Source organism: Methanocaldococcus jannaschii DSM 2661, assembly GCF_000091665.1.
Taxonomy (GTDB): Archaea; AGJL01; Methanococci; order Methanococcales; family Methanocaldococcaceae; genus Methanocaldococcus; species Methanocaldococcus jannaschii.
This window is the reverse complement of sequence record NC_000909.1, coordinates 227,542-673,138: the sequence shown is the minus strand read 5'-3', so window position 1 is coordinate 673,138 and position 445,597 is coordinate 227,542. Positions and strand designations below refer to the sequence as shown.

The following is a 445,597-nucleotide window of genomic DNA, read 5'->3' as shown; positions in this document are numbered from 1 at the left end:
AAACAGTTATAGAAAAGTTACTTCCAAAGATCGAAGAAGGATCAGAAAATGATTTTAGGAGTGCTCTATCTTTCTTAGTGGGATGGCTCACAATGCACATAGCAAAACCAGATAAAAAATACGGAGAGTGGTTTAAAGAGAAAGGTATTGTTATCGAGGATGAAGCAGTTAAAATTGATTAAATTTTGAATTAATTCATCACAAATGTATCGAATTTCGAACCATTAATATTATATAATCGTGATTGTTTATTTTATAATGTAATAATTAAAAAGTTAAAAAGGTGAAAGCATGGAGTTGGACTTAATAAATGAACACAAGATAGGAGTAACAAAAGGAACAGAGTTAGAAAAAGAAGTTCAAGCAAATTTTGAAGGAGAGTGCAAAGAGGTTGGATTATACTTAGCTATGGCAAGACAAGCTCAGAGGGAGGGGTTACCAGAGGTTGCTGAAGTTTTAATAAGAATTGCTATGGAAGAGGCTCAACACGCTGCACACTTTGCTGAAATGAACGGTTTAATTTCAGAAAACTTAAAAGAAAACATTGAAATGATGTTAAAAGGAGAATGTATGGCAAACAAAGAGAAAAAAGCTGCTGCAACAAAGGCAAAAGAATTGGGTATAGACCCAGCTCATGACTTCTTTGATGAATCAAGTAGGGATGAAGCAAGACACGCAAAGATGTTAAAAGGAATCTTAGACAGATACTTCAAATAAATTTAATTAAAAATTTTTATTTAATTTTTATTTTTTAATTCTGTATTGAATATTGCAAACAAATTGATATTCTGGGTATTATAATATTATTATATGTTTTATCACTTTATATTTACTAATTTTTTAATTTGTTTTATTTATTGTTCAACATACTTAATATTTATGATGTTTGATTAATGTTTAAACTGTTATTTGCCATAAAAAGGTGAAAAATATGCGAGTTGAGCTTAAAACAAAAGATATGAAGGAATTTTATAAAATATTCAGTGAAAGTGAATTTATAATAACCGATGACAGTAAATTAATAAATGAAACAGTAAATTATTTAAAGAAAAAATATAAAAACAGTACTACAAAGAAAAAATTAATTCCATTAGATTTATTTAAAGCTATTGTTCTGATAATGATGAAAAAGATCAAAGAATTAGACAGCGAGATAACCTTATATGATATTGGTTATGAATTTGGGAAACACCTAAATCCAAAAAGATACAGCGATTTAAAAAAATTTTTCAAAGAAAATAACTTAGGAACTCTAAAAGTGGATAGCAGAAAACCACTGGTTTTAAAAGTTGAGAACTGTTCTTTTTGCGAAGATCTAAGTTTTGAAGAGCCAATCTGTTATTTTGATGCTGGATTAATAGCAGGAGCTTACGAATGCATATTAAAAAAGCCAGTTGTTGTTGATGAAATAAAATGCATGGCAAGGGGAGATGATGCTTGCTATTTTAAAGTTGAAGTGGTAAAATAAACAAAATTTTCTTTCTATTTTCGGAGGAAATATCTTTTTCTCATTATTTCTTTTTCAATTCCCATTTTATTATTTTACTTAAATACTACAATGCGATTATCGAACTTTACATTTAAAATATTGTAATAAAGTATAATGGAAAACGATATATAGTTTCAAATAAAAACATAAAAATGACAAAAATAGTCCCAACTGACTAATTGATCAGGTGAATTAAAATGGTGATCTACGCTCAAAAAGATATTAGCAACGATTTTATTAAAGAAATTATAAAGACAGGGGAAATTCTTGGAGAAGGACATGTTTCCTCTTTTAAAGCATGCTATCAATGTGGAACCTGCACTGGGAGCTGTCCAAGCGGAAGAATAACTGCTTTTAGAACAAGAAAATTAATAAGATACGCTCAATTTGGAATGAAATCCGCAATAATAGACAGTGAAGACCTGTGGATGTGCACAACCTGCTATGAATGTTATGAAAGATGTCCAAGAACAGTTAAGATAACTGATATAATAAAAGTTTTAAGAAATATCGCTGCAAGAGAAGGAAAAATGGCTGAGGCGCATAAAAAAACTGCCTTATATGTTTTTAAAACAGGACATGCTGTTCCAATCAATGACCAAATAAAAAAAGCAAGAAAAGAAATCGGTTTAACTGAAATTCCTCCAACAACTCACAAGTATCCTGATGCCTTAGAAGTGGTTAGAGGGATTATGAAAGACCTAAGATTTTGTGATATGGTTGGAATCTGCACAGAAACAATGCAATTAAAACCAGTGGAATGGAAAGACATGTCAGAATAAGAAATAAAAACCAAAAATAAAAATAAAAGTAAAGAAAGGTGTTTTAATATGGAATTTGTGTTCTTTTTGGGATGTATTGCTCCAAACAGATACCCAGGCATTGAAAAAGCCACATATATAACAATGGAGAAACTTGGAATAAAATTACACCCCTTTGAAAAGGCATCTTGCTGTCCAGCTCCAGGGGTTTTCGGTTCTTTTGACTTAAAAACTTGGTTAACCTTAGCAGCGAGAAATTTATGTATGGCAGAGGAAGTTGAAATGGACATCTTAACCATCTGTAATGGATGTTATGGCTCTCTATATGAAGCCAATCATCTACTAAAAGAAAACGAAAAAGCAAGAAAAATGGTAAATGAAATACTCTCCAAGTATGGATTAGAGTATAAAGGAAAAGTTAGAGTTAGACACTTACCTGAGGTTTTATACTACGATTTAGGAGTTGATAGGATTAAAGAAGAGATAACAAACCCATTAAATGTAAATGTAGCAGTTCATTATGGCTGTCATTATTTAAAACCAACGGATATTAAAAAATTGGAAAGTTCAGAAAGACCGAGATCTTTTGATGAACTTGTAGAGGCACTTGGAGCAGTGTCAGTCAATTATAAAGATAAAAATATGTGTTGTGGAGCTGGAGGAGGAGTCAGAGCAAGAAATTTAGATGTTGCCTTAAAAATGACTAAAACAAAATTGGAAAATATAAAAGAAGCAAAAGCCGATTGCATAACCGAAGTTTGTCCATTCTGCCACTTGCAATTTGACAGAGGGCAAGTAGAGATAAAGGAAAAGTTTGGAGAGGAATATAATATTCCTGTGATACACTACTCCCAATTACTTGGGCTTGCAATGGGAATGTCCCCGAAAGACGTTGCTTTGGACTTACACTTTATTCCAACAGATGAGTTTATCAAAAAAATAGATAGGCATTAAAATTTCTATTTAAAAAATTTAGAAAGTTATATATACTATCTAAAATCAAAAATATAATATATGAATTAGGTAGTAAAACCACTCAAAAAATAACTTATAAAGAACTTAAACGATAAAAAGGTGAAAAAATGAAGAATGAAGTATTTTTTGGGGAGGGAATGAAAGTAGTTAAGGAGAAATACCCAGATCTCTATGACATTATAGTGAAATTAAATGACACTGTCTTTACTGGAAAAACACTGGATTATAAAACTCAGAAATTGATTGCAATAGGAATTGTTGCATCAAGATGTGATGAGGTAGCGATAGAAAAACAGATGAAAAGTGCAATGAAAGAACTCGGAATTACAAAAGAAGAGATTGCAGATGTTTTGAGAGTTGTTTTATTAACAAGTGGAATGCCTGCTTTCACAAAAGCAATGAAGATATTAGAAAAACTCTAAACTTATAGATAATCTTTTATTTATTAATTTAATTTATTTCATACCCTTATACTCTACTTAACTTAGTTTGATTACTATGTATAACGAAAAATCGTGGGGACAATATGACACACTACTGCGGAATAAACCGAATGAAAGAAGGAACTGATTTTGAAAAGAAACATACTCCATTTATTGAGTGTAAAGACAGAGTTAAAGCAAACGATTATTTTGAAGTAAAAATTTCAACTGGAATTCCACATCCTATGGAAGATAATCACTTTATACATTGGATCGAGTTATATATGGGAGATCTTTATTTAGCAAGAGTTGATTTTACCCAATTTATGAAACCAGAGGTTAAGTTAATGGTAAAAGCCCCGTCAAAAGAACATGAGAAATTTATATTAAGGGCATTAATGAGATGCAATCTTCACGGGGTCTGGGAATACGAAAAAGAGATTCTGCTTGAATAAAATCCCATTTTTATAAAGTAAAAAATAATAAACTAAAAACTAATAACTTGCATATAAAAAATCACAAATACGATAATCGTCTTTAATTTCATTATATTATGCGAAATTTAAGTGATTAATGATATATACCTCTAACTGACTAAGATAAATAATGACAAAAATAGCACAAAGGTGATAGAAATGGCAAGGTATCAATGCATGTGTGGATGGGTGTATGATGAAGACAAAGGTGAGCCGTCACAAAACATCCCACCAGGAACAAAATTTGAAGATCTTCCAGATACTTTTAGATGTCCTCAGTGCGGATTAGGAAAAAACGCTTTCAGAAAAATCGATTAATTAAATAAAACGCGATGTGAAGTATATGTCTATATGTAAGTATGTAAATAGTTCATGTAAAGGTGTGATTAATGATCTCGGTTAAAGATGTTGTAAATTACAATCCAGAAGAATACAAATTTAAAAGTAGAGAAATTCCCTCAGATTTACTTGCAATTATAATATACGCATATATGCAGAAGGTTAAAGACCTTGGATCAGACACAACCCTGTATGAAATTGGTTATGAAGTTGGAAGATTAGTGTCTCCAAAAAGTTATGAAGATATTAAGAAGTTTTTTGAGGCCAATAATATTGGTTATATTGAGATTAAAGAAAAAGATAACGGAGAAGTGGAGATAAAAGTAAAGGACTGTATATTTTGTAGAACTCAAAAGTCAGAAGAACCAATGTGTGATTTTGAAGCAGGACTGATTGCTGGGTTCTTAGAATCAATAAAAAATAAAAAATATTTCGTTAAAGAGATGTATTGCCAAGCACAAGGTTATGATGCTTGTGTATTTATTGCTAAACCTCTCCATAACTAAAAAGTCAGTTTATTAAAGGTGATTATTGATGATAACAACAAACCATCCATTATATGAAGCATTAAGAGACATCCAGGAGTTTAAACTAAGATTAGTAGAATATTTTAAAGATAAGGACGTTTTTCCAATAAAAAATAAGGTTGAGTTGGCAGAGGCATTGCCTTGTGGGATTTCACTTCCATGTGGGGAAATTGAAGCAGCAGAATTGGTTAAATTGCTAACTGACAATGATTTTCCAATAAAAGATCCAGAGGATTTGGCAATGAAATTAGCAAATAAATGTCCAATAAAGCAATAAAATAATAAAATTATTTTAATTAAACTTTTTGGTGAGACAATGCCTTGGTGGAAATGCTCAAATTGCGGCTATGTGTTTGAGGCAGAGAAACCTCCAGAAAGATGTCCAAATTGTGGGGAAAAATGTACGTTCTATGATGTTTCTTGCTACACTCCCGAATGTGGGTTTAAAGGATATGACCCAAAATTAGTGGCAAGGACTCCAAATCAAGAAAGCAAAATGTAAAAGAAAAGCAAATATAAAATAAAAACCAATAAAACTTAAATAAACAAAAGATAAAATAAAAAGGAGGGGAGAAAAATGTGTGAAGGAAAAATGCCAGTTATTGGTGAGAAATTCCCAGAAGTAGAGGTTAAAACAACCCATGGAGCTATTAAATTACCAGATTATTATGTAGAGAAAGGAAAGTGGTTTGTTTTATTCAGCCATCCTGCTGACTTTACTCCGGTTTGCACAACAGAGTTCGTAGGATTTCAAAAGAGATACGATGAATTTAGGAAACTAAATACTGAGTTGATTGGATTAAGTATAGATCAAGTTTTTAGCCACTTAAAATGGGTCGAGTGGATAAAAGAAAAATTGAATGTAGAAATTGAGTTTCCAATTATAGCGGATGATAGAGGAGAGTTAGCAGAGAAATTGGGAATGATAAGCCCATACAAAGGAAACAATACAGTTAGGGCTGTGTTTGTTGTAGATAATAAAGGGATAATTAGGGCTATCATCTACTATCCGCAAGAAGTTGGTAGAAACTTGGATGAGATCGTTAGATTAGTTAAAGCTCTCCAAGTTTCAGATGAAAAAGGAGTGGCTATGCCAGCGAATTGGCCTGAAAATGATTTAATTGGAGATAAAGTTATTATACCTCCTGCATCATCAGTGGAGGAGATAAAGCAAAGAAAAGAGGCATGTGAGAAAGGGGAGATTGAGTGCTTAGATTGGTGGTTCTGTTATAAAAAGTTAGATTAAAACTTTCAATGAAATTACTATATATTTAACACATATTATAAATTTCTAAATCTTTTTAATTAATTGTAATTGTTTTTTGAGGTGGAAATATGGTAGAATTAAAGATTGCCTGTAAATTGGACGGAAGTTGTGAAAAACCAAGATATAGAAAATACAAGTGCAAAGTATGTGGATGGGTTTATGACCCTCTAAAAGGAGATCCAAGTCAAAATATACCTCCAAAAACACCTTTTGAGGAACTCCCAGATACATGGATATGCCCAGTTTGTAGAGGTAAAGTAGGAAAAGAATCATTCGAGCCGTTAGATGAGTGGGTAGAGTTTGATGAATAATTAAAAATTTTATTCAACATATTTAACATTTCATTATTATTGATTAACAACTTTTTTGTGATAAATATGAAAGAGACACTAAAAAACTTAACAAAAGCATATATAGGAGAGAGTTTAGCAAGGAATAGATATACCTGTTATGCAAAGATTGCAAAACAAGAGGGATATGAGCAGATAGCTGAGATATTTTTATTAACTGCTGAAAATGAGAGAGAGCATGCCAAGTGGCTTTATTACTTAATAACCGAACTAAAAAAGAAATATAACATTGATGATAAAGCTATAAAAGTTGATGGTGTAGAAGTTCCAATTGTTTTAGGAAATACTGCTGAAAACTTAAAAGCATCGATTGAAGGAGAGCATTTTGAGCACACAGAGATGTATCCAAAGTTTGCTGACATTGCTGAAAAAGAAGGACTTAAAGAGATTGCAGATAGGTTGAGAGCTATAGGGATAGCTGAAAAGCATCATGAAGAGAGGTTTAAAAAACTGCTAAAGGAAGTTGAAGAAGGAACGGTATTTAAAAAAGATAAACCAGTTGAATGGGTTTGTAGAAAATGCGGTTTTGTTCATCTTGGAAAAGAACCACCAGAGAAGTGTCCTTCTTGCAGTCATCCAAGGAAATACTTTGAAGTTAAATGTGAAAAATATTAAATTTAATTAATTTAATCAATTAAAACAAATTATAAATGAGGTGGGGGTTTATGAAAGTTGCCTTCTTAATATTTTCTTACTTTCACAAAAATCAGCCAAATATGCCCGTTATGATGCATACATTACTATTTGCAAATGAATTAAAAGAAAAGGGAGATGAAGTAAAGATTATATTGGAAGGAGAAGCAGTTTTATGGGCAAAAGATCTGTTAAGTGAAAATCATCCATTAAAAAGCCACTTTGAAAAAGTAAAAGATGATTTTGTTGTATGTGAAGCATGTGCAAGTATGTTTAATGTTAAAGAAGAAATTAAAGGCAAATTAAAATTAGAAAATGATTTATTTGGACATGTAAGCTTAAAGAAATATTTAGATGGTGGATATAGAATAATTGAGCTCTAATTACTAATCTGTTTTTATATTTATCCTATCTATATTTATTCTATATTTATTTTTATATTATTTACCACTACTCAAAAGGTGATCTTAATGGTATTAGAAATAAAAAATGGAATATACTGGGTTGGAGTGATTGATTGGGAAATTAGAGATTTTCATGGCTATGGAACTCCCTACGGATCAACCTATAACTCTTATTTGATAAAAGATAAGAAAAATGTTTTAATAGACACTGCAAAGGATTACATGTTCAATGAACTTATTTATGGCATATCAAAATTTATAGATCCCAAAGATCTCGATTATATTATAGTTAATCACGTAGAAAAAGACCACAGTGGTTGTGTTGATAAATTGGTTGAGATCAGCAATGCCACAATAATAACTAATGAAAAGGGAAAGGAGCATTTATCTCTCTACTACGATACAAAAGATTGGGATTTTATCATTGTAGATACTGGAGATGAGATAAACATAGGAGACAGAACTCTAAAGTTCATAAGAACTCCAATGCTCCACTGGCCAGATAATATGCTAACTTACTGTAAAGAAGAGAAAATTTTATTCTCAAACGATGCATTTGGACAGCATATAGCAAGTTCTGAGAGATTTGATTACGAGATAGGAGAAGGAATTTTTGAACATGCAAAGGATTATTTCGCTAATATATTGATGCCCTATAAAATGCTTATTCCTGATGCAATAAAAGCCGTTAAAAACTTAGATATTGAGCTTATTTGCCCTTCTCATGGAGTAATTTGGAAGGAATACATAAACGAAATAATTGAAAAATATAACGAATGGGCAATGAACAAAACAAAGAATAAGGCAGTTATTGTCTATGATACAATGTATAACTCGACCAAAAAAATGGCTCATGCGATTGCTGAAGGTTTAATGGAGAAAGGAGTAGAAGTAAAAATTTATAGAGTTTGTGAAACCTCTCTAAGTAGAATAATGACAGAAATCTTAGATGCAAAGTATGTTTTAGTTGGCTCACCAACTGTAAATAGAAATCTCTACCCAGAAGTTGGTAAGTTCCTTGCATACATGGATTGCATTAGACCACTCGACAAGATCGGTGTTGCCTTTGGTTCTTATGGTTGGATGGAATGCGCAACTGAAAAAATTAAAGAGATATTCAAAAACCTGGGCTTTAAGATAGTTGATGATGAATGTTTAACAGTAAGATTTGCTCCAAAAGAGGAACATCTAAAAAAATGTTATGAATTTGGTAAAAGATTAGCAGATATTGGCTTCTGATATATATTTTTATTATTTAAATTTTATTTTTTTAAGGTGGAATAATGAAAGTCTTTGGGATAAGTGGAAGTCCAAGATTGCAAGGGACTCATTTTGCAGTAAATTATGCTTTAAATTATTTGAAAGAGAAAGGGGCAGAGGTGAGATATTTTTCAGTTAGTAGAAAGAAGATAAACTTCTGTCTTCACTGTGATTACTGTATAAAGAAAAAAGAGGGATGCATACATAAGGATGATATGGAAGAGGTTTATGAAAACCTTATTTGGGCTGATGGAGTGATAATAGGAACTCCAGTTTATCAGGGGAATGTAACAGGGCAGCTAAAGACATTGATGGATAGATGCAGAGCTATACTGGCAAAAAATCCAAAGGTTTTGAGGGGTAGAGTTGGAATGGCTATTGCTGTTGGTGGAGATAGAAATGGGGGGCAGGAGATTGCTTTAAGAACTATTCATGACTTTTTTATAATAAATGAAATGATTCCTGTGGGAGGGGGTTCTTTTGGAGCTAATTTAGGGGCTACATTTTGGTCTAAGGATAGAGGGAAGAAAGGAGTTGAGGAGGATGAGGAGGGATTGAGAGTTTTAAGAAAGACACTTAATAGATTTTATGAGGTTTTAAAAGAAAAGAGGGGGTTATAAAGAGGGGTAGTATGCTAAAAATTGCATGGGGAATAACCGGATGTGGAGATAAACTGCCAGAAGTTGTTGAAATAATGAAAAAGCTAAAAAATAAATATAATTTGGATGTAGATATCTATCTCTCAAAAAATGCAAAGATTGTTGTAAAGTGGTATAAACTCTGGCAGGTTTTGGAGGATGAGTTTTATGATTTAAGGGTTGAGGTTAATGCAAACGCTCCATTCTTAGTTGGGAAGTTGCAAACTGGAAAATATGATTTGTTTTTAGTAGCTCCAGCAACGGCAAACACAACTGCAAAAATAGCTTATGGTATTGCCGATACTTTAATAACTAATTCAGTTGCTCAAGCAATGAAGGCAAAAGTACCAGTTTATATCTTTCCACCAGATAACAAAAAAGGAACTGTAGAGACAATTCTGCCAGGGAATAAGAAATTAACCCTATATATGAGAGATGTTGATGTTGAAAATGTTGAGAGACTTAGAAGAATGGAGGGAATTGAGGTTTTAGATAAACCAGAAGATATAGAGAAGGTTATTTTAAAGCACATAGAGGTGAAAAAACAGCAATAAGCTATCTATTTTTATAATATTTTAGCAAATCAAACACACTTAAAGTTCCAACAACCTCATCTCTATCATTAATAACAGGGTAGGCAATGTCTTCGTTTTTTATTATCTCATCTATTAATTCATCAGTTACTTCATCATTCTCTTTTAAAATCTTTATCTCATCAATAAGTAACATTAAATCCTCTATTTTTGAATGCTTACAGCCTATAAGCAAATCTAAGGCAGTAATCCATCCAACTAATTTTCCATCTTCTATAACTGGAGCATAATTTTTCTTTTCTTTGTAGAGAGTTTGAACAACTTCTCCTCCAATATCATTTGGGGAGATTTTTATAAAATCTTTGTTCATAACTTCTTTAACTTTCATTATCATCATCTCCGTTTGATATTACTGCTCAATAATTCTATAATTATTTTTTCATGCAAAAATTTTGCTATTGTATTTTATAATTTATTAATTCAAATCTTCTATTTTAATGTGAATATCGTTTTCATTGCAAAACTTAAAGACGATTTCCAAACCGTTAATGTTATTTATTCGTTAATATATTAATGATTATCGTAAAACAAGTTAAAAATATGTTTGGTGATAGGTATGAAAAACTGCATCGCTGCTATTCCAGAAGTTAAGGAAATGGTTGAAAAGGCAAAGTTAAAGGGTATAGAAACTCCTCACACAAGATTCCCAAATCAATTCCCAAAGTGTCCTTACGGGTTAAAAGGGGTTTATTGCATATTATGTGCTAATGGACCTTGTAGAATAACAGAAAAAACTCCTTACGGTGTTTGTGGAGCAACAGCAGATGTTATTGTAGCAAGAAACCTCTGCAGAGCGGTTGCTGCTGGAACATCATGTTATGTCCATTGTGCTGAAAACGCTGCAAGAGCTTTATTATCAGCAGGTAAAGGAGAAGGAAGCTATGAAATAAGAAACGAGAAAAAATTAAAGTTTTTAGCGAAAAAACTTGGCTTTGATGCAAATAAAGATGCTAAGCAGTTGGCTGTTGAAGTTGCTGAGTTCATATTAGATGATATGTACAAACCAAGATGGGAGAAGAGTGAATTAGTTCCAAAACTCTGTCCAGAGAAGAGATTAGAAGTATTTGAGAAGTTAGATATCCTTCCAGGAGGGGCTAAGGGAGAGATTGTTGATGCATTAACAAAGACTTCAACAAACTTAAACAGCAATCCAATGGACTTATTGGTTCACTGCCTTAGATTAGGATTGCACGCAGGATTTACAGGGCTTTTAATGACTTGCTGGTTAAACGACATCTTATTTGGTTCACCAAAGATTACAGTAGTTGAGAATGGATTCAGTTCAGTTAAGCCAAACAACGTTAATATCATGATTACTGGACACCAGCACGCTTTAATCCAGCCATTATGTGAGGCTGCAATGGAGGAAGACTTAATAAAAATGGCAAAAGAAGCTGGAGCTGATGAGATTAAGATTATTGGAGCTACATGTAACGGACAAGATATGGAAACAAGAATTGCCCACTTACCAGAAAGCTTCGTTGGTTACATAGCAAACAACTTCACAACAGAGCCATTGGTTGCAACTGGTTTAATTGATGCTGTTGTCTCTGAATTCAACTGTACATTCCACGGATTGAAATTTGTCGCTGAAAAAACTAAGACAAAATTAATCTGTATTGATGACATGGCTTACGTTGAGGGAGCTGAATACATCCCATGGGAGCCAGAGAATGCTAAAGAAAAGGCAAGAGAGATAATTAAGAAAGCAATTGAGGCATTCAAAGAGAGAAAAGGAATGCAGAAGGATTACTACGATGAGAAAGTTAAATCAGTTGTTGGAGTTGGAGAGGAATCATTGGTTGAGTTCTTAGGAGGAAGTGTCAAGCCATTAATTGAATTGATTGCAAGTGGTAAAATCAAAGGGGTTGTTGGAGTCGTTGGATGTTCAAACTTGGCAAGTGGAGGACACGACAACATAATTGTCACATTAACAAAAGAGCTCATTAAAAGAGATATCTTAGTCTTAGCAGGAGGTTGTGTAAACAGCCCATTGAAACACGCAGGTCTCTTTGACCCTGCAAGTGCTGAGTTAGCTGGAGAGAACTTAAAAGAAGTCTGTAAGAGCTTAGGAATCCCACCAGTCTTAAACTTCGGAGCATGTTTGAGTATTGCAAGAATTGAGCAGGTTGCAGTTGCAATTGCTGAAGAGTTGGGAGTTGATATTCCAGATTTACCAGTTGCTGCCTCAGCACCACAGTGGTTGGAAGAGCAGGCATTGGCAGATGCAACCTACGCAGTTGATATGGGCTTTACTGTCCATGTTTCACCAGTTCCATTCGTTACTGGCAGTGAGTTAGTAACAAAGGTTTTAACTGAAGCAGTTGAGGGCTTAACAGGGGGTAAATTAATCCCAGAACCAAACCCATACAAGGCAGCTGATTTATTGGAGCAAACAATCATGGAGAAGAGGAAAAAACTTGGAATCTAATTAAATTCTTTTTAAACTTTTAAAACATTTTAAAAAGGTGGAATTATGAAAATTAGAGGGTTTGAAAGCTCAATGATGGGGAAAGATATAGATTTTATTCCCCCAGCTATGACAAGGTTATGCTGTTTAAATGAAATCTCCCATGCTTTAGCAGGAGTTATGGCTGTTGAGAAAGCTTATAACATAACAGTTCCAAATGAAGGGCAGTATTTGAGGGAGATTGCAAGATTGGGGGAGATTGTTGAAGTAGATGCAATTAAGTTGAGAGAATTTAAAAATACAGATGATTTAGCAGATATTGGAAACAAAATAAAATCTGTGTTAGGAAAAAAGGCTAAATATTTGGCTGTTGGTGGAGTTTTAGAAAATATAAGTGATAAAAGAAAAGAAAAATTAATTAATTTGGCAAAAGAGGGATTAAACTTAGTTGATAAAGATTTTGTTAAGTTAGTTGATGAGAGAAAGGCAAAGATTCCATTGCCAGATGTTGAGTTGATTGATGCTTATAACTTTGATGCTAATAAAGTGGAAACAAACGGCTTACCAAAAACAGCCCTTTATGATGGAAAGGTAGTTTATAGTGGGTCTTTGGCAAGAATGTATAAGGAGGGCTTAATAAATTCAAAAAACTTATGGGATGTGTTATCTTCAAGAATGATTGAGATAGAATTCTGCTTAAATAAAATTATAGAACTCTTAAACAAATTAAAATTAACACACCCATACATGGAGCCAATTATAAAAGATGGAAAGGCAATTGGGGAGGCTGTTATAGAAGGAGGAGAGGGAATCGTTTATCACAAAGTTGAGTTACTTGGAAGAGAGATTTTGGATTACACAATATTAACAAGTGAGAACTTCAACAAAGCAGTTTTGGATAGTGTAGATAATGATGAAGCAAAAAGAATCATTCAGCTCTGTGAAAGATGCTACTATTTATAAGCTAATTAGATAACTACGAAAATAGGGGATAATTTGAACTAATGGACATTAATTAGGGTTGAAAGCCCTAACTTAATGGACACGTTTTGGTCAAGCTTTTACTAAAAGGTTGAGGGTGATTTTATGACCGGATGCGGTTCTTGTGGTAAGATTATCAAAAACATTGAAAAGAAGTATTATAACCAATTAAAAGAAAAGGACATTGTTTTGGTTGGAGGAGCTGTTAATTTGGATGATGAGGAAGAAGTTAAAAAAATAATGGAAATTAGAAAAAACTCAAAAGTATTGATAGCAGTTGGTAGCTGTGCTGTAAGTGGGGGTTTCCAAAGAATGCTTATTGGTTTAGAGAATGGCTTCCCACAAAGATTTGTTAGAATAGGAGATGTTGTTAAGGTAGATTATGCAATAATTGGCTGCCCACCAGATGAAGAAGAGGTTGAAAGAATAGTTAAGGCAGTTATTGAAAAAGACAAGGAAATCGTTGATTCATACTTAATACTAAAACCTTATGAAGTTATTGCTGGAAAACCAATTATTGATGCCTATATGAAAGTTAATGACGTTTTATTAACTTCAAATAAAGAGTTATGTTTAGGATGTGATGATAAGCCAATAAATGATGAGTTCTGTACTGGTTGTGGAACATGCGTTGCTAAGTGTCCAGCAAACGCTTTAACAATTGATGAAAAGCCAAAGGTCAATATAAGCAAGTGTATTAAATGCGGAACTTGCTTCTTCAACTGTATAAGGGTAAAGGAAGCATTATTGCCGTAAATTTAAAATTCTAAGAGGCATTGCCGAGCGTAGCGAGGCAATGCATCCGTGGTATCCCAATAGGAGGTATCCTCCTATGGTGTAGGAACTTGCTTCTTCAACTGTATAAGGGTAAAAGAAGCTTTATAATTAATTTTTGCATAATTTAAAAGTTTGAGGTGATGTATAATGAAATATCTTTCAGCAAAATCAAAACTAAATATTGATGCCCAAGATGGTGGATTTACAACAACATTGTTAAGTTACTGCTTAGAAAATGGTATATTGGATGCAGTAGTGGTTGTTGGAGATAAGAATTGGAAGCCAGTAGCTTACTTAGCTACTACACCAACTGAATTACTAAAATCAACAAAAAGCAAATACTCAATATCACCAAACAACAAGTTGTTGGAGTATGCAACAGAAAACTATGATAAAGTTGGATTGGTTGGTTTGCCTTGCCATATATTGGGAGGATTGCAGTTTGATTTAACTTTAAAGGTTGGTTTATTCTGCACTAAAAACTTCTACTATGATACAATAAAAAGCATTATAAAGGAGAGATTTGGAGTTAATATTGATGAAGTAGCTAAAATGAACATTACAAAAGGAAAATTTGTCGTTGAAACACTGAAGAAAAAAGGCTTTGCTGGAACTGAAAAAGTTGTTTATGAAATTCCAATAAAAGAGATTGAAAAACTCTGCAACTTAGGATGTAGGGTTTGCACTGACTTCTCAGCTAAATACGCAGATGTATCAGTTGGAAGTGTTGGAAGTGAAGATGGCTGGAACACAGTAATTGTTAGAAACAAGATGGTTGAGGACATAATAAATGAGATGGCTGAGAAGGGATTAATTGAAGTTAAAGAAACAGTTGATATTAAAGCAATTGAAAAATTGGAAAACATTAAGAAGAAAAACGAAGAGATTAACAAATGCTCTGCATACTTTGCTGTGTGTCCAGCTCTGTTTTAAAATATAATGCTTTTTTATTTTTGAAATCTAACCGTAAGAGATATGAATTTAGTTTTTAATAAAATTTTTCTGTTTTTTATAACTTTAGTGGTGATATGATGCTAATTAAAAAGATTGAAGAATTAAAAAACTCAGAAATTAAAGATATTATTGACAAAAGAATCCAGGAATTTAAATCTTTTAAAAATAAATCTAATGAGGAGTGGTTTAAAGAGCTGTGTTTTTGCATCTTAACAGCTAATTTTACAGCTGAAGGAGGAATAAGAATTCAGAAAGAAATAGGAGATGGGTTTTTAACACTCCCAAGAGAAGAGTTAGAAGAGAAATTAAAAAATTTAGGTCACAGATTCTATAGAAAGAGAGCAGAGTATATTGTTTTAGCAAGGAGATTTAAAAACATTAAAGATATTGTTGAGAGTTTTGAAAACGAGAAAGTAGCAAGAGAGTTTTTAGTAAGAAACATAAAGGGGATTGGATATAAAGAGGCGAGCCACTTTTTGAGGAATGTTGGTTATGATGATGTTGCTATAATAGATAGGCATATATTGAGGGAACTCTATGAAAACAACTACATTGATGAGATTCCAAAGACATTGAGTAGGAGAAAATACTTAGAGATTGAAAATATATTGAGAGACATTGGAGAAGAGGTTAATTTAAAACTCTCTGAATTGGATTTGTATATCTGGTATTTAAGGACAGGAAAAGTTTTAAAATAAAAACAATAAGTTTATTTCATTTGCTCTAAAATAATTGCTGGGCAAATCTTTTTTATTCCTTCAATCTTTCCAATTTTGTTAAATATTAAGTCAGAGAACTCTTTTCCATCTTTAGCCCAGATTTCTGTCATAATCATGTGGTCTCCTGTTGATGTAAATACCTTCTTAACTTCTGGAAACTTACAGAGTTCCTTTGCAACATTTAAAAATTTATCAGGCTCTGTATCAAATCCTGTTAAGGCAACGACATTATAACCAATCTTTGATGGATCTATTATTGCAGTATAGCCCTTAATAACTCCTTCCTCTTCCAATTTTTTGACCCTCTTTCTTATGGAGCTTTCACTTGTTCCTAACTCCCTTGCTATATCTGTGTATGATTTTCTTCCATCTCTCATAAGAATTTCGATAATTTTTAGGTCTTTTTCGTCCATAATATCACCGAATTTCGGATGATTAATAATATTAATATAACCTAACAATTATAGTTCATTGCAAAATATAAGGTATAAAAAGGAATTATAATGAACGCCTTCTATAAGAAGGCGTTCAATTTTCATATTTAATTTTAATCATTTTGCAATGAACTATATGTATTTAGTTGAAATATATAAAAATTTTGGAGGAAGAAAATGGCGGTTGAGATAATTGTAGATAGGGAGAAATGCATTGGATGTGGAAGATGTTATGATGTATGTCCAAAAGGGCCGTTAATATGGACAAAAGATGAAAACGGAAAATACTATGCCTATGATGTAGAATACTGCCACAACTGTAAGTTTTGTGCTGGTAGATGCCCTACAAATGCAATATTAATTAAAGTGGTTAAACCAAAAAAGAAAGATGAAAATAAAAATAAAAAGTAATTATTTTTTTATCTCAGTAAATACTTCATCCAATGCATTAATTAAAGCATCTATATGCTCTTTCTCTACAATTAATGGAGGTAAAAATCTTAAAACTGTGTCAGAAGTACAGTTGATTAAAAATCCTTTCTCAAGCATTTTCTTAACAATATCAGCTCCATTAAATTCAAGCTCTGCTCCAATCATTAATCCTAATCCCCTAACCTCTTTTATGAAGTTGTATTTCTCTATAAGGTTTTCGAGTTTTCGAATGAAATATTTACCTTTCTCTATAACTTTATCATCTTTAATCAATTCCTCTATAACTTCAACTGACGCCAAAGCGGCAGAGCAAGCCAATGGATTTCCTCCAAACGTTGTTCCATGGTCTCCATAACTCAATGCCTTTGCAATCTCTTCCTTTAAAACAACAGCTCCTATTGGGACCCCCCCTCCAAGGGCTTTTGCCAATGTTAAAATATCTGGCTCAACACCATAATGCTCAAAGGCAAACATCCTTCCAGTTCTCCCCATTCCACACTGCACTTCATCAAAGATTAAGACGATATTTTTATCATCACATAAATCCCTAACGGCCTTTAAATAATCTTTATCAGCTACATGAATTCCTCCTTCTCCCTGAACAGGCTCAATCATTATAGCAGCGGTTTTGTCTGTTATAGCCTCCTTTAACGCCTCTATATCGTTGAATGGAACATACTTAAATCCAGGAGGTAGAGGATAAAACCCATCCTGATACTTTGGTTTTGGTGTTGCTGCCAGTGTTGTTAAAGTTCTACCATGAAATGCGTTATACATGCTGATTATTTCTCCTCCTTCTCTTCCTAATACTTTTGATACATACTTCCTTGCAAACTTTATAGCTCCTTCGTTAGCTTCAGCTCCACTGTTGCAGAAAAATGCTCTATCCAAACCACTTAGCTCAACTAACTTTTTAGCTAATTTTATTTGAGGGATTGTGTAATATATGTTGGAGGTATGGATTAAAGTTTCAGCCTGTTTTTTTATTGCTTCAACAACCTTTGGATGACAATGCCCTACATTATTAACTCCAATTCCAGCTAAGAAATCAAGATATTTCTTTCCATCAATATCATAAACTTCCATTCCTTTACCTTCAACTAAAACAACTGGTAATCTTCCGTAGATTTGGAGATGGTATTTTTTCTCTAAATCTATCCAATTCTCTTGGCTCATTTAATCACCAAAATGATTTTAAAATTAAAAATAAAACTTTTAAGGGAAGTAATGCATTATAAGTATTTATATTTTGTGTTGTTTTTTGTTGAGTATTTTAATCATTTTTGATATGGTTTAAGTCACCAACAAAACATTTTTATGTGAAAGTATTTTTATTAATATTGCTATAATTAATCTTTTTGGTGATAAGTATGCATAAAATATGTGTTATAGAAGGAGATGGAATTGGTAAAGAGGTTGTTCCAGCAACAATTCAAGTTTTAGAAGCTACTGGTTTGCCATTTGAGTTTGTCTATGCTGAGGCAGGGGATGAGGTTTATAAAAGAACTGGTAAGGCATTACCAGAAGAAACAATTGAAACTGCCTTAGACTGTGATGCTGTTTTATTTGGAGCGGCTGGAGAAACAGCGGCAGATGTTATTGTTAAATTGAGGCATATATTGGATACTTATGCAAACATTAGACCAGTTAAAGCATACAAAGGAGTTAAGTGCCTAAGGCCAGATATTGATTACGTTATAGTTAGGGAAAACACTGAAGGGCTTTATAAAGGAATAGAGGCAGAGATTGATGAAGGAATTACAATAGCTACAAGAGTTATAACAGAAAAAGCATGTGAGAGAATATTTAGATTTGCTTTTAACTTAGCAAGGGAAAGAAAGAAGATGGGCAAAGAAGGAAAGGTTACATGTGCTCACAAAGCAAATGTCTTAAAATTAACTGATGGGTTATTTAAAAAGATATTTTATAAAGTTGCAGAGGAATATGACGATATAAAAGCAGAAGATTATTACATAGATGCAATGAATATGTATATCATAACAAAACCGCAAGTATTTGATGTTGTAGTTACTTCCAACTTATTTGGAGATATTTTATCAGATGGAGCTGCTGGAACTGTTGGGGGATTAGGTTTAGCTCCTTCAGCGAATATAGGAGATGAACATGGATTATTTGAGCCGGTTCATGGTTCAGCTCCAGATATTGCTGGAAAAAAGATAGCTAATCCAACAGCTACAATATTAAGTGCTGTTTTAATGCTTAGATACTTAGGAGAGTATGAAGCTGCAGATAAAGTTGAAAAAGCATTGGAGGAAGTTTTAGCTTTAGGTTTAACAACACCTGACTTAGGAGGTAATTTAAATACATTTGAAATGGCTGAAGAAGTAGCTAAAAGAGTAAGAGAAGAATAAATTAATCTATTTTTCTTTAGAAAGCTTTTCTATTCTTTTATTTTAAAAATTTAAAATGAAATTAGGTTTTTATTTATTAGGAGGTGATTTTATGAGATTGGCCATCATTGATTATGATAGATGTCAGCCAAAGAAATGTTCTATGGAATGTATGAAATACTGTCCAGGAGTTAGAATGGGAGAAAAGACAATAGAGATTGATGAAAACACAGGAAAGCCAGTAATATCAGAAGTTTTATGTTCTGGCTGTGGAATATGTGTTAAGAGATGTCCATTTAAGGCAATATCAATTATTGGATTGCCTGAAGAGCTGAGTGAGGATAAGATAGTTCATTCCTATGGGCAGAATAGATTTAAGTTATTTGGTTTGGTTATCCCAAGAGATGGGGTTGTAGGGATTATTGGGCAGAATGGGATTGGTAAATCCACTGTCTTAAGAATTTTAGCTGGAGAGTTAATTCCTAATTTAGGAAAACATGATAAAGAGCCAAACTATGACGATGTTATAAAATACTTTAGAGGGACTGAACTGCAAGAATACTTTGAAAAATTAAAAAATAAAGGAGTAAAGGCTATCCATAAAGTTCAGTATGTTGATATACTACCAAAGGTTGTTAAAGGAAAGGTTGGAGATTTATTAAAGAAAGTTGATGAAAAGGGCAAATTTGATGAGGTTGTTGAGAAGTTAGAGCTAAAGAATATCTTAGATAGAGAGTTAAGCCAGTTATCTGGAGGAGAGCTGCAGAGAGTAGCTATTGCTGCAGCATATTTAAGAAATGGAGATATATACTTCTTTGACGAACCATCTTCATGGTTAGATATTAGGCAGAGGTTTAATGCCGCAAGATTAATTAGAGAATTAAATAAAGTTGTTGTAGTTGAACACGATTTAATTGTTTTGGATTACTTATCTGATTATATCCATATTATGTATGGGGTTCCATCAGCTTATGGTATTGTCTCAATGCCAAAGAGTGTTAGAGTGGGAATTAATGAATATCTCTATGGGGAGTTGAGGGAAGAGAATATAAGATTTAGAAAAGAGCCAATTATATTTGAGAAGAGGGCAGTTATTGACTTTAAAAATAGGCCAATTTTGTTGAGCTATTCCTCAATGAAAAAGACTTTGGGAGATTTTAAATTAGAGGTTAGTGGAGGAACTATTTACAAAGGAGAGGTTATTGGTATTTTAGGGCCTAATGGTATTGGAAAAACAACATTTGTTAAGTTATTGGCTGGAGTAATTAAGCCAGATGAAGGAGAGGTTATCAAAGAAGGAGATATAAAAGTTTCATACAAACCTCAATATATTACTCCAGATTATGATGGAACAGTTGAAGATTTATTGAGTTCAATAACCAATATACACACTTCCTACTACAAATCAGAGATAATTAATCCTTTACAGTTAGAGAAGCTATTGGATAGGGAAGTTAGAGAGTTGTCAGGTGGAGAGTTGCAGAGGGTTGCTATTGCTGCCTGCTTAAGTAGAGACGCTGATATCTATTTATTGGATGAGCCATCTGCATTTTTAGATGTTGAGCAGAGATTGAGAGTTTCAAAAGTAATAAGAAGAATTGCAGATGAAAAAGAGGCTGGAATGTTTGTTGTTGACCACGACATACTATTCCAAGACTACATTTCAGATAGATTTATTGTATTCAGTGGAGAGCCAGGGAAGTTTGGAGTTGGTAGTAGTCCAATGAATAAGAGAGATGGAGCTAACAAATTCTTAAAAGAAATGCAAATTACATTTAGAAGAGACCCAGAGACAGGAAGGCCAAGAGCTAATAAAGAAGGAAGTCAAAGAGATATTATGCAGAAGGAAAAAGGAGAGTATTATTATGTTGATGAATAACTAAGAGGCATCATCGAGCGAAGCGATGATGATGCATCCAATGAATAAAACTAATAAAAGGGATAAAATGGAAAAAAGGAATAATCCTTCTGCTTTAAATATTTTTATGTCTTTTTTAAAACTTGGGATGGTAGCATTTGGGGGACCAACAGCAATTGCCTATGTCAGAGAAATGGTAGTAGATGAGAAAAAATGGATGGATGAAAAAAGTTTTAATAATGGAGTTGCTTTAGCTCAAATAATTCCTGGAGCTTCTGTGATGCAAGTAGCGGCTTATGTTGGGTTTTATCTTAGAGGGATTGTAGGAGCTTTTGCTGCTTTTATGGCTTATGCATTGCCTGCGTTTTTAATCATGTTATTTTTAACAATTATATATATGCATGTTAAATCTTTGCCAAAAACTGTTTCAATTTTTGAGGCTTTAAGAATTATTGTGGTATCATTAGCTGCTAATGGAACACTAAACTTTAGTAAAAAAAATATTAGAACTATCGGGGATGTTTTTTTACTTTTAATATCGGCATTATTATTTATTTTAAAATTTAGTCCGTTTATTGTTATCTTTGTATCGATATTTATTGGATTTTTAATGTATAGGCGTGATATTACAAAACTTTCATTAAAGATAGATATACCAAGAGAAAAGTTAAGAATATATAAATATGTGGCTTATCTGTTATTTGGAGTGTTTTTATTTAATTTAATTCTTTATATGATTGATTCAAAATTATTCCTACTTTCAACACTTATGATGAAAGTTGATGTTTTTGCTTTTGGTGGGGGATATGGGTCAGTTCCCTTTATGTTGCATGAGGTTGTAGATAAATACAATCTAATGGATGCTAAAACCTTTATGGATGGAATTGCATTAGGGCAAATAACGCCAGGACCCATAGTAATAACTGCCACATTTGTAGGATATATTGTTGGAGGTTTTATTGGAAGTATTATTTCTACTATAAGCGTTTTTACACCTTCGTTCATAATATTGTTATCTTCAATTCCAATATTTGACAGTTTAAAACATAATACCATTTTCAAGAATATTTTACATATGATATTAGTATCATTCGTTGGCTTGCTGGTAGCAGTAACTATAAGATTTGCACTCTTAGTTGATTGGTCAATACAGGCATTAATAATATTTATTGTATCATTTCTATTGTTGTATAAAAAATATAATATGTTATTAGTTGTATTACTAAGCTTAGTTTTGGGATATTTAATATTATAAAACATTTTTAGGTGAGAAAATGATTTTTAACGAGTATGAAGAGTTTTGCAAAAAGATGGATGAATGTATTGAAAAATACAAAGGGAAATTTGGATGTATTGTAACTTTCAATGGATTTGTTAGGGAGTATGATTTAAAAGATGGAGAAAAAGTTCCATCAAAAGGAATGAAGATAGATGAAGACATCTTAGAAAAGTTGAAGTTAGTTATTGAGGAGGCAAAAAATAAGTTTGATGTTATTGATATCTTATTTTACCACAACACTGGATTTTTAAGTATTGGGGAGAGGATTGCTTCAATAGCCGTTTTTGCAAGACATAGAAAAGAGGGTTTTGAAGCTTTAGAATATATAATAAATGAGATGAAAAAATATCATTAAAGGACTTTTACCTCAAACTGACAGAAATCATGCCCCAAACCTGCACAGTGAGTTTCTTTCACTCTAACTCTCTTGTTTAATATTTTTTCTAAGCATCCAGCAATAAAGCCTCCTTCAAACCAACATAATGTCTCTCCAACCTCAGGAAGTCCAGAACAAGAGATACATTCATAAACCCTAATTTACAATGGCTCTTTATTAACTATCTCCACCTTTCCAATTTTATATTCCTCACAAAACTTAACTACATCTTCAACAGTTTTTGGATTTAATGCCAGTCCAAGCTCTCTTCCACATTCGTAAATAACTCCATGAGCCCCTCTTCCTAAATATCTTTCCAAATCCATAAATCTTATTAATCTAAAAACAGTTACGTCAATATTTCTTCCTAATGTATCTCTTTTTTGATTTGATAACTCTTCAATGGTGAATTTTAATGCCATAATATCACCTATATTGTAAAATTCCAAAATAATAATTTCGAATATTCAGTATAAGTATTACTTTATTATGATTATTTGAATAATTTATTTGAACTTCTTCTAATCATCCCCTCAACAGCACTCTTTCCAATTAATGATACTGCCTCTTTTATTAGCGCCTGTGGAGCTACTAAATAGGTCTGGCTGATATCTTTCTCTCCAATAGTTGATTTATCAAACTCTTCAATAATCTTTAAAGCTAAATTTAAATCCTCCTGTCTTTCATCAATTAACATGTTCTTTGCAGATGAAAGTAAAGCGTCTTTGTTAAATACTTTCATTAATCCCTCCATTCCAGAAGTTTCAATAATTGAAGCAATTGTTTGTAAAGATATCAATATTTGCTTTTCTATCATATCCTTTGGAGCGTTGATAATCTGCGTTCCAACCCTATAATAATCCAAAACTCCAACTAAGGCAACTGCAGTGACTAAAGCCCCCATATCCGCAACTGCAGGAACAACATCTGCAGGAGTTACATAAGGAATCTTTCCAACGCTTTTTACCAATTCAACTAATTTATTTATCTGATCTTCTGTTGCATACTCTTTTCCTTCCAAAGCTTTTCCTGCAATTGTGTAATATTTTTGAGAAGGAGTTCCAGGAACTCCTGTTGGGTGCATTGAGCTAATACCAACATCTCTCCTCTTTAATCTTAAAATTCCCTCCAACGACCTATACAAAACAGGAGTTGGGATAGTACAAGTGTTACAAATAATTGCATTCTCTGGAACATGTTCAATAATTGTATTTGCAATGTTTAATGTTATTCTTCCGAATGGTGTAAATAAAACATGAATTTCCCCATGCTTTGCAGCTTCGATATCATCACTAACAACCTTAACTCCAGCATCCTCAACCTTCTTCCATAAATCATCACTCATAACATCCCTATTTGGTTCAGATAAAACAACATCATGTCCTGCCTTAGCAAATTCAATAGCCATTCCAGCTCCTCCATAAGGTGGCTCCCCACCAAACTTTTCTGGAACTTTCAACTGTTCTAAATAAAGCCTCTGATTCCCAGCTCCATATATTGATATTTTCATTCCAAATCCCTCATTGTAAATTTTGAAGGATTAGAATTTATTTAAAACATTGCTTTTATCTTATCTGCCGCTCTTTTCATTGTTATTCTAATTAAACCCAAATTAACTTTTGCGTCAGTTAAGACTACTAAAATTCCCTCTCCTGCATCGACCATTAATGTTTTCCCATGCTCTCCTTCAATCATTGTTTGTTCTAAACCACTTAACCCAATCTCGGAAGAGGTTCTCTCAGCAGCCCCAAATGCTGCTGAAGCCATAGCCCCAACTAATTCAGCATCTACATTTCCTGGCAATTGAGAGGCTATAACTAACCCATCCTTCCCAACAACCATTGAACCTTTAACTCCATCGGTTCTATTTAGCTCTAATAAAACTCTGTCAATCATACTCTCCACCAAAATTTTTTACGTTTAATTATGTTTGAATTTGTTTTATATAAACTTTATCATAAAATTTAATATGTATATTAAAAATTTTAATAATATCAATTAGATTTTCAAAACTACATATTAAAAAATTAAATAATAATCAAATTTAAAATTAAATGGAGATATTATTTTTTGGTGTTAAAATGAAGGTAAGAATTAAAGTTAAAGGTATAGTTCAAGGTGTAGGGTTTAGACCTTTTGTTTATAGAATAGCTAAAAAAAATAATTTAAAGGGCTATGTAAAAAACATGGGGAATTATGTGGAAATTCTTATTGAAGGAAAAAAAGAGGATATAAGAAATTTTATCAATGATTTAAAAAATAAGAAACCGCCATTGTCAAGAATTGATAAATTGGATATTGAGGAAATTAAAGGAATTGAAGAATTTGATGACTTCTATATTATAAAGAGTGAAAACGCTAAAGATGAGGAAGAAGGCACTATACCAGCTGATGTAGCAATATGTGACGACTGCTTAAAAGAAATGCTTGATAAAAATGATAGGAGATACAGATACCCATTTATTGCATGCACAAATTGTGGGCCGAGATTTACAATAGTTGAAAAACTTCCCTATGATAGAGAAAATACATCAATGAGAGATTTTCCTTTATGTGAAAAGTGCTTGGAGGAATATAAAAATCCTTTAGATAGGAGATTTCATGCTCAAGCCACTTGTTGCCCAATTTGCGGTCCTAAGGTATTTTTGAGTGATGGAAAAGAGATTATAGCTGAAAAAGATGAAGCAATTAGAGAAACAGTTAAATTATTGGAAGAGGGTCATATATTAGCTATAAAAGGAATTGGAGGGACTCACTTAGCTTGTAAAGTAGGAGAGGATGATGTAGTTTTAGAATTAAGGAAGAGATTGGGAAGACCAACTCAACCATTTGCAGTAATGAGTAAAATAGAATATACAGAGCTGTTTGCTGAATTTGACGAAGATGAAAAAAATGCTTTGTTATCTTTAAGAAGACCAATAGTTGTTTTAAAAAAGAGCCAAGATTATGATAAATATTTTTCAAAGTATGTTTCTAATTTAGACACTATTGGAGTTATGTTTCCATACAGTGGGTTGCATTATCTCTTATTTGATAAAGAGATTGCTTATGTTATGACCTCTGCTAATCTGCCAGGATTACCAATGGTTAAGGATAATGATGAGATATTAAAAAAACTTAACGGTATTGCTGACTACTTCTTATTGCATAATAGAAGGATAGTGAATAGATGTGATGACAGTGTTGTTAAAAAGGTAGCTGATAGATTAGTTTTTTTAAGGAGGTCAAGGGGATTTGCTCCAGAGCCTGTAAAGGTTAATATAAACAATAATAAAAATATCCTATGTGTTGGGGCTGAGCTAAACTCAACCGCTTGTATTGTAAAGAGAGATAAGTTTTATCTAACCCAGTATATAGGAAATACCTCAAAGTATGAGACATTCTGCTATCTAAGAGATGCGATAAACAACATTTTAAGATTAACAAACACAAATAAAATTGATGCTATTGTTTGTGACTTGCATCCTCAGTTTAATTCAACAAAATTAGCTGAGGAATTATCAGAAAAATTTGGGGCTGAGATTTTTAGAGTTCAGCATCATTTTGCACATGCTTATAGCTTATTAGGGGACAACAACTATTTCGATGATGCAATAATTTTGTCGTTGGATGGGGTAGGTTATGGATTGGATGGGAATATTTGGGGAGGGGAGGTTTTGTTATTTAAAGATGGCAAGATGGAGAGAGTAGGGCATTTGGAGGAACAGTATCAGTTAGGAGGGGACTTAGCAACTAAGTATCCTTTGAGGATGCTACTTTCTATATTATATAAAGCCATTGGTGAGGAGGCATTTGATTTTATAAAAAGATATAATTTCTTCTCAGAAAAAGAACTTAGATTATTAAAATTCCAACTTGAGAAAAAACTTAACTGTCCAATAACTACATCCACTGGTAGAGTTTTAGATGCTGTTTCAGCTTTATTAGGAATTTGCTTTGAAAAAACTTACGATGGAGAGCCGAGTATAAGATTAGAGCCAGTGGCAAATAGGTTTAAAGGAGATATTAATATAGAGCCAAAAATAAAAAATAACATCTTAAATACTACAGAACTTATTTACAAATCTTATGAGATGCTATTAAATAACGAAAATAAAGAAAAAATAGCACATTTTGCCCATATTTATATAGCAGATGGATTATTTGAGATTGCTAAGAAAATATCGAATAAATTTGGAATAAATACTATAGGCATTACTGGAGGAGTCTCATATAACAAAATAATAACTGAAAGAATTATGAATAATGCAAAAAGGGAGGGTTTTAATTTTATTTATCATCAAAGAGTTCCTAATGGAGATGGGGGAATTAGTTTTGGGCAAGGTGTTGCCTATATCTTAAAAAATGGATATTAATTGGGGCTGAAAGCCCCAACTTAATGGATAACGGGTATCCCAATAGGCAGAGCCCTATGGGGCGGGATTAGTTTTGGACAAGGAATAGCTTATATTTTAAAAGAGGGGTAGGATGATTATAGTCACACCAAGATATACAATTATAGAAGATGGAGCAATTAATAAAATAGAGGAAATTTTGAAAAAACTCAACTTAAAAAATCCATTAGTGATTACCGGAAAAAATACAAAAAAATACTGTAGATTTTTCTATGATATTGTATATTATGATGAAATTTTAAACAATCTTGAAATTGAACTTAAAAAATATACTGCCTATGATTGTGTAATTGGTATTGGAGGAGGAAGATCAATAGATACTGGTAAATATTTAGCTTATAAATTAGGTATTCCATTTATTAGTGTGCCCACAACTGCGTCAAATGATGGCATTGCCTCACCAATTGTTTCTATAAGACAACCCTCATTTATGGTTGATGCCCCAATAGCCATAATTGCTGATACAGAGATAATAAAAAAATCTCCAAGGAGATTGTTAAGTGCAGGAATGGGGGATATTGTTTCAAATATAACAGCTGTTTTAGATTGGAAATTGGCTTATAAAGAGAAAGGGGAAAAATACAGTGAGAGCTCTGCTATATTTTCAAAAACAATAGCTAAAGAATTAATAAGTTATGTTTTAAATTCAGATTTGTCAGAGTATCATAATAAACTTGTAAAAGCATTAGTTGGGAGTGGTATAGCGATAGCTATAGCAAATTCTTCAAGACCCGCCTCCGGAAGTGAGCATCTCTTCTCTCATGCTTTGGATAAGTTAAAAGAGGAGTATAACTTAAATATAAATTCCTTACATGGAGAACAGTGTGGAATAGGAACAATAATGATGAGCTATCTACATGAGAAAGAGAATAAAAAGTTATCTGGATTACATGAAAAGATTAAAATGAGTTTAAAAAAGGTTGATGCTCCAACAACTGCCAAAGAACTTGGATTTGATGAAGATATCATTATTGAGGCATTAACTATGGCTCATAAAATAAGAAATAGATGGACTATATTAAGAGATGGGTTAAGTAGAGAAGAGGCAAGGAAACTGGCTGAAGAAACAGGAGTTATTTAAACAATCTTTGCTAAAGCTAAAATTATCTCCAATAGTATTAAAGCAACAATTGTTCCTTCCAACAATAATCCATAAAACTCAGTTAAATGTTGCCTTGTCATTGTGTATATATCACTAATCATTTCCATTTTTTTCTCTACTCTTTTAATCCATTCTGAGACGTAGAATATTTTACATAATCTTTCATACAACTCAGCATAATATCTGTCTCCATACAACATAAGGACATTTTCAATGCTATCAAAATATGATATATAGCTGATTCTTTGTAGATATAAATCCTTAGATAGTTTTTTTAGCTTAAAATATCCAAGTTTTTCCCACTGTAATCTTGTGAAATATTGTATTGCTTCACTTAGCATACTGTCAAATACTCTTAAATTCAAAACTCTAATACAGGCAAGTTCGATAATATCAACTTCTTCCCAGAAATCTTCATTTTTATCTAAGATTATTCCATTATCCCAATCCAAAATTATTAAATCTTTTGTTGAATACTTTATTTTGCTTTTTAATAATTCATTTATATATTCCTCTGGAACTTCTTCATACTGATTTCTAAGAAGTTTTGTTAATATACTCTTATTTTCCTTGATAAATGAGTCAGGGTCTGAATACTCACTAAAGCAGTATAAAGTGTAGCTCTCTAAGAATTTATCTGCATTATATTTTTTTAAATAGCTTAAAGCTTCATCAAATAGCTCTTCTTTAAGTTCAAATAGTTCTATTAAATCCTTATTTTTAAAATCTTTAACAATCTCTACGATAATGTTCTTTTCATATACTTTTATTGCTATCTCTTTACTTTCTTCAGTAATCCTTTCTATTAAAGAGTATGTTGGTAAAAACTCCTCATAGCTACAAATTCTCTTCATCCTAAGTTTTATCATTTGTTCAGAATAGATATTTTCTTTTAAATACCCCACAAGTATTTGAACAATCTTACCACTTAGAACACTATCCATTTTCTCCCAATTTTTAATCTCTTTTTTAAATTTAATTTTACTTTTTGATATATAAAAACCTTTAATTTAGATAAAATAATTTATATTTATTAATTTAAGTTCATTGATTAATAATTAAAAAAATATAGAACTTTTGCAGGAATAAAATTTTAGAGAAAATTGATGCCCTTTGAGCATCTAAATTCCACGAAGTTAATATAAAACTGCGAAAATTCTATAAAAAATAGTGCGGGTATGGGGGCTATAGCCCGCCTTCTGTAATTTCGGTGACATTCGGCTAAGCGCCGAAACCGGCTTGCACCCCGGGCAGGGGAGATGCCCGTTTCACCGGTTCTCCGGAAGTCCTCAACTTTCACTATCATCGTCATCTCTTCCGGAGCCGTGTCGTTTCTGCTGCATCTCCCGCCCCTTCTCAGGGGACGCTGCCCATAAATGGGGTGGGCGGAACTTCCTCCCCTCTTAAAGAGGGGAAAGTCACCAGCCCCCTTACCCGCTTAACTTTAAGATTTGAATATATAAATGTTATTTTCTAAAATAATAAAAAGTGGCCGGCGGTGTCGCCCCTTTCCCGCCAGATGGCAGTACTCGGGGCATCGCTGGGGGGCTTAACTTCCGAGTTCGGGATGGGTTCGGGTGTGGCCCCCCCGCTATGACCGCCGTACCAAGAAATAAATGGTGCCTTTTTTTGGGCCATGCATAGGCTTCCACATCCGCTTAGTGTCTGGATACCCTGCCGGGCCCTTGGGCGATTAGTACCGGCGGGCTGAACGCCTCGGGCAAAGCCCTCGGCGCTTACACCCCCGGCCTATCAACCTCCTCTTATAGGAGAGCCCTCGTCCCCGAAGGGACTGGCCGCCTATTTTCGGGGAGGGTTTCGGGCTTAGATGCCTTCAGCCCTTATCCCTTAGCGCGTAGCTGCCCGGCAATGCCCTGTCGGACAACCGGTAGACCAGAGGCGCCGGCGGCTCGTTCCTCTCGTACTAGAGCCACCTTCCCCTCAGGCGGCCAACACCCCCAGCAGATAGCAACCAACCTGTCTCACGACGGTTTAAACCCAGCTCACGATCCCCTTTAATGGGCGAACAGCCCCACCCTTGGGCCCTGCTGCAGGCCCAGGATGGGAAGAACCGACATCGATGTAGCAAGCCGCGGGGTCGATATGGGCTCTTGCCCGCGACAACTCTGTTATCCCCGGGGTAGCTTTTCTGTTATCCCTGGCCCCCATCGGTGAGGCACAGGGGTTCGCTAGGCCCGGCTTTCGCCTCTTGGTCGGCCTCTTTTACCGACCAAGTCAGGCCGGCTTTTGCCCTTGCACTCCACGGCGGAGTTCTGACCCGCCTGAGCCGACCTTTGGGCCCCCCTGATGCCTTTTCAGGGGGGTGCCGCCCCAGCCAAACTGCCCACCTGCCGGTGTCCCCCTTTACGGGGTTAGGGACATGGCCATGGGTGGGTGGTGTCCCATGGGCGCCTCCACCACCCCCGGAGGGGTGGCTTCGACGGCTCCCACCTACGCTGTGCACCCACGGCCATGCCCCAACGACAGGCTGCAGTAAAGCTCCACGGGGTCTTCGCTTCCCACTGGGGGTCTCCGGCCTTTGCACCGGAATGGTAGGTTCACCGGGTTCCGGCCCGGGACAGTGGGGGTCTCGTTACGCCATTCATGCAGGTCGGAACTTACCCGACAAGGAATTTCGCTACCTTAAGAGGGTTATAGTTACCCCCGCCGTTTACCGGCGCTTCGCCCGGTTGTACCCGGGTTTCACGTACCGGCACTGGGCAGGCGTCGGCCTTGGTACACACCCTTACGGGCTAGCCAAGACCTGTGTTTTTATTAAACAGTCGGACCCCCCTGGCCACTGCGACCTGCGGTCCCCTCACTTAGAGAAGACCGCAGGCACCCCTTCTCCCGAAGTTACGGGGCCAATTTGCCGACTTCCCTGGGCCGGATTCTCCCGACACGCCTTAGGATACTCGCCTAGGGGCACCTGTGTCGGTTCTGGGTACGGTCACCGGGGATCCTTGCCAGCTCCCTTTTCACGGGCTCCAGGGCTCAGCCGAACCCTCCTAACGGAGGGCCCATCACGCTTTTGCCCGGTTCTCGCCATTACGGCACTCCCCGGGCTTATGCGCTTGGCCACCCCGACGGGGGTGGTCGGCCTACCCCGAAGCGTCAGGAGCTGGCCTTGCGTTGCCGCACGTACCCCGGTGGCGCGGGAATATTAACCCGCTTCCCTTTCCCCCCCAGGGAATTACCCCGGGGGTTAGGACCGGCTAACCCACAGCTGACGACCGTTGCTGTGGAAACCTGGCCCCTTCGGCGGTGGGGATTCTCACCCCACTTTGCTGTTACTACTGCCGGGATTCTCGTTCCCACGGGGTCCACCCGACCTCACGGCCGAGCTTCTACCCCCGCGGGACGCCCCCCTACCGGATGGCTTTTCAGCCCCCCCGGGTCTCGGCGGCCGGCTTAGCCCCCGTTATCTTCGGGGCCCCTGACCTCGACGGGTGAGCTGTTACGCACTCTTTAAAGGATGGCTGCTTCTAAGCCAACCTCCCCGCTGTCTTAGGCCAGGGACTCCCTTCTCATTTACACTTAGCCGGCACTTAGGGGCCTTAACCCGGGTCCGGGTTGTTCCCCTCTCGGACATACGGCTTACCCGTATGCCCTCACTCGGGGGCTACGGCGATGACGGGTTCGGAGTTTGACAGGGTGCCGAGGGCTCTCGCCCCCTAAACACCCTATCCGTGGCTCTACCCCGCCATCTACCTAACCCCCGGCTAACCTGCGAGTTATTTCGGGGGGAACCAGCTATCTCCGGGCTCGATTGGCTTTTCACCCCTAGACCGGGGTCAGAGGAGCACTTTGCGCGGTAACACCCCTGCGGGCCTCCACCCCTCTGGCGAGGGGCTTCACCCTACCCCGGCCTAGATCGCCCGGTTTCGGGTCGTACGGGTGTGACTCCGGGCCCATTAAGACCCCGCCCCTCACCCATAAGGGTTGCGGGCATGTCGGTTTCCCTACGCCTCCGGGGTTGAACCCCTTAGGCTCGCCACACCCGTACACTCCCCGGCCCGTTTTTCGAAACGGACGGCACGACCCCGGCATGCCACCCCTCGTACTCCTCCCTCGCGGGAGTTTCCTTCGGGGTGGTTACCTTTCGGGCCGTGCCATTCCGTACCCACCTGGTTTCAGGCTCTTTTCACCCCCCGCAAGGGGTGCTTTTCAGCTTTCCCTCACGGTACTAGTTCGCTATCGGTCTCGGGACGTATTTAGGGTTGGAAGCCTAATGTCTCCCAGCTTCCCGCGCGATATCCAACGCGCGGTACTCAGGGACACCCCAGACCCCCAACTGGTTACGCCTACGGGGCTTTCACCCTCTATGGCGCCCCATTCCAGGGGACTTCGGCTTCCCAGTGGGGGTCTATATTGGGGGCCCTGCAACTCCACATCTCCCTACCCTTACGGATAGGGATTCGGTTTGCCCTGTGCCGGTTTCGGTCGCCCCTACTCCCGGCATCCCTGTTGGTTTCTTTTCCTGCGGGTACTCGGATGCTTCTTTTCCCCGCGTTCCCGCTCCCTAACGGGAGCGCCCCAAATGGGGCAGGAAGTCCCATTCGGGGATCCCGGGTTCCACGGCTGCCTGCGCCTCCCCCGGGCTTATCGCAGCTTGCCACGCCCTTCCTCGGCGCCCCGAGCCGAGCCATCCACCAGGTGGGCTGGTGGCCCGGCAGAGTATCCAGATTTCACCGGGATGTGGAAGCCTATGCATGGCCCTCATGTTTTTACGGGACTTTCGCAGTTTGTAATATTTATAAGGTAGTGAGATGCTGAAAGCATCAATTACCAAATAAAAATTATTTCCTGCGAAAGTCCCGTATCAGGCCCTTCACCTGCAACTCTTTGGAGTTGCAGGCTGCATATATAGTGGACCCGGTGGGATTTGAACCCACGGCCTCCGGCTTGCAAGGCCGGCGCTCTCCCAGCTGAGCTACGGGCCCACTTTCCCTATGAGGCAAGCCCACGACTGGTTTGGTGCCCCGCAGCAACCAGCGCTTTTTTCTCAGGAGGTGATCCAGCCGCAGGTTCCCCTACGGCTACCTTGTTACGACTTCGCCCCCCTCGCTGAACCCAAGTTCGACCCTGCCCTTGCGGACAGGGCCTCACTTGGGCTCAACTCGGGTGGCGTGACGGGCGGTGTGTGCAAGGAGCAGGGACGCATTCACCGCGCCATGGTGAGGCGCGATTACTACGGATTCCGGCTTCACGAGGGCGAGTTACAGCCCTCGATCCGGACTACGACCGGGTTTAGGGGATTCGCTCCCCCTTTCGGGGTCGCGTCCCATTGTCCCGGCCATTGTAGCCCGCGTGTAGCCCAGGGGATTCGGGGCATGCGGACCTGTCGTTGCCCGCACCTTCCTCCGGCTTAGCGCCGGCGGTCCCCCATGAGTGCCCTCCTCCCGGAGGAGGAGGTAGCAACATGGGGCACGGGTCTCGCTCGTTACCTGACTTAACAGGACGCCTCACGGTACGAGCTGACGACGGCCATGCACCACCTCTCGGCGCGTCTGGCAAGGTCGTCAACCTGGCCTTCATCCTGCCGTCGCCCCTGGTAAGATGCCCGGCGTTGAATCCAATTAAACCGCAGGCTCCACCCGTTGTAGTGCTCCCCCGCCAATTCCTTTAAGTTTCAGTCTTGCGACCGTACTCCCCAGGCGGCGGACTTAACGGCTTCCCTTCGGCACCGCGTCGGCCCGAAGCCGACGCGACACCTAGTCCGCAGAGTTTACAGCCAGGACTACCCGGGTATCTAATCCGGTTTGCTCCCCTGGCCTTCGTCCCTCACCGTCGGACCCGTTCCAGCCGGGCGCCTTCGCCACAGGTGGTCCCCCAGGGATCAACGCATTTCACCGCTACCCCTGGGGTACCCCCGGCCTCTCCCGGTCCCAAGCCCGGCAGTATCTCTGCCAGCCCTGCGGTTGAGCCGCAGGATTTAAGCAGAGACTTACCGGGCCGGCTACGGACGCTTTAGGCCCAATAACAGTGGCCACCACTTGGGCCGCCGGTATTACCGCGGCTGCTGGCACCGGACTTGCCCAGCCCTTATTCCCGGAGCTGTTTACACTCCGGAAAAGCCCACGCAGGGCGTGGGCACTCGGGGTCCCCCCGTCGCGCTTTCGCGCATTGCGGAGGTTTCGCGCCTGCTGCGCCCCGTAGGGCCTGGACCCGTGTCTCAGTGTCCATCTCCGGGCTCCCCCTCTCAGGGCCCGTACGGATCGTAGGCTTGGTGGGCCGTTACCCCACCAACTACCTAATCCGCCGCAGCCCCATCCTCGGGCGGCTTACGCCTTTCGGGGAGGGATCATTCCAGACCTCCTCCCCTATGGGGGATTAGCCTCAGTTTCCCGAGGTTATCCCCCACCCGAGGGTAGGTTAGCCACGTGTTACTGAGCCGTGCGCCGGTGCTCCCCGAAGGGAGCCCCTTGACTCGCATGGCTTAGTCGGACCCCGATAGCAGTGGCCTCCGGCAGGATCAACCGGAATTAAGTGGGAGGTACGGTCGCAAGAAAGGATAAACCTTTCTTGCGGCTGGTTGCTGCGGGGTTTCACCACCAGTCGTGGGCTTGCCTCAGCCCCAACCCTTCGGATTGGGGACGCATCCTTAAATAGGGCTTACGCATTATTTTATTGAATTTGGAATTTTGAAGCCCTAAAGGGCATCATTTATTCCAATAGGAAACTTACCCGCGTAAGCCCTATTTCAAGTGCATCCAATAACAGGAGGTTGTTACATGCAACGTTTTTAGGAATAGAACAATTAAGGTTGAAAAAAAATAAAAAAGGGCCGGGACCGGGAATTGAACCCGGGTCAGGGGATCCACAGTCCCCCAGGATGGCCACTACCCCACCCCGGCCACTTTACCTATGGTGCAGGGGCAGGGATTTGAACCCTGGAACCCCTACGGGACTGGGTCCTAGGCCCAGCGCCTTTGGCCAGGCTTGGCGACCCCTGCACATATATATTCTTAATTATCTTAAAATAGGACGAATGATGCTCCGGCCGGGATTTGAACCCGGGTCGCGGGCTCGAAAGGCCCGCATGATTGGCCGGACTACACCACCGGAGCTAATTAGTGATTTTAATATGGTGGGCCCGAAGGGATTTGAACCCTTGACCACTCGGTTATGAGCCGAGCGCTCTGACCAGGCTGAGCTACGGGCCCATATTGGGTATAAAAAAATAAAAAATTAATGGCGCCCCCAGCAGGACTCGAACCTGCGACCTACGGATTAACAGTCCGTCGCTCTACCATCTGAGCTATGGGGGCACATCAATGGTGCCGCGGGGGTGATTTGAACACCCGACAACTGGATCTTCAGTCCAGCGTTCTCCCAGGCTGAACTACCGCGGCACCCAAATGTTTGCATAATTATGCATTACATTTCAGGTATATAAACTTTTCGGTTAGGTATTTAAATATTTGACTTACAATTTAATTAATTTTTCATAAATTTTCATAAATATTTTTAGTAAATGTAATAATATTAGATTTTCTTATAAACATGGATGTGTCTAATCAGCCCTTTATGGATATATACCTTGTAGAGTCCCTCTAATTCCATATCAAGCTCTATCTTTTTTGGGTATGCAAAAACAAAGTAGCCGTTATCTTTAATGACCTCTGGAAGAGTTTCTAATATCTTTTCAATCTCTCCCTTTTTTGCTGTAGATATTCCATAAGGCGGGTCTGTTACAATGGCATCGACTTTTTCTATATTTAGTTCATTTAAAAACTCTTTTACGTATTTGGCATCTAATCTTTTAACTTTTATCACTTTATCTAATAGGTTGTATTCTTCAAGGTTGATTAAAGTTCCAGAAGCCATTCTCCAATCTATATCACAACCAATAAGCTTAGCTCCGATTAAACCAGCCTCAATTAAAAACCCTCCAGTCCCACAGAATGGGTCTAAGACAATATCTCCTTCTTTAACTCTTGCTAGATTTACCATAGCTCTTGCAAGTTTTGGAAGCATACAACCCGGATGGAAGTATTTTCTTAAATGTGGCCTATTCTTTTGGAAGTATTCCCTATCTCTCATCTCTAATACATTGGAAATAAAAAATGTGTTTTCTAAAATAACAACTCTAACTAATATATCTGGTTTTGTTAAATTTACTTTTGCATTGGTTTTTAATTTTATAATCCCTCCAATTTCCTTCTCAATTCTTAATGAGTCTATAGATTTTGTAAATTCATCTTTATGAAGTTTTAAAACTCTAACGGCATAAGATTTACTCTCATCAATATCTGGATAATCAATATTTGCTACAAAATCTTTAAATGAGTTTATAAAATCATTGACAATTTTATCTACTAAATCTACACTTTTTTCTTCTAAATTGTATCTAAATATTATCCTATGCCCCTCATCTATATACCCACTTCTTTTAACGATATCTTTGGCAGGACTATCTTCAGTTATAACGTATCTTTTTAATCTCTCAACACTTCCATTGTAATTAAAAATTTCTAATAATGCCATAAGTTCTCCATAAGGGATTTCTTCATGCTCTCCATTTAAAACATATCCAATCATAATTACCCCTCAAAATATTTTTAATTTTATTTAGATTTTATTAATGCTTTTATAGCTAAAACTCCAAATAGAAATGCAAAAATTCCAGCTGTAAATTCTCCAACCACTAAGCCGCTATATATTCCAAACATTCCTAATCCCAATATTACTGCAAATAGATAAGCATAGGATATATGACATATTAGCGACCTAAATATGGAAATTATTAATGATTTTTCTCCTTTACCAATTCCTTGGAACATTGCGGATGTTGTTAAAATAAATGGTGTAAATAGTAAATATAATGGAACTATTCTTAAAGCTTTAACAAGTTCTTCATGAATTCCCATTGAGGTTTTTGTGTAAGTAAATAGATAAGCTAAGATTGGGGATAAGAGCATTATTAAAGCAACTATAATAATTTCCATTAAAACCCCAATTTTTATTGTGTAAAAATAAGCTGTTTTTAATTTTTCAAAACTCCTTGCTCCGTAAGTGGCTCCTATAACTGAAGTAGCTCCACTTGCCAAACCTAACATTGGAATAAAGCCAAACTCTGTTATTCTTAAAGCTCCAGTATAGACAGCTAAACCTCTACTATCTCCAACCATCATAATTATTGAAGTCATTATAAAAAATGATACTGCAACAGTAATCTCTATCAATGCTGAAGGAATTCCAACTCTAATTAAATCGGCTATAATCTTTAAATCAGGTTTAAATTTTGATAATTTAACTGTAACATAACATGATTTTTTTATAAACAGCTCATAAGCTAAAATTAAGAGAGATATAATTATAGCTATCAAAGTAGCATAACTTGCCCCACTTATCCCTAAATTTAGCATATAGATGAATATCGGGTCTAAGATGATGTTTGTTAAAGTGCCTATAACGCTTGCTATCATAACTATCTTTGTATTTCCCTCCCCCCTAAATATCCCATATAACGCATCGCAGATTGTAAATATAACAGTTCCTAAAACCAGTATGCTGGAGTATTTTATAGCTAATGACTTACAATCTCCATAGGTTCCCATTAAGCTAAATAGCGTATCAAGATTTGGATATACAGCTATAATATACAAAATTCCAGCAATTAAAGCTAAAATAATTGCATGATTTGCTACTTTATCAGCTTCTTCTTTATTTTTTGCTCCAACTCTTCTTGCTATTCCAGAGCTAATCCCAATACTCAAACCCCAACTAACTGCATATATGCTAATTAATATTGGAAAACTCGCTCCCACAGCAGCTAATGCATCTGCCCCCAATCCAGAAACCCAGATACTATCAACTAAGCTATAGATTGATTCAATGAATGTAGCAACAATTATTGGCTTTGATACTTCAATTACTGCTTTTTTTGGGTCATCCAACAATATTTCAACATTTTTCATCGTCTATCACCACAATAACAGTAAAAAATAAATACTACTTATACAACTTAATTTTCTTTACCATTTCACAAAATTGTGATAACAATGCCGAAGCTTTTCATATATCATGCAAATCAGTGCAATCCAAAAAAATGCACATCCTTAAAAATGGCTAAGATGAATAAAGCCATTTTGTTAAAAAATCCTTATAAAGTTCCAAAAAACTCTTTAATACTGAATCCTTACGCTGAAAAAGCTCTATCTCCAGAAGATAAAGAGATAGTGGAAAAGTTTGGAATAACTGCTTTAGATTGTTCATGGAAAGAAGCGGAGTTAATGTTTAAGAAATTTAAATTTAAAAATCAAAGGTCTCTACCGTTTTTAGTTGCATGCAACCCTATAAATTATGGAAAGCCATGCATGCTTTCAACATTGGAAGCTTTTATTGCCGCTTTATATATAACTAACTTTAAGGATGAAGCTTGGGATTTAACCTCCTGTTTTAAATGGGCAGAAACATTTATAAAGGTTAATTATGAATTATTAGAAAGATACTCAAATGCTAAAAATTCAATGGAAGTTGTGGAAATTCAGCAGGACTTTCTCAGGAAATAAATATTCTATTGATTATTGCTGCCTAAAGGGCATCTAAAGTTCCAAAAGTAAAATATATAACTAAAATTTAAATCTGTCAAAAAACATAAAAACATATAAAAAGTTTTAAAAAGTTTTAATATGTTTATTAAAAATCTGTAGGTGAGAGAATGCCATTTGAAGAAGCAATGAAAAGGTTATTTATGAAAAAGATTTGTATGAGATGTAATGCAAGAAACCCTTGGAGAGCTACAAAGTGTAGAAAGTGTGGATACAAAGGTTTAAGACCAAAAGCAAAAGAACCAAGAGGATAAGCGAGCTACTTTTTGTTTATTCTTTTTTATATCTTAAAACTCAATTAAGAAAACATGATTTTGGCTATTTTAAAGGTTATAGTCCCTTCAACAATTCCAGCAACTATGAATAGTATTATAGAGAGTATGAGCAACTTTAAAGACTCTTTTATGTAATATAAAACCTCTCTTTTAGTTCCAAATTTGATATTTATTAAGAAATTAACTAATCCCATGTTAAATAAAACCCCACCTGATGCTGAAAGTATTAAAGCTGGAATTTCAATGATTCCATGTGGTAAAACTAAATAGATAAAGCTTTCAGCACCAAATTTGTAAAGCACGTATGATAAGATATAGGAATTAACTGCAATAACAAATAGTGAAAAAATCCCAAGGATATAGTTTAAAATACATACGGTTAGGTTATTTTTCCAAATTGCTAATATTATATGTAAGTTATCCTCATTTAACGTAATTTTTAGATTTTCAACATGTTTTTGAAAATTTTGGAAGATGATATCTCCTAAATATGAGAAATACTTTATATTAACTACCAAAATATATAATAATACTAAAGATAAGATAAAAACCAAACTAACAAATAAAATAACTTTCTTATTTCTTATAGGGCTTTTTAGAATTTCTTTTAAATCAAATATCTCTTTCAATGCGTCCATTAGCACCATCATTAAATAAGCATCTCTCATAATTATCTACCGAGTTCTTGATGAGCTTTTCCTAAATGTCCAGCTGCTAAAGCTCCTAATAAAGATAACTCCCCAGCTAAAACTGCAGCTCCAACAATTTCAGCAAATTTTAAAGCTTTATTATCTCCGTAGCAACCAAGCATCTCTAAGCACTCTTTTTGTGTTTCAACCCTTGTTCCTCCTCCAACAGTCCCAATAGGAACATCTGGGAGAGTTACTGAAAAATATAATCCATCATCTTCAACTTCAGCCATTGTAATTCCTAAACTACCCTCAACTATATGTGCCTCATCTTGCCCAGTAGCTAAGAATATTGCCCCAATGATATTTGCATAATGGGCATTGAATCCCATTGAATTGCTTATTGCTGAACCTATATAATTCTTTAACCTATTTACTTCAGCTATAGCTTGGGAAGTGGTTTTTAGGTATTTATTAACTTCCTTCTCAGTTAAAAATACCTCTGCTACAATAGATTTCCCTCTACCATTAATTAAGTTCATTCCACTAGGCTTTTTATCTACACATGCATTTCCACTGACAGCAACTGTTTTAACAAATATGCCTTCTTTTTTTAATTCCCCCTCTATAAAATTACATGCCTTCTCTGTTGCAATTGTAACCATATTCATGCCCATGGCATCTCCAGTTTTAAATACAAATCTTGGATATAGATTTCTTCCAACGATTAAAATTGGCTCTATCTTTATTAGCTTTCCATGCCTTGTTGTTGATTCAGCAACTTCCTTTATCCTCTCAAAGTTTTCTCTAATCCAATCTCTGACTTTTATTGCATCTACAACACTCTTTGTTTTTAAGCAAGGGGCTCTTGTCATCTTATCATCTATAACCCTAACAGTTGCCCCCCCACATTTTGTTATTATTGAGCAACCCCTATTAACCGATGCCACCAAAGCTCCTTCAGTTGTTGCCAATGGGATGTAAAACTCTCCCTTTGCATATTCCCCATTTATCTTTAAAGGCCCAGCAAAACCCAATGGAATCTGTATAGCTCCAATCATATTTTCTATATTCTTCTTCATAGCCATTTCTTCATCTATTGAGTAATTGCATATATGCTTAAATTCAATCCCAACCTTTTTTTCAATAAATTTTCTTCTAATTTCAGTTGCTATTTTTGAACCAAACATTTTATCTAATTGATATGGCTTTATTTCTCCATTTAACATTTTTTCAAGGATGTCATTATAATTTTCCATTTTATCACCAGATTAGTTTAGTTGTTATTTTGTGATTCAAGTTCTCTTAGTTTATTATTGCATTTATTAATTAGTTTTTCGAGTTCATCTTTTAGTTCGTTGAATATCTCTTCATCTAACTTATTCTCATTCTTTTCTTTTTCATATTTCTCTAATAATTCTTTTAAATGATGCACAAATATTTCAAGGTATGTTTTATCGTTGAACATCTCATAATTGCTAATGTTGTTGTATGTTTCACTTAAAAATTTATTAATACTATTAATGTCTCTTGTTTTAATTTTTTCTTCGATAGTTTTGTAAAATGAAACTATAAATTCTGTTTTCTTAAAAGCTTCCAAACCTTTTTTAGAGTATGGCTTATTTTTCCTATTTAAACAATTTTTTCTATATTCAACTCTTAATTTACTAAGAATTCTTAAAAAATCCCTAAGATATTTTTCACGTTTTTCATCTTTAATAAACATCCAGTATTTATTAAAGTTTTTGTTAATCATATTTAAGCATTTTATTACTGCATAAACATCTCCCACTTTAATTCTCTTCTCAATAATTTCATAGACTGCGAATAATCTCGATTCAGCATCAGTTAAATCACCATAGCCTCCTGATTTATCTCCTATATCTTTATCTCTCAAAATTAAATCGACTGCATATTTTGGATTTATAACATTTGCAAATGCTTTTATATATAAAGCATACATTAAGAAATTTAACATTATAACGTAATAAATAATTCCATAGTCAATTACATGCAATTGAACATGTGTTAATGAAATAAGAATAAATAAAAACACAGTTGTGAAAGAAATTACTACAAAAGTTAAAAATCTTACATCTCTAACCCATATCCACATTAAGATATTACTTAATCTATCTGATGATGTCTGAATAATAACCCAAGATATTGATACAAGTAGTGCTGAGATAGTTGCTAAAATACTCCCTACTGTAAGGAAATTACTGCTGTCACTGCTATTGGTTATTAAAGACCATAATGAATCATAATTTTTTATTGCAACAACCACTGCTATAGACACAATCATAGAGAGAATGAGAAGATAGTTTTGAAAAGTTGTTTGCAATTTTTTAAGCCCTTTCCAATCAAATATTTCAACAATTTCCCATTTAAAACCTTCAAATGCAAACATGTAAAGAAAAGCATAAGCAATTAAGAGAATAGATATCCATTTATTAAAATCTCCTACAAATAATGTGAATATTGTAGTTATAATAATTTTTTTAATTATATTAATAGCTTAAACTCTATATAACAGTGTGAATATACGATAATTGATATAATAATTATGGACCCAATTATTGATAATATAAGACCTTGATATGAACGTTCTTTTTTACTTAATATTTTTCTAATGGTTTTAGAAAAAGTAATTAATATTAAAAACAGAATTAAAAATAACATACCCCATAAAATTGAAATTGTAAATGCAACGGCACTGATAACAATACCAACGATTGTAATTATTGGTTTAATAAAGTTAATCCAATTTTTAATGCTTTTAATTTTATCTCTAATATTCATATTACCCACCAAAAAAATAATAAAATAGTTCTATACCTCAACTTCATCCAACTATAACACCATCTTTTAAATATGTTTCTGTAAAAAGTAGTGTTTATTTTTTCATTAGATTGAATTCATCAACTGATAGAACTTTATTAATCACCAAACTTATTAATAATCTCCTCTAAATCTAAAACCCCTTTATGTATTGCCGTTGCTATTAAAACAGCATCAACTCCTAAGTTATAGCATAGCTCTAAATCTTCCATTCCTTTAATTCCACCACCAACATACACCGGATTGTTAGTTTTATCTAAAACATATTTTATAAGCTCTGCATTAACCCCTCTTTGAGTTCCAACTGAAGAGATATCTAAGATTATTAGTGGTGTATCATCTCTAACACAAGATAAAATCTCATCCAAGCTGTAGTTTAAAAGATTCCCATTCTTAAAATCTAAGCTAACAACTATATCTTTTTCTTTAAGCAATTCAATATCTTTTAATGTCTCTGTTGCTACAATTGCCCTATCATCTTTATTTAAAACTTTTTTGATAGTTTCTAAATCCTCTCTACTCTTTACTCCAATATCAACAATCTTGTTTATAAAATCTATCTCTTTTATAATATCAAAATTATCTCCATTGCCCATTATAAAGTTTAAGTCAGCAATATAGATAGTTTTAGCTCCTCTTTCTTTGTAGGCTTTTGCTACTTCAATAGGATTTGATGATTTGCAGATAACTGACTCTAATGGCTTATATTCATCTCTATTTCCACTCTTTCCATGCACAGCTATTTTGTCTTTTAAATCAATGACTGGGATTATTTTCATAGTTTCCCTCTAAATTATTATTTATTAATATCTAACCTCTAAAACTCCCCTATCCCATTCTAAATAATGCCCCTTCTCCCCAACCTTAGCCATGTTTATTATTGGAACTATTGCAGGTGTTGGGCTAATACCCATCCTCTTCTGGAAATCTGTTTGCTCTTGGAATGTCCCGCTATTAACCATAACAACTCCTCTATAAATTCCATAACCGTTGATGTGTATATGCCCAGTGTGTAAAATATCAATATCCCTATCTATAACCAAGTAATCTTTATGTTCTGGAGCTATAGGACATCTTCCTCCATAAGTTGGACATAATAGCCTTCTTTTTATCAACTCCTTCATAATAGTTACTGGATTTTCATAACTTGCAGCCCTTATTTGTCCAACTAAGTCGTCAAAGCTTCTGCCGTGATATAATAGAGTATCAAAGCCATGGATGTTGAGAGTGCATGGGTTTCCAACGAAGTAGATGTTATCTCTATTAAATAGCTTAGTTATTTTCTCTGGCAGTTTTGGTTGAGGTTCTGCTGGTCTAACAGCATCGTGGTTTCCTGGGGAGATGATTATGCTTATATGCTCTGGAATCTGATCTAAATACATTGCTATTTCTCTATACTGCTCAATAATATCTACCTCATACAAATCCTCTTCCTGCCCTGGATAGACACCAACCCCATCAACTAAATCCCCAGCTATGCAGATGTATTTTAATCTGCTAACGACCTTTTCCTCTAATTCATTATCAACATCTCCATTTAAAAATCTGATGAATTTTTCAAACTCTTTATGCAAAAACTCCTTACTTCCAACGTGAATATCAGATAAAAATGCCATATATATCTCTTCATCAATTCTCTTTGGTTCTTTTGGTGGTAATGCTGGACGTATAATTTCATCAACGTATATTGAACTTCCAGATTTGCTAACAGTCCCAATAGCTCCAATAACTTCATCTAACAAAATATCGTCAGGTATTTTTCCAGCTTCGATTTTTTCTTTTGGCAGAATTAACGTTGCTTCATCTTCGGTGTCTTCAATCCTAACTATCAAGTTCCCATTTCTTGTACTATCAACATCACTAACGATTCCTACGACAAAAATATCCTTCTGTCCTTTCATTTTCTTTATATCTTTTAGAGGATATCCCTTTCTTTGAGCTTTTCTCTCAATAAAAACCTTTAATCTTTCAAATCTGTCTCTAAAGTATTTAACGAAGTCCTCAATAGTTCCAGTGCATGTGGATTTTCCAGACACGTCTGAATCTTCATATATCTCAATCACGGCATCGATGTCTTTAGCTATCCATTTTATTCTACTATTTACACTCTCTTTTATTTTTGTTATGTGTTCATATCTTTTAGCCCTCTCAGCATCGAAATCTTCTTTTTTCTCTTCTTTGGAAATTAGTTGTTTTAATTTCTCTTCAACATCTTCATCAGATTTTTTTATAAATTGTTCTTTTTCTTCTTTCTTAACAAATTCTATTTTTTCTTTTTCTATTTTCTCTTCAGTTTCTTTTTTAATCTCTTTTTTTACTTCTTTAGGTTTTTCTTTTTCTTCTTCTCCAGTGTAGTAAAATATAAAGTCAAAATCCTTATATTCATTTATTATTTCATCCAAATCTTTTTGTAAAAAGATGTCTAAAAACTTCTCATCTAACAAAATAAAAGCGTTGTTATATTTTTTAAATTCTCTAATTTTTTGAATTAGTCTTTTTAATTTTTCTTCATCAAAATTTTTTAACTTTTCATAAACAGTTGGTGATAATAAAGCCTCTAAATCTAAGAATTTATTTATTATCTCCATTTTTATCCTCCTTCTTTATCTTCTTAAATCTCTCTTTCTTCAAATGTTTATTTATATTGTAGCAGAGATAATCCAATGGATGAATGATAAATTTCTTCTTGCACAATTCGTCTGGCTTACAATAATAACTTAATCCCTTTCCACCATCATCTTGCCAGTTTTTGCAGTATTCACAGTGAGTTAATCTTCCATGCCCTACCTTATAGCCAATATTGTGCATAATATAGTATCTTGTCTTTTTCTCATCAAAGTCCTCAACATTTTTAAACAACATCTCAATAAGTTCATCTATAAACCTCTCAATCTCTTCCTCAGAGGCGATGTCTGTAGCTGAAACATTAACCAAATTCCCATTTTTATCTAAAGGTCTTAAGTTAGGGTTGAATTTAGCGCAAAACCAATATACAACAAAGCTCCTCCTTGCGTAATGTGAGGGTGAGCCACCACTTAAAATGTCATTTAAAATTCCTCTGATGCATGGAGGGTGCCATTCTAACGGGATATTTCCTTTATAGTTTAATGCTTTAATACCACTTATTTGTTCATATTTAACCTTGTCTTTTAGATAATCACTAATTTCATTTAATAATTCTTTTACTACACTATCATCTGGTAATTTTCTTTTTTTTATATTTTCCCCAAGTTTCATTAGCTCTACTCTAATAATTTCTTTTGCAAAAATTTCTTTAATTTTAGTTATATCTACAAAACCATTTTCTAAATCTAATCTCTCCAAGTGTAAATCGTTGATTCTTGACCTTGAAGCAATTTTTATAAATTCCCAGACAGAGATTTTATTTGGAAGTTTTTTAATAACTTTAATTTTTTTTATTTCTGCATATTTTCTTACAAAGGCATTAAAATATGGAGTATGGGATAATAATATAATTAAAAGGAAATCTAAAAGATTTGTAATTATTTCTTTTTTTATTTCAATCTCCTTTTCCCTTCTAACTCCAATCATAAATCTACTTTCATCTTTGGGTAATCTCTTCTCAACTTCTCCATCAATATCATAATCAATCATTTGAAAAATCTTATCAAATATGGTTATTTCTGAACTAATATTTGTAAAAATCGTTGAACTATCTCCAAAAATCTGCTTCAATCTCCAAATAATAAATTTTTTTGACATTTTTAATACATCTGAGAAATTGATGTCTATATTTTTAAATCTTTCTAAATACTCTTTAAACTCCTCCAAGTATTCTGAAAGCATAATAATCACGTGTTTTTAAATTTGTTTTCTGTTTCAATAACCGCTTTAATGTGTGGATAAGCCAATTTTACATCATTTTCTTTATTTACTTTTTCTAAAATTCTCTTGTTAATTTCACTTCTAATTTTTGCTTTCTCATAAACATTCACAAGATAAAGTGCTTTTATATAAAAAGAACTCCTTGTAATTCCAACTCTTACAACTGGTTTATCAGATAACTTCCTTGAAATGAGATATTTTCTCTTAGACCATTTTTCATAAAGTTCTCTCATTAAATTTCCAATAACTTCATCTGCTGATTCAAAAACAATTTTTTCTGCCTTGTTTATATTGCTATTTAGTGTAAAATGCACAACTATGTTATCCCAAATATATGGAGACCCTTTTGTAAGGTTTTCTATTGAGGCGGTGAATATATAAGAATTTGGAATAATTAAGACCCTTCCTGTTGGTTCAAAGGTGTCTGTTGTTAATTCACTTAAGTAAATGTGTTGAGTATCTATATCAAATACATCCCCAGCTCCCATATTTTTAATAAAAATTCTATCTCCTATCTTTATTGTTCTTGTATATAGGATGATAATCCATCCAGCAAAGTTTAAAATTGGCTTTTGTAAAGCGTATGTTACAGCAGCACCAATTAAACCAACTGAAACTACTAATGATGAGACATTTTGGTAGATAACGCCAAAAATCATTAAAGTAACACAAACATAAACAAGATATTTGAAGATATAGTTTAAGGTTAAATATTCCCCAGCTTTCTCCTCTCTCGTTCTTGCATACTTTTTAAATACCTCCGATGCAATATCTACGATAATAAGTCCAGATAAGATGATGATAGCTATAATCATTATTTGATTTTGATATTTGGCAAGTATCTTAATATACGTCTCTAAATTAAAAATTGACATAAGAGAGTGTAAGAGAAATATTAACAATACAACTTTTATTACTAATTTTAGTTTATTATCAATCATAAATTAAACCCCAATGGTGGTCTTTTTGCTATTAAAAAGCCAATTTCTATATGGGGAGGACTTTAAGCTAAGAAAAGGAACTTTAATTATTGAAGAAGGCATAATAAAAGGTTTCACGGATGAACATAATGAGAGAGAAGTTATTGAATTTAAAGGGCTTGTTATTCCTTCCCTTATAAATGCCCACACCCACATAGCTGATAATAGTATAAAGGACATAGGGATTAATAAAACTTTGGATGAGTTGGTGAAACCCCCAAATGGTTTAAAGCATAGATATTTGACTGAGTGTAGCGATGATTTATTAGCTGAAGGCATGAAACTTGGTTTAGGAGATATGAGAGAGCATGGAATAAAATATTTTTGTGATTTTAGAGAAAATGGAGTAAGAGGGATTAGTCTATTAAATAAAGCTTTAAAATGCTATGATTATCCAAAGGCAATAATCTTAGGAAGGCCTATAAAGGTTGATAAAGATGAGATTGAAGAAGTTTTAAAAGTCTCTAATGGTTTAGGGCTAAGTGGGGCTAATGAGTTTAAAGATGATGAGCTAAAATTGATTTTTAAAATCTTTAAGAAGTTTAAAGAAAAAGATGATAAGAAATTATTTGCCATACACGCAGCTGAGCATAGGGGGGCTGTGGAATACAGCTTAAACAAATATGGTATGACAGAGGTTGAGAGATTAATAGATTTAAAAATAAAACCAGATTTTATTGTTCATGGGACACATTTAACAGATAATGACTTAGAGCTATTAAAAGAAAATAATATTCCAGTTGTTGCTTGTGTAAGAGCTAATCTATCCTTTAATGTAGGAATGCCAAAGTTGAATGAGCTTAACGACAACTTATTGGTTGGGATTGGAACAGATAACTTTATGGCAAACTCTCCTTCAATATTTAAAGAAATGGACTTCATTTATAAGCTCTACCACATAGAACCAAAGGATATCTTGAGAATGGCAACAATAAACAACGCAAAGATATTAAAGCTTGAGAATGTTGGTTTAGTAGATGAGGGCTTTAAAGCTGTCTTTACCTTTATAAAACCAACAAATGCCATTTTGTTTTCAAAGAATATTATTGCTTCTGTAGTTACAAGATGTGAAAAGGGAGATGTTGTAGATTTTAGCTTAATGGAAAATGAAGAATAAGACATTTATAGAATATTTGTTTATAATTTATTATTAGGGTTTTAGGATTTTTAATTTTGTTATTTGGTTTATGGATTGTCTTGTTGTATAAGTTTGGAATTTAGAAATGAGAGTATTTAGGAATTATTTATTTATTTAGAGGTTTTAAATTTAATTTCTAAGGGTTTGCTGGTTTGATTGTTTAGAATATTTAACTTAATTAAATTATTTGGATTTTTAAAAATTAAGATTAATTAGGCAAGTAAATAAAATTTCTCTAACAAATAAGTTAAATTTTTGAATTTAGAAAGATAAAAATACTCTGTTTTATTAAAGGGAGAAAAGATTTAAATACTAAAAGGTTTATATTATAAGATGGTTATTTAACCTTAGAAAAATAAGGTATGGAAAAGCTTAAATATTAGGAGAGTCGTATAAATTATATTGTGGATAAGTCTCCTATTAAAATCAGACCTCTTGGAGGATGGAAAGTTAGTGTCTGCTCTCCATAGGTCGAATATGTCTCCGAGATTAAAATCAGACCTCTTGGAGGATGGAAACGAAGTTTTTGTATATCTAATCTATTTTCATCAGTAAAATTAGACTGTTATGGATAGAATATTCAAATAGATAAGGTTAAAATTTGTTGAATAATTAAAATTACATTCTTTTAGAGATTTAAAAATATTTTTTTAGAGATGATAAAAAAGAATTTTTATAGCTTAACCTCTCCCTTAGTGCTTATAACTCCCTTCCTTTCATCAATTTTTGTAGCTAAATCTAAAGCTACTCCAAAAGCCTTAAACAAAGCCTCTGCCTTGTGATGCTCATTCTTTCCAATAACTTCATAATGGATATTTAGCATTCCATAACTTGCAACTGACTCAAAAAAGTGATTTATATTCTCAGTTGCTAAGTCTCCAACAAACTCTCTTTTTGGCTCATAATTTCCTACACAATAACTCCTTCCACTTAAATCTATCGCTACAGTAGCCCTTGCATCGTCCATTGGAATTATAGCCCAGCCGAATCTAAAAATATTCCTCTTTTCAATCTGATTTAAGGCTAAACCTAAGCAAATTCCAACATCTTCAACAGTGTGGTGGTCATCTATCTCCAAATCCCCTCTTGCCTTAACAATCAAATCAAAACATCCATGTTTAGCAAAAGATGCCAACAAATGGTCAAAAAATGGAATACCCGTGTCTATTTTATATTTTCCAGTTCCATCAATGTTTATTTTTAGGTAAATATTAGTCTCTTTTGTTTCCCTCATTACTTCAAAAATCCTCATATTCCCACCAAACATTTTTACTAAAAAATAATTTTAAATTTATCTAAAAAAGCTTTATCCTTCCCAAACTCCAACAAACATAATATGTGGTCTTTCTCCAACCATAGGAGGAGACCTCCTATTGGGATACCTCCCGTCCATTAAGTTGGGGCTTTTAGCCCCAATTAATGTCCAATTTTATGTTATTTTCCCTCCCAAATACCTACAAACATGACGTGGTCTTTTTCAAACGGCTCAATATCTACCTCATCAACTATTTTAAAACCTCCTGCCTCTAAAATTTCTTTTTGTTCTTTAAAAATCTCTTTTGGGTCTTTTGTAACATCTATACTCCTTGCCTTTATTGCTATCATTCCATAACCGCCTTTCTTTAAAAACCACTTAGCATTTTTAATTAAAATCTCCGCTTGATTTGGCTGAGCAACATCCTCATAGATAACATCTACCTTTTCAACAATATTTGCATATTCTTGAGGTTTATTTGCATCTCCTAAAATTGGGATTATGTTTTCCCTCTCAGCACATGCATCTAAAAGCTCTCTCATAATCCTTGGTGCATACTCTATGGCATATACAATGCCTTTATCAGCAATATCTGCAACGTGAGATGGTGTAGTTCCAGCTGAAGCTCCTAAGTATAAGATTTTTGAATCTCTTTTTATTGGCATAACCTTTAAACCTTTAATTATTGCAGCTGCCAACTTACTTTTATTTGGATTCCAAATTCTATACTCTTCATCTCCAATTTTTATTATTTTTTCATCATATACTTTTTTTCCCTTAACAATAGATTTTGTTGCTATTCTTTTTAAGCCATCTCCTAAATCAACTTCATAGATGTTTTCAAAAATCTCTTTGATTTTAATGTCTTCCATTTTATCACCAAAAAATAATAAATCTAATGCAATATAAATAATAACTTATATGCATATATGGTGGTATTGTGGAGTCTATACTATTTATTGCAATTGCATTTTTAATTAATAGCTTTATCTCCTATAAAATAACAAATATGCAACCAAAAATTAAAAGTAGGATTTTTAAAAGAGTTAAAATGCACTATCTTAATTTGATTGAAGGTAAAAAGGCAGAGTTTGATAAGAAAGCAATGCCTATATTGTTTGGATTTATGATTATTGCTTTAATTTCCTTTAATATTTTATTGTATGTGGTTTATAATTGTCCAGTTTCAATAACTTCAATAATTGCAGAAATTCTTATTATTATATCAATGATTATTATATGGAAAGCATTTAACAAAGAAATTTCTGTCTATTTGTGTGATGATGGAATTTATTATAGTAATAAATTTATAAGTTGGAAAAATATTGAGAATGTTAAAAAAGATGATGGGTTTATCGTATTGTTCGGAAAGAAAAAGAAAATATTAGGACGAAAACTTTACTTACTTCAAAGAATTTATTTAAAATATGATGAAGAAATTGAAAACATCATTAAAAACCAGATAGAAAAATTTAGGGATAAAGCATGAATTTTTTGTTATGTATTTTAGCAATAACTTTAATTTATCTCATGGGATTGATTGTCTTTGGATTTTGGGATTTTATAAAATTTTTATCAATTAATAGAGGAAAATTACTAAAAAGCTTAAATGAACTTATGGGAATTTAGATTTGGAAAAAGCTTTTTATTTATTCCAAATTTTATTATGAAAGTTTTAGCATTTGAAGAACTCGCACTTTTTGATATTTTTGACTCTTTAATTAATGTTAAAATTAATATTTATGAGAATGGAATTGAATGTGGATTTTCTTTTTATAAATGGGATGAATTTAAAGGCTATAAAATAGAAGACAAATATATAAGATTAATTAGCAAATTTCCATTAATAATTAGATTGATATTTGTAAGAGACATTTACCTAAGATATGATGAAGAGCTTGAAGGTATAATAGAAAAGCATCTAAGACAAAAATAATGGGAGAATATGGATAAAATGTGGATTATATCAACTGCTATTGTAGTTATAGATGCATTATTGTATGTTCTGTATGTCCATTATCGTGAAAAAAATAAAAATCGTAAAAAGTAATTATTTCCTACTCTTTGTTTTTCCTATAACTTTCCTTTCTTTTTTACCTTTTTTATCTTTTTTCTTATCCTTTTTTTTCTTTGATTTTTCTTTCTTACCTTTCTTTTCTTTTTTCTTTGCTTTAGGTTTCTCTTTCTTCTTTTTCTTTGGTGGTTTTGGATACTTTCTTCTAATCTCTTCAACTCTCTTATTTAACTTTTCTAAAAGTTCATCTGCAATATAATCCCCAACATAATCAGCTCTTGCAGCTATAGCCAATTTACATGCTAAAGCTCTTGCTATTTTCCCTCTTTGCCAGTGTGGAGAACCTTGAATTAAAGGGTGATTATATATTATACCATGTTTTGGAGGCTCCACACCCATCCTTAAATGGGCAAATAAAGCCTTCTCAGCACCTAAAACTTGTATTGTTGAAGCAGGCATCTTAGCCAATTTCTCCAATCCTCCAGCTAAACCTATTAATCTCGCTCCTAAGGAAACACCAGCAAGTTTTGTAATATTTGGAGCTTCTTCGTTCATCAATTTTTCTAAATAGTTATATAGCTCCTTCCTTTTTTCATATAGGTGATTTATTTCCTCAGCAAATTTAACAATAACATCTAAATCATAATCTTCCAATTCTCCTCCCATTGAATTTTTTGCGGCTTCAGCAATTTTCCCAGCTAATTTTGAAGGAAGGATTTTTTTTAGCTGACTCTTGGTAAAGTTTTTCCTTTTTCCTAATTTTGTTATTAGGTTAGCATAAACTTCATGTTTATTAACTAAGTGGTCTAACTCTGGGAAGTAGAGGGAATACCACTCTCTCAATCTCTCAGATAACAAGTTTAGAGTTTTATCCAAATCAGATATTGCCTCTGCAACTTGAATAATGATTTTATCCTTTTGTTGAGCATAGCTCTTTATAACTTTCTTTGTTAGCTCAGTGCTCCAATAATGCATCTTCTTTCTAAATTCATCATAGTTGTTGAAGTATCCCAATTCTTTTCCAACTTTAAATAAGTTGTTTCTTAAAAACTCCCCTATATTGAATGGTTCAGTGCTAAGTGTTTCTAATTTAATCTCATCTCCCCATTCCTCTTTTAACTCATCTGCTATTTTATTTGGCTGAGTTTTTAATTTAAACATTATATCTGGAATTTCTTCCTCATTAAACAATTTTTTATACTCTATATCTTCCAATCCGCTAACTTCTTTATTATCTTTAACTCCAAAAGCTCCATAAGGTGTAAAAGTAACATAAATCAAAATAATCCCCCCTGATAAGTTTTTATATATAGAACAACATTAAAATTTTCTTAAATAAATAGTTTTTTGCAAAATGTCTTATATTAGTAAAGCATAATAATGAACGCCTTCTTTGAAGGCGTTCAATGTTCCTTAATAAATTTTAATAACTTTGCAAAAAACTATTATACTTTCTTACTAAAAAAGTTCTGTTTGGATGGGATATTTATGAACGTTGAAGAGATGGAGAGAAAATTAAAGCCAAAAGGAGAAGTTTCAATAATTGGATGCGGAAGATTGGGTGTTAGAGTAGCTTTTGATTTATTAGAAGTTCATAGAGGTGGGGTAGAAAAAGTTTATGTTTTTGATAATGCCAAAATAGAAGAAAATGATATTGTCCATAGAAGATTAGGGGGAAAGGTTGGGGAATACAAAGTAGATTTTATAAAGAGATTTTTTGGAAATAGAGTTGAGGCATTTAGAGAAAATATAACTAAAGATAATCTTCATTTAATTAAGGGAGATGTAGCAGTGATATGTATAGCTGGTGGAGATACAATCCCAACAACAAAGGCAATCATAAACTACTGTAAAGAGAGAGGAATTAAAACAATAGGAACTAATGGGGTATTTGGTATAGAAGAAAAAATAAAGGTTTGTGATGCCAAATATGCAAAAGGCCCAGCCAAATTTTTAAATTTAGATGAAGAGGGGCATATAGTTGTAGGAACTGAGAAATTTATCAGAGATTTTGAGCCAATAACACCATATACATTAGATGAGATTGCTAAAAGGATGGTTATTGAATGTTTAAGAATATTGTGGAGCAAATACTATAAAAGTTAAAACCATAAAATTTATATACTACCTCTATATAGTTTATGTATGCAACTCATAGGTTTTGAAAGAGCCGGGGTAGTCTAGGGGCTAGGCAGCGGACTGCAGATCCGCCTTACGTGGGTTCAAATCCCACCCCCGGCTCCATTTGAAACTTTAAGAAAGTTTCATCAAAATCTGACACCTCCTCGCTTACGCTCGGAGGTGTAAATTAAGAGGCATTGCTTCCGTTAGGAAGCAATGCATCCGTTTTGATGAAACTTTTACTAAAAGTTTCGTTTAAATTTCACCCCCGGCTCCATTTTTTATATTTAACTCTCTTCTCTTTTTTATAGAGTTAAATTTTAAACCTAAAGATGTATCTATCGATAATAATAAGATATAAATATAACCTAATCAAATTAATACTAAGCTTGTTTTATTGGTTTAAACTACATATCCTTAAATAGATTTTATGCTACAAAAACTCATAATCTTAAACACAAAATAAATAGATTAGAAAGAAAATCAAAATAAATTAATTAAAAAATAATTAAGAGAGGTGCAAAAATGGTAACTGTCTATGATGTTCCAGCTGATAAGTTAATTCAGAAGACAGCTGAGAAATTAAAAGAGATGAATATAGGAGTTCCAGAATGGGTAGATTTTGTTAAGACAGGAGTTAGCAGAGAGAGAAGACCAGACCAAGATGACTGGTGGTATATAAGGTGTGCATCAATCTTAAGAAAAATCTATATTTACGGCCCAGTAGGTGTTTCAAGATTAAGAACTGCTTACGGAGGAAGAAAAAACAGAGGTCATGAACCAGAACACTTCTACAAAGGTAGTGGAAACATCATTAGAAAAGCTTTACAAGAATTAGAAAAATTAGGTTTAGTTGAAAAGACACCTGAGGGAAGAGTTGTTACTCCAAAAGGAAGAAGTTTCTTAGACAACATTGCTAAAGAGGTTAGGGATGAAATAATTAATGAAATCCCTGCTCTTGCTAAATACTAAGGGGATGCTAAATGGATGTTGAAGAAATTAAAAGAAAAAAGCTTCTTGAATTGCAAAAAAAGCTTGCTGAACAACAACAGCAAGAAGAGGCATTATTAGAGGCGGAGATGCAAAAAAGAGCTTTATTAAGGAAAATATTAACACCTGAAGCAAGAGAGAGATTGGAGAGAATAAGATTGGCAAGACCAGAATTTGCTGAAGCTGTTGAAGTCCAACTAATCCAATTAGCTCAACTTGGAAGATTACCAATCCCATTGAGTGATGAGGACTTTAAAGCTTTACTCGAGAGAATAAGTGCATTGACAAAGAGAAAGAGAGAAATTAAAATTGTTAGAAAGTGAAACTTATGGATGTTCATGTTCTCTTTAGTGGAGGGAAAGATAGCTCCCTCTCTGCAGTGATATTAAAAAAACTTGGTTACAATCCTCATCTAATAACTATAAATTTTGGTGTTATTCCCTCTTATAAATTAGCTGAAGAAACTGCTAAAATTTTAGGATTTAAGCATAAAGTTATAACTCTCGATAGAAAAATTGTTGAAAAAGCTGCTGATATGATTATTGAACATAAATATCCTGGCCCTGCAATACAATATGTTCATAAAACTGTCTTAGAAATTTTGGCTGATGAATATAGCATTTTAGCGGATGGGACAAGAAGAGATGATAGAGTCCCAAAGCTTAGCTATTCAGAGATTCAGAGCTTAGAGATGAGGAAAAATATCCAATATATAACCCCATTAATGGGTTTTGGTTATAAAACTTTGAGGCATTTAGCAAGTGAATTTTTTATATTAGAAGAGATAAAAAGTGGAACTAAGTTGAGCTCTGACTACGAGGCAGAGATTAGACATATATTGAAGGAGAGAGGAGAAAGTCCAGAGAAATATTTCCCTGAACATAAACAAACAAGGGTTGTTGGATTAAAAAAGGAGATTTAGGTGAGATGATGGGAAGCAACAAGCCATTAGGAAAGAAGGTAAGATTGGCTAAAGCATTAAAGCAGAATAGAAGAGTTCCATTGTTTGTCATTGTTAAAACAAGAGGGAGAGTTAGATTCCACCCAAAAATGAGATACTGGAGAAGGAAGAAATTGAAGGCTTAAGTGAATGGACATTAATTAGGGCTGAAAGCCCTAACTTAATGGACGAGTTTTGATGAAACTTTTACTAAAAGTTTCGAAGGAAGAAATTAAAAGCTTAAATTTGTTTTTCTTTTATATAAAACACTTCTCCTTTGTAGTTTTTTAGTTTTAGCTCTTTTATTGGCATCTCATTCAAAAGAGGTCTTATAATTAAATTTGCATTAACTTTTTTTGATAAATCTAAAATATACGGCTGTAAATCTCTTGGAGGTCTTATGGAATATATTAAATCAATATTTTTATATAAACTTATATTTGGATTAAATAAATCATCTTTATAAGCATTTAATCCCAACAATTTAGCTTTTTCAATAGCTTTTTCATTAATATCTATGGCTATCAAATCGAAATATTTACTTAATTCTCTTGCAACATCAAATTTAAATCCAATTCCAATCTCAGCTATTTTTTTACAGTTATTTTCTTCTGCGAACTTTTTTATAAACTCAACTATTATCTTAACATTCATTTTTTCACATCTTTGAAATTTTAGAAACATTTAAATATAAATGTGAAAATAAAAAATTCTGTCCAATTTGGACTTTTATAGTTTCTTGCAAAAGTTACTGAAGTTCGTAAGGAAGGTTTGAACACCTTCCTTTTGGAAGGTGTTCATAAATGTATTATTTATTCTAAAATGTTTTGCAAGAAACTATACTTTACTTTATTAAACTGGGAGGGGAAATATGAACTACAAATATCTAATACTTTCTTTATTTTTAATAGTTGGCGTTTTCTTTGCTGGATGCACACAGCAGATGAATGCAGATGAGATAGCAAAGAAGATGCAGGAGAAGTATGAGGCAATGAAGTCAATGGAGGCAGATGTTTTAATTACAACGAACATAATGGGGCAGACAGAGACGATGCAATACAAATATGCATTTGAAAAGCCAAATAAGTTTTATATGGAAAATGATGATGTTTTAATTGTCTGTGATGGGAAAACTTACTATATGTATGATAAAAAGAAAAATCAATACACAAAGATGGAGATTAAAGGAGAATTAAATAATATGTTTAACCCTGACTACGGAAAGTTTATAAAATCAATGCTTGAGAAATTTAATGTTTCATACCTTGGAGAAAAAACTTATGATGGAAGAAAATGTTATGTTTTAGAGCTAATTTCTAAAGAAAACCCTGAAGAAAAGATGAAGATGTATGTTGATGAAGAGTATTGGCAACCTCTGAAGATAGAGATGGATGGCGTAACAATAGAATATAAGAACGTTAAATTTAATGTGGATGTTCCAGATGATAGATTTAAGTTTGTTCCTCCAGAAGGAGCTAAATTGATGAGTTCTGGAGCAATGACAACATCAAAAAATATAGATGAAGTTCAAAAGGATGTTAGCTTTAAAATCTTAGTTCCAAAATACACTGCTGGGCTTGAATTGCAGAATGCAATGGCTACAAAACAAAATGCCAATAATGAAGAATCAGAGACAGTAATTTTAACTTATGGAGAAAATGGGGAGTTGGCAATTATTGAAAGTAAGGACAACAAACCCTTAACGATTCCTGAAAATGGTAGCAATTTAATAACATTAAAAAATGGAGTTAAAGCATTAATTTCAGACAGTGGAGATGTAAAAATGTTAATGTTTGAATACAATGGAATAAAAGTAATAATAGCTGGAAAATTGGATAAAAATGAGCTTATAAAAATAGCAAACTCAATGATTGAATAAAAAATTTTATTTTTTATTTTTTTAATCGTTTGAAATACATGAGATTGGCGATTATGAGGGTGAAAGTATGGAGTTGAGTCATGATACAAAGAACCTTTTAGATTTAGTAAAAAAAGCATACGAAGGGGAAGTAGCACTCCCTGATTTTCAGAGAAATTTTGTCTGGACAAGACAAGATATAGAAGAACTAATTAAATCTCTTTTGGAAAATATGTTTATAGGAACTTTTTTAATCCAAGAAATAAATCCTGAAAATCCACCATTTGGGACAATCTACATTAGGGGGGCAGAGGAATTAAATCCTAATATAACATTAAGAAAACCAAGAATTTTGGTTCTTGATGGTCAGCAAAGACTAACGTCATTATTTTATGCAATATATAGCCCAAATTTTCCATTAAAAAATACTACAAAACCTTATGCGTTTTTTATAGATTTAAACAAATTAGTTGAAGATGATATTGATAATTCTGTTTTTAGCCTGTCTAAAGATTGTAGACAATATAAAGCTTTATTAAATGAAGATAATTCTTTCGATATAGAAAAATTAAAAGAAAAAAGATTTTTCCCATTAACATTTTTATCAAATTCAAATAAATTTTATAAGATATGGTATAAGCATTTTAGTGAAATTTTTCCTGAAGAAGTATTTAATTATATGCATAACATATTGGAATATAAAGTTCCTACACTAATTTTAGGATTATCTTACAATGATAAACCCGAACAAGTTGTAGTGTTATTCGAAAGAATAAACAAAACTGGTATAAAATTATCGCCTTACGATTTATTGGTTGCAAGATTTTATAAATTTATAAAATTAAGGGAAAAGTGGGCAGAAGCGTTTGAAAATAACATTCGCATTAAAAATTTTGCAGGTGATGTTGAGGATACAAAAGTGCCTTATATGTTTATTCAGGCATTAGCTTTAAGTAAAGGAATGAGCATCAAGTCAAGAGATTTAATTAAAATTGATAACTCCATTTTAAATGATGAATCATGGAATAGAGTTGTAGATATTGCTGAAAATAAAGTATTTCAAAGAATTTTTGATATTAGCGAATATGGAATTGCAGATATTAAAAAATGGAATCCATATACACCAACAATAACGATGATGTTGGCATTCTTTTTAAAACATGATATTCCAGATATGGACAAAGTTAATAAATGGTATTGGAGTTCAGTATTTTCTGAGAGATACTCGGGTTCTACAGAATCCAAGATGATGAAAGATTTTAAAGAAGTTTCACAATGGATTGAGAACAATAACAAAATTCCAGAAGTCGTTGAAAACTTAAAGATTGAAATACAATATGGAGCATACAGTTTAAAGAAAGTTAAAAGTTCTGGAAGTTCAAAATATAAGGGAGTATTTAATTTGATATTTAAAAATAAACCAATGGATTTCTATAAGCCTGATAATATTGCCTACTATAAGCTTGAAGACCATCATATATTTCCTAAAGGATTTTTAAGAAATAAAGGCATATCCAATGAATATATAGATTCAGTTTTAAATAAAACACCCATTCTTGATGAAACCAATAAGAAAATCTCAAAAAAATCACCATCCAAATATGTCAAAGAAATGATAGAAATTCAGAAAAATAAAGGATTATCCGAAGATGAAGCAGTAAATAAAGTTAAAGAAATTCTAAAAGGGCATTTTATAAATGAAGAAATGTTTGAAATTCTAAGAAATACCGATGATTCATTATCAAAAGATGAAATTGAAGAGAACTTTAATAGATTTATAGAGCTTAGAGAAAAATTAATCTTAGAGAAAATATTGGAATTAATATCTTAAAATTTTTTATTAATTATCTTCTCAGCAATTTCCTCAACTTTTTTATAAACTTCATTATTTTCTGGAAGATTCCATAAAGGAATGCCTTTTAAATCATACTCAGCTATTTCCTTATTATAAGGAAGCTTCCCAATTAAATTCAAACCAAGCTCTTTTGCATAGTTATCAATTAGCTCTTCATACTCTGGTTTAACCTTATTTGCAACAACATAGATGTCTTTAAACTTAACCTCCAACTCATTAGCTAATTTTTTAATTCTCTTTGCAGTCCCTAAACCTCTCTTTGATGCATCAGTTATAACAATCATCACATCAACATTTTGGGTTGTTCTTCTGCTGAGATGCTCTAAGCCAGCCTCAGTGTCTATAACAACAAACTCATAATCCTTAGCTAAGTTATCTATAATCTGCCTAAGCCAGTTATTTACACTGCAGTAACATCCACTACCTTCAGGCCTTCCCATAACCAATAAATCATAATATTTTGTCTCAACCAAAATTTCAAAAATCTTACTCCTTAAATAATCTAATTTCGTCATTCCTGCTGGAATTTCATCCCTCTCAACTAACTTTTTTAGCTCTTCCCTAATATCTCCAACAGTTTTTTCTACTTCAACTCCCAAAGTTTCTGGTAGATTTGAGTCTGGGTCTGCATCAACAACCAAAATACTGTTTGTTTTCTTAGATAATGCCTTAATTAATAATGTTGTAAATGCTGTCTTTCCAACTCCACCTTTTCCACTCACAGCAATAATCATTTTATGCCACCACGAAAAGTATTATTAATTAATAATAATTCCTTTTAGTGTTTATAAATGGTGATGTCATGCTATCAAAAAGGCTCTTAAATTTTGAATCATTTGAAGTTATGGATATTTTAGCATTAGCACAAAAATTAGAGAGTGAAGGGAAGAAAGTTATACACTTAGAGATAGGAGAGCCAGATTTTAACACACCAAAACCTATTGTTGATGAAGGAATTAAATCTTTAAAAGAAGGAAAAACACACTATACCGACAGTAGAGGTATTTTAGAGTTAAGAGAGAAAATTAGTGAGCTATATAAAGATAAATACAAGGCAGATATAATCCCAGATAACATAATCATTACTGGAGGGAGTTCTTTAGGGCTGTTTTTTGCTCTATCTTCAATAATAGATGATGGAGATGAGGTTTTAATTCAAAATCCATGCTATCCATGCTATAAGAATTTTATCAGATTCTTAGGAGCTAAGCCAGTGTTTTGTGATTTTACAGTTGAGAGCTTAGAGGAAGCTTTATCTGATAAAACAAAGGCTATAATTATAAACTCTCCTTCAAACCCATTGGGAGAAGTTATAGATAGAGAGATTTATGAATTTGCCTATGAAAACATCCCTTATATAATCTCTGATGAAATCTACAATGGCTTAGTTTATGAAGGGAAATGCTATTCAGCAATTGAATTTGATGAAAATTTGGAAAAAACCATTTTAATTAATGGATTCTCTAAGTTGTATGCAATGACTGGGTGGAGAATAGGTTATGTTATATCTAACGATGAGATTATTGAAGCAATTTTAAAATTACAGCAGAATTTATTTATCTCTGCTCCAACCATATCTCAATATGCGGCATTAAAGGCGTTTGAGAAAGAAACTGAAAGAGAAATAAACAGCATGATAAAAGAATTTGATAGAAGGAGGAGATTAGTTTTAAAATACGTTAAAGATTTTGGATGGGAGGTTAATAATCCAATTGGAGCTTACTATGTATTTCCAAACATTGGAGAAGATGGAAGAGAGTTTGCCTATAAATTATTGAAGGAGAAATTTGTTGCTCTAACTCCAGGAATAGGCTTTGGTAGTAAAGGGAAAAACTATATAAGGATTAGCTATGCCAACTCCTATGAAAACATTAAAGAGGGTTTAGAGAGAATTAAGGAATTTTTAAACAAATAGATAAGCAAAAACTTTATAAGGGGCTAATAATGAATAGTAAAATAGAAATAATAAAAATTAAAGCTAAAAAACCTATTAACCCAACAAAGATACCCGGAGCAAAGTATGTTATAAATCAATATATTGGATGCCAATATGCATGTAAATACTGCTATGCAAGATTTATGTGTAAATGGTATAATTATGGAAAATGGGGCAGTTGGGTTGTTGTTAAAGAAAATCTACCAGATTTAATTAAAAACAAACACATCAAAGGAAAAATATATATGAGTAGTGTTTCAGATGCCTATCGACCGATAGAAAAAGATTTTAAACTAACAAGGAATATCTTAAAAAATATTGATAAGAGGGCTGAGCTATCTATACTAACAAAATCAGATTTGGTTTTGAGAGATATGGATTTATTTAAAAAGTTCAGCAGTATAGAGGTTGGCTTAACCATTAACAACTTTGAAGGAAATCTTAAAAAAGATATTGAGCCGTTCTCTCCAAGCAATGAGAAGAGAATAGATGCCTTAAAAACACTCTATGAAAACGGCATTAAAAACTATGCCTTTATATCTCCAATAATCCCAGATTTGATTGATGTTGAATATATAATAGGTGAGACAAAGCCCTTTACCAACTTTTATTACTTTGAATTTTTGAATTTAAAGGCAAGCAGAGAGTTTAAACACTACTTAGAGCAAAACTATCCAGAGAGTTATGAAATAATTAGCAATAAAACAGCATTTAAAAGATACATAGATGAGGTAATAAATACCATAAAGAAGAAAGATATAGCTATTAAAGGCATTTGTGTGCATTAATAAAAACACATTAATGGTGATGCATAATGAAAGATGTATTAAAAAGGGTCTCCGATGTAGTATGGGAATTACCTAAGGATTACAAAGATTGCATGAGAGTTCCTGGAAGAATCTACTTAAACGAAATCCTATTAGATGAGTTAGAACCAGAGGTTTTAGAACAAATAGCGAACGTTGCATGCTTGCCTGGGATTTATAAGTATTCTATAGCTATGCCTGATGTGCATTACGGTTATGGGTTCGCGATTGGCGGGGTAGCGGCTTTTGACCAAAGAGAAGGAGTTATAAGCCCTGGAGGGGTTGGTTTTGATATCAACTGCCTTACATCAAACTCAAAAATATTAACGGATGATGGATATTACATAAAATTGGAAAAACTAAAAGAAAAATTGGATTTACATATTAAGATTTATAATACAGAGGAGGGAGAAAAGAGTTCAAACATATTGTTTGTCTCTGAAAGATATGCAGATGAGAAGATAATAAGGATAAAAACAGAATCTGGAAGAGTTTTAGAGGGAAGTAAAGACCATCCAGTTTTAACATTAAACGGTTATGTACCAATGGGCATGTTAAAAGAAGGGGATGATGTAATAGTTTATCCTTATGAAGGGGTTGAATATGAAGAACCGTCTGATGAGATAATATTAGATGAGGATGATTTTGCAGAGTATGATAAACAGATTATCAAATATCTAAAAGATAGAGGGTTATTACCACTTAGAATGGACAACAAAAATATTGGTATTATTGCAAGATTGTTAGGTTTTGCATTTGGAGATGGAAGTATAGTTAAAGAGAATGGGGATAGAGAGAGGTTGTATGTGGCATTTTATGGAAAGAGAGAGACGCTTATTAAAATTAGAGAAGATTTAGAGAAATTAGGAATAAAAGCTTCAAGAATATATTCAAGGAAGAGGGAAGTTGAGATAAGAAATGCCTACGGAGATGAATATACAAGCTTGTGTGAAGACAACTCTATAAAAATAACTTCAAAGGCATTTGCATTGTTCATGCATAAATTGGGAATGCCAATTGGTAAAAAGACAGAGCAGATATACAAAATCCCAGAGTGGATAAAGAAAGCTCCAAAATGGGTAAAGAGAAACTTCTTAGCTGGATTGTTTGGAGCTGATGGAAGTAGGGCAGTGTTTAAAAACTACACACCATTACCAATAAACTTAACGATGTCAAAGAGTGAAGAGCTAAAAGAAAATATCTTAGAGTTTTTAAATGAAATTAAGCTATTATTGGCTGAGTTTGACATTGAAAGTATGATTTATGAGATAAAATCTTTAGATGGTAGAGTTTCATACAGACTGGCAATTGTTGGGGAAGAGAGCATAAAGAACTTCTTAGGAAGAATAAACTATGAATATTCAGGGGAGAAAAAAGTTATTGGATTGTTGGCTTATGAATACTTAAGAAGGAAGGATATTGCAAAAGAAATTAGAAAAAAATGTATTAAAAGAGCAAAAGAACTTTATAAAAAAGGAGTAACAGTCTCAGAAATGTTAAAGATGGATGAATTTAGAAATGAGTTTATAAGCAAAAGATTAATTGAGAGGGCAGTATATGAAAACTTGGATGAAGATGATGTAAGAATTTCAACAAAATTCCCAAAGTTTGAGGAATTTATTGAAAAATATGGGGTTATTGGAGGATTTGTAATAGACAAGATAAAGGAGATTGAAGAAATTTCTTATGATTCAAAATTGTATGATGTTGGAATAGTAAGCAAAGAACACAACTTCATAGCAAATAGCATAGTTGTCCATAACTGTGGAGTTAGGCTTATAAGAACAAATTTAACAAAAGAAGAAGTTCAATCAAAGATAAAAGAGCTTATAAAAACCTTATTCAAAAATGTCCCTTCTGGTTTGGGAAGTAAGGGAATTTTAAAATTCAGCAAAAGTGTTATGGATGATGTATTAGAGGAAGGAGTTAGATGGGCTGTTAAAGAGGGTTATGGATGGAAGGAAGATTTAGAGTTTATTGAAGAACATGGCTGTTTAAAAGATGCAGATGCTTCCTATGTCTCAGATAAAGCAAAAGAGAGAGGAAGAGTTCAATTAGGAAGTTTAGGAAGTGGAAACCACTTCTTAGAAGTGCAGTATGTTGAAAAGGTATTTGATGAGGAAGCTGCTGAAATATATGGAATAGAGGAAAATCAAGTTGTTGTTTTAGTGCACACCGGTTCAAGAGGTTTAGGGCATCAAATCTGTACTGATTATTTAAGAATTATGGAAAAAGCAGCCAAAAACTATGGAATAAAACTTCCAGATAGACAGTTGGCATGTGCTCCATTTGAATCAGAAGAAGGGCAGAGTTACTTTAAAGCAATGTGCTGTGGAGCAAACTATGCATGGGCAAATAGACAGATGATTACTCACTGGGTTAGAGAGAGCTTTGAAGAAGTATTTAAAATACATGCTGAGGATTTAGAGATGAATATTGTCTATGATGTAGCCCACAACATAGCTAAGAAAGAAGAACACATAATAGATGGAAGGAAGGTAAAAGTTATAGTGCATAGAAAAGGAGCTACAAGGGCATTCCCACCAAAGCATGAGGCAATTCCAAAAGAATATTGGAGTGTTGGACAGCCGGTTATTATTCCTGGAGATATGGGAACCGCCTCTTACTTAATGAGAGGGACAGAGATTGCTATGAAAGAGACGTTTGGTTCAACGGCACATGGAGCCGGTAGAAAGCTAAGTAGGGCTAAGGCATTAAAGTTGTGGAAGGGTAAAGAGATACAAAGAAGATTGGCAGAGATGGGAATCGTTGCCATGAGTGATTCAAAGGCAGTTATGGCAGAGGAAGCACCAGAGGCATATAAGAGTGTTGATTTAGTCGCAGATACATGTCATAAAGCTGGAATATCATTAAAAGTAGCAAGAATGAGACCATTAGGAGTTATTAAAGGATAAACTTCCTCTATTTACTATCTATTATTTTTAGGTGTAAGTTTTAAATATGACTAACAATTATTTTAGCATAACATCATTATGGATTTTTTGTTTTTGCTTTTTTTATTAATTCATTGAGTAATGATATTATTTTTTAAATCTTAAAAAGGTGAAACTATGGATAATAACTTAGAAATAAAAGATTTGGAAAAAATAGCAAAAAAGGTTAGATATAATATTGTAAAAATGGTTGGTTTAGCAAAGTCTGGACATCCAGGTGGAAGTTTATCAGCAACTGATATTATAGTAGCTCTATACTTTAAACTAATGAACTACTCTCCAGATAATCCATATAAAAAAGATAGAGATAGGTTTGTTTTAAGTAAAGGACATGCTGCTCCAGCATTATATGCAGTTTTGTCTGAGTTGGGTATAATAGAAGAGGAGGAGTTATGGAAATTGAGAAGATTGGAAGGGAAGTTGCAAGGACACCCATCAATGGATACACCAGGAGTTGAGATTTGCACCGGTTCATTGGGACAAGGTTTTTCAGCAGCAGTAGGAATGGCTTTGGGATGTAGATTAGATAAGTTAAACAACTACGTTTATGTCTTATTAGGGGATGGAGAATGTCAAGAGGGTATAGTTTGGGAAGCTGCAATGGCAGCAGCCCACTACAAGTTGGATAACTTAATTGCCTTTATTGATAGAAATAAACTGCAGATAGATGGATGTACTGAGGATGTTATGAGTTTAGGAGATATAAAAGCTAAATTTGAGGCATTTGGATGGGATGTCTTTGAAATAGATGGACATAACTTTGAAGAGATTATAAATACTGTAGAAAAAGCCAAAAGCATGAAAAATGGCAAACCAAAGATGATTATTGCATATACCGTTAAAGGTAAGGGAGTTTCATTCATGGAGAATAATGTTGCATTCCATGGAAAGGCTCCAAATGAAGAACAATTAAAACAAGCATTAGAAGAATTAAGTGAATAAAATTTTATTTTTTGGTGATTTAAATGATTAAAATTGGAGCTTCAATACTATCTGCTGATTTTGGGCATTTAAGGGAGGAGATTAAAAAGGCAGAGGAAGCAGGGGTTGATTTCTTTCATGTTGATATGATGGACGGTCACTTTGTCCCAAATATAAGCATGGGAATTGGAATTGCAAAGCATGTTAAAAAGCTAACAGAACTCCCAGTAGAAGTGCATTTAATGGTGGAAAATGTTGATTTATTTGTTAATGAATTTGAGGAGATGGATTATATAACATTCCACATAGAGGCGGTTAAGTTTCCTTTTAGAATTATAAATAGGATTAAAAGTATTGGAGCTAAGCCGATAGTTGCTTTAAACCCGGCAACACCTTTGGATGCAATAGAGTATATTTTGGGAGATGTTTATGCTGTTTTAGTTATGACTGTTGAACCTGGCTTTTCTGGACAAAAGTTTATTCCAGTGATGACAAAGAAGATTAGAAAGTTAAAGAGCATGATTGTTGAAAATGGATATGATACAAAAATATTCGTTGATGGAGGAATAAATGTTGAAACAGCTCCATTGGCAGTAAAAGCTGGAGCTGATGTTTTAGTTGCTGCATCTGCAATATTTGGAAAGGATGATGTTAAAACAGCCGTTAAAAACTTAAGAGAGGCAGCTTTAGAAGCTTTAAACAAAGATTTTTTAACTAAAAGCTTTAATTCAAATGAAGAAAAACAGTAAAAACAAAAATAATAAATTAATTATTTTGGGTGAAAAATCATGGTTAAGTTGAGTGGAGTTTATAAGGGGATGAGGAAAGGGTATGGAGAAACATTGATAGAGTTAGGGAAAAAGTATGAAAATTTGGTAGTTTTAGATGCTGATTTATCTGGTTCTACACAAACAGCCATGTTTGCTAAGGAATTTCCAGAGAGGTTTTTCAATGCAGGAGTTGCAGAGCAGAACATGATTGGAATGGCAGCGGGATTAGCAACAACTGGTAAGATAGTTTTTGCTTCGTCATTCTCCATGTTTGCATCTGGAAGAGCATGGGAGATAATAAGGAATTTAGTGGCATATCCAAAGTTGAATGTGAAGATTGTTGCTACTCATGCTGGAATTACAGTTGGAGAGGATGGAGCTTCCCATCAGATGTGTGAGGACATAGCTATAATGAGAGCAATCCCAAACATGGTTGTTATTGCCCCAACTGATTACTATCACACAAAAAATGTTATTAGAACTATAGCAGAGTATAAAGGCCCTGTTTATGTAAGAATGCCAAGAAGAGACACTGAGATAATTTATGAAAATGAGGAGGAAGCAACATTTGAAATAGGAAAAGGAAAGATTTTAGTTGATGGAGAGGATTTAACCATTATAGCAACTGGAGAGGAAGTGCCAGAAGCTTTAAGGGCAGGAGAAATATTAAAGGAGAATGGAATATCAGCTGAGATTGTGGAGATGGCTACAATAAAACCAATAGATGAGGAAATTATTAAAAAATCAAAGGATTTTGTTGTTACTGTTGAAGACCATAGCATTATAGGAGGTTTAGGAGGAGCAGTTGCTGAGGTTATTGCCTCAAACGGCTTAAATAAAAAACTATTAAGAATTGGAATTAATGATGTATTTGGAAGAAGTGGAAAGGCAGATGAACTTTTAAAATACTATGGCTTAGATGGGGAGAGCATAGCTAAGAGAATCATGGAAGAAATGAAAAAAGAATAAAAATAAAATAAATAAAATAAAATTATTATTCTATTTTCAAATAAACTTTTATTGTTGGGATTATGAAACTTAGATTTATTGAGTGCCATATACCTAAGCATTTATTTATGGGAATTGATGAAATAAGAGAATGGGATGGGGTTATTTGGGCTAATGTTAAAACAAATGGGACGATTTCAACTATACAAATTTTAACAACATTAAAAGATAGTGAGAAGATTGTTGATAAACTTAAAGAGATGTATGGAGGGGCAAATTATAGAGTTGTTGTATTTGAACCAACTATGACTTATCCACCAATTGAAGAGGAAGAAGAGAAAGAAGAACCAGAGAGACTAATTAGGGAAGAGCTATATAACATAGCCTCAGATATTGCAAATCTAAGTAAAGAAAATATGTTAATGCTTATATTATCAACAATTGTTGCTATAGCTGGAATTTATAAAGATGATGTAGCCTTATTAATAGCTTCAATGATTATAGCTCCTTTATTAGGGCCGAATATAGCTTTATCACTATCAATTACAGTAGCAGACTATAAATTGGCATTAAAAAGTATAAAGACCCTAATAGCTGAGCTGATTTTTGTTATAATTTTATCAATGATTGCTGGGCATTATCTGCCTATATCTTTAGATAATCCACAGATACATTCAAGAATTACCTTAGATTTTTGGAGTATCATTATTGCATTATCGGCAGGGATTGCTGGAAGTTTATCAACGGTATCTAATATTTCATCGATTGCTGTTGGAGTTATGATTGCTATAGCTTTACTGCCACCATTGGCTGTGTTTGGTTTGCTAATAGGGGCTGGTTATGTTGAGCAGAGTTTTTCAGCATTAATTTTATTTTTAATAAATATGATAGCAATAAATTTATCTGCCATTGTTATATTCTCAGCTTATGGAATTTCTCCATATAGATGGTGGAAAAAAGAGGAAGCAAGGAAATATACTCTATATGCAATCTTATTATGGGTTACATTATTTATAGCAATATTTGTGCTAATAATTTATCACTAAATTAAACATATATAGTTGGAGACTATAATTTCATAACAAACTTTTATCAATGATTATGGAGGGAGAGTTATGAAAAAAGGAACTGACTTATTAAAGAAAGGATTTGCCAAGATGGTTAAGCATGGGGTTGTAATGGATGTTACCAACGTAGAACAAGCACAAATAGCCGAAGAGGCTGGAGCTGTTGCAGTTATGGCTTTGGAGAGAGTTCCTGCGGATATTAGGGCAGCTGGTGGAGTTGCAAGAATGTCAGACCCAGCTTTAATTGAAGAGATAATGGATGCTGTCTCAATTCCAGTTATGGCTAAGTGTAGAATTGGACATACAACAGAGGCTTTAGTTTTAGAGGCTATTGGAGTAGATATGATTGATGAAAGTGAAGTTTTAACCCAAGCAGACCCATTCTTCCACATATACAAGAAGAAGTTTAACGTCCCATTTGTCTGTGGAGCAAGAAACTTAGGAGAGGCAGTTAGAAGAATCTGGGAAGGAGCGGCAATGATAAGAACTAAGGGAGAGGCAGGGACTGGAAATATAGTTGAGGCAGTTAGACACATGAGATTGATGAATGAAGCTATAGCTCAATTGCAGAGAATGACAGATGAAGAAGTTTATGGAGTTGCTAAATTCTATGCTAACAGATATGCAGAATTAGCTAAGACAGTTAGAGAGGGAATGGGGTTGCCAGCAACTGTTTTAGAAAATGAGCCAATCTATGAGGGCTTTACACTGGCTGAGATTATTGATGGGTTGTATGAGGTTTTATTAGAAGTTAAAAAATTAGGAAGATTGCCAGTAGTTAATTTTGCAGCTGGTGGGGTTGCAACACCGGCAGATGCTGCTTTAATGATGCAGCTTGGTTCTGATGGAGTATTTGTTGGTTCAGGAATATTTAAATCAGAAAATCCATTGGAGAGAGCAAGGGCAATTGTTGAAGCTACTTATAACTATGATAAGCCTGATATTGTTGCTGAAGTTAGTAAGAATTTAGGAGAAGCTATGAAAGGAATAGATATAACTCAAATAAGCGAAGCTGAGAAAATGCAATATAGAGGAGATTAAATTTGAATTTTACTTCATTTTTTTAATTTTGTTTTAAAATTTTATTGAAAGATTGTAAAAAATATATCAAAATATTTAAGTATTCAATAAAAGTTAAAGAGTGAGATTATGAAAATCACACGAATGCATGGAGCTGGAGGAAAGGTAATGCAGGAGCTTATAAAAGATGTAATATTGAAAAATTTGGAGATAACATCAGTTAATGGAGGAATTGGCTTAGAAAGCTTGGATGATTCAGCAACTATCCCAATAGGTGATAAGGAGATTGTTTTTACTGTTGATGGACACACAGTTAAACCAATATTCTTCCCAGGTGGAGATATTGGAAGATTGGCTGTTAGTGGAACTGTAAATGATTTAGCAGTTATGGGAGCTAAGCCATTAGCTCTATCTCTATCTTTAATAATTCCAGAAGGTTTTAACTTAGAAGATTTGGAGAAAATAGTTAAATCAATAAACGAAACTTCTAAAGAGGCTGAAGTAGCAATAATAACAGGAGATACAAAGGTATCTGATGGAGTTGATGATATCATAATCTCAACTGCTGGAATAGGGATTGTTGATAGGGGAAAGGCAATAAGGGATTGTAATGTTCAAGAGGGAGATGCAATAATTGTTTCTGGAAATATAGGAGAGCATGGATTAGCTATTTTATTATCAAGGGAGGGATTTGATTTTGAAACAAACATAAAATCAGATGTAGCTCCAATAAATAAATTAATTGAGAGGGTTTTAGAAGAGGGCATTCAAATAAATGCCATGAAAGACCCTACAAGAGGAGGTTTGGCAGATGCGTTAAATGAGATGGCTGAAAAGAGTAATATTGGCATAACTATATTTGAGGATAAAATCCCAATAAGTGATGAAGTTCAATCAATTTGTGATATTCTTGGCTTAGACCCTTTAACTATAGCAAATGAAGGAAAGGTAGTTATGGCAGTTAAAAAGGAAGATGCTGAAAGATGCTTAGAGATTTTAAGGGAGCATCCATTAGGAAAGAATGCTGAAATCATTGGCTATGCTACAAAAGAACATAAGGGAGTTATAATAGAGACGATTGTTGGTAGAAGGATAGTGGATATGCCTATTGGCGATCCGATACCAAGAGTTTGTTAATATTCATAATGCAATTTTTAAAAGTTTTGATGAAACTTTTCTAAAAGTTTCATGCGAGACATATTGTTGGTAGGAGAATTGTCGATATGCCGATTGGAGACCCAATACCAAGGGTCTGTTAATCTTCTGTAATATTTTCCTTATTTTGGTGAAATAATGAAAATCATTGGAAAAATTGGAAAAGGTAAAGTAGAAGTTAATGAAAAGACGAAGTTCTCAATACTTTTAAACAATGTTGCTAAAAAAGCTGATATTGCTGAGGGAAAAAGAGCTGTTGAAGATATAATTAGAGTTATCTATAGGCATCAGCCAATATCAACAAAAAAGATTGCTCAAAAAACGAGATTGCCCTTACCAATAGTTGCCAAGGTTAGAACTATCTTAGAGAGAGAAAAAATATTAAAGAGAACTGAAAGAGGAGCAGAGCTAACAGATTTGGGTAAAGAATTTGCTGAAAACTTTTTAAAATTGAAGTATAAAAAATCTCTTACCTGCAAAACTTGTAATGGTAGAGGTATTGTGTTAGATGAATTTTTTGAAGATATTTTAAATAAGGTTAGAGTTTGGGCTAAGAGAAGGCCTTTAGTTGATACAACTATAGACCAATCCTTTGCAACACCAGAAACATCAACTTATAGGGCTGCTTTGATGTATGAAAGAGGAGATTTAGAAGGAAAGAGAATTTTATTTGTTGGAGATGATGACTTAACTTCTTTACCAACCGCTCTAACAAATATGGCTGAGGAAATAGCTGTTGTGGATATAGATGAGAGGATTTTAAAGCTTATAGAAAAATTTTCACAAAAAGAAGGAGTTAAAATTAAAACAATTAAGCATGATTTAAGAAACCCACTACCACAAGATTTAAAGGAGAGATTTGATGTTATCTCAACAGACCCGCCATATACTGTTGATGGCTTAAAGTTATTTTTATCAAGAGGGATAGAAGCGTTAGGAAAAGAAGGGATTGCTTATCTTTCCTATTCTCACAAACCAATAGATGAGTGGCTCTCTATTCAAAAAGCAATTACAAATATGGGTTTTGTTATCTCAGAGTTAATTCCAAACTTTAATTATTATGAAGGTAGTGAGATAATTGCAAACACAACATTTATAGCGAGATTGGTTGGGAAAAATTTGAAGATAAATATTGGAGACACTGAGAAGATATATACTGGTTTAGTTAAGCCAGTTATAAGATATTATAAATGCCTAAAATGTGGAAAAATCCATAAAGTTGGAGAAGAGGTTAAGAAAGTTGAGGATTTAGTTTGTGAGTGTGGAGGGAAGAAATTTAAAATGATTAAGAGGGAAAAGTTGAAAAATGAATAATTAAAAATTTAATCATAGATTAAATCTAAATTATATTTCTCTGCCAACTCCAATGCCTTCTCTATCTCTTCATAAGTTAATCTTCTATTTATATCAGGATATTCCTTAGCTTTATATTCTGGGCGATACTGAAACATAACATTAACTACAGCGTTATCTAAATTTTTTGAGATGAAGTCAAATATTTTCTCTGTGCAACAATCTAAGTGGTTTGGCATTACTAAATGCCTTATTATAACTTCCTCATCTTTTATAAGCAAGTGATTCCTCTTAATTATATCAAAATAGTTTTTAACTTTTGATAATCTTTCTCCACATTCATTATTTCCAAACTTAAAGTCAGTTAAATAGACATCAACAACTCCTTTTAATAAATGCATTCCTTCAACAGTTAGATACATATTTGAATTCCAAACTACCGGGATGTTTTTATCTAAATAGCTTAGAGTTTTTAAAATACTCAATAAATGTGGTGTAGGGTCTCCACCAACAAAATTAACGTTTTTTGAATAATCTCTTTTATGTTTAATAATTTTAGCCATTTCTTTTGGATTATATGGAATACAGTGGTTAGGAATTGTTTTATCAAAATAAACCTGAGATATATCCCAGTTCTGGCAGAAGACACATTTAAAATTACAGCCACAGAAGAAGATTGTATGTGATGGAACTAAAACTCTTTCTTCACCGAGATGTAGAAATTCTGTTGAGTAATAGCTCTCTTTTATCCTACAGAAACCTCTTTCAGTTTCTCTATTTACATAACATCTATGCTCACAAAAATGGCAATTTTTAAAGATATTTTTGGCAATCTCTACTTTTAAGTCCAATAGGTTTGGTTTTACATACTCTAAATCATTAAAATCAAAATTATCAAAATCTACTTTTTTCAAGACCTTGTTATGGATTTCCCATAATTCATTTAGTTCTAATCCCTTAAATTCTTCAACTTCTATACACTTAGCTATTATAAACTTTGCTGGGGCTAAATCTTTTGAAACCGCTAAATATCTACCAAGTTTCATAATCTCACATCAGTTGAGTAATTAATTTAAATAGATAAATTATATGAAGTATAAAAAATTAAAAATTAAGCTTGAAAAATTTATTCCTTAATTAATATTGCATTAACAGTTCCATCCTGCCCAGGTCTTGATGTAACTTTTGCCAATCCAATCTCTGTTTCAATAATTGCTCCTTTTGTTATAACGTTTCTTCTGACATAGTGGATGTTTGCCTTGTTTTCTCTAACTGTTATTATCTTAACTTTCTTACAAGTTCCTGTTTCTGGGTCTAATACGTTAGCAAATCCTGTTCTAACAACCTTAACCTTTAAGTTTCCTCCTCTTGTTCTAACCTTTTTTATTTTAAATGCCTCTTCTGCTACGTGTGTTTCTATTGGTTCTCTACCCATTTCATATTTTCTCTTTTTTCTCGCTGGTCTATACAACCCACCTGTTGGTTTTCTTCTACTTCTTCCTTGCCATACACTCATATTAACACCTGTAATAATTGTTTTTAATATTTTTTAACTGGATTTCTTTCTTATTATTTTATTATTTCCATGCCTTTTGGTTAGTTTATTCCAAATACTTCATAAATTCTATAATTTTTACTTTAAGTTTTGTTTTGTAAAAGAGACACGGGTCAGGCCATGCGAGTCTATGAATAATGAATAAACATACAAGAGATATAAAAACTTAACTATTAACATACCTAAGTTATAAAGTAAAGAAATAAATCTGGTGGGGGAGGGATATGAGATTATCCAAAGAATTTATAGGCTTAGGGATAATTACAGCTTCTCTTATTTTTGGCTCATCTTTACCAGATATATACAAAGGTATTGTTATATTAATAGTTGCTGGATGTTTATGGTTTTTTGAATTATTGCCTCTTCCAGTTACATCCTTAGCAATACCAATAATGGCAGTGTTTTTAGGAATTTTTAATTTAAAAGAGGCTTTAACATACTTTGCCCATCCAATAATATTTTTGTTTTTGGGAGGATTTATGCTTGCACAGGCATTAAAAAATCATAACTTAGATAAATTTATTGCCTATAAGCTACTAAATTATGGAAAGGATTTTAAAACTACATGTTTTTTAATGTTTCTATCGGCTTATTTTCTATCAATGTGGATTAGTAACACCTCTGCCACATTAATTTTGTTGCCCATAGCTCTTGGTCTATTACATAAAAAAACTGGTAAATTGAGAGATTTTTTATTGTTAGGAGTTGCTTATTCTGCCTCTATAGGAGGAATAGCAACAATTATCGGCTCTCCACCAAATGCCATAGCAAGTAGCTATCTAGATTATGGATTTTTTAGCTGGTTTAAAGTGGGATTTCCAATAAGTTTATTGTTATTTTTGATTTGTACTTTAACATTATATATTTACTTTAAAAAGTGGATTCCAAAAGAAGATATTGCTATTCAAGCAAGAATGGAGTTGAGTAGAAACGCTTATAAATTATTGGTCATATTTGTGTTAATAGCTTCACTTTGGATAATTAGCGACTATTTGAGTGAAATTTTTAATGTCCAATATTTTGATTCAGTTATTGCCATATTCGCCATAATTTTATTGTTTGTATTTAATTTAGTTGAAGTTAATGATTTTAAGAAAATAGATTGGGGAACTTTAATTTTATTTGGTGGAGCTTTATGTTTGGGAGGAGTTATTGTTAAGAGTGGAGCAAATACATTCTTATCTGAAAAACTTATAGCTATCTTAGGAAATTTAACTCCAATTGTTCTTTTATTTTTAGTAGTTACAATAACAATAATTCTAACTAATTTTATAAGCAACACTGGATTGACTGGAATAATAGTCCCAATACTATTTGGAGTATCTTTAGGAATTCCAAAAGAGATTTTAATACTGGCTGTTGGTATGTCAGCATCGTGCTCTTTTATTCTGCCAGTAGGGACTCCTCCCAACGCTATTGTATATAGTGAAGGTGTCAAAAAAGAAGAAATGATGAAAATTGGGATGATTTTATCAATACTATCTGCAGCTGTAATAACTCTATATTCCATTCTTTATCTATAAAATTTAGCTATCATTTAGAATATAAAACTTAAATTTTATTAACTAAACATTTAAAATTGGTGATGGTAATGGAAAAAAAGCCATACATTATCTCAAATGTAGGCATGACCTTAGATGGAAAGTTAGCTACTATAAACAACGATTCGAGAATTTCATGCGAAGAGGATTTAATAAGAGTTCATAAGATTAGGGCTAATGTAGATGGGATTATGGTTGGTATTGGGACTGTTTTAAAGGACGACCCAAGATTAACAGTTCATAAGATTAAAAGTGATAGAAATCCTGTTAGAATAGTTGTTGATAGTAAGCTAAGAGTTCCATTAAATGCAAGGGTTTTAAATAAAGATGCTAAAACTATTATAGCAACAACAGAAGATACTAATGAAGAGAAAGAAAAGAAAATAAAAATCTTAGAAGATATGGGAGTTGAAGTAGTTAAATGTGGTAGAGGAAAGGTAGATTTAAAAAAATTGATGGATATTTTATATGATAAAGGGATAAAAAGCATCTTATTGGAAGGAGGAGGAACTTTAAACTGGGGTATGTTTAAAGAGGGCTTAGTTGATGAGGTCTCCGTCTATATAGCTCCAAAAATATTTGGTGGGAAAGAAGCCCCAACATATGTAGATGGGGAAGGGTTTAAAACAGTAGATGAGTGTGTTAAATTAGAATTAAAAAACTTCTATAGGTTAGGAGAAGGAATTGTATTGGAATTTAAAGTAAAGAAATAAATATAATGTGAGAGTTATGCTTCCAAACAAAAAAGCCTTAGAAATTATTAGAAAGTATATGAAAATTTACAATGGAAAGAATGAAAAAGATATTAAAGAGAGATTAATTAAAGAGTTAAAGGAAGAACATGTCTTAGTAGAAACTGAGGATGGAACTTACACTTTAAAGGCAGAGGATGAAGAGGAGATGATGCATTCAAAGGTTGGAGCTTTAAAAGAAGCAATTTATAAGTTTGCTAAGCCATCAAAGATAACTGATTTAAGCAATCCAAGAGTTTTGGATTTGTGCAGTGGTATGGGATACAATGCTATAGCTGCTTTACATTATAACAAAAATGCAGAGATTGATATGGTTGAGATTTGTGAGGAAGTTTTATTTTTAACTTTATTTTTAGATATTCCATATAAAGAGCATGAGATTATAAAAGATAAAGTTAGAGAGTATTTTTTAAATAAAATTGGCATTGAATATAAGTCAGATTATGATAATATCAATCTATACGTTGGAGATGCGAGAAAATTTATAATAAAGAGTGATAAAAAATACAATGTGGTTTTTCACGATGCATTTTCACCAAAAAGAGACCCTACCCTCTACACTTACGATTTTTTGAAAGAAATTTATAAAAGAATGGAAGATAATGGAGTTTTGATATCTTACTCTTCAGCCATTCCATTTAGAAGTGCTTTGGTTGATTGTGGTTTTGTAATTTCAGAAAAGGAGAGTGTTGGGAGAAAAAGAGGAATAACCTTAGCTTATAAAAACCCAAATTTTAAACCAAATAGAATTAATGAGGTTGATGAGAGAGTTATAGCTTTATCAGTTATAGCTTTACCTTATAGGGATGAAACATTAAGCTTAACTAAAGATAAAATAATAGAGGATAGAGAGGAAAGAAGAGAAAAGTTAAAAGAAAAATTAATTAAAATAGGAAAATATCTATCAACAAAACAGATAAAAAAAGGTAACATCCCAGAAGAAATTTTAAAAATTCAAAAAGAGGATTTAAACTCATCAGAAATAATTAAAAAGATGAGATTGAAGTTTTTCAAAGATGCAAACATTTTTATACTATAAGCCCATAGTTGTTGAGGATGCTAAAATCTCTTTTTAGCATCTTTAAAAATTAAATTTTATTGGAAGTGGAATATATGAATTTTAACGAATTAAATTTGTCAGATAATATCTTAAATGCCATTAGAAATAAAGGTTTTGAAAAGCCAACAGATATTCAGATGAAAGTCATCCCACTATTTTTAAATGATGAATATAACATTGTAGCTCAAGCAAGAACTGGAAGTGGGAAAACTGCTTCGTTTGCAATTCCATTAATTGAGCTCGTTAATGAAAACAATGGAATAGAGGCAATTATTTTAACTCCTACAAGAGAATTAGCTATACAAGTGGCTGATGAGATAGAGTCATTAAAAGGTAACAAAAATTTAAAGATTGCCAAAATTTATGGTGGAAAAGCTATATATCCACAAATTAAGGCTTTAAAAAATGCCAATATAGTTGTTGGAACTCCAGGAAGAATTTTAGACCACATAAATAGAGGAACTTTAAATTTAAAAAATGTTAAATATTTTATATTGGATGAGGCAGATGAAATGCTCAATATGGGTTTTATTAAGGACGTTGAAAAGATTTTAAATGCCTGTAATAAAGACAAGAGGATTTTGTTGTTCTCTGCTACTATGCCAAGGGAGATATTAAATTTGGCTAAAAAGTATATGGGAGATTATAGCTTTATAAAAGCTAAGATAAACGCAAATATTGAACAGAGTTATGTTGAAGTTAATGAAAATGAGAGATTTGAAGCTTTATGCAGACTTTTAAAAAATAAAGAATTTTATGGATTAGTTTTTTGTAAAACTAAGAGAGATACTAAAGAATTGGCAAGTATGTTGAGAGATATTGGATTTAAAGCTGGAGCAATTCATGGAGATTTAAGTCAATCTCAAAGGGAGAAGGTTATAAGATTGTTTAAACAAAAAAAGATTAGGATTTTAATTGCCACTGATGTTATGAGTAGAGGGATAGATGTCAATGATTTAAACTGTGTAATTAACTACCATCTTCCACAAAATCCTGAATCTTATATGCATAGAATTGGAAGAACTGGGAGAGCTGGAAAGAAAGGGAAGGCAATATCAATTATAAATAGAAGGGAATATAAAAAACTGAGATATATAGAGAGAGCAATGAAATTGAAAATCAAGAAATTAAAATTTGGATAAATCTTTTTTATTTTTGCTATTGATAAATTTTATTTTATTTATTTTAAATTAATATATCACCCATAGGCACTTGCATAACCACATATACAGAACAAAAAATTCATAAATACTTTTTAACTAAATATTACAAATTAGATATAATTGTTATTTTATTGTTGTTTTATATGTTGTTTTTTTTGGTGGTTATTATGGAAAACGATGAAAAAATTATTGAAGATTTAAAAATTATTAATAGCAAAGCAAAATTTGTTGGAATTAAAATTCTTATGATAAGGCATATTATTGAATCCCATATGAAAGATAAGAAATCAATATATAAAATCTTAGAATCTACAAAAAACACAGAATTATATAAGTTAATTTTAATTGCATGTCCTAAATTAGAAGAAATTAATGAAGAATCAAATTAAATTAATAGAACTTTTAATAAATGTTTTATTGAAATATGATGTCTTTTGGTATTTAAGTTCAAACAGAATTGTATATAAACTGCGGGAAGGTCCTATTTAGAATCTTGAAATTTTTTGGAGTAACATGCCCTCAACTTTGATTGGATACAATATTCTTGCTAATTTAATAGCTGATTTTAGCCTTTCTTCAGAGTCAGAGTATATGGTGTATAAAACATCTCCTTTTTCAACTTTATTTCCTACTTTTACGTTTAGATAGATACCAGCTTTTTTATCATTTGGAGCTCCAGCTTCTTTGGCAATTTTTGTAATTCCAGCATTTGATATTCTTGTAACATACCCATCAATTGGTGAGTGAATATCAGCTTTATATTTTCCAACCTCAATTTCATCTGAACTAACTTCTTTTCCTCCCTGAGCTACAATAATCTCCATAAATTTGTCATGTGCCTTCCCTCTTGCTAATAAATCTTCAGCTAACTCTTTACCTTCTCCAGTAGGAGCTACTCCTCCCATCTCTAACAAAATTCCAGCTAATGAAATAGATTTCTCAACAAGGCTTGTAGGGGCTTGAGTATAATCTTCCAAAGCCAATAATGCCTCTTTTGCTTCTAAAGCTGGACCAATAGCTCTTCCAATTGGCTGTCCTCCGTAAGTTATAGCACATTCAGTAACTATCCTCAATCTATCACTCAATTCAATAAACTTCCTTGCTAAGCTTGATGCCTCTTTTATAGATTTAACTTTTGCTCCATATCCTGTTGGAATATCAATCAATAGCTTATTAACACCCATAGCTAATTTTTTTGCCATGACACTTGATAATAATAAGGGCTCTGGGTCTATGCCAAGAGGTCTTTCAACATTTATTGTTATATCATCTGCAGGAGCTAAATCTAAAGCCCCTCCCCATACCATACAACCGTTTGTTTCTTTAACAACTCTTTTTATTTCTTCAATGGTTAAATCCACTCTTGTTAAAACTTCAACAACATCTGCTGTTCCTGCCGCTGAAGTTATTGCCCTTGAAGATGTTTTTGGAATCTTTAAGCCAGCAGAGGCAACTATTGGCACGACTAATAAAGCATATTTGTTTCCAGGAACTCCTCCAATTGAATGCACGTCAAATATATGCCCCTCCCAATTAACCATCTCTCCAGTTTCAGCCATTCTAATTGTCATTGCTTCAATCTCATCCATATCCATTCCATTTATATATAATGAGGTGACAAAGGCAGATATTTCAATATTTGTTAGCTTTCCATCCACCATCTCATCTATAATTTCAAAAATTTCCTCTTTTTTTAATTTATTTCCATCCATCTTTTTTCTTATATATGGGAGAGATTTAGGTTTTTCAGCATGTTTTATTGTAACAATATCCCCTTCTTTAACACCTAACTCTTTAACTACTTTTTGTGGAAGCCCTATTTCTCCTCTGTTTATCAATGTGGTTGAAGAATGTAGGATTCCAATAACTTCTTTTCCTTTAAACTCCACAACTACTCTATCTTGAGGGAAATACTGAGAGCTTTTTAAGTCTTCAGAATTAATTAAAACCAAATTCTCCAAGTCAATATCTAAAACTCTAACTTTTAGAAATAGCATTTAAATCACCACTAATTTCTTTATCTATTAAATTTTTATATTTTCTAAACTTTATATATTTTCTTTAATATTACTTCTCATTGGTGAAAACATGAAGCTTATAAAAAATTTAATGCCCTTAAAAAGTGCTGAAAAGATTGTTTTTGAAAAATTATCAGAGTATTTGGATGAGAATAAAAAAGTTAAAGAAGTTGATATTGTTGAAGCTTTAAACAGGATATCTGCTGAAGATATTAAAGCTCCAATTGATTTACCTTATTTTAATAAGGCTGCGATGGATGGTTATGCTGTTATAGCGGAAGATACTTTTGGAGCTTCTGAAACAAACCCAATAATACTAAATCTTGCTGATGGAGATGAAATAACTTATGGAGAAGCTAAAAAAATATTCACTGGAGATAAACTACCAAAAAATGCCAATGCTGTTGTTATGAAAGAGTTTTGCAATGAAGTTGATGATTTTGTTGAAGTTTATAAAACTGTTCATCCAAACGAAAATGTCTCAAGGATTGGGGAGGATGTTAAAAAGGGAGATGTAGTTTTGAAAAAGGGGGAGATTATTAATCCTTATCATCTAAATATGCTCGCATCTTTAGGAATTAAAAAAATTAAGGTTTATGATTTAAGTTTTGGTATAATATCTACGGGAGATGAGCTCATCAATTTGGATGAAATTAGGGATATTGAGGAAGATATTAGTAAATTAGATGGGAAAATTATAAATTCCAATTCATATATGTTATATGGTTTAGTAAAAAATCTTGGGTTTAATGCAAAAATTTATGATATTGTTAAAGATGATAAAGAAAAACTAAAGAAAGCTATTAAAACAGCTTTGAGTGAAAATGACGCTTTATTAATAACTGGAGGAACTTCTGTGAGTGAGAGAGATATAACTGTTGAGACTGTCAGAGAATTGGGAGATGTTATAGTTCATGGTGTAAATATAAGACCTGGAAAACCATTTGGATTTGGAATAATTAATGATAAACCAGTCTTCATGCTGTCTGGCTATCCTGTAGCTTCAGCTGTTCAATTTGAGTTATTTATTCAAAGATTTTTTATAGAAAGGAAGAAAGTTACCTTACCTTTAAAAAGAAATATGGCCTCTGAGCTTGGTAGAGTTGATTTTGTTAGAGTTAAGGTGGATATAGAAGTAGAACCTATAAGAATTACTGGAAGTGGAGTTATTTCCTCGTTAATAAAAAGTGACGGCTATATCTTAATTCCAGAAAATGTTGAAGGTTATGAAAAAGGAGAGCTTGTAGATGTGTATTTGCTAAAATGATTATTTATAATTATTGATGGGTGATTAACTTGGATGTGTGGATTGATTTAACAACCATAGGGCTTCGCCCTATTGGGATATCCAGAGCGGGATTGCCTTTGGCAACCCCACTTTCTATTTGGAGGTGTGTCCCAATAGAGGGGCTATATCCCCTCTATAGTGCGATACCCAGAGGGAACTCTACGTTCAACCCACTTAAATATATTTAATGGGTGATTAACTTGGATGTATGGATTGATTTAACAAACGCCCCCCATGTGCATTATTTCTGCCAATTGATAAAAAAATTTGAGAAAGAAGGGATTGAGTATTTATTAACTTTTAGAGATTCAGGGAATTTAGCTAAATTAGTTGAAATTTACAATTTTGTAGGGAAGTGTATAGGAAAGCATGGAAACACGTTGAAGGATAAGTTAATTTTCTACGCTGAGAGGGTTATTGGATTAACTGAACTAATATCAAATGTAAAGCCAAAAGTAGCTATAGCAAAACACTCCGTTGAGTTGCCAAGGGTAGCTTTTGGTTTGAACATTCCAGTAATCTTTGTTGTAGATAATGAACACGCTGAAGCTCAAAATAAATTAACTCTACCATTGGCAGATGAGATTATTAAACCTATAGCAACAGATGAAAATAAGCTGAAAGAATTTGGAGGAAGAAATTTTATAAGCTTTGAAGGAACTTGTGAAGTGGCAAATGTAAATTCACGGCTAAAGGGTTATTATCCAATAGATAATGAAATTTTAAAAAAATTGGGAATTTGTGATGATAATCCAACAATAGTTATGAGACCTTGCCCAAACTCTTCTTATTGTAATGGACATAAAGATATACTACCAAAAATTATTGAAAAGCTTCAAAAAAGAATTGACTGTAATATAGTTGTGTTCCCAAGGGATGAACATCAAAAAGAGATATATAGAGAGGTTAATGCTATAGTTCCAAAAGAGACAATAGATGCTCTTTCTTTATTGTATAATTCCGATTTCATGATTGGTGCTGGAGGAACGATGAACAGGGAAAGTGCTATCTTAGGCATTCCAACGGTATCTTGCTATCCTCAAGAGTTACTTGGAGTTGATAAATATTTAATTGAAAAAGATAGGATGATTCATACAAATGATATCAAGGAAATAATAAACTATGTTGAAGATAATTTAGGAAAAAGAATGGGTGTTATTGAGTTAGAAGACCCAACTGATTTAATGTTTGAAAGGGTTTGTAATTATTTAAAATAAATATTAAATATTAATTTTTCTTTGGAAATCTTCTATATAGACAGTTTGGATAATTTGTGCATCCCAAGAACTCTCCTTTTTTTGTTCTAACTACTCTCAACTTAGCTCCACACCATGGGCAAGTGTTATCATCTATCTTTGACATTATATCCAATATAGCTGGATTTTTATTACACAATCTCTCTTTATTGTAAATTATTTTATTGTTTATGGTATCAACATATACAATGAAGTTTTTAAACAAGTGAGAGTTTTCTAAATCAATTATAACTCTACCATTATTGATTTTTATTCCGGGTGTTATTTGCATATTTGTTTTTATTGGTATTAAATAATAACCTTGCCCAGAATACTCTAAAATTCCCATATTATATTTTATCCTTCCAATTAACCAATTGTAATCTCTATTAGCAACGAATCTTATTGTTTCATCAATATTGTCAAACATATTTTTCTCTTTTATATTGTTAAGAACTTCTTTAATGAAATTGTCTTCTTCATAGCCCTTAGTGAGCATTTCTATAGCTTTTTCAATAAACTCAGTTTTATCAAATTTTATTAATAATAAGAGTCCGTTAAATGCATTAGCAACAACATACTTTTCTTTTTCAATAATATCTCTCCTGTCAAATATGTAGTAGATTCTTGCAAAAATCTGTTTCTGACCTTTTGGTGAAATCACTTTTTTAATTTCAAATTCTTTTTTATATGAATTTGTTATTCCATAGTAAAATACTGGCATTTTAGCATTTTCAATTCCTATTATTGATATAAACCCCTCTGGAACTTTCCAATTTTGTTCATAAGTTTCAGAATTCAGTTTAGTGGCATTGAAGTGTAAATCTTTTGATAAAATTTCAAATAATTCATTTAAAACTTCTCCCATATTATCCCTCCGTAAAACTAAATTTTTCAAATTTTATAAAATTAAATTGTTAAATTTAAATATTTGGTTTAGGCAATGGCTCGTTTTCTGTTTCAACAACCACCAATAACGGCTTATTCTTTTTTAAATAGCCTTTAATTTCTGAACCAATTTCATCAACATTTTCAATGTAGCAATTATCTATTTCAAATGCATCAGCTATTTTGTTGAAGTTTGGATTTTTTATCTTGCAGAACTCTGCCAAACTGTTATTTTTCATCACAACCATTAAGATTTTTAAGTTATTTTCAGCTACAACTTGCAACTCCTCAACATTCATCAAAAATCCGCCATCCCCACTAATTAATACAACTTCTCTATCGATGTTGAAATCTATAGTTCCAAATTTTACTCCAATGGATGCAGGCAAACCAAAACCCATAGTTCCAAATGAGTGTGAGGAAATGATATTTCTTGGAATAACGCAGGTTTTTAATAAGCAGGTAAATACAGTATGCTTACCAGCATCTGTAACTATTATGGCATCTTCTGGAATATTTTTAATAATCTCATAGATTTTGTTTGAGTAATCTCCAGAAGGCTGAAATTTGTTGCTATTTTTATATATCCAGCTACTATTTTTTACATCTAAATTTTCAAAAAATTCTTTTAACTCTTTGATGCTTTTTGGTTTTAGTTGTATATTTTCAGTTTTACTTAAAAGCTTTTCCCTAACACTCTCTACATAGGTGTTGTAAGATAGAGATGAGCCGATATTTATTATCTTATCTGCCTCTAACAAAGATTTTAAATCCCCTCTCCTCCCAACTAAGCCTATGCAGTTCTCTAATTTTTCATTAATAACTCCTCTCGCTGGAAATGTTGTAGCTATGGGACAGTTTATCTTTTCTAATATTTTTGATATTTTTACTATCTCTTTATAACTTAAAGTCCCAAATATACCCTGCCCAATTAAAAATAGTGGTTTTTTGACATCTATTTCTTTTATGTTGTTGGAAGGAGTTTCATCATCTTTATATATATCTGTATATGTGGTTATATTTATATCTTTTGCTTCTTCCTTGTATAAATCAACTGGAATATTTAGCTGAACAGGTTTTTTATTAAATAGGCAGTCAGCAAATGCTTTTGCTATATAACTTACTTCAGCTTTATCAACAAAATATCCTTTATAAAAATTTAAAAAATCCATATTTACCTCTTGAAAATAATTTTTGCCAATATATTTTCTCTGACATCTTCCAGTAATTGCCAATACAGATGAATTATCCTTATAGGCTGTTGCTATTGGCGTTGTTAAATTCGTAGCTCCAGGACCTGCAGTAGCTAAGCAAACTCCTATATAGTTAGTTATTCTTGCATAGCCATCAGCCATGAACCCTGCTCCTCTCTCATCCCTAACCATAATATTTTTTATACTGCTACCCTCTATTTCATTATACAACGGCAATATCTGCTCTCCCGGATAGGAAAATATAGTTTTTACATTTCTTTCTAAGAAATCTACCATAGCTTCTAAGAATTTAATATTACCACCCACAAAAATATTGATTTAAACGGTGAGATTGTGGATAAAAGGATTTTAGTTAGATTGGCAATCTATCCTATCGCCTATGTCTTATGGGGCGGGTTGATGTGGTATTCTCAAATTATAACTCCACTTGATGTAACAAATTTGTTATTAAAGCTTCCCTTATGCAATAAAGAATTTTATATATTTTTACAGTCATTACCAAATATTGTTATTGAATTTTTTAAAATTATTTATTTATATGGATTTTCTTCTATGATTATTGGAGGTATCGCCTATTATCTATTTATAAAGAGAGATTTTTTGAAGAGTGATATTATTTTAATTGACTTAGCTTTAGGTTGGCTGTTTGCTGGTTTAATATACACCTTTGTCGTTGTAAAATCTCCATTTCAGGTAGGTGTTGCTAAGGATTTAATAAATATGCATTATTTTTGGATATTTACAAAACCAACATACGAAATTCCATCATTGCATACAGCATATTCTTTTTTGTTAGCATTACATTTTAAAGATGAAAAGCCATTAAATTATATTTATTTTGCACTGGCGATATTAATTCCAATTTCAACTCTAATTATGGGAATGCACTGGATTGTTGATGTCATTACAGGGGTTTTATATGGTTATATTATATATAAATTCCCTAAAACCATTCATATAAAAATTAGTAAAGCACTTGATTTTTTAGCTGGACATATAAAACCATGTATTTTATGTGGAAAGTGTAAGGAGAGGGAAACTCATGAAAAATAAGAAAATAAAATTTGATGTCTATTTGAATGGAATAGCTTATCATTGTATAAAATGCGGATTCTGCTGTGATGCTCCAACTGTTACAAAAAAGGACTTGGCTAAAATAGCTGGTTATCTAAAAATACCATTTGATGAGGTTTTAAAGCGATATGTTAGATTTTTTAATGGATATATTGGTGAGCTTAAAGAAGTTGGAGGAAAATGCATATTTTTAGATAAAAAAACCAAAAAATGTAAAATTTATAAAGTTAGGCCTTTAATTTGTAGGTTAAGACCTTACTCAGTCCAAGTTAGAAATGGAAAATTAACTTTAACCTATGATATATGGTTTTTAAGGTATTGTAGAGGGCTTTATTTGGGAGATGGTAAAGTTGAGGATGAATACTTTAAATATGCTGAACTTGTTTTAAAATACTTAGGATTTGAGGAGGGTGTTGATGAAGAAGAGTTTAAAAGGGCTAAAGAGAGGTTATTGGAAGAATCTTTAAAGTATAGAAAAAAGAAAGATTAAACCTTTTTATTTATAGTTGTGTAAAAATATAAAAATATTTGCACATCCATAAGTATTTATACCCCTTTTGACAAGGTTGTTATTGAGCGAAATGCGATGAATCCTTAAATAAATTTGGTGAATTGAATGTTTAATAATAAAGGAAGAAGAAATGTAAGAAATAATGAAGTTAGAAGAAATGTTCCAGTTAAAGAAGGCGAAACCTACACTGTTACAATTGAAGATATGGGTAGAGGCGGAGACGGAATAGCAAGAGTTGAAGGATTCGTTGTCTTCGTCCCTGAAACACAAAAAGGAGAAACAGTCAATGTAAAAATAACTGCTGTAAAAAGTAAGTTTGCATTTGCAGAAAAAATTTAAAATCTCTTTAAGGTTTAGCTAAACCTTTCAATACTTTTTTCATTTTGAGAAACAATTTAAAGATTAACAAAATTAATTATTAATTAGAGTTTATTTTCCTAATTCATCCAATAAAGCGTTGATAATTGCCATTAATATTCCTTCTTTAATTGCCCTTGACTTAATTTTTTCAGCAACTTTTAATGCTTCTCTGTATTTCTTTATTTCTATTAATTTCATAGCTATTTTTTCCAAATCAGTTTCTGTCTTAATTTTCTCCACTAAAGCCATTGCTTTGTCTATTTCTCCATTTTCAATGTATGCAATAGCAACCTTTCTCAAAACCTCATCTTTCAATCCAAAACTTGATATCTTCTCTGCAACTTTAACAGCTTCATCGCAGTAACCTTTTTCTATTAAAGTTAAAGCAATTATCTCTAACTGAGCGTCTCCTTTTATTTCTTCAACTTTTTTAAGGACTTCTTCTATTTTTCCTTCCTCAATTAATTTTATTATTTCACTAACCATTTTTATTCACCATTTTAGAATTTTTATTCATGTTTTTTACATTATCTACTATGTATCCACTTGATATATATAATTTACTATTTTGTGTAAATTTATGTCATAATATTGGACATCTATAAATATAAAAATTAAAAAAGTTAAATCGGATTATATAAATTTATAAAACTTCCCAGTATAGCCAAGAGATTTTAAAAAAGCAATATCATCATTATTTAACTCATATTTTTTTGTTGGAGGAACTTCTTTCCCATCCCTTGCATATATAACTCCTTCTTTTTTCTTAGCGCCCAAGTATTTCCCTGCATTACCATCAACAACTATTATCCCATCTCTCATTTCAAAACCTGTGAAGTCATTAGTATTTCCGTTAATTATAACAGTTCCACCATTTAAAACAGCCCCAGTATTTTTTCCAGCATTTCCATTAACAATAACCTTTCCCTTTCTCATTAAAATTCCAGTGGATAAATCAACATCTCCATTAACTACAATTGTTTTATCTTCATTTAACCTTGCTCCAACAGTATCTCTTTTTATTTTATCATTAATCTCTAAAATTCCTTTATTTTTATCAAATTTATTTGGTTTTAGAAGCTTCTCTTCTTTATATCTCTCTTCAACAAACTCTGTTATGGATATAAATTTCCTATATCCTTTTATATCGCTTTCAACTTCAATAACATTCCCCATCGGCTCTTTTATCTTATTTTTTTCATTAATATAGACGGTTCCAGACAACATGCTTATTCCAAATCTTGTATCGACATCTCCATCCACTATAACAGTTCCTACTTTTATCCTTTCTCCACTTCCACTAAAATATTTTAAATCAACGCCCATAGAGGAGCAGAATCTTTTCCCTACATTTCCTTTAATATAAACTACCCCTCCATTCTTTAAATGCTCTACAAGGGTTTTAAAGGTAATATTTTCTTTTATCTCAGTTTCTGGATTGAATTTACTCTGCCATATAAAGTTGTAGGTAAAGTCGCATAAGCAATCTACTGGTTTATCTAACTTCAATGTTAAAACTTTATCTTTATTTTCATTTAAAAACTCATCCAATTTCTTTTTATTGGATTTTTTGAAGATGTTGAATAGCATAAACCCCACCAAAATTTTATTTGTTCAATCTTATTTTTGTTTTAAATTGTTATTTAAAGTTTCTATATTTGTAAATTTAAATTTACAAATATAGTTTCAAAATAAAAATAAAAAAGAAGAAAATAAGAATTGATTTATTCTTCCTTCAATAATCCTGCAGCATCTAAAGCTAATTTAACTTCTTCTGTTGAAGCTCCTTTTGGGATATCAACTTTCTTTTCTGTTGGTTCTAAGTGTTTTATGTTGCATCTTCTTCTCTTAACTAACCCATCAACTATAACGAAGTTTTTATCTAAGATATCTACGATAACACAAACTTTTCCTGCTTCTCTTCCTGCTGTTTTTATACAAACTCTTCCTACTTCAATAGCTGGCATTTACCTCACCTCATTTTTGTTGTTGTGACTCTCGCGAATCACAACTCATCCTCCAATGAGGGAGGTTTAATATCGCCCCCTCGTTTTTATTTTTTTAAGTTATCAATAGCAGAGGAGACAATATTAAACACTCCCTCCACGTCCCATTTTGAAGTATCAATAACTAAATCGTAAATAGATAAGTCATCTAAATCTATATTATAAATTTCTTTATATCTTTTTTTCTCACTTGCTTCTCTTTCAATCATCTTTTTTAAAGCAACGTCTTTATCTATATTTTCTCTCTTGCTAATTCTTTCAGCTCTGACTTCAAGGGGGGCTTTAAACCAGATTGTTAAATCTGGCTTAATTCCATTTTTTAAAAGCATCCATGCGGCTAATCTTCCCTCTAATACAACATTTCCCTGCTTTGCTATCTCTACCTGTCTTCTGTCTATTTCTTCATCAATCTCTTTATGCTGTTCTGCATACTTGCTGAATTCCTGTAAATCCATTCCCATCTCTTTTGCCATCTCTCTAAATATGAATCCTGCACATACGTGTCTTAAGTTATATTTCTCTGCTATCATCTTTGCAATTGTTGTAGTTCCTGTCCCTGGCAGCCCCCCAATGGTGATTATCATCTATTCACCCATCCAAAATGGATTTAATTAGTATAAATATTTTTTCATTGTAATTTTGATGGCATTAATTAAAATAATTTTAATTAATTTAGAGGTTTCTTGCCTTCTGAATCATCAATCTCTTTAAGCATCTTGGGCATAAGTAGCCTCCGTAAGGTCTCTCTGGTCTTCTCTGTGATTTTGGTAATTTTCTTATCTCAACAGGCCTTCCTCTTGGAACTCCGTGTAATTCAGCTCCACATATAGCACATTTTGGTTTGCCTGGCTTTCTTCTCTTATAATGGATAACTATTCTTCCTCCTGGTGTTCTTCTGTATATTCTTCTGTATGACCTTGACCTGTATCTTGGTGCTGGCATGTTTAACTCACCTTTTAGTATGAATTTTGATAGTATTAGAATTAGCTTCTTATTATTATCAAAAAATCGTAATCATAGTGTGTATTTCTATAATGTTTTCTTAATTTTTAATTTACCATTAAAAATTTAATATCATAATACCATAAGAATTAGTATTTAAAACTTTTGGTTGGGTGAATGTATGTTGAAAACAAACATCTGTGGAATAGAATTTAAAAATCCTGTTTTTTTAGCAAGTGGAATAATGGGAGAAACTGGAAGTGCATTAAAAAGAATTGCTAAAGGAGGAGCTGGAGCTGTAACAACAAAATCTATTGGATTAAATCCAAATCCTGGACATAAAAATCCAACTATTGTAGAGGTTTATGGAGGATTTTTAAATGCCATGGGTTTGCCTAATCCTGGAGTTGATGAGTATTTGGAGGAGATAGAAAAGGTTAGAGATGAGTTAAATAGGATGGATGTTAGAATTATTGGCTCAATCTATGGGAAAGATGAGGAAGAATTTGCTGAAGTAGCTAAGAAAATGGAGAGGTATGTAGATATTATTGAGCTAAACATTTCCTGCCCTCATGCTAAAGGTTATGGAGCTACCATAGGGCAAAATCCAGATTTGTCCTATGATGTTTGCAAGGCAGTTAAAAAAGCTGTTAAAATTCCAGTTTTTGCTAAATTAACACCAAATGTTACAGATATTATTGAGATTGCTCAGGCAGTTGTAGATGCTGGTGTTGATGGATTAGTAGCTATAAACACAGTTAGAGGAATGGCTATAGATATTAGAGCAAAAAAACCAATTTTAGCTAATAAATTTGGAGGCTTAAGTGGGAAAGCAATAAAGTCAATTGGAATAAAAGTAGTTTGGGATTTGTATGAGAATTTTGATGTGCCAATTATCGGTGTTGGAGGAATTATGAGTGGAGAGGATGCCATTGAGTATATGATGGCTGGAGCTTCAGCTGTTCAAATAGGAAGTGGAGTTTATTATAGAGGTTATGATATATTTAAAAAAGTTTGTGATGAAATAATAAGCTTTTTAAAAGAGGAAAATTTAACATTGGAAGAGATTGTTGGGATGGCTCATGAATAATTTTTTAATATTTAGTTCTTTTCAAAAAGTTGTTAAATTTTATTCCAAAATGTTTTGTAAAGAACTATTTATTCTTCTTTTTCTTCAAATTCTTCTATGCATTCATCGCATAGGTATCTTCCTTGATATAACCTAACTCTTCCTTGATAACCACAGTTTTCACAAATTCCATTTATATACTCTTCACTAAACTCATCGGTATCTAATGAAATAACTTCTTTTTCTTCTGGTGTTATTGATGCATACTCTATAACTATTTCCAACAACTCTGGAGATACTCTAACTATATCGCTCTGTGTAACTATTCCAACCAACTCTCCATCTTTCACAACTGGTAATCTTTTAATCCCATGAGTTGCCATAATTTTAGCTGCTTCAGTAATTGAAGCATTTTGAGGGATTGTAATAATCTTTTTACTCATCACTTCCTCAGCCAATACATCCTTTGGCTTTAAATTTTTTGAAACAACTCTCTTTACAATATCTCTTTCTGTTACAATACCAATTGGTTTATTGTTTTCTACAATAACAACAGCTCCTATATTATTTTCTGTCATTATATTGGCTATATCGTAGATTGACATATTTTTTGTGGCTTTAATTACTGGAAAACTCATGACTTCTGAAACAGGGATGTCACATGCGATTTTCATAACCCCACCCTAAAAGTTTTCTAATAAAGAAAATATAAAACATTATAATGGTTTATATATATTTTATTATTTATACAATGAGGTTGTTAAGTTAACGACTTCATCCAATTGTAGAACATTATGAAGCTTTTTATCCAACTAACAACCGTATCGAATTTACTATTACTTGGAAATCTATTTAAAACCTCTTTAATCTTGTGATAATAAATTCTAATCGATTCGTGACTTATATCTTCGAATTTGGAGGGGGATAAACCACTTTTCTCAATGATAATCCGAGGTAGTATAAAAGCCCTGCTAAGATTTTAACCTCTATCGATTCCTATTCCTTTTAAAAAGCTTCCTCTCTACGATTTTCTTCTTTATAACTTCTATCATGAGCCTCATAGTTTATTATTTTTTATCAATATTTAATAAAAAACTTAACTTGACAGTTTCGTCTCAGGATAACATTAGATATATATACCTTTAAAATCATACCTTACATTAACTATTTTTAATCTTAATAATATATAATAAATTTACAGTAATAAAATTAAAAACTATTTTTGGTGATATTTATGACAGAAGAACAAAAAAGAAAACTTACTGGAAAAATGAAGAGAATGCTTAGAGCTAAAGCTCATCATTTAGAACCTGTTGTATGGGTTGGAAAAGAGGGAAGTGAAAAGGTTATTAAAGAAGTAGATAGACAGTTAAAAGAGAGAGGTTTAATAAAGGTTAAAGTAAGAAAAGCTGCTTTATTGTATGAAGATAAATATGAAATTGCTGAAAAGCTTGCTAAGGCATGTGATGCAGAGGTTGTTAGTGTAGTAGGACATGTTATAACCTTATTTAGACCAAGAGAAGGTTGGAAGAAATATTTAGCTAAAAAACCAAAGAAAAAGGTTAAAAAGGATGAAAAGATTATTGAATTATTTGAGAAGTTTAAGAAGAAGGCAGTTAAAGAATAAATAATTGAGGGAGATAATGAAAAAAATTTATATCATTCTTCTAATTCTTTTTGTGATTTTAATTAGTTTAATAGGGGCAAGTATATTATTAGTTATGAGCTTATCAGGAGAAAATGTCGATTTGTTTGGTGGGGAAAAAATAGCCAAGGTTTATTTATGCAATGAAATCTATTTTGATTATAATCAAGGAGATGGAATCTTTCCACAACAAAAAAAAGATGCAAGATATTATATAAATTTATTAGATGATTTAGAGAAGGACGATTCAGTTAAAGGGGTTTTATTGGTTGTTAATTCTCCCGGAGGAGAGGTTATAGCAAGTGAGAAATTAGCAAGAAAGGTTGAAGAACTTGCAAAGAAAAAGCCAGTAGTTGTTTATGTTGAGGGCTTAGATGCTTCTGGTGCTTATATGGTTTCAGCCCCTGCAGATTATATAGTGGCTGAAAAGCACTCAATAGTAGGAAGTATTGGGGTTAGGATGGATTTAATGCACTATTATGGATTGATGAAAAAGCTTGGTATAAATGTAACTACAATAAAAGCTGGAAAGTATAAGGATATTGGTTCTCCATTTAGACCAATGACTAAAGAAGAAAAGGAATACCTACAAAAAATGATAAATGAAACATACATGGATTTTGTTAAATGGGTAGCAGAGCATAGGCATTTGTCAATAAACTACACTTTAAAAATAGCAGATGGAAAGATATATAGTGGGGAGGATGCTAAAAAAGTTGGATTAGTTGATGAAGTGGGAACTGAAGAAGATGCTTTGAAAAAATTAGAACAGTTAGCTAATGTCTCAAATCCTGAGATTGTTGAATATGGCTTAGAAGAGAATAAAGGATTGTTTGGATTAACATACTATTTAGGTTATGGAATTGGAAAAGGAATTGGAGAAGTTTTATATGGAATGGAAAAGATTAATGGAAGAGTTGAGTTATTAAGTTAATTTCTTATTAATTTTTACCACTATATAAATGGCTATAATTGTTAGTATAATAAATATGAGAATATATAAGTAATTATTATACGAGGATTTCTCTTTATAGTGGTATTCTTCAACACAAACGGTCTCTTTTGGAATATCAATTAATTCAACAGTTGATAACAGTTTGTTGTTGTCATAAATTTCTATTGTATTATAGTAGTTAAATATGTATAATGTATAGTTATCAATTTCTATTGAACCAGGATTTTTTTGAGTTACAAATTCCGTTAGTGTATTATTTTTATAGATAAGCCAGTGATCATTGAGTCCAACCCATACTTTAATTAAAAAGCTGTTATTTTTAGGAATATATTTAATTAAAGAAACTAATGCAAAACCAAAATCTCCATAAATCTTATGAAGGTTGTCGTTTATTGGCAGAGATTCATAACTTCCATTATCATAAACCTTATATAAGATAGCATCTGATGAATACGGGTGATTATATAAACACACTCCACCAACTAACCAATATCTCTCTTTTGGATTGTAATCCATTGCTTCAAAAATATAGCATAGCCCATATTTTTCATAATTCGTATAATTAATTATAGTAATGAAAGAACCATTATATTTGATTAAGACATTTTTAGTGCCAATTAGGATATACTCTTTATTGGATTTTAAAATTTTACATATTGTGATGTTTGAAATGTTTGTCAAATCATAGAACTTCTTTCCATCAAATTTTATTAACGATTTTGACGGATAGTGAAGATTTACTTCATCTAATCCAATTAACCAACAATCTTTCCCATAGGCAATAGAGGAAATCAAATCTGAATTTGAAATATTAGCTCTCTTCGTCAAATCAGTTATATTCTTTCCATTATAAAGTAATAAAACACCTTTCCCACCAATTAAACAATATTTTCCATTATATCCTATAGATGTCAAGCCCTTGCCTTTGTATATTATCTTTTTATCTATCTTTGAGTTGTTTATTGTTAGTTTTATTAAAGCACCAATATTTGGATATTTTGGAAAGTCTTCTATAGATTTTAAGGTAATTAAGTATTGATTATCATTAATTTTTGCAATATCGGTTATATAAGTGCCTAAATACCAAACAATTGGTGTAAAATTTGCTGACTCTCCAACTTTAATCCTTTTTAATTTTCCATTTTTGAGGGCATAGTATTCATAGCTATAGCTATTATCTCTTGAGAAATTCACAATCTCAACTATCCAACTGTTATTTATCCAACTCACTCTTTTAAAATGCCCATCAAAGTTATATTTATAAATCTTTGAACGATTATTTTCATATGACAAAATATAATTACACCTATCTTTGTATTTTGAGAATTTTCCAACTATTAGGTATGATGTTCCATTAAAATCAACATCTTCTATTATATTATAACAACCCATTTTATTTGGAGGTTTTGGAATATTGAGTTTTGGGGATATGTCTTCTCCATAAGTCCCATTAAATTTTATTAAACAGTTTTGTCCTTCTAGAGTAGTAGTTACAATCAACCAAAAATTTCCGTTTGGAATATATTTTATTTTAGGAAAAGAAAAATCATCAATTTTTATATTTAAATATTTGTTTATATCTTCAATTGATTTGTTATTATAGATTATAAAAATCTTGGATTTTTTATCTGGACAGAAAGCAGAAACTAAAAAATAATCTCCATTATCATCTATATCTTCAATTAAAAAATTAAATCTCCCAAAATGAATAAGTTTTTTGCCCTCTAAAAGATATATATCACTGCTAACGTTCGATATACTCTCATTATTTGTTATAATTAGCCATGACTCCCTATATTTGTCCCATTTGATTATTTCAATATTATTTAATGGCTTAGACGGCACAATTAAAATGGGAATTTCGTTATACTTAATTAGCTTACACTTATCAGATATTAGCCAGTATTTGCCATTGTAATCTCCAATAAATCCCAATGACTTCAATTGAGAAACATCCTTATCATAAAATATCAAATGTGCTTTTAAACTACCACAAAATAATAAAAATAATATAAAGAAAATTAAGATTCTTTTCATAAAATTCACCAATTATTTATTACTCAACTTTTTCAAAGCATCTTCAGCAGCTAATGATAATGGCTCATGCACCATAGAAACTGGTGGAGCATAGCAGAACTCCATATTTGCAAGTTCCTCTGCACTAACTTTTTTAAATATTGCTATAGACATTGCATCTATTCTTTCAGCAACTCTCTCTCCACCAACGATTTGACATCCAACTACTTTGCCATCTTCATTAAATATCATCTTTATCTCAATCTCTTTTCCTCCTGGATAGTATCTTGCTCTTGTTAACGCCTTAGCTCTACCAATAACTATTGGAATTCTCTTTAAATTGGCAGAGAATGCTGTTAAACCTGTTCCTCCAATCTCTAAATCTCCTATTTTGCTAACAGCAGAGTTTAAAACTGGATAGAACTTTGCTTCAACTCCAGCTATATTTTTACCAGCAACTTTTCCTTGCCTTACAGCAGCAGTTCCAAATGGAGATAGTGTTTTCTCTCCAGTTATAAAGTCAATAACTTCAACACAATCTCCAACTGCATAGATGTTTGGTATAGAGGTTTGCATCTTCTCATTTACTTCTATTGCAAATTTTCCAATTTTACAGCCAGCTTTTTTAGCCAACTCAATATTTGGCCTTACACCAGTAGCCATAATAACCATATCAACATCATACAACTTACCATCAACATAAACTGCTTCAACCTTCTCTTTTCCAACAATCTTTTCCAATGGTTTTGATAGCATAACCTTAATTCCTTCTTTTTCTAAATATTTTTGAACTATCTCAGCCATATCTGGGTCTAAGAATCTTGGTAACACTTGAGGAGCCATCTCAACAACTAAGACATCTAAACCTCTACATTTTAAACCATAAGCCATCTCCAAGCCAATAGCTCCAGCTCCAACAACAGCAACTTTTTTACAGCCATTTTCTTCAATGTATTTTAATATAGCCCTACCATCCTCAATAGTTCTAACTTTAAATACTCCATCTAAGTCTTTTCCTTCAATTGGAGGGATAAATGGCTCTGCTCCAGTTGCTAAAACTAAGTAATCATAATTCATCTCAAACTCATTTCCATCTTTATCTACACACTTTATTTTGTTATTTTTTGAATCAACATCTATAACGGTAGTTTCAGTTAATATATCGATGTTTCTCTCTCTTTTGTAATCTTCTGGAGTGTGCATAATAATGTCATCAAAGCTCTTTATTGCTCCCTCAATAACATAGGGAATTGCACATGGAGAATAAGCTATTTCCTTTTCTTTTGTTATTACTACTATTTCCATATCTTTGTTGTATTTTCTGATTGTTGATGCTGTTGTTAAACCAGCAGCTCCACTTCCTATTATTATTGCTCTCATTTCCTCACCATTTTTATTGGGGTTATTTGGTTTTCTATTAACCAAATTATTTTTTATCCTTTTTGATGATCATGATTTTGACACAAAAATGAACTTAACCAAAAAGTTTTTATAGAACTTCTAACTAATACAATAATTGTGAAATAAATTTCTAATATATTACTAAAAATAACTTAAAAATAGAATAAGATTATTAAATAATAAAAGAGGGGATAGTATGGTAAATGAAGTCATAGACATAAATGAAGCAGTTAGAGCATACATAGCTCAAATTGAAGGTTTGAGAGCTGAAATTGGAAGATTAGACGCAACAATAGCAACATTGAGACAGTCATTAGCAACATTAAAGAGCTTAAAAACATTGGGAGAGGGGAAAACTGTCTTAGTTCCTGTTGGAAGTATTGCTCAAGTAGAGATGAAAGTTGAAAAGATGGATAAGGTTGTTGTTTCAGTTGGACAGAATATTTCAGCTGAGTTAGAGTATGAGGAGGCATTGAAATACATTGAAGATGAAATTAAAAAGCTATTGACATTCAGATTAGTCTTAGAGCAAGCAATTGCCGAATTGTATGCAAAAATAGAGGATTTAATTGCAGAAGCTCAACAAACATCTGAAGAAGAAAAAGCAGAAGAGGAAGAAAATGAAGAAAAAGCTGAATAATGAGTTTCAAGAAGTAATTGACTTCTTGAAATCTCTTCCAGAGGGGAGGAGAGTATATATTGAGATGTCTGGCATCTGGATAGAGGTTACTAAGGAAGAGGCAATAAATTACTTAAAAAGTAAAATTAACGAAAAAGAAGCTTAATTAACTTAATTATATTATATTATTTTTTTATTTTTTATTATTTATTTTAATTCATCTATACTCTTACAAACACAAAACTCGCACAAGGAATATTCATTAAGCTGTTTATTTTTTACTGGGCAATAATAGTTATTGCCTTTTTTAATGATTTTTACATTTCCAGGAAATGTTAAATATTCTGGATGCAATGGCTTTTTAGCAATAAATGCCAAGTATGGGCAGAGAATTTTTGAAAGGTTTATAAATCTCTCTTCATCTGGTGTATAATATTTCCTAAACCTTTCAATTCTATTGAGCATCTCATTTAATTTTTCTTCATCAATTTCTTCATCTTGAATCTCATCAACGCTTTTTTTTCTAATCTCGTTAAATGTTTCAATTAAATACTTCATCATCGCCTCAACATAATGGTTTTTGTATTGTGGAGGGAGATATTTAGCATCTTTTTCAATAAAACTTCTAATCATCATTATATCGTATATGCTAAAATTATTAAGCTCTTTTTTTAATTTTTCAAATAATTCCCTTGCTTTCATAATCTCACAATTAGAATGCTTTCTCTATCATAAAGCATAAAATTGCCACAGCTAAAGCTCCAGCAACCATCTTTATTCCTGAAATTATTACATTTTCCTTAGAAATCTTTCCTATAAACACTCCCAATATGAATAATATCGCTATAGTTATACCTATGGCAACATATAAAGCTGTTTTTATATCAAATAAAAAGAAAGGCACTACTGGAAGAGCTGAACCAATAGTTGTTGATATTCCATCAATAAGCCCACAAATCATCGTCTCTCTAATAGCCTTTTTGTAAATTATTGACTTCTTTAAATAACCGTTCTTCTTTAACAAGCTCTTTTCTTTTTGTATCCTCTCCCTCTCCAATGATGCTTTCTCTGCAGTGAAAGCTCCAAGAATATTAGATAAACCGTTAGCTATCCCTCCTCCAAGCCCAGCAGCTATAATTACTGATGCATCTGCTGAGCCACTCGCTCCAATAACAACTCCAAGAGCTGATAAAGAACCATCGATGAGACCTCTAACTATGTATCTCGTCCCAGATTCTCCATTTATTGTGTTTATAATAGATTTCAGACTACGTGGAATTCTCAACACTTATCACCCTAATTTTTATTTATTCTAATTTATTCTAAATTTAAAACATCTCTTAAATCCTGCCCTCTTAGAATTCTTTCCCTAATTTTTCTTTCTTTCTCTTTTATATTTTTAGCATTTTCAATAATCTCTGGAAGAGATTCTTTTTTTATAACTACCACTCCATTGCAGTCTCCCACAATAATATCTCCTGGTTCAACTATCACACCACAACAATTCACTGCTACATTTATCTCTCCAAGATTTAAAGGTTTCCCTGCATTAGGGCAGAAATTTTTTGCAAAAACTGGGAACTTTAAAGCTTTTATATCTTCAACATCCCTAACACATCCATCTATAACAACTCCTCTAACTCCCTTAATTTTGGCATTTAGAGAGGCTAAGCCTCCCCATACTGCTGTCTCATATTTTCCTTCGCCAACAACCTCAGCAACGATAAATTTATTTTTGGCAAAGCTTATTGTCTTAATTAAAGTTCCCCAATCGTTATAGCTTATCTTTACAGTTATAGCCTCACCAAAAACAAGCTTTTGATTCTCTAAAATTGGTTTAATGCCATTTAAAGGCTTAGCTCCAGCATCACATAAATTGGGAACTGAAAAATTTTTTAAGATATTCATAGCCCTCCCTACAATAATTTTTAATAGGACTTTCACAGTTTGTAGGTTTTAATAAGGTACTTAGATGCCTAAAGGCATCAATTTCCTTTATAAATTTTATTCCTGTGAAAGTCCTATTTCAGCAACCTCCTTAGCCCAATATGTTATAATAAAATCAGCTCCAGCCCTTTTTATACTTAACAGTATTTCATAAATTACTTTTTCTCTATCTAACCATCCATTTCTTGCTGCTGCTTCAACCATTGCATACTCTCCGCTAACGCAGTATCCACCAATAGGCACATCAAACCTGTCCTTAGCCATCCTTATTATATCCAAATAAGGCAAAGCTGGCTTAACCAAAATTAAATCAGCACCCTCCTCTATATCCAATGCAATTTCTTTTAAAGCCTCTCTTGCGTTTCCTATGTCCATCTGATAACTCTTCCTATCTCCAAATTTAGGGGCACTTTCAGCCGCTTCTCTAAACGGGCCGTAAAATGATGAGGCATATTTAGCTGAGTAACTCATTATAGCAACATCATCATATCCATTTTCTTCTAAAATCTCCCTTATAGCCCTAACTCTTCCATCCATCATGTCTGAAGGAGCGACAATATCAACACCAGCATCTGCATAGGATAAAGCTATCTTTGCCAATATTGGGAGTGTGGCATCGTTCAAAATCTTTCCATCTTTAACTATTCCACAGTGTCCATGGCTTGTGTATTCGCATAAACAACAATCGGCAATAACTAAAAGCTCATCCCCTAACTCTTCTTTAATTCCCCTTATAGTTCTTTGAACAACTCCATTTTTATCGTAGGCAGAGCTTGCTATCTCATCCTTATGCTTTGGAATACCAAATAATATTACAGCTGGAATGCCTAAATCAGCTATTTCTTTTGCTTCTTCTATAGCCCCTTCCACACTAAACCTATACTGATTAGGCATTGAGCTAATCTCCTTCTTCTCATTCCCTTTTAAATTTTCATCTACAAAAATTGGCATAATTAAGTCATTTTTTGTTAATATAGTTTCTCTAACTAAATCTCTAATTTTTTGGTTTTTTCTTAATCTTCTTGGCCTTATCAGCATAAAATCACCCAAATTTATTTTAAACAACTTTTATAAAGTATTTTAAATCATTATCTCCATTTTGATAAATTTTTGGGTGGATAATTTTCACATATTCCTCCATAACTTCAGAGCACTTTAGTGTTTCAAATTTTAGGTAATCTTTGGTTGTTATATAAAATCTCTTATTTTTATACGCTCTAAACTTTAAAAAATGAGGATTGTTTTTTAACAATTCTTTTATGTCAATATCCTCTCCCATTGTGTCTAATATACACACATCAGCATATTTTGCTCTGCTGTTAAATATTTTTCTATCAATATAGTGATAGTTAGTCCCTTCAACATTTTCAAATAGGTAATTGCCTTTTATTTCCCTAATCCAATTGGGAATATAGTGGGATTTTCCATAGATGTATGGTTGGTTTTTATGATAGCCAAAAAATGCCACAACTGGTTTATATTTTATGCTTCTACTATTTAAAGATTTTAAAATCCTTCTTTTTTCTTCAATTATCTTGTTAAATACCTTCTCAGCTTTTTTATATTTATTGTAAAATGAGGCGTAAAACTTTATCCACTCCATTTTTCCCAAAAACTTTGGTTCTTTGTAGTTTCCAGTTTTTGTGTAGGGAATGTTATTTTTATCCAACCACTTAGATAATGGATTGAATATATTCCAATCAATTAAAAATATCATGTCCGGATTTATATTTAAGATTTCTCCATAGTTTATTTTTCCATCTGTTCCAACATTTGATATTTTCCCCTTTAAATAATCACTGTATAGAGGATAATATTTTTTTAACACAAAATCAGCCCAAAAAACTCCTTTAATGCTTTTAATCATCTTTTTAATCTTTAAGAGATATGCAGTGTCTATAAACATAGAATCTGAAACAATAACATTTTTTAATGGTTTTTGAAAGTTTATGTATTTATTTTCAGCATCAATTATTGAATTATTTAGAATATTGAAGTGTAAGGCATACTTTATTTGCCGACTATAGTATTTGTAAAAATTTAATGCCATAGTTATCACATCAGTTATTAAAATTAACTTAATAATTATTTAAGATTTCTTTATATTTATTCTTTCTGCAAAAACCTTAAAAACTTTAAAATGATAATTAGGAAATATCTAAGAAAAGTTTCTACAAATGACGATAATCTATTAAAACTTCTAAAAACATAAAAATCTTAGAGGGATGATTATGTTTTTGACGTTGGATGACTTTAATTTTGAAGATAAGAGGGTAGTTTTGAGAGTAGATATAAACTGTCCAATAGACCCAAACACTGGAGAGATTTTAGATGATAAGAGGATTAGAGAAATAAAAAGCACAATTACAGAGCTTATAAACAAAGGTGCTAAGGTTGTTATCTTAGCTCACCAAAGTAGGCCAGGGAAGAAAGATTTTACTACATTAAAAAACCATGCAAAGGTTTTATCAGATGTTATTGGTAAAGAAGTAGAGTATATTGATGAAGTTATAGGCTCTACAGCAAGAGAGGCAATAATCAATATGAAATGTGGAGATGTCATTTTATTGGAGAATGTTAGGTTTTATTCTGAGGAGGTTTTAAGTGATTGGAAAAAATGGGAAAATATAACTCCAAAAAAACAGGCAGAGACAAATTTAATTAAAAGATTAGCCCCATTATTTGACTATTTTGTTAATGATGCCTTTGCAGCTGCACACAGGGCTCAGCCATCATTAGTTGGTTTCTCTTACTATATGCCAATGATTGCTGGAAGATTGATGGAGAGAGAGGTTGGGGTTTTATCAAAGGTTTTAGAAAATCCAGAAAAGCCCTGTGTTTATGTTTTGGGAGGAGCTAAGGCAGATGATTCAATAAGAGTTATGAAAAACGTCTTAGAAAATGGAACTGCTGATAAGGTTTTAACTTCAGGAATTGTTGCTAACATCTTCCTTGTAGCTATGGGATATGATTTAGGCGTAAATATGGATATTATTGAAAATCTTGGATTAAAAAGCCAAATAGAGATTGCTAAAGAGTTGTTAAATAAATTTGAAGATAAAATCGTTGTCCCTGTTGATGTAGCCCTAAATATTAATGAAGAGAGGGTTGAAGCTGATTTAAATAAGGATGAAAAAGTAGAACATTTAATTAATGATATTGGGGAGAAAACTATCGAACTTTACAGTGAAATAATTAATGAAGCAAAAACCATTGTTGCCAATGGTCCAGCGGGAGTGTTTGAAAAAGAGGCATTTGCAAAAGGAACTGAAGAGCTGTTGAAAGCGATAGCTAACTCAAAAGGGTTTTCAGTTATTGGAGGAGGGCATTTATCTGCAGCTGCTGAATTATTTGGAATTGCTGATAAGATTGACCATGTTAGTACGGGAGGTGGAGCAACCTTAGATTTCTTAGCTGGAGAAAAATTGCCAGTAATAGAGATGCTTAAGGAATCATATAAGAAATATAAGGGACAATAAATAGTAAATTAATTTAATTTTTAATTTTAATATTCTACTAGTTTTTTCTATTGTTGAGTTTAAATTGGAAATATGTGAAATAAGAACAAATCGAAAGTTTTAAAAGAAATGGTATTAAAAATTAAAAAGACGATATTACCAAAAAGAAAGGGGATTCTATGAATTTAAAAAAAGTGGTTAATGAAATAAGAAACTTTGAGGGCATTTTAAGGAAGATAGCTATTAAAGATGTTGTTGAAACGTTTGATTTTAATGATGAGGATTATGAATTTGATATTATAGTAGATTTTGGTGATGATGCTGCTGTTATAGGGATAGATGGAGATAATGCTATTTTATTAGCCGCTGATGGAATTTGGGGAAAGCTTTTAGAGGCAGACCCATGGTGGGCAGGTTATTGCTCTGTCTTAGTTAATTGTAAAGACATAGCGGCAATGGGAGGAAAATGTGTAGGGATGACTAATATAATAAGTATAAAAGATAAAGATATTTGCAGAGAGGTTTTAAAAGGAGTTAAAGATGGTGTGAAAAAATTTGGAGTGCCAATGGTTGGAGGGCATACACATCCAGATGCTATGTGCAATGTTTTAGATGTTTCTATAACTGGCATTGCTAAAAAGGATTGTATATTGAGAAGTGATAATGCAAAAATTGGAGATAAGATTATCTTTGCCTATGATTTAGTTGGGCAGATTTATAAATCATTTCCATTAAATTGGGATACAACAACAATGAAATCAAAGAAATTAGTTAGAGCCCAGATGGATGCTTTAGTTCAAATTGCAGAGAATAAATTGGCTAACTCATGCAAAGATATCAGTAATCCAGGGGCTATTGGAACTTTGGGGATGTTATTAGAGGTTTCAAGGAAAGGAGGAGTTGTTGATATAACAAAAATTCCAAAACCAGAAGAGATTGATTTAATCCACTGGCTTAAAGTTTATCCGGGTAGTGGATATGTTTTAACTGCAAAAGAAGAGAACTTTAAAGAGATTAAAGATATTTTTGAAGATGTTGAGATGACTGCAGAGATATGTGGTGAGGTTATAGCTGAAAAGAAATTGTATATTACGGATGGTGAAAATAAAGAAGTTGTTTTTGATTTTGAGAAAGAGTTTATTTGTGGTTGTTAATTTTTAATATAATTTTTAATGGTGAAACTATGAAATTAGCTGTAGATGCTGTTTTTTATGTAAGAGAAGGATTTAACTTTGAAAAAGCATTTAAAGAAGTTTTAAAAATTTTAGGAGAGGATGTTAAAATCTTATCTGTTGAATATCCAGAGCTGGCTTTAATTTCAGAGAACGGCTATTATTACAGATGCGGATTTATGCTTGATAAAGAGTTAAGAGAAGAATTAAGTGGAGAGGAGATTAATAAAATCAAAGAAAAAATTAAAAAGCTGTTTGAGGATGAGATAATATATACACTGACATGTGAGATACTATGAAGGAGGTTAAAGATTTTTATGATAAGTGGGAGCCAGAAGATTTCCCAAACTATATAAAACTTCTTATGAATTTTGCTGATGAGCTGATTTTTGAAGAAATCTCTTTATTGTTAAAAAAATTTGAAAATAAAAAGGATTTTTTGGTTTTAGATTGTGGGTGTGGCTTTGGAGCTTTTTATAATTTAACAAAAGACTTCAACACTATATATTTGGATATATCATTAAATTTGCTCAAAAGATTTAAACTCAAAGAGAGAAAGATTTGTGCTAATATCTTACATTTGCCTTTTAAAGATAACACGTTTGATTTAGTTTTATGTATAAATGTTTTAGAGCATGTAAATTATTTAAAAGCTTTAAATGAAATAAGGAGGATTTTAAAAAATAAAGGAAAATTAATAGTTGTTGTTGTAAATAAAGATAGTTTAATTAAAGAAGAAATTTTTAATGATTTCAAAATCTTCCATAAACCATTATCTATTAAAGATTTTGAAATAGATGGTTTTAAAATTGTTTATTCAAACTCAGTATATTTCCTACCTTCAATTTTTAAGATATCTCCACCAATAATTTTATCAAAAATCATAGAATATTGGAAGCCAGTGGATAAAAAACTCTCAAAAATTTTTAAAAATAAAGGGCAGTTTTTAATTATTGAGATGGTGAAAGAATGAATAAAGCAGTTATTTATACATTACCAAAAGGAACGTATAGTGAAAAAGCTACAAAGAAATTTTTAGACTACATTGATGGAGATTATAAAATAGATTATTGCAATTCCATATATGATGTGTTTGAAAGAGTAGATAACAATGGCTTAGGAGTTGTTCCAATAGAAAACTCTATTGAAGGTTCTGTATCTTTAACTCAAGATTTATTATTGCAATTTAAAGATATTAAAATATTAGGAGAGTTAGCTTTGGATATACACCACAATTTAATTGGTTATGATAAAAATAAGATAAAGACAGTTATTTCTCATCCGCAGGCATTAGCTCAATGTAGAAATTATATAAAAAAGCACGGTTGGGATGTTAAAGCAGTGGAAAGCACAGCTAAGGCTGTGAAAATTGTTGCTGAAAGTAAAGATGAAACTTTAGGAGCTATTGGCTCAAAGGAATCTGCAGAACATTATAATTTAAAAATATTGGATGAAAATATTGAAGATTATAAAAATAATAAGACAAGGTTTATTTTAATTGGTAAAAAAGTTAAATTTAAATATCATCCAAAAAATTATAAAGTTTCAATTGTTTTTGAGTTAAAAGAAGATAAACCTGGAGCTTTATATCATATTTTAAAGGAGTTTGCTGAAAGAAATATAAATTTAACAAGGATTGAGTCAAGACCTTCAAAAAAGAGGTTGGGAACTTACATATTTTACATTGACTTTGAAAATAATAAGGAAAAGTTAGAAGAAATTTTAAAATCTTTGGAGAGGCATACAACATTTATCAATCTTTTAGGAAAATACCCAGTTTTTGATTAATTATTTTTTTGTTCTTTGTTTTTATGACCTGAACTCTTTATAAAATATGTCAGTTGATGGATGAACTTCCATGAAGTTGTTATAAACATCTATCCCCCTAATTAACTGAGTGAAGTATGGAAGAATTTCAGCACAAGGCATCATGGTTATAGCTCCAACAATTTTTCCATCTTCATAATAGATTTTATTTATCCCAACACCACTCAAAACTTTAAAGAAATTCCCCTTCCCTACACAGCTTCTTATTGTTTTATAATTATTTGTCTGCTTCCCTACATAAGATATAGTTAAAGACAGCCTTATAGTCTTTGGAATTAATTCATAATTTGGTTTTATTAGAGGCTTATTGTTTATTTCATTGTAGATATTTTGGGCTACCACTCTCCCCTCCATCCTTGATATTGGAGTATTTCCTCCACCGTTGATTAAACAATCTCCACATGCATAAACTTTCTCTTCATTTAAAACCCTCAAGTAATCATCTGTCTTAAATCTGCCATTTCCACCAATGGCTAAGATTTTTGTATAACTTTCATCCTTTAACAGATTTTCAAGCTCTTCTTTGTCATTGATTATTTTAAAGTTTATAACTTTCTTCATTAAGTAATCTCTAATTTCCTCATCCTTAATCTCTTTCAAAATCTTAGACCTTGTGTATAGAACAACATTACAGCCAAAGTCAGAAAATATTGAAGCATATTCGGTAGCTACAACTCCTCCACCAATAATTAAGATATTTTCTGGCAGTTCTCTTAAATTTGGTATATCTTTGTGAGTTAAAACCTCATATCCATTATAATTGGAAGGATAATTTCTTCCAGTTGCATAGATGATGTAATCATAATCGTTCTTATGCTTATTCTTAAACTCTTTGTATTTTATATTTACTCCAAGTTCTTTTGTTTCTTTTTCTAATTTATTCCTAATTCTATCCTGAATTTTATTTATTTTTTCCTGCAACTCTTTAAATGAAATTATTTCCTCTAAATGAACCTTCTCTCCTTTTAAAATACTTAAATTATTAATAATATCTGCCATTTCTCTTAATCCAGTTATATATGTGCATCCATAGTTTAAACAAGTTCCTCCAACTCTATCTTTTTCAAATAAATCAACATCAAAGCCATTTTTTGCCAAAAACATAGCCGATGTTCTTCCTGCAGGACCTGCTCCAACAACAGCTATCTTTAATGTCATACTTTCACCAAATAACAAAATTAAAAATTGGTTTAATGTTATTGAATATAAAGTTAATGGTTAATAACAATTACAATTAAATTTTTTAATCAAATAAAAAATAAGAACAACAACAATAACAATTGAAATAAAACCATGCAAAAACTTATCTAAAACTTTCGATACCATTGCAATAAGCTATTTTTCTGCAAAAATGAGAATAACTTTCTCTTAAAAAGAAAATAAAAAGAAAATAGATATTATTTAAAAAATTTTAATTAGATTTTAAGTTCATCTTCAGGACCTTCTACTGTTACAATTAAATACTGTCCATCCAATTTTATATCTGCAGTAATTCCTTTTTTCTCCATTTCTTCTTTATCTCTATCTTTTTTCTTTAATAACTCTTCATATTTTTCTTTTGCAGTCTCTTCATCCTTGTATTTTTCAACTCTAACAACTTTAACTCTGTCGTTATTTTCAAATGATATTGACATTCCTTCTGCCACTGTTTTATACCATGGGCTGTAAGTGCCACTAACTTCATAAACACAAGCATCTGATGGAAGTCTATCATATATTTCCATAACTTCTCTATTTTTCAATAAAGAATCCATCTCTCCATTAATTACATTTATGCAGTCATAAACTCCCTGCTTAGTCCCTGCAATTATCATATCCTTATAAAATGTTAATGCAATTTTATCATCGTTAGGTTTTGTATATATCTTAAATCCTCCATACTCTTCTACTGGATTTACCCCAATTTCTTTGAGATGATTTTTAAACTTATCAAAGTCATAATCTCCTTCAATAATAATAACGAACCTATCATAACCACTGCCTGAAAAAATCATCCTTTTAGTTTTGTTGATATATATCCCTGTCTTTTCACCGTTTGCATTTCCCAATCTTAAAGCATTCAAAATTTTTGAACGGTACTCTGATGAATATTTGCTATCTTCAATATTTTTAAAATTCACATATACAAAGCCATTATAATCAACTGGTAACATTTTGATTAATTCATCCGCCTCACTTTTACTGTCATTTAAACATCCACACAATGAAGTTCCTATAATTAGGGCTAATAAAATAGCCAATATTCTTACTATTCTCATAAATTTCACCTCCCCCTAACAGGTTATCATTAGTTATAACCCACTGCTTTTTTCTATCTCTTCATATTATCACCTCCATTTGTGAAGCCCCACAAATTTGCGATTCTAATATATAAACTTTTCGTCTATAAATTTATTTAACTATATAAATACAATAATATAAATAAAAAAGAGTGCGCAATTGATAAAAATTAGATAAAATAAATTAGAATAAAAAAAGTAGAAAGTTTAATAATAATACCATATTGTTTTATACTCCTCAATGTTTTCTCCAATCTCTTTTAAACTGTCTAAGTATTCCTTAATTGGAACATCTTCATATGTGTAGAGTTTAGTTGGATATATCCCCTTCTCCCATGGATGCATTAAATAAACCCTACTTCCATTTGGCTTTATAGCTATTAACTCTCTATCCTGCCATGCTCTCAAGTGATTTTTCCCCATTCTTGGGACGTTGAATATTGGCTCATCTGTTCTAAATGAACCTGGAAGCAATCTTGCTTCCTCTTTAACTTCCTGAGCTAATCTTGCTATTGGAACCAAGTAATCTTTATGTTCCATCTTCCCTTTTGGATAAAAAGTATAGTAAGGAATAATTCCAACCTTCTTTAAAGCAATTCTTAAAGCTACGTTTTCAAATCTCCTACTTACATATCTGTGGAATACATGTTGATTATAGATGTAGATATTATTTGTTCTCAACTTTTTAACAGCCTCAGCAACTTCTGGAGTTATCTCATAACAACTCTCTACATGTGTTGAAATCATCAAACTCTTTTCAAAACTTCCTAATAACTCAGCTAATTCATCCGTTATTCTCATTGGGGCAGTTACTATTGTTCTTGTTCCAAATCTAACTCCTACAACGTGGTTCATCTCAGCTATTCTATTTAGCATTTTTTCGATAGCTTTATCGCTTAAGCTGAATGGGTCTCCTCCTGTAATTAAGATTTCAATCATTGAATCGTGTTCAGCAAACCAATCTAAAGCTTTCTCAACCTTCTCCCATCCTGGGAACGCCTTAGCATCAAAATCTTGCACCATCCAGTTTCTTTGACAATAGACACAAATCTGTGGGCAGGATTCATAAGGCTTAATGATTGCTATAGTTACATATCTCCTTGTTACTAAATCTATTGGAGAAGTGTCATGCTCTCCCATGAAGTCAAATGCTATGTTCCTATCTTCTTTATGCTCAATCATCTTTTCAACATACCACTCTGGTGGAATAACCTGCCTTCTAACTGCCAAATCCTCAACGTAAGGGTTTTCAAAGTCAAATAAGTGGAGATAATAAGGGGTTAATCCAAATGGTATGCCATTCTTTACAGCTTTTTCAATAATCTCTAAATCTTCATCTGATATTTTAAAGTTTGTCACCTCTCTTAACTCTCTCAATATCTTAACGCCTTTTAAACCTCTCAATACATTCTTAAATTGCCATTTGTAATTAAACCACTCTTCGTCAGTTATTCCAAAAAATTCCTCTAAAATCTCTCTATTCTTTTTTCTCTTTAAGATAATTCTCTTATCTAACCCACTTGGATATCTGCTTATATACTCCCTCATAATTTCATAAACCTTGTCTAAGAAATTAGACCTCGCTATCCCTGCCTCTCTACCTTTTATTTTGCTGAAATCAATAAATTTAACTCCTTCTTCTAATAATCTCTTCCCTAAAAACCCTAATGAATAATCTGCCTTTCCAGACATTGCTAAGAATAAATGTCTAAATTCTTCAATAAACCCCTCCCTAATTTCTTTTAAAGCCTCTTCATCTCCCTTATATGCTTTCCATAAATATTCTAATGTGCTGAAACCTGCCAATCTCTCATTATCTTTGGATATTATGTTTAAAAATACTTCAATTGCCTTTAAAGCCAACCATCTATCAACTTCATTATCAAACTTTATTCTTCCCATTCTAATTTCCCACTCTAATTCTTTACAAAATTCAAATAATTTCTCTCTCGCTTCTTCTACACTCTCACTCTCTTCCAAAATTTCTCCAATCTCTGGAAGTGGAGAAAATATGTCCAAAAATGTTTTATAACTAATGGTTTCATACTCAGTCATGGATTTTATTGTCATAATATCACCTCTACACCATTTAATTTAAATAATTTGATATTCTATTAACGACCTCCAAACATCTTCATAAACTTTTTTTGTTAGAATTTCATCGAAAATTACATCAAATCTTTAAATAAAAATAGGAAAAATTCCTTTAGCTAAAAACTTAGAGCTTTTAAAAATTAGCATTTTCTCATATCAATAATGTTGATAATCATATAAAAATTTTTTTATTATTTGAGATTGTTAATAAGACCATTTCTTATTTTTATGTTGTATTAGATAAAGATTTTATGAGAAATATACGATTAAGAAAAGAAAACAAAATATTTCAAAAGTAAAAGCTAAATATTTATTATAAAGAATAAATATTTTTATTCAAGATAAATAGCTGGTTTAAATGGAATGGCTACTCTCTTTTTATTAGCCTTATCTTCTCCATTAATTATAATATCCTCAACACCAACCTCTTTCTTTAAGAACTCTTTGGCATTTTCTAAAACCTCAACCTCATTAATAATCTCTGCATTAAGTTTTATTAATTGATTAACTAACTTTGGAATTTCCTTACCATACTTTCTAAATTCTGGATTTTTCATAATGATTGGCATTAATTCTTTAATAGTCTTCCCTTCATTTTCTTTAATAATCTTCAATATCTCGTATTTCCAATCATCTGCAGTATATAAGTAGATTCTCTTTGGCTGAACCTTAGCAACGTTTATAATCTCTTTGATATCCTCCATAACTGCTTTTAAATACTCCTCTCCCTTCTCAATCTCATCATTTATAAACTCCTCTTTAACCTCTGGGAATTTTGCTAATGAAACAAAGCCCTCTTTTCCTAAAATCTCCCACATCTCTTCACATAAATGTGGTGTAAATGGCATCATCAGCTTTATTATAACCTCTAAAAACTCCTCTAAAACTCTTATATTATTTCCTCCTCTTCTTCTATACCATTTTAAGTCATCCAACAACTGATAGAGCAAAATTCCAGCTTTTCTTAGCTCAAAGTTTTCCATATATTCATCATACTGTTTAACGGCTTTATACAATCTACTCAATAACCATTTATCAATATAGCTGAATTCTTCTCCTGTTTCTCCTCTTCTCTCAGCAATCTCTTTTGCAAATAAATACAACCTCTCTAAAACTTTTTTGGTATTTTCCATTTCTTTAAACTTGATATCGGCATCTTGTGGTAGTTCAGCACAGGTTGTTATATAGAATCTACCAACGTCAGCTCCAAATTTCTCAGCAACTTCTAAAACTGGCAATACAGGACCTTTTGACTTAGATAACTTTTTCCCTTCAATTGTAACATAACCATTAACTACTATCCCTCTTGGCCAAAACTCTTCTGGGAATATTGCAACGTGGTTAAAGATATAGAATGTTAAATGGTTTGGAATCAAATCCTTAGCTGAACATCTCCAATCAACTGGATAGTAGTAGATAAATTCTTTTCTCATACCTTCAATAATATCCTTTGGAATTCCTGTCTCTTTAGCAATTTTATCAACATCCCCTTTTCCTAAGAACACATAATCAAATAACTCTAAAGTCAATTGCTCTGGCTTTATATTATGCTGATTGATATATTTTGCTACTGTGTAGTATGCTGGATAAATTGTTGAATCAGATAGAGATTCAATAACCCATCCCTCTTCAAATGGGAACTTTGTTCCTAAACCTCTTCTTCTAACACATGCCTTGTCCTTCATCCAATCAATCTTCTCATGGAATACCTGCCTTAAATTCTCTGGGATGAATCTCATCTTATCTATACATTTGTGAGCTAATTCTTTCCACTTCTCATCTGAATATTTGATGAACCATTGTCCTTTAACCATCTTAACTATACATGGGGTTCCACATCTACAGATAACCTTTTCTTCACTAAATTCATACATAATTTCTGCCAAACCTTTATCAATTAAATCCTTTGTTAATTTGTCTTTAATCTCTCTAACTGGAATTCCTTCATAATCTAAGCAGTTTTCATTTAAAACTCCCTTGTGGAATTCATCTTTATAGATTTTTTTAGTTGCTTCCTCTAACTTATCCTCTTCTTCCTGACTTTTAATACCCATCTTTTCAACAATTTCCTTTGCAGGATATTTTCCATAACCAGGGACGTTAATTAATGGAATTAAACCAATTTCATCAACTAATCCTAAATCCCTTAACGCTATGTAGTCGTAAGGTGCATGTGCTGGAACTGACATGACACATCCAGTTCCAATATTTGTTTTTACAAACTTAGCTGGCAATATTGGAACTTCTTTTCCTGTCACCGGGTTTTTTACTTTTTTATTTATAAGCTGTTCTCCTTTAAATTCTTCAATAATCTCTATCTTTCTATCTTGGTGTTTTAATTTTTCAGCACACTCCTTTGCCATTATCCATATGCCATTCTCAATTAATTCAATCCCATTTTCAGTTTCTTTCTCTAAATAGACCTTTGCCTTTACATAAGTTGCTTCAGGATTAACCCAAACGTTTGTAACTCCAAAGACAGTTTCTGGCCTTAAAGTAGCCATTGGCATTATACAGCCATCTTCTGTTGTGAATTTTATTAAGATGTATTCAACTAAAGTTGCGTTTTCTCCAACTAATATGTCGTGGTCTTCTACAGGGTTGTCGCATCTTGGACAGTATCTAACTGGGTGAGAACCTTTAACAATTAACCCTTTCTCTTTTAATTTGTGGAACTGCCATTCTATAAATTTGTTAAAAACTTTATCATCCGTTTTAAAGTTCCTTCTCCAATCTAAGCTAAATCCCATTCTTTTAAATGCTTCTTCAGCTTTCTTTGAGAAATATTCAACAATTTTCTCTGGTGTTGTTAGTTCTAATAACTCTTCTTTTGGTATTCCATGTAATTCAGTATATGCCCAAATTGTCTTTTCATCTCTATTTTTTATTAATTCAGCTAAACCTAAGATTGGTGTTCCTGTAACATGATAACCAAAAGTCCATAAAACGTTTTTATTTTTCATTCTTTGGAATCTTGCAACAACCTCTGGGATAGTGAAAGTTCTTAAATGTCCAGCATGCAAAACTCCATTTAAATATGGAAATGCCGCAGTTATAAAAAATTTCTCTCTATCATCTGGATTTGCTTCAAATATCTTTGCCTCTTCCCATCTTTTTTGCCACTTCTTTTCAATCTCTTTAAAGTCAATCATAACCATCACATCCTTTCATTTTTAATGTTCAATACTTAGTTTTTACAAAACATTACATTATTAAAATAATTAAGGTATATTAATAAGGCGTTTAAAACTCCATTTATTAATTTAACCCTTTTGCAAAGGACTATAACTACAAAGTTCTACAATATTCTTTTTATAGCGTTCCACACTAAAAAACTCTGCGGTTTTAAAGTTCCTTCGATTGGATTTAAGAATAAGATGTTTTTCTTAACTAAAAATTCTCTAAGTTTTTTAGGTATTTTTATATCTTCAATTTCGTAACTATCTTTAAATATTTTTAATGCATCAACAACTTTTTTATAAAGTTCTTCATCTTCTTCTTTAACATTCTCTAAGAAGTATTTTAGTTTTTGGGTTTCTTCTTTAAGCATTGAGGTTAAGATATCTTCTAATTTCTTATATTTCATCTCATTAATAACGTAGATTATATCTATTGGTTTTCCCCCTACATAATTATAGATTAACTCTTTATCTTCATTAGTTAGGTTAATATTATTCTCCTTTGCTAAAAAATCCATAAACTTTAAAGCAGTTTCCCTATCAAAATCATCAACTAAAATATATTTGCATCTTCCTTCTAACATTGCCTCATTATAAACCCTCTCAATAAATAAGCTATCGGAGCTTAAACAAAAAACATGACATAGATGCTTATGCTTAGTTAGAGAGACAAAGTAATTAAAAAGCTCATAAATTAAAAATCCATTTAGTTTTAAGTCCCCTATTTTTTGTAGTTCATCTATAATAATTATTGGTTGTTTTCCTTCTCTTTTAATCTTGATTAATACAGAAGTTATATATCTAAAGACATTTTTAACATTCCTCTTTTTTAACAATTCATTTAGGGTATTTTTTGGTATTGGAATGCTATCAACAACTCCTGTAATGTTTAACAAAGCATAACTCTTAATAACATCTGGATAATCTTTAATTAGGGATAAAAATAACCTCTTAACTTTATCAATAAATGGTTCTTCATACTCCTCAAACAAAACTTCAATGAAGTCATCATACTTAGATATAAATATTTCCCTCAAATCAAAATAAAACACAACATACTTATCCTTATTTAATCTATTATTAATAATCTCATTTATTAAAGCAGTTTTTCCAGAATTTATAGAGCCAAAGATAAAATTTATTCTTTGAGGTTCTGACTCAATAATATGCAGGATTTCCTCTATTTCTTTCTCTCTGTTGAAGAATTTCATTTTAAACCCCCTAATCTTATTTAGCTAATTTTAGCTCTTCTATAATCTCAATAAGTGTATTTACTAATTTATCCCCAGATAATTTAACCTCTTCAGATATAGGGCAAAAATCTATAATTTTTGGCTGAATTCCTAAAATAATTATTTCTGCATTTATAAATTTTTTTAAATATTTAACTATTATAGACAATGGCAATGTATGAGTTGAGAAACTGTAATTTATTATTTCATCCTCTTTTATAATCTTAACCTCTCCAACATCTTTATCCATTAGGGCACAGTCGATTATTAAAATATGAGTTGGTTTTATCTCTTTTAAAATATCTGTAAAAAAATCAGGAACAGTTCCAGCATTTATTAAATAGAGATTTTTGATGTTTATAAATTCTTTTTCTTCTCCAAAATACCTCATCAATTTTTTAACTACATAAATGCCAACAGCATCATCTCCTTTCAACTCATTCCCAATGCCCATAATAACCAATTTTTTGCAGTTCTTTAGTTTATCCAATAACATTTCCTTCATTATATCATCCTATTTATTATAAAACCAATTATTAAAGCTATTATTGGAGCTACAACCCACCAAAAAATAATATTTTTTAAAACTTTCCATCTTACTGTTTTTATTCCCTTAGTTAAACCAACCCCTAAGATTCCACCAACAATTGCTTGAGTCGTTGAAACTGGCATACCTAAAGCAGTAAAAATTGTTACTGCCAAACCTCCAGAGAGTTGGGCAATAAATGCAGAGCTAACACTCAAATTTGTTATCATAGATAATGTTTCTGAAACCCTATTTCCGTATAAATAAGCTCCCAAGCATAAAAAAATAGCTCCGATAATATAAATTATTTGGGATGTTGTAAATGTTCCTAATACAGTTGGTAAATCGTTACTTCCTAAGTTGAACGCTACAACAGCAGCACTTATTAATAGAAAATATCTAATCATTGTTATCTTTTTGAGAATTGAGATATCTATCTTTTCATAAGCTGAATACAATATATAGGCAATAACAACAGCTATAATTGGAGATAATATCCAGCTTAATAATATCTCACCAAATACATATAGATTTGATGAGTTAAAATTTAATCCAATTAGAGAGCATATAATAACTGTATGCAATGATATTGGCACTTTTTTGTATGTTGAGAGTGTCATAACTAAGGCAGAGATTATTAAAGCAGTTAAAGCATCAGAAGATAAGCTATTAACTGTACTTCCAACATTTTTTGCAAATAAAGAACCAATTATAACTGAAATGCTAAATAAAATTAGCAGATTTCTATATGTTGTTGCTCTTGATGCATAGGCAGTGCCTATAGCGTTGGCAACATTATTAGCCCCTAATATAAACAATAAATAAAAACTTATGATTAGCTCTAAATTTATAGAAATCTCTATAGTAATCACCCATTTATCTAAAACTCATTTTATTTTGTGTGTAAATAAATTATATGTAACTCATCAGCCACATCTTCTATGTAGTCGCTAATATTAACAATATTATCTATAAAATCACACAAAATTTTTCCCTCCCAAAATGATTCAACTTCCAAATTTATTAAATACTTATAAATCCTATTTTGATAAACATCATCAATAAATTTTTCTTTGTCTTTAATCTCTTTGATAATTGGGTCTAAATCCCCACCTTTTTCAATAACATCTAAAACTCTATCTAAGTGTTGAAACATATCCACGGTAATCATTAAAACAAGGTCTATTTCATTTTTTAAATACTCATCAAACTCTTCCTTTAATAACTCATATAACATAGCGGCATGTTTTAAGCTGTCTAATGTCTCATCTAAAAGCTCTGCAGACCTTGATAACTCTCTTCTCATATTTGGTAAAAATGCCTTTTCTAAGTTTATCCTTATATTTTTTGTAGTTTCATCTCCTTCCTCTTCTATTTTTATAATCTCTTTTAATATTTTTTCATCTTTGGAATTCATATAATCTTTTAATAGCTCAATGCTTTTAAGAGACATCTGAATTAATAATCTAAGATTATCTATTACACTTTTCTCATTATCCCTCTCAAATAAAAAAATAGACATAGTAATCACATCCATTTTAGATTTTTCTTAGTATTTTATCTATTTTACTTCTATCTTTTAAAATATTTTCAACATCTGATTTTGAATTTACAATAATTTTGTATTTATTTTTAGATAATTCAACGTAATAATCATCATTAAAATCAACCATTTCTTTAATGGATTTAACTCTTGCTGGACTTTCTAATTCATAATCTGATGCATTTCTTAAATCTCTCAAAATAGATAAGGCATTATAAACTCTTCTAAATTTTCCATCTTCTTTTTTAAGCACATTAAGAAAATCTAAAATAATTTTATGAGAATTAGACAGTTCAATTAAATATAAAAATTCTTTTGCCTCTTTTGAGTTGTAATTTTTTAAATTTTCTTTTAAAATCCCTCTTAAAAATAGAAATGACGCATAATAGTATCTCCCAATAATTGTTCGATTTTTTGCCTCTTTTTTATCTACTTTTGATTCTTCTAAGAATTCAGCAATATATACAAAATCTAAGGGATTAAACATCTGTCCCACCTGTAATGGGATAAACTAAAACATTTTTAGATTTTGGATTTTCGTATATTTTGTTTTCAATCTGTTCTGAAATTTTAAAGATATTTTCTTTGTTTTTAAATTTTATAACAACTATTAAATGCGGTTCTGGATGATTTTCAGAATCTATGAGCAGTTTTATTTCTTTTATATGATTATCATAGATTTTCAAAAATCTTTCAAGAATTTTCATAAGATATTGAATAATTTCAAACTTATTGTCCAAGCTCTCTTCAAATATTGATTTATCAAAATATATTTTCTCATTACCTCTTATAGTATTGATAATTAAATCTGGGCTTTTAACATCAATTTCCATAATTTCACCAAAAAGTATTATAAAAAATTATTATTTGCCCTTAGTAGCTATTTTTATCCCATCTTTATCAATAACAGCAACAGCACATGCAACAGGATGCTCAAATTCCTCATAATTTAATATATAATCTGCTATCTCTTCAGCTGTCTCTCCTTTAATATCTATAATCTGGTTTTCATCTATTTTACAGGCGTTATAAACTCCCAAATAATAGCCTTTCCCATCTTTTAGTTCAACTTTCTTAACTCTAATGTCATCATGAGCAACATAACCCATATAGCATTCGTTTTCATCTAAAATAGCCGCAATCCTTGGGGTCTTATAATCATCTTTTTCATAGTCCATAACTGCCAATACGTAAGCTAACGCATCTCTCTTTCCAAAGTGCAATTTTTCAGCTATAAAGTCAGTATGTGTTCCGTTAGAAACAACAATCGTTTTATCAATAACCTTTATGCAATTGTATGTGATATATGGGTTTTTAAACATCTCATTCAAATCCTTTGGAATTATTGCAACTGTATTGTCATCCATTTTCTTTGCCTCTCTGTTTGGAAAGCTTCTACTTGAGACTCTATAGGCAGCGAATGGTTTTCCTTCTTTAGTTTTTCCAACAACTAAGAATCTTCCAATATACATAAATTCACCTCTCCCTACCATAATAGCATTTATATTGTTTTGAGTATTTTAAAACCTTAATGGTTTCATTACATAATAAAAAATCTTTTAGGTTTAGCCTTAAAATCTTAACTTTATTTCAAAATCTCTCTTATAGCATACCATTTCTTTACAGAGGTTGGCTTAATAATTCCATTAATAACATCATAAAATAAAATCTCATTTTTAATTAAAAACTTAAAATACTTCATCTCCTCTTTTTTAACTTCTTTTTCATAAGAGATTTTTATTTTGTCCTTAAATTTAGATAAAACTTTATAAAGCTCCTCTTCATCCAAATCAGTTGTATCTATTAAATACTTTATTTTATCCTTCTCAATATTAATCCATTGCCTTATTGTCTCTTCAACAGACAAACCTAATTTTTTATTCTCAATCAAATCAACTATTTCATAAGGTAGAGATAAATAATCTAAACAATAATTAATCTCTTCTTCACTAAACCCCTCCTCTTTCAAAATATTTCTTATAGTTCCTTTTCTTAACCAATCAATTAAATAATACTTTGAAGTATTCTCTAAAGTTGAACTTTGATAAATCTCCTCTATAAACAATGTATCAGAGGTTAAACAAATAACATGGCATAAATGCTCCATTTTAGTTAGAGAGACGAAGAGATTAAACAATTCATTTAACAATGACTTACCACCGTTAAAATAAATATTTTTCAACTTCTGCAACTCATCAATTATCAAAACTGGTTTCTTTCCATCTTCTACAACAGCATTTATACTCTCATTTATCTTTGCAAAGACATCATTTAGTTTTAAGTTATTAAAATCAAAGTTCTCCTCAACACCAAACTTAAAAACTCCCAAGTTAAGTTCTAACTTATTTAGCAGATATTTTTTTTCTGACTTCTCAAAAAATACTCTTAAAAATTCTTCTTTGCTATAGGTTGCATACTTCCTTAGATTATAATAGAAAAACACTATATTACTATCTTCTAACTCTTTAATAACTCTTCTCATTACAGTTGATTTACCAGATGATTTAGGGCCATAAACAAATAAAATAGAGTTTGGATCTAATTGACAATAGGTTTTTAAATAATTCAGCTCTTTCTCTCTATTATAGAATTTCATAATATCACCAAAAAAGATATATAATGTTTGTTTAAAATCTGTTTAGCTCTTATAATGAGGTATCTACTTTTATGGCATTTATAGGACAATACCTTGCACAAATCCCACAATTTGAGCATTTATTTTCATCAACTATAGCAACTCCATAGGTTTTTATTGCTCTTCTTGGGCAAAATACAACACAGTTCCCACAACCAACACATTTCTCTAATATCTTTATCCCCATTGTAGCACCAAATATTATTCTTCTATTGGGATTAATTTAGCCTCCAACTTATCCTCAACACTTAACTTCATAATAGATTTTAGAGGACATCTTGGGACTGTTGGAGAACCAGGATTTAATAATAAAATATCTCTACAATCATCTATAAATGGTGTGTGGGTGTGTCCAGATATTAAAACATCAACTCCCATCTCTTTACCTAACAACCTCAATTTTAATCTATCCCCCCTTGGATAAACTACATCTCCATGAATAACTCCTATCTTAATATCATTTATCTCTAAAATCTCTTTTCTTGGTAAATTTAAATAATCCATATTTCCTTTAACAGCAACAACCTTAGCTAAATCTTTTAATGAGTCTAAAATTTCTTTATCAGTTACATCTCCACAGTGAATAATTAAATCCACATTTGAAAACTCATCAAAAACAGCTTTTGGTAATTCAAAAGCTCTATCATAGAGATGGGTGTCAGAGATAACCCCAATAAGCATAGTCCCACCTAAAATAAAAAAAGTGGTGTGCATGGCTTCCTTGGGGTGGGCATGTCCTCCAGTCCTCCCTCGCCCCCAGATTCCTTCTCCGTCCCGCACCCCCGTGAGCGCCGACGTCCTGCCTACCGTTGCTCCCTTCCGGGCCTGGCGGGGTTCGGCAGGTAAAGGGGGTTACATCTCCCCTACAGGAGATGCTCCCCCACCGCCGAGCCCCACGGGACGAGACCTCATCGAGGAGTCTGGGAAGGAAGGACTGGAGGACATGCCGCCCCCAAGTTTTCGGCCCCCGCATAAGGGCGATTTCGGGTTACAGGGGACGCCCAACCCCCCGGCCTAGCCATGCACACCAATTAATAATATAATAGGACTTTTTATATATAGTTTGTGGTGGTGCGTAGAAGTTTATCACATTAATTTTTAAGTTAAAGTATATATAATTGAAAAATATAAAGTAAATTTTGTATAGTTTTTTACAACTAACTAAATGGGTATTGATTTAACCTTAACTTATTGGTTTGCAAGGTTATTATGTGTAATTTATGAGAAATGGGAAATGATTTATAAATTCAACATTAGGAATTTAAGGATGATAATTATGAAACTCGTAAAAGATGCCTTATCAAGAAGTGATACAACCAGATATTTAAAAGATGAGTTTGGAGAAGCAAGAATCGTAGTAGTTGGTTGTGGTGGAGCTGGAAATAACACAATTAATAGGTTAATGGAGATAGGTATTCAAGGAGCAGAAACGATTGCAATTAACACTGATAAACAGCACTTAGAAGTTATACAGGCAGATAAGAAAATTTTAATTGGAGCTACATTAACAAGAGGTTTAGGAGCTGGTGGTTATCCAGAAATTGGTAGGAAAGCCGCTGAAATGGCTAAAAATATATTGGAAGAGCAGTTAAAAGGAGCTGATTTAGTTTTTGTTACAGCAGGAATGGGTGGTGGAACTGGGACAGGTTCAGCTCCTGTTGTGGCTGAGGTGGCTAAAGAAAATGGTGCTATAGTAGTTGGAGTTGTAACATATCCATTTAAAATTGAGAGGGCAAGAATGAAAAAAGCAGATGAAGGAATTGCAAGAATGTCAGAGGTTTGTGACACTGTAATTATTATAGATAACAATAAACTCTTAGACTTAGTTCCAAATTTACCTATAAATGATGCATTTAAAGTAGCTGATGAAATTATAGCTCAAGCCGTTAAGGGAATAACTGAAACTATTGCTGTTCCAAGTTTAATAAACATTGATTTTGCAGATGTTAAGGCAGTGATGAGTGGTGGAGGCGTAGCGATGATTGGTGTTGGGGAAGTTGATAGCAGTGACAGAGGAGATAGAGTGCAAAATGTTGTTAGAGAAACTTTAAGCTGTCCATTATTGGATGTTGATTATAGAGGAGCTAAAGGAGCTTTAATTCATATAACTGGTGGGCCAGATTTGACATTAAAAGAGGCAAATGATATTGGAGAAGGAATTACAAAAGAACTTGACCCAGAGGCAAATGTTATATGGGGAGCAAGAATAGACCCTGAAATGGAGGGCTGTATTAGAGTTATGGCGATAATTACCGGAGTTAAATCTCCAAACATTGTAGGGAAAGACACAAAGCCGAAAAGAATAATTCCAAAAGTTTCAAAAGAACAAAGTCAAAGAAAAGAACGTAAAATAGGAGGTATTGACTTTATAGTATAAATTTAATTAAATTGATTTGGATTTATTTTAAAATTTTAATTTTTAACTTTTAAATTTTTTAATAAATTTTTTAAATTTTTTATTCTTTAAAGGGGTTATTTATGAAGGCATGCGAAAGATTGTTATTAAAGATAGAGTCCCAAGAGAAATTTGTTGAAGAATTTAAAAGAATTTTGCTTGAGTTGGGCTTAACTTTAAAGGAATTTTCTGAAATTTCAGGGATTCCATACAGCACATTATACAAAGTTATTCAGGGGAAGGATTTTAGGGTCTCAACTCTAATAAAGATTTTAAAGACGATAAGGTCTTTTGAAAAGGATGAGAATATTGATACAATAGCAATTATTGCCGCAAGACCTGCCCTAAATAAAATTACGACAAGGAAGATAGGGATTAATGGAAAAAGTTATTTAATAAAAGAGTATCCAGCCAATTCTTTGGAGGAGTGTATTGTTGCAGCTGTTAGAGCTGAAAGAGAAGGGGTTAAGGGCATAGTTTGTGCTCCTATTGTTAGTGCAACTATTGAAAAAATCGTTAATGTCCCTGTAGCTGTTATTATTCCAGAAAAGGATGCGTTTATGAAAGCATTAGAAATAATTGCAAAGAAAATAAATGAATAATATATTAAGATTTAACATATTGAATTATTTTTTCTAAGAGTTTATCGGCTATATTAACCTCAGAGACCTTAGATAATCCAATCCAAGATGGTGTTGAATTTACTTCTAAAACTTTTAAACCATCTTCTGACTCAATTAAATCAACTCCAGCATAAAATAAACCAAGAGCATTTTTTGCTTTTAAAGCCAATTTTTCAATTTCTTCAGTTATTTCACATTTCTCAACTCTTCCTCCCTGAGAAACATTGTTTTTCCAATTTTCTCCTCCAATCCTATACATTGCCGCAACGACCTCATCATCAACTACAAAAGCCCTTATATCTCTATGTTCATTTCTTACTGGTTTTATAAATTCCTGGATATAGAAGGTATTATATTTTTCTTTAAATTCATTTAAAATCTTTAACTTAGTAGATATTGGCAGTTCTTTTTTAACCCTAACAATTCCCTCCCCACCACATCCAAATATTGGTTTTAAAACTGCTTCTTCAAATTTATCTATCCAGACAATTGCTTCATTTATACTTTCAGTAACAACAGTCTTTGGTTGTGGGAGATTATTTAATTCAAGAAATACAGAGGTTAAAAACTTATTTGATGCCCTATCTATTCCATCTGGAGGATTTATAACGGGAATATAATGATTTAAATACTTTAAGACATCAAATCTAAAAAAACTATCCCAGCCAAGATTTCTAACAAAACAGCAATCTAATTCATCTAAAAATGACTTGTAATATTTTAATTTAAAATCCAAATTAAATCCAGCTACAATATTTGAAGGGGTTATAACTTTATAATCTACTTCATACTTTTCACAGGATTTTATTAAATCATTGACTACAGCATCTCTTTCTATGGTAATTATACCAAGTTTCATTACTATCCCCTTATATAACTAAACAGTTAAATATTAATGAAGTATATAACAATTAATTATAAGTATGTTATGTAGTTTTATCTTTATTGCATAGAGTAAAATTAATGTCTTTCGAAAAATAATAAAACAAAAATAATAAAATTTACCAATGAAGTTTGAACGCCTTCCTTTGGAAGGCGTTCATGAGTGCCTTAGTTATTCTAAAAAGTTTTAAAAGACACTATATAATTTTTGACATGAGAGATGTTTTTATTAAATAATATTATATTCATGCATATATTTTAAATATATCAAATTATTATGGTGATGGAATGGAGAAAAAAACGTTATCACTCTGTCCTATATGTTTAAAAAGAATCCCTGCGACAATTTTAGAGGAAGACGGGAAAATTATTATTAAAAAAACCTGCCCAGAACACGGAGAATTTAAAGATATCTATTGGGGGGATGCTGAGTTATACAAAAAATTTGATAAATATGAGTTTATTGGAAAAATTGAAGTAACAAATACAAAGGTAAAGAATGGCTGCCCTTATGATTGTGGTCTTTGCCCCAATCACAAATCTACAACTATACTGGCCAATATAGATGTAACAAATAGATGTAATTTAAACTGCCCTATATGTTTTGCCAATGCCAACAAATCTGGAAAGGTTTATGAGCCATCTTTTGAAGATATAAAGAGGATGATGGAAAACTTAAGAAAAGAGATTCCACCAACACCAGCTATTCAATTTGCAGGGGGAGAGCCAACTGTTAGAAGTGATTTACCCGAATTAATAAAATTAGCCAGAGATATGGGATTTCTGCATGTTCAACTTGCAACTAATGGTATAAAATTAAAGAACATAAATTATCTTAAAAAGCTAAAAGAAGCAGGATTATCAACAATCTATTTACAGTTTGATGGAATCTCTGAAAAACCATATTTAGTTGCAAGAGGTAAAAACCTCCTTCCTATAAAACAGAAAGTTATTGAAAATTGTAAAAAAGTAGGATTTGATAGTGTTGTTTTGGTTCCTACCTTGGTTAGGGGTGTTAATGATAATGAAGTTGGGGGTATTATAAGGTATGCTGCTGAGAATGTGGATGTTGTTAGGGGAATTAACTTCCAACCAGTTTCATTCACTGGAAGGGTTGATGAAAAAACACTTTTAGAGGGAAGGATAACAATTCCTGACTTTATAAAGTTAGTTGAGGAACAAACAGATGGAGAAATAACAGAGGAAGATTTCTATCCAGTTCCTTCAGTAGCTCCAATCTCTGTGTTAGTTGAAAAATTGACAAATGATAGAAAACCAACTTTAAGTTCCCATCAACACTGTGGAACTTCAACATACGTATTTGTTGATGAAGATGGAAAACTAATTCCAATTACAAGATTTATAGATGTTGAAGGATTTTTAGAAATTGTTAAAGAGAAAATAGAGGAAATTGGAAAATCAAAAATGCACGATGTTAAAGTTTTAGGAGAAATTGCTTTAAAATTGCCATCTTTAATTGATTTAGATAAAGCACCGAAATCAGTTAATATAAAAAAGATAATTGATTTAATCTTAAGTGTTTTAAAGAGTGATTACAGTGCTTTAGCTGAACTTCACTACCACATGTTGATGATTAGTTGCATGCACTTTATGGATGCATATAACTTTGATGTTAAAAGGGTTATGAGATGCTGTATTCACTACGCAACCCCTGATGATAGAATCATCCCATTCTGTACATATAATACATTACATAGACAAGAGGTTGAGGAGAAGTTCTCAATACCATTAGAAGAATGGAAAAGAATGCATAAAATAGGAGGAGAAGATGATAGAGAAGATTATTAAAGAGAGTAGGGAAGGGGTTTTAATTGATATTGATGTTCAGGCAAATGCTAAAAAGAATGAAATTGTTGGTATAAACGAATGGAGAAAGAGATTATCAATAAAAATAAAAGCTCCTGCAACAGAAGGGAAGGCAAACAAGGAGATAATTAAATTTTTTAAGGAAATTTTTAAAAAAGATGTTGAAATAGTATCTGGAAAGCTAAATCCACAAAAAACTGTATTGATAGGAGATATTAAAAAAGATGAAGTTATTGAAATATTAAAAAGATATTTATAATCCTATCAATTCATTAAGCTTTTCATAAACTTTTTTATTTACCTCCTCATAGATGCTGTTTCCATGACTATCCATTGCCACAATTAAAGGGCCAAAATTATTAACTTCCAACTCCCAAACAGCCTCTGGCATCCCTAATTCATCTAAAAAATATACGTTATCAACTCTTTTTACTGAATTAGCTAACAAAGCTGCACAACCTCCTGGAGCTGCTAAATAAACCACACCATAATCTTCAAAAGTTTTTAATAACTCTTTTTTCATTCCTCCCTTTCCAACAATTGCAGAGATGTTAGTTAATTTTATGAACTCCTCTTCAACATCATTCATCCTTGCAGATGTTGTTGGGCCTATAGAAACACAAACCCAGCTATCATTTACTTTTTTCATTATTGGGCCAGCATGGTAGATAATAGATTCATTCAAATCAAAAGGTAGTTTTTCATTGCTTTTTAGCATCTCAATAATTTTTAAATGTGCTTCATCCCTCGCAGTGTATATTTTGCCATTTAAATAGACAATATCTCCAACTTTAAGCTTTTTAACATCTTTTTTTGTTAATTTGTTAAATGTATATTCCAAAATATCCCTCCTGATATTTTATAGCTTACTCTATAATCAAAACCATAATTTATTTATAATTAGTTTTAAAATCTCTTACATAAAAATTTAGACCTTTTTGGTGAAAAGATGATATGTATAATCATGGGTAGTGAAAGCGATTTAAAAATAGCTGAAAAAGCAGTTAATATTTTAAAAGAATTTGGTGTAGAGTTTGAGGTTAGAGTTGCCTCTGCCCATAGAACACCAGAGTTAGTTGAGGAGATTGTTAAAAATTCAAAGGCTGATGTATTTATAGCTATAGCTGGATTAGCCGCTCATCTACCGGGAGTTGTAGCAAGCTTAACAACAAAACCAGTTATTGCTGTTCCTGTTGATGCAAAGTTAGATGGTTTAGACGCTTTACTTAGCTCAGTCCAGATGCCTCCTGGAATTCCTGTTGCTACTGTTGGAATTGATAGAGGAGAAAACGCTGCTATATTAGCCTTAGAAATCTTAGCTTTAAAAGATGAAAATATTGCAAAAAAATTGATTGAATATAGAGAGAAGATGAAGAAGAAAGTTTATGCATCAGATGAAAAAGTTAAGGAAATGTTTAAATAACTATAACCATTAAATTTTTATGTTATAACGTTGCTAATAATTTTTACTTATAAAAGTGGAGAGGGATTTACATGCAGAGAGTGAATCCAACAAGAATGGAGTTATTAAAATTAAAAAATAAAATTAAATTGGCAGAAAAAGGGCATAAATTGCTTAAGCAGAAAAGAGATGCTTTAATCATGGAATTCTTCCAAATTATAGAGCAAGCTTCAGATTTGAGGGATAAGGTTGAGGCAAAGTTAGCTGAGGCATATAAAGATTTGATAATGGCTCAGACAGTTATGGGAACTTTAGCAGTTAAAGAGGCAGCATTAGCAGCTAAGAATGATAAATTAGAAGTTGATATGGATACAAAGAATATTATGGGTGTTACTGTTCCTACTTTTGAAATATACAACGTTAGAAGAAAGGTTGGTGAAAGAGGCTACTCACCTTACGGAGTTAGCTCAAAATTAGATGAAGCAGCTAAGAAATTTGAAGAAGCTTTAGAATTAATAACTGAATTGGCTGAAATAGAGACATCAATTAAACTCTTAGCTGAGGAGATTATAACAACAAAAAGAAGAGTTAATGCTTTAGAGTATGTTATTATCCCAAGATTAAAATCTCTCAAAAAGTATATATCAATGAGATTGGATGAGATGGAAAGAGAGAACTTCTTCAGGTTGAAGTTAATTAAATCGAGAATTGAGAAGAGAGAAGCCGAAGGGGAGACAGTATAATTACAAAAATAATTTTTGATGCAACTGAAGCGTTAGCTTCGGGTTACAAATTCGAAGGATTTGTTTAACAGAAAGCTTTGCTTTCTGGCTACAAAAACTCGAAGAGTTTTTGTTTAACTTTTTCTAAAAGTTGCAGGGAAAACTTCTTCAGATTGAAGTTGATTAAGTCAAGAATTGAGAAAAGGGAGGCAGAGGGCGAGACAGTATAGAAATTAAATAATTATAATAAATAATTCTTAGTTTTTTGGTGATGTTTATGGTATTCAGAATACTTGGAAGAATGACTAAAATAGAAAAAGAAATTAAGGAAGAAGAGGCAAAGTACGATTTAATAATTAAAAATGAAGCAAAAATTGAACCAATTGTTGCTGAAGAGGATATGGAGTTTAAGCAGGGTGATATAAAACCTATAAGAATTAAGAAAATTAAAATTCCTCCAATGTCAGTTTTGTTAATTTGTCCTTACGGTAGGCACAGAGTTGGGCATGTTGTAGCTGTGGGAGAAGAGGTTCCAATGCCTATAGATGTTGAAAGAGAAGTTGATATGGCAATGTTTGCATGTGGATTTGAGGGAGAAGTGAAGAAAGGAGATTTAATCGGAATGTTACTTATACTTGCAGCTGAAAAAAGAGAGTAAGTAATTTACTAAAAACTTTTTTATTATTTCTTTATAGAAAATTTAACAAAATTTTATTATTTTTGAAAGATGCTAATTTTGGGATTCCTATGGAGTTAATTGAAATATTGCTAAAAAAACTAAACAAAAATGCAGTAGTTACAGAGATAGCCAAAGATAAAGACCCTTTTAAGGTTTTAATATCAACTATAATAAGTGCAAGAACAAAGGATGAAGTAACTGAAGAGGTTTCTAAAAAACTATTTAAAGAGATTAAGGATGTTGATGATTTATTAAACATAGATGAAGAAAAATTAGCAGATTTGATATACCCAGCAGGATTTTATAAAAATAAGGCAAAAAATTTAAAAAAATTAGCCAAAATTTTAAAAGAAAATTATAATGGGAAAGTTCCAGATTCTTTGGAAGAGTTGTTAAAGCTCCCAGGGGTTGGAAGGAAAACAGCTAATTTGGTTATAACCTTAGCTTTCAACAAAGATGGGATTTGTGTAGATACCCATGTCCATAGGATATGTAATAGATGGGAAATAGTTGATACTGAGACTCCTGAAGAGACAGAGTTTGAATTAAGAAAAAAGCTTCCTAAAAAATATTGGAAAGTAATAAATAATTTGTTGGTGGTTTTTGGAAGGGAGATTTGTTCTTCAAAATCTAAGTGTGATAAATGTTTTAAAGAAATTAAAGAGAAATGCCCTTACTATGAAAAAATTAAGCACTTTGAAAATATATTAAAAAAATTCAATTTTAGAAAAGTCTCAAAAAACAAAATCCCTAATGAAAAAGGAACTTACATCTTAAAAATTAGGTTAAAAGAAGGTAAAAAAATAAAATTTGGAAAAACAGAGAGATTTTTTAAAAAAGGATATTATTTCTACATTGGCTCTGCCTTTGGAAATTCAATGAACTTAAAAAATAGGATAGAGAGGCATTTAAAGGATGATAAAAAGATGCACTGGCATATTGATTATTTATTAAAATATGGTAAGATTGAAGAGATTTATATTACAAATGAGAGAGTTGAGTGTGAGGTTGCAAATGAATTTATAAAAAAATTTGATTTTGTTGAGAACTTTGGATGTTCTGATTGTAAATGTAAGAGTCATTTATTTTATTTGAAACCATAGAGGGGGCGTAGCCCCCTCTATGGTGTGGATACCCAGAGCGGGGCTTCACTACGTTCAGCCCCACTTAATTAAGAGGCATTGCCGAGTGAAGCGAGGTAATGCATCCTGTTTTAATGAAATGGAAAGCTACGCTTTCCAGCTATGAAAACTCTTTTAGTTTTCATTTAACCGAAGCGTTAGCTTCGGGCTATGAAAATCTTTGATTTTCATTTAACTTTTTCTAAAAGTTTCATAGCAATAGGAGGTCTCCTCCTATGCTGTAAGAGTCATCTCTTCTATTTAAAACCATAATTTACTTAAATCTCTCCTTTCCACCAATATTTTTAATTATCTTCAAAAATTCCTTTTCTATATTTTTTAACTCATCCTTATTGTATCCATAAATTCTAAATGTTATACTTTTATACCCTTCTTCTATTTTTTCTCCCTCATAAACATCAATTATCTCAATATCGAACATTTTCTTTAATAAATTTAAAATAACTTCCTCATCAACATCCTTTTTAAATAAAACAGACACATCTATATATTTTTTTTCTAAGTGCTTCTTTTTTAGTTTACTCAACTCATCTCCAGCAAATACCTCAACCCTTAAAATATTAAACTTCTGCTCTTTGCCATTTTTATTTAATATTAAGTAATCATCTTCAATGTCTTTTAAAACTCCAAAATGAACAACATTTGAATTTATATTTTTTACAGCCACATCTTTACCAATGAGTTTATTTAGCTTTTCAATTTCAGATGTTAATGCAAACACGGCCTTATCTGAATAATAAGCCCCTCTCTTTGCCTCACTACCAAAATGCTTTGCAGCTTCTTTCATTATCTTAACAAAACCTTCTCTATCTTTATTTTTAACAATTTCACTGATTTCCTTACACTGATTTATAAAGGTTTCATGAATCTCCTTTATCCTTGGATTAAACATTTGGATGTCAGCATATAAATAGGGATTCTGTCCTATAATCCTCCCAATGATAGAAATCATCAACTCGTATATTGGGGAGGCAAACTTTCTTGACTCTTTTATATCAACGTTGAGTTCTTTTAACGTTGCTCCTAAAGATATAAAGGCGAAGTGAGTCAAACCCTGAACAATCCCCATAATTCTATCATGTTTTTCTGGAGGGATGACTATAACCTTAGCCCCTTCTTTCTTTAAAAAATTATAAACCTTGTTAAACCACTCAGTATTTTTATGCTTTTCAGAAGGGGTTAAGATAACCACTTGTCTTAACAAAGAAGGTGTTGATGGGCCGAACATTGGGTGGGTTGGAATAACTGTAACTCCCTCTTTAACATGCTCTTCCATAGCTTTTGAAGGAATCTCTTTAATTGAGGTTATGTCCATTAATAAACATCCTTCCCTAACATGAGGAGCTACCTCTTTTATAACCCTTTCTGTAACATTTATTGGAACTGCTACAATAACAATATCTCCTTTTTTAGCAGCTTCAATGTTGTTGTTAGTAAATTCAACCCCTAACTCTTTCTCAACATTTTTTCCTTTCTCAATATCTCTCCCAGTAACTATAACGTTAAACCCTTTATTTTTTAAATATCTTGCAAACCACTTCCCTAAACCATCAGTTCCTCCAATAATTGAGATTGTTAAGTTCGTATTTTTCATAATATTCCCCCTTTATAGGATTGTAGTATATATATTTTGATGAAACTTTTTCTAAAAGTTTCATTGTTAGGTTTTTATTTTCCATGAATTTCACCTAAATAAGATTTAATAAAATATAATTAACTGAAATTCCTAAAATTGTTCCAGCAATAACTTGAGAAACTGTATGTTTCTTTAAATAGATTCTTGCATATCCAGTAATGATTACTAATATTAGATATATGGTGGATAACCAAATACTGTTTGTGAAAGCATATATGAGATAAGCCATGGCAGATAATCCATAATTATGCATGCTTATCTTCCAAAATTTTGTGATTATTAAAATTACTAAAACATTAACCAGAAAAATTATTATAAAGATATTTTTCCAAAATATTGCTAATATTGATAAATAAATTAAAGTAAAAATTAATGGGACTAATCTATTTTTTCTGTTAGGAATATCCCATGTTTCATTTTTTATCTTTGCCCAACATATCCAAAAAACACATGGAAAGAAAAATGCTAATGATAAAGAGATATCAAATTTTGAAATGAGTAAGAATCCAATGTATAAAAATAACAAATACATCAAAGAGAGTATTTGAAAAATCTCTCTTATACTCAAGATTTTCACCAGAACATCATATATAGCATATATCCAATTAAAGGGAGTCCAACAATTGCCCAAATAAATGGATTCCATTTTAAAACTTTTTCTCCATCAAATGGAGGTATTGGAAGCATATTAAAGCCAGCTAAGAATAGGTTTATATGGAATCCAAAAATTCCTATCCAATATAATAAAGAACCCGGTTTAAAGATTAACATTAATATAAAAAACACAAATGCCAAAGCAACGTTTGTTAGAGGTCCAGCTAAAGCTATTTTTCCATTCTCTTCTGGGGTTAAATAATCTTTGTAAATATAAACTGCCCCGGGAGCTATGAATGTAGCTCCAAAGACAAGCTTTAATATAAAACCTAATATTAAGCCTTCATACCATGCTCTAAATTCACTCCACGCTCCATACTTCCTTGCTACAGTTCTATGCATTAATTCATGGAATATAAAGCCACTACCAACGGCTATTAAGCTAATAATAAAAACAAGAATTGAAAAATTTGGATAAGAGAAAATAAACGCTATTGCCAATACCGATATTGTTAAGTCAATTATCTCTCTTTGTGAAAATCTAAAGATACTCATTTTTTCACCATTGGATTTTTAATAGTATCTTACATCCATTTTCCTATATAGTAGTTTTCCAAATATTAATCCAGTTATAAGCCCAGCTAAGTGTGTTATGTGTGCAATTCCAGTTTTTAAAGAGTAAGGGAGTAGAATTAAATCTATAAGTGCAAATATGATTACTGCCACTCTTATATTTACTGGGATTGGTAAGGGAAATACAACAACTCTTAAATGTGGAGCTAAAATAGCTAAAGCTCCCATTATTCCAAATATTGCCCCAGAAGCTCCGACTGATGGGTTGTAATCCCCAGTGAAATAGGCATAGGCAATATATGCTAAATTCCCAATAATTCCTGAGAATAAAAAGATTATGAGATATTTTTTTGAGCCAACTATATTTTCCAAGTATGTTCCGAATATAAATAATACTAACATATTCACCAATAAATGAGTTATGCCTGCATGCATAAATATGCTTGTAATTACTTGCCAAGGCATATTGGTAAAGAGATTTGGCCATAATGCAAAATAGTAATATAGCTGTGGCATAAAAACACTAATAATAAACATAGCTATGCAAATCCCCACTATTAAAATGTTAATCATTTTCTACCCTCCCCCACACATTTATTTATAATTCGTTTATATTATTGTTTTATAACAAATATCACATTTATGTGACATTTTTAGATTATTTTAATAAGTTATTGACCTATAAAAAGGTGATTGAATGGGACTTAATATAACTGGACTCATCCCTAAACACATGGAGAATAGGGGAAAACTAACTTTAAAAGAAAACTTAAAAATTATTGAAAATATTTTAGAGCAGAGAAAAGCTCCAGAGAATGGAATCGATGAAGAGCATATAAAGCTATTGTTGAGGCTCTTATCTTTTATGGACACTGACAAAGACCCAAATGTTGTGCAGATTGGTGAGAGAGAGGCAAGGGTTTATACAAAACTTCAAAGGGATGGTGTTTTTGATTTCTGCCATGGTGTTGGAAGGAGTGGGAATTTAATAGACCCTCAACCAAAAGCTCCAGGAGCAAGTGTGATGTATAAGCTAACTAATAAATTATTAGAGAGTTTTTTAAAAGCTTTAGGGTTAAAGGTAAATGCGATAGCAACACCAGTAGCCACTGGGATGAGTTTAGCCCTCTGTTTATCAGCAGCAAGGAAAAAATATAACTCAAATGTTGTTATCTATCCCTATGCAGCCCATAAAAGTCCTATAAAGGCAACTTCATTTATTGGTATGAGGATGAGGTTGGTTGAGACTGTTTTAGATGGAGATATTGTTAAAGTTGAGGTTTCAGATATTGAAGATGCTATAAGAAAAGAAATTAATGAGAACAACAACCCAGTAGTTTTAAGCACTTTAACTTTTTTCCCACCAAGAAAGAGTGATGATATTAAAGAGATAGCAAAGATATGCCAAGATTATGACATCCCTCATATAATAAATGGTGCTTATGCTATCCAAAATTTTTACTATATCGAGAAGCTAAAAAAAGCTTTAAAGTATAGAATTGATGCTGTAGTTAGCTCATCAGATAAAAATCTATTTACGCCAATTGGTGGAGGAATAATTTATACAAAGGATGAGAGTTTTTTAAAAGAAATATCTCTTACTTATCCAGGAAGGGCATCAGCAAATCCAATTGTTAATATTTTAATATCTCTCTTGGCAATTGGAACTAAAGACTATCTAAATTTAATGAAAGAACAAAAAGAGTGTAAAAAGCTATTGAATGAGTTATTGGAAGATTTAGCTAAGAAAAAAGGAGAGAAGGTTTTGAATGTAGAGAATCCAATTTCTTCATGTATAACAACAAAAAAAGACCCATTGGATGTTGCTGGTAAGCTTTACAATTTGAGAGTTACTGGGCCGAGAGGAGTTAGAAGGAATGACAAATTTGGAACTTGCTATTTAAAAGAGTATCCTTATGACTATATAGTTGTAAATTCAGCTATTGGAGTTAAAAAAGAGGATATCTACAAAGTTATTGAGAAGTTGGATGAGGTTTTATAAAAAGGGATAACATGGAGTTAAAAAATAAAAAGCTTAGTTTGTGGGAAGCTGTTTCTATGGCTGTTGGTGTAATGATTGGGGCAAGTATATTTTCTATATTTGGAGTTGGAGCTAAAATAGCTGGAAGAAACCTTCCAGAAACATTTATATTGTCTGGAATTTATGCACTTTTAGTTGCTTATTCCTATACAAAACTTGGAGCAAAGATAGTTTCAAATGCGGGACCTATTGCATTCATCCATAAAGCCATTGGAGATAATATAATAACTGGAGCTTTGAGCATTTTATTATGGATGAGTTACGTTATATCCATTGCTCTATTTGCAAAAGGGTTTGCTGGCTATTTCTTACCTTTAATAAATGCTCCAATAAATACATTCAATATTGCCATAACTGAAATAGGCATAGTTGCGTTTTTCACTGCTCTGAATTTCTTTGGTTCTAAGGCTGTAGGGAGGGCTGAATTTTTTATTGTTTTGGTTAAGCTCTTAATATTAGGGTTGTTTATATTTGCTGGGTTGATAACAATTCATCCATCTTATGTAATTCCAGATTTAGCCCCATCTGCAGTAAGTGGGATGATTTTTGCATCAGCTATATTCTTCCTATCATATATGGGTTTTGGAGTTATAACTAATGCCTCAGAACATATTGAAAACCCTAAAAAGAACGTTCCAAGGGCTATATTTATAAGCATATTGATTGTGATGTTTGTGTATGTTGGAGTAGCCATTTCAGCAATAGGAAATTTACCAATAGATGAACTAATTAAAGCCAGTGAAAATGCCTTAGCAGTGGCGGCAAAACCATTCTTAGGAAACTTAGGGTTTTTATTAATATCTATAGGAGCTTTATTTTCAATTTCATCAGCAATGAACGCCACAATATACGGAGGGGCTAATGTTGCCTATTCATTAGCAAAAGACGGAGAACTTCCAGAATTCTTTGAGAGAAAGGTATGGTTTAAATCCACAGAGGGACTTTATATAACCTCAGCCCTTGGAGTGTTGTTTGCATTACTGTTTAATATGGAGGGGGTGGCATCAATAACAAGTGCCGTATTTATGGTTATATATCTCTTTGTTATTCTCTCCCACTATATCCTTATCGATGAAGTTGGAGGGAGAAAAGAGATTGTAATCTTTAGCTTTATTGTTGTATTAGGAGTTTTTCTACTTTTATTGTATTATCAGTGGATAACCAATAGATTTGTGTTTTATGGGATAATAGCAACATTTATTGGAGTGCTGATATTTGAGATTATCTATAGAAAAGTAACAAAAAGAACATTCTCCAACAATATGTATGTTAAAAGCTAAATTTTAACATTATTAACATTAAAGCTGTAGGAGGTCGTGCTGTATCGTGGTCATCTTCATTGAGCAAAAGCCCTCTTCCCACGACGCGCCCAGACCTCCTTTTTTGTTCCCCCAACTTCGAACCCGCTATCATCGCAACTCTCTGGATATGCTCCATTTGGGTCGGTTCGTTGGGGATAAATATATATCTCTATGCGGTTATATAAAATTTAGCACAAACAAATAATGAAGGTGAGAGAGTGAGATATGTAGTAGGGCACAAAAATCCAGATACTGATAGTATAGCATCAGCTATTGTTTTAGCTTACTTCTTAGATTGCTATCCAGCAAGATTGGGAGATATAAACCCAGAAACAGAGTTTGTTTTGAGGAAGTTTGGAGTCATGGAACCAGAGTTGATAGAATCAGCTAAAGGTAAAGAGATTATCTTAGTTGACCATTCAGAAAAGAGCCAAAGCTTTGATGATTTAGAAGAAGGGAAGTTAATAGCTATTATAGACCACCACAAGGTTGGTTTAACAACAACTGAGCCAATTTTATACTATGCTAAGCCAGTTGGTTCAACAGCTACAGTTATAGCTGAACTCTACTTTAAAGATGCTATAGATTTAATTGGAGGTAAGAAGAAAGAGCTAAAACCAGATTTAGCTGGGCTTTTATTGAGTGCAATTATATCAGATACAGTTTTGTTTAAATCACCAACAACAACTGACTTAGATAAAGAGATGGCTAAAAAATTAGCTGAGATTGCTGGAATAAGCAATATAGAAGAGTTTGGAATGGAGATTTTAAAAGCTAAGTCAGTTGTTGGTAAGTTAAAGCCAGAAGAAATCATAAATATGGACTTTAAGAACTTTGATTTCAATGGAAAGAAGGTTGGAATTGGGCAGGTTGAGGTTATAGATGTTAGTGAAGTTGAGAGTAAAAAAGAAGATATTTATAAATTGTTAGAGGAGAAGTTGAAAAATGAGGGCTATGATTTAATCGTCTTTTTGATAACTGATATTATGAAAGAGGGTAGTGAGGCATTGGTTGTTGGAAATAAGGAGATGTTTGAGAAAGCATTTAATGTCAAAGTTGAAGGAAACAGTGTATTCTTAGAAGGAGTTATGTCAAGAAAGAAACAGGTTGTTCCACCATTGGAGAGAGCTTATAATGGATAAATCTTTTTAATTTTTTGTGATACTATGGGAGCTGATATATTAACTTCTAAAGAACTTCTTAAAGAACTTGGAAAAGATTTTAAAAGAGATATTGAAGATATAGATTTAGAATTTTATGAGATTAGTTATAAAAAGATGAAAAATAAAGAATGAGGAAAATTAGGGATGATTTATGCACTACTCCATAATAAAACCAAAATGTAAAAAAGAGATTATTGAGATAGATAAAGGTTCATTAAAAACAAAGAGGAAGTTTGCATTTTTGTTAGAAATAGGAGATAAAATCCTAAACAATAAAGAATTTTATGCAAATGATGATGTTGAAGTTGTGGTTGATTACTCTTTTACTGATTCAAAGAGACCTAAGGAGAAGATAGAGCTTTATATAATAGAAGATATAAAGAGGGATTAATATGGATTTAGAAGGAAAATGCTGCTTAATTCACGCAATTGGTGGAATTATTTTTGGATATTTGGCAAATTATGTATATACTGCTGGTTTGGGGATATTTAGTGGAATAGCTACTTTGATATTTTTATTTATTGGAGCTGTAATTTTTGGGCATATTTCTGCTAAAACATTTGGAGAGGAGAGTTTAACTCAAAAACAGTGGCTTGGTTGTGGAGTTCTACCTTTCTTTTTGGTAGCTATAGTTGTTTGGGTATTGAAGTTTAATGGGCTGATTTAAATCGGTTATTAGAATATGATGAAGAAAGTTTGGAAATGGTTTAAAGGCTATGGAGCTATATATTTATTGTTAAGGTGAAAGCTTTGCTTAATAAAGATATAAGGGAGGAGATTCAAGCACTTATAGAGATTGCAGAGGAGAATTTATCTGCAGCAAAAATTTTATTTGAAAATAAATTGTATAGGGATGCCGTTGCGAGGGCATATTATGCTATATTCCATTCTGCAAAGGCGCTATTATTGACTAAAAATCTCAATCCAAAAAAGCATGCTGGAGTAATAAAGATGTTTGGGCTTTATTTTGTTAATGAAGGATATATTGAAGAAATATATGGGAGAATAATAACAAAAAGTTATAATTTAAGATGGAAGGCAGATTATACAACTGACAAGCCAACTGAAGAAGAAGCAGAATCAATAATATATGAGGCGGAGATGTTTGTTGATAGGATAAAAAAGGCATTAAAGGAGATATTATGAATGAAGAAAAAGCAATAAAAGAGTTTGTGAATGCATTAAAATCAAAATATAGAGGTAGAATTAAGAAAATTATACTATTTGGTAGCTATGCAAGGGGAGATTACACTGAAGAGAGTGATATTGACATTTTAATAGTTGGGGATGTGGATTTTGATTATGTTATTGATTTATGCACTAAATTGCTATTGAAGTATGGAGTTGTTATAAATGCAATTGTTGAGAGTGAGGAATTATTTAATAAAAAAATAAATTGGTCATTCCATAGGAATGTTTTAGAGGAAGGAAGAGTGTTGTATTAAGAATAAAATCGATGGTTAATTCCTCTCCATTATGGAAGAAGTTAATGAGAAAATGTAAAGGTGAAAATATGGCCTTAAAAATGGACAAGTCAAAGGAATTATTTGAAGAGGCTAAAAAATATTTGGTTGGAGGAGTTAATAGTCCAGTTAGATATTTTAAACCATATCCATTTTTTGTTGAGAAAGCTAAAGATTGCTATTTATTTGATGTTGATGGAAACTGCTATATTGATTACTGCTTAGCTTACGGGCCGATGGTTTTAGGGCATGCAAATGATGCTGTGATTAAAGCAGTTAAAGAGCAACTTGAATTAGGAAGTGCTTATGGATGCCCAACAGAGAAAGAGATTATTTTAGCTAAAGAGGTTGTTAAAAGAGTTCCATGTGCTGAGATGGTTAGATTTGTTAATTCTGGGACTGAGGCGACGATGTCAGCTATAAGATTGGCAAGAGGAGTTACTGGAAGGAAGAAGATTATTAAGTTTGATGGAGCTTATCATGGAGCTCATGACTATGTTTTGGTTAAGAGTGGAAGTGGTGCTCTAACCCACGGACATCCAAACTCTCCAGGAATCCCAGAAGAGACAACAAAAAATACTATCTTAATTCCGTTTAATGATGAAGATGCTGTAAAAAAAGCAATAAATGAAAATAAAGATGAAATTGCCTGTATTATAGTTGAGCCAATTATGGGAAATGTTGGTTGTATATTACCAAAAGAAGGTTATTTAGAGTTTTTAAGAGAGATAACTGAGGAAAATGATATTTTGTTGATATTTGATGAGGTTATAACTGGGTTTAGATTAGCTAAGGGAGGAGCTCAGGAGTATTTTGGAGTAGTTCCAGATATAGCTACCTTAGGAAAGATATTGGGAGGAGGATTTCCAATCGGTGCTATTGTGGGGAGAAGAGAGCTTATGGAGCAGTTTTCTCCATTGGGAGCTATATATCAAGCAGGAACATTCAACGGAAATCCAATATCAATAACTGCTGGAATCGCCACTCTTAAGCAGTTGGATGATAGGTTTTATAAAGAAACAGCAAGAACTGCTAAGATATTGGCAGATACTTTAAGAGAGTTGGCTGATAAACATAATATTAAAGCTAAGGTTTATAACATTGCTTCAATGTTCCAAATCTACTTCAATGATAAGGAAGTTGTGAATTATGAGATTGCCAAGCAGAGTGATACTGAGAAATTTATGAAATACTTCTGGAGATTGTTGGAGAAAGGGGTTTTTGTTCCTCCTTCACAGTTTGAATGTTGCTTTACCTCAATAAAACATGATGATGAGGTTGTTGATAAGACAATAAAGGCTATGGAGGATGTGTTTGAGGGTTTAGAATAATTTTAACTTATTTTTATAATTTTCTCTTAAGGGATTCAAATGCTGTTAGAAAAAAGCAAAATAGAGATTATTGAGCAATTTATACATATTTTAGAAATTTTAGAGATGTATGCAAAGGAAGGCAGTGATGAGAAGGCAATTATAAGATTGATGTTAGATTACCTTGAAAAAGGATATGTTTTAGATGATGATATATTACCAATAGCAAGCAAAATTTCAGAAATAGCTAAAAAAGTTGGTAGTTTTGATATGAAGAGGGAAATAAGCCTTTTACTATTTGGAGAAAGGAAAAGATTAACAAAATCCCAAAAAAATAAAATAAAAAAGATTATTGAGATTTTAGAGTATCTAAAGAGTTATATAGAGAAGAAGCCATACAAATCTTATGAAGATAAACTCATCCTAAATCTAATTGGTTTAAAAATTTTGAGGTTGGATAATGGGATTGTTTTAGATTATAATTCCGAAGTTAGGAGCTTAACTAACATGGCTTTAAGAGTTGGAAGTTATGAATTAAAAAATGAGATTGAGCTATTATTAACTGGAAGAAGAAGGAGAAAATTAACTGAAGAATTTATACAGAAGAGATTGTCAATTATAAAAATTTTAGAGATGGTTAAAGACTTTATAGACAAAAAAGAATTTAAATCATCTTTTGATTATGAAGCCCTCTTCTTAATAAATTTAAAGATTTATAGAATTGAGGAAGGCATTTTAAAAAATTTTGATGAAGAGATTGAATCAATTTTAAATATTGCCAGAAAAGTGGGAAATCACAAATTGAGAGAGCAGATTGTTTTATTAAAAGAGAGTATAAAAAATTAAAATTATTCTTTATTTTTCAACTTTTCAGTAATTAATTCTGCACATAATTTCCCTGATAAATACATTCCACCAAATATTGCCCCCATTCTGTATCCGCCATGAGAGGCATTGGCAGCCATTCCACAAACAAATAGATTTGGATAAACTTCTCTTGTGTTTCTTAATAATGCATTTTCTCCCTTTTCAGCCCACATTGATTTTTCTCCAGGAACATCTGCCTCTAACTTGTTCTTTTTTACAAGGATATTAACTATTGAAGCCTCATGCCCAGTAGCATCAACTACAACTTTACTTCTTATAGTCAATGGGTCAATATGCAATCCAGCCCTTTCAATTGCATAGCTGTTTATAACAACCCCCGCAACTCCATCCTCTCTTAAAATTAAATCTTCAACAACAATTCCAGTCAATATTTTAGCTCCAGCATCCATTGCTGCAACTGCCAATTTGGCAGGAACTTCAACAGAGTCAGCAACGTAATAACCATCTCCCATATCAATTAACTTAATTCCAACCTCTCTCAACAACTCATCAGCTGGCTCTTCAACAACAATGTATGGGAAGCCCATTCCTCCTCCCCAGGTTCCTCCACCAAATGCTAAATGCCTCTCTAAAACAACGACTTTAAAGCCCTCTTTTGCCAAATATCTCGCACATGTTAAACCACTTGGTCCAGCTCCAACTATAACAACATCAGCTTCAACAATATCTAACCACATATCAAAGCTTGCCTTCAATATAGCTTTAGTTGTTTTTGTTTCATCTGCATTCAACTTTATATCCTTTATATTCATTAGATTCACCATCTGTAATTTTTAATATTATTTAAAGTTTAGTTTCAATATTATTTTCAAGATCAAGTTTTTATACATTTTGGAAATTGAATAATGGTATCATTCACAATTTTAAATCTAATATTACTGAGTTAATATTTCTTTTAATAATCCTTCTTTAACCATTTTTAAGTTTAATATAACAACTCCACTATTAAAACTTTCTTTTAATGGATTCTTTGCTGTATTCCATCCCTTTCCATCAGTTATCCATATAAATTGAACATTATTGTTATTGTTTTTTATAAATTCATTTAATGATCTATACTCTCCAGCAGTAGCTTTTAACTTTGAACCTCCTCCACTATAAAAATTAACTTCAATGAGATATAACTTTTTAGTGTTTTTATTAAAAACTGCAAAATCAAATTTTCTATTTGTTTTATCCAATGTTAAATTTATTCCCCATTTTTGTTTTATTTTATCTTTTGTTGCTTGGAAGATATAATCAAGGTTTTTATTTTGTTTGCATAGATTTTCAATATATTTTTTAACAATATTTTCCATTAAATCTCCAATTCTATTTTTCCTTGCATTGGTGTCCATTCCTACCTCAACACCAAAAACATAATCCACTAAATTCTTTATTTTTCTATTTTTTAACAAATCCTCCAATCCAGTCTCTTTAAAAAATTTATAATATCTTTCAATTTCTTCATCAGTTAAATATTTCTTTTCTTTAAATTCTAAGGTTTCTAATTCCATATTTTCGTTTAAAATTGTTATTTTGTTATCTCTAACAGCTATTAAAATTGGAAAAACAGTAATAACCTCTGGATACTCTTTTAGTAATTCAAAAAACTCCTCTTTAAAATTCTCTTTTCCAATTAGATAATTTAGGATATGTAATCTTTTCTCTATCTTTTTTATATTATTTTCAATTTTTTCCCAATCTACAAAGAAATTGTAGGTTTTTATGGTTTCTAAGAGGCTGTTAATGATGTATTCAAAATTCATAAATATCCCTTAATTATTTTGATGGTTTCTTCGTTAATTCGTTATACAATTCTTTACAATTTCTTTTTTGCCATTTTATAAATCTCATCACATTTTTCATATAAATAAACTCTATTTTGATTATTACGTAATTCTTTTAATACTTCATAAGTTGCACCAATTACTTGCTTTCTTCCGTTATATCCCTTCTTTTGTGAGTATATTCTATCTTCAATGATTGCACGATGCCAGAAATAATATAATAATGCCCTCAAGTCATTGTTATTTACACTAAAATTAACATTATTGATTAGGTAATCATAAACATCTTTATCTATATTCATATCAAGTATTTTACATAGATGGCATAAGAATTTATTAATTTCCGTTGGATCTAAACAATCAACTAACCATTTCCAAGCATCATTGTCATAAACTACTTTTTTATTCCAATTTTTTTGTGAATACGTAATTTTTATTCTGTAATCTCCACATTCAACATCATATTTATTTTTCTTTTTTCTATGATAATAACATGTTCGAGTACCTTTATCAAATTCTATTATGATATTTCCAAAATTTCTATTCCAATTAGGAATTCCTGGGACTTTATCTGGCTCATCTGGATCCCATTCTGGATAGGGCTTATTCTCTTCAAATGGCTTTATTTGCATTAAATCACCTTAAAATTATTCAATAATTCATAATCAATAACTCATATATACCATCTTTTCTTTTATCTCCTTTGCAGTTAATCATCCTCTTAGCAACAACCTTTTTTATATTAAAGCCCTCATAAAGCTTTCCAAAGAAATCAACATTATAAGAGTTGCTTAACATCAACTTAGCCCCTCTTTTATCCAATTTTCTATAAAATTTTGCCAATCTAATTTGATCATCATCGTTAAAATCATACTTTGTATAGGATGTGAAGGAAGATGTTTTATTTAACGGCTTATATGGTGGATCGAAATAAACAAAGCTTTCAGCATCAACATACTCATCAACAATCTCAAAATCTCCACAGAGGATTTTAACGTTCTTTAATAATTTTGAAACATTTTTCAAATTTTGTTCATCAAAAATCTTTGGGTTTTTATACCTTCCATAAGGAACATTAAATTCTCCTTTTTTATTAACCCTATATAGCCCATTATAACATGTTTTATTTAAAAATATAAACTGTGCCACTCTTTTAACTTCATCACAATCATTCTTGTTTTTGTTAAAGTCATCTCTAACTTTATAATAAAATTCTTTCCTTTTTTCTTCATCCAATGATAAAAATTCATCCCTTAAGGATGATAACTCCTCAATTAATCTATCGACATCATTTTTAACAACTTTATAGCATAGCATCAAATCCTCGTTAATATCACTGATAATAACTTTTTTAAATTCGTATTTTTGTAAAAGGTAAAATAAAACTGCCCCTCCACCAACAAAGGGTTCTATATATTTTTTAATGTTTCCTTCCTTCAATTCTTTTGGTAAATTTTCTTCTATTTGACTTAAAATTTGTGTTTTTCCTCCAGCCCATTTTAAAAAAGGTTTAACTTCCATTTTATCCCAAAAAATTAGATTAACTGGCTTTAATCTTCCTTAAAACTTTAGATACATAACTTTCTATTCTCTCATTTATATTTTCTCTAAGCTCCTCAACCCTCTTAATATTTTCGCTACTTATATTTATCTCTTCCTCTATGTATGGGGTTTTCTCTAACACTTTTTTTCCAGCCAAGATATCAATATCTGTAAATGTCCCTAACAACTCTCTACCAGTTGCTAAAATCTCTTTCTCTATCCAATGAGCTTCCTTTGTTCCAAATACTGAAAATAATGGGAATTTGGTTATTACATTGGAGCCACTCATAATTAATGGGCTTATCATTGGAATTTTGTCAACCCAAACTCCAGTAATAATCTTAATCTTTGGGAAATTCAACCTAACAGAAGAAACCCAGTTCATATACTCTATTGTAGTTACTGATGGTTTGTTTTCATAAATAGTTCCTTTTTGTGGATTTAGAGAGTAGAAGGTAATTCTATTTAAATCCAACTCCTCAATTAAATTTAATAACTTCTCAATATCTTCCTCTTTTTCTCCTAATCCTAATATTATTGTTATCCCTGTCTTTAAACCCAATTCTTTAGCTTTTAATAAATTATCTTTAATCTTATCTAATGGCTTTCCTGGGCAAATCCAATCCCTATCTTTGCTTACAGTTTCAACAGCCCCTACAACTCCTTCAATTACATCCAAATTAATGTTGTCTAAATCAATAACTCCAACATTCAAATACTGCCTACATTTTTGAACATAAGCCACCATTTCAGCAATATCATTTATTTCTTTGGGTGTATAGCCATAACCACCAGAGATAAACTCTAATTTCCAACCAATTCTTTTCATTAAAATTGCCTCAGCTAAAACACTCTCCAATCTTCTTCTTGCCTTTCTTGGGTCTTTTATTTTGTTTTTCTGTGTAGCCATGTAGCAAAACTTACATGGCTGTTTTAGATTACAATACCAACCTAAAAAAAGAGCCCTCTCAAATGTAACTGTATTTCCGAAATGTTTTGTTGTTAATTTAAATGCCTTTCTTGCATTCTCCAATATTTCTTCAACCTTCATTTTCTCTCTCCCGATAGTCAATCTTCAAACTTCATTATTTAATAATGAACTTATAAGCTTTTGGCTTAAATAATAGAAAATTAATTATCTATTTGAAGATTGACTATTCTCAATATATTTCTCAATAACTTTTGGAGAAACTCTTGTTTGAATTCCTAATCTCTCTAATATTATGTTATTTAAAATAGCTTTTAATATCTCCTTACCTTCCTTTGATTCAGTAATCTCATTTAATTTTCTTGTAGTTGCTGGAGATTTTAATTTCTTTAAAACTTCTGCAATCTCTTCTTCTGTAATCCTTCCTTTTTTCTTTTGATATATTCCATCTGCAATCTCATACAACTTATTCATATCAAATGGCAAATATTCAGGGATTTTATTTAAAACTGTCTCATCTATTGATGCCAATAACCTCGCTATCTCAATATCTTCAGTATTTTCATCTATTTTTAATTTTTTCACTACGAACCATTTTTTATGCTTAGCCATAAACTCAATTTTATCTTCCACAATCTCACCAAAATAAAATTTTAGACTTAATTGAATGTTAAAAATGGATTATAAAATAAAAAAATAAACAAAAAAGATGGATGTTGAGATTTTACAGTTTATATAATAATCAATTTAAGACTTAGATGCGAAGGTTATCATTCTCTTTAATTAAGTCTCTATTAGGCAGTAACTAATTTCTTTAAGACAGGGTCTGTTACATCCTCTGGCTTTATTTCCTCAATATTTAAGATTTTTATTCTACTTCTTTTAACTTTGTATCTTCCTCCAAATTCAGAGTATAATATCTCTAAAGCATCTTCTGGTTTTAATGCTTTGTATTCCTTTCTAAAGTATAATGGGTCTTTACCTTTTTTGCTCATAATTCCAGTTATTCTAAATATCTTAGCCAAATTACCACCTCCTCATTCTTTACAAATCTTATAAATGTTTTGTGCAACACCTATCCATCTTAAGTAGGAATAGATAGATGCCTTTAATATAGAAATATCTTTAGCTTTAACATTTATCGTTATTATATTTTTATTTATTTCCATTGTGGCGGAGGATTTTATTTGAGAAGTTAAATGTTCCAAAAATATGGATTTATAGATAATTTCAGCCTCTTCCTCACTATCAAACTCCAATATTAACTCAAAAGAATTCATGAAAATCCCTTTATAAAAGGCTGTCAAACAACTTAATAGATTTTATTCTAATCAAAGGCCCTATTTTAACTCTCCCTTTATAAAATTGTATAGCAAATAGATATTTTGGGTCTTTTTCCAACCTCAATGTTATATCACTATCCTCATTAATATTTAAATGTTGGAATAAAAATTCATCATAAATTTCATAGTATTTTTGAAATTCCTCGTTATCTTTAAGTTCTCTACTTATTTTTATTCTTATTCCATCATCATTATATATTTTCTCTCCACAAATCTCTCTCTGTAATTTAACAGAGATAAAGCTTGATAGTCTTTTTTCATTTTCAACATCATAAACAACTAAAGTTCCAGGGTTAGCTTTAAACTCACCAATTAAAAGAACATGCTTATCAATTTCAAAAATCTCCTTTAATGAAAGCTTCCCTCTCTGAACATAGGGAATATTTAAAGTTCTCTCTAAATCTCTCGCAAAACTTCTTGTTCTTTGGGAGGGTTTTCTTGAAGTTGTTAGTATCATTTTATCTCGCCTTTACATGTTTAACTACTTTTGGTCTAAGTTTAACCAATATCTTATAACTGCAGTGAGGACATCTTGCTCTTTTTCCCAGCTCTTCAAGTTTTATTATCTTTTTACAGTTTAAACACTTGTATTCTACCATATACATCCCCAAAAATAAAAGTTATAAAAATTTATAAAATAATAATGCTAAATAATGAAAAGTTATTCTTCTTTTCTCTCAACAATTCTTCTAATTGCCTTCATAACAGCCTTTCCTGCACCTGTTTCTGGTGTGTATGCTCCTCCAGCTATCTTAGCTCCACACTTTCCACAAACCCATATTGATGTTGAAGCTCTCTTTAATTTTGGAAATCCACAGACAGGACATTTATATTTCTTTTTAGCTTTAATTTCAACATCTCTAACTCTAACTCTTATTTTTAAACCATATCTTGGTCCAAATCTTCCTGTTGGACCTACTTTCTTTGTGTGGCTGAACATACTCTCTCACCTCGTCTTTAATATCTATTTAATATCTATAAATTATTCACTGTATTTCTTAACAACCTTTGTTTGGACATTTCCTTTGGTTATTTTATTTAGATGAGCATAAAACTCCGCTTCAATACCACTTGGTATTTCAATTAATACAATTAGAGAACCATCTGGCTGCCATTCTTCCTGCTTAACAGCTCCAAATTGGTATAAAGCATTATATGCCTTAGAAGCGAATTCTGCTGGGATTTTAACAGCGATATCTCTCTTTTCAAATCTAATAGGTAGAACTTTTTTAAGCTTTTTAACAATTTCAGGGACTTGTTCTTCAGCACTTTTATAAATGTCTATGTTAATTCTTAACTCTTCCATTGCCTTTTCAATTCTATGCGGTGGATGTGGAGTATCTGTTTGAGGGTTTATTGTGTTTCTACTAATTATGGTTATAATTTGCCTCTTTTTTTGTTCTCTAATTTCTTCTCTCTGCTTAGCAGTTAATTGAACTTGACCTTTTAATATAATTTTTTTAGCAATTTCTTTAACATCTGTTGTTCCAAATATTTTTGATAGTAACTCTTCAGGGGCTTTCTCCCCTTTACTTGCATCTCTAAATACAACTTCAATAGCTAAAAGCTCATCAAAATCTACATTTTGCCCTTCTTTAAGCTTAGCCGCTAAATATGGGTCAACTAAAATTTCAAATTTTTCGCCATGGGATGTATATCTTGCTATTACTGCCTCTTCTAAGGACACCATAATATCCCTCCCCACATTATATAAATGTTTCGGCTAAGGGTTTTGAATTTATAAAAATTACTTTAGTGAGAGTGAGTAGGATACTCCCAAATAATATTAATACTCTAAAAATAATTTAAAATAGTTGGATTTAAAAATTTTACTATAATTTATTCTTCTTGTTTTTCTTTAGTTTCTTCTCTATTCTCTTCCTCTTTCTTATTTTCTTCATTTAATTTCTTTTTAACTTTTTCTATAAGTTTTTTTATCTCTTCCACAGGAATTTTTTTAAATTGTGCGTCTTTAACCGTTATGATACAAACATCAACATTTTCAGGTTTTATGTCTTCGTTTGCTTTTGTTAAAGCAGTTATAGCTAATTCCAAACCTTCATCTAATGTTATATCATCTCTATACTCTTTCTCCAATAATTCCATAACTACGGGTCTTCCACTACCTATTGCTGTTGCTTTATATTCAATTAAAGCCCCACTTGGGTCTGTTTCAAATAATCTTGCTTCATTTTTGTCTATTCCAGCAATTAATAATGAAACTCCAAACGGTCTAACTCCACCATGTTGAGTATAAGCTTGTTTAATATCACAAATCTTTTTAGCCAGCATTTCAATTGATATTTCCTCTCCATAAGTTAATCTGTAAATTTGGGCTTCTAATCTCGCTCTATCTATTAAAACTCTCGCATCAGCTACCAATCCAGAGGTAGCAGCAGCAACGTGGTCGTCAATTTGGAATATCTTTTCTATTGACCTGATTTTTACGAGTTTGCTTGTTATTCTTCTATCTACCGCTAAAACTACACCATCTTTACAGGCAATACCTATCGCTGTTGTCCCTCTTCTCACTGCCTCTCTTGCATACTCTACTTGATATAATCTACCTTCTGGGCTAAACACTGTAATAGCCCTATCATAAGCACTTGGAGGTACCATTTGCATAAAATATCACCATTATAAGTATTTTAAAGTAGTTAAATAATTAGCTTAATGTTTTTAACTAATTCATCTCATTATAATATCTTATTATTTTTATTCTTTTCTTTTTTATTTTTATTTTTATAGTCTTATTTTATATGGTTGTGTTAAGTATTGACATAACCATAAATTATATATATGAGATATAGGATTATAATAAAAGTGGTGATATGGAATGAAGAAGGTTGTTATATCTGATGAAGCTAAGAAATTCATCTTAGATAAGTTAAAGAAAGCTAATCAGGATAAAGTAGTTATATACTTTGAAGGATTTGCTTGAGGAGGTCCTAAGTTTGGAATAGCTATCGCCCACCCCAACGAAAATGATAAATTAATTTACGATAATGAATTTAAAGTTTATATTGACCCCATAGCAGATCAATGGCTTGATGAAGTTAATATCTCATTGAGAAGGTCAATATTTGGAAAGTATCTTAAGATAGAAGGTAGTAGTGAGTGCTAACCGGGAACCCAATTTTGGGACCGGTTAGCTTCTATTATTGTGTGGATTTATCTGTTTTTTCAGAAATAAATTAAATTTATTTAATTATTCTTGCATCACCTATACATCCTCCCTCTTTTTCATTAAAGACAAATACTGGGTTTAAATCAAGCTCTTTAATCTCTTTGTGAATATCCATAAATACTCCAATCTTTATTAGGGTATCAACAATAAAGTTAATATCTCTCTTAGGTCTTCCTCTAACGCCTTCTAAGACTTTATAGGATTTCAATTCCCTCAACATCTCATGAGCAAAGTCCCTTGTTATTGGCGAAATGCCAAAAGATACATCTTTTAAAACCTCAACAAATACTCCTCCTAACCCAACCATAACTACAGAGCCAAAAATATCATCCCTCTTAGCCCCTATTATAATTTCCATCATATCTTTCTCAATGAACTCTTCAACTAACACTCCCTCTATAATTAAATTATCAATGCCCATTCTTTTTGCATATTCCTTAGCATTTTCAATTAATTTTTTAAATGCCTCTTTAGGATTTTTTGGATTTATTATAACTCCTCCTGCCTCCGTTTTATGTATTATTTGTGGTGAGACAATTTTCATTACGCATTTACCTAATTTTTTGCAATATTCTAAAGCTTCATCTTCATTTTTAGCTAAATAGCCCTTAGGAACTGGAAGACCATAAATGCTTAATAATTTTTTAGCAGTGTATTCATTTGGATTTGATAATAATTCTTTAATAATTTCTTTATTTTCTTCAGTAATTTTTATGAACTCTTCTTTAATATTTTCTAAGTATTCATCATAATCTTCCTTAACTTTCATTAAGCTATATTTATAGAGATGAGATAGGGCTTTGACACCATTTTCTGGAGTTATGTATGCAGGGATTCCATTCTTCCTTAAATAACTTTTAGCTCCTTTAACTGAAACTCCTCCAACAAATGAAGTAATTAACGGTTTATTTTTAAATTCTTTATGGGAATTTTTAACTTCTATAATAGATTTAGCAACTTCTAATGGTTTTGTCATCTCTTGTGGAGTTAAGATAACTAAAAGCCCCTTAACATTGCTATCTTCAGCTAAAACTTCTATAACCTTTTTATATCTCTCTGGTGTGGCATCTCCTATAATATCCAATGGATTTGATATATTGGCAGTTGGTGGCAGAATATTTTTAAGCTTTTCTATTGTTGATTTTTCAAAGTTAGATAGCTTCATGTTATAATCAACACAGCTATCAGCTGCTAAAACTCCAAATCCTCCTGCATTTGTTATTATTCCAATTTCATTTGAGCTTATTGTTGGCTGTGTTGAGAATAAATGGATTAAATCAACTAACTCCTCAAACGTATATGCCCTAATTATCCCAGCTTCTTTAAACGCTGCCTCATAGATAACATCTTCTCCAGCTAAAGAGCCAGTGTGGGATTTTGCCGCTTTCTTTCCTACTTCAGTTCTTCCAGATTTTAGGGCAATTATTGGCTTTTTCTTAGATAATTTTTTAGCTACTTTTAAAAATCTCTTATCCTTTAATCCTTCTATGTATAAAACAACTATCTTAGTATCTTCATCATCTAAAAAATACTCTAATAAATCACTTTCCTGAATATCAGCTTTATTTCCAATGCTAACAACTTTAGAAAAGCCAATATTCAATAAAGGGGCTATGTCTAATATGGCATTTAAAACAGCCCCACTTTGTGAGATTATTGAAACTCCTCCTTTTGGAGGAAATACCTTCGCAAATGTGGCATTTAAGTTTATATGGGTGTTCATTATACCTAAACAATTAGGCCCTATAATTCTTATGTTGTATCTTTTTGCTATTTCTTTAATTTTATTTTCCAACTCATAATTTCCTACTTCTGAAAAGCCAGCTGTAATAATTACAGCCCCTTTAACCCCTTTTTTTCCACATTCTTCCAATACCTTAGGAACAACAATATTTGGAACTACTATAACTGCCAAATCTATGTCATCCTCAACGTCCAAAACTGATTTATAGCATTTTATTCCGAATATTTCATCATATTTTGGATTTATGGGATAGATTTTTCCATTAAAGTCTTTTAAATTTTTCATTATTGCATATCCAACCTTTCCTTCAGTTTTTGAAGCTCCAATAATAGCAACTGATTTTGGATAGGAAATATATTTAAGCTCATAATCCCTCCCCCACATTTTTCAGAGAAAAATTTTTATAGTGATTTTTAATATTCTAATTATTATCTCTTTTAACATTTATATACTCTCACCTCCTAAACAAATAACGATTATGGAGGTGAGATTTTATGAGATTAAAAGCTATAAAAATAACAAGTAGAGATGGGGAAACATTCTTTAAATGTCCAAGATGTGGAAAAATTTTCAGATATTCAAAAGATTACACAAGACATGTAAATAAAGCTCACGGCCATCTCTTTAAAAAAGAATAAAGTTATTCTTTATAAATAAGATTTCCATCTTCATTTTCCACTATTTTTGGATGTAACTTTAGAAAAGATTTTATTGCTGGTGGTATATTCCATTCAACACCATGAACAAGTTTATCCCAATTTTCAACAAACCTCTTTTTCCCTAAAACCTCATCCAACTTTCCTCTCAATTTTTCAATAACTATTTTATCCTTGGTAAAGCTTTTTATCCTATAAGCCCCTCTTTTTGTTTTGGAGTAAAAAATCTTATCCTCATCATAGTAATTTTTTGCTATCTCTAACAACTCTCTCCAGACCTCTTTAGGTCTCACACTATCACCAAATTAAGATTTAACTAATTACTATTAAAGTATTGTAGGTGATTATATGTATTTTTTGATTCAGCAGAGAAAGGAAGAAAGTGAAAAAAATTTGAAAGAAAAATTAAAAAGATATAGAAAAAAATTAAGAGACAGCAGAATTAAAGAAAAGCTAAAAGAAATGCCATTAAACATGAATAAATACTTAACTGATGCTTATACAGGAGGAATTATTAAAAAATATCCAGAGGATTTTATTGTTGAAGAGATAACTCCAGAAGGAATTATTTTAGAAGTTGGAAAGAGTATAGAATTTAAAGATGAAGAAAATTGGAAGGGAAATTATATACACTTCACATTAGAGAAGAGGAATTGGACAACTTTAGATGCCATTAGAGAAATAGCAAACAGAGTAGGAAAGCAGAGAAAGCATTTTGGATTTGCTGGCAATAAGGATAAATATGCCGTAACTACTCAAAGAGTGGGCTGTTTTAATGTAAAGTTAGAAGATTTAATGAAAGTTAAGATTAAAGGCATAATATTGAGAGATTTCCAAAAAACAAATAGAAAAATAAGGTTGGGGGATTTGTGGGGGAATAGATTTACTATAAGAGTTAGAGAGCCTGAGCTTAAAGGAAAAGAATTGGAAGAAGCTTTAAATAAGTTATGTAAGCTAAAATACTTCTTAAATTACTATGGTGTTCAAAGGTTTGGAACTACAAGGCCAATAACTCACATAGTTGGGAGGTTTATTATAGAGAGAGACTGGGAGGGAGCTTTCCATGCATATTGTGGAACTCCCCTTCCTTACGATGACAAAAAATCAAAGTTGGCAAGGGAGTTGGTGGATGAAGAGAATTTTAAAGAGGCGTATAAAAAATTCCCAAAGGCTTTCTTTTATGAAAGAAGGATGATTAAAGCTTATATAGAAACTGGGAGCTATCAAAAGGCATTTATGATTCTTCCACCATACTTAAGGTGCATGTTTATAAATGCTTATCAATCCTATTTATTCAATGAGATAATCAATAGAAGGTTTGAGTATGGCTTTGAACCTATGGAAGGGGATATTTTAATTGATAATGTGCCGAGTGGGGCATTGTTTGGATATAAAACAAGGTTTGCATCTGGAATACAAGGAGAGATTGAGAGAGAGATTTATGAGAGAGAAAATCTAAGTCCAGAGGATTTCAAGATTGGTGAGTTTGGTTCATTTATTGGAGATAGAAGGGCGATGATTGGAAAAATATACAATATGAAATATTGGATTGAAGATGACAGCTATGTTTTGCAGTTTTGTTTAAAAAAAGGAAATTATGCAACCTCTGTTTTGAGGGAGTTTATAGAAAAGAAGGATTAAAAGATTCAGTAAGAAGTTTTAGGAAAATAATAAAAATAATAAAAGGAAAAATTATTGTGGGATTTAAATATCTCTTAAAAAATTAGGAAAATAAAAAAATAAGCCCCCAATGGTGTTGCCATGGTTAATGAATATAAAGCACACTCTTCATTCATACTTAAGGTTGTCATTACACTTATTGGTTATTGGATTGCTTCGATATTAGCAATTATTATTTATTCAATGTTTTTTAAAATAGAGACTAACACCTTTTTATTGTGTTTATTACTTCCAACGCCCATAATCTGGTTCAATATTTTAATTGGAATGGGTTTAACCTATAGATGTATGGAAAACTTAACCATTTATGATAAGCATAAACTCTGGTGTGTATTTGTCAGAGATTTAACACTAACAATATTGGCTACAATATTAGCAACATTAACCACAATGGAATTATATCAAATAGAACACCCATTAAAACCAATCGAATTCGTATTCATTGTAGGATTAGTTTTAATCGTAGGATTTACAATAATAACAACCTTAATTATCAAATACCTAAAAATCATAAAAAATCTAAAGAAAATAAGTAAAAATTAATTTGCATCCTTCATATCTTTCTCAAACTTGCTAAAATAATAGTAAAATATTGCCATAACTCCACATATAAAAACAAGTATTGCTATAACTCCAATAATCAATGGATTAAGTTCCATACTCATCAACCTCTATTTTTTACTCATACTTATTTGATGTATTTAAAATAATTTTTGGTTATGAAATTGTATTTTTAGGGGCTACAACTTACAAACTGCTTCTGGAGTTGTATCCTTTAGTGTAGGAACGACTTTGATAATAGTAGATACAGTAGCAATATTTTTTACTGTTTGGGTATTTTCAGCCATATTATACGATATTTACAAAAAATTAAAATAAGTTAATCCTCTATCATCTTTCTACCACCTAATTTAAAATACCAGATATATAATCCTACTACAAAACTTATGATAACTGCAAAAGAAAGTATTGAAACTAATAAAAATAAGCTTTCTCCTTCCATATTATTACCTCATTATTTCTTAATTTTAATGAAATCACCTAATGTAAATCCATCTTCATCTCTACCACCATAATATGAAGTTTCTTCCCCAATACTTTCAGTTAAGCTTATTTTTAACTCTTTCTCTAATATTTTAATTTCTTTTTCATTTGGTTCTAACTCATACCTTTCAAATTTTTGTAAAGTACTTGCTTTCATTTTAAGTTTTTTAGCAAGTTCTTCTATTGATAAACCTCTCTTTTCTCTTGCTTCTCTAATAACATCCCCATAATCCTCTCTTAACATTGGTAAAGTATCAAATATATCTCTTCTTCTTTTAATAGGCTTTTTAACTTGTTTATTAGTAGTTATTGTTCCTTTTCCTATTATAGTTTTTTTACCTAATCTTGAATATGTTTTTGGACTTTTGCCAAATTTAGCACACTCTTTACAGACATTCATTTCAGAGCCTTCAATAATTACCTTGTAAAGCTTATCTGTAAGCTTTCCGCATAACTCACACATTTGCATAATACTATCCCTCAAAAATTTAATAACATTTATATACTTTGGATAACATTAGTTTATATTGTTGGGTATAAATAACTAACTGGTGAAAATATGGAAAGGGAAAAATTAATAAAAAAGCTTCTTCATACTTTACATCATACAGAGGAGCATTTTGAAGCTATACTAAACCAATTAAAAGAACTTGGCTTAGAAACTAAGGATTACGAAGAGCTATACAACAAATTAAAAGAATTAAATGAGAAGGTTAAAAAAGAGTTATAAATTTTTAATACTTTTTTATTATAAATTTAACTGCCAAACCAATTAATATCCATCCATACATTGAGATTGGTATAGTTATTAAAGGGCTGTAGTAAAAGCTTCCTTCTGCGCATTCGGGAACGATAAATTTAATATAGACAAATAAAGGCAGTGCTAAGATATTAAATAACCAATTCGGAATTTTAAATTGTAAGAATGGGACTATCAACCCAAATATTGCCAAGAATAACAAAAACTTATCTTTTCTAAGAATCCATAATGTAGCTAAAATTATCCCTAAAATTAAGATTGAGATAGCAATAAACCATTTCATAACCTTATTGTTATATTCCCAAATCTCTTCCTGCATTTTCCAATACTCTTCACTTTGGATATATGCCAAAGTTTCATTATATTTTAGATTTTGAGATTTTAATTCATGCTGTTTCTCTATCAATTGTTTTAGTTTCTCTTTATATTCTTCAATCCTCTCATCGTTTGGATTTTTACTCTCTAATTCTTTTAATTTTACAGTAAGTTCATTAATTTCTTTGCTGTAATTTGAGATATTGTCATCTATAGCATTTACTAATGATAAATTAGAAAATACAATTAAAAGTATTAAAAAAGCTAATTTTTTCATTTCTTCACCAAATATTATCTTATCTGAGGATTATTCCAGCTATATAGCCACATATTGTTGAGAATATAACAACTAAACCCAAATATGTTAAAGCCTTCGTCTTTCCTAAGACTTTTGAGATGGTTAAGACTGTTGGAATACTCAAACTTGGTCCAGCTAACAGCAGAGCCATTGCCGGCCCTACACCCATACCAAGCTCCATCAATGCCTTTATAATTGGCACTTCTGTTAATGTGGCGAAATACATCAAAGCTCCAATAAATGAGGCAATAAAGTTGGCAGTTATGGAGTTTCCTCCTACATAGGTTGCTATATAACTTGGTGGGATAATTGCCTTAATAGCTCCAGCTATGGCAACTCCAATAATTAGCAGTGGAAAGACAATCTTTAGCAGTGTAAAGCTCTCTCTGAGCCAGTTCTTAATCTCCTCATCTTTAAACCAGATTTTTGTTGTTACAGCCAAGATAATCCCAAGTATTATAAATAGCAGATGCTTTAATAAAAATCCATCGTATAGAGGCATTGATAACGTTGGAAACAGCTTGGGTGAGGCGGTAATTACCAACAACATGATAAACTGCAGAGCAAAGAATGTTATTGTTTGATATAGAGGCCTATCTGATATTTTATCTGCCTTTGGGACTCTTAAAGCTCTCTTTTTCTCATGGCTTTTAAATATTATCTCCATTGATAAACCAATAAGTATTGAGACTACTACTGCAAACACAGCCCTTAAAAATCCAATGTCCCATCCAAGCAATGCCGCTGAGTAAAATATAGCCAAAACATTTATTGCTGGCCCAGAGAACAAGAATGTTGTTGCTGGCCCTATTCCAGCTCCTCTTTTGTAAATACTGGCAAATAATGGAAGGATAGTGCAAGAACAGACAGCTAATAAGCTACCACTAACAGCAGCTACAGTATAGGATATGTATTTTGGTGTGTTTGAACCGAAATATTTTATAATAAAGTTCTTGTTAATCATTGAAGCAATGCCTCCAGCCATTAAGAAAGCCATCAATAAGGCTAAGACTCTATTTACATTTAAATAATCGATGATTGTGTTTATCATAACATTAATAATGTTCATTATAAAGCTCATAACATCCATTTTCATCCCCTCCTAATTCTCCTTCTTCCTTTTAATGAAGTATAATCATGAACCATCTTTTCTCCACAATCTGGGCAGTTTGGAAGCTCTACCTCAGAAGCCATGCACGGGCAAACATCTACCTTATATCTCAACCTCTTTCCACACTTTGGACAGATTAAGTTCCAAACAATCATATTTTCACCACATAATCTATAAATTTGAGTTAATTAATCAAAATATTTATAAAAATAAATATAGGGTTATTCCTTATTGTCTCCACAGGTGCAAACAACTTCTCCTTTCTTAACCAATGTATGAGTTCCAAATACAATTGGAATCTCCAACTCTTCCATCAACTTCTTACAGATTTCATCAAAGTTTATGTATGGGCATTCTGGCTGTAAGAAGGTGCAGTTTGCTATATGAATAGCTTCAGCTCCAGCAGCAGTTTTTAATAGCTTTACTCTCATTGGAAATCTCCTTCCAGGACAACCCCCACAGGTTGTAAATGCAACTAACTCAACATCTTTGTATCTTTCAAAAGCTCCACTCTTCTCATTTATTGCTTTAAAGCAAGATACGCATGCCTCTTTCCCAGGACATCCCATTTCAACCATTTTTTGACATGCGATAATTGCCACTTTCATTATTTCCCCTCTAAGTAACTTTTTAACTCTTCCTTAATTTCCTCAACAGAGGGAATTTTTCCTTCAAAGACAATTACATCGTCAAATGCTACTCCAGGTGTAACAAAAACCCATTCAGCTATCTCATTGACATCTGTAACTTTAACAATCTCTGCATCTATGCCAAGTTCTTCTACTGCTTTTTTAACGTTCTCGTATGTTTGGTTACATTTTGGACAGCCCGTTCCGAATATCCTTATCACTACCATAACCCTCACCAATTAGTGTCTTTCAAAATTAATAAATTTATTAAGGAAAATTTGAACACCTTCCTAAAGGAAGGCGTTCATTAATACCTTAAGGTATTACAAAATGTTTTGAAAGACACTAAATATTATTGGGTTTTAAAAGTAATATTTATAGTTTTCGATTAATTGATATATTTTAATATTTTTAAAAAGAATTCAAATATTTGGATAATATTTCAGTAAATTTTATATATTTTCTCGCATAAGCGTTGTAATATTGAAGAATGACGAAAATTTTAAAGGTGAAATTAATGAAAATAGCTCTACCTATAGATAACAATCGGCTATCTCCACACTTTGGAAGGTGTGAAAAATTCATGATTGTAGAGATTGAAAATGGAGAGATAAAAAATAAAGAGATCATTGAAAACACTGCAAGAAATGGCATGCATGGAGTTGGAACTACATCAGCCTCATTAATTGCAAATATGGGTGTAAATGCCATAATAGTCCAAAATATAGGACCTAAGGCATACAGTGTTTTTAAACAGCTTGGCATTGATGTTTATAAAGCTAATACAACATCTATTGATGAATGCATAAAGCTATTTTTAGAAGGAAAATTAGAAAAATTTGAGTGAGATGATGATTGTTGCAGTAACTGGTGGTAAAGGAGGGACTGGAAAATCTACCTTGTCAGCAAACCTCTTTTTTTATTTTATTGAGAATTATAAAACTGCTTTAATAGATTGTGATGTTGAGACGCCAAATCTTCCCTACTTAACAGGTTGTGAGGATTTATTCTTAGCAAGAGAAGTTTTTATTGAAGTTCCAAATATAGAGGAGGGTAAAACTTACAACTATAATAATGTATGTAAAGAAGGAGCTTTATTAAAAGTTGGAGATAAATTAATATTTATTGAGGATTTATGCAGTGGCTGTAAAGCTTGTGGAATAAATAGCAATATAACATTTAAAAAGAAGAGCATTGGAAAGATTTACGAGAAAAAATTTGATAATGGATATCTAATTGTAGGAAAATCAAACTTGGGAGAGAGAAAGACAGCAAAAATCGTAACTGAAACAAAGAAATATGGTTTATCAAAAAACTGCGAAATTAACATTGTAGATACTGCCGCAGGAACTCACTGTAACGTTGTGAGAGCATTAATTAACGCAGATAAAGTCCTTATAGTTACAGAGCCAACACCTTTTGGTGTTTCAGATGCAAAGAGGATAATCAAGGTTGTGGAAAAGCTAAATATTCCATACAAGATTGTTTTGAATAGATATGGAATCAGTGATTTAAAAATTGGTTATAACTTCAAAATTCCTTATGATAAGAGAATAGTTGAATGCTACTGCAAAGGAGAGAGTTTTTTAAAATATAATGATTTGAGAAATTATATAGAAGAGATTGCAAATTGGATTATTTGGGGATAATAATGAAGATAGCAATTATCTCAGGGAAAGGAGGAGTAGGAAAATCTTCTATTTCAACATCCTTAGCTAAGCTGTTTTCAAAAGAGTTTAATATTGTAGCATTAGATTGTGATGTTGATGCACCAAACTTTAACTTAATGTTTGATGTTAAAGATAAAAAATTGTTGGAAGTTATCTATCGTGAGATATATGAGATAAATGATGACTGCATAAGATGTGGAAAATGCTTAGATGTCTGTCAATTTGACGCTATAGGGGATTTTAAGATAAATCCAATACTGTGTGAAGGTTGTGGAGCTTGTGAGCTAATCTGTGAATTTGATGCAATAGAGCCAATTAAACGTGAAAGTGGTTATATCTACGAAGGTTTTGTTGGCTTTCCGTTAATTTGGGGAGAGTTAGAGGTTGGTGAGAGTGGAAGTGGAAAGATTATTGAGCATATAAAAAACCATGCCAAAAAATATAAAGCAGAGTTGGGGATTATAGATGGCCCTCCAGGAGTTGGATGTCCATTAATCTCAACGGTTAAAGATGTTGATTTAGCTTTATGTATAGTTGAGCCAACAAAATCAAGTGTTAATGATTGTTTAAGATTAATAGAAACACTAAATTTCTTTAATGTTGAATATTTAATTGTTGAGAATAAAAAGGGCATGAATAACATTAACTACCCATTCAAAATATTCCATTCAATTCCTTTTGATTTTGATGTTCCAAAATTGATTGCAAATAAGATTTTGCTTTGTGATAGTAATAGCAAAGTATCAGAATCAATAAAAGAGCTTTATGAAAAATTAAAAGAATTTATTTAGCTATTTTTTCTTTTAACAACTAAAACTGGTTTGTTTGATTTTTTAATGACATTTTCAGTAACTGAACCAAGTAATATCTCTTTTAAGTTTGTTTTTCCATGAGAACCCATTATAATTATATCTACTCCCTCATCTTCAGCTATTTTAACAATTTCTTCATGAGGAATTCCTACAACAATAATATCCTTAACTTTAAATCCAACATCTTCAAGTTCTTTTTTGATATTTTCCATTTTATTTTTAGCTTCTTCAGTAAGTTTATTCTTTAGCTCATTTTCAAACTCCTCAACTGATTTATTCAAACCTGCAACACCTAAGAGTAGAGAGAATATATCTCTCTTTTTGATTTCTCTTTCATCTATAACATGCAGTAAAATAACTTCTTCCGCCTTAAGAGTTTTAAACGCCTTAACATGCTTTAATGCAATCTCAGCAGTTTCAGAGAAGTCAGTTGGATAAAGAATCTTTTTATACATAACACTCACCCTTTTATTAATGACCTTTAAACACTTCTCCAGTATAAACTTTGTTTGTTGTTTTTATTAAAGTTATCGCCCAGAAGAAGAATAACAACCAGTATAATCCAAAGCCTATGTAATCGATTATACTAAATTTGAATATTTTATAAACTAAATGTGATGATGCAACATAAGCTCCCAATGGGAAGATGAATGCCCACCATGACATTGCATAAGGAAGTTTTAGCTTTTTAACATAGTAGAGAGTCATTATTATAGCCATCAAACTCCACCATAATCCAAACCCCCAGAATATGAAGGAGAAGATATAAAACGGCTCTTTTATTGTTATGAATGGGGAGTTATTAACCATGTTTATTAAGGCAACAATTCCAGCCCCTATTGGCCCCAAGTTAATCCATACTGTTGGAGCCATTGCTGAGGGTAGAGGATGATGCAGTATAAACCTATAAATTACCACTGCTAATAAAGCTAAATATAAGAAAAATCCAGCCCCCCAACCGAAGTAGTTAATAAGAACTGTTAATTCATGCCAAACTCCAGTTAAATGAGGCATTATCAAACTCCCGGCAATTGGAATAACTATCAAACCAACAGGTGGAATATACCAACCCGGATTAACATGGTCTAACTTTATACTTTCAGACTTAAACATATAAAACGGAACTATCAAACTGAATAAAAACATGCCAATAGCACCAAGAGTCCAAAATACTCCACCCCAAAACATATTATGCCCTATATTTATAAAGTCAGCTCCTAAAACTAAACAACTAACTGCAATGGTTGGATAAAAGGCACTCAAAACTGGATGCTTTAAATCAGCTAAAGCATTATCTTTGAACATAATCCATCTTAAAACCCAGGGAACTAAGAATATAAAGAACAACAAAACATTGAAATAAAACAATCCAACTGCAACATCTTTTAAAATTGGCAAATAAGATGAATATAGTAAGCTATCAACTGCTAAGATTCCAGTTCCCATCACTGCAGCAAACCATGAAGGGACGAAGTTTTTAATTATGTCTAATTTTGATTCACACGCCTCTAACATGCTCTCCCTCTTTTAAAATATCCACTTATGGGTAAAATAAAATACACAACAAATATTTATAGTTTTCGATTAATTGATGTATTTTAATGTTTTTAAAAAAGATTTAAATATTTAAATGAAAATTATCCCTTCTAAAACAGCCTCTTTGTGTATGTTTAATGCTTTTTGCTTTCTACAATCTCCTCTAAAAATTTTTATCTTCCCAGCAACGCATGGATATCTTTGAATTAGCATGGCAGATTTTTTGGCAAATTCTTCAATATCATTAACCTCCATTCCCTTCATCAGCTTAGCCATAAATAAGGTTGAACCGCAGATAGATGTTCTTAAAACCTCCACATCTATAACTTTGTTGTCTTTAACATAAACCTTAACCTTTGGAGTTCCAAATTCTTCTAAAAATTCTTTTAATTTTGGATATTTATCTATCAAGCTTCCAACCTCATTTTCATCCAACAAACACATCTCTTCTGGACATATAGCATCAAACTTCTTTAGCTCCTTCTTCTCTCCCTCTCCACTCCACGTAGCAACGATTATGGCAATATCTTTATTCAATCTCCTTGCCTCATAGCAGAGATAATAGGTGTTGTCTGGATGTTGAGTATAAAGCAATAAAATATCAGCCTCTTTAATTTTTTCCAACAACTCATCTGGAAACTCTATATCATCAACTATCAAATCATCTGGTTTGTTGATTTTATAGATTCCAATGAATTTATTTTTCTTTCCAAAGGAGTTTATTGTTCCTTTAATCCTGTATCCATAAGCTCCATCAGTTACTACCAATATTTTTGCCATTGTTATCTCCTTTACTCTTAGAGTTTCTTTTAGATAACAGATAGTAAATTATTGCTCCAATTATCCCTAAAAACCAGACAACCAATATCCATAAGATTTTTTCAAGAGTATCTAAAGCATCCCTCTTTAAAATATCCACAATGGTAATAATAATTATTATAAAAACTGCTATTCCAATAACAAAAAACAATCCCATAAAGAAAAATCCAAAAATTGGAAATCCAACCATTCCAAAACCTATTGGACAAGGCCACATAAATATCCCTTAGTTATTCAAATGAGACAAATCCTATTCAAGGATGACATTCTTCTCAATCTCACAGCTTATAGAGTTGCTTATTAAACATTTTTTTGAGCCTTCTAAAACTAATTTCTTTAATTTCTCTTTGTCTATGTCTCCATCAACTTTTACATAGATGTTTATAATTACCTTCTTTATCTTTCCTTCTTCAAAGGATTTCTCAACCTTTCCATCTACTTTTATCTCAGCATCTATGTTGTTAGCTTTTAATGTATTACCAACAGCTATGCAAACACATCCACAAAGCCCAGCTAAAAACAAATCCATTGGGGATATTTTTTCCTTTATTGCCCCTTTTCCTCCTCTTGAATGGATTTTTAAACCTTTAACATTTAGTAGGGCTTCAAACATATCCAAATATTCAGCAGAAACTTCTTTATTCTCATCCTTGCTTACAATTATATCAACAATTCTTGCTATAAACTCCTTTCTTTCATTTTCAGGAATATATTGCAAAAACTTCTCTAAAGCTAAAGGCATCATCTTTGGCATCATTTTAGGAGCCATTTCTTTAGCAATGTCTGAATTCATCATCTCCATAATCATCTCTGGATTCATATCCCCACCTCATTATTTTCCGCTTATGAGTAAAAATATATTAGGTAATATTTATACCTTTCGATTAATTAATACATTTTAATATTTTTAAAAAAGATTTAAATATATCGATAAATTTTAAAATAAAATAAAGAAGTTTATTCATTTTTCATCATCAGAATTATATTTTTTATGCGTCAGATGTTTTTCAACAGCTAAACCTCTAAAAAAACACTCCCTTGCTTCCTCATACCTCCCCAAAATTCTCAGAGCTAAAGCTTTATTAAACCATGCATCTCTATAAAATGGGTTTAATTCTATTGCTTTGTTAAAATACTCTAAGGCTTTTTCTACATCTCCTTTATTTCCAACTTCTACACCTTTTTTATAATAATACTCTGCCTTTTTAATATTTTCATCCATATTAACACCCTAAAAATTAAAAATAAAAAATAAAAGATTTTAGCTGTTAGTTTTTTCAATAAACTTCTCGTGCAATTTTCTAACACAATTCAACAAATCCTTTTCATCAATAACAAATGATATATTCACTTCTGATGAACCTTGAGCTATCATCTTTATATTTGCCCCGCTTTCAGAAACAGCAGTGAATATCTTTCCAGCTATGCCTTTAGCTCCTCTCATTCCAGCCCCTACAACTGAAATAACACAAACATCTTTATCAACACTCACATCCCTAATTAAGTTATTGTTTAAAAAGCTCTTCTTTCCAAAATCCCCAAACTCTCTCTTTAATGCTTTTAATGCTTTATCAACATCCTCCTCACTTACAACGAGGGATATATTTGTTTCAGAGGAACCTTGGCTTATTAAAATTACATTAACTTCCTCTTCTCCTAAAGCTTTGAATATCCTTGCCGCTGTTCCACTAACTCCAACCATCCCAGCTCCAAATATGTTTATTAAAGCGACATTTTTTATTGTTGATATAGCTTTAACTATGCTATCACTCATCTCCATATCGTTGGTTATTAAAGTTCCTTCACTCTCTGGCTCAAATGTATTCTTTACCAATATTGGAATGCCCTTCTCCATAGCTGGCTCTATAGTTCTTGGATGCAAAACCTTAGCTCCAAAGTATGCTAATTCCATAGCCTCTATGTAACTAAGTTTTGGAATTCTTCTTGCAGTAGGAACTAATCTTGGGTCTGTTGTATAAACTCCAGAAACATCTGTCCAAATTTCAATAATATCTGCATCTAAGCCATAACCAATTAAAGCGGCTGAGTAATCACTTCCGCCTCTTCCTAAGGTTGTTATATAACCCTCTTCAGTGGTTCCTATAAATCCTGTAACCACTGGAATAATGCCCTCTTTTAATAATGGTAACAATCTCTCTTTAACCTCTAATCTTTTAACTCTTGCACTTCCAAAGTTGTTATCCGTTATTATTCCTGCTTCTCCTCCTTCTAAAGCAATAGACTTTTCTCCTAAATCTCTAATAGCTCCACTTAATATTGGTGAGGACAACCTCTCTCCAAATGATAATATATAGTCTCTTGACTTTGGTGTAAGCTCCCCTAAGTATGCTACACCAATTAAAACCTTCTCTAATTCTTCAATCCTGCTGTCAATTATTTTTTTTACTTCTTCTTTAATTTCTTCTGATTTTATAGCTTCTTCTATAGCTTTGTAGTGTTTCTCTCTAATAAATTTTATAAAATCTCCTACTTTTGCGATATCTCTAACATCTAAAGCTTGCTGAGATATCTCCACCAATGCGTTAGTTACTTCACTCATTGCTGAAACTACAACAACCACATCATCATCCTCTTTTTTTCTCTTTGTTACTATTTTCGCCACATGCCTAATTCTTTCTCCAGAACCTACAGAAGTTCCTCCAAACTTCATTACTGTTGTCATAACTTACACCAAAAATTATTTTATAATTGATAAGATTAACCACACAAAATTTTAGACCATGTATATTTAAAATTTTTCTTTATTGGGGAGTTAGGAGTTATTGGAGCATCTTTTTATTAACCTTTTATATTTTTAGTTCATAAGCTAAAAAGAGAATATAATGTTCTATTTTTAAATTTGATTAAAACTATTTAGGAAAAGCTTTCTCTTAAAGAAGTTTAATTATTTTTATTCTTTATACTAAAAATATTTGAAAAAATAGTGAAATATAATTTTTCTTAGTTTTCATCCTCTTAGAGGTCTGATTTTAATTATAAACAATTTTGGGAGGTAGAAGGAAAAAGAACTATGTTTCCATTCCGAATCAGTCTGATTTTAATAGACATGAACCAAAAAAATCTCAATTAGATTTAGTTGTTTCCATTCCGAAACGGTCTGATTTTAACTCAAAATTAAGATGATAGAAACATTATTAAAATAAAAAGTTTCCATTCCGAAACGGTCTGATTTTAACTCAAAATTAAGATGATAGAAACATTATTAAAATAAAAAGTTTCCATTCCGAAACGGTCTGATTTTAACCGGTGTTGATGCTATAGTTTATAGATTTGAAGAGGCAATAAGGTTTCCATTCCGAAACGGTCTGATTTTAACACTTTAATAACATCCACTCCAGAGATTCTCATTCTTGTTCCATATTTCCATTCCGAAACGGTCTGATTTTAACGATTAGTTTTGCTGAGTTTCCAACCTTTTCGGGGGGTTTCCATTCCGAAACGGTCTGATTTTAACTTGTAGAATGTTATTTGCCTCTTCTGCACTCATGTTTTGGTTTCCATTCCGAAACGGTCTGATTTTAACAAGTCATTTGTATTTAGTTTCTGTAGAGAATTGTTTCCATTCCGAAACGGTCTGATTTTAACGCTTGTTGCAATATAGTTAAGAAATCTTCATTTACACTGTTTCCATTCCGAAACGGTCTGATTTTAACTTTTATTTATTCTTTTATTTTTTGGAGGGATAAAAGTTTCCATTCCGAAACGGTCTGATTTTAACAATTTATATATAAATCCATATATAAAAATTTCGGTAGTTAAAATCAGAGTTTCCATTCCGAAACGGTCTGATTTTAACAGGGCAATCATTCACAACATAATATACTTCATCACTCTTAATATTTAAGCTTTTCTATACCATATTTTTCTAAGGGTAAATAACCATCTTACAATATAAACCTTTTAGTATTTAAAATTTTATCTCTTTACTAAAACTAAGCATTTTTATCTTTTTAAATTCAAAAATTTAACTTGTCTGTTAGAGAAATCTTATTTAGATAATTATTTAATTTTTATTTTCAAAAATCTGAATAATTCAATAAACTTAAATATTCTAAATAATCAAACCAGCAAACCCTTAGAAATTAAATAAAAATCCTTTGAACTAATTAATAACTTCTAAATGCTCTTATTTTCAAATTCTAAACTTATCCAACAAGACAATCAATAAACCAAACAACAAAATCAGAAATTCCAAACCTATATCTATAATAAAATTATGGTAACAAAAAATATATACTTTACTCTATATTTTTATAACCAACCAATTTTATGGTGATTGTATGAAAGTCGCTGTTTTGTATTCTGGAGGAAAAGATTCAAACTATGCACTATACTGGGCATTAAAAGAAGGTTTTGATGTAAAATACCTTGTAAATGTTGAAAGTGAGAATAAAGAAAGTTACATGTTCCATATTCCAAATGTGCATTTAACTGAGTTAAGTGCTGAAGCTGTAGGAATTCCTCTAATAAAACTATACACAAAAGGAGAAAAAGAAAAAGAAGTTGAAGATTTAAAAAAAGGGCTTGAAAAATTAGATGTTGAGGGGATTGTTACAGGAGCTGTGGCAAGTATTTATCAAAAGTCAAGGATTGACAGAGTTTGTGAGGAACTTGGATTAAAATCCTTTGCTCCATTATGGCACAAAGACCCAGAGTGGATTTTAAGAACTGTTAGCGAGCTTTTTAATGTGAGAATTGTTGGTGTCTATGCTTATGGCTTAGGAAAAGAATGGTTAGGAAAGAGAATAACCAAGGAAAATATTGATAAATTATTAAATATCTGTGAAAAATATGGAATACATAAGGCGTTTGAGGGAGGAGAAGCTGAGACATTCGTTTTTGATGCTCCAATGTTTAAAAAGAGGATAGAGGTTGTTGAGGCAGAGATAGAATGGCATGAAACTTGGGGAATTTACCATATAAAAAAGGCAAAATTGGTTGATAAAGAATAAAGGGAGATTATGATTAGAATAGGGACAAGAGGTAGTAAATTGGCATTATATCAAGCTAACAAAGTGGCTGAACTATTAAAAAATCTTGGTTATAAGGTAGAAATAAAGATAATTAAAACTACTGGAGATAGGGTTTTAGATAAAAAGCTATCGGATATAGGTATTGGCGTTTTTACAAAGGAGTTAGATTTAGCCATGTTAAATAACGAAATTGATATAGCAGTTCATAGCTTAAAAGACATTCCAACTATTTGGAATGAAAATTTAATGGTTGGGGCTGTTTTGGAGAGAGATAGCTATCACGACTTGCTAATATGGAATAAGGATATAGATTTTAATGAAGATAGTAAAATAGTTATAGGAACTTCAAGTATGAGGAGGAGGGCTTTTTTAAAGTTTATTTATCCAAATGCAAAATTTGAGTTATTGAGGGGAAATGTAGATACAAGATTAAGAAAGCTAAAAGAAGGGCTTTATGATGCTATTGTTTTATCTGAAGCTGGAATAATAAGATTGGGAGTTAGTTTAGAGGATTTTAACTATAAAAGATTGGATATCCTTCCAGCTCCTGCTCAAGGAATTATAGCCGTTGCTTGCAAAAGAGATGATGAGGAAATGAAAAGCATCTTAAAAGAGATTAACCATGAAAGAACTTACTTAGAGAGTTTATGTGAAAGAACTGCATTAAATGAATTTGGAGGAGGTTGTAGTGTTCCATTTGGAGCTTTAGCAGTTTATGATGAAAAAAATGAGTTATTAAAATTAAAAGCTGCAGTTGTTACCAACGATGAGTTAAAAAATGCCTCTGGAGAGGTTAAATGTAAAATTGATGAGATTGATAAGGCAGTTGAATTAGGGAAAAAAATTGGACTAAAATTAAAAAATTAAACTTTATCTTTAAATTTCTCCATAAAAATTTTTAATCTCTCTAATATTTCATCTGATAATGCATGTTCTAATTTGCAAGCTTCTTCAGATGCTGTTTTTTCATCCAATCCTAAAAACTCCACTAAAAATATTTTAATTGTTTTATGTTTGTCCAATATTTTTTTAGCCTCTTCAATGCCTTTTTCAGTTAAAGTTATCCCAATATATGGCTCATAATTAACATAACCCAATCTATGCAGTTTTTTTGCCATATTTGTAACTGCTGATGGCTTTATATTTAACAATTTAGCCAGTTCAGTTGTTTTTATTGGTCTGTTATTTTCTTTTATGAATAAATAAATCCTCTCTAAATAATCCTCAATACTTTGAGACATGATGCCACCGAAAGGTTTTTATACCCTGCATGTTATTATTTAACTACGGTTAAAAATTTTAACTATAATTAAATCATTTAACCATATATAAATGTTGTGGTATTATGTATCCATTAGCATTTGCAAAAGAGGGAGAGGAAGTTATAGTAAAGAAAATTGACGCTGGTTGTGGAGCTATGCAGAGATTGGTAAGCATGGGGATTAATATAGGAAGTAAATTAAAAGTTATAAGAAATCAGAATGGACCTGTAATAATATCAACTAAAGGAAGCAATATAGCAATAGGGAGAGGTTTAGCGATGAAAATAATGGTAGAGGATGCTGAGTATGGGGGAGAGAATGAAAAGCTATGAAATAGCTTTAATCGGTAACCCAAACGTTGGTAAATCTACCATATTTAACGCTTTAACTGGGGAAAATGTATATATTGGAAATTGGCCTGGAGTAACTGTAGAGAAAAAAGAAGGAGAGTTTGAATATAATGGAGAAAAATTTAAAGTTGTTGATTTACCTGGAGTTTATAGTTTAACAGCCAATTCTATTGATGAGATTATTGCAAGAGACTACATAATAAACGAAAAACCAGATTTAGTCGTTAATATTGTTGATGCTACTGCCTTAGAAAGAAATCTATATTTAACTTTACAGTTAATGGAAATGGGGGCTAATTTATTGTTGGCTTTAAATAAAATGGATTTAGCTAAAAGTTTAGGAATAGAGATTGATGTAGATAAATTAGAGAAGATTTTAGGAGTTAAAGTTGTTCCTTTATCTGCAGCTAAAAAGATGGGTATTGAAGATTTAAAAAAAGCTATATCTATAGCTGTAAAAGATAAAAAAACAGCTGAAATCAAGTATCCAAACTTTGAGCCTTACATTAAAAAAATAACCTCTATTTTACAGAAGGATGAAGATTTAAAGAAGTATAATCTGAGATATTTGGCTATAAAGCTCCTTGAAAATGATAAGTATGTTGAAGAGATTGTAAAAAATAGCAAAGTTTGGAATGAATTAAAACCAGTATTGGATAGTATTATAAATGAATTATCTAAAAAATATGGAGAGGCAGAATTGGGGATAGTTGAGGAGAGGTATAAGGTTATTGATAAAATAGTTAAAGAAGTAATGAAAAAAACTTCTGGAAAGCTAACAACTACTGAAATGCTTGATGATGTTTTAACAGATGAAAAAATAGGAACTTTATTGATTATCCCATTTTTATGGATGTTGTTTAAATTTACATTCGATGTTTCAAAGCCATTTTCAGCCATGATAGAATATTTCTTTGGATTTTTATCAGAAGTTGTAAAATCCTCCATATCCAATAAATTTATTGCCTCATTATTAGCTGATGGGATTATTTCAGGTGTTGGAGCTGTTTTAGTGTTCTTTCCAATCTTGGCATTTTTATTCTTTGCCATATCCTTCTTAGAGGATAGTGGATACATGGCGAGGATTCCATTTATCACAGATAGAATAATGAACAAATTCGGCTTGCCTGGAAAGGCAGTTATCTCAATGGTTATGGGCTTTGGATGTAATGTTCCGGCGATAATGGCAACAAGAACCATAGAGGATGAGAAGGATAGGATTTTAACTATATTAATAAATCCTCTATTGTCTTGTTCTGCACGACTGCCCATATATGCACTATTCGCTGGAGCTTTATTCTCAAAATATCAGGGAGTTGTAATTTTAAGCATGTATGCCCTTGGAGTTGTTTTAGCTTTAATTACAGCATTTTTATTTAGAAAGTTGATTTTTAAAACTTCCCCCTCATACTTGATTGTTGAACTTCCTCCCTATCATATCCCACATTTAAATGTAGTTCTAAAAAATACTTGGGAGAGAGTTTATGACTTTTTAAGAAAGGCGGGAACAATTATTGTATTTGGAGTTATCTTAGTTTGGGTTTTATCAGTTTATGGACCTTCAGGATATTTAGGAGAGGAAGTATTTGAAAATCCTCAATTAATAGCTAATTCATGGGTTGCAGTTATTGGAAAAACTTTAGCTCCTTTATTTTCTCCAATGGGATGGGATTGGAGGGCTTGCTCTGCTTTGGTGTTTGGGATAATAGCTAAGGAGGTAGTTGTTGGAAGTTTGGCAATGTTATATGGGACTGGAGAGGAAAATCTCTCATCTGTTATTGCTCATGCATTCTCTCCAGTATCTGCCTATGCATTTATGGCATTTTCTTTAATTTACCTCCCATGTATTGCAACATTAGCAGTTATAAAGCAAGAAATTGGGTGGAAATGGGCGTTATTTGCAGTAACTTATGAGATGATATTAGCTTATGTTGTAGCTTTGGTAATCTCCGTTATTGGAAATCTATTATTTTAATAAGGTGATTAATTATGGACATAAAGAATATGAGAAATGTAATTGTTAGCTTGTCTTTGGTATTTGGATTACTATTCACAGTTTCTGGGATTATTGAAATAATAATTGGGCTTTACTCAATATTGGGCTTTAAAATTGAATTGCCATTATTTGTAGGAGATGTATTTGGTGGTTTAGCTTTATTAGCTGTTGGAATAGCATATTTTTTAGGTGTAAAAAAAGCTGTGGATAGGGATATAAAAGCAGTTTCTTATTTATTTACTGCTTCTATTATTGGTTTGGGAATTGGGGTTATTGCATTTTTGATTTTAATATCTGATGCTATTGGATTTTTATTGGGGTTTGAGGATTGGGCAGATTGGGGATTTTTTAACGATTTAACTGTATATTTAGTTTTAGGAATGCTTGCGATAATTCCATACAGAATAGCTAAAATTATCTCATCATCTACAACATAGAGAAGAAAAATAATTATTTTTTAGTTGCTATTTTTAGTTTTTAAAATAGTTTTTGTTAGCCTCCAAGAGGTCTTATTTTAATTTATGATAGTTACAATTTGAAAGTAGAAGTATTTGAAAAGTTTCCATCCTCCAAGAGGTCTGATTTTAACATTGGGTTAGCAATCTAAGATTTTTTACGGCATCAAGTTTTCCATCCTCCAAGAGGTCTGATTTTAACTTGAAGCAGAGGATGCCAAGGAAGCTATCGAAATAACTTTCCATCCTCCAAGAGGTCTGATTTTAACCTGCCTCCCCCAACACACGCACACACACCTTTCCATCCTCCAAGAGGTCTGATTTTAACTCTGCCCTCCCTCATCGTTAGATTACCTCCTTTAACTTTCCATCCTCCAAGAGGTCTGATTTTAACCCCGTCCATATTCCACAATCCCAATACCAGCCCCCACTATCCTTTCCATCCTCCAAGAGGTCTGATTTTAACTAAAAAGTATGTAAGAAATCATCAAAATATTTTCAACTTTCCATCCTCCAAGAGGTCTGATTTTAACAGGGCAATCATTCACAACATAATATACTTCATCACTCTTAATATTTAAGCTTTTCTATACCATATTTTTCTAAGGATAAATAACCATCTTACAATATAAACCTTTTAGTATTTAAAATTTTCTCCCTTTAATAAAACTGAGCATTTTTATCTTTTTAAATCCAAAAATTTAACTTATTTGTTAGAGAAATTTTATTTACTTACCTAATTAATCTTAATTTTTAAAAATCTAAATAATTTAATTAAGTTAAATATTTTAAACAATCAAATCAGCTAACCCTTAGAAATTAAATAAATATTATTTAAATAAAGAAATAATTCCTAAATGCTCTTATTTTCAAATTCTAAACTTATCCAACAAGACAATCCATAAACCAAACAACAAAATCAGAAATTCCAAACCTACAATAGATTATAGGCAAATTCATATACAAACATTTTTGTCTTCTTTCTTATGAAAATTAATATTTAAATATAACTTATAAAATTATAGCTACTTACCTACCATGTATCTCACAAATTAATAAAATTTATTTATGAACCACTTAAAATGTTTTAAGAGGTCTTGAAAGATACTAAAAACTGCAATCATTAAAGGTGATGGGATGAAACATAATTATAAAGTAAAATTATTTGATGAACTTGGATTTGTAAGAAAGAAGTGTAAGAAATGTGGGCAATGGTTTTGGACTTTGGATGAAGAGAGAGAAACATGTGGAGATGCACCTTGTGATATCTATTCATTTATTGGAAAGCCGATAACTAAAAAGCCATATACATACAAGGAAATGGTTAAAGAGTTTATAAACTTCTTTAAAGAGCATGGGCATGAACCAATAAAAAGAGCTCCAGTAACTGCAAGAAGATGGAGAGATGATATTTTATTAACAATCGCTTCAATAGCTGTGTTTCAGCCATGGATCACCAAAGGAATTGTAAAACCAAAGGCAAATCCTTTAGTTATAGCCCAGCCATGTATAAGGTTGAATGATATTGACAACGTTGGAAGAACTGGAAGGCATTTAACATGCTTTACAATGGGAGGACATCATGCTTTTAACAGAGAAGATGACTTCAAATACTGGCAGGATGAGACAGTTGAACTCTGCTTTAACTTCTTTAAAAAATTGGGCATAGATGAGAAATCAATAACCTTTATTGAGAGTTGGTGGGAAGGTGGGGGAAATGCTGGGCCTTGCTATGAGGTAATAACTCATGGTGTTGAGTTAGCAACCCTTGTTTTTATGCAGTATGAGAAAGTTGGAGATAACTACAAAGAAATTCCGTTAAAAATCGTTGATACTGGTTATGGTATTGAAAGATTTGTCTGGGCTTCAACTGGAGAACCAACAATATACGATGCCATATTTAAAAATATCGTCAATAAATTAAAAGAAGATGCAGGAGTTAAAGATATAGATAAGGAGATATTGGCTAAAATTACAGAAGTTGCTGGATTAATGGATGTTAAGGATGTTGGGGATTTGAGAAAGTTGAGAGAGGAAGTAGCTAACAAAGTAAATATCCCAGTTGAGGAGTTAGATAAGTTAATCTCCCCTTATGAAGACATCTATGCAATAGTAGATCATACGAGGGCTTTGGCATTTATGTTGGGAGATGGAATAGTTCCTTCAAACGTTAAGGATGGTTATTTGGTTAGAATGCTTATAAGAAAGACATTAAGACATATGGATCGGCTAAACCTTTCAACACCAATAACCGAAATTGTTGCAATGCAGTTGAATGAACTAAAGGACTTATATCCAGAGTTATTGGATATGGAAGATTACATTATGGAGATTTTAGAAATTGAGACAAATAAGTATAGACAGACAATTGAAAGAGGAAAAGGAATCGTTGAAAGATTATTAAAGAGCAAAAAAGAGATTGATTTAGAGAATTTAATTGAGTTATATGACAGCCATGGCTTACCTCCAGAGATCGTTAAAGACGTTGCTAAATCGTTAGGAAAAGATGTTAAAATTCCAGACAACTTCTATACAATAGTTGCAGAGAGACACGAAAATAAAAAAGAAGTTAAAGAGAAAATTAAACTTCCAGAAGTTAATGTTGATAAGACAGAACTGTTATTCTACGAATATCCAAAAATGAAAGAGTTTGAGGCTAAAATCTTAAGAATTGTTGATGATTATGTAATCTTAGATAGAACTGCATTCTATCCAGAAGGTGGAGGACAGAAGGCAGATACTGGATATATAATAAAAGGAGATAAGAAGTTTAGAGTTGTTGATGTGCAGAAAGAAAATAATATAGTTTATCATAAAATAGAGAACTTAAATGATGAATTAAAAGAAGGAGATATTGTTAAAGGAGTTATTGATTGGAAGAGAAGGTTAAGTTTAATGAGAAACCACACTGCAACACACATAATAAATGCTGCAGCTCAGAAGGTTTTAGGAAGGCATGTTTGGCAGGCAGGTTCAGATGTTGATGTAGATAAAGCGAGGTTGGATATAACTCACTATAAGAGAATAAGCAGAGAAGAACTGAAAGATATTGAGAGAGTAGCTAATGAGATTGTCTTAAATAATTATAACATAAAGAGTATATTTATGGATAGAAATGAGGCAGAGGAGAAATTTGGATTTAGAATATATCAAGGAGGAGTTGTTCCAGGAAATGTTTTAAGGATTGTTATTATTGAAGATGAAAATGGAAATATCGTTGATGTTCAAGCATGTGGTGGGACGCACTGCCAAAACACTGGAGAGGTTGGATTTATAAAGATAATTAAGACAGAGAGAGTTCAAGATGGTGTTGAAAGGCTGATTTATTCAAGTGGCTTAAGTGCTTTAAAAGCAGTGCAAGAGATGGAGGATATATTAGAGGAGAGTGCTGAGATTTTAAGATGCCCAACTGAAGAACTGCCAAAGGTTATAAAGAGATTCTTTGAAGAGTGGAAGGAGCAGAGAAAGAAGATAGAGGAGTTAGAGAAAAAGATAGGAGAACTTAAGAAATTTGAATTAATAAATAAATTTGAGACAATTGGAAATTACAAAGTTTTAGTTGAGAAAGTTGAGGCTAATCCAAAAGAGATGTTGAACATAGCTGATAACTTAGCTACTGAAAATGCCATAGTTGTGTTATTGAATGATAAGGGCAATATATTATGTAAAAGAGGAGAAAATGTAGATATAAAAATGAATGAACTTATAAGATATATTGCCAAAGGAGGAGGTAGAGAGCATTTAGCTCAAGGAAAATATGAAGGAGATGTAGAGGAGATTAAAAAGAAAGTTATTGAGTTCATTAAAAATAAATAAATTTGCTTTAACGATTAATTTAATTTTTCTTTTTTGGTGAGAATATTGGATATGAAGCGTTTAATAAAATCATATCGGATTTTTTCATTCATATTAATAATGGACATAATTGGGGCTGAAAGCCCCAACTTAATGGAACGAGTTTTGATGAAACCGAAGCGTTAGCTTCGGGCTACAAAAACTCGAAGAGTTTTTGTTCAACTTTTACTAAAAGTTTCGGTGAGAATATGAATGTTATTGATTTATTCTCTGGATGTGGAGGTTTTTCAAAAGGTTTTTTAGATGAAAACTTCAGAATTTTGGGAGCTATAGAGAACTTTAAGCCAGTTGTTAAAACTTATTTATACAATATAAAAGCCCCTGTCTGGATGGATGATATAAAGAGGATTCCTCCGAAAGCGTTTGATGAATTTATAAAAAATGAGAAAGTTGATGTAATTATCGGCTCTCCTCCATGTGAGCCATTTACAAAGGCAAATAAATTAATTAAAGACAATCCATTAGATAGATTATATAAAGACAAAGTTGGTAGGTTAGTTTTGTATTATATAGATTATGTCAATTACTTTACACAAAGAAATGATGATTTAATATTTGTTATGGAAAATGTTCCACAAATTAAAGAAATTAAGGATGAACTAAAAAAGTTGTTTGGAGATATAGGGCATAAGGTTTATTTTAATATATTAAGAGCAGAGGATTATGGAAATCCATCAAAAAGAGCGAGAATGTTTATTTCAAATATAAAATTAAAGCCAAAGAAAGTTGATAAACTTGTTGTTGTAGAAGAAGCTTTAAAAGACATTCCAAAAGACGCAAAAAATCATGAAATTAAAAAGTTATCTAAAGAAAAAGTAGAGATGATTTCAAAATTAAAGTGGGGTGAGGCATTATATAGATATAGAGGAAAGAAAAAGTTAATGTTTAATTGGTATAAGTTGCATCCTAAAAAATTAGCTCCAACTGTTAAAGGAAGGAGCAGGTTTATCCACCCTTATGAAGATAGGTTATTAACTGTAAGAGAACAGGCAAGATTGATGAGTTATCCTGATGATTTTGTATTCTTTGGAGGAAGAGATGTTCAGTATAATCAAATTGGAGAAAGTGTTCCTCCGATACTGGGTAGGGCTATAGCTAAAGAAATCAAAAAACAGTTATAATTTTGATGAACCTTTTACTAAAAGGTTTGAATAAGCAGTCCATTAAAACAAGAAAGGAAATCCTATTGAAAAAACTAAATAATAAGCTACAAATATGGTTTAAATCGGTAGGCTATTAATATAATGATAAAAACAAGTGATAGGGATGAATTTTAAGGACCCAATTGAAGAATTACTAGACAATTACTTTAATGCAAAAAAAGAGTACGAAAAAAATCCAATAGAAAAAAATTTAAATAGGTTAAAAAAGGCAGAAGCTAAGTTAATGATTAACTATCCAAATACTAATGCAACATACATTTACAAAAATAAAAAATACAAGATAATTATAAAAGATAGCGTTTCAGTAATTCCGATTTAGTTAGGCATGGTTTATATTAACCTTAAAAAAGATTATCTAATATAATATGAAATTTAGTTAAATTTTATAGCTCATTTCTTAAATCAATTGTTTGGTGCATTTCTGGACCTGTGGAGATTATAGTTACTGGAACTCCAGTAACTTCTTCAATCTTGTTTATAAATTCTTTAGCTTTTTCACTTAGCTTATTATATTCAGTTACTCCATAACACTCTTTATCGTATTTATCTAATCCAGTTAAAGCAATCTGTGTTGCTCCATTCAACCTACAAGCTTTCCTTGCTAATTCAAAGTCAAAATAGCCAACTCTTCTCCTTCTTCCAGTAACTGTTCCATACTCAACAATTCCCAAGCTCTCTGCCTCTTCTAATGACATTTCAGTTGGAAATGGCCCAGCACCAACTCTTGTAGGGAAGGTTTTAAAGACAACTATAACCTCATCAACTTTTGTAGGGCCGATTCCAACATCAGCGGCAAATGATGAAGCTGTTGTATCCTTGGATGTTACATAAGGATAGGTTCCATAATATAAAGAGAGTAAAGTTCCCTGTGTTCCTTCAATTAAAACATTTTCTCCTCTATCCAATGCATTATTAACCTCTTCAGAGACATCTCCTAAAAATTCTTTAAGCTCTTCAATATCCTTTGCCTGCTTTAAAATCCTCAACACTCTATCAACGTTTGCAGGGCCACAGCCGCTTCCAGTAGTTCCAATCTCTTTAGCCAAGTGCTCATCTTTTCTGTCCATAATTTTATGCTTCTCTTCAATAATTCCACATCTATAATCTACAATCAATCTCTCTTTAACATTAAAGTCTTTAAGCATCTCTACCTCTTTTAACAAAACTTCTGGATCTACCAAAACACCAGCCCCTATAGCCAACTTTGCCTCTTTGTATGGGAATCCTGTAGGTATCATTCTAATTCCATAACTTTTTCCACCAATATTTACAGTATGCCCAGCGTTTGGTCCTACTCCTCCTCTTGCAATAATTGATGGCTTGTCTTTATCACAAATATAGCTTATTATCTTTCCTTTTCCTTCATCTCCCCATTGTCCTCCAACAATAATGGTGCAAGTCAATAAAACCACCTTTTTCACTGTTCAAAACCTTATATTTTTTTGTAATTGTAATATTTAAAGTTAATTAATATTAAGAATTTCCAATGTATGGCAAGTAAGTTATTATAAGTTTTTTATAGTTCTATATATTTTGGAATATAAATAGTATAACATAGATAAACTCCTTCCATTAGGAAGGAGTTCAAATTTACTCATAAATAGATTTTATTAGTTTTGAAAAGAACCATATAATTTCACAAAATGATAAATAATTTAAACCTTCAAATAATAAACCATAACAACCCCCCAGTGAAAATGAAGTGATGATAATGAAATTTGTTAGATTAGAATTTATATCTTATGAGGAGTCATATGATTTTGAATTTATGGCTCCGGATGACATCACTGAAGATAAGTTTATAGATGACTTGTCAGATGCTATAGTGAAAAGCATAAATTGGGAGTATATAAAGGGATACTTTCAAGAAGAAGATGAATTAGGTATGGAAATTCTCCCTAATTTAATAGACTGCATTGATTTTAAAAATGTGAATGTAGAAATGGAAAAGAAAGGGTATAAACCCATAAAATATGACATCATTGTGTATGCAGGGGCATGGTCATATTTTAATCCAAAAAAGTTAAGTATTATCGACTTTCATGAAACAGGAGAATTGACAAAATTAGAAAAAGCAATTCAAGAGAAATTAAAAAGATTAAAGACAGATATTTATTAAATTATGTTTCAAACTACATCTCACAAAGAATCTTCCCATATTTTTCCTTAAATTCATCTAAATTCTTGATAGTTGTATCTAAAGTTAGAGGAGTTATTGAGATATGTCTCTTTTTTCTTAGAACATAAACATCTGTATCTTCCTCCTCTTCAAATATCGGATAGCCATCAATCCAGTAATAACTCCTCCCTCTTGGGTCTATTCTCTCTTCAACATGTGTTGTATACATCTTTCTTGCTAATCTTGTAATTTCTATAGGGGTTTCTAAAGTTGCGTTTTCTGGAATGTTTATATTTAAAACATCACAAGGCATGTCATAATCTAAATATTTCTCAGCAATTTTTGCAGTTATTTTTGCTGGGATTTCAAAGTTTATTGGTATATCCAACTCTTTAAATTTTAAGTGGTCTGAAGTTATTTGTAATGAAGAAGCTATAGATTTAGCTCCATGATGAGCAGCTTCAAACGCAGCCCCTAATGTTCCAGAAGTCATTATCTCTGTCCCTAAATTCTCTCCAATATTTATCCCAGAAATAACCAAATCTGGAACTTTTTTTAATATTTGATATATTCCTAAGATTACACAATCAGTAGGCGTTCCAGAAACTGCATAACCGACAATGTCCTTTGCTAACTTAACCTTTGTCATCCTCAGCGGTTCAAATAGGCTTATAGCCCTACCAATCCCACTCTGCTGATTTGTTGGAGCAACTATGGTTATGTTTGCATCACTAAACTTCTCTTTTAAAGCATTGTATAATGCTATCAATGAGGGTGAATAAATCCCATCATCATTAACTATTAATATTTCCATAATATCACCAATTAAAGTTATCTTTAACATTTAAATACTATAAAAATAATATTTACTCTTAAAGTAATTAAAACTTTTGGGGGGTAAAAATGAAAAAAAGAAATATAACTGAATTTCAAGTTCTATCTGAAATTATAAGAAAACAACCTCATATAAAACAGAAAGAAATAGCTGAGAATTTAGGAATAACAGTTCAAGCAGTTTCAGAACACATAAGAAATTTAGTTAAAGAGGGTTATGTGAAATCAAGGGGTAGAGGGGAGTATGTAGTTACTGAAAAAGGTTTAAGAAAGTTAAAAAACTGGATATCAGAGTTTAAAGATTATTTGGATGAAATAAACACTGCTGTTTATAGATACAAGGATATATGGCCAGCTATAGCTGATGAAGATGTTAAAGATGGAGAAACAGTATATTTGTTTATGAAAAATGGTCTGTTATATGCATCAAAACAGCCAAAAGGAGAAGCAAAAGCAAAGGCATTGTATGGTGGAAAGAAAGGTGAAGATATAGCCATCTGTGAAATTAAAGGAATTATTGATGTGCCTAAAGGGAAAGTTATTGTATTTAGAATTCCTCCTGAAGTCGTTGGTGGTTCAAGAGCTGTGGATTTCAATTTGATAAAGGAGAATATCGATAACTTAGATGATTATGTCATTGCTACTATGGGAACCGTTGCCTATGTTGTTGCATGTAAGTTAGGACTTAAACCAGACATAAGATTTGCCGTTCCTGAAGCTATTGTAAATGCATGTAATAGAGGTTGTAATGTTATCGCTTTAATAACTGGAAAAATGGCTGAAAAAGTCATTAAAAAGCTTGATAATGCGAAAATTAGCTATACTGTATTAGATGCCACAAAAGAAAATAAATAATGAGGAAGGAAAATGACATATAATATAATTTTAGCTAAATCAGCTCTTGAACTAATCCCAGAAGAGATAAAAAATAAAATAAGAAAGTCCAGAGTTTATAAATATGATATTTTGGATTCTAACTATCACTATAAGGCAATGGAAAAACTAAAAGATAAAGAGATGAGAGGAAGACCAGATATCATCCACATATCACTTTTAAATATATTAGATAGTCCAATAAATCATGAAAAAAAGCTAAACATCTATATTCATACTTATGACGATAAGGTTTTAAAAATAAATCCTGAAACAAGATTGCCAAGGAATTACTTTAGGTTTTTGGGAGTTATGGAAAAGGTTTTAAAAGGAGAAAGAAATCATTTAATAAAAATGGAAGAAAAAACGTTAGAAGATTTATTAAACGAGATAAATGCTAAAAAAATAGCTATAATGACCAAAACTGGGAAATTAACTCATCCAAAGCTTTTAAAGGAATATGATACTTTTATAATAGGCGGATTCCCGTATGGAAAGTTAAAAATTAATAAAGAAAAAGTTTTTGGAGATATTAAGGAAATCTCCATTTATAATAAAGGTTTAATGGCTTGGACTGTTTGTGGGATAATTTGCTATTCATTAAGCTTTTAAAATTTTAAATTATATTTTTATTAGATGGTAAGTTTAGAAATTTAAAGTGAATTAATAGTAACAATAATTTATTTAAACCATGACAACAAAATTCTTAATTATGGAGTGCTTTACATTTTAATAGCTCAATACTGCGATTTTGGTAGATTTCTATGAAATAAGGGGAGATATTATGTCAAAATTCGTGAAACTACACTTAGTAAGAACCCTTAATAAATATAAAGAGCTACAAAAAATTAGGGTAAAAGATGTAATGATATCTGGTGACGTAATCATAACAACTCCTGAAAAAACGATAAAGGAAATATTTGATGAAATGATTAAACACAACATTAGCGGAATGCCTGTAGTTGATGATAGGGGGGTAATGATTGGATTTATTACACTAAGAGAAATTAGAAAGTATATGACAAGTCATCCATATCTTAATGTGGGGGAGGTTATGCTAAAAAATCCTCCTTATACTACTGCTGATGAAGATATAATTACAGCCTTTGAAAAAATGATAGAATCCAATAAGAAATTAGACCAATTGCCAGTAATCAATACAAAATATCCTGAAAAAATTCTTGGTAAATTGGAAGGCATTATTTTTATGGAGGATATTATAAAATTGCTCTATGAAAATATTATAAAAGAGTTAAAAACTCTTGTAAGTTTCTACAATCACAATACTGAGATTAAGATAAAATATTAAAGCTAAAAAAAGAACTTAGAATAATTAAAAATACTTTTAGAAGAAATTATTGACCTCTTTTATGCAATTATAAACCAATTCCACAGTTTTTTCTAAATCTCTCTTATCAATAACTTCAACTGGAGTATGTATATATCTTGCTGGAACAGAGATAACACCAGTTGGAATTCCCTCTCTTGTTAAATGAATGGCTGTTGCATCTGTAGTTCCTCCCTCACCAACTTCCCACTGAACATCTATTTTATACTTTTCAGAAACAGCTTTAATCATATCTAAGACTTTTGGATGAGCTATCAACCCTCTACCAGATGCATCTACTATTCCAACCACTGGCCCCTTACCTAAATCTACCGGAGCATCTTCTTTTTTAATTCCTGGATGGTCTCCTGCTATAGTAACATCTAACGCAATGGCAACATCTGGATTTATTTTAAAGGCAGAGACTCTTGCCCCTTTTAATCCAACTTCCTCTTGGACAGTTCCCACTGCATAGACCTGACAGTCAATATCTTCTTCAGATAACCTTTTCATAACTTCTAAGAGAACAGCACATCCCACCCTATCATCAAATGCCTTTCCAGTTAATCTATTTTTACCTAAATCATAAACCTCACTTAAAAAAGAAACCCATGTTCCTATATTAACCCCCATTTCTATAGCCTCTTCCCTACTCTCAGCTCCAATGTCTATAAACATATCTTCATATTTAATTATTTTGGTTTTTTCTTCTTCTTTCATTCTGTGTGGAGGTTTTGAGCCTAAAACACCAATTAAATCCCCTTTACTTCCATGAACAACAACCTTTTGGTTTAATATTGTTGGGTCATAAATGCCTCCAATCTTTGTGAATTTTAAGAAACCATTATCGTCAATATATTTAACCATCAAACCAATCTCATCCATGTGAGCTGCTATCATAATCTTCTTTCCTTTATTCCCTCTCTTTGCTATTAAATTCCCAAAGTTATCAATTTCAACGGAATCACAGTATTTTTCCAACTCTTTTTTCATAAACTCTCTAACACTATCCTCCCTCCCAGATATTCCATGTAGTTTTGAGAGCTTTTTTAAGTATTCAACAACTGACATAATCTCTCACCTTTTTTAAATAGTAGTTAATGTATTCCTAATCCAACTATTTTAGATTTATGTTTTAATGGTAAGTGTCCAATTTCCTTTCGTCAATTTTCTCAATCTTTATAAGATTAAATTAACTTATTTTCTAAAATCTCGACATTCCTTTTAAAAATCTCTTTAATTTCTTCACCATCAAAAATTTACCAAAATCTTAACACTCCATCTTTGTAATTATATACGACTCCAGAAATGTCTAAAGCATACCATAATAATTCTCAATCCTATCTCTAAAACCAATGTGCTGAACTTTGCCATAAATTTTTAATTCATAAGTTTTAGACATGGGAATTACCATTTTCATAATGAGGAAACCTATAGTTTAAAATACTAAATTAGAAAAATAGAAAATAAAAGCCCTATGGTGTCTTCATGGTTAATGAACATAAAGCACATGCCTCATTTATGTTTAAGATTATTAATGTATTTGTAAGTTTTGGTTTTAATTTGATTTTAGGGATACTCATCTATGACATATTTTTTAACATTGATGAAAATTTAGTTGTAGCATGCATATTGATAGCCATGCCAATAATAGCCTTCCTTATTCTCATTTTAACTGGAGGAGTTCATAAGGAACTTACTTATCTACAAATTTATGACAAGTATAAACTTATGTGTGAGTTTATTAGAGAAATTACCATATCAACAATCACCAGTGAGTTGGCAACTATTGCAACAATGATACTCTACCAACTACAAAATCCAATAAAAACAATAACATTTTTGTTATTACTCATAGCATTTTTGGCATTTGGACTAATATTCACAAAATTACTAATTGACGCTTACTTTATAACATTAAAAAAGCTAAAATCCCTAAAAGAATAATATTATGATGCCTCCTTATCTAATTTGTGCAAGTTATAATAAACAATAGCCACAACTCCAGCCATAAAAACAAGTATTGCTATAACTCCAATAATTAATGGATTAATCTCCATAAGCATCAACTCCCCTTCTTATCTAATTAGAGTATAAAGATATAATTAAGTATAAAACTTTTTTTCTACATAACTTATGTTTATCTCTCTTAGCTTATTAATCTTTTGAAGATTTAAAAAATCTTGTTTCAGATTCTCTAATTCCCTCTTTAATTCCAGATTTTACTGCACTCTTAATAAACTCATAACTTAACCATAAAACGAATATTGTAAAAAGAATCAATCCAATAACTATCATGGTGAGAATATCCATAAAGTCCTCACCATTATGTTGCTAATTTCAATTAAAATTAGCATTAAAATATAATAAAAATCTTTCTAAAATTATTATTCTGCATACAAAAAAGCTTATATCCTAATAGTTACATAAATAAAAAATTATTTGACGAGTATAATATTGGTGATTAATTATGATAACAACTTATGAGCTGATAATATATGGTAGAGTCCAGCATGTTGGATTTAGAGATAGGATTGAACATATAGGTAGAGGCTTAGGCATCTCTGGAGTTGTGTATAATCATAAGGACGGAACTGTTAGAATCTTAGCAAACTTTGATGATGAGGAGATTAAAGAGCTATTTAAAAAGAGTATTAAGGCACTGGAAAAGAAGGATAAGCTTATAAAGATTGAGAAGATTGAGGAAAAAGAATTAAATGCTTATATTGAGTTTCCGGAAGGGATAAGTAGGTTGTCTTCTGATGATATTTTGGAGCTGAATAAAAAGCTGGATGAGGGAGTTAAGTATATTAAGTTGATATTTTCTGAATTAGAAGAACATAAAAAAATATTGTTAGATATTAAGGATACACAGATAAAAACTATTAAAGTGCTAAATGAAATTAAGGAATTATTGGAGAAAAAACTCTAAGATTATTTTTATAGAGTTAGAGTAACATACTGAAATTTTAGAAAGAATTAATAAAAAATTAGATAAATTAGATGATATTTATGAAATTCTAAAAGGGATTAAGGACAAACTTTAAAGCTTTTTTATTGAGGCGAAATTTTTTATTGTAAAATGTCAAAAGAATAAAAGATTTACAATTAAGAGATTTTTTGACTTTTTGAGCATATACAAAAGTCTATTTATGGTGAAGTCATGAACCTACTGTTAATGGGAGGAACTAAGGATAGTGTTGAAATTGGTAAAAAGCTTAGGGATTTGGGAGATTTATTTATTTTATACACTTCAACAACTGATTATGGTGGAAAATTAGGGGAGGAATTTGCCAACAAAGTGATAACAAAACCTTTAGATAAAAATGAGTTGAAAGAGGTTATAAAGAAATATAATATAGATATTTTAGTCGATGCCACTCATCCATTTGCAATAAATGCAAGCAAAAATGCCATTGAAGTTTGTAAAGAGCTTAATATAAAGTATGTAAGATTTGAGAGAAAAGAGGAAAAGATAAATCATCCAAATATAATATATGTTAAAGATTTTGAAGAAGCTGCAAGATTGGCTAAAAAAGCAAATAAAGTCTTTCACATGGCAGGAATTAAGAATTTAAAGATGGTTGTTGATATTGTTGGGAAAGATAAGGTTATAGCAAGAGTTCTCCCTATATCTGTAAGTGAGGCATTAAAGATTTTACCTCAAAAGCAGATTGTAGCTATGTATGGGACTTTTTCTAAGGAGCTTAACAAATATTTAATAAGGGATTATAACTGTGATGTGATAATAACTAAAGATAGTGGGGAGAGTGGGGGTTTTAAAGAGAAAGTTTATGGGGCTTTAGAAGCTGAAGCCAAGGTTATAGTTGTTGAAAGACCTAAAATTGATTATCCAGTTTGTTTTGATGATATAGATGAGCTTATAAAATACATAGCTAATTTAAAAATTTAATTTTATAATTTTGGTGAAAAGGATGCACTGCAATATAAACTTAAAATATGGCGTTATAATGAAAAAAGATTGTTATACATTAAGAATCTCATTAAAACCCGGATTTATAAATGCTGAGCAGTTAAAGGCAATAGCCTATGTTATTGAAAATTTTGGAGATAACAAAGCCCATATAACAACAAGGCAAGGTATAGAGTTTAAAATATCTCCAGAACATTTGGAAGAAGTAGAGAAAATTCTAAATAATGTGGGGTTAAACTTAGGTTCTACTGGAAATAGAGTTAGGCAAGTAGTGTCATGTATTGGCTTAGAGTGCTACAATGCTATTGGTGACTCTGTCTCTTTGGCAAGGAGAATTCATGAGGAGTTTGAAGGAGTTTGGGTTCCAAGAAAGGTGAAGATAAATGTTAGTGGTTGCCCAAATTCATGCACATTTCATAGGTTTTGTGATATTGGGATATGTTATAGATACAAAATAACCATAAACAAAGAGATTTGCACAAATTGTGGAAAATGTAAAGATTTTTGTGATTTAAATGCTATAGATTGGGAACGAAAAATAATAAAAGATAATTGCACTGGAGAAGGAAAATGCACTGGCTTATGTAATGCCTTTAAAGCTGAGAGAGTTATTAGCATATTCGTTGGAGGAAAAGGAGGAAGAATATATAAGGAGGGAAAACACCTAATAGATTTAAAAAATGAGGATGATGTCTTATTTGTTATTGATGAATTGATAAGCTTATATGCAAAGTTTGGAAAGGGTAGGATGGCAGATTTTGTTGAAAACTATGGGATTGAAAACTTAAGAAATAACATAAAAGAGTTGATAAAATGAACCAAATTATTAATGATAATTATAGGGAATTCTTAAAAAAATTAAGAGAGAGACATTTAAAAAAGAGAAAAGTTAAAGATAAAAATAAACCTATTGCTGTGTGGATGCAAGATGATATATATAGAGATTTCAGCATAGGAAAGTCCCTTACAATAATTTTAAGGACAGAAGGCTGTTATTATGCAAAAGAAGGAGGCTGTTTAATGTGTTCCTATTTAATGGACTCCTCTCCTGAAAAAATAACTGCTGAAAATATAATAAATCAGTTTAATTATGCGATTGAGAAATATAAAGAAAAAATAAAAGATTTAAAAGATTTCAGCGTTAAAATATTCACTTCTGGAAGTTTTTTGGATGATAGAGAAGTTCCTAAAGAGGCAAGAAATTATATTTTCAAAAAACTTAGCGAATTTGATAATTTAAAAGAAGTGGCTATTGAATCAAGACCTGAATTTATTGATGAAGACAAATTAAACGAAATTAGAAAATATTTGGATGTTAATGTTGAAATTGGGGTTGGAATAGAAAGTTTTAATGAAGAAATTAGAGAAAAAGCAATTAACAAAGGAATAACAAATGAACAAATAATTAGAGCTATAGAATTGGCTAAAAACTACAACATTGGGATAAAAGCTTATTTATTAATAAAACCTCTATTCATAACTGAAAAAGAGGCAATTTATGACTCAATATCTTCAGCAAATAAGTGTATAGAGTTGGGATGTTCAAGAATATCCTTTTGCCCAGCTACTGTGCATAAAGGTAGTGTGATGGAATTCTTTTTCAACAAAAATCAATACCGCCCTCCATTTCTATGGAGTATAATTGAGATACTAAAAGAGGTTAAAAAAAGCAATCCAAAGGCATTAATTATGTGTGATACATCAGGAGTAGGAAGTGAAAGAGGGGCTCACAACCTTTATAACTGCAAGTGCAACAAATTGATTAAAGAAAGGTTAGAGAGATTCACTTTGACACAGGATATAAATGTTTTAAATGTTGAATGTGAATGTAAAAATATATGGAATGCATATATCGAAGTTGAAAATAAAAATATAGTTCCATTAGGGGATGAAAGAAAACTCCTATTATAAAAATTTATTCTGGAATCTGTCCTCCTGGAACCATAACACTTAACTTAACTTGTTTAACTCCTTTTAAGGCTGTTAATCTATCTGTTAATTCCCTAATCCTCTTAGCGTCTCCTCTAACCAATATTGTTTCTAAGCAGTGGTCGTGGTCTAAGTGTAAATGTAAGGTAGCAACGATAATATCAGTATAATTGTGTTGAATTTCAGTAATTTTTTCCATAACATCTGAGGCATGATGGTTGTAAATTACGCTTATACTTCCAGCTCTTTCCCCTTCTAAGCTGTGAATCCATTTGTGTTTTATTATATAGTCTCTAATAGCATCTCTTATTGCTTCACTTCTACTTGCATATCCTCTTTCAGCAATAATTTCATCAAACTCCCTAAGAAGCTTTGAAGGTAAAGATATACTTATCCTATCCATCTCTGTCATAATCTCCCCCGTTTATTTTCAAACTAACAAATATTACTATTTAATAACTAATATATAAGATTAACGATAATAATAATACTAACTAATATTATTAGTCTAAGGGGTGAGAGAGTGAGTTTAATTATTTGCTACTATGGTAAAAATGGGGCTGTAATTGGAGGAGATAGAAGGCAAATATTTTTTAGAGGTAGTGAGGAGAATAGAAAGATTTTAGAAGAAAAACTATACAGTGGGGAGATAAAATCTGAAGAGGAACTTTATAAATTGGCAGAAAAGCTTAACATTAAAATTATAATTGAAGATGATAGGGAAAAAGTTAGAAAGATATCTGATTCAGTAGTATGTGGAGAAGTTAGGAGCTTAGGAATTGATGCAAAGAGAAGGAGGGTTTATGCAACAAAAGGGAAATGTGCCATTGTTGATATATTAAACGACACAGTTACAAATCAAACAATAAAAGAAGGTTTTGGAATTGTAGTTCTTGGAAACAGATTCTTAAAAAAGAAAGCTGAGGAGGAATTAAAAAGAACAGCTAAATTATTCCCAATGATGCCTATACAACAGATAGAAGATGCAATAAAAGAAATTTTTGAGAAATTAAAGTGGCATCCTACAGTGAGTAAAGAGTATGACATTTACAGTGTGAATAAATATGAAAAGAACTTTGAGGAAGTTATTAAAAAGGATATTGAGAGCCTATTTAAATATAGGGAACAGTTGAGGAAACAACTCATAGATTTTGGAAAGGTTATGAGTATAGTCAATAAAATTGTAAAAAATGGAGAAATTGGAGTTATTAAAGATGGAAAACTTCACTTATATGATGATTATATAGCTATCGATAAGATAGACCCAAATCCAAAGGTATTTAAAGTTGTGGATGTGGAAGGCAACTTTAAAGATGGTGATATAGTAGTTATTGAAAATGGAGATATGAAAATAAAAGGGACTAATGAGAAAGTAACAACCAAATATATCATAATTCATAAATAACATAGTCCTAAAGTTCAATAAGCAAATGTTGTTAGATAACCTTATTCAATTAATTAATGATGTAATGTTTTTGAAGATAAGCGTGTCCTAATATTAAACCGAAGAGTATATATTTAACTTAACTATAACTTTAGTGTTGTAAATAGGTAATATAAAGATTTTAGAATGGTGACATTAATGGCAATAGCTATCGCGATAGCATCTGGAAAAGGAGGTACTGGAAAGACAACGATATCTGCAAATCTTGCTGTGGCTCTTGCAAAATTTGGAAAAAAAGTGGCTGTTTTGGACGCTGATATAGCAATGGCAAACTTAGAGCTTATCATGGGGTTAGAAGGAAAGCCAGTAACCTTAAACGATGTGTTGGCTGGTAAAGCAGATATAAAGGACGCAATTTATGAAGGTCCTGAAGGAGTTTTAGTTATTCCAGCAGGTGTTTCATTAGAAAAGTTCAGAAGAGCTAAACCAGAAAAACTTGAGGAAGTTTTAAAGGCAATACATGATTTAGTTGAGATTTTAATTATTGACTGTCCAGCAGGTATTGGAAAAGAGACTTTAATAGCAATATCATCAGCAGATGGTTTAATTGTCGTTGTAAATCCAGAGATATCCTCAATATCAGATGCATTAAAAATTATCGCTATAACAAAAAGATTGGGAACTGACATCATTGGGGCTATTGTTAATAGGGTTTCAAATGAGAGTACAGAGTTGGGGGTTAAAGCTATAGAGACAATTTTAGAAGTTCCTGTTATAGGTGTTGTTCCAGAGGACCCTCATGTTAGGAAGGCAGCTGCATTTGGAACACCTCTCGTTATTATGTATCCAGATTCTCCAGCCGCTCAAGCAATCATGGAGATAGCAGCTAAGTTAATTGGAGCTAAATATGAAGCACAACTTAAGAAGAAGAAAGAATCATTCATATCTAAGTTTATTAAAGGATTGTTCGGGAGGAGATAAGGATGATTTTGTATATAATTGTGGCTATTAGCATACTCCTCAACATAATACTGGGGATTAAAGTAATAATGTTACAAAAAGAATTGGAGGAGGTTAAAAAAGCTACAAGATTAACAAAGGAGGAGGTCGAAAAATTAAATGAAAGAATAAGAAAACTAAAACTTGGTGGGTAAGATGAAAAAAGTAATTATTCCTCTCTTAATATCCTTATTTATTTTTTTAATTCCAAATTATGCTTTAAATCCAGAAATTATAGTTACCCCCGAAAAATGTTTAGTAAATAATTCCGTATATGTTATATTTCAATGGAGAGCTCCTTATAATGTTGAAGATTTTAATGTTACAGTCCTTTCAGATGCTGTAGTGTTTAAAAATTCCACTTTATACTATGCAGGTGTTGCAGAGGATGCTAAGGTATTTCACATATTTGAAGGTGAGGCTGTAACTCCTGGAAATCATACAATTAATGTTCAAATGTCGTATATTATTGATGGAACGCTTATAAAGAAAAAATTTTTATTAAACATCTCAATATTAACACTTCCTGAAAATATTTATGTAAGTTATAATAATACATATAATAGAGATGAAGAAAACACATCTCTCTTAGAAAATATTACTAAAATATTTGAAAATACCACAAATGTAACTACACCAAATTCTACAAATGCAATTATTAATGAAACAAATATCACCCAAAATAAAACAAATATATCAAAAAATATTGATATAGGGAATATTACAAAGGCAAACACTACATCTCAAGAAAAAATAACACAAAAATTCAATAACACATCAACACAAACTATTGAAAACGTCCAAAAAGATAAAGGTAATAATTGGCTGATGTATGGGATTCTTGGGTTGATTATAGGTATAGTATTTGGGTTTGTTGTAATGTATATCATCAAAATCTAAAACTAAAAACACCAATTCCTATTTTTCTACTTTTTCTTATTACCATAAAATTTTAAAATTTTGTTAAAAATTTACTAGCATCCAATTTATATTGTGATTACCTATGATTGCAATAATTCCAGCATTCAATGAGGAAAAAAATATTTTAAAGGTGTTAAAGGACTTAGAAAAGTTAAGAGTTGATGCTGTAGTAGTGGATGATGGTTCTAAAGACAATACCTCAAAAATCGTTGAAGAGTTTGCAAAAAAAGCAAAGATTAATGTATATTTAATAAGAAATGAAAAAAATGAAGGAAAGGCAAAAGCAATAGAGAAAGGAACAAAATTTGCCTTATCTTTAAACAAATATAAATATATCATATATATTGATGGAGATTATCAGCACAAACCAATGGACATTCCAAAACTGTTAAAAAAATTGGAAGATACAAATGCTGATGCCGTTTTTGGTATTAGGAAATACAAACATATTCCATTGCATAGGCAAATATCTAATTTTTTTGCTTCAATACTTACGTCGTTGGCAGTGTTAATATACTCAAAAAGATTTTATTTCTTTAGGGATGTTCAGTGTGGTTTTAGGATAATAAAGGCAGAGTTTTTAAAAGATATGAAGTTTGGAGATGGTTATGCAGTTGAACATTTTATTGCTCTGCAGTTAGCGAAAAAAGGGGCTAAGATTGTGGAGGAATATGTGAGTGTTGAGTATCATGATGAAGCTGTTTCATATATAACCACAAAGAAAATCTTAGAAGTTGCTAAGCAGGTTATAAAGTTCATTTTTTTAGAGTAGCAAAATAACAGTAAGCTTTAAATATTAAGTTAAAAATATTAGCATCACAATAAATTTTATATATTGGGAATTGAAAACACACATAGTCCTTCTCTTTATCTATAAAACGAAACAGCCAAAATAGGTGATGATATGGCTTCTTTAAGACCAAACAGATGTTACAGAGATGTAGATAAACCACCATACACAAGAAAGGAGTATGTTAAAGGGGTTCCACAACCAAAAGTAGTTCATTTCATAATGGGTAACTTATCAGCAGAATTCCCAGTTAAGGTTAATTTAGTAGCTACAAGACCAATCCAAATAAGACATAACGCATTAGAAGCTGCAAGAGTTGCCGCAAACAAATATTTAACAAAGATGTGCGGTAGAATGGGTTACAAATTCCAAATTAGAGTTTATCCACACCAAATATTGAGAGAGCACAAGATGGCTACTGGAGCTGGGGCAGATAGAATTTCAGATGGAATGAGATTGGCATTTGGAAAACCAATTGGAACAGCTGCAAGAGTTAAGGAAGGACAGGCAATCTTAACAGTATGGGTAAACCCAGACAAATTCCCAGCTGCAAAGGAAGCTTTAAGAAGAGCTGCAATGAAATTACCAGTTCCATGTAGAATAGTTATTGAGCAAGGAAAAGAATTGCTTAAATTATAATTATGAAACTTTTTTTAATTTTTTATAACATTTTCACTTGTAATAACTCTACTATTTTATTTATAATATTATCATTCAAATATTTAAATTTATTTTAAAATAAAAGCTATATATAATCCCCTATATATTGTTAATTATCCAAAATACAAAAGGGGATAGCATGAAATTTATTGCATGGTTAGACGAGTTATCAAATAAAGATGTAGACATTGCTGGAGGTAAGGGAGCTTCATTAGGAGAGATGTGGAACGCTGGATTGCCAGTTCCACCAGCATTCGTTGTTACTGCTGATGCTTACAGGCACTTTATAAAAGAAACTGGATTAATGGATAAAATAAGAGAAATTTTAAGCGGTTTGGACGTTAATGACACAGATGCATTAACAAATGCATCAAAAAAAATTAGAAAATTAATTGAAGAAGCAGAGATGCCGGAAGATTTGAGATTGGCTATTATTGAGGCATATAACAAATTATGTGAAATGTGCGGAGAGGATGAGGTAACAGTGGCAGTTAGAAGTTCTGCAACCGCTGAAGATTTACCTGAGGCAAGTTTTGCAGGACAGCAAGATACTTACTTGAATATAAAAGGAGCTGAAAATGTAGTTAAATATGTGCAAAAATGCTTCTCATCTTTATTTACTCCAAGAGCCATTTTCTACAGAGAACAACAGGGGTTTGACCACTTTAAGGTTGCTTTAGCTGCAGTTGTTCAAAAATTGGTTAATGCTGAAAAGGCAGGAGTTATGTTTACAGTTAATCCAATTAGCGAAAATTATGATGAGTTAGTTATCGAAGCAGCGTGGGGATTAGGAGAGGGAGTTGTTAGTGGTTCTGTCTCTCCAGATACATACATTGTCAATAAAAAGACCTTAGAGATTGTTGATAAGCATATAGCAAGAAAAGAAACGATGTTTGTTAAGGATGAAAAAGGAGAAACAAAGGTTGTTGAAGTCCCTGATGATATGAAGGAAAAGCAAGTTTTATCAGATGATGAAATTAAAGAATTGGCTAAAATAGGGTTGAATATAGAAAAACACTATGGAAAACCGATGGATGTTGAATGGGCTTATGAGAAAGGCAAGTTTTACATGCTTCAAGCAAGACCGATAACTACCTTAAAGAAAGGTAAAAAAGAGAAAAAGGCAAAAGAAGAGGATATCGAGGCAAAAATATTATTAAAAGGTATTGGGGCATCTCCAGGCATTGCAACAGGTGTTGTTAAAATAATCCACGATGTTAGTGAAATAGACAAGGTTAAAGAAGGGGATATATTAGTAACAGAGATGACCACACCAGATATGGTTCCAGCGATGAAAAAGGCAGCTGCTATTGTAACAGATGAGGGAGGATTAACCTGTATAGAAGGAGATGCAAAAATTTTAACAGATAGGGGCTTTTTAAAAATGAAAGAGGTCTATAAATTAGTTAAAAATGGAGAAAAATTGAAGGTTTTGGGATTAAATGCTGAAACCTTAAAAACAGAATGGAAAGAGATAATTGATGCACAAAAAAGAGAGGCAAGGAGATATGAAATTGGCGTTTATAGAAAGAATAAAAATACAAAAGATACAATAAAAATCACTCCAGACCACAAATTCCCAGTGTTTGTAAATGGAGAACTCAGTAAGGTTCAATTATGTGATATTATAGATAACAACCTTTCTGTATTGAGTATTGACTACATCCCAATGATTGAGGAGAAGTATGAAAGCTTAGCAGAAGTTATGTATTTAGGAGGAGCAGTTCTTTCAGATGGACACATTGTCAGAAGAAATGGAAAACCAATAAGGGTAAGATTTACCCAAAAAGACACTGAGGAAAAGAAGGACTTCATAGAAAAAGTTAAAGGAGATGTTAAGTTAATTGGAGGCAACTTTATAGAGATTAGCAATAGAAACAACGTTATTGAATATCAAACAAGTAGAAAAATACCTTCTGAAATATTGGGCTTTATTGAGGTCAATATAAACACTATCCCATTATATGCTACCAAAGATGAAATAGCCGATTTAATTGCTGGATTTGTTGATGGAGATGGATGTTTAAGTGGAAAGAGAAGAGTTGAGATATATCAAAACTCCTCCCATATCAAAAAGATTGAGGGCTTAATTGTTGGGCTATATAGATTGGGAATAATTCCAAGATTGAGATATAAAAGGTCATCAACAGCAACAATATACTTTAATAACAACTTAGAAACTATACTGCAAAGAACAAGAAGAATCAAATTAGATAAGCTAAAAGAGTTCAAAAAACCAGTTGAAGATAAAAAATTAATAGATATATCTCAAATACTGCCAGAACTTAAAGAATTTGATTATAAGGGCTATTTATACAAGACATATAAAGAAAAACTATTCATTGGAATAAATAAATTAGAAGAATACCTTAGCAAAATAGATAAAGATGGCATTGAAAGAATAAAACAAAAAATCAAACTCTTAAAAGAGAGTGATATTTACTCCATCAGGATTAAAAAAGTTGGAGAAGATTATGGGGAAGTTTATAACATAACAGTTAAAGCAGAAAATGAGTTTAACCACAACTATGTTGTTTGGACTAAGCATTACACTCCAATAGTTGTATTCAACTGCCACGCGGCAATCGTTTCAAGGGAGTTAGGAACACCTTGCGTTGTTGGAACAAAGAAAGCAACGAAGGTTTTAAAAGATGGAATGATCGTTACAGTTGATGGAGAGAAGGGAATTGTTTATGAAGGAGAGATTAAAAAGGTTGAAGAAAAAGAGAAAAAACAGGAGGTTGTTGTTCAACAAGCTCCAATAATAACAGCTACTGAGGTTAAAGTTAATGTCAGCATGCCAGAGGTTGCTGAAAGAGCAGCAGCAACAGGAGCAGATGGGGTTGGCTTGTTGAGAGCTGAGCATATGATATTAGGATTAGGTAAGCATCCAAGAAAGATTTTAGAGGAAGAGGGAGAAGAAGCATTGATAGAGGCGTTAATGGAAGGAATTAGAAAGGTAGCAGATGCATTCTACCCAAGACCTGTAACTTATAGAACATTAGATGCTCCAACAGATGAGTTTAGAGGTTTAGAAGGAGGAGAGAATGAGCCAATAGAACACAATCCAATGCTTGGTTGGAGAGGAATTAGGAGAGATCTTGATGAAGTAGATATATTAAAATGTGAATTAAAGGCAATTAAAAGATTGAGAGAAGAGGGCTATAAGAATATAGAGATCATGATCCCTCTCGTAACTCATCCAGATGAAGTTAGAAGAGTTAAAGAGATAATGAGAGAAGTTGGTTTAGAACCATGTAAGGATATTCCATTTGGAATTATGGTTGAAACACCAGCAGCAGCTTTAATTATTGAGGACTTTATAAAAGAAGGAATAAACTTTGTTAGCTTAGGAACTAACGATTTAACACAATACACAATAGCAATTGATAGAAATAACGAGTTAGTTTCAAAGTATTATAAAGAAGATCACCCAGCTGTGTTAAAGTTGGTTGAGCACGTAATTAAAACTTGCAAAAAACATGGCATAAAAACATCAATTTGTGGGCAGGCTGGAAGCAGACCTCACATAGTTGAGAAGTTAGTTGAGTGGGGAATTGATAGTGTTTCAGCAAACATTGATGCTGTAGAGACAATAAGAAGAGTTGTAGCAAGAACTGAGCAGAAGGTTATATTAAACTACATAAGAAAATCATATGTAGAGAGGGAGTAATTACCTTTAACTTTTAAGTTTTGTTTTTATGACTATTTTATCATTATATATTTTAACAATTCCAAATCTTCACTATTTTTGGTGATACATTGAGAGGGTTTATAATTGGTAGGTTTCAGCCATTCCATAAGGGACATTTAGAAGTAATAAAAAAGATAGCTGAGGAGGTTGATGAAATAATTATTGGAATAGGTAGTGCTCAAAAAAGTCATACCTTAGAAAATCCATTCACAGCTGGTGAGAGAATCTTAATGATAACACAATCGCTTAAAGATTATGATTTAACCTATTATCCAATCCCTATAAAAGATATTGAGTTCAACTCTATCTGGGTTTCTTATGTTGAATCTTTAACCCCTCCATTTGATATTGTGTATAGTGGAAACCCATTAGTTAGAGTTTTGTTTGAGGAGAGGGGATATGAGGTAAAAAGGCCAGAGATGTTTAATAGGAAAGAATATTCAGGAACTGAAATTAGGAGAAGGATGTTAAATGGAGAGAAATGGGAGCATTTGGTTCCTAAAGCAGTTGTTGATGTTATTAAAGAAATAAAAGGTGTTGAACGGCTTAGAAAATTAGCTCAGACAGACAAATAAAAAATAAAAATAGTGATATTATGGAGGAAATCATTGATGTAAAAAATCCAAAAGAAGTTATTGAATACCTTAACAATATAGATGTTGATGAGTATGTTGAGATATATTTTGGAAGGGTTCATGTTGAAGGTAGGTTAATGCATTATAACGATGGACTTATAAGGTTGGTTCATGAAAAATATGGAATTATAGAGGTTGAAATTGAGAAAATATTGGATGATTTGTTAGAGTTAGTTCATAGTAATGGAGAGAAAAGAGTTGTGTTGAGGTTTTATTAGTCAATCATCAAAAATAGATAACATTTTCTAAGGTTATTGGTATAGAAGCCCTTTTGAGCTTCTATAAGTTTATTATATAACTATAAAAACTTTTGATGATTGACTATAATTCAGCTTTTTTGTCTAAAACTAAGTTATTTATATCATTTTGGTAGTTAATATTTTAACAAATTATTATGTAACCTAAAGAAATTTGGATTTTTTGATTTTTATATTTTAAATAATATAGACAATAAAATAGAAGAAACAAAAATTTTGAGGGAAATTATGCATTGGGCTGATGTAATTGCTGAAAAATTGATTGAAGAGAGAAAAGCAGATAAATATATCGTTGCGAGTGGAATAACACCTTCAGGACATATCCACGTAGGAAATGCAAGGGAAACACTGACAGCAGATGCAATCTATAAGGGATTAATAAATAAAGGAGTTGAAGCAGAGTTAATTTTTATAGCAGATACCTACGACCCATTAAGGAAGTTATATCCATTCTTACCAAAAGAGTTTGAGCAGTATATTGGGATGCCTTTAAGCGAGATACCATGTCCAGAGGGTTGCTGTGAAAGTTATGCTGAACACTTTTTAAGACCTTACTTAGAGAGTTTAGATGATTTAGGAGTAGAGCTAACAACATATAGAGCTGATGAAAACTACAAAAAAGGACTTTATGATGAAAAGATAAAGATTGCCTTAGACAATAGAGAAAAAATTATGGAGATTTTGAATAAATTTAGAGCTAATCCTTTACCAGATGACTGGTGGCCAATAAACATAGTTTGTGAAAACTGTGGAAAGTTAAAGACAAAGGTTATAAAATATGATAGTGAGAAAGAGGAAATAACCTATAGATGTGAGATTTGTGGATTTGAAAACACTGTAAAACCATATAAAGGAAGAGCTAAGCTTCCATGGAGAGTAGATTGGCCGGCGAGATGGAGTATATTTAATGTAACTATTGAGCCAATGGGTAAAGACCATGCAGCAGCAGGGGGAAGTTACGATACAGGAGTTTTAATTGCAAAAGAGATTTATAACTATATACCACCAAAAAAGGTTGTTTATGAATGGATTCAATTAAAAGTTGGGGATAAAGCAATTCCTATGAGTTCTTCAAAAGGTGTTGTGTTTGCTGTAAAGGATTGGACTAATATAGCCCACCCAGAGATTTTAAGATTCTTATTGTTGAGAAGTAAGCCAACAAAGCATATAGACTTTGATTTGAAGAAAATTCCTGACTTAGTGGATGAATATGATAGATTAGAGGATTTCTACTTTAACAACAAAGATAAAGATGAGTTAAGTGAAGAAGAACAAGAAAAGATAAGAATTTATGAGTTATCAACACCAAAAATCCCTGAAACTAAGCCGTTTGTTATACCATATAGATTCTGTTCAATCATTGCTCAGCTAACTTATGATGAAGAGAAGGAAGATATTAATATGGAGAGAGTATTTGAAATATTAAGAAGAAATAACTATAGTATAGATGATATTGATGAGTTCAGCATGAAAAAATTGAAAGATAGATTGTTAATGGCAAGAAACTGGGCTTTGAAGTATGGAGAAAAGTTGGTTATAATTAGTGAGGATGAGGCAAAAGAGATATATGAAAAATTGAAGGATAAACAAAAAGAATGGATTAAATACTTCGCTGAAAAATTAAAAACAGCAGAGTTTGATGCTTTAAACTTGCATGAGTTGATTTATCAAACAGCAAAAGAACTTGGCTTAAATCCAAGAGATGCCTTCCAAGCATCGTATATGATACTCTTAGGTAAAAAGTACGGGCCAAAGTTAGGAGCTTTCTTAGCAACTCTTGGAAAAGATTTTGTTATAAGAAGATATTCATTATTTGAATAATTTTTTACTTTTTTTGGTGGTAAGATGATAAAAATACACGCATTAGAGGAAGTTAAAGGAAATTCTAAAGAAATTGTTGAAAAAGAATTTGAAAATTTGGCTAATGAGCTGAAAGAAAAATATAATGCTAAACTTAAATATGTAGATGAAGACATAGAAGAAGACGAAAATTTAAAGTTTTATACAAAAATTGGAGAATTTGAGATAAATTTTGATAACTTTAAGGATTATATAAACTTCTGTTTAAAATATGGGGCAGATATTGAAGTTATAAAACCAGAGAAATTAAAACTCACAGCTAATGAGATAAATGAAGTTTTAGCTTTGGTTATAAGTGCGTTTAAATCATTTATGGATACATATAAGATTGGATTTGATGTATATGTTAAAGAGAAAAAAGATATAGATGTTGAGGGATATAAAAAAGGCAAGTATGATGAAGATGAAATAGCCGATTTTGAAGAAGAAGGGTTTATAAGAGTTAAGGCAGTGTTTGAAGCTATTGGAAAAAATGAAAATGAAGTGGTAAAAAACCTGCTTATTTCTTTGGATAGGGATGAGATTATAATCAACAAGATTATAACTAAAAACTTCAATGAAAATAATGAGAATTTTAATGGACTAATGGCTGTTGATTTGTTATGTAATCCCTTTGAGATGTTTGAAATCGCCTATAAGTATTTACCAGTTGCTATATCCATCCAAAGAGATGAGATTGAATTAAGTTTAGCTGATATTCAAGATATTGGTAACGAGCTATCTGGAGCTATGTTCGAACTTAGCCATGCCGTAATTATGAGGAAATAGCTATGCTAAGAGGCATTACCGAGCGTAGCGAGGTAATGCATCTGTTTTGATCAACGCACCATAGCTTCGCCCTATTGGGATACCTATTTAACTAAGTTTTGATCAACCTTTTCTAAAAGGTTGTTCGAGTAACCTTTTACTAAAAGGTTGGGAGCAATGTTTGAGCTTAGCCATGCGGTAGTTATGAGGAGATGAGTTCGTTTGATTAAAATAGGGCTTAACTCTATCTCTATTTGGGGTATCCATTATAAATTAAAAATTATTTGAGGTGGTAAATTGCATCCAGCTTTAAAATACATGAGGCAAGATAGATTGCCACACATCTTCTGTTCTGGATGTGGAAATGGAATTGTTATGAATTGCTTTTTAAAGGCTATTGAAGAGCTAAATATAAAGCCAGAGGACTATATAGCTGTTTCAGGTATAGGTTGTTCTTCAAGAGTTCCTGGTTATTTATACTGTGATTCCTTACACACAACCCACGGAAGACCTATAGCGTTTGCAACAGGAATTAAAATAGCAAGACCAGATAAACATGTTGTTGTATTTACTGGGGACGGAGATTTGGCAGCTATAGGTGGAAATCACTTCATCCATGGATGCAGAAGAAACATAGATTTAACTGTCATCTGTATAAACAATAATATCTATGGAATGACTGGGGGGCAAGTTTCACCAACAACACCTTATGGTAAAAAGGCAACAACAGCACCTTATGGTAGTATAGAAAATACTATGGATTTGTGTAAAATGGCGATTGCGGCAGGAGCTACTTATGTAGCAAGATGGACAACAGCTCATCCAATTCAGCTTGTTAGGTCAATTAAGAAGGGTATTCAAAAGAAAGGATTTGCGTTTATTGAGGTTGTCTCTCAATGTCCAACATACTATGGAAGATTCAACATCTCAAGAAAGCCAGCTGATATGATTAAATTCTTAAAAGAGAACTCAATACACTTAAATAAAGCTAAGGATATGAGTGAAGAGGAGTTGAATGGAAAAATTGTTGTTGGTGAGTTTTTAGATATAGAGAAACCAGAGTTTGTTGAGGAATTGCATAAGTTGATTGAGAAGTTAAAGAGTGAATAAAAGGAGGGTTAAGATGAGAAAAGAGATAAGACTCTCTGGATTTGGTGGGCAGGGAATTATTTTGGCTGGAGTTATTTTAGGGAGGGCAGCAGCATTGTATGACAATAAAGAGGCAGTTCAAACACAGTCTTATGGGCCGGAAGCAAGAGGGGGGGCAAGTAAGTCAGAGGTTGTTATCAGTGATGAGCCAATTGACTTCCCAAAGGTTATAAAGCCGGATATATTGGTTTGTTTATCACAGCAGGCTTATGATAAGTATAAGGATGATATTAAAGAGGGAGGAGTTGTATTGGTTGATGAGGATTTAGTTTCAACAGATAAAATGCCAGAAGTTGATGTAACGATGTATAAAATCCCATTTACAAGGATTGCATCAGAGGAGATAAAACTTCCAATTGTTGCAAATATAGTTATGTTAGGAGCTTTAACAAGATTAACAAATATTGTTTCAAAGGAAAGTATGGAAAAGGCAATTTTAGATAGTGTTCCAAAGGGAACTGAAGAGAAAAACTTATTGGCATTTAGTAAGGGATATGAAGTTGCAAAGGAGTTATAAAGAAGAGGCATTGCTTCTGTAAAGAAGCAATGCATCCAGGTATCCCAATAGGGCGAAGCCCTATGGTTAGTAAGGGTTATGAAGTTGCTGGAAAATTGTAAGTATCTGAATATTTGATTTTATGGACTACAAATAGAAAATTATTATTTTAATAAAAAACTTTCTAATTTTTGAGATTTTTTTAATTTAAAGGGATTTTATGAAAGATTTTATTATGGAGATAATTTTATAGAATCAAATAATCGGAGTTATAAAAATAATCTTTAAAATTGAGTAAAACTAATAAAAACTTTTGAAATTTTAGATAATTAAAAAATAGATTTCTATAGTTTTGGTTTTATATGTTTTATTTGTATATGAAAAATTGATAAAAATTTATCCAATGATTACATTATCAGATTTTGATTTTAAAGATTTTTAAATGAAAATTTTAAATTTTATTAGTTAAAAATTCTCTATTTGGTTGAAATAATCATTATCACTAAAAAAGTATTACTCAAAATTTAGATTTGAATGAATAGGGGAGATTTTTTAGATGTAAGATATGATTTTTAGGTTATTATTTGATTAGAGGTTTTTTGTTAATTTATTAGATAAAATAAAAGGTTTTTATTGAATGTTAATATTGGTTATTAATAATTTTAAATAGTAAAGTATAAATATTAGTTATAATATATCTAAATATAAAGGGTTTAAGAAGAACATTGTTGTATGGAAACTAAACGTTTATCGATAATATCGGTTACATCTGATAGTCTGTTTAAGAAGAACATTGTTGTATGGAAACGGGAGGTGTGAGGGCGGCTCCCCCCTAATCTCTAAAATTGTTTAAGGAGAACAGTATTGTATGGAAACCCATCATAGTCACCTCCTCTCTTTTTCCACGATTTTTGTCCAACCCTATATTTCGTGTTTAAGAAGAACAATATTGTATCAAAAACTCTTTTTTATCCACTCTAAAATATCCTAAATAATTTTTTATATCCCAAAAGAGAAATATTAAACTAAAAACCTATTTTTTGGTGTCCATTATGCCAAAAATTTTATACAATCCAGAGGTTTTAGGGCATAAACCAAAATCCTACCATGTTGAAAATCCAGAGAGAGTTTTAACCATTTTAAACAGCTTAAAATCTAATGGCTTTGATGATATAGTTTTAATTGAAGGAAAATCTACAATTAATGAGATTTTAGAGATTCATAGTAGAGATTATGTATATTCAATTATAAATCTAAGCAAATCATTTAACTATTATGATGGTGATACATATCTCTGTGATAGAACCTTAGACGCAGCATTAACTGCCTTTAAATTGGCAAAAGAAGCTGTAAAATTAGCATTAAAAGATAGGGATTTATACTTTGCATTAACAAGACCTCCAGGACATCATGCTGGAATTTCTGGAAGGGCTTTAGGAGCAATGTCAAACGGTTTTTGCATATTTAATAATATAGCAGGAGCTGCAAGATTAGCTAAAAATTATATGAAAAAAGTCATAATAATTGATTTTGATGTGCATCATGGAAACGGCACTCAAGAAATCTTCTGGAATGATAATAGAGTTATTCATATAGATTTCCACCAAAGAGGCATCTATCCAGGAACTGGAGATATATTAGATATTGGAGGAGAAGAGGCAAAAGGGACTAAAATAAATCTTCCTTTCCCAGCACATTCAACTGATGCTGATTATATATTTGCATGGAATGAGATTGTTGAGCCAATTTTAAATTACTTTAGTCCAGATACTGTTTTAGTTTCTGCAGGTTTTGATGCATTTATAAATGATGGCCTTGCAAGTATGGACTTAACTGAAACATTTTATAGATTTGTAGGAGCTAAGCTAAGCGGATATAGTGTTACAGCAGTTTTAGAAGGAGGATACAGTATAGGTTTAAAGTATGCTCCACCAGCATTTTTAGATGGATATGTTGATGCTAAAGATGTGTTGGATAATTTAGAGGATTATACAGTTATTAATTCTAATGAAGTTAAATCAATGGTTAAAAATGTTAAAAAGATAATTGGGGAGTATTTGGATATTTTTTAATAGGACTCCGCAGTTTATATATTATAATAAGTAGTTAGACGTTAATTTTTGCTAACTTTCTACCAAACTCTTTAATTTTTTTAATATCATTTTCTTTTGGAGCAAATCTAAATGTCAATATCTTATCATCAACAATTTTAAACCCTAACCTTTTAAAAGCCTCAATTATTTTTTTAGTCGCACATTCTTTCCAACCATAGGAGCCAAAGGCTACGCCAATCTTTTTATTACTTGGCTTTAATCCTTCTATATAAGTTAATAACATTCCAACCTTTGGATGCACATTCATATTTATTGTTGGAGAACCAACCAATACGTATTTTGCGTCTAAGATATCTCTCATTATAATGTTCAATGGGGAAGTATCTAATCTGTGGTATATTACATCAACTCCTTCTTCAGATAATCCCTCTCCAAGGGCTTTGGCTATTTTTTCTGTTGAAGAGTATATAGTTGCATATACAATGACTGCAGTATTTTTATATGAATCAGAACACCACATACGGTATTTTGTTAAAATTTCATCAATCATTATATGCCAAATAACACCATGTGATGGACATATATACTCTAAATCCAAATCCTTCAAGATATTTAGAATTTTTAAGATGCTTTTTCTATATGGTAATAAAATATTGGCAAAATACTCCTTAGCATCCAGCATAATTTTATGACCAATATCACTGTCTATTTTCTCTTTATAAACCACATGTTGACTAAATAAATCATTTGAAAACAGAATTTTATCTTCTACACAGTATGTTAGCATATATTCACACTTGTCATCAGTTATAAATTTTAATGTTCTATTTCCAATATTTAATTCATCTCCATTTTTTACAATGACAAATTCCCAATCTTTTGTATTAAATTGAGCATCTAAATAATATTTTCTAATTTTTGTAGTCACAATCTTCGCTTCTGTAAGCTCAATAAGTTTTTCTATGCATTCGTTATGGTCAGGACTAATATGGTTTGAGATAATATAATCTAATTTCAAATTAGCTACGTCTTTCAAATATGACAATAATTCATCAAAATACTTTATTCTTGTAGTATCGATTATAACATTGTTTTTATCTAAGATTAGATATGAGTTATATGTAGTCCCTTTTTCAATGTCTAATCCCCTATACTCTTTAATTTTCCATTCTATAAAACTCATGCAGTAAATATTATCTTTTATTTTAAGCACCATATATTTCACCACAAAAATATTAATTATAAGAACCCAAAACTCTAAAGATTACAACATTAAATATTCTGGCGATAGTAATATATAATAAATGTCCAATGTTAATTTAAGTAAAATAACAACTAAGTAATCTTTATAAATGTTTTAGTTTGATTAACAGCATAGATTGAGGGAAATTATGGTAAAAATAGACTACAAAAAGTGTGGTTATTGTGGAGCGTGCGTTGGAGTTTGTGAAAAGTTAGCTATCAATTTGATAGAACATATTATAGTTATTGATGAAAAAAAGTGTAATAACTGTAAGTTATGCACAATAGTATGTCCATTAAATGCATTAGAGGGGGAATGATGAGAGAGTTAAATGATGTATATGATGTAGTGGTTGTTGGAGCAGGTCCCGGAGGAAGTATGGCAAGTTATGCATCAGCAAAGAATGGAGCTAAAACACTATTAATTGAGAAATCTCAAGAGATTGGTGAGCCAGTTAGGTGTGCTGAGGCAATTCCATCAATAGAGGAATTTGGATTAAAACCAGAACCAGAGTTTGTTAGAAACATTATTAAGGGAGGAATTTTATTTTCTCCTTCTGGAAAAAAAGTTACAGTAACTCAAGATAAGGCTCAAGGATATGTAGTTGAGAGAAAAATTTTTGATAAATATTTGGCTATAAGGGCAGCTAAAGCAGGAGCTAAAGTAGCAGTAAAAACAACAGCTATTGGTTTAGAGAGGGACGGAGATTATTGGAATGTTATAGTTGAATTTTTAGGAGAGGAGTATGTTATAAAAACTAAAGTGGTTATAGCTGCTGATGGTGTTGAGAGCAATATAGCTGAATATGCTGGTTTAAAGGCAAAGAAAAAGCCATTGGAGATTTGCTCCTGTGCTGAATATGAGATGACAAATGTTGAATTGTTGGATAAAAATATGATGGAATTCTATTTTGGTAATGAAGTGGCTCCAGGAGGGTATGTTTGGATATTCCCCAAAGGAGAAACAGCTAATGTTGGTTTGGGAGTTAGAGATAAAAAGAAGAAGGCAATAGAATATTTAGAAGAGTTCATAGAAAATGGTTTAGCTAAAGATAGGTTAAAGGATGCAACACCAATAGAATTCAAAGTTGGAGGAGCTCCTGTTTCTGGCCCTATAGAAAAAACCTATACTGATGGTCTTTTAGTTGTGGGGGATGCTGCTGGGCAGATAAGCCCATTAACTGGTGGAGGAATTTATTTAGCTATGGATTGTGGATTAATAGCTGGAGAAGTAGCAAGTAAAGCTATAAAATTAAATGATTGGAGTGAAGAAACCCTAAAAGAATATGAAAGAAGATGGAAAGAAAAGCATTATGAATATTTAATGAGCCATTTAAAGTATAGAAAAATCTTAGAGAAAATGAGTGATGATGAGTTAGATGCTTTAGCAGAAGCTTTAGGAGAAAGTTTAGACGGCATTGACTTGAAAAAATTTGTCAAGAGAATAATAACTAAAAAACCATCACTTTTAAAATACTTTAAGGATTTATTATAATTTTATTCTTTCTTTGGTTTTTTAACTACTAAAACTGGACAGTGTGCATTTTTAATAACTCTCTCAGCTACACTTCCCAATAATATTCTTTCCAATCCTGTCTTTCCAGTAGTTCCCATAACTATCAAATCTGCCTTTTTCTTTTCAGCAAATTCAACAATCTCATTTGCTGGGACACCCTCTAACATCTCTGTATGAATCTTAACTCCCCACTCTTCAGCCATTTTTTTAACTTTTTTTAATGCTTCCTGCCCCTCCTCTTTTAAAAGCTCACTTATCAGTTCCCAACTTCCCTCTGCAGGAAGTCCAACAAATGGAGAGACATCGACAACATATATTGCATAAACTTCTGCATCAAACTCCTTAGCTATATTGATTGCATGCTTTGCAGCTTCAAGTGAAACATCTGAACCATCAGTTGGGATGACTATTTTTTTATACAAGTTTTCACCATTTCTTATTATTGAATTTAGTATATAATATTTAAGTGCCAATAAAATAAAAACCTTTTTCATTAGTGATTATCAACATGATAATACACATATAAACCCTATTAACTCCTAATAAAAATCATTAATTTTGAAAATATATATAAATATGGCAATGATGAAAAGAGGGTTAGCTGAACTGTGATGATACTTACCCGAACTGAGCCATTATTTTTTATTCTTTTTCTTTCTCTTTATCTTTATCTAAGTCCATAATTACAATGCCTTCTTTTAGTTTTTCAACTTCTTCCTCACTTAATATCTCTTCTTCAACACCTTCTCCAATAATGGCACTATGTCCTAATGGGTCTATCAGTATTAAAGTTGCTTCTTCTTTACCCTCTTTTAATTTCTTTATTCTTTCTCTAAGCTCTTCAGCTTTCTTTTTCTGTTCCTCTGTCTCAGCCCATCTAATTAAAGTCTGTAAAATGTTATCAACTCTGTTTAAAACCCCCTCAACATTGCTAACAAACCCTTCAGCTAATGGACCAGGCTTAATTTCAACTCCAAGTTCTGGAATTTGTATATATGCTGAAGAACTTCTAACAACTCTTTTATTTAAATCCCTCTCACTTTCAATTTTTAATATATATTTCTTCGGCTCCCTTACTTCTAATGGAAACACGTCACTTCTTCTAAAGTTGCATTTTTCACAAATCATCGTTGTTTCTAACACAGGGCCGAAGTATGGGATATCTATTTGGTGAGAGGTTATTACAAAAGTGCCTTTACCTCCACATACTGGACAGTCTAACCTTTGCACATTTTCCATTTTATCACCTATGGGAACTTTTAATCAATCTAATATATAAACTTTTCGTCTTATTTTTTGTGGGTAACTTTTATATATTTCCCAGAGGATAATGTTATTCCATGGCGATAATATAATGATTGATTATGAAAAATGGCGGAATATGTTTTCCTAATTTATTTGGTAGATATCAAATATCAATTTCGTGAGAACATGTATAAAAAATTAGAGATTATTGAAAGGGCAATACTATTAAATCCTCAATATATCCAGGCTTTTAGAGAAAAATTAAAAATTACCCAATCAAAATTAGCTAAAGAAAGTGGAATTAGTCAATCTCATCTCAGCATGTTAGAGAAAGGAAAAAGACCAGCAACTAAACTTATAGCAACTGCTGTAACTCTTGGTTTATTAAAATGTTTCTCCTCAAACAATGTTGAAAATCCAATAATTGAACTTTTAGATGCACTCTCCCTTTTAAAGTTTGAAGATACTTTTGCAGAATTTGTATCTGAAATTATTGAAAAAGGTGATAAGGGGTATCTTAGGTTAATTGAAAACTACCCTGTATTAATAATAAGTAAGGAGAACTTATTAAATGAGATGAGAAGTAGGTTAGAAGTTATGGATATTGAGAGGATAGAACTATCAAGAGGGAGAATAAAAGTCATAGGAAAACATCTTGACAATAAATATGTTGAGATATTCTTAGATTGCTCAGATATTAGGAGATTAGAAAAAAAATTCATGAAAAAAACTGGGAAGAAGGTTATCATCCAAGTATTTCCAAAAGATGAAGTTCCACCAATTTATTCAATAAATAAAGATTGTGTTATAATTCATTGCTGGTAAATCAGGGAAATAAAAGAAAGTGGGGCTGAACGTAGTGAAGCCCCGCTCTGGGTATCCCAATAGGGCGAAGCCCTATGGTGTATAATAATTCATTGCTGGTGAGAGTGATGGATATTATTATTTTATATCTAATAGCTCTAATAACATCAGTAATTGTTGCTTTAGTCCTAAAACTTCCAATAATCCCAAAAGAAAAGCCTATAAGGTTTAGCTTTGAGACATCTATTATATTTCCAACACCAATCTTAGCTTTAGGCATTGAGGCAATATTTAGGAATTTATTTGGGGATTATATAAGCTTGGCATTCTTTGCTGGGCTGTTTGGAGCTCTATTATCAAAATATGCTGATAAGTTATTTGGTGAGCCGTAATGGAGATTGTTGAAATTGTAAAAATAATTATTGCTGGGATTATCTGCTGGCTTAACTTTGTTCTTATCGATACTTATTTTGGACTTCCAGAAAAGCCAGGAGTTTTAGGAGCTAAGACAATAGGAGAGAAGATTAGAGATATCGGTGGAAATTTAAATGGAGGCTACTTTATGGGAAATATTGTGTGCTCTCCAGATGCCTCAGCAGGAACATTATTGGCTTCAATAATGAACTACCTAATGGGAATTGAAGGAGGGTTTATAGCGGCTTTATTGGTTTGGATTGGTAATCGTCTATGTGCAGACCCAGGTTATGCTGGAACTATTGGAGCTTTAACAATAACTGCTATTATCTATCTCCTAAATCCAATAATTGAAGCAAAATATTTCATTGTGGGAATGGTCTTGGCAATATTTACAATTCAAGGATTTGAGCACAGATATGCCTCTATATTACTTGGAAAAATAGCTAAAAAGATGAATAGAGGGGAATGATGGATATTGTAGAGATAATTATTGGATTTATAGCATTGTTAATGACAGCAAGGATATTCTTAGAAAGAAGTAGAGCAAGAAAATTGCTTTACCTTTGTTGTTTAAGCTTCTGTATCTCTGCATTAATTGCTCTATATGTGGATTCACCAATGGGAGGTATAGTGGCTATAACATACTTTATATGCTCAACTATCTCATCCAATGCAATTGCCTATACAATAGAGCAAACAAAACATATTGAATAGGTGAAAATTTGGAGGTTTTACCATTAGTATCTGGAATATGTTGCATATTGGGAGGAATTGGAGTTATCTTACATACAAATCCAATAAACAAAATTATTATGCTTGCTTTGTTAGAAATAGGGATGATTGGTTTAATTGTTTCATGTTATTACCTGGATATTGCTATAGTCTCATCACTCTGCGAACCAATCTGCACAGTAATTTTATTACTTGGATATTTGAAATACCTAACAACAGTAAAGAAAAAGAAAAGATATGGTAGAAATTTGCCAATATTGTCTAAATAAGAAAAAGTATGGTGAATATTTATGGAACTCGTTGAATATATTCTCTATATTGGATATGCACTATTAATTATTGGAACTCTTGGAACTGTTATAGGGCCGAAGTTGATAATCCCCTAATTAGGATGTTAAATGTTGAAGTACCAACAATAGGCGTTTCTTTAATATTCTTAGCTTATGATGAAGCCCTTGCATTGATGACATTTATTGCAGTTAATGCAGTTTTGAGTTTAATTTTGATTAGAGCAGTGATATTAGATGCCGAATATAAAGAAAATAATCAATAAAGGGGGAAATAATGAAAAAACTTGGAAACCATAGAGGGAAACCCTCTATTGGGATACACCCTAACACCTCCTCGCTTACGCTCGGAGGTGTAAATTAATTTTGATTAATTTGTTTGGAAAAATTTGAGGTGGGTAATAATGAAAAAACTTGGTAAAATATGGAACTATTTATCAAAGCCAGAAATTGTCCCAAGAATATTCTCTGTATTCTTAGCTTTAGTCTTTATATTTGGGTTATTGATGCCTCATTACTTAAATCCCAATCAACTTTATCCAAAACCAATTCCTCACTCTCAAACACTAAAAACACCATTAGCACCTTATGATAGAGGAGGGATTCCATTAAAAGAACCTGCAGAGTTAAAAGCTCAATATCCACAATATGAACCTAATCTTGGAAAGATAACTGCCTATCTAACTCCAATAGCTGAATGGATTAAAGATAAAACCTACTACTTTGGGACAACAATAGTCTCAACACCTGGAGGAATATTGGATGAAATCCTATACTATACAAGAGGAATGGATACAGTGCTTGAAAGTTCTATACTGCTAATATCGTTCATAATATTTAGCTGGTTATTCTTCAACAAGGATTAGGTGGGAGAGATGGAGAACATCATCTACAGTATATACCATCCAACGATATTGGTTGGATTTGCTATTGGAATTTTGTCATTATTGGCTATTGGATTTCAAAAGAATGATTTACATGCTTTAATATTGACTGATGTTGTTGAGTGTGCCATGCTTATAATTATAGCAGGTGTTGGAACAGATTTAGCTGAAGCGTTAATTTTGCCAGGTTTAGTTGTTAGTTTAGCTGAACTTTTAGCAGTTTCAGAGGTTTTAATAACAAGAAAATATCTAAAATCAAAAAGACCTAAGCCAAAAAGCTACAAGTTGTTTGAAGAGTTTAAACTTCCACTATATACAGGAGAATTGAAGTATGATATTCATATGGAAATTTTAAAAACCTCACCAAAATTTTTGGCAATAATTTTAATTGTTTATGGAGCTATATTGAGTGGATTTACTGGAGGGGCGGTTATAGCTACTGGATTGCTGTTTTATGCACTATCTCAGAGAGTTATTGGCGTGGAGATTTCAGAGGAATTAAAAACAATGTGGGAGGGAATATCTGGATTATCTGGAATTGCATGGGCTTTGTGGATATTTGGATTTATAGGTTTCTTTGTGTTCCCAGATAAATGGTTACTGTGTCTATTGATGGCTGGTTTAGGTTTAGTTATAAAGGTTGGCTCAAAACTTGGACTTATTGGATATATAGGTGAGGTAAGATGATTGACAAAGCATAGGAGGAGACCTCCTATTGCTATACCACCCGTCCATTAAGTTAGGGCTTTCAGCCCTAATTAATGTCCATTATTTAATAAAATTAGGTGAGATAAAATGATTGAATCAATAACTGGCTATCTATTTGGAATTGTTCCATTTGGAGACATTGTATTTGGCTTTTCAGAATTTTCAATTATTGGATTTATCACTGCAGTAATATTTACCATCATAGTTTATTTAACAAAGCCAGAAAAGCAGTTAGAAGCTCAAAAATTTAAAATTGAAGATAAATTAGAGGTAGTAACACTAAATGAGTTAAAAATTAGGAGAATGATGGCTATTGTCTGCGGAATAGCAACTGCTGGAGCTATGCTAACTTATGATTTGTTTGATTATGCCTTATTCTTAACTTTAGTTGGGATTGCAAATATAGGTATTGTCTCAGCAGTTAAAAGAGAATGGGTGTTAAATGCAAGTTATCAGTATGGACTTATAGCGATGATTGCCACCCTTCCATTATTTGGTTCTGCAGGGATGATATTGGCTAAAACAGGGACATTATCAATCTTTGAACTGCCAAAAATACAAACATCCCTATTATTTGAAAAAATTATATTTGCCGCTGGAATGGCTGGAGAAACTGGGATAGCTCCCTTCTATGCTGCAAAGGCGGAGATGTTTAGAGCTCCTGGCTCACCATACATATTGATGATACACCTCTCCTCACTGTTGTTGATTGTAAGGACTGTTGAGATTCTATTGACAATTTAAAATACTTTAGGTGAAAAACATGGATGAAGAGAGAAAATATGGATTATATTCATTGATTATTGGTTTGTTGTGTGTTATTGGGATTGTTATGCTTAATGGGTTGATTTGCTATGTCCTATATATTATTGCAGTTCCTTCTCTCCTATATGGAATTGGAGCATTTATAATTCCAAAAACAAGAAGAAAAGATGCTGGAAAATTGCCATTTAGAGGATATTGAAAATATTAAAATAAAAATCTGGGTGAGGATATGGATACTTCACTGATAGGGACTATAAACGAAACTTTTAGAAAAAGTTGAACGAAAACTCTTAGAGTTTTCATAGCTGGAAAGCATAGCTCTCCATTTCATCAAAAACTAACACCTCCTCGCTTCGCTCGGAAGTGTAAATTTACAACTGATAAAATCTGGGTGATGCTTATGGATACTTCACTTATCGGAGCTATAAACTTAACAATCCATGCATTTCTTGTTGGTTCTCTGTTACTTGGATTACATAGAAAAATAATGGCAAGGATTCAAGGAAGACCAGGACCTCCAATAATCCAATATCTATTGCATACACTAAAATTCTATGTAAAGGAAATAACTTTCCCAATAACTGCTGGAAATCCTCTCTATATATTTGTAGCTTTATTGGATATTGCTATTTGGTTAGCTGCATTAATTATAGCTATTGATTTCAAGTCATCCCTCCTTATAATTATAGGAATCTATGTATTGCAAAAAATAGTGGAGCATGGTTGTGGTTTGTCATCTGGGTCTCCTTATGGAAAGATAGGAGGGGTTAGAAGTGTCTTTTCAGCAGCTGCAGAAGTGCCATTATTTGCAGTTGTTGCTGCCATATACTTAACAACACATTCAGTTTTAATTTCAGATATATTGAGTTATCAAGAAATACACGGCAGTTTATTGTTTAAAATGCCAATTTGTGCATTCGCATTCTTTATATTGCTTGTTTCAAAAGCTCCAAACAGTCCATTTGGGATAGTTAAGGGTAAAGATATTGTTAGCGGATATATGACAGAGCATTATGGTTTATTAGGGGCTATAATCTACATTGCAGAGGCAATAGCATACTTTGTATTGCTCTGGCTCTTTATAGCTGTATTTATTGGTCCTTTAGTAATAAACAGCCCTGTATTAACATTGGCTGTAATGGTTGTAATGACAGTGATTTTAGCATTTGTTAATGGATTAACACCATTATTAGCTCCTCATCATTCAGTCATGCTTCAAATGACAATTGCTGGACTTGTATTGTGTGATGTCCTATATCGATTAATAGTGGGTGGATAAAATGAAAAGCTACATTGTATCCATAGGGGAAACCCCCTATTGGGATGAACCTTTTAGTAAAAGCTTCACCAAAACCTAACACCTCCTCGCTTACGCTCGGAGGTGTAAATTAGTAAGATTTGGGGAGTATCCCAATAGAGGGGCGAAGCCCCTCTATGGGTCTTATACAGACTAACAGTGGGTGGATAAAATGAAAAGCTACATTTATTTCTTTACAATTGCATGCATTATTGCCGTGATTTATTGTGTATTGGTTAATCTATTGCAAATAAATGTCATTCCAGTAGTTTTAGCATTTAGCTTAATCTTGATATTAACAATCTCAACCATAAACAAAAAAATAGCCCATAAAATGGAAGATATTGAGGTTTTATTTATGCTCTTAGTTTTAGCTTTCTTTGCATATGCAATTTATAAACTCTACATTCCTGTGTAAATGGTGAAATCATGGGATTATTTGAGCTAAATTTGGCTATAATATTGTTTATCATTGGAAACTTTATTGGATTGGAATATAGCTATAGAAAATACTCCTCTCCTTATGTAGAAAAAGGTATTGATAAGTTTGCCTTAGCTATTTCAGTATTTGGGGGGATTTTAATTAATTCTCCGTTGTATATGCTTGGATGTCTATTAATTGGATTTCCTTTAGGTATGAGACCTGGATATGGAAGAGTTGAATTTGTTGTTGGATTAGCAGTTGCCCTGTTTCTTTATTTCTTGAGGTGGTAATTATGACTGAGATTGTTGATATTGACAAAAAATATGTTGAGAATTCATTAAAACAGAAGATGAATGTTCTTAAGGATAATAGATTTTTAATGGATGATGTATTTATTCCAATAGCTAAAGCTTTAAAGATAGAGGTTGAGGAAGTTATTGAAATATTTGCAAAAAAATTGGATTTTGCATCTTGTTATGAACTCCATGCTTATGCAGAGCAGGCAAAGATGGGCTGTTTAGGAAGGAAGGTAGATATTGATTTAGGGCTGTGCTGGCTTAGTGATTTCTTTGGACTTATAAAAAAAGAAGAAGCAGATTTAATTAGAAAAAAGGTAGTTGAAAGTTATTTGCTGTATAAAAAGCCATATAAAGAGGCGTTGGAGGAAGGTAGGCAGATGATTATCAAATTGTTAAAGGAGGAATAGCCATGATGAAAGAATTATTCAGAAACCATAGGGCTTCGCCCTATTGGGATACCCAGGATGCATTGCTTCTGCAAAGAAGCAATGCCTCTTAAAATTTATTGGGAGGAATAGCCATGATGAAAGAATTATTCAGAAAAAGGTCAATACATGTTTGTGTTGTCAATACTGGGGGTTGTAATGGATGCGATATTGAGATAGTTGCCTGCTTAGCTCCAAGATACGATATTGAGCAGTATGGGATTTACGTCCATAATAACCCAAGAGAAGCGGATGTTTTATTAGTTACAGGGCCAGTAACTTTACAATGGGCAGAGAGATTAAAGGAGATTTATGAAAAAACACCAGAACCAAAGATAGTTGTTGCTGTTGGAGCTTGTGCATTGAGTGGAGGGATTTTTAAGGAAGGACATGTTGTTGGAGGAGTTGATAAAGTTATTCCTGTAGATGCAAAAATCCCTGGATGTCCTCCAAGACCTTCTGAGATTATTGAAACAATCTTAAAGGTAGCTCCTAAGGCAATAGCAATGAGAGAAAAGAGATTAAAAAATAAAGATGAGTGAAAATATGGCAACAATTCCTATAGGACCAATTCATCCAGTATTGAAAGAGCCGTTAAGGATTAAACTTGTTTTAGATGGAGAGAAACCTGTTGATGCTGAAATTGAAATGGGTTATGTTCATAGAGGAATAGAAAAAATTATGGAAGGAAAACATTGCCATAAAGGAATTCACTTAGCAGAAAGAGTTTGTGGTATCTGTTCCTATGTGCATACGATGACGTTTGCTGAATGCATTGAGCATATATCAAAGATAGAGATTCCAGACAAGGCAAAATATCTTAGGGTAGTTACTTGTGAATTAGAGAGAATACACAGCCATTTAATTGCTTCAGCAGTGTATAATTTATCTATTGAACATGAAACACTTGCTATGTGGCTTTTGAATGTTAGGGAAATAATTATGGATTTAATGGAGATGATTACTGGAAATAGGGTTAATATGGGTTATAATGTAATTGGGGGAGTTAGAAGAGACATAAATAGAGAGATGATGGATGAGATATATAAAAAACTCGATATCTTTGAAGATGAACTAAAAAATATTATTGAGGTTTTTGAAACAGGGCCTTTAATAGCTTTAAGAAGTAAAGAAATTGGTATTTTGCCATATCATGAAGTTATGAGGACGAGGGCTGTTGGGCCAATTTGTAGAGGTTCTGGATTGCCAGAAAGTGATTGGAGGTTAAGACATTCAACATATCAAGAGTTGAAATTTAAGCCAGTGTGGAGGGAGGAAGGAGATAACTTTGCAAGGATGATGGTTAGGCATGAAGAGATTATTGAGAGCGTTAGATTAATTAGAGAGGCTTTAGAGCATTATGAAGAGTGTTCTGGAGATATAAGGGTTAAGGCAGAGATTAAAGGAGGAAAAGGAGAGTGGAGGAATGAAGCTCCAAGAGGAGAGGTAACTTATAGGATGGAAATAACTGATGGAGGGATAATAAAGAGGATAATGATTAGAACTCCTACAGTTATGAACTTGGAGGCGTATAAATATATGCTAAAGACTTGTCCAACTGTAGCTGATGCTGTATCTGCTTATACAAGTATCGACCCTTGCGTTTCATGCACAGAGAGATGCATAGTTGCAGTAAAGGATGGCAAGGAGATTCCAATTAGTATTAAATTTAGGTGATTGTTATGGCATCTTCGCTATGGTATCTTTATGAATTTGCAAGAAAAAAGTGGATTAAAAGATTTATTGATGCAAAATCAGATAAAAGCTCCTATATTCCTCCAGAAAGATATAGAAAAATACCTCCAATTGTTAAATTTCCTGAGAAATGTATATCCTGTGAAGGTTGTAAGGAAAGTTGTCCAGCCTTTGCAATTGAAATGATATACAACGAAGAGTATAACAAAAAACTTCCAGTGATTGATGAAGGTTCTTGTGTAGCATGTGCCAACTGTATTGAAGTTTGTCCAACAGGAGTTTTAGAGATGGATAAGCATAGGGTTGAGACAGAGGGCTTATTTTTTGATAAACCTAAATATAGCAATCTTATAATTGACGAGGAAGTCTGTGTTAGATGTGGAAATTGCGAAAGAGCTTGCCCAATCAATGTAATTGAGCGTAAAGAAGGGAAATATGTAATAAATATGGCTTTATGTATTTCTTGTAAAGAATGTATCAAAGTTTGTCCTATAGAGAATGCAATAGTTGTTGTTGATGAAAAAACATTGAAAGAGAAGATAGATAAAGCCTTTGAAATTAAAAATAAAAAAATTACTGGGAAGTTGGAAATTAAGGAGAACGTTATTGAAAAAATTCCACATATTGTTAGTGGCTTGTGTGTAAGTTGTGGAATATGTAAAGATGTATGCGTAGGAGAGATTGATTTAAATGAAAAAAAGGTTGTTGAGTGCGTAAAGTGTGGTTTATGTATAGAAGTTTGTTCAACTACTGCAATAAGGATTTATAAACCAATTATACCAAAGAGGAAGGATATTTGCTACGTTATTGATGAGGATTTGTGTATTGGCTGTAGAATTTGTCAGAAAGTGTGTGGGTCAGGGGCTATTAAAATTAGCAAAGAGACAAAACTACCATATATTGTTCCAGAGTTGTGTGTTAGAGGAGGAGCATGCGCAAGAGAATGTCCTGTTGGAGCTATAAAAGTTGTTAAGCCAGAAGAGGCAGAAGAGGCGGTTAAAGTTAGAATAATAGAGGATAAGATAATTGAGAGCATTGAGAAGGATTTAGTCTTATACACTGAGAAGTATGGAAAGGTTAAAGAAGAGATTGAAAAGTTATCCCTCAAAAAGTTGAAAGAAGAGCTAAAAAGGAGAGTTTATGAAGAAAATAAAAGAATAATGGAAAAAAAGAGGGAGCTGTATGATAAAGGAAATAATAGCTAAACATTTCAATTTAGCTGATAAAAATATCCAATTACTCCCAAAATTTAATATTATTTTAAATAAAAGAGAGATTATCGTTAAAGAGGATAAATGCATTAGCTGTGGAAAATGTATTGAAATCTGCCCAGTGAATGCAATAACCTACAGTAGTGATGGGTTATATATAACTATTAATAAAGAAAAATGTGTGTTTTGTGGAAAATGCAAAAAAGTTTGTCCAACAAATGCAATTGTAATAATAAGATTGAGATGCGAAATTAACGAAGATGCAAGGATTATTGAAGTAGATAAGTATGAATTTATTGATTATATAAGTGAGAGATGTGCATCTTGCTTAGTTTGTTTAAGGAATTGCCCATTTAATGCTATTGAAGAATATGGAAGTAAAATAAGGATTGATATAAATAAGTGTGAGCTTTGTGGAAAGTGTGAAGAAATTTGCCCGTTAAATGCTATAATATTACGATAAGAAATACTATTTCATAAAAAGTCATAATAGTTTGCATTGAAAGGTGATTACATTGATTGAGATAAAAAAGTCATTGGATGAGATATTATCAAAGATAGATGGGGATAAAAAGTATATTAATGAGGTAGCCAAAAAAATAACTCCCATAACTTATAAATTGTTATATATCAACGAAACTAAATGTATTAGATGCAATCTTTGCTACAAAGAATGCCCAGTAGATGCAATTGAAAAAGCGAAGGTTAAAAAATCTGCAAAGATAATTGAAGATAAATGTGTTAAATGTGAAATTTGTGCCCAAACATGCCCTGTTGGAGCAATATATGTTATAGAGGGAAGGGCAGAGATTGAAGATAGCGAAGTTCATTATACAATAAAAGAAAAATCAATCCCTCACAGAAAGATTAGGTTAAAAAAATATGAGCTTGATGAAAATACTTGCATAAAATGCGGAATTTGTGCAAGATTCTGTCCAACAAATGCTATAAAGGCAGTTAGAAGAAAGAGCATTGAGGTTAATTTAGATTTATGTATGGGTTGTGGTGCTTGTGCTGAGGTCTGCCCAAAAAAATGTATAAAGGTTGAGAGAGAGCTTGGAGAGGTAATAAAAACCAGAGACATTGAAGTTGATAAAAATCTATGTGTTGGATGTTTAGTTTGTATTGAAGAATGTCCTATCAACGCAATTGATCAAGATGGAGATAAAGTTAAGATTAATAAGGATAAGTGCATATTGTGTGGAAGATGTGTAGATGTATGTCCAACTAATGCCATAAAGATGTGGGAAAAGAAATAATATAATACAAGAATAAATCTTTAAAGGAAATTAATGTCTTTTAGGCATCTAAATTCCAAAGTTGATATATAAACTGCAGAAGTCCCAATAATAAATTTATTTTTAAGCTATTTTTGATGAATCTATTGAGATTTCTGTTTTTATATTAAGTATTGATTTTTTTTTAGCATCAAGTTGGTTTAACCGAAAAGTATATATATGGGCATATATAAAGATTTGTATAGTCATATAGTCACATAAATTATTATTACCAATTATTACAGGTGATGATTATGGTAAAATATGGGATAAAAATTGAGGATGATAGAGTAGAGATTGTGAGATACTCAACCGTCTATACTGATGAAGGTGTTGAGGAGTTAGAGGAAATCTATTTGCAAATTAAGGCTGATGATTATGAAAGCATATTGGGTATATATGAACCATATCCAAAAAAAGATGTAAGGTTTGTTGGAAATTTAGATGATTTGAAGGTTGTTAAAGGGCAAGAAATGAGAACTGCAGTTCCAATTCCATTGTCTCTGTGTAGAGCCAAGTATTTGAAAAGAATTGACGAAGATGATGAAAGAATAACTTACTTGGATATTAATGGAGTCCCTATTCAGAGAGGGATAATAGTTGGAATTGTTGTAGGTGTTCAACATAAAAGAACATCTACGGGTAAAGATTACACCATATTTAGAATATTTGATGGATACGGATGGGGAAGATTGAGACTGTTTGGAATTAAAGCAAATCCAGAAATATTTACGGGGATGTTTATCAGAGGATTTGTGAGATTTGGAGCTGTTGAATTTAGAACTGAGGAAGGAGAATTAAGGAAAGCAATATCTTTAACGCTAAATGATATACCTGTAATTGTTCAACCTAAGGAATACATTGTCCATAAAAAGTTTATAGATGAGGTTGTATTGCCAAGAGTTGCTCCTGAATTGATAGAAGAGGATAAAGAAGAGGAAGAGACTGATGAAGAAACAATAAATAGTTAAATTATCAATAAATTGATTTTTTAGGTGATATTTTATGGTATTGGGAAAAATAAAACCACCATAGGGGGAAACCCTCTATTGGGACACACCCTAACACCTCCGCCTTATGGCGGAGGTGTAAATTCAATCCAATTAATAATCAGGTGATATTTATGGTATTAGGAAAGATAAAATCACTACTACCAAATTCTCAAATTTTAACAAAAGTTAAAATTGTAGATATCAGAAGGAAGGAGAGTGAAGAAGGTTCAATATTTTACATTGGAACTATGGTTGATAAAGATGGAGTAGCCAATTTTATAACAACAATTCCTTTAGAGAGAGGAAAATGTTACGAGATATTTGGTAGAATAACAGAAGAAAAGAGCGTTAGAATAGTTGAAAAAGTTATTAAAGGTGTAAAATATCCAAGAGAAATTCCAGAAATTCCTAAAGAACAACTATACAATAGAGGAGAAGTTTTAGATGTGAAAGTTCCAGCCATATTGGAGGTTTCACAATCAACAATATTTGTAAATTATTACTGTAAAATATGTAGAGGAATTGTTGATACTAAGATTAAACCAAGAGGTTTAGTTTATATTTGCAGAAATTGTGGAGAAATAGACCCAGAAGATGTAGATGTAAAAATTAAGGTGTTTGGAAAGATACACTTTGGAACATCTTCAAAAAGATGCTACATCCCGCCAGCAACATTAGAGCAATTTATGCCAGGAATTTTAGATATGCTTGAAGAGTATGGAATTGACGATACAATTAGAGAAATCTGCTTAAAATTAAATGGAAAAACATTCTTAGTTAGAGGATTTGAAGGAAAGGAAGGAAATTATATAATAACTGAAATGGAAGACATTTAACTCCCATAGGAGGAAACCTTCTATTGGGATACTTCACGTCCATTTAACCAATTATCAAAGTTTTTAATTAAATAAGGCACTATAGAAGCCCTTTGGGCTTCTAAATTCCATAGTAAATAATATTTTCTTTGATAATTGGTTATAAGTTGGGGCTTTCAGCCCCAATTAATGTCCAAGCAAGATTTGGGGGAGTATCCCAATAGAGGGGGCTACGCCCCCTCTATGGTTATATATAATTGAAATGGAAGATATTTAAATCTTTTTTATATTTCATCAAATTTTTATACTTGTTGTATCTATTTTTTATCATAATTAAATACAATTACAAAGGGAGAGTATGCTATGTATAAAAAAGCCTTCTGTAGCCTCAGCTTTTAATGAATTAATTCCCAAAATATTGAAAGATGGCGAAGTAGTTGAGACAGAGTTTGAAGAGAGGACTAAAGAAATTAGAAATACGATTATAGAAATTACAAATCCAAAATTAAAAAAAGTTCCAGAAAAATATCCGTTGGGAGAGAAAGCTGTGGAAGAATACACAAAAAATCTTTTATATGGCTCTAAAAATGTTTTCAGCTATGATTATCATCAGAGGTTGTTTGAATATCCTTATGCTGATGAAAAAATTAACCAAATAGATTATATTATTGAAAAATTAAATCAACAAAAAAATAGTAGGAGAGCTGTAGCAATTACTTGGAATCCAAAAATTGATATTGAGGTTAGTAGGGATGAAAGAGGAAGCGTCCCTTGTTTGCAACTTGTTCAATTCTTAATTAGAAATGGGAAACTGTATCAAACTGTTATCTTCAGAAGCAATGACGCACTACTGGCTTTCGTAAGTAATGCGATAGGTCTGATAACGTTGGGAGAGTATATAGCAAAAAAGGTTGGCGTTGGTTATGGTACTTATACTCATCATGCTATTTCAATGCATATTTATGTTGACCGGGATTTTGACTATATTAAAAAATACTTCCCTGAATGTTTGAAATATTTGTGGTGATTGAAAATGGGTGTTAGGAAAAAGGTAAGTGACAGAATGATTAATGAATTTATCAGATTATATTTAGACGAGAAGTGATCTATTTCGGAAATAGCAAATTATTTTGGATTACATCATGAGACAGTAAGATATCATTTGAAAAAAAAGAAATATAGTCCTGAGACAGTATAACGAAAGTAGGGTTATTAGAAACGGACTAAAACTAAATCTTGAACCTTCTGAAAGTTTAGCATATATCTTAGAGTAATAGAAGGAGATGGATGTGTTACTAAAAATAAAAACAGTAGACATCACTATATTAATCTGAATGCAATAGATAAAGATTTTGTCGATGAGTTTGAACGTCATCTTAGAAATATAGGCCTTACAAAAATTCAAAGGTCTACTATTAAGTATGATAATGGAGGGAGAAAAAACTAATATGTTGTTAGAGCATACTCAAAATACTTCTACGATTGGTACTGGAATTTGGACAAATATGAAGGTTACATAAAAATGTTCAAAAGTAATCATGATTATATAGCAATGTTTTTGAAAGGGATGTTCGACAGTGAAGGATGCGTCGAAATAATTATATAGTAAATAATAATAGTAAAAGAGGAAATTCAAAAAGTGCATTTATCCATATTTCCAATACTAACGAGAAACTAATAGATTTGTGTTTTAAATTTTTAGAAAGTTTAGATATACAATATAGATTAGAATTCAGGAAACGAAAAAACGAAAATCAAAGGGATGTTTGGAAAATATTTATAAAACCACATAGTTTTAACGATTTCAGAGAAAAATTGGAACTTCAATAAAAAGAAAATACGACAAAATGTATATTGTATGTAATATGAAAAAGAGTGAACTACTTAACAGACAAAGAAAGGAATGAAATAATAAAATTGTATAACGAAGGTTATAACATTAATCAAATAAGGAAAAGGATTGGCAGAGATTTTAATACAGTAAAAAGATGTTTACAAAAAGAAGGTATTATTAAAGTACCACACTAATTAATTTAGGAGAATTGTGGCTGAAAAGACAAATACTCAATTAAGAAGTTATGTGCATCATTCTGTTAGCATGCATATTTACATTGATAGGGTGATAAAATATGTATTATATTTATATTGTGTCTGTTGATAATTTTGGGCAGTTGGGTTTTTAATTTTTGTTATTATGGTTTGTGGTTTGTCTCGTTGAATGATTAAAATCAGACCCATTCGAAATGAAATATCTTTTTTTCTTTTTGTATATTCCACTCAATATCTACTATATTAAAATCAGCGATTTGGGATGAAAACTTTATCAAAGCACACTTTTCAAGAAATCTTATTTAGATAGATACCAAAATCAGACTCTAAGGGAATGAAACTCAACTTCTGAAGCTTTTTTGTTTATTTAGCATATAGAGATAAAATTAGCTTCATAGAAAATAAAACTATTTTAGCCAGTTGAATTTACTATATAAAGTCAGAATAGAATTATTTTCCTATAATCTTATAAAATCTACGGATTTTGAGACTTTATTCTACTATTTAATTCTCATTTTCACTCAACCGAAAATTTTATATATGGTTTCTGATATCTTAGCAATATAAAATTTTTCAAAATTTCCTGAAATTTGCTATTAAAGATTTATAAAATAGCCTCATCTTTTTTAAGTAAAATATTTATATCAGATACCATATAATATGGATGCTTTTTGTTAAATATAAAAAAGAAAGGAGGATGACTATGGACAGAGAAGCACTGTTGCAAGCGGTGAAGGAGGCTCGCGAACTCGCGAAGCCGAGAAACTTCACACAGTCATTTGAATTCATAGCAACCCTCAAAGAGATTGACATGAGGAAGCCAGAGAACAGAATAAAAACAGAAGTAGTGCTTCCTCATGGAAGAGGGAAAGAAGCTAAAATAGCAGTTATTGGAACTGGAGATTTAGCTAAACAGGCAGAAGAATTAGGATTAACTGTTATTAGAAAAGAAGAAATTGAAGAATTAGGTAAAAACAAAAGAAAATTAAGAAAAATAGCTAAAGCCCATGACTTCTTTATAGCACAGGCAGATTTAATGCCATTAATTGGTAGATATATGGGGGTTATATTAGGGCCAAGAGGAAAGATGCCAAAACCAGTTCCAGCTAACGCAAACATAAAACCATTAGTTGAAAGATTAAAGAAAACAGTTGTTATAAACACAAGAGATAAGCCATACTTCCAAGTGTTAGTTGGAAATGAAAAAATGACAGATGAGCAGATAGTTGATAACATAGAGGCAGTTTTAAACGTTGTTGCTAAGAAGTATGAAAAAGGTCTCTACCACATAAAAGATGCTTATGTCAAGCTAACCATGGGTCCTGCTGTAAAGGTTAAGAAAGAGAAGGCTAAGAAAAAATAAATAATAATAAGTGAAGGGGATAGAAATGGAAACAAAAGTGAAAGCACACGTAGCCCCATGGAAAATTGAAGAAGTTAAAACACTCAAGGGGCTTATTAAAAGTAAGCCTGTAGTGGCTATTGTAGATATGATGGACGTTCCTGCCCCTCAATTGCAAGAGATTAGAGATAAAATCAGGGACAAAGTTAAATTAAGAATGTCAAGAAACACCTTAATTATAAGAGCTTTAAAAGAAGCTGCTGAAGAATTAAACAATCCAAAATTAGCTGAGTTAGCAAACTACGTTGAGAGAGGGGCGGCTATATTAGTTACAGACATGAACCCATTCAAGTTATACAAATTATTAGAAGAGAACAAAAGTCCTGCTCCTGTAAGAGGAGGACAAATAGCTCCTTGTGACATTAAAGTTGAGAAAGGTTCAACTGGAATGCCTCCAGGACCTTTCTTAGGAGAGCTTAAAAGTGTTGGTATTCCAGCTGCGATAGAAAAAGGTAAAATTGCAATTAAAGAAGATAAAGTTGTTGTTAAAAAAGGAGAAGTTGTTTCACCAAAATTGGCAGCTGTCTTAGACAGATTAGGAATCAAGCCAATAAAAGTTGGTTTAAATATCTTAGCTGTTTATGAAGATGGAATTATCTACACACCAGATGTCTTAAAGGTTGATGAAGAGAAGTTATTAGCTGACATACAAGCTGCATACCAAAACGCATTTAACTTGGCATTTAACACAGCATATCCAGCAAAAGAAGTATTGCCATTCTTAATACAGAAGGCATTCATAAACGCAAGAGCTTTATCAGTAGAGACAGCATTCGTAACAAAAGAAACAGCTGGAGACATATTAGCGAAAGCTCAGGCTCAGGCATTAGCTTTAGCTTCAAAATTGCCTGACGAAGCATTGGATGAAGACATTAAAGCTAAGTTGTCCTCAGTAGAAGTTTCAGCTGCTCCAGCAGCTGAGGAAGAGAAAGAAGAAGAGAAAAAAGAGGAAGAGAAGAAAGAAGAAGATACAGGAGCGGCTGGATTAGCCCTATTGTTCTAACCGAAAAATATAAATAACTAATTATAAATAGTGAATTGCAAACTCTACTTCAAATTAATATTGTTTAGATATTACGGTTAAAACAAATAAATAAAACACAAAGGAGAACATTTGGAGGTGTAAATTATGGAATACATATATGCAGCTTTATTATTGCACAGTGCAGGAAAAGAAATCACAGAAGATGCAATTAAGGCAGTTTTATCAGCTGCTGGTGTAGAAGTTGATGATGCAAGAGTTAAAGCATTAGTTGCTGGATTGGAAGGAGTAGATATTGAAGAAGCTATTGCAAACGCTGCAATGCCTGTTGCAGCTGCTCCAGCTGCTGCAGCTCCAGCAGCTGCTGCTGAAGAGAAGAAAGAAGAAGAGAAAAAAGAAGAGAAGAAGGAAGAAGATACAGCTGCAGTTGCTGGATTGGCAGCTTTATTCGGATAAATTTTCTACTTTCTTTTTTTATTTTTAAATATTACATTTATTAAGTTAAATATACAAATTTTATGTAATATTTAAAAGTATTTATATATAAAGTATTTATATATGGGGTTTTTATATAATATCTAAGTTAGTTGTTAAATAGGTGAAAATCATGGAACCAGAAATTAAGATTGTTAATGTTGTAGTCTCAACAAAAATTGGAGACAATATTGATTTAGAAGAGGTTGCTATGATTTTAGAAAATGCTGAATATGAGCCAGAACAATTCCCAGGGTTAGTTTGTAGATTATCAGTGCCAAAAGTTGCTTTATTAATATTTAGAAGTGGAAAGGTAAATTGTACTGGAGCTAAGAGCAAAGAAGAGGCAGAAATAGCCATTAAAAAGATTATAAAAGAGTTAAAAGATGCCGGAATTGATGTTATTGAAAACCCTGAAATTAAAATCCAAAATATGGTCGCAACAGCTGATTTAGGAATTGAGCCAAATTTAGATGACATTGCCTTAATGGTTGAAGGAACTGAATATGAGCCAGAACAATTCCCAGGGTTAGTTTATAGGTTGGATGACCCGAAGGTTGTTGTTTTAATATTTGGTAGTGGTAAGGTCGTTATTACTGGTTTAAAGAGTGAGGAAGATGCCAAAAGAGCTCTAAAGAAGATTTTAGATACAATAAAAGAAGTTCAAGAACTCTAAATTTTAGGGATGAAAATGATTGGAATAATTGATTACAACGCAGGGAATTTGAGAAGTATTCAAAAGGCAGTTGAACTCTATGATAAGGTAATAATAACAAACAACAGTGAGGAGTTATTGGCTTGTGATAAGATAATTCTACCAGGTGTAGGAAATTTTGGTAGTGCAATGGAAAATTTAGCTCCATTAAAAGAGACAATATACAAAATTGTTGATGATAGAGTTCCATTCTTAGGAATATGTTTAGGAATGCAGATTTTATTTGAAGAGAGCGAAGAGAAAAGAGGAATCAAAGGTTTAGGGATAATAAAAGGCAATGTAATCAAGTTTAAGGATGTTGAAAAACTTCCACATATGGGCTGGAATAGTGTAAAAATAGTTAAAGATTGCCCACTGTTTGAAGGAATAAAAAACAATAGTTACTTTTACTTTGTTCATTCATATCATGTAAATCCAGATGAAGATTGTATAGTTGGAAAAACTGAATATGGAAGAGAGTTTCCAAGCGTTATAAACAAAGATAATGTCTTTGCCACCCAATTCCACCCAGAAAAAAGTGGAAAAATTGGTTTAAAGATTATAGAAAATTTTGTTGAGTTGTTATAATTAATTTTTTGACGTTTCATTTAAGAAATAATCTAAAAACTCTAATCCACTGCCATAATTAACTGCCTTTGGATGAATTGAGAGAAAAAACTTTCTATTTTCTTTTATACTTAATTTATAATCAGTTGTTGCTATTTTTTCAGCCACTTTTACTAATGGTTTTGGAAGATACCAAGTATATTCTCTGTTTGTAATACTAATTTCAACTATTTTCCCATCTTTTTCTGTTATCATTTTATTTTCAAGGATTATTGTAATATTTCTCCCTAAAAACAGTTTTTCAGCATCTTCTGACAATTTATATCTTGGTGGAATAAAATATTTTATTTTTTTAGGATTAAAACCACATTCCTCTAAAATTTTAAATGATTTATTTAATTTTTCCTCTGCCACAGTTTTGTTACAGTTGAACTCATCATCTATATGATTATAGGCGTGGAACTCTATATGGTAACCTTCTTTTTCTAATTTATGGAGATAATCTACAAATTCAGGATAATTTTTTAAATTATATTTATTTGCATGATTGACAATTAAAAAAAGATAGCTCCTATTTTGATAATGATATTTATCTATAATTTTTACTATTTCCTTTAGTTCTTTAAAATACACTGGTGAGACATCATGAATTAAAATTATTGGTTTTTGTTCATCATCATCCTGATGACTTTTACTACTGTTGTCAAAAAAAGCAAATGTTAAGAAAAATACTGCAAATACAACAAGAAATAACAAATATTTAAATTTATTCATCATCTTCTTTCACTTTCTTTTTAATTCTTGGCATGCATAAAATCTCTCTTGCCTCTATGTTGAAGAAAGTATTCATATTAGCTGGCTTTATAACCATCGCTGTATCTGCCCCTCTACCTGTTCCTCCAATGGCTATAACCTCTTCTTTAGCCTTTATCAAACCAGCATCACATGCCATAATTGTGATTTCATAGCAAACCTTAACTCCCTGTCCAAATGTTCTTAATGTCTCAGCAATAACTTGAACAGGACCATAACCACCTAATTTATTTGAAATTCCTCTCTCAACTCCACTTAATGCATGACTGCCTCTAAATACCTTAGCTCCTCTTTTCTTTAGCTCTTCCTCAACCTCTTTATCCATTGATATTGTATCCTCTCCATGGAATCCTTGATGATATGTAACTACAACAACATTTAAATCTAATCCCTCTTTCTCCAACAAATCAAGCAATTTTTTAGCAGTGTATCCAGTAGATGAAGCTACAACTATACTTTTAATATCTCCCTTCTTAGCCCTCTCAACAGCTATTTTTAATGTCTCATCTGTATTTTGAATTCCTGGATAGTCAAAGAGTTTCATTATTCCTTCCCTCCATGATAATTTTATTTGTTAATTTTTATTTCTCTTCCTTAAAACTTCTTCAACAATCTCCTTAAAGACTTCATCAGTTATAAATTTACCTTCCTCTCTAATCTCTTTAACCTTTTTAACAATCTCGCACAACATCTCTCTATCGTAATCAATTCCCATAAGTTTTAGCTTATAGGCAACGGCTCTGCATCCAGAATGCTTCCCTAACAAAATATTTCTCTTAAGCCCTATTTTCTCTGGAAGGAAGGGTTCATAGGTTAATGGATTCTCTATGACAGCATCAACGTGAATTCCACTTTCATGAGCAAATACAAGCTCTCCAACTATTGGTTTGTTCTTTGGCATCTTTATTCCAGAGTATTCCTCAACCATTCTGCATAACTCTGGAAGAACCTCCAAGTTTAATCCCAAATCAACATCATACAAGACAGTTAAAGCCATAATTAGCTCTTCTAAAGCTGCATTCCCTGCCCTCTCTCCAATACCATTAACTGTTGTTGAAACTGCCTTAGCTCCTCCAATTAAACCATATATTGAATTTATAACTGCAAATCCAAAGTCGTTGTGACAATGCACTCCAATATGTGCCTTTTTTAAGTTCTCCTTCAATGTTTTACATATAAACTCCATACTTTGGGGGGTAGCACAGCCAGTTGTGTCTGCTATATGAACCCTATCTGCTCCAGCCTCTTCAGCGGCTTTATGCACTTTAATCAAGTCCTCTATTGGTGTTCTTGTCGCATCCTCTGCAGAGAAAGCAACAAATAAGCCATGTTCCTTTGCATACTCAACTGCCTCAACTCCCATCTCTAATATTTCATCTAAGCTTTTGTTGTTGAATTTATATTTTAAGTGGAGAGGAGATGTTGCTATGAAGGTAATAATCCCATCTACATCGCACTCTATTGCTTTATCTATATCTTTCTTTAAAGCCCTGCATAAAGCTAAGATATCAGCATTTAGCCCTTCATTAGCAATTGTTTTAACTATATCTGCTTCTCTTTCAGATACTATTGGGAAGCCAGCTTCAATCTGCTTTAATCCAAGTTCATCCAACTTCCTTGCAATCTCCAATTTTTGTTCTTTGGTAAAGCAAACTCCTGGGGTTTGCTCTCCATCTCTTAGGGTTGTGTCATAAATATAAATGTCCTTTAAATCCAACTTTGGATTGTAGGGACAAACTGCTTTCCAGCTGTTCTCAAATAAGAAATCCATAAACATCACCAGCACTTTTGTCATAGAGTTGTTATTACCTGTATAAATTTTTTTATTATTTTTTAATCAAAATATCAATATGAAGAGATTGATTTATTCACTTACTTTTTATTTTACCTCTATATTAGCCCCTAAGCTCTTCATAACATCAACAAAGTTTGGGAAAGAGATTTTAACGGCCTCCTCTCCTTCAATAATTGTTTCTCCTTCTGCCTTTAAACCAGCTATAGTAAATGCCATAACCAATCTATGGTCGTGATAGGTGTTTAGCTTAGCCCCCTTTAGCTTTTTAACTCCTCTTATAATTAAACCATCTGGTTTCTCTTCAATATCAGCACCCATCTTTTTTAATTCAACAGCACAAGCTCTTAATCTATCGCACTCCTTTAATCTAACATGTTCTCCATTGTAAATCTCAGTCTTTCCTTCTGCAAAGCATCCAAGAACTGCAATTGTTGGGACTAAATCTGGAATATCTTTAACATCAACATCTATTCCTTTTAAGCTGTATTCTCCTTCAATAATTACTTTATCTTTTTTAACTTTAATATCTGCTCCCATCTCTTTGACAATATTGATTATAGCTTTATCTCCTTGCTTTGAGTTGGCAAATAGGTTTTCAATAGTTATATTTGAGTTTATTAAAACTCCAGCAGCTATTAAGTATGAAGCTGAAGAATAATCTCCCTCAACAATATAATCTATTGGTTTATACTTCTGATTTCCATAGACTAAAAAGCCGTTATCAGTTTTATCAATCTTTATTCCAAATTTATTTAATATATCCAATGTTATATCAATATATGGCTTTGATTTTAGTGGTGAGGTTAGAATTATCTCAGTATCTTCTTTATTAAATGGAAGGAGCATCATCAAAGAGGTTATAAACTGAGAGCTAATGTCTCCTCTAATCTTTACCACATTTCCATAAATTTTCCCACTTTTAACTATTATTGGTGCAGTTCCATCTAATTTTGATGAAAATGCCTCTATATTTAGCTGTTTTAAGGCATCTAATAAAGGTTGCATCGGTCTCTTTCTTATAGAATCATCTCCAGTTAAAATTGCATATCCTTTTGGTATCTGTGAGGCTATAGAGGTTAAAATCCTTAAGGTTGTTCCACTGTTCCCAATATCTATGATATTATCTGGGGTTTTTAACTCTCCTCCTTTAACAATCCATTCATCTTTTTCTTTATCTAACTCAATATTAGCCCCCAACATTCTACAACCATGAACAGATGATAAACAATCAGCTCCCCAAAGTGGGTTTATTATTCTGCTAACTCCATCAGCTAAAGATGCTCCAATAACTGCTCTATGAGTGTAAGATTTTGAAGGAGGAGCTTTAACTATCCCTTCCAATCTATCTGTTTTTTTAACAATCAGCAAATACATCACCACTAATTTTTTAATCAACAGAGTATAATTTAAATGTGATATATTAAGGTTGTTATAATTACACAGTTAATACAAATGAAATTATGATAATTCTATATACCCGATTCTTAATTCTTGTCTCTAATGAGAAAAATTAACATTTATAAATTAAGTAAGTGTGAAAATTATGGAAATCTTTGAATTTAAAGGTAATGGCGTAAAAAAGCTGTTTATTGGAGGTTTGCATGGAAATGAGGGAAAATTTACAGAAATTATTCTTAAAGATTTTGTCAATTCATTAAAAGAATGCAATTATATTGGTGATATAGTAGTTATCCCAAAACTTGTTGAAAATAGCAAATACATCTCTACATTATCAGAAAAGTATTATGAAAGTGATGAAGGTAAAACATTAATCAACATCATCAAAAAGTATAAGCCAAAGGTCTATTTTGAACTCCATGCATATAAAAAAGAAAATTATAAAAAATTAACAAGCAACAATAGGAAAAAAGTTCCTCCACTCATAGATATCGGAAACAATGTTCTAATAGCCTCAATCTCTCCAATTTTAAGAAAGAGATTTAGTAAAGAAGATTTTTGCATGACCATTGAGATTCCAAGCTGGAAAGTATATGAAGTCAAAGATGAGATTCTAAAGATTTTAAAAATTGGGGCTGAAAGTTTAAGAAGGGAGGAGATTATTGAAAAACTAAAGAAGATTTATCCAGAGCATATAGAGAAAGCAGAATATTTTTCAAAGAAATATAATTTAATGCTGTTTTGATGATGTTAATTCTTTATAATGAATAAAATCTTAAATGTAATTAAAATTTTAAAATTAATAATCGCCAAATATCTGAAGTGAGTTTTATGATAATAGAAGAGATAAAAGAGAGAGCTTTAAATCTGCTAAGTGAGAAAGAAGAAGATTTTAAAGTTATTGATTTCTCCTTTGCCTTGCCTTATAGCTATGTATTAATTGAAAGCAATGGCAAAAAAGCTTTGGGAGTGGCAATGACGTTATTGGAGGAATATAGAGGGCATGGAAATAGGAAAGATTTAAATATAAATAAAAATTTGGAAGAGTTTATAAACATGGCAGATAGTTTTGATATTGTTGAAAGAACTTTGGGAGTTGCAGCTATCAATGCAGTATCTCAATACTATTTTAACTTTGAAGCTAATGGAAAAGATGCCGCTGAGTTAGTTTTAAATAGAGACGATATTAAAAAAATAGCTTTCGTTGGAAATATGATTCCAGTTGTTAATATGCTGAAAAAATCTGAAAAATTTGATATCTATGTGTTTGAGAGAAGTCCTTCACTATTGATGGATGGAGTTTTAAGCGATGCCTTTGAATATAGGTTATTGCCAGAGATGGATGCCGTATTTATCAGCGGAACTACTCTGCTAAATGATACATTGGATTTTGTTTTAGATAGGGCTAAAAATGCCAAGTTAAAGATTTTAGTAGGACCTACAGCTCAATCTTTGCCAGAGCTATTTAAAGGATTTGGCATAACACATATAGCATCAACAAAGATTATAGATGTTGATAAAGCTCTCCTATATTTAAAATTTGCCTCTTCTTCAATGCTATTCAAGGGAGCATCAAAGAAATACACTATGGAGGTAGAATAAAAATATATAGTTTTTGCAAAAGTTATTAAATTGACTAAGGAAAGTTGAACACCTTCTTATAGAAGGCGTTCATTATATACCTTATTATTACAAAATGTTTTGCAAAAACTATAATTCCTCTCAGATACCCCGAAAGGTTCATCATATTAAGTCAGCTTTTTATTGCTCATCATCGAGGAATTAAAATAATCTCTCAGCCCCCGTAAGGTTCATCATCCTAAATTATTATTCATGAAAGATTTTTTATAAACTTTTTTATATCACTTACACTCTAAAAGTATAGTGCCTTTCAAAACTTATTGAGATAATAAAAGGTATTAATGAACGCCTCCTAAAGGAAGGCGTTCAAAGTTTAATAATAAGTTTATTAATTTTGAAAGGCACTATATATCTACAGTTATTCTTATAAAGACTAATTAAATGGTGAGATTATGGGAATGACAATTGTAGAGAAGATATTAGCAAAGGCGTCTGGAAAGAAGGAAGTTAGTCCTGGAGATATAGTGATGGCAAACATTGATGTAGCAATGGTTCATGATATTACAGGGCCTTTAACAGTCAATACATTAAAGGAGTATGGAATTGAAAAAGTTTGGAATCCAGAAAAGATAGTTATTTTATTTGACCACCAAGTTCCTGCTGATAGTATAAAAGCGGCTGAAAACCATATATTAATGAGAAAGTTCGTAAAAGAACAGGGTATTAAATACTTCTACGATATTAGAGAGGGAGTTTGTCACCAAGTTTTACCAGAGAAAGGACATGTAGCTCCAGGAGAGGTAGTTGTTGGAGCTGATTCACACACATGCACACATGGAGCTTTTGGTGCTTTTGCTACCGGTATAGGTTCAACTGACATGGCTCACGTATTTGCAACAGGTAAATTGTGGTTTAAAGTTCCAGAAACAATATACTTCAACATTACTGGAGATTTACAACCTTACGTTACTTCAAAGGATGTTATTCTAAGCATTATAGGAGAAGTTGGTGTTGATGGGGCTACATATAAAGCATGCCAGTTTGGTGGAGAAACCGTTAAAAAGATGTCCATAGCATCAAGAATGACAATGACAAACATGGCTATTGAGATGGGGGGAAAAACAGGAATTATAGAGCCAGATGAGAAAACCATCCAATATGTAAAAGAGGCTATGAAGAAACATGGAACTGAGAGACCATTTGAGGTAATAAAAGGAGATGAAGATGCTGAATTTGCAGAGGTTTATGAAATTGAGGCAGATAAAATAGAGCCAGTATTTGCATGCCCACACAATGTAGATAATGTTAAACAGGCGAGAGAAGTGGCTGGAAAGCCTATAGACCAGGTGTTTATTGGTTCATGTACGAACGGAAGATTGGAAGATTTAAGAATGGCTATTAAGATTATTGAGAAGCATGGTGGAATTGCTGATGATGTTAGGGTTGTTGTAACTCCAGCTTCAAGGGAAGAGTATCTAAAAGCATTAAAAGAGGGAATAATTGAGAAATTCTTAAAGTATGGATGTGTTGTTACAAATCCTTCATGCTCTGCTTGTATGGGTTCATTGTATGGTGTTTTAGGTCCTGGAGAGGTCTGTGTCTCAACCTCAAACAGAAACTTCAGAGGAAGGCAGGGTTCATTAGAAGCAGAGATTTATTTAGCATCACCAATAACTGCTGCTGCATGTGCTGTTAAAGGAGAACTTGTTGACCCAAGGGATTTATAATTTTTCCATAATTCTTTTTAAAACATTTAAAAAAGGCAGGCACTAATAGTATTCTATTTTAAAGCTTTAAACATTTGGGGTTTGCATAAATAACAATCTTTATAAAGTATAGAAGGCAAATTTAAATTAATATTAAAATTATGGTGAAATGATGAAAAAGACAAAGGTTATTGTTTTAGCTGAAAATGCCCTAACAACTCCAGGTAAGTTAGTGAGATATATAAATACATTAAATCAGCCAGTTATTGTAAAAGAGACATGTTTTGGAGCATACATTGAGGGAGAGGAAGAGTTAGTGGATAAATTAGCTCAAGAAATTAGAAATTATGAGAGAAATAGAATATTTTGTAAGGACAGAGGATATGCTATTTGGGATAAGAGGAGATGTAGGGCATTTAGAGGAGGAGGACCAAGAGAGGGTTTCCACCAATTAGAGGCTGAGCAAGCGGTTTTAGACAAAATTGGTTTAGCATTAGATAAAATTGATAAGGAAGGAATAAAACCAATGGAAGAAGTTTTAGCTAAAGAAAATGAGTTGATAAAGAGAGAAACTAAAATACCTGTAGAGGAGTTTAAAAATATTATTGAGAAAGTATTAGGGAGCAAAAATGAGGCATAAATATAGAAAAGGAAGTTCATTTGAAAGAGAATTAAAAAGACTTTTAGAAAAGGAGGGATTTGCTGTAATTAGGAGTGCAGGAAGTAAAGGAGTTGATTTAATAGCTGGGAGAAAAGGAGAGGTTTTAATATTTGAGTGTAAGACTTCTTCAAAAACCAAATTCTATATAAATAAGGAGGACATTGAAAAACTTATAAGCTTTTCTGAAATATTTGGAGGAAAACCTTATTTAGCTATAAAGTTTAATGGAGAAATGCTATTTATAAATCCTTTTCTTTTATCAACTAATGGCAAAAACTATGTTATCGATGAAAGGATAAAAGCTATAGCTATTGATTTTTATGAAGTTATAGGTAGAGGAAAACAGTTAAAAATAGATGATTTAATCTAACTTTAGATTTTCGCTTATGATTTTTGTTATAATAACACTCAACAATGCAATCTTTTTTGGTTTCACTACAACTGATATATGTTTGTCATCCTTATGAAAGCCAACAAGAATTGAAGCTACCCTATTTTCATCTGCTGGTAAAACCCCCACTGAAACTCTCCCATCAACACCAAAAACTGTTCCAACATCATGTATATTATGCACTTTAATTTTATCCTTTTTAAAGTCCTTGTTTATTTTCTCAGCTATCACTGCACTCTGCTCCATCAAGATTTTTAATAAAGCAGCTGATTCAAAATTCATTTTTATACTATCCTCAACATCCTTAGATTTCATTTTTAAAATTAGCTGTTTTCCATCACATTCTACACCCAACTTTTTATATGGTAGATTCACAACATACACAACTCTCACCAAGACAGCTAAAATAATTTATCGGTAAAATTTATTTTTGTTGTGTTGAGTATATAAAAGATGCGGTTTTAATACCTATGAATTTATCCCCATTTTCTTACTCTTTTTAATACAACTTTTTCTCCTCCATTAACTTCCTCATCAAACTCAGCAATTAAAGCCCCTTTAGTTCCAAACGTCCCCTTAATAACTCCCCATATATTCTTATCAGGGATATAAACTTTCCCCCCAATAAGTTTTTCTCCAGCTGTTTTAGAAGATGCTAATCCCTCAATATAGATTTTATCTTTCTTTTTAACAACCTTTCCCTCTTTTACAACAATCTTTTTAACCTCTACTTCTCCAAAATCAATAACCTCCCCAAATCCACAAATCCTTAAAGTTGTTGGCGGCAAATCCAACCTCATTATTAAAATCTTATCTCCTTCATCAACAACAACTCTTTCCTCTAACTTAAAGATACAGTAGCAAGAATCTCCCCCTTTAATTTCTTCCAGTATTATTGGTTCCTCTTTGTCATTAATCTTCTCTATTTTATATGGAATTATTGTGGCTGGGACTGTTAAAAGCCCAATGTTTATATGAACCTTCATCTTTGGAGCTAAGTTATATTTAAACAACTCAAGAATCTTTACTTTTGCTATAAACTTATCTACTACCTTTAATTTTGTATCCTCTGAAGTTAATATGCAACCTCTAAATAAACTCTCTGGTTCTACACCCATTAACGCCATTCCAACCCTATCTCCTGCATAAGCTATAGAGACATCCTGTTTAAAGCACTGTATGCTTTTAACCTTAACTTCATGATTTATTGGTAAAATCCTAAGATTATCTCCAACCTCCACCTTTCCCTTATGAATCGTTCCTGTTACAACTGTTCCAACCCCTTTTATTTTAAATGCATGGTCAATAGGCATTTTTAGATAGCTATTTATATCTCTCTTAATATCTAAGCTGTCTAACAGATTTTTAAGCTCTTTTTTTAATTCCCCTATTCCCTCTCCAGTTTTTGCTGAGATTTTAATAATCTTAGAGTTTTTTAAATTTATTGTTGAGTTTAGTATTTGTTTCATAAACATTTCAGTTCTTTTAATCTCTTCATCATTTGCAATGTCTATCTTATTTATAACAACAATCGTAGGGATGTTTAATAAATCTAAAACTAACAGATGCTCTCCTGTTTGTGTCTTTGGCCCTTCTTTGGCATCTACAACTAATAAAGCGGCATCAATTATATTTCCTGCCCCAATAGCTGTTCTTATCAACTCAGAATGTCCAGGGGCATCGACTAAGGTAATCCTATATCTATCCAATGTGAAGGAAGAGAATCCCAAATCAATGGTTATTCCTCTCTTTTGGGATTCTTTTGGTTTATCTAAGGCAGAGGTTGAAGCTATTTCAGTCAGTTGCTTTGCCAGTTGTGTTTTTCCATGGTCAATATGCCCAAACAAACCAACATTTACATTTTTCATTTCCATAGAAATCACCAAATTATTTATTAATTATTTATTTTTGTTTTTTAGCTTTCAACCTTTCTCTTCTAATTACAAACCATCTCTTTGGTTTTTTTATTCCTAAAAATTTTATTTTTGCCTTTCTTATTGTCCCGGAAACTCCTAAGCAGATAATATTTACTGGCTTTTCTTTAAATTCCCTAATCAAAATTAAAGAGGCTTTTACATAATCAACATTATCCCTTTGACATCTCAAAATACCATAAGGAAAATCATAATAAACAAGCCATGGATTTGCCTTGGATGTTCCCCAAGAGCCATAATATTCTAAAACAGCTTTTCTAATTAAATTAACAACCTCTCCCTCTTTTAACTCCTCATCGTATAATATTTTAAATGCAATATATCTCTTTTTCTCCCTTAAAGTTGGTGGTAGTGTTTTAAGCATTTCTATCACTCAATAAATAGTGTGTTGTATTTAGAAATTTTTATACTACACATATTTTTTAACAAAAGTTTTTATTATTTAAGTTTTATTAAATTAAAAAATTAAAAACTTAATAATGGGGGATATTCATGCTCAAAGATTATGCTCTTAAAATACTAAAAAAATCTTTGGAATACGATGTTGGATTTGGAGATATAACAACAAACTCCATCATTCCAGAAGGTGTAAAGGCTAAGGGTGTTATTAAAGCTAAAGAAAAATGTATAGTTTGTGGGATTGATTTTATCGTTGCATTTTTTGAAGAATACGGTATAAAATGTAAAAAATTATTTAATGATGGAGAAGAAGCTTATGGAAACATATTAGAGTTTGAAGGGGATGCAAGAACCATTTTAATGCTTGAAAGAACCGCCTTAAATCTACTTATGCACCTCTCCGGAATAGCCACTATGACAAACAGAATAGTTAAAAAAGCTAAATCAGTAAATAAAAACGTCAGGGTGGCCTGCACAAGAAAAACTCTTCCTTTATTATCTCCACTACAAAAATATGCAGTATATATTGGTGGTGGAGACACACATAGATTTAGGTTAGATGACTGTGTTTTAATTAAAGATAATCATATAGCAATTGTTGGTGTGAAAGAAGCTATAAGAAGGGCTAAGGAAAATGTTAGCTTTACAAAAAAGATTGAAGTTGAGGTTAGTAACTTGAAAGAGTTGAGAGAAGCTTTAGAGGAGAGGGCAGATATAATAATGCTTGACAACTTCAAACCAGAAGAGATAGAGGAAGCTTTAAAGATAATTGATGAATTTGAAAGAAAAACCAATTTTAAGCCAATAATTGAAGTTAGCGGTGGAATAAAAGAAGATAATATTTTAGAATATGCAAAATACAATGTTGATGTTATATCAATGGGAGCTTTAACTCATTCTGTAAAGAGTGTTGATATGAGTTTGGATATAGTTAGGTATCAATAAAATTAAAATTTAATAGAAAGAATAATAAAATAAAAATACTAATATCACAAATAATAAACTTTATAATTCTGTGATTTATTTGGGGTATATCACAATTTTTTCATTAAACAAAAAATATTTTTAGGGTTATATTATGAATTTCGTAATAATAATAGCAATATTATTGTTAGGAATTAGTCTAATATTGGCGTTTACGGTATTAAACAAAAGTAAATCTAAAACTACCATGGCTTATAAAAGAGCCCAGGAAGAAAAAATTGATACTGAAATTAAAATGTTAAAAAATCTAAAAAACAATGTGTGCTCTGGAGCTTCAGATGAAATTATAGATAATATTTTAAATAGTGAAAATAATATTCTAAAAGAAGCCCTTAAAAATAACTTAGACGATGCAGATGTTTGTAAAAAATTAAGAAGGTAATAAAACACCAACAACTTCAACAAATTTTGGATTCTTCATTTTTTTATCAAAATACATACAAACTCCTACCATTATATTTCTTTTTTTAGCTATAACATAGTCGCACTCACACCCAATCATCTCAAAACTCTCTTTCATCCTTTCAAAACCAAATGTATCTGGATAAAGAGGATTTTCTTTTAAAATCTCGTTTATTCTACTAACAAACTTATCTATCTCTTTAATATCTTCTACAATCTCAAAACCCTCCTTTTCCAATTTTTTAACTAAATAATCTTTAATACTACCATATTTCTCAACTTCTTCATCCCTACAAACTCCTTTAACCATTAACATCTCATCCGTCTCAAATAACGGCTTAGAACCCTTAAAAGCATTTAAAGCATGCATCAATCTACCAATATTAACTTTCCACATACTAACACCAAAATTATAAGTTTTTAACTTCTTCACAGTATTTTTTAATGATTTCAGCAGATTTTCTAAATGCAATTATCTCATCTTTATCCAATTCAATTGATACAACCTCTTCTATCCCATCTCTTCCAATCTTTACTGGAACTCCAATACACACATCTCTAATTCCATCAAACTCTCCATCTACGTAAGCGGATAAAGTTAGCAATCTTTTCTCATTATTCACAATACACCTAACAACATTTAAAATGGCTGCTGCTGGACCAAACTCAGAACCTCCTTTCAATCTAATAATCTGCTCTCCTTTTGTTTTAACATCCTCTATAATCTCATCTATTGGCAGTTCCTTAAATCTTTCAAATTTTTGAATAGGAATTCCTCCGATAGAGGTAGCACTTAACAATGGAACCATGCTGTCCCCATGCTCTCCAATAATTCTCGTCCTAACTTCATCAATATGAACACCGAAAAACTTAGCAATAGCAACCTTAAACCTCAAAGAATCTAAATGAGTCCCTAATCCAAAAACTTGATTTCTTTCAAATTTTGAATCTACCAGAGCTTTATAAGTCATCACATCCACAGGGTTTGTTATAACAAATATTTTTGTATCGCAGATTTCAGCTATTTTTTTAGCATACTTCCCAACAATTTTTGCATTTGTTTTTGCCAAATCCATCCTACTCATTCCCTCTTTTCTTGGAACACCGCTTGTTATTATAACAACATCACTTTCATCAATTATCCTTAGATTTTCATCACTCTCAACGTATATATTTGCATCACTTCTTGTCCCAGCTAAGGCATCGTAGATGTCTTCTCTCAATCCTTCCAATTTATTTATTGAATGTTCTCTTCCAATTAACACCAAATCCTTCATAAAAGGTTCTTTAGCTAATAATAAGGCTGTTGCACTCCCAACTCTACCAGAAGCTCCTATAATTGTAACTTTCATAATTTCCCCTCACAAAAGAGATTTTAAAATTAAATTAAAAAGAGGAATTAAAGCTCCTCAACAAAAGAATAGATGAGATTAATGTTATTTGAGAGTATCTCTTCAGCTTCATCTAATACATCGTTTAATGTGCTTATTGTGATAGCAGGTTGTGAAATCTCTGATAAAAATTTGTGAATATCATTTTCGTGGAATAAAATTCCTTCATAATATCTTAAGTTTGGAATAGCATATAAAACTCCGTCCAAACTTGTTATCTCCCTTGAAGCATCAACTATTGTGTCAATTGTTAATGTCATAGTCCCAGAGGTTTTTGAGACTCTTGCCTTTCTATAGGTTTTTAAAACCCCTACCTTTGCTTTTTCAATGAATGGAGCTGTTCTCTTATATGTATTGTCTGCCTCATAAATATCAACATCAAAAACCCCCTTAGGGTCTTCAACAATAAAAACCTTTGGATTAAATTTAGCTAAAAATTCAGGCTCAATTCCTCCCAGTCCTGTTAAATCAACAATTAAATCAGGATTTACTTCTCCTCTTATAAATTTTAGTTTAAACTCATTTAAATTTAAGAATTTTATACTGTTGTTGTTTGGAACAAATCCTTTCATAAATTCATGTATATCAACTAAATAAACTTTATCAGCATATTTTGAAAGCATTTGGGCAGTGTAATTTCCCCATAAATAGACCCCAAATATTACAACTTCTTTAAACTCCTCTCCCTCTAAGAAATCCCTAATTGCTTGATATTTTTTCTTTGCTATCTCATTTGTCACATCAACAACTCTTGTTTTTGTGTCAATTGTTTTTACCATCTCAGTTATTCCATACTTCATAATTCCACACCCCAAAATGAAAGATTAAATTAAATGGAAATTCCAATTCTACTTAATGCTTCAATTAACTCTTTCTTTATTCTCTCCTCTATATCTTCTTTATGAATAACTGATGAAGGTGATAAAGAGGCAGTTAAAACTCTCCCTTTCTCATCCAATATTACAAGCATTGAACCAGAACCTGGAGCTCCCAATCTTCCCCTCGCAATGTATAAATCAGCTTTTTCAATATCCAAAGCTATTAATCCTTTAGTTAATGCTGGCATTCTTGTTAAATCAGCGAACCTTGTATCTATATCGAGCATTTTTATCTCTGCATTACAAACCCTTAACATAATATCTCTTATTACTTTAAATTTCTTTTGATTGTTTGTAGCAACAACAATCTTTTTGGCATTGACTATCTTTTCTTGAATTTTTTTTAGTTCTTCCTCTTTATCCCCTCTCCTAATATTATTAATTGATTCAATAAAAGCTTTTTTAATAATTTCCTCCATTACAATCACTTATTTTAGTTTATACTCTCTTCAACCAATCTAAATCATTCTTATGCAAATCTCTAATGTCTGTCAATCCATATCTAAGCATTGCTAATCTACTAAACCCAATACCCCAAGCTAAAACTGGCTTTTCAATACCAATTGGCTCTAAAACTTCTGGTCTAAATATTCCTGCTCCTAAGATTTCTAACCAGCCTTTACCCTCTAAATAAACCTCTGCCTCTAAGGATGGCTCAGTGAATGGGAAGTAAGCTGGCCTAAATCTAACCTTTTCAAAGCCCAATCTATTTAAGAATTCTTTTAAAACTCCAATTAGGTTGTTAAAATTAACATTATCATCCATTATAATTCCTTCACACTGATAAAACTCTGGCAAATGTTTATAATCAATTGCTTCATTTCTAAATACTCTATCTATACAAAATACCTTGTGAGGCTTGTTTTTTTCTTCATCTGATAAAGATGCAAGGTATCTTATTGATGATGCAGTGGTATGAGTTCTTAAAATCAATCTTCTTGAGACATTTTCATCAAATTTGTATTTCCAACATCTTTCATGAACTTCTTTAACCTTACTTAATAAATCTTCTGGAATATCTCCCTCATTTGGATATTTTAAGAAGAAAGTGTCTTGCATTTCTCTTGCTGGATGGTCTTGTGGTTCAAATAACATATCAAAGTTCCAAAACTCTGTTTCTACAATTGGGCTTTTCACTTCTTTAAATCCCATAGCTAATAAAATCTCTTTAACCTCTCTAATAATTCTTGTCAATGGATGGACTTTAGCTGGGTATATTGGCTTGGTAGGAACTTTTACGTCATAAGGTCTTATATATGCTTTTTTCCACTTTCCACTTATTATAATATCTCTTGTTAATTGGGTAATCTCTTCTTCAATCTCTATTGGATTTTTTATGAACTCTTTTCCTTTTTCAGTTAATTTTATCTTTATTTCTTTCTCTTCATCAAAATCTACATAACCTCTCTTTTTTAAAATGTCTATAATCTTTTTTTCCTCTTCACTAAAGTCGTCGAGGTATTTATTTTCTTTGATTTTTTGTAATAGTTGTTCTTCAACATCCTTGTAATCTAAATTATCAAAAATAATTTTACCTTTCTCAATCCTTGCTATTCCTTTTCTTTTTATAGCACCTAAGGCAGCATTAATTTCCTCTTTTGGTAAAATATCTTTTAAGTTTTTAATTTCAATTTCTTTGATGTTGTGTTGTTTTAAATAGTTTGCTATTTTCCTCTCTGGAAACTCTTCTTCTTTAATGAGTTTTATTATCTTCTTTACTTTTTCTTCTGTTTCTACCAAATTTTTACCTTTTAACCATAAAGAAACCCTTAAAATCTTTTCTTTTGGCATGAACTTCTCTAATTCATTTAAATTAAACTCATCTCTATTATTATCCTGAAAAATCTTTAACAATCTCTTTTCATCTATATGTAGTTCCATAATCCCACCATACAGAACTGCTAAATTTTATTCTTTTTATAGTATTATTTTCTTTAATAAATAGATAACTATGTTTATCAACCCATGTTTAAATCTACAATTCATCAGTTTCGTCCATATTCTTATTTTAAAAATTTTCGTCCTTCTTTTTCTATTTGTAAAACTTTGATATTAGAAATTTTAATGGCAATCTTTGAATAGGACTTCGCAGTTTGATATATCCAATAATGAACTTTAATAATCTCAATTAATAAAAATTTATTTTAGTAGTTAATATTTAATTTGGTGGTTATTATGCTTAATTACGATGATATTAAAATAATTGATGAAATTTATAGTGAGGGTTATTTATTTGCTCAATATGGCATTTATATAAAGAAAAAATTTAAACAGAAAATTTTCAAAATTCCTGTTGATATTGGACTTGGATGTCCTCACAAAAAAAATGGTGGATGTATCTTCTGCCCAGAGATGGGAAGACCAATATCCGTCAAATACTGCAGTGCAAAAATTCCATTAAAAGAGCAAATTAAAAAACAGATGGAAAATCAGAAAAAGAAAGGATTTAAAAAATTCTATATATATTTTTATCCTGGGACTAACACTTATGCTCCAGCAGAGAAATTAAAAGAAATTTGGGATTTTTCCCTATCTTATAAAGAGGTAATTGGCTTATCAATAGGAACAAGACCTGATTGCTTAGAAAAAGAGAAATTGGATATTTTAGCTGAATATGTTGAGAATGGCTATGACATTTGGATTGATTTGGGAGTTCAAAGTATGCATCAAAAGACATTGGAGATTTTAAATAGAGGGCATGATGTTTCAGATATTATAAAAGCAATAAAGGACTGCCATAAAAGAGGAATAAAGGTCTGTGGGCATGTGATTTTGGGTCTTCCTGGAGAGAGTTGGAAAGAGATGATGGAGACAGCAAAAATTTTATCTCTGTTAGAGATTGAAGCAGTTAAGATATATCCCTTAGTTGTTGTTAAAGGGACAAAATTAGAGGAGATGTATTGGAAAGGAGAATATAGGACATTAGATGAAAATCAGTATATAAGCTTAGTTTGTGATTTTTTAGAACATCTCTCTCCTTATGTGTTAATTCAAAGATTGTCTAAGGATAAAGTTCCTGAAAGTATTAAGGTGTCTCCAGAATGGTATTTAGGTAGATTGAAGATTATGAATAAAGTGAGTGAGATATTGAAAAAAAGAGGAACTAAGCAAGGAGCAAGATTTTTTAGATAATCTTTTTTATTAATAACTATTTTGTACTAAAAAGAGCATAATTTATTCTCTAAGAGATATGATTTTAATCAAGTGCTTATTATTTGTTAAAAGGTGAAGCTTAGTTTCCATTCCGAATCGGTCTGATTTTAACTCAAAAAAGCTAAATGCTCTGAAAACTCTCGTTAAAAAGTTTCCATTCCGAATCGGTCTGATTTTAACATTCCTATCATAAATTTAAACTTTTTGATAACCGAAGTTTCCATTCCGAATCGGTCTGATTTTAACAAAATAAAGATGCAAATCATACAACAAAATCTGAGTATGTTTCCATTCCGAATCGGTCTGATTTTAACAGAAAACAAAAAGAACACATAAAAATCTTATGTTATAAGTTTCCATTCCGAATCGGTCTGATTTTAACCACCACAATAATCAACTCCAAAATCTTCAACATATCCACACTCGTTTCCATTCCGAATCGGTCTGATTTTAACTAACGTTAAAGAGAATAATGAAGCAATATGCAGATGAGAATTCTGAGTTTCCATTCCGAATCGGTCTGATTTTAACAAAAAAACTTACAGCCCTCAGTATCCTACCTAAAAAGTTTCCATTCCGAATCGGTCTGATTTTAACAGAATTTTTAGTATTTAATCAAAATATTAGGTAAATAGTTTCCATTCCGAATCGGTCTGATTTTAACGGGAATTTGTAGGGGTAGTAAAAGAGATAATTTAAAAGAGTTCATGTTTCCATTCCGAATCGGTCTGATTTTAACAAGAAAGAATACGCAATTGAGCTATATAAATTGCCAAAGTTTCCATTCCGAATCGGTCTGATTTTAACATATCATCAATATAATTTCCTAATATATCTGTTTCGGTTTCCATTCCGAATCGGTCTGATTTTAACTGTTGACCATCCGAGAAATGATTGGCCAACTTATATTATTGTTTCCATTCCGAATCGGTCTGATTTTAACATCAGAAATTGACAAAACTGAAATAAAAAATAGAATTAAGTTTCCATTCCGAATCGGTCTGATTTTAACCACATAAAATGTAAAACACTTGATGAATTTTTGTTATGTTAGTTTCCATTCCGAATCGGTCTGATTTTAACAGGAGGCTTATCCACAATATAATTTATACTACTCTCCTAATATTTAAGCTTTTCTACACCACATTTTTCTAAGGATAAATAACTATCTCATAATATAAATCTTTTAGTATTTAAAATTTTCTCCCTTTAATAAAACAGAGCATTCTTATCTCCTTAAATTTAAAAATTTAACTTATTTGTTAGAGAAATTTTATTTACTTATCTAATTAATCTTAATTTTCAAAAATCTAAATAATTCAATAAACTCAAATATTCTAAATAATCAAACCAGCTAACCCTTAGAAATTAAATAAAAATTCTTTGAACTAATTAATAAATCCTAAATACTCTTATTTTCAAATTTCAAACATATTCAACAAGACAATCCATAAATCAATTAACAAAATTGAAAATCCTATGCCTATAATAAAATTATCAAGGTAGTATCAATAAATACTAAATATATATTGTCTTTTTTGAAATAATATTTAAAGGTTATCCTCTCCGTAAGGATTTTTACTATAGTACTCAACTGTTTTTAACGCAGAGCTAACAACCATCTCCCTAATATTTGGAATCTCCTCCTCTAACTTTTCTAAAATCTCATGACATCTCCTTCTAACGCTGTCCCCCCTATCCCTACTGTATGGACACATATCCTTATCTTTATAATACTCTATCCCACACTCTTCAAGAGCTTTTATTATATCCCTCTCCAATATAGGAAGCATGGGTCTGATTATTATACACTCCTCCAATGGAATTTTAAAGCTTTGATAATCAACCTCATTGTATTTAAACCTTGTCAATGGTCTCATAAACTTTAATCTCTCTCCTTTAAAGATATTTGCCAAAATTGTGTCTGAATTATCATCTAAATTATGTCCATAAGCTAATTTAACCTTTTCATAAGGGATATTTTCATTTTCAGCAATTTCTTTAGCTAATTTTCCTAACAAATGCCTTTTAATTACAGAGCAGGAAAAGCATGGAGAAAACTCCATTCCTTTGGAATGTTTTGTCAATATTTCAGATAGTTCAACAACATCCAAATCATTTTTTAATATAATGTGTGGCACATTTAGCATTTCACAGTGATGTTTTATCAGCTTAACTCCTTCTGTATCTTCTTTCCATGGTCTAATTCCCCCAATATTCACATCTACAGTAACAGCTATTAATTTTATTCCATATTTCCTTCTATAAACTTCCAATAAATGCAATAACAACAAACTATCCTTTCCTCCACTCAATCCAACTATAACAATATCCCTTGGAGCTATAATTTTATGTTTATTTATAAATCTCCCAACCTTCGTTGATACATATTCATAAGTTTTTGAATAAATAACAGGAATTCCAAACTCTTCTTCAATTTTATCCATCTTTGTTCTTGATAACCTTGCCATTCTTTTATTATTAACTAAAATCTTATCCTTTCTTATAGTTAAAAAGAATGGATTTGCATATTTTTTTAATTCTCTTAAGTTAATCTCTACCATTTTTATCCCAGTTTGTTTTTTTATTTTATAATTATTCTAATTTCATTTCATTTAAATGCCCAATGGCTTTAAATTAACACTTCTCTCTACAACTTCAGCAAAGTAATTTAAACTTTTTTCTATGCTATCTTTGTATGAATCTCCATAAATCTCATCCAAACCTTTCCTTTTTCTAATTAAATTAATGATATAATTTCTAAACTCATAATTTTCAAATATTCCATGGAAGTATGTTCCTATAGCCAATCCATCTCCAAATTTTTTAATAGAACCATCAAAACCATTTCCACAGTTTCCAAAGCCTCTCTCAATTTTTATGAGAGGTTTTTCTTTTGAATAGGTAAAGCCTTCATGTATCTCATAGCCTTTAACATTAAATGTTTTATTATCAATCTCTAAGAAACCACAAGAGTTTTTAACTACTTTATCATTTCCAAAGTATGTTTTTGCATCAAAGATTTTTAAGCCCTCAATATCTCCAACATCTGACTCTTTCTTCTCTTTATCAATCAACTCTTTTCCTAAAACTTGATAACCTCCACAGATACCAATAACAATTCCCCCATCTTTCAAAAACTCCAAAACCTTTTCATCAAAGTTATGTTGTTTTAAATAATAAGCTTCTTTTGTTGAACTTCTTGTTCCCGGAAATATTAAGATATCTCCAGTTATGTCATCATCAAAGTCGATAAACTTTATAAATGCATCGTATCTTAATGGGTCTAAGTCTGTAAAGTTTGATATCTTTGAAAACCTAACTACATTAATTTCCACTCCACTTTTTGCATTTCCAAAACTTCTCATGCTCTGTAGGACTTGACTATCCTCCTCTGGTAAAACAAGGTTTTCATCATAGGGAACTATGCCTAAAACTGGAATACCAGTTAGCTCCTCTATTTTTTCAATCCCTTCCTTTAAAACCTCTACATTCCCTCTAAATTTGTTTATTATAATTCCTTTAATTAGCTTCCTCCAATTTTCAGGCAATAGTTTTATTGTCCCATATATTGAGGCAAATACTCCACCCCTATCAATGTCTGCAACCAAAATAGCTTTGGCATTTACAAGCTCAGCTATCCTTAAATTTGCTATATCATCCTTCAATAAATTTATTTCACAACAACTCCCAGCTCCCTCCATAATAACATAATCATACTCTCTGTCTAAAATTTCCAAACTCTCTTTAATCTTCTTTAAGAAAAAATCTTTATTTTTTCTATATTCATTATAATTCATGTCTTTGTAGGGTCTTCCATGGACTATAACTTGAGAGATAAAATTACCTTTTGGTTTTAATAAAATTGGGTTAAAATGAACTGATGGCTCTACCCTACAAGCTAAACTTTGAGTGTATTGGGCTATAGCAATCTCCCCATCTTCCTTTGCAACTCTTGAATTCAAACTCATATTTTGAGATTTGAATGGGGCTACTTTATAGCCTTTATTTGCTAAAATTCTGCATAATCCAGCAGTTATTGTCGTTTTTCCACTATTTGATGATGTTCCAACAACCATTATAAACTCTGCCATCTTCATCAACTCAGCATTTTTTATAGTTTATTTGAGATTTGATTATATTTAGTTTAGTTTATTGGATTTTTAATATTGATATTAGATTTTTTAATTTTGTTTAGAGTATTGTTTATATTTTTATAGTTTTAAGATTTGGTTTTAAGTTTTTATAGTAAATATTGGGGATTTTTGTTAATAGTTATGTATCGGATTTATATGACTATGCAAAACCTTTCTTAATCTTTTAAAGGTTTTAATAATCATGCAGTAAAAATTTGGATACGGATATAGAAAAATAGTTATAGGAGTTTTAGTATAAAATAAGGACAGAAGTAAGGATTTGAACCTTTAGTTCATTAAAACAAGGATTAAGCTAATGTCAAAAATCTTAAAAACTATTTTTATTTAAAACCTAAAATCTATACATTCAAATTATTAGATTATATATATTTATAGTTGCTCTTTAAAACTATATTTTATCAAAAACTTCAAAAAAAGGTGACTACTTTGTTCAACTTAGAAACAGAAAGAGTTATAAGAGAAATTGAAAATTTAAATAAAAACAATCCAAAAGTTATTTTTCAAGCTCCAGAAGGTTTAAAGCTGAAAGTTGAAAAAGAGATTGAAAAAATTAAGCAATATTTTAAACAAAAAAATATAAACATTGAGATTTACCTATGGGGAAATACTTGCTTCGGTGCATGTGATTTAATAGACAACCATGTTAAAAACCTAAATGTTGATTTAATCATACACTATGGACACGAAAAACTTAGCTATGCAAATCCAGAGATTAAAACCCTCTTCATTCCCGCATATCACATATTCAATAAAGATGAAGAGGAAAAAATCTTAAATGATATAAAAAACTTTATAGAAAAACATAAAAGTGGAGGAAAAAAAGTTGCTATAGCAACAACCATCCAATATAAAAAACTTTTAAAAGATTTTAATCCAAGTATAATCTTAGGTTGTAGAGGAGAAGTTAAAGAAGGGGATGTTATATTATTTGTTGGAACCGGAAGATTTCATCCTTTAATGATTGCTTATAAATATCAAAAGGAGGTTTTTATATACAATCCTCTCTCTAAGTGCTTTGACAAGATATCTGAAGAAGAGATTAATAAGTTTATAAAAAAGAGAATTTTAGCAATATCTAAACTATTATTAAACAAACCAAAAAAGGTTGGTGTTGTTTTATCAACAAAAAAAGGACAGTGTAGGAAGAGGGTTTTTGATGAGATTATAAAACTGTTAGAAGAAAACGATGTTAATTACCTCCCAATATTAGTTGATAATATTTCTCCAGATATTTTATTCTATGATGTTGATTGCTATATTATAGTTGCATGTCCAAGAATCGTTTTAGACGATTATATCTTATACAAAAAACCAATTTACACTCCAGAAGAATTTAAACTTTTCTTGAAAAATAGCTTTAAATATAAGTTTGATGAAATTAAGGAGGATGATTTCTAAAATTTTATTATCTATTAACAGAATGTCCTATTTGTTGCTGGTAAGCAGAGAGTTTCACCACAATTTGGACATGTTATAACAACCTTGTCCTTTTCATAATAAGCTTTAAATGGTTTTTTACAGTAAGGGCAGAGATATATCCTTCCTCCTGTCTCTTTACACTCTCCAACCTCTCCAACTGTTGGATATTTTTCAAAAGTTATATCACTCCCTTTATTTTGATATTTAAAGAATTTTTCAACCATCTTTAAGTAAATATTAACTGCAGCTTCATTTACACAATCTTTTCCACAGTATGGACAATTATACATGAAATCACCTCATAAAGTTATTTATTGTTATTTAATTATATTATATAAATTATCATCTTGCCACATATATTATAAATATATTCCGTTTCGGTTAACAGTGTTAGTTAATTATTTTTTATTACTCAATGTTGGTGAAATTATGTGGAAGAAATTGGAAAGCTTAACAAGTAAAATTTATGAAAAGGCGAGAAAAAGAAAGGGGGAGCATAGAATTGCATTGTTAATTGATGGACCAAACATGCTTAGAAAAGAATTTAACATTGATTTAGATAAAATTAGAGAGGTTTTAAGTGAATTTGGCGATATTGTTATTGGCAGGGTTTATTTGAACCAATATGCATCAGATAAATTAATAGAGGCCGTTATAAACCAAGGTTTTGAACCAAAGATATCTGCTGGAGATGTGGATGTTGAAATGGCTGTAGATGCCACTGAGCTCGTGTTTAATCCAAATATTGACACCATTGCCTATGTAACAAGAGATGCTGACTTTCTTCCAGCAATTAGAAAGGCAAAAGAAAGGGGAAAAAAGGTTATAGTTATTGGAGCTGAGCCTGGTTTTTCAACGGCTTTACAGAATATTGCTGATTATGTAATTAAAATTGGAGAGGAATTCCAATTAGATAGAGAAAAATTAGAGAAAAAGAAGAAAAATAAATTTTTAAAAGTTGAGGAAAAACAGAAAGATAAAGAAGAAACTGAAAATAGAGAAGAACCTTAATCATTTATTTTATTCCAAGTATCTTTCTCAATACAGTAGATGTTGCGAATGAACAGAGAATATACCAACCTAACCAACCTAAGGCAGTGTTAGAAACTATTTTAAATCCTCCTTTATAAAATATTGAACCAAGCCAGTGCCAGAAATCAATAAACAAAATCTTTGACAATATTATAGGTAGATACACAACAACTCCATTCCAACCAGGATTTAACTCTTGATAAACTCCACCAAACCCATAAACATGCCTCAAATAAATAAATATTAAAATTATTGGAACCCATGTATATATCATCGGCCTAAAACTCATCTTCATTAATTCAGCGTTGAGTTGCATAATTCTCTGTTGTTCTTCTTGAAGTTTTTCCATCATTTCAGGATTTTTAGACATTTTTTTAAATTTAACCTGAAATTCCTGAATCTCCTTTTTTAGTTCAGCAACTCTCTTCTGGTCAACTAAAAGTTTTGTAGCTATATTTATGATTAAAGAGACAATTATTGCAATAATTAAAATTGCTAAAGCGGGATGTAGAACTTTTATTATAGGCATGAAAATTGCATCCAAGGTTTTATAATATATGTCAAATATAGAACCAAACATTAACTCACCTTAATGTGGTTATTTAAAAATTATTTTAAAATATTATATAAGGATTATTTGAGAACTTCAATAAGTTCTTGAACTGCTTTATCTAATAAAAAGTCTCTATTTTTAATAATTTTAACTGTTGCTCCTGTTAAAACAGCATAAGTCATAGCCGCACATCTATTCATAAAGATATGTTCTCCAATATCTTCTGTTGATTCGAAATCTCTCTGTCTTGTTTCATCCTTTAATCTTCTCATCAATATCTCATCGTTCTCTGCTTCAACTAAAACAATGATATCAGGATTTAACTCCTCCAAAACCCATGCTGGAAGCCCTGGGAGATAACCTTTAGGTGTTTTTATTGTGCTATGTGTATCAACAACTATATTGAATTCTTTAGCCATTTCAGCAATCTTTTTTCCTGCTAATTTTTGTATCCTCTTCTGTTCTTCTGGAGGCAACTTCCTTAATTGGTCTCTATGCTCTACTAAACCCTCTTCTTTAGCTATTTCAAACATCACAGTCCCAAAATTAACTATTTTATATTCAATTCCTTCCTTTTTTAACTCCTCAATTGCCTTATTAGTTACTGTTGTTGAACCAACTCCTGGAACTCCTACAATCACCACAACCTTGTTTTTCATCATCATCACCTCACAAAATTTTAGGGATTAGAATTTCAATAGAACTTTCGCAGTTTATATATTTTTTAGAATATATTGAGAAATATGGATGCTTAAAGGGCATCATTGTTCAATGAAATATTTACTTCTGCGAAAGTTCTATTCAATGACTTTACTTATTTAATAATTTTGCTATTGCTGGGTGCAACTCACTCACCTTCTCTCTTAAGAGTTGTTCATACATTCTATATACAATAGAGACGGTTAATAAAACCCCTGTTCCTCCTCCTAAAGCTCCAATGAAATTGGCTATTGTAGCCAAAAATCCAACGAATGCGGAGCTCATAACTGTTAGTGGAGGAATATATCTTTTTAATCTATGCTCTATTGCTTTTTCACTCTTTCTAAATCCTTTAATTGCCATACCTAATGAACCAATTCTTTTAGCCATACTTTTTGGGTCTAATCCAGTCGTTTCTACCCAAAATATACCAAACATAACACAAGTAATTATCATTGCTATCATATATACTATTGCATGTATCGGGTCTGAAATCACACTTGATAAACCATAAGGAGTTGAAAGGTAATAGGCAATTCCATCTACCGCCCTTCCACCTTCATAATGTCCAAGTATCGGAATTCCCATTCTATATAACGCCAAACCCCAAAGTTGTATATTTGCAAATAACGCAGCTGCTAATATAACTGGGATATTTGAGACATAAACAAACTTTATTGGGTATTTTCCAACAGCTCCTTTAATTCTCCCATGAGCTAATGGGATTTCCACCCTCATACATTCAGCATAAACTACCATTAAGAAGACGATTATTGTCCCAATTATTGGGGCTATATATTCAATATTTGGAACTCCTTGAATTAATGAATTTAAAAACTTCCATAAATATCCCTCTGGACCTAATGCTCCAACAAATATTGTTTGTGAAACTCCTGCAGCAATAAACAACCCAATACCTGAACCAATACCATACTTTGAAACAATTTCATCCAAATAAATTAATATTATTGAACCAAAGGCTATTTGAATAATTACTAAAAATGCTAACAATGGTGTTAAAATTCCAAATGCACCAGCCCCAACGAATAGAACTGCTTCAACAAAACACATTATTATAGATAAAAGCTTCTGACATCCTTGAAACAAAGCCCTATTTTCTGGAATTGATAAGTCCATTTGGATAATTCCTGAACCAACCAATAACTGCATAATAATTCCAGCTGTAACTATGGGTCCAATCCCCAAGGTTATAAGCGTTCCAATTCTTGATGCTGTAATTGTCTGCCAAAACTCAAATATCGCTGGAATTTGAGCTCCTGCTGTATAAACATCAATACATCCCATAATGAAATAAAGAACCAAAACTATTCCCGTCCATTTAAGTTTCTCTTTAAATGTTATCTCCTTAACTGGCAATTCAACCTCTGGAATTTTTTCTAATATTGGAATTAACTTTTTCATGATGTTTTCCAAGGTACCACCTTTTTTTAAGATTTTAAGATTTATGTTTTATATTACTGATAATTTTTGTAATTAGGAGTATAAATTTTTAGTGAAATTTAATCCCATAATGAACTAAAAATGAAATAAAATAGAAAAATGGAGAATATATTGAGTGCAAAAATCAGCCAACATTTTGTAAATTCCTTTTAAGTTACTCTTTAAATTTTTAATATCTTTATTTTTTTGTAAAAAAATAGATACTCCATTCTCATCTAAAAATTTATTTACTTCAAAATCAAAAATTAGAAATAAAAAGAAGATTGTTAATAATTTAGAGTTCAACAACCTCTCCACCTACTGCCTCAATCTTCTCTCTTGCTTTCTCTGAAACTTCAACTGCTTTAACAATCATTGGGATTGTAACTTTTCCTTTACCTAAAACTTTCTCATAACCTAACTCAATTACATCAACAACAAATTTATCATCTTCTTTTTCAAATTTATCTGGGTTTTTTAATACAATCTCTTCAAGCTCTCCAACATTTATTGTTTCTAATCTTTTAACTAAGCTTGGGTGTCTCTTGAATCCATACTTTCCAAAGTAATCAGGGCAGTATTTTATAATCCACGTCCATTTGTGCTTATGCCCACCAGCCATTCCTCTTCCTCCCTTGTTTCCAGCCCCTCTTCTCTTCTTGTGGCTTCCTCCTCCACAGGTTCTTGAACCTCTAATTTTTTTAACTTTTTTCTTTTTTCTAATCATAAATCATCACCTTACATCATCTTTTCTAATAACTCATTAATCTTCTCTCCTCTGTAACCTAAAGCTCCTCCAACACTGAATGGTTTTTTAATACCTCCTCTTTCAAATCCTTTTCTTGGAGGGTGTAATCTGAATACAGGTTTTAATGGAGTTTCTTTTAATTTAATTTCTCCATTTATAATCTTTTCTGCCAATTCTTCAACATCCATTCCTGTAAGCTCCTTTATGATTTCTGGATTAACTTTTTTATTTCCTGGTAATCTTCCTCTCTTTAAAATTAATTTAACCAATGTATCTTTATCAATTTCTCCCCATGTCACGTAGTCTTTAACTTTTTGTAACATTCCTTTAAATGTTTCTGTTTCTGGAATTATTACACAGTGATTTACTTTGTGCAATCTCAACATTTTCAGTGTATCTGCTATATCTCTCCTTACACCAACTCTCCCTCTTATCCTAATGACAGCATAAGCCATATTATCACCTTATTAAAATAAAAGTTTTAAAATAGCCACTTGGTTTTAAATGAGAAAAATTTAATTTATAAGACTCTTCCTTCAACAATTCCCAACTTCTCTTTGTGTTTTTCCATAGTTCTTGTAAAGTTCAAGCTCTTTAATGCTTCAAATGTAGCCATTGCGAAGTTGTAAGTTGTTCTTGTCTCTCCAAATGTCTTTGTCCAAACATCTTTAATTCCTGCTAAACCTAAAACTGCCTTAGCAACATCCCCAGCAACTAAACCAACCCCTTTTGGAGCTGGTAATATCTCTATTGCAGTACTTCCACACTTCCCATAACCCTTGTATGGGATTGAGTGAGGTGTTCCACAACCACACTCCCAAGAACCGCAACCTCTCTTAACTCTAATAATGTTTTTCTTTGCCTGAGCTATTGCCTTTCTAATTGCTGGCCCAACTTCTTTAGCTTTACCTTTTCCAACACCAACATAACCATTTCTGTTTCCTACAACAACTGTAGCTCTAAATCTTGCTCTTCTCCCTGACTTGTGCATTCTCTGGACTAACTTAACATCTAAAACTTTCTCTTCTAAATCTGGTAATAAAGCATCGACAATCTCAGGCTCTAAGATTGGCAGATTGTTATCTAAAATGTAATCAATATCAGTTATCTGCCCTTCCTTAACCATTCTTCCAATAGTGGTTTTTGGTTCCCACTCATCTATATTAAATCTCATAATCTCACCTTTAGAACATACTGTCTATTTTTGCCTTTATTTCTTCAAAGTGTTCTGGCAATTTTTCTGGTTCTAATCCCTTCTCCAAATATTTTGAGAACTGTTTCTTGTATCTTTCTTCATCCTGTTCTTTTAACATTTCGGCATAAGCCTTTATGTGTTCCCCTCTTATCCTTTCTTCTGATGGTAATATTTCTTCTCCGTGTGGAATTTCCATACCCGCATCTAAAGCTCCTTTTAATATTGCAAATATTGCATTACCTTTTGTAGCTCTGTGCAATCCAATATCTAAAACTGCTTCAGTGTAACCTTTGGCTAAAGCTTTCTTACCTAATAAGTAACCTGTTAAGTATGCTGATGGCAAGTTTCCTGTATGCCCCTTATAACCCAATTTAATCAACTCTCTTGAATGAGCTGAAACAACTGTTTTATCTCCCTTCTCATCATACAATACAATTTGAGCAATGCAGTGATTCAAAGTTCTTCTTGCTACTAATCTTGGTTTTCTTGATAATAATAATTTTAATCTTTTTCTGTAGTCAGTTTTTGCTTCTCTTCTTCTTCTAAACTTAACCCTATAAGTTGGACCTGTTGCCATAATTTCTCACCTTCCTGATAAAAATTGTTTAATTATTTTAAGAGTTCGTGTTCTCTCATGTAAAGGAAGAGGTGGCTTCTACTTCTAAATGCTCCTCCTTTTGCCATTCTGTAAAGTTTTCTATAAACTTTTCTATCAATTTTTCCAGAATCTCTCAACTGTTTAAGAGTTTTTCTTAAAGCTCTAATTGTAGCCATCCATCTTTCTTTTGGTGGAGTTCTTGCACCAGCAGCTCCTCTTCTTGAACCTGGACCTCTTCTTCTACCCTTTTTTCTCTGCTCTTTCAACTTTTTAACTCTCGCACTGCTAATTCCTTTCTTCTGCTTTTTCTTAATAACTCCTTCTTTAATTAGAGCTCTTATATCATCTTTTGACATTGCCATTTTGACTCTATCTAATTGAGTTGGGTCAATCCAAACCCTCTCTATTCCACATTTTAATATCTCAGCCGCCATTCTTCTTTGAACGGATACATCCATAATTATCACCTATAACAAAAGCAGATTTATCTTAAAGAGTGAGGGATTGAAAATAATTTATTCGTTAGTTTCATTAACTTCTTGAGCTTCCTGTTTTTCAGCTAATTTTAACAACTCTTCCTGTTTCTCTTCTGATATGTTTAAGATTCTTATTCCTAACTCTCTTGCTCTTATGATAATTTCAATTTTCTTTCTTTTACCAACTGTTGAAGCTATTCTTGCTCCCTGTGTTTCTGGATTTAATTTCTCTAAATCTTTTACATTATAAACCAAAACATCCTCCAATCCACTTGGGTGTAAGCCTCTTACTGCCTTAGGGCTTCTGTAACCAATCTCAACAACTGGAGGTTTTTCCTTCCACTTTAATCTCATCTTACTGTGTCTTCCTTTTGGTCTTCTCCACTTCTCTCCCAACCTTTTGTGTCTGTGAGCTTCTTGCCTTATAAAGTCAGGCTTTTTCATTTTTAATTTAAATCTTAATCTTAACAGCCTGTTCATAACTCTCCCTCAACTAAATTTTTTAGATAGCTTTTCCAGCTTTCTCTACAATGTAAATTCCATCCTGGAAGACTCTTGGGTCTCTTCCTTTAATTCTTGTTGCCTGCTCTATGTTAGCAGCAGTTTGTCCAACTTTTTCCTTGTCAATTCCTGTAACTATGACATCCTCTCCACTAATCTTAACGGTAACTCCTTCCATAATTCTTGCTCTTCTTGGGTGTTTCTCCCCTAAGAAGTTTTCAATGATAACTTCATTACCTTTAACGCTAACTTTCATTGGGAAGTGTGCATACCTAATCTTTAATTTGTATGTAAATCCTTCAGTAACTCCTTTAATCATATTGTTTATATGTGCCCTTATAGTCCCAACCATGGCCTTGTCTTTTCTTCTTGGATATTCACAGAAGATAACTATTTCATCTCCTTCTTTTTTAATTACAATTTTTGGATGCTCAAATCTTCTTCTTAACTCTTTTCCTCCACTTTTTACAACAACTTCATTATTGTTTATCTCAACTTGAACATTTTCAGGGATTTTTACCCTTTCCTCAATATAGGCGGCAACTGGCATAAACTCACCTCAAAATTTAAATTTAATTTAGAACGTGTTTAATAGACATAAGCTAACAACCTTCCTCCTAAGCCTCTCTTTTTAGCTTCTTCGTGGCTCATAACTCCCTGTGTTGTTGAAACAATCAATATACCAAAGTCTCTTGCTGGTAAGTATCTCTTTTCAAATTTCTCATAGCCAAATTTTTTAACTGGGAATCTTGGTTTTATTGCTCCACACTTGTTTATCTTCCCTATTAACTCAACTTTAAATATTCCAGCTCTACCATCTTCTATAAATTCAAACTCTCCTATGTAGCCGTTATCTTGCATAACTTTTAAAACCCTTCCAATTAACTTAGAGGCTGGTTTTATATACACTACCTTTTTACCCACTCTCTCACAGTTAGAGATATGGTTTAATGCGTTTGCTAGTGGGTCCATTAAACTCATGTTTTCCCTCCATTAAGAATTTTTAGTAAAGAGTGTTTTGGTTTAATCTAATTTTTTAAATCCTAACTTGTGAGCTATTTCCCTAAAGCACTGTCTGCAGAGATTTAATCCATACTTTCTGATTAAACCTGGACCTACATGCCCACATCTTTGGCATGGTCTAATTCCATAACCATATTTCTTTTTCCATGGTTTTTTTGCCATCTACATCACCTTTTTATTGTGTTTCTTCTTCCTCCTCTAACAAGACTCTTTCAACTTTAACTCCAAATGTTTTTTCTATAAATTCAATTGCCTCTTCTCTTGTTAATCTATGTCTTCTTGGAATCTTAGCTCTGCATCTTTTTCTTCTCTTAACTCTAAATCCAGGTCTCTCTAAGGTAACACAGACGTCCATCCCAAAGATACCAATCATTGGGTCGTATTTTTGTCCAGGGAAGTCTATATGCTCATGAATACCAAATGAGAAGTTTCCGTAATCGTCAAATGAATAATCATATAATTTTTTACCTTCTTTTTGGAAGGCTTCAAATGCATTCTTTAAAAACTCTTCTGCCTTCTTTCCTCTTAATGTGACTTTTAACCCAATTGGTAACTTCTTTCTAATTCCAAATGATGGGTTTGTTTGCTTAGCTCTTGTTCTTATTGGTTTTTGTCCTGTTAGCTCTTCAATAACTTGAGCTCCTTTTGTTAATCTATCTCCACTCTCTCCTACTCCGAAATTGACAACAACTTTTTCAATTCTTGGTTTTAGCATTGGATTCTTCTGCCATAACTCTTCAAAGCTCATGTTTCTCCCTCATCTATCTAATTTATAATTTAATTATTGGCTCTTCGTCTCCAACAACGAAGACATAGTCTTTAACTGTTTTGAACTTCTCTCCATCCATGTTTTCTAATGTAACGATATCAGGATATATTCCTCTTCTCTCAATCTCAACGATTTTAGCGAAATCACCGACGTGTTTTCCTCCTGTAATGTATGCTAATTTACCAACTTCAAATGGTATATGAGCTTTAATTTCTTGTTCAGGGATTGAGATTAATAATGTGTCTCCTGTTTTATAGACATCTTCTTCTGCCTTTGTAGGGTCTGAAACTTTTATAACGATATTTCTTCCATCGTGTAAATTGAGCTGTATGTGTCCTCCTTTAATAACAGTCTTGTTTTTAATTTTACATAATTTTACATCTGGATTTTCTGTTGGTTTTAATTTAATTCTTCCCTTTCTATCAAATAAAACTCTGTAATTTTCATTTGCATCTGGTAATGAGACAACATCCATTAATCCAACTGGAAGCTTTTCTTCCTTCCTAACTCTTCCATCAACTAAAACTTTACCCATTTTAATGATTTTCTTTGCTTCTCTTGCGTTATCGGCATACTTTAAAATGTCTCTAACGATTAACAGTAATGGTAATGACTCACTCATTGGGTGTGCTCCTGGTAATGGTCTAACTGTGAATTTGTGAATCTTTCTTGGTAACTCCCATCTAACTGGAGCTGCCAATCTTTTTAAATGTCTTTTTGGACCTTTTTTTGCCATCCTTTCACCTTATTCATTTTTGATATGTTTGAATCTTTTTTCATCCTTGTCATACAACTTGATAATCATAACATTTGATGGATGGATTGGATATGGAACTTCTCTTCCATCTTGTCTCTTGTTGTTTGCTCCTTCAACATATATTCTGTATCTCTTTAAATCAACTTTGATAACTTCTCCTTCTAATCCTTTGAAATCTCCTCTCATTATTCTAACAACATCTCCTTTTCTAACTGGGATAGCGTTTTTACCTAACTTCTCCTTCAACTCCTTTGATAACATTGCAGACATAACTTTTCTTCTTAAGTGGAGAGGAGCGTTAAATAATGCCTTTCTCTGTTTTCTTGGTTGTTTTGACTTTGTAAAAGCCATGTTTTTTCACCTTAATTAGTTTTTAATTTAAATGATTATCTTAGCAATTCTTGCAATACCTGGCCATCTTTCAGCAGCTTCCTTAGCAACAGGCCCCTTAATATCTGAACCCTTTGGGTTTCCATCTGGTGTTACTATAACAACTGCATTATCTGCAAACTTAACTCTTGTTCCATCTGGTCTTCTAATCTCTTTTCTCTGTCTAATAACAACTGCTGGCAAAACCTGTTTTCTCATTTCAGGAGTTCCTTTTTTAACTGTAACTATTACCATATCTCCTACTCTTGCTGTTGGCAATCTTCTTGCAACCCCTTTGTAGTTTCTTACTGCGATGATTTCAACTTCCTTAGCTCCGGTGTTATCAGCACAGATACATCTCGCTCCAACAGGTAAAGCCCTAACAGGTTTTGAACCAATTGCTTTCATGTTCTTTCACCTTTTAGATTTATGAGTCAAATTTATTCTTCTCCTTTAACTTCATCAATTCTTCCTAATTTTTCAACAACAACGAATGCCTTTGTTTTACTTATTGGTCTGCATTCCATGACTCTTACAATATCTCCAACTCTTGCGTGTATGCATGGTGGGTTGTGAGCTGCTAATTTTGTTGTTCTTCTCTCATATCTCTCATATTTCTTGATGTATTTTACAACCTCTCTCTTTATAATGACTGTTTTGTGTGGTTTGTCGCTAACTACAACTCCAACAAAGCTCTGCCCTCTTACTGGCAAATTTCCATGGAATGGACAGTTTTTATCATCACATTCTACTTCTGGAGCTTTAACTTGTATTCCAATATTTCTTGCTGCCATGTTTTTACCCCCTATAACTTATTATTTGGCATTATTTTGAAAGACATTATAGATTAAATGTGGCATCAATATTTACTAAAACCCATATTTATACTTTAAATCTCACAGACTGGAAGATACGATAAAGAGTATATAATAATAGCCAGGGAATTTTTGGCTACTGTATCATTATTCTCAAACGGTTGGGGCTAAAATAGCCTAATATGGATATAGTATCTTTATTTTTTTCTTTAATCTCTCTTCTGGTCTCCCTATTAGCAATCTCCCATCGACCTTTACTTTGCACCCCTTTAGTTGAAAGAGAAACACTGCAATGTCTTTTGGGATTACTACTTCCCTACCATCCTCTTTTTCTATCACTAATGTATTTCTTGTTTCATCCACTACTTTCCCTTTAATCCCTATCATCGCTTTGTTCTTCGCTTCAACAATCTCTACTTTAAGCCCTATAAGTTCATGCCTTAATATATTGTGAGGAGTTATCATGATGCCCCAACCGTTTTACGGGGACGGGGTGTGCCCTCCTGGGGCATCCGCGTCCCCTTTATTTCAGAAAGTTAAAATAAATTTAAAGTTAAAGTTTTACCTGATTTCAATTGAATCTCTTGAGAAACCCATTTTAACAAGTTCCTCAGCAACTTTCTTCCTATGGTCTCCCTGAAGTTCTATTGTATTATCTTTAACAGTCCCTCCACAGGCACAAATATCTTTCAATTTTTTAGCAAGTTCTTTTAAATCAATAACGCTTGTATCAAAACCTTCAATTATAGTCATTAACTTACCAAATCTTCTTTTTGTAACATATATTTTTATTTTCTGTTCTTCTTTAGCTATTTCTTCACAAACACATAGTTCTTTTGGTAATCCACATCTTGGACAGATTTCCGGCATCACTGCACCTCTGTATTTTATATGCCATCTGAGTAATTGAGTATAGTAAATAATATTAAGATAGGGTATTTAAATTTTTTGTTATTATTGGGAGGTCATTCTTTTCTTTTCATTCATTATTGTTAATATTCTTGCTATTGTTCTTCTGATTTCTCTCATTCTACCTGGATTTGAAGGAGCTCCAGCAACTGCCTTACTTGCTCTCTCTTTTAATAATTCCCTTTTTAATTCTACAAGTTTTTCTTTTAATTCTTCCATTGACATTCCTCTTAACTCATCTGCTCTTAATATAGCCATGTTTCCTCACCTTTACTGCTCTTCTTCAACTACATGTTTAACTTCTGCATCTTCTTTAATTATAATTTCATCTGGTAATAAGACATCTGGTCTCATGATTTTTACTGTAACTCCTATGACCCCTGGCTTTGTTTTTGCAATTGCTCTTCCCTTATCAACAAGCTCTTCAGCAGGTTCTCCACAGTGTTTCATATATCCAGCCATGAATTTTTCAGTTCTTGCTCTCTCTCCAGTTAATTTACCTGAGATAATGACTATAACCCCCTTAGCCCCAGCATTCATAACTCTTCTCACTGCAGTGTGTCCAACTCTTCTGAAGTGTAACCCTCTCTCTAATGACTGAGCAACTTTTTGAGCAACAACTTGAGCGTCTAAGTCTGGGTTTTCTACTGGTTTAACATCGATTTGTGGTTTTTCAACACCGAATTCTTTAGCTAATGTTTCTGTCAATTCTCTAATTCTACTTCCTCTTCTACCAATAACAAAACCTGGTTTTTCAGCGTAGATGATGATTTTTGTTCCTATAGGTGTTTTTCTTATATCACAGTGGCTGTATCCTGCTTTACTTAACTCTTTCTTGAAGTACTCATCAATTAACAATCTCTTAACATTTTCTTTAACAAATGTTCTTTCTATCATGGATTTCCACCTTTATATCTTATTTTTAGTGGTATTCTTCTAATATAACTTGTATATGGACTGTTTCTTGGAACTTAGGTGTAGCTCTACCAAATGCTCTTGGCATGTATCTTTTGATTGTTATTCCTTTGTTTGTTGAGATGTGTTTTATTCTTAACTTTTCAGTGTTTAAACCTTTGTATTCAGCATTTGCTTTAGCGTGTTGCAATATCTTTAAGATTGCCTTAGCTGCTTTAACTGGGTATCTACCAGCAGGCCATCCTAATTTTCCTTTTCTGTGCCCTACTTTCTTGCAGTGTCTTCTAAAGAGAACTGGTCTTCTCATTGCAATAACATCTTCTAAGAACTTTATTGCCTCATCTAACTTCATTCCATTTATTGATTTACATATCTCTCTTGCATGTTTTCTTGAAATTGGGATGTTCCTTCCCATAGCCCTTGCAGTTTTTTCAGGATTGACTTGTATCTTATATTTTAATTTACCCATCATTATCACCCTTAAGCTTAAAATGATTTAACTATATAGTGTCTTTCAAACTTCTTAAATAACTAAGGCACTAATGAACGCCTTCCAAAGGAGGGCGTTCAAACATTCCTTCATAAATTTTATTAATTTTGAAAGGCACTATAATCTTACTGTAAGAAGTTTATATACTTTTATTGTTGTTTAACTCATAACAACCCAGAATGCTATATTGTTTCATAAATATAATTAGGCTATCAACATTTAAATTGTAGAGCATTCTGGGAGTTTCTATTTTCCAATTATCCATTACAGTTCTGTTTATGATTATTTAAACTATGAATTTATCATCAGCGACGGTTGAGATTTTAGAATGTAAGAATATAAAATTTTTAAAGTGTTATATATAATTTACGAATAAATAGGAAACAACAAAACAAAAACAATTTTCAGTCCAAATATTCAAAAAAGTATTAAAATTTATGCTAATGAGACCTCTACTGTTTCAACACTCTCAACCTCATCAATTTCTGCTAAAGCATTTTCTATTGGCTCTGTTCCTCCTTCTCTTTCTTCCATTTCAATAACGGTGTATATAGCGTATAAACCAAAAGCTAATGGCTCATCAAATAATCCTCTTATAGCAACATCTTGCTTTTCTAAAACCTCTTTAATCTTTTCTTTTAGCTTCTCTTTATTAACTTCTGGACTTGTAGGCATAATTTTTATTTTTGCTAATACTGTTGCCATCTTTTCCCTCCAAAACTTTTATGGGCCTTCAAACCCGCATTTTGGACATTTGTATGGGTTATTTAACTTTCTGCATCTCTCACATCTTACAATCTCTACTTCTCCACAGTTTGGACATGGGAATTTTGTTGATTTCTCTCTTGGAGCAATCTCAGCATTACAGCTTATGCACACATATTTCATCTCTCCCACCTAATAAATTTTTTATTTAATGATAACGTCTCTTAAGTTTGTATCATGTTTATATTTTATCTATTCCAACGATTTTTGTATATATATTGTGTTTTCCTTCTAAAATATCCATAACTCTTTCTGGATGTCTGCCATTAACAACGTAAGCGTTCATTTTAAATTGTTTTAAAAGAATTGGAAAGGTCTCATCTACAGATGTTAAACCTTTAATGTCATTTGCATTAATAATATTTAATAGTTTCCCTCCTGGGAATTTGTCATATATGCCATCAACATCAGTTGCTATTATAACTTCCCTAACATCTAATAACTTTCCTATATATAAACTTAATGAATCTGATGTTATAGCCCAAGAATGCTCGGCAATATCTGTTGATAGCAAAATTTTTGAAGGTAATAATATAGCTATCTTTTCCTTTTCTATCTCTCTCTTTAAATCAAATAATGTATCATAAGCTTTTATATATCCAATTTCAGCATAAACCTCTCCAATTAAATCCATACATTTTATGGCAAGTTTGTGAGATAGTGAGTTTGAGATATTTAGAGCTTTATCTATCTTTCTAACAACATTTGCAAATTCTCCTCCTCCAGGAATAATAACTATCTTCTTATTATTTTCTTTTGCATAATTTTTTAATGCTTTTAATAATGGTTTTGCATCATAAGTTAGAGAACCACCAATTTTTACTATATGCATGTTCTCACTATTTCAAAATTTCATAAAACACTTCAGCCATCTTAACCAAATCCTCTATTTTAATATGCTCATTTGGTTGGTGGGCAGTCTCTTCTCCAATGCCCCAAACTGCTACATTATAGCCCTTATATCTCAAAAATGCCGCAACAGTTCCCCCACCCATTCCGCAAAGCTTAGCATCTCTATTCAAAACATTCTTTATAGCTTTTTTCAATTCTTTGATAATTTCAGCGTTTTCATCTGTGTAATTTGGATTTTCAGATTTTAATATTTCATAAGTTATCTCTGCCTTTATTGAGTTATCATAATGCTTAATATATTTTTTAAACTCAAAGTTTTTGATAAACTTATTTATAAACTCCAAAACTTCCTCTATTTTGTAAGTTGGCAAAATTCTACAATCAAAAACAACCTCTACATATCCAGGAATGGTGTTTGGATTTTCAACTTTATTTTTTAATATCGTTGGTTCAAAGGTTGAATACTCTGGGAGGAATATTGAATTAATTTCATCAAATTTCTCATATAAACCATTATATAACTCATTTGCAAAGTTAAAAGCCACTATATCAGCATTCAACCCATTTTCTGGTGTGCTACCATGACATTGCTTTCCTTTAATGTTAAATTTTATCCACAGAATTCCCTTCTCTCCAATCTCTACAAATTCTCCAGTTGGTGTTCCAAAGTCAGGAACTATGATTAAATCATCCTTTTTAAATATCTCATCTTCAAAGTTATTCAATAGATATTTTAAGCCATATTCACTTCCATCTTCTTCATCAGAGACAAAAATTAATGATAAGTTGTATTTTGGCTCAATATTATTTTCAAAAATCATTTTTAATAATAATAGAGAGGAAACAATCCCCTTATGGTTGTCCTCACTTCCCCTTCCATAAATTTTTCCATCTTTAATAACTGGCTCATAAGGATTTGTGCCCCATAAACTAATATCCCCCTCTGGAACAGTATCTAAATGAGAAATAATATGTAATGTCTTATCTCTTCCAAAATCTATTTTAAATACAATATTTGGCCTCTCAATACCATATTTATCTATGATGTTATATTCCTTTAAAGTGTAATTTTCTATATTGTAGCTTTCAACGTATTCCATTAACTTTTTCTTGACGTATTCTGCCTTTTCTTTTTCTCCTTTTCCACCAAATGAAGGATTTACTGAATTTATTCTTATTAAATCACTCTCTAACTTTATAGCTTCTTCTATTAAATCCATAATCTCCCTCTAAACCCAAAATATTTTAGCATAAGCTACCAATACAATCAAGTGCATTATATAAATTATTCCTCCAATTAATAAAAACCTTCCCACTCTCACATTTCCGTTGGATAATCTTAAAGTTATTAAATTGGCAAAAGAAGCAATTAAAGTTCCGTTACCTCCGATATTTACACCATAAGCTATTGGTAGCCAGTTTTTGTATAAATGAGATAGCAACACTGTAGCGGGCACGTTTGAGATTATTTGAGATAGTAAGGAGGCATAAATCATTAACATAACATTACCACATTTTATTGAAAATATATTAATAATTCCAATCCTCTTTAGTCCCTCAATATCAACAAATAGGAAGATGAAAGTTAGTAAAAACAGATAATCCACTTTAACCCTCTTATACATTAAAATTGCCAGTATTAAAGGAAGAATATATATAAAATTCAAATATCCAAAAACACATAACAAAACCAAAATAAAAGATAATATATAAAAAATCCACTCTTTTTTAAACTTAATGTCAATATTTATCTTAGTATCATACTTTTTAAATTCTAAGAATGGTAAAATAGCCAAAATTCCAAAAATTTCAAAGGGAATCATATTAATTATAAACTCTAAAGTTCCAATATTATAGAAATGAAATAAAAATAGATTTTGAGGATTTCCTATAGGGGTTAAGCCACTTCCAATATTTGCAGAGACACCCTCAAAGATAATGAGCTTTTCTAAATCCTTAAAAGGCATATTTGTGTATCTGTGAATTATTAGAGTTAAAGGGATGATGACAAATAAAGAGACATCATTTGTTATTAAAGAAGATAAAAACAGAGTTAAGAATATCAAAGCAATAAAAATCCTCTTAGATTTCTTTAAGATTTTTAAAGAAATATAGTCTAAAAACTTTGTATCTCTCATAATGTTTATGATAACCATTAAATAAAACAAGGAAAATATTGTTTTCCATTCAACAATATGAAATACCTCCATTGGATTTATTATATTCAATAGCAAAAGCAAAATCCCAATGCTAATAAACATCAAAAATATAAATGTATCAATCTTCATACTTTCCCTCTATGGTGGTTAATTATGAAATGCTCCCAATGCAATAAAAAACTTTGCTATACTGGAAAGGACTGCAAAAAGGATATAACACAAAAAATAATAGAAGAATATAAAAAAGAAGAAAATTTAAAGATAGCTGAGGTCTCAGCCTACATTGAAGCAACCTATTATATGAAAAAAACAAGGTTGGAAGAGATAATAGAGTTCTGCAAACTTATGGAATATAAAAAAATTGGTATAGCATTCTGTATTGGCTTAGAAAATGAGGCAAAAATATTAGCTAAAATTTTATCTAAGCATTTTGAAGTATATTCAGTTTGCTGTAAGGTTTGTGGGATTGATAAAGATGTTTTTAAATTTAAAAAAATCAACAAAGGAGAAAAAGAGGCTATGTGCAATCCAATAGGACAAGCGGAAATTTTAAATGAGATTGGAACCGATTTAAATATTATTGTTGGATTATGTATTGGGCATGATATCTTATTCCAAAAGTATTCAAAAGCTCCAACAACTACGTTTATTGTTAAGGATAGAGTTTTATCTCACAACACAGCTGGAGCAATTTATACCAAATACTATCTTAAAAAACTATTAGAGGGAAAATAATGACAAAAGATTTAAGACCGATAATATGGGATGATGATAAGAAAGAGCTAATTTTGATAGACCAAAGGAAGCTTCCAAACAAATTGGAGTATTTTATCTGCAAAACTTATGAGGATGTTGCCTATGCAATAAAAGACATGGTTGTTAGAGGAGCTCCAGCTATTGGAGTCTCTGCCGCTTACGGCTTAGCTTTAGCTGAAATTAATGGAGATGATATCTATAAAGCTTATGAAGTATTAAAAAATACAAGGCCAACAGCTGTTAATTTATTTTGGGCATTGGATAGATGTTTAACTGCTTACAAAGAAGGAAAATCAATCTTAGATGAGGCTAAAAAAATACATGAAGAGGATATAGAGACATGTAAAAAAATTGGAATGATTGGAGAAAAACTTATTGAGGATGGAGATACAATCTTAACTCACTGCAATGCTGGAGCTTTAGCAACATCTGCTTATGGAACTGCTTTAAGCGTTATTAGATTTGCCTTCTACAACGGCAAAAAGATTAGAGTTATAGCAGATGAGACAAGACCAAGATTGCAAGGGGCTAAATTAACTGCCTTTGAGTTAAATTATGAAGGAATTCCAGTTAAGGTTATAACTGACAATACAGCAGGGTTTTTAATGCAGAAGGGAGAGATTGATAAGATTATAGTTGGAGCTGATAGAATTTTAGCAGATGGAACTGTCTATAACAAAATTGGAACTTACAGCTTGGCAGTTTTAGCTAAATATCATAGAATTCCATTCTATGTTGCTGCACCATTATCAACGTTTGATTTAAGAAGTAGTGAGGAGGATGTTATTATAGAGGAGAGAGATGAGAAGGAAGTGGCATATATAGATGGGGTTAGAATAGTCCCAGAAGGAGTTGGTTGTTATAATTATGCCTTTGATAAAACTCCTCCAGATTTGATAACTGCAATTATAACTGAAAAGGGCATTGTAAAGCCAAATAGGGATGAGATTTTAAAGCTCTTTAGGTAGAGACTATGGGATGTATTGATAAGCTAAACTATGAAATTTTGTATAAAGGAGGCTTTAAGGAGTGTGCAGAATATATAAGGAAAAATTTCAAAAATATCAAAGAGATGGAAGCTGGATATGAGATATTTGAAGGAATTTTTTTAATTGGAATCCCTCCAATTCCAGTTGCCTACGAAGATAATTATGTGATATTCCCTTACACAAAACCATGCTATGGAACGTTTGTTTTAAAAATAAATCTTGATGAAATAAATAAAGATAAGAAAGAGGAGAAAAAAGAGAAAGATAAAGGCAAAAAAGGTTTATTATCAAGATTAAAGTTCTGGTGAAATGATGAGTGTCTTAGTTATAGTTGGATGTCCAGAACCTCCAGCTTTAATCCCTTCTGTTTTATATCTAACAAATCAGCTAAAGAAAAAAGGATTTAATGTCATTATAGCTGCAAATCCAGCAGCTTTAAAGCTTTTAGAGGTTGCAGATGATGACAAATACTATTTAAAAGGTGTTGGAGCTGTTGATATAGACGGAGGGCTTAGAGGCATTGAAGGTATTAATAAAATTATAAGTTTTGTCCATAACGACGGAGGAGTTAGTTATACTGTAACTTACAAAGCTAAATACAACAAACCTACCTATGCAATTGTCTTTGGAAGGCAGATAAATAAAGATTACGTTGAGACATTAAAAAACAGCAATATAGGGGTTTATACTGCAAGAGCCTTCCATAACCCAATGCCAATTGTAAATAGAATAAAGGAGATTTTAGCAAATCTTTAAACTTTTTTAATAACCTCTAAAAACTCATCTACCTTTTTTAAATCTTTCTTTCCACCGTAAGCTTCCAATGAAGAAGATACATCTATAGCGTAAGGTTTAACTGTTTTTATGGCCTCTAAGACATTATCTTTATTTAAACCACCAGCTAAGATTAGTGGTTTTTCTAAAGACTCTCTCAACTTCTTAGATACTGCCCAATTGTGTGTTTTTCCTTCAAGTTTTATGCTCTCTATCTTTGTATCTACCAAAATTGCCTCTACATATTTTTCATACTCTTTAGCAGTGTTTAGCAGAGTTTTAAAATCAATTTCTTCATCTTTAGGAATGTGGATAACTTTAATTATATGAGCGTTCAATTCCCCTGTATTTTTAAGTTTATTTAACTCTTTAACAAAATCTAAGCTCTCAAATCCATGTAGTTGTATGGCATTAGGTTTTAAGGCATTGTAAATCTCTAAAACTTCCTCTATGCTATTTGGCATCAATACAGTAACTAAGGATGTGAATGGAGCAACATATTTTTTTAACTCAATGGCTTTATCTAATGATATCTTTCTTGGTGTCTTTACTGGAACATCTACTATAACTCCAACTGCATGGACTTTTTTTGAGATATATGCTATATCCTCTTCATTAGTAATTCCACAAATCTTCACCTTAACCAAATCATCACCCAAACTATTTTATTAACATTATTTTCTTTTTTCTAATGTCAGATTCGCTATCTTTTTTATTATCCTTACCTTGGTTAATGTTTTGTATTTCTTTAGATTTATCACTAATATCTCCACTAGTAACCTCATCAATAATCTGCAATAGATAATTTACAAGTTCTTTTAAAGTAGAAATAATTTCTGGAGCAATTTTTATCAAATCTTCCTCTGTTATTACTCCTACGATTTTTCCATCATCTACAATAAATAATTCATTGGTTTTATATTTGTTCATGATTTCTAAAGCTTCATCAATGGTTGTATTTGGTGGAATAGTAACTAACTTACCTGAAGAGATATCTTCCACCTTAACCTTATCTGGAGGTAATTTTCTAATCAATACCTTTTTTATTATGTCTTTATCTGTAGCTACCTCAATACTCTCATGATTTGGTCTTTCACATACTACAAGAACACAGGGAACGTCTTGTTCAACCATCAATTTTGCAACATCATATACTGATACATCCCCACTAACTACTATTGGTTTTTTCATTATAAGCAGAACTGGAATCTCCCCCACCATTGTAACTCCCCAATTTATCTTGAAACTTTAAACATACTTTCCCTTTAAGATTTTGGATTTCTTAATTATTTTTAACTCCAATTATATTTATATCTTATAGTATTATAATAAATATTTGCATATTTAAGTATTTTTTAAATTTTTGTACATATTTAAATTTGGTATAGTATCGATTATACCGAAAAGTTTATATATAAGTTACACATACTTTAATTTCGCTTGTGGTTGAGGGCTCGTGGTCTAGATGGCTATGATGCCGCCCTGACACGGCGGTGGTCGGGAGTTCGAATCTCCCCGAGCCCACCATAATTTTAAGCCTTTTCTAAGTTCTAATTCCCTTTTGATGAAACTTTTTCTAAAAGTTTCGTTTGTATCTCCCCGAGCCCACCATAATTTTATTTTAGAAAAATTAATTTATTATTTTAAATATTTCAATTTAATATTTTTAAAATATCTAAAAACTTATTAAAAAACTAACTAATCTACTATATCCACATGAACATAGGCCCTCTCGACATTTTCCAAACTTTCTAATCTATTTTTAACTGCAACTTCAATATCGTGCATCTCTTTTGCTGAAATATTTGATGGAACTTCAACATGTAATTCAACATGGATTCTTGGTCCAACATAGTGAGCTTTTATATCATGCACTCCAATAACCTTATCTACATTCAAAGCTTCCTTTTCAATGAGTTCAAAGAATTTTTTAGGTGGAGCCCTTCCAGTTAAGTAATCTATATTGGTCAGACATATATCAAAGGCTACCTTTGCAATCATCAAAGCCACAATTATCCCAGCTATAGCATCCCCATAGTAGATACCAAACTTTTGTAACAACAACCCAACTAAAACTACAACACTGCTTAGAGCGTCACTTCTATGATGATAGGCATCTGCAATTAAAACTTGGCTATTTAATTTTTTTCCGACAAATAAGGAATATCTCGTCATTAACTCTTTAACAACTATTGATAAGATAGCAACTCCAACCATTATGGCATTTACCTCAATTACTTCCCCATAAATAATCCTCTCTACTGCAAACTTTCCAATCTCGTAGGCTGTGAAAAATAAAGCTAAACCAATAAAAAAAGAAAAAAGGCATTCAAATCTTGAGTGCCCATAGGGATGAGATTCATCCGGTGGTTTTGATGCAATTTTTACTCCAATAATCCCAATAATACTTGTTATAACATCCGATAAAGAGTGTATTCCATCAGAAATTAAAGATATACTTGAATAAACATATCCAATTATTATTTTTATCAATCCCAACAATATATTTCCAACAATACTCAAAATCAATGGCTTTTCTACCTCTCTCATAATCAGCCCCTAAATCCCAATTATCTTCCCCACATGCCCATAAACAAAGTTATTTAATTGAGATAATTTTGTTAAAGCTTTGAATCCAGTGCAGTGCATAGGCATAATCCAAAAATCTTGAGATTTGAAATAATCAACAATCCTATTTAAATAGTTATCTGAAACCCCTACTAAATGAAAACCTCCCAAAACTCCTTTAATTTCACTTAATTTTTTCCCATATTCAACTACATTTATAATTCCACTATGAGAACAGCCAGTAATTAAAATTCCTTTAGCTATTAAGAACATGTCATCATTTACCTCATCTTTTACTCTCTTTCCATCTTTAATACACTGAAACTCTTCCATCTCATATTCATATTCTCTTGGAACATATCCAGAGACAATAATATCTTTATCTATTTTATACGGCTCTTCAATAATCTCTAAATCAGCTTTTTTTAACAAATATTCTTTTATTTCTTCGTCAATCCCTATGTATCTATTGCCAGCGTATTTGTCTAAGAATGCATCTTTGTGAGCTATAACTTTCCCATTGATTAAATCGTTCTCTATAACATATTTTAAACCATCGCAGTGGTCGTAATGTCCATGAGATAAGACAATATAATCAAATCCTTCTTTTTCATTAAATAATCTCAAATTCTCTCTCAAAGTTATTGAGTTTTGTCCAGCATCAAATAAAATTCTCTTATTATTTATTTCTATCAAAGCTGAAAATCCATGTTGAGCAAAAAATTTTTTATAGGCAGTGTTATCTACCAATATTTTAATCATGATGTCACCAAATATTTTTTATAGCAGTTATGTTTGTGTAGCATCAGATTTATATTTTCCCGCATTTGAGGATAAATTAGTTAATCATCAAATAAATATTTTGTTATAGATTAAAAATTGGTGAATATTTATGAATCTCAATATTAAAGAAATTAAACAAAAAATCAATGAATGGAAAAATAGAGAATGGAGATGGAAAGGAAAAGGAAAAATTGAAATCAGATTTGTTTGTTTAATTGAAAGGGCTGAGAGCTTTAAGGAATTGGTAGATAACTTAGAAATAATCATCTGTGAATATGAAAAAATAAAACAGCTTATTGAAGATAAAGATATAAAAGAAATAGCCAAATTAAATCTATTCTGTGGAAATAACGTTTATGAAGAAATGTTAAAGGATATTTTAAGTTCAAATAAGTTCATATCTTTAACAATAAGTTTTGATGAGAACATAGCTTATGTTAAGTATATGGAAAGGGGAAAAGAGGAAGTTGTATATTTAGATGGAAAATCTGCCTATAAGGCCCTACAAATATTAAAAAATAGATATGAGAATATCTTAAAAAAGCAGATATCAATAATAGAGGACGCTATTCCTTTAACCATCCCATCTCAATAATCTTATTATAAACTTTTTCACTTAACCACTCTTCACTTATGTATTTATCATAAACTGGCAATCTCATCTTTAACTTTAACCCTAACTCCTCAGTCCATTCCCTCAACTCCTTTATTTCTGGCCACTCTGCCTCTGGATTAACGTAGTCCCTTGTTAGTGGAGAAACTCCTCCCCAATCATCAACCCCTGCCAATAAAAACAACTGCCCCGTCTCTCTATTTAAATTTGGAGGAATTTGGATTGAAATATCATCTAAAATCAACTTTGCTAAAATAATAACCTTTAACATCTTTATTGGTGATGGCTCTTTAAAATTCTCCATTGGAATGCCTTTCTTAGCTCTAAAGTTTTGGATTATAACTTCCTGTATATGCCCATACTTTTCATGAATTTCTTTTATTTTAAATAGTGAATCAACAATTTCCTCATTTGTCTCTCCAATACCAATTAATAAACCAGTTGTGAATGGAATCTTTAACTTTCCAGCATTTTCAATCATCTCTATCCTTAACTTTGGATGCTTTCCAGGGCTGTGTTTGTGGGCAATTGTATTCATTAACCTCTCTGAAGCATTTTCCAACATCAAACCCATAGATGCATTGACATCTTTAAGCATCTTTAACTCATCATAATTTAAGATTCCACAATTTGTATGTGGAAGGAGAGAAGTGTTATTCAATGTCCATTCCTCTAAATCGTAGAGATATTCTAATATATTATCATAACCCATTGATTTTAATTGTTCTTTAATCTCTTTATTTTCATCTACGTGTTCCCCAAATGTAAATAACGCCTCTCTACATCCTAATCTATCTCCCTTTAATAAAATCTCTTTAACTTCATTCGGCTTCATTAAACTTGGCTTATCTTCTCTAAAGATGCAGTATCCGCACTTATTTCTGCACCACTTTGATAAAGGTATAAAGACGTTTTTTGAGTAAGTTATATATTCTCTCTTAAATGTATTATTGATTTGAGCTAATTTATCTAATATATCCTTAGAAGACGTTGAGTTAAGGAAATTAATTGCCTCCTCTCTACTTATCATCCTATCCACCTTTAATATTGAAGAAATTTAAATAACACTAAATTTTATTGTCAATCAACACATATATATAGTGAGAGTATATAAAGTAGATATTACAAACCCATAGACACAAAAATCTAAGGTTTATTAAATAGGACTTAAGCACTTTATATTGGACATTTGGAATTTAGATACCAAAGGCACCAATATTCAATAGAAAAGATTTATTACTGCGTAAGACCTATTAAAACACTCAATTTTGAAATTTTGATAGGATAACAAAACTATTAATATCAACAAACACAAAATAAAAATATTAAAAATAAAAAAAAGGTGATAAAATGGCTGAACAGCAACAAGAACAGCAAATTAGAGTAAGAATTCCAAGAAAAGAAGAGAATGAGATTTTGGGGATTATAGAGCAGATGTTGGGAGCAAGTAGGGTTAGAGTTAGATGCTTAGACGGAAAAACAAGATTGGGAAGAATCCCTGGCAGATTAAAGAATAGAATTTGGGTTAGAGAAGGAGATGTAGTTATTGTAAAACCATGGGAAGTTCAAGGAGACCAGAAGTGTGATATCATTTGGAGATACACAAAAACACAAGTTGAATGGCTTAAAAGAAAAGGTTATTTAGATGAGTTACTATGAAACTTTAAGAAAGTTACATGAAAACTCTTAAAGAGTTTTCATAGCCCGAAGCTACGCTTCGGTTTCATCAAAGCTAACACCTCCTTGCTACGCTCGGAGGTGTAAATTAAATTTGGGGGTATATCCACAGAACTTTCACAGCTTTATAATATTCAGTTTGGAACTTTGACGCCTTTTAGGCGTCCATATCAATAAGGATACTTTCCTGTGAAAGTTCTGTGCCAATAGGGGGCGAAGCCCCCTATGGAAAGAAAAGGTTATTTAGGTGAGTTGTTATAAGGTGATGCCTATAGCTAAAAATATTGATGATGAACTCTATGAGTTAAATAAATTGCTTAGTGAAAAAGAAGAGTTTCAATTGGATAGAGAATATCAAAAAGAAATTTTAGAGAAAGAGAGGAAGTTTTTAGAAGATTTAAAGACCGCTAACGAAGTTTTTGATAAAAGAACCTTAATGACTTTATTTAGTCTATTAGCTGGAAAGCATTTAACTGAATATATAGGGATAGTTAATTCTGGAAAAGAGGCAGTAGTATTTAAAGCACGAAAGGGAAAGTTTTACAGAGCAGTTAAGGTTTATAGGGTAGCCACTTGTGATTTTAAAACTATGAGTAAATATATCCAAGGAGACCCAAGATTTCATTTAAGGAAGAGTAGTAGAAGGCAAATTATTCATGCATGGGTTGAGAAGGAATTTAGAAATCTAAGAAGGGCTTCTGAAATTATAAATGCCCCAAAGGCAAGATTAAGAAGAGAAAATGTCTTAGTTATGGATTTTGTTGGTTATAGAGGAATTCCAGCTCCAAAACTTAAAGATATGCAAGATTTAGATTGGGAGAAATATTTTAAAATTATAAAAGAGAGTATGAAAAAGCTTTATGAAGAAGGAGAGTTAGTTCATGGAGATTTGAGTGAATACAACATATTGGTTAAAGATGATGAGCCAGTATTTATTGATTTTTCTCAGAGCGTTATAACCCAACATCCTTTAGCTCATCCCTTACTTATTAGAGATTGCATAAATATATGCAATTTCTTTAGAAGGAAAAGGGTTGATTGCAATTACAAAGATTTATACAAATATATAACTGGAAAAGAGATAGACCCAATTGATGAAGCGATGATTAAGCAATTGTAAATTAGAATTCTTATTTCTAATTTTTATTTTATATGGTTTTTATATGGTGATAATTATGGTTTTTGGAAATATTGGACAAGATAAGAGCATTGAGATTTTAAAGATTCCAAAGGATAGAGTAGGAGTTTTAATAGGAAAAAAGGGAAATGTTAAAAAAACCATTGAAAAAGAGCTTGGAGTTAAGTTGGAGATTGATGCCGATGGAACAGTAACCATCTATGGAACAGATAAGCAGAAAGACCCCTTAGCTGTTTGGAAGGCAAGGGATATAGTTAGAGCTATTGGTAGGGGATTTAATCCAGAAATTGCTCTAAAATTGGTTAGTGATGAGTATGTTTTGGAAGTTATAGATATTGAGGACTATGCAAGTTCTGATAACAGCATAAGGAGATTGAAAGGAAGAGTTATTGGTAAAGAAGGAAAGTCAAGAAGATACATAGAGAGCTTAACTGGAGCTAACGTCTCTGTTTATGGAAACACTGTAGCAATAGTTGGAGAGCATGAGCCAGTTCAGATAGCTAAAGAGGCTGTTGAGATGCTCTTAAGAGGAGCATCCCATGCAAAGACATATAAATTCTTAGAGAGGGAAAGACAGAAGATTAAAAGGGCAAGATTTGAGTTATGGAAGAAAAAGAGTGATGTTGATGAGTTATATGAGAAGATGAATCCCAATTATGAAGAGATAGAGATTGAAGAAGATGAAGATGAAATAGAGGATGAAGAATAAATTGGTGATGAAATATGCACTTAGTAGGAGTTTTAGACATTGCCAAAGATATATTAAAAGCAAATAAAAGATTGGCTGATAAAAACAGAAAGCTCTTAAATAAACATGGTGTTGTTGCATTTGACTTCATGGGAGCTATTGGTAGTGGAAAAACCCTACTAATTGAAAAGTTGATTGATAATTTAAAAGATAAGTATAAAATAGCCTGCATTGCTGGAGATGTTATAGCAAAGTTTGATGCTGAGAGAATGGAGAAGCATGGGGCTAAGGTAGTGCCTTTAAATACGGGTAAAGAATGCCATTTAGATGCTCACTTAGTAGGGCATGCCTTGGAGGATTTAAACTTAGATGAAATTGATTTACTGTTTATAGAGAACGTTGGAAATTTAATCTGCCCAGCTGATTTTGATTTAGGGACTCATAAAAGGATTGTTGTGATTTCAACAACTGAAGGGGATGATACGATAGAAAAACACCCTGGCATTATGAAAACAGCGGATTTAATAGTTATCAATAAGATTGATTTAGCAGATGCCGTTGGAGCTGACATAAAAAAGATGGAGAATGATGCTAAAAGAATAAATCCAGATGCAGAAGTTGTTTTATTAAGTTTAAAAACAATGGAAGGGTTTGATAAGGTTTTAGAGTTTATTGAAAAGAGTGTTAAAGAGGTTAAATAGGACTTTCGCAGGGATAAATGTTTTATTTAAATGAAGATGCCTTTGGGCATCAAATTACCTTAATAAAATATATAAACTGCGAAAGTCCTATTAAAGAAGCATAAATAATCCCATCACTCCCAATATAGAACTGAGCATAATCCTTAAATGCTTTGGAGAAATCTTTTGATTTATTTTTATCCCCAATTTTGATGAGTAGATTATTGGAATAGCCATAATTAAAGCTATTGGAATTGAAACATACCCGATATTGTAGATATAGCCCTCTGTATTAGCTGTTAAATATGATATGAGCCCACCAATTGAAGTTAATGGGATAACACCTACTGAAATTGCGACAGCTCTTTTTACGGGATATTTTGCCATTGCTAAGATTGGAATTATAACTATTCCTCCACCAATGCCAAATAATCCAGATAGAAACCCAGTAATAACTCCACAGAGAATAAAAGGTTCCAATTTATCTTCTCTATCTGAGATTTTATCAATATGATGAGATTTAGCCATATAAATTGCATTTGCTATTAAAAAAATTCCAAATAACTTTTTCAATATAGCTGAATCAATAAAATTAACAACTAAAAACCCACTAAAATAAGAAAAAACCAAGCTAATAATCCCAATTGTTATTGATGCCTTCCAATTTATATTTTTAATTTTTGCATGCCTAAAGATTGAAATTATCGAATTTATAAAAACTACAAACAAAGATGTTCCTACAGCAAATTTTACTCCATCTGGAATGCCAAAATAATCAAAAATAAATGTTAAAATTGGAGCTACTAAAAATCCCCCACCAATACCAAACAAACTGCCTAAAATCCCCACTATAAATCCAACAATAATTAGTAAAGGTAACAATAACAAAAATTCAAATTCCAATTTAATCACCATAAAAATAAAATACTAACTTCAAATACTGAATCTTTTATTGCTTCTCTATATATAAGTTGTGGTTGTGTCAATATACACCACAGACAGTATTTTTTAATATAAACATTAGCACAGTATTTTAAGGAAATTTGAATAATACGTTATACACCCATAACTGTCCTAAACAAGTCTCTAAGTCCTGGAGCCAATCCAAGAGCCATTATGCAGAGTTTTATAATATTCTTTATATTTTCATCCTCAACTTCTTTATTTAAAATATATAAAGCTAATAAAATTATTAAGAGCTTAAAAGGAATAAAGGCATAAACTCCAAAAGTTTCCATCAAAAATCTTGGAATTGGATGTTGTTCCCAATAACCATAAACTCCTATTCCAATAGTTGTTGCAGAAGCATCAATCAACTGCCCAATCACAACATAATCATCAATCTTTGACTGTATGATATTTAATTTTAAGGTTTTATCTAAAAATTTAACTAAATAATAAAATATTCCAACTAAGATTCCAACGTATAAAATTGCTTCCAAATGAGTTATATGCTGTAAAAACACGAATAAAAAATACAACAATAGAATTAACCCAATAACTGCAGATGCTTTATAATACTTCTCTTTAAATACCAATCCAGTAGTTAAAATCGTTAGTATAAAAAATCCACCAATCAAAAACACTATGCCTGGAGTTATAGTTAAAAAACTTCTCTCTATGTAGCCACAATCAACCAAAGCCCTCATTAGAGCAATTAAGACAGTAAAAACAATCCCTGGGATTGCAAATTTCTCATCAATGTTTATATTTAACTTTCTCAAAGCTTTATAAAATAAATACAAAGCTAAAGCTAAAATAATCCCATAAGTTATTTCTTGAACTATATTATAGCCAGTTCCTTTCTCAGCTGGTTCAATATAATACTTGTAGATAAAATTTTTTATTTCTTGAATCATCCTTTCCCTCAAAATATTTATAAGATGTTTTATTAATGTGATATTTATTAAAGTTGAAGTTTTTGAATAATGAGACAGAACTAACTTATAATACAAAAATTTTAAAAATTATTGAAGAGAAGTTTTTATAAGAAATCGATTGAAGCTGAAATTTTAGTAGAGGTTTTACTTTACCTTGAATTATATTTATAGTTTTATTAATGGTGATTTTATGAGATTTTTTAATAGAGAAAAGGAAATAACTGAAATTTTGTCAATTTTAGAGGGAAATCCGGATTTAGTTTATTTTGTTTATGGTCCATTAAATTCAGGTAAAACTGCACTAATTAGCGAAATAATTAACAATAGGATAGATAAGAATAAGTATGTTGTATTTTATATAAACCTTAGAGGTATTTTTATCTCTAAATATAAAGATTTTATTGAAGTATTATTTGAAGAGTATGAAGAAGATAGAAAGCCAGTAGAAATTATAAAGAGTTTGATAAAGGACGTTCCTTCTTTATGTGGTATTCCAACACCAAAAAATACATTAGAAGAAATCTTGAAGAAAAAGACAACTAAAAATGTCTTTAAATACATAACTAACGTATTAATGGATATTAAAAAAGAAGGAAAGCAACCAATAATTATTATTGATGAGTTACAAAAGATTGGTGATATGAAGATTAATGGATTCTTAATTTATGAGCTTTTTAATTATTTTGTTGATTTAACTAAAGAATTGCATTTATGTCATGTTTTTTGCCTAAGTTCGGATAGCTTATTTATTGAACAAGTTTATAGTGAAGCAATGTTAAAGGATAGAGTAGATTACATCTTAGTGGATGATTTTGATAAAGAGACAGCTTTAAAGTTTATGGATTTCTTAGCTGAGGAAATTCTAAATAAAAAACTATCTGATGATGAGAAAGAGCTTATCTATAGCTATGTAGGGGGAAAGCCAATTTTGATAATAAAAGTAATTAAAAAATTGAAAATTAAAGGTTTAAAAGAAACTTTAGATGAAATGCTTAGGGATGAAATGCAAAAACTAAAATACTTCTTAGAGGACATTAAGGAGAAGGACGAAGAGTCTTATAACAAAATAGCTGATGCATTAGAGATATTTAAAGATAGTTATGAAATTGAAGATATAAAAATACCTAAGAATATTAGAGAATTTTTAGTTAAGAAAAATATTTTATTCTTAAATCCACAAAAAGGAACATTGAAACCCCAAAGTTATTTGGTTTGGAATGCTATAAAGAGATTATTATAAAGTTAAATAAAACACCCTTGTCATCAAACCACCAAACATGACATTGAACTCCTCCTTAACCTCAAAGTTATTTTTTGCTATAGCATCTTTAAACATCTTATCTTCAGCAGTTATAACTATCAGCCTTGAAGAGCCGTGCATAATTTCCTTTGCAGAGGATAAAAATTCATCGTATAGCTTTTTAACTGATCTTTTGCTACCTATCCTTATGCCATAAGGTGGATTTGCTATAATAACATCACTTTCATTAAATTTTTCATGCAATTTTGTAGCATCACCACAGATAAATTCTATAGTATCCAAAACCTCAGCATTTTTGGCATTATCTTTAGCTCCATCCAAGTATTTTTGATTTTTATCTAAACCAATTATTTTGTAGATGTTTTTATTTTCAACAATCTCTTTTTTTATTTTATCTAATAACTCATAGCCAAAAATATCAATAAACTTAAAACCATATTTATTCTCTCTAAACTTTCCTGGTGGGATATTCCTCTTCATCAAAGCTCCCTCTATTGGAATAGTCCCACTTCCACACATTGGGTCTAATAACATCTCATCATCTTTCCAATCACTTAAATAAACTAATGACGAGGCAATAGTGGCATTTAAATGTGCTGGGTGATTAAAAACTCTATATCCTCTCTTATCTAATGCAATATCCCCTGTGGTATCAATTCCAACAATTAGCTCATCAAATATAACTTCAACCCTAACAATTACATCTGGTTCATCTAAATTAACTTTAAGCCTAATGTTTTTATCTCTCTGATATGATTTTATTACTGCTTCACCAGCAACTCTTCCAATGTCTATTGATGTAAAATTATGTTCTCCAGCCCTTAATGGGCGAATAGCAAAAGATTGATTTTCTTTTATCCATTCAGTCCAATCAATATTATAAACTCTCTTATAAATATCATCTAAGGCTATGTTTGGAATCTCTTCCCTATGTAGTAAGATATTCATCCTTTCTATAGTTCTTGAGAGGTAGTTAATCTTAGGAATTAGTTTTAAATCACCACTAAAAAATATTCTTCCTTTATTTTCTCTAATCTCTTTAATTTTTCCACCAAAAGATTCAATCTCATTTTTGGAGATTTTTTCAAGCCCCGGGGATAGTGTAACATAGTAATCCATAAAAATCCCTCTTCTTTTATTATGGACTTTCGCAGAGATAAATTTATTTATTGAATATTGATGCCTTTAGGCATCCAAATACCTTATTTAATATATAATGCGAAAGTTCCATTTAAGTGTAGAATTTTTTATATTGGTTGTGAGATAAAATTATTAGTTATAAACAAAATTATGTAAGGTGAGTTAAATGGAAATTATACACTACATAGTTATAATAATGACGTTGTTATCAAGTTTAGCCTCCCTCTTACAAAGAGATTTAATTAAGTGCATTATATTATCTGGTTTTGCTGGGTTGTGTATGGCTTATTTATACTATGCATTGTTAGCTCCAGACGTTGCTTTAACAGAGGCAATCTTAGGAGGGGCTATTTTACCAGCATTGTTTGCCTTCACAGTTAGAAGAACTCAAAGAATAGATGAATAAAAAATTATTTCTTTGTAAAAGCATATTACTTTTTTAATTAAAATTTAAAAATTCGTTAGGAGGATAACATGATGACTTTTGAGATAAAACACAGAGATGCAATGGGAAGAATAGGGATCTTAAACATAAATGGAAAGAAGATTGAGACACCAACAATAATGCCTGTTATCCACCCAAATCCAAAAAAACAGATTGTATCGATGGATTTAATAAATAAATTGGCAGATGTTATCATCACAACTCATACATAACCTATAAAACAAAACATTTAAGAGAAATTGCTGAAGAAAAAGGGATTCACAAATTAATTGGCTTTGATAAAGTAATTGTTACAGATAGTGGTTCTTTTCAGTTAGGAGTTTATGGAGATGTTGAAGTTGAACCATTGGAAATTATAGAATTCCAAGAAAGAATCGGAGTGGATGTTGGAACAATATTAGACATCCCAACACCACCAGATGTTGATAGAGAAAGAGCTGAGAAAGAATTAGAAGAAACTTTAAAGAGAGCTAAAGCATCTATAGAATTAAAGGAAGAGAGAGGATTTAAATTATTACTAAATGGAACTGTTCAAGGATCTACTTATTTAGATTTGAGGCAAAAATCTGCCAAAGAGATGGCCAAGTTAGGATTTGATATCTATCCAATAGGAGCTGTTGTTCCATTGATGGAGCAATACAGATACAGAGATGTTGCTGAAATTATAATAAACTCAAAGATGTATCTACCAACAAACAAGCCAGTGCATTTATTTGGTTGTGGGCATCCAATGTTCTTTGCTTTAGCTGTTGCTTTGGGCTGTGATTTGTTTGATTCTGCTGCTTATGCATTATATGCTAAGGATGACAGATATTTAACTGAAAGAGGGACTTTACACTTGGAAGAGATTAAAGATTTAAAGGCATTTCCATGTTCATGTCCTGTTTGTTCAAGCTATACACCAAAAGAATTGGCAAGTTTAAATAAAAAAGAGAGAGAAAGATTGTTAGCTGAACACAACCTATATGTAACTTTTGAAGAGATAAATAGAATAAAGCAGGCAATAAGAGATGGTAGTTTATGGGAATTGGTTGAGGAGAGAGTTAGATGTCATCCAAAGCTTTTGGAAGCTTATAGGGTTGTTAGGAAATACATAGACTATATTGAAAAATTCGACCCAGTAACTAAAAAATCTGCCTTCTTCTATACTGGAATTGAATCGATGTTTAGACCAGAGGTTTTGAGACATAAGAAGAGATTGAAGAGGCTTAGATATGAAAAAGTTTATATTACAACTGTATCAAGCTCTATAGAAAAGCCATATCATGAGCATTTAAATGTAGTTGAGACAGATGTCGATATCTTAATTAAAGACCCAGTCTTTGGGTTTATTCCATACTACATAGATACCGTTTATCCACTATCTCAACATGAAATTCCTGAGCTTTTTGATTATGAAAAAGAAATAAACAAGAGGTTTGTTGATGAATTTATTGATTGGTTAAAGAAAAAAATCGGAGAAGACAATATATTAGATATAATGACCTACAATTATTATATAAATTACTTCTCTGCAAATAAAAAAATTAATGCCGATGCTTTAAGGATTAGGAAAATGTTACAGTATCAGTATGGTTTTGATATAATTGACGATGAACTAATGAATAAAATAAAAGTTGTTAGAAGCAAAACTACTGGTAGATTAAGGCAGGTTTTGGATGAAAATGGAGAAATTTTATTCTCAGTTAGGAGTAATGACAACCTCTTAATACCTTCTGAAAAAGGAGCCAAATTGTTGTGGAAAAAAATTCCTTTCCCAAAATATAGGGTTGTTGTTAATAAAGAGGCGGAGGAATTTGCAAGAGAGGGGAGAAATGTATTTGCCAAATTTGTTATTGATTGTGATGAGGAGTTAAGACCTTACGAAGAAGTTTTGGTTGTTAATGAAGATGATGAACTCTTAGCTTATGGAACAACGATTTTAAATGGTATTGAGTTAAGAGAATTTAATTATGGATTGGCTGTTAAAGTAAGAGGAGGATTAAAAATAAATAAGTGATAATTATGAATATCAACGAAATTAAAAGAAAAATTATCCCAATTCTATTAAAACATGGTGTTAAAAGAGCATCAATATTTGGTAGTTATGCAAGAAATGAACAGAAAGAAACATCCGATATAGATATCTTAGTTGAATTTGGGGAGGGGAAGAGTTTATTAGATTTGGTTAGATTAAAGTATGAACTTGAGGAAGTTTTAGGAAAAGAGGTTGATGTATTAACCTACAACTCCATACATCCACTTTTAAAAGATAGAATTTTAAATGAAGCGGTGGATGTGCTATGAGAAAAGATGTAAAAATTTATCTTAACCATATATTAGAAAGCATTGAACTTATTGAGGAATACACTAAAGATAAAACTGAAGATGATTTCTTTACATCTAAATTTTTACAGGATGCAGTTATTAGGAGAATTGAAATTATAGGAGAGGCAATTAAAAACCTACCTATGGAATTTAGAGAAAAATATAACCATATTCCATGGAAAGAATTTGCTGAGATGAGGGATATCCTAATCCGTAAATATTTTGGGGTAGATTTAGGTTTAACTTGGGAAGTTGTTAAAAAAGATATTCCTAAGCTAAAAGAAGAGATTTTAAAGATAATGGAAGAGTTAGATAAAAATAAAAACAACAAATATAATGTATTTGCCTATGGAGAGTTGATGAAAAAAGAGAGACTATTGGAGTTAATAAATAGAGTGCCAAAGATGATTGAAGGTAGAGTTTATGGTTATGAGAAGTTTTTTGATGAAACAATTGGATATTATGGAGCAAGGAAAAAAGAGGGAAGTTATATTGATGGCATTATATTGTTAGATATTACTGATAAAGAATTAGGGATTTTTGATGACTATGAGGATTTAGACGTTTATTATATTAGAGAGAAAACTACTGCTGTAAGCGAAGATGGGAGAAAATATGATGTATATATTTATTTGAGAAAATAAGGGGATTTTTATGGATGCAAAAGAAATCTTAGAGTTAGTTGAAGAAAGTTATAAATCAGAAGATGGGGACTATAAAAATAAGGTTTATTTTATTTCATATTTTTTAAGTTCTTTGATTTTTGTTTTAATTCATATATCTATAAAATACTGGAATTTTAATATTTTATTCATAGTTTCATTGTTATTAATTATTGGAAGCATATTAATTGTTAGACAACAAAAGCTTTATAAAAAAACCAGATGCTATTTTGATAAAATTTTCGAAAAAATTGTTAAATATGGAATGATTGCAGTTGTTCTTTCATCTGTCATTACTTTATACACATATCCAAGAATTTCAGGGGTTGCTATTGCAGGTATTTTCGGTTTTTTATTGGTTATTGATGGAATTTTATTTAAATCAAAGAAGAGAAAATTTTTGGGACTATTGATGATGTTCTCTTCAATTCCAATGTTTATATTTCATGAATATCAGTTTTTAATTTTTGCTTTTGTTCAGTTTTTAGTTGCTTTATGTTTTTTAATATGTAAAGAATAAGTGAAATTATGAAAATATTTAACTCTGTTGTTAGGGTTAAAATATTGGCCTTATTGTATGGTTTAGAATATTGCGAATTTAATTATTTAAAAGAAAAGTTAAATTTAACTGATGGTAATTTAGAACATCATTTAAAGAAATTGGAAGAATGTGGATTTGTAGAGACTAAGAAATCAGTAATAAAGGGTAGGGTTAAAACAATAATTAAAATTACCAATAAAGGCAGGGTTGCATTCAAAAACTATATATATGAAATTTTACAATTATCAAAAAATATAGAGTGTTAATTTTCAATGTTCGTTTAATTATTAGACATTTTTAAAGTTGTTATTAGGTTTATAAATAAGCCTTTATTCTTGTATAAAAATTTAGTGTTTCATATTATTTTTGTTTGAGTTATTAATAATATCCGGAGTTGTCAATTATGAAACTAATAAAAAAGAAACTACTATCTAAGAGAGGGCAATCATCAATGGAAATCATCATATTAGCGAGCTCCGCATCATTAGTAGCCATAACTATAGCATATTTTTTTATACTATCTGCAAAAAATTTAGGGCTGTGAAATGGGGCAAAGTTGGGGGAAAAGCCAAATAAATTTATAAACCATTACCCATAAATCCTCACATTATACAGGATTATTAAATGATTCAATATAATCAAAATTACTATTATTCTCTGTAATGCAAAGTAATCAAAAAGTATATATAACAAATATGGAAAATAAATAAAATGTGACCTAAAACATATGATTAAAACATAGGGAAAATAAAAAGGTGGGTAAGATGAAAATCTTAAAGAAATTATTATCAAAGAAAGGGCAGTTATCAATGGAAGTTGGAGTTTTAGTTGCAGCAGCTGTATTAGTTGCTATAATTGCAGCATACTTCTACGTAAAAAATGCTAAAAGTGCAGTAGCAAGTGCTGGAAATAAATCAGCAGCTTTTATAAATGTTACTGCTAATAAATCACAGGAATACATTAGTAACTTAAGTAATATTTAAATTGTAATTGTAATAATTTTATTTTTCTTTTTTTATTTTTTATTATTTTTATCTATATATCTAAATATATAATTATAATTTTCAAAGAAATTTAAAAATTAATGCTAAAAATGTTTTTAATACCAAATGTAGATATAAACCCAACAAAATACTTTTTGGTGATAGGTTATGATTCTTAGTGATAAAGATATTATTGACTATGTTACATCAAAAAGAATTATTATAAAGCCATTTAACAAAGATTTCGTAGGGCCATGTAGTTACGATGTGACATTAGGAGATGAATTTATAATCTACGATGATGAGGTTTATGATTTATCAAAAGAGCTAAATTACAAAAGAATAAAGATAAAAAACTCTATTTTAGTTTGTCCTCTAAACTACAATTTAACTGAAGAAAAAATCAACTATTTTAAAGAAAAATATAATGTTGATTATGTTGTTGAAGGTGGTGTTTTAGGAACAACAAATGAGTATATAGAGCTTCCAAATGATATATCTGCCCAATATCAAGGTAGAAGTAGTTTAGGAAGGGTTTTTTTAACTTCTCACCAAACTGCTGGATGGATTGACGCTGGATTTAAAGGAAAAATAACCTTGGAGATTGTTGCTTTCGATAAACCAGTTATTCTATATAAAAATCAAAGAATTGGACAATTAATATTTAGCAAGCTACTATCTCCAGCAGATGTTGGTTATTCAGAAAGAAAAACATCAAAATATGCCTATCAAAAAAGTGTTATGCCTTCTTTAATACATTTAGACAATCATAAAAAAGATTAAAGAGAAATTATTTTCTCTTTTTCCTCATCTCATATAACATTGCCTGTAATCCATGATACTTAACCATTCCAGCCAATTCTTTCTGGTCAATCTCCTTCTCATCAAATGAAACTAATTCCTTACTGTATAAAGCGTAAGGACTATCTCTACCAACAACTCTTGCAGTTCCTCCAAATAACTTAACTTTCACAGTTCCAGTAACTCTCTCTTGAGTTTTGTCTATAAAAGCATCTAAATCCTCCCTTAATGGATCAAACCAAAGTCCTTTATAAATTAACTCTCCGTATAAACTATCAACGATCTCTTTAAATCTAAGCTCATCCCTTGTTAAAACTAACTGCTCTAAAGCTTTATGAGCAGTTAATAACAAAACAGCTCCAGGACATTCATAGTTTTCTCTTGATTTTAATCCTATGATTCTATCCTCAATAATATCTATTCTTCCAACACCATGCTTTCCAGCAATCTCATTAGCTTTCTTTATTAACTCAACTGGTTCTAATTTTTCTCCATTTATAGCTACTGGAACGCCCTCCTTAAACTCAATCTCAACAATCTCTTCCTCTTTATCTTCAACTGGGTTTTTAGTCCATGCATATATCTCTTCTGGTGGAACAAAGTCAGGGTTTTCTAACTCACTACCTTCAATACTTCTTCCCCATAAGTTTTCATCTATACTGTATTTTTTACTTTCCGTTGGGATTGGGATTCCTTTTTCTTTAGCATACTCAATTTCTTCAGCCCTTGTTAGGTTTAAGTCCCTAATTGGTGCAATAATTTTCAAATGTGGAGCTTTAATTCTTATAGTTGTTTCAAATCTGAACTGGTCGTTACCCTTTCCAGTGCATCCATGAGCAACTGCCTCAGCTCCAACTTCCTCAGCTATTTCAACAACCTTATGAGCAATTAAAGGTCTCGCTAATGCTGTTGATAGGGGATAGCCTTCATACATTGCATTTGCCTTTATAGCTCTAAATATGTAATCTTTAACGAATTCTTCCTTTGCATCTATTGTGTAGTGCTTTAAAACTCCTAATTTTTTAGCTTTCTCTTCAACTTCTTTTATCTCTTCTTCTGGCTGTCCAACATCCACACAGACAGAAACTACCTTATAACCATACTTATCTTCCAATAATTTTAAGCAACAGCTTGTATCCAATCCTCCAGAATACGCTAAGACAGCTATTCTCTCCATGACAATCCCTCACAAAATATTTTTATATCTTACATAAAATTATAAATCCTTAAACTTTTTGTATTTTATTGCTTATAGTTTTGGAGTATATATAACTCACCTATTATATATAAACTGCTAATAATAACTGTCAATAATCAATCTAAATAGAAATTTTTGGGGATAAAATGACAAAAGTAGAGAAAAATGGCATTGGAAAAAGGATATGTGTAATTGGTTTGGGTTACATTGGTTTGCCAACGGCTTCAATGTTAGCAATACAGGGATTTGATGTTATTGGTGTGGATATAAATGAAAAAAGAGTGAAAGAAATTAAAGAACTGAGCTTTAAAACTACAGAAAAAGATTTAATGACTTTAGTTAAAGGGGCTATAAACTCTGGAAATCTAAAAGTGCAAACAAAACCTGAAAAAGCAGATGTTTTTATTATATGTGTGCCAACACCTTGCATAGAGTGTGATGGAGAAAAAAAATGTGATTTAACCTATTTAAATAAAGCTATTGAAAGCATAAAACCATATCTTGAAAATGGGAATTTAATAATAATAGAAAGCACGATTCCTCCAGGAACAACTGATGATATTTATAAAAAATTATCAAAGGATAAGAAAATTTATGTTGCTCACTGCCCAGAGAGAGTTTTGCCAGGCAGTATATTGAAGGAACTTGTTGAAAATGATAGAGTTATTGGAGGAGTTGATGAAAAATCTGCTGAAATGGCAAAAGAGATTTATGAAACTTTTGTTACTGGAAAGATATATTTAACTGATGCTAAAACAGCAGAGATGGTTAAGTTAATGGAAAATACTTATAGAGATGTTAATATTGCCTTAGCCAACGAATTTGCAAAAATTGCAGAGGAAATTGGCATTAATGTTTGGGAAGCAATAGAATTAGCCAATAAACATCCAAGAGTAAATATTTTAAAGCCAGGGCCAGGAGTAGGTGGGCATTGTATAAGCATAGACCCGTGGTTTATTGTTGAGAAATCAAAGAACGCTAAATTAATAAGAACTGCAAGAGAGTTAAACGACTCTATGCCATTATTTGTTGTTGAAAAGATAAAGAAGATTATTAAAAAAGATATTGGAAAAGTGGCAATATTTGGAGTAACATATAAAGGAAATGTAGATGACACAAGGGAAAGTCCAGCTGAAAAAGTGGTTAGTAAATTGATAGATGAGGGCTTTGAAGTTAAATGCTATGATAAATATGCGAGAGATTTTATTTATCCTTTAAATAGTTTAGATGAAGCTGTTGAAGGAGCTGATATTATCGTTATATTAGCTGAGCATGATGAATATAAAAATTTTGATAAAGAAGATATAAAAAATATCGCCTCAAAGGTAAAAAATAAAATAATCCTTGATACTAAAAATATATTAAATAGAGAGTTGTGGGAAAAGGAGGGCTTTAAAGTTTATGTCTTAGGTGATGGAAAGAATGCATAACCTAAACAATGTCTATCTAAAAGAGTGCATTCACTTCTTAGATAGCTGTATTAACGCACTAAAAGAGTTTGACTTAAGAACCTTTATATCGAGATTTTACTATGGGATGTTATATTTGCTAAATGCATTTGAATTCTATATTAGAGAAAACATAGAAGATTGGCACAATAAAGATAGGTATGCAAACTTTAGCAAAAAGATTAGAAACTTCTTAATGGATTTAAAGCTCTATAGGCATGCATCTGACTATATATTATCTCCAAGATTGGAGCATGGGAAGCACTATGAGGAGCATTGGGAGGAGTTTAAAGAGAGTTATTTAAAGCTAAAGTTTTTCCATTATTTGCATATATTGAGACAGGAACTTTATAGTTATAGACACAATCAGCTAATTGCAATCATCATTGAAAAGCTTGAGATTATTGAAAAACTCTTAAAGCTCTATATAATGTTAGAGGAATGATTATGAAAGAACTGATAAAGATATTAAAACAATTTGGCATTTATAGTGAATATTTAAAAATTTTAGATGTGGAACTTGATGGAGATAGATATATCACCATCTTAATCCCCACAACCTTAAACTGGATTGAAGAGGAGGAGATTGAGGAGATATTAGAGGAGATGTTAAAAAATGTAAGGGTTAAAATTTCAAGATTGCCATTAAACAAATTCATTAAGATTTATTTAGAGAAGAATGTTAAAAATAAAGCTTATGGAGAAAATATTGAAAATGTTAAAATAGAAGGAGAAAACTATGCATTATATATTGATTGGAAGAACAAAAAAATAGTTATCCACAAATTTAATGGAAAAAATCCTATAAAAGAGAGTTGTAAGCTATCATCAAATTGGGAAACGATGTGGGGCATTTGGGTTTTAGGGTTTGAAAGTAAAGAGAAAGCTAAAGAATTTGCTGAAAACCTTGCAGATGAAATCTATAAATATTACGAAATAGATTTCGATATTGAAGAGCATAAAAGATGTCTAGAAGATAATTAATTTCTCCAAATCCATTAAATCAAGTGCTTTTAGTTTTTCTTTTCCTTCAATACTCTTTGCTATGATGTAGCACTCTTTTTCTCCATCAAAATCAACTTTATCAAGTTTTCTTTCCAAATCCCTTAAAATCCCTTTTGCTTCTTTAAAGCTCAAATCCTTCCATTTTACTTCAAAGGCAATCATCTTATTATTGTTATAAGCTAAAACATCAATCTCTTCTCCCTTATGCCACCACTTAGCCACACTTTTTTGACCAAAATCAATAATTTTAAGTTTAAGCATCTCAAATACAAGGTTTTCAAACATTTTACCATAGTATTCATTTAGAGATGCTAAGATTTTGTTATAAACCTCCTTCACATTACCAATCTCTAAATCTGCCATGTTTGGATACACAACTTGAACCACAGATTATTAAAAAAACCTTCGTATCTGCCAAAATCCCATCCCAAATCTTTTGAAATATGCTTAAAACTCCTCTATTTAATTGCATTAGGTATTGAAATTCATCAAGTGCTATAACAACCTTCTCATCCTTAATCTCATCTCTCAAATATCTAAAAAGATCTACCAATCCAACATCCAAGTTTTTAAAATATTCCTTTCCAGTTAAGCTTGAAAATACTCTCTTTAACTCATTTAGATTCTCATTCATGGAATCGTTGGTTAGCAAAATATAGATGCCCTTTTTATTTTTTTATTTTCAAGAAATTTTTTTATAAGCATCGTTTTTCCAACTCTTCTTCTCCCATATAGGATTATTAAGTTGGCTTTATTCTCATTCCACTTTCTTTCAAGAAATTCAAGCTCCTCTTTTCTATTCACGAACATAACTATCCCATACATAATGCTGTTGATAAAGTATAATACTTAGCCTACATCATTTATATTGCATCAACTATTTATAAATAATGCGAGTAATAATTCTAAAAATTAAGAAAATCTTTATGGTGATGATTATGATTAAAGTGGCAGTTACAGGAGCTTTAGGAAGGATGGGAAGCAATATAATTAAAACCATAACTCAGCAAGAAGATATGAAAGTTGTTTGTGCATTTGAAGTTCCAAATCATCCAAAAAAAGGAGAGGATGTTGGAGAGTTAATAGGCATTGGTAAAATTGGAGTTCCATTATCAACTGCAGATGAGTTAGATAAGGTTTTAAAAGAAACAAAGCCAGATGTATTGGTTGATTTTACCATAGCCCATGCATGTGTTGAAAATGTTAAAATAGCTGCTAAAAATGGGGTTAATTTAGTTATTGGGACTACTGGATTTACTGAAGAGCAAAAGGCAGAGATTGAAAAAGCAATAAAAGAAAATAATGTTGCTGCTGTAATATCTCAAAATTTTGCAATTGGAGTTAATATATTTTTCAAAACTTTAGAGTTTTTAGCAAAGAAATTAGGGGATTATGATATTGAAATTATAGAGATGCATCATAGATATAAAAAGGACGCTCCTTCAGGAACTGCTTTGAGAGCAGCTGAGATTATAAAAGCTAATAGAGGAATTGAAAGTGTATTTGTTTATGGGAGATATGGAATGACTGGAGAGAGAAAGAAGGAAGAGATTGGGATTCATGCTTTAAGGGGCGGGGATGTTGTAGGAGACCACACAGTTATATTTGCTGGAGATGGAGAGAGGATTGAGCTAACTCACAGAGCAAGTAGTAGGCAAGCGTTTGTTAATGGAGTTATATTGGCTATAAGATACATTGCTGATAAAAAAGAAGGCATTTATAATACATTTGACGTTTTGGGATTGAATGAGATTAAGTTTTAAAAATTCTAAATCGTTTATTAAAAATTTTTATTTCTCCCAACCAAAAATTTTAAATAACAAAAAACTTGTAATGATAAATAAAGATATAATTGAGGTTATTTTTAACCCTACCTCAGAGTAGGTAGGGTGTATATTTTTACTGCACCCCATAGTGGGTGCAGTGCAACCTATTAAATAAAAATTTAAAGATTAAGTTATTCACCATTTGAGTTAGATTCTGTTTTTTCTTCTTTAGAGCTATTTTCCAAATCCTCTCCACTATAAACTCCCCATAAAGCTATTAAAGCAGCAGGAATAGCATGTTCAGTAGCAAATGTCATATGTGGAGCTAAATCTACTATATAGTCAGCAAATCTAAATAATCCTCTTGGAATCCCCTCCCTTGAACCACAAAATACAATAATTTCTCTCTTTTTTCTTAAATCATAAGCTAATTTATCCTTAATTTTTGATAACTCATCTCCTTTTGGGTCAGTAATTATTAACAATCTATTATCTCTCCTCTTATCCCTAACAACCTGATATAAATCTTGAACAGTCACTGGAACTAACTTAATTTCAAATGGATAAGCTCTCTTTTGAATCTCATATCTTGAGTGCTGCCCAATCTTAACTCCTTTAATAAATTCCATCAATTCATAGGCATCAACTTTTTCTTTTGGTGCTATAATTAACTCCTTAACTTCAAATCCTTGAGCTGCTCTCCCAATAGCTTCCCCAAACCTTTTACAAACAATTTTTTCTCCCAAATATGGCATTTGCACAATAACAACTTTTTTAAATAACTCTCTCGCATTTCTTTTCTCCTTGGTATATTTTTTGAACTTTTCTCCAGGGGTTATTGATACATAAGTTTTATTTTTAAATACTTCAACATGAACAACCTTATCTGGATTATTTAAATCAACTGAAGCATTTGTTAAATCTTTAATCTTAGCTCCCAAAACAATGTTTATATCTGTTGAGCTGAAATCATGTTTTCCTCTTTTTTTAGTTTCTACAGCAAAAGTTTCATCCTCTTTTATGTAATCTTTAATCTTTTCAGCTAAATTAACTATTTTATCAAAATCTGTTTCTGTTTCAAAATAAACTTTTAAAACTCTCTCAACCTCTGGGATTTGTAGTATTTTGTCTTCAATATCTTCATCACTCTCAACTATAACAATACCTTGATAACCATCAGGAGAAACGATATAATTAAAATCATCAACAATTTCTTTTAGATTATTCACAACGATATTTTCAAAACCTTTTTGAGTTTTTATTATAAACTTCATGATTATCCCTCTTTAAGTGTTTTATAGTTCTTTGTAAAATATTTTAGGTAAAATATTTTAGAATATATTATGTATTTAATGAACGCCTTCAATAGGAAGGCGTTCAAAGTTCATTTATAAGCTTTAACAGTTTTGCAAAGACTAGTTTTGCATTTATATACAATAGTAGAGATAAAACTACTAAAAATCCATAGTTAATGCCTATCTCACAGTAAGCCAATAATAGAGAGGCATATATTGCATAGAGCTTTTTATCTCCCTCATATATATATTTTGATATAACTCCCAACAGCATAGCAAATAAACCCCCAAAAATTCCAAAATCAAGATATATAGTTCCAAATAATGTTGTTGTAATGTTATGAGGATATTTAAAGAGTAACTCACCTATAAAGTGCTCCCCATTAGGGGTTAAAGTAATTTTCCCAAGAGTTAATATATTGCTTTCAACAATCTTACTAAGAACATACAAATCAAAATAAGCTCTATAGCATAAAAGTTCTATTGGATTTAAATCCCAGTTTTGATTAGAAGAGAGTAGGATAATTTTTCCCATAATTCCTAAAAAGATTAATAAAGCAAATGCCAATAAAACCATATATTTAAATAAAATGTTTCTATATCTATATATAATATAGGCAATAAAAAGCATTAAAACTCCTGCTTTATATCCCAATAAAACCAAAATCATAAACGCAATTATAAAATAAACTTTATTTTCAATACCTGCATAAATTAAAGCCCCCATGGATATTAATCTTAACGGTTCTGAATTAATAGTCATCCTTACCTCATAATTAAATAGAGGAATAGCCCCGTAAATCAAAACTATTAAAAGAAAAGCAATAATTCCAATAGAAAATAAGATATCAACAAATATCTTTTTTTTATAAAATTTTACGAAAAGTTCTGCAATTATAAGAATAAATAGCAAATAAGCTATAGATAAAAACAGCGAATGCGTAATTTTAAAAGCCCCAAATATTGATAAAAAAGATAGTAGAAGAAATGAAAGATACAAAATATGCCTATTAAATTTAATTTGCATAGGAAAAATAAATGGTAAAAAAAACCCTACAATAAAAATTGATAAAACTCCTAAAATTTTAAACAAAGAATATAATCCAATATCATCCAAATATGGAAAAGCTAATATAAAAATCATTAAATGCCCAATTATAACAATAGATACCGGATGAAACAAATCTATCTTTTTAATTTTCTCAATAATATTGCATATATGCATAGTATCAACCCAAAGAAATAATAGAGGATTACATCTATATCCAAAATCCCACTTTCAATTCCTATAAGCGTATAGGCAAACAATATTCCATAAATCCCTAAATAAATCCCTTTAACATCTTTTGCCAATTTATAAAAGAACCCTAAAAATATCCCTAATATCCCAAAGTATGGGATTATAGCCAAAGTCCCATAATCTCCAATAACTGCCCCAACTATTGTTGGTGTTATACTCACATTATAAATCCCTAATGTTTTAGCTATAACGGTTCTCGCTCCATTGCATAGTCCAAGATATGAAAACACTGCCGAATAATGAATATAACCATTAAAAACACCATTAAAGTTGTTGAATATTATGTCATAGATACTCATAGTTAAAGATATTCTTGATGTGATTGGATTTCCTTCAACCCCCAAAGCATACAATCTTAATATTGACAACCCCAATAAAATAACAAAGACAAGAATTCCGTATTTTAAAATCTCTCTGTTAGATATTTTATTTTTATAATACAGAATTGCTCCAACAGAAATTAACAAAACTAATACATTTGTCCTATATCCAAGGAGCATGATTAGTATTGAAAATATAATTGTATATAACAAGATTTTTTTCTTATCAATATTGGAAGAAGCTACTACAATTGCCCAACCTACCAAAAAGAGATGAGATAATGTTGTAAAATAAACATTTAAAAATTTTCTTGACAATGGATTAAATAAAGGAACATCTTTAACCCAAATTAAGTCAGAGGTTACTGCTATCAATCCAACTATCATTAAAAAAATTCCAAAATTATAATGCTTCTTTAAGTTTATTTTTAAATTCTCTTTATCTATGCCAATTAAATAATATAACCTTTTACCAGCAGTAAAAGATATATAAAAGAATATTGATGAAAATAAAAAAACTACTGCTGAATTTATTGAAATGTCTGAAAATATTAAATAAATGCAAGATAACATAACAAATACATGATGAAGCTCAATCTTCCCCATATTATCCCAATGTAATAATAGCATAGTTTTCCTTTATTTTATTGGGTATCTCATCTATTGAATTATTTACAACAACATAGATAGTTAATTTTGATGTTGAGATATTTGAAGAGTTTATATAGTTATCAAGATTTTTTAATGTATTCAAATGAATTTTTCCATTAATTATAATTCCATAATCAACAAAATATAGGCCTAAACCTTTTTTAATATCAACATCAAGATTATTCATAATCTTTTGTCTTTCAACTGGCGTATATGTTTTTGAATCAACTCCCATACTACCCTCAACTATAACATCAACAATATTCAACCCATTAAAGTTTTTTGTTGTGTTTTCTATTTCATTTGCAATATCTCTGAATGACTTTCCTTCTATTGGGTTTAATTCATAAAATATTATTGACTTTCCAATAGGATGCAATATTATTTTTTTTGCAGCTATATCTTCCTGATAAGCCAATTCTCCACCAATAGTTATTGGTGTTCCATTATATATTGCATATAACGTTCCCCCTTTTGCATCGTATATCTTAACCTCTCCATTGAAAGGTTTTTTAGATAGCGTCCATTTTCCAATAATAGTGGCATTTAAAGGAAAATTTTTATTCAAAATTTTCTCACATACCCATGCACATTTATACATCTGGTTTCCATCAAACTCATAATCATTTCCATTATTACTATAAAATTTATATGCCAAGGATACAGAAGTTATTAATATAGACAATATAACAACTATTTCGAGTATGCCAATTTTTTTCATAATTATCACCAGATCATAAAACTGTTAATAATTTATGTTAGTAAAACTTAAATTAATGATTGTCTTAATGAATCTTAAAATTCTAAAAATTCTTATAAATAGTATCGGGGACATCAATGAAAGTGGATTTACACGTTCATTCTATAGTAAGCAAATGTTCTTTAAATCCAAAAGGTCTTTTAGAAAAATTTTGTATAAAGAAAAATATTGTCCCAGCGATTTGTGACCATAATAAACTAACTAAACTAAATTTTGCAATACCTGGGGAGGAGATAGCAACAAATAGTGGAGAATTTATTGGTCTATTCCTAACTGAAGAAATACCAGCAAATTTGGATTTATATGAAGCATTAGATAGAGTTAGAGAGCAGGGAGCTTTAATCTACCTTCCACATCCCTTTGATTTAAATAGAAGAAGAAGTTTAGCAAAATTCAACGTATTAGAAGAGAGGGAGTTTTTAAAGTATGTTCATGTTGTTGAAGTATTCAACAGTAGATGTAGGAGTATAGAACCAAACTTAAAAGCTCTTGAATATGCTGAAAAATATGATTTTGCAATGGCTTTTGGGAGTGACGCCCATTTTATATGGGAAGTTGGAAACGCTTATATAAAGTTTAGCGAGCTAAATATAGAAAAACCAGATGATTTGTCACCAAAGGAGTTCTTAAATTTATTGAAAATAAAAACTGACGAGCTGTTAAAAGCAAAATCCAACTTACTAAAAAATCCATGGAAAACAAGATGGCACTATGGGAAGTTAGGAAGCAAGTATAATATAGCGTTATATAGCAAAGTTGTGAAAAATGTTAGAAGAAAATTAAACATCTAATTTTATGGTTTTCTTTTAAGTCTATAGCCACAGTATGGACAGACGATCCACTCGGGTTGTACAGGTCTTTTACAGTTTGGACATCTTAAAACCTCTTCCTCCTCTTCTTTTAGCTTTGCACCACAGTGAGCACAGTATTTCCAAGAATCTGAAATATAATTATTACAGTTTGGACATCTTTCTACTTCTTCTTCAAATGTCATATTTTTAATCTCAGCCCCACAGTTAGTACAGTAAGTCCATCCCAAATCAATTGGAGATTTACATGAATTACAGAGAGGAACAAATGTTGAAAACTTAGTTCCCAAAGCTTTCTTAACTTTTTCAAGAGTTATCATTGCTTCTCTTCTTAGAATCTCATCAGGGTCGTATTCAATTATCTGATTTAGTAATGTGATAATTTCATTCAACGTTACTTTATCGTAAGTATCCAAGTATAAAATTGCCTCTGGTCTAACTTCAGCAATCTCCTGTAACTTTCTCAATGTCACCAATTTTGTAGCAGGAACTGAACTTCTCAATCCTGAAACAATACTCATTTTTTCTTCATCAGTTAAAGGAACTACACGAACCATTTTCCCTCCCCCATTAATAGTTTATCCATTTACTGGCAATCTGTCATTAATCCAAAGGTCTCCCAAAGATATCAGCTTATCTATATAATATAATGTTGCAGAAGGTAGTTCTTTTTCTGAAACATTTAGAAGTCCAGATAACTCAGCATCTCTTCTCTTTATCTTAAATTTGTAGTATGGCTGAAGCCCTCCCCCTCCTGCATAGTAGCATATAATCTGTACTTCATCAACGTCTGTATTCTTAAAGACATAATATGTTATTGCTCCAATATCTTTTTTACTATCGGCATCTAAGCTGTATGGGCTACTCCTCGCACCAATTTCTGTCTTTACTTGATATACTATAGCTGTTTTTACACCATTTATTGTCCTATTTTCAATCTTTATCACATCATATTCTTTGTATAGAACGTCAGGATATTTCTTTGGAAACACTACCATACAACCACACACCATCAAGCTCACTATGGCAAATAACATAACCCCTCCCAGTAGTTTAAGTCGTTTCATTTTTATCCCACTTCTTTACTACATAATTTATTAGAAATAATAATATCATGTTTATAGTTAAAGTTATTTATAAGTTATACATGAAGCCATAAAAACTTAGGTTCTGCAATGAGGTTGATAATGATGAAGGTTTCAGCATACGATTTAAATAAAATAGCAGAAAAACTCAATTTATCCATAAAAGATTTAAATAAAGCATTTAGTAGGAAAATTTTAAGAGAGGATGAATATAAAGAAATAAAAACATTACTATTTAAAAAAGAATTTAAAGGGATAGAGAAGGGGACAGTTATATTTTTAAACGACAACCTTGATGTTGTTAGAGGGTATCCAAAAACATACAGGGCTATAACTCTCTATCCTACAATAAAAAAACATTTTATTGATAAGGTTGTTATTGAAGAGAAATTGAACGGATATAATATAAGAATCGTTAAAATAGATGGAGAGGTTTATGCCTTAACAAGAAGTGGCTACATCTGCCCATTTACAACAAAAAAAGTTAAAAAATTCTTAAACTTAGAGATTTTAGATGACTATAGCGAGTATATGTTATGTGGAGAAATGATTGGCATAAACAACCCTTACACACCTTACTATTACAAAGAGGTTGATAGGGGCTTTGAAAATCTTGGATTTTATATATTTGACATAAAGGAGAGGGAGACAAATAAATCCTTACCAATAAAAGAGAGAATAAACCTATGTGAAAAATATAATTTGCCTTATGTTAAGCCACTGGCTGTAGTTGATAAAGATGAAGCTCATATACATGTAAGGGAAATCATTGAAAAGCTAAACAAAGAAGGAAGAGAAGGGGTTGTTTTAAAAGACCCAGATATGGCTGTTTCACCAATAAAATACACAACTCACTATACTCAGTGTGAAGATTTAAAATCAGCCTTTACCTTTTTCTTTGATTTAGGAATGGACTTTTTATTCAGTAGGGTTGTGAGAGAGGGATTTATGAGTTATGAGTTTAAAGAAACTCTTGAAGAGAGAAAGAATAGGGCTAAAGATTTAGGAGAGGCAATTTTATTGCCAATGGTTGAAACAATTAATAAAGTAGCCAGTGGGGAGAGGGTTTCTGAAGACTTTGAGCTTATATTTGATAGTGAAGAGGATTTTGATGAGTTTTTAGATTTTATGAGAAAGATGAAAATGGTTATAACAATAAAAAATATTGAAAAGATTGATACTGAGGAAGGTGTTAAAATTAAGGCAGTAATTGGGAAAATATACAATAAAACTAACGATAAAATTATTAGCTATTTAAATGGAACACTTTGGGAATAACAAAATTTAAATACCTCATAATGCTTTTAAAGTTTTATTAATTTTAAAAGATAACAAATTATATTGATATTTAATAAAAGGTGATGAACCATAAAAAGGGGATTAGTGTGAAAATAAATACAAAAGAATTAGTGTTGAAAATATCCCTTCCAGCTTTGGCTGTAGTTATTTGGGAATTGTTGGCAATATATATAAATAACCCTGTCATACTCCCAAGGGTTGAAGCAGTTATTAATGTTTTAATTCATCCATTTCAAGGAATTTTAGGAACTGGGAGTTTGATAGATAATACAATAATTAGTATAAAGAGAGTCATAAGTGGTTTTTTATTAGCTTCAGCTGTAGCAATACCCTTAGGAATATTGATGGGCTACTATAGAACAGTAAATAGCTTATGTGACACATTAATAGAACTGTTAAGACCAATTCCACCATTAGCTTGGGTTCCTCTATCATTGGCATGGTTTGGATTAGGAGAGATGTCAATGATATTTATCATATTCATTGGAGCATTCTTCCCAATATTAATAAACACAATATCGGGAGTTAAAGGAGTCCCTACTCCATTAATTGAGGCAGCTTTAACATTAGGAGCTAAAGGAAGAGATATCTTAATAAAGGTTGTTATCCCCGCATCATCCCCAAGTATTTTAACTGGGCTGAGAGTTGGAGCAGGTATAGCATGGATGTGTGTTGTCGCTGCTGAGATGCTACCATCAAGTAATGCTGGTTTAGGATACCTAATTATGTATGCCTATTCATTAAGTAGAATGGACGTTGTTATTGCCTGTATGATAATTATCGGATTGATTGGGCTTGTGTTAGATAGAGGACTGAGATATATTGAAGATAAATACTTTGTTTGGAGAAAGATGATGAAGTAAAAAAAAGGGATAGGATGAAGGTAAAGCTAAAAGTGGAAAATCTAACAAAAATTTTTGAATTTAATGGGAATAGAGTTAAAGCATTAGATAATATTAATTTAGAGGTTTATGAGAATGAATTTTTAACAGTTATGGGGCCAAGTGGTTGTGGAAAAACAACATTATTAAGAATTATAGCTGGTTTAGATTATCCAACTGAAGGAAAAGTTTTATTAGATGGGAAAGAAGTTAAAGGCCCTGGAGCTGATAGAGGAGTTGTATTTCAACAATATACGCTAATGCCATGGAGAACTGTTTTAAAAAATGTTACATTTGGCTTAGAGTTAAAAGGTATCCCAAAAAATGAAAGAATAGAGATTGCTAAAAAATTTATTAAAATGGTTGGATTGGAAGGATTTGAAGATGCCTATCCTTATCAATTAAGTGGAGGGATGCAACAGAGGGTGGCTATAGCAAGAACTTTAGCAAACGACCCAGAGATTGTTTTAATGGATGAGCCGTTTGCTGCATTAGATGCCCAAACAAGGAATATTTTACAGAATGAATTATTAAAAATATGGCAAAAGGAGAAAAAAACAGTGTTTTTCGTCACCCATAGCGTTGATGAGGCAGTTTATCTTTCAGATAGAGTTGTTGTTTTAACTGCAAGACCTGGAAGAATAAAAGAGATTGTAAAAATTGATTTGGAAAGACCAAGAGATAGAACAAGTATAGAATTCCTTGAATATAGAAAGAAAATACTAAACATATTGAAAGATGAGGTCTTAAAATCTCTAAAATAAAAATAAAAAAGGTTTATAAGTTTATAATAATCTCATAGGTATTCCTCTATCAGCACAGTATTTTTTTATCTCTTCTATTGTATATTCTCTATAGTGCAATATCCCTGCCATTAATGCGGCATCTGCCTTTCCATAAACAAATGCCTCATAAACATGTTCTGGTTTTCCACAACCTCCACTTGCAATAACAGGGAGTTTAACACTTTTAGAAATCTCCTTTGTCAATATCAAATCATAGCCACTTTTTGTCCCATCTTTATCAATACTTGTCAATAAAATCTCTCCAGCTCCCAATTCTTCAACTTTTTTAGCCCAGTTTATGGCATCTATACCTGTTTCTTTTCTCCCTCCGTATATATAAACTTCAAACCAGCAATAACCATCCTCTACTTTAACGACATTTTTATTTATCTTATCTATCTCATCTTCATTAACATAGTGTCTTTTAGCATCAATTGCAACAACAACACATTGAGAGCCAAATATCTCACTTGCCTCTTTAATTAAATTTGGATTTTTTACTGCGGCAGTGTTTATCGAAACTTTATCAGCCCCGGCTCTCAGTATTCTCCTAAAATCTTCAATTGACTTAATTCCTCCACCAACAGTTAATGGGATAAATACTTTTTCAGCTGTTCTCTCTACAACATCAATAATTATGTCCCTCTTTTCAGCTGAGGCGGTTATATCTAAAAATACAAGCTCATCAGCTCCTTCATCATCATAGTATTGGGCTAACTCAACTGGGTCTCCAGCATCCCTCAAATTCAAAAACTTAGTTCCTTTAACAACTCTTCCGTCTTTAATATCTAAGCATGGAATAATTCTCTTTGTTAGCATCCTATCCCTATTTTTATTATACTTACTTTTTATTATATTTCTTATTCTAAATAATCTTCAAAGTCCTTTTCAGATTTTTCTACTTCAGTTAGTTCTGAAATAGCTTTTGCTAATCTTAAGGCTCTTAATGATGCTAAATCCTTCTCTAAATAGATACTCGCGATTTCATTAGCTAATGCAGTCATCTCCTTTGTGAATTTTGTTTTAATTTTTACTATTGGTGTGCTTTCTACCCACTGCCTTTCTACATTTTGGTCGTAGGGTAGAACTCCAATAACATCATCTATTATCTCACTAATATCGGTAAGCCCTCTATATTTATTCACAATTATCCCTGTAAGTCCTATACCCAAATCTGTTATAAGTTCTATAGTTTTCAGGGAATTTACAATTGATGGGATACTATCCTCACCAACTACAACTACCTTATTGACGAGTTCAAACTCACCAACATAACCTATCAATGGGTTGTCTTCAGTAATGTTTGGTGGAAAATCATAAATTATGACATCGTATTCTTCTTCTAATTCTTTGACTAAGGTTTCAAATCTATTTAAGTCAGATTTATATCCAAAAACCTTAGAAGAGACGTCAGTATGGATAATAGCCAAATCATCATAATGATATATTATATCCTCAATTGCAGAATCCCCTGCAAGGTAAGTATTTAGGTTATGTTCCTTATCTTCAAGACCAAATAACACTGCAGTCGTTCCTCCATATATATCACAATCAATCAATATTGTTTTTACTGACTGACTAAGTATGTATGCAAAATTTGCAGCAACAGTAGTTTTTCCAGTACCTCCCTGAATATTGTAAAATCCTATTTTCATAATATCACCAAAAATTTTATTTAAGTGGAATTATTTTAGGTGGATTTACTATCACATATTTACAATGTTCTTTATCAAACTCCTCAAAGGTATAGTTACCCATACCAAAGTTCTTTTTAAAGATGGTGATTTTTATCCCTCTGTTGTCCCATATCTTTATAGCAGTTCCATTATAGAAGATATTGTTTCTATAATACTTATTAAGCCAATCAGCTAAGTCTTTGAATGACACTATATCAGTTCCATTCTCTTTTAATTCAACAACCAAGTTTGTATTATAGTTTCTAATATCTGAAATATAGATTCCGAAGTCTTCATCTTTTGGTGGAATATAGAGAGTATTAATAACATTTGCTCCATAAACTTCTTTTAAAGGAGATGGAATTCTGATGACAGGGATTCCATTAATAACTTCAAATCCTTTGTTTCCTGGAATTACCACATAATCAACTTTATTTTTTATATCTAATTTCCAACTTAGGTTTTCATTATCATTTCCAAAAATTGCATCTATTAAGTTTTTGTCTGAACTTTCTAAGAATAAGCCATCACAGCCATTTGCTAATGCATAAGCATAATTTTTAACAAACCAGTGATTGAAATATTCATATCTATTCCACATTTCACTATCATTTTCCATTGAAACTGGCTGCCCTTCATAATACCATTTCGATGGCTCATTAGCTTTTCCATCCCAATATGGCTCGCCTTCATCTAAATGATAATAAACATTTTCACTTTTAGCCCCTTCTTCCCAATATCCATAATTTTTTGTTCCTTTATAACTTATAACCTTTGGATAATAACCGCCAATAGGGTCATTTCTAAATGTTTCTGGTGCTTTATCCACATAAATTAGAGGATAATAGCTTAAAGCCAATATGTCTTCAAAACCATTAAATTCAATATTTTTTAATTGTGAAGGATTGAAGTAGAGATGAGTATAATTCTGCCACCATTTTTTAAACCAATAATAATTGTATAAATCCTCAAGTTCATCTGTATCTACATTAGATTTTTCAACAATATCAATACCTTCACTACCAGTCACTATGTAACTTACATTTATTCCTAAAGCTTTTAATGCTTTTATACATTTTAATTTATTGTTTATTATCTCATCATCCAACACATCAACTTTAATCTTCCTTCCTGCAACATCTATAGCATAACTTCCACTTTCATCTGGAATTACTTTATCTATAGCTACCCCCGTAGCAAGCATATGCTTATAATACGGTGGAACTTTGTTTATGTATGCAAAAACCCCTCCATTTTTGGCTATATATTCTCCAATAATATCAAGAGTTGATTTGTTGTTTAGAGTTGTAGGATACAGAAAGAGAAGCTTATTCTTTTTAATTTCATAGACACCCTCATCTATTTTCTTATAATCAATTTTATAAATTGGGGCTTCTTTAGCATCCACTGGAGGGCTAAATACTAAAACCCCATCATTACTCCTAACAACATACTTTTTTGGATATATTATGAAAATGCCGTTATTATCAATAAACACATAATCGTAATAATCGGGGATGCATTTTTCTGGAAGGTTGTAAGAGTATTTATAATAATAGTTATCAGAACTGTTTTTTGGAGGAATATAGTATATTCCCCCTTCATCTCCTCTAATGATGTATTTTTTTGGATAGAGAATAAAGGTTGAGTTTTCTATTAATACATATCCACCATAGTCAGGAATTTTTGAAACATTTGGAACCTTAATTTTATATGGTCTTACAAACTCATATTTACTATAGTTTTCTTCCTTTGGTGGGTTATATATTAAAGCTCCATTTTCCTCATAAACACTATACTTTGGATAAACTACAATAACCCCGTTTATACTAACATAAGAATAATTTCCATAATCAGGGATTTCTGATGGGTTATATCTTTTTATTCCAAGATGGTATAAGATATCTTTATTTATGTTATTACTATCAAGACAGAAGATAACTAAAGCATTGGAGTTTAACAATCTATTGAGTTCATCAACATTCTTAATTTCAGATAGTTTAACAAATTCTATTGGAATTGAGCTTGTATATTTATAATCTAAATTTGAGGGGTAAGTATAGCTAATTACTGCAAGTAACAAAACTACGAAAATAAGTTTTTTCATTTACTCCACCTCAATATCCTTTATCTAATATAAGATAATTATTAAGTCTTTAAAATAAATATTTATTCCTCAAACTTTTTGACATACATTAGAGGATAGTCAATTTCTGGGATATATTCAAGTTTTAAATGAGCAACTGTTTTATTTATTTTAATTTTTAAATCGACATCTAACATCTTTCCATCTAAAGAGACATATTTTTCCCCAACATTTCTAATTTTTACCTTTATATCATATACACATGGCTGATTTTTCATAGCTTCCTCTATAGCTCTTTCTAAAGATTCCTTATTGTATTTACTTACTGGAGTGCCTACAAATTGGTGAAATAAAGCTCCTAAGGTAATCCCCCCTTCAAACACTGCCCTCTCTCTATCCGTTAGATTTTTAAAATATTTTTTAAAAACTTCTGTTTCTTCTACTCTCATAATATCACTATTTATTAGTGTCTTTCAAAACTTCTTGGATAACCATTTGCACTAACGAACGTCTTCCTTTGGAAGGCGTTCAAAAGTTCATTAATAAATTTTTATTTTTTGAAAGACACTAAATTCTAAGCATTCTTTCAATAGCTTTTTGAGCTTTTTCAATAATCTCTTTCTCTAATTTAATTTCATATCTCTCCTCTAATAAACATTTTTCTATCTTCTCCAATGTTATTCTTTTCATCTCGTGGCAAATAGCATCTTTCCTCAATGGAATTAAGGTTTTCTTTTTACCCAATTTTTCAAGCTCTATCTCCAATCTATTTATCATTCCAACTTCAGTGCCAATTATAAACTCTTCATCATCTGACTCTAAAACAATCCTCAATATTCCACTTGTGCTTGCTATGTAATCAGCATTATCTTGCAATTCTGGACTACATTCTGGATGAATTAAAACTTTAGCATTTGGATATTTGCTTTTAACTCTCTTTAAATCATCTATTGTGAATTTTTTATGCACATAACAACCTCCCCCTTCAGGAATAGCTATAACTTTTTTATCAGTTCTTTTTTGCACATAATAAGCTAAGTTGTTATCCGGACCAAATAAAACTGTATCAGCATCCAAGGAATTAACTACTCTATCTGCATTTGCTGATGTGCATGTAATATCAGCTAATGCTTTTGTCTCTGCTGTTGTATTCACATAAACAACCAATGGAGCCTCTGGATAAAGCTCTCTATACTTCTTTATAATCTCTGGGGGTAGTTGGTGAGCCATTGGGCATTGGGTTCCTTCAATCTCTGGCATCAAAACTTTTTTCTCTGGATTCAAAATTTTTGCTGACTCTCCCATAAAATCTACTCCACAAAATACTATTATGTCAGCATCTGTTTCTTTTGCCTTTATACACAACTCTAATGAATCTCCAAGAAAATCAGCTATTTTCTGTATCTCCTTTGGTTGATAATTGTGAGCCAATATTACTGCATTTTTTTCTTCTTTTAATTTGTTTATTCTTTCTACTATATCCATAGACATCCCTCAAAAAATTATATTTTATATTCGGTGTTTTTCTAATCTCTCAACAACCTTATCCCATGTTGGTAAATTAGTTTGGCATCCCTTTGCCTCAACAACAAATGAGGCAGTTGCAGCACCAATTAAACCACATTTCTCTAAATCATACCCTTTGACATAGGCAGATAAAAATCCAGCTCTATAGCTGTCTCCAGCACCTGTTGGGTCTATAACTTTCCCTGCTTTAATACAAGGAATTTCTATTTTTTTATCTTTAGTGTATATTACACTACCCTTAGAACCTTTTGTTACTATAAGGGCATCAACCCTCTCTAAATAATCATCAATTTCAAAATTTAATAAATTAGATGCTCTCTCAAATTCATGTTTATTCATAAATAAAAAGTTTGTATGCTCAATAATTTCCAACAACATTTCTTTTGAGTATTGAGGTAAGTCCTGTCCGGGGTCGAAAGAGACCAAATTGTTTCCATAAGCTTTTTTTGCACATTTTAAGTTGAACTCTGGGTCTCCAGTGGCTATATGGACAATTTCTGTATTGAAGTTTGGTGGGTTTAGTTCCTTATAATGCTTAGCAGCTCCCCATAAAAAGAAAGTTATCTGATTGTTATCCTTGTCTGTAAATATCCATGCCTTTGGTGTTTCTTCTTCTTCAGAATAGTAAAGTTTAGAAATATTTATATCCAAATTCTTTAAATACCTCTCATATCCACTATTTTTAAAATCATAGCCAACACATGATAAAAGCTCTGAATTAACACCAAGTTTTTTTATTCCCACTGCTGTATTTGCCGCTGCTCCACCATAATACTTTCTCGCCGAAGGAATTTGAATTGAAGTATTCGGTTCTGGAAATTTTTCTACATTGAAGATATAATCAAGGGCAGTATGCCCTACACATGTAATCTTCTCCATTTTACCACCCAAAATTTTTAAGAATAACTTAATGATTTGAATAAATTGAACATTAAGTATTAGAACAATAACTGTTTGAACCCTTTATATAGTAGATTAGCAAAAATTGTTTATATAGAGTAACTTTAAAGTTAAAATTATTGAACTACTACTTAAAGATTTTTAGGTGAAAATTATGATAACCATATCTGAAAATTCTGAAGCAAAGGAATTAATGCCTATTGCTCAGGCTGTCCATATATTGGTTAATAAACTCCCTGTTGCTATGAGAAGCAAAAACAAGCCTGGAGTTAGGTTGGAAAAAGGGGAGGTTGTAGATACGAATTACGAAGGTTATGTTTTAAAAGTAGCTATTGAAAAAGGTGAAGTTGTTAGAGCTACACCTATTATAGGCCCTTATGCAGGACTTCCTGTTATAGTGGCTCCAATAAAAGATGGAGATAATGTTTTAGGAGCTATTGGTGTAGTTGATATAACAGCTGGAATATTTGAAGATATTGTGGCTATTTCAAGAAGACCTGAATTATACAAATTTTTACCAGAAGATGCATTTCCAAAATAAAAAATGTTAATTATTAATACTTCGCAAAAATATTGGACATTAATTGGGGCTGAAAAGCCCCAACTTGATGGACGTGTGGTATAGCAATAGGAGGTATCCTCCTATGCTTGTATAAGTTTTTACCAGAAGATGCATTTCCAAAATAATAATTATATCCCTTTTATGCTTGTAAAATAAACTTTTAAGGTGATAGAATGAAAAAAATATTCATATACCCACCAAATAGCTTAATTCTAACAGATTTGGTTGAGAGATTTGGACACAAGCCTTTAAACTTGAATATAGTTATAGGAAAATTAGTCAGAAATCCTGAAATAGACAGCCCACCAATGAATATAACAGACGAAGAGCCTAAGAAAGGTTTGAAGTATGCGGCTGTGGAAGTTCCTTCTGGTGTTAGAGGAAGGATGGCTTTAATTGGGCCATTAATTGAAGAGGCAGAGGCAGCGATAATAATGGATGATGCACCAATAGCCTTTGGATGTATTGGCTGCCAAAGAACAAATGAACTAACTCTATATTTAGTTAGAAGGAAAAATATCCCAATATTAAGAGTTAAATATCCAACAAATGAAGAAGAGGCGGAAATTTTAGTTAATAAGATAGCAAACTTCTTAAAGAGCTTAGAAGAAAATCAAGAAAATTAAAAATTTGGTGATAAGATGGAATGTCCAAATAAAGAAATCAACTTAAAAAGATGCAACTGTAGTTACCCAGCTTGTTCTAAAAAAGGAATGTGTTGTGAATGCTTACATTACCATTTAAAAAATAGACAGTTGCCAGCATGCTGTTTTCCAGATGATGTAGAAAAAACTTATGACAGGAGTTTTGAAACATTTGCAAAGCTTGTTTTAGAAGGGAAGATTTAAAAATAATAAATAAATTTATTATTTTTTTATTTTATAGAAATTTACTCAACAATTGCTGATGCGTAACCAACAACTGCTGAATAATCTCCAGTTATATCTCCAGATGTCGCATAAGCCAATAATTTAGCTTTTTCAGCTCCTAAGGTCTTCATGGCTTTTAACATAGCTATTACTGGCCCATATCCGCACATTGAGATGTTGTAATTTACAACATCCTCATACAATTCTTTTTCATTCATCTCTAAAATATCTTTAATAACAATTGCATCCTTTTTTGAAGCAATTTCCTGTGGTTCATAGTGAGTTAAATCGGAGGAAGCAATTACAACAATTCTTCTGTTCAATTCCTTAGCAATTTTAGCTATGAAATAACCAACTTCTACAGCTGTCTCATAATCTTGAAACATCATACATATTGGGACTATTTTAAATTTAGCAATATTTAACAGCTCTAAATGCTTTAAGAATGGTAATTGGACCTCAATAGAATGTTCATTTAGATGGGCAGTTTCATCTAAATCAACTATCTCACATTTCCTCCAAAGCTCCTCAACAAATTCTTCATCACACTTCACATCTCCCAAAGGAGTTCTCCAAATTCCGTCCATTACACTAACTCCTGAACCTAACCCAGTATGATTGGGCCCTAAAATAACAACAGTTGTTTCTTCAAGGGCATCAACTCTCTTTGATAACTCATAATAAGAGTGGGCTTGTATAGGTCCTGAATAAACATAGCCAGCATGAGGACAGAGCAAACCTATAGGTTTTTCATAAGTTCCATGAACTGGCATTGACTTTGGTCCAAATTTGTGTAAATAGCACTGCTCAATCATATCTATGAGTTCATCAGGATGTGAAGGATAAAATAATCCTGCAACTGCTGGATACCTAATTTTATTCATAATACCCCTCTAATAAATTGTTTAAAACATTAAACCTAATTTAAAATTGTCATTTATTCTTTATATAGTTATTTGTGTATGTATATGACACTATAATGCACAAAACCGAAAAGTTTTTATATTTTTACACATATGTGTATTATTAGAAAAAAATGATTAGAAAATATGAGGTGATAATATGTTTGGATGGGGAAGAGGATGGTTTGGCAGAGGTAGAGGATTTTGGAGATACTTCCCAGTTAGCACAGTTGGAGGCAGATACAGATACGTAGGGCCATGCAGATGTGGTTTAGGGCCACATGCATTCTATGTTGATGAGAAAACTGGGGCTTTAGTTCATGCATGGGATTTATACAGAGGCTATGTTCCAGGATACGCAGAGGTAGATGAAAGAAGATACTTAGAAGAAACTATAAAAGAATTAGAAGAAGAGAAAAGAATGTTAGAAGAAGAATTAGCAAGAATTAAAAAGAGATTAGACGAATTAAAGAAAGATTAAGTGATATAATGGAAATGAAAAGATTTTTATGTGCAAAATGTCAGAAAGTTATAGAAGTTCCTTATGGAGTTCCAAAACCAGACGTTTGTCCATACTGTGGAGCTCCTGCAACATTTATTCACAGAATAGATGCTGGGGGAAGAGGATTAGGCCCTGGGAGAGGTAGAAGATGCGGAATGAGAATGATGGGAAGATTTAGAAGAGAATAAATCAAAATTTTTAAATTTCTTTTTTATTTTTTATATTTAAGTATTTAAATATATTTATCTAAAAATAAAAAATTAAAATAAAAAGGATAAAAATAAAGGAATTTATTTCTTCCTAATCTCTTTTAACGCCTCCTCAACGTCTGCATTTTCATGGACTATCTTACAAACAGCTCTTGTTATGCCAACAACATCATCATGCTGGAAGATATTTCTACCCACTGCAACACCAGCAGCTCCAGCCTCCATAGCATCTTTAATCATTTGCAAGAACTCTTCATCTGTGTTTGTCTTTGGCCCTCCAGCAACCACAACTGGAGCTGGACAACCCTTAACAACATCTCTAAATGAATCAATATCTCCAGTATAACTTGTTTTAACTATGTCAGCTCCTAACTCAGCTCCCAATCTTGCTGCATGAGCAACTAATTCAGGGTCTCTCTCATTTTGAATGTGTTTTCCTCTTGGATACATCATAGCAATTAACGGCATTCCCCAGTATTCACATGTTTCAGCTATCATCCCCAAATCTCTGTATGCTTCCCAATCTTCATCTGAACCAACATTTACGTGAATTGAGACAGCATCAGCACCCATTCTGATAGCTTCTTCAACAGTTGTAACAATAACCTTCTTCAATGGATTTGGTGATATTGCAGTTCCACCAGAGAGATGGATGATTAAACCAACATCTTTGCCATATCCTCTGTGTCCATGTCTTACAATTCCCTTATGTAAGAGGACAGCATTAGCTCCTCCTTCGGCAACATCATTTACGGTTTTTCTTATATCTATAAGCCCCTTAATTGGACCGTTTGATACCCCATGGTCCATTGGAACAATTACAGTTTTTTCACTTTCTCTGTTAAATATTCTCTCCAACCTTACAAGTTTTCCAAGATTCTTTATGTCTTTAAATAATTCCATATTCTCACATTTACAAATTTTTATTGTTTTATTTGATATTAATGTTAAAGTTTTAATATAGAAATATCAGATATCAATATTTAAAATTTGTGTTTGGTGATTTGATGGTATTTAAAGCCTATGATATTAGAGGAATCTATGGTAGAGAGTTAGATGAGAACTTTGCCTATTCCTTAGGAAAGTGCATTGGTAAAAAATTTGAAAATAAAAAGATATTAGTTGGAAATGACGTTAGAATTGGTTCCAAAGAGCTTTTACCCTATTTTATAGTTGGTTTGAAAGAATATGCGGATGTATTTTATGCCGGAACTATTTCAACCCCTTTAATGTATTTCGGAACTAAAGGAAAATATGATTTAGGAGTTATATTAACAGCATCTCATAACCCTCCAGAATACACTGGATTTAAGATGTGTGATAAAGAAGCTATTCCTCTGTCACCAATAGAAGAGATAAAACCAATATTCAAAAAATATGAATTAACAGAAAGTATAAAAGAAGAAGCTAAAAACCTAAATTTAGATGATTTAAAGGTTAATATTATAGAGGAGTATAAAAAATTCTTTTTAAAGAGATGTAAAGCCTCAGATAAAAAAATAGCTGTAGATTTTGCAAATGGAGCTACTACAATAGCTGAAAAAGAAATTTTGAATGAATTGTTTGATAACGCAGTTTTTATAAATGATTATCCCGATGGCAATTTCCCTGCTCATCAACCAGACACACTAAAAATGGAATGCTTAAAAGATATTATAAGAGCAGTTAAAAAAAATAACTGTGAATTAGGTTTAATATTTGACGGAGATGGAGATAGGTTGGGAATAGTTGATGAAAACGGAAATGTTTTGAGGGGAGATATATTAACAGCCATAATAGCAAAAGAAATTTTAAAAGAAAAGTCAAATGCCAAAATTGTTTATGATTTAAGATGTTCTAAAATAGTTCCAGAAATTATTGAGAAGTATGGTGGCATAGCAATAAAAAGTAGAGTGGGGCATTACTTTATAAAAAAATTAATGCATGAAATAGATGCTGAATTTGCTGGAGAGTTGAGTAATCACTTTTACTTTAAAGAGATTGGCTACTTTGAAAGTCCATTACTGGCGTTAAATTATATCTTAAAAGCTATGGATGAAGAAAATAAATCATTATCTGAACTAAATAAGGAATTTAGCAAATATCCTCATAGTGGAGAGATAAACTTTAGAGTTAAAGACCAAAAATATATTATGGAAAAAATAAAGGAACATTTTAAAGATTGCAAGTTAGAGGAGTTGGATGGAATATCTATTTATTGTAAAAACTTCTGGTTTAATTTAAGACCTTCAAATACTGAACCATTATTAAGATTAAACTTAGAAGCAGATGATGAGAAAACAATGAAAGAGAAGGTTGAAGAGATTAAAAATCTAATTGCAAAGCTTGATGCATCCTTATAATTCATTTTTATGGTTGTGTCTTTAATATACACACAACCAAAACCTTTATATATTAGTTTGTAGTTATAGTAATTTCGCTTGTTTTGGATTAAAAGTTGAGTGAAGCGGGGTAGGGTAGCCAGGTCCATCCCGCCGGGCTCATAACCCGGAGATCGGAGGTTCAAATCCTCCCCCCGCTACTATTTCTATATTTTGATATATTATATTTGTATATTTAAATGTAAGAATTAATGTTTATCCATAGATTCCAAGAGTTTTTGGAGTCTTTCTCGTTTTCTTTTTATAGAGAAACTGACTTTTATAGCAAAGTTCCTAACAGATTCTTTTCTATGGATTGACAATCTATAAAAATCGTCTTTATAATGGTAAATTTCACCTCTAATATTTGATTCAGTTCCTTTTTTCTTTGCTATGTGGATTGTTGAATGTACATCCAACTTTTTTAACAGCTCTTTTGAAAATTCCAAAAGTTCTAAATCATAATTTTCTAATGCTATTTTATTTGAAGTAACATATCCTTCGCTATCAAAAAATCCTCTTAAAAAATCTTCAGGATACTTTTCAGCAACTTTAAAAAGTTCTTCTTTGTTTTGACTTAAAAATTTATACAAACTTTTACTGCTCGCTTCAACATGCCACCTATTACTTCTTGTTTTCTCTTCCACATAGCTAATTGTTGGATTTAATCCAATTTTTATCAAACTATTTTTAACAACATCTACAAAGTCTTTATCAACAACCTTAATCCTAAAATAGTAACTTCCTGTCTTTTTTCTGTAATAAATGTTAGCATCTCCAAAATAAACCCCTATTATATAAGAAAGCTCAGGAGAAGGTGATAAATCTATAAATTTTGTTTTATTGAATGGATTATTGCTATTTTTACACCATCTAATAATCGTAGATTTGGAAATTTTAATATTCCTTTCAATTTCAATCTTTTTAGATATTTGAGAATAGCTAAAATTTTGCTTCCTTAATGATTTAACATAATTTATAAGTTCCAATACTTCATTTTGGGAGAGTTCTTTAAGATTAACCATATTATCAACAAAATAATAAGATAAGTATTTAAGAAAGTATCCATCATATCATTCTGTTTCCAATTTTCATGTCTTACTGTAGCATTATTTATAAAATAACATTTATGGTTATTAGTTATTTTATTAATTTAAATAAATAGATATATACTTTTATGATATAATGATGCTCCGGCCGGGATTTGAACCCGGGTCGCGGGCTCGAAAGGCCCGCATGATTGGCCGGACTACACCACCGGAGCAATCGGATAAAAAATAGAAAAATTGGCGGACCCGAGGGGATTTGAACCCCCGACCCCCGGCTTAGAAGGCCGGTGCCCTATCCAGGCTAGGCTACGGGTCCTCTTTATCTCAGGTTGTAAGCACTCTTTAAAATGAATTTTCTCATATATATACTTTTCGTTTCATAACTTATAACAATTTTTGTATGGTTAATTATAAATATAGGTTTGTGGCAAAATTAATAATTACATTAATTATTTATTGTTTTTTATAATCTCACTAATATGACGATTAGTTACTCTTTTTTTATTAAATTTAACTGATTCAGAGGTGAATATCTTATGTATAAAATTTTAGAGATTGCAGATGTTGTAAAAGTTCCACCAGAAGAGTTTGGTAAGGATTTAAAAGAGACAGTAAAAAAAATTCTCATGGAAAAATATGAAGGAAGATTAGATAAAGATGTTGGATTTGTTTTATCCATTGTAGATGTAAAAGACATTGGAGAAGGTAAAGTAGTGCATGGTGATGGTTCAGCATATCATCCAGTTGTATTTGAGACTCTCGTTTATATCCCAGAGATGTATGAACTTATTGAGGGAGAGGTCGTTGATGTTGTTGAGTTTGGTAGCTTTGTAAGGTTGGGACCTTTAGATGGATTAATTCATGTTTCACAGATTATGGATGACTATGTATCTTACGACCCTAAGAGGGAGGCAATTATTGGAAAAGAGACTGGAAAGGTTTTGGAGATTGGAGATTATGTTAGGGCAAGGATTGTTGCTATAAGTTTGAAGGCAGAAAGAAAGAGAGGTAGTAAGATAGCATTAACCATGAGACAGCCATACTTGGGAAAATTAGAGTGGATTGAGGAGGAAAAAGCTAAAAAGCAAAATCAAGAATAAGGTGAGCTTATGAGAGCATGTTTAAAATGTAAATACTTAACAAATGATGAAATATGTCCAATATGCCACTCTCCAACAAGTGAAAACTGGATAGGGCTTTTAATAGTTATAAATCCAGAGAAATCAGAGATTGCTAAAAAGGCAGGAATAGATATTAAAGGAAAGTATGCATTAAGTGTGAAAGAGTAGAGGAATTGATATGCTGGTGCTTCCAGAGGAGTTGAGGGAAAAATTAAAAAAGCCCTTTGGAAAAGTATATAAAACACTACCAGATATAGATGGAGATATCGTAACTGTTGGAGATATTGTAACAAAAACTGCAATTGAAAACAACATAATCCCAAAACTATCCATTTTTGACTTAAAAACCAGAAGAAATATTCCTGTTAAAATAAACCATGTATTTAAAAAAGTTATTAAAGTAAAAAATCCTCCTGGATGCATATCTGATGAAGCAATAGAAAGTATTAAATATCTATCTACAATAAATGATAGAAACATCGCCCTACTGGTTGATGGTGAAGAAGATTTACTTGCTTTAATTGTTATCAAATACTTTCCTATCGGAACTTATGTTCTATATGGACAGCCAGATGAAGGAATCGTTGTTCTAAAAATAAATAAAAAACTAAAACAAGAAATTGAAGAAATATTAAAACAATTCAAAAAAATTTGAGAGAGGGGATAATATGGAAATAAAAATATTATCAGAAAGATACAATCCATTGTTAAAGAGAAAAGAATACAGATTCATTGTAGACCACGATGGACCTACACCAACCTTCAAAGATGTCAAGTTAAAGCTTGCAGCAATATTAAACGCAAATAAGGATTTATTAATAGTTGAAAAAATTGTTGAAGAAGCTGGAATGCAGAGAGCAAGAGGTTATGCTAAATTGTATGATAATGAGGAAATGTTAAAATTAGTTGAGAGAGAACACATTTTAAGAAAAAATAAAATAGAAGAAGAAACAGCAGCTGAGGAGGGAGAATAATGACAAAAGGGAAAAAAACAGCAAAATACAAATACTACAAGATTGAAGGAGATAAAGTTATTAGATTGAAGAAGACCTGTCCAAGATGTGGTCCTGGAGTTTTCATGGCTGAGCACTTAAACAGATACGCATGTGGAAAATGTGGCTACATGGAATGGAAGCAACCACAAAAGAAGGAGTAAGTTAATCTTTTAGCTCTTCTTTTAACTCCAATATACTCATAGCCCTCAAGATATCTGTTTTTGATATGATTCCTTTTAATTTTCCACCTTCTACAACAAATACTCTATCTGTATTAGCCATTTTTCTTAGAATCTCTTTTATATCAGTATCTTCACTAACTACAACAGGCTTTTCCATATAATCCCTTACAGTTCCTTCTTTTTTATGTATATTACCTATTCCAATACAGCCAACTAACTTCCCATTTTCAACTACAGGATATCCAAAATACTTATGTTTAAGCATAAAATCCAAGAACTCCTCTATACTCATATCTGGAGTTACATATACTGGATTTGGCGTCATAATGTCCTTTGCCTTAATATTTTTAAATATTGTCTCAACTTCTACCACTCTACTTTCTTGCTCAGCTCCAAAATAAACAAACAAACTAACCAAGATTAATATAATGTTCATTGATAAGAGACCAAATAAGAGCATTATTAAAGCCAAGCTCTTTCCAATATTTGCTGCTATCTTCGTTGATTTCAAATAACCATATTTTTTTGACAATATAGCTCTCAATATTCTTCCGCCATCCATAGGAAATGCTGGAATTAAATTAAATCCTCCAAGCATTAAGTTCAGTAGGCTTAAAGTATATAATAGAGGATATCCATTTATGTTTATATCAAAAAATTGAGATACAATTAACAAAACTATTCCAATAATAAAGCTAACTAAAGGCCCAGCTATCCCTATCCTTAACTCCCCCTCTTTTGGGATTTTATCCATCATCGCCACTCCACCAATCGGCAATAGCAAAATTTTTTCTATCTTTACCCCATACTTCTTAGCTACATAACTATGACCTAACTCATGTAAAACAACAGACACAAATAATAAGATAAAGAGAACTGCCCAAAATATGCTATTATTCATTATAGACAGTCCAATTATGACCACTAAAAATAAAATAAAGGTTATATGAAGCTCTATTGGAATCCCCATAATTTTGAATAATCTTATTGAGTAATTCATACCCCTCCCCCTATTTTTATTTTAATTACATTTTTAATCCTATTGCTATATATTACTATTTCATAACATATTTATGATTCGGTGAAATATATGATTCCAGATGAAGAATTTATAAGAAGAGAAGGAGTTCCAATAACAAAAGAAGAAATTAGGGCTGTGAGTATTGGGAAATTAAACTTAAATAAAGATGACGTTGTTGTTGATGTTGGTTGTGGAAGTGGAGGAATGACAGTTGAGATAGCAAAGAGATGCAAGTTTGTTTATGCTATAGATTATTTAGATGGCGCTATTGAAGTAACTAAACAAAATTTAGCCAAATTTAATATTAAAAATTGCCAAATAATAAAGGGAAGGGCAGAAGATGTTTTAGATAAATTAGAATTTAATAAAGCTTTTATAGGTGGGACAAAAAATATTGAAAAGATAATTGAAATTTTGGATAAAAAGAAAATAAATCACATTGTTGCTAACACAATTGTTTTAGAAAATGCTGCTAAAATAATAAATGAATTTGAGAGTAGAGGTTACAATGTTGATGCCGTTAATGTTTTTATTTCTTATGCTAAAAAAATCCCTTCTGGACACATGTTTTTGGCAAAGAATCCAATAACTATAATAAAAGCAGTTAGGTAGATAATCATGGAAGAGAAAATAATCCTATCAATCCAAAACCCAGAAGATGTTTTAATTTCTTATGTTGATATTTACTTAGGAGATAAAAATGTTTCATTGGAGGTTTTATCTAAGGATACTGCAAAGATAAATCTACCATTTGATAAAGATGAAGGAGAGGGGGAGATTGTAGTTAAAATTAAATATAAAACTCTTCCACACTACAAAAATAATAATAATAAAAAGGAAGTTAAAAAACAAGATTATAAAAATTTAACACAAACTCTTAATGAAATCACTAAAAAAACTACTAATAGAAAAGATAATGATATTATTATAGCTGACTCTAAACCAGTTTCATTAGATGGGCTTAAAAAAGAAGAGAAAAAGAAAAAGTTAAATGATATAATAATTGTCTAATTTTATAATTATAATCTCTTTCTAATTGGCTCTAAAATCTTTATAAGTTCTTCAGCTACAGCATTTTTTAAATCCATTGGATGCAATTCCTTATTTTTAAATAAACTCTCTAACTCCTCATAGCTATTAACTGTCAAATCTCCACCAAATTTTTCTGGCCTTTTTATGGTTAAAGGATATTCAAGGAAGTATTTAGCTATCTCCATTATTGGATTTCCTTCAACAACTCCAGCTGGGCAGTATGCTTTCTTTATCTTAGCCCTAATCTCTTCTGGAGAGTCATCAACAGCTATAAAATTCCCTTTTGAAGAACTCATCTTTCCTTCTCCATCCAAACCCGTTAAGACAGGGTTGTGAATACAAACAACCTTTTTTGGTAAAAGCTCCCTTGCTAACATGTGTATTTTTCTCTGCTCCATCCCTCCAACTGCAACATCAACGCCTAAATAATGAATATCATTAACCTGCATTATTGGATAGATAACTTCAGCAACCTTTGGATTTTCATCCTCTCTTGCTATAAGTTCCATACTCCTTCTTGCTCTTTTTAAGGTAGTTTTTAAAGCCAATCTATAGACATTCAGTGTATAATCCTTATCAAGCTGGAATTCACTTCCATAAACATATTTTGCCTTTAACCCCATTGCTTCAAAAACTTTTTTGTTATAATCTCCTATTTTTCTAATCTCATCCAACTCTCCTTTCTGGTTTAAATAGGCGTGTAAATCAGCCAACAATATAATTATATCAAATCCAGCATTTTGTAAATCAATCATCTTTTTTATTTGGAGATAATGCCCTAAATGTATTTTACCACTTGGTTCAAAACCTATGTAAGCAGATTTTTCATCTTTTTTTAAAACCTCTCTTAACTCTTCCTCGCTGATAATTTCAGATGTGTTTCTCTTTATCATTTCAAATTCGTCCATGATATATCACCACAACATTTTTGTTCATGCAAAACTTTATTATATAAGCTATGGTAATTTATAAATTTACTTTATTATTTTGGTGATACTATGAGAAAGATTATTTCATCAAAAGTGAGTTGTGATGAAGAGCTTTTGGAGCTTTGTGAGAGATTATCAAGGATGGACATTGATTGCACAATAGAATCAAAAGGAAATAGAGTTAGAGTTTATGTATTTGGTTATGATAAGGACTCTTTGAAAGRGAATTATAGAACAATTAGGGAAGTTATGGAAAAAGTCAAGAGAAAATATCAAAAAGATGATGAAGGGTTGTATAAATATCCATTATTTGAATTAAAATATCCAGTTAATAAAAACTTAATAATAGATGCACTAAAAACTTTAGGATATAAAGTTATATACTTGGAAGATGAAAACGCTATAAAAACAAATGTAGATATTAACAAATTCAATGAAATATTGGGAGAACTCCACGAATTATCTCAAGAGTTAAGATTTTCAAATCTTGGGTCAAAGCCCGTTAAAAATTTAGTAGTTTTAGTTTCATACATTACTAAAAAGCCAGTTGATGATGTTATTGAGGAAGCTTTAGAAAAAGGATTCTTTAGAGAGGAAGAAGGTAGAATAGTTTTAAATAAGGATATAAACTTGGCTAAAAAAGCTTTATTGGAGGGAGAAGATGGAGATAAAGATATTGGAGAGGAAAGATAATTTGGTAGAGATTGAACTAATTAATGAAGACCATTCATTACCAAATCTATTAAAAGACATTTTATTAACAAAAGAAGGAGTTAAGATGGCATCCTACTCTATAGACCATCCATTATTACATCCAGAAACTGGAAGGTATATATCAAACCCAAAGATAACTATAATTACTGAAGAGGGAACAGACCCTTTAGAAGTTTTAAAGGAAGGGTTGAGAGATATTATTAAAATGTGCGATACTTTACTGGACGAACTAAAGGAAAAGAAGTAATTTGAATAGTATCACGTTAAAAGATTTTATATTTGGAATTAATTTCTTTAACTCTTTTCTTAACTTATTTAATAGAAGTTTAAATTTGATTTCTAAGGGTGGCTTATTTTAAACATTTTATTAATTTGGATGTATTAAATTATTTAGGTTTTTGGGAGTAAGGGCTAAATACATTTAGGAGTAAGATTTCCCCAATAAATAACAAACACTTTCAAATTTAAAGTGATAAAAATGATTATTTTTATTAAAGAAATAAGAATTTAACTACCATAAGGTTTATATTGCAAAACGGTTATTTATCCTTAAGAAATTATGGTATAGAAAAGCTTAAATATCAGGAGAGTTAAGGTATAATATATTGAAAAAGTCCCCCTGTAAAATCAGATCCCTCGGGGAATGGAAATTGCTCCTCAAAATGTACAAAATACTCAGATTAAATCGTAAAATCAGATCCCTCGGGGAATGGAAATCAAATATTACCCTATAACCTCTTTTACCTCTATTGTGTAAAATCAGATCCCTCGGGGAATGGAAATACAAATCAACATAAAAATAACTTCAATAAAAGTTGAGTTAAGTAAAATCAGATCCCTCGGGGAATGGAAATTTATTCATTTTGGGAACTGTATTATCTCTATTATTATGTAAAATCAGATCCCTCGGGGAATGGAAATTTCTACAACTTTAACACTTACATAAATAACTCTCTCATCGTAAAATCAGATCCCTCGGGGAATGGAAATAATCCACTACCTAATCCCATATCAGCTGGTAATCCACGTAAAATCAGATCCCTCGGGGAATGGAAATGAAGGGAGGACTTTCCCCTGAACAATTGGAAAAATAGTAAAATCAGATCCCTCGGGGAATGGAAATAATGCTTACACTGATGAACCAGATGGGGAAGAGCAATATGGTAAAATCAGATCCCTCGGGGAATGGAAATACCGTATTAAAATACATACAACAAATAGAAGATGACGTAAAATCAGATCCCTCAGGGAATGGAAATCTTAAATAAGATTTTTTATCTTATTTTTTTTTATTGAATGTAAAATCAGATCCCTCGGGGAATGGAAATAAATCGACATCTTGGACAATTTTATGAGCTTCAACTCCGTAAAATCAGATCCCTCAGGGAATGGAAACAACAGATGAATAGGGAGAAGGGAATGGAAACTCATTAGAAGATAATCAATGTTAAAAAAAGAATGGGACTATGTAAATAAAATCTTGAAGAAAATTAAAAATATAAGAAACCTTCTTCAAGATGAGAGTATGTATGTTATTATTGTCTATGATGTGAATGTTTCAAGAGTAAATAAGATAAAAAGCTTTTTGAGAAAGCACTTAAATTGGGTTCAGAATAGTGTTTTTGAGGGAGAAGTTACAAAGGCAGAGTTTGAAAGAATAAAAGATGGAATTTTGAGAATTATTGATGAAGATGAAGATTCAGTAATTATCTACCAATTTCCATTAAATTTTATGCCAAAAAGAGAGATTTTAGGTTTAGAAAAGAATCCAATTGATGATATTATTTAATAAAAATTTCCAAACCATTCCAAAATACTCTGAATAATTAGAGGAGATATTCTTACACTTTTTAACTTTCTTATAGCTGAATATACTGCATCTAAGTCATCATAAAGAATACCATCTATGAAGGTTAGGGAAACTTCTAAATCACCTCTAAGTATGTTATCTACAAACTGGATTGTATTATAGAAATCAGTAGCTTTTAAATACCATAAAAAGTCCATAAGTTTTGATAAATCATACTCTCCAAAAGATCGTATTGCTTGATTGTTATCAACATTCTCGAGAGTGTAACTAACAACTGAAAAATTCTTTTTTGTAACTATTTCCAAGGCACTTATTGATTCAGTATGGGTTAAATGATATAGCAGTGCCAATTTTTTATTTACAAAAAATTTATATTTTCCAAGTTGATAGTTGTTAATTTTCTTTTTTAAATCTTTTAAAGCAAGGATTTCAATAAGTCCTAATTCTTCAAGAGGTTTTATGGCATAAATATGAATATATGTTGCTCTATTGTCTGATATATTTATGTATGGAGCATAATAATGGAAACCAATCCAGGCAAGGGCATAGTTGGAATCATCTATTTTTATTGGATTTCCACCTTTTACACCATAAATTTTTGGCATATATTTACCAGCAGCTGGCATTAAAGTAAGTGGCACTGTATTTTTACTCTTTGTAGATAATTTTCCTTTTTTAATATTTTCTTTTATCTTTTCAAGAGTTTTTGGAATTCCATCCCAATAAACGTTATTAATATTTGCACCTGCACTAAAATCAACATCACTTATAATTTTGATATCCTCCTTTGTGGAAATATACTTACCAATAGCTTTATGCAGGGAAAGCATATCCTCCAATGCATTTAACATTCCCTTTTCAATTCTATTTTTAATATTTACATTAGTAGGTTCTTCAACTACAATACAATATTTATTCCCAATTGGGAAAAATCTGAGATTTTCAACGCCTTCTCTAACTAAACACTCAACTACTCCATAAGCTATATATAAATCAAGTATCTCATTATATCCTGGTGTCTCAAATAACATAACTCTCAACCTCCAAAACTTCTGCAAACTTTGGAGCTTTTCCTTCTCTACTCTCAGCCCCTTTATAATCACACATGACTAAAGGTAAAAGCAGAGTTCCAACAATAAATCTAAGCTTCTCTGAATTTGGTGTATGTCTTGCTCTAACACTCATTTCGATAACAAATCTGATAATATCGTCCTTATTAGAATCATTTTTAATTATATCCCCTATTGAATATCCAATTAACTTTTTAATAAGATCTTCAAAATCTTCAATCATTCCATCAAACTTTTTTAGCTTATCAAGCACGACTTCAGCTGTCAATTCTTTCTTTTTAAGATTTCTTATTTGACCCATAATAATCGGCTCATGGTGGAGCATTACAGTTAAAGCTCCAATGAAGGCAAGGTTTTTATCACCAAATTTTTTAAGGAGAATGTGATAAGTATAGTAAGCACTAACAAGCTCATGTCTAAAGCCCATGAGTTTTTCTTGATCGTTAATGATAGCTCTTTGATATATCTTTGAAGCTTTACCAATATCGTGAAGTTTTATCAAAATCTTCATAAATTCATCAACTTTTTCGATATCTAACTTTATGTTTAAAGCCTCTAAAGCTCTCTTTATAGTTTTTAAGTATCTATATTTTATTCTCTCCCAATATTTGACCATATCGTTAACATGATCAATAAGGGATTGATTTTTAAAGGCTAAAACTTCCATAATCTCACCCAAAATCAAAGTTTGTTAAATTATTATCCCAGTTTCTTTAGAGTAATATTTGTCATCAATTATGTAGATTTTGTAAGGTTGTAGTTTTCCAGCTTTTTTAAGACTACATATCCAACCTTTCTCATCGTATTCTTTAATTAACTCAAATTTTTTATCAAACTTCTCCCACTTGTTTTTAAGCCAGTTATAGCTCACACGAATAACATATTTTGGATTAAACTCAATTATTTCTTTATTTTTTACTTTTTCTTCAGCATTTTCTAATGGATACAATATTGCAAACATTTCTGGTCTTGCCTTGAGTTCATATTCTGGAGGTGTAGAAAAGAGTTTTAACTCTCTGAAATATATGTAGGCAGAGTAATAGTCTTTAGGGACTATGTTGTTTTCATAATATTCCTTATAAACCCTATCTAAAGCCTCACGAGCTTTAATTATGTCGTATAAATATTCACTAACACTTTCAACTTCATCAAAGCTTTTTATCATAATTAATGGATCATAGGGCTGTGTTGAATATGGAATAAAGTATAGATCTTTTTTCTTCAGAATTTTGTTATTTTCAATAAGCTTTCTTATTGTCTTGTTTCCCAAATCACCGATGTAAAACTTTTTAGGGACGATTTTGCTCTTTCCTTTTTTCTCTTCAATTGTTTCAATAGTTAATTCAATAACTCTCCCATAATCTTTGTTATTTACCAGTGTTACATAGGCATTTTCAAATGGGATATTTTTAAATCCTAAAATTACTTTTTCCCTATGGTCTTCATTTATTTTCTCATTAAAATTTGGCAATACAACTATTACTTTGCCTCTTTCTCCTTTTCTTCTTGCACATCTTCCTATTCTTTGTATTAATGCATCTAATGGAGCTAAATCAGTTATTACAAGCCCTACATTTGTCAAATCCAAACCTGCTTCAACCACCTGTGTAGCAACAATTATCTCGGCTTTATCAATGTCTTTCTCTTTTTCTGCTCTATCTTCTACTGTAAATCTTGAGTGTAGGAGTAATGAATTTCCAAGTTGCTTTACTTTTTCATAAACCTCTATGGCACTGTTTACAGTGTTTTTTATTATCAACACCTTTTTTCCTTCATTTATTGCTTTTTTGATTTCATTACTAAGTTCTTCGTCACTTAATTTTTCCTTAAATTCAACAACTACTTCTCCTCTCTCTGGTTTTTTCGTATCTTCTGGATTAACGGTTATTGGTTCTTCATCGTGTATGCCAAGTATTTTTTTAAGCTCTGTTGGAAGTGTCGCTGTCATAAAGACTAATGGAACGTTAGCTTCTACCAATCTTTTAACTACCAATCCAATCAATCTCGGCATGTAAAGGCTTTCATCCTGATACATCTGTATTTCATCAAAAACTACTAAACTTTGAGCAATTGCCCCACATGGGAAGGTAAATCTATCTCCAACAGTCCTATGGGCTGCTAACCCATAAAGAAATGTATCCCAAGTAGTTAAAACAACAAACCCTAAGAAAGCATGGGTTTCCTCTAATCCATACTCAACTTGAACTATTTTTTTAGCTAATTCCTCAACTTTATCCTTTGAATATCCTTTTATTTCAAGAATTTTTTTAATATAATTCCTGATTCTTTCTACCTGTTTTTCAACAAGTGAACGTGTCGGAAGAACATAGATTAATCTTGGAACTTTCCAATCGTTGGAGATGAATTGATATAAGTAGGGAATAATTGCTGCTTCTGTTTTTCCACCAGCAGTTGGTATCTCTATTACTACCCTCCCCCCAAGTTCCATAATTTTATTAATCTTTTCCCATGCCCTAATTTGATAATCATAAGGCTCATGATCTGTAATTTGTTTAAAAAAATTAATTATATCCATAACCCAATCACCTCATCAAAGGCAATAATTTTGTAATTTCCGTCAAAAATTCTATCTGATTCAACGTAATATGAGCTTCTTCTATAACGTTTTTCAATAAGTGGTAGTAAATACGGCTCTTCTTTTACTTTATTTCCAAAATTTGGAGTTTCAAGCATATTTTCAATAATACCTCCATTTATGCTCATTTTTGATACTTTTTTAAACTTCACATAGGTTTTTAGAGGAGCTTTTTCTTCTTTTACTTCAACCCATTCAGTTTTAATCACATTTCCCACACACTCAGTATCTCCGAGCTGGTCAATTAAATAAACTGCCTTAAGCATTAGATCTTTTTCTTCTTCACTCAACTTTCTCCTAAAAACATAAATAGCTAAAATCTCCCTTGCAAATACATATTCTCTTCTCATTGCGTCACTTTTTTCTGGATTTTTTTGATCTTCTAAGTTTCTAAGTCTCTTTAGTAGAATTGGGGTTTTTATGATACTACTTTTGTATGGCTTTGCTCCGACATAGATGAGCTTATTTTCCAATTCTTCAACAGTTTTTTTAGCAATTTCATCTAAACTCTTTCCTTTTTTTCCACCAAGCAATATAATTCCCTTAGCTAATGCCCCTTTTAATGCTGATGGAGATGGTAATAGCAAAGATTGTCTAACTTGATAAGACTGTTTTCCAAAAGAATAGAATGGAAATCGGAGGAGAGCTACTAAAGCCTCCATAATCAACCCCTCAATTTATAATTTCTCTATTATTTTTGAGATTAGCTCTTCAACTGATGAAACGCTCTCACCAAAATCTACATTGTATCCGAAATCCTCAATCTCAAATCCAAGTTTCTTTGCATTTTCTACAACGTTTTTGCTTACTTCTACATAATCCTCATAGAATCCATGAACTAAGGCAGGTATTGGTTTTTCACTAACAACCGCTATCATTTCTTCAAGTTTAAATACTGGGAATGACCTGGCTAAATTTGCTCCAATATAACCACTTAGCATTGGAATCAAAGCTTTTAATGCCGATACTATTCTTGCTTTTCTTTCATCATCTTCAATAACTGGATTTGATGGAGATGATTGAGGAACTCCAACAAATCCCAAATCTAATATGATTTCAAATCCATACAGCCCAGTTGCATACTCTCTATTAAATAACATTTGGGCAGTTTGTTCTTCTCCAGATTTTATTGCTCCTTTTTCATCAATATCAACTCTATTATGCTTTACAGCATAAACGAGCCTTTCATCTACTTCTTTTATGAAATCTTCTGTTGGGAGTATAAATGAGGTTTTTACAAGAGAAACTCTTCTAACTCCAGTTTTTGGAGCTAGAAATCCATGAACATCTGCATCAGCAAAGTTTTTAATGATTTCACTTTCATCCTTCAATTCAACTTCAGAACCATCAGCTTTTTTGGCTTTAGTTTCCTGTCCAAACCTTGCCCCATTATATCTCAAAGCCCTTTCTGTTAAATTATCTTTGTAATCTGTCTCTCTAAAGAAATCAACAAAGCTTACAAAATGCCAATGCTTAACCATATTTCCAGAAATTGCTGGCACTTCAAGGATTTCCCATCTATCATCATTCTTTATGCTAACCTTAGCTTTTGTTATCTCCACATAATTTGTTCCTCCCCCACCTTGGGCATTTAAAGAATGGGAATTCAACCTAACTCTTCCTGAGATTCTCAAGAACATTACTGATCACCTCTTTTTCTGTGGTCTTTTTCCCAGTCTGCAAAAGCCCAGAGTGCCATGCTTAATCCAATTTTTCTAACTTCCTTTTCATTATCTCCGATTTCTCTCAAAGTTTCTTCCAACTTTTTTACGTCCTCTGGAGATGGGACTTCAATATTTCCTTTCTTTTTTAGTTTTGGGGACAATCTTAATCCTTTATATAACGCTTCTAAAAGTTCATTTGCATTTCTTGCTTTAGCTACTCCATCAATGATGTCATAAGCATATTCCTCAAACTTATCGCTTATAAGGTAGCTAAGATATCTTCCAATATTTTTCATCCAATTCTCCAACTTTATCACCTCATCTATTGACACTACATAATATTAATATGGGAAAATATAAACTTTACTAAGGAATTTCGTAGAAGTATACAAAGTATTTATATATTACTTCGAAGTAAAATATATACATAAGAAGTATTTTTGGTGAGGTATATGAGATATATAGCCACCTTTGGATACCATACAAACCATATTTTTGATAAAAATGGGAAAATAATTGGAATAGATGACGAAAAAATTAGTAACATGATTTTAATATACAGTTTAGATGTAGATGCAGATGAAAATACAGTAAATTCGATTAAAAACACAAAAAATTATATTGAGTCAAAACTAAAAGAATATAACATCCCTTATCTATTTGTTGAAGTTAATCCTTACGAATTTAATACGAATGTTAAAAATTTTAGAAAATACATTGTTCCTAAAACTATCATCAATTTAACAGGTGGAAAAAGAATAGTAGGATATGCATTATTTTATGCCGCAGTACTTGAAAAAGAAAATGTAGAGAAAGTGTTTTATGTATCAAAACTTGGAGATATCATTGAATTTCCATTAATTCCTCCAGACATAAAATTAACAGAACTTGAAATGAAAATTCTTAATTTATTAGATAAAGAAGGAGAAATGTCCGTAAGTAATATTGCACATAAATTAGAAAGATCCCTATCTACTATAAGTGAATATGTTTCACAACTTGAAAAAAAGGGTTTAGTTAAAAAACTAAGCAAAGGTAGAAGAAAAATTGTTAAAAAGGTTATCTAAAACCATGCAACTAACGGCTCATATCTCTTCTGCCCAACCAAGTGTTTAACCAACTTATAAGCCTCTAATCTTATCAATCTCCTCTTTGAGACATTCTTTTTTAGTTTTTTATGATTAACTGTTTTATCCATCTCCTTGTTGAAGTGTTCTAAAACTACTTTCATCCCTTCTTTGTTTAGTAGAACTCCATTTAAATCATCTCTAAAATGCTTTTTCTGGATAATTCCTTGTTTAACTAATCTATTAGCCAATCTATCAGCAATCATTGGTTTAAATATCTCACTCAAATCTAATGCCAAGGAAAACCTCCTCTCATGAGGTTCATGTAAATAACTAACAGTTGGAGTCAGTTGAGTATTATAAAGCTCGGTGATTATAGCTGGGTAGAGACGAGAGTTTAAAAAGCTTATTAACGCATTCATCTCATTCTTTGGAGGTCTTCTTGTCCTTTTAACTATTTTAAAGTCATCTGGTAGGGTCTCATCCCACAATCTATAATATTCAGTCCTAACTCTCCCCTCTACGTTCATAACCTCTGTTATCTTGTTGCAGTTGTTTAGTTCTTCAATATAACTGCTAAATTTAGTCTTGTTTTTAAATTTTAATAAATTCCACTCCATATTTTTTATTCCTCCAATGATAAACAGCTTTGCCAACTCTAATCTCTTATCCTTATCTAAATAATGCTCAACTTGATTAACTACTAAATAACCAGAGTGTAGAGATTCTCTTGGATAAAATGAGCCGTCATAATAACCATAGTGGTTAAAGAAGTGCAAAGCAATGCCTTTCTGAGCTAAATAATGTAGAGCTTGGGAGCTTATGCTAACCTTTCCATATATGTAGATGTCATAAATTCCTTCAATAGCTAAGGGCTTTTTGCCTCTTGCATTCTCAAAGTAGATTGTATTTTCCTTTCTAAATAAATAGCCATCTGATAATAAAGTTAGGGACTTTTTTCTCATAGTATCACCAAATTAAATAAAACATAACTCATAATAAGCACAATTTTGCAGATTTTCTGATACCATAGGGCTTCGCCCTATTGGGATACCCAGGATGCATTGCTTCTTTGCAGAAGCAATGCCTCTTAGCTCACTTTTGACGTATCTTCGAAGTAACATAAAATTCTAAATAAAACATAATTCATAATAAGCACAATTCTTGCAAATCTTCTGATAAATAGGCTCTGGTGGTTCTTTTAATGATTTTATGTATTCAATCTCTTTTATTGCTCTTTTTATTTCCTCTTTGTTATTTTCTTTTAACTCAATCTCTTTAATCTCCTTAAGTTTTGGATAATGAAGGATTGCCTTAGATTTTATTCCTAAACTGTTTAAATAATAGATGTAATACAATACCTGCATTATATGGGCTTTCTCCATCTGTTTGCCCCTCTTTACCTCATGAATCTCAATGACATCACGCTTTTTAATAAAATCAATTTTTATACTACCTATCTGAACTTCCTTCTCCTCTCCAAAATAACTTTTTTCATGTAAAAATTTTCCTAAATCAACAAAATCACTTTCTTGCTCCATAGTTATGCCTCTAACAAAATACCAAAGCTTTGTCTTACATACATAGAGATAGTTTATCTCAATACCTCCAATTATAAGCTCTTCTTCCAAATAATTTTCCATAATTCCACCTATAAGATGTCTTCAAACTCCTCTTCCTCTTTGTAGTCAAATCCTATTTCATAAGTATATTTAAATGAACAAATTAAATATCTTCTGGTTTTTCTACCAACTCTTTTTTCATAAGGGTAAAAGTGAATTAATCCCTCCTCATTTTTCATTTCATTTAAAATTAAATAGGCTGGGATTTTTGCCATATACTCTGCTCTTAAGGAATTTTCTCCCAATTCATCAAAATAAACTTGAGGAACTACTTCAATCTTCATAAACTTATCATCTCTAACTTTAAAGAATCTTCCTTCTTCATCTATTGTTGATATATCTGTCCAATGCCTTCCAAATAATATTGCCTCATCAAAAAATAACTTTAAATCACTTGGAATGCTTAAATTATAATCTTTATAAACATTATCAACGAAATCTTTAATATCTCTATAATCCAAAGGTTTTTCATAGAATTTTATATGATTAATTGTTTTTTCTATTAGTTCCTTGCTATATGGCAAGTGTTTATACGGCAAAAATATTTTTAGCTTGTATTCTTTTCCATTTTCTCTCCAATCTTTTCCTTTTCTGTGCAATCTTCCAGCCCTCTGCCCAAGTGCATCTGGTGGAGATAGTTCAGAATACATAACATCGACGGACATATCAAGAGAAATTTCAATCACTTGAGTGGCAACAATAACATAAGGTTTATTTTGACTTTTTCTCATCTCTTCCAAAGTAAAAATCTCATCCTCTTTTTTAACTCTATCTTTATAGGCAAATTGAGAATGATAGAGAATCGCTGGGACTTTGTCCCTTACTGCTTTATAAAATTCCCTTGCTCTTTCAACAGTATTTAAGATAATCGCTTGAGATAATCCTTTTTTATAATTCTCTATTATTTCGTTAATTATATTTTCATTAACTTTCCATTCATCATCCTCTTTCCAAATTAAATGATTTTCTGAACATTTAAGTTTAAAAGGTTTGTAATTTAACCCTTCCTCATCAACTACAAGTTCATAACCTTCAAGGTTGTTCATTAAAAAGTTTGGCAGTGTTCCACTCATAAGTAAATGAGGAATATCCATCCTCCTTAAAATATCAAAAAGAGTTAATAAATGCTCTAATGTGTATTTTTCATAGTAATGAACTTCATCAAAGATTATAACTGAATTTTGAATATTTCCCAAAGCAAAATCCGCCTGAGAAAATCCATGAACAAAAGAGTATATAACATGGTCAATGGTTGTTATTGTTATTGGTTTAAAAAATACATTTCCCTTGAAATTTTCATCCCTAATTTCCTCTAAATCGTCTTCATCCTCTATTTCTTTTGAGTCCCTCAATTTTATAAAGCTCTTTCCATGGAATAAACCGACGTTCTCCTCTCCAAAGATCTTTACCAATCTATCATACATTGCATTGCTTGTTACTTGCGTAGGCATTGCTAAGATGATTTTGTTTCTTTTGAAGTTTTTTAATGCATTCAATGCCCAAAGTAACGCTCCTTCAGTTTTACCTCTCCCACAAGGAGCAAACAACATCACAAACTTATTTTTTGAGTTGTAAAGTTCTTTTTGGAATTTGTATGGTTCATAATCTTTTAGAATAAACGATATTGGATTATCAATATTTAAAGTAGGAACATAAATTTCTGGATTCTCTAAAACATCATCAAAAATTCCTTCCCTGTCTTTTGCATATTCACTAAAGTTTAAACTTGCAAAATCATCACACAATTGAAGAATAGAAAACATAAATGAAAATATTGACTTTATTTTTATTTTATCATCAAAGCTTAGTGATTTGATGTAATTATTTGCCTCTATCCAATATTTCCTTCTTAATCTGTGTAGTTCTAAAGGTTTTGCATCTTTTGGAATATCCTCTATCTTTAAGTCCTCAAACTCAAAAAACTTTGAAAATCCAAGAGATTCATAAGCTTCTTTAGAATTTTTTATAAATTCTTTGATTTCTTCTATTAAAAAAGTCCCTTTTTTGTATTGTTGATAATCAGCATATAAGTTGTTGTAAAGTTGTGTATGATGAGATAAAATAGCAAAAACTTCAATTGGAATATCGAAAAGATAATCAAACTCAATATTTTTTATAATGGGAAGTGCATAAAGTGGATGGGGATGTTTATTGCTTCTTTTTCCTTTTTTTATGTTATTTTGGAACCCCTCTGTTATCTTTCCAATATCATGCAAATAAATGGTAAAAAAAGTATTCTTTGTTTTATAAAATTATCAAGAGGTATAGTGAGCATATCTTCACCAGTTTAGATATGACTTTTTAACAAATTTAATTTTAAATAATAGATATTTTGAAATAACCTATATATAAACGTATCGATATAATCTAGATTTAAATAAATAAACTAACATTTATATGTAAAGCTTATATATAAAGTATATGAAAATAAAGTAAAGATTGAAAAGTTGTTAAAAGATAGAAGTGTATAAATAGGTTGTTATGAGTTATGTAGTATGATTAATAAATGATTTTGTTTAACACGTTTTTATGCAATAATGAAAAAGTAAATAGGAGATATTAACAATTATTAGCCACAATTAAATTTTTGTTTTGAGTTTTTTATTTTTTTGATTTTTATCTTCAACATTTACAACCATTCCAAAACCCATACTATTCTTCTCTCCAAAACCACACTCATAACCAAATTTTATTAAATCGTAGTCCCCCCAGACCTTAAACACCATTTCAGAACACCTACAATAAATATCATTTTTTATTCTCATCCTTTTAGGTCTAAATTTTAAGACTTCAAATTCAAAGTTCATGTCACATTTTTCATTATAGAATGCTTCATATTTCTTTTTTAGATTATTCTTTAAGTTTTCATAAAATTTAGAATTGTTTGGTAATAAATCATAAGTTTTTAAACCATCTTCTGTCTCAATCATCGTCTTTAAGTAAATTGGAGATATGGTTTTTAATATATTGAATTTCTTTGGAATTGGTAGAATTTTAGCCTTTCTTACAAAGAATTCAACATTTCCTACTCTCAACTTTCCATCCTCTAAGAGTCCAGCAACAAAATTCTCAATAAACTCATTGTTTGGTGAGGATATATAGAGATATGCCTTCCCATCTATAGTTTCAATCCCTTCCTTTCTAATAACCCTCTTTCTAATCTGCAATAAAGAAAAAGTAAAGAACTTAAACTTCTGATAATTATGTAATCTTTTAGCATAGGCAGGATTTGCAGAGTGAATTTTATTGTATATGGCTGATGCCAAATAATACTGATGATTATAAGGAATTACTGTGAAGTTGTCTGTCTGTAACTCTAACTCAATTCTCATACTCTCCCTCATAAAATATTTAAATAAACAATAACACTTTATTAACCTTAGGAAATTAATGATATCTGGTGGTTATATGGATTTATACGCTATGGCTGAATATCTTGTAAATAATTATGGTTACATTGGGATATTTATAATTTCATTTACAGAGGCATTTATACAACCAATTCCCCCAGATGTTTTTATAATTGGGGCATCTTTTTTTGGTTTAAATCCAATAATCTCTGCTATAGTAGCAACAATTGGCACAACTTTAGGAGGTTTGTTTGGCTACTTCTTAGGGGATAAATTAGGGCATCCAATATTTATAAAACTTTTTGGAGAGAAATATCTGCATAAAGGAGAAGAATTTTTTAACAAATATGGAGTTTATGGAGTTGTAATTGCGGGTTTCTCCCCCTTACCATATAAAGTTATTGCATGGCTATCTGGAATTTTTGAAATGCATAAATTATTATTTACAGTTGGAACAATAATTGGAAGATTACCAAGATTTTTGGCAGTTGCATATTTTGGAGATGTTTTGGGAAATATAAATAGATTAAGTGATATAAATATTTATTTATTCTATTTAATAAATTCTCACTATAATTATATATTTGATGCAATTATGCCAATCATCTCTAAAACAGCATATCCTTTAATTGCAATCACATCCTTAATAATATTTATAAAAAATAGAAAATTCGGGATGAAATTAATCTTCGCCTTATTTTTAGCTTTTATGATTGCATTTTCATTAAAATATTTAGTAAATGAGCCAAGGCCTTATTTAGTTTTAGATAATGTGCATTTGTTATGCAATGAAGGAAATGAGCCAAGCTTTCCAAGTGGTCATACAACTTTAGCATTTACATTAGCAACATCCTTATTATTTTACTCAAAAAAACTTGGAATATTGTTTTTAAGTTGGGCTATAATTGTAGCTTATAGTAGAGTTTATGTTGGAGTTCATTATCCTTTGGATGTCCTTGCTGGAATGATTATTGGAATTTTCTGTGGATGTTTAACAAGAATAGATATATACAAATTAATAGATAATATCTAAAAAATACATAAAAACCAGAATATTATCAAAAGAAAAATAAAAAAGGAAAAATCAATTTATTCTTCTTTAAAGTATTCATCATAAACTCCAGCATCAATCTCTTTTTGGACTTCTTTAGGGTCTTTTCCTTCAACTGTCACTCCCATTGAACCACAGGTTCCTAAAACCTCTTTTACAGCGTTCTTTAATGTATATGAGAGCATAGCATCTTTTTTCATCTTAGCTATTTTAATAACCTGTTCCAATGTTAAGTTTCCAACAACTTCATGTCTTGGTTCGTGAGCAGCGGTTTCAATTCCTAACTCCTTTTTAATTAGAGCAGTTGTTGGAGGAATTCCAACTTCAATTTCAAACTTTCTTGTTTCGGTATCAACTATAACTTTAACTGGAACTTGCATTCCTTCATAGTCTTTTGTTTTTTCATTAATCTCTTTAACAACTTGCATGACATTGACTCCTAAAGGCCCAATTGCAGGCCCTAATGGTGGCCCTGCTGTTGCTCTACCTCCAGTAACTAATACTTCAACAACCTCCTTAGCCATAAATATTCACCTCATGTTTGGAGTGTTTCAATAAGAAAATTAATGTGTAGATAAAATTAATATATTTGGTATATAAAGTTATGCCTCTAATATAAATTTAATCTTTATGCTTTGAAACTATTTTAACACCCTCAACTGGAAGGGTTATCGGTATAGGGACAGCGGCATTTTCAAGTTCCAAGGTAACTTCCTCTTTATGCTTATCAACTCTAATAACCTTTGCTCTCTCTCCTTTAAATGGCCCAGCAATGATTTCAACAACATCTCCTTTCTCAATATTTTCAATGATTTTCTTTGGAGTTAATAAAGGTTCTATCTCTTCAATAGCTATTGTTCCTGGTACTATTCCCCTAACCCTTGGCATTCCTTTTATTAATTCTTCAACATCTCCCTTTGTCTCTGCCTCAACTAAAACATATCCTTTCAATGACTCTGAAGCCAATATTGAATAAACATCCAACTGCTCTTTTTCAGCCCTACTTGCCATTAATCCAGCTATATTCTTTTCCTGGCCGACCATAGTTCTAACTGCAAAAATCATAATCTCACCTTAAATAAATTTTAAAAAATAAAATAGAGGTTTAGTGAAACGTGATATAAAAAAAGTTTTATATTTTTAGGGATTAAATATAGATTCAAATATGTTGTATAAATATCTTATCTATGTTGAACTTTTAACAACTGTAAGTGCTTTTTTTATACTCTTGGAGTTGTTGGAGGTTTTAATATTCCCTTAATGTATGTTGCTGGAACGTGAATTATGTATCCAATAATTCCCAATAAAGATATTCCCAAAGCTGTAACTTTAGCAACAGCCAAATATTCATCTTTTGTAGGTTTTTTCAAAACTAACCAAACTCTCCTACATTCTTCAATAAATTCTTTAAGTTGTTCAATTTTTTGATTAAAATCTGTTTTCATAATATCCCCTTAAATTTTTGGAATTCCTGTGAGTTCTAATTTTTTTCTTTTCAATCCTGTATCGGTAAATTCAATTCTTGACTGAACTCCTGTAATAACCAATAAAACCCTCACGGTATTCTCTAAGTTCTCATCTATTGTAGCTCCCCATATAATTGTAGCATTTGGGTCTAATCTTGAGGATACAGTGGCTACAACCTCTCTTGCCTCTTCTAATGTTAAGTCCTCAGGACCCATTACATGTATTAATGCTCCAGTAGCTCCATCTATATCAACATCTAATAATGGGGAGTTTAAAGCCATACTAACAGCTTCTTTAGCCCTTTTCTCACTATCACTCTCCCCGATACCAATCATCGCTAAGCCTCCATTGTTCATAACAGCTTTAACGTCAGCAAAATCAACATTAATCAATCCATCCTTGGTTATTAATTCAACTAATCCCTTTACAGCGTTGATTAATACCTCATCAGCTACCTTAAATGCCAATTTTAACGGCATATTTGGAACTATCTCAAACAATTTTTCGTTTGGAATAACAACTAACGTATCAGTATGTTGTTTTAACCTTTCTAAACCTTCCATCGCATTTTTCATCCTAACTTTCCCTTCCATTACAAAAGGTAGTGTAACTACAGCAACAGTTAAAGCCCCTATCTTTTTGGATATCTCAGCCACGACTGGAGCTGAACCAGTTCCAGTCCCTCCTCCTAAACCACAAGTAATAAATACCATATCTGAATCTTGTATTGCTGCTTTAATCTCTTCAGCACTTTCTTTTGCTGCCTCTTCTCCAATTTTTGGATTACCTCCAGCTCCAAGACCTCTTGTTAATTTTTTACCAATTAATATTTTTTTATCAGCTTTTGTTCTAATTAATTGCTGAGCATCAGTATTAATAGCAACGGTTTTAGCTCCTTCTATACCCTCCATCTTTAACCTTGTGATAGTGTTATTTCCTGCTCCACCACAACCAACTACTGTAATTTTTGCTTTAGTTTGTTGCAAATATTCCAATAATTCCTTATCCTCTGGAGACAATTCTAATTCATTAAACTCCTCTAATTTACTCCCTTCCTCTAAAACGTTTTTTAGAAATTTCACGTTATGACCTCCGTATTATTATTCTGAATTTGAATCTATAAATACAATAATAGATTTTAACGCTAATACTATTAACCAAATAATTATATATGAATATTTTATATAGTATTCCCTTACATGGTTGCCCATAGTTATCATGGTGTTGCATATTATTATTATTCAATTTTAAAATGAGGTATAAAAATCTATTGGTTATGGGTTTGCATAATAAAATAATTTAGGTTGAAATTATTGAACATTAAAAAATTATAAAAAATTACTTGGTGAGGGTGAATGGTTAAACTTCCTGCTATCTCAAAAAAACCAAGAGAGATTGCAAAACAAAAAATTATTGAATTGGCTAAAAAGATGTATGAGGATTTAATGAAAGGGAAAAGACCAAAGATAACAATGCCAATTAGAAGCTTATCTAATGCAATGTTTGATAAAGAAAAGGGTTCATTTACTTTAGTTGGTAAAGAAAAGGCAAGAACATTAACTGTAAATCAAGCAAAGATTTTTGCACAAACAACAAAGATGTTAGAGTTTGCTAAACAGTTGTTAGAGACAGACGATTTTTCAACATTAAGGGAAGCATACTATGTTTCAAAAAACTGGGGAGAGGCAAGATTTGATGACCAACAAGCATCAAACAACGTTATTGAGGATTTAGAGGCAGCTTTAGGAGTGTTGAGGGAACATCTTGGATTTATTCCAGAGGAAGATGGTTCTTCAGTAGTAGGACCGTTAAAAATTATTGAAGAAACACCAGAAGGAGAACTTGTCGTTGATTGTACAAAATTGGGGACTGGAGCATACAACATCCCAAACGATGTAACAAAATTAAACCTTGAGACAGATGCTGACTTTATATTGGCAATAGAAACATCAGGTATGTTTGCAAGATTAAATGCAGAGAGATTCTGGGATAAGCATAACTGCATACTGGTTTCATTAAAAGGGGTTCCAGCAAGGGCTACAAGAAGGTTTATAAAAAGATTACATGAAGAACACGACTTGCCTGTTTTAGTATTTACAGACGGAGACCCTTATGGGTATTTAAACATTTACAGGACCTTAAAGGTTGGGAGTGGTAAAGCCATACACTTAGCTGATAAATTATCAATTCCTGCAGCAAGGTTGATTGGAGTTACCCCACAGGATATCATTGATTACGATTTACCAACTCATCCATTAAAAGAGCAGGATATTAAAAGGATAAAAGATGGTTTAAAGAATGACGATTTTGTCAGAAGTTTCCCAGAATGGCAGAAAGCTTTAAAACAGATGCTCGATATGGGAGTCAGGGCAGAACAACAGTCTTTAGCTAAGTACGGTTTAAAGTATGTTGTTAATACATATTTACCTGAAAAAATTAAAGATGAGAGCACATGGTTACCATAAAAAATTATTATTTTAAAAAATTAAAAATTTATAAAAATATTTTATAAAAATTCAGGGTTGTAGTAATTTCTTATTTCGTTAATCTTCTCCCATATCTTTTTAATTTCTTTTTTATATACTTCATCCTCTATAAGGTTGTAGATTCCTTCAAGAGAAGATAGGATTACATCCATCAATAAATACTCTTCTTCTCCTTTTTCAATATCCTTCGAAAATATAATCTTTATGTCTTCTATTTTTATAAAGTTATTTCCCACTTCAATGTTTTTTGGATTAAAAACTCTCTTTTCTTCTTTTATTGATTCCTTAGGAGGATAATTTTTTAAACTTTCGAACTCATCAAAAGTCATGTCACCACCCAAAATATTAATCTATATATTTAAATTATTCAATTTTAATAATTAAAAACAAAATAAAAATAGAAATAGAATTTTAAATCATTGGCGCAGGGGCTGGGATTTGAACCCAGGCGGGGCAAAGCCCCACTGGATCTCAAGGAATATATAACCACACTTAACTCTTCTAAACTCCCCTGTGTCCCAACACCTCAAAATTTACCACTTACATCCTAAAAATGTTCCAACAACACCGCATTACTATACTGCACCAAATCCAGTTAAACAAACTACTCCACAACAACCATAACTTACTGGATTCTCAACAACTTTTTAATAAACTCCAAACTCTCAGCCCTCTCCTTAGAATGAGCATAAATCAAAGTAGTGTTCATCGACTTATGTCCTAAGTATTCCTTTACGATGTCGATGGGCACTCCCTTATTCAATAAATCTACCGCCCTTCCGTGTCTTATACTATGAATAACAATACGCCTATTTTTAGGGATTTTACCCTCCTCTTTCAATTCATTCACTGCCTTTCTAAACACTTCACTAATCCACTCTTTTCTAACCCTCCCACCCTGAGAATTCTGGAACAAATAGTCATCTGAACCTTGCCTTACATTAAACTGAACATAATTCCTAAGCAACTCTAAAGTATCCGATGAACAAACAACAGTCCTCTCCTCATGAGTTTTGGTATTTCGAATCTTAAATATGCCATTGTCTAAATCACAATCCTTGTATTTCAAATTAAGAACCTCAGAAACCCTACAACCAGTGTCCCAAAGTAACCTGATTATTAACGCATCCCTTATCCTGGTCCTACTCCCACTTTCAATTATCTTCTTTAAAATCATATTCAACATTTCAGCATCAACAGCATCATAATGTTGGATTTCAATTCTCGCGAACCTCTTCCTATCCTTACTCTCTTCAACGAACTCCTGAATAACATTATACATTCTTAAAACTCTATAAAACACTTTTAATAATAAAAAATACTTCCTCTGCGAACTTTTAGATACTTTTCTAACCGTATCTAAATAATTAAAAAATTTAACGAAATCACTTGTTTTTAACTCTTCTGGATTTTTTCCAAGGTAATTAATGCAATAATCTAAAAACACTCTCAACCTGTCTAAATCACTCTTTATAGTGCTCTCTTTTATCCCATCAAATCTCCTTTCATCTTCAAACCTTTTTAAATATTCTTTAATTTTATCTGTCTCTTCAATTTTCTCTTTCTTAACCTTCAAAAGTAAAAGATTTTCAATATGTTTAAGCTCTTTCTCCCTCATCCAACTTCACCAACTCGCAGTTCAACAACAAATTAGCACTTTTACCTAACCTCTGTATTATAACCTCCTCTTCCTCTGTGAGAGTTATAGACCTCTTATATTTCTTTTCAGCTTCAATTGCTCTTCTTAGAGTATCTATATCCACATTTTCAACATTTTCCAACTTATGCAAAAGATACCTAAGTTTCCTACCGTCAATGTTTTTATAAAGATAAAATGTTGCCCTCTTTTTCTCTTTCATAAAGCCCACCAAAGGCATTATTCCTCAATCAAACCACAATCAACTAATATTTTATACAACTCCCAAGTTCTCTCTAAATCCCTCTTTAAATGCTCACAGATTTTGCGTTTAGCTTCTTCATCCCCTTCCTCTTCAAACTTCTCCCAAAGCTCTGGAATTTCACTACCATTAGCGTCATCTTCTGGAACGTCAATTCCCAAAAACCTACAGTAATCCACTAACTTTGTTCCCTTCCTATACTGCCCACCACTCCCATTCAATATCTGCCTTAAATCTACTCTACCTTGGTATTTTCTGAAATGCTTTATTTTCAACCTATGATATAAGCTTCTCAATTTTAGGAACTGCCAATCAAAGTCAATATTAAAGCCGATTATTTTCTCAATACCTTCTTTTTCCACCGTATCCCAAAAATTAACCAACAAATAATACTCTGACTCATCCATCAGAATAATATCCCTATCCCCAAGTTTTACACCAATGGCAACTATACGGTGCTCCATAGGGTTGAGTCCAGTAGTTTCTATGTCAATGATTGCCTTAGCCATGCTATCACACTCTTTCTAAGTAAATAATGGCTTTTTCAGTCGTCAATTTATTAGACTTGTAAGGGATAAAACTATTAAGCAAATCTACAAAATCTTGATGTGTTTTTATGTTAAAACCTTCGAATTCTGCATCTTTCTTTAATATTTCTAAAGGAATATCACAAATTCTTTTAACCTCAACTCCAACGATTTTAGCAGGAAACTCTCCACTTGGATGTTTAATTTTTACAACATCTCCAACTCTCAAACCCTTATTTTTCAGATAATGCTTGCTTCTAATTGTTGTAAATCTCTGTTCTCTTAATTTGAAATAATCGTGAGAGAAATTAATTTCAATCATACTCCCCACCTCTGATTATCAAGACATAAGTTGCCAATAACCCGACTTTGGAGAATAAATGTCTCCAACCCGTTTCAGATAATTAATAGCATCCTCAACTTCCTTCTCAGATAAACCCGCCCTTTCAGCCCTTTCATATATCTCTTCTTCAGGAGCTAAGCCGTCATCTCTTGAGTTAGAAATTTCCTTAATAATATTCAGAACCTTCTCAACCTTATCCCTCTTAGATTTCGGAGTTCCAGCTATTTTGTCAATGTCTATTGAACCACTCTCAGGGTCGTAGGCGATTTGTTTTAAGCAGGTATCAACTAACCTTATAGCCTCTTCTGCATCAACCGCTTTAACAACTTCCGACAATCTTAACTTTGCATGAGCAACTGCTAATCTGATTATAGACCCTAACTGTCTTGCAGATATTCCAAAAGTTCCTTTTGCTTCGCTCATTTTTCTTACAGAAACATAATACTCTTTTATAATCTTACGAGCTTCATCTGATATTTCTGGCTCTATTTGTCTTGCATAAAGAACATACTTCAGCAACAACTCATCATTCAACTCAACACCATTTATTACAAACTTTTTACCCGAAGATTTTCCTTTTCTCTCTCTAACTTTTGAATTATAATTATCAATAGAGAAATCTGCTATATCCTCATCTTTCTTTTTATCAATCTTATCTTTAATCACAAAAATCAAATCAAACCTATCCAATAACTCCTTAGGCAAGTTTATCTGCTCCCATACGGTTAAATCAGGATTAAACCTTCCAAACCTTGGATTACATGCTGCTAAAATAGCAACCCTTGCTGGCAATACTGCATCAATAACTCCAGCCTTGTTAATCTCAATCTTCTGCTGTTCCATAACTCCCAAGAGATAATCATATACCTCTTTATTCCTTGAAAATTCGTCAATACAAACAACTCCCCCATCAGCCTCAGTTAAAACCCCAGCTTTTAATACCCAACTATCTCCAAACTCTGCCTTCTCCCTGACTACAGACCCGACCAATCCAGGACCTGATGAAGTAACAGCATAAACTTTCTTAACAAATGGAAACTTCTGAATTAATGACTCCATCAATGTTGATTTTCCAACCCCAGGGTCGGAAATCATCAAAATATGGATGGACGTTCTCATGTCAATATTAGTCCCACTACTAACCAACTGTAATAAAACAGCTCTTTTTATCATATCATATCCAGTAACTTCCCTAAAAGCATAGTCAGAAAGCTTTTGAATAACGTTCTTATCCTTAGCAATTCTATTAATAAGCTCTAAATCTTTTTCATTGAGGTTTTTAGCTATTTCTTCAATATCTTCATCATCCTTTTCAATGTAAAAAGCATGAATGTATAATTCTCCAACACTCCCGTTTTTATTTTCTTTAACAATTGGAACTCCAACAATCTTCACATACCCAGAATATACCGCTTTCTTTGGTTTGTTAAATTCATAGAAGACAGTTGTAGAATGTTTATTTGCATATATTGACTCCTGTAATGGTGTTTGAACTTTAATCTCCTGAAAATCAACTTTGCCAGATAAATCTTCATCAAATATTAGTCCTTTACAATCACAGCCATCAGCAGGACATGTTAATGACTTTCCAACTTCTTTAGGTTTATCCCAAAATCCTAAATCCAATGTCTTTGTAGCTCCGCACTTTGGACAGTAATAGAATCCCTTAGCATACCTTAGTTTAAGTTTCGTTGCTTGGAGAATCATTGCTCTAAACTCTACTAATTTTCCTTTATGGGCAGATGATAATTCAGATAAGGAAATTCTACAATCAATAGGATTTCTAATGTGGATAAATTCTACGTTAGGTGTTTCGTTGAATAATTCTTCATAAGCTTCAATATATACATTTGTTATCGATTTCCTAACTTCATAAGGGTGTTCTATTAACTTATCATTCAAATCTCCAGATTCAGGGAAGTGCATTATAAATTCTTTCACGTCAAAAATATCCCACTCTGGTCCTTCAGTTGATAACTTGTGTTTAAAATACTCCTTTAATTTATCAGTATAGTATGCCAAGAACATTTCCTCGTCAAATACGTTGGGAGCTTGAAGCTCATAAGGGTCCTTAATGAGAGTTATAATTTTCTTTCCATCAACAATTTCTTGAGATATAACACCTTCAGAGATTAATTGGGATTTAGCGTTTGAAACTGATTTTGGGTTAAACATTGCCTTTAAAGTAGGTAATAAATCATTATCCCAATCTGCTTGTTTGTTAGGCATTCTTTTTAACATGCCTATAATTTCTCTTTTTATGTTATCATAAACCATGTTTATCCCCTAATTTATGATTTCTCAGTTTCTACAATCTCAAATTCTTCATTTCCGAGTTCATCAAGTATTGTAACTAAAACTTTGCATCCAACGTAATCTTTAGGTATTAAGATCATTCCAGAGTTTCCTATTGGTTTAACAACTCCTTTGAATGATATTGTTGCATCTTTTGGCAATCTCCATGTTTTCTTTCTGATTTTCATATTATCACTATGTAGTAATTTATCACTATTTGGTGAGTAATATAATTAAACTGATATATATATTTTTTGGTGATTCATCACGCTTTGGTGAATAATCACATAAATAAAAGTAGTTGTAAAAAATTACAATAAAAACAAAAAGAGGCAGGTCATATTATGATACTCAAAATACTGGCAAAAAAACACGTAAAGGATGTTTTAAAATTACTAAATAGTAAAGATATGTATTTTAGTGAATTACAGAAGACTTTAAATTTACATCCAAAAATTTTGGACTCAATATTATCTGATTTAGTTAATGAAGGTTTCGTTGAAAAAAGAGAAGGAGAATCTCCTTATAAATTTGGAAAAGTATATTATTCAATAACCCCAAGAGGTAAAAGAGCTTTAGAAATATTAGATCTTATTGAAACTTTCGATACTCTTAGAGAAGGCCAAGACATCGTTATTAATTATAAAATTGTAAATTCAACTGCATAAATTACTTCTATAGGATACTATGGCTCTAATATCGTATTTAGAGATGGACACATATTTGCCTTATTTGGCTCAAAACTCATAGGATTACGGTTTATTTTTGGTTTAGAGGCATATTTATAAAAGAGCTTAAAATGTCCTCATCTCTGGACTTAAAAGGATAATTTATTAAGTTTATGCGGTTTAGAGACATTTAAACCGATATATTTAGATAACGGTTTATATTCCCTAAACCAAGAAAATAAGAAAAATTAAGTTTGAATACCTTAGGGATAATCCCAAATTATTCGATTTCATAAATAAACGTCTAAACCGAAAATAGGACATAAATTATTTAGGATTTCGTAAAATCTCAAAGAATTATCCTTATCTCTAAATCCGACACATCTCGGGACACTACCTTAAAAATATCAACAATCGTTAATATACTAACCTCTTCACACATTGATAAAGCTTATATTTCATAGTTGATATATTATAGAATTAGAAAAAAGGAGTTGGTGAGTATGGATAATCAAACTATAGTTACACTTATGGGTTTGGCTTCTTTGGGATTGATTGTTTTGTTATCTTTAGCTTTATATTTGTGGTATTTTAAATTGGGTGGTAAAAAAGCTTTAGAAACTAATTAAAGTTTTTTGTAGATGTCATATAAAACAGCACATAATAGCCAGATTGTTATTAGTATTGCAAGGGCATCTCCTATAAATAGCACAATACCTGTTTGTAATGTTATCATTCCAGATGCAGTATTTAGGATGACATACAACATAAATAAAAATTCGTATCCAACAAAAACTATTCCAGCATTAGCTATTTTGTCAAATAAAAGCTTCCGTTTTTCATCCATAATTACCACAACTTAGGGCTTTTATTTTTCTATTTTTCTAAGTAGGTATTTAAATAATATAAACATTAACAATCATCGATATTCTAAACTCGTATAGTAATCATTATATAATATTATAGAAACATTTGAATAATTGTAAAATTCGAAGAGGGGGAGTATGAAAAGGCTGGGTGTGTTTTTGATACTTGCCAGTATAGTATGTGGTGTGGTTGCTATATGTGGTTGCACTGGTGGAGGAGGAACTGACTATTCTTCAAGCACCGCATCTGCAGAAACTGAGACTTGCCCAGTTCAGATATTAGAGCATCATTTAGTTAGGAAAGATTATGGGACTGTGTATGTTGAAGGGGTTGCTCAGAATGTAGGTAATAAAAGGTTAAAATTTGTAGAAATAAAGGCAAGATTTTATGATGCTGATGGTGTTTTAATTGATGAGTTCATGGACGTCCATAGGGACGTTGACCCTGGACAAAAGTTTAGATTTAAAATTATTGGACCTATAGGGGAGGAAGGTAAAAAAGTTGCTAAGTATGATATTGCTGTTGGAACTTGGTGGACTGAATAAGTGGCTGTTTTAAAATGCTACGATTTGACTGTAAAATAACTTTTCAACTTCTCTTTTTCTGGTCCTATTGTGAGCATATCAACAATCATTAATATATTATCTGCTGGTCCTATGGATACTCAGCAGTATCTGTTATTACTACCTATGTAGGTTCCCTGTTGATATTAATCGAAAAGTAAATATAGGTGTCGGCAGGAAAGTATCAGATAGAGTATATAATAGTATATATACAGGTATATACTCCTGTATATATACTATAAAATATACTGGAAAGTTCGGAACTGATACACTATTAGGGTAATTAGTAATATTGGTGGATGATGTCGTATGTTAGAATGACACTGTATCATGGGACCGACAGAAAGAGTGCAGAAAAAATAATGGAAAGTAAGGAGATACTACCCAGCCAAGGAGATAACCACTGGCTTGGGGATGGTATTTATTTTTATGAAGAGGAGTTCCATGCGTTTAAGTGGATATGGTATAAGGAGAAGAACCGCAATAGATTACTAAAAAATTTTGCAATAATAAAAGCAGAAGTTATATGTGAGGAATCGAGGATTTTTGATTTAACGAAGATTGAACATAAACTCCTATTTGACATGATGTATAAGTTAATTAACACTACGAAATTGAGGTTAGATAAACTCAGAGGAGACATGTGTGCGGAAGGGGTTGTTATAAATTATATGTTCAAGAACAAGGAGCTGGGTTATAATAAAAGATTCGATATTGTTAGAGCTTTGTTTCCAATACCCGTAAAAAAATATCAAAAAATAGAAAATCGTGAGAAAAATAAAAAATATAAAGAAAGAACACATAGATTAACATTTATGCCTGAGATTCAAGTGTGTGTAAAAAATCCAAGTGTTATAAAAAAGTTGGAGTGGTATGATTTGGAGAAGACAATAGATAAATTCTTAATTTATACTGAAATTTATAAAGAAGATTTAGGAATATAGGTGAGATTATGACATTTGATTTATTAAAAGAATTAAAAAGAATTTACAAACATTTTGAAAATATTGATTTAGAACAATTTGAGAGGGATTTAATTGAGTGTGGGTTTGGGAAGATAAAGCCAGGTCCATTAGCTACAGATGAGGTCTTAACTGAAGAGGATATTGCTAAATATCGAGAGATAATAATGAAGTCCCAAACTTGTAATGTTAACACCCACAACCAGATTGTTATTAAGATTAATTTAAAGGAAATAAATGCTGATAATAAAATGTATTGTAAATTTAGGAAGGGATATAAATTTAAAGAGGATATAAAAGTTGGTGAAGAATCAAGTTATATTATTACCCTTCAGCAGGATAGTTTACATATTTGTAATAATTATGAGGTGGCATAAAAATGGAAGCTCCACCAAAGTGTGCTTTAAAGTTTTCCAATTATATTGTTAAGCATATTGAATTTATACTAAATGAAGTCCCTGAAAAAGATGAAAAGATAAGGTTGAATGTAAATATTGATACAGAGATAAGATACAATAAAAATGAGCCAAATAAATTTATAACGATAATTAAAATAACAGCTGGGGAGAAAAAGGATTTTGCTAAAAGTCCAGTTTATTTGTCTGTTGAAGTATGGGGTTTCTTTGAAGTTATTGAGGAAGCGATTGATAAGGTTAGACAATTTGCAGAGATTAATTCTGTTGCAATATTATTCCCTTATGTTAGGGCTTTGATTTCAACTATTACGGCGAACGCTAATATTCCTCCGGTTATACTCCCACCTATAAATGTTGCTGGGATGATGGCAAACATTGAAGAAGTAAAAGAAGAAAACACGGAAAAACAGGAAACAGAAGCTTATGAGTAAATCTATTTTTAAAATTTAGCTATTTTTGTATGACATTGTATTTTAGTGTATTCTATTGTGTATTACTTTGTATTCTTTTGTATTCTTTTTTGTATGCCATTGTAATTCAATGTATTCTCTTTTTGTAATACACTGTCTGCTGGTGTAGTCTTTCTTTTTTTATCCTCTGCTATTAATTTTTCTAATATCTACCATTAACAAACTTAGAGAGTAAGGTTTAGCCAAAATATATAAAACCAATAACCAAGATAAAATATAGCAACGGTAAAAGGGGTTGGTGTTTATGAATATTGGTGTGGATACATTTTTATTTGTTGCGTTATTTTCCATATTCTTACTTGTATTATTTGGGATAGGGCTTTGGATTTGGTATTTTAAATTAGGAGGTAGGGAGAAGAYATTTGGCTCTGATTAATCTTCAATTTTTAGGTAGGCATCATAAAGCACAGTTCCAAAAGTTAGGAGTGTTAGTATAATAAATACAATATCTCCAACTAATAAAATAGAGCCTGTTTTTATAGGGATAGCTCCTGAAGATGTCTGCAAAATTGTTGCTCCAGCAAATACAACCTCATACCCAAATATTATTTTAAAAATATCAAAAATCGCATCAAAAAATATCTTCTGTTTTTCTTTCATTTAAACACCATATATTACCGTTTTATGAGAAGTATGTATTTTTACGGTTTTTATTATTTGCTGTTATTAACTTTTTTAATATCCACCATTAACTTTTTTAGAGAGAAAGGTTTTTATATTAGTTTAATTATACTTACTCACCAAGAAGTGATATATCACCAATAAGTGGGTAAATGACCACCCAAGGATAACCAGCTTTAACGGCTGGGACCCCTTGGGTGTGATGTAAGCCCTGAAACACGGCCCCCACCATTAACCCCTCCCCCACCAAATATAATTTTTTTAGACGGGGCGAGATGAAGCCCACTATTTATTGGCTTTAAAAGAGTTTGGAGGGTTGATTATGAAGTTCTTAGTCGTCAAAAAAGGTAGTGAAACTAAGAGAATCAATGTTGAGGAGATTAAAGAAATCTCAAATGTTGGGAGTTTTGTTATCATCAGATACAGTGGTGGAGAGGTTAAAATAAAGGCTAAAGGAGATGCTGAAGAAGCTGCGGATTGGATTACTAAGATGATTACTGATTTTCCTAATAAGATTATTGATTTGAGAGCTGGCTTTGAAAGCGGAGATAAAGCCAAAACCAACTTGAGGGTGGAAGCGTGTTGAGGTTTAAGAAGACACCAGATGAAGTTAAAGAGATGATAAAACTTGCGATTAAGAAGGGTTACAGGCAGATTAAAATTAGTAGTGTCAATCCTAATGAGTTCTTATTAAGGTTCGATGGCAGAATGTGGATTATGGGGTTTGAGTTTTTAAGCGATAAGGAAATTAAATACTCATGTTTTGAGAATTATTCTTTTAAGTGCATTTTAGAAACGGATGCTAAGAAAGTTAGAGAGTTTTTGGAAGAGATTTATTCAAAATCTAAGATAGTTAATGGTAGAGTTAAAGAGATTCCTACAGATGTTTTTCAAGTAGTTGTTGCATAGAGGCATTTTTTCTTTTTCGAGTTTTCTATTTAAATATTTTTGGTATTTAGGAGCAAATAATTGTAGGTGAGAATATGCAAATAAATAAAGCTATAGAATTATTGGAAAGAGCATGGAGTGATTATAATAATGGAGACACTGTTGGAGCGATTTTGAAGTTGGAGGAAGCTGAGGATTTGATTAGGAAACTGAGGGTTAGGTTATGTTCTGAGATTAGGAGGGAGGGCTATGATGCGATATTCATCAAATAAAATCTATTTTATCGTTTATTTAGGTGGAAAGCCTGTTTCTTTTGGTGTGGCTAAGGATGTTGATGAGTTTGAGAGGAGGAGGGAGAATATTGAGTGTTTGAGTGATAAGATTAGGGTTGTGAAGGTTGGGAAAAAGTTGTTTAAAAGGTTGAGGAGGCAGATTTTGGAGGGAGAGAAAAAGGATTTTGGCATGTTGAAAGTTAATCGGAGGGATTTGAATGTGCAAGTATGAGTTAGCTGCAAAGGCTCATAAGAATGTGTATGGTGTAGAGATTGAAGTTGAGGAGATTAAAAAGCAAGTTGAAGAAATCAGAAAGGAGCATAATAATTGGATTGATGAAAGTGCGGCATTTGTCAAATGGTTAGAAACCTTGGAGCTTAAGGATGAATTTAAAAAGCTTAGGGAGGAGGAGAGGATGAATAAGAATGGGAATAGTATTGAGGTTAAGGCATCAAACAATGCAATGGTGGTCTTAGAGAAAACTGCTGAAAAGGTTGATTCGTTGGATGATGTTATTGAAAAGATGGATTCGTTGGATGAGGATTTAATGTTACTGGATGAAGCTAATGAGCATCTACCTTTGGCATATACTTATCCTGATAAAAAAACAGGAAAGGAGAAGATAATTCTCTCATGGGCAGGAATTGTTAAAGCAATGAGGATGCAGGGAAATATTGAGGTAGAGCCCCCAACTTTCCAAGAGGTTAATGGAAAAATTATAGCAACGTGTAGGGTCAGGGATTTGAAGAGAAACATCGTTATGGTAGGTACTGCTGAAAGGGTAAGTCCTGGTAGAATGGGAGAGGAGTTTAAATATACTGTCTTAGCTTCAAAGGCGATAAGGAACGCACTAAAGCACATTATTGAGCCAAAGTATTTGCAGATGGTAATAGCTGAAGCTAAAAAGAGAAAGTCGTATGTGATTATCACTTATTAATTTTTTTAAAATTTTTTTGGTGATGATATGGTGGAAAAAATGAGTCCCAAAACTTTTGGAGGTGAAATCATGGAGAATTCTGATATAAGGGCTAAGTTGTTGGAAGTTTTAGAGTCTGGTGTTGTAAATGGGAAATGGACAATTGGAATAGTGAGGTTGAACTCTGAATTAAGAAGGTTGCTGGTTAATAGGTGCCAATGTTATATTAATGATTCAGAGACTACGAAATCTAAGACAAAGATTATTGCTGAGTTTTGCATGGATGCGGCTGAAAATGGAGTTAGGTATTCTCCTGATTTGGTAAATGCGGCTTTGACAATATTAAAATCAATGGGATATAATATTAAAGATGTGCAGTGTTATTATGATGTAGATTTTCCTGCTGTGATTACTGTGGATGGGGAGGTTGGTGTTGTCATCAAGCCAGAACACATGGAAGATTTAAGGGTTGTTGGTGTTAAAAAATTGACAGAGTTTTAAACTCTTTTTTTGGTGATTCTATGGCAAAAGTTAGGCATGGTTGTAGAACTGAGAGAATAGAGTTGATTATTAAAATAAATCATTTGAAAAGAGAAAATCTAAAGCTTAGAAATAAAATAGCTGATTATAAGAGAACTTTATATTTAATTAGAGGTAAGGGCTGTAAATTAACAGAAGAGTTATTAAAGATTGAGATTGAGAATTGTATTAAGATGATAAAGTTTAATGAAGAGACGATTAGGGACTTAAAAGAGAAGGTTGAAATGATACCAAATGAACAACTTTAATATACTTTGAGCTTAAAAATAGAGATTAATGATTACGTGGTGGTGTTATGGCAGTTGCCTATGCTAAGTTATATGAGTTGATACTTAAAAAGGTTAAGGATGAAAAAGAGGCAGAGGAGTTGTATAATGCAATTATAGAGATTGTTAAAGAGGAAAAACTTGCAGTTAAAACTGAATTAAAGGATGAGTTGAGGGGTGAATTGGCTACAAAGGAAGACATTAAATATTTAGACGGGAAAATTGAAATGGTTAAGAAAGAATTAGAATATAAGCTTATTATACACACTTTGATAATCTTATTTGCTATAATTATAACTAATCCTAATGCCATAGAGTTGATAAAATTATTATTTGGATTTAAGTGATTTTTTATTGATTTTTATTTTTTATTCCAATTTACATTTATTAATTTAAATTTACTTAATTAATGATAAGTAATCTTTCAACAATTTTAACTGGTCGTTTCTTATTTGAATTTGAATGTTCGAGTTTTCTAAACTGAATCTTACAGAATATACAGGCATTGAAATTAGTTGTCCATTATAATCTACAGTAATTGAACTGTTTATTTTTTGAAGTTCTTTACTTAGGATTGTGAAGGTTTCTATTTTCCTTGGTTGTCCCATTTCTCTAACTATTGCCTTAGCGAGTTCTTTTAACTCATCATCAGTATAAGTTGGTAAATTTAACGTCATTGGGCTGCCATAAATCCTATAACAATAACTATATTGTTTTAAGTCCCTGTCTTCATTCAGTTGTTCTACTACACTAAATTCGCATATTGGATTTACAAATGTTCCAGATACAGTTTCATAAACCTGATTTAGTAAAGTGGTTCCATTTTCATAGCCAGTTATTCCTTCAAAGTTCCACAAACCAATTCTTTCTATTTTGTCGCTATTTATTATTACATTTTCGGCTTCAATGTTGTATTTGTTGTAATAGCCGTTTTCATCGCACCAATCTTTGTCTATATAGATTGCAATTCCATAATCTTGAATATTCAGTGCATTATCGGCAGTGTTTGGTATTCTTACTTCATAAATTCCAGTGTTTATTTTATTCAGAGGATATTGCCAATTAATAAATATGTTTTCAATTGGAACATCAATATAATTGCCTTGCTCATCTTTTATTTTTATTTTAACAATTATTTCAGAGTGTTTATTTTCATCATAATCTGCACTCGTTGGATGTGGGAATTTATCAGTTTCATTTCCTTCTTTGTCATAAGTTTTTGCTTCAATTGATAAACTATGACAGTATTTTTGTCTTTCAACTATTATTTGTTCTTTCGCAACCTCAACTCCTCCAATAAAAAGTTTCATTTCATAAGTTTCAATGGTATTTTGTGGCATTCTAAATGTGTAAGTGAAATTGCTTACATCTCCAGTTTTTGAATCTACTAAAACACCGCCATAATATAATCTAAGTTCAGGTTGGAACCAACCCAAGTATTTAGTATCCACATTTATCTCATATTCTATGTCGAATGTGATTGTTTTTTCATTTGGGTCGGAATTCCTATAACATATACACTTGGGTCTTACGATGAACTTTTCACAGTATGGTTTGACGTTGTAAGTGTCAAAGTAGTAAATGTATGGTTGCCAGCCCCATTTGTTAATATCTCCCAATGGAACTTCACAAGGTCTAAAATACACAATAAGAGGAACGCAAGTTAATAAGTTGCCCGTATATTTCTTTTTGAATGCGATAATGTCAAAATCACATCTTTCTGACACCCCAGATTCTTCATTACGTTCAAAGGTTCCAATGCTTGGTTCAGCTTCAAGATATGACTCTTTATGAACAGTCCAGAGATATATTGCCTTTGGGAAGTAGCCATCTTTTATCATTTCCTCATAATAAATACTAACATATCCATCATCACTGATTGTGGCATATTTTGAATCTACAGAGTTACCCTTATCGTCATAAAACTGCCAACTTTCTAAATCAGGAAGAAGAGTTACAGACCCCCAAAGGTATTCTATTGTGGTTGGGTTACTCGCATCACCAGTGTTAAGTATTCTTTTCTCCAAATATGTTCGGTTTTGAATTGGATTGATGTAACCTCTTGGGAAGTGTTTTGGTAGGAAGTTACCAAAGACAATGTTGATGTTCCGCCCTATCAATTGCCAATAATCCTCCGTATCTGGGTCAAAGAAGTCGTTTATATTGTTATTCTCAATAATCCACATTAGAGTTACAGTGAGAGAACTTCCAGAGATACCAAATGATATATTCAATTTTCCATACTTAATTGGAAACTCAAGGATTTTAGTCCCACTTTCAGGTATATGAAAACTCGGCCCCCATGTTCCATTCATCCAAATTTTGTAATCTTGATTATTAAACATATCATCAGCAGATGTTTGTATGGTAAGAGTGTATTTGTATGGAATTGGAAAATTGTTGTCAAAATATGCATTATATGTAGCAGTGACGCCTGCATCAGGTGGTAGATTGTAAATATGACATTCATACATACATTCCTGGAACATCGATGGGATATTGAAAACAAAGGATGAACTTGGAGCTGTTGGAACTGATACTGTAGATACCCAGTGAAGTGGAACACTCCTAATTTCAACTCCATCCATCTCAATTAGACCCATTTCGCATATTTTGGATGATAAACTGTTTATATTGGCTGGCCAGGGGTAATTACTGTTAATGTATTGTGTCTCACCAGAATCATAAGGATTCACATAATCACTGTTCAAACCAAGTGTCCATTCTTTTAATTTATCATCGAAATTTTCTTCATCAATGTAATGAACAAAGGGCATTATTACCACCTTACTTGGTTTATAATCTCAGTATCCCATTCAAATTCATAACCGACAACTTTCTCTTCTTTTGGATGTTGTCCTGAAATTTTATCTGTAAAAATTAATGAATTGTATTCATAATCAACGTAAAATCTTGTATTGTAGTTTTTTGTATAAAGTATGCACTTTTTTAATGCATCAAAATAACTACTTTCTTCAATGTAAATCAGTGGATTTGAATCTAATTGATAATCCAGTTCCAAATTACATAAATTGCAACACTCTTTTAAGAAAATCTGTAAAAATGTAGTTTTTGCCGTAGTTTTTTGCTGGCTTAGAATCCAGAGGGGGCTGTTAATAGTATATTCATACTGTTGCTGTCCAAAACTCTGTGATAATCTTGCATCAATGCAATATCCTCTGAAAATTATTTTATCATTCCAAAGTATAATACATTGGTCAAAAGGTTGGATTTGTAAATCTTTCAATGAAGTTATATTACACTGGTCAATGGCATTAATTGAATACTCTATATCTACGGACATTGATTTATCTATGACAATTGTTTTCATACTTTACACCATATACTTTAATATCCTATTGCAAACCAGAAAAATCCTACATCTCCACTTGCACCACTGATATCTGTAATACAAACAACACACCCTTTAGTTGTAATGTTTGCAATTCTTGTTATACATTTGATATAGTCATTATCAACTCCAGAACCCTCATATATTGATGCAAATACGTTTAGACATTTGTTCGGGAATTCAATGGTAAAATTTACAGGAATTTCTTGATATGATGTGGTATTATTGACATAAACCTTCCCCCACTGCATAATAAGCCCCGTTGGAAATTTTATGTATCCATTATCTTCTTTTAAATCTTTAAATGAATCAATTGATAAAAAATCTGATGCATCTTTTCCGTCTAACTTATCAGCATTTCCTGCCTGATTTGCGTAGTCGATGTATCCATCTGCATTTGAATCTATTGAAATTTTCTTTATTTTTGCAAAAGTTACTGGGTCAAATCCCATAGTATCACCTTTATTTTATATATGACACCCACCCTGAAACAGCAGAATCAAATGATATTTTCATATATGGGTGCTTAATGGGTATTAATTCTGTTTTTTGTGCTTGGTAATCGTATTTAACAACTTCAGAAGTTACAGTGTCATAATTTTCTCCATCAGGAGCATAATACACTTTAGCATATACATCCGTATCGTAAGGATTCTTAACAGTTAAAACTAAACCTTTGGCTTCATCATGAACTCTAACATAAATTTCTGGAAGATTTTCAAATTTGACTGTCTTTCTTTCGTCTGTAAGAGTAATCATGTCTTCCATTTTATCACCTTATTCTAAAATTATAAGTTCAATATCAGCATAATAATGTCCAGTAGTTATCCTTGACAAGGAAATACTCTGAATTAAAGCCTGTTTCCAATCACCAATCTCATCAAAATAAACTTCTATCAGGGGATTACTTGCTAACTGTTGTAAGAATTGCATTTTTGGAATTGAATCAACATAAAGAGTGAAACTCCAAGTTTTTTGTTCCTGTCCTAACACTTCATAAACTGGCGTTCCATCTACGGCTGGTTGATATGCTAAGTTTGGTTGTGGTTGATATTGCCTACTTTCAACTAAAAAGCTGTATTCTGTTTCATTCTGTCTAATTTGGAAACAGCTACTTTTATTAGCCATTATTTGGTTATATAAACTAACAACTAAGTTTTCATCAAGAGTAATGTTATATTCTTGTGATTTTCCATTAGTTAGTGTAGTTGTTACTTTGATAATTCCATTTTCAATTATGTAACCTGTTTTACTAAAATCAACTGAATTCACACCTGCAGAATATCCTTCATTGTAAGCACTATTGTAGAAATCGGTTAAATCCAACTCTTTCACATCTTCTGTTCCATCTGAATAAACTATTTTTGAGATGACTTTTTTCTCTTCGGTGATTAATTCAACTGTATGTGAAACAACAGTAGGAGTTGTAGTATCAGAATCTGAATTTGGATTAGTTGGTGTATTCATTAGAATTGGAGTATTGTTGGACAGTATTGGAGTTTCATTAGAAATGTCGGTGTTTGTTGAGTCTGAAGTTAAATTGTTCGTTGTGTTAGTTATCAGTGAGTTTTGATTGGATAAAAGTGGATAATCGTAACTAACACTGCCACCATTGCCATCGTTTGTAGTATTCATCAAAAAAAAAGTATTGTTTGAGATTAGAGGAGGCATAACAATCACCACTATGCTACCCTTTCTGCATCTGGTAGTTGCATTGGTAACACAGTCCATAAGTTACTTTTATCAACTGTTATTGTTTCACTGGTTCCATCATCATAATTTATTGTTAGTGTGTCAGTTCCCTCAGTGTCATTGTAAATGACTTTAAATATTCCAAATCCTGGAGCAATCTCAGTGACAGTTCCAGATTGACTTTGAATGGATGTTATTATTTTCATTGAGTCTCCAATCAAAAATGCAATTATTTTATAAGTTTTTGTAGAGTCCAATGTTGCTGCTACTTTTACAGTTAAACTGCCAGGTGCTGAAGTAAATTCTTGCATTGGTATTCCATTACCTGCATCATCTAATACCATACACATAAACGGATAATAATTAAATGGAATCCCTATTCCTATCGTTTGAGAGTCTATAATTCTCGCATCTACCCCAGTAGTGAATTCTTTATAAACTATAGCTCCTTTGCCAATAATTAATAATTCATTAGTTTGTTGTAGTAATGACTCTGTAGGTTCTGGTTCTGTGGATGATGCAAGTACGGCCATAATATCACCTCATCTAAACCTTTGTTTTTTCAAAATCAAAGCAATTTTTTGAGCTAATTGATGCTCATTAAAGCTATTTCCAACTACATTTATGTGTATATCTCCATAAGAGTAAGATGTGCTGTGTGTTATTCCTACTTGTTGAATTTTCCAATTTTTAGGATTCGCGGAGCTCATCAGTTTAGCAGTATAATCAATAGTTTTCTTTAAGTTAGGAATTTCTTTTCTAATTCCACCAATAATGTTTTCCATAAAATGGATTCCCCATTTATCGTCGTCTTTTAATGGCCCTACATCTGGAGTGGTGTGATGTAAGTAACTGGAGATAATACCCGCAGCTTGACTTACAGCATTCTCCAACTCTGAAAATTTCTCTTTTATTCCATCAATTATATTTTGAATCAAATCACTACCCCAGTTCTTAGCTTCTTCTATTTTTTGAGACCACCATTCATTCAATCCATTCCACCATTCATCAAATGTTTGTTTAATGTTATCAACAAAACCATTAAATGCATCTAATATTTGCTGAGGTAATTGTTGCCATTGCTGAGCTAAGTTTTCAGCTGCTTGTCTGGCTTCATCTTCTTTCATCCCTAACTCTTCAAATGCCTCTTGTAATGTATTTTGAACAACGCTCCAATCACCAGTAATAAAACTATATATTGATTCAAATGCTGCCAAGAGTGTTAGAATTCCAGCTCTTGCAGCGGATAATGGTGAGTCCCCATCTAAATCAAACAATCCTAAGAAATCACCAACTGCTAATGTAACAGCTGCTAATGCTTCACCCAATGCAACAGGCCAAGCCGCTAATTCAATAAGCCCAACTTTTAAATGCTCTATAGCTCCTTGTATATCTCCTTCCAATAGTTGTTTTACTGGCTCTACAACAACTGACAAAAATCCGAAAGCTCTTCCGGCAAACCTAACAGCTTCACCTAAGCCCTTAAATGCATTAGATAATCCAGAGACGTTTGGTAGGTTAATTTTTGGTATGTTGATTTTTGGGATTTTTGGAAGTTTTAAATCAACTGGAAGTTTAATTTTAGGCATGCTAATTTTTGGAATTTTTGGGATTTCTAAATCAACAGGTAATTTGATTTTTGAGAGTTCTGGAAGTTTTAAATTATCCAAACTAATTTTACCAAATAATGTGGATTTAATTTCACCAAAAGCATCTTTTAATGCAGAACCAATTGCTGCACCAATTGCTATTTCAAGTATTTTTCCAAGACCTCCAAGACCTACTCCAAGCTCTGCCCCATATTGCAAATATCCATGACCTGCTAACCAGCCCTCAATATCCTGCTTAATTGTTTCTAAAATACCCTTTTGGTCTTTATTTATGCTTATTAACCTATCCAATTCGTTGGTATTGTCTGGCAAGCCCTTATCTAAATCCACTCTCTGTAAATAATCATGAATTTTAACTATTTGTTCATAAGTTAAGCCATACTTTTTTGCTAACTCAGCTAATGTTTTATCATCTTTTGTTTTTTGAATTTCCCTCAATGCTTTTTCAACATCAAATCCCATCTGTCTTGAGTTTAATGCCAAATCATTTATTGCCTCTGCCAACTGTCCAACATCTTGAGCTCCAGCTGCCTGTGCTTGAATTAATATAGATGCAAATTTCTCAGGGTCTAAGGTATCTCCCATAGTTATGCTGAATTCCCTAATTGCTTCTGCAACTTCTGTATGCCCTTGCTTCATTTCTAAAACTTCAGCATTCACCATTTTCATTATTTCTTCATTTGATTTTCCCATTGCTGTTAGTGCTGAAATCATCCTTGCTATATCATCAGCTCCAGGTTCTCCTCCTCTTTCAGCCATTGCCATTGCTGCTAATATTTGAGCTGCATATTTATCGTTTGATGCTGCCAACTTTAAAACCGCCTCATTGGAATATACAATCCCGTCTCTAATTTCATCTAAAGAATAGCCGTTATATAAGCCGATTTGTATTAATCTCTCTGCTTGGTCTTTAGTTAAGCCCCTTTCTCTTAAAATTGTCATTAGTTCGTTGTATTTTTCAGCGTCGGAAATCCCCATGTATGCAGTCCCTACACTTGCCACATCTGCAATTGCGTTTATGTGATATTTTTCAGACCATTCCTTCTTTAGTTTATCCCATTCTGTCCTATCCACTTCAACCTTTGCCCTAATTGTTTGTTTTTCGGATAATTCACTTTTTATTTTATTGATTTGTTTTAATATCTGGTCTGTATTTGTTTTAATATCTATTTTTGTGTTTTTCAATTGTTCCAATTCACTTTTTAGTTTTGATAAGTCATAATCAAAGTTTATGTTCATTTTTGAGGCATCTGCCTCTATCTCTTCCAACTCTCTAATTATCATATTTATATTGCTCTTAAATTCAACTTCTGATTTGACATTTTTTAACTCATCCAACTGCTTAATTACTGCGTTGATATTGCTCTCTATCTCTAATTTTGATTTTATTTTTTCTAATGATTTTAGATTTTTCCTTACATCCTTATCATCCAAGTTCAATTCTAACGTTCCTTCAACTTTTAATTTTTTCATACAATCCACGCATTAATTGCTTTCCTAAGAATACAATGATGACTGGGACAATTAAACCTAACAACAATGAATCTGTATATGTCCAAATCACTGCTGAAAGGCACGTGCTTGCAAACAATCCATAGCAGTCAGGGAACTGACCATCCCAGTCCAAAGCTATATAATCCCCCTCTTTAACAAATCTTAAACCATATATTAGGGATAAAACCAAATCCCATGCGAATACTACAAAAAATGCTAAGACTAAGCTAATCAATGCATTATGAATAACCTCCATAATTAAACCAAAAAATATTAGTCCATAGTATGTTCCACTTATGAACAACATACCGAATGGTGTGAGCCATCTCATAGAATCCCCCCATATTTTAACTTATCTTTCATTTCTCTAATTGCAAATCCTAATATTATATTGTAATCCATCTTATTTAGCTTTATCGCTTCACTCGGGGGGATTCTTAAAAATTTACAAACAAAATAAAGCTCTGTTGCATCATCACTTAGTGCCCACTCTATTGCGAAAGGATTTATCCTTGTTTAACTGCTTATAAGCTTCAAAGTACTTTTTGATGAGTTCTGCAATAACAATCGAAGGTAATTCCTCAACTTTCTCTTTTGGAATACCATATAAAATTGGAATGTATTTTAATGCAAAATCTAAAGGCTCCAGGTTCTTTGCATCTTCAATCATTTCTTTTTCAACTGATAATGGTGGAATTATAGCTGTGAGTTTCTCTCCAAATATCTCAATTTCTAATTGAGGGAGATTAGACCTTATTTTTTCTAATGCTTCAAGATTCTTTTGTTCTGATTCCTTAAACTTCTCATCTAATTTTTTTAAAAATTCATTTTTATCCATTTAATCACCTTATTTAACGTCGATAATCTCATAACTTTGGGCCGTCAAATCAAATGACTTACTCCCACCACTCCAGTCAAACTCCAGATTGTTAGGCATCGCTCCCCTTATTATAACAATCCTCTTTGGAGGTTCAACTCCATAAGCCATCGTAGCTTCTTTAGAAAATGCAAGAACAACAATGTTTGCACTTTTTGAAGCTCCATTTTTGTATTTTGAGTATGTGTTGCCTTCAAGAATCTCCCCTGAGAAATAAGCAGTAAGCTTAATGTCTCCAACGGTGATGATATCTTTGAATGATAATGTTATGCTTGAACCCTTTTCGATTTGAATCTTCCCATAACTGCAATCCACAGTCAGCTCTTCTTTATCCTTATCCTCTTTTACGGATAATTCTGAAGCTCCTCCGAGAGGTAAGTCCAAATAGAGATATTCAACTGTAATTGATGCACCATTTGCTGGTGGCTGTGTGAATTTAATTTTCTTCAAAATTCCATTTTCATGGATTGCTGTATAATCTTGCCCTTCGAACTGCAAAACACCATTTACTTTAACAATCTCCGAACCGAGAACCGCATCATCTTTTGTTAATTCAAACGTATCATTTTGCTCATCTCCTGTAAAAGTATCAACCTGTGATTTTGCACCAAAATATGCCAACTTTCCACTTGCCAAAATATTTTCTTGGCTTGGTGGAGTAAGTGATAGCACCATTATCTCACGCTCCTAAACTCTAACTTAGTATAATCGCTTTCAAAGTCAATTCTTTCCAAATAAGAGTTATATGTCGTCATAACTGCTTCAATTTTCTCTACTAAATCCTCATTTGGTAATTTATCAAAAGTAAATGTTGCATCTACATAAGCAACTCTATTTTCAATCTCTACTGAGAAATCCGCCTCACAATGGAAGTCCTGAATTTTGGATAAAGGAGATTTAACTTTGATGCCATTGTTTTTTAAATCTTCAAGTATTTTTTCAACTAACGCCTTTGCATTAGCATAGTTAGTCAAAGAACACCGCCCCCTCTTCTTCATTTAATTCCTTCTGTTTTGCTTCCTCAATAGCAATTTGATACATTCTATAAAAGTGATTAGCCATAACTGAAACGTTTTCGTCAGTTTTCATATCCCTTGATTCAGTGTAGTAATAGCAAGCCAATATGGCAATAATATCAACGTCTTCAACCTGGGATGTTTTTATTGCTAAGTTTGCAGATGCCTCTGCTTGTTCAGGATTGGCAAATTCTTCATCAGCACTCATTCCTAAGAGGGGCTTCATCTTCGCTAAAATTTCCGAAACATCAACCATAAAAATCACGCATTATCCCAATACTTTTTGAATCTTAATAATTCCATTCTTTTCCTTAACCATAGGGCTTATTGCCTCTGTAAATATAAACTCAACCTGAGTCGCTTTCTTTTCAATAAATTGGTCTGCCTCCACAGCTACTCCCATTTGAAGAATTGCAATATCAATTGGGACTAAATATGCAGATTTATCAGTGATTAAGTTTGTTGGGATGATTTCCTTAATGAAATCCTTTGTTTCATCATAAGCACTAAAACCTTGAGTTCCTATTTTCCTAAAACATGCAATTGCATCAACTGGAGCTACTAACGCACATTTTGCATTTGAATACTGCTCAATCTTTGTTTTTGCATCTATGATGTCATTTGCTATTTTATCTGGAGTGGTATCTGCACCATTCCATGATGCTGATGCACCCACTGCTGTATTGTTTTTACTCAATGCATCAATTGAGTATTGATTTTCAGCCCTTGCCACAACCTTTGCGAGACCTTCAAAAATTTGTGCTTTATTATAGTCAGCATTAGGTCCTTCAACAAACCTCCTCGCTTTTGTAACTTTCAGATTAATGTCAAATACTGTGAATGGTGAGGTTGTTGTCTTAATTGGAACTTCTGTCAATTCCATTGAACCCTTTTTAAACGCATTTTCATCAAACACAACTTGAACTAAATTATAAACCTCCACATCTTCAGGAATTTTCTTTTTTTGGAAAATTTTCCTTGAAAATAAGTTTGAATCAAGTATTGGTTTCATTGCCTGCTCTACAATTTGAGCATCATACTCATTAAGTGCCATCATCTCACCTCTATCTCAAAATAATAGTGCAGTAATTCCCCTCAACAGATGCCACTTTGAACCCTGCCTTAATCGGGCTTTTAACTGCCTTGCCACTGCCATCAGTGCTTGGAATAACATAATCCCCTGGGGCTATTGATTCTCCTTCCTTAATTTCAACTTTCTGAACACCATTAACTTTTAAATCAACATACATTCCAGCTGTGTAAATCGCCCTGCTGTTAATAATGACTCCATCCGCATCTATTGATATGCTATCATCACTCACTGTTGAAGTTCCAAATCCAATTCCAGTTGAAGTTATTTTTCCAAATCTGTATGGTGCGAGGTCTGCAATTGCTATGCCAGAGATGATGTTTTCAGTAGTCATATTCTCACCTTATAATCCCAGATTCGCTCTTCTATGACCCGAATTTCCAGAACCAGAAGGAGGCACTGGTGCGGATGCGAGAATTTCCTTTTGGGCTTTCCTAATTTCTTCAAGCTGTTTTAATACTGACTTATTCACTGCAACCAATTCATCCATTTTAGAAGCGAGTATTTCAACAACCTTATCATCTTCATTGTCGCTTTTATCCTTGTCTTCATTTTCTTTTTTATGGGAAGCCAATATTTGCTCAATTTTCTCATGTAAGAACTTCTCAAATTCTTCTTCTGTCATGTCTTTAATTTTTTTAGGTTCAGTTTTTTCCTGTGTCTTAGTGTCCATACTATCCCTCTTAATTGATGCCAAAACTTCGAGAACATAATTCCCTTCAACCAACCTCGCAAAATCTACTTTCGGGTCCGACTCTAAGCAGAGAGCTAAGCCCTTCATAATACCTTCTTCGCCAACACCATCATCGTTAAATTCAAAAGAAACTCCCTTGATTTTTATTCCATTATCTACCAAACGCCAATAAATCTCATCGAAGATTCTTATATGGGCATAGAGGTTGCCCTCGGGATTAAAATAAACATCAACCACGTCCCCAACTGCGAGATTTCCATTAGAATAATAATTATGGTCAATATTGACGGGCTTACCCCTCAACGTAGGACCGTATTTTTTAATCCACTCTTCAGTTATTTCTTGCCCATCAATCGTTGTTGGATTTAAAACTGGAAGGAATATTGACTGCATATCTCTCCCTCAAAAAGAAAAAATTAGAGTTTTTTTAAGATTATTTTTTCCAGAACTTCAACCTTACCTTGTAACTTGGCTACCTCCGATTCCAAGACCTCCTGCTTTCCCTTTTAAGCCCCTAATCTCCTCTTTAAGTTCTTCGATTTCTTTTTCTTTCTTAGCTAATTCTGCTTTTAATTCTGCAATTTTCTCATTTTGAGAAACTTCGTGATAGAACTGCTCCATCTCATGTTTTCTAACTAATGCATCAACTTTGTCTTTTCTTATAGCTTCTTGAGCAATCTTCTCAACATAATCACTTTTTTTAGGAACTAAGTCATCAATTACACCATTGTCTTTCTCTTTTTTGAATAACCCCATTTTGCTCACCTAACAATTTTGAACAAAATAGCAGAGTGGGGTAGCCCCAAAAAGATTTTTATCATTTCTATTATTTAAATATTGTTTCATTTAAGTGAAATAAAGTATAAATATAAGTTTGAACAAAGAGAAATACGGGGATAACATGATGACAGACTCCGATTCAAAACAGGCAATTTTTATCATTGGCGTTCAAGGGAAAGAAATAAAGAACGTTGAACAATTGATGCAAGAGCTTAGCAAAATTGTTAATGAAGGTTCAATATACAGGTATTCTAAAGAAACAGGTCTTGGAAAAGGCACACTTCACAAAATCAAAAATAATGAGTTGCAGGACCCAAGAATCTCAACAGTTTTAAAATTGCTAAAGGCTTCGGGAAAACGATTGGTAATAATTGATGAATGGTGAAAATATGGACAAACAAACAGTTATCGGATTTGTAGTATTGTTTTGTGTTTTGGAATTAGTTTTCTATCTAAAAAAACTATACCAATCAATGGCATTGACTTTAGCTGTTTTTGGAATTTTCTCATTATTGTTTTTTCTCCTCTATATACCTGTCCTTAGCAAAAAAGCTGTGCCGTATGTTATTAACTATTTCAAACCTCCTCATCAAAGAGTTAGGGAAATTAAAGTGGGCAGTGATGAAACTACAGACAACTCAATCATTAGACTTAAAGAAAAAGCTAAAACGTTACATCCTGATGAGGGCAATAGAATCTCTGGCAGGAGTAGTAATAGCTTCAAAGATTCTGCCTCCTGCATTATCACAATTGTTGATGATTCTAATTGAATTCATAAAACTTATTGGGGGTTAGCATGTCTTTATGGAAAAAATTAGATGAGAAAGAAAACCAACGCACACATAATTTAAGCAACTCTGATGCAAATGATAGGATTCTGAGAGTTATAAATTCTGCTTTTGGAGTTCCAGACGATATTAAAGAAGAAGTTATTGCAGCAATAGACAAGGCAATTAAACACGGGCTTGAAAATGGAACTTTAAACTATCTAAAAGTCATAGAATTGGCTTGTGAAGGATATACAAAAGAGGATATTGCAGAGGCGTATGGGCATCAAATATTGGGGGCTTACGTTGCAGTTTTAATCCTAACTGGAAAACCACTTAAATTGAAGTGATTTTATGGACTACAAACAATGGGTGCGGGAATTTAAAAAAGAGTTGGCTCATGAGATTGAGAAAGAGTTGGTTGCTGAAGTTGATGACAATATACAAAGGGGTTTTCAGAAGAAAGAATTGAAATGGAAACCATTAAGCAAAGATTATCAAAAAAGGAAAGAAAAGGAAGGTAGGAACACCAAAGGATTAATTTATCATGGAGCATTATTAAAAGCAACAGATAGTAAGGTGAAAATCACTTCAAAAGGTTTGCAAGTGAAAGTTTTCAATAACATGGTGTATGCTGGAGTTCATGAATTTGGGAGTAAGAAAAAGAACATTCCAGCAAGACCATTTATACAGCCCGCATTGAAAAAAGTCCAAAAAGATTTACCGAAAATCGTGGAAAAAGTCATTAAAAGGATGAGATGATGTATATCGTCGAATTAGTGAGAGAATCTCTCAAAAAGAAAACTTTCAATAAAAAAATATTTTTAGAACTCTGCAAAAAGTTAGATATTCCCATACCTCAAAAACTGAATAAACATAACTTCCCTCCGCTATTCTATGAGTTAATTGACAAATTAAAATCATTAAATATTATAGAATTCTGTGAAATAACAATGGATTTGCACACAATAACCGAAAAACAGAAAGAAATATTACTCAATATGGTTGAACATCCCATTAATATATTGATTATTGGAAAAGGTGGCGGTAAGGACTTCATGGTTTCATTATTGTTCAATTATATGATGTTCCGAGCTTGTGTAGAAGATTATTATGAAAAATTCACAAGAATTGATTTTGTTAATGTTGCCCCCAATGACCATTTAGCAAAGAATGTTTTTTTCAAAGAGTTTAAAGCATGGTTTCTTAAATGCAAAGTATGGCAAATGATAGGGATAGATAAGAAAAAAAGACAAAAAGCCCCTATATGTGTATTGGAAACAAAAGCAGAGATAGGAGATAAAATAACAATGCACTCAGGTCACTCAAGAGCAACATCATTTGAAGGGATGAATGCCCTATGCGTTGTAGCTGATGAGATAAGCGACCCAGATTTTAAAAATGCAGAGCAATTATTTGAACAAGGGTTAAGTTCTGCAAAGTCAAGATTCAAAGATAAAGCAAGAGTCGTAGCAATCACATGGACAAGATTTCCAACTCCAAATCCGAGAGATGACGTAGGATATAGATTATATCTTGATTATAAGGCAGTCGATGAGGCATATACATTCAAAGGGAAAACATGGGAAGTGAATACAAGGGTTTCAAAAGAAGACTTTAAAGCACAATACCAAAAGAACCCAATCCTTGCAAGATGTATGTATGAATGCGAACCTCCTGAATTGAACGCTTATTTCATCAGTTTAGAAGCTCTGGAAGCAAGGCATAAAGTGGAAATGGGATTATTCACATGGAGGGCAATTTATGAAAACAATTTGATAAGATTGGAGTTTAAACAACTTCAAAGCACAGATAAAACCATTTACTGCCATACTGACCTTGCGATTAACAGAGATAAGGGCGTAATTGCGATAAGTTATTTCGATAAAGGGAAGGTTATAATTTCAGACATTATTGTTCTTACTCCAACGCTTGGACATAAGATTGATTATTTAAGTTTAGAGAAGTTTTACAATCATTTACAAAACCATTTTTCAGTTAAATTCACATTTGACAGATTCCAAAGTGAATATTTTATACAAAAATTCAAAGGTGAAAGGCTATCTAAACACGTCAAACTATGGACAACATTCCAAGAACTCGTAGAAGGGACAAAAGAATACTATGATGCAACTGGTGTAAAACGGAAAAAAGCAAAAATCGAAATTCGATGCAATGAAGATATTTGGCAAAAACTAAGAACTCAAATCCTCCAACACCAAATAGATGGGGATAAAGTAATCTATTTCGGTGAAGGTAGTCCTGACTTAGCAGATGCTGTTGTCTCAAGTGCCTATAATTGCATTACCCACAATGTGAATGCAATTGATGAAGAGGATTACTCATACCGCCAAGTGTTTGACGATGAAGAAGAATTTGAGGAATTTGAGTTTGGAAGTTTCTTTTAAGGTGATACTATGGAAGATGATAAAATTCAAATGGAGACTGTTAGTATTGACTTAGCAAAAGATACTGCTGTAAATATGGCATTGAGAATCTTATTCACTCAAATCTTTACACCATACTCAATAGTATCAATTGATGGGAAGCAACTATCCAAAGATGTAATTGATGAGATTTCAGGACTGATTGATAGACACATAAGGGACTTACAATTAGCATTTTCTGATTTTTTACTGAAAGGAAAATGCTACCTCTACAAATTGCATTACATCAATCCGAATTCAATGAACTTTAAGGAAAGGAAACATTGGAATCCACAAAAAGGAAGATATGAGTATTGCATCACATACACAATTAAAAGGAATAATGCCGAAAGATGGTGGGAAGTTGATACAGAAGAGGATGTTAGGGTTGTAATTGCACCAATGGAGCTAAGACAACACTTTCCTGCGGATGTTGAATTTTATGATGAAAAGTATTTGGGAGTATATTACAATCCAATACCAATACATGAAACAATCCAAGAGATTGCAGACCAAAAAAACACACTTGCTTTAAAAGTATTGCCACTCATGGTTCAGAAAACCCTAATCCCAACAATTATAGGGATTACTCAAAACACTAAAGCAGGAGAGATAATAAAAAAGGCACTATCAAATCACCAAAATAGAACCAGAGTATATATTCCTGCAACTCCTGATGAAGTAAAATTTGAAACAATAAGCATAGGAAAAGACATCCCAACTGATTTGATAGAAACAATGCTGTATTACTATGACAGTGCCATATTCATGGGATTGGGGACTTCAATTAGTATTGTAAAAGCATCTGGGCAGGAGCTCACAACATCAAGGACTGTAGATAGGAACATATTAAGAATTGTTCAAGGGTATCAGCAGGAAATTGAAAGATGGATTGCAGACCAGTTAGAAAAAATGGGATACAAAGGCATCTGGGTTAAATTTGCGAATCCAGACCCTGACTGGGAAATTAATATGTTGCAAAAAGCAAAAATGGTTGCAGAATTAAAGGCACAAGAACAGGTAGCCAAATATGACTTCAGTGCATTGATTGAAAGAATCTTCCCAAGCAATGAATTTGGAGAAATACTTGCGGCATATCCTGATTTAACTGAAAAAGAAGTTGAGAAGCTATTGAAAATGGCAAAAGAGGGTAAAGGAGGTTTAGAATACGCAGATGAAGAAAAACAAAAATTATTAGAAAAAAAGCGTAAAAGTTTGGAAAAAATAATCAGCAAATTAGAAAAAGTGGGAGATAAGTTCGGCAAAAAATCAATGGAAAATTTTGTAAATTGGATACTTGAAACGTATGAAAGGCTTGGATATAACGAACTTATGCAAGATTGGGATGAATTATTAAGGGAATTCACTCGAGAAGAAGTGGATATGTTCTTCCTTGACTACGTAGCCCCTACACTCAATTCATTGAAGATATATGATGACTTAGACCAGCAAACTATTGATATACTAAAACAACATTGGGAACAGGCATTCTACAACATATATTCATCATATAGCCAACAGTTCCTTGATGTTCTTACAGAGGGAATTCAAAAAGGACTTGGTGAAGAAGAAATTGCAAAGAATCTTAAAAAAGTTGCAAAAGATGTTAAGGGTTCAAGATTGCAGATGAGGGCTCGTGAGGAGATGAACAAAACCTATAATCTGACAAGAGCGAGAAGGTTCTGGAATGACAAGGTAATATATGTCACAATGAAAGATGAAAGAGTTAGACCAAGCCATAGAAAACTGCATGGGCTCATCTTTGTACCTGCTGAAAGACCTGAATTAGTGCCACCATTAGGATACGGTTGTAGATGCACAATAACACCTGTGAGGGATTAAAATGCCAAATAATACAAATAATAAATTATGTAAAGTCTGCAACTCTCCACACAGGGCTGAGATAGAAGCATTATATTTCCAGGGCTGGGGAGCTAAAAAAATATCAAAATATTTAAAAGAAAAGTATAACGAAGACATCTCATACAGTGCGATTTTAAGGCACATGCAAAACCATGTAAAGCCTCAGCTACTTGAAGCAATAGAAGAAGAAACTACCGAAATTTACTCAAAAATGTATAAGGAGATTGCGAATAATTTTGGATTGGCTTTGGAAGGTTTATTTACAATGATTAAAACCGCAAAAAAAGATTTGGAAAATCCAAAGGCAACAGCGAGGGAAAAAGAAGTTGCTGGTAGGAATTTAGTTATGGCCATAAGAGAGATGAAGGAGCTATTGCAACTTACTGAAGATAAAGAGGGGGCTGATGACATTGACCTTTAAAATTGACAATGGTTTCGGAGGGTTGCGGGGGGTTTCACTTTCATATTTTTTATAAGCAATTATATTTTTATCTTCAAATTCATCAATATCTTACCGTATCAAATTTTAGTCCAGTTATGCACAACTTAAAAAATCATAGTCCTCTAAAATTTTGTTAGAGTATAAGTTTAAAATAACATTAGTTTAATACTGGACTATATCAAAAAAGCTCTGTTAGGCTGTTAAATCATTGGCGCAGGGGCTGGGATTTGAACCCAGGCGGGGCAAAGCCCCACTGGATCTCAAGTCCAGCGCCGTAGTCCTGGCTTGGCTACCCCTGCTCAAAATAGGCATATGAAAAATATAATGATTTAGTATATAAATTTTACGGTGTCTCTTAAAAAATTATGGATTACTTATTTTACTTAATTCCCCCTCAATAAATAAAGAGATGTTTTTATCAACATCATCTCCTTCAGCATGATAAATTTCTATTTTTTTGCTAAATTTTTTGTAATTCTCTTCACTTATGTTTTTACATATAATTGCATTAACGTTTTCTTTTACAATAGACTTTTTTCCACTTTCATCATTGAATATAACTTTTGTACTCTTAACTTCGTTATCATCTATTCTAACAATTAAGAAATACTTACAATCTTCAAAACTATTACTAATTTTATCAACATCCATTGAAATGGCTACTTTCATATTTATCAACTCACAAAATATGATTTGGAAAATAGGAGATATAAGATAATTTAAGGTTATTTAAATACTTTACCCCGAAAGATATACAAATCTTAAAGCGAATATTACGGCTAAAACATATACAAGCCAATGTACTTCCTTCCATCTTCCAGTAAATACCTTTAAGATTGGATATGTTATAAATCCTAAGGCGAGACCTGTAGCTATACTAAATGTCAAAGGAATAGTTAGCAAAGTTATAAATGCAGGAATTGCCTCTGTGTAGTCATCAAAGTCGATGTATTTTACTGACCTCATCATTAAAGCTCCTACAATGACAAGTGCTGCTGCTGTTGCATAGGGGGGAATTGCCTTAACTACTGGATAGAAAAATAAAGATAATAAAAACAACATAGCCACAACTACTGAAACAAAACCTGTTCTTCCTCCAAGTGCTATACCACTTGCAGATTCTATATAGGTTGTTACAGTTGAAGTTCCCAAGAGAGAACCAACAACTGTTCCAGTAGCATCAGCCATTAAAGCCTTTTCAACCCTTGGCAGTTTTCCATCTTTATCTAAATATCCAGCCTGAGAGGCTAAAGCACTTAAAGTTCCCAAAGTGTCAAACATATCAACAAAGAAGAATGCCAAGACTATTGTCAATAAACCTAAGTTTAAAGCCCCCATTATATCAAGCTGTAAGAATGTTGGTGCAATTGATGGAGGCATTGAGAATATTCCTTCTGGGAATGGTGAAATTCCTAAAATCATTCCTATTAGCGAAGTTACTATAATTCCAATTAATATAGCTCCAATAACATTCCTACTAACTAAGATTGATGTCAAAAATATCCCAAACAACGCCAACAGTGTAGATGGCTCCATTAAATTCCCTAATGTAACTAATGTAGCTTTACTACTAACTATGATACCAGCACTTTTTAACCCAATAAACGCAATAAATAAACCAATACCAACAGCAGTTCCATACTTTATAGCATTTGGAATAACATTAAAAATCCATGTTCTTATCTTTGTTAATGTTAATATTATAAAGAGCACTCCAGAGATGAAAACAGCACCTAAGGCAACTCTCCAATCAATTCCCATTCCTAAGCAAACCCCATAGGTAAAATAAGCGTTTAATCCCATTCCTGGAGCTAAGGCAAATGGATATCTTGCATATAATCCCATAACTAAAGTTGCAATTGCTGAAGCAATACAAGTAGCAACCATAACTGCTCCAAAATCCATACCTGCAGTACTCAAAATCTGTGGATTGACAAATATTATATATGCCATGGTCATAAATGTAGTTATTCCTGCAAGGGTTTCTACCTTTAGATTAGTCCCATACTTCTCAAATTCAAAGTATTTTTCAACAAATTTCATAATCACCCCTCCATTTGTTATAATGGTTTATTTATGTAATCTAATGTTTTATAAAATCTTCAATTAATATAAAATAATAAGGTTATAGTTAGCTCTTAAATAGTTAATTCTTTAGAGAGAATAATTGGGCTACTAAAAAATATTATGGTGATTAAATGGAAGGTTTGACAGTAGGGTTATTTGGACATGTTGAAGGTGTTGGAAAAGAATTAGGGAAGAAAGGAACTTCAACAGACATAACTTTATATAATTACAAACAGGGAGATAAGGCAGTTTGTTATGTAGAGCCAACAAGATATCCAGATAGAATAAACCCTTTAATATATGAAATAAACATGATGGACTATGCCTTAGTTTTTATTGATGAGATTACAGGAGAGTTAGGAGAGACACTTTTAGCATTGGATATGTTTGGAATAAATAATGGAGCTTTTGTTGTTGGTGAATATGTTGATTTAGACATGTTGAAAAATATAATATCCCAAACATCAATGAAGGACTTTGAAATCTTAGAGAGAGATTTTATAAACATTAGGGAAAAGATGATTAATTTAAATATTGAGAGAGATTATAACGGCTTTGTTAAAATTCCAATAGACCACTACTTTACTGTTAGAAGTGTTGGAACTGTTATATTAGGAAAGGTTGAGAGTGGAACTGTAAGAGTTCATGACAATTTGAGGGTCTATCCAACAGATAAAATGGCAATGGTTAGGAGCATTCAAATCCATGATAATGATTTTAAAGAGGCAAAAGCTGGGAATAGAGTAGGTTTAGCTTTAAAAGGAATAACTACAGATGAGTTAGATAGAGGAATGATACTATCAAATGGAGAGTTAAAAGTTGCTAAAGAGATTGAAATCAACATTAACTGGAACCCATTCATGCAAAAAACTGTAAAGGAAGGGGAGAACTACCAAATAATTGTTGGTTTGCAAAGTGTTTCATGTGTTGTTGAGGAAGTGAATAAAAACAAAATAAAGCTTTCACTGCAAAAAGAAATAGCTTACGATGTTGGAGATAAGCTATGTTTAATTGATGGCAGTGCAAAAATTAGGATATTGGGTGTCGGAAAATTATAGTTCTTTTCAAAATATTTTTGCAATAACTAAGCACTGATGAACTCCTTCCTTTAGGAAGGAGTTCAAATTTCCTTAATAACTTTTATTAACTTTTAAAAAGAACAGAACTATAAAAATAGCACAATACTAAAATATTATATAGTATCATTATCACAATTATATTTATGAAATGTTGAGTTAATCATAAGATTCTTGCATAACCAAAAGATATATATACCCCCTATTTAATACTTATATCACCACAAATTCTGTATTCTTATATTCCTACCCTGTTAAGTTTTAACTTAACACCATTTTAGAATAAATATAATAAAAATAAAAAAGATAAAAAAGAAGGTAAATTGGTGATGAAATATGGCAAAGCAAAAACCAGTATTAAACGTAGCATTCATTGGACACGTCGATGCAGGTAAGTCAACAACAGTCGGTAGATTATTATACGACAGTGGAGCTATCGACCCACAGTTATTAGAGAAGTTAAAAAGAGAAGCTCAAGAGAGAGGTAAAGCAGGATTCGAGTTTGCTTACGTCATGGACAACTTGAAAGAAGAGAGAGAAAGAGGGGTTACAATTGACGTAGCTCACAAGAAGTTCGAAACCCAAAAATATGAAGTTACAATCGTCGATTGTCCAGGACACAGGGACTTCATTAAAAACATGATTACAGGAGCTTCACAGGCAGACGCTGCTGTCTTAGTTGTTGATGTTAATGATGCCAAGACAGGAATTCAGCCACAAACAAGAGAGCACATGTTCTTAGCAAGAACATTGGGTATTAAGCAAATTGCAGTTGCAATTAACAAGATGGATACAGTTAACTACAGCCAAGAAGAATACGAAAAAATGAAAAAGATGTTATCAGAGCAGTTATTAAAAGTCTTAGGTTACAACCCAGACCAAATTGACTTCATCCCAACAGCTTCATTGAAAGGAGACAACGTCGTTAAAAGATCAGAAAACATGCCATGGTACAAAGGTCCAACATTAGTTGAAGCATTAGACAAATTCCAACCACCAGAAAAACCAACAAACTTACCATTAAGAATCCCAATCCAAGATGTCTATTCAATTACAGGGGTTGGAACTGTCCCAGTTGGAAGAGTCGAAACAGGTATCTTAAGACCAGGAGACAAAGTTGTCTTCGAACCAGCAGGAGTTAGCGGAGAAGTTAAGTCAATTGAGATGCACCACGAACAAATTCCACAAGCAGAACCAGGAGACAACATTGGATTCAACGTTAGAGGAGTCAGTAAGAAAGATATTAAGAGAGGAGACGTTTGTGGGCACCCAGACAACCCACCAACAGTTGCAGAAGAATTCACAGCTCAAATCGTTGTCTTACAGCACCCAACAGCAATTACAGTTGGTTACACACCAGTCTTCCACGCACACACAGCACAGGTTGCATGTACATTCATTGAGTTGTTGAAGAAATTAGACCCAAGAACAGGGCAAGTCATTGAAGAGAACCCACAGTTCTTAAAGACTGGTGACGCAGCAATAGTCAAAATCAAACCAACAAAACCAATGGTCATTGAAAACGTTAGAGAAATTCCACAGTTAGGTAGATTCGCTATCAGAGATATGGGTATGACAATCGCTGCAGGTATGGCAATCGATGTCAAAGCTAAGAACAAATAAATTCCTTAAATTTCCCTTTTAATAGCTTTTAAATCCCATTTTATATTTTTTTAATATTTTAAAGCATTTGAGAGGGGAGAGTATGCAAAGGGCAAGAATCAAGTTATCAAGTACAGACCACAAAGTTTTAGATGAAATTTGCAGACAAATAAAAGAGATTGCTGAAAAAACAGGAGTAGATATTTCAGGACCTATACCATTACCAACAAAGGTCTTGAGAGTTGTTACAAGAAAGAGTCCAGATGGAGAAGGTTCATCAACATTTGACAGATGGACAATGAAAATCCACAAAAGATTAATTGACATTGATGCAGACGAGAGAGCTTTAAGACACATTATGAAAATAAGAATCCCTGACAATGTTCAAATAGAGATACAGTTCAAATAAAATTAGTGTGGTTATTTTAATAAACAAAATTTCATAGGCAAAAACGTTGCAATCTGAACAATGAGGATTGCAACGAAATTCCTTTTTTAATATAATTTATTCGTTTCCTGATGAATTTTTTGATTCTTTTCCACTTCTGTATCCGAAATAATAACCTATTATCGTAGTAACCATTCCAAAAAATAGTGAGAAAATTTCTTTATTGTTAGAGTATATATCTGGATTTTTGGATATAGCAATCAATATAATAAAAAATGCTATAACGATACTGCCAGTTATTGCCCTCCTCATCTCTCCTTTATCTAATTTCTTATTGTTTATCCATCCTAAAAATACAAGCCACAACAAAACAAGTGTAGGAACACCAACTGCTAATACTAAGGTATCGCAGAATATAACAGTTAGGGATATGCAAATAACAGCTATTGAGGTTACTATTGCAACAATTTTGTCATTATTTGTCATTTTATCACAACCAACCTATTCAATAATTATTCTATTCCTCTTAATTTTTTAAACAATCTAACCCTCTCAAGAATCTTTTTCTTTATCTCTTCAATTCCTTTACCCTCTTTCAATATGGCTGGGACTATAAACTTCCACTGATGCCATGGTGGCTGGCATTTTAAATATTCACAGATGCCATCTAAAACTGCATCCCATTCCTCTTTCTTTATCTTATCCATTTTATTAGCTACAAGAATCGGGCTAATCTTCAAATCAGTTATAAAGTCAAACATCTCTAAATCAATTGGAATTTCTCCCCTCCCTTTCCATCTTTCAACTATCTCAAAAAATGATTTCGTATCTATAATTTGAACAGCAGCAGCTATTTCATCAGCATGCTCTTCAATATAATGAACAATCTCATCCTTAATCTTCTCTTGCACTTTTTTTGGTAGTCCAGCCATGTAACCAAAGCCAGGCATATCCACCAAAATATACTCCCCCATATCGTATTCATTAATTTTTAAAGTAACTCCTGGCTTTTTTCCTACTCTAATATCTTTTCTTCCAGTCATTAATCTAACAAAAGTGGATTTACCTACATTACTTCTCCCAACTACAATAACTTTTGGCTTTGTCTTTTTTTCTTCATACTTTTCTTTTAAATTCTTATATCTCTCAAAAAAGTCCATAGTCTCACACAATTTAATTTGGTTTTAAAATTATCTAAAATAAGTAAAAAAGATTAATACCTTAGTTATTCTAAAAAGTTTTGAAAGACCCTCTATTAATGCCTATCTTGTGGTGTTCTAACTTCTTCAATAATCTTTTTACCTGCAACAACCTCATCTATACTGTGAATAGTCCCTCCCAAACTTTCAATAATTTCCTGAATCTCATCAAAATCTAAATTATTCCCTTCAATTGTAACTTTAACATTCTCAGTCTCTTTATCTATTTCATAGACTGTAATATTAACCCCATCAATGTTTGATAATGATGTTAATTTTAATGCCATATCTGTTATTTTTGGCTCATGCGGCTTCAATATATCTAAAACAATTCTCCTAATGCCGTTCAATTCTATCCCTCTAAATCTTTTTAATTGTTATATTACCTATACTTAGATTATTTAAAATTATTGTTGATATATTTTTATTTATGGATTTATCGAATATTAAAAACCAAATGATAAGATATTAATAGCCCCTAAGATAAACTATAATTGTTAAAATCTTAATGGAGGGAAACTATGGAAATAAATGGAGTATATATTGAAGATACATTTGCAGAAGCATTCCCAATATGGGTTTCAAGAGTTTTAATAACAGCAGCTACAAAGAAGTGGGCTAAGATTGCAGCTACAGAGGCAACAGGTTTTGGTTGTTCAGTTATAATGTGTCCAGCAGAAGCAGGAATTGAGAAATATGTCCCTCCATCAAAAACACCAGATGGAAGACCAGGATTTATAATACAGATATGCCACCCTAAAAAGTCAGAGTTAGAGCATCAAATGTTAGAGAGATTGGGGCAGTGTGTCTTAACATGTCCAACAACTGCTATTTTTGATGCTATGGGAGACATGGCTGATGAGCAGTTAAAGGTTGGATTTAAGTTGAAGTTTTTCGGAGACGGTTATGAGAAGAAAGATGAATTATATGGAAGAAAAGTTTATAAAATCCCAATCATGGGAGGGGAATTTATAACTGAAGCTAAGTTTGGAATTAAGAAAGGAGTTGCTGGAGGAAACTTCTTTATAATGGCAGATACAAACGCCTCTGCCTTAATCGCTGCTGAAGCTGCAGTTAATGCTATTGCAAGTGTTGATGGCGTTATAACTCCATTCCCAGGAGGAGTTGTTGCTTCTGGTAGTAAAGTTGGAGCAAGTAATCCAAAATACAAGTTCATGGTTGCTACAACAAACCACAAGATGTGTCCAACATTGAAGGGTGTTGTTGAAGATTCAGAAATTCCAGAAGATGTAAATGGAGTTTATGAGATAGTTATTGATGGTGTTGATGAGGAATCAGTTAAAGAGGCTATGAAGCAGGGTATCTTAGCAGCTACAAGAGTTAAAGGTGTTAAGAAGATTACAGCTGGAAACTATGGAGGTAAGTTAGGTAAATATCAATTTAACTTAAGAGAGTTGTTTGAATAAATTTACTCTATTTACTTTTTAATTTCTTTTTTATAATAGAGATAAAAACAAAATTTAAATAGTTGATAATTTAAATTATATAAATGGCTGTGGAATTTAAATTTATAAAAACCAATAGGAGGTTTTTGGTTTGAAGCCAAAATATGCATTAAGAAAGGATATGATTGGAGAATTTACACTAAATAAATCTTTTAATACTTATAGAGGTAAAGTTTTGAAGGCTGATTTTAACGGTCCCATAGAAGGCATCGTAATGAAAAACAAAAAAGAGCATATCTATTTCTATCCTCTTTTGGCACTACATATGGTTAAACCACTCAACTGTGTTCCCATAAATGTCATTCCAAAAACTTCTCTACCAACAAACCCGAAGAATGTGCATATTAAAGAGGCATTATCAAGAATTGTTGGTAGAACTTTGAAGGTTTATTATGAGACACCAAAAACATCCTATTTGGGAAGATTGTTGGGTTTTACAAGAGGGGTTTTTTCATGGACTTTAGTTTTAGAGATACATGGAGAGGTTGTTTTATTGTTTAACCCAGATTATATTGTTTATTATGGAACAAAGTGGAAGTTTTTAAAAAACAATCCTCCTTACAAACCACCAAGATTAATGAACATTACAAAAACAGCAAACTATTTAAAGAGATGTTTATTAGAGGATGTAATTATAGAGCCAGAGTATCCAAGAATAAATATTGAGGATAAGGTTTTTGTTTATCCTTATGGAGTTGTCTCTAAGGATGATTACTTAGGAAAGACAGTAGAAGATATATTAAAAGAAAAAGAGTTCTTAATTTAAGGATAATCAATAAATAACAAACAAAATTTATTTTAACACTTAAAGGTCTTAAAATTTTTAAAATTTTCTTTTTTGCTAATACCTTCCTAATCTAATCGAAAATAGTTCATAATATCCTATTTTTTTACATAAAAGCTCAAAAAATTTTAATTTATTTCAGCACCGAAGAGTTTATATATGAGTAATCATTATTTACACTAAAAAATCTTACATCTATTATATATACTCGTTCATAAATTGAGAAAAACATGTGTTTTTGGAGGTGCGTTGAATGAATGCTGAGATAAACCCTCTCCATGCTTATTTTAAATTACCAAACACAGTTTCCTTAGTAGCAGGTAGTAGTGAAGGAGAAACACCACTAAACGCTTTTGATGGAGCTTTGTTAAATGCAGGCATAGGGAATGTCAATTTAATTAGAATCAGCAGTATAATGCCTCCAGAAGCTGAAATCGTTCCTTTGCCTAAATTACCAATGGGAGCTTTGGTTCCAACAGCTTATGGATACATCATTAGCGATGTCCCAGGAGAGACAATATCAGCTGCAATAAGTGTAGCTATTCCAAAAGATAAGAGTTTATGTGGTTTAATAATGGAGTATGAAGGAAAATGCTCAAAAAAAGAGGCTGAAAAAACAGTTAGAGAGATGGCGAAGATTGGTTTTGAGATGAGAGGCTGGGAATTGGATAGAATTGAATCAATTGCAGTTGAGCATACTGTTGAAAAGTTAGGATGTGCATTTGCTGCAGCTGCATTGTGGTATAAATAATTTTCGAAAAACATTAACAGTTAAATATAATTAAGTTATAACTATTAAGGTAAAAATAATTTAAAGATAATTTTTACTTTCTAAAAGTTTCTTACATTAATTTGTTTTTATTTACCAAATTTGGAGGTGAAAGCATGTTAAAATACTTAGGGAAACACTTAATATTAGAGTTATGGGGTTGCGACCCAAAGGCATTGGACGATATTGAGGGCATAGAAAAGATGTTAGTAGATAGTGTAAAAGCATGTGGAGCTACTTTAATTTGTGTAAGAACTCACAAATTCTCTCCTCAAGGAGCTACAGGAGTTGCTGTGCTCGCGGAAAGTCATATAGCAATACATACCTACCCTGAGTATGGCTATGCCGCCTTGGATGTATTTACCTGTGGAGAGCATACAGACCCATACAAGGCATTAGAAGTTATAAGAGAGTTTTTAAAACCAAAATCAATACAAATAATTGATTTAAAAAGAGGATTAATGGAAAATGGGACTTTTGAACTTAAATAAGCTTTTTAGCTTTTCTTTCAATTCTAAAGTTGATTAATTTTTTAAATTTTTCTAAAGAGTTGGATTTTATGTATATTCTTCAGAGGTATCCAGATTTATATCTGTTATTTTTCTCACAATAAACTGAATACTCAATTCCTAATTTCTCTAAGAAACTACAACAAACATCAATTAGATTCCTGTTAGTGTTCGCTATACTGACATATTTATATACATAATTTCCTTTTTTGTTTATTACAACTGAACCCTCGGAATCATAAAATCCTTTTAGCCAAGAAATCATTAGTTTTTCGTTATTTCCAATTACATTCATATAGTAATCTACATTAAGACTTTTATACCAATAATAGAAACCTTTTGAACGAACTCTTACAACATATTGGTCTTTTTTATTTTCAAATTTCCTAACATATTCATTTATGTATTTGAAGCCAATGTTTTCAAGATTTCTTTTAAATTCTTCTATAAAATCCTTATCTGTAACTTTTAATTCAATCACATAATTACTTTCCTGCTTATTTACACTTCCATCTCCATTTAAAACTCCCAATATGTAAGCTAACGATTCTGAAGGATTTAAATTTATTTTTTTCGTATTTTTGATTATTAAGCTTTCAGATGATTTTCTAATATCGATATTATTATTTCTTAGAATTCTTCTTATCGTTTCATGGCTACACTTCATAATCTTTGCTATTTCAGTAGTTGTATATCCATTTTGATATAACTTAATAATTTCTTGAGGATTCAAATCTAAACCTCTTCTTGGAGTTATACCTAATTTATATAATCTGTAACATACTGTTGATTTACTACATCCCAATATTTTTGCAATCGTTCTTGCAGAATATCCCTTTTTATATAATTCCAAAATTTCAAATCATCAATTTTAGGATTTTTCTTACCCATAAATAGCACCATGCAAAAATTTTTATAGACAAAAGGTTTAATTAACATTACTCCATTTATAACTATTATATTTACACCTCCTAAAATAAATAAGGTGATGTAGAGTGAATCAAAATAATGATTTTAAATGCCATATTTGGTTTACAGAGTATCATAACAACAATGTAGCTCTTTCAGTTAGAGTTAAGGATATCTTATATAGGGAGAAATCAGGATTTCAAGAGATAGAGATTATTGACACCTATGATTTTGGGAAGGCATTAATTTTAGATAACACTTTTCAGACAACAGAGAGAGATGAATTTATTTATCATGAATTAATATCCCACATACCTCTTTTCACCCATCCAAATCCAAGGAATGTTTTGGTTATTGGAGGAGGGGATGGAGGGACTGTTAGGGAAGTTGTTAAGCATAAATCAGTTGAAACAGTGGATTTTGTAGAGTTGGATGAAAAGGTTATTGAAGCTTGTAAAAAGTATATGCCAAAATTGAGCTGTGAAATTGATAATGAGAAGGTAAATTTGATAATAACAGATGGAATTAAGTATGTTGCTGAAACAGAGAAGAAGTATGATGTGATTATTGTTGATTGTCCAGACCCTGTTGGGCCTGCTAAGGGGCTTTTTGAGAAAGAATTTTATAAAAATGTGTTTAAATGTTTAAATGATGATGGAATTATGGTTCAGCAATCAGAGAGTCCATTGTATAACTTAGATTTGATACAAAATATCTGCAGATATTTAAAAGATGCTGGATTTAAGATAATTATGCCATACACCTACCCAATGCCAACATATCCAAGTGGATTCTGGAGCTTTACATTAGCATCTAAAAAATACAACCCATTAGAAGTTGATGAGGCAAGAATAAAAGAAGCTTTAAAAGATATGGAAACTAAATACTATGATGAAGAAGTCCATAAGGGAATATTTTTAGCAGCACCTAAATTTTTAAAAGATGCTGTTAAAAAAGCTCTTGAATAATTTTATTTTCGTCTTTTTTATTTATACACTCATTTCGAATTTTTACCATTTTAACCATTTTATTTTTAAATATTTTTAAATATGTGTTTGACTATCTATATGGTTGATTTTTGAAAATATCTAAAAATCGTCAGAGAGTTAATATATACTTGCACATTCTTTATTACATTATATGTAAAATATGACAAAAATCCAGAACGAAAAAGATAAAAATACGATACGACGTATTAATAGTTCCTTGCAGAACATCTTAGAATAAATATATAAACGTCTTTAATAAGAAGGCGTTCAAATAGGACTTTCGCAGTTTTTATATAACTAAGGAATTTAGATGTCCAAAGGGCACCAATATTCTCTAAAATATTTATTTCTGCGATTTTGCAGAGAAATATGGTGTATAGGACTTTTTATAGTAAGGGGTTTTAAACATGTATTTTATAAAAGTAAAAACTATAATACATTCATATAATATATAAATGTAAATCCAACTTGTTCAATATTTTATAAAAATTTGTATTTTTTCGATATCTTACATAATTATCCTATAAAAAAAATTCCSCCCCCCCCCCCCCCCCCCCCCCGAAAAATCCAAAAAAATCGGAAAAACCAAAAATTTTATATAGTCGATTATATTAACTCATATTATTAACAAACTATACATTATTAAAGTCTCTCTATAGGACTTTCACAGTTTATATATTAAGTGTTTAGATGTCCAAGGGAATCAATCCTCCGAAAGGTGGAGGGACTATGGAGGGGAGATACATGAGTCAAGCACATGAATTATTGACAAATACAGGAGTTGAGAATATGGCAAATAGAACAGCTGAGAGAATGATTCCTTTAATGAACTCTTTAGTAACTGGCTATAGCATAGCGTTAGCAAAAACCTTAGGTAGTGGAGCAGGAGCTATGACTCAAATCTTACTATCAGAAATTGGAGAAGTTTTAAGTGCAATGGTCGATGAAATTTTAGGCAGTGGGCAAGCAAGTTATGAATTAGAAAATGTTGAAGAGTTGTTAAAAAATGCGTTCTTGGAGTTAGGGATTGCTAAAGATGTAAAAATTGAAAAAAATATAAAAGATAACATGGTAATTTACAAATTGTATATAAAAGGTTCTTTATTTGCTCCTGTCCATAAAATTTTAATCGATAGAGGATTAAAAGAGTTCCCGTTAAGCCCAGAGGGTTTATTAGCTGCTTCCATAGTTAGAAGAGTCCTAAGAGAAAGAAAAGACGGAAATACAAAGGCAAGAATTAATGTAAATACAAAACTTCCAGTTAATGGAGAGACATTGATTGTTGAAATAAAAGAAGTAGGGAGTTTATAATCTTTCAACTTTCTACTAAATTTATATAATATTGAATTCTGAAATTTATGATGGTTTTCAAAATGTTAAAATTCTTAATGCTCCTATGTATAGGGGGTATATAAATACCACAAATAATATTTTTTTAGAAATCACCATAATGCTCTTATATATAATTCTATATATACTCCTATAAGGTGTTATCACGTAACAACAAAGTATTTATTATATGAAAGTCTCTATCTAATTAAAGGAGGCATAGTTATGATTCAAAAAGAAATTCTTGAAGAATTAAAAGATTTAGATTATATTCATGGAGTTTTATTAATAAAAAATGATGGATTAGTTGAATATTCCAGTTTGTCAGAAGATTCAAATATGGAAAGCTTAGGGGCAAGATTATCTATCATTTTGAACAGTATTTCTGAAGTAATAAAAGATATATATAACGAAAAGACAGAATGTGTTTTTATTAAAGTTAAGGACGATGGAATAATATTAATCCCTAAAGATAATGAAATATTAACAATACTATTCAAAGCCAATAATGACATCTTACATAAAATTATTCCAATAATACAAGAAATAATAAAATAAGTTGAAATAAAAAATGGAAAGAAATAAAAATGGGATAGTATGATTGATAGGGTTTTGTTGGAGTTGAATAAGACTGAGGGTATTAAGGGTTCTATGGTTGTTGGTAAGGATGGTTTAGTTATTGCCTCTCAATTGCCTGGGAGTGTTGATGCTGAGTTAGTTGGGGCTATGGCTTCAGCAGCATTTGGGGCTGCTGAAAGAACAGCAGCAGAAATTGGAATGGGTACTTTAGAACAAACAATGATTGAAGGAGAGCACGGTAAAACCCTAATGGTCGATGCAGGAGAGGGAATTTTAGTAGTCTTAACTGACGCAAAAGTTAATTTGGGTTTAATTAGAATAACAATGAAAAGAGCGGCAGATAAGATAAAAGCAATGTTCTAAAAAATAAAAAAATTAAATTTATCAAATTTTAAACAATCTTTTTTATTTTTAATGATTAGGATATATATTTTTATATGTGCTATGGTTTTTATTCTTCTTTTAGTATATTTTCTTTGTTGAGGTGGTTAAATGGAGGAGCACTTTATTGATTTATCTAAATTTATGATGGCAAATTGTCCTTATGAAGAAGCTGAGGGAGTTATATTTTCAATTCCCTATGATGAAACAACCTCATTTAAACCGGGAGCGAGAGAGGGAGGAAACGCTATAAGAACAGCATCATGGGGTTTAGAAACATACAGCCCAATTTTAGATAGAGATTTGGCAGAATTAAAATACTGTGATTTAAAAGATTTAGATTTGTATGGAAGTCAAGAAGAAATATTTGGCACAATTCACTCAGTCTCAAGGGAAATATTAAAAGAAAATAAAAAAATCATTGTTTTTGGAGGAGAGCATTCTATAACTTATCCAATAATCAAAGCTGTAAAAGACATCTATGATGATTTTATTGTTATTCAATTTGATGCCCATTGTGATTTGAGAGATGAATATTTGGGTAATAAGCTCTCTCATGCGTGTGTTATGAGGAGAGTTTATGAGCTAACCAAAAATATATTCCAATTTGGAATTAGAAGTGGAGATAAAGAGGAATGGGACCTTGCAAGGAAAAACAACCTCTATCTAAAGATGGATCTAATGAATAAGGATGATTTAGAATATATAAAGAGCTTAGACAAGCCAATATATGTAACTATAGATATCGATGTGTTAGACCCTGCCTATGCTCCAGGAACTGGAACTCCAGAACCCTGTGGATTTTCAACAAGAGAACTTTTTAACTCTTTATATTTATTAGAAGAGGTTAAAGATAAAATTATTGGTTTTGATATAGTTGAAGTTTCTCCGATTTATGATATTGCCAATATTACAGCAATAACCGCTGCTAAAATAGCAAGAGAACTTATGTTGATGATTCTATAACTAATTTTGAGCATATGTGTTAAAGTTATATTTTTCTGCTTATACTTCTAATTCATATGATTTTTTATTGTTTTTGGTGAAAGGCTATGATATGATTTAAATTTTTTGTGATTTGGAATTAAATCGAAAAGTATATATACTGGGGAAGTTAATAATATAGTTCGTAAAACATACACAACCATTCACAGGTGAGATTATGGATGTTAATGAAATAAGAGAAAATGCAAAAAAGTTAATGGAATTGATGATGTTAGATAAACCATTTGTCGCTGTAAAATTGGCAAAATCAAAGGAAGAAATTCCAGAAGGCTATGAAACATTAGACGAAGAAAAAAGACACTGTGAAATGATTCAAATGGCAAGATTAGAAAGAAAAAAATTATATGCAACAGTTGATAAACACCTCTGTAAGGGAGGAGCTTATGCAATGGGGGTCTTTAGAAACCCACCAGAACCATTAGCAACAGGAAAATTATATGTCAAATTAGGAAACTTTAAAGATGAAGAGGCAGCTAAAAAAACAGTTGATGCAATACCAAAAGTTGAAGAGGAAATTTATGCAACAGTCTATGCTCCATTAGATGAAACCGACTTCATTCCAGACTCAATTGTATTTATTGGAGAGCCATTATATGCGTTGAGGTTAGTTCAAGCAATACTCTACCATAAAGGTGGAAGATTCCAGGCAGATTTCTCAGGAATTCAGTCATTGTGTGCTGATGCTGTAGCGGCAGTTTATACAAGAAAAGCTCCTAACATGACTTTAGGTTGTAACGGTTCAAGAAAATACGCTGGAATTAAGCCAGAAGAAGTTGTTGTAGCTTTCCCACCAGAGAAATTGAAGGATATTGTTGAAGCAATTGAACACTTCAGACAAGTTTGGACATGTGGTCATTAATTTTTAGCCTATAATTTAATATTCTATTTTTGGAAAACTATTTATAAAAATTTGGATAAAATTTTTATTATAAACTTAAGAGGTTTTTAAGGTGTTAGTATGTCAAAGGTAAAGATAGAGCTTTTTACATCACCAATGTGTCCTCACTGTCCTGCAGCTAAAAGAGTTGTTGAAGAGGTAGCAAATGAAATGCCGGATGCTGTTGAAGTAGAATACATAAACGTTATGGAGAATCCTCAAAAGGCAATGGAATATGGGATAATGGCAGTTCCAACAATTGTAATAAATGGGGATGTTGAGTTTATTGGAGCTCCTACAAAGGAGGCATTAGTTGAGGCAATCAAAAAAAGACTATAAACTCAAAATTTTTAATTTAGTGAAGGTTATGAAGCTAAGAGTAGTTTGTAAGGATGAAAATCTTACAGATGATGAGCTCTGTATAAAATGTGAGCTCTGTATTGGAAAAGATTTAATGACGATTATAGAAATGATGAATGAGGAATATAAGATAGATGAAATTATCATTCCAAATTGTGAGACATTAAAAAGAATTTTAAATATGGATTAAAATTCTCAAATTTCTCTTTTTTATTTTTTATTTTTAGAACCTTATATATTTGAATATTGTCTCCAATTTTGTCATCTGGTAGCCAATAACTGCCCCTATAGAAGCTGGAACTGCAAAATCAAATCCAAAAATCTCTGTGCATAACACTGCTCCTCCCAATGGAGCATTTGTAGTAGCAGATAATGTTGTGGCAATACCTAAAACTATATAAGGAGCAGAACAATCTCCTATTAAACTTCCAAATATAATTCCAGAAATTGCTCCTATACACATCGATGGAAAAACCAATCCTCCCGGAGTTCCAGAGCCAACAGTAAAGGAAGTAGCTAATATCTTACCTATTAATAGTAATACCAAAAATACCAAAGAAAATTCCATAATAAACAGTTCTTTTGTTAATGTTAAACCCATGCCCATAACTTCTGGTATAAAATAACTTATTACTGCAACTAAAATTCCACCAATCAATGTCTTAATGCAGTAAGGAATTTTAAGATTATCGAAAGTTGAAGATATTTTTCTATATGTTTTTATATAGCAGTGTGCGATTAAAGAGCAGAAAAAAGCTCCTAAGATAAATAAAAGAAAATCGTGAATGTTGATAGTATAGGATAAGGTAATGTTAAATAAATGTTTTCTTCCCGTTATTAAATAAAATATTAGATAACCAACAACACTTGCAATAATTGGAGGAATTAAGTTAATGTAATTAAAATTCTCATGTTCAATAATCTCACATGCCAATATGGCAGTCCCCAAAGGGGCAGAAAACGCTCCCCCCAACCCTCCAGCAATTCCAGTTATAATAACCAACTCTCTATTTTTCAGTTTTAATAATCTGTAAAGCTCATCTGCAAAAGAGGCGCTTGACTGCACACACGGCCCTTCCTTTCCAGCACTACCTCCAACAGCTATAACTGCTCCAGCTAACAAAACTTTTAAAAGTCCTCGAATCCATGTCAATTTTTCATTAGTATTCAAAGCTTTTAAAACCCTGTCAATCCCAGAACCCTTTAGTTCATAAATATAATCAACAAACAATCCAGCAATAAAAAATACTATTGGAATTAATAAAACATTATGCTTTTCTGGAAAATATTCAATGATAATAGCTATAATAACTGAACTTAGCCCTCCAACAATCCCTATTAGTGATGCAATACCAATCCATTTTATTATTTTAATATATTTACCAAACATATTAACAATATTCATGGGCATTCACATTTTTTATACTTTTTTAAATGTTATATGTAGTTTGTATAAAGATAAATATCTAAAAATAACATAAAAAACTTTTTGGTGAAATAATGATTTCAAAAAATGTAAGGATAGCCAAAGGGGCTGTAATTGTTGGGGATGTGACTATTGGAGATTATTCATCAGTTTGGTATAATGCTGTTATTAGGGGAGATGTAGATAAAATAATAATTGGGAATTACTCCAATATACAAGATTGCTGTGTCGTTCATTGCTCTAAGGGGTATCCAACCATAATTGGAGATTATGTATCAATAGGTCATGGAGCAGTTATTCATGGTTGTAGGATTGAAGATAACGTTTTAGTTGGGATGAATGCCACTATATTAAATGGGGCTAAGATTGGAGAGAACTGTATAATTGGAGCTAATGCCTTAGTTACTCAAAATAAGGAGATTCCACCAAATAGCTTAGTTTTAGGTGTTCCTGGTAGAGTTGTTAGAGAACTTACAGAGGAGGAGATTAAAAGCATAAAAGAGAATGCATTGAGATACGTTAAATTATCTGAAACCTTAGAAAGTTATAAATAAAAATTAAACTAAATAGAAATAACAAAAATCCTTTGAAGTAAAAGGTGGTATTGATGGTAAATCTTGGGTTTGTTATTGCTGAGTTCAACAGAGATATAACATATATGATGGAGAAGGTTGCTGAGGAGCATGCTGAATTTTTAGGAGCCACTGTAAAATATAAAATTGTTGTTCCGGGAGTTTTTGATATGCCTTTAGCAGTTAAAAAGTTGTTAGAAAAGGATGATGTTGATGCAGTTGTAACAATTGGGTGTGTTATTGAGGGAGAGACAGAACATGATGAGATAGTTGTTCATAATGCAGCGAGAAAAATAGCAGATTTAGCTCTACAATATGATAAACCAGTAACTCTCGGAATTTCAGGGCCAGGAATGACAAGGTTGCAGGCTCAGGAAAGAGTTGATTACGGTAAGAGGGCTGTTGAAGCGGCTGTTAAAATGGTTAAAAGGTTGAAGGCATTAGAAGAATAGTGTCTTCTAAAATTATAAAAAATTTTTATGAAATTGAATGCCTTCCAAAGAAAGGTGTTCATTAGTGCCTTAGTTATTACAAAATGTTTTGAAAGACACTATGGATAAGGGATATCTATGATTTTAGAGGAAGTTTATGAAATTATAAAACAAAGAATAAAAGAAAAGCCAGAAGGTTCTTATGTGGCAAAACTAACAACCGATGATAAAAAAACGGCAATAAACAAAATCTGTGAGAAAATTGGGGAGGAATCTACTGAATTAATTTTAGCAGCTAAGGATGACAAGAAAGATGAGATTATTTATGAGGCTGCTGATTTAATATTCCATACTATGGTATTATTGGCTTATAAGAACATAGAGTTTGAAGAATTATTAAAGGAATTTGAAAGAAGAAAGAAATGATACAATCTTTTTTTATTTTTAAAACTGAATCATCAATATAGCAGGAGGATGTTAATGAACATTGGAAAAGTTGATAACATAAAGATTTATACCTTAGCTGAGGATTATGCAGGATATAATAGCCCATTTTGGAGCCAACATGGCCTTTCTTTTTTAATTGAAGTAGAATCCAATGGTATTAAAAAGAGAATACTGTTTGATACAGCAACTTATGCAGAACCAATTCTCTTCAACATGAAACTTCTAAACATCAATCCAAAGAGTATAGACATGATAATCCTTTCTCATAACCACTTTGACCATACTGGTGGGTTATTTGGCATTATGAAAGAGATTAACAAAGAAATCCCAATATTTGCCCATCCAAACATATTTAAGGTTAGCTTTGCCACAGAACCAGAATTTATGCTTGCTGGAACTCTTAATAAAACATTAAAAGAAGATATTGAAAAATTGGGAGGGAGATGGGTTTTAAGTAGAGACCCTATAAGATTAATGCCTGGTATCTTTACACTTGGAGAGATTGAAGATGAAGAAAAAATAAACTTTGAGAAAAAGCCAACAATTGGTCTCTATAAGCTTGAAAATGGGAGAGTAGTTTTGGATAATGTAGAGGATGAAATAGGATTGGCTATAGTTACTGAAAAAGGTTTAATTATCGTTAGTGGCTGTTCTCATCCAGGAATAGTTAGTATGGTGAAAAAATCCATTAAAATAAGTGGAATTAATAAGGTCTATGCTGTTATAGGTGGTTTCCATTTAATAGATGCCGACAATGAAAGGATTGTAAGTACAATAAAAGCCCTCAAAAAGTTGGGCGTTAAAAAGATATGTACTGGACACTGCACTGGGTTTAAGGCTGAAAACATGTTTATGGAAGAGTTCAAAGAAGATTTTGAGAGGTTACATGCTGGAAAGATTATAAAATTTTAAAACGATAGTGTCTTTCAAAACATTTTGTAATATAAAAGACACTAATTTAAACCTTTGTAACAAATTCCCAGAATGATTTAACAGCACTTGGATTTTTTGGTCTTCTACTTTTAACTAAATATAAATATCTAACAACATCCAAATCTACAACTGGAACTATCTTAATTAATCCAGCATCTTCTGCCTTTTTAGCAGGGATTTCTGAAACTACGCTAACTCCATAACCTTCAGAAACTGCAGTTATAACTGCTGAATGACTACCCAACCTCATTACAACGTTTAAATCCATTATTGAATATCCCTTATCATTTAAAGCCTTTATAAATGCCTCTCTTGTTCCAGAACCCTCCTCTCTATCAATGTAATCCTCTTTAAGTATATCCTCAAGCTTAGCAGTGCCTTTCTCTGCAAGTGGATGATTTGGTGGGACAATTAAAACCAATCTATCTTTACCTATAATTGTATATTCATAATTCTTATTTTTTAGATAACCAACTGCTGCTATATCTGCCAATCCTTCATCTAAAGCTTTAAAACATCTCTCAGAGTCAGTTATTGTAATCTCAAAATCAACATTTTTGTATGAGCTTTTATACTCCTTAATAATTGATGGTAATATATGCTCTCCAGGGGTTGTAGAGGCATAAATTCTGATAATTCCCTCTGGATTTTCATGTATGGCTCTCATCAACAATTTTGCCTCATTTAACAAGTCTAAAATCTTTTCAGCCCTTTCATAAAATATCTTTCCTTCAGGAGTTAAATCAACTCCCTCAGGAGTTCTCAAAAAGAGTTGGGCATCGAAGTATTTCTCAAGTGCTGATATGTGATTACTGACGGTTCCTTGAGTAATTCCCAATCTTTTTGCTGCCTTAGAAAAACTTTTTGTTTTACTTGCAACTATAAATGTTTGAAAATAACTTATTTTTGGATCCATATTATTATCACCTATGTTACTTAATCCCTATTAGAATAACTAATAATTCCTATATATAAAGTTAATGTGTAGTGAATTTTAAGTACCAATGGAATAGTAAGTATAAATATAAAAAATCTATAATAAATTATTGAGAGAAAATAGCTTTTTTATAGTGCTTTCCAAAACTTACACTCAAAGCATATATATTTAAATTAGTTGTAGATGACAACAGTTACAGGATTAGATTTTTATATCTCCTTTGTGTTTTAAATAGTCGTAATTTCCCGAAACTACTTAAAGTTAAATTTATATACTAATTATCCCAACTAAATATAAATATTAAAGATTTTAACAAAATTCAAAAAACAGGGTGAGCAGAATGGAAAACAACAAAGTAACAATCAGTGTTATAAAGGCAGATGTTGGAGGTTTATGTGGGCACACATTAGCTCCAGATGAGTTGTTGGAGGCATGTGAGGCAGTTTTAGAGGAGGCAGTTGATGAGATTATATTAGATTATTATGTCACAAGATGTGGGGATGACATTGATTTAATTATGAGCCATAAATTAGGTTGTGATAATGAAAAAGTCCATGGATTAGCATGGAGGGCTTTTGAGGAGGCAACAAAAGTAGCTAAAGAGTTAAAGTTATATGGAGCTGGACAGGATTTATTAGCTGACAGCTTTTCAGGAAACGTTAGAGGTATGGGGCCTGGTTGTGCAGAGATGGAGTTTGTTGAGAGAAAGAGTGAGCCAATAGTTGTTTTCTGTTGCGACAAAACAGACCCAACAGCATTTAACTACCCATTATTCAAGATGTTTGCAGACCCATTCAACACAGCTGGTTTGGTCTTTGACCCATCAATGATTTCTGGATTCAAATTTGAGGTTCATGATGTCGTTGGACACAAAAAGGTCTTTTTAGACACTCCAGAAGAAATGTATATGCTCTTAGCTTTAATTGGAGATTATGAGAAGTATGCAATTAAGAGAGTTTATAGAAGAAGAGATAACGAAATAGCTGCTGTTGTTAGCACAGAAAAATTAAACTACATAGCTGGGGAGTACGTTGGTAAAGATGACCCAGTAGCTATTGTTAGAGCTCAGAGCGGATTCCCAGCAGTTGGAGAGGTTTTAGAGCCATTTGCCAACCCACACTTCGTTCCAGGATGGATGAGAGGTAGCCATTGGGGGCCGTTAATGCCAGTTGGAGAGGAGGATGCAACACCTACAAGATTCGATGGGCCAGCAAGAATTATTGCCTTAGGATTCCAAGTTTGTGATGGAATGTTAATCGGTCCTAACGATTTGTTTGCAGATAAAGGATTCGATAAAGCAAGAGAGAAAGCTTTAGAGATGGCAGATATTATAAGAAGAATGGGTCCATTCCAACCACACAGATTGCCTGCAACAATGATGGAATACACAACAGTTCCAAAGGTCTTAGAGGCATTGGAGGATAGATTTATTCCTTTAGAAGGTTTAGAGTTGATTGAAGAAGGAGGAATCACAAGAAAAGACAGAGGAGATGTGGAATAAAACACATAAACTCTTTTAATTTTTTAAAATACTTTTTGCAAACTCTTTTGCTTTTTTAATATCATCTTCATTTGGATGATTTTTATTTAAACCACCAAATAATTTAAAGATGCCATAGGTGTGGTAACCTTTACAGCAAAATTCTCCAAGAATTTCAAATCCCTTACTTTTAAGTTTATCCCTAAGCTCTTTATGGAACATGCTTTTTAAAAAAGGAAAGCCGGCTGTGGAGAAGATAAAGGCTTTTTTATTTGTTTTACTAATCTTATCTAAAAATTTAAATATTGATTTATGATGTTTTCCAAAATAAATTCCAGAACCAAAACCTATAAGGTCATAGTTTTCAATTATATCCGGGCTTACTTTATCAATATTGTAGATATCAGCATTTAGCTCATCGGCTATTGTCTTAGCTATTTTTTCAGTATTTTTATGATGAATGGATTTGTATAAAATTAGAGCTTTCATGGTAACTCCTCCTTAAAGCATAATTAATTAGTTCTTTATTTACTAAATTTTTACTATTTTTATTATTATCAGAAACTTTAATACTTAGTAAGGTTTAAATATTAAAAAGTTAAGATAAAACTATCAAATAATTGATGAAATATCGCCAAAAGGATGACAAAATGAACTTTGAAAATGAAAATGCATTATTTAAGAAGGCATTGGAGGAGAAAGAGAAGGGAAATTATGACGATGCCATTTATTATTTAGATTGGGCTTCTCTTATAGCTTTTGCTAAAGGGAATCTACAAAAGATTAAAGAAATTGAGAAAATACTTTCTGAATTGGTAGAAAAAACTGATTATTTAAGTTTATATGCCAGTTTTTTTATTAAAATAACCAATTCAATACTTAAAAAAGAAAAACTTCCCAATAACATAATTGATGAATTTTTTGAAGCAATAGAAGGAATTGAAGAAAAAGATAAAGAGTTTAAATTTGTTGTAATGGCATTAAAAAGAATAGTTAATTACATGGAACCAATGAATCAAAAAGTTCCTGAATGGATTTATGAATGGATTGAGGATAAAGAGGAGATGATTAAAGAAGTAGAGAAATTTAACCCAGAAAAAGACAAGGTTTTAATTCAATCTAAGGATTTTAAAAAAGGTTTTGTTACGGGGACATTTATAGGTGGAGAGTTGGACAAATCAAAAATGAAAATTGTTGAAAGGGCTAAAATGATGTTTGGAATCATAGAAGTTGATGGAGCAGTTATAGAAATTCCATTAATGGCTATGAATTTCACTGGAGGAATTTTCAGGGCTAAAGGAGTTAAAAATGAGGAACACCTAAATAAAATAATAAAAACTATTGAAGATTTGATGATAGATAGCTATTTCTATTAAAAAATAAGTTGTTGGTTATATTTTGTTTAATCCTTTAATTCATAACAATTTTTCCTTATAAACAATTCCCTCATGTCCAGTAATAACATTTTTTCTCAGTTTTCTAATTTTCTTTAAACTCTCTAAAGCTAATTTTTCATCTACATTCAACTTTGGAGGAATCATCTTTAGTATATTATTTTTTAAAGGAGATGCATCTCCTACAACAACATAATCTTTATAAATAACCGATATAGAGCCATAGGTATGTCCAGGAGTTTCAATAATCTCAATTTCTTTATCTTTAAACTTTTTAAAATCTTCAAAGTTATCGTTAAATCCAAACTCTTTTGGTGAGGCATAAAATGTAGCGTTTTTAAATATTGGGTTGTTTTCTATATGGTCATAATGGAGATGTGTGTTTATAACTACATCTATATCATTTGGAGATAGATTTAGTTCAGATAAGCCTTTAATAATAATATTTTCCATATCTTTTGTTGAAGTATCAACAATTATATTGTTGTTGTCTGTAATAATTAACGTTGATGAAGATGAGGCCTTCTTAATTATTCCATTTTCTCTGATTAAAATCCCTTCATATAGGAGTTTTATCATAATTTCACCAATTAAAATTTTAAATAGAAATTTAAACATGCTAATATATATCAATTAAGGGGTTTATTATGATTAAAAAGGTGAAGATAAAAAAGTTTAATGGCAGAGATTTTTATGATATGGAAGATTACGTGGCTGTTGAAGAAAGCTATAACATTTTTATCAATGGAGAGTTTGTTAAATCTTTATCTATGTCACCAAATTTTTTAAATGAGTTTGCAGTTGGCTTTGCCATAAGTGAAGGGTTTTTAAACAAAATTGATAAAGTTGAAGTTGATAAAAACAACATAAACATCTTTGGAGAAAAGAATGATAGAGAGATTAAAAATAATAAAAATAATAAAGAAATAAAAATAGACATTGAAATCATTAAAAAGATAATTTCTTATGAAATAAAAGCTAAATATTGGGAAATAACTGGAAGTTTTCACTGGGCTTCAATGTTTGATTTAAAAGGCAATAGTATAATTTTTGTTGAGGATATTGGGAGACATAATGCTGTTGATAAAGTTATTGGTTATGCAATATTAAACAATTACAACTTAAATAAGTTAATATTGAGATATAGCGGAAGAATTCCATCTGATATTGTTAAAAAAGCTATAAACAGTGGTTTAAATATTATTATCTCAAAATCCCCACCAACAGATAAAGCCATAGAATTGGCAGAGGAAAATAACATCCTATTAATTGGCTTTGCAAGAAATGGGAAATTTAACATTTACACAAGTGGGAGATTATGGGAAGAGTAGAGTATTTAAAAAAAGAGTATTCTGATGAGGAAATCTATGAAATCTTAGAGAAACCAGTAAAAGAATGGTTTAAAAGAAAGTATAAAACCTTTACTCCACCACAAAGATATGCAATTAAAGAGATTCATGAAGGGAAGAATGTTTTAATTTGCTCACCTACTGGGAGTGGAAAGACATTATCAGCTTTTTTAGCAGGAATAAATGAGTTAATAAAATTATCAATGGAAAATAAATTGGAAGATAGAATTTATATTCTCTATGTATCTCCGCTAAGGGCTTTAAATAACGATATTGAGAGAAATTTAAAAGAGCCGTTAAAAGAGATTTATGATGTTGCTAAAGAAATTGGTATTGAGTTAGATGAAATTAGAGTAGCTGTAAGAACAAGTGATACAACAAGCTCGCAAAAGCAGAGGATGCTAAAAAAGCCCCCTCACATTTTAATAACAACCCCCGAATCATTAGCTATTGCCTTAAACTCACCAAAATTCTCCCAGTTATTGAGTGGAATTAAATATGTAATAGTTGATGAAATTCACGCTTTAACAAACAAAAGAGGAGTTCATCTCTCACTTTCTTTGGAGAGATTAAATAGGATAGCTAACTTTATAAGAATTGGTTTATCAGCAACCATTCATCCATTAACTGAAGTTGCCAAATTTTTAGTTGGTAATGGAAGAGATTGCTATATTGTAGATGTTAGCTATAAAAAAGAGATTGAGATAAAGGTTATCTCTCCAGTAGATGATTTTATCTACACCCCTTCAGAGGAAATTAGTAAAAGATTATACAATTTATTAAAAAAACTCATAGAAGAGCATAAAACAACCTTGATCTTTACAAATACAAGAAGTGCTACTGAAAGAGTAGCATTTTATTTGAAGCAGTTGGGAGTTGAGAAAGTTGAAACACACCACTCATCTTTAAGCAGAGAGCATAGGTTAGAAGTTGAGGAGAAATTGAAAAAAGGAGAGATTAGGGTTTGTATCTCATCGACATCACTTGAACTTGGGGTAGATATTGGAAGTATTGACTTAGTTATTCTTCTCGGCTCACCAAAGAGTGTTTCAAGAGCTCTACAAAGAATTGGTAGGAGTGGGCATAGGTTACATGAGAAAAGTAAGGGGATTATAATTCCATTTGATAGGGATGATTTAGTTGAAAACGTAGTTTTAGCTTATGATGCAAAAATTGGGAAGATTGACAGAATTCATATTCCAAAAAACTGTTTGGATGTTTTAGCTCAACATTTGGTTGGAATGGCATTAGAGAAGGTTTGGGATGTTGATGAAGCTTATAATTTAATTAAAAAAGCCTATCCATATAAGGATTTAAGTAAAAAAGATTTCTTAGATGTTTTAAATTATTTAGCTGGTGGAATTGAAGAAAAAAATGTCTATGCAAAGATTTGGCTTAAAGATAACAAATTTGGGAAGAGAGGAAAAAGTGTTAGGGCTATATATTATATGAATGTTGGGACTATTCCTGATGAGACAGCGGTTGATGTTATAGCAGATGGCAAATACGTTGGAGAGGTTGAAGAGGAGTTTGCTGAAAAGCTGATGAAGGGAGATATTTTTGTTTTAGGAGGAAAGACATACAAATACTTAGGAGGTAGAGGAAATAAAATTAGAGTTAAGGAAGTTTTTGATGAAAAGCCAACAATTCCAGCGTGGTTTTCTGAGCAGTTGCCATTAGCTTATGACTTGGCTTTAGATATTGAAAAATTTAGAAAGGAAGTTTTATCTTCAGATATAGAGGAAATTAGAGAAAAATATGACATAGATGAAAAAACAGCTAAGGCAATTAAAAATTATATGGATGAGCAGAACAAATTTGCAATAGTGCCTGATGATGAAAAAGTGCTTATAGAGAATTTTGATGAGGAAAAGAGAAGATACTATATATTTCACTTTGTAGCTGGGAGAAGGGCTAATGAGGCATTAGCAAGGGCCTTTGCTAATTATATCTCAAAAATAAAGAAATGTAATGTTAGAATATCGGTGAATGATTATGGCTTCGCTTTAATACTACCAAAAAATAGAAAAATAAAGAGAGCTGATATAACTGAACTCTTCAACTTAGATGTTGTTAAAAATGTAAAAGAGAGTATAGAAAGAAGTGAGATTTTAAAGAGGAGATTTAGGCATGTTGCTACAAGAGGTTTTATGATTTTGAGAAGATATATGAATAGAAAAATCAGCGTTGATAGACAGCAGTTTAATGCTGAGATGCTTTTAAAATACTGTAAAGAGGTTAATCATCCATTATATAGAGAGACATTGAGGGAAATTTTAGAGGATAGCTTAGACATTGATAATGCCTTAGATTATTTTGAAAAAATTAAGAGGAGGAAGATTTATTATTTAGAGTTGCCTTCTCCTTCACCATTTGCCTTCAATTTGGTTGTTTCAGCTTCATCAGATGTGATATTTATGGAAGATAAGAAGAAGATGATTGCAGAACTTCATAAAAAAGTTATGGAATTTATTTCAATGAAAGGAAAGAAATAAATAGGAGAGGTTGTAAGTTAGTGATTTCACCCAATTGTAGAACATTATGAAGCTTTTTATCCAACTAACAACCGTATCGAATTTACTATTACTTGGAAATCTATTTAAAACCTCTTTAATCTTGTGATAATAAATTCTAACCGATTCGTGGCTTATGTCTTCGAATTGGGAAAGGAATAAACTTACCTTCCTTAACGATAATCCGAGGTAGTATAAAAGCCCTGCTAAGATTTTAACCTCTATCGATTCCTATTCCTTTTAAAAAGCTTCCTCTCTACGATTTTCTCCTTTATAACTTCTATCATGAGCCTCATATTTTATTATTTTTTTATCAATATTTAATAAAAACTTAACTTGATAGTCTCTATACAATTAATGAGGTATGTTTTTTAAATAACCTATAATCTCATTATGAACCTCTTCTACTGACTTTTTTGTTGTGTCAATAACTATAAAATTATATTCTTCAGCTAACTCTAAATATTTATCCTGAACTTTTTTTAAAAAATCTTTTTTTTCAAATATGTCTTTTGTTTTAACCCTCTTTAATGCTGTCTCAATATCAACAATTAATAAAAAAACAATATCTGGCTTTAGAGCATATCTGTTTATTGATTTTATAAAATTCTCATCAACTCCTGCAACACTTTGATAGGCAATAGATGAGTATAGATATCTATCACAAACAACGTCTCTCTTTTTTAATTCTTCTTTTATTAATTTTGTATGCTCTATTCTATCAGCCGCAAATAACAAAGCTAAGGTTTTATTATCCACTTCTGTTTTTCCAGATAAAATTTCTCTTATTATTTTCCCTACTAAGCTATTTGATGGCTCATAAGTCCAAAATGCATCCATTTTTTTAGCTAAAAGCTTTGATTGTGTAGTTTTTCCACTACCATCTATACCCTCAAACACAATAAACATGTTATCCACCAAAAAAGTTATACATCCAAGGGTTTTGCTCCTATTGATATGCTCTCAAATCTTTATTAAAGTGAGGTTGTCTTGGCAACCTCGCTCGGGTATCCCAATAGGGGTTTTCCCCATGGCAATATAAGCCTATTATCACCAAAAGTTATAAATAAGATTTATCATTATTAATCATTATAAATTCCTAATAAGTTGGTGATGCTTATGGAACAATTTATTGGAATTGTTAAAGATATTCTTGTTCTTATCGCTTCATTTGGTATTTTGTTGGCTTCTTATAGATTATGGATAGAAAAAGATAGAAAAAACATAATTTATGCAAGGATACATATTTTAGGTGTTATTGACTGTGCATGCTTCTTAATTTTTATAGCTTTGGGAGAAACTCTTTTAGCGTTTGTTTATCTAATCTTAGCTCCATTCTTAGCTCATGCAATTGCTCACGCAGCATATAATGACAACTTGTCCGAATAAAAATTTTTTAATATTAAAACTCTCTTTCAGTTGAAAATTCAAACTCTTCTTCTCCAAACAATTTCCTAACCATCCAGTCAGCATCAAATTCTATTAAATCTTGATACCTCTGTCCTACTCCTAAATATAAAATTGGTTTTCCAATTGCATAGCCTATTGATAGAGCCGCTCCACCTTTAGCATCAGCATCTACTTTTGTTAAGATAATTCCATCAATATTCACTGCTCTATTAAATTCTTCTGCCTGATATACAGCATCGTTTCCAGTTAAAGCATCTCCAACGAATATAACCAAATCTGGTTTTGTGACTCTAACCACTTTTTTAATCTCTTCCATTAAATTAACATTTGTTGCCTGTCTTCCTGCTGTATCAGCCAAAACAACATCAATTCCTCTTGCTTTTGCATGTTGTATAGCATCATAGATAACTGCCGCAGAATCAGCTCCCGGCTTATGCTTAATAACCTTAACTCCAACGTTTTTAGCATGCTGTTCTAATTGCTCAATAGCTCCAGCTCTGAAAGTGTCTCCAGCGGCTAAAACTACGCTATAACCTTTCTGCTTTAATTTATATGCTAATTTAGCTATAGTTGTAGTTTTTCCAGTTCCATTGATTCCAACAAATACGATGACTGTTGGTTTTCCTTCTGCTTTATTCTTTTTGATTATTTCTTCAATATCAATTTTTTCTTGGGATAATATATTTTTTATAGCATTTTTTACTGCGTTTATTGTAATCTCTTCTACGTTATCATCTGGAGAGATTTTTCTTCCAACTAATTCATTTTTAATATTTTCAATTAGCTTTTCAACAACTTCTAATGCAACATCTGCCTCTAAGAGTGCTATTTCTAACTCTTCTAAGACATCTTCTATATCTTCCTCTAAGATAACAACTTCTTTTTTAAGAACTTTCTTAATAGCTCTTGTTAAGCCAAATCTATCAAAGAACGTTATTTTTTTCTCCTCTTTTTCTTCTTTAATTTCTTTAATTTCCTCTTTAGCTTCTTCTACTTTTTCAGAAGGTTCTGTTTTTACAATTTCAGATTTTTTAATTTCTTCTTCTGCTTTTTCTTTTTTTACTTCTTCTTTTTTAGGTTCTTTTTTAAATAAACTTGTGAAGGATATTTTTGATTTTTCCTCTTTTTCTTCTTTAACTTCTTCAGCTTCTCCTTTGCTGTATATTTTTTCAGTAATCTTTGATGCAGTTTCTAAGAGTTTTTCTTTTAATTTTCCAAACATTTGTAATCCCTCCTATGCCGATATATAAATATTAAATTTGAATAAAGCATTGTTAAAGTAATTTTAATATAATAAAATTACGAACAATATTTATATGTAATCTCTGTTCTGTTTGCGGGTCGTTTTGGGGTGAAACTATGAAATGTATTTCAAAACAAGGAGAAATTAAAGAGTTAATTAAAAATGGTAAAATAAATGATGTTTTACAACTGATTGAAGAAGATACATTATTGTTAGAGGAAATTTATGGTTTTTTAAAATCTGATGATATTCAATTAAAAATAACTTGTTTAGCTATTTTAGGAAATTTATATCTAAAAGGAAAAGTCCAAATTACTCAACTAATTAAACATTTAGAAGAGGTACTTTTAGAAAATGACAAAGATGCTATTTTAAATGCCCTTTTAATTCTAAAAGAAATTCCTGAAGTGTATCAGGAGGACTTATTGAAAAGGATAATATTAAAATATATTGGAAAAGATATAAAAGATTGTGAGGATGATAAAGATAAAAGTACTTTACCAAGTGTAAAGCGAGACAAAATAATGATAATATTTGAAATCTTAAAGGCTGTAAAGAACAAGGAATTAAAAAAGACAAAAATAATGTATGCTGCAAATTTAGATTGGAAAACATTTCGTAATTATATAGGATACTTGTTAGATAATGAATTTATCAGAAAAACAGATGGGGTTTATACATTAACACCTAAGGGTGAGTTATTATTGGAGAAAATTGAAGAAGTTTTTAGATTAATTTATCCAGATAAATAATTGCCTTATTTTCTTTTTTACTTTTCATAAAAAATTTAAAAACTAAATGGATTAACACATCTGTTTTTTCCACATGCTTTACATTCATAAATCATATTAACAAAATACACAATATAGTATAATCAGAAGATGTGGGGGAGGTGATAATGAGGGTAAGTCAAGTATTACAAAAATTGAAGTCTAAAACTGCTGGGTGATGTCAAATGGTAGTAGATGGTAGCATTATACATTGGTTGATTTATTTAATACTCTCAATAATTGGGGGAGGTTTTCCTTGCTAATAAAATTTAAGAAATTTATGAGGTGTTTGAAATGAAAAATTCTACGAGGTATATATTATCGCTGCTACTCTCAATAATCATGGGAGTTGCAGTAATGGGTTCCACATTTGCTATTTCAACAACTTATGGAACAGGACACACAACTGCAACTGTAGACAACCTTAAGCCTGTAGTTAATTGTAGCAGTTACGAAATGGTAATAAGAACAGTTCAAGGAATAAAAGTATATGAATATAAGAATACAACTGGAGTAACTCCTGGTCTTTTAAGAAGTGACGCTTTAGAGGCTTATGCCTATACTGGAGAAGGAGTAACCTTCTATGTAAATGTTAGCGACCCTAACGGGGAGCAAGATTTACAAACAAATGGAGCTGGAGTAGATTTCTTATTAGTTCCACAAGGACAATCTCCTTCAAATCCAACATATGTAATCCATGCAGGATTTGACACATCAACAAGTGGAGATGCTGATTTAACAACCTTAACATTCTACGCACAATGGACAGTCCCTGCAGGCGCATACGGATGCTTCGATGTCTATGTTAAAGCAACAGACAAACATGGTGCATGCACAGGATACATCAAGAAAGGTAAGATATTCTTGAACCCAATGATTGGAATAAACGTTACAAAAGATAACGATGCATATCCTGCTCCATTCACAGGATTAAGCTTCGGTAATGTAAATCCAGGAGATACTAATGTCCCAGCAACTGAGAATGTTGTAACAATCCACAATATTGACCCAGATGGAGTAGGAACTAAGATAGCAGTATTCGTTTCAGCAACCTCAATGACACAGGCAGGAGGAACTGGAATAATTCCAGCAGAGAATATCAAAGCACATGTTATAAAAGCAAACAATATGACACAGAGCTACAATACTCACCTCCAAAACAATGTCAAAGTTCTATTATGGCAACCACTCAAACCATGCCATACAAATGCTTTAGAAGTTAATTTCACACTCGATGTTCCAACACCATTACCAAGCGGTTGCTATGGAGGTTCAATTACATTCTATGGACTTGGATTATAAATCCCCCAACTTTTTAATTTTTTGATAGTAAGGTGATTACTTATGAAAAAATTCTCTGCAATTTTTGGTTTATTATCTGTCATATTTGTCATTATGGCCATTTCACAGGTTAGTGGTTTAAGTGGGGCAATAACTCCACCAAAAATTGATATCATGGTGAATGCAAGCAATGGGCTTCCTCAAGATATAAATAGCATTATTTATGTAAAAAATCCCAATAGTTTCCCAGTTAAAGTGGAAATGGTTACAACTGGAGATTTAAATAATTCTAAAAAAGTAGAAGTCAAAATTATGAAGAATAACTTTACATTAAAACCAGGAGAAACTGTTGGGGTTAATATCACATTTACTGTAAAGGAAAAGGACAACTATGAAGGAGATATTTTAACGAAAATTAGTCCAGTAGATTATGGAGATGATAAAAAAGGCGTGAATCTAAAAGCGAGTGTAGTTTTGCCTACAAAAGTTGCGATAATGGTAGTTGGTAATGAGATTCATACAAAAGAATTGGTAATTACTGCAGTTTTAATCATCAGCATCTTGGGATTAGGTGCTATGTTGATTAGGAGACATCTCTAATTAAACTTCATTTAAACATTTAAATAAAAATAAAATAAAAATGTTTTAAAGTGGTAGTATGAGGATTCCCCCTCCACTCTCAAATAATAAAAATAGGAATAGAAGGTATAAAAGGTCTCAATTTGAAGTGATTTTTGAAATTTTGCATATTATCAAGGAAGGAGAACAAATAAAAACAAGAATTATGTATGCTGCAAACTTAGATTGGAGAAATTTTTCCAAATACATCGATTTTTTGATTAGTAATGGATTTATTAAGAAAAATAAAGAGAAATTTGAACTCACAGAGTTAGGGAAAAAGTTGTATTCCTCGCTGTATGAACTATTTGAGATTATGAACTCCAAGCCTTAAATTGTGAGGGGATTTTTATGAAAAAATTTGGAACGGTTTTGCTTTCTGATATCGTTAAAGAATGCTTGAGTGGGGATGAGTTTGCAAGAGAGATGATGGAAGATTTGTTCAATTTTCTAATAAAACTACGACTTTGGAGATGGAAATACTTGCTCTCTCAAAATCAAAAAAATGAAATACAGATGTCAGATTTATTGGCCCTAATAAAGGAAGAAAAAGAGGGTATTAACAGGTTGTTTTCATTCCTATATCAAACAGATATCCCTGTTGAGAATAGAATTGAAATATTAATGTTGTTAAAAGAATTCGTGAAAGAAGAAATTAAATGGATTTCAATGGATGTTAGTGAAATTAATTTTGTAAAAAAATAACGGCTTTTTTAATTTACCTATTTTTATATTGTTTGATGTTTTTTTTATTTACAGTTGTATTCCATAATTTAAATTAATAGATTATAGAAAAGTTTATATAGAACTTCAAAAACATTACATATATAGAAAACCAAAAAAGAGAGGTGGGGGCAAATGTTCGGAAGAGACCCATTTGATTCATTATTTGAAAGAATGTTTAAAGAGTTTTTTGCAACACCAATGACAGGAACCACAATGATTCAAAGCTCAACAGGAATACAAATTTCTGGAAAAGGGTTCATGCCAATCTCAATTATTGAAGGAGACCAGCATATAAAAGTTATTGCATGGTTGCCAGGGGTTAATAAAGAGGACATAATTTTAAATGCAGTTGGAGATACATTAGAGATTAGAGCTAAGAGAAGCCCATTAATGATAACTGAGAGTGAAAGAATTATCTACTCAGAAATTCCAGAAGAGGAAGAAATATATAGAACAATAAAACTTCCTGCAACTGTTAAGGAAGAAAATGCCTCAGCTAAGTTTGAAAATGGTGTTTTATCAGTTATATTACCAAAGGCAGAATCCTCAATTAAGAAAGGAATCAACATTGAATAAATTGGCTAATTTTCTTTATTTTTATACTAAATAACATCTATATAATTACATATTTAGATGGTGAAGAGATGATAAAGAAAAAGCATTTAGAAATGATGTTAGATTCTTTAAAAAGACATCCAAATCCAAAAGCTGATTTAGAGCAATATACAATAGACGGAAAATTAGCAGCTGATATTTTATTTTTTGCTGTGAATGATTTTTATAACAATGTTGTTATCGATTTAGGTTGTGGAACTGGAAGATTAGCTATAGGTAGCAAAATTTTAGGAGCTAAGAGGGCTATTGGTATAGATATCGATAGGGAGAGTATTGAAGCAGCTAAAGAGAACGCTAAAAAGCTAAATGTTGATGTAGATTTTTATTGCATGGACATTAGAGATGTTGATGATGAATTTTTAAATAATGTGCTTGGTGAAGATAGGGATTTAAAGAGAGTAGTTATTCAAAATCCTCCATTTGGAGCCCAGAAAAAACATGCTGATAGAGTATTTTTAGATAAGGCGTTAGAGATTGGGGATATTATTTATACTATTCACAATTATCCAACAAAGGATTTTGTTATTAAGTATGTTGAAGATAAAGGGGGAAAAATAACTCACATCTATGAGGCATTTTTTAGAATTCCTGCAATATACGAGTTTCATAAAAAAAAGGTTGTGGAGATTCCTGTAGTGATTTTTAGAATAGAGAAATTAGGGTTCGAAACAGTTTTTAATTTTCTATAACTTACAGTAGCATATCATAATAAACAATATCACAATATAAATATTGTTTTTTTATTAAAATAGTAATATGTATTGTTATATCATAATGTTAATGAGGAGGCTTTGCCTTCGAGACGAAATGTTGATACTAAATATTAACGAAGTTTGGATTTTGGGGCTGTATCTGTTCAGTCCTAAGTCTGATGAACTTATAGTGAAGGGAATGGTGTTCCCGATGAAGCTATGGGCTGAGGACAACCCATTTCCATAGCTTACCGATTCGTATAGTAAGTTATTAAATGCTATGGTAAGCTATGGAAACGGGAAACGGATAGAGACTATATTAAAAAATACTTCCCAGAATGTTTAAAATATATTGAATGAGAAATTTTATTCTTTTTTACCTTCGACCTTTTCAACAATTCTTTTAACAATCTTTTTAAACTCTTCACTTGCTTTACAATCAAGTAAAACCATTGGAATTCCTTTATCACTTGCTTCTCTTGCTTTAATATCTAAAGGAATTCTACCTAAAAATTCAACTCCAAGCTCTTTAGCAGCTTTTTCTCCCCCTCCTCTACCAAATATATCCACAACTTTATTGCAGTATGGGCAAACAAACCCGCTCATATTTTCAATAATTCCAATAATTGGGATGTTTAGCATTTTAGCCATCATAATGGATTTTTTAACATCCAAGACAGAAACTTCTTCTGGTGTTGTTACAATTATAGCTCCATCAATATCTGGAATTGATTGCATGATAGTTAATTGCTCATCTCCTGTCCCTGGAGGAGTATCTATTAATAAATAATCAAGTTCTCCCCAAACTACATCTGATAGAAATTGCCTAATAGCTCCGCTAACCTTTGGCCCCCTCCAAATAACAGGAGTTTTGTCATCTGGTAATAGATATCCAATAGACATGGTTTTTATTCCATCTTTTGTAACTATTGGAAATATTCCAGCTGGTCCTGCCATAGGTTGGGTGTTCTCAACCCCAAGCATCTTTGGAATGTTAGGGCCGTGAATATCCGCATCTAAAACTCCAACCTTTTTGCCCATTAAATTTAGAGCAGCAGCTAAATTAACTGTTACTGTTGATTTCCCAACCCCTCCTTTACCACTCAAAATAACTATTTTATGTTTTATTTTTGACATATTTTCTCTAATTTTTGCATCTTGCTGGGCTAAGAGTTTCTTTGTATCTGGGCAGGTATTTTTTGATGGACAAGTGTCACATTTTCCATCACACTCAGCCATGGTCTCACCTATTTTCCCTCATTTGAGTAAAAATAATAATCAATGAATAATAATAAAAGAGGGCATATAAAGTTATCTATTTCCATGTGATATAAAATTACACCCCATATAAAGGATGAAAAATAGTTAAGGAGTTATTTATTCATCTTTAGCTATTAACTTACCAGCATCTGGCCCAGATTTTAAGTTATAGATTTCAGTTATTTTTATGACAACAGCTCCTTTTGGTTTCAAATCTGGTTTTAATGCTTTATCAACCTCTTCAGCTATTTTTAAATATTCACCTTCTTTGTAGTATTCAGCAGTTCCTTTATATTGGTAAGGCATGTCTTTACAATTTGCGGTAGTTAAAGCAACTTTTGGATTTTCTAAGATATTTTTTAGGGTTTTGTTCATGAAGTTATCTGCTATTAAAACAATCCCTTTCTCAGCATCTAAGACTTTAATTGCCCTCATTGCCGCTACATTTGGAACTCCATCCTTTGAAGCTGTTGCTATAAATACAATCTCATTTTCTAAGGATTTAACCATCTCCTCTGTTAGCTTTACCACACTATCACCAAAATAAATTTTATGAAACATTTTCATTTAAATTTATAATGTTGTCCTATACATAATTAACTATTTTTTATTGGTGATGATTATGAGAATTTGTATCCAACCAGTTGGAGATGTTAATGATGAGATTTTAAAATTTTTAAAGAAAAAATTTGGGGAAGTTTTTGGAATGTGTGAAATACTTCCTAAAATTGATATTCCAATTTATGCTTATAATTTTAGTAGAGGGCAATTTAATTCAACCTTAATTTTAAAATCTCTACCAACAGTTGAAGATATCGTTTTAGGTGTTACCGAGGTAGATATATACGCAGACAATTTAAATTTTGTGTTTGGAGAGGCAGAGTTATTTGGAAAAAGAGCTTTGATATCACTGGCAAGATTAAGACCTGAATTTTATGGGTTGCCACCAAATAAAGATGTCTTAAAAATTAGGGCTTTAAAAGAGGCGATACATGAAATAGGCCATGTTTTGGGATTAATACATTGCGAAAATAAGAGATGTGTTATGAGTTTTTCAAATTCTATTATCGATGTGGATTTAAAGGATTGGAGATATTGCAAAAAATGCTTAAAAAAGCTACAGGATAGAGGAATTTATATTTCAATTTAATTTTCTTCTTTTTCTTCTTCTAATTTTAATATTGCTTCAGCAATGTCTCCATTACACTCCTCTAATGCCTTTCTTGCTTCTTCCTTTGAAACGTTGCACTGCTTAGCTACCAACTCAACATCCTCTTCTGTTATCTCAACCTTAACTTCTTCTTCCTCTTCTACTTTTTCTTTTTTAATCTTCTTTGGTTTTCCTGTTATTGAGTAGGTTTTAACTCCTAATATGTCCATAACTTGAACTTTTGGTTCTTCAAATACCCATTCCTCATCATCAAATACAAATATTACCTTTCTGACATCTAAATCTTCAGTTTCCATACCAAAATCTTTCATCATCTTCTGCATTTTCTTTAACATCCTTGGATTTACTTTTCCTGGAAACATCCTTTCACCAAAGTTTTATATTTGATTTCTATTTTTATTATCTCTTGATATTTTTATAGTCAATCATCAAAAATTTTGGAAGTCATTGGGTATTTATAAAACCCTTGGGGTTTTATATTTATGTATTGGTTAAAAATATTTTGCTTTTGATGAGTGACTATAGTTTTATGGCTCCAACAATAAATGCCAAAAGAACAATGTTCATTATGATTTTTAAGAATTTTGAAACCTTTGAAGCAGTTTCTTTATTTGGCTCTTTTAACAATAAAGCCATAGCATAGATAAACAAAATATCACATATTGCTATCAAAATTAGATACCATATCCCAAATATTTTTAAAATGTATGGAAGAGGGCTTAATATAACCGCTAAAACAACCAAAAATGTAGCAAAATATAAAGATTTTTTACCATACTTTATTGGTAGTGAAATAACGCCTTCTTTTTTATCCCCTTCCATGTCCTCAAAGTCCTTAACAATCTCCCTACCCCAAATTGAAAGCAAAGAGCATAAAAACAAAATAACTACTGGCATAACGTTTTTTCCAGCAACTCCACCAAATAGAAATACAGAACCAGTTAAATAACCAATAATAAAATTCCCAATTGGTTTATATTTTTTGTATTTTTTTGCATATAGATAGAGGAAAAGTGCATTAATTACAGCAATAATCAATGCATATATATTTATGAATAATGAGAGAACTAATCCCAAAATTAATAGAATGGCTGAAAATTTTTTTGCCTCATTTAATTTAATTTTTCCTGATGGTAAAGGACGGGATGGCTTGTTTATTCTATCTATCTCAATATCAAAAATATCATTTATTACATTTCCATAAGCACAAACAAAAAATACAACAAAAAATACTAAAAGAGATTTTAAAATATCAATCTCAAAGTTTGATGATATTAAATAACCTATAATCCCACCAATAGATGCAGTTATGCAGTTTTTGACTCTAATAAGCTCCAAATACGTTTTTAACTTCTCCATAAAAACCCCCAAATATGACGCTTTTGTCCATAAAAAATAATAACAAAAAACTATTTATATACCCTTCACAAAAAGTATTTGGAAAGGTTAGGAGTTGATTAACTTGATTAAAAAAGGTGACTATGTCAAAGTAGATTATATATTAGAAGTAGATGGAAAAGTTATTGACACATCAATTGAAGAAGTAGCTAAAGAAAATAAAATATACTATCCTGAAAGAGAATATGAGCCAATTGGATTTATTGTAGGTAATGGAGAATTAATCGAAGGTTTTGAAGAGGCTGTTATAGGCATGGAAGTTGGAGAAGAAAAAACTGTAACAATTCCTCCTGAAAAAGGTTATGGACTTAGAGATGAGAGATTAATCCAAGAAATACCTAAGGAAATGTTTGCTGATGCTGACTTTGAACCACAGGAGGGAATGTTAATCTTAGCCAGTGGAATTCCTGCAAAGATAATAAAAGTTACTGATGATACTGTAACTTTAGACTTTAACCACGAGCTTGCTGGAAAAGAATTAAAATTCACAATAAAAGTAAGAGATGTCCAGCCAGCTGAGTCAGAATAATTTCTTTCTTTAATTCTATTTTTTATTTTTAGTCTTTAAGATTAGTAATTAAATATTAAATACCAACACTTTTTTATATCAAACTTTTTAAAGTTCTTCAAATGCTAAATCCTTAGTATAAAAATTTTTATATATGATTTCAATTTTATCATTACTTTACCCTTAACATTTTTTGGTGATTGGATGAAAGGTGCTGAAGCAATCATAAAAGCATTGGAAGCGGAGGGAGTTAAGATTATATTTGGTTATCCAGGAGGAGCTATGCTTCCTTTTTATGATGCGTTGTATGATAGCGATTTAGTTCATATATTAACAAGGCATGAACAGGCAGCAGCACATGCAGCAGATGGATTTGCGAGAGCAAGTGGAGAGGCTGGGGTTTGCGTCTCTACCTCTGGCCCTGGAGCTACAAACTTAGTTACTGGGATAGCAACCGCTTATGCAGATTCTTCTCCAGTTATTGCTTTAACAGGGCAAGTCCCAACAAAACTTATTGGAAACGATGCATTTCAGGAGATTGACGCTCTTGGATTATTCATGCCAATAACAAAACACAATTTCCAAATAAAAAAACCAGAAGAGATTCCAGAGACGTTTAGAGCCGCTTTTGAAATTGCCACAACTGGAAGACCAGGACCGGTTCATATAGACCTCCCAAAGGATGTGCAAGATGGAGAAATAGATATTGAAAAATACCCAATTCCTGCAAAGGTTGATTTGCCAGGTTATAAACCAAAAACTGTAGGGCATCCTCTACAGATAAAGAAAGCTGCTAAATTGATAGCTGAATCTGAGAGACCTGTAATCTTAGCTGGTGGAGGAGTTATAATTAGTGGAGCTTCAGAAGAGTTATTGAGATTAGCTGAGTTTGTTAAAATTCCAGTATGCACAACCTTAATGGGTAAGGGTTGTTTCCCAGAAGACCATCCTTTAGCTTTAGGAATGGTTGGAATGCATGGAACTAAAGCTGCAAATTACGCAGTTACGGAGTGTGATGTTCTCATAGCTATTGGATGTAGATTTTCAGATAGGGTTACTGGGGATATCAGATACTTTGCTCCAGAGGCAAAGATTATTCATATAGATATAGACCCAGCTGAGATAGGAAAAAATGTTAGAGCTGATATTCCAATAGTTGGAGATGCAAAAAATGTTTTGAGAGATTTGTTAGCTGCATTAATAGCATTAGAAATTAAAGACAAAGAAACATGGCTTGAAAGAATTTATGAATTAAAAAAATTATCTATCCCAATGATGGACTTTGATGATAAGCCAATAAAGCCACAAAGGTTTGTTAAGGATTTAATGGAAGTTTTGAATGAGATTGACTCAAAATTAAAAAACACAATTATAACAACAGATGTTGGACAAAATCAGATGTGGATGGCACACTTCTTTAAAACAAAGATGCCAAGAAGCTTTTTAGCTTCTGGTGGTTTAGGAACTATGGGTTTTGGTTTCCCTGCTGCAATTGGGGCAAAGGTAGCTAAACCTTATGCTAATGTTATCTCTATTACTGGAGATGGAGGATTTTTGATGAACTCTCAGGAGTTGGCAACAATTAGCGAATATGATATTCCTGTTGTTATCTGTATTTTTGACAACAGAACTTTGGGAATGGTCTATCAATGGCAAAACCTATACTATGGGCAGAGGCAGAGTGAAGTTCATTTGGGAGAGAGTCCTGACTTTGTTAAATTAGCTGAAAGTTATGGAGTTAAAGCTGATAGAATAATAAGCCCAGATGAAATTAAAGAGAAGTTGAAAGAAGCAATATTAAGTAATGAGCCATACCTCTTAGATATTGTTATAGACCCTGCTGAAGCTCTGCCAATGGTTCCTCCAGGTGGGAGATTAACCAATATTGTCCAGCCAATTAGGGTAGAACCAAAAATAAAAAAACCACAGTTCGATGAAATTAAGAAAATAAGAGATATGGCAGCAGTTAAAGAGTTTTAGATAAATTAGCCCATGCTTCTATTTTTTTAAATTGTTATTTTCTTCTCTATTATATTATAGTCGTTAAATATTAACACAAGGTTATATTATATAAAAGTAGCTTAGAAGGAGGGGGTTTAATGAAAGTTGAGTTTATGCAGGGAAATCAGGCATGTGCAAAGGGAGCTATAAAAGCTGGATGTAGGTTTTTCGCTGGCTATCCAATAACTCCATCCACAGAGATAGCCGAGGCAATGGCGAGAGAATTACCAAAGGTTGGAGGATATTATATACAAATGGAAGATGAGATTGGAAGTATAGCAGCAGTTATTGGAGCAAGTTGGGGAGGATTAAAGGCAATGACAGCTACTTCAGGCCCTGGATTTAGTTTAATGCAGGAGAATATAGGATTTGCATACATGACAGAAACTCCCTGTGTAGTTGTGGATATTCAAAGAGGCGGCCCTTCCACAGGACAGCCAACCATGGCTTCCCAGGGAGATATGATGCAGTGTAGATGGGGAAGCCATGGAGATTATGAAGTTATTGCCTTAGCTCCAAGCTCTGTCCAAGAGATGTATGATTTCACAATAATGGCTTTTAACTATGCTGAAAAATACAGAATTCCTGTTTTTGTAATGGCTGATGAGATAGTTGGGCATATGAGAGAAAAAGTAATTTTGCATGATAATATTGAGATAATTAATAGAAAAAAGCCAGAAGAAAAGCCATGTAAAAAGCCATATCCTTTTGATAAATTAATCCCAGAGATGCCAGTATTTGGAGAGGGCTATAATGTGCATATAACTGGTTTAACTCATGATGAGAGAGGCTACCCAGATGTTTCACCAGAAACTCATGATAAGTTAGTTAGGAGAATAGTGAATAAAATAAGAAAAAATAAAGATGAGATAATTAAATGGGAAGGAGAGAACTTAGATGCAGAAATAGTATTTGTTTGTTATGGTTCTCCTTCAAGAACTGTAAAACATGCTGTTAGAAATTTGAGAGAAAAAGGTTTGGATGTTGGATATATAAGGTTGATAACTGTTTATCCATTCCCAGATGATTTATTAAAAAAGTTGAAGGCTAAGAAAGTTGTAGTTCCAGAGATGAATTTAGGACAGATATATTATGAGGTTGAGAGAGTTTGCAAAAAAGCAGAAGAGGTTATTTTAGTGGATAAAATTGGAGGAGAGTTACATAGACCAGAAGAGTTGGAGAGGGCTGTTTTAGGATAACACTCGATAGAAATATTTTAATATGGAATAACTCATAGATATACTAATATTTTTTTCTTTTTGTGTGGTATCATGAGGGTTTATAGAGTTTATAATGCTTATAAGATTGTTGGGGCAGTAATATTTTCTATGAGCATTATTGTTATTTTATATATTTCAATTATTCTTCATAGTCTTAAGCTTTCTTTTTCTATTATATTAGCTGTTGATATATTAATTATTGCACTTTTTGCCTATATCTTTTTAAAACCCAAGAAATTAGTTGTTTTAGATAATGGGATAAAAGTAGATAATGAGTTTTATAGTTGGGATGAGGTAATAGAGTTTTTTGTATCTTTAAATTCAATACAAATAAATCTTAAAGGTAAAAGGGAAGAGACATTTAATTGGGAAACCCCCGGGCTTTTTAAATATAGACCCCAAATTGAATATGTGGTTAAAAAAGATGCTGAACTTTTAAAAATTTTAAGGGAGAAAATTGAAAATAAAGAAAGAAAAAGGGGTTGAGTATGAAAAAAGTATCAATAATTGTTTTATTTATATTATCTTTAATTTTAACTATTTCAATTTGTGGATGTTTTGAGAATGAAAAAGAGGAAGTAAATAAACCAAATATGACAGTCATTGAAAAAGAAAATATAAAAGTCCAAAACAATAAACCAATAGAAAATTTAAAAGAAGAATCCTGTAAGTTAAATATTACAAATGATGAAAATAGAACAAATAATATAACAAAAACTACAAAAAAATACGATTTTTCAAAGCCAGTTGATATGGACAAGATGTTTTTAAATCTTCCTTATAATGAAGAGACGGACTTTGATGATAAAATAATAAAAAAATATAAAAACATAACCTTTGTAGTCAGCAGAAAGCCAATTGACCTTTCCTATGCATACATATATAATGAAGTTAAAGAGTATCCTGAAAGGGATATTTTTGGCAACTACATATATTACGAGTTCATTCCAAAAAATGCCAATTTATCAATTAGTTACTGCTATTATAGAAAAGTTGGTAATTACTATATAATTATGCAAACTTATGAGAAAAGTAGAAAAGCTAATGATTTGTGGATGAATTGGACAAAATATGTATTTAGTTTATTTGAGGAATAAATTTTCATTTTATTTTTAATTTTAATTTTCTAATTTTTGTTCAATTTAAACTATAAATCGCCTCAGTGCTCATACGGTTCATCACAGACTCAGCAAAGCCAATCGTCATCATTGGCGATTTTTTGGTGATTATTATGATGATAGGGAGAGCTTTAATATTAGATGGTTATACTGACGAACCCGCTGGTTTGGGGGTGCCCCCTTATATAGGCATTTACCCAAGATATGCTTATGGTGCCTTAGATAAATATAACGTTAAAGTGGATTATATAACTATCGATAAATTTAGAGAAATTAGAGGAGATTTTAATTTAAATAAATACGATGCAATAATTTGTATTTGTGGATTTCACACACCTGGAAAATATTTAAATGCAAATCCTGCAACATTAAAGGAGTTTGTTTCTATATTATATAAATATGATGGCTTAAAAATTTTGGGGGGGCCAGCAGCGACAAAATATGGCTCTTCAATGATTGGAGGAAAGATAGAAGATGAGAGTAAATATAAAGCATTTTTTGATGTTGTTGCTGAGGGTGATTTAGAGGCAGTTTTAAATGATTTGTTGAGAGAGGGAAGCATAGAAAAGATTGATTTTAACAGATATAGAACCTATGAAGAGTTGAGAGAATATGCAATAAGAGGAGCTAAGGTTGTTAAAAAGCATCCAAACTATCCATATATAATTGCTGAGATTGAAACTTATAGAGGATGCCCAAGAGCTTTAACTGGAGGCTGCTCTTTTTGCACAGAGCCAAGGAGGTTTGGATTGCCAAAATTTAGAGATGAAAAAGATATCATAGACGAAATTAAGGTATTATATAATGAGGGAATAAAATATTTCAGAATTGGAAGACAGCCATGTATGTTTTCATATAAATCAATTGATTCCGAGAAGGAAGAGGTTCCAAAACCAAATGTTGAAGCAATTGAAAAGCTGTTTAAAGGCATTAGGAACGTTTCAAATCCAAAGGTTTTGCATATAGATAATGCAAATCCTGCAGTGATAGCAAGGCATGAAGATGAAAGTAGAGAGGTAGCTAAAATATTAGTTAAATACTGCACTTCTGGAAATGTTGCTGCTTTTGGTGTTGAGAGTTTTGATGAGAAAGTAATTAAAGCCAACAACTTATTAACAACACCAGAAGATGTTTTAAAGGCTGTAGAAATTTTAAATGAAGTTGGAGGAAAAAGGGGAGAAACTGGGCTGCCGTATTTATTGCCAGGCATAAATTTATTGTTTGGATTAAAAGGGGAGAGAAAAGAAACATTTACTATAAATTTTGAATATTTAAAAGAAATCTATGATAGGGGCTTTATGATTAGAAGGATTAACATAAGGCAAGTTGTTCCATTTTTTGGGACTGATATAACTCTAAAAGACATAAAAAAGGCAGAGAAGAGAAAAAAGTTATTTTTATGGTTTAAAGAAAAAGTTAGGGAAGAAATAGATAATAAAATGCTTAAAAGGGTTGTTCCAAAAGGGACAATATTAAGAGATGTATTTGTTGAAGTTAAAGAAAGGGAAGATTTATACTTTGGAAGACAGTTTGGAAGTTATCCATTATTAGTTGGAATTTTAGATAAAAATCTTAAAATTGGAGAGTTTGTAGATGTTGAGGTTGTTGATTATGGGAGGAGGTCGATTACTGGGAAGGTTGTTAGAGATATTAGAAAAATACATATAGTAGGTTGAGTATAAAATAAGAGCAAAGAGTAAGCGTTTGAATTGATAGTCAATTAAAATAAAGGTAGGAACTAGTAAAAAATTAAAAAAGAGTAATTATAGGGATGTTTATGAAAATGTTGAAATTATTTCTTTTGATTTGTTCCGTAGTTGGAGTAATTCTTTGTTGTGGCTGTATTGCTGGAGACGAGTGCAGTCCTCACCACCCAATAGACACGCTAAATTTGCTGAGGAGTTAAACACATTTTCTTTAGAGGACGTTCTAAAAATCATAGAAGATAATTTTAAAATAAGCTTTAAAGAGAGAATACTATGATATAACAAAATTTAGTGTAATCTTATTTTTTATTTTTATTTATGAAAATCAATTAATGTAAATTAATAAATAATTAAAATAAAAAATTTAAAATCATTTAGCAAGGGTAAATCTCACATCATCATCTCCAACATCAAAAATTCCCAATCTAACACCTGCATCAATCCAGCCATAGGCATAATTTAGAGAGGCAAAGGCAGTCACATAATCTCCTCTCTCTTTAAATGCCTTGGCATCTTCAAAATAGCTCTCTATCATCAATAAAAAGTCCTTAGCAACATCATACAACAAACTTCTCTTTGGTGGCATGCCTTTTTTAATAATTTTTATAGCTTCCTCTGTCCTCTTAAAATAATTTTCTAATTTTTCTTCAGTTATTTCCTTAATCACATTTCTCACCATCAAAAAATTTTCTTAAACAAATAAGGTTTGTAAATTCCCAGCCCTTTGATTTACAAAACTCTAATGCCTTTGTGTTGTCTTTATCTGCCAATAATGATAATCTTAATAACCCATTTTCTTTACAGTATCTCTCAGCCTCCAATAGAAGTTTGCTCCCAATACCTCTACCTCTAAAATGTTCATCAACAATTAAATCCTCTAAGAGTCCAACTCCCTTCCTTCAGCAGTTGATATTAAGGTTTGAATAGAACACATCCCTATAACTCTTCCTTTATATCTTGCAACAAAGATTACTGCATCCTCTTTATTTAATAAAAGTTCTAATCCCTTTTTTGCTTTTCATAGTTTGGAGTAAAATCCTTCTCTATCTCAAAAAGTTGTTTTAATAGATTAATCATATCATCGATATCTTCCTTTTTTGTAATATCTATAGTTATCATAATCTCACCAATAATTATTCATCATCTTCATAAATAAATATATCCTCAATCTTAACACCAAAAAACTTGGCTATTTTAAATGCCAATTTTAAAGAAGGGTCGTATTTACCCTTCTCTATGGCGATGATTGTTTGCCTACTAACTCCTAACTTTTTTGCTAAATCCTCCTGAGTTAAATTATGCAATGCTCTATAGTATTTCAGCTTGTTTTTCATTGTTTCACTATGAAAACTTTTTAAATGTATAGAACTCAATTATAAACATATTTGCCGTAATAACAAGCATTATTGTTCTAATAATATCAACTGCGTTAATACAGAACTCTTTTGAAGGTAATATCAATAAAAACACATAAATAGTAAGTAACATTCCGAAAATTGATATTAAAGTTAAAAATCCAGATTTTTGTTTAAGATGCTCAACGAATTCATCAAAAACTTCAAAGATTAACTTATACTTTGGAAATAAAATCCCCATAACAATTAAAATAAGTATTGCAAATATTCCTAAAGTAATATCTAAAAATACCTCATTGTAGATAATTCCTAAAAATATCAAAATCCCTTCAATAAATCCAACACTCATTGCTAATAAATTCTCATATAACCTTTCATTTATATTATTTTTATCAATAAATAACCAAATTACAAACACTGCCAATAAGAAAGCTAAAACCATTTTAAAATTTTTGATAAATAGAGATAAAATTAAAACTGCTAATAAATCAGTAGCCAATATAAGTTTTATATTACTTTTTAAGTCCATAGTTTCACCTTAAGTGTATTTTAAAGCAGTAGATAAAAGATAATATCAAATTCAAAACAAAAGTTGCCATTAAAAATATAACTATATCTAAAGAAAATGCAACTTTTACATTAAAGAAAGCCATAAAATTAAGAATCAGAACTAAATAAATCCAAAAAGAAAGGATTAACATAATGGATGATTTTTTAAATATCTCTGCTTTTAATTCATCTATTATTAAAAACTCTGTTAAAAATCCGAGAAGTAATTTACCCATCTTTTTCCTCTATCATGTTAATAATACTTTACATTATGTTAAGTATGTTTAACATTTTTGTATATAAAATTTTTCATAAAAATATTTAAATACTTAGAATTATAAATAATTGGAAATAAAATAGGACTTTCGCATGAGGAAATATTTTATTATATAATAACACTCTTTGAGTATTTAAATTCCAAATTCAATATATAAACTGTGGAAAATCCTATAAAACCACTATGAAAAATAAACGTGAGAAAATGAGACCAAAATCATCAACGATTTTAATCCTCTTAATGTCAGTTTTGATTTTACTACTGTCTATTGATATTTTAGCAAATCACATAATAATCAAAGTAGATGGATATTACTATGATGGTTTAGGGCAGAAATTAGCAATGAAAGATGTAATTCCCATAAATGCCTCTTTTAATAAAATAAAATCTCAGTTGGAGAAATCTATGAAATTCCATTAAATGAAAGCTGGGAGATTAAGATTTATGACAGTAATTCAACAATAAAGCTGTTTAAAAATCAAATCGGCTATTATATTGAAGGAGTTAAAAAAGGAACTGCTATAGTGTCATTCTCAAAAATAAATACAACATCATTTTTAGAGAAAGACTATGTAATCCATGTAAATTAATTTTATTTTTTCTTATGCCTAAACTATTTTCGTTAATTGCTTAAATCTCCAAAACTTTATATATTACTTTTAATAATTGTTAATGATTGATAATGACAGTTTAAGGTGAGTGTATGATAGAAATTAGATTTCACGGAAGAGGAGGACAAGGAGCTGTTACAGCAGCACAAATTTTAGCTAAAGCTGCTTTTTATGATGGAAAGTTTTGTCAAGCATTTCCATTCTTTGGTGTTGAGAGAAGAGGGGCTCCAGTTATGGCATTCACAAGAATAGACGATAAGAAGATAACATTAAGATGCCAAATCTATGAGCCAGATTATGTTATTGTTCAGGATGCTACTCTTTTAGAGAGTGTTAATGTTGTTGAGGGGTTAAAGAAAGATGGCGCTGTTGTAATTAACACTGTTAAGGATGATTTAGATTTAGGCTACAAAACATATACAATTGATGCTACAGGAATAGCGTTAGATGTTTTAGGAGTTCCAATTGTAAATACTGCAATGGTTGGAGCTTTTGCTGGAGTTACAGGAATTGTTAGCATAGAATCAGTTAAAAAAGCTATTTTAGATACATTTAAAGGTAAATTAGGAGAGAAAAACGCTAAAGCTGCTGAAGTAGCATACAATGAGATGTTAAAAAAATATGGATAAATTATTGAGGTGAATTAAATGGTTACAATTGCAGCTATTATATATGAGCCAGGAAACTCAATTAAAAACAAAACAGGGACTTGGAGAACATTTAGACCAATTTTAGACAATGAAAAATGTGTAAAATGTGAAAATTGCTATATATTCTGTCCAGAGGGGGCTATTCAAGAAGATGAAAATGGAAACTTCAAAATAGATTATGATTACTGTAAAGGTTGCCTAATATGTATGAACGAATGTCCAGTAAATGCAATAACAAAGGTTAGAGAAGAGAAATAAAATAAACACTAAATTACTAAGGTGGAAACTATGTGTGAAGTCAAGGTTATTACAGGAACTTCAGCTGCTGCTGAAGCGGCTAAATTAGCTGATGTTGATGTTATAGCTGCCTATCCAATTACACCACAAACAACGTGTGTTGAGAAGTTAGCTGAGTTTGTAGCTAATGGAGAGTTAGATGCTGAATATATAAAGGTTGAGAGTGAGCACTCAGCAATGTCTGCTTGCATAGGGGCAGCTGCAACAGGAGCAAGGACATTTACTGCAACTGCTTCACAAGGTTTAGCTTTGATGCATGAAATGTTATTCATTGCATCAGGTATGAGATTGCCAATAGTTATGATGGTTGCTAACAGAGCTTTATCAGCTCCTATAAACATCTGGAATGACCACCAAGATTCAATAGCAGAGAGAGACAGTGGATGGATTCAGATATATGTTGAAGATAACCAAGAAACACTTGACAGCATTATTCAAGCTTATAAGATAGCTGAAAATGAAGACGTCTTATTGCCAGTCATGGTTTGTTTAGATGGATTTATCTTAACTCACACAGTAGAGCCAGTAACAATTCCAAAGGCAGAGAGAGTTAGAGAATTTTTAGGAGTTTATGAACCAAAACACGCATATTTAGACCCAGACAGACCAATAACTCAAGGGCCAGTAGGAGTTCCAGATTGCTACATGGAGACAAGGAAACAGATAGAGGAGGCTATGGAGAGGGCTAAGAAAGTTATTAGGGATGTTAATGAGGAATTTGCTGAATGGTTTAAGAGAAAGTATGGAAATGGTTTAGTCGAGGCTTATAACTTAGATAACGCAGATACCGTTTTAGTTGCAATGGGTTCTGTTTGTGGGACAATAAAGTATGTTATTGATGAACTTAAAAAAGAAGGCAAAAATGTTGGATTGTTAAGAATAAGAGCCTTTAGACCATTCCCAAAAGAGGATGTTAAGGAGCTTTTAAAAGATGCCAATAATATAGCTGTGTTAGATAAAAACATCTCATTAGGATTTAATAAAGGAGCTTTAGGTATTGAAATGGCATCAATTTTAAAGAATAAGAAAGTTTGCAACTACATTGTTGGTTTAGGGGGAAGAGACATCAAAATAGATGATATAAAGACAATAATTAACCATGTTGAAAAGGCAGAGGATGACTCTACATTATGGGTTGGATTAAAGGAATAAATAATTTTATTTAAATAATTTTTTAAGGTGATTGTAATGCAATTTCCAAGAGAAGAATATTTTGCACCAGGACACAGAGGATGTGCTGGCTGTGGAGCTGCTATTGTAGCAAGATTACTGCTAAAGGTAGCTGGAAAAGATACAATTATAACAAACGCCACTGGCTGTTTAGAGGTTATGACTACCCCATACCCAGAAACATCTTGGAGAGTTCCTTGGATTCATACAGCATTTGAAAACGCTGCAGCAACTGCAAGCGGTATTGAAGCAGCTGTAAAGGCATTGAAGAGAAAAAGAGGAAAGTTTGCTGATAAAAAAATAAATGTCATTGCCATTGGAGGAGATGGAGGAACAGCAGATATTGGTTTTCAGGCATTGAGTGGAGCTATGGAGAGGGGGCACGATATATTATATATTATGTATGATAATGAAGCATATATGAACACTGGAATACAGAGAAGTTCATCAACGCCCTTCATGGCCGCTACAACAACATCTCCAGCTGGTTCAAAGATTAGAGGAGAGGATAGGCCTAAAAAAGACATGACAATGATAATGGCAGCTCATGGTATTCCTTACGTTGCTACCGCATGCATTTCATATCCAGAGGACTTTATGAGAAAGGTTAAAAAAGCTTTAAGCATTGAAGGGCCAAAGTTTATACAAGTTTTACAACCTTGTACAACAGGTTGGGGATATCCACCAGAAAAAACAATAGAAATCGGAAGATTGGCTGTTGAAACTGGAATCTTCCCACTTTATGAAATTGAAAATGGGGAGTTTAGAATTACATACAAACCAGCTAAGAGAAAGCCAGTTAGGGAATATCTAAAGATGCAGAAGAGATATAGGCATTTAACTGATGAGGATATTGAGAGAATTCAAAAATATATTGATGAGAAATGTAAGTTGTTAGGATTGTAATTAAAATTTCTTTTTTTACTAAAATTAAAATAGTTTTTGGTGATGGTGATGAAAAAAATAATCATGACAAACTTCAACTGTGATAACTGTGGGGATTGTGTTAAGGCATGCATGGAGAAGAATAAAGTTGGAAGAATTGCCATAATGGAGAAAGATGGCAAATACATTCCAATTGTCTGCCAACACTGTGCTTCAGCTCCTTGTAAGGAAGTCTGCCCAGTTTCAGCAATTGAACATAAAGACGGCTACGTCTATTTAAATGAAGATGTTTGTATTGGTTGTGGTTTATGTGCTTTAGCATGTCCATTTGGAGCTATATTGATGGAGGATAAAGCATACAAGTGTATTTTATGCAATGGAGATGAACCAGCATGTGTTAAAGCTTGCTCAAAGAGATGCTTAGAGCTTGTTGATGTAAATGAGTTAATATTTGCTAAGAGGGATAAGTCTTTAGATTTATTTAGTAAGATGTCTCTTCCTACACAAAAATCAGATAACAGTTTAATTTCAAAAATAACAATAGACGCAAAAGTTAAACCTTAAATTGTTGTAATATTATAACTTTTTATCTTTTTTAATCCCTTATGCACCAAGTGAAGAGTTTTCTTTTATTGGCTATTGATGGTGAAAAAATGGTTGTAGTAAATGTTGGGTCTTGCATTGGATGTAGGAGATGTGAAAGGAGTTGTCCAATAAATGGAATAACCTTCAATGAATTTCCAATAAAATGTATGCATTGTGATAGAAATCCTTGTCTATATGCATGTCCGGAGAATGCAATAGAGAGGATTAATAACAAAGTGGTGGTTATAAAAGATAAGTGTGTTGGTTGTGGTTTGTGTGCTTTAGCATGTCCATTTGGAGCTATAAGAATTGATGGAGTAGCGATAAAATGTAATGGATGTTATAAAAGAGATGTTGAGATTTGCAAAGAAGTATGTCCAACAGGAGCTATTAACAACCTTGAAGAAATATTAAATAATAAAATACAAAATACAGTGAATAAATTTAATAAGCTTTACTATCTTTATGCAAATGCAAAATAATTCCTTAATTTTCCTATTTTCGTAATTTTATAAGGTTCGAAAATTTACAATAAAACATATAAACCTATTTTTATTAATTGTCCTTTTATCGAATCTTCAATGGAATCTTCACAAGAGTAAATTTTATATTTTTATATAGATAATATCTTCAATGTTAAATGTTATAGTTATATACAAATAATATAACACAACATTATAACACAACATTCAAATTAACAGATTTATTAGAGTGGTATAAATGGATTATGATAATATGGTAAAAACATTAGAAATATTAAAAGATGTTGTTAATGCCTTAGAATGTGCAGATAAAGGAAATTTTGATAAAGCATTAGAATATTTAGAAAAAGCTCAGAAAGTTGATAAGGATAATCCTTTAGTATTGTATGTAAAAGGAATTGTGTTAAAACTCAAAGGAGATATGGAAAAAGCAGAAAAATATTTTGAATGCTTAGAAAATATTGAAGGAACATCTTTATTGTCTTTAGGGAATCTTATATGTTTAACATTCGTTAAAGGAGAGTATGAAAGAACATTAAAATATATTGAGAAGTTATCAAGATTATCTAAACCATGCTATTTGTCTCCATTCCATAAAGCTTTAATTTATATAGAATTTGGAGAATTTGAAAAGGCACTTGAAGCTCTTGATGAATTTTTAAAAATATATCCAAATCTAACCTCAATTTTAAGACAGAAGGCATCAATATTAGAAATACTTGGGAAATTAGATGAAGCACTGGATTGTGTGAATAAAATTTTAAGTATTAAAAAAGATGATGCCCATGCATGGTATTTAAAAGGAAGAATTTTAAAGAAACTTGGAAATATAAAAGAAGCGTTAGATGCATTAAAAATGGCAATAAACTTAAACGAAAATCTAGTTCATGTTTATAAAGATATCGCTTATTTAGAATTGGCAAATAATAATTATGAAGAGGCATTAAACTATATAACCAAATATTTAGAAAAATTTCCAAATGATGTTGAAGCAAAGTTCTATTTAGCTTTGATATATGAAAATCTCAACAAAGTTGATGATGCTTTAAAAATATATGATAAAATTATTTCAAACAAAAATGTTAAAGATAAGCTATTAATAAAATCATCTATACTAAATAAAGCGAGAATCCTCGAAAAACTTGGAAAAATTGAAGAAGCAGTAGAAACCTATAATAAAGCCTTTGATAACAACATTTAAAAAAATAAAAATTTATCTTCCCCAGAATATGTTGTTTGTTAGCTTTTGCATCAACTCCATATATCTTAACAATGCCTCTTTTTCATCATTTCTCAACCTATCCATGTATTTATGGTAGAGCTCTCTAACATGACTTTCTGGAACAGCTACATACATATAGTCCCCTTCATCAACATGCCTTTTTAATACAACTCTTCCATCTATAGCTATTGAAACTGCCTTTCCTGCTTTTGCCTCTTTAACATTTTCTCCTCTATCTTTTATTTCCCTAACATAACCTAATTGCATTCCATCCTCCCTCATTAAAGGAGCTCCAACTCTTAAAGTTCCACAGAGGACTTCAACTCCACAAATTGCAGGGTCTTTCTGTCTGAATATACAATCTGGTAAAATCCTGATGATTGCTGGCTTGATAAGTTTTTCAAACTCTCCATATTTAATTCTCTCTTCCTCTTTTTTAATCCACTCTGTGAAGTCCTCAACCAACTTATAGATAATGTTATCTAAAAACACCTTTATGTCATATTTTTCAATTTCTTTCTGAGCTTCTGGTAAAATTTTTACGTTAAAGGCAACTATTGCTCCATGTAATGGATTACTCTGCTTGTATGATGCAACTTCAATAACATCCTTCTTAGTTACATCTCCAACCTCTGCCTTCTTAATCTTAACTCCTGCCTTCCTTAACTCATTAGCTAAAGCTTCTAAAGAACCAAGAGTATCTGCTTTTATTAAAATTCCTTCATCATCAACCTCTATCTTTGCCTCTTCAACTTCTTTCATAACCTCTTCTTTTGCTTCCTCTATCTTATCTTTTGGAACAATCCTTATTGGACATCCAGCTATGACTTTATCCAATTCAGGAGCGGCTATCTTAACTCCTGCAGCGGCAGTAACTTCATTTACTGGCTTAAATTTATCTCTTGGGTCTCTCATCTCATCTAATGGCTTCGGCTTTAATAAAGCTTTAACTCTTGTCACTAAAACATCATCAGGCAATCCAACAACTAAATAATCTCCTCTCTTAGCAATCCCATCATAAATTATGGCATCTATCGTTGTCCCCAATCCTTTTTCTTCCTTAACTTCTAATATTGTTCCCTTTGCATAACCTTCAACATTAAGCTTTAATCTATCCTCTAAAAACTTTTGGGCTAATCCAGCAACCATCATCAATAAATCAGGAATTCCCTCTCCAGTAACTGCTGATACTGGAATAATACAGACAGTTTTTGTAACGTCTTGAACTCTTGAGTATAAATCAGCATCAAAACCAAGCTCATTTAATGGTTTTATTATGTTTTCATACAACCTTATTTCAAATTCAGTTAAAGCATTTGGATGCTGATTTTTTTCATTGAAGTTTAAGATAAACGGCCCTTCCTTAGAGTTCCATCCAGGAATTAAGTCAATTTTATTTGCTGCTACAACAAATGGGGTTTTGCACTGTCTTAATATATTAACAGCCTCAACAGTTTGTGGTTTAAAGCCCTCGTTTATATCTACAACTAATATGGCTATATCAGCCAAAGCTCCTCCTCTTTTTCTTAATGAGGTAAATGCCTCATGCCCAGGGGTGTCTATAACCAACAATCCAGGGATTTTTAAATCTGCTTTTAGCATCTTTAATAAATCTCCACACAGCCGTTTTATGACATCTATTGGAATCTCACTTGCTCCTATGTGTTGGGTAATTCCTCCAGCTTCTCTTTTAGCGACTCTTGTTTTTCTAATCTTGTCTAAAAGTGTTGTGTTATGAACAACTATACCATTTGCTATAAAGTTGTGTGTTTCAGTTGTTAAATCATACACATAGCCATCATAATCAATAATTTCAACATCTTCAACTTCAACAAATGCAATATTTTCTATTAATGATTTCATATAGTCAATATTCTCTTTTCCAAATTCATGATTCTTCCAAATATTTAATGCTTCTCTTCCTAATTTAGTTAATCTTCCATTCTCTATTAAACCATCGCTTTCAAATGCTTTTAAATAATTAACATCTCTTTCTTTTCCTTCCAATACTTTTATCTTTTTATCTAAGTTCTTTGGTTTTAATGAATTTAGGAATTTCTTAACAATTTCATAGGAAGGAATCTCTTTTCCATTTTCATATTTTGCATAGTATGAGACATTTACTTCATTCCTTGTCATTCCAAACAAAATTCTTAATCTTTTCATATCTTTATTTATTGGATACTTCTCACTTTTTCTACTCTTTTCAATGATTTTGTTTAAGTTTTCTTCTTTATATTTTATTGAAAACCCAATGTTTTTGAAGTTCTTTAAGTTTCTCTTTCCTACAATGTTTAATTGGTAGTATTTCTTTTTAGTTTCTTTGTAAGATTTTTTAATTTCATAGATTTTTGATGTTATTTCGAATCTTAATAAAAGAATAGAAAGTCCTTCAATAAATTCCTTTGATGCACTTATTACTTCAATTCTATTCTGTCTTAAATTTACATACCCATCTGCATCAAAGTATCCTTTAATAAACTCTGCTACAAGCTCTTTTGGAGCTATGTATAATATTTGTGGGATTTTTATATTATGGGATTTCTTTTCACTTGGGTAATCAAATAATATTTTAAGGAGATTAATTAACGCATTTTTTCCATTTTTAAATATTATTTCATAGGAACTTTTTCTTTTTATTCTCTCAACTTCAATTCCTAAATTATTCAATGATTTTAATTTGTTGAATACTTCTTCATCATTATTTGCTATTCTATCCACACATCCATCCCCAAACATAACTCCTGCAAAGTAGAATATAGCTTTCCATTCATTCAACGACTTTGGAAGTTTTATATAGTGCTGAGGTTTTCCACATCTGTGGATTCTTGGAGAGAATGATATTTTTTCAATATTTAGATTATGTTCAATAATATCTTCGCTTCTGAAAACATTTTTCTGTTTTTTGTAGATTTTTGTTGAAGGCAACTCTACGTTTTTTAAATCTTTCTCATTAACTTTTACAATTAATTCATTAGTTAATATCTTTGAATTAATAAATTCAATGAACTTCTCAAAATCCTCATTACCATAAATTTTTCTTGGTATTGCAACATACATTCCTTTTTTGATATTTTCTGCTTTTATCCAACCATTATTGGTTAAGAATGGATGTTCTGGCGTTGTAGTTATTGAATGCCAATTCTTTAACTTAACTTTTATCATTTTTCCTTTATGTTTTAGTTTCCACACATAAGGAGCATTTATTATCTTAATTTCTCCATTTTCATTTAGTGTATGAACTTTTATATTCAACTTTCTTATTTCTTTTAACTCATCTTTCTCAACAATCTCTTTTCCTATTTTAAATAAGTCCTCAATCTTAATCTCTCCATACTCAGTTAAAACTTTCTCATGAGGCATTAAGCACTTTCCATGGTCAACGTGTCCTAAAACACACACAATTGGACATCTGAGATTCTGATTTTTATTATCCTTCTTAGTGTTTTTTTTAGCCATAATAATCCCTCTTAATGTGTTTTAATCACAATATATCAATAAATTTATAAATTCAAGTTATCATTATATATTATTATTTGTGAAATTACTACTTCCTTTGATGTTTAACTTATATATATTTTATTTGCAAATTATTTAGCGAATAGAATTCTTATAATATAGTGATAGTTATGGACTTTAAAAATAAGAAATGTGAAATCTGTGGTAAAAAGGCAGAGATTTTTTTATTTGGGAGGTTTTTATGTAAAAATGAAAAGTGTATTGAAGAGGCTAAAAAGCTGAGCATGGCGAGACATAAGTTGAGGATTGTGGCAGTTGGTTCTACAAATCCAGTAAAGATAGAGGCGGTTAAAGAAGGGTTTGAGAAGGTTTTAGGAGCTGTTGAAGTAATAGGGGTTGATGTTATTAGTGGGGTTTCATCTCATCCAATTGGATTAGAAGAAACTTATTTGGGAGCTTTAAATAGAGCAAAAAATGCGTTTGAAAAAGTTCAATGCACTTATGCTGTGGGAATAGAGGCAGGTTTAATAAAAGTTGGAGAACATTATATAGATATTCATATATGTGTTGTTTTTGATGGAGTTAATGAGACGGTTGGTTTATCTCAAGGTTTTGAATATCCAAAGATTGTAGCTGAAAAAGTTTTGGAAGGGATTGAAGGTGGAAAAATTGCCGAAGAAATTTCTGGTATTAAAGACATTGGAAAAAACATTGGCTTAATTGGTTATCTAACTGATAATAATATAACAAGAAAAGATTTATGCAGGGAGAGTGTTATAATGGCTTTAATTCCAAGAATGATAAAAAATGCTCATCTATATTAAATAGTTCTTTTCAAAACATTATGGAATAAATATATGAGGTGGAATCATTAACCTAAAAATCAGTAAAAAAGATGTTGTTGAGTGGATAATATTCTTGGTTGTTTTGTTTTTAATTTGGAGTCATGTAAATGTTGTCGTTTCTGATAGTATGTATCCTATAATGAAGAGGGGAGATTTGGTTATAGTGGAAAATGCTGGCTTTGAATTTAATCCAAACGATGTTGATGTTGGAGATATAGTTGTTTATAAAGCTCATTGGCCTTACTATCAATATTTACTTTCTGAAATAGATTATAAACTCAACTTAAATCCTTACACTACACTATATATATTCAAAGAGGGAGATTTTAAAGATATGTCAGTAAAAGTTTTAGGAGAAATAAAAACAGACAAAAGCAGTTACAAAATATTGGAGGCTGATATTCCAAAAAGTCCAACAAAGCCAGTAATCCATAGAGTTATTGATAAAGTTGAGTTTAATAACAAAACATACTTTATAATTAAAGGAGATAACAATCCAATCCATGACCCAGAGCTTGTTTCAATCAACCAAATAAAGCAGAGGGTTATAGTTGTAGATGGACATCCTTTAGTAATCCCCTATGTAGGTTATTTATCTATATGGCTTAAAGAATATTGGTATTTGGTGGTTTTATTTGTCCTGATTTATTATGCATACAATTATCTTAAAGGAGGGAGAAAATGAAAAAACTACTGTTAATTATTGGAATAATCTCGTTAATGACTTCAATGTCTATGTGTTTAAATAATAACAATTTAAATAATTTGGATTTAAAAAAGAGCATATTAGTTGAAGTTAATGGAACTCCAATAGAAATTCCATTGAGAGCAACTGTTGGTGAAGCAAAGGAGGTAAAATTGATAAATACAACAGATAGGGAAATTTATAATTATTATCACTCAAAGATATTGATTTATATTAAGGGAGATATGAACATTAGTGTTAAAGAAGGAGGGGTTTCAATAGTTGATTTAGTAACAAAATTAGAGTGGTTTAATCAGTTTTACCCCCACAATATAGTTGTTGAGCTAAATAGAACTAACTCAACAGTAACTGTAAAATCCATTTTTGCAAATGGAAAAACATCAATAACTGAGCTTAAAGTAAATGAAAGTGAATATTTAATGCACAATAACAAGACGATGGTTATAGAAATCTTAAAAACCCATAATACTGCAACGATAACAAAAATAAATAACACATTTATAATTGAAGGAAATTCATTAAAAGAATTGGATAATGCAGAAACACGGTTTGTTATTGACATGTTTAAAGGGAGTATAACATAACTGATTGGATATTATTTAATTTAATAAAATTTTAATTTTAATAAAAATCTCTTTTTTGTGGTGTTTTTTATGTTGATTATTGATGTTAATCATGGAGCTTTAACATTGGCTGAGGAATATTTAAATTTAGGATATGAAGTTGATGTATGGGATATTTACCAAAAAATAAAAAAATCAGAAGATTTTAAAGTTAAATATCAAAAATTAAAAGAAAAATTTGGAAATAAGTTAAATCTATTTTTTGAACAGCCAAATTTTGAAAAATATGATAGAGTTATAGCCCCAATACACTGCCCAATAGATGTTGATTTTATCCCATTTACAGATGCTGTATCTAAAATATTAAAGGAGAAGTTTGGAAATATCCATAAAAAAATAATTAATGTTACAGGAGTTAAGGGAAAGACAACAACAACCTCTTTAATAAACCATATTTTGAAAGATAAATATTCAACTTACTTACACAACTCAAATTTTGGCTCTATAGCTCCACCAACTATTTTAAAGGTTTTAAATAGTTTAGATATTGACAAATATGACTTTTTTATATTTGAAACATCTTTAGGATTAATTAAATGCAAATATGGAGCTATAACAAATGTATTAGAAAATTATAAAATAGCTGGTGGGAGAAAGGATGCATTAACTGCAAAGTTTAGTTCTTTAAAAAATGCTGAGTTATCTTTTATAAATAAGAGAGATATTAATAGATATGACTTAAATATAAACCATAAATGCCTAAATGTTGTTGATGTAGATAGGGCAAAGATTTTAGATAAGTATCCTCTAAAATTTAAATACTTTGATGAAATATTTGAGTTCAGCAAGAACATCTTTGGATTACATTTTGTAGAAAATTCGTTATTTGCTATAGAGATTTGTAAAAATTTGGTTGATATGGAGGAGATAAGATATAGATTAAAAACCTTCACCATAAAAAATAGAATGGAAATTAAAGAGATAAATAAAAAAATTTTAGTTAAAAATATCAACCCTGGCTTAGATGTAAAAGCTATTTCCTACGCTATAAAAGATTTTTTAGAAGTATTTGGTGGAGATATCTATATTGGCGGGGACTTTGGAATTGTTTGCGAAGAAATTGATGTAAAAAAGCTATCTGAAGTTTTAAAGAGATTTAACTGCCGATATATATTTGTTGGGGAAATTGGAAAAGAGTTGCTAAATTATTTAAATGGGGGGTATATTAAGAGTTATGATGAAAATAAGATAAAGAGAGACTCTTTAGTTATTCTTAGAGAAAAAATAAAATAACCACTATAGAATAATTATTCAAAAATCTTTGGATTTATCTTTCTATTTTCATTTTACAACCATAGGGCTTCGCCCTATTGGGATACCCCATTTACACCTCTGCCTTTGGCAGAGATGTTAGCTTTGATGAAACTTTATTAAAGTTTCGGGTTGATTTTCCTATTTTCATTTTGCAATAACGCCACTCTACTATCTTCACTGTCATCAATTAATTTGTATGAGCTGTTTTCATCTAACATCTTAGCTAATTTTAATATCTCATCATGTTGTAGCATGTCCTCTTTCTTTAATCTTTTTTGAGAATAACCAACGTGCATATATGACTTTAACTCAATGAAATGGACATCAGCTCTTTCATAGAGCTCTACAAACTTTAAGATATCATCATTATAGCCCCTAATTAAAGTAGTTCTTATACAAGTTCTCTTCTTCTCTTTTAAAATGTCTAAGGTATTTAAGATACTTTCCCAATACTCTTTCTTCCCCCCACATATTCTTCTATAACTGTCCAAATCATAGGCATCTAATGAGATATACAGTTGAGTTGGCTCTATTTTTTCAATAACATCAGTTAAGATTCCATTTGAAACAACAAATGTTGTAAATCCATTCTTATGGAATATCTTTATTAACTCATCTAAGTATGGATAAAGTGTTGGCTCTCCTGATAAAGATATTGCCACATGCTTTGGCTCTAAAGCCTCTTTAAATTTCTTCTCTCCAACTCTATCTAACACTCCAGCATAACCCATAATTATTCTTTTATGCATGGCTAAAATTTTCTCATATACAACCTCTGGCTCTTCCCATTTTGGTTCTTTAATTTGGCTTATATCTATACCTATATCCCTTGGTAAAACTCTCCAGCAGAATATACAATTTTGCTGACACCAAATAACTGATGGTGTGCATTGAATACATCTGTGTGTTTCAATACCATAGAATTTTGATTTATAGCAATTTTTATCCTCTAACATCTTTTTTCTAACCCATCCACACAACTTAACGGCTGTGTGGCCGTCTATTTGATACCTCTGCTTTCTTAAAATTTTATAAATTTCTTCTGGAATCATACTCTCACTTTAAATATTTATTTATTTTAATGAATGATATTTTTGGCTCCTTTTTATCGCTTCCATAAATCTATATCTCCATAGGGGGAAACCCCCTATTGGGATACCCCACGTCCATTAAGTTGGGGCTTTCAGCCCCAATTAATGTCCAATCTATGTTTAACTCCTTTTTATCGCTTCCATAAATCGATACTTCAAAACAACAGGTGGAATCTCTATATTAGAACATTTTTCATTGTATGGAATTGTCTTAGCAATAATAACTTTACATTTTTCTTCATTTAAAGCATTTTTAAACTCTTTTTCAAATTCTTCTAAACTTTCTGTAGTTATTGTATCTAAACCACAACCCTTAGCAATTTCTTCTAAGTTTGTATTTTTGCCAGTGTGTGTTTTTTGATTACCTGTAGAACCATAAGCAGAATTATCTATTATAACCAATATATAATTTTTTGGATTCATGTATCCTATTGTTGATAGTGAGCCAAGGTTCATCAATATAGAACCATCCCCATCTATAACTATAACCTTATCTTCACAATTTAAAGCTAATCCCAAGCCAATAGAAGAAGCTAATCCCATTGAACCGAGCATATAAAAGTTTCTCTCCCTATCTTTTACATAATACAGCTCTTTAGAAGGAATTCCAATATTGCTGACTATTATCTCTTTCTCTCCGACATTTTCAACAATCTTTTTAATTATATCTATTCTCTTTGGATACATGGTATCATCTCTTTTACTTTTCTAAATCGTATTCCCAATATAGAGCATCAAACAGTAAAGCTACAGGATATGAGATTTTATACATATAGGAGGAAGCATATTTTATTAATTTATATGCCTCTTCTGGTGTTTTTGGTTTATAAGTAGGGATTTCACAAACATCTAACAATTTCTCAATCCATCTTCCCATAGGTATTTGGGCAGGTATTTGTTCCTTTAAGTCTCCTCTATGGCTGATTATTAATAATGTAGGGATTTGGAAGGTTTTGTATAATGAGGCAATGGCATTTATTGAGTTTCCAATACCCGAATTCTGCATTAATATAGCTGTTTTCTTCCCAGCTAAGTATGCTCCAGCACATATTCCAAATGCTTCTTCTTCCCTTGTTGCTGGTATATTTATTATATTTTTATCCTCTTCAATTAATTTCAGTAGGTTTTTTAAGTTTGCACATGGAACAGAGCATATAAAATCTATATTTGAGTCTTTTAAGGCGTTGTATATTGCTAAGCTACCTCTCATCTTATCCCTCTTTTTATCATTTGGAAATAAATCACAAAAAATATATACTTAATCCCTTACTATTTACTATCAAATTTTTATAATTTTACACTGTGTTTATATTATAAGATAAATATATAGGTAAATAATTCCTTATAAGAAATAAAGGTGATTAGATGAAAGCATTTGAATTTCTATATGAAGATTTTCAGAGGGGCTTAACAGTAGTATTAGACAAAGGATTACCTCCAAAATTTGTAGAGGATTATCTAAAAGTTTGTGGTGATTATATAGATTTTGTAAAGTTTGGATGGGGAACTTCAGCAGTTATTGATAGAGATGTTGTTAAAGAAAAAATCAACTATTATAAAGACTGGGGTATTAAGGTTTATCCTGGAGGGACATTATTTGAATATGCATACAGTAAAGGCAAATTTGATGAATTTTTAAATGAATGTGAAAAATTAGGTTTTGAAGCAGTTGAAATTTCAGATGGTTCTTCAGACATAAGCTTAGAGGAAAGAAAGAATGCTATAAAGAGAGCTAAAGATAATGGATTTATGGTTTTAACAGAAGTTGGTAAAAAGATGCCAGATAAGGATAAACAGCTAACTATAGATGATAGAATTAAGTTAATAAACTTTGATTTGGATGCTGGAGCAGATTATGTTATCATTGAAGGCAGAGAGAGTGGTAAAGGTATAGGGCTGTTTGATAAAGAAGGAAAGGTAAAGGAAAATGAATTAGACGTATTAGCTAAAAATGTTGATATAAATAAAGTTATCTTTGAAGCTCCCCAGAAGAGTCAGCAAGTGGCTTTTATATTAAAGTTTGGTAGTTCAGTTAATCTGGCAAATATTGCATTTGATGAGGTTATAAGCTTGGAAACATTGAGAAGAGGTCTTAGAGGAGACACATTTGGAAAGGTTTAATCAATAATTTCAATCCCTCTCTCAACTATTCTAAATTTAACTCTTTCCTCTCCAGCATGTAGATGTTTCTCCAATATAGCCAATCTATCTCCGTTGAGCTTTTCCAACCTAACAATACATTTACTCCAATACTCTAACAACCTCCCTCCAGAAGCCTCAAAGCCATTAACAGTCTCTCTTACTTGATTTGTTATTATAACAGCTAAGTTATTTGTTTTAGCTAATTTTAATAAAGTTTTTACTTGGTTGCCGAGCATTTTATTGAGCATGATGTTTTTATTAGCTTCATCACTCAACTCTAATCTATATAAAGATGTTATGTTATCAACCACTATCAAACTTGCATTATTGGTTATTAATGGAAGCTCTTTTTGTATAATTTTATCCTGCTCATAGAAATCAAAGGCATTGTATATAATCATATTTTCTAAAACTATTTTGTAATTATTTGAGGCTATTTGTTTAATCCTCTCTATTGATAAACCCCCTTCAGTGTCTATATAAATTACCTTCCCAGAATTAACAGCGTTTATAGAGTTGATAATACATATATTTGTCTTCCCTACGCCTGGAGGCCCATAAATTTGAGTTATTATCCCTTTTTCAGCATTTCCCAATAAAATCTCTTTTAGCATGTAAATCCCTTATTTCTTAATTTCTCCCAGAATTATTTCTATTGCTTTATCAACTGCCTTGGCAACCTCTTCAGACAACCCTGGTTTTATGTCTGGCATTGTAAATTCTTTACCTTGACAACCAATAACCACGACTTCTATGCCTTTATTATGTAAATCTTTGAGAAATGGGGCTAATGGAACGTTATGGGCATCGAAAGAATATTTTTTAATATTCGGTAATTCATCAACATCTATCTTTTTTATTGTTCCAGGTTCTAAATCAAAATCAATGGCATCAACAACAATAATCTTTTTTATATCTTCATCAACCAACGTCATTAAATAGTATGCTCCACTTGCCCCAGCATCTATAACTTCAACGTTATCTGGCAAGTTCATTTTTTCTAATTTGCTAACAACCTCACATCCAAAGCCATCATCTCCAAACAACAGATTTCCACAACCAACAATTAATATATCCTTCTTTTTCATTTTATCACTTATTTAGCATTTCTTTATATTTTTTAGCCTCTTCTTTAGGATTTTGTGATTGATAGATTGCCCTTCCAACAATGACGTAATCATTCTCATCTAAAATATTTAAAATATCCTCAATCTTCCCTCCCTGAGCTCCGACTCCTGGTGTTATTACTGGCAATTCTGCAATTTCTTTAATTTCTTTAAGCCTTTCAGGCCTTGTTGATGGAGCAACTATAGCATCAACTTTTAGTTTTTTAGCCATCTCTGACAATTTATCTGCTATTGGCTGTAGAAATTGAACAGCCCCTGGATGGCTCATTTCAGTAACCATTATTACCTTTTTGTTTAGCTTTTTAGCAACATCTTGCACTGCTTTAACTGAATCCTCTCCAACAAAACCATGAACTATTATTCCATCAGCATATTTTAATGTTATTTTTGCTATCTTCTCATTTGTTGCTGGGATGTCTGCAACCTTAAAATCAGCTATAACCTCTTTATTACAAAGTTTTTTTATTTCTTTTATAATTTCTGTCCCAGTAGATAAAACTAAAGGATATCCAACTTTTATAGCATCAACGTAATCTTTAACATCTTCTACTATTTTTAAAGCTCTATCTCTATCCAAAACGTCAAGAGCTAACATTAACTTTGGCATCCTATCCCCGCAATTTTTTGCGTTATAGTTTGGATAAAATTTATATAAAAAAGTTGATGTCAAATTAACTGTAATTAATATTAAGAATATTTTATATATTGTGAATTTATTGGTGAGAGTATGGAAAATTTAGAAAAGAAAATAGAGCTTTTAAAGAAAATAAGAGAGTTTCTTATCTTAAATTTAGAAATTAAAAAGTTAATGCAGGAGTTAAATGTAGATAGTGATATTTACGAAGCTTATGAAAAAGTTACAAAAATTGTTAGAGAGCCAAATATTAAGCTATATAGACAGTATTATGATGCAATAAAAGAGATGTTTTATGAAGAATATGGTAAAAAAAGAAAAGATATCTCTTGGTATCCCAAAATTGATTATAATAGATGCAAAAATTGTGAAAAATGTATCTCTTTTTGTCCAAGAGGAGTTTATGATGCAGAAAACGGAAAGGTTGTAGTTAAATATCCATATAGTTGCATAGTAAATTGTAATGCTTGCTCTATAATGTGCTGTGAAAACAACGCTATAATATTCCCAGATGAAAAAATACCTCGTAGGAATTGAAGATGGAAATCTTAAAAAGAGAACTTTGCTATTTTTAAACTTTTATTTTTGATAATAGATAATTTTTAAGATTAGAAAAATCTGGTGAGGGAGGAGGATTTCTATTCCGAAACGGTCTGATTTTAATACAACATTAGGAGAATTACAAGGAGAATTTAGAACATTGTTCCCATTCCGAAACGGTCTGATTTTAATAATTTAAAATTAGAAAATCCAAAAAACAGCTTAAAAATAATCTATGCGTTTCCATTCCGAAACGGTCTGATTTTAATAAAAAGATTGAATACAAAAACAGAATATATGAAATTGTTAATGGTATATTTCCATTCCGAAACGGTCTGATTTTAATTAAGTTATAATAGCTGTTTCAATTGCTTTCTTTTCATCATTTCCATTCCGAAACGGTCTGATTTTAATCAAATCTGTTTATTAGATGTAGCGCGTGTGCGAAAATTCATTTCCATTCCGAAACGGTCTGATTTTAATGAACCTCTATCGCCCTCGATCAAAGAATGAATCTCATATTTCCATTCCGAAACGGTCTGATTTTAATGCAACTATGCATAAACCACTTAGCAATTCCAAGAAATTTCCATTCCGAAACAGTCTGATTTTAATGACACACAGAGTCAGCCAGACCCAGCACAAATGATGCAAATGAATTTCCATTCCGAAACGGTCTGATTTTAATGAACCCTCAAGGGAACCTTTTTAGGGTTCCCTAACAGATTTCCATTCCGAAACGGTCTGATTTTAATGAACCCTCAAGGGAACCTTTTTAGGGTTCCCTAACAGATTTCCATTCCGAAACGGTCTGATTTTAATGAACCCTCAAGGGAACCTTTTTAGGGTTCCCTAACAGATTTCCATTCCGAAACGGTCTGATTTTAATGAACCCTCAAGGGAACCTTTTTAGGGTTCCCTAACAGATTTCCATTCCGAAACGGTCTGATTTTAATGAACCCTCAAGGGAACCTTTTTAGGGTTCCCTAACAGATTTCCATTCCGAAACGGTCTGATTTTAATGAACCCTCAAGGGAACCTTTTTAGGGTTCCCTAACAGATTTCCATTCCGAAACGGTCTGATTTTAATGAACCCTCAAGGGAACCTTTTTAGGGTTCCCTAACAGATTTCCATTCCGAAACGGTCTGATTTTAATCAATCCTTTTGAGTTTTGGATATATCCCTCATCCAATCATTTCCATTCCGAAACGGTCTGATTTTAATCGGCTCTCCCAAGAAGAAGATGAGAATTCTACAATCACGTTTCCATTCCGAAACGGTCTGATTTTAACTGAAATTGTTGCAGTATTACCTCCAAACTTGTTAGAAATGCTTGTTGAAAAATTTCCATTCCGAAACGGTCTGATTTTAATAAAATTAAGATACGATACTGTAAAGAGAGATAAAGAATTTCCATTCCGAAACGGTCTGATTTTAATATCCGAGCGTTCATAAGGATTTTAAACATAAGAAAATCATTTCCATTCCGAAACGGTCTGATTTTAATAGGAAATAACTGATTAATAAATCTGAATATTTAACAGTAATTTCCATTCCGAAACGGTCTGATTTTAATTAATTTCTATTTGTATAATCCACCAAATCATCAAATATTTCCATTCCGAAACGGTCTGATTTTAATCATATCTATACAATTACACTGATTATGTTGTTTAATAATATCATTTCCATTCCGAAACGGTCTGATTTTAATAGGACAATCATCAACAACATAACATACTTTTACTTTTCTAATATTTAAGCTTTCCTATACCTTATTTTTCTAAGGTTGGGTAACTATCTCATAATATAAACCTTTTAGTATTTAAATCTTTCTCCCTTTACTAAAACAAAGCATTTTTATCTTTTTAAATTCAAAAATTTAACTTATTTGTTAGAGAAATTTTATTTATTCTTCTAATTAATCCTAATTTTTAAAAATCTAAATAATTCAATAAACTTAAATATTCCAAATAATCAAACCAGCAAACCCTTAGAAATAAGATAAAATTATATTAAATAACCAAATAAAAATTTCAAATTAATTATTATCAAATATAAAACTTTTCCAACGTGATAAACAAATTATTAAAAAATGGATGGAAGATTTATCCTAAAATCTCCAATATCTTGGCTTTAACTTTTCCTTTTCCTCCTCTTGGCTCAACTAAAACCTTCCCACATGTTAAACACTTAACAACGGTAGCTGGACTTCCAAATACAATCTGCTCGTTATTGCATTCTGGACATTGGACTCTTAAGAACTTTGTCCTTGGCTGTGGGATTAACTCCATCATCTCCCTCTCTACAATTTTGTTTAAAGTGTTTAAAAGAGTTTTATAAATTTATTAAGGTTTTTAAAATTTATTTCTCAACGAACTCAAATCTTCCTGACCTGAAGCATCCATTTGCCTTTGTGTGCATCTTTCCACATTCAGTACATTTAAATCTTAAGTCAATCTTTTTAACTGGTTTTGACCTGTCTGGTAATGGTCTTGGGAAACCTCCATAACCAGCAGTAACTCTTCTGAACTGCCTCTGACCCCAAGTCAATTCACTTGGTTTTCCTTTTTTTGCCTTCTCTACAATGTGGATAGTGTGTTTTTTACAGTATGGGCAGTATCTTCTAACTTTCTTCGGGATTTTCATAACTTTCACCTATCCTTGAGATAATTCTGTGTTTTTCTAAAATATGAGATATCTTTCTGTCTAAAGAGAGAACATCATTTTTGTTTAGGTCATATATAAAAGTACCATCTGTGAATGGTGGAAAGTTTTTATCAACCTTTACAACATCAATATCGTTTATTGTATATATAGGTTTTGGTGTATCAATCTCAGTAGGTTTTTTAAATTCAGGAGTTTCCTCAATTTTCAATTCAACAACAATATTTTCAATGGCATGTATAATATTTAACTCTTCTGGAAGTAAGTTTTCTCTCTCATTATCCAAATACAGAGCTTTGTATATTCTCAACTTTCTAAGCTCTTTGAAATAATATTTTACCCTTTCAAGTTCAATATCATCTTTAATATTTTTTATATATTCCCTAATGTCATCATAAAAGTCATCAGGCAATTTTAACAATTTATCATTTTTTATTTCTTCAAAAAAATAATTTTTTAGAGATTCATACATGGTTATCACAAAATATGGTTTGTGGTCTTTTGAAAAACATCTGAAATAAATAATAATTATGAAAACCCTCAAAATATAGTAAATGCTGCAGAATGGTTTTTATCCTTCAATTCTTGGAGCCAATAGGAAGGTTAAATTTACCCCTGCAATTGAATATTCTAATTTTAGAGGCATGTCATTACCTAAGTAAATCTTAATAATGTCTCCTGAGCTAACACCCTTAACCATGTCCATTAAATAATCTAAATTGAAAGCACTTTTTGCCTCTTCTTTAACCTCTAAGCTAATTATAGCTGAGCTATCCTTTTCAAATATTGCTTCATTCTCGTTTAAATCTCCCTTAGCATGAATAACAAACTTATCCTCATCAGCTTTTAAAATTACATAATCACTGAATAAATCAGCATCCTTTAAAGCCTCTTTAAACGCATCTCCTTTAATCATGATTACGTTTGGATATTCTATTTCAGGAACTTTAACTGATGAGGCAGATATATCTAACAAAGCTAAGCTGAACTTTCTCTTTCCAGTGTTTTCAAATATAACATTTAATTTATTCTTTTCTTCGTCTAACTCTAAAATTAGCCTATCTTTAGCTTTAGCTCTATTCATTACTTTTTTAAATGCCTCTAAATCTATACCAATATCATGAGAATCTGCTTCATATTCTTCAAAAGCCAATCTTGGGATTTCCAAACTAACTAAAGCAACATGGCTTGGGTCCATTGCACTCGCTTTTATCCCTTCCTCATCAACTTCAAAACATATCTCATCTAAAAGTGTTGAGATTGTATCAACAACTTTTTTAAACTCTTTTGCACTCTCCATAACTCCTCTGAACATAATATATCACCAATATTTTAGGTAGTTGCCAAAATAAATATACTTTTCTGAGGGAATAAATATAAAACCTATTTGAGGTTTTATAAATACCTTTTTATGTCAAACTTTTGACAGCAGATTATATTTATAATAAAAAAGTAAATAGTAATTTATCCATTAGGATTATAAAAACATTTTTATACTTCTTCTATATTTTTAGGTATTGTCCATCTTTTGTTTTTATACATAAACAATACAAATAATATGGCGGATAACTTTATATATTTTATTTAAGTTTTTATAATAACATTCTGGGGTTACAATGATAGAGAAACTTGCTGAAATTAGGAAGAAGATTGATGAGATTGACAATAAGATATTAAAGCTAATTGCTGAAAGAAATAGTTTAGCTAAGGATGTAGCTGAGATAAAAAATCAGCTTGGTATTCCTATTAACGACCCAGAAAGAGAAAAATATATATACGATAGAATAAGAAAACTTTGTAAAGAACATAACGTTGATGAAAATATTGGCATTAAAATATTTCAAATACTTATAGAGCATAATAAAGCTCTCCAAAAGCAATATCTTGAGGAAACACAAAATAAAAACAAAAAATAATTAAAAATTAATAGAAAAATAATAAAAAAGGATAAGAAGGTGAGATGATGGGAAGGATTAGGCAGACATTAATTAAAAGAACAGCTATGGAATTAATTAAAAAGTATAGAGATTTATTTACAACTGACTTTGAAACAAATAAAAGAGTTTTAGAGGAAGTTGCTCAAATCTCAACAAAAAGATTAAGAAATAGAATTGCAGGATATATAACTCACAAAATGAGACAGCTCCAATAAAGGTGAAGCTATGTTTAAGGGGGTCTATCCCGCCATCATTACTCCTTTTAAAAATAAAGAAGTTGATTTTGATGGATTAGAGGAGAACATAAACTTTTTAATTGAAAATGGAGTTAGCGGAATTGTAGCTGTTGGAACTACTGGAGAAAGCCCTACTCTATCCCACGAAGAGCATAAAAAAGTTATTGAAAAAGTGGTAGATGTTGTTAATGGGCGAGTTCAGGTTATTGCAGGAGCTGGGTCAAACTGCACAGAGGAGGCAATAGAGCTTTCTGTTTTTGCTGAAGATGTGGGAGCAGATGCTGTATTGTCAATAACTCCCTATTATAATAAACCAACACAGGAAGGTTTAAGAAAGCATTTTGGAAAGGTTGCTGAATCTATAAATCTTCCAATAGTTTTATATAATGTTCCATCAAGAACAGCTGTTAATTTAGAACCAAAGACAGTAAAGCTTTTAGCTGAAGAATACAGCAATATTTCAGCAGTTAAAGAGGCAAATCCAAATCTTTCCCAAGTTTCTGAGCTAATACATGATGCTAAGATAACAGTTCTTTCAGGGAATGATGAACTAACCCTCCCAATAATCGCCTTAGGAGGAAAAGGGGTTATTAGCGTAGTGGCCAACATCGTCCCAAAAGAGTTTGTTGAAATGGTTAATTACGCATTAGAAGGAGATTTCGAAAAAGCAAGGGAAATTCATTATAAATTGTTCCCATTAATGAAGGCGATGTTCATTGAAACCAACCCAATTCCTGTTAAAACTGCCTTAAATATGATGGGAAGACCTGCTGGCGAGTTAAGATTGCCATTATGTGAGATGAGTGAAGAGCATAAAAAGATTTTGGAAAATGTTTTAAAAGATCTTGGTTTAATTTAACTTTTATGGTGAAGTTTAATGGATGAAAAAACCATTGAAAAAATAAAAAAAGAGGCTGAAGAGATTATTAATAAATTTAGCGAGGTATTAGAGAAGTTCAACTTAGAGATGGAAGAGAGTTACTATATTATAGACACCAGAAATGTTTTAAGAGAGGACGAAGCAGTTGAAAGTAATCCAGAATTCAGAGAGAAATTCCTAAAAATTGCCCCTAAGGTAAATAAAGAGGGCTATGTTGTTGTAGAAAAAGGTAGCTGGTTAAAATAACAAAACCAAAAAGTTTAAGTAATGGTTTCATATTATTGTAGGTAAAAATTTAAAAAACAAGATAAGAGGGTGATACCATAAAGAGGAGTTCAAGAAGATGGAAAAAGAAAGGAAGAATGAGATGGAAGTGGTACAAGAAAAGATTAAGAAGGTTAAAGAGAGAGAGAAAGAGAGCTAGGTCATAATTTTTTACTTTCCTTATTTTATTTTTATAGAAAAATTAATCAATTAATTTAAATAAATTGTGAGATTATGAAAGTTGTTGGCTTAACCAAAAAAATTATGGAACATTTAAAAGAGCCAATAACAATTAAAGAACTTGCTAAAAAACTAAACATGCATCCAAAAAACTTAGATGTTAAAATTAGAGTTTTAAGAGATTTGGGATTAGTGGAAACAAAAAAAGGTAGAAATGGAGGAGTTAGATTAACAAAAGAAGGGTTATATTTGTTAGAAAAAGGAGAAATTACCTTAGGATCTTTAAAATTGCAGATTGTTGCTAAGGATAGGATTGGTTTGTTAGCTGATATAACTTCAAGAATATCAAAGATTGGGGGCAATATAACATCAACAGTCCTTGAGAGAGAAGGAGATGAGGTAATTATTTACTTAGTTGTGGAAAATGTAGATAAGGATGAGATAAAAAATACTTTGGAGGATGTGGTTGAAAAAATCTCCATTCTTTGGTGAGTTGTTATGATAGAGGTTGAGATTAAGGTAAAAATTGATGATAAAAATAAAGTTGTAGAGCAATTAAAAAAACTTGGATTTAAATTTATCAAGAAGAAATTTCAGGAGGATATTTATTTCAATGGAATTGATAGGGACTTTAGAGAAACTGATGAAGCTTTGAGAATTAGGGATGAGGATGGAAATTTCTTTGTTACCTATAAAGGTCCAAAAATAGATAAAATATCAAAAACAAGAGAAGAGATTGAAGTAAAAATAGAGGATAAAGAAAAGATGAGGCAAATATTTAAAAAACTTGGATTTAAAGAAGTTCCACCAATCAGAAAGATTAGGGAGATTTACAAAAAGGAGGATATAGAGGCAAGTATTGATGATGTTGAGGGTCTTGGCTTATTCTTAGAATTAGAAAAGTCAATATCAGATATTAATGAAAAAGATAAGGTTTTAGAGGAGATGATGGAGATACTGAAAGCTTTAAATATTAGTAAAGACAATATCATTAGAAAATCATACTTGGAGCTAAGGGGATTATAATGAAAAAAACAAAAATAGGTAAGAGGCAAATATTGGCGATATTTGTAGCTTTAGTTATGATGTTATCAATAATTCCAGTATTTTTAATGGGTTTTTAGATTATTTAAAATAATTTCTAATTTTTCCAACTAACTCCCTTAAATCGTTTATGTTAGAAGCTCTTATGTCCTTTTTTTGAGGAAATTTTAATATTATTTCGTCAAATATATTTGTGTTTTGTGGCTTTTTCATCATATAGTAGTATCTTGCTATACAGTTGATTCTTGCAGTTATAAGCTCACTTAAATATGTTAGACACATATCTTCCGTAACAAGTCCCATGTAATTGCTTCCTTCCTCTGGCTTTAATAAAGCAATTCCTACTAAAATCTCCACTATATCACATTTAATAAGTTCTTTAGAGTTTTGTTGTTTCTTTTTTAGCTCATATAAATAGATGGCTAAATCTCTAATAGAAGTCCAAGGTAAATCTAAATCAACCTTATCTAAATCTTCTTTTTTTAATTTCCATAGGGGGATTTTTTCATCATCTAACAATACTTCATATTCTAAGCAAAATTGGTATAGTATTTCATAAACATCCATATTTTTCACTTAAGATTTCTTTTTGAAATTTTTAAATTTTTAACTAATTTTAAGAAGTTAATATTCACTTTCAACAAAATTTTTAATAAGTTTTAAGCCCAAATCTGGGAATTTTAAGTTATCTGATTCAGTTAATATACTCTCCGGATGGAACTGAACACCTTCAATTGGTAGCTTTTTATGCCTAACTCCCATAATATAGTTATCATCTAAACTCTTAGCAGTTATTTTTAACTCTTTTGGAACTTCTTTAGCTATTAAAGAATGATACCTTCCTCCATAGAATGGATTGGGAATGTCTTTAAAGATACCTTCTCCATCATGATTTATTAAACTTGCCTTTCCATGCATAACTCTCTTTGCTCTCCCAACCTCTCCACCAAACGCCTCAACAATACACTGATGTCCTAAACAAACTCCCAATATTGGAATATCTACCTCTTGAATAATCTTTATACAATTTCCAGCCTCTTTTGGAGTTTTTGGTCCTGGGCTTATAATTATTCTATCTGGATTTATTTTCTTTATTTCATCTAATGTGATTTTGTTATCCACTAACTTAACTTTATACCCTAAAGTCCCTACATATTGGACTAAATTCCAGACAAATGAGTCAATATTGTCGATAACAAGCACTTTTTTAACCTCCATTTAAATCAATCCCCCAAAATTGTCCCATCCTAACATTAAAATATAAGACATAATTATAAAGGATAATAATCACCTTTTACTATAAAAATCTTAAAAATTTAGTACAAAAAATAATTAAATAATTTTACATCCTACATCCTTCCTGGGCAATTTATTCCTAACAATTCTAAACCTGTCTCTAATACTGTCTTAGTGCTTTTAACCAACTTTAATCTTGATTTTTTAACATCATCATCAACTTTTGTCATTAAAATTGGACAGTTTGCGTAAAATCTATTGAATGCCTTGGCAAGCTCTAATAAGTAGTTGGCTAATATATGTACTCTTCTACTTTCAGCACTCTCTTTAATTATATCCTTAAATTCATCCAACATCTTAATTAATTCTTTCTCCTCACTGGTTAGTTCATAGTTAAATACTGCTTCATCTTTAACTCCTTTATTTTCCGCTTCTTTTAAAATACTGCAACATCTTGCGTGTGCATACTGTATAAATGGACATCCAACTTTTTCAAAGTCTAAGGCTTCTTCCCATCTAAATACCATTGGCTTTTCAGGAGAAATTCTTGCAATGTTGTATCTAACTGCCCCTAATCCAATATCATAGGCAATATTTTCCTCAACACCTCTCTTATTACACTCTTCTTTAGCCCTTTTTATCGCCTCTTCTAACAACTCATCGGTACTTATAAATCTTCCTCTTCTTGTACTCATTGAACCTTCTGGAAGGGAGATGAATTCATAGAATATAACTTCTGGCACTTTGCTTCCAAGGAGTTTTAAAGCTGCTTTAACCATCTCTGCCGTTAATTTGTGGTCAGCCCCTAAGACATCTATTCCTATATCGCACTTTGATAACTTATCTAAGTGATAGGCAATATCTCTTGTTGAATACAAGCTTGTTCCGTTTGCCCTTGCTAAAACCATTTTCTTTTCAATGCCAAAGTCTGATAAATCAAGCATATAGGTTTCTTCTTTAATTACCTTTCCAGTTTCCATTAATTTTTCTATAACCTTTTTAACCATTCCATTTCTTACATAAGAGCTTTCCCAAACAAAGGTATCATGCTTAATATTTAAATTCTTTAATGTCTCTTTTATTCCATCCAATGCATAATTTACTGCAAATTCAAATTTTTTAGTTATTTCATTATCTTCATTGTTTTCTAAAGCATCTTCATACTTTCTCATTAATTCAAGAATCTTTTCTTCCTCTTCTGGATGCTCTTCCAAATATTTATTAATTTTTACATAAGTTTCAGCAATTGCATGGTCTTTCTTTTTTTCTTTGTCTAAACCAAATAATTCAATTCCATAAACAACCAAAGCCATCTGCCTACCCATATCATTTACATAGTAGTGGGTTTCAACATCATATCCATAGAATTCTAATATTCTCTTTAAACAATCTCCAATAATGGCATTTCTTAAATGTCCAATATGTAAAGGCCCATTTGGATTTGCTGATGTATGTTCTAAGATGATTTTTATAGATTTTTTATCTCCTCTACCATAATTATTTCCTTTTTTATCAATCTCTTCCATTAAATTTTTAGCAAATTTGTTATAATCAATATAGAAGTTTATATATCCATTGACTGCCTTTATCTCTTTAACTCCTTCAATGTTCATAGCTTTTAACTTATCTACCAACTCTTCAGCAATAATTTTTGGATTCTTTTTTAGCTCTTTAGCTAATCTGAAGCAGATATTTACAGAATAATCTCCTAACTCTAAGTTTGGTGTTTTATCCAACTTTATGTCAATCTCTTTACATATCTCTTTGCTAATTACTTCTTTTAATGCATTGATGATATTACTTTTGATATCCATAGTCTTCCCTCTCTCATTTTTTATTTAATTTAAAAATTGGGGATTTTCTTTAAATACCTTCTTTTTAATTTATTAATTTAAATAAATGATAGAAAAGTTTATATATGAAGATGATATTATAAGAACACTGCTACAATCAATCATCAAATAAACTTATTTACTATGGAAAATATAAAAACCCAATGGGTTTTTAAATAAATTTAATTACATACCTAAACTTTGATGATTGATTGTTTTGTGGGCTGGTAGCTCAGACTGGGAGAGCGCCGCATTGGCTGTGCGGAGGCCGCGGGTTCAAATCCCGCCCAGTCCACCATTTTTTGATTTCTAAAAGGTTTAGTTTTATAATTTTATAAAATTTAATTAAAATGTTTAAATATTTACATTAATGTGTTATATATCTTTTGAATAACTTCAACTTTTTTAACAACTTCAATAGCATCTCTACCTAAAACTCTAATCATCGGCTCTTTTCCTT

General features: G+C 31.8%; 540 protein-coding genes, 14 tRNA genes, 3 rRNA genes, 2 other RNA genes, 5 pseudogenes and 5 CRISPR repeat arrays (2 of these 569 running past the window's edge). Of the genes and pseudogenes, 302 read left to right on the top strand and 262 right to left on the bottom strand.

Annotated features, from left to right (window positions below; genetic code table 11):
• The 18 genes from MJ_RS03980 to afpA form a co-directional block, all read left to right on the top strand.
• Positions 1 to 182, top strand: partial view of a hemerythrin family protein gene (locus MJ_RS03980; protein WP_064496610.1) — the final stretch only. Its footprint begins 262 nt before the window's first position; the window shows 182 of its 444 coding nt (coding positions 263-444); its start codon lies beyond the left edge, outside the window; its stop codon occupies positions 180 to 182.
• 109 nt (positions 183 to 291) lie between these two features.
• Positions 292 to 717 (top strand): ferritin-like domain-containing protein, encoded by a 426-nt coding sequence (locus MJ_RS03975; protein ID WP_010870251.1) that lies wholly within the window; start codon positions 292 to 294, stop codon positions 715 to 717.
• A gap of 214 nt (positions 718 to 931) precedes the next feature.
• Positions 932 to 1,468, top strand: a complete 537-nt coding sequence (locus MJ_RS03970; protein ID WP_083774543.1) for a V4R domain-containing protein — start codon at positions 932 to 934, stop codon at positions 1,466 to 1,468.
• Between the two features lie 218 nt (positions 1,469 to 1,686).
• Entirely contained in the window at positions 1,687 to 2,271 is a 585-nt protein-coding gene (gene hdrC / locus MJ_RS03965; protein ID WP_010870249.1) for a CoB--CoM heterodisulfide reductase subunit C, read from the top strand.
• A 48-nt stretch (positions 2,272 to 2,319) separates the two neighbouring features.
• On the top strand, positions 2,320 to 3,204 hold the full coding sequence (gene hdrB / locus MJ_RS03960) for a CoB--CoM heterodisulfide reductase subunit B (RefSeq protein ID WP_010870248.1): 885 nt from the start codon (positions 2,320 to 2,322) through the stop codon (positions 3,202 to 3,204).
• Positions 3,205 to 3,332: 128 nt separating this feature from the next.
• Positions 3,333 to 3,647, top strand: coding sequence for a carboxymuconolactone decarboxylase family protein (locus MJ_RS03955; RefSeq protein ID WP_010870247.1), 315 nt, complete (start codon positions 3,333 to 3,335; stop codon positions 3,645 to 3,647).
• 104 nt (positions 3,648 to 3,751) lie between these two features.
• Entirely contained in the window at positions 3,752 to 4,102 is a 351-nt protein-coding gene (locus tag MJ_RS03950; RefSeq protein WP_010870246.1) for a desulfoferrodoxin family protein, read from the top strand.
• Between the two features lie 180 nt (positions 4,103 to 4,282).
• Positions 4,283 to 4,441: a rubredoxin gene (locus MJ_RS03945; protein WP_048196713.1), complete on the top strand. Its 159-nt coding sequence runs from the start codon at positions 4,283 to 4,285 to the stop codon at positions 4,439 to 4,441.
• Between the two features lie 71 nt (positions 4,442 to 4,512).
• A complete protein-coding gene (locus MJ_RS03940; protein WP_010870244.1) occupies positions 4,513 to 4,968 on the top strand; it encodes a DUF2507 domain-containing protein in 456 nt (151 codons plus the stop codon).
• Between the two features lie 28 nt (positions 4,969 to 4,996).
• Complete coding sequence (locus MJ_RS03935; RefSeq protein WP_064496607.1) at positions 4,997 to 5,266, top strand: MTH865 family protein; 270 nt, start codon at positions 4,997 to 4,999, stop codon at positions 5,264 to 5,266.
• Between the two features lie 39 nt (positions 5,267 to 5,305).
• Positions 5,306 to 5,491: a rubredoxin-like domain-containing protein gene (locus MJ_RS03930; protein WP_010870242.1), complete on the top strand. Its 186-nt coding sequence runs from the start codon at positions 5,306 to 5,308 to the stop codon at positions 5,489 to 5,491.
• A 75-nt stretch (positions 5,492 to 5,566) separates the two neighbouring features.
• Positions 5,567 to 6,235, top strand: coding sequence for a peroxiredoxin (locus tag MJ_RS03925; RefSeq protein WP_010870241.1), 669 nt, complete (start codon positions 5,567 to 5,569; stop codon positions 6,233 to 6,235).
• Positions 6,236 to 6,324: 89 nt separating this feature from the next.
• Entirely contained in the window at positions 6,325 to 6,567 is a 243-nt protein-coding gene (locus MJ_RS03920) for a rubredoxin (RefSeq protein ID WP_010870240.1), read from the top strand.
• 66 nt (positions 6,568 to 6,633) lie between these two features.
• Complete coding sequence (gene rbr, locus MJ_RS03915; RefSeq protein WP_064496605.1) at positions 6,634 to 7,221, top strand: rubrerythrin; 588 nt, start codon at positions 6,634 to 6,636, stop codon at positions 7,219 to 7,221.
• A gap of 50 nt (positions 7,222 to 7,271) precedes the next feature.
• Positions 7,272 to 7,622, top strand: coding sequence for a DsrE family protein (locus tag MJ_RS03910; RefSeq protein WP_064496603.1), 351 nt, complete (start codon positions 7,272 to 7,274; stop codon positions 7,620 to 7,622).
• An 87-nt stretch (positions 7,623 to 7,709) separates the two neighbouring features.
• A complete protein-coding gene (locus tag MJ_RS03905; protein WP_064496601.1) occupies positions 7,710 to 8,882 on the top strand; it encodes an FprA family A-type flavoprotein in 1,173 nt (390 codons plus the stop codon).
• 44 nt (positions 8,883 to 8,926) lie between these two features.
• The gene (locus MJ_RS03900; RefSeq protein ID WP_010870236.1) at positions 8,927 to 9,523 is read left to right on the top strand and encodes a flavodoxin family protein; all 597 of its coding nucleotides are present in this window, start codon (positions 8,927 to 8,929) and stop codon (positions 9,521 to 9,523) included.
• A gap of 11 nt (positions 9,524 to 9,534) precedes the next feature.
• On the top strand, positions 9,535 to 10,095 hold the full coding sequence (gene afpA / locus MJ_RS03895) for an archaeoflavoprotein AfpA (RefSeq protein ID WP_010870235.1): 561 nt from the start codon (positions 9,535 to 9,537) through the stop codon (positions 10,093 to 10,095).
• A gap of 1 nt (position 10,096) precedes the next feature.
• Here the strand turns inward: afpA and MJ_RS03890 are convergent, their stop codons facing one another.
• Positions 10,097 to 10,462 (bottom strand): CBS domain-containing protein, encoded by a 366-nt coding sequence (locus MJ_RS03890; protein ID WP_064496599.1) that lies wholly within the window; start codon positions 10,460 to 10,462, stop codon positions 10,097 to 10,099.
• Between the two features lie 228 nt (positions 10,463 to 10,690).
• Here MJ_RS03890 and cooS point away from each other — a divergent pair, with 228 nt between their 5' ends.
• The 5 genes from cooS to MJ_RS03865 all read left to right on the top strand — a co-directional run bounded on the left by cooS (position 10,691) and on the right by MJ_RS03865 (position 15,954).
• Positions 10,691 to 12,565, top strand: a complete 1,875-nt coding sequence (cooS, locus tag MJ_RS03885) for an anaerobic carbon-monoxide dehydrogenase catalytic subunit (protein WP_010870233.1) — start codon at positions 10,691 to 10,693, stop codon at positions 12,563 to 12,565.
• Positions 12,566 to 12,610: 45 nt separating this feature from the next.
• Positions 12,611 to 13,507: a nickel-dependent hydrogenase large subunit gene (locus tag MJ_RS03880; protein WP_010870232.1), complete on the top strand. Its 897-nt coding sequence runs from the start codon at positions 12,611 to 12,613 to the stop codon at positions 13,505 to 13,507.
• Between the two features lie 123 nt (positions 13,508 to 13,630).
• Positions 13,631 to 14,281, top strand: coding sequence for an NADH-quinone oxidoreductase subunit B family protein (locus tag MJ_RS03875; RefSeq protein WP_010870231.1), 651 nt, complete (start codon positions 13,631 to 13,633; stop codon positions 14,279 to 14,281).
• Positions 14,282 to 14,449: 168 nt separating this feature from the next.
• Positions 14,450 to 15,235: a Coenzyme F420 hydrogenase/dehydrogenase, beta subunit C-terminal domain gene (locus tag MJ_RS03870; protein ID WP_010870230.1), complete on the top strand. Its 786-nt coding sequence runs from the start codon at positions 14,450 to 14,452 to the stop codon at positions 15,233 to 15,235.
• Positions 15,236 to 15,333: 98 nt separating this feature from the next.
• Positions 15,334 to 15,954 (top strand): N-glycosylase/DNA lyase, encoded by a 621-nt coding sequence (locus MJ_RS03865; protein WP_064496597.1) that lies wholly within the window; start codon positions 15,334 to 15,336, stop codon positions 15,952 to 15,954.
• Between the two features lie 11 nt (positions 15,955 to 15,965).
• On the opposite strand, the gene ptr2 is transcribed toward MJ_RS03865, so the two are convergent.
• A complete protein-coding gene (gene ptr2 / locus MJ_RS03860; RefSeq protein ID WP_064496594.1) occupies positions 15,966 to 16,388 on the bottom strand; it encodes an HTH-type transcriptional regulator Ptr2 in 423 nt (140 codons plus the stop codon).
• 198 nt (positions 16,389 to 16,586) lie between these two features.
• Between ptr2 and MJ_RS03855 the strand changes: the two genes are divergently transcribed.
• Positions 16,587 to 16,820: an ATP-binding protein gene (locus MJ_RS03855; protein WP_010870227.1), complete on the top strand. Its 234-nt coding sequence runs from the start codon at positions 16,587 to 16,589 to the stop codon at positions 16,818 to 16,820.
• On the opposite strand, the gene MJ_RS03850 is transcribed toward MJ_RS03855, so the two are convergent.
• Positions 16,821 to 18,017: an acetylornithine transaminase gene (locus MJ_RS03850; protein WP_010870226.1), complete on the bottom strand. Its 1,197-nt coding sequence runs from the start codon at positions 18,015 to 18,017 to the stop codon at positions 16,821 to 16,823. It lies immediately after the preceding gene.
• Between the two features lie 194 nt (positions 18,018 to 18,211).
• Between MJ_RS03850 and leuB the strand changes: the two genes are divergently transcribed.
• The 4 genes from leuB (at position 18,212) to MJ_RS03830 (ending at position 22,684) form a co-directional block, all read left to right on the top strand.
• Positions 18,212 to 19,213, top strand: coding sequence for a bifunctional 3-isopropylmalate/3-methylmalate dehydrogenase (leuB, locus tag MJ_RS03845; RefSeq protein WP_010870225.1), 1,002 nt, complete (start codon positions 18,212 to 18,214; stop codon positions 19,211 to 19,213).
• A gap of 91 nt (positions 19,214 to 19,304) precedes the next feature.
• The gene (locus MJ_RS03840; protein WP_064496592.1) at positions 19,305 to 21,071 is read left to right on the top strand and encodes a ribosome biogenesis/translation initiation ATPase RLI; all 1,767 of its coding nucleotides are present in this window, start codon (positions 19,305 to 19,307) and stop codon (positions 21,069 to 21,071) included.
• Between the two features lie 67 nt (positions 21,072 to 21,138).
• A complete protein-coding gene (locus MJ_RS03835; RefSeq protein WP_244409494.1) occupies positions 21,139 to 22,305 on the top strand; it encodes a chromate transporter in 1,167 nt (388 codons plus the stop codon).
• A gap of 19 nt (positions 22,306 to 22,324) precedes the next feature.
• On the top strand, positions 22,325 to 22,684 hold the full coding sequence (locus MJ_RS03830) for a molybdenum cofactor biosynthesis protein MoaE (protein ID WP_010870222.1): 360 nt from the start codon (positions 22,325 to 22,327) through the stop codon (positions 22,682 to 22,684).
• On the opposite strand, the gene MJ_RS09700 is transcribed toward MJ_RS03830, so the two are convergent.
• From MJ_RS09700 to MJ_RS03815, 4 genes are all read right to left on the bottom strand, one after another.
• Positions 22,681 to 22,866: a V4R domain-containing protein gene (locus tag MJ_RS09700; protein ID WP_280109659.1), complete on the bottom strand. Its 186-nt coding sequence runs from the start codon at positions 22,864 to 22,866 to the stop codon at positions 22,681 to 22,683. The two genes, MJ_RS03830 and MJ_RS09700, sit on opposite strands and share 4 nt — an antisense overlap.
• Positions 22,867 to 23,127: a hypothetical protein gene (locus MJ_RS09695; RefSeq protein WP_244409492.1), complete on the bottom strand. Its 261-nt coding sequence runs from the start codon at positions 23,125 to 23,127 to the stop codon at positions 22,867 to 22,869.
• A gap of 71 nt (positions 23,128 to 23,198) precedes the next feature.
• Complete coding sequence (locus MJ_RS03820; protein WP_010870221.1) at positions 23,199 to 24,215, bottom strand: H(2)-dependent methylenetetrahydromethanopterin dehydrogenase-related protein; 1,017 nt, start codon at positions 24,213 to 24,215, stop codon at positions 23,199 to 23,201.
• A gap of 41 nt (positions 24,216 to 24,256) precedes the next feature.
• Positions 24,257 to 24,601 carry a roadblock/LC7 domain-containing protein gene (locus MJ_RS03815; RefSeq protein WP_064496590.1) on the bottom strand — a complete coding sequence of 115 codons (345 nt, stop codon included), beginning with the start codon at positions 24,599 to 24,601 and terminating at the stop codon, positions 24,257 to 24,259.
• Between the two features lie 185 nt (positions 24,602 to 24,786).
• Between MJ_RS03815 and hypF the strand changes: the two genes are divergently transcribed.
• Together hypF and MJ_RS03805 are read left to right on the top strand one after the other, a co-directional pair.
• Positions 24,787 to 27,060, top strand: a complete 2,274-nt coding sequence (gene hypF, locus MJ_RS03810; RefSeq protein ID WP_064496588.1) for a carbamoyltransferase HypF — start codon at positions 24,787 to 24,789, stop codon at positions 27,058 to 27,060.
• 115 nt (positions 27,061 to 27,175) lie between these two features.
• Positions 27,176 to 28,180: an iron-containing alcohol dehydrogenase gene (locus MJ_RS03805; RefSeq protein ID WP_209320041.1), complete on the top strand. Its 1,005-nt coding sequence runs from the start codon at positions 27,176 to 27,178 to the stop codon at positions 28,178 to 28,180.
• Here the strand turns inward: MJ_RS03805 and MJ_RS03800 are convergent.
• The 14 genes from MJ_RS03800 to MJ_RS03735 all read right to left on the bottom strand — a co-directional run bounded on the left by MJ_RS03800 (position 28,177) and on the right by MJ_RS03735 (position 38,124).
• Positions 28,177 to 29,145 carry a hypothetical protein gene (locus tag MJ_RS03800; RefSeq protein ID WP_010870217.1) on the bottom strand — a complete coding sequence of 323 codons (969 nt, stop codon included), beginning with the start codon at positions 29,143 to 29,145 and terminating at the stop codon, positions 28,177 to 28,179. The two genes, MJ_RS03805 and MJ_RS03800, sit on opposite strands and share 4 nt — an antisense overlap.
• 232 nt (positions 29,146 to 29,377) lie before the next feature.
• Positions 29,378 to 29,635: RNase P RNA component (rnpB, locus tag MJ_RS03795), an RNA gene on the bottom strand.
• Between the two features lie 56 nt (positions 29,636 to 29,691).
• Positions 29,692 to 29,806: ribosomal RNA gene (gene rrf, locus MJ_RS03790) — 5S ribosomal RNA — on the bottom strand.
• Positions 29,807 to 29,874: 68 nt separating this feature from the next.
• Positions 29,875 to 32,878: ribosomal RNA gene (locus MJ_RS03785) — 23S ribosomal RNA — on the bottom strand.
• A 193-nt stretch (positions 32,879 to 33,071) separates the two neighbouring features.
• Positions 33,072 to 33,144 (bottom strand) — tRNA-Ala (locus MJ_RS03780).
• 64 nt (positions 33,145 to 33,208) lie between these two features.
• Positions 33,209 to 34,687 (bottom strand): 16S ribosomal RNA (locus MJ_RS03775).
• The 16S, 23S and 5S rRNA genes sit together here with 7 tRNA genes alongside, the layout of an rRNA operon.
• 299 nt (positions 34,688 to 34,986) lie before the next feature.
• A tRNA-His gene (locus MJ_RS03770) sits at positions 34,987 to 35,058 on the bottom strand.
• Positions 35,059 to 35,069: 11 nt separating this feature from the next.
• Positions 35,070 to 35,157, bottom strand: a tRNA-Leu gene (locus MJ_RS03765).
• A 39-nt stretch (positions 35,158 to 35,196) separates the two neighbouring features.
• Positions 35,197 to 35,271 (bottom strand) — tRNA-Glu (locus MJ_RS03760).
• Between the two features lie 18 nt (positions 35,272 to 35,289).
• Positions 35,290 to 35,367: transfer RNA gene (locus MJ_RS03755), tRNA-Ile, on the bottom strand.
• 29 nt (positions 35,368 to 35,396) lie between these two features.
• A tRNA-Asn gene (locus tag MJ_RS03750) sits at positions 35,397 to 35,472 on the bottom strand.
• A 7-nt stretch (positions 35,473 to 35,479) separates the two neighbouring features.
• Positions 35,480 to 35,556 (bottom strand) — tRNA-Phe (locus tag MJ_RS03745).
• A 133-nt stretch (positions 35,557 to 35,689) separates the two neighbouring features.
• Positions 35,690 to 36,745, bottom strand: coding sequence for a TIGR01177 family methyltransferase (locus MJ_RS03740; RefSeq protein ID WP_010870216.1), 1,056 nt, complete (start codon positions 36,743 to 36,745; stop codon positions 35,690 to 35,692).
• Positions 36,746 to 36,771: 26 nt separating this feature from the next.
• Positions 36,772 to 38,124: an MATE family efflux transporter gene (locus MJ_RS03735; RefSeq protein ID WP_010870215.1), complete on the bottom strand. Its 1,353-nt coding sequence runs from the start codon at positions 38,122 to 38,124 to the stop codon at positions 36,772 to 36,774.
• An 84-nt stretch (positions 38,125 to 38,208) separates the two neighbouring features.
• Here MJ_RS03735 and MJ_RS03730 point away from each other — a divergent pair, with 84 nt between their 5' ends.
• Positions 38,209 to 38,718 (top strand): DUF367 family protein, encoded by a 510-nt coding sequence (locus MJ_RS03730; protein ID WP_064496586.1) that lies wholly within the window; start codon positions 38,209 to 38,211, stop codon positions 38,716 to 38,718.
• A 149-nt stretch (positions 38,719 to 38,867) separates the two neighbouring features.
• Positions 38,868 to 39,011, top strand: coding sequence for a 50S ribosomal protein L40e (locus MJ_RS03725; RefSeq protein WP_010870213.1), 144 nt, complete (start codon positions 38,868 to 38,870; stop codon positions 39,009 to 39,011).
• A 44-nt stretch (positions 39,012 to 39,055) separates the two neighbouring features.
• Here the strand turns inward: MJ_RS03725 and MJ_RS03720 are convergent, their stop codons facing one another.
• The 8 genes from MJ_RS03720 to MJ_RS03685 all read right to left on the bottom strand — a co-directional run bounded on the left by MJ_RS03720 (position 39,056) and on the right by MJ_RS03685 (position 47,289).
• Positions 39,056 to 39,670: a stage II sporulation protein M gene (locus tag MJ_RS03720; protein WP_244409490.1), complete on the bottom strand. Its 615-nt coding sequence runs from the start codon at positions 39,668 to 39,670 to the stop codon at positions 39,056 to 39,058.
• Positions 39,671 to 39,702: 32 nt separating this feature from the next.
• Positions 39,703 to 40,920, bottom strand: coding sequence for a hydroxymethylglutaryl-CoA reductase (NADPH) (gene hmgA / locus MJ_RS03715; protein WP_010870211.1), 1,218 nt, complete (start codon positions 40,918 to 40,920; stop codon positions 39,703 to 39,705).
• Between the two features lie 17 nt (positions 40,921 to 40,937).
• Positions 40,938 to 42,071: a hypothetical protein gene (locus tag MJ_RS03710; protein ID WP_010870210.1), complete on the bottom strand. Its 1,134-nt coding sequence runs from the start codon at positions 42,069 to 42,071 to the stop codon at positions 40,938 to 40,940.
• 95 nt (positions 42,072 to 42,166) lie between these two features.
• Positions 42,167 to 42,463, bottom strand: coding sequence for a hypothetical protein (locus tag MJ_RS03705; protein WP_064496585.1), 297 nt, complete (start codon positions 42,461 to 42,463; stop codon positions 42,167 to 42,169).
• A gap of 137 nt (positions 42,464 to 42,600) precedes the next feature.
• On the bottom strand, positions 42,601 to 43,281 hold the full coding sequence (locus MJ_RS03700) for a HisA/HisF family protein (RefSeq protein ID WP_010870208.1): 681 nt from the start codon (positions 43,279 to 43,281) through the stop codon (positions 42,601 to 42,603).
• Positions 43,282 to 43,305: 24 nt separating this feature from the next.
• Positions 43,306 to 45,090: a DNA-directed DNA polymerase II small subunit gene (locus MJ_RS03695; RefSeq protein ID WP_010870207.1), complete on the bottom strand. Its 1,785-nt coding sequence runs from the start codon at positions 45,088 to 45,090 to the stop codon at positions 43,306 to 43,308.
• A complete protein-coding gene (locus MJ_RS03690; protein WP_010870206.1) occupies positions 45,074 to 46,318 on the bottom strand; it encodes a hypothetical protein in 1,245 nt (414 codons plus the stop codon). Before MJ_RS03690 ends, MJ_RS03695 begins: the two co-directional genes overlap by 17 nt.
• Positions 46,315 to 47,289, bottom strand: a complete 975-nt coding sequence (locus tag MJ_RS03685) for a mechanosensitive ion channel family protein (protein WP_010870205.1) — start codon at positions 47,287 to 47,289, stop codon at positions 46,315 to 46,317. Before MJ_RS03685 ends, MJ_RS03690 begins: the two co-directional genes overlap by 4 nt.
• Before the next feature lie 13 nt (positions 47,290 to 47,302).
• Here MJ_RS03685 and MJ_RS03680 point away from each other — a divergent pair, with 13 nt between their 5' ends.
• On the top strand, positions 47,303 to 48,445 hold the full coding sequence (locus MJ_RS03680; protein WP_010870204.1) for an amidohydrolase family protein: 1,143 nt from the start codon (positions 47,303 to 47,305) through the stop codon (positions 48,443 to 48,445).
• A 694-nt stretch (positions 48,446 to 49,139) separates the two neighbouring features.
• Here the strand turns inward: MJ_RS03680 and hisB are convergent.
• Positions 49,140 to 49,718 (bottom strand): imidazoleglycerol-phosphate dehydratase HisB, encoded by a 579-nt coding sequence (hisB, locus tag MJ_RS03675; protein ID WP_064496583.1) that lies wholly within the window; start codon positions 49,716 to 49,718, stop codon positions 49,140 to 49,142.
• Positions 49,719 to 49,900: 182 nt separating this feature from the next.
• On the bottom strand, positions 49,901 to 50,593 hold the full coding sequence (locus MJ_RS03670; protein ID WP_010870202.1) for a fibrillarin-like rRNA/tRNA 2'-O-methyltransferase: 693 nt from the start codon (positions 50,591 to 50,593) through the stop codon (positions 49,901 to 49,903).
• A 68-nt stretch (positions 50,594 to 50,661) separates the two neighbouring features.
• Between MJ_RS03670 and MJ_RS03665 the strand changes: the two genes are divergently transcribed.
• Genes MJ_RS03665 through MJ_RS03660 form a run of 3 tightly spaced genes read left to right on the top strand, consistent with a single transcriptional unit; the run spans position 50,662 to position 51,657 of the window.
• The gene (locus tag MJ_RS03665) at positions 50,662 to 51,210 is read left to right on the top strand and encodes a DUF986 family protein (RefSeq protein WP_010870201.1); all 549 of its coding nucleotides are present in this window, start codon (positions 50,662 to 50,664) and stop codon (positions 51,208 to 51,210) included.
• Positions 51,207 to 51,350 carry a hypothetical protein gene (locus MJ_RS09475; protein ID WP_162484749.1) on the top strand — a complete coding sequence of 48 codons (144 nt, stop codon included), beginning with the start codon at positions 51,207 to 51,209 and terminating at the stop codon, positions 51,348 to 51,350. The genes MJ_RS03665 and MJ_RS09475 overlap by 4 nt, the downstream gene beginning before the upstream one ends.
• Entirely contained in the window at positions 51,331 to 51,657 is a 327-nt protein-coding gene (locus tag MJ_RS03660; RefSeq protein ID WP_010870200.1) for a hypothetical protein, read from the top strand. The genes MJ_RS09475 and MJ_RS03660 overlap by 20 nt, the downstream gene beginning before the upstream one ends.
• A 114-nt stretch (positions 51,658 to 51,771) precedes the next feature.
• On the opposite strand, the gene MJ_RS03655 is transcribed toward MJ_RS03660, so the two are convergent.
• Complete coding sequence (locus MJ_RS03655) at positions 51,772 to 53,016, bottom strand: hypothetical protein (protein ID WP_010870199.1); 1,245 nt, start codon at positions 53,014 to 53,016, stop codon at positions 51,772 to 51,774.
• 207 nt (positions 53,017 to 53,223) lie between these two features.
• Here MJ_RS03655 and MJ_RS03650 point away from each other — a divergent pair, with 207 nt between their 5' ends.
• From MJ_RS03650 to MJ_RS03625, 6 genes are all read left to right on the top strand, one after another.
• Positions 53,224 to 53,841 (top strand): ThiF family adenylyltransferase, encoded by a 618-nt coding sequence (locus MJ_RS03650; RefSeq protein ID WP_064496582.1) that lies wholly within the window; start codon positions 53,224 to 53,226, stop codon positions 53,839 to 53,841.
• Between the two features lie 63 nt (positions 53,842 to 53,904).
• Positions 53,905 to 53,979, top strand: a tRNA-Cys gene (locus MJ_RS03645).
• 402 nt (positions 53,980 to 54,381) lie between these two features.
• Positions 54,382 to 54,828: a 30S ribosomal protein S19e gene (locus tag MJ_RS03640; RefSeq protein WP_010870197.1), complete on the top strand. Its 447-nt coding sequence runs from the start codon at positions 54,382 to 54,384 to the stop codon at positions 54,826 to 54,828.
• 11 nt (positions 54,829 to 54,839) lie between these two features.
• A complete protein-coding gene (locus MJ_RS03635) occupies positions 54,840 to 55,169 on the top strand; it encodes a DNA-binding protein (protein WP_010870196.1) in 330 nt (109 codons plus the stop codon).
• Positions 55,170 to 55,174: 5 nt separating this feature from the next.
• Positions 55,175 to 55,768 (top strand): DUF7411 family protein, encoded by a 594-nt coding sequence (locus MJ_RS03630; RefSeq protein WP_064496581.1) that lies wholly within the window; start codon positions 55,175 to 55,177, stop codon positions 55,766 to 55,768.
• Positions 55,769 to 55,776: 8 nt separating this feature from the next.
• A complete protein-coding gene (locus MJ_RS03625) occupies positions 55,777 to 55,932 on the top strand; it encodes a 50S ribosomal protein L39e (RefSeq protein ID WP_064496580.1) in 156 nt (51 codons plus the stop codon).
• Between the two features lie 94 nt (positions 55,933 to 56,026).
• Here MJ_RS03625 and MJ_RS03620 read toward each other — a convergent pair whose 3' ends face one another.
• Positions 56,027 to 56,440 carry a UPF0146 family protein gene (locus MJ_RS03620; protein ID WP_064496579.1) on the bottom strand — a complete coding sequence of 138 codons (414 nt, stop codon included), beginning with the start codon at positions 56,438 to 56,440 and terminating at the stop codon, positions 56,027 to 56,029.
• Positions 56,441 to 56,657: 217 nt separating this feature from the next.
• On the opposite strand from MJ_RS03620, the gene MJ_RS03615 reads away from it, so the two are divergent.
• Positions 56,658 to 57,665, top strand: a complete 1,008-nt coding sequence (locus MJ_RS03615) for an outer membrane lipoprotein-sorting protein (protein ID WP_010870192.1) — start codon at positions 56,658 to 56,660, stop codon at positions 57,663 to 57,665.
• 67 nt (positions 57,666 to 57,732) lie between these two features.
• The gene (locus tag MJ_RS03610) at positions 57,733 to 59,475 is read left to right on the top strand and encodes a GmrSD restriction endonuclease domain-containing protein (RefSeq protein WP_010870191.1); all 1,743 of its coding nucleotides are present in this window, start codon (positions 57,733 to 57,735) and stop codon (positions 59,473 to 59,475) included.
• On the opposite strand, the gene MJ_RS03605 is transcribed toward MJ_RS03610, so the two are convergent.
• Positions 59,472 to 60,233 (bottom strand): ATP-binding protein, encoded by a 762-nt coding sequence (locus MJ_RS03605; RefSeq protein WP_010870190.1) that lies wholly within the window; start codon positions 60,231 to 60,233, stop codon positions 59,472 to 59,474. The genes MJ_RS03610 and MJ_RS03605 overlap by 4 nt on opposite strands.
• A gap of 68 nt (positions 60,234 to 60,301) precedes the next feature.
• On the opposite strand from MJ_RS03605, the gene mfnC reads away from it, so the two are divergent.
• The 10 genes from mfnC to MJ_RS03555 all read left to right on the top strand — a co-directional run bounded on the left by mfnC (position 60,302) and on the right by MJ_RS03555 (position 72,390).
• Entirely contained in the window at positions 60,302 to 61,414 is a 1,113-nt protein-coding gene (gene mfnC, locus MJ_RS03600) for a (5-formylfuran-3-yl)methyl phosphate transaminase (RefSeq protein ID WP_010870189.1), read from the top strand.
• Between the two features lie 29 nt (positions 61,415 to 61,443).
• Positions 61,444 to 62,223 carry a radical SAM protein gene (locus MJ_RS03595; RefSeq protein WP_010870188.1) on the top strand — a complete coding sequence of 260 codons (780 nt, stop codon included), beginning with the start codon at positions 61,444 to 61,446 and terminating at the stop codon, positions 62,221 to 62,223.
• 26 nt (positions 62,224 to 62,249) lie between these two features.
• Entirely contained in the window at positions 62,250 to 65,156 is a 2,907-nt protein-coding gene (locus MJ_RS03590; RefSeq protein WP_010870187.1) for an intein-containing RctB family protein, read from the top strand.
• Positions 65,157 to 65,312: 156 nt separating this feature from the next.
• On the top strand, positions 65,313 to 66,137 hold the full coding sequence (locus MJ_RS03585; protein WP_010870186.1) for a transketolase: 825 nt from the start codon (positions 65,313 to 65,315) through the stop codon (positions 66,135 to 66,137).
• Positions 66,138 to 66,160: 23 nt separating this feature from the next.
• Positions 66,161 to 66,865, top strand: a complete 705-nt coding sequence (rpe, locus tag MJ_RS03580) for a ribulose-phosphate 3-epimerase (RefSeq protein WP_010870185.1) — start codon at positions 66,161 to 66,163, stop codon at positions 66,863 to 66,865.
• Between the two features lie 39 nt (positions 66,866 to 66,904).
• On the top strand, positions 66,905 to 67,855 hold the full coding sequence (locus tag MJ_RS03575) for a transketolase family protein (protein WP_010870184.1): 951 nt from the start codon (positions 66,905 to 66,907) through the stop codon (positions 67,853 to 67,855).
• Between the two features lie 62 nt (positions 67,856 to 67,917).
• A complete protein-coding gene (locus MJ_RS03570; protein ID WP_010870183.1) occupies positions 67,918 to 68,880 on the top strand; it encodes a TIGR00341 family protein in 963 nt (320 codons plus the stop codon).
• 69 nt (positions 68,881 to 68,949) lie between these two features.
• A complete protein-coding gene (gene pdxS / locus MJ_RS03565; RefSeq protein WP_010870182.1) occupies positions 68,950 to 69,942 on the top strand; it encodes a pyridoxal 5'-phosphate synthase lyase subunit PdxS in 993 nt (330 codons plus the stop codon).
• 108 nt (positions 69,943 to 70,050) lie between these two features.
• A complete protein-coding gene (gene hypE, locus MJ_RS03560; protein WP_010870181.1) occupies positions 70,051 to 71,058 on the top strand; it encodes a hydrogenase expression/formation protein HypE in 1,008 nt (335 codons plus the stop codon).
• A 156-nt stretch (positions 71,059 to 71,214) separates the two neighbouring features.
• On the top strand, positions 71,215 to 72,390 hold the full coding sequence (locus MJ_RS03555) for a bis-aminopropyl spermidine synthase family protein (protein WP_010870180.1): 1,176 nt from the start codon (positions 71,215 to 71,217) through the stop codon (positions 72,388 to 72,390).
• Positions 72,391 to 72,398: 8 nt separating this feature from the next.
• Here MJ_RS03555 and MJ_RS03550 read toward each other — a convergent pair whose 3' ends face one another.
• Positions 72,399 to 73,415: a radical SAM protein gene (locus MJ_RS03550; RefSeq protein WP_010870179.1), complete on the bottom strand. Its 1,017-nt coding sequence runs from the start codon at positions 73,413 to 73,415 to the stop codon at positions 72,399 to 72,401.
• Positions 73,416 to 73,495: 80 nt separating this feature from the next.
• Positions 73,496 to 73,885: a 30S ribosomal protein S8e gene (locus MJ_RS03545; RefSeq protein ID WP_010870178.1), complete on the bottom strand. Its 390-nt coding sequence runs from the start codon at positions 73,883 to 73,885 to the stop codon at positions 73,496 to 73,498.
• A gap of 263 nt (positions 73,886 to 74,148) precedes the next feature.
• Between MJ_RS03545 and MJ_RS03540 the strand changes: the two genes are divergently transcribed.
• The 5 genes from MJ_RS03540 to MJ_RS03520 all read left to right on the top strand — a co-directional run bounded on the left by MJ_RS03540 (position 74,149) and on the right by MJ_RS03520 (position 78,829).
• The gene (locus MJ_RS03540) at positions 74,149 to 75,447 is read left to right on the top strand and encodes a DASS family sodium-coupled anion symporter (protein WP_010870177.1); all 1,299 of its coding nucleotides are present in this window, start codon (positions 74,149 to 74,151) and stop codon (positions 75,445 to 75,447) included.
• A 68-nt stretch (positions 75,448 to 75,515) separates the two neighbouring features.
• Positions 75,516 to 76,178 (top strand): 2,5-diamino-6-(ribosylamino)-4(3H)-pyrimidinone 5'-phosphate reductase, encoded by a 663-nt coding sequence (locus tag MJ_RS03535; protein ID WP_064496578.1) that lies wholly within the window; start codon positions 75,516 to 75,518, stop codon positions 76,176 to 76,178.
• Positions 76,179 to 76,194: 16 nt separating this feature from the next.
• Positions 76,195 to 77,256 carry a tRNA (5-methylaminomethyl-2-thiouridine)(34)-methyltransferase MnmD gene (locus MJ_RS03530; RefSeq protein WP_064496577.1) on the top strand — a complete coding sequence of 354 codons (1,062 nt, stop codon included), beginning with the start codon at positions 76,195 to 76,197 and terminating at the stop codon, positions 77,254 to 77,256.
• Positions 77,257 to 77,330: 74 nt separating this feature from the next.
• Positions 77,331 to 78,419, top strand: coding sequence for a DEAD/DEAH box helicase (locus tag MJ_RS03525; protein WP_083774542.1), 1,089 nt, complete (start codon positions 77,331 to 77,333; stop codon positions 78,417 to 78,419).
• A 188-nt stretch (positions 78,420 to 78,607) separates the two neighbouring features.
• A complete protein-coding gene (locus MJ_RS03520; protein ID WP_064496576.1) occupies positions 78,608 to 78,829 on the top strand; it encodes a hypothetical protein in 222 nt (73 codons plus the stop codon).
• A 96-nt stretch (positions 78,830 to 78,925) separates the two neighbouring features.
• Here the strand turns inward: MJ_RS03520 and MJ_RS03515 are convergent, their stop codons facing one another.
• Entirely contained in the window at positions 78,926 to 80,437 is a 1,512-nt protein-coding gene (locus tag MJ_RS03515; RefSeq protein WP_010870172.1) for an AMP phosphorylase, read from the bottom strand.
• A gap of 91 nt (positions 80,438 to 80,528) precedes the next feature.
• Between MJ_RS03515 and MJ_RS03510 the strand changes: the two genes are divergently transcribed.
• Positions 80,529 to 81,725, top strand: coding sequence for a molybdopterin molybdotransferase MoeA (locus MJ_RS03510; RefSeq protein ID WP_010870171.1), 1,197 nt, complete (start codon positions 80,529 to 80,531; stop codon positions 81,723 to 81,725).
• Positions 81,726 to 81,946: 221 nt separating this feature from the next.
• Positions 81,947 to 82,963, top strand: coding sequence for a DUF354 domain-containing protein (locus MJ_RS03505; RefSeq protein ID WP_064496575.1), 1,017 nt, complete (start codon positions 81,947 to 81,949; stop codon positions 82,961 to 82,963).
• 10 nt (positions 82,964 to 82,973) lie between these two features.
• Here the strand turns inward: MJ_RS03505 and MJ_RS03500 are convergent, their stop codons facing one another.
• Together MJ_RS03500 and MJ_RS03495 are read right to left on the bottom strand one after the other, a co-directional pair.
• A complete protein-coding gene (locus MJ_RS03500; RefSeq protein ID WP_064496574.1) occupies positions 82,974 to 83,849 on the bottom strand; it encodes a topoisomerase DNA-binding C4 zinc finger domain-containing protein in 876 nt (291 codons plus the stop codon).
• Between the two features lie 55 nt (positions 83,850 to 83,904).
• Positions 83,905 to 85,359, bottom strand: coding sequence for a thiamine pyrophosphate-binding protein (locus tag MJ_RS03495; protein ID WP_209320035.1), 1,455 nt, complete (start codon positions 85,357 to 85,359; stop codon positions 83,905 to 83,907).
• A gap of 57 nt (positions 85,360 to 85,416) precedes the next feature.
• On the opposite strand from MJ_RS03495, the gene MJ_RS03490 reads away from it, so the two are divergent.
• The 3 genes from MJ_RS03490 (at position 85,417) to MJ_RS03480 (ending at position 87,007) form a co-directional block, all read left to right on the top strand.
• Positions 85,417 to 86,136 (top strand): phosphatase PAP2 family protein, encoded by a 720-nt coding sequence (locus tag MJ_RS03490; protein WP_010870167.1) that lies wholly within the window; start codon positions 85,417 to 85,419, stop codon positions 86,134 to 86,136.
• Positions 86,126 to 86,647 (top strand): YkgJ family cysteine cluster protein, encoded by a 522-nt coding sequence (locus MJ_RS03485; protein ID WP_083774541.1) that lies wholly within the window; start codon positions 86,126 to 86,128, stop codon positions 86,645 to 86,647. The genes MJ_RS03490 and MJ_RS03485 overlap by 11 nt, the downstream gene beginning before the upstream one ends.
• Before the next feature lie 126 nt (positions 86,648 to 86,773).
• Complete coding sequence (locus tag MJ_RS03480; RefSeq protein ID WP_010870165.1) at positions 86,774 to 87,007, top strand: TRAM domain-containing protein; 234 nt, start codon at positions 86,774 to 86,776, stop codon at positions 87,005 to 87,007.
• A 90-nt stretch (positions 87,008 to 87,097) separates the two neighbouring features.
• Here the strand turns inward: MJ_RS03480 and MJ_RS03475 are convergent, their stop codons facing one another.
• The 5 genes from MJ_RS03475 to MJ_RS03455 all read right to left on the bottom strand — a co-directional run bounded on the left by MJ_RS03475 (position 87,098) and on the right by MJ_RS03455 (position 89,976).
• A complete protein-coding gene (locus MJ_RS03475; RefSeq protein ID WP_010870164.1) occupies positions 87,098 to 87,514 on the bottom strand; it encodes a hypothetical protein in 417 nt (138 codons plus the stop codon).
• 147 nt (positions 87,515 to 87,661) lie between these two features.
• Positions 87,662 to 88,618: a GltB/FmdC/FwdC-like GXGXG domain-containing protein gene (locus MJ_RS03470; protein WP_010870163.1), complete on the bottom strand. Its 957-nt coding sequence runs from the start codon at positions 88,616 to 88,618 to the stop codon at positions 87,662 to 87,664.
• 134 nt (positions 88,619 to 88,752) lie between these two features.
• A complete protein-coding gene (locus MJ_RS03465; RefSeq protein WP_010870162.1) occupies positions 88,753 to 88,995 on the bottom strand; it encodes a 50S ribosomal protein L14e in 243 nt (80 codons plus the stop codon).
• 86 nt (positions 88,996 to 89,081) lie between these two features.
• Positions 89,082 to 89,618 carry a (d)CMP kinase gene (cmk, locus tag MJ_RS03460; RefSeq protein WP_010870161.1) on the bottom strand — a complete coding sequence of 179 codons (537 nt, stop codon included), beginning with the start codon at positions 89,616 to 89,618 and terminating at the stop codon, positions 89,082 to 89,084.
• Between the two features lie 88 nt (positions 89,619 to 89,706).
• Complete coding sequence (locus MJ_RS03455; protein ID WP_010870160.1) at positions 89,707 to 89,976, bottom strand: 50S ribosomal protein L34e; 270 nt, start codon at positions 89,974 to 89,976, stop codon at positions 89,707 to 89,709.
• 181 nt (positions 89,977 to 90,157) lie between these two features.
• Between MJ_RS03455 and MJ_RS03450 the strand changes: the two genes are divergently transcribed.
• On the top strand, positions 90,158 to 91,066 hold the full coding sequence (locus MJ_RS03450; protein WP_064496573.1) for a dihydroorotate dehydrogenase: 909 nt from the start codon (positions 90,158 to 90,160) through the stop codon (positions 91,064 to 91,066).
• Positions 91,067 to 91,134: 68 nt separating this feature from the next.
• Here MJ_RS03450 and MJ_RS03445 read toward each other — a convergent pair whose 3' ends face one another.
• Entirely contained in the window at positions 91,135 to 91,719 is a 585-nt protein-coding gene (locus MJ_RS03445; protein ID WP_010870158.1) for a CBS domain-containing protein, read from the bottom strand.
• 86 nt (positions 91,720 to 91,805) lie between these two features.
• A pseudogene (locus tag MJ_RS09320) lies at positions 91,806 to 92,106 on the bottom strand (hypothetical protein).
• A gap of 173 nt (positions 92,107 to 92,279) precedes the next feature.
• Here MJ_RS09320 and yhbY point away from each other — a divergent pair.
• Entirely contained in the window at positions 92,280 to 92,672 is a 393-nt protein-coding gene (yhbY, locus tag MJ_RS03440) for a ribosome assembly RNA-binding protein YhbY (RefSeq protein WP_064496572.1), read from the top strand.
• A 16-nt stretch (positions 92,673 to 92,688) separates the two neighbouring features.
• Positions 92,689 to 93,624, top strand: a complete 936-nt coding sequence (sppA, locus tag MJ_RS03435) for a signal peptide peptidase SppA (protein WP_010870156.1) — start codon at positions 92,689 to 92,691, stop codon at positions 93,622 to 93,624.
• On the opposite strand, the gene MJ_RS03430 is transcribed toward sppA, so the two are convergent.
• Complete coding sequence (locus MJ_RS03430) at positions 93,616 to 95,682, bottom strand: hypothetical protein (protein WP_064496571.1); 2,067 nt, start codon at positions 95,680 to 95,682, stop codon at positions 93,616 to 93,618. The two genes, sppA and MJ_RS03430, sit on opposite strands and share 9 nt — an antisense overlap.
• Before the next feature lie 12 nt (positions 95,683 to 95,694).
• A complete protein-coding gene (locus MJ_RS03425; RefSeq protein ID WP_064496570.1) occupies positions 95,695 to 97,041 on the bottom strand; it encodes an FAD-dependent oxidoreductase in 1,347 nt (448 codons plus the stop codon).
• Positions 97,042 to 97,258: 217 nt separating this feature from the next.
• On the opposite strand from MJ_RS03425, the gene pfdA reads away from it, so the two are divergent.
• Positions 97,259 to 97,702 carry a prefoldin subunit alpha gene (gene pfdA, locus MJ_RS03420; protein WP_010870153.1) on the top strand — a complete coding sequence of 148 codons (444 nt, stop codon included), beginning with the start codon at positions 97,259 to 97,261 and terminating at the stop codon, positions 97,700 to 97,702.
• A complete protein-coding gene (locus MJ_RS09315; RefSeq protein ID WP_244409488.1) occupies positions 97,683 to 97,847 on the top strand; it encodes a hypothetical protein in 165 nt (54 codons plus the stop codon). The genes pfdA and MJ_RS09315 overlap by 20 nt, the downstream gene beginning before the upstream one ends.
• Before the next feature lie 41 nt (positions 97,848 to 97,888).
• On the opposite strand, the gene MJ_RS03415 is transcribed toward MJ_RS09315, so the two are convergent.
• From MJ_RS03415 to MJ_RS03395, 5 genes are all read right to left on the bottom strand, one after another.
• A complete protein-coding gene (locus MJ_RS03415; RefSeq protein ID WP_010870151.1) occupies positions 97,889 to 98,383 on the bottom strand; it encodes a DUF2115 domain-containing protein in 495 nt (164 codons plus the stop codon).
• 10 nt (positions 98,384 to 98,393) lie between these two features.
• On the bottom strand, positions 98,394 to 98,969 hold the full coding sequence (locus tag MJ_RS03410) for a TIGR00267 family protein (protein ID WP_010870150.1): 576 nt from the start codon (positions 98,967 to 98,969) through the stop codon (positions 98,394 to 98,396).
• A gap of 29 nt (positions 98,970 to 98,998) precedes the next feature.
• The gene (locus tag MJ_RS03405) at positions 98,999 to 99,589 is read right to left on the bottom strand and encodes an RraA family protein (RefSeq protein ID WP_064496569.1); all 591 of its coding nucleotides are present in this window, start codon (positions 99,587 to 99,589) and stop codon (positions 98,999 to 99,001) included.
• 96 nt (positions 99,590 to 99,685) lie between these two features.
• The gene (gene hemB, locus MJ_RS03400; RefSeq protein WP_064496568.1) at positions 99,686 to 100,666 is read right to left on the bottom strand and encodes a porphobilinogen synthase; all 981 of its coding nucleotides are present in this window, start codon (positions 100,664 to 100,666) and stop codon (positions 99,686 to 99,688) included.
• Between the two features lie 19 nt (positions 100,667 to 100,685).
• On the bottom strand, positions 100,686 to 101,678 hold the full coding sequence (locus tag MJ_RS03395) for an ABC transporter substrate-binding protein (protein ID WP_244409486.1): 993 nt from the start codon (positions 101,676 to 101,678) through the stop codon (positions 100,686 to 100,688).
• A 181-nt stretch (positions 101,679 to 101,859) separates the two neighbouring features.
• Here MJ_RS03395 and MJ_RS03390 point away from each other — a divergent pair, with 181 nt between their 5' ends.
• The 5 genes from MJ_RS03390 to pheA all read left to right on the top strand — a co-directional run bounded on the left by MJ_RS03390 (position 101,860) and on the right by pheA (position 106,046).
• Positions 101,860 to 103,107 carry a phosphoglycerate kinase gene (locus MJ_RS03390; RefSeq protein WP_064496567.1) on the top strand — a complete coding sequence of 416 codons (1,248 nt, stop codon included), beginning with the start codon at positions 101,860 to 101,862 and terminating at the stop codon, positions 103,105 to 103,107.
• Positions 103,108 to 103,265: 158 nt separating this feature from the next.
• Positions 103,266 to 104,240, top strand: a complete 975-nt coding sequence (locus MJ_RS03385) for a methanogenesis marker 2 protein (RefSeq protein ID WP_010870145.1) — start codon at positions 103,266 to 103,268, stop codon at positions 104,238 to 104,240.
• Between the two features lie 29 nt (positions 104,241 to 104,269).
• Positions 104,270 to 104,557, top strand: a complete 288-nt coding sequence (locus tag MJ_RS03380; RefSeq protein WP_064496566.1) for a hypothetical protein — start codon at positions 104,270 to 104,272, stop codon at positions 104,555 to 104,557.
• Entirely contained in the window at positions 104,554 to 105,231 is a 678-nt protein-coding gene (locus MJ_RS03375; RefSeq protein ID WP_010870143.1) for a class I SAM-dependent methyltransferase, read from the top strand. The genes MJ_RS03380 and MJ_RS03375 overlap by 4 nt, the downstream gene beginning before the upstream one ends.
• Positions 105,228 to 106,046, top strand: a complete 819-nt coding sequence (gene pheA / locus MJ_RS03370) for a prephenate dehydratase (protein ID WP_010870142.1) — start codon at positions 105,228 to 105,230, stop codon at positions 106,044 to 106,046. Before MJ_RS03375 ends, pheA begins: the two co-directional genes overlap by 4 nt.
• Positions 106,047 to 106,067: 21 nt before the next feature.
• On the opposite strand, the gene MJ_RS03365 is transcribed toward pheA, so the two are convergent.
• From MJ_RS03365 to ffs, 15 genes are all read right to left on the bottom strand, one after another.
• On the bottom strand, positions 106,068 to 107,243 hold the full coding sequence (locus tag MJ_RS03365) for an NAD(P)/FAD-dependent oxidoreductase (protein WP_064496565.1): 1,176 nt from the start codon (positions 107,241 to 107,243) through the stop codon (positions 106,068 to 106,070).
• A 257-nt stretch (positions 107,244 to 107,500) separates the two neighbouring features.
• A complete protein-coding gene (locus tag MJ_RS03360) occupies positions 107,501 to 108,343 on the bottom strand; it encodes a hypothetical protein (protein WP_244409484.1) in 843 nt (280 codons plus the stop codon).
• Positions 108,344 to 108,571: 228 nt separating this feature from the next.
• Positions 108,572 to 110,434 (bottom strand): KamA family radical SAM protein, encoded by a 1,863-nt coding sequence (locus MJ_RS03355; RefSeq protein WP_010870139.1) that lies wholly within the window; start codon positions 110,432 to 110,434, stop codon positions 108,572 to 108,574.
• Positions 110,435 to 110,790: 356 nt separating this feature from the next.
• Positions 110,791 to 113,616 (bottom strand): leucine--tRNA ligase, encoded by a 2,826-nt coding sequence (leuS, locus tag MJ_RS03350; protein ID WP_064496564.1) that lies wholly within the window; start codon positions 113,614 to 113,616, stop codon positions 110,791 to 110,793.
• Positions 113,617 to 113,756: 140 nt separating this feature from the next.
• Complete coding sequence (locus tag MJ_RS03345; protein ID WP_010870137.1) at positions 113,757 to 114,848, bottom strand: ATP-binding protein; 1,092 nt, start codon at positions 114,846 to 114,848, stop codon at positions 113,757 to 113,759.
• A gap of 16 nt (positions 114,849 to 114,864) precedes the next feature.
• Positions 114,865 to 115,374, bottom strand: a complete 510-nt coding sequence (gene hycI, locus MJ_RS03340) for a hydrogenase maturation peptidase HycI (protein WP_010870136.1) — start codon at positions 115,372 to 115,374, stop codon at positions 114,865 to 114,867.
• Positions 115,374 to 116,267 carry an inorganic phosphate transporter gene (locus MJ_RS03335; protein ID WP_010870135.1) on the bottom strand — a complete coding sequence of 298 codons (894 nt, stop codon included), beginning with the start codon at positions 116,265 to 116,267 and terminating at the stop codon, positions 115,374 to 115,376. Before MJ_RS03335 ends, hycI begins: the two co-directional genes overlap by 1 nt.
• A 20-nt stretch (positions 116,268 to 116,287) precedes the next feature.
• Positions 116,288 to 116,932 carry a TIGR00153 family protein gene (locus MJ_RS03330; RefSeq protein ID WP_010870134.1) on the bottom strand — a complete coding sequence of 215 codons (645 nt, stop codon included), beginning with the start codon at positions 116,930 to 116,932 and terminating at the stop codon, positions 116,288 to 116,290.
• 1 nt (position 116,933) lies between these two features.
• Positions 116,934 to 117,425 carry a hypothetical protein gene (locus MJ_RS03325; protein WP_244409482.1) on the bottom strand — a complete coding sequence of 164 codons (492 nt, stop codon included), beginning with the start codon at positions 117,423 to 117,425 and terminating at the stop codon, positions 116,934 to 116,936.
• Positions 117,418 to 117,771 carry a hypothetical protein gene (locus tag MJ_RS03320; RefSeq protein WP_010870132.1) on the bottom strand — a complete coding sequence of 118 codons (354 nt, stop codon included), beginning with the start codon at positions 117,769 to 117,771 and terminating at the stop codon, positions 117,418 to 117,420. The genes MJ_RS03325 and MJ_RS03320 overlap by 8 nt, the downstream gene beginning before the upstream one ends.
• Positions 117,772 to 117,801: 30 nt before the next feature.
• Positions 117,802 to 118,410: an IMP cyclohydrolase gene (purO, locus tag MJ_RS03315; RefSeq protein WP_064496562.1), complete on the bottom strand. Its 609-nt coding sequence runs from the start codon at positions 118,408 to 118,410 to the stop codon at positions 117,802 to 117,804.
• A gap of 113 nt (positions 118,411 to 118,523) precedes the next feature.
• Positions 118,524 to 119,534: an ATP-binding protein gene (locus MJ_RS03310; RefSeq protein ID WP_010870130.1), complete on the bottom strand. Its 1,011-nt coding sequence runs from the start codon at positions 119,532 to 119,534 to the stop codon at positions 118,524 to 118,526.
• Between the two features lie 49 nt (positions 119,535 to 119,583).
• Entirely contained in the window at positions 119,584 to 119,760 is a 177-nt protein-coding gene (locus MJ_RS03305; RefSeq protein ID WP_010870129.1) for a 4Fe-4S binding protein, read from the bottom strand.
• A gap of 14 nt (positions 119,761 to 119,774) precedes the next feature.
• Entirely contained in the window at positions 119,775 to 120,254 is a 480-nt protein-coding gene (locus MJ_RS03300) for a metallophosphoesterase (RefSeq protein ID WP_064496561.1), read from the bottom strand.
• A gap of 28 nt (positions 120,255 to 120,282) precedes the next feature.
• Positions 120,283 to 120,598, bottom strand: an RNA gene (gene ffs / locus MJ_RS03295) — signal recognition particle sRNA.
• Between the two features lie 251 nt (positions 120,599 to 120,849).
• Here ffs and ftsZ (MJ_RS03290) point away from each other — a divergent pair.
• Positions 120,850 to 121,950 (top strand): cell division protein FtsZ, encoded by a 1,101-nt coding sequence (gene ftsZ, locus MJ_RS03290; RefSeq protein WP_064496560.1) that lies wholly within the window; start codon positions 120,850 to 120,852, stop codon positions 121,948 to 121,950.
• A 101-nt stretch (positions 121,951 to 122,051) separates the two neighbouring features.
• Positions 122,052 to 122,570 carry a helix-turn-helix domain-containing protein gene (locus MJ_RS03285; protein WP_010870126.1) on the top strand — a complete coding sequence of 173 codons (519 nt, stop codon included), beginning with the start codon at positions 122,052 to 122,054 and terminating at the stop codon, positions 122,568 to 122,570.
• Between the two features lie 4 nt (positions 122,571 to 122,574).
• Here the strand turns inward: MJ_RS03285 and mptN are convergent, their stop codons facing one another.
• A complete protein-coding gene (gene mptN / locus MJ_RS03280) occupies positions 122,575 to 123,450 on the bottom strand; it encodes a tetrahydromethanopterin:alpha-L-glutamate ligase (protein ID WP_010870125.1) in 876 nt (291 codons plus the stop codon).
• A 311-nt stretch (positions 123,451 to 123,761) separates the two neighbouring features.
• Between mptN and tes the strand changes: the two genes are divergently transcribed.
• A complete protein-coding gene (tes, locus tag MJ_RS03275; protein WP_010870124.1) occupies positions 123,762 to 125,282 on the top strand; it encodes a tetraether lipid synthase Tes in 1,521 nt (506 codons plus the stop codon).
• The gene (locus tag MJ_RS03270) at positions 125,263 to 125,559 is read left to right on the top strand and encodes a DUF167 domain-containing protein (protein ID WP_010870123.1); all 297 of its coding nucleotides are present in this window, start codon (positions 125,263 to 125,265) and stop codon (positions 125,557 to 125,559) included. The genes tes and MJ_RS03270 overlap by 20 nt, the downstream gene beginning before the upstream one ends.
• Here the strand turns inward: MJ_RS03270 and MJ_RS03265 are convergent.
• Entirely contained in the window at positions 125,554 to 126,141 is a 588-nt protein-coding gene (locus MJ_RS03265; RefSeq protein ID WP_010870122.1) for a FumA C-terminus/TtdB family hydratase beta subunit, read from the bottom strand. The genes MJ_RS03270 and MJ_RS03265 overlap by 6 nt on opposite strands.
• A gap of 108 nt (positions 126,142 to 126,249) precedes the next feature.
• On the opposite strand from MJ_RS03265, the gene purE reads away from it, so the two are divergent.
• The 4 genes from purE to MJ_RS03245 all read left to right on the top strand — a co-directional run bounded on the left by purE (position 126,250) and on the right by MJ_RS03245 (position 129,206).
• Positions 126,250 to 126,723, top strand: a complete 474-nt coding sequence (gene purE, locus MJ_RS03260) for a 5-(carboxyamino)imidazole ribonucleotide mutase (protein WP_010870121.1) — start codon at positions 126,250 to 126,252, stop codon at positions 126,721 to 126,723.
• Positions 126,724 to 126,794: 71 nt separating this feature from the next.
• Positions 126,795 to 127,445, top strand: a complete 651-nt coding sequence (locus MJ_RS03255) for a V-type ATP synthase subunit D (RefSeq protein WP_010870120.1) — start codon at positions 126,795 to 126,797, stop codon at positions 127,443 to 127,445.
• A 256-nt stretch (positions 127,446 to 127,701) separates the two neighbouring features.
• On the top strand, positions 127,702 to 128,082 hold the full coding sequence (locus MJ_RS03250) for a DUF22 domain-containing protein (protein ID WP_064496559.1): 381 nt from the start codon (positions 127,702 to 127,704) through the stop codon (positions 128,080 to 128,082).
• Positions 128,083 to 128,171: 89 nt separating this feature from the next.
• Entirely contained in the window at positions 128,172 to 129,206 is a 1,035-nt protein-coding gene (locus tag MJ_RS03245) for a DUF123 domain-containing protein (RefSeq protein WP_010870118.1), read from the top strand.
• A gap of 292 nt (positions 129,207 to 129,498) precedes the next feature.
• Here MJ_RS03245 and MJ_RS03240 read toward each other — a convergent pair whose 3' ends face one another.
• From MJ_RS03240 to MJ_RS03225, 5 genes are read right to left on the bottom strand one after another with little or no spacing between them, the layout of a single operon-like run.
• Positions 129,499 to 130,839: a prephenate dehydrogenase gene (locus MJ_RS03240; protein WP_010870117.1), complete on the bottom strand. Its 1,341-nt coding sequence runs from the start codon at positions 130,837 to 130,839 to the stop codon at positions 129,499 to 129,501.
• Positions 130,796 to 130,924, bottom strand: coding sequence for a hypothetical protein (locus MJ_RS09860; protein ID WP_280109656.1), 129 nt, complete (start codon positions 130,922 to 130,924; stop codon positions 130,796 to 130,798). The genes MJ_RS03240 and MJ_RS09860 overlap by 44 nt, the downstream gene beginning before the upstream one ends.
• Before the next feature lie 9 nt (positions 130,925 to 130,933).
• Entirely contained in the window at positions 130,934 to 131,458 is a 525-nt protein-coding gene (locus tag MJ_RS03235) for a phosphatase PAP2 family protein (protein ID WP_244409480.1), read from the bottom strand.
• Positions 131,455 to 132,030, bottom strand: coding sequence for a site-2 protease family protein (locus tag MJ_RS03230; protein WP_010870115.1), 576 nt, complete (start codon positions 132,028 to 132,030; stop codon positions 131,455 to 131,457). Before MJ_RS03230 ends, MJ_RS03235 begins: the two co-directional genes overlap by 4 nt.
• Positions 132,031 to 132,048: 18 nt before the next feature.
• Positions 132,049 to 132,621: a rhomboid family intramembrane serine protease gene (locus MJ_RS03225; protein ID WP_064496558.1), complete on the bottom strand. Its 573-nt coding sequence runs from the start codon at positions 132,619 to 132,621 to the stop codon at positions 132,049 to 132,051.
• A gap of 124 nt (positions 132,622 to 132,745) precedes the next feature.
• Here MJ_RS03225 and spcS point away from each other — a divergent pair, with 124 nt between their 5' ends.
• From spcS to MJ_RS03180, 10 genes are all read left to right on the top strand, one after another.
• A complete protein-coding gene (spcS, locus tag MJ_RS03220) occupies positions 132,746 to 134,050 on the top strand; it encodes an O-phosphoseryl-tRNA(Sec) selenium transferase (RefSeq protein WP_010870114.1) in 1,305 nt (434 codons plus the stop codon).
• 11 nt (positions 134,051 to 134,061) lie between these two features.
• Positions 134,062 to 135,369, top strand: a complete 1,308-nt coding sequence (locus MJ_RS03215; RefSeq protein ID WP_010870113.1) for an APC family permease — start codon at positions 134,062 to 134,064, stop codon at positions 135,367 to 135,369.
• Positions 135,370 to 135,608: 239 nt separating this feature from the next.
• Complete coding sequence (locus MJ_RS03210) at positions 135,609 to 136,532, top strand: manganese-dependent inorganic pyrophosphatase (protein ID WP_010870112.1); 924 nt, start codon at positions 135,609 to 135,611, stop codon at positions 136,530 to 136,532.
• 24 nt (positions 136,533 to 136,556) lie between these two features.
• Positions 136,557 to 136,685 (top strand): hypothetical protein, encoded by a 129-nt coding sequence (locus MJ_RS09855; RefSeq protein WP_280109655.1) that lies wholly within the window; start codon positions 136,557 to 136,559, stop codon positions 136,683 to 136,685.
• Positions 136,686 to 136,704: 19 nt separating this feature from the next.
• A complete protein-coding gene (locus MJ_RS03205) occupies positions 136,705 to 136,944 on the top strand; it encodes a hypothetical protein (protein WP_010870111.1) in 240 nt (79 codons plus the stop codon).
• 1 nt (position 136,945) lies between these two features.
• A complete protein-coding gene (locus MJ_RS03200; RefSeq protein ID WP_010870110.1) occupies positions 136,946 to 137,221 on the top strand; it encodes an EMC6-like membrane protein in 276 nt (91 codons plus the stop codon).
• 74 nt (positions 137,222 to 137,295) lie between these two features.
• Positions 137,296 to 137,700 (top strand): HEPN domain-containing protein, encoded by a 405-nt coding sequence (locus MJ_RS03195; protein WP_010870109.1) that lies wholly within the window; start codon positions 137,296 to 137,298, stop codon positions 137,698 to 137,700.
• The gene (locus MJ_RS03190) at positions 137,697 to 137,999 is read left to right on the top strand and encodes a nucleotidyltransferase domain-containing protein (protein ID WP_010870108.1); all 303 of its coding nucleotides are present in this window, start codon (positions 137,697 to 137,699) and stop codon (positions 137,997 to 137,999) included. Before MJ_RS03195 ends, MJ_RS03190 begins: the two co-directional genes overlap by 4 nt.
• 68 nt (positions 138,000 to 138,067) lie before the next feature.
• Complete coding sequence (gene hemL / locus MJ_RS03185; protein WP_064496557.1) at positions 138,068 to 139,348, top strand: glutamate-1-semialdehyde 2,1-aminomutase; 1,281 nt, start codon at positions 138,068 to 138,070, stop codon at positions 139,346 to 139,348.
• A gap of 39 nt (positions 139,349 to 139,387) precedes the next feature.
• On the top strand, positions 139,388 to 140,173 hold the full coding sequence (locus tag MJ_RS03180; protein ID WP_010870106.1) for a hypothetical protein: 786 nt from the start codon (positions 139,388 to 139,390) through the stop codon (positions 140,171 to 140,173).
• 2 nt (positions 140,174 to 140,175) lie between these two features.
• Here MJ_RS03180 and MJ_RS03175 read toward each other — a convergent pair whose 3' ends face one another.
• From MJ_RS03175 to psmA, 13 genes are all read right to left on the bottom strand, one after another.
• Entirely contained in the window at positions 140,176 to 140,967 is a 792-nt protein-coding gene (locus MJ_RS03175; RefSeq protein ID WP_064496556.1) for a sulfide-dependent adenosine diphosphate thiazole synthase, read from the bottom strand.
• A gap of 123 nt (positions 140,968 to 141,090) precedes the next feature.
• Complete coding sequence (locus tag MJ_RS03170; protein ID WP_010870104.1) at positions 141,091 to 141,963, bottom strand: type II restriction endonuclease; 873 nt, start codon at positions 141,961 to 141,963, stop codon at positions 141,091 to 141,093.
• A 53-nt stretch (positions 141,964 to 142,016) separates the two neighbouring features.
• Positions 142,017 to 142,616 (bottom strand): hypothetical protein, encoded by a 600-nt coding sequence (locus MJ_RS03165; protein ID WP_010870103.1) that lies wholly within the window; start codon positions 142,614 to 142,616, stop codon positions 142,017 to 142,019.
• Positions 142,617 to 142,635: 19 nt separating this feature from the next.
• The gene (locus tag MJ_RS03160; RefSeq protein ID WP_010870102.1) at positions 142,636 to 143,505 is read right to left on the bottom strand and encodes a DNA adenine methylase; all 870 of its coding nucleotides are present in this window, start codon (positions 143,503 to 143,505) and stop codon (positions 142,636 to 142,638) included.
• Between the two features lie 19 nt (positions 143,506 to 143,524).
• The gene (locus MJ_RS03155) at positions 143,525 to 144,577 is read right to left on the bottom strand and encodes a radical SAM protein (RefSeq protein WP_064496555.1); all 1,053 of its coding nucleotides are present in this window, start codon (positions 144,575 to 144,577) and stop codon (positions 143,525 to 143,527) included.
• Between the two features lie 84 nt (positions 144,578 to 144,661).
• Positions 144,662 to 145,087 carry a DUF2666 domain-containing protein gene (locus MJ_RS03150; RefSeq protein ID WP_010870100.1) on the bottom strand — a complete coding sequence of 142 codons (426 nt, stop codon included), beginning with the start codon at positions 145,085 to 145,087 and terminating at the stop codon, positions 144,662 to 144,664.
• Positions 145,088 to 145,248: 161 nt separating this feature from the next.
• Positions 145,249 to 145,479, bottom strand: coding sequence for a 50S ribosomal protein L18Ae (rpl18a, locus tag MJ_RS03145; protein WP_010870099.1), 231 nt, complete (start codon positions 145,477 to 145,479; stop codon positions 145,249 to 145,251).
• Between the two features lie 12 nt (positions 145,480 to 145,491).
• On the bottom strand, positions 145,492 to 145,734 hold the full coding sequence (locus tag MJ_RS03140; protein WP_064496554.1) for a KEOPS complex subunit Pcc1: 243 nt from the start codon (positions 145,732 to 145,734) through the stop codon (positions 145,492 to 145,494).
• 10 nt (positions 145,735 to 145,744) lie between these two features.
• Positions 145,745 to 146,254, bottom strand: coding sequence for an rRNA maturation protein (locus MJ_RS03135; protein WP_010870098.1), 510 nt, complete (start codon positions 146,252 to 146,254; stop codon positions 145,745 to 145,747).
• Between the two features lies 1 nt (position 146,255).
• Positions 146,256 to 146,396 carry a DNA-directed RNA polymerase subunit P gene (locus MJ_RS03130; RefSeq protein WP_064496553.1) on the bottom strand — a complete coding sequence of 47 codons (141 nt, stop codon included), beginning with the start codon at positions 146,394 to 146,396 and terminating at the stop codon, positions 146,256 to 146,258.
• Between the two features lie 62 nt (positions 146,397 to 146,458).
• Complete coding sequence (gene rpl37A, locus MJ_RS03125) at positions 146,459 to 146,737, bottom strand: 50S ribosomal protein L37Ae (RefSeq protein WP_010870097.1); 279 nt, start codon at positions 146,735 to 146,737, stop codon at positions 146,459 to 146,461.
• Between the two features lie 42 nt (positions 146,738 to 146,779).
• Positions 146,780 to 147,487 (bottom strand): ribosome assembly factor SBDS, encoded by a 708-nt coding sequence (locus MJ_RS03120; protein WP_064496552.1) that lies wholly within the window; start codon positions 147,485 to 147,487, stop codon positions 146,780 to 146,782.
• 149 nt (positions 147,488 to 147,636) lie between these two features.
• On the bottom strand, positions 147,637 to 148,422 hold the full coding sequence (gene psmA, locus MJ_RS03115) for an archaeal proteasome endopeptidase complex subunit alpha (protein WP_010870095.1): 786 nt from the start codon (positions 148,420 to 148,422) through the stop codon (positions 147,637 to 147,639).
• Positions 148,423 to 148,633: 211 nt separating this feature from the next.
• On the opposite strand from psmA, the gene MJ_RS03110 reads away from it, so the two are divergent.
• The gene (locus tag MJ_RS03110) at positions 148,634 to 148,921 is read left to right on the top strand and encodes a HesB-like protein (protein WP_083774540.1); all 288 of its coding nucleotides are present in this window, start codon (positions 148,634 to 148,636) and stop codon (positions 148,919 to 148,921) included.
• 76 nt (positions 148,922 to 148,997) lie between these two features.
• Here the strand turns inward: MJ_RS03110 and acs are convergent, their stop codons facing one another.
• On the bottom strand, positions 148,998 to 151,112 hold the full coding sequence (acs, locus tag MJ_RS03105; RefSeq protein WP_010870094.1) for an acetate--CoA ligase alpha subunit: 2,115 nt from the start codon (positions 151,110 to 151,112) through the stop codon (positions 148,998 to 149,000).
• A 110-nt stretch (positions 151,113 to 151,222) separates the two neighbouring features.
• Between acs and MJ_RS03100 the strand changes: the two genes are divergently transcribed.
• Entirely contained in the window at positions 151,223 to 151,366 is a 144-nt protein-coding gene (locus MJ_RS03100) for a C2H2-type zinc finger protein (RefSeq protein WP_064496551.1), read from the top strand.
• Between the two features lie 2 nt (positions 151,367 to 151,368).
• Here MJ_RS03100 and MJ_RS03095 read toward each other — a convergent pair whose 3' ends face one another.
• Positions 151,369 to 151,677 carry a hypothetical protein gene (locus MJ_RS03095; RefSeq protein WP_010870093.1) on the bottom strand — a complete coding sequence of 103 codons (309 nt, stop codon included), beginning with the start codon at positions 151,675 to 151,677 and terminating at the stop codon, positions 151,369 to 151,371.
• Positions 151,678 to 151,732: 55 nt separating this feature from the next.
• On the opposite strand from MJ_RS03095, the gene truD reads away from it, so the two are divergent.
• Both truD and MJ_RS03085 read left to right on the top strand, forming a co-directional pair.
• A complete protein-coding gene (truD, locus tag MJ_RS03090; RefSeq protein WP_010870092.1) occupies positions 151,733 to 153,025 on the top strand; it encodes a tRNA pseudouridine(13) synthase TruD in 1,293 nt (430 codons plus the stop codon).
• A 120-nt stretch (positions 153,026 to 153,145) separates the two neighbouring features.
• The gene (locus MJ_RS03085; protein ID WP_010870091.1) at positions 153,146 to 153,607 is read left to right on the top strand and encodes a hypothetical protein; all 462 of its coding nucleotides are present in this window, start codon (positions 153,146 to 153,148) and stop codon (positions 153,605 to 153,607) included.
• A 337-nt stretch (positions 153,608 to 153,944) separates the two neighbouring features.
• On the opposite strand, the gene MJ_RS09850 is transcribed toward MJ_RS03085, so the two are convergent.
• Positions 153,945 to 154,067 carry a hypothetical protein gene (locus tag MJ_RS09850; RefSeq protein WP_280109654.1) on the bottom strand — a complete coding sequence of 41 codons (123 nt, stop codon included), beginning with the start codon at positions 154,065 to 154,067 and terminating at the stop codon, positions 153,945 to 153,947.
• A 12-nt stretch (positions 154,068 to 154,079) separates the two neighbouring features.
• Positions 154,080 to 154,577 (bottom strand): multiprotein bridging factor aMBF1, encoded by a 498-nt coding sequence (locus MJ_RS03080; protein WP_064496550.1) that lies wholly within the window; start codon positions 154,575 to 154,577, stop codon positions 154,080 to 154,082.
• A gap of 90 nt (positions 154,578 to 154,667) precedes the next feature.
• Here MJ_RS03080 and MJ_RS09585 point away from each other — a divergent pair, with 90 nt between their 5' ends.
• The gene (locus tag MJ_RS09585) at positions 154,668 to 154,838 is read left to right on the top strand and encodes a hypothetical protein (protein WP_162828714.1); all 171 of its coding nucleotides are present in this window, start codon (positions 154,668 to 154,670) and stop codon (positions 154,836 to 154,838) included.
• A gap of 4 nt (positions 154,839 to 154,842) precedes the next feature.
• On the opposite strand, the gene MJ_RS03075 is transcribed toward MJ_RS09585, so the two are convergent.
• The 5 genes from MJ_RS03075 to MJ_RS03060 all read right to left on the bottom strand — a co-directional run bounded on the left by MJ_RS03075 (position 154,843) and on the right by MJ_RS03060 (position 157,448).
• A complete protein-coding gene (locus MJ_RS03075; protein ID WP_010870089.1) occupies positions 154,843 to 155,460 on the bottom strand; it encodes a hypothetical protein in 618 nt (205 codons plus the stop codon).
• Between the two features lie 19 nt (positions 155,461 to 155,479).
• A complete protein-coding gene (locus tag MJ_RS03070; protein ID WP_064496549.1) occupies positions 155,480 to 156,571 on the bottom strand; it encodes a permease in 1,092 nt (363 codons plus the stop codon).
• A gap of 2 nt (positions 156,572 to 156,573) precedes the next feature.
• Positions 156,574 to 156,747, bottom strand: coding sequence for a hypothetical protein (locus MJ_RS09580; RefSeq protein WP_010870087.1), 174 nt, complete (start codon positions 156,745 to 156,747; stop codon positions 156,574 to 156,576).
• A gap of 66 nt (positions 156,748 to 156,813) precedes the next feature.
• Positions 156,814 to 157,200, bottom strand: coding sequence for a CGGC domain-containing protein (locus MJ_RS03065; protein ID WP_010870086.1), 387 nt, complete (start codon positions 157,198 to 157,200; stop codon positions 156,814 to 156,816).
• A complete protein-coding gene (locus MJ_RS03060; protein ID WP_064496548.1) occupies positions 157,200 to 157,448 on the bottom strand; it encodes an MTH895/ArsE family thioredoxin-like protein in 249 nt (82 codons plus the stop codon). The genes MJ_RS03065 and MJ_RS03060 overlap by 1 nt, the downstream gene beginning before the upstream one ends.
• 290 nt (positions 157,449 to 157,738) lie before the next feature.
• Here MJ_RS03060 and MJ_RS03055 point away from each other — a divergent pair, with 290 nt between their 5' ends.
• The 3 genes from MJ_RS03055 to MJ_RS03045 are packed head-to-tail and all read left to right on the top strand — an operon-like array spanning position 157,739 to position 159,682.
• The gene (locus MJ_RS03055; RefSeq protein WP_244409478.1) at positions 157,739 to 158,068 is read left to right on the top strand and encodes a NifB/NifX family molybdenum-iron cluster-binding protein; all 330 of its coding nucleotides are present in this window, start codon (positions 157,739 to 157,741) and stop codon (positions 158,066 to 158,068) included.
• A 4-nt stretch (positions 158,069 to 158,072) separates the two neighbouring features.
• On the top strand, positions 158,073 to 158,870 hold the full coding sequence (locus tag MJ_RS03050; RefSeq protein WP_064496547.1) for a nucleotide-binding protein: 798 nt from the start codon (positions 158,073 to 158,075) through the stop codon (positions 158,868 to 158,870).
• A gap of 2 nt (positions 158,871 to 158,872) precedes the next feature.
• On the top strand, positions 158,873 to 159,682 hold the full coding sequence (locus MJ_RS03045) for a nucleotide-binding protein (protein WP_064496546.1): 810 nt from the start codon (positions 158,873 to 158,875) through the stop codon (positions 159,680 to 159,682).
• On the opposite strand, the gene MJ_RS03040 is transcribed toward MJ_RS03045, so the two are convergent.
• The 7 genes from MJ_RS03040 to MJ_RS03010 all read right to left on the bottom strand — a co-directional run bounded on the left by MJ_RS03040 (position 159,679) and on the right by MJ_RS03010 (position 164,741).
• Positions 159,679 to 160,158, bottom strand: a complete 480-nt coding sequence (locus MJ_RS03040; protein WP_064496545.1) for a universal stress protein — start codon at positions 160,156 to 160,158, stop codon at positions 159,679 to 159,681. The genes MJ_RS03045 and MJ_RS03040 overlap by 4 nt on opposite strands.
• Before the next feature lie 16 nt (positions 160,159 to 160,174).
• Entirely contained in the window at positions 160,175 to 161,218 is a 1,044-nt protein-coding gene (gene tdt, locus MJ_RS03035) for a TDT family transporter (protein ID WP_010870080.1), read from the bottom strand.
• 111 nt (positions 161,219 to 161,329) lie between these two features.
• Positions 161,330 to 162,019 carry a DUF166 domain-containing protein gene (locus tag MJ_RS03030; RefSeq protein ID WP_010870079.1) on the bottom strand — a complete coding sequence of 230 codons (690 nt, stop codon included), beginning with the start codon at positions 162,017 to 162,019 and terminating at the stop codon, positions 161,330 to 161,332.
• Positions 161,994 to 162,275, bottom strand: coding sequence for a PLDc N-terminal domain-containing protein (locus MJ_RS03025; protein WP_010870078.1), 282 nt, complete (start codon positions 162,273 to 162,275; stop codon positions 161,994 to 161,996). The genes MJ_RS03030 and MJ_RS03025 overlap by 26 nt, the downstream gene beginning before the upstream one ends.
• A gap of 33 nt (positions 162,276 to 162,308) precedes the next feature.
• The gene (locus tag MJ_RS03020) at positions 162,309 to 162,878 is read right to left on the bottom strand and encodes an OsmC family protein (RefSeq protein ID WP_010870077.1); all 570 of its coding nucleotides are present in this window, start codon (positions 162,876 to 162,878) and stop codon (positions 162,309 to 162,311) included.
• Between the two features lie 141 nt (positions 162,879 to 163,019).
• Positions 163,020 to 163,280, bottom strand: a complete 261-nt coding sequence (locus MJ_RS03015) for a tetratricopeptide repeat protein (RefSeq protein ID WP_010870076.1) — start codon at positions 163,278 to 163,280, stop codon at positions 163,020 to 163,022.
• Positions 163,281 to 163,319: 39 nt separating this feature from the next.
• Entirely contained in the window at positions 163,320 to 164,741 is a 1,422-nt protein-coding gene (locus MJ_RS03010; protein WP_010870075.1) for an aspartate kinase, read from the bottom strand.
• A gap of 350 nt (positions 164,742 to 165,091) precedes the next feature.
• Positions 165,092 to 165,875: direct repeats of the CRISPR family, unit length 30 nt; unit sequence GTTTCCATTCCGAAACGGTCTGATTTTAAC.
• Positions 165,876 to 166,359: 484 nt separating this feature from the next.
• On the opposite strand from MJ_RS03010, the gene MJ_RS03005 reads away from it, so the two are divergent.
• The gene (locus tag MJ_RS03005) at positions 166,360 to 167,031 is read left to right on the top strand and encodes a diphthine--ammonia ligase (protein ID WP_010870074.1); all 672 of its coding nucleotides are present in this window, start codon (positions 166,360 to 166,362) and stop codon (positions 167,029 to 167,031) included.
• A 9-nt stretch (positions 167,032 to 167,040) separates the two neighbouring features.
• Positions 167,041 to 167,919, top strand: a complete 879-nt coding sequence (gene hemC, locus MJ_RS03000) for a hydroxymethylbilane synthase (protein WP_010870073.1) — start codon at positions 167,041 to 167,043, stop codon at positions 167,917 to 167,919.
• Here the strand turns inward: hemC and MJ_RS02995 are convergent.
• Positions 167,916 to 168,293 (bottom strand): metal-dependent transcriptional regulator, encoded by a 378-nt coding sequence (locus MJ_RS02995; RefSeq protein WP_010870072.1) that lies wholly within the window; start codon positions 168,291 to 168,293, stop codon positions 167,916 to 167,918. The two genes, hemC and MJ_RS02995, sit on opposite strands and share 4 nt — an antisense overlap.
• A 104-nt stretch (positions 168,294 to 168,397) precedes the next feature.
• Between MJ_RS02995 and MJ_RS02990 the strand changes: the two genes are divergently transcribed.
• The 6 genes from MJ_RS02990 to MJ_RS02965 all read left to right on the top strand — a co-directional run bounded on the left by MJ_RS02990 (position 168,398) and on the right by MJ_RS02965 (position 176,452).
• The gene (locus MJ_RS02990) at positions 168,398 to 168,646 is read left to right on the top strand and encodes a FeoA family protein (protein WP_010870071.1); all 249 of its coding nucleotides are present in this window, start codon (positions 168,398 to 168,400) and stop codon (positions 168,644 to 168,646) included.
• Positions 168,633 to 170,639 carry a ferrous iron transport protein B gene (gene feoB, locus MJ_RS02985; protein WP_010870070.1) on the top strand — a complete coding sequence of 669 codons (2,007 nt, stop codon included), beginning with the start codon at positions 168,633 to 168,635 and terminating at the stop codon, positions 170,637 to 170,639. The genes MJ_RS02990 and feoB overlap by 14 nt, the downstream gene beginning before the upstream one ends.
• A 14-nt stretch (positions 170,640 to 170,653) precedes the next feature.
• Positions 170,654 to 171,097, top strand: a complete 444-nt coding sequence (locus MJ_RS02980) for a hypothetical protein (protein WP_010870069.1) — start codon at positions 170,654 to 170,656, stop codon at positions 171,095 to 171,097.
• Between the two features lie 52 nt (positions 171,098 to 171,149).
• Positions 171,150 to 171,648: a CRISPR direct-repeat array (repeat unit 30 nt; unit sequence TTTCCATCCTCCAAGAGGTCTGATTTTAAC).
• 604 nt (positions 171,649 to 172,252) lie between these two features.
• Positions 172,253 to 174,931, top strand: a complete 2,679-nt coding sequence (gene alaS, locus MJ_RS02975) for an alanine--tRNA ligase (protein ID WP_010870068.1) — start codon at positions 172,253 to 172,255, stop codon at positions 174,929 to 174,931.
• 227 nt (positions 174,932 to 175,158) lie between these two features.
• Positions 175,159 to 176,091: a DNA cytosine methyltransferase gene (locus MJ_RS02970; protein ID WP_010870067.1), complete on the top strand. Its 933-nt coding sequence runs from the start codon at positions 175,159 to 175,161 to the stop codon at positions 176,089 to 176,091.
• Positions 176,092 to 176,236: 145 nt separating this feature from the next.
• Positions 176,237 to 176,452: a hypothetical protein gene (locus MJ_RS02965; protein WP_064496544.1), complete on the top strand. Its 216-nt coding sequence runs from the start codon at positions 176,237 to 176,239 to the stop codon at positions 176,450 to 176,452.
• Positions 176,453 to 176,516: 64 nt separating this feature from the next.
• Here the strand turns inward: MJ_RS02965 and MJ_RS02960 are convergent, their stop codons facing one another.
• Positions 176,517 to 177,536: an adenylosuccinate synthetase gene (locus MJ_RS02960; RefSeq protein WP_064496543.1), complete on the bottom strand. Its 1,020-nt coding sequence runs from the start codon at positions 177,534 to 177,536 to the stop codon at positions 176,517 to 176,519.
• A 308-nt stretch (positions 177,537 to 177,844) separates the two neighbouring features.
• Between MJ_RS02960 and MJ_RS02955 the strand changes: the two genes are divergently transcribed.
• Positions 177,845 to 178,252 carry a hypothetical protein gene (locus MJ_RS02955; RefSeq protein ID WP_244409476.1) on the top strand — a complete coding sequence of 136 codons (408 nt, stop codon included), beginning with the start codon at positions 177,845 to 177,847 and terminating at the stop codon, positions 178,250 to 178,252.
• A gap of 13 nt (positions 178,253 to 178,265) precedes the next feature.
• Here MJ_RS02955 and surE read toward each other — a convergent pair whose 3' ends face one another.
• On the bottom strand, positions 178,266 to 179,066 hold the full coding sequence (gene surE / locus MJ_RS02950) for a 5'/3'-nucleotidase SurE (protein WP_064496542.1): 801 nt from the start codon (positions 179,064 to 179,066) through the stop codon (positions 178,266 to 178,268).
• 89 nt (positions 179,067 to 179,155) lie between these two features.
• Here surE and MJ_RS02945 point away from each other — a divergent pair, with 89 nt between their 5' ends.
• The 3 genes from MJ_RS02945 (at position 179,156) to MJ_RS02935 (ending at position 181,268) form a co-directional block, all read left to right on the top strand.
• Entirely contained in the window at positions 179,156 to 179,941 is a 786-nt protein-coding gene (locus MJ_RS02945; protein ID WP_010870062.1) for a DUF7839 domain-containing protein, read from the top strand.
• 12 nt (positions 179,942 to 179,953) lie between these two features.
• Complete coding sequence (locus MJ_RS02940; RefSeq protein ID WP_010870061.1) at positions 179,954 to 180,571, top strand: 16S rRNA (pseudouridine(914)-N(1))-methyltransferase Nep1; 618 nt, start codon at positions 179,954 to 179,956, stop codon at positions 180,569 to 180,571.
• A 172-nt stretch (positions 180,572 to 180,743) separates the two neighbouring features.
• The gene (locus MJ_RS02935; RefSeq protein WP_064496541.1) at positions 180,744 to 181,268 is read left to right on the top strand and encodes a CBS domain-containing protein; all 525 of its coding nucleotides are present in this window, start codon (positions 180,744 to 180,746) and stop codon (positions 181,266 to 181,268) included.
• 36 nt (positions 181,269 to 181,304) lie between these two features.
• Here the strand turns inward: MJ_RS02935 and MJ_RS02930 are convergent, their stop codons facing one another.
• Positions 181,305 to 182,357 (bottom strand): M42 family metallopeptidase, encoded by a 1,053-nt coding sequence (locus tag MJ_RS02930; RefSeq protein ID WP_010870059.1) that lies wholly within the window; start codon positions 182,355 to 182,357, stop codon positions 181,305 to 181,307.
• Between the two features lie 417 nt (positions 182,358 to 182,774).
• Between MJ_RS02930 and MJ_RS02925 the strand changes: the two genes are divergently transcribed.
• The gene (locus MJ_RS02925; RefSeq protein WP_010870058.1) at positions 182,775 to 183,233 is read left to right on the top strand and encodes a hypothetical protein; all 459 of its coding nucleotides are present in this window, start codon (positions 182,775 to 182,777) and stop codon (positions 183,231 to 183,233) included.
• A 210-nt stretch (positions 183,234 to 183,443) separates the two neighbouring features.
• Here the strand turns inward: MJ_RS02925 and MJ_RS09465 are convergent, their stop codons facing one another.
• Complete coding sequence (locus MJ_RS09465) at positions 183,444 to 183,599, bottom strand: hypothetical protein (protein WP_162484748.1); 156 nt, start codon at positions 183,597 to 183,599, stop codon at positions 183,444 to 183,446.
• A 157-nt stretch (positions 183,600 to 183,756) separates the two neighbouring features.
• Between MJ_RS09465 and MJ_RS02920 the strand changes: the two genes are divergently transcribed.
• The 4 genes from MJ_RS02920 (at position 183,757) to MJ_RS02905 (ending at position 187,131) form a co-directional block, all read left to right on the top strand.
• Positions 183,757 to 184,218, top strand: a complete 462-nt coding sequence (locus tag MJ_RS02920; protein ID WP_010870057.1) for an acylphosphatase — start codon at positions 183,757 to 183,759, stop codon at positions 184,216 to 184,218.
• A gap of 231 nt (positions 184,219 to 184,449) precedes the next feature.
• On the top strand, positions 184,450 to 185,199 hold the full coding sequence (gene cobK / locus MJ_RS02915; RefSeq protein WP_010870056.1) for a precorrin-6A reductase: 750 nt from the start codon (positions 184,450 to 184,452) through the stop codon (positions 185,197 to 185,199).
• Between the two features lie 22 nt (positions 185,200 to 185,221).
• On the top strand, positions 185,222 to 186,037 hold the full coding sequence (locus MJ_RS02910; protein ID WP_064496540.1) for a hypothetical protein: 816 nt from the start codon (positions 185,222 to 185,224) through the stop codon (positions 186,035 to 186,037).
• On the top strand, positions 186,034 to 187,131 hold the full coding sequence (locus tag MJ_RS02905) for an archaeosine biosynthesis radical SAM protein RaSEA (protein WP_010870054.1): 1,098 nt from the start codon (positions 186,034 to 186,036) through the stop codon (positions 187,129 to 187,131). Before MJ_RS02910 ends, MJ_RS02905 begins: the two co-directional genes overlap by 4 nt.
• A 4-nt stretch (positions 187,132 to 187,135) precedes the next feature.
• On the opposite strand, the gene nikR is transcribed toward MJ_RS02905, so the two are convergent.
• Complete coding sequence (gene nikR, locus MJ_RS02900; RefSeq protein ID WP_010870053.1) at positions 187,136 to 187,561, bottom strand: nickel-responsive transcriptional regulator NikR; 426 nt, start codon at positions 187,559 to 187,561, stop codon at positions 187,136 to 187,138.
• Between the two features lie 111 nt (positions 187,562 to 187,672).
• Here nikR and MJ_RS02895 point away from each other — a divergent pair, with 111 nt between their 5' ends.
• The 14 genes from MJ_RS02895 (at position 187,673) to MJ_RS02835 (ending at position 202,813) form a co-directional block, all read left to right on the top strand.
• On the top strand, positions 187,673 to 188,554 hold the full coding sequence (locus tag MJ_RS02895; RefSeq protein ID WP_010870052.1) for a DUF2121 family protein: 882 nt from the start codon (positions 187,673 to 187,675) through the stop codon (positions 188,552 to 188,554).
• Positions 188,555 to 188,731: 177 nt separating this feature from the next.
• The gene (minD, locus tag MJ_RS02890; RefSeq protein ID WP_209320034.1) at positions 188,732 to 189,514 is read left to right on the top strand and encodes a septum site-determining protein MinD; all 783 of its coding nucleotides are present in this window, start codon (positions 188,732 to 188,734) and stop codon (positions 189,512 to 189,514) included.
• 2 nt (positions 189,515 to 189,516) lie between these two features.
• On the top strand, positions 189,517 to 189,687 hold the full coding sequence (locus MJ_RS09575) for a hypothetical protein (RefSeq protein WP_010870050.1): 171 nt from the start codon (positions 189,517 to 189,519) through the stop codon (positions 189,685 to 189,687).
• Between the two features lies 1 nt (position 189,688).
• Positions 189,689 to 190,432, top strand: a complete 744-nt coding sequence (locus tag MJ_RS02885) for a hypothetical protein (protein ID WP_064496539.1) — start codon at positions 189,689 to 189,691, stop codon at positions 190,430 to 190,432.
• Between the two features lie 103 nt (positions 190,433 to 190,535).
• On the top strand, positions 190,536 to 191,225 hold the full coding sequence (locus MJ_RS02880; RefSeq protein ID WP_010870048.1) for a glycosyltransferase family 2 protein: 690 nt from the start codon (positions 190,536 to 190,538) through the stop codon (positions 191,223 to 191,225).
• Positions 191,226 to 191,357: 132 nt separating this feature from the next.
• Positions 191,358 to 191,882: a 50S ribosomal protein L16 gene (gene rplJ / locus MJ_RS02875; protein WP_010870047.1), complete on the top strand. Its 525-nt coding sequence runs from the start codon at positions 191,358 to 191,360 to the stop codon at positions 191,880 to 191,882.
• A gap of 160 nt (positions 191,883 to 192,042) precedes the next feature.
• Positions 192,043 to 195,576 (top strand): intein-containing phosphoenolpyruvate synthase, encoded by a 3,534-nt coding sequence (ppsA, locus tag MJ_RS02870; protein WP_064496538.1) that lies wholly within the window; start codon positions 192,043 to 192,045, stop codon positions 195,574 to 195,576.
• Positions 195,577 to 195,665: 89 nt separating this feature from the next.
• Positions 195,666 to 196,172: a nicotinamide-nucleotide adenylyltransferase gene (locus tag MJ_RS02865; protein ID WP_010870045.1), complete on the top strand. Its 507-nt coding sequence runs from the start codon at positions 195,666 to 195,668 to the stop codon at positions 196,170 to 196,172.
• A 20-nt stretch (positions 196,173 to 196,192) separates the two neighbouring features.
• Positions 196,193 to 196,450, top strand: a complete 258-nt coding sequence (locus tag MJ_RS02860; RefSeq protein WP_010870044.1) for a DUF2097 domain-containing protein — start codon at positions 196,193 to 196,195, stop codon at positions 196,448 to 196,450.
• A gap of 267 nt (positions 196,451 to 196,717) precedes the next feature.
• On the top strand, positions 196,718 to 198,310 hold the full coding sequence (gene lysS, locus MJ_RS02855; protein ID WP_010870043.1) for a lysine--tRNA ligase: 1,593 nt from the start codon (positions 196,718 to 196,720) through the stop codon (positions 198,308 to 198,310).
• A 24-nt stretch (positions 198,311 to 198,334) separates the two neighbouring features.
• Positions 198,335 to 199,117: a hypothetical protein gene (locus MJ_RS02850; protein ID WP_010870042.1), complete on the top strand. Its 783-nt coding sequence runs from the start codon at positions 198,335 to 198,337 to the stop codon at positions 199,115 to 199,117.
• 276 nt (positions 199,118 to 199,393) lie between these two features.
• Positions 199,394 to 200,206: a 2-oxoacid:ferredoxin oxidoreductase subunit beta gene (locus tag MJ_RS02845; RefSeq protein WP_010870041.1), complete on the top strand. Its 813-nt coding sequence runs from the start codon at positions 199,394 to 199,396 to the stop codon at positions 200,204 to 200,206.
• Between the two features lie 13 nt (positions 200,207 to 200,219).
• Positions 200,220 to 200,762 carry a 2-oxoacid:ferredoxin oxidoreductase subunit gamma gene (locus MJ_RS02840; RefSeq protein ID WP_064496537.1) on the top strand — a complete coding sequence of 181 codons (543 nt, stop codon included), beginning with the start codon at positions 200,220 to 200,222 and terminating at the stop codon, positions 200,760 to 200,762.
• Between the two features lie 1,031 nt (positions 200,763 to 201,793).
• Entirely contained in the window at positions 201,794 to 202,813 is a 1,020-nt protein-coding gene (locus tag MJ_RS02835; protein WP_064496536.1) for a histone deacetylase family protein, read from the top strand.
• A gap of 34 nt (positions 202,814 to 202,847) precedes the next feature.
• Here MJ_RS02835 and MJ_RS02830 read toward each other — a convergent pair whose 3' ends face one another.
• Positions 202,848 to 204,011: an FprA family A-type flavoprotein gene (locus tag MJ_RS02830; protein ID WP_064496535.1), complete on the bottom strand. Its 1,164-nt coding sequence runs from the start codon at positions 204,009 to 204,011 to the stop codon at positions 202,848 to 202,850.
• A gap of 175 nt (positions 204,012 to 204,186) precedes the next feature.
• Between MJ_RS02830 and MJ_RS02825 the strand changes: the two genes are divergently transcribed.
• Together MJ_RS02825 and MJ_RS02820 are read left to right on the top strand one after the other, a co-directional pair.
• On the top strand, positions 204,187 to 204,357 hold the full coding sequence (locus MJ_RS02825) for a 4Fe-4S binding protein (protein WP_010870037.1): 171 nt from the start codon (positions 204,187 to 204,189) through the stop codon (positions 204,355 to 204,357).
• Positions 204,357 to 205,532 carry an NAD(P)/FAD-dependent oxidoreductase gene (locus MJ_RS02820; RefSeq protein ID WP_010870036.1) on the top strand — a complete coding sequence of 392 codons (1,176 nt, stop codon included), beginning with the start codon at positions 204,357 to 204,359 and terminating at the stop codon, positions 205,530 to 205,532. Before MJ_RS02825 ends, MJ_RS02820 begins: the two co-directional genes overlap by 1 nt.
• Positions 205,533 to 205,534: 2 nt before the next feature.
• Here MJ_RS02820 and MJ_RS02815 read toward each other — a convergent pair whose 3' ends face one another.
• Together MJ_RS02815 and MJ_RS02810 are read right to left on the bottom strand one after the other, a co-directional pair.
• Positions 205,535 to 205,975, bottom strand: a complete 441-nt coding sequence (locus tag MJ_RS02815; protein WP_064496534.1) for a universal stress protein — start codon at positions 205,973 to 205,975, stop codon at positions 205,535 to 205,537.
• Positions 205,976 to 206,195: 220 nt separating this feature from the next.
• On the bottom strand, positions 206,196 to 206,792 hold the full coding sequence (locus tag MJ_RS02810) for a ZPR1 zinc finger domain-containing protein (protein WP_010870034.1): 597 nt from the start codon (positions 206,790 to 206,792) through the stop codon (positions 206,196 to 206,198).
• A 192-nt stretch (positions 206,793 to 206,984) separates the two neighbouring features.
• On the opposite strand from MJ_RS02810, the gene MJ_RS02805 reads away from it, so the two are divergent.
• The 29 genes and pseudogenes from MJ_RS02805 (at position 206,985) to hisH (ending at position 226,019) form a co-directional block, all read left to right on the top strand.
• A complete protein-coding gene (locus MJ_RS02805; RefSeq protein WP_064496533.1) occupies positions 206,985 to 207,623 on the top strand; it encodes a helix-turn-helix domain-containing protein in 639 nt (212 codons plus the stop codon).
• 74 nt (positions 207,624 to 207,697) lie between these two features.
• The gene (gene ehaA / locus MJ_RS02800; RefSeq protein ID WP_010870032.1) at positions 207,698 to 207,994 is read left to right on the top strand and encodes an energy-converting NiFe hydrogenase A subunit EhaA; all 297 of its coding nucleotides are present in this window, start codon (positions 207,698 to 207,700) and stop codon (positions 207,992 to 207,994) included.
• Positions 207,994 to 208,488 (top strand): hypothetical protein, encoded by a 495-nt coding sequence (locus MJ_RS02795; protein ID WP_010870031.1) that lies wholly within the window; start codon positions 207,994 to 207,996, stop codon positions 208,486 to 208,488. The genes ehaA and MJ_RS02795 overlap by 1 nt, the downstream gene beginning before the upstream one ends.
• A complete protein-coding gene (locus MJ_RS02790) occupies positions 208,488 to 208,733 on the top strand; it encodes a DUF2109 family protein (RefSeq protein WP_064496532.1) in 246 nt (81 codons plus the stop codon). Before MJ_RS02795 ends, MJ_RS02790 begins: the two co-directional genes overlap by 1 nt.
• Before the next feature lie 8 nt (positions 208,734 to 208,741).
• Positions 208,742 to 209,020, top strand: coding sequence for a DUF2108 domain-containing protein (locus MJ_RS02785; protein WP_010870029.1), 279 nt, complete (start codon positions 208,742 to 208,744; stop codon positions 209,018 to 209,020).
• Positions 209,021 to 209,041: 21 nt separating this feature from the next.
• Positions 209,042 to 209,304: pseudogene (locus tag MJ_RS02780) on the top strand (EhaE family protein).
• 138 nt (positions 209,305 to 209,442) lie between these two features.
• Positions 209,443 to 209,904: a DUF2106 family protein gene (locus MJ_RS02775; protein WP_064496531.1), complete on the top strand. Its 462-nt coding sequence runs from the start codon at positions 209,443 to 209,445 to the stop codon at positions 209,902 to 209,904.
• 9 nt (positions 209,905 to 209,913) lie between these two features.
• A complete protein-coding gene (locus tag MJ_RS02770; protein ID WP_064496530.1) occupies positions 209,914 to 210,609 on the top strand; it encodes an EhaG family protein in 696 nt (231 codons plus the stop codon).
• Positions 210,610 to 210,717: 108 nt separating this feature from the next.
• The gene (locus tag MJ_RS02765) at positions 210,718 to 211,374 is read left to right on the top strand and encodes a membrane protein (RefSeq protein ID WP_010870025.1); all 657 of its coding nucleotides are present in this window, start codon (positions 210,718 to 210,720) and stop codon (positions 211,372 to 211,374) included.
• A gap of 19 nt (positions 211,375 to 211,393) precedes the next feature.
• A complete protein-coding gene (locus MJ_RS02760; protein WP_064496529.1) occupies positions 211,394 to 211,594 on the top strand; it encodes a hypothetical protein in 201 nt (66 codons plus the stop codon).
• A gap of 201 nt (positions 211,595 to 211,795) precedes the next feature.
• Positions 211,796 to 212,674, top strand: coding sequence for a respiratory chain complex I subunit 1 family protein (locus tag MJ_RS02755; RefSeq protein ID WP_064496528.1), 879 nt, complete (start codon positions 211,796 to 211,798; stop codon positions 212,672 to 212,674).
• A gap of 190 nt (positions 212,675 to 212,864) precedes the next feature.
• Positions 212,865 to 213,110, top strand: coding sequence for a hypothetical protein (locus MJ_RS02750; protein ID WP_064496527.1), 246 nt, complete (start codon positions 212,865 to 212,867; stop codon positions 213,108 to 213,110).
• Positions 213,111 to 213,121: 11 nt separating this feature from the next.
• Entirely contained in the window at positions 213,122 to 213,406 is a 285-nt protein-coding gene (locus MJ_RS02745) for an energy-converting hydrogenase subunit EhaL family protein (RefSeq protein WP_010870021.1), read from the top strand.
• A gap of 2 nt (positions 213,407 to 213,408) precedes the next feature.
• Positions 213,409 to 213,822, top strand: coding sequence for a DUF1959 family protein (locus MJ_RS02740; protein WP_064496526.1), 414 nt, complete (start codon positions 213,409 to 213,411; stop codon positions 213,820 to 213,822).
• Positions 213,823 to 213,935: 113 nt separating this feature from the next.
• Positions 213,936 to 214,382 (top strand): NADH-quinone oxidoreductase subunit B family protein, encoded by a 447-nt coding sequence (locus MJ_RS02735; RefSeq protein ID WP_010870019.1) that lies wholly within the window; start codon positions 213,936 to 213,938, stop codon positions 214,380 to 214,382.
• Positions 214,383 to 214,386: 4 nt separating this feature from the next.
• Positions 214,387 to 215,517: a hydrogenase large subunit gene (locus tag MJ_RS02730; protein WP_064496525.1), complete on the top strand. Its 1,131-nt coding sequence runs from the start codon at positions 214,387 to 214,389 to the stop codon at positions 215,515 to 215,517.
• Positions 215,518 to 215,522: 5 nt separating this feature from the next.
• Positions 215,523 to 216,740 (top strand): 4Fe-4S binding protein, encoded by a 1,218-nt coding sequence (locus MJ_RS02725; protein ID WP_064496524.1) that lies wholly within the window; start codon positions 215,523 to 215,525, stop codon positions 216,738 to 216,740.
• Positions 216,718 to 217,209 (top strand): 4Fe-4S binding protein, encoded by a 492-nt coding sequence (locus MJ_RS02720; RefSeq protein WP_010870016.1) that lies wholly within the window; start codon positions 216,718 to 216,720, stop codon positions 217,207 to 217,209. The genes MJ_RS02725 and MJ_RS02720 overlap by 23 nt, the downstream gene beginning before the upstream one ends.
• 43 nt (positions 217,210 to 217,252) lie before the next feature.
• Positions 217,253 to 218,005 carry a 4Fe-4S binding protein gene (locus tag MJ_RS02715; protein ID WP_010870015.1) on the top strand — a complete coding sequence of 251 codons (753 nt, stop codon included), beginning with the start codon at positions 217,253 to 217,255 and terminating at the stop codon, positions 218,003 to 218,005.
• A 272-nt stretch (positions 218,006 to 218,277) separates the two neighbouring features.
• On the top strand, positions 218,278 to 218,994 hold the full coding sequence (locus MJ_RS02710) for a hypothetical protein (RefSeq protein ID WP_064496523.1): 717 nt from the start codon (positions 218,278 to 218,280) through the stop codon (positions 218,992 to 218,994).
• A 152-nt stretch (positions 218,995 to 219,146) separates the two neighbouring features.
• On the top strand, positions 219,147 to 219,851 hold the full coding sequence (locus tag MJ_RS02705) for a hypothetical protein (RefSeq protein WP_064496522.1): 705 nt from the start codon (positions 219,147 to 219,149) through the stop codon (positions 219,849 to 219,851).
• Positions 219,852 to 220,188: 337 nt separating this feature from the next.
• Positions 220,189 to 220,857, top strand: coding sequence for a thymidylate synthase (locus tag MJ_RS02700; RefSeq protein ID WP_010870012.1), 669 nt, complete (start codon positions 220,189 to 220,191; stop codon positions 220,855 to 220,857).
• Between the two features lie 231 nt (positions 220,858 to 221,088).
• Positions 221,089 to 221,277: an LAGLIDADG family homing endonuclease gene (locus MJ_RS09930; RefSeq protein ID WP_394296060.1), complete on the top strand. Its 189-nt coding sequence runs from the start codon at positions 221,089 to 221,091 to the stop codon at positions 221,275 to 221,277.
• A 428-nt stretch (positions 221,278 to 221,705) separates the two neighbouring features.
• The gene (locus MJ_RS09925) at positions 221,706 to 221,858 is read left to right on the top strand and encodes a helix-turn-helix domain-containing protein (RefSeq protein WP_083774539.1); all 153 of its coding nucleotides are present in this window, start codon (positions 221,706 to 221,708) and stop codon (positions 221,856 to 221,858) included.
• Between the two features lie 724 nt (positions 221,859 to 222,582).
• The gene (locus MJ_RS02690) at positions 222,583 to 223,242 is read left to right on the top strand and encodes a 50S ribosomal protein L1 (protein ID WP_064496520.1); all 660 of its coding nucleotides are present in this window, start codon (positions 222,583 to 222,585) and stop codon (positions 223,240 to 223,242) included.
• A gap of 25 nt (positions 223,243 to 223,267) precedes the next feature.
• Positions 223,268 to 224,284 carry a 50S ribosomal protein L10 gene (locus MJ_RS02685; RefSeq protein WP_010870010.1) on the top strand — a complete coding sequence of 339 codons (1,017 nt, stop codon included), beginning with the start codon at positions 223,268 to 223,270 and terminating at the stop codon, positions 224,282 to 224,284.
• 126 nt (positions 224,285 to 224,410) lie between these two features.
• Positions 224,411 to 224,719, top strand: a complete 309-nt coding sequence (gene rpl12p / locus MJ_RS02680; RefSeq protein WP_010870009.1) for a 50S ribosomal protein P1 — start codon at positions 224,411 to 224,413, stop codon at positions 224,717 to 224,719.
• 151 nt (positions 224,720 to 224,870) lie between these two features.
• Positions 224,871 to 225,413, top strand: coding sequence for a TATA-box-binding protein (locus MJ_RS02675; RefSeq protein WP_048202361.1), 543 nt, complete (start codon positions 224,871 to 224,873; stop codon positions 225,411 to 225,413).
• A 15-nt stretch (positions 225,414 to 225,428) separates the two neighbouring features.
• Positions 225,429 to 226,019: an imidazole glycerol phosphate synthase subunit HisH gene (gene hisH, locus MJ_RS02670; protein ID WP_064496519.1), complete on the top strand. Its 591-nt coding sequence runs from the start codon at positions 225,429 to 225,431 to the stop codon at positions 226,017 to 226,019.
• Here the strand turns inward: hisH and MJ_RS02665 are convergent, their stop codons facing one another.
• From MJ_RS02665 to aroA, 4 genes are all read right to left on the bottom strand, one after another.
• The gene (locus MJ_RS02665; RefSeq protein ID WP_064496918.1) at positions 226,020 to 226,772 is read right to left on the bottom strand and encodes a DUF2334 domain-containing protein; all 753 of its coding nucleotides are present in this window, start codon (positions 226,770 to 226,772) and stop codon (positions 226,020 to 226,022) included.
• Complete coding sequence (locus MJ_RS02660) at positions 226,765 to 227,355, bottom strand: pyruvate kinase alpha/beta domain-containing protein (protein WP_010870005.1); 591 nt, start codon at positions 227,353 to 227,355, stop codon at positions 226,765 to 226,767. The genes MJ_RS02665 and MJ_RS02660 overlap by 8 nt, the downstream gene beginning before the upstream one ends.
• Positions 227,356 to 227,385: 30 nt before the next feature.
• Positions 227,386 to 228,582 carry a homocitrate synthase family protein gene (locus tag MJ_RS02655; RefSeq protein WP_064496518.1) on the bottom strand — a complete coding sequence of 399 codons (1,197 nt, stop codon included), beginning with the start codon at positions 228,580 to 228,582 and terminating at the stop codon, positions 227,386 to 227,388.
• 108 nt (positions 228,583 to 228,690) lie between these two features.
• Positions 228,691 to 229,974, bottom strand: a complete 1,284-nt coding sequence (gene aroA, locus MJ_RS02650) for a 3-phosphoshikimate 1-carboxyvinyltransferase (protein WP_064496517.1) — start codon at positions 229,972 to 229,974, stop codon at positions 228,691 to 228,693.
• Positions 229,975 to 230,149: 175 nt separating this feature from the next.
• Here aroA and MJ_RS02645 point away from each other — a divergent pair, with 175 nt between their 5' ends.
• From MJ_RS02645 to hjc, 5 genes are all read left to right on the top strand, one after another.
• Entirely contained in the window at positions 230,150 to 230,749 is a 600-nt protein-coding gene (locus MJ_RS02645) for a DUF2119 domain-containing protein (protein ID WP_064496516.1), read from the top strand.
• 86 nt (positions 230,750 to 230,835) lie between these two features.
• Complete coding sequence (locus MJ_RS02640; RefSeq protein WP_064496515.1) at positions 230,836 to 231,606, top strand: Rossmann-like domain-containing protein; 771 nt, start codon at positions 230,836 to 230,838, stop codon at positions 231,604 to 231,606.
• Positions 231,607 to 232,037: 431 nt separating this feature from the next.
• On the top strand, positions 232,038 to 233,312 hold the full coding sequence (leuC, locus tag MJ_RS02635) for an isopropylmalate/citramalate isomerase large subunit (protein ID WP_010870000.1): 1,275 nt from the start codon (positions 232,038 to 232,040) through the stop codon (positions 233,310 to 233,312).
• Between the two features lie 151 nt (positions 233,313 to 233,463).
• Positions 233,464 to 233,931 carry a methanogenesis marker 6 protein gene (locus MJ_RS02630; RefSeq protein WP_064496514.1) on the top strand — a complete coding sequence of 156 codons (468 nt, stop codon included), beginning with the start codon at positions 233,464 to 233,466 and terminating at the stop codon, positions 233,929 to 233,931.
• Entirely contained in the window at positions 233,921 to 234,322 is a 402-nt protein-coding gene (gene hjc / locus MJ_RS02625) for a Holliday junction resolvase Hjc (protein WP_010869998.1), read from the top strand. Before MJ_RS02630 ends, hjc begins: the two co-directional genes overlap by 11 nt.
• Here the strand turns inward: hjc and MJ_RS02620 are convergent.
• From MJ_RS02620 to MJ_RS02610, 3 genes are all read right to left on the bottom strand, one after another.
• Complete coding sequence (locus MJ_RS02620; RefSeq protein WP_244409471.1) at positions 234,314 to 234,727, bottom strand: hypothetical protein; 414 nt, start codon at positions 234,725 to 234,727, stop codon at positions 234,314 to 234,316. The two genes, hjc and MJ_RS02620, sit on opposite strands and share 9 nt — an antisense overlap.
• A gap of 92 nt (positions 234,728 to 234,819) precedes the next feature.
• Entirely contained in the window at positions 234,820 to 236,211 is a 1,392-nt protein-coding gene (gene selB / locus MJ_RS02615) for a selenocysteine-specific translation elongation factor (RefSeq protein WP_064496917.1), read from the bottom strand.
• A gap of 34 nt (positions 236,212 to 236,245) precedes the next feature.
• Positions 236,246 to 236,641, bottom strand: a complete 396-nt coding sequence (locus MJ_RS02610; protein WP_064496513.1) for an Rpp14/Pop5 family protein — start codon at positions 236,639 to 236,641, stop codon at positions 236,246 to 236,248.
• 128 nt (positions 236,642 to 236,769) lie between these two features.
• Here MJ_RS02610 and nadC point away from each other — a divergent pair, with 128 nt between their 5' ends.
• Both nadC and MJ_RS02600 read left to right on the top strand, forming a co-directional pair.
• On the top strand, positions 236,770 to 237,621 hold the full coding sequence (nadC, locus tag MJ_RS02605) for a carboxylating nicotinate-nucleotide diphosphorylase (RefSeq protein ID WP_010869994.1): 852 nt from the start codon (positions 236,770 to 236,772) through the stop codon (positions 237,619 to 237,621).
• Positions 237,622 to 237,754: 133 nt separating this feature from the next.
• Positions 237,755 to 238,042, top strand: a complete 288-nt coding sequence (locus MJ_RS02600; protein ID WP_010869993.1) for a hypothetical protein — start codon at positions 237,755 to 237,757, stop codon at positions 238,040 to 238,042.
• On the opposite strand, the gene MJ_RS02595 is transcribed toward MJ_RS02600, so the two are convergent.
• Genes MJ_RS02595 through pheS form a run of 5 tightly spaced genes read right to left on the bottom strand, consistent with a single transcriptional unit; the run spans position 238,031 to position 242,212 of the window.
• Positions 238,031 to 238,459 (bottom strand): DUF2120 family protein, encoded by a 429-nt coding sequence (locus MJ_RS02595; protein ID WP_064496512.1) that lies wholly within the window; start codon positions 238,457 to 238,459, stop codon positions 238,031 to 238,033. The genes MJ_RS02600 and MJ_RS02595 overlap by 12 nt on opposite strands.
• Positions 238,460 to 238,472: 13 nt before the next feature.
• On the bottom strand, positions 238,473 to 239,414 hold the full coding sequence (mdhB, locus tag MJ_RS02590; RefSeq protein ID WP_010869991.1) for an L-2-hydroxycarboxylate dehydrogenase: 942 nt from the start codon (positions 239,412 to 239,414) through the stop codon (positions 238,473 to 238,475).
• A 47-nt stretch (positions 239,415 to 239,461) separates the two neighbouring features.
• Complete coding sequence (locus MJ_RS02585; RefSeq protein ID WP_064496511.1) at positions 239,462 to 240,253, bottom strand: SAM-dependent methyltransferase HcgC family protein; 792 nt, start codon at positions 240,251 to 240,253, stop codon at positions 239,462 to 239,464.
• Positions 240,254 to 240,282: 29 nt separating this feature from the next.
• Positions 240,283 to 240,750, bottom strand: a complete 468-nt coding sequence (locus MJ_RS02580) for a DUF3236 domain-containing protein (RefSeq protein ID WP_064496510.1) — start codon at positions 240,748 to 240,750, stop codon at positions 240,283 to 240,285.
• A 19-nt stretch (positions 240,751 to 240,769) separates the two neighbouring features.
• Positions 240,770 to 242,212: a phenylalanine--tRNA ligase subunit alpha gene (pheS, locus tag MJ_RS02575; protein WP_010869988.1), complete on the bottom strand. Its 1,443-nt coding sequence runs from the start codon at positions 242,210 to 242,212 to the stop codon at positions 240,770 to 240,772.
• Positions 242,213 to 242,506: 294 nt separating this feature from the next.
• Between pheS and MJ_RS02570 the strand changes: the two genes are divergently transcribed.
• A complete protein-coding gene (locus tag MJ_RS02570; RefSeq protein ID WP_064496509.1) occupies positions 242,507 to 243,463 on the top strand; it encodes a TIGR01212 family radical SAM protein in 957 nt (318 codons plus the stop codon).
• A 103-nt stretch (positions 243,464 to 243,566) separates the two neighbouring features.
• A CRISPR array of direct repeats spans positions 243,567 to 244,567; the repeat unit is 30 nt; unit sequence GTTTCCATTCCGAATCGGTCTGATTTTAAC.
• Between the two features lie 467 nt (positions 244,568 to 245,034).
• On the opposite strand, the gene MJ_RS02565 is transcribed toward MJ_RS02570, so the two are convergent.
• Together MJ_RS02565 and cobQ are read right to left on the bottom strand one after the other, a co-directional pair.
• Positions 245,035 to 246,048, bottom strand: a complete 1,014-nt coding sequence (locus MJ_RS02565; RefSeq protein WP_010869986.1) for a tRNA 2-thiocytidine biosynthesis TtcA family protein — start codon at positions 246,046 to 246,048, stop codon at positions 245,035 to 245,037.
• Between the two features lie 51 nt (positions 246,049 to 246,099).
• On the bottom strand, positions 246,100 to 247,578 hold the full coding sequence (cobQ, locus tag MJ_RS02560; RefSeq protein ID WP_064496916.1) for a cobyric acid synthase CobQ: 1,479 nt from the start codon (positions 247,576 to 247,578) through the stop codon (positions 246,100 to 246,102).
• A gap of 489 nt (positions 247,579 to 248,067) precedes the next feature.
• Between cobQ and dph2 the strand changes: the two genes are divergently transcribed.
• Positions 248,068 to 249,039 carry a diphthamide biosynthesis enzyme Dph2 gene (dph2, locus tag MJ_RS02555; protein ID WP_064496508.1) on the top strand — a complete coding sequence of 324 codons (972 nt, stop codon included), beginning with the start codon at positions 248,068 to 248,070 and terminating at the stop codon, positions 249,037 to 249,039.
• A 14-nt stretch (positions 249,040 to 249,053) separates the two neighbouring features.
• Here the strand turns inward: dph2 and MJ_RS02550 are convergent, their stop codons facing one another.
• Positions 249,054 to 249,350 (bottom strand): hypothetical protein, encoded by a 297-nt coding sequence (locus MJ_RS02550; RefSeq protein ID WP_010869983.1) that lies wholly within the window; start codon positions 249,348 to 249,350, stop codon positions 249,054 to 249,056.
• Between the two features lie 139 nt (positions 249,351 to 249,489).
• Between MJ_RS02550 and MJ_RS02545 the strand changes: the two genes are divergently transcribed.
• Positions 249,490 to 250,071, top strand: a complete 582-nt coding sequence (locus MJ_RS02545; protein ID WP_064496507.1) for a TIGR00288 family NYN domain-containing protein — start codon at positions 249,490 to 249,492, stop codon at positions 250,069 to 250,071.
• A 4-nt stretch (positions 250,072 to 250,075) separates the two neighbouring features.
• On the opposite strand, the gene MJ_RS02540 is transcribed toward MJ_RS02545, so the two are convergent.
• From MJ_RS02540 to MJ_RS02405, 27 genes are all read right to left on the bottom strand, one after another.
• Positions 250,076 to 250,672 (bottom strand): EMC3/TMCO1 family protein, encoded by a 597-nt coding sequence (locus tag MJ_RS02540; protein WP_010869981.1) that lies wholly within the window; start codon positions 250,670 to 250,672, stop codon positions 250,076 to 250,078.
• A gap of 53 nt (positions 250,673 to 250,725) precedes the next feature.
• Positions 250,726 to 251,304 (bottom strand): adenylate kinase, encoded by a 579-nt coding sequence (locus tag MJ_RS02535; protein ID WP_064496506.1) that lies wholly within the window; start codon positions 251,302 to 251,304, stop codon positions 250,726 to 250,728.
• 151 nt (positions 251,305 to 251,455) lie between these two features.
• Positions 251,456 to 252,766 carry a preprotein translocase subunit SecY gene (secY, locus tag MJ_RS02530; RefSeq protein WP_010869979.1) on the bottom strand — a complete coding sequence of 437 codons (1,311 nt, stop codon included), beginning with the start codon at positions 252,764 to 252,766 and terminating at the stop codon, positions 251,456 to 251,458.
• 313 nt (positions 252,767 to 253,079) lie between these two features.
• Positions 253,080 to 253,511 (bottom strand): uL15 family ribosomal protein, encoded by a 432-nt coding sequence (locus tag MJ_RS02520; RefSeq protein WP_010869978.1) that lies wholly within the window; start codon positions 253,509 to 253,511, stop codon positions 253,080 to 253,082.
• 11 nt (positions 253,512 to 253,522) lie between these two features.
• A complete protein-coding gene (rpmD, locus tag MJ_RS02515) occupies positions 253,523 to 253,987 on the bottom strand; it encodes a 50S ribosomal protein L30 (protein ID WP_010869977.1) in 465 nt (154 codons plus the stop codon).
• Positions 253,988 to 254,052: 65 nt separating this feature from the next.
• Positions 254,053 to 254,706, bottom strand: coding sequence for a 30S ribosomal protein S5 (gene rpsE, locus MJ_RS02510; protein WP_010869976.1), 654 nt, complete (start codon positions 254,704 to 254,706; stop codon positions 254,053 to 254,055).
• A gap of 10 nt (positions 254,707 to 254,716) precedes the next feature.
• Positions 254,717 to 255,304: a 50S ribosomal protein L18 gene (locus tag MJ_RS02505; protein ID WP_010869975.1), complete on the bottom strand. Its 588-nt coding sequence runs from the start codon at positions 255,302 to 255,304 to the stop codon at positions 254,717 to 254,719.
• A 32-nt stretch (positions 255,305 to 255,336) separates the two neighbouring features.
• A complete protein-coding gene (locus MJ_RS02500) occupies positions 255,337 to 255,783 on the bottom strand; it encodes a 50S ribosomal protein L19e (RefSeq protein WP_064496504.1) in 447 nt (148 codons plus the stop codon).
• Positions 255,784 to 255,840: 57 nt separating this feature from the next.
• Positions 255,841 to 256,281, bottom strand: a complete 441-nt coding sequence (locus MJ_RS02495) for a 50S ribosomal protein L32e (RefSeq protein WP_010869973.1) — start codon at positions 256,279 to 256,281, stop codon at positions 255,841 to 255,843.
• A gap of 22 nt (positions 256,282 to 256,303) precedes the next feature.
• A complete protein-coding gene (locus MJ_RS02490; protein WP_010869972.1) occupies positions 256,304 to 256,852 on the bottom strand; it encodes a 50S ribosomal protein L6 in 549 nt (182 codons plus the stop codon).
• Between the two features lie 38 nt (positions 256,853 to 256,890).
• On the bottom strand, positions 256,891 to 257,283 hold the full coding sequence (locus tag MJ_RS02485) for a 30S ribosomal protein S8 (RefSeq protein ID WP_010869971.1): 393 nt from the start codon (positions 257,281 to 257,283) through the stop codon (positions 256,891 to 256,893).
• 42 nt (positions 257,284 to 257,325) lie between these two features.
• On the bottom strand, positions 257,326 to 257,487 hold the full coding sequence (locus tag MJ_RS02480) for a 30S ribosomal protein S14 (protein WP_010869970.1): 162 nt from the start codon (positions 257,485 to 257,487) through the stop codon (positions 257,326 to 257,328).
• A gap of 13 nt (positions 257,488 to 257,500) precedes the next feature.
• Entirely contained in the window at positions 257,501 to 258,073 is a 573-nt protein-coding gene (locus tag MJ_RS02475) for a 50S ribosomal protein L5 (protein WP_010869969.1), read from the bottom strand.
• A 22-nt stretch (positions 258,074 to 258,095) separates the two neighbouring features.
• On the bottom strand, positions 258,096 to 258,830 hold the full coding sequence (locus tag MJ_RS02470; protein WP_010869968.1) for a 30S ribosomal protein S4e: 735 nt from the start codon (positions 258,828 to 258,830) through the stop codon (positions 258,096 to 258,098).
• A 9-nt stretch (positions 258,831 to 258,839) separates the two neighbouring features.
• Positions 258,840 to 259,202: a 50S ribosomal protein L24 gene (gene rplX, locus MJ_RS02465; protein WP_010869967.1), complete on the bottom strand. Its 363-nt coding sequence runs from the start codon at positions 259,200 to 259,202 to the stop codon at positions 258,840 to 258,842.
• A 27-nt stretch (positions 259,203 to 259,229) separates the two neighbouring features.
• The gene (locus MJ_RS02460) at positions 259,230 to 259,628 is read right to left on the bottom strand and encodes a 50S ribosomal protein L14 (RefSeq protein ID WP_010869966.1); all 399 of its coding nucleotides are present in this window, start codon (positions 259,626 to 259,628) and stop codon (positions 259,230 to 259,232) included.
• A 32-nt stretch (positions 259,629 to 259,660) separates the two neighbouring features.
• Positions 259,661 to 260,014, bottom strand: coding sequence for a 30S ribosomal protein S17 (locus tag MJ_RS02455; protein ID WP_010869965.1), 354 nt, complete (start codon positions 260,012 to 260,014; stop codon positions 259,661 to 259,663).
• A gap of 198 nt (positions 260,015 to 260,212) precedes the next feature.
• Complete coding sequence (gene rnp1 / locus MJ_RS02450) at positions 260,213 to 260,500, bottom strand: ribonuclease P protein component 1 (RefSeq protein WP_010869964.1); 288 nt, start codon at positions 260,498 to 260,500, stop codon at positions 260,213 to 260,215.
• 96 nt (positions 260,501 to 260,596) lie between these two features.
• Complete coding sequence (gene yciH / locus MJ_RS02445; protein ID WP_064496503.1) at positions 260,597 to 260,905, bottom strand: stress response translation initiation inhibitor YciH; 309 nt, start codon at positions 260,903 to 260,905, stop codon at positions 260,597 to 260,599.
• 84 nt (positions 260,906 to 260,989) lie between these two features.
• Positions 260,990 to 261,202 carry a 50S ribosomal protein L29 gene (rpmC, locus tag MJ_RS02440; protein ID WP_010869962.1) on the bottom strand — a complete coding sequence of 71 codons (213 nt, stop codon included), beginning with the start codon at positions 261,200 to 261,202 and terminating at the stop codon, positions 260,990 to 260,992.
• A 12-nt stretch (positions 261,203 to 261,214) separates the two neighbouring features.
• On the bottom strand, positions 261,215 to 261,841 hold the full coding sequence (locus MJ_RS02435; RefSeq protein ID WP_010869961.1) for a 30S ribosomal protein S3: 627 nt from the start codon (positions 261,839 to 261,841) through the stop codon (positions 261,215 to 261,217).
• 25 nt (positions 261,842 to 261,866) lie between these two features.
• Complete coding sequence (gene rplV, locus MJ_RS02430; protein WP_064496502.1) at positions 261,867 to 262,328, bottom strand: 50S ribosomal protein L22; 462 nt, start codon at positions 262,326 to 262,328, stop codon at positions 261,867 to 261,869.
• A gap of 456 nt (positions 262,329 to 262,784) precedes the next feature.
• Complete coding sequence (locus MJ_RS02425) at positions 262,785 to 263,054, bottom strand: elongation factor 1-beta (protein WP_010869959.1); 270 nt, start codon at positions 263,052 to 263,054, stop codon at positions 262,785 to 262,787.
• Between the two features lie 18 nt (positions 263,055 to 263,072).
• On the bottom strand, positions 263,073 to 263,237 hold the full coding sequence (locus MJ_RS02420) for a zinc finger domain-containing protein (RefSeq protein WP_012981301.1): 165 nt from the start codon (positions 263,235 to 263,237) through the stop codon (positions 263,073 to 263,075).
• Between the two features lie 58 nt (positions 263,238 to 263,295).
• Complete coding sequence (gene mfnE, locus MJ_RS02415) at positions 263,296 to 263,946, bottom strand: [5-(aminomethyl)furan-3-yl]methyl phosphate kinase (RefSeq protein WP_010869957.1); 651 nt, start codon at positions 263,944 to 263,946, stop codon at positions 263,296 to 263,298.
• 7 nt (positions 263,947 to 263,953) lie between these two features.
• Complete coding sequence (locus MJ_RS02410; RefSeq protein ID WP_010869956.1) at positions 263,954 to 265,186, bottom strand: M20 family metallo-hydrolase; 1,233 nt, start codon at positions 265,184 to 265,186, stop codon at positions 263,954 to 263,956.
• A 9-nt stretch (positions 265,187 to 265,195) separates the two neighbouring features.
• On the bottom strand, positions 265,196 to 266,254 hold the full coding sequence (locus MJ_RS02405; protein ID WP_010869955.1) for an SLC13 family permease: 1,059 nt from the start codon (positions 266,252 to 266,254) through the stop codon (positions 265,196 to 265,198).
• A gap of 24 nt (positions 266,255 to 266,278) precedes the next feature.
• On the opposite strand from MJ_RS02405, the gene MJ_RS02400 reads away from it, so the two are divergent.
• Genes MJ_RS02400 through MJ_RS02385 form a run of 4 tightly spaced genes read left to right on the top strand, consistent with a single transcriptional unit; the run spans position 266,279 to position 268,626 of the window.
• A complete protein-coding gene (locus tag MJ_RS02400) occupies positions 266,279 to 266,860 on the top strand; it encodes a DUF1847 domain-containing protein (RefSeq protein ID WP_010869954.1) in 582 nt (193 codons plus the stop codon).
• A complete protein-coding gene (mtnA, locus tag MJ_RS02395) occupies positions 266,860 to 267,849 on the top strand; it encodes an S-methyl-5-thioribose-1-phosphate isomerase (protein WP_010869953.1) in 990 nt (329 codons plus the stop codon). The genes MJ_RS02400 and mtnA overlap by 1 nt, the downstream gene beginning before the upstream one ends.
• Before the next feature lie 5 nt (positions 267,850 to 267,854).
• A complete protein-coding gene (locus MJ_RS02390) occupies positions 267,855 to 268,178 on the top strand; it encodes a DUF1894 domain-containing protein (RefSeq protein ID WP_010869952.1) in 324 nt (107 codons plus the stop codon).
• A 1-nt stretch (position 268,179) separates the two neighbouring features.
• The gene (locus tag MJ_RS02385; protein WP_010869951.1) at positions 268,180 to 268,626 is read left to right on the top strand and encodes a DUF1890 domain-containing protein; all 447 of its coding nucleotides are present in this window, start codon (positions 268,180 to 268,182) and stop codon (positions 268,624 to 268,626) included.
• Here MJ_RS02385 and MJ_RS02380 read toward each other — a convergent pair.
• Positions 268,623 to 269,291, bottom strand: coding sequence for a phosphoribosylanthranilate isomerase (locus tag MJ_RS02380; RefSeq protein WP_064496500.1), 669 nt, complete (start codon positions 269,289 to 269,291; stop codon positions 268,623 to 268,625). The two genes, MJ_RS02385 and MJ_RS02380, sit on opposite strands and share 4 nt — an antisense overlap.
• A gap of 13 nt (positions 269,292 to 269,304) precedes the next feature.
• A complete protein-coding gene (locus tag MJ_RS02375; protein ID WP_010869949.1) occupies positions 269,305 to 269,865 on the bottom strand; it encodes a CBS domain-containing protein in 561 nt (186 codons plus the stop codon).
• A 229-nt stretch (positions 269,866 to 270,094) separates the two neighbouring features.
• Between MJ_RS02375 and MJ_RS02370 the strand changes: the two genes are divergently transcribed.
• Positions 270,095 to 270,171: transfer RNA gene (locus MJ_RS02370), tRNA-Val, on the top strand.
• Between the two features lie 171 nt (positions 270,172 to 270,342).
• On the opposite strand, the gene MJ_RS02365 is transcribed toward MJ_RS02370, so the two are convergent.
• Together MJ_RS02365 and MJ_RS02360 are read right to left on the bottom strand one after the other, a co-directional pair.
• A complete protein-coding gene (locus tag MJ_RS02365) occupies positions 270,343 to 271,194 on the bottom strand; it encodes a cation diffusion facilitator family transporter (RefSeq protein ID WP_010869948.1) in 852 nt (283 codons plus the stop codon).
• A gap of 9 nt (positions 271,195 to 271,203) precedes the next feature.
• Positions 271,204 to 271,974 carry an MBL fold metallo-hydrolase gene (locus MJ_RS02360; protein ID WP_010869947.1) on the bottom strand — a complete coding sequence of 257 codons (771 nt, stop codon included), beginning with the start codon at positions 271,972 to 271,974 and terminating at the stop codon, positions 271,204 to 271,206.
• Positions 271,975 to 272,104: 130 nt separating this feature from the next.
• Between MJ_RS02360 and MJ_RS02355 the strand changes: the two genes are divergently transcribed.
• The gene (locus MJ_RS02355; RefSeq protein ID WP_010869946.1) at positions 272,105 to 272,590 is read left to right on the top strand and encodes a hypothetical protein; all 486 of its coding nucleotides are present in this window, start codon (positions 272,105 to 272,107) and stop codon (positions 272,588 to 272,590) included.
• Here MJ_RS02355 and cofG read toward each other — a convergent pair.
• On the bottom strand, positions 272,562 to 273,638 hold the full coding sequence (gene cofG / locus MJ_RS02350; RefSeq protein ID WP_064496498.1) for a 7,8-didemethyl-8-hydroxy-5-deazariboflavin synthase subunit CofG: 1,077 nt from the start codon (positions 273,636 to 273,638) through the stop codon (positions 272,562 to 272,564). The two genes, MJ_RS02355 and cofG, sit on opposite strands and share 29 nt — an antisense overlap.
• A 320-nt stretch (positions 273,639 to 273,958) precedes the next feature.
• Between cofG and eif1A the strand changes: the two genes are divergently transcribed.
• The 4 genes from eif1A (at position 273,959) to hypB (ending at position 276,812) form a co-directional block, all read left to right on the top strand.
• A complete protein-coding gene (eif1A, locus tag MJ_RS02345) occupies positions 273,959 to 274,267 on the top strand; it encodes a translation initiation factor eIF-1A (RefSeq protein WP_010869944.1) in 309 nt (102 codons plus the stop codon).
• 283 nt (positions 274,268 to 274,550) lie between these two features.
• Positions 274,551 to 275,405, top strand: coding sequence for a serine protein kinase RIO (locus tag MJ_RS02340; RefSeq protein WP_162484747.1), 855 nt, complete (start codon positions 274,551 to 274,553; stop codon positions 275,403 to 275,405).
• A gap of 55 nt (positions 275,406 to 275,460) precedes the next feature.
• Entirely contained in the window at positions 275,461 to 276,132 is a 672-nt protein-coding gene (locus tag MJ_RS02335; protein WP_064496497.1) for a KH domain-containing protein, read from the top strand.
• A gap of 14 nt (positions 276,133 to 276,146) precedes the next feature.
• On the top strand, positions 276,147 to 276,812 hold the full coding sequence (gene hypB / locus MJ_RS02330; RefSeq protein WP_010869941.1) for a hydrogenase nickel incorporation protein HypB: 666 nt from the start codon (positions 276,147 to 276,149) through the stop codon (positions 276,810 to 276,812).
• 90 nt (positions 276,813 to 276,902) lie between these two features.
• Here hypB and MJ_RS02325 read toward each other — a convergent pair whose 3' ends face one another.
• Entirely contained in the window at positions 276,903 to 277,703 is an 801-nt protein-coding gene (locus tag MJ_RS02325; protein ID WP_244409530.1) for a sulfite exporter TauE/SafE family protein, read from the bottom strand.
• 143 nt (positions 277,704 to 277,846) lie between these two features.
• The gene (locus tag MJ_RS02320; protein ID WP_064496496.1) at positions 277,847 to 278,650 is read right to left on the bottom strand and encodes a DUF63 family protein; all 804 of its coding nucleotides are present in this window, start codon (positions 278,648 to 278,650) and stop codon (positions 277,847 to 277,849) included.
• 211 nt (positions 278,651 to 278,861) lie between these two features.
• Between MJ_RS02320 and MJ_RS02315 the strand changes: the two genes are divergently transcribed.
• Complete coding sequence (locus tag MJ_RS02315) at positions 278,862 to 279,911, top strand: ATP-binding protein (RefSeq protein ID WP_064496495.1); 1,050 nt, start codon at positions 278,862 to 278,864, stop codon at positions 279,909 to 279,911.
• On the opposite strand, the gene trm14 is transcribed toward MJ_RS02315, so the two are convergent.
• Positions 279,906 to 281,051, bottom strand: a complete 1,146-nt coding sequence (trm14, locus tag MJ_RS02310) for a tRNA (guanine(6)-N2)-methyltransferase (RefSeq protein WP_010869937.1) — start codon at positions 281,049 to 281,051, stop codon at positions 279,906 to 279,908. The genes MJ_RS02315 and trm14 overlap by 6 nt on opposite strands.
• A gap of 187 nt (positions 281,052 to 281,238) precedes the next feature.
• Here trm14 and MJ_RS02305 point away from each other — a divergent pair, with 187 nt between their 5' ends.
• From MJ_RS02305 to dcd, 10 genes and pseudogenes are all read left to right on the top strand, one after another.
• The gene (locus MJ_RS02305; protein ID WP_010869936.1) at positions 281,239 to 281,478 is read left to right on the top strand and encodes a DUF4040 domain-containing protein; all 240 of its coding nucleotides are present in this window, start codon (positions 281,239 to 281,241) and stop codon (positions 281,476 to 281,478) included.
• Between the two features lie 68 nt (positions 281,479 to 281,546).
• Positions 281,547 to 283,516: pseudogene (gene tgtA / locus MJ_RS02300) on the top strand (tRNA guanosine(15) transglycosylase TgtA).
• Positions 283,517 to 283,521: 5 nt separating this feature from the next.
• Entirely contained in the window at positions 283,522 to 283,803 is a 282-nt protein-coding gene (locus MJ_RS02295) for a nucleotidyltransferase family protein (protein ID WP_010869934.1), read from the top strand.
• A pseudogene (locus MJ_RS09625) lies at positions 283,800 to 284,111 on the top strand (HepT-like ribonuclease domain-containing protein); the annotation flags it as partial. The gene MJ_RS02295 and the pseudogene MJ_RS09625, both read left to right, overlap by 4 nt.
• Before the next feature lie 12 nt (positions 284,112 to 284,123).
• Positions 284,124 to 284,468 carry a gamma-glutamylcyclotransferase family protein gene (locus MJ_RS09620; RefSeq protein WP_064496915.1) on the top strand — a complete coding sequence of 115 codons (345 nt, stop codon included), beginning with the start codon at positions 284,124 to 284,126 and terminating at the stop codon, positions 284,466 to 284,468.
• A 10-nt stretch (positions 284,469 to 284,478) separates the two neighbouring features.
• Positions 284,479 to 285,006: a hypothetical protein gene (locus tag MJ_RS02285; protein WP_010869932.1), complete on the top strand. Its 528-nt coding sequence runs from the start codon at positions 284,479 to 284,481 to the stop codon at positions 285,004 to 285,006.
• An 8-nt stretch (positions 285,007 to 285,014) separates the two neighbouring features.
• Positions 285,015 to 285,293: a transcriptional regulator gene (locus tag MJ_RS02280; protein WP_010869931.1), complete on the top strand. Its 279-nt coding sequence runs from the start codon at positions 285,015 to 285,017 to the stop codon at positions 285,291 to 285,293.
• Between the two features lie 137 nt (positions 285,294 to 285,430).
• On the top strand, positions 285,431 to 285,571 hold the full coding sequence (locus MJ_RS09685; RefSeq protein ID WP_244409470.1) for a hypothetical protein: 141 nt from the start codon (positions 285,431 to 285,433) through the stop codon (positions 285,569 to 285,571).
• A gap of 220 nt (positions 285,572 to 285,791) precedes the next feature.
• On the top strand, positions 285,792 to 286,010 hold the full coding sequence (locus MJ_RS02275; protein ID WP_064496494.1) for a class III signal peptide-containing protein: 219 nt from the start codon (positions 285,792 to 285,794) through the stop codon (positions 286,008 to 286,010).
• A 168-nt stretch (positions 286,011 to 286,178) separates the two neighbouring features.
• The gene (gene dcd / locus MJ_RS02270; protein WP_010869929.1) at positions 286,179 to 286,793 is read left to right on the top strand and encodes a dCTP deaminase; all 615 of its coding nucleotides are present in this window, start codon (positions 286,179 to 286,181) and stop codon (positions 286,791 to 286,793) included.
• A 7-nt stretch (positions 286,794 to 286,800) separates the two neighbouring features.
• On the opposite strand, the gene MJ_RS02265 is transcribed toward dcd, so the two are convergent.
• Positions 286,801 to 287,988: an argininosuccinate synthase gene (locus tag MJ_RS02265; RefSeq protein WP_010869928.1), complete on the bottom strand. Its 1,188-nt coding sequence runs from the start codon at positions 287,986 to 287,988 to the stop codon at positions 286,801 to 286,803.
• 167 nt (positions 287,989 to 288,155) lie between these two features.
• Here MJ_RS02265 and MJ_RS02260 point away from each other — a divergent pair, with 167 nt between their 5' ends.
• Genes MJ_RS02260 through MJ_RS02250 form a run of 3 tightly spaced genes read left to right on the top strand, consistent with a single transcriptional unit; the run spans position 288,156 to position 290,441 of the window.
• Entirely contained in the window at positions 288,156 to 289,439 is a 1,284-nt protein-coding gene (locus MJ_RS02260) for a nucleotide sugar dehydrogenase (protein WP_010869927.1), read from the top strand.
• The gene (locus tag MJ_RS02255; protein ID WP_064496493.1) at positions 289,432 to 289,902 is read left to right on the top strand and encodes a hypothetical protein; all 471 of its coding nucleotides are present in this window, start codon (positions 289,432 to 289,434) and stop codon (positions 289,900 to 289,902) included. The genes MJ_RS02260 and MJ_RS02255 overlap by 8 nt, the downstream gene beginning before the upstream one ends.
• Positions 289,903 to 289,904: 2 nt before the next feature.
• Positions 289,905 to 290,441 carry a hypothetical protein gene (locus MJ_RS02250; protein ID WP_244409468.1) on the top strand — a complete coding sequence of 179 codons (537 nt, stop codon included), beginning with the start codon at positions 289,905 to 289,907 and terminating at the stop codon, positions 290,439 to 290,441.
• Here the strand turns inward: MJ_RS02250 and MJ_RS09615 are convergent.
• From MJ_RS09615 to MJ_RS09605, 3 genes are read right to left on the bottom strand one after another with little or no spacing between them, the layout of a single operon-like run.
• Positions 290,427 to 290,825 (bottom strand): DUF234 domain-containing protein, encoded by a 399-nt coding sequence (locus MJ_RS09615; protein ID WP_209320033.1) that lies wholly within the window; start codon positions 290,823 to 290,825, stop codon positions 290,427 to 290,429. The genes MJ_RS02250 and MJ_RS09615 overlap by 15 nt on opposite strands.
• The gene (locus tag MJ_RS09610) at positions 290,803 to 291,114 is read right to left on the bottom strand and encodes an ATP-binding protein (RefSeq protein WP_010869923.1); all 312 of its coding nucleotides are present in this window, start codon (positions 291,112 to 291,114) and stop codon (positions 290,803 to 290,805) included. The genes MJ_RS09615 and MJ_RS09610 overlap by 23 nt, the downstream gene beginning before the upstream one ends.
• Positions 291,108 to 291,272, bottom strand: coding sequence for an ATP-binding protein (locus MJ_RS09605; protein WP_244409466.1), 165 nt, complete (start codon positions 291,270 to 291,272; stop codon positions 291,108 to 291,110). The genes MJ_RS09610 and MJ_RS09605 overlap by 7 nt, the downstream gene beginning before the upstream one ends.
• Before the next feature lie 128 nt (positions 291,273 to 291,400).
• Here MJ_RS09605 and dapB point away from each other — a divergent pair, with 128 nt between their 5' ends.
• A complete protein-coding gene (gene dapB / locus MJ_RS02230; RefSeq protein WP_064496490.1) occupies positions 291,401 to 292,225 on the top strand; it encodes a 4-hydroxy-tetrahydrodipicolinate reductase in 825 nt (274 codons plus the stop codon).
• A gap of 194 nt (positions 292,226 to 292,419) precedes the next feature.
• Here dapB and MJ_RS02225 read toward each other — a convergent pair whose 3' ends face one another.
• The 4 genes from MJ_RS02225 to MJ_RS02210 form a co-directional block, all read right to left on the bottom strand.
• Positions 292,420 to 293,502 carry an SPOUT family RNA methylase gene (locus MJ_RS02225; protein WP_010869920.1) on the bottom strand — a complete coding sequence of 361 codons (1,083 nt, stop codon included), beginning with the start codon at positions 293,500 to 293,502 and terminating at the stop codon, positions 292,420 to 292,422.
• 103 nt (positions 293,503 to 293,605) lie between these two features.
• A complete protein-coding gene (locus MJ_RS02220) occupies positions 293,606 to 294,748 on the bottom strand; it encodes a hypothetical protein (protein WP_010869919.1) in 1,143 nt (380 codons plus the stop codon).
• On the bottom strand, positions 294,709 to 295,773 hold the full coding sequence (locus MJ_RS02215; RefSeq protein WP_010869918.1) for an oligosaccharide repeat unit polymerase family protein: 1,065 nt from the start codon (positions 295,771 to 295,773) through the stop codon (positions 294,709 to 294,711). The genes MJ_RS02220 and MJ_RS02215 overlap by 40 nt, the downstream gene beginning before the upstream one ends.
• Positions 295,751 to 296,515, bottom strand: a complete 765-nt coding sequence (locus MJ_RS02210) for a TrmB family transcriptional regulator sugar-binding domain-containing protein (protein WP_064496489.1) — start codon at positions 296,513 to 296,515, stop codon at positions 295,751 to 295,753. The genes MJ_RS02215 and MJ_RS02210 overlap by 23 nt, the downstream gene beginning before the upstream one ends.
• A gap of 116 nt (positions 296,516 to 296,631) precedes the next feature.
• On the opposite strand from MJ_RS02210, the gene MJ_RS02205 reads away from it, so the two are divergent.
• Entirely contained in the window at positions 296,632 to 297,345 is a 714-nt protein-coding gene (locus MJ_RS02205; protein ID WP_010869916.1) for a PHP domain-containing protein, read from the top strand.
• Between the two features lie 2 nt (positions 297,346 to 297,347).
• On the opposite strand, the gene MJ_RS02200 is transcribed toward MJ_RS02205, so the two are convergent.
• Positions 297,348 to 297,920, bottom strand: coding sequence for a zinc ribbon domain-containing protein (locus MJ_RS02200; RefSeq protein ID WP_010869915.1), 573 nt, complete (start codon positions 297,918 to 297,920; stop codon positions 297,348 to 297,350).
• Between the two features lie 21 nt (positions 297,921 to 297,941).
• Complete coding sequence (locus tag MJ_RS02195; protein WP_010869914.1) at positions 297,942 to 298,430, bottom strand: hypothetical protein; 489 nt, start codon at positions 298,428 to 298,430, stop codon at positions 297,942 to 297,944.
• Positions 298,431 to 298,553: 123 nt separating this feature from the next.
• Between MJ_RS02195 and MJ_RS02190 the strand changes: the two genes are divergently transcribed.
• The 3 genes from MJ_RS02190 (at position 298,554) to MJ_RS02180 (ending at position 301,392) form a co-directional block, all read left to right on the top strand.
• A complete protein-coding gene (locus MJ_RS02190; RefSeq protein WP_162828713.1) occupies positions 298,554 to 299,726 on the top strand; it encodes an RNA ligase in 1,173 nt (390 codons plus the stop codon).
• 83 nt (positions 299,727 to 299,809) lie between these two features.
• A complete protein-coding gene (locus MJ_RS02185) occupies positions 299,810 to 300,610 on the top strand; it encodes an ABC transporter permease (protein ID WP_064496487.1) in 801 nt (266 codons plus the stop codon).
• A 14-nt stretch (positions 300,611 to 300,624) separates the two neighbouring features.
• On the top strand, positions 300,625 to 301,392 hold the full coding sequence (locus MJ_RS02180; RefSeq protein ID WP_064496912.1) for an ABC transporter ATP-binding protein: 768 nt from the start codon (positions 300,625 to 300,627) through the stop codon (positions 301,390 to 301,392).
• Between the two features lie 21 nt (positions 301,393 to 301,413).
• Here MJ_RS02180 and hisF read toward each other — a convergent pair whose 3' ends face one another.
• From hisF to MJ_RS02150, 6 genes are all read right to left on the bottom strand, one after another.
• Positions 301,414 to 302,232 (bottom strand): imidazole glycerol phosphate synthase subunit HisF, encoded by an 819-nt coding sequence (hisF, locus tag MJ_RS02175; protein WP_010869910.1) that lies wholly within the window; start codon positions 302,230 to 302,232, stop codon positions 301,414 to 301,416.
• A gap of 41 nt (positions 302,233 to 302,273) precedes the next feature.
• On the bottom strand, positions 302,274 to 303,068 hold the full coding sequence (locus MJ_RS02170) for a MinD/ParA family ATP-binding protein (RefSeq protein WP_010869909.1): 795 nt from the start codon (positions 303,066 to 303,068) through the stop codon (positions 302,274 to 302,276).
• 16 nt (positions 303,069 to 303,084) lie between these two features.
• Complete coding sequence (locus tag MJ_RS02165; RefSeq protein WP_010869908.1) at positions 303,085 to 305,196, bottom strand: hypothetical protein; 2,112 nt, start codon at positions 305,194 to 305,196, stop codon at positions 303,085 to 303,087.
• Positions 305,197 to 305,258: 62 nt separating this feature from the next.
• Positions 305,259 to 305,624 (bottom strand): dihydroneopterin aldolase, encoded by a 366-nt coding sequence (mptD, locus tag MJ_RS02160; RefSeq protein ID WP_010869907.1) that lies wholly within the window; start codon positions 305,622 to 305,624, stop codon positions 305,259 to 305,261.
• A gap of 118 nt (positions 305,625 to 305,742) precedes the next feature.
• Positions 305,743 to 306,660, bottom strand: coding sequence for a quinolinate synthase (gene nadA, locus MJ_RS02155; RefSeq protein ID WP_064496486.1), 918 nt, complete (start codon positions 306,658 to 306,660; stop codon positions 305,743 to 305,745).
• 24 nt (positions 306,661 to 306,684) lie between these two features.
• Positions 306,685 to 307,581, bottom strand: coding sequence for a carbohydrate kinase family protein (locus MJ_RS02150; protein WP_064496485.1), 897 nt, complete (start codon positions 307,579 to 307,581; stop codon positions 306,685 to 306,687).
• A 175-nt stretch (positions 307,582 to 307,756) separates the two neighbouring features.
• Between MJ_RS02150 and MJ_RS02145 the strand changes: the two genes are divergently transcribed.
• The 3 genes from MJ_RS02145 (at position 307,757) to MJ_RS02135 (ending at position 309,012) form a co-directional block, all read left to right on the top strand.
• The gene (locus MJ_RS02145) at positions 307,757 to 308,143 is read left to right on the top strand and encodes a DUF2111 domain-containing protein (protein ID WP_064496484.1); all 387 of its coding nucleotides are present in this window, start codon (positions 307,757 to 307,759) and stop codon (positions 308,141 to 308,143) included.
• Positions 308,144 to 308,337: 194 nt separating this feature from the next.
• Positions 308,338 to 308,790, top strand: a complete 453-nt coding sequence (locus MJ_RS02140) for a methanogenesis marker 5 protein (RefSeq protein WP_010869903.1) — start codon at positions 308,338 to 308,340, stop codon at positions 308,788 to 308,790.
• A gap of 15 nt (positions 308,791 to 308,805) precedes the next feature.
• Positions 308,806 to 309,012: a DUF6485 family protein gene (locus tag MJ_RS02135; RefSeq protein WP_064496483.1), complete on the top strand. Its 207-nt coding sequence runs from the start codon at positions 308,806 to 308,808 to the stop codon at positions 309,010 to 309,012.
• A gap of 41 nt (positions 309,013 to 309,053) precedes the next feature.
• On the opposite strand, the gene amrB is transcribed toward MJ_RS02135, so the two are convergent.
• Positions 309,054 to 309,917 carry an AmmeMemoRadiSam system protein B gene (gene amrB / locus MJ_RS02130; RefSeq protein ID WP_010869902.1) on the bottom strand — a complete coding sequence of 288 codons (864 nt, stop codon included), beginning with the start codon at positions 309,915 to 309,917 and terminating at the stop codon, positions 309,054 to 309,056.
• Positions 309,918 to 310,095: 178 nt separating this feature from the next.
• Here amrB and MJ_RS02125 point away from each other — a divergent pair, with 178 nt between their 5' ends.
• Together MJ_RS02125 and MJ_RS02120 are read left to right on the top strand one after the other, a co-directional pair.
• Positions 310,096 to 310,416, top strand: coding sequence for a hypothetical protein (locus MJ_RS02125; RefSeq protein ID WP_010869901.1), 321 nt, complete (start codon positions 310,096 to 310,098; stop codon positions 310,414 to 310,416).
• Positions 310,417 to 310,424: 8 nt separating this feature from the next.
• Positions 310,425 to 310,625, top strand: a complete 201-nt coding sequence (locus tag MJ_RS02120) for a hypothetical protein (RefSeq protein ID WP_010869900.1) — start codon at positions 310,425 to 310,427, stop codon at positions 310,623 to 310,625.
• A 102-nt stretch (positions 310,626 to 310,727) separates the two neighbouring features.
• Here the strand turns inward: MJ_RS02120 and MJ_RS02115 are convergent, their stop codons facing one another.
• Positions 310,728 to 311,549: a 2-amino-3,7-dideoxy-D-threo-hept-6-ulosonate synthase gene (locus tag MJ_RS02115; protein WP_010869899.1), complete on the bottom strand. Its 822-nt coding sequence runs from the start codon at positions 311,547 to 311,549 to the stop codon at positions 310,728 to 310,730.
• Between the two features lie 104 nt (positions 311,550 to 311,653).
• Here MJ_RS02115 and MJ_RS02110 point away from each other — a divergent pair, with 104 nt between their 5' ends.
• Together MJ_RS02110 and MJ_RS02105 are read left to right on the top strand one after the other, a co-directional pair.
• Positions 311,654 to 312,988, top strand: a complete 1,335-nt coding sequence (locus MJ_RS02110; protein WP_064496482.1) for a phosphomannomutase/phosphoglucomutase — start codon at positions 311,654 to 311,656, stop codon at positions 312,986 to 312,988.
• A 103-nt stretch (positions 312,989 to 313,091) separates the two neighbouring features.
• Positions 313,092 to 313,167 (top strand) — tRNA-Met (locus tag MJ_RS02105).
• A gap of 48 nt (positions 313,168 to 313,215) precedes the next feature.
• On the opposite strand, the gene MJ_RS02100 is transcribed toward MJ_RS02105, so the two are convergent.
• The 3 genes from MJ_RS02100 to MJ_RS02090 all read right to left on the bottom strand — a co-directional run bounded on the left by MJ_RS02100 (position 313,216) and on the right by MJ_RS02090 (position 314,371).
• Entirely contained in the window at positions 313,216 to 314,031 is an 816-nt protein-coding gene (locus MJ_RS02100) for an LAGLIDADG family homing endonuclease (protein WP_010869897.1), read from the bottom strand.
• 164 nt (positions 314,032 to 314,195) lie between these two features.
• Positions 314,196 to 314,270 (bottom strand) — tRNA-Glu (locus tag MJ_RS02095).
• Between the two features lie 23 nt (positions 314,271 to 314,293).
• Positions 314,294 to 314,371, bottom strand: a tRNA-Arg gene (locus MJ_RS02090).
• A gap of 220 nt (positions 314,372 to 314,591) precedes the next feature.
• Between MJ_RS02090 and rpoE the strand changes: the two genes are divergently transcribed.
• Genes rpoE through MJ_RS02065 form a run of 5 tightly spaced genes read left to right on the top strand, consistent with a single transcriptional unit; the run spans position 314,592 to position 316,332 of the window.
• Positions 314,592 to 315,155, top strand: a complete 564-nt coding sequence (gene rpoE / locus MJ_RS02085) for a DNA-directed RNA polymerase (protein WP_010869896.1) — start codon at positions 314,592 to 314,594, stop codon at positions 315,153 to 315,155.
• 9 nt (positions 315,156 to 315,164) lie between these two features.
• Positions 315,165 to 315,344: a transcription elongation factor subunit Spt4 gene (gene spt4 / locus MJ_RS02080; RefSeq protein ID WP_010869895.1), complete on the top strand. Its 180-nt coding sequence runs from the start codon at positions 315,165 to 315,167 to the stop codon at positions 315,342 to 315,344.
• Positions 315,345 to 315,354: 10 nt separating this feature from the next.
• A complete protein-coding gene (locus tag MJ_RS02075; protein WP_010869894.1) occupies positions 315,355 to 315,831 on the top strand; it encodes a GTP-dependent dephospho-CoA kinase family protein in 477 nt (158 codons plus the stop codon).
• A 13-nt stretch (positions 315,832 to 315,844) separates the two neighbouring features.
• Positions 315,845 to 316,150 (top strand): 30S ribosomal protein S24e, encoded by a 306-nt coding sequence (locus MJ_RS02070; protein WP_010869893.1) that lies wholly within the window; start codon positions 315,845 to 315,847, stop codon positions 316,148 to 316,150.
• On the top strand, positions 316,150 to 316,332 hold the full coding sequence (locus tag MJ_RS02065; RefSeq protein ID WP_010869892.1) for a 30S ribosomal protein S27ae: 183 nt from the start codon (positions 316,150 to 316,152) through the stop codon (positions 316,330 to 316,332). The genes MJ_RS02070 and MJ_RS02065 overlap by 1 nt, the downstream gene beginning before the upstream one ends.
• A gap of 1 nt (position 316,333) precedes the next feature.
• Here the strand turns inward: MJ_RS02065 and MJ_RS02060 are convergent, their stop codons facing one another.
• Positions 316,334 to 317,353 carry a M50 family metallopeptidase gene (locus tag MJ_RS02060; RefSeq protein WP_010869891.1) on the bottom strand — a complete coding sequence of 340 codons (1,020 nt, stop codon included), beginning with the start codon at positions 317,351 to 317,353 and terminating at the stop codon, positions 316,334 to 316,336.
• A 90-nt stretch (positions 317,354 to 317,443) separates the two neighbouring features.
• Here MJ_RS02060 and cbiT point away from each other — a divergent pair, with 90 nt between their 5' ends.
• On the top strand, positions 317,444 to 317,986 hold the full coding sequence (cbiT, locus tag MJ_RS02055; RefSeq protein ID WP_064496481.1) for a precorrin-6Y C5,15-methyltransferase (decarboxylating) subunit CbiT: 543 nt from the start codon (positions 317,444 to 317,446) through the stop codon (positions 317,984 to 317,986).
• Between the two features lie 6 nt (positions 317,987 to 317,992).
• Positions 317,993 to 318,385: a hypothetical protein gene (locus MJ_RS02050; RefSeq protein WP_010869889.1), complete on the top strand. Its 393-nt coding sequence runs from the start codon at positions 317,993 to 317,995 to the stop codon at positions 318,383 to 318,385.
• An 8-nt stretch (positions 318,386 to 318,393) separates the two neighbouring features.
• Here MJ_RS02050 and MJ_RS02045 read toward each other — a convergent pair whose 3' ends face one another.
• Positions 318,394 to 319,314 carry a tyrosine--tRNA ligase gene (locus tag MJ_RS02045; RefSeq protein WP_010869888.1) on the bottom strand — a complete coding sequence of 307 codons (921 nt, stop codon included), beginning with the start codon at positions 319,312 to 319,314 and terminating at the stop codon, positions 318,394 to 318,396.
• A gap of 90 nt (positions 319,315 to 319,404) precedes the next feature.
• On the opposite strand from MJ_RS02045, the gene MJ_RS02040 reads away from it, so the two are divergent.
• The 3 genes from MJ_RS02040 (at position 319,405) to cas2 (ending at position 321,838) form a co-directional block, all read left to right on the top strand.
• Positions 319,405 to 320,028 (top strand): DUF2067 family protein, encoded by a 624-nt coding sequence (locus MJ_RS02040; RefSeq protein ID WP_010869887.1) that lies wholly within the window; start codon positions 319,405 to 319,407, stop codon positions 320,026 to 320,028.
• Positions 319,997 to 320,296: a DNA-directed RNA polymerase subunit L gene (locus tag MJ_RS02035; protein WP_010869886.1), complete on the top strand. Its 300-nt coding sequence runs from the start codon at positions 319,997 to 319,999 to the stop codon at positions 320,294 to 320,296. The genes MJ_RS02040 and MJ_RS02035 overlap by 32 nt, the downstream gene beginning before the upstream one ends.
• Positions 320,297 to 320,670: 374 nt before the next feature.
• Positions 320,671 to 321,445: direct repeats of the CRISPR family, unit length 30 nt; unit sequence GTAAAATCAGATCCCTCGGGGAATGGAAAT.
• A gap of 129 nt (positions 321,446 to 321,574) precedes the next feature.
• Positions 321,575 to 321,838, top strand: coding sequence for a CRISPR-associated endonuclease Cas2 (cas2, locus tag MJ_RS02030; RefSeq protein WP_064496911.1), 264 nt, complete (start codon positions 321,575 to 321,577; stop codon positions 321,836 to 321,838).
• On the opposite strand, the gene cas8a2 is transcribed toward cas2, so the two are convergent.
• Genes cas8a2 through MJ_RS02000 form a run of 6 tightly spaced genes read right to left on the bottom strand, consistent with a single transcriptional unit; the run spans position 321,835 to position 327,506 of the window.
• A complete protein-coding gene (gene cas8a2, locus MJ_RS02025) occupies positions 321,835 to 322,890 on the bottom strand; it encodes a type I-A CRISPR-associated protein Cas8a2/Csa4 (protein WP_244409463.1) in 1,056 nt (351 codons plus the stop codon). The two genes, cas2 and cas8a2, sit on opposite strands and share 4 nt — an antisense overlap.
• Positions 322,880 to 323,596: a CRISPR-associated endonuclease Cas3'' gene (locus MJ_RS02020; RefSeq protein WP_064496479.1), complete on the bottom strand. Its 717-nt coding sequence runs from the start codon at positions 323,594 to 323,596 to the stop codon at positions 322,880 to 322,882. The genes cas8a2 and MJ_RS02020 overlap by 11 nt, the downstream gene beginning before the upstream one ends.
• Before the next feature lie 24 nt (positions 323,597 to 323,620).
• Positions 323,621 to 325,465 (bottom strand): CRISPR-associated helicase Cas3', encoded by a 1,845-nt coding sequence (gene cas3, locus MJ_RS02015; RefSeq protein WP_010869882.1) that lies wholly within the window; start codon positions 325,463 to 325,465, stop codon positions 323,621 to 323,623.
• Positions 325,456 to 326,187: a type I-A CRISPR-associated protein Cas5a gene (gene cas5a / locus MJ_RS02010; RefSeq protein WP_064496478.1), complete on the bottom strand. Its 732-nt coding sequence runs from the start codon at positions 326,185 to 326,187 to the stop codon at positions 325,456 to 325,458. Before cas5a ends, cas3 (MJ_RS02015) begins: the two co-directional genes overlap by 10 nt.
• Positions 326,188 to 326,202: 15 nt before the next feature.
• A complete protein-coding gene (gene cas7a, locus MJ_RS02005) occupies positions 326,203 to 327,165 on the bottom strand; it encodes a type I-A CRISPR-associated protein Cas7/Csa2 (protein WP_010869880.1) in 963 nt (320 codons plus the stop codon).
• Complete coding sequence (locus tag MJ_RS02000) at positions 327,165 to 327,506, bottom strand: hypothetical protein (protein ID WP_244409461.1); 342 nt, start codon at positions 327,504 to 327,506, stop codon at positions 327,165 to 327,167. The genes cas7a and MJ_RS02000 overlap by 1 nt, the downstream gene beginning before the upstream one ends.
• A gap of 135 nt (positions 327,507 to 327,641) precedes the next feature.
• Between MJ_RS02000 and csa3 the strand changes: the two genes are divergently transcribed.
• Positions 327,642 to 328,256 (top strand): CRISPR-associated transcriptional regulator Csa3, encoded by a 615-nt coding sequence (csa3, locus tag MJ_RS01995; protein WP_064496477.1) that lies wholly within the window; start codon positions 327,642 to 327,644, stop codon positions 328,254 to 328,256.
• Here csa3 and cas1b read toward each other — a convergent pair.
• The 4 genes from cas1b to cas6 all read right to left on the bottom strand — a co-directional run bounded on the left by cas1b (position 328,253) and on the right by cas6 (position 333,210).
• The gene (cas1b, locus tag MJ_RS01990) at positions 328,253 to 329,221 is read right to left on the bottom strand and encodes a type I-B CRISPR-associated endonuclease Cas1b (protein ID WP_010869877.1); all 969 of its coding nucleotides are present in this window, start codon (positions 329,219 to 329,221) and stop codon (positions 328,253 to 328,255) included. The genes csa3 and cas1b overlap by 4 nt on opposite strands.
• A 165-nt stretch (positions 329,222 to 329,386) precedes the next feature.
• Positions 329,387 to 329,899, bottom strand: coding sequence for a CRISPR-associated protein Cas4 (cas4, locus tag MJ_RS01985; protein WP_010869876.1), 513 nt, complete (start codon positions 329,897 to 329,899; stop codon positions 329,387 to 329,389).
• An 8-nt stretch (positions 329,900 to 329,907) separates the two neighbouring features.
• A complete protein-coding gene (cas3, locus tag MJ_RS01980; protein WP_394296059.1) occupies positions 329,908 to 332,100 on the bottom strand; it encodes a CRISPR-associated helicase Cas3' in 2,193 nt (730 codons plus the stop codon).
• A 357-nt stretch (positions 332,101 to 332,457) separates the two neighbouring features.
• Positions 332,458 to 333,210, bottom strand: coding sequence for a CRISPR-associated endoribonuclease Cas6 (gene cas6, locus MJ_RS01975; RefSeq protein WP_064496476.1), 753 nt, complete (start codon positions 333,208 to 333,210; stop codon positions 332,458 to 332,460).
• 76 nt (positions 333,211 to 333,286) lie between these two features.
• On the opposite strand from cas6, the gene MJ_RS01970 reads away from it, so the two are divergent.
• On the top strand, positions 333,287 to 334,261 hold the full coding sequence (locus MJ_RS01970; RefSeq protein ID WP_064496475.1) for a phosphatase PAP2 family protein: 975 nt from the start codon (positions 333,287 to 333,289) through the stop codon (positions 334,259 to 334,261).
• 56 nt (positions 334,262 to 334,317) lie between these two features.
• On the opposite strand, the gene MJ_RS01965 is transcribed toward MJ_RS01970, so the two are convergent.
• The 4 genes from MJ_RS01965 to ftsZ (MJ_RS01950) form a co-directional block, all read right to left on the bottom strand.
• Positions 334,318 to 334,803: a 50S ribosomal protein L11 gene (locus MJ_RS01965; protein ID WP_010869872.1), complete on the bottom strand. Its 486-nt coding sequence runs from the start codon at positions 334,801 to 334,803 to the stop codon at positions 334,318 to 334,320.
• A gap of 97 nt (positions 334,804 to 334,900) precedes the next feature.
• Complete coding sequence (locus tag MJ_RS01960) at positions 334,901 to 335,344, bottom strand: transcription elongation factor Spt5 (RefSeq protein ID WP_010869871.1); 444 nt, start codon at positions 335,342 to 335,344, stop codon at positions 334,901 to 334,903.
• Positions 335,345 to 335,499: 155 nt separating this feature from the next.
• Entirely contained in the window at positions 335,500 to 335,724 is a 225-nt protein-coding gene (locus MJ_RS01955; protein ID WP_010869870.1) for a protein translocase SEC61 complex subunit gamma, read from the bottom strand.
• A gap of 9 nt (positions 335,725 to 335,733) precedes the next feature.
• The gene (ftsZ, locus tag MJ_RS01950; RefSeq protein ID WP_010869869.1) at positions 335,734 to 336,828 is read right to left on the bottom strand and encodes a cell division protein FtsZ; all 1,095 of its coding nucleotides are present in this window, start codon (positions 336,826 to 336,828) and stop codon (positions 335,734 to 335,736) included.
• A gap of 273 nt (positions 336,829 to 337,101) precedes the next feature.
• Between ftsZ (MJ_RS01950) and MJ_RS01945 the strand changes: the two genes are divergently transcribed.
• The gene (locus MJ_RS01945) at positions 337,102 to 338,211 is read left to right on the top strand and encodes a DNA topoisomerase IV subunit A (RefSeq protein ID WP_010869868.1); all 1,110 of its coding nucleotides are present in this window, start codon (positions 337,102 to 337,104) and stop codon (positions 338,209 to 338,211) included.
• Positions 338,212 to 338,252: 41 nt separating this feature from the next.
• On the opposite strand, the gene MJ_RS01940 is transcribed toward MJ_RS01945, so the two are convergent.
• From MJ_RS01940 to MJ_RS01910, 7 genes are all read right to left on the bottom strand, one after another.
• A complete protein-coding gene (locus tag MJ_RS01940; RefSeq protein ID WP_244409459.1) occupies positions 338,253 to 338,561 on the bottom strand; it encodes a hypothetical protein in 309 nt (102 codons plus the stop codon).
• A gap of 296 nt (positions 338,562 to 338,857) precedes the next feature.
• Complete coding sequence (locus tag MJ_RS01935; protein ID WP_010869866.1) at positions 338,858 to 339,850, bottom strand: tyrosine-type recombinase/integrase; 993 nt, start codon at positions 339,848 to 339,850, stop codon at positions 338,858 to 338,860.
• On the bottom strand, positions 339,831 to 340,091 hold the full coding sequence (locus MJ_RS01930; protein WP_064496474.1) for a DUF2540 domain-containing protein: 261 nt from the start codon (positions 340,089 to 340,091) through the stop codon (positions 339,831 to 339,833). The genes MJ_RS01935 and MJ_RS01930 overlap by 20 nt, the downstream gene beginning before the upstream one ends.
• Before the next feature lie 17 nt (positions 340,092 to 340,108).
• Positions 340,109 to 340,639 carry a ribonuclease H-like domain-containing protein gene (locus MJ_RS01925; RefSeq protein ID WP_010869864.1) on the bottom strand — a complete coding sequence of 177 codons (531 nt, stop codon included), beginning with the start codon at positions 340,637 to 340,639 and terminating at the stop codon, positions 340,109 to 340,111.
• 4 nt (positions 340,640 to 340,643) lie between these two features.
• Positions 340,644 to 340,979 (bottom strand): hypothetical protein, encoded by a 336-nt coding sequence (locus MJ_RS01920; RefSeq protein WP_064496473.1) that lies wholly within the window; start codon positions 340,977 to 340,979, stop codon positions 340,644 to 340,646.
• Between the two features lie 18 nt (positions 340,980 to 340,997).
• Entirely contained in the window at positions 340,998 to 343,277 is a 2,280-nt protein-coding gene (locus MJ_RS01915; RefSeq protein ID WP_010869862.1) for an AAA family ATPase, read from the bottom strand.
• Between the two features lie 14 nt (positions 343,278 to 343,291).
• The gene (locus MJ_RS01910) at positions 343,292 to 343,483 is read right to left on the bottom strand and encodes a DUF2080 family transposase-associated protein (RefSeq protein WP_010869861.1); all 192 of its coding nucleotides are present in this window, start codon (positions 343,481 to 343,483) and stop codon (positions 343,292 to 343,294) included.
• A 156-nt stretch (positions 343,484 to 343,639) separates the two neighbouring features.
• Here MJ_RS01910 and MJ_RS01905 point away from each other — a divergent pair, with 156 nt between their 5' ends.
• Positions 343,640 to 343,963 (top strand): winged helix-turn-helix transcriptional regulator, encoded by a 324-nt coding sequence (locus tag MJ_RS01905; RefSeq protein ID WP_010869860.1) that lies wholly within the window; start codon positions 343,640 to 343,642, stop codon positions 343,961 to 343,963.
• Between the two features lie 503 nt (positions 343,964 to 344,466).
• Positions 344,467 to 344,592 (top strand): hypothetical protein, encoded by a 126-nt coding sequence (locus MJ_RS09845; RefSeq protein WP_280109653.1) that lies wholly within the window; start codon positions 344,467 to 344,469, stop codon positions 344,590 to 344,592.
• On the opposite strand, the gene MJ_RS01900 is transcribed toward MJ_RS09845, so the two are convergent.
• A complete protein-coding gene (locus MJ_RS01900; protein WP_064496472.1) occupies positions 344,589 to 344,810 on the bottom strand; it encodes a hypothetical protein in 222 nt (73 codons plus the stop codon). The genes MJ_RS09845 and MJ_RS01900 overlap by 4 nt on opposite strands.
• Positions 344,811 to 344,967: 157 nt before the next feature.
• Between MJ_RS01900 and MJ_RS01895 the strand changes: the two genes are divergently transcribed.
• The 4 genes from MJ_RS01895 (at position 344,968) to MJ_RS01880 (ending at position 347,202) form a co-directional block, all read left to right on the top strand.
• Positions 344,968 to 345,375, top strand: coding sequence for an FxLYD domain-containing protein (locus MJ_RS01895; protein WP_010869859.1), 408 nt, complete (start codon positions 344,968 to 344,970; stop codon positions 345,373 to 345,375).
• A gap of 317 nt (positions 345,376 to 345,692) precedes the next feature.
• On the top strand, positions 345,693 to 346,337 hold the full coding sequence (locus MJ_RS01890) for a hypothetical protein (RefSeq protein WP_010869858.1): 645 nt from the start codon (positions 345,693 to 345,695) through the stop codon (positions 346,335 to 346,337).
• Positions 346,338 to 346,345: 8 nt separating this feature from the next.
• Positions 346,346 to 346,732: a hypothetical protein gene (locus tag MJ_RS01885; RefSeq protein WP_010869857.1), complete on the top strand. Its 387-nt coding sequence runs from the start codon at positions 346,346 to 346,348 to the stop codon at positions 346,730 to 346,732.
• Between the two features lie 2 nt (positions 346,733 to 346,734).
• Complete coding sequence (locus tag MJ_RS01880) at positions 346,735 to 347,202, top strand: protein-export chaperone SecB (RefSeq protein ID WP_010869856.1); 468 nt, start codon at positions 346,735 to 346,737, stop codon at positions 347,200 to 347,202.
• A 411-nt stretch (positions 347,203 to 347,613) separates the two neighbouring features.
• Here the strand turns inward: MJ_RS01880 and MJ_RS01875 are convergent, their stop codons facing one another.
• A complete protein-coding gene (locus MJ_RS01875) occupies positions 347,614 to 347,841 on the bottom strand; it encodes a hypothetical protein (protein ID WP_064496470.1) in 228 nt (75 codons plus the stop codon).
• A gap of 343 nt (positions 347,842 to 348,184) precedes the next feature.
• On the opposite strand from MJ_RS01875, the gene MJ_RS01870 reads away from it, so the two are divergent.
• The 8 genes from MJ_RS01870 (at position 348,185) to MJ_RS01840 (ending at position 351,092) form a co-directional block, all read left to right on the top strand.
• Complete coding sequence (locus tag MJ_RS01870) at positions 348,185 to 348,448, top strand: hypothetical protein (protein WP_244409457.1); 264 nt, start codon at positions 348,185 to 348,187, stop codon at positions 348,446 to 348,448.
• A complete protein-coding gene (locus MJ_RS01865) occupies positions 348,442 to 348,771 on the top strand; it encodes a hypothetical protein (RefSeq protein WP_010869854.1) in 330 nt (109 codons plus the stop codon). Before MJ_RS01870 ends, MJ_RS01865 begins: the two co-directional genes overlap by 7 nt.
• 74 nt (positions 348,772 to 348,845) lie before the next feature.
• Entirely contained in the window at positions 348,846 to 349,022 is a 177-nt protein-coding gene (locus MJ_RS09570) for a hypothetical protein (protein ID WP_010869853.1), read from the top strand.
• Positions 349,000 to 349,254 carry a hypothetical protein gene (locus MJ_RS01860; RefSeq protein WP_010869852.1) on the top strand — a complete coding sequence of 85 codons (255 nt, stop codon included), beginning with the start codon at positions 349,000 to 349,002 and terminating at the stop codon, positions 349,252 to 349,254. The genes MJ_RS09570 and MJ_RS01860 overlap by 23 nt, the downstream gene beginning before the upstream one ends.
• Complete coding sequence (locus tag MJ_RS01855) at positions 349,241 to 349,960, top strand: hypothetical protein (RefSeq protein ID WP_010869851.1); 720 nt, start codon at positions 349,241 to 349,243, stop codon at positions 349,958 to 349,960. The genes MJ_RS01860 and MJ_RS01855 overlap by 14 nt, the downstream gene beginning before the upstream one ends.
• Positions 349,961 to 350,029: 69 nt before the next feature.
• Complete coding sequence (locus MJ_RS01850; RefSeq protein ID WP_162484745.1) at positions 350,030 to 350,440, top strand: hypothetical protein; 411 nt, start codon at positions 350,030 to 350,032, stop codon at positions 350,438 to 350,440.
• 20 nt (positions 350,441 to 350,460) lie between these two features.
• Complete coding sequence (locus MJ_RS01845) at positions 350,461 to 350,727, top strand: hypothetical protein (protein WP_010869849.1); 267 nt, start codon at positions 350,461 to 350,463, stop codon at positions 350,725 to 350,727.
• Between the two features lie 47 nt (positions 350,728 to 350,774).
• Positions 350,775 to 351,092 (top strand): hypothetical protein, encoded by a 318-nt coding sequence (locus MJ_RS01840; protein ID WP_010869848.1) that lies wholly within the window; start codon positions 350,775 to 350,777, stop codon positions 351,090 to 351,092.
• 51 nt (positions 351,093 to 351,143) lie between these two features.
• On the opposite strand, the gene MJ_RS01835 is transcribed toward MJ_RS01840, so the two are convergent.
• The 16 genes from MJ_RS01835 to MJ_RS01760 form a co-directional block, all read right to left on the bottom strand.
• On the bottom strand, positions 351,144 to 353,219 hold the full coding sequence (locus MJ_RS01835) for a hypothetical protein (RefSeq protein ID WP_162484744.1): 2,076 nt from the start codon (positions 353,217 to 353,219) through the stop codon (positions 351,144 to 351,146).
• 305 nt (positions 353,220 to 353,524) lie between these two features.
• A complete protein-coding gene (locus MJ_RS01830) occupies positions 353,525 to 354,076 on the bottom strand; it encodes a hypothetical protein (protein WP_010869846.1) in 552 nt (183 codons plus the stop codon).
• A 17-nt stretch (positions 354,077 to 354,093) separates the two neighbouring features.
• Positions 354,094 to 354,549 (bottom strand): gp53-like domain-containing protein, encoded by a 456-nt coding sequence (locus MJ_RS01825; protein WP_010869845.1) that lies wholly within the window; start codon positions 354,547 to 354,549, stop codon positions 354,094 to 354,096.
• A gap of 10 nt (positions 354,550 to 354,559) precedes the next feature.
• A complete protein-coding gene (locus MJ_RS01820) occupies positions 354,560 to 354,856 on the bottom strand; it encodes a hypothetical protein (protein ID WP_209320032.1) in 297 nt (98 codons plus the stop codon).
• Between the two features lie 18 nt (positions 354,857 to 354,874).
• Entirely contained in the window at positions 354,875 to 355,768 is an 894-nt protein-coding gene (locus tag MJ_RS01815; RefSeq protein WP_244409456.1) for a hypothetical protein, read from the bottom strand.
• 11 nt (positions 355,769 to 355,779) lie between these two features.
• Positions 355,780 to 356,322, bottom strand: coding sequence for a hypothetical protein (locus MJ_RS01810; RefSeq protein ID WP_010869842.1), 543 nt, complete (start codon positions 356,320 to 356,322; stop codon positions 355,780 to 355,782).
• Between the two features lie 9 nt (positions 356,323 to 356,331).
• Complete coding sequence (locus tag MJ_RS01805; protein WP_244409454.1) at positions 356,332 to 358,872, bottom strand: hypothetical protein; 2,541 nt, start codon at positions 358,870 to 358,872, stop codon at positions 356,332 to 356,334.
• Positions 358,853 to 359,224 carry a hypothetical protein gene (locus MJ_RS01800; RefSeq protein WP_010869840.1) on the bottom strand — a complete coding sequence of 124 codons (372 nt, stop codon included), beginning with the start codon at positions 359,222 to 359,224 and terminating at the stop codon, positions 358,853 to 358,855. The genes MJ_RS01805 and MJ_RS01800 overlap by 20 nt, the downstream gene beginning before the upstream one ends.
• A gap of 144 nt (positions 359,225 to 359,368) precedes the next feature.
• Positions 359,369 to 359,731, bottom strand: a complete 363-nt coding sequence (locus tag MJ_RS01795) for a hypothetical protein (protein ID WP_010869839.1) — start codon at positions 359,729 to 359,731, stop codon at positions 359,369 to 359,371.
• Between the two features lie 9 nt (positions 359,732 to 359,740).
• Positions 359,741 to 360,445: a hypothetical protein gene (locus MJ_RS01790; RefSeq protein ID WP_010869838.1), complete on the bottom strand. Its 705-nt coding sequence runs from the start codon at positions 360,443 to 360,445 to the stop codon at positions 359,741 to 359,743.
• Positions 360,445 to 360,768, bottom strand: a complete 324-nt coding sequence (locus tag MJ_RS01785) for a hypothetical protein (protein WP_010869837.1) — start codon at positions 360,766 to 360,768, stop codon at positions 360,445 to 360,447. Before MJ_RS01785 ends, MJ_RS01790 begins: the two co-directional genes overlap by 1 nt.
• Entirely contained in the window at positions 360,737 to 361,042 is a 306-nt protein-coding gene (locus tag MJ_RS01780; protein ID WP_244409452.1) for a hypothetical protein, read from the bottom strand. The genes MJ_RS01785 and MJ_RS01780 overlap by 32 nt, the downstream gene beginning before the upstream one ends.
• 12 nt (positions 361,043 to 361,054) lie before the next feature.
• A complete protein-coding gene (locus MJ_RS01775; RefSeq protein ID WP_064496467.1) occupies positions 361,055 to 361,840 on the bottom strand; it encodes a hypothetical protein in 786 nt (261 codons plus the stop codon).
• A 10-nt stretch (positions 361,841 to 361,850) separates the two neighbouring features.
• Positions 361,851 to 362,210, bottom strand: coding sequence for a hypothetical protein (locus MJ_RS01770; protein WP_010869834.1), 360 nt, complete (start codon positions 362,208 to 362,210; stop codon positions 361,851 to 361,853).
• 9 nt (positions 362,211 to 362,219) lie between these two features.
• Positions 362,220 to 362,963, bottom strand: coding sequence for a hypothetical protein (locus MJ_RS01765; protein ID WP_010869833.1), 744 nt, complete (start codon positions 362,961 to 362,963; stop codon positions 362,220 to 362,222).
• 63 nt (positions 362,964 to 363,026) lie between these two features.
• A complete protein-coding gene (locus MJ_RS01760) occupies positions 363,027 to 363,326 on the bottom strand; it encodes a hypothetical protein (RefSeq protein WP_064496466.1) in 300 nt (99 codons plus the stop codon).
• 145 nt (positions 363,327 to 363,471) lie between these two features.
• Between MJ_RS01760 and MJ_RS01755 the strand changes: the two genes are divergently transcribed.
• From MJ_RS01755 to MJ_RS01725, 7 genes are read left to right on the top strand one after another with little or no spacing between them, the layout of a single operon-like run.
• Entirely contained in the window at positions 363,472 to 363,735 is a 264-nt protein-coding gene (locus tag MJ_RS01755; protein WP_244409450.1) for a hypothetical protein, read from the top strand.
• Between the two features lie 4 nt (positions 363,736 to 363,739).
• Positions 363,740 to 364,120: a hypothetical protein gene (locus MJ_RS01750; protein ID WP_244409448.1), complete on the top strand. Its 381-nt coding sequence runs from the start codon at positions 363,740 to 363,742 to the stop codon at positions 364,118 to 364,120.
• A 26-nt stretch (positions 364,121 to 364,146) separates the two neighbouring features.
• Positions 364,147 to 364,467: a hypothetical protein gene (locus MJ_RS01745; protein ID WP_244409446.1), complete on the top strand. Its 321-nt coding sequence runs from the start codon at positions 364,147 to 364,149 to the stop codon at positions 364,465 to 364,467.
• Between the two features lie 4 nt (positions 364,468 to 364,471).
• Positions 364,472 to 364,879: a phage virion morphogenesis protein gene (locus MJ_RS01740; protein WP_010869828.1), complete on the top strand. Its 408-nt coding sequence runs from the start codon at positions 364,472 to 364,474 to the stop codon at positions 364,877 to 364,879.
• Positions 364,879 to 366,525 carry a hypothetical protein gene (locus tag MJ_RS01735; RefSeq protein ID WP_064496465.1) on the top strand — a complete coding sequence of 549 codons (1,647 nt, stop codon included), beginning with the start codon at positions 364,879 to 364,881 and terminating at the stop codon, positions 366,523 to 366,525. Before MJ_RS01740 ends, MJ_RS01735 begins: the two co-directional genes overlap by 1 nt.
• 9 nt (positions 366,526 to 366,534) lie before the next feature.
• Entirely contained in the window at positions 366,535 to 368,385 is a 1,851-nt protein-coding gene (locus tag MJ_RS01730) for a minor capsid protein (RefSeq protein WP_010869826.1), read from the top strand.
• A gap of 1 nt (position 368,386) precedes the next feature.
• A complete protein-coding gene (locus MJ_RS01725) occupies positions 368,387 to 368,827 on the top strand; it encodes a hypothetical protein (RefSeq protein WP_010869825.1) in 441 nt (146 codons plus the stop codon).
• 230 nt (positions 368,828 to 369,057) lie between these two features.
• On the opposite strand, the gene MJ_RS01720 is transcribed toward MJ_RS01725, so the two are convergent.
• The 3 genes from MJ_RS01720 to MJ_RS01710 form a co-directional block, all read right to left on the bottom strand.
• Positions 369,058 to 369,147, bottom strand: a tRNA-Ser gene (locus MJ_RS01720).
• Between the two features lie 64 nt (positions 369,148 to 369,211).
• Positions 369,212 to 369,517: a NifB/NifX family molybdenum-iron cluster-binding protein gene (locus MJ_RS01715; RefSeq protein ID WP_064496464.1), complete on the bottom strand. Its 306-nt coding sequence runs from the start codon at positions 369,515 to 369,517 to the stop codon at positions 369,212 to 369,214.
• Positions 369,518 to 369,586: 69 nt separating this feature from the next.
• Positions 369,587 to 370,891 (bottom strand): NCS2 family permease, encoded by a 1,305-nt coding sequence (locus tag MJ_RS01710; RefSeq protein WP_064496463.1) that lies wholly within the window; start codon positions 370,889 to 370,891, stop codon positions 369,587 to 369,589.
• 155 nt (positions 370,892 to 371,046) lie between these two features.
• Between MJ_RS01710 and MJ_RS01705 the strand changes: the two genes are divergently transcribed.
• The 3 genes from MJ_RS01705 (at position 371,047) to rpsJ (ending at position 374,002) form a co-directional block, all read left to right on the top strand.
• The gene (locus tag MJ_RS01705; protein ID WP_010869822.1) at positions 371,047 to 371,973 is read left to right on the top strand and encodes a selenocysteine-specific translation elongation factor; all 927 of its coding nucleotides are present in this window, start codon (positions 371,047 to 371,049) and stop codon (positions 371,971 to 371,973) included.
• 354 nt (positions 371,974 to 372,327) lie between these two features.
• Positions 372,328 to 373,614: a translation elongation factor EF-1 subunit alpha gene (gene tuf / locus MJ_RS01700; protein ID WP_010869821.1), complete on the top strand. Its 1,287-nt coding sequence runs from the start codon at positions 372,328 to 372,330 to the stop codon at positions 373,612 to 373,614.
• Positions 373,615 to 373,696: 82 nt separating this feature from the next.
• Positions 373,697 to 374,002 carry a 30S ribosomal protein S10 gene (rpsJ, locus tag MJ_RS01695; protein WP_048201890.1) on the top strand — a complete coding sequence of 102 codons (306 nt, stop codon included), beginning with the start codon at positions 373,697 to 373,699 and terminating at the stop codon, positions 374,000 to 374,002.
• Positions 374,003 to 374,098: 96 nt separating this feature from the next.
• Here the strand turns inward: rpsJ and MJ_RS01690 are convergent, their stop codons facing one another.
• The 3 genes from MJ_RS01690 to MJ_RS01680 all read right to left on the bottom strand — a co-directional run bounded on the left by MJ_RS01690 (position 374,099) and on the right by MJ_RS01680 (position 375,530).
• The gene (locus tag MJ_RS01690) at positions 374,099 to 374,467 is read right to left on the bottom strand and encodes a hypothetical protein (protein ID WP_010869819.1); all 369 of its coding nucleotides are present in this window, start codon (positions 374,465 to 374,467) and stop codon (positions 374,099 to 374,101) included.
• 26 nt (positions 374,468 to 374,493) lie between these two features.
• On the bottom strand, positions 374,494 to 375,141 hold the full coding sequence (gene engB / locus MJ_RS01685) for a GTP-binding protein EngB (protein ID WP_064496462.1): 648 nt from the start codon (positions 375,139 to 375,141) through the stop codon (positions 374,494 to 374,496).
• A gap of 95 nt (positions 375,142 to 375,236) precedes the next feature.
• A complete protein-coding gene (locus MJ_RS01680; protein WP_010869817.1) occupies positions 375,237 to 375,530 on the bottom strand; it encodes a DUF211 domain-containing protein in 294 nt (97 codons plus the stop codon).
• 171 nt (positions 375,531 to 375,701) lie between these two features.
• On the opposite strand from MJ_RS01680, the gene fhcD reads away from it, so the two are divergent.
• From fhcD to speD, 4 genes are all read left to right on the top strand, one after another.
• Complete coding sequence (gene fhcD, locus MJ_RS01675; protein WP_010869816.1) at positions 375,702 to 376,607, top strand: formylmethanofuran--tetrahydromethanopterin N-formyltransferase; 906 nt, start codon at positions 375,702 to 375,704, stop codon at positions 376,605 to 376,607.
• Between the two features lie 130 nt (positions 376,608 to 376,737).
• Positions 376,738 to 377,412, top strand: coding sequence for a hypothetical protein (locus MJ_RS01670; RefSeq protein WP_010869815.1), 675 nt, complete (start codon positions 376,738 to 376,740; stop codon positions 377,410 to 377,412).
• Positions 377,413 to 377,683: 271 nt separating this feature from the next.
• Positions 377,684 to 378,181 carry a pyruvoyl-dependent arginine decarboxylase gene (locus MJ_RS01665; protein WP_010869814.1) on the top strand — a complete coding sequence of 166 codons (498 nt, stop codon included), beginning with the start codon at positions 377,684 to 377,686 and terminating at the stop codon, positions 378,179 to 378,181.
• Between the two features lie 134 nt (positions 378,182 to 378,315).
• Positions 378,316 to 378,690 carry an adenosylmethionine decarboxylase gene (gene speD / locus MJ_RS01660; RefSeq protein ID WP_064496461.1) on the top strand — a complete coding sequence of 125 codons (375 nt, stop codon included), beginning with the start codon at positions 378,316 to 378,318 and terminating at the stop codon, positions 378,688 to 378,690.
• A 79-nt stretch (positions 378,691 to 378,769) separates the two neighbouring features.
• Here speD and MJ_RS01655 read toward each other — a convergent pair whose 3' ends face one another.
• Entirely contained in the window at positions 378,770 to 379,561 is a 792-nt protein-coding gene (locus MJ_RS01655) for an LAGLIDADG family homing endonuclease (RefSeq protein ID WP_010869812.1), read from the bottom strand.
• A 142-nt stretch (positions 379,562 to 379,703) separates the two neighbouring features.
• Between MJ_RS01655 and speE the strand changes: the two genes are divergently transcribed.
• From speE to MJ_RS01615, 8 genes are all read left to right on the top strand, one after another.
• On the top strand, positions 379,704 to 380,585 hold the full coding sequence (gene speE, locus MJ_RS01650; RefSeq protein ID WP_010869811.1) for a spermidine synthase: 882 nt from the start codon (positions 379,704 to 379,706) through the stop codon (positions 380,583 to 380,585).
• Between the two features lie 711 nt (positions 380,586 to 381,296).
• On the top strand, positions 381,297 to 381,917 hold the full coding sequence (locus tag MJ_RS01645; protein WP_010869810.1) for a hypothetical protein: 621 nt from the start codon (positions 381,297 to 381,299) through the stop codon (positions 381,915 to 381,917).
• Positions 381,918 to 382,160: 243 nt separating this feature from the next.
• A complete protein-coding gene (locus MJ_RS01640; RefSeq protein ID WP_010869809.1) occupies positions 382,161 to 382,493 on the top strand; it encodes a roadblock/LC7 domain-containing protein in 333 nt (110 codons plus the stop codon).
• Between the two features lie 39 nt (positions 382,494 to 382,532).
• Positions 382,533 to 382,877 (top strand): roadblock/LC7 domain-containing protein, encoded by a 345-nt coding sequence (locus MJ_RS01635; RefSeq protein ID WP_010869808.1) that lies wholly within the window; start codon positions 382,533 to 382,535, stop codon positions 382,875 to 382,877.
• A 129-nt stretch (positions 382,878 to 383,006) separates the two neighbouring features.
• Positions 383,007 to 383,861 carry an agmatinase gene (gene speB / locus MJ_RS01630; RefSeq protein ID WP_010869807.1) on the top strand — a complete coding sequence of 285 codons (855 nt, stop codon included), beginning with the start codon at positions 383,007 to 383,009 and terminating at the stop codon, positions 383,859 to 383,861.
• Between the two features lie 196 nt (positions 383,862 to 384,057).
• Positions 384,058 to 384,759: a DUF169 domain-containing protein gene (locus MJ_RS01625; protein WP_010869806.1), complete on the top strand. Its 702-nt coding sequence runs from the start codon at positions 384,058 to 384,060 to the stop codon at positions 384,757 to 384,759.
• A 99-nt stretch (positions 384,760 to 384,858) separates the two neighbouring features.
• Positions 384,859 to 385,116, top strand: a complete 258-nt coding sequence (locus MJ_RS01620; protein WP_010869805.1) for an MJ0307 family thioredoxin — start codon at positions 384,859 to 384,861, stop codon at positions 385,114 to 385,116.
• Positions 385,117 to 385,144: 28 nt separating this feature from the next.
• On the top strand, positions 385,145 to 385,327 hold the full coding sequence (locus tag MJ_RS01615) for a hypothetical protein (RefSeq protein ID WP_064496460.1): 183 nt from the start codon (positions 385,145 to 385,147) through the stop codon (positions 385,325 to 385,327).
• Between the two features lie 33 nt (positions 385,328 to 385,360).
• Here the strand turns inward: MJ_RS01615 and MJ_RS01610 are convergent, their stop codons facing one another.
• Positions 385,361 to 386,548 carry a chloride channel protein gene (locus MJ_RS01610; RefSeq protein WP_010869803.1) on the bottom strand — a complete coding sequence of 396 codons (1,188 nt, stop codon included), beginning with the start codon at positions 386,546 to 386,548 and terminating at the stop codon, positions 385,361 to 385,363.
• Between the two features lie 89 nt (positions 386,549 to 386,637).
• On the opposite strand from MJ_RS01610, the gene MJ_RS01605 reads away from it, so the two are divergent.
• From MJ_RS01605 to MJ_RS01590, 4 genes are all read left to right on the top strand, one after another.
• Positions 386,638 to 387,117: a gamma carbonic anhydrase family protein gene (locus MJ_RS01605; protein WP_010869802.1), complete on the top strand. Its 480-nt coding sequence runs from the start codon at positions 386,638 to 386,640 to the stop codon at positions 387,115 to 387,117.
• A 53-nt stretch (positions 387,118 to 387,170) separates the two neighbouring features.
• Positions 387,171 to 387,587, top strand: coding sequence for a 6,7-dimethyl-8-ribityllumazine synthase (gene ribH / locus MJ_RS01600; protein ID WP_064496458.1), 417 nt, complete (start codon positions 387,171 to 387,173; stop codon positions 387,585 to 387,587).
• Positions 387,588 to 387,704: 117 nt separating this feature from the next.
• Positions 387,705 to 387,992, top strand: coding sequence for a phosphoribosyl-ATP diphosphatase (gene hisE / locus MJ_RS01595; protein WP_010869800.1), 288 nt, complete (start codon positions 387,705 to 387,707; stop codon positions 387,990 to 387,992).
• 48 nt (positions 387,993 to 388,040) lie between these two features.
• Positions 388,041 to 388,925 carry a 7,8-dihydropterin-6-methyl-4-(beta-D-ribofuranosyl)-aminobenzene-5'-phosphate synthase gene (locus MJ_RS01590; protein ID WP_010869799.1) on the top strand — a complete coding sequence of 295 codons (885 nt, stop codon included), beginning with the start codon at positions 388,041 to 388,043 and terminating at the stop codon, positions 388,923 to 388,925.
• A gap of 46 nt (positions 388,926 to 388,971) precedes the next feature.
• Here MJ_RS01590 and MJ_RS01585 read toward each other — a convergent pair whose 3' ends face one another.
• Positions 388,972 to 389,862, bottom strand: coding sequence for a selenium metabolism-associated LysR family transcriptional regulator (locus MJ_RS01585; RefSeq protein WP_010869798.1), 891 nt, complete (start codon positions 389,860 to 389,862; stop codon positions 388,972 to 388,974).
• A 361-nt stretch (positions 389,863 to 390,223) separates the two neighbouring features.
• Between MJ_RS01585 and fbp the strand changes: the two genes are divergently transcribed.
• Positions 390,224 to 391,384, top strand: coding sequence for a fructose-1,6-bisphosphate aldolase/phosphatase (gene fbp, locus MJ_RS01580; RefSeq protein WP_064496457.1), 1,161 nt, complete (start codon positions 390,224 to 390,226; stop codon positions 391,382 to 391,384).
• Between the two features lie 15 nt (positions 391,385 to 391,399).
• Here fbp and MJ_RS01575 read toward each other — a convergent pair whose 3' ends face one another.
• On the bottom strand, positions 391,400 to 391,852 hold the full coding sequence (locus MJ_RS01575; protein ID WP_010869796.1) for a flavodoxin family protein: 453 nt from the start codon (positions 391,850 to 391,852) through the stop codon (positions 391,400 to 391,402).
• 161 nt (positions 391,853 to 392,013) lie between these two features.
• Between MJ_RS01575 and MJ_RS01570 the strand changes: the two genes are divergently transcribed.
• Positions 392,014 to 392,739, top strand: a complete 726-nt coding sequence (locus MJ_RS01570; protein ID WP_244409442.1) for a hypothetical protein — start codon at positions 392,014 to 392,016, stop codon at positions 392,737 to 392,739.
• A 39-nt stretch (positions 392,740 to 392,778) separates the two neighbouring features.
• Here the strand turns inward: MJ_RS01570 and MJ_RS01565 are convergent, their stop codons facing one another.
• The gene (locus tag MJ_RS01565) at positions 392,779 to 393,336 is read right to left on the bottom strand and encodes an MBL fold metallo-hydrolase (protein WP_064496456.1); all 558 of its coding nucleotides are present in this window, start codon (positions 393,334 to 393,336) and stop codon (positions 392,779 to 392,781) included.
• A 68-nt stretch (positions 393,337 to 393,404) separates the two neighbouring features.
• Between MJ_RS01565 and fdhD the strand changes: the two genes are divergently transcribed.
• Together fdhD and MJ_RS01555 are read left to right on the top strand one after the other, a co-directional pair.
• On the top strand, positions 393,405 to 394,088 hold the full coding sequence (fdhD, locus tag MJ_RS01560) for a formate dehydrogenase accessory sulfurtransferase FdhD (RefSeq protein ID WP_010869793.1): 684 nt from the start codon (positions 393,405 to 393,407) through the stop codon (positions 394,086 to 394,088).
• On the top strand, positions 394,076 to 396,601 hold the full coding sequence (locus tag MJ_RS01555) for an ATP-dependent helicase (RefSeq protein ID WP_010869792.1): 2,526 nt from the start codon (positions 394,076 to 394,078) through the stop codon (positions 396,599 to 396,601). Before fdhD ends, MJ_RS01555 begins: the two co-directional genes overlap by 13 nt.
• Here MJ_RS01555 and MJ_RS09300 read toward each other — a convergent pair.
• Positions 396,581 to 396,915 (bottom strand): annotated as a pseudogene (locus MJ_RS09300) (hypothetical protein). The gene MJ_RS01555 and the pseudogene MJ_RS09300 overlap by 21 nt on opposite strands.
• 58 nt (positions 396,916 to 396,973) lie before the next feature.
• Positions 396,974 to 397,528, bottom strand: a complete 555-nt coding sequence (gene tmk, locus MJ_RS01550) for a dTMP kinase (protein WP_064496455.1) — start codon at positions 397,526 to 397,528, stop codon at positions 396,974 to 396,976.
• A 204-nt stretch (positions 397,529 to 397,732) separates the two neighbouring features.
• Between tmk and MJ_RS01545 the strand changes: the two genes are divergently transcribed.
• Positions 397,733 to 398,008 (top strand): cation:proton antiporter, encoded by a 276-nt coding sequence (locus tag MJ_RS01545; RefSeq protein WP_064496454.1) that lies wholly within the window; start codon positions 397,733 to 397,735, stop codon positions 398,006 to 398,008.
• Between the two features lie 13 nt (positions 398,009 to 398,021).
• On the opposite strand, the gene ftsY is transcribed toward MJ_RS01545, so the two are convergent.
• Positions 398,022 to 399,251 carry a signal recognition particle-docking protein FtsY gene (gene ftsY, locus MJ_RS01540; RefSeq protein ID WP_010869789.1) on the bottom strand — a complete coding sequence of 410 codons (1,230 nt, stop codon included), beginning with the start codon at positions 399,249 to 399,251 and terminating at the stop codon, positions 398,022 to 398,024.
• Between the two features lie 137 nt (positions 399,252 to 399,388).
• Here ftsY and MJ_RS01535 point away from each other — a divergent pair, with 137 nt between their 5' ends.
• The 7 genes from MJ_RS01535 to MJ_RS01505 all read left to right on the top strand — a co-directional run bounded on the left by MJ_RS01535 (position 399,389) and on the right by MJ_RS01505 (position 403,971).
• A complete protein-coding gene (locus tag MJ_RS01535) occupies positions 399,389 to 400,024 on the top strand; it encodes a winged helix-turn-helix domain-containing protein (RefSeq protein ID WP_010869788.1) in 636 nt (211 codons plus the stop codon).
• A 312-nt stretch (positions 400,025 to 400,336) separates the two neighbouring features.
• Complete coding sequence (locus MJ_RS01530) at positions 400,337 to 401,344, top strand: hypothetical protein (RefSeq protein ID WP_064496453.1); 1,008 nt, start codon at positions 400,337 to 400,339, stop codon at positions 401,342 to 401,344.
• Between the two features lie 42 nt (positions 401,345 to 401,386).
• Complete coding sequence (locus MJ_RS01525) at positions 401,387 to 401,923, top strand: hypothetical protein (RefSeq protein ID WP_010869786.1); 537 nt, start codon at positions 401,387 to 401,389, stop codon at positions 401,921 to 401,923.
• 58 nt (positions 401,924 to 401,981) lie between these two features.
• Positions 401,982 to 402,275: a winged helix-turn-helix domain-containing protein gene (locus MJ_RS01520; protein WP_010869785.1), complete on the top strand. Its 294-nt coding sequence runs from the start codon at positions 401,982 to 401,984 to the stop codon at positions 402,273 to 402,275.
• A 17-nt stretch (positions 402,276 to 402,292) separates the two neighbouring features.
• Entirely contained in the window at positions 402,293 to 402,646 is a 354-nt protein-coding gene (locus tag MJ_RS01515) for a hypothetical protein (RefSeq protein WP_010869784.1), read from the top strand.
• 153 nt (positions 402,647 to 402,799) lie between these two features.
• Complete coding sequence (locus MJ_RS01510) at positions 402,800 to 403,243, top strand: heat shock protein HSP16.5 (protein ID WP_010869783.1); 444 nt, start codon at positions 402,800 to 402,802, stop codon at positions 403,241 to 403,243.
• 68 nt (positions 403,244 to 403,311) lie between these two features.
• On the top strand, positions 403,312 to 403,971 hold the full coding sequence (locus tag MJ_RS01505; RefSeq protein ID WP_010869782.1) for an METTL5 family protein: 660 nt from the start codon (positions 403,312 to 403,314) through the stop codon (positions 403,969 to 403,971).
• Between the two features lie 369 nt (positions 403,972 to 404,340).
• Here MJ_RS01505 and MJ_RS01500 read toward each other — a convergent pair whose 3' ends face one another.
• Together MJ_RS01500 and MJ_RS01495 are read right to left on the bottom strand one after the other, a co-directional pair.
• On the bottom strand, positions 404,341 to 405,213 hold the full coding sequence (locus MJ_RS01500; RefSeq protein ID WP_010869781.1) for an Mrp/NBP35 family ATP-binding protein: 873 nt from the start codon (positions 405,211 to 405,213) through the stop codon (positions 404,341 to 404,343).
• Positions 405,214 to 405,351: 138 nt separating this feature from the next.
• The gene (locus tag MJ_RS01495; RefSeq protein WP_064496452.1) at positions 405,352 to 405,765 is read right to left on the bottom strand and encodes a pyridoxamine 5'-phosphate oxidase family protein; all 414 of its coding nucleotides are present in this window, start codon (positions 405,763 to 405,765) and stop codon (positions 405,352 to 405,354) included.
• Positions 405,766 to 405,850: 85 nt separating this feature from the next.
• Between MJ_RS01495 and MJ_RS01490 the strand changes: the two genes are divergently transcribed.
• On the top strand, positions 405,851 to 406,384 hold the full coding sequence (locus MJ_RS01490) for an archaemetzincin family Zn-dependent metalloprotease (RefSeq protein WP_064496451.1): 534 nt from the start codon (positions 405,851 to 405,853) through the stop codon (positions 406,382 to 406,384).
• Here MJ_RS01490 and MJ_RS01485 read toward each other — a convergent pair.
• Positions 406,381 to 406,767, bottom strand: a complete 387-nt coding sequence (locus MJ_RS01485; protein WP_010869778.1) for a nascent polypeptide-associated complex protein — start codon at positions 406,765 to 406,767, stop codon at positions 406,381 to 406,383. The genes MJ_RS01490 and MJ_RS01485 overlap by 4 nt on opposite strands.
• A 157-nt stretch (positions 406,768 to 406,924) precedes the next feature.
• The gene (locus MJ_RS01480; protein WP_064496450.1) at positions 406,925 to 407,764 is read right to left on the bottom strand and encodes a geranylgeranylglycerol-phosphate geranylgeranyltransferase; all 840 of its coding nucleotides are present in this window, start codon (positions 407,762 to 407,764) and stop codon (positions 406,925 to 406,927) included.
• 103 nt (positions 407,765 to 407,867) lie between these two features.
• Here MJ_RS01480 and MJ_RS01475 point away from each other — a divergent pair, with 103 nt between their 5' ends.
• The 6 genes from MJ_RS01475 to MJ_RS01450 all read left to right on the top strand — a co-directional run bounded on the left by MJ_RS01475 (position 407,868) and on the right by MJ_RS01450 (position 414,326).
• A complete protein-coding gene (locus tag MJ_RS01475; RefSeq protein ID WP_064496908.1) occupies positions 407,868 to 408,332 on the top strand; it encodes an FKBP-type peptidyl-prolyl cis-trans isomerase in 465 nt (154 codons plus the stop codon).
• A 183-nt stretch (positions 408,333 to 408,515) separates the two neighbouring features.
• Positions 408,516 to 410,291, top strand: a complete 1,776-nt coding sequence (locus tag MJ_RS01470) for an acetolactate synthase large subunit (RefSeq protein ID WP_010869775.1) — start codon at positions 408,516 to 408,518, stop codon at positions 410,289 to 410,291.
• Between the two features lie 119 nt (positions 410,292 to 410,410).
• Complete coding sequence (locus tag MJ_RS01465) at positions 410,411 to 411,511, top strand: 2-oxoacid:acceptor oxidoreductase subunit alpha (RefSeq protein ID WP_010869774.1); 1,101 nt, start codon at positions 410,411 to 410,413, stop codon at positions 411,509 to 411,511.
• Between the two features lie 129 nt (positions 411,512 to 411,640).
• On the top strand, positions 411,641 to 412,018 hold the full coding sequence (locus MJ_RS01460; RefSeq protein ID WP_244409439.1) for a hypothetical protein: 378 nt from the start codon (positions 411,641 to 411,643) through the stop codon (positions 412,016 to 412,018).
• Between the two features lie 2 nt (positions 412,019 to 412,020).
• Complete coding sequence (locus MJ_RS01455) at positions 412,021 to 412,629, top strand: hypothetical protein (RefSeq protein WP_064496449.1); 609 nt, start codon at positions 412,021 to 412,023, stop codon at positions 412,627 to 412,629.
• 137 nt (positions 412,630 to 412,766) lie between these two features.
• Positions 412,767 to 414,326: a radical SAM protein gene (locus MJ_RS01450; protein WP_064496906.1), complete on the top strand. Its 1,560-nt coding sequence runs from the start codon at positions 412,767 to 412,769 to the stop codon at positions 414,324 to 414,326.
• A 400-nt stretch (positions 414,327 to 414,726) separates the two neighbouring features.
• Here MJ_RS01450 and MJ_RS01445 read toward each other — a convergent pair whose 3' ends face one another.
• From MJ_RS01445 to MJ_RS01430, 4 genes are all read right to left on the bottom strand, one after another.
• Positions 414,727 to 415,020, bottom strand: a complete 294-nt coding sequence (locus MJ_RS01445) for a DUF357 domain-containing protein (protein ID WP_064496905.1) — start codon at positions 415,018 to 415,020, stop codon at positions 414,727 to 414,729.
• On the bottom strand, positions 415,016 to 415,195 hold the full coding sequence (locus MJ_RS09680; protein WP_244409529.1) for a GNAT family N-acetyltransferase: 180 nt from the start codon (positions 415,193 to 415,195) through the stop codon (positions 415,016 to 415,018). Before MJ_RS09680 ends, MJ_RS01445 begins: the two co-directional genes overlap by 5 nt.
• A 294-nt stretch (positions 415,196 to 415,489) precedes the next feature.
• Positions 415,490 to 415,690 (bottom strand): helix-turn-helix transcriptional regulator, encoded by a 201-nt coding sequence (locus tag MJ_RS01435; RefSeq protein ID WP_064496448.1) that lies wholly within the window; start codon positions 415,688 to 415,690, stop codon positions 415,490 to 415,492.
• A 7-nt stretch (positions 415,691 to 415,697) separates the two neighbouring features.
• Positions 415,698 to 416,240 (bottom strand): hypothetical protein, encoded by a 543-nt coding sequence (locus MJ_RS01430; RefSeq protein WP_010869768.1) that lies wholly within the window; start codon positions 416,238 to 416,240, stop codon positions 415,698 to 415,700.
• Between the two features lie 501 nt (positions 416,241 to 416,741).
• On the opposite strand from MJ_RS01430, the gene MJ_RS01420 reads away from it, so the two are divergent.
• The 8 genes from MJ_RS01420 to MJ_RS01385 all read left to right on the top strand — a co-directional run bounded on the left by MJ_RS01420 (position 416,742) and on the right by MJ_RS01385 (position 422,418).
• Positions 416,742 to 416,957: a hypothetical protein gene (locus MJ_RS01420; RefSeq protein ID WP_064496446.1), complete on the top strand. Its 216-nt coding sequence runs from the start codon at positions 416,742 to 416,744 to the stop codon at positions 416,955 to 416,957.
• Positions 416,958 to 417,240: 283 nt separating this feature from the next.
• Positions 417,241 to 417,777, top strand: coding sequence for a pyruvate synthase subunit PorC (gene porC, locus MJ_RS01415; protein ID WP_010869766.1), 537 nt, complete (start codon positions 417,241 to 417,243; stop codon positions 417,775 to 417,777).
• A gap of 18 nt (positions 417,778 to 417,795) precedes the next feature.
• Entirely contained in the window at positions 417,796 to 418,056 is a 261-nt protein-coding gene (gene porD / locus MJ_RS01410; protein ID WP_010869765.1) for a pyruvate synthase subunit PorD, read from the top strand.
• Positions 418,057 to 418,086: 30 nt separating this feature from the next.
• A complete protein-coding gene (porA, locus tag MJ_RS01405; RefSeq protein ID WP_064496445.1) occupies positions 418,087 to 419,247 on the top strand; it encodes a pyruvate synthase subunit PorA in 1,161 nt (386 codons plus the stop codon).
• A 36-nt stretch (positions 419,248 to 419,283) separates the two neighbouring features.
• Entirely contained in the window at positions 419,284 to 420,171 is an 888-nt protein-coding gene (porB, locus tag MJ_RS01400) for a pyruvate synthase subunit PorB (protein WP_064496444.1), read from the top strand.
• 48 nt (positions 420,172 to 420,219) lie between these two features.
• On the top strand, positions 420,220 to 420,714 hold the full coding sequence (locus tag MJ_RS01395; RefSeq protein WP_064496443.1) for a 4Fe-4S dicluster domain-containing protein: 495 nt from the start codon (positions 420,220 to 420,222) through the stop codon (positions 420,712 to 420,714).
• Between the two features lie 89 nt (positions 420,715 to 420,803).
• A complete protein-coding gene (locus tag MJ_RS01390; RefSeq protein WP_064496442.1) occupies positions 420,804 to 421,217 on the top strand; it encodes a 4Fe-4S dicluster domain-containing protein in 414 nt (137 codons plus the stop codon).
• 238 nt (positions 421,218 to 421,455) lie between these two features.
• Positions 421,456 to 422,418 carry a tetratricopeptide repeat protein gene (locus MJ_RS01385; RefSeq protein WP_010869760.1) on the top strand — a complete coding sequence of 321 codons (963 nt, stop codon included), beginning with the start codon at positions 421,456 to 421,458 and terminating at the stop codon, positions 422,416 to 422,418.
• Between the two features lie 12 nt (positions 422,419 to 422,430).
• Here MJ_RS01385 and infB read toward each other — a convergent pair whose 3' ends face one another.
• Positions 422,431 to 425,898 carry an intein-containing translation initiation factor aIF-2 gene (infB, locus tag MJ_RS01380; protein WP_010869759.1) on the bottom strand — a complete coding sequence of 1,156 codons (3,468 nt, stop codon included), beginning with the start codon at positions 425,896 to 425,898 and terminating at the stop codon, positions 422,431 to 422,433.
• A 170-nt stretch (positions 425,899 to 426,068) separates the two neighbouring features.
• On the opposite strand from infB, the gene yjjX reads away from it, so the two are divergent.
• The 4 genes from yjjX (at position 426,069) to cfbE (ending at position 429,305) form a co-directional block, all read left to right on the top strand.
• A complete protein-coding gene (gene yjjX / locus MJ_RS01375; RefSeq protein ID WP_064496441.1) occupies positions 426,069 to 426,722 on the top strand; it encodes an inosine/xanthosine triphosphatase in 654 nt (217 codons plus the stop codon).
• Between the two features lie 94 nt (positions 426,723 to 426,816).
• Positions 426,817 to 427,428: a S24/S26 family peptidase gene (locus MJ_RS01370; protein ID WP_010869757.1), complete on the top strand. Its 612-nt coding sequence runs from the start codon at positions 426,817 to 426,819 to the stop codon at positions 427,426 to 427,428.
• Positions 427,425 to 428,033 (top strand): hypothetical protein, encoded by a 609-nt coding sequence (locus tag MJ_RS01365; RefSeq protein WP_010869756.1) that lies wholly within the window; start codon positions 427,425 to 427,427, stop codon positions 428,031 to 428,033. The genes MJ_RS01370 and MJ_RS01365 overlap by 4 nt, the downstream gene beginning before the upstream one ends.
• A 69-nt stretch (positions 428,034 to 428,102) precedes the next feature.
• Positions 428,103 to 429,305: a coenzyme F430 synthase gene (gene cfbE / locus MJ_RS01360; protein WP_064496439.1), complete on the top strand. Its 1,203-nt coding sequence runs from the start codon at positions 428,103 to 428,105 to the stop codon at positions 429,303 to 429,305.
• Positions 429,306 to 429,442: 137 nt separating this feature from the next.
• Here cfbE and twy1 read toward each other — a convergent pair whose 3' ends face one another.
• The 3 genes from twy1 to comD all read right to left on the bottom strand — a co-directional run bounded on the left by twy1 (position 429,443) and on the right by comD (position 431,627).
• Positions 429,443 to 430,378, bottom strand: a complete 936-nt coding sequence (twy1, locus tag MJ_RS01355; protein ID WP_010869754.1) for a 4-demethylwyosine synthase TYW1 — start codon at positions 430,376 to 430,378, stop codon at positions 429,443 to 429,445.
• A gap of 159 nt (positions 430,379 to 430,537) precedes the next feature.
• Positions 430,538 to 431,104: a sulfopyruvate decarboxylase subunit beta gene (gene comE / locus MJ_RS01350; RefSeq protein WP_064496438.1), complete on the bottom strand. Its 567-nt coding sequence runs from the start codon at positions 431,102 to 431,104 to the stop codon at positions 430,538 to 430,540.
• Between the two features lie 13 nt (positions 431,105 to 431,117).
• On the bottom strand, positions 431,118 to 431,627 hold the full coding sequence (gene comD / locus MJ_RS01345; RefSeq protein ID WP_064496437.1) for a sulfopyruvate decarboxylase subunit alpha: 510 nt from the start codon (positions 431,625 to 431,627) through the stop codon (positions 431,118 to 431,120).
• Between the two features lie 155 nt (positions 431,628 to 431,782).
• Here comD and comA point away from each other — a divergent pair, with 155 nt between their 5' ends.
• Positions 431,783 to 432,538, top strand: coding sequence for a phosphosulfolactate synthase (gene comA, locus MJ_RS01340; protein WP_010869753.1), 756 nt, complete (start codon positions 431,783 to 431,785; stop codon positions 432,536 to 432,538).
• On the opposite strand, the gene radB is transcribed toward comA, so the two are convergent.
• From radB to pyrF, 3 genes are read right to left on the bottom strand one after another with little or no spacing between them, the layout of a single operon-like run.
• Entirely contained in the window at positions 432,535 to 433,173 is a 639-nt protein-coding gene (radB, locus tag MJ_RS01335; protein WP_010869752.1) for a DNA repair and recombination protein RadB, read from the bottom strand. The genes comA and radB overlap by 4 nt on opposite strands.
• 9 nt (positions 433,174 to 433,182) lie before the next feature.
• Complete coding sequence (gene frhD, locus MJ_RS01330) at positions 433,183 to 433,647, bottom strand: coenzyme F420-reducing hydrogenase, FrhD protein (protein WP_010869751.1); 465 nt, start codon at positions 433,645 to 433,647, stop codon at positions 433,183 to 433,185.
• Between the two features lie 4 nt (positions 433,648 to 433,651).
• Complete coding sequence (gene pyrF, locus MJ_RS01325; RefSeq protein ID WP_064496436.1) at positions 433,652 to 434,293, bottom strand: orotidine-5'-phosphate decarboxylase; 642 nt, start codon at positions 434,291 to 434,293, stop codon at positions 433,652 to 433,654.
• A gap of 120 nt (positions 434,294 to 434,413) precedes the next feature.
• On the opposite strand from pyrF, the gene MJ_RS01320 reads away from it, so the two are divergent.
• Positions 434,414 to 434,857 (top strand): 4Fe-4S dicluster domain-containing protein, encoded by a 444-nt coding sequence (locus tag MJ_RS01320; protein WP_010869749.1) that lies wholly within the window; start codon positions 434,414 to 434,416, stop codon positions 434,855 to 434,857.
• A gap of 97 nt (positions 434,858 to 434,954) precedes the next feature.
• A CRISPR array of direct repeats spans positions 434,955 to 436,575; the repeat unit is 30 nt; unit sequence ATTTCCATTCCGAAACGGTCTGATTTTAAT.
• A gap of 394 nt (positions 436,576 to 436,969) precedes the next feature.
• On the opposite strand, the gene MJ_RS01315 is transcribed toward MJ_RS01320, so the two are convergent.
• The 4 genes from MJ_RS01315 to MJ_RS01300 form a co-directional block, all read right to left on the bottom strand.
• Complete coding sequence (locus tag MJ_RS01315; RefSeq protein WP_012981369.1) at positions 436,970 to 437,155, bottom strand: 30S ribosomal protein S27e; 186 nt, start codon at positions 437,153 to 437,155, stop codon at positions 436,970 to 436,972.
• A gap of 70 nt (positions 437,156 to 437,225) precedes the next feature.
• Positions 437,226 to 437,510, bottom strand: a complete 285-nt coding sequence (locus MJ_RS01310; protein WP_010869747.1) for a 50S ribosomal protein L44e — start codon at positions 437,508 to 437,510, stop codon at positions 437,226 to 437,228.
• Positions 437,488 to 438,000: a DNA replication complex GINS family protein gene (locus tag MJ_RS01305; RefSeq protein ID WP_064496435.1), complete on the bottom strand. Its 513-nt coding sequence runs from the start codon at positions 437,998 to 438,000 to the stop codon at positions 437,488 to 437,490. The genes MJ_RS01310 and MJ_RS01305 overlap by 23 nt, the downstream gene beginning before the upstream one ends.
• A 99-nt stretch (positions 438,001 to 438,099) precedes the next feature.
• The gene (locus MJ_RS01300; protein WP_010869745.1) at positions 438,100 to 438,843 is read right to left on the bottom strand and encodes a DNA polymerase sliding clamp; all 744 of its coding nucleotides are present in this window, start codon (positions 438,841 to 438,843) and stop codon (positions 438,100 to 438,102) included.
• A 301-nt stretch (positions 438,844 to 439,144) separates the two neighbouring features.
• Here MJ_RS01300 and MJ_RS01295 point away from each other — a divergent pair, with 301 nt between their 5' ends.
• The 7 genes from MJ_RS01295 (at position 439,145) to cyaB (ending at position 442,051) form a co-directional block, all read left to right on the top strand.
• Complete coding sequence (locus MJ_RS01295; protein ID WP_010869744.1) at positions 439,145 to 439,444, top strand: chorismate mutase; 300 nt, start codon at positions 439,145 to 439,147, stop codon at positions 439,442 to 439,444.
• Between the two features lie 47 nt (positions 439,445 to 439,491).
• A complete protein-coding gene (locus MJ_RS01290) occupies positions 439,492 to 439,680 on the top strand; it encodes a 30S ribosomal protein S17e (RefSeq protein WP_064496434.1) in 189 nt (62 codons plus the stop codon).
• Positions 439,681 to 439,690: 10 nt separating this feature from the next.
• A complete protein-coding gene (dapA, locus tag MJ_RS01285; RefSeq protein ID WP_010869742.1) occupies positions 439,691 to 440,560 on the top strand; it encodes a 4-hydroxy-tetrahydrodipicolinate synthase in 870 nt (289 codons plus the stop codon).
• Positions 440,561 to 440,578: 18 nt separating this feature from the next.
• Positions 440,579 to 440,827 (top strand): Asp-tRNA(Asn) amidotransferase subunit GatC, encoded by a 249-nt coding sequence (gene gatC, locus MJ_RS01280; protein WP_010869741.1) that lies wholly within the window; start codon positions 440,579 to 440,581, stop codon positions 440,825 to 440,827.
• A 77-nt stretch (positions 440,828 to 440,904) separates the two neighbouring features.
• Positions 440,905 to 441,012, top strand: coding sequence for a 50S ribosomal protein L41e (locus MJ_RS09920; protein ID WP_081874506.1), 108 nt, complete (start codon positions 440,905 to 440,907; stop codon positions 441,010 to 441,012).
• Between the two features lie 67 nt (positions 441,013 to 441,079).
• Complete coding sequence (locus MJ_RS01275) at positions 441,080 to 441,517, top strand: Rrf2 family transcriptional regulator (protein ID WP_010869739.1); 438 nt, start codon at positions 441,080 to 441,082, stop codon at positions 441,515 to 441,517.
• 6 nt (positions 441,518 to 441,523) lie between these two features.
• A complete protein-coding gene (gene cyaB / locus MJ_RS01270) occupies positions 441,524 to 442,051 on the top strand; it encodes a class IV adenylate cyclase (RefSeq protein ID WP_010869738.1) in 528 nt (175 codons plus the stop codon).
• A 99-nt stretch (positions 442,052 to 442,150) separates the two neighbouring features.
• On the opposite strand, the gene MJ_RS01265 is transcribed toward cyaB, so the two are convergent.
• The 3 genes from MJ_RS01265 to argS form a co-directional block, all read right to left on the bottom strand.
• Positions 442,151 to 442,636 (bottom strand): hypothetical protein, encoded by a 486-nt coding sequence (locus MJ_RS01265; protein WP_064496433.1) that lies wholly within the window; start codon positions 442,634 to 442,636, stop codon positions 442,151 to 442,153.
• A gap of 57 nt (positions 442,637 to 442,693) precedes the next feature.
• Positions 442,694 to 443,287 (bottom strand): anthranilate synthase component II, encoded by a 594-nt coding sequence (locus MJ_RS01260; RefSeq protein ID WP_010869736.1) that lies wholly within the window; start codon positions 443,285 to 443,287, stop codon positions 442,694 to 442,696.
• A 131-nt stretch (positions 443,288 to 443,418) separates the two neighbouring features.
• Positions 443,419 to 445,119: an arginine--tRNA ligase gene (gene argS, locus MJ_RS01255; protein WP_010869735.1), complete on the bottom strand. Its 1,701-nt coding sequence runs from the start codon at positions 445,117 to 445,119 to the stop codon at positions 443,419 to 443,421.
• 239 nt (positions 445,120 to 445,358) lie between these two features.
• Between argS and MJ_RS01250 the strand changes: the two genes are divergently transcribed.
• Positions 445,359 to 445,435 (top strand) — tRNA-Ala (locus tag MJ_RS01250).
• Between the two features lie 64 nt (positions 445,436 to 445,499).
• On the opposite strand, the gene MJ_RS01245 is transcribed toward MJ_RS01250, so the two are convergent.
• A protein-coding gene (locus tag MJ_RS01245; RefSeq protein ID WP_064496432.1) for a bifunctional hydroxymethylpyrimidine kinase/phosphomethylpyrimidine kinase crosses the window boundary here: on the bottom strand, positions 445,500 to 445,597 show its 3' portion. Its footprint extends 1,156 nt past the window's final position; only the last 98 of its 1,254 coding nucleotides appear in the window; the start codon falls outside the window, past its right edge — the gene reads right to left on this strand; the stop codon is at positions 445,500 to 445,502.

What these genes read in the sequence shown, in the direction of transcription:
- MJ_RS02215 (WP_010869918.1), bottom strand. Translation starts at nt 295,773, where the DNA reads ATGCTATTATTACATTGGGATAATATGGGGAAGATTGAGCTTCATCAT.
- MJ_RS01730 (WP_010869826.1), top strand. Translation starts at nt 366,535, where the DNA reads ATGGAAGATGATAAAATTCAAATGGAGACTGTTAGTATTGACTTAGCA.
- MJ_RS02545 (WP_064496507.1), top strand. Translation starts at nt 249,490, where the DNA reads ATGTGGAAGAAATTGGAAAGCTTAACAAGTAAAATTTATGAAAAGGCG.
- MJ_RS03615 (WP_010870192.1), top strand. Translation starts at nt 56,658, where the DNA reads ATGAACTACAAATATCTAATACTTTCTTTATTTTTAATAGTTGGCGTT.
- MJ_RS02035 (WP_010869886.1), top strand. Translation starts at nt 319,997, where the DNA reads ATGGAGATAAAGATATTGGAGAGGAAAGATAATTTGGTAGAGATTGAA.
- mtnA (WP_010869953.1), top strand. Translation starts at nt 266,860, where the DNA reads ATGACAAAAGATTTAAGACCGATAATATGGGATGATGATAAGAAAGAG.
- MJ_RS03040 (WP_064496545.1), bottom strand. Translation starts at nt 160,158, where the DNA reads ATGTATAAAAAGATTCTTTATCCAACTGACTTCTCTGAAACTGCTGAG.
- MJ_RS02260 (WP_010869927.1), top strand. Translation starts at nt 288,156, where the DNA reads ATGACAAAAGTAGAGAAAAATGGCATTGGAAAAAGGATATGTGTAATT.
- MJ_RS03720 (WP_244409490.1), bottom strand. Translation starts at nt 39,670, where the DNA reads ATGGACGCATTGAAAGAGATATTTGATTTAAAAGAAATTCTAAAAAGC.
- MJ_RS02335 (WP_064496497.1), top strand. Translation starts at nt 275,461, where the DNA reads ATGGTTTTTGGAAATATTGGACAAGATAAGAGCATTGAGATTTTAAAG.
- rplX (WP_010869967.1), bottom strand. Translation starts at nt 259,202, where the DNA reads ATGGCTTTTACAAAGTCAAAACAACCAAGAAAACAGAGAAAGGCATTA.
- MJ_RS03465 (WP_010870162.1), bottom strand. Translation starts at nt 88,995, where the DNA reads ATGCCAGCTATTGAAGTAGGAAGAGTTTGTATAAAAACAGCAGGAAGA.
- MJ_RS03005 (WP_010870074.1), top strand. Translation starts at nt 166,360, where the DNA reads ATGAAAGTCGCTGTTTTGTATTCTGGAGGAAAAGATTCAAACTATGCA.
- rbr (WP_064496605.1), top strand. Translation starts at nt 6,634, where the DNA reads ATGAAAGAGACACTAAAAAACTTAACAAAAGCATATATAGGAGAGAGT.
- MJ_RS01970 (WP_064496475.1), top strand. Translation starts at nt 333,287, where the DNA reads ATGGATTTATACGCTATGGCTGAATATCTTGTAAATAATTATGGTTAC.
- MJ_RS03920 (WP_010870240.1), top strand. Translation starts at nt 6,325, where the DNA reads ATGGTAGAATTAAAGATTGCCTGTAAATTGGACGGAAGTTGTGAAAAA.
- MJ_RS02735 (WP_010870019.1), top strand. Translation starts at nt 213,936, where the DNA reads ATGATGAAAGAATTATTCAGAAAAAGGTCAATACATGTTTGTGTTGTC.
- hdrB (WP_010870248.1), top strand. Translation starts at nt 2,320, where the DNA reads ATGGAATTTGTGTTCTTTTTGGGATGTATTGCTCCAAACAGATACCCA.
- cooS (WP_010870233.1), top strand. Translation starts at nt 10,691, where the DNA reads ATGAAAAACTGCATCGCTGCTATTCCAGAAGTTAAGGAAATGGTTGAA.
- MJ_RS02390 (WP_010869952.1), top strand. Translation starts at nt 267,855, where the DNA reads ATGGGATGTATTGATAAGCTAAACTATGAAATTTTGTATAAAGGAGGC.
- MJ_RS01665 (WP_010869814.1), top strand. Translation starts at nt 377,684, where the DNA reads ATGAATGCTGAGATAAACCCTCTCCATGCTTATTTTAAATTACCAAAC.
- MJ_RS03955 (WP_010870247.1), top strand. Translation starts at nt 3,333, where the DNA reads ATGAAGAATGAAGTATTTTTTGGGGAGGGAATGAAAGTAGTTAAGGAG.
- MJ_RS03330 (WP_010870134.1), bottom strand. Translation starts at nt 116,932, where the DNA reads ATGGATGTGATTACTATGTCTATTTTTTTATTTGAGAGGGATAATGAG.
- cfbE (WP_064496439.1), top strand. Translation starts at nt 428,103, where the DNA reads ATGTTGATTATTGATGTTAATCATGGAGCTTTAACATTGGCTGAGGAA.
- surE (WP_064496542.1), bottom strand. Translation starts at nt 179,066, where the DNA reads ATGGAAATATTAATAGTTAATGATGATGGGATTTATTCACCCTCATTG.
- MJ_RS01420 (WP_064496446.1), top strand. Translation starts at nt 416,742, where the DNA reads ATGAGACCAAAATCATCAACGATTTTAATCCTCTTAATGTCAGTTTTG.
- MJ_RS01605 (WP_010869802.1), top strand. Translation starts at nt 386,638, where the DNA reads ATGATTTCAAAAAATGTAAGGATAGCCAAAGGGGCTGTAATTGTTGGG.
- MJ_RS01465 (WP_010869774.1), top strand. Translation starts at nt 410,411, where the DNA reads ATGAAAGTTGAGTTTATGCAGGGAAATCAGGCATGTGCAAAGGGAGCT.
- hjc (WP_010869998.1), top strand. Translation starts at nt 233,921, where the DNA reads ATGAGGCATAAATATAGAAAAGGAAGTTCATTTGAAAGAGAATTAAAA.
- cas6 (WP_064496476.1), bottom strand. Translation starts at nt 333,210, where the DNA reads ATGAGAATTGAGTTAGAGTTACAGACAGACAACTTCACAGTAATTCCT.
- MJ_RS02280 (WP_010869931.1), top strand. Translation starts at nt 285,015, where the DNA reads ATGAAAATATTTAACTCTGTTGTTAGGGTTAAAATATTGGCCTTATTG.
- MJ_RS01820 (WP_209320032.1), bottom strand. Translation starts at nt 354,856, where the DNA reads ATGATTACTCTTACAGACGAAAGAAAGACAGTCAAATTTGAAAATCTT.
- MJ_RS03270 (WP_010870123.1), top strand. Translation starts at nt 125,263, where the DNA reads ATGATAGAGAAGATTATTAAAGAGAGTAGGGAAGGGGTTTTAATTGAT.
- MJ_RS01625 (WP_010869806.1), top strand. Translation starts at nt 384,058, where the DNA reads ATGGATGTTAATGAAATAAGAGAAAATGCAAAAAAGTTAATGGAATTG.
- yjjX (WP_064496441.1), top strand. Translation starts at nt 426,069, where the DNA reads ATGGACTTTAAAAATAAGAAATGTGAAATCTGTGGTAAAAAGGCAGAG.
- MJ_RS02955 (WP_244409476.1), top strand. Translation starts at nt 177,845, where the DNA reads ATGAAATTTGTTAGATTAGAATTTATATCTTATGAGGAGTCATATGAT.
- MJ_RS03285 (WP_010870126.1), top strand. Translation starts at nt 122,052, where the DNA reads ATGAAGGCATGCGAAAGATTGTTATTAAAGATAGAGTCCCAAGAGAAA.
- MJ_RS02580 (WP_064496510.1), bottom strand. Translation starts at nt 240,750, where the DNA reads ATGGAGGAAATTATTAAAAAAGCTTTTATTGAATCAATTAATAATATT.
- MJ_RS03705 (WP_064496585.1), bottom strand. Translation starts at nt 42,463, where the DNA reads ATGAATATTAGAGATAAAATTAAAAGCATTAAAAATTGGATTAACTTT.
- MJ_RS01835 (WP_162484744.1), bottom strand. Translation starts at nt 353,219, where the DNA reads ATGTATGAATGTCATATTTACAATCTACCACCTGATGCAGGCGTCACT.
- MJ_RS03085 (WP_010870091.1), top strand. Translation starts at nt 153,146, where the DNA reads ATGGTTAATGAATATAAAGCACACTCTTCATTCATACTTAAGGTTGTC.
- MJ_RS01535 (WP_010869788.1), top strand. Translation starts at nt 399,389, where the DNA reads ATGAAATGTATTTCAAAACAAGGAGAAATTAAAGAGTTAATTAAAAAT.
- MJ_RS02765 (WP_010870025.1), top strand. Translation starts at nt 210,718, where the DNA reads ATGATTGAATCAATAACTGGCTATCTATTTGGAATTGTTCCATTTGGA.
- MJ_RS03390 (WP_064496567.1), top strand. Translation starts at nt 101,860, where the DNA reads ATGTTTTTGACGTTGGATGACTTTAATTTTGAAGATAAGAGGGTAGTT.
- MJ_RS02315 (WP_064496495.1), top strand. Translation starts at nt 278,862, where the DNA reads ATGAGATTTTTTAATAGAGAAAAGGAAATAACTGAAATTTTGTCAATT.
- MJ_RS03385 (WP_010870145.1), top strand. Translation starts at nt 103,266, where the DNA reads ATGAATTTAAAAAAAGTGGTTAATGAAATAAGAAACTTTGAGGGCATT.
- alaS (WP_010870068.1), top strand. Translation starts at nt 172,253, where the DNA reads ATGAAACATAATTATAAAGTAAAATTATTTGATGAACTTGGATTTGTA.
- cas3 (WP_010869882.1), bottom strand. Translation starts at nt 325,465, where the DNA reads ATGGATATAATTAATTTTTTTAAACAAATTACAGATCATGAGCCTTAT.
- MJ_RS02140 (WP_010869903.1), top strand. Translation starts at nt 308,338, where the DNA reads ATGAAAAAAATATTCATATACCCACCAAATAGCTTAATTCTAACAGAT.
- MJ_RS02825 (WP_010870037.1), top strand. Translation starts at nt 204,187, where the DNA reads ATGGTAAAAATAGACTACAAAAAGTGTGGTTATTGTGGAGCGTGCGTT.
- MJ_RS03500 (WP_064496574.1), bottom strand. Translation starts at nt 83,849, where the DNA reads ATGGGAGAAGTTTTAAATGAATTATTTGAAATTTTATCAAAAGATTTA.
- MJ_RS01775 (WP_064496467.1), bottom strand. Translation starts at nt 361,840, where the DNA reads ATGGCACTTAATGAGTATGATGCTCAAATTGTAGAGCAGGCAATGAAA.
- MJ_RS01450 (WP_064496906.1), top strand. Translation starts at nt 412,767, where the DNA reads ATGATAGGGAGAGCTTTAATATTAGATGGTTATACTGACGAACCCGCT.
- rpl12p (WP_010870009.1), top strand. Translation starts at nt 224,411, where the DNA reads ATGGAATACATATATGCAGCTTTATTATTGCACAGTGCAGGAAAAGAA.
- MJ_RS03555 (WP_010870180.1), top strand. Translation starts at nt 71,215, where the DNA reads ATGAAAATCATTGGAAAAATTGGAAAAGGTAAAGTAGAAGTTAATGAA.
- MJ_RS03215 (WP_010870113.1), top strand. Translation starts at nt 134,062, where the DNA reads ATGGAGTTAAAAAATAAAAAGCTTAGTTTGTGGGAAGCTGTTTCTATG.
- MJ_RS02250 (WP_244409468.1), top strand. Translation starts at nt 289,905, where the DNA reads ATGAAAGAACTGATAAAGATATTAAAACAATTTGGCATTTATAGTGAA.
- MJ_RS03540 (WP_010870177.1), top strand. Translation starts at nt 74,149, where the DNA reads ATGAGATTATCCAAAGAATTTATAGGCTTAGGGATAATTACAGCTTCT.
- lysS (WP_010870043.1), top strand. Translation starts at nt 196,718, where the DNA reads ATGCATTGGGCTGATGTAATTGCTGAAAAATTGATTGAAGAGAGAAAA.
- MJ_RS01755 (WP_244409450.1), top strand. Translation starts at nt 363,472, where the DNA reads ATGATGACAGACTCCGATTCAAAACAGGCAATTTTTATCATTGGCGTT.
- MJ_RS02980 (WP_010870069.1), top strand. Translation starts at nt 170,654, where the DNA reads ATGGACATAAAGAATATGAGAAATGTAATTGTTAGCTTGTCTTTGGTA.
- MJ_RS02495 (WP_010869973.1), bottom strand. Translation starts at nt 256,281, where the DNA reads ATGAACAGGCTGTTAAGATTAAGATTTAAATTAAAAATGAAAAAGCCT.
- MJ_RS03620 (WP_064496579.1), bottom strand. Translation starts at nt 56,440, where the DNA reads ATGAATGTTAAGATAATAGTTGAGTTTATAAAAAAGTTCGCAGAAGAA.
- MJ_RS02220 (WP_010869919.1), bottom strand. Translation starts at nt 294,748, where the DNA reads ATGCATATATGCAATATTATTGAGAAAATTAAAAAGATAGATTTGTTT.
- MJ_RS02645 (WP_064496516.1), top strand. Translation starts at nt 230,150, where the DNA reads ATGGAAATCTTTGAATTTAAAGGTAATGGCGTAAAAAAGCTGTTTATT.
- MJ_RS03080 (WP_064496550.1), bottom strand. Translation starts at nt 154,577, where the DNA reads ATGCAAATGTGTGAGTTATGCGGAAAGCTTACAGATAAGCTTTACAAG.
- MJ_RS03140 (WP_064496554.1), bottom strand. Translation starts at nt 145,734, where the DNA reads ATGAATTCTTTTGAGTTAATATTGGAGTTTGATAGTGAGGAAGAGGCT.
- hisB (WP_064496583.1), bottom strand. Translation starts at nt 49,718, where the DNA reads ATGAGGATTTTTGAAGTAATGAGGGAAACAAAAGAGACTAATATTTAC.
- ftsZ (WP_064496560.1), top strand. Translation starts at nt 120,850, where the DNA reads ATGAAACTCGTAAAAGATGCCTTATCAAGAAGTGATACAACCAGATAT.
- MJ_RS02110 (WP_064496482.1), top strand. Translation starts at nt 311,654, where the DNA reads ATGGTATTTAAAGCCTATGATATTAGAGGAATCTATGGTAGAGAGTTA.
- MJ_RS09620 (WP_064496915.1), top strand. Translation starts at nt 284,124, where the DNA reads ATGGAAGAGTTAGATAAAAATAAAAACAACAAATATAATGTATTTGCC.
- MJ_RS03495 (WP_209320035.1), bottom strand. Translation starts at nt 85,359, where the DNA reads ATGGTAGATTTCTTAGAAAGAAATGTAAAAACTATATTTTCCTATCCG.
- MJ_RS01960 (WP_010869871.1), bottom strand. Translation starts at nt 335,344, where the DNA reads ATGATTTTTGCAGTTAGAACTATGGTCGGCCAGGAAAAGAATATAGCT.
- MJ_RS02770 (WP_064496530.1), top strand. Translation starts at nt 209,914, where the DNA reads ATGGAGAACATCATCTACAGTATATACCATCCAACGATATTGGTTGGA.
- MJ_RS03625 (WP_064496580.1), top strand. Translation starts at nt 55,777, where the DNA reads ATGGGAAGCAACAAGCCATTAGGAAAGAAGGTAAGATTGGCTAAAGCA.
- MJ_RS02320 (WP_064496496.1), bottom strand. Translation starts at nt 278,650, where the DNA reads ATGATTCAAGAAATAAAAAATTTTATCTACAAGTATTATATTGAACCA.
- MJ_RS01385 (WP_010869760.1), top strand. Translation starts at nt 421,456, where the DNA reads ATGGATTATGATAATATGGTAAAAACATTAGAAATATTAAAAGATGTT.
- rpe (WP_010870185.1), top strand. Translation starts at nt 66,161, where the DNA reads ATGATTAAAATTGGAGCTTCAATACTATCTGCTGATTTTGGGCATTTA.
- ptr2 (WP_064496594.1), bottom strand. Translation starts at nt 16,388, where the DNA reads ATGGACGAAAAAGACCTAAAAATTATCGAAATTCTTATGAGAGATGGA.
- purE (WP_010870121.1), top strand. Translation starts at nt 126,250, where the DNA reads ATGATATGTATAATCATGGGTAGTGAAAGCGATTTAAAAATAGCTGAA.
- MJ_RS01500 (WP_010869781.1), bottom strand. Translation starts at nt 405,213, where the DNA reads ATGGCTGAGTGTGATGGAAAATGTGACACTTGTCCATCAAAAAATACC.
- MJ_RS02520 (WP_010869978.1), bottom strand. Translation starts at nt 253,511, where the DNA reads ATGATTAGAAAAAAGAAAAAAGTTAAAAAAATTAGAGGTTCAAGAACC.
- MJ_RS09695 (WP_244409492.1), bottom strand. Translation starts at nt 23,127, where the DNA reads ATGGCATTAAAATTCACCATTGAAGAGTTATCAAATCAAAAAAGAGAT.
- MJ_RS03180 (WP_010870106.1), top strand. Translation starts at nt 139,388, where the DNA reads ATGCTGTTAGAAAAAAGCAAAATAGAGATTATTGAGCAATTTATACAT.
- porC (WP_010869766.1), top strand. Translation starts at nt 417,241, where the DNA reads ATGATAGAAATTAGATTTCACGGAAGAGGAGGACAAGGAGCTGTTACA.
- MJ_RS03225 (WP_064496558.1), bottom strand. Translation starts at nt 132,621, where the DNA reads ATGATTAACATTTTAATAGTGGGGATTTGCATAGCTATGTTTATTATT.
- MJ_RS02265 (WP_010869928.1), bottom strand. Translation starts at nt 287,988, where the DNA reads ATGGAGAGAATAGCTGTCTTAGCGTATTCTGGAGGATTGGATACAAGC.
- MJ_RS02070 (WP_010869893.1), top strand. Translation starts at nt 315,845, where the DNA reads ATGGAAATAAAAATATTATCAGAAAGATACAATCCATTGTTAAAGAGA.
- MJ_RS01815 (WP_244409456.1), bottom strand. Translation starts at nt 355,768, where the DNA reads ATGCCTCCTCTAATCTCAAACAATACTTTTTTTTTGATGAATACTACA.
- MJ_RS03485 (WP_083774541.1), top strand. Translation starts at nt 86,126, where the DNA reads ATGAAAAATAAGAAAATAAAATTTGATGTCTATTTGAATGGAATAGCT.
- tes (WP_010870124.1), top strand. Translation starts at nt 123,762, where the DNA reads ATGGAGAAAAAAACGTTATCACTCTGTCCTATATGTTTAAAAAGAATC.
- porD (WP_010869765.1), top strand. Translation starts at nt 417,796, where the DNA reads ATGGTTACAATTGCAGCTATTATATATGAGCCAGGAAACTCAATTAAA.
- MJ_RS02205 (WP_010869916.1), top strand. Translation starts at nt 296,632, where the DNA reads ATGAAAGTGGATTTACACGTTCATTCTATAGTAAGCAAATGTTCTTTA.
- acs (WP_010870094.1), bottom strand. Translation starts at nt 151,112, where the DNA reads ATGTGGGGGAGGGATTATGAGCTTAAATATATTTCCTATCCAAAATCA.
- MJ_RS02685 (WP_010870010.1), top strand. Translation starts at nt 223,268, where the DNA reads ATGGAAACAAAAGTGAAAGCACACGTAGCCCCATGGAAAATTGAAGAA.
- MJ_RS02920 (WP_010870057.1), top strand. Translation starts at nt 183,757, where the DNA reads ATGATAACAACTTATGAGCTGATAATATATGGTAGAGTCCAGCATGTT.
- MJ_RS03120 (WP_064496552.1), bottom strand. Translation starts at nt 147,487, where the DNA reads ATGGTGTCCTTAGAAGAGGCAGTAATAGCAAGATATACATCCCATGGC.
- MJ_RS02910 (WP_064496540.1), top strand. Translation starts at nt 185,222, where the DNA reads ATGCACTGCAATATAAACTTAAAATATGGCGTTATAATGAAAAAAGAT.
- MJ_RS02660 (WP_010870005.1), bottom strand. Translation starts at nt 227,355, where the DNA reads ATGAAACTCTTTGACTATCCAGGAATTCAAAATACAGATGAGACATTA.
- MJ_RS02135 (WP_064496483.1), top strand. Translation starts at nt 308,806, where the DNA reads ATGGAATGTCCAAATAAAGAAATCAACTTAAAAAGATGCAACTGTAGT.
- MJ_RS01790 (WP_010869838.1), bottom strand. Translation starts at nt 360,445, where the DNA reads ATGGTGCTATCACTTACTCCACCAAGCCAAGAAAATATTTTGGCAAGT.
- MJ_RS09850 (WP_280109654.1), bottom strand. Translation starts at nt 154,067, where the DNA reads ATGGAAGGAGAAAGCTTATTTTTATTAGTTTCAATACTTTCTTTTGCA.
- cmk (WP_010870161.1), bottom strand. Translation starts at nt 89,618, where the DNA reads ATGATAATCACCATTGGGGGGCTGCCAGGGACAGGAACTACAACAATT.
- MJ_RS03160 (WP_010870102.1), bottom strand. Translation starts at nt 143,505, where the DNA reads ATGGAAGTTAAACCTTTTTTAAAATGGGCTGGAGGAAAAACACAAATT.
- MJ_RS03320 (WP_010870132.1), bottom strand. Translation starts at nt 117,771, where the DNA reads ATGGAAATTGATGTTAAAAGCCCAGATTTAATTATCAATACTATAAGA.
- MJ_RS01705 (WP_010869822.1), top strand. Translation starts at nt 371,047, where the DNA reads ATGGAAGGTTTGACAGTAGGGTTATTTGGACATGTTGAAGGTGTTGGA.
- MJ_RS02210 (WP_064496489.1), bottom strand. Translation starts at nt 296,515, where the DNA reads ATGAAAAAAATTGGCATACTCGAAATAGTTGTTATATTGTCTATATTA.
- MJ_RS02675 (WP_048202361.1), top strand. Translation starts at nt 224,871, where the DNA reads ATGGAACCAGAAATTAAGATTGTTAATGTTGTAGTCTCAACAAAAATT.
- MJ_RS02360 (WP_010869947.1), bottom strand. Translation starts at nt 271,974, where the DNA reads ATGATTAAAATATTGGTAGATAACACTGCCTATAAAAAATTTTTTGCT.
- MJ_RS02640 (WP_064496515.1), top strand. Translation starts at nt 230,836, where the DNA reads ATGATAATAGAAGAGATAAAAGAGAGAGCTTTAAATCTGCTAAGTGAG.
- leuC (WP_010870000.1), top strand. Translation starts at nt 232,038, where the DNA reads ATGGGAATGACAATTGTAGAGAAGATATTAGCAAAGGCGTCTGGAAAG.
- MJ_RS02505 (WP_010869975.1), bottom strand. Translation starts at nt 255,304, where the DNA reads ATGGCAACAGGTCCAACTTATAGGGTTAAGTTTAGAAGAAGAAGAGAA.
- radB (WP_010869752.1), bottom strand. Translation starts at nt 433,173, where the DNA reads ATGCTAAAAGAGATTTTATTGGGAAATGCTGAAAAAGGGATAATAACT.
- MJ_RS02540 (WP_010869981.1), bottom strand. Translation starts at nt 250,672, where the DNA reads ATGTTTGGTTCTATATTTGACATATATTATAAAACCTTGGATGCAATT.
- MJ_RS03585 (WP_010870186.1), top strand. Translation starts at nt 65,313, where the DNA reads ATGGATAATAACTTAGAAATAAAAGATTTGGAAAAAATAGCAAAAAAG.
- amrB (WP_010869902.1), bottom strand. Translation starts at nt 309,917, where the DNA reads ATGAATAAAATTAGGTATCCAGCAGTTGCAGGATTATTTTATCCTTCA.
- pdxS (WP_010870182.1), top strand. Translation starts at nt 68,950, where the DNA reads ATGAAAAAAGGAACTGACTTATTAAAGAAAGGATTTGCCAAGATGGTT.
- MJ_RS01565 (WP_064496456.1), bottom strand. Translation starts at nt 393,336, where the DNA reads ATGATAAAACTCCTATATGAAGGGATTTTAATCAGAGAAAATGGAATA.
- MJ_RS03345 (WP_010870137.1), bottom strand. Translation starts at nt 114,848, where the DNA reads ATGAAATTCTTCAACAGAGAGAAAGAAATAGAGGAAATCCTGCATATT.
- MJ_RS01260 (WP_010869736.1), bottom strand. Translation starts at nt 443,287, where the DNA reads ATGGAGGTTAAAAAAGTGCTTGTTATCGACAATATTGACTCATTTGTC.
- MJ_RS03570 (WP_010870183.1), top strand. Translation starts at nt 67,918, where the DNA reads ATGAAACTTAGATTTATTGAGTGCCATATACCTAAGCATTTATTTATG.
- MJ_RS03910 (WP_064496603.1), top strand. Translation starts at nt 7,272, where the DNA reads ATGAAAGTTGCCTTCTTAATATTTTCTTACTTTCACAAAAATCAGCCA.
- MJ_RS01830 (WP_010869846.1), bottom strand. Translation starts at nt 354,076, where the DNA reads ATGAAAACAATTGTCATAGATAAATCAATGTCCGTAGATATAGAGTAT.
- twy1 (WP_010869754.1), bottom strand. Translation starts at nt 430,378, where the DNA reads ATGATTCCAGAAGAAATTTATAAAATTTTAAGAAAGCAGAGGTATCAA.
- MJ_RS03605 (WP_010870190.1), bottom strand. Translation starts at nt 60,233, where the DNA reads ATGATTATTGCTGTGAGTGGAAAAGGTGGAGTTGGAAAGACAGCATTT.
- MJ_RS03740 (WP_010870216.1), bottom strand. Translation starts at nt 36,745, where the DNA reads ATGATTGGATATGTTTTAAATGGAGAGCATGAAGAAATCCCTTATGGA.
- MJ_RS02810 (WP_010870034.1), bottom strand. Translation starts at nt 206,792, where the DNA reads ATGGAAAATGTGCAAAGGTTAGACTGTCCAGTATGTGGAGGTAAAGGC.
- MJ_RS03025 (WP_010870078.1), bottom strand. Translation starts at nt 162,275, where the DNA reads ATGTGGCCTTGTCCAATAGGTTTTGGAATGGTTGGATTTCCAATTTTT.
- MJ_RS02180 (WP_064496912.1), top strand. Translation starts at nt 300,625, where the DNA reads ATGAAGGTAAAGCTAAAAGTGGAAAATCTAACAAAAATTTTTGAATTT.
- MJ_RS02840 (WP_064496537.1), top strand. Translation starts at nt 200,220, where the DNA reads ATGAGAAAAGAGATAAGACTCTCTGGATTTGGTGGGCAGGGAATTATT.
- MJ_RS03245 (WP_010870118.1), top strand. Translation starts at nt 128,172, where the DNA reads ATGGAGTTAATTGAAATATTGCTAAAAAAACTAAACAAAAATGCAGTA.
- MJ_RS01885 (WP_010869857.1), top strand. Translation starts at nt 346,346, where the DNA reads ATGACATTTGATTTATTAAAAGAATTAAAAAGAATTTACAAACATTTT.
- MJ_RS03170 (WP_010870104.1), bottom strand. Translation starts at nt 141,963, where the DNA reads ATGAATTTTGAATACATCATTAACAGCCTCTTAGAAACCATAAAAACC.
- MJ_RS02880 (WP_010870048.1), top strand. Translation starts at nt 190,536, where the DNA reads ATGATTGCAATAATTCCAGCATTCAATGAGGAAAAAAATATTTTAAAG.
- MJ_RS02585 (WP_064496511.1), bottom strand. Translation starts at nt 240,253, where the DNA reads ATGAAGTATGGAATAACTGAGATGGTAAAAACAATTGACACAAAAACA.
- MJ_RS01930 (WP_064496474.1), bottom strand. Translation starts at nt 340,091, where the DNA reads ATGAAAGAGAAAAAGAGGGCAACATTTTATCTTTATAAAAACATTGAC.
- MJ_RS01955 (WP_010869870.1), bottom strand. Translation starts at nt 335,724, where the DNA reads ATGAAAACAGATTTTAATCAAAAAATTGAACAACTTAAAGAATTTATT.
- MJ_RS02050 (WP_010869889.1), top strand. Translation starts at nt 317,993, where the DNA reads ATGGAAGAGAAAATAATCCTATCAATCCAAAACCCAGAAGATGTTTTA.
- MJ_RS01890 (WP_010869858.1), top strand. Translation starts at nt 345,693, where the DNA reads ATGATGTCGTATGTTAGAATGACACTGTATCATGGGACCGACAGAAAG.
- nadA (WP_064496486.1), bottom strand. Translation starts at nt 306,660, where the DNA reads ATGGATATAGTAGAAAGAATAAACAAATTAAAAGAAGAAAAAAATGCA.
- hdrC (WP_010870249.1), top strand. Translation starts at nt 1,687, where the DNA reads ATGGTGATCTACGCTCAAAAAGATATTAGCAACGATTTTATTAAAGAA.
- MJ_RS03355 (WP_010870139.1), bottom strand. Translation starts at nt 110,434, where the DNA reads ATGACAATAAAATCCATGACTGAGTATGAAACCATTAGTTATAAAACA.
- trm14 (WP_010869937.1), bottom strand. Translation starts at nt 281,051, where the DNA reads ATGGATTACTATGTTACACTATCCCCGGGGCTTGAAAAAATCTCCAAA.
- MJ_RS03950 (WP_010870246.1), top strand. Translation starts at nt 3,752, where the DNA reads ATGACACACTACTGCGGAATAAACCGAATGAAAGAAGGAACTGATTTT.
- MJ_RS02410 (WP_010869956.1), bottom strand. Translation starts at nt 265,186, where the DNA reads ATGGATTTAATAGAAGAAGCTATAAAGTTAGAGAGTGATTTAATAAGA.
- MJ_RS03010 (WP_010870075.1), bottom strand. Translation starts at nt 164,741, where the DNA reads ATGACAACAGTAATGAAGTTTGGAGGAACTTCTGTAGGTTCTGGAGAA.
- pheS (WP_010869988.1), bottom strand. Translation starts at nt 242,212, where the DNA reads ATGGAACTACATATAGATGAAAAGAGATTGTTAAAGATTTTTCAGGAT.
- MJ_RS01305 (WP_064496435.1), bottom strand. Translation starts at nt 438,000, where the DNA reads ATGTATGAATCTCTAAAAAATTATTTTTTTGAAGAAATAAAAAATGAT.
- hypF (WP_064496588.1), top strand. Translation starts at nt 24,787, where the DNA reads ATGAAGGTAAGAATTAAAGTTAAAGGTATAGTTCAAGGTGTAGGGTTT.
- pyrF (WP_064496436.1), bottom strand. Translation starts at nt 434,293, where the DNA reads ATGCCAAAGTTAATGTTAGCTCTTGACGTTTTGGATAGAGATAGAGCT.
- MJ_RS02365 (WP_010869948.1), bottom strand. Translation starts at nt 271,194, where the DNA reads ATGAGAGAGGTAGAAAAGCCATTGATTTTGAGTATTGTTGGAAATATA.
- MJ_RS01435 (WP_064496448.1), bottom strand. Translation starts at nt 415,690, where the DNA reads ATGAAAAACAAGCTGAAATACTATAGAGCATTGCATAATTTAACTCAG.
- MJ_RS03060 (WP_064496548.1), bottom strand. Translation starts at nt 157,448, where the DNA reads ATGGTAGTGATAAGGATATTCGGAACGGGCTGTCCAAAATGTAACCAA.
- MJ_RS02460 (WP_010869966.1), bottom strand. Translation starts at nt 259,628, where the DNA reads ATGAAAGCAATTGGTTCAAAACCTGTTAGGGCTTTACCTGTTGGAGCG.
- MJ_RS03630 (WP_064496581.1), top strand. Translation starts at nt 55,175, where the DNA reads ATGGATGTTCATGTTCTCTTTAGTGGAGGGAAAGATAGCTCCCTCTCT.
- MJ_RS03030 (WP_010870079.1), bottom strand. Translation starts at nt 162,019, where the DNA reads ATGGCAAAAATATTGGTAGTAACTGATGGAGCTTATGGATACAGGATT.
- MJ_RS02100 (WP_010869897.1), bottom strand. Translation starts at nt 314,031, where the DNA reads ATGGTTAATCTTAAAGAACTCTCCCAAAATGAAGTATTGGAACTTATA.
- MJ_RS01795 (WP_010869839.1), bottom strand. Translation starts at nt 359,731, where the DNA reads ATGGATAAAAATGAATTTTTAAAAAAATTAGATGAGAAGTTTAAGGAA.
- MJ_RS03725 (WP_010870213.1), top strand. Translation starts at nt 38,868, where the DNA reads ATGCCATTTGAAGAAGCAATGAAAAGGTTATTTATGAAAAAGATTTGT.
- MJ_RS03710 (WP_010870210.1), bottom strand. Translation starts at nt 42,071, where the DNA reads ATGTTTGCATTTGAAGGTTTTAAATGGGAAATTGTTGAAATATTTGAT.
- MJ_RS01880 (WP_010869856.1), top strand. Translation starts at nt 346,735, where the DNA reads ATGGAAGCTCCACCAAAGTGTGCTTTAAAGTTTTCCAATTATATTGTT.
- MJ_RS02750 (WP_064496527.1), top strand. Translation starts at nt 212,865, where the DNA reads ATGAAAAGCTACATTTATTTCTTTACAATTGCATGCATTATTGCCGTG.
- MJ_RS02285 (WP_010869932.1), top strand. Translation starts at nt 284,479, where the DNA reads ATGGATGCAAAAGAAATCTTAGAGTTAGTTGAAGAAAGTTATAAATCA.
- sppA (WP_010870156.1), top strand. Translation starts at nt 92,689, where the DNA reads ATGAAAAAAATTTATATCATTCTTCTAATTCTTTTTGTGATTTTAATT.
- cas4 (WP_010869876.1), bottom strand. Translation starts at nt 329,899, where the DNA reads ATGGAAAATTATTTGGAAGAAGAGCTTATAATTGGAGGTATTGAGATA.
- leuB (WP_010870225.1), top strand. Translation starts at nt 18,212, where the DNA reads ATGCATAAAATATGTGTTATAGAAGGAGATGGAATTGGTAAAGAGGTT.
- rpsE (WP_010869976.1), bottom strand. Translation starts at nt 254,706, where the DNA reads ATGAGATTTAATATAGATGAGTGGGAACCAAAAACCACTATTGGAAGA.
- tuf (WP_010869821.1), top strand. Translation starts at nt 372,328, where the DNA reads ATGGCAAAGCAAAAACCAGTATTAAACGTAGCATTCATTGGACACGTC.
- MJ_RS01555 (WP_010869792.1), top strand. Translation starts at nt 394,076, where the DNA reads ATGGGAAGAGTAGAGTATTTAAAAAAAGAGTATTCTGATGAGGAAATC.
- MJ_RS01520 (WP_010869785.1), top strand. Translation starts at nt 401,982, where the DNA reads ATGAGGATTCCCCCTCCACTCTCAAATAATAAAAATAGGAATAGAAGG.
- MJ_RS01585 (WP_010869798.1), bottom strand. Translation starts at nt 389,862, where the DNA reads ATGGATCCAAAAATAAGTTATTTTCAAACATTTATAGTTGCAAGTAAA.
- MJ_RS01505 (WP_010869782.1), top strand. Translation starts at nt 403,312, where the DNA reads ATGATAAAGAAAAAGCATTTAGAAATGATGTTAGATTCTTTAAAAAGA.
- MJ_RS02075 (WP_010869894.1), top strand. Translation starts at nt 315,355, where the DNA reads ATGCTGGTGCTTCCAGAGGAGTTGAGGGAAAAATTAAAAAAGCCCTTT.
- MJ_RS03925 (WP_010870241.1), top strand. Translation starts at nt 5,567, where the DNA reads ATGTGTGAAGGAAAAATGCCAGTTATTGGTGAGAAATTCCCAGAAGTA.
- MJ_RS03250 (WP_064496559.1), top strand. Translation starts at nt 127,702, where the DNA reads ATGGTATTCAGAATACTTGGAAGAATGACTAAAATAGAAAAAGAAATT.
- MJ_RS01725 (WP_010869825.1), top strand. Translation starts at nt 368,387, where the DNA reads ATGCCAAATAATACAAATAATAAATTATGTAAAGTCTGCAACTCTCCA.
- MJ_RS01315 (WP_012981369.1), bottom strand. Translation starts at nt 437,155, where the DNA reads ATGGAGTTAATCCCACAGCCAAGGACAAAGTTCTTAAGAGTCCAATGT.
- MJ_RS02630 (WP_064496514.1), top strand. Translation starts at nt 233,464, where the DNA reads ATGAAAAAGACAAAGGTTATTGTTTTAGCTGAAAATGCCCTAACAACT.
- MJ_RS03230 (WP_010870115.1), bottom strand. Translation starts at nt 132,030, where the DNA reads ATGAGTATCTTTAGATTTTCACAAAGAGAGATAATTGACTTAACAATA.
- hisE (WP_010869800.1), top strand. Translation starts at nt 387,705, where the DNA reads ATGATTTTAGAGGAAGTTTATGAAATTATAAAACAAAGAATAAAAGAA.
- MJ_RS03175 (WP_064496556.1), bottom strand. Translation starts at nt 140,967, where the DNA reads ATGAATATAAAGGATATAAAGTTGAATGCAGATGAAACAAAAACAACT.
- MJ_RS02475 (WP_010869969.1), bottom strand. Translation starts at nt 258,073, where the DNA reads ATGAGCTTTGAAGAGTTATGGCAGAAGAATCCAATGCTAAAACCAAGA.
- MJ_RS03975 (WP_010870251.1), top strand. Translation starts at nt 292, where the DNA reads ATGGAGTTGGACTTAATAAATGAACACAAGATAGGAGTAACAAAAGGA.
- MJ_RS01800 (WP_010869840.1), bottom strand. Translation starts at nt 359,224, where the DNA reads ATGAGATGGCTCACACCATTCGGTATGTTGTTCATAAGTGGAACATAC.
- MJ_RS02255 (WP_064496493.1), top strand. Translation starts at nt 289,432, where the DNA reads ATGCATAACCTAAACAATGTCTATCTAAAAGAGTGCATTCACTTCTTA.
- MJ_RS01715 (WP_064496464.1), bottom strand. Translation starts at nt 369,517, where the DNA reads ATGAAAGTAGCCATTTCAATGGATGTTGATAAAATTAGTAATAGTTTT.
- MJ_RS02170 (WP_010869909.1), bottom strand. Translation starts at nt 303,068, where the DNA reads ATGAAAATAGGATTTTACAATATTCAGGGAGGTACTGGAAAAACTACT.
- MJ_RS01940 (WP_244409459.1), bottom strand. Translation starts at nt 338,561, where the DNA reads ATGACTTTTGATGAGTTCGAAAGTTTAAAAAATTATCCTCCTAAGGAA.
- MJ_RS01905 (WP_010869860.1), top strand. Translation starts at nt 343,640, where the DNA reads ATGATACTCAAAATACTGGCAAAAAAACACGTAAAGGATGTTTTAAAA.
- MJ_RS09465 (WP_162484748.1), bottom strand. Translation starts at nt 183,599, where the DNA reads ATGGATATTCTCACCATGATAGTTATTGGATTGATTCTTTTTACAATA.
- MJ_RS03395 (WP_244409486.1), bottom strand. Translation starts at nt 101,678, where the DNA reads ATGGCATTAAATTTTTACAAATACTATAGTCGGCAAATAAAGTATGCC.
- MJ_RS02385 (WP_010869951.1), top strand. Translation starts at nt 268,180, where the DNA reads ATGATGAGTGTCTTAGTTATAGTTGGATGTCCAGAACCTCCAGCTTTA.
- MJ_RS03470 (WP_010870163.1), bottom strand. Translation starts at nt 88,618, where the DNA reads ATGCTATTCAACATCTTCAAAAAATCCAATAAAAAGAAATTGGATGAG.
- MJ_RS01265 (WP_064496433.1), bottom strand. Translation starts at nt 442,636, where the DNA reads ATGGATGTTTATGAAATACTATACCAATTTTGCTTAGAATATGAAGTA.
- comE (WP_064496438.1), bottom strand. Translation starts at nt 431,104, where the DNA reads ATGTATCCAAAGAGAATAGATATAATTAAAAAGATTGTTGAAAATGTC.
- MJ_RS03550 (WP_010870179.1), bottom strand. Translation starts at nt 73,415, where the DNA reads ATGAAACTTGGTAGATATTTAGCGGTTTCAAAAGATTTAGCCCCAGCA.
- MJ_RS01430 (WP_010869768.1), bottom strand. Translation starts at nt 416,240, where the DNA reads ATGGACTTAAAAAGTAATATAAAACTTATATTGGCTACTGATTTATTA.
- MJ_RS02905 (WP_010870054.1), top strand. Translation starts at nt 186,034, where the DNA reads ATGAACCAAATTATTAATGATAATTATAGGGAATTCTTAAAAAAATTA.
- MJ_RS02455 (WP_010869965.1), bottom strand. Translation starts at nt 260,014, where the DNA reads ATGGCAGCAAGAAATATTGGAATACAAGTTAAAGCTCCAGAAGTAGAA.
- hemC (WP_010870073.1), top strand. Translation starts at nt 167,041, where the DNA reads ATGATTAGAATAGGGACAAGAGGTAGTAAATTGGCATTATATCAAGCT.
- MJ_RS02125 (WP_010869901.1), top strand. Translation starts at nt 310,096, where the DNA reads ATGTTTGGATGGGGAAGAGGATGGTTTGGCAGAGGTAGAGGATTTTGG.
- MJ_RS01915 (WP_010869862.1), bottom strand. Translation starts at nt 343,277, where the DNA reads ATGGTTTATGATAACATAAAAAGAGAAATTATAGGCATGTTAAAAAGA.
- MJ_RS03055 (WP_244409478.1), top strand. Translation starts at nt 157,739, where the DNA reads ATGAAAATAGCTCTACCTATAGATAACAATCGGCTATCTCCACACTTT.
- MJ_RS01690 (WP_010869819.1), bottom strand. Translation starts at nt 374,467, where the DNA reads ATGACAAATAATGACAAAATTGTTGCAATAGTAACCTCAATAGCTGTT.
- spcS (WP_010870114.1), top strand. Translation starts at nt 132,746, where the DNA reads ATGGGACTTAATATAACTGGACTCATCCCTAAACACATGGAGAATAGG.
- MJ_RS02755 (WP_064496528.1), top strand. Translation starts at nt 211,796, where the DNA reads ATGGATACTTCACTTATCGGAGCTATAAACTTAACAATCCATGCATTT.
- MJ_RS02190 (WP_162828713.1), top strand. Translation starts at nt 298,554, where the DNA reads ATGAAGGTTTCAGCATACGATTTAAATAAAATAGCAGAAAAACTCAAT.
- MJ_RS02850 (WP_010870042.1), top strand. Translation starts at nt 198,335, where the DNA reads ATGATAAAAATACACGCATTAGAGGAAGTTAAAGGAAATTCTAAAGAA.
- MJ_RS03520 (WP_064496576.1), top strand. Translation starts at nt 78,608, where the DNA reads ATGGAAAACGATGAAAAAATTATTGAAGATTTAAAAATTATTAATAGC.
- MJ_RS01460 (WP_244409439.1), top strand. Translation starts at nt 411,641, where the DNA reads ATGAGCATTATTGTTATTTTATATATTTCAATTATTCTTCATAGTCTT.
- secY (WP_010869979.1), bottom strand. Translation starts at nt 252,766, where the DNA reads ATGAAAAAGTTAATTCCAATATTAGAAAAAATTCCAGAGGTTGAATTG.
- MJ_RS01920 (WP_064496473.1), bottom strand. Translation starts at nt 340,979, where the DNA reads ATGATTGAAATTAATTTCTCTCACGATTATTTCAAATTAAGAGAACAG.
- MJ_RS03660 (WP_010870200.1), top strand. Translation starts at nt 51,331, where the DNA reads ATGAACTTATGGGAATTTAGATTTGGAAAAAGCTTTTTATTTATTCCA.
- MJ_RS02405 (WP_010869955.1), bottom strand. Translation starts at nt 266,254, where the DNA reads ATGAAGATTGATACATTTATATTTTTGATGTTTATTAGCATTGGGATT.
- infB (WP_010869759.1), bottom strand. Translation starts at nt 425,898, where the DNA reads ATGGCTAAAAAAAACACTAAGAAGGATAATAAAAATCAGAATCTCAGA.
- MJ_RS02570 (WP_064496509.1), top strand. Translation starts at nt 242,507, where the DNA reads ATGCTTAATTACGATGATATTAAAATAATTGATGAAATTTATAGTGAG.
- MJ_RS03830 (WP_010870222.1), top strand. Translation starts at nt 22,325, where the DNA reads ATGATTTTTAACGAGTATGAAGAGTTTTGCAAAAAGATGGATGAATGT.
- MJ_RS02745 (WP_010870021.1), top strand. Translation starts at nt 213,122, where the DNA reads ATGGGATTATTTGAGCTAAATTTGGCTATAATATTGTTTATCATTGGA.
- MJ_RS03050 (WP_064496547.1), top strand. Translation starts at nt 158,073, where the DNA reads ATGATTGTTGCAGTAACTGGTGGTAAAGGAGGGACTGGAAAATCTACC.
- MJ_RS01645 (WP_010869810.1), top strand. Translation starts at nt 381,297, where the DNA reads ATGTCCAAGGGAATCAATCCTCCGAAAGGTGGAGGGACTATGGAGGGG.
- engB (WP_064496462.1), bottom strand. Translation starts at nt 375,141, where the DNA reads ATGGACTTTTTTGAGAGATATAAGAATTTAAAAGAAAAGTATGAAGAA.
- MJ_RS03685 (WP_010870205.1), bottom strand. Translation starts at nt 47,289, where the DNA reads ATGATTGATAATAAACTAAAATTAGTAATAAAAGTTGTATTGTTAATA.
- cas8a2 (WP_244409463.1), bottom strand. Translation starts at nt 322,890, where the DNA reads ATGTTATTTGAGACACCAGGATATAATGAGATACTTGATTTATATATA.
- MJ_RS02045 (WP_010869888.1), bottom strand. Translation starts at nt 319,314, where the DNA reads ATGGACGAATTTGAAATGATAAAGAGAAACACATCTGAAATTATCAGC.
- MJ_RS02490 (WP_010869972.1), bottom strand. Translation starts at nt 256,852, where the DNA reads ATGCCAGTTGCCGCCTATATTGAGGAAAGGGTAAAAATCCCTGAAAAT.
- frhD (WP_010869751.1), bottom strand. Translation starts at nt 433,647, where the DNA reads ATGAAAAAGAAGGATATATTAATTGTTGGTTGTGGAAATCTGTTGTTT.
- MJ_RS03890 (WP_064496599.1), bottom strand. Translation starts at nt 10,462, where the DNA reads ATGAAAGTTAAAGAAGTTATGAACAAAGATTTTATAAAAATCTCCCCA.
- MJ_RS02995 (WP_010870072.1), bottom strand. Translation starts at nt 168,293, where the DNA reads ATGTCTCAAAGTATTGAGGATTATTTAGAGAGGATTTATTTATTCATA.
- MJ_RS03525 (WP_083774542.1), top strand. Translation starts at nt 77,331, where the DNA reads ATGAATTTTAACGAATTAAATTTGTCAGATAATATCTTAAATGCCATT.
- MJ_RS02485 (WP_010869971.1), bottom strand. Translation starts at nt 257,283, where the DNA reads ATGAGTTTAATGGACCCACTAGCAAACGCATTAAACCATATCTCTAAC.
- MJ_RS01470 (WP_010869775.1), top strand. Translation starts at nt 408,516, where the DNA reads ATGAAAGGTGCTGAAGCAATCATAAAAGCATTGGAAGCGGAGGGAGTT.
- MJ_RS02195 (WP_010869914.1), bottom strand. Translation starts at nt 298,430, where the DNA reads ATGAAACGACTTAAACTACTGGGAGGGGTTATGTTATTTGCCATAGTG.
- MJ_RS03695 (WP_010870207.1), bottom strand. Translation starts at nt 45,090, where the DNA reads ATGGAGATAATAAATAAATTCTTAGATTTAGAGGCTTTATTATCACCA.
- MJ_RS03310 (WP_010870130.1), bottom strand. Translation starts at nt 119,534, where the DNA reads ATGAAATTCTATAATAGAGAGAAAGAGCTGAATTATTTAAAAACCTAT.
- MJ_RS02120 (WP_010869900.1), top strand. Translation starts at nt 310,425, where the DNA reads ATGGAAATGAAAAGATTTTTATGTGCAAAATGTCAGAAAGTTATAGAA.
- MJ_RS01295 (WP_010869744.1), top strand. Translation starts at nt 439,145, where the DNA reads ATGATAGAGAAACTTGCTGAAATTAGGAAGAAGATTGATGAGATTGAC.
- MJ_RS02710 (WP_064496523.1), top strand. Translation starts at nt 218,278, where the DNA reads ATGGTAAAATATGGGATAAAAATTGAGGATGATAGAGTAGAGATTGTG.
- pheA (WP_010870142.1), top strand. Translation starts at nt 105,228, where the DNA reads ATGAATAAAGCAGTTATTTATACATTACCAAAAGGAACGTATAGTGAA.
- MJ_RS03635 (WP_010870196.1), top strand. Translation starts at nt 54,840, where the DNA reads ATGGATGTTGAAGAAATTAAAAGAAAAAAGCTTCTTGAATTGCAAAAA.
- MJ_RS02565 (WP_010869986.1), bottom strand. Translation starts at nt 246,048, where the DNA reads ATGGTAGAGATTAACTTAAGAGAATTAAAAAAATATGCAAATCCATTC.
- rplJ (WP_010870047.1), top strand. Translation starts at nt 191,358, where the DNA reads ATGGCTTCTTTAAGACCAAACAGATGTTACAGAGATGTAGATAAACCA.
- cas1b (WP_010869877.1), bottom strand. Translation starts at nt 329,221, where the DNA reads ATGAGAAAAAAGTCCCTAACTTTATTATCAGATGGCTATTTATTTAGA.
- MJ_RS02185 (WP_064496487.1), top strand. Translation starts at nt 299,810, where the DNA reads ATGAACCATAAAAAGGGGATTAGTGTGAAAATAAATACAAAAGAATTA.
- cobK (WP_010870056.1), top strand. Translation starts at nt 184,450, where the DNA reads ATGAACCTACTGTTAATGGGAGGAACTAAGGATAGTGTTGAAATTGGT.
- MJ_RS03575 (WP_010870184.1), top strand. Translation starts at nt 66,905, where the DNA reads ATGGTTAAGTTGAGTGGAGTTTATAAGGGGATGAGGAAAGGGTATGGA.
- MJ_RS03190 (WP_010870108.1), top strand. Translation starts at nt 137,697, where the DNA reads ATGAATGAAGAAAAAGCAATAAAAGAGTTTGTGAATGCATTAAAATCA.
- MJ_RS01480 (WP_064496450.1), bottom strand. Translation starts at nt 407,764, where the DNA reads ATGGAGAAGTTAAAAACGTATTTGGAGCTTATTAGAGTCAAAAACTGC.
- MJ_RS01810 (WP_010869842.1), bottom strand. Translation starts at nt 356,322, where the DNA reads ATGGCCGTACTTGCATCATCCACAGAACCAGAACCTACAGAGTCATTA.
- MJ_RS02730 (WP_064496525.1), top strand. Translation starts at nt 214,387, where the DNA reads ATGGCAACAATTCCTATAGGACCAATTCATCCAGTATTGAAAGAGCCG.
- MJ_RS02470 (WP_010869968.1), bottom strand. Translation starts at nt 258,830, where the DNA reads ATGGCAAAAAAAGGTCCAAAAAGACATTTAAAAAGATTGGCAGCTCCA.
- rpmD (WP_010869977.1), bottom strand. Translation starts at nt 253,987, where the DNA reads ATGGCTTATGCTGTCATTAGGATAAGAGGGAGAGTTGGTGTAAGGAGA.
- MJ_RS02790 (WP_064496532.1), top strand. Translation starts at nt 208,488, where the DNA reads ATGGATATTGTAGAGATAATTATTGGATTTATAGCATTGTTAATGACA.
- hycI (WP_010870136.1), bottom strand. Translation starts at nt 115,374, where the DNA reads ATGAAGGAAATGTTATTGGATAAACTAAAGAACTGCAAAAAATTGGTT.
- MJ_RS02805 (WP_064496533.1), top strand. Translation starts at nt 206,985, where the DNA reads ATGTATAAAAAATTAGAGATTATTGAAAGGGCAATACTATTAAATCCT.
- MJ_RS02945 (WP_010870062.1), top strand. Translation starts at nt 179,156, where the DNA reads ATGAAAAAAAGAAATATAACTGAATTTCAAGTTCTATCTGAAATTATA.
- hisH (WP_064496519.1), top strand. Translation starts at nt 225,429, where the DNA reads ATGATTGGAATAATTGATTACAACGCAGGGAATTTGAGAAGTATTCAA.
- MJ_RS02145 (WP_064496484.1), top strand. Translation starts at nt 307,757, where the DNA reads ATGATAACCATATCTGAAAATTCTGAAGCAAAGGAATTAATGCCTATT.
- MJ_RS01805 (WP_244409454.1), bottom strand. Translation starts at nt 358,872, where the DNA reads ATGAAAAAATTAAAAGTTGAAGGAACGTTAGAATTGAACTTGGATGAT.
- MJ_RS03875 (WP_010870231.1), top strand. Translation starts at nt 13,631, where the DNA reads ATGACCGGATGCGGTTCTTGTGGTAAGATTATCAAAAACATTGAAAAG.
- MJ_RS02740 (WP_064496526.1), top strand. Translation starts at nt 213,409, where the DNA reads ATGACTGAGATTGTTGATATTGACAAAAAATATGTTGAGAATTCATTA.
- MJ_RS01780 (WP_244409452.1), bottom strand. Translation starts at nt 361,042, where the DNA reads ATGGTTGATGTTTCGGAAATTTTAGCGAAGATGAAGCCCCTCTTAGGA.
- MJ_RS01925 (WP_010869864.1), bottom strand. Translation starts at nt 340,639, where the DNA reads ATGGCTAAGGCAATCATTGACATAGAAACTACTGGACTCAACCCTATG.
- argS (WP_010869735.1), bottom strand. Translation starts at nt 445,119, where the DNA reads ATGGATATCAAAAGTAATATCATCAATGCATTAAAAGAAGTAATTAGC.
- MJ_RS03800 (WP_010870217.1), bottom strand. Translation starts at nt 29,145, where the DNA reads ATGGATAGTGTTCTAAGTGGTAAGATTGTTCAAATACTTGTGGGGTAT.
- MJ_RS03155 (WP_064496555.1), bottom strand. Translation starts at nt 144,577, where the DNA reads ATGAAGGTTGAAGAAATATTGGAGAATGCAAGAAAGGCATTTAAATTA.
- tdt (WP_010870080.1), bottom strand. Translation starts at nt 161,218, where the DNA reads ATGTTAGAGGCGTGTGAATCAAAATTAGACATAATTAAAAACTTCGTC.
- comA (WP_010869753.1), top strand. Translation starts at nt 431,783, where the DNA reads ATGAAAGCATTTGAATTTCTATATGAAGATTTTCAGAGGGGCTTAACA.
- MJ_RS01760 (WP_064496466.1), bottom strand. Translation starts at nt 363,326, where the DNA reads ATGGGGTTATTCAAAAAAGAGAAAGACAATGGTGTAATTGATGACTTA.
- MJ_RS03360 (WP_244409484.1), bottom strand. Translation starts at nt 108,343, where the DNA reads ATGAGAATAGTAAGAATATTGGCTATTTTATTAGCCCTAATTATAGGA.
- minD (WP_209320034.1), top strand. Translation starts at nt 188,732, where the DNA reads ATGGCAATAGCTATCGCGATAGCATCTGGAAAAGGAGGTACTGGAAAG.
- MJ_RS02965 (WP_064496544.1), top strand. Translation starts at nt 176,237, where the DNA reads ATGAATTTTAAGGACCCAATTGAAGAATTACTAGACAATTACTTTAAT.
- MJ_RS03200 (WP_010870110.1), top strand. Translation starts at nt 136,946, where the DNA reads ATGGATTTAGAAGGAAAATGCTGCTTAATTCACGCAATTGGTGGAATT.
- MJ_RS01825 (WP_010869845.1), bottom strand. Translation starts at nt 354,549, where the DNA reads ATGGGATTTGACCCAGTAACTTTTGCAAAAATAAAGAAAATTTCAATA.
- rplV (WP_064496502.1), bottom strand. Translation starts at nt 262,328, where the DNA reads ATGGGTAAATTAAAATATAAGATACAAGTCAATCCTGAAAAAACTGCA.
- MJ_RS01840 (WP_010869848.1), top strand. Translation starts at nt 350,775, where the DNA reads ATGGCAGTTGCCTATGCTAAGTTATATGAGTTGATACTTAAAAAGGTT.
- MJ_RS02835 (WP_064496536.1), top strand. Translation starts at nt 201,794, where the DNA reads ATGCCAAAAATTTTATACAATCCAGAGGTTTTAGGGCATAAACCAAAA.
- MJ_RS02970 (WP_010870067.1), top strand. Translation starts at nt 175,159, where the DNA reads ATGAATGTTATTGATTTATTCTCTGGATGTGGAGGTTTTTCAAAAGGT.
- MJ_RS02935 (WP_064496541.1), top strand. Translation starts at nt 180,744, where the DNA reads ATGTCAAAATTCGTGAAACTACACTTAGTAAGAACCCTTAATAAATAT.
- MJ_RS02355 (WP_010869946.1), top strand. Translation starts at nt 272,105, where the DNA reads ATGAATCTCAATATTAAAGAAATTAAACAAAAAATCAATGAATGGAAA.
- MJ_RS01855 (WP_010869851.1), top strand. Translation starts at nt 349,241, where the DNA reads ATGTGCAAGTATGAGTTAGCTGCAAAGGCTCATAAGAATGTGTATGGT.
- MJ_RS01590 (WP_010869799.1), top strand. Translation starts at nt 388,041, where the DNA reads ATGTTAATGAACATTGGAAAAGTTGATAACATAAAGATTTATACCTTA.
- MJ_RS03135 (WP_010870098.1), bottom strand. Translation starts at nt 146,254, where the DNA reads ATGATACTAACAACTTCAAGAAAACCCTCCCAAAGAACAAGAAGTTTT.
- MJ_RS03730 (WP_064496586.1), top strand. Translation starts at nt 38,209, where the DNA reads ATGCCGAAGCTTTTCATATATCATGCAAATCAGTGCAATCCAAAAAAA.
- MJ_RS01615 (WP_064496460.1), top strand. Translation starts at nt 385,145, where the DNA reads ATGAAGCTAAGAGTAGTTTGTAAGGATGAAAATCTTACAGATGATGAG.
- MJ_RS01575 (WP_010869796.1), bottom strand. Translation starts at nt 391,852, where the DNA reads ATGAAAGCTCTAATTTTATACAAATCCATTCATCATAAAAATACTGAA.
- MJ_RS02340 (WP_162484747.1), top strand. Translation starts at nt 274,551, where the DNA reads ATGCCTATAGCTAAAAATATTGATGATGAACTCTATGAGTTAAATAAA.
- hypB (WP_010869941.1), top strand. Translation starts at nt 276,147, where the DNA reads ATGCACTTAGTAGGAGTTTTAGACATTGCCAAAGATATATTAAAAGCA.
- MJ_RS01765 (WP_010869833.1), bottom strand. Translation starts at nt 362,963, where the DNA reads ATGCAGTCAATATTCCTTCCAGTTTTAAATCCAACAACGATTGATGGG.
- MJ_RS03070 (WP_064496549.1), bottom strand. Translation starts at nt 156,571, where the DNA reads ATGGATGTTATGAGCTTTATAATGAACATTATTAATGTTATGATAAAC.
- MJ_RS03205 (WP_010870111.1), top strand. Translation starts at nt 136,705, where the DNA reads ATGCACTACTCCATAATAAAACCAAAATGTAAAAAAGAGATTATTGAG.
- MJ_RS03015 (WP_010870076.1), bottom strand. Translation starts at nt 163,280, where the DNA reads ATGGATGAAAATATTAAAAAGGCAGAGTATTATTATAAAAAAGGTGTA.
- MJ_RS02065 (WP_010869892.1), top strand. Translation starts at nt 316,150, where the DNA reads ATGACAAAAGGGAAAAAAACAGCAAAATACAAATACTACAAGATTGAA.
- MJ_RS01635 (WP_010869808.1), top strand. Translation starts at nt 382,533, where the DNA reads ATGATTGATAGGGTTTTGTTGGAGTTGAATAAGACTGAGGGTATTAAG.
- MJ_RS09570 (WP_010869853.1), top strand. Translation starts at nt 348,846, where the DNA reads ATGCAAATAAATAAAGCTATAGAATTATTGGAAAGAGCATGGAGTGAT.
- MJ_RS03375 (WP_010870143.1), top strand. Translation starts at nt 104,554, where the DNA reads ATGAAGGAGGTTAAAGATTTTTATGATAAGTGGGAGCCAGAAGATTTC.
- MJ_RS03650 (WP_064496582.1), top strand. Translation starts at nt 53,224, where the DNA reads ATGAACGTTGAAGAGATGGAGAGAAAATTAAAGCCAAAAGGAGAAGTT.
- MJ_RS03305 (WP_010870129.1), bottom strand. Translation starts at nt 119,760, where the DNA reads ATGGGGATAAAGATATTAGAGAAATGTGTTGGTTGTGGGAACTGTGTT.
- MJ_RS02165 (WP_010869908.1), bottom strand. Translation starts at nt 305,196, where the DNA reads ATGAAAAAACTTATTTTCGTAGTTTTGTTACTTGCAGTAATTAGCTAT.
- MJ_RS01770 (WP_010869834.1), bottom strand. Translation starts at nt 362,210, where the DNA reads ATGACTACTGAAAACATCATCTCTGGCATAGCAATTGCAGACCTCGCA.
- ehaA (WP_010870032.1), top strand. Translation starts at nt 207,698, where the DNA reads ATGGTGTATAATAATTCATTGCTGGTGAGAGTGATGGATATTATTATT.
- MJ_RS02600 (WP_010869993.1), top strand. Translation starts at nt 237,755, where the DNA reads ATGAATTTCGTAATAATAATAGCAATATTATTGTTAGGAATTAGTCTA.
- MJ_RS03610 (WP_010870191.1), top strand. Translation starts at nt 57,733, where the DNA reads ATGGAGTTGAGTCATGATACAAAGAACCTTTTAGATTTAGTAAAAAAA.
- MJ_RS09575 (WP_010870050.1), top strand. Translation starts at nt 189,517, where the DNA reads ATGATTTTGTATATAATTGTGGCTATTAGCATACTCCTCAACATAATA.
- MJ_RS03670 (WP_010870202.1), bottom strand. Translation starts at nt 50,593, where the DNA reads ATGGAAGACATTAAAATCAAAGAGATTTTTGAAAACATCTATGAAGTT.
- rpoE (WP_010869896.1), top strand. Translation starts at nt 314,592, where the DNA reads ATGTATAAAATTTTAGAGATTGCAGATGTTGTAAAAGTTCCACCAGAA.
- MJ_RS03130 (WP_064496553.1), bottom strand. Translation starts at nt 146,396, where the DNA reads ATGGTAGAATACAAGTGTTTAAACTGTAAAAAGATAATAAAACTTGAA.
- MJ_RS03475 (WP_010870164.1), bottom strand. Translation starts at nt 87,514, where the DNA reads ATGGTTAGTGAAATAATAAAATTAATTGAGGAAGGAAAAATAGAAGAA.
- MJ_RS02400 (WP_010869954.1), top strand. Translation starts at nt 266,279, where the DNA reads ATGAAATGCTCCCAATGCAATAAAAAACTTTGCTATACTGGAAAGGAC.
- MJ_RS01860 (WP_010869852.1), top strand. Translation starts at nt 349,000, where the DNA reads ATGATGCGATATTCATCAAATAAAATCTATTTTATCGTTTATTTAGGT.
- MJ_RS01620 (WP_010869805.1), top strand. Translation starts at nt 384,859, where the DNA reads ATGTCAAAGGTAAAGATAGAGCTTTTTACATCACCAATGTGTCCTCAC.
- MJ_RS03945 (WP_048196713.1), top strand. Translation starts at nt 4,283, where the DNA reads ATGGCAAGGTATCAATGCATGTGTGGATGGGTGTATGATGAAGACAAA.
- mfnE (WP_010869957.1), bottom strand. Translation starts at nt 263,946, where the DNA reads ATGCATATAGTAAAAATTGGTGGTTCTCTAACTTATGATGCAAAACCA.
- MJ_RS03700 (WP_010870208.1), bottom strand. Translation starts at nt 43,281, where the DNA reads ATGAAAATAATCCCAGTCATTGATTTAAAAGACAAAATAGCTGTGCAT.
- MJ_RS01485 (WP_010869778.1), bottom strand. Translation starts at nt 406,767, where the DNA reads ATGTTTCCAGGAAAAGTAAATCCAAGGATGTTAAAGAAAATGCAGAAG.
- ppsA (WP_064496538.1), top strand. Translation starts at nt 192,043, where the DNA reads ATGAAATTTATTGCATGGTTAGACGAGTTATCAAATAAAGATGTAGAC.
- MJ_RS01570 (WP_244409442.1), top strand. Translation starts at nt 392,014, where the DNA reads ATGAACTTTGAAAATGAAAATGCATTATTTAAGAAGGCATTGGAGGAG.
- rpsJ (WP_048201890.1), top strand. Translation starts at nt 373,697, where the DNA reads ATGCAAAGGGCAAGAATCAAGTTATCAAGTACAGACCACAAAGTTTTA.
- psmA (WP_010870095.1), bottom strand. Translation starts at nt 148,422, where the DNA reads ATGCAAATGGTACCTCCAAGTGCTTATGATAGGGCTATTACAGTGTTT.
- MJ_RS01850 (WP_162484745.1), top strand. Translation starts at nt 350,030, where the DNA reads ATGGAGAATTCTGATATAAGGGCTAAGTTGTTGGAAGTTTTAGAGTCT.
- yhbY (WP_064496572.1), top strand. Translation starts at nt 92,280, where the DNA reads ATGACAGAAGAACAAAAAAGAAAACTTACTGGAAAAATGAAGAGAATG.
- yciH (WP_064496503.1), bottom strand. Translation starts at nt 260,905, where the DNA reads ATGCCGGAAATCTGTCCAAGATGTGGATTACCAAAAGAACTATGTGTT.
- MJ_RS02700 (WP_010870012.1), top strand. Translation starts at nt 220,189, where the DNA reads ATGCTATGTATAAAAAAGCCTTCTGTAGCCTCAGCTTTTAATGAATTA.
- MJ_RS03425 (WP_064496570.1), bottom strand. Translation starts at nt 97,041, where the DNA reads ATGAGAGCAATAATAATAGGAAGTGGAGCTGCTGGTTTAACAACAGCA.
- MJ_RS02930 (WP_010870059.1), bottom strand. Translation starts at nt 182,357, where the DNA reads ATGTCAGTTGTTGAATACTTAAAAAAGCTCTCAAAACTACATGGAATA.
- MJ_RS01750 (WP_244409448.1), top strand. Translation starts at nt 363,740, where the DNA reads ATGGACAAACAAACAGTTATCGGATTTGTAGTATTGTTTTGTGTTTTG.
- MJ_RS03840 (WP_064496592.1), top strand. Translation starts at nt 19,305, where the DNA reads ATGAGATTGGCCATCATTGATTATGATAGATGTCAGCCAAAGAAATGT.
- selB (WP_064496917.1), bottom strand. Translation starts at nt 236,211, where the DNA reads ATGAAAAATGTAAATGTTGGTTTGTTTGGGCATATTGACCATGGAAAA.
- MJ_RS09845 (WP_280109653.1), top strand. Translation starts at nt 344,467, where the DNA reads ATGGATAATCAAACTATAGTTACACTTATGGGTTTGGCTTCTTTGGGA.
- MJ_RS02940 (WP_010870061.1), top strand. Translation starts at nt 179,954, where the DNA reads ATGACATATAATATAATTTTAGCTAAATCAGCTCTTGAACTAATCCCA.
- comD (WP_064496437.1), bottom strand. Translation starts at nt 431,627, where the DNA reads ATGAGAGGTAGCTTAGCAATATACAACGCCTTAAAAGACTCAAATATA.
- MJ_RS03365 (WP_064496565.1), bottom strand. Translation starts at nt 107,243, where the DNA reads ATGACATTAAAGATAGCTGTTGTTGGAGCAGGTCCTGCAGGAAGAACA.
- cas7a (WP_010869880.1), bottom strand. Translation starts at nt 327,165, where the DNA reads ATGTTCTTGAGAATCTCAGGAAGAGTTAGGTTGAATTCCCATTCTTTA.
- MJ_RS03510 (WP_010870171.1), top strand. Translation starts at nt 80,529, where the DNA reads ATGAAGCTTATAAAAAATTTAATGCCCTTAAAAAGTGCTGAAAAGATT.
- MJ_RS03445 (WP_010870158.1), bottom strand. Translation starts at nt 91,719, where the DNA reads ATGAAAATCGCATGTGACATCCCTGTTTCAGAAGTCATGAGTTTTCCA.
- MJ_RS01910 (WP_010869861.1), bottom strand. Translation starts at nt 343,483, where the DNA reads ATGAAAATCAGAAAGAAAACATGGAGATTGCCAAAAGATGCAACAATA.
- MJ_RS01310 (WP_010869747.1), bottom strand. Translation starts at nt 437,510, where the DNA reads ATGAAAATCCCGAAGAAAGTTAGAAGATACTGCCCATACTGTAAAAAA.
- MJ_RS02020 (WP_064496479.1), bottom strand. Translation starts at nt 323,596, where the DNA reads ATGGAAGTTTTAGCCTTTAAAAATCAATCCCTTATTGATCATGTTAAC.
- MJ_RS03255 (WP_010870120.1), top strand. Translation starts at nt 126,795, where the DNA reads ATGCAGAGAGTGAATCCAACAAGAATGGAGTTATTAAAATTAAAAAAT.
- MJ_RS02420 (WP_012981301.1), bottom strand. Translation starts at nt 263,237, where the DNA reads ATGAAATATGTGTGCATAAGCTGTAATGCTGAGATTGCTCCAAGAGAG.
- mfnC (WP_010870189.1), top strand. Translation starts at nt 60,302, where the DNA reads ATGCTATCAAAAAGGCTCTTAAATTTTGAATCATTTGAAGTTATGGAT.
- cobQ (WP_064496916.1), bottom strand. Translation starts at nt 247,578, where the DNA reads ATGGCAGAGTTTATAATGGTTGTTGGAACATCATCAAATAGTGGAAAA.
- MJ_RS09855 (WP_280109655.1), top strand. Translation starts at nt 136,557, where the DNA reads ATGGGAGCTGATATATTAACTTCTAAAGAACTTCTTAAAGAACTTGGA.
- purO (WP_064496562.1), bottom strand. Translation starts at nt 118,410, where the DNA reads ATGTATATTGGAAGATTCTTAGTTGTTGGAAAAACTAAAGAAGGAAAA.
- MJ_RS01875 (WP_064496470.1), bottom strand. Translation starts at nt 347,841, where the DNA reads ATGAAAGAAAAACAGAAGATATTTTTTGATGCGATTTTTGATATTTTT.
- MJ_RS01745 (WP_244409446.1), top strand. Translation starts at nt 364,147, where the DNA reads ATGTCTTTATGGAAAAAATTAGATGAGAAAGAAAACCAACGCACACAT.
- fhcD (WP_010869816.1), top strand. Translation starts at nt 375,702, where the DNA reads ATGGAAATAAATGGAGTATATATTGAAGATACATTTGCAGAAGCATTC.
- porB (WP_064496444.1), top strand. Translation starts at nt 419,284, where the DNA reads ATGCAATTTCCAAGAGAAGAATATTTTGCACCAGGACACAGAGGATGT.
- MJ_RS03100 (WP_064496551.1), top strand. Translation starts at nt 151,223, where the DNA reads ATGAGATTAAAAGCTATAAAAATAACAAGTAGAGATGGGGAAACATTC.
- MJ_RS02820 (WP_010870036.1), top strand. Translation starts at nt 204,357, where the DNA reads ATGAGAGAGTTAAATGATGTATATGATGTAGTGGTTGTTGGAGCAGGT.
- MJ_RS03545 (WP_010870178.1), bottom strand. Translation starts at nt 73,885, where the DNA reads ATGAGTGTATGGCAAGGAAGAAGTAGAAGAAAACCAACAGGTGGGTTG.
- MJ_RS02060 (WP_010869891.1), bottom strand. Translation starts at nt 317,353, where the DNA reads ATGAATTACTCAATAAGATTATTCAAAATTATGGGGATTCCAATAGAG.
- MJ_RS01935 (WP_010869866.1), bottom strand. Translation starts at nt 339,850, where the DNA reads ATGAGGGAGAAAGAGCTTAAACATATTGAAAATCTTTTACTTTTGAAG.
- MJ_RS02690 (WP_064496520.1), top strand. Translation starts at nt 222,583, where the DNA reads ATGGACAGAGAAGCACTGTTGCAAGCGGTGAAGGAGGCTCGCGAACTC.
- MJ_RS09615 (WP_209320033.1), bottom strand. Translation starts at nt 290,825, where the DNA reads ATGGCAGATTTAGAGATTGGTAATGTGAAGGAGGTTTATAACAAAATC.
- csa3 (WP_064496477.1), top strand. Translation starts at nt 327,642, where the DNA reads ATGAGATATATAGCCACCTTTGGATACCATACAAACCATATTTTTGAT.
- MJ_RS01895 (WP_010869859.1), top strand. Translation starts at nt 344,968, where the DNA reads ATGAAAAGGCTGGGTGTGTTTTTGATACTTGCCAGTATAGTATGTGGT.
- MJ_RS02305 (WP_010869936.1), top strand. Translation starts at nt 281,239, where the DNA reads ATGGAAATTATACACTACATAGTTATAATAATGACGTTGTTATCAAGT.
- MJ_RS02535 (WP_064496506.1), bottom strand. Translation starts at nt 251,304, where the DNA reads ATGAAAAACAAGGTTGTGGTGATTGTAGGAGTTCCAGGAGTTGGTTCA.
- hemL (WP_064496557.1), top strand. Translation starts at nt 138,068, where the DNA reads ATGGCCTTAAAAATGGACAAGTCAAAGGAATTATTTGAAGAGGCTAAA.
- MJ_RS03865 (WP_064496597.1), top strand. Translation starts at nt 15,334, where the DNA reads ATGCTAATTAAAAAGATTGAAGAATTAAAAAACTCAGAAATTAAAGAT.
- MJ_RS02760 (WP_064496529.1), top strand. Translation starts at nt 211,394, where the DNA reads ATGGATGAAGAGAGAAAATATGGATTATATTCATTGATTATTGGTTTG.
- fdhD (WP_010869793.1), top strand. Translation starts at nt 393,405, where the DNA reads ATGATTAAAAAGGTGAAGATAAAAAAGTTTAATGGCAGAGATTTTTAT.
- MJ_RS02860 (WP_010870044.1), top strand. Translation starts at nt 196,193, where the DNA reads ATGGAGGAAATCATTGATGTAAAAAATCCAAAAGAAGTTATTGAATAC.
- MJ_RS03450 (WP_064496573.1), top strand. Translation starts at nt 90,158, where the DNA reads ATGTTGAAAACAAACATCTGTGGAATAGAATTTAAAAATCCTGTTTTT.
- tmk (WP_064496455.1), bottom strand. Translation starts at nt 397,528, where the DNA reads ATGTTTATTGTGTTTGAGGGTATAGATGGTAGTGGAAAAACTACACAA.
- rnp1 (WP_010869964.1), bottom strand. Translation starts at nt 260,500, where the DNA reads ATGATAACTCCTCACAATATATTAAGGCATGAACTTATAGGGCTTAAA.
- MJ_RS01395 (WP_064496443.1), top strand. Translation starts at nt 420,220, where the DNA reads ATGAAAAAAATAATCATGACAAACTTCAACTGTGATAACTGTGGGGAT.
- fbp (WP_064496457.1), top strand. Translation starts at nt 390,224, where the DNA reads ATGGAAAACAACAAAGTAACAATCAGTGTTATAAAGGCAGATGTTGGA.
- MJ_RS02425 (WP_010869959.1), bottom strand. Translation starts at nt 263,054, where the DNA reads ATGGCAACAGTATTAGCAAAAATAAAAATTATGCCTACAAGTCCAGAA.
- speB (WP_010869807.1), top strand. Translation starts at nt 383,007, where the DNA reads ATGGAGGAGCACTTTATTGATTTATCTAAATTTATGATGGCAAATTGT.
- MJ_RS01275 (WP_010869739.1), top strand. Translation starts at nt 441,080, where the DNA reads ATGAAAGTTGTTGGCTTAACCAAAAAAATTATGGAACATTTAAAAGAG.
- MJ_RS02375 (WP_010869949.1), bottom strand. Translation starts at nt 269,865, where the DNA reads ATGGTGGGGGAGATTCCAGTTCTGCTTATAATGAAAAAACCAATAGTA.
- mptN (WP_010870125.1), bottom strand. Translation starts at nt 123,450, where the DNA reads ATGAAACTTGGTATAATTACCATAGAAAGAGATGCTGTAGTCAATGAT.
- MJ_RS01515 (WP_010869784.1), top strand. Translation starts at nt 402,293, where the DNA reads ATGAAAAAATTTGGAACGGTTTTGCTTTCTGATATCGTTAAAGAATGC.
- MJ_RS03835 (WP_244409494.1), top strand. Translation starts at nt 21,139, where the DNA reads ATGGAAAAAAGGAATAATCCTTCTGCTTTAAATATTTTTATGTCTTTT.
- truD (WP_010870092.1), top strand. Translation starts at nt 151,733, where the DNA reads ATGTATTTTTTGATTCAGCAGAGAAAGGAAGAAAGTGAAAAAAATTTG.
- MJ_RS03850 (WP_010870226.1), bottom strand. Translation starts at nt 18,017, where the DNA reads ATGAGCCAAGAGAATTGGATAGATTTAGAGAAAAAATACCATCTCCAA.
- MJ_RS03680 (WP_010870204.1), top strand. Translation starts at nt 47,303, where the DNA reads ATGGTGGTCTTTTTGCTATTAAAAAGCCAATTTCTATATGGGGAGGAC.
- afpA (WP_010870235.1), top strand. Translation starts at nt 9,535, where the DNA reads ATGCTAAAAATTGCATGGGGAATAACCGGATGTGGAGATAAACTGCCA.
- MJ_RS02500 (WP_064496504.1), bottom strand. Translation starts at nt 255,783, where the DNA reads ATGGATGTATCCGTTCAAAGAAGAATGGCGGCTGAGATATTAAAATGT.
- MJ_RS03530 (WP_064496577.1), top strand. Translation starts at nt 76,195, where the DNA reads ATGCTTCCAAACAAAAAAGCCTTAGAAATTATTAGAAAGTATATGAAA.
- hisF (WP_010869910.1), bottom strand. Translation starts at nt 302,232, where the DNA reads ATGCTAACAAAGAGAATTATTCCATGCTTAGATATTAAAGACGGAAGA.
- MJ_RS02725 (WP_064496524.1), top strand. Translation starts at nt 215,523, where the DNA reads ATGGCATCTTCGCTATGGTATCTTTATGAATTTGCAAGAAAAAAGTGG.
- MJ_RS03870 (WP_010870230.1), top strand. Translation starts at nt 14,450, where the DNA reads ATGAAATATCTTTCAGCAAAATCAAAACTAAATATTGATGCCCAAGAT.
- hmgA (WP_010870211.1), bottom strand. Translation starts at nt 40,920, where the DNA reads ATGGAAAATTATAATGACATCCTTGAAAAAATGTTAAATGGAGAAATA.
- MJ_RS02115 (WP_010869899.1), bottom strand. Translation starts at nt 311,549, where the DNA reads ATGGAATTATTTAAAGACATAAAGAATCTTGGAAAACTTGTAAGGTTG.
- MJ_RS03855 (WP_010870227.1), top strand. Translation starts at nt 16,587, where the DNA reads ATGGCGGTTGAGATAATTGTAGATAGGGAGAAATGCATTGGATGTGGA.
- MJ_RS03935 (WP_064496607.1), top strand. Translation starts at nt 4,997, where the DNA reads ATGATAACAACAAACCATCCATTATATGAAGCATTAAGAGACATCCAG.
- MJ_RS03590 (WP_010870187.1), top strand. Translation starts at nt 62,250, where the DNA reads ATGAAAGATGTATTAAAAAGGGTCTCCGATGTAGTATGGGAATTACCT.
- MJ_RS03905 (WP_064496601.1), top strand. Translation starts at nt 7,710, where the DNA reads ATGGTATTAGAAATAAAAAATGGAATATACTGGGTTGGAGTGATTGAT.
- MJ_RS02435 (WP_010869961.1), bottom strand. Translation starts at nt 261,841, where the DNA reads ATGATAGAAAGAACATTTGTTAAAGAAAATGTTAAGAGATTGTTAATT.
- MJ_RS01710 (WP_064496463.1), bottom strand. Translation starts at nt 370,891, where the DNA reads ATGAAATTTGTTGAAAAATACTTTGAATTTGAGAAGTATGGGACTAAT.
- MJ_RS01735 (WP_064496465.1), top strand. Translation starts at nt 364,879, where the DNA reads ATGTATATCGTCGAATTAGTGAGAGAATCTCTCAAAAAGAAAACTTTC.
- nadC (WP_010869994.1), top strand. Translation starts at nt 236,770, where the DNA reads ATGCTCAAAGATTATGCTCTTAAAATACTAAAAAAATCTTTGGAATAC.
- pfdA (WP_010870153.1), top strand. Translation starts at nt 97,259, where the DNA reads ATGGTAAATGAAGTCATAGACATAAATGAAGCAGTTAGAGCATACATA.
- MJ_RS03380 (WP_064496566.1), top strand. Translation starts at nt 104,270, where the DNA reads ATGAAATTAGCTGTAGATGCTGTTTTTTATGTAAGAGAAGGATTTAAC.
- ftsY (WP_010869789.1), bottom strand. Translation starts at nt 399,251, where the DNA reads ATGTTTGGAAAATTAAAAGAAAAACTCTTAGAAACTGCATCAAAGATT.
- MJ_RS01320 (WP_010869749.1), top strand. Translation starts at nt 434,414, where the DNA reads ATGGAAAATTTAGAAAAGAAAATAGAGCTTTTAAAGAAAATAAGAGAG.
- gatC (WP_010869741.1), top strand. Translation starts at nt 440,579, where the DNA reads ATGGATGAAAAAACCATTGAAAAAATAAAAAAAGAGGCTGAAGAGATT.
- MJ_RS09860 (WP_280109656.1), bottom strand. Translation starts at nt 130,924, where the DNA reads ATGGAAAATAAAAACCTAACAATGAAACTTTTAGAAAAAGTTTCATCA.
- dapB (WP_064496490.1), top strand. Translation starts at nt 291,401, where the DNA reads ATGATTAAAGTGGCAGTTACAGGAGCTTTAGGAAGGATGGGAAGCAAT.
- MJ_RS03735 (WP_010870215.1), bottom strand. Translation starts at nt 38,124, where the DNA reads ATGAAAAATGTTGAAATATTGTTGGATGACCCAAAAAAAGCAGTAATT.
- MJ_RS02200 (WP_010869915.1), bottom strand. Translation starts at nt 297,920, where the DNA reads ATGGTTCGTGTAGTTCCTTTAACTGATGAAGAAAAAATGAGTATTGTT.
- ribH (WP_064496458.1), top strand. Translation starts at nt 387,171, where the DNA reads ATGGTAAATCTTGGGTTTGTTATTGCTGAGTTCAACAGAGATATAACA.
- MJ_RS03020 (WP_010870077.1), bottom strand. Translation starts at nt 162,878, where the DNA reads ATGAATCCAGAGATGATTATGGAGATGATGAATTCAGACATTGCTAAA.
- rpmC (WP_010869962.1), bottom strand. Translation starts at nt 261,202, where the DNA reads ATGGCTATATTAAGAGCAGATGAGTTAAGAGGAATGTCAATGGAAGAA.
- MJ_RS03970 (WP_083774543.1), top strand. Translation starts at nt 932, where the DNA reads ATGCGAGTTGAGCTTAAAACAAAAGATATGAAGGAATTTTATAAAATA.
- leuS (WP_064496564.1), bottom strand. Translation starts at nt 113,616, where the DNA reads ATGGTTATGATTGACTTTAAAGAGATTGAAAAGAAGTGGCAAAAAAGA.
- MJ_RS01740 (WP_010869828.1), top strand. Translation starts at nt 364,472, where the DNA reads ATGGACTACAAACAATGGGTGCGGGAATTTAAAAAAGAGTTGGCTCAT.
- MJ_RS03240 (WP_010870117.1), bottom strand. Translation starts at nt 130,839, where the DNA reads ATGAAAAATACGAACTTAACAATCTCAATTATTGGAGGAACTGATGGT.
- MJ_RS03900 (WP_010870236.1), top strand. Translation starts at nt 8,927, where the DNA reads ATGAAAGTCTTTGGGATAAGTGGAAGTCCAAGATTGCAAGGGACTCAT.
- porA (WP_064496445.1), top strand. Translation starts at nt 418,087, where the DNA reads ATGTGTGAAGTCAAGGTTATTACAGGAACTTCAGCTGCTGCTGAAGCG.
- MJ_RS01365 (WP_010869756.1), top strand. Translation starts at nt 427,425, where the DNA reads ATGAAAAAACTACTGTTAATTATTGGAATAATCTCGTTAATGACTTCA.
- MJ_RS03415 (WP_010870151.1), bottom strand. Translation starts at nt 98,383, where the DNA reads ATGAAAGCAAGGGAATTATTTGAAAAATTAAAAAAAGAGCTTAATAAT.
- MJ_RS03300 (WP_064496561.1), bottom strand. Translation starts at nt 120,254, where the DNA reads ATGCTTATTGGGGTTATCTCTGACACCCATCTCTATGATAGAGCTTTT.
- MJ_RS03165 (WP_010870103.1), bottom strand. Translation starts at nt 142,616, where the DNA reads ATGCAAATAAAGCCATTTGAAGAGAATAAGCCCTATCCAGAATGGGAT.
- MJ_RS02655 (WP_064496518.1), bottom strand. Translation starts at nt 228,582, where the DNA reads ATGGATTTCTTATTTGAGAACAGCTGGAAAGCAGTTTGTCCCTACAAT.
- eif1A (WP_010869944.1), top strand. Translation starts at nt 273,959, where the DNA reads ATGGCTGAACAGCAACAAGAACAGCAAATTAGAGTAAGAATTCCAAGA.
- MJ_RS01965 (WP_010869872.1), bottom strand. Translation starts at nt 334,803, where the DNA reads ATGGCTAAGGAGGTTGTTGAAGTATTAGTTACTGGAGGTAGAGCAACA.
- MJ_RS03075 (WP_010870089.1), bottom strand. Translation starts at nt 155,460, where the DNA reads ATGAAAAAATTAGCTTTTTTAATACTTTTAATTGTATTTTCTAATTTA.
- MJ_RS02795 (WP_010870031.1), top strand. Translation starts at nt 207,994, where the DNA reads ATGGAGATTGTTGAAATTGTAAAAATAATTATTGCTGGGATTATCTGC.
- MJ_RS02925 (WP_010870058.1), top strand. Translation starts at nt 182,775, where the DNA reads ATGGTTAATGAACATAAAGCACATGCCTCATTTATGTTTAAGATTATT.
- MJ_RS01525 (WP_010869786.1), top strand. Translation starts at nt 401,387, where the DNA reads ATGAAAAAATTCTCTGCAATTTTTGGTTTATTATCTGTCATATTTGTC.
- MJ_RS09315 (WP_244409488.1), top strand. Translation starts at nt 97,683, where the DNA reads ATGAAGAAAAAGCTGAATAATGAGTTTCAAGAAGTAATTGACTTCTTG.
- MJ_RS03455 (WP_010870160.1), bottom strand. Translation starts at nt 89,976, where the DNA reads ATGCCAGCACCAAGATACAGGTCAAGGTCATACAGAAGAATATACAGA.
- cofG (WP_064496498.1), bottom strand. Translation starts at nt 273,638, where the DNA reads ATGATAAGTAGAGAGGAGGCAATTAATTTCCTTAACTCAACGTCTTCT.
- rpl37A (WP_010870097.1), bottom strand. Translation starts at nt 146,737, where the DNA reads ATGTTCAGCCACACAAAGAAAGTAGGTCCAACAGGAAGATTTGGACCA.
- MJ_RS01490 (WP_064496451.1), top strand. Translation starts at nt 405,851, where the DNA reads ATGATTATGAGAATTTGTATCCAACCAGTTGGAGATGTTAATGATGAG.
- MJ_RS03065 (WP_010870086.1), bottom strand. Translation starts at nt 157,200, where the DNA reads ATGAAAGTGGCAATTATCGCATGTCAAAAAATGGTTGAAATGGGATGT.
- MJ_RS02480 (WP_010869970.1), bottom strand. Translation starts at nt 257,487, where the DNA reads ATGGCAAAAAAACCATGGAAAAAGAAATATGGTTATGGAATTAGACCA.
- MJ_RS03930 (WP_010870242.1), top strand. Translation starts at nt 5,306, where the DNA reads ATGCCTTGGTGGAAATGCTCAAATTGCGGCTATGTGTTTGAGGCAGAG.
- cbiT (WP_064496481.1), top strand. Translation starts at nt 317,444, where the DNA reads ATGATTCCAGATGAAGAATTTATAAGAAGAGAAGGAGTTCCAATAACA.
- feoB (WP_010870070.1), top strand. Translation starts at nt 168,633, where the DNA reads ATGAAAAGCTATGAAATAGCTTTAATCGGTAACCCAAACGTTGGTAAA.
- MJ_RS02295 (WP_010869934.1), top strand. Translation starts at nt 283,522, where the DNA reads ATGAATATCAACGAAATTAAAAGAAAAATTATCCCAATTCTATTAAAA.
- MJ_RS01610 (WP_010869803.1), bottom strand. Translation starts at nt 386,548, where the DNA reads ATGCCCATGAATATTGTTAATATGTTTGGTAAATATATTAAAATAATA.
- MJ_RS02705 (WP_064496522.1), top strand. Translation starts at nt 219,147, where the DNA reads ATGGTATTAGGAAAGATAAAATCACTACTACCAAATTCTCAAATTTTA.
- MJ_RS01900 (WP_064496472.1), bottom strand. Translation starts at nt 344,810, where the DNA reads ATGGATGAAAAACGGAAGCTTTTATTTGACAAAATAGCTAATGCTGGA.
- MJ_RS09605 (WP_244409466.1), bottom strand. Translation starts at nt 291,272, where the DNA reads ATGTTCGTGAATAGAAAAGAGGAGCTTGAATTTCTTGAAAGAAAGTGG.
- MJ_RS01785 (WP_010869837.1), bottom strand. Translation starts at nt 360,768, where the DNA reads ATGAAGAAGAGGGGGCGGTGTTCTTTGACTAACTATGCTAATGCAAAG.
- dcd (WP_010869929.1), top strand. Translation starts at nt 286,179, where the DNA reads ATGATTCTTAGTGATAAAGATATTATTGACTATGTTACATCAAAAAGA.
- MJ_RS01300 (WP_010869745.1), bottom strand. Translation starts at nt 438,843, where the DNA reads ATGTTCAGAGGAGTTATGGAGAGTGCAAAAGAGTTTAAAAAAGTTGTT.
- MJ_RS02595 (WP_064496512.1), bottom strand. Translation starts at nt 238,459, where the DNA reads ATGTGGAAAGTTAATATTGGTAGATTGATGCATGCTTTAAATGCTTTT.
- MJ_RS03325 (WP_244409482.1), bottom strand. Translation starts at nt 117,425, where the DNA reads ATGTTTAATCCCTTAGATTTTGTATATATTGCTGAATTCTTAGAAGAA.
- MJ_RS01945 (WP_010869868.1), top strand. Translation starts at nt 337,102, where the DNA reads ATGGTTAAACTTCCTGCTATCTCAAAAAAACCAAGAGAGATTGCAAAA.
- MJ_RS03820 (WP_010870221.1), bottom strand. Translation starts at nt 24,215, where the DNA reads ATGAAAATATCAATATATGGAGCTGGGAATCAGAGGCTTTATTTAGAA.
- MJ_RS01845 (WP_010869849.1), top strand. Translation starts at nt 350,461, where the DNA reads ATGGCAAAAGTTAGGCATGGTTGTAGAACTGAGAGAATAGAGTTGATT.
- MJ_RS01870 (WP_244409457.1), top strand. Translation starts at nt 348,185, where the DNA reads ATGAAGTTCTTAGTCGTCAAAAAAGGTAGTGAAACTAAGAGAATCAAT.
- MJ_RS02665 (WP_064496918.1), bottom strand. Translation starts at nt 226,772, where the DNA reads ATGAATAAATTTAAATATTTGTTATTTCTTGTTGTATTTGCAGTATTT.
- MJ_RS03535 (WP_064496578.1), top strand. Translation starts at nt 75,516, where the DNA reads ATGGAAAAAAAGCCATACATTATCTCAAATGTAGGCATGACCTTAGAT.
- MJ_RS02275 (WP_064496494.1), top strand. Translation starts at nt 285,792, where the DNA reads ATGAAAATCTTAAAGAAATTATTATCAAAGAAAGGGCAGTTATCAATG.
- cyaB (WP_010869738.1), top strand. Translation starts at nt 441,524, where the DNA reads ATGATAGAGGTTGAGATTAAGGTAAAAATTGATGATAAAAATAAAGTT.
- MJ_RS09580 (WP_010870087.1), bottom strand. Translation starts at nt 156,747, where the DNA reads ATGATTGTTTGGAACTTAATCTGTCCAAAGTGTGGAAAGAGGTTGAGA.
- MJ_RS02885 (WP_064496539.1), top strand. Translation starts at nt 189,689, where the DNA reads ATGAAAAAAGTAATTATTCCTCTCTTAATATCCTTATTTATTTTTTTA.
- MJ_RS01545 (WP_064496454.1), top strand. Translation starts at nt 397,733, where the DNA reads ATGCTTATGGAACAATTTATTGGAATTGTTAAAGATATTCTTGTTCTT.
- MJ_RS01390 (WP_064496442.1), top strand. Translation starts at nt 420,804, where the DNA reads ATGGTTGTAGTAAATGTTGGGTCTTGCATTGGATGTAGGAGATGTGAA.
- mdhB (WP_010869991.1), bottom strand. Translation starts at nt 239,414, where the DNA reads ATGAAAGTTACAATTATAGGAGCTTCTGGTAGAGTTGGGAGTGCAACA.
- MJ_RS02775 (WP_064496531.1), top strand. Translation starts at nt 209,443, where the DNA reads ATGAAAAAACTTGGTAAAATATGGAACTATTTATCAAAGCCAGAAATT.
- MJ_RS03045 (WP_064496546.1), top strand. Translation starts at nt 158,873, where the DNA reads ATGAAGATAGCAATTATCTCAGGGAAAGGAGGAGTAGGAAAATCTTCT.
- hemB (WP_064496568.1), bottom strand. Translation starts at nt 100,666, where the DNA reads ATGCTGATAAGGCCAAGAAGATTAAGAAAAAACCAAAAAATTAGAGAT.
- MJ_RS02225 (WP_010869920.1), bottom strand. Translation starts at nt 293,502, where the DNA reads ATGAAGTTTATAATAAAAACTCAAAAAGGTTTTGAAAATATCGTTGTG.
- spt4 (WP_010869895.1), top strand. Translation starts at nt 315,165, where the DNA reads ATGAGAGCATGTTTAAAATGTAAATACTTAACAAATGATGAAATATGT.
- MJ_RS09475 (WP_162484749.1), top strand. Translation starts at nt 51,207, where the DNA reads ATGAATTTTTTGTTATGTATTTTAGCAATAACTTTAATTTATCTCATG.
- nikR (WP_010870053.1), bottom strand. Translation starts at nt 187,561, where the DNA reads ATGACAGAGATGGATAGGATAAGTATATCTTTACCTTCAAAGCTTCTT.
- MJ_RS02990 (WP_010870071.1), top strand. Translation starts at nt 168,398, where the DNA reads ATGTATCCATTAGCATTTGCAAAAGAGGGAGAGGAAGTTATAGTAAAG.
- MJ_RS02720 (WP_010870016.1), top strand. Translation starts at nt 216,718, where the DNA reads ATGATAAAGGAAATAATAGCTAAACATTTCAATTTAGCTGATAAAAAT.
- MJ_RS09585 (WP_162828714.1), top strand. Translation starts at nt 154,668, where the DNA reads ATGGAAAGGGAAAAATTAATAAAAAAGCTTCTTCATACTTTACATCAT.
- MJ_RS02550 (WP_010869983.1), bottom strand. Translation starts at nt 249,350, where the DNA reads ATGTATAATTGTCCATACTGTGGAAAAGATTGTGTAAATGAAGCTGCA.
- MJ_RS09685 (WP_244409470.1), top strand. Translation starts at nt 285,431, where the DNA reads ATGAAACTAATAAAAAAGAAACTACTATCTAAGAGAGGGCAATCATCA.
- cas5a (WP_064496478.1), bottom strand. Translation starts at nt 326,187, where the DNA reads ATGGAGGCTTTAGTAGCTCTCCTCCGATTTCCATTCTATTCTTTTGGA.
- MJ_RS03480 (WP_010870165.1), top strand. Translation starts at nt 86,774, where the DNA reads ATGTTTAATAATAAAGGAAGAAGAAATGTAAGAAATAATGAAGTTAGA.
- MJ_RS03405 (WP_064496569.1), bottom strand. Translation starts at nt 99,589, where the DNA reads ATGAATATCTTAAAAAATTTTTCAGTTCCCAATTTATGTGATGCTGGA.
- MJ_RS03815 (WP_064496590.1), bottom strand. Translation starts at nt 24,601, where the DNA reads ATGATTGACAGAGTTTTATTAGAGCTAAATAGAACCGATGGAGTTAAA.
- MJ_RS03940 (WP_010870244.1), top strand. Translation starts at nt 4,513, where the DNA reads ATGATCTCGGTTAAAGATGTTGTAAATTACAATCCAGAAGAATACAAA.
- MJ_RS01290 (WP_064496434.1), top strand. Translation starts at nt 439,492, where the DNA reads ATGGGAAGGATTAGGCAGACATTAATTAAAAGAACAGCTATGGAATTA.
- MJ_RS01455 (WP_064496449.1), top strand. Translation starts at nt 412,021, where the DNA reads ATGAAAAAAGTATCAATAATTGTTTTATTTATATTATCTTTAATTTTA.
- MJ_RS02150 (WP_064496485.1), bottom strand. Translation starts at nt 307,581, where the DNA reads ATGGAGAAGATTACATGTGTAGGGCATACTGCCCTTGATTATATCTTC.
- hypE (WP_010870181.1), top strand. Translation starts at nt 70,051, where the DNA reads ATGAAAATCACACGAATGCATGGAGCTGGAGGAAAGGTAATGCAGGAG.
- MJ_RS03880 (WP_010870232.1), top strand. Translation starts at nt 12,611, where the DNA reads ATGAAAATTAGAGGGTTTGAAAGCTCAATGATGGGGAAAGATATAGAT.
- mptD (WP_010869907.1), bottom strand. Translation starts at nt 305,624, where the DNA reads ATGAGAGTAGAAGAAACAGAAGTTTTTAAAAAATATTTTAAAAATCTA.
- MJ_RS03640 (WP_010870197.1), top strand. Translation starts at nt 54,382, where the DNA reads ATGGTAACTGTCTATGATGTTCCAGCTGATAAGTTAATTCAGAAGACA.
- MJ_RS02610 (WP_064496513.1), bottom strand. Translation starts at nt 236,641, where the DNA reads ATGCTTAAAACACTACCACCAACTTTAAGGGAGAAAAAGAGATATATT.
- dapA (WP_010869742.1), top strand. Translation starts at nt 439,691, where the DNA reads ATGTTTAAGGGGGTCTATCCCGCCATCATTACTCCTTTTAAAAATAAA.
- MJ_RS01640 (WP_010869809.1), top strand. Translation starts at nt 382,161, where the DNA reads ATGATTCAAAAAGAAATTCTTGAAGAATTAAAAGATTTAGATTATATT.
- MJ_RS02830 (WP_064496535.1), bottom strand. Translation starts at nt 204,011, where the DNA reads ATGGTGCTTAAAATAAAAGATAATATTTACTGCATGAGTTTTATAGAA.
- MJ_RS03515 (WP_010870172.1), bottom strand. Translation starts at nt 80,437, where the DNA reads ATGCTATTTCTAAAAGTTAGAGTTTTAGATATTGACTTGGAGAATTTG.
- MJ_RS01530 (WP_064496453.1), top strand. Translation starts at nt 400,337, where the DNA reads ATGAAAAATTCTACGAGGTATATATTATCGCTGCTACTCTCAATAATC.
- MJ_RS03595 (WP_010870188.1), top strand. Translation starts at nt 61,444, where the DNA reads ATGAATAGTAAAATAGAAATAATAAAAATTAAAGCTAAAAAACCTATT.
- MJ_RS03430 (WP_064496571.1), bottom strand. Translation starts at nt 95,682, where the DNA reads ATGAAAAGAATCTTAATTTTCTTTATATTATTTTTATTATTTTGTGGT.
- speD (WP_064496461.1), top strand. Translation starts at nt 378,316, where the DNA reads ATGTTAAAATACTTAGGGAAACACTTAATATTAGAGTTATGGGGTTGC.
- cas2 (WP_064496911.1), top strand. Translation starts at nt 321,575, where the DNA reads ATGTATGTTATTATTGTCTATGATGTGAATGTTTCAAGAGTAAATAAG.
- MJ_RS01510 (WP_010869783.1), top strand. Translation starts at nt 402,800, where the DNA reads ATGTTCGGAAGAGACCCATTTGATTCATTATTTGAAAGAATGTTTAAA.